At 71.1% G+C, this 449,432-nt stretch carries 419 protein-coding genes, 6 tRNA genes and 3 pseudogenes (2 of these 428 only partly in view); 202 read left to right on the top strand and 226 right to left on the bottom strand.

What is annotated here, in order from left to right; translation table 11 throughout:
• From DK412_RS26710 to fae, 5 genes are all read left to right on the top strand, one after another.
• A protein-coding gene (locus tag DK412_RS26710) for an ATP-grasp domain-containing protein (RefSeq protein WP_109974443.1) crosses the window boundary here: on the top strand, positions 1-1,050 show its 3' portion. 261 nt of this gene lie to the left of the window's left edge; only the last 1,050 of its 1,311 coding nucleotides appear in the window; the start codon falls outside the window, past its left edge; the stop codon is at positions 1,048-1,050.
• Between the two features lie 253 nt (positions 1,051-1,303).
• The gene (gene mch / locus DK412_RS26705) at positions 1,304-2,284 is read left to right on the top strand and encodes a methenyltetrahydromethanopterin cyclohydrolase (RefSeq protein ID WP_109974442.1); all 981 of its coding nucleotides are present in this window, start codon (positions 1,304-1,306) and stop codon (positions 2,282-2,284) included.
• 10 nt (positions 2,285-2,294) lie between these two features.
• Positions 2,295-3,209: a RimK family alpha-L-glutamate ligase gene (locus DK412_RS26700; protein WP_109974441.1), complete on the top strand. Its 915-nt coding sequence runs from the start codon at positions 2,295-2,297 to the stop codon at positions 3,207-3,209.
• A complete protein-coding gene (locus tag DK412_RS26695) occupies positions 3,209-4,078 on the top strand; it encodes a triphosphoribosyl-dephospho-CoA synthase (RefSeq protein ID WP_109974440.1) in 870 nt (289 codons plus the stop codon). The genes DK412_RS26700 and DK412_RS26695 overlap by 1 nt, the downstream gene beginning before the upstream one ends.
• A 220-nt stretch (positions 4,079-4,298) precedes the next feature.
• Positions 4,299-4,814 (top strand): formaldehyde-activating enzyme, encoded by a 516-nt coding sequence (fae, locus tag DK412_RS26690; protein WP_109974439.1) that lies wholly within the window; start codon positions 4,299-4,301, stop codon positions 4,812-4,814.
• A gap of 168 nt (positions 4,815-4,982) precedes the next feature.
• Here the strand turns inward: fae and DK412_RS26685 are convergent, their stop codons facing one another.
• A complete protein-coding gene (locus DK412_RS26685; protein ID WP_109974438.1) occupies positions 4,983-5,681 on the bottom strand; it encodes a HisA/HisF-related TIM barrel protein in 699 nt (232 codons plus the stop codon).
• 38 nt (positions 5,682-5,719) lie between these two features.
• Here DK412_RS26685 and DK412_RS26680 point away from each other — a divergent pair, with 38 nt between their 5' ends.
• Positions 5,720-6,775, top strand: a complete 1,056-nt coding sequence (locus tag DK412_RS26680) for a hydantoinase/oxoprolinase family protein (RefSeq protein WP_109974437.1) — start codon at positions 5,720-5,722, stop codon at positions 6,773-6,775.
• Between the two features lie 240 nt (positions 6,776-7,015).
• Here the strand turns inward: DK412_RS26680 and DK412_RS26675 are convergent, their stop codons facing one another.
• Together DK412_RS26675 and DK412_RS26670 are read right to left on the bottom strand one after the other, a co-directional pair.
• A complete protein-coding gene (locus tag DK412_RS26675) occupies positions 7,016-7,513 on the bottom strand; it encodes a BLUF domain-containing protein (RefSeq protein ID WP_162596314.1) in 498 nt (165 codons plus the stop codon).
• Between the two features lie 127 nt (positions 7,514-7,640).
• On the bottom strand, positions 7,641-8,690 hold the full coding sequence (locus DK412_RS26670; protein WP_109974435.1) for an aromatic ring-hydroxylating dioxygenase subunit alpha: 1,050 nt from the start codon (positions 8,688-8,690) through the stop codon (positions 7,641-7,643).
• A gap of 315 nt (positions 8,691-9,005) precedes the next feature.
• On the opposite strand from DK412_RS26670, the gene DK412_RS26665 reads away from it, so the two are divergent.
• Positions 9,006-9,419 (top strand): DUF3597 domain-containing protein, encoded by a 414-nt coding sequence (locus DK412_RS26665; RefSeq protein WP_109974434.1) that lies wholly within the window; start codon positions 9,006-9,008, stop codon positions 9,417-9,419.
• 61 nt (positions 9,420-9,480) lie between these two features.
• Here the strand turns inward: DK412_RS26665 and DK412_RS26660 are convergent, their stop codons facing one another.
• Both DK412_RS26660 and DK412_RS26655 read right to left on the bottom strand, forming a co-directional pair.
• Positions 9,481-10,608: a polyamine ABC transporter substrate-binding protein gene (locus DK412_RS26660; RefSeq protein ID WP_109974433.1), complete on the bottom strand. Its 1,128-nt coding sequence runs from the start codon at positions 10,606-10,608 to the stop codon at positions 9,481-9,483.
• A 3-nt stretch (positions 10,609-10,611) separates the two neighbouring features.
• Positions 10,612-10,971 carry a RidA family protein gene (locus DK412_RS26655; RefSeq protein ID WP_109974432.1) on the bottom strand — a complete coding sequence of 120 codons (360 nt, stop codon included), beginning with the start codon at positions 10,969-10,971 and terminating at the stop codon, positions 10,612-10,614.
• 201 nt (positions 10,972-11,172) lie between these two features.
• Between DK412_RS26655 and DK412_RS26650 the strand changes: the two genes are divergently transcribed.
• Complete coding sequence (locus DK412_RS26650) at positions 11,173-11,445, top strand: GlsB/YeaQ/YmgE family stress response membrane protein (protein WP_093570197.1); 273 nt, start codon at positions 11,173-11,175, stop codon at positions 11,443-11,445.
• A 137-nt stretch (positions 11,446-11,582) separates the two neighbouring features.
• Here the strand turns inward: DK412_RS26650 and DK412_RS26645 are convergent, their stop codons facing one another.
• From DK412_RS26645 to rpsO, 6 genes are all read right to left on the bottom strand, one after another.
• Complete coding sequence (locus DK412_RS26645; RefSeq protein ID WP_109974431.1) at positions 11,583-11,825, bottom strand: YgaP-like transmembrane domain; 243 nt, start codon at positions 11,823-11,825, stop codon at positions 11,583-11,585.
• Positions 11,826-11,935: 110 nt separating this feature from the next.
• Positions 11,936-12,568, bottom strand: a complete 633-nt coding sequence (locus DK412_RS26640) for a glutathione S-transferase family protein (RefSeq protein WP_109974430.1) — start codon at positions 12,566-12,568, stop codon at positions 11,936-11,938.
• 100 nt (positions 12,569-12,668) lie between these two features.
• Positions 12,669-13,082: a transcriptional regulator gene (locus tag DK412_RS26635; protein WP_245447309.1), complete on the bottom strand. Its 414-nt coding sequence runs from the start codon at positions 13,080-13,082 to the stop codon at positions 12,669-12,671.
• A complete protein-coding gene (locus tag DK412_RS26630) occupies positions 13,073-13,357 on the bottom strand; it encodes a type II toxin-antitoxin system HigB family toxin (RefSeq protein ID WP_109974429.1) in 285 nt (94 codons plus the stop codon). Before DK412_RS26630 ends, DK412_RS26635 begins: the two co-directional genes overlap by 10 nt.
• Before the next feature lie 198 nt (positions 13,358-13,555).
• Positions 13,556-15,727, bottom strand: coding sequence for a polyribonucleotide nucleotidyltransferase (gene pnp, locus DK412_RS26625; protein ID WP_109975514.1), 2,172 nt, complete (start codon positions 15,725-15,727; stop codon positions 13,556-13,558).
• A 243-nt stretch (positions 15,728-15,970) separates the two neighbouring features.
• Positions 15,971-16,240 (bottom strand): 30S ribosomal protein S15, encoded by a 270-nt coding sequence (gene rpsO, locus DK412_RS26620; RefSeq protein WP_048427462.1) that lies wholly within the window; start codon positions 16,238-16,240, stop codon positions 15,971-15,973.
• 307 nt (positions 16,241-16,547) lie between these two features.
• On the opposite strand from rpsO, the gene DK412_RS26615 reads away from it, so the two are divergent.
• Positions 16,548-17,093: a DUF892 family protein gene (locus DK412_RS26615; RefSeq protein ID WP_109974428.1), complete on the top strand. Its 546-nt coding sequence runs from the start codon at positions 16,548-16,550 to the stop codon at positions 17,091-17,093.
• 251 nt (positions 17,094-17,344) lie between these two features.
• Here DK412_RS26615 and xth read toward each other — a convergent pair whose 3' ends face one another.
• The 3 genes from xth to DK412_RS31200 form a co-directional block, all read right to left on the bottom strand.
• Positions 17,345-18,154, bottom strand: a complete 810-nt coding sequence (gene xth, locus DK412_RS26610) for an exodeoxyribonuclease III (protein WP_109974427.1) — start codon at positions 18,152-18,154, stop codon at positions 17,345-17,347.
• A 28-nt stretch (positions 18,155-18,182) separates the two neighbouring features.
• Entirely contained in the window at positions 18,183-19,139 is a 957-nt protein-coding gene (locus tag DK412_RS26605) for an outer-membrane lipoprotein carrier protein LolA (RefSeq protein ID WP_109974426.1), read from the bottom strand.
• A gap of 148 nt (positions 19,140-19,287) precedes the next feature.
• A complete protein-coding gene (locus tag DK412_RS31200; RefSeq protein ID WP_245571986.1) occupies positions 19,288-23,130 on the bottom strand; it encodes a DNA translocase FtsK in 3,843 nt (1,280 codons plus the stop codon).
• A gap of 793 nt (positions 23,131-23,923) precedes the next feature.
• On the opposite strand from DK412_RS31200, the gene DK412_RS26595 reads away from it, so the two are divergent.
• The 5 genes from DK412_RS26595 to DK412_RS26575 all read left to right on the top strand — a co-directional run bounded on the left by DK412_RS26595 (position 23,924) and on the right by DK412_RS26575 (position 29,205).
• The gene (locus DK412_RS26595; RefSeq protein WP_109974425.1) at positions 23,924-25,966 is read left to right on the top strand and encodes an NAD(+) synthase; all 2,043 of its coding nucleotides are present in this window, start codon (positions 23,924-23,926) and stop codon (positions 25,964-25,966) included.
• Between the two features lie 190 nt (positions 25,967-26,156).
• On the top strand, positions 26,157-26,798 hold the full coding sequence (locus tag DK412_RS26590) for a cysteine hydrolase (RefSeq protein WP_109974424.1): 642 nt from the start codon (positions 26,157-26,159) through the stop codon (positions 26,796-26,798).
• A gap of 228 nt (positions 26,799-27,026) precedes the next feature.
• Positions 27,027-27,254: a hypothetical protein gene (locus DK412_RS26585; RefSeq protein WP_109974423.1), complete on the top strand. Its 228-nt coding sequence runs from the start codon at positions 27,027-27,029 to the stop codon at positions 27,252-27,254.
• Between the two features lie 145 nt (positions 27,255-27,399).
• Complete coding sequence (locus tag DK412_RS26580; protein ID WP_109975513.1) at positions 27,400-27,792, top strand: PilZ domain-containing protein; 393 nt, start codon at positions 27,400-27,402, stop codon at positions 27,790-27,792.
• A 351-nt stretch (positions 27,793-28,143) separates the two neighbouring features.
• Positions 28,144-29,205 (top strand): MBL fold metallo-hydrolase, encoded by a 1,062-nt coding sequence (locus tag DK412_RS26575; RefSeq protein WP_109974422.1) that lies wholly within the window; start codon positions 28,144-28,146, stop codon positions 29,203-29,205.
• Positions 29,206-29,313: 108 nt separating this feature from the next.
• Here the strand turns inward: DK412_RS26575 and hslU are convergent, their stop codons facing one another.
• Positions 29,314-30,627, bottom strand: a complete 1,314-nt coding sequence (gene hslU, locus DK412_RS26570; protein ID WP_109974421.1) for an ATP-dependent protease ATPase subunit HslU — start codon at positions 30,625-30,627, stop codon at positions 29,314-29,316.
• A 54-nt stretch (positions 30,628-30,681) separates the two neighbouring features.
• Entirely contained in the window at positions 30,682-31,212 is a 531-nt protein-coding gene (hslV, locus tag DK412_RS26565; RefSeq protein WP_109975512.1) for an ATP-dependent protease subunit HslV, read from the bottom strand.
• A gap of 202 nt (positions 31,213-31,414) precedes the next feature.
• On the opposite strand from hslV, the gene DK412_RS26560 reads away from it, so the two are divergent.
• Together DK412_RS26560 and DK412_RS30410 are read left to right on the top strand one after the other, a co-directional pair.
• On the top strand, positions 31,415-31,657 hold the full coding sequence (locus DK412_RS26560; protein WP_109974420.1) for a hypothetical protein: 243 nt from the start codon (positions 31,415-31,417) through the stop codon (positions 31,655-31,657).
• On the top strand, positions 31,654-31,827 hold the full coding sequence (locus DK412_RS30410; RefSeq protein WP_162596313.1) for a hypothetical protein: 174 nt from the start codon (positions 31,654-31,656) through the stop codon (positions 31,825-31,827). Before DK412_RS26560 ends, DK412_RS30410 begins: the two co-directional genes overlap by 4 nt.
• Here the strand turns inward: DK412_RS30410 and DK412_RS26555 are convergent.
• The 4 genes from DK412_RS26555 to DK412_RS26540 all read right to left on the bottom strand — a co-directional run bounded on the left by DK412_RS26555 (position 31,779) and on the right by DK412_RS26540 (position 37,069).
• Positions 31,779-32,885, bottom strand: a complete 1,107-nt coding sequence (locus tag DK412_RS26555) for an AAA family ATPase (RefSeq protein ID WP_204165447.1) — start codon at positions 32,883-32,885, stop codon at positions 31,779-31,781. The two genes, DK412_RS30410 and DK412_RS26555, sit on opposite strands and share 49 nt — an antisense overlap.
• A 10-nt stretch (positions 32,886-32,895) precedes the next feature.
• On the bottom strand, positions 32,896-34,686 hold the full coding sequence (locus DK412_RS26550) for a cation:proton antiporter (RefSeq protein ID WP_109974419.1): 1,791 nt from the start codon (positions 34,684-34,686) through the stop codon (positions 32,896-32,898).
• A gap of 309 nt (positions 34,687-34,995) precedes the next feature.
• Positions 34,996-35,421, bottom strand: a complete 426-nt coding sequence (locus tag DK412_RS26545; protein ID WP_109974418.1) for a hypothetical protein — start codon at positions 35,419-35,421, stop codon at positions 34,996-34,998.
• Positions 35,422-35,764: 343 nt separating this feature from the next.
• Positions 35,765-37,069, bottom strand: a complete 1,305-nt coding sequence (locus DK412_RS26540) for a cystathionine gamma-synthase family protein (protein WP_109974417.1) — start codon at positions 37,067-37,069, stop codon at positions 35,765-35,767.
• 246 nt (positions 37,070-37,315) lie between these two features.
• Here DK412_RS26540 and DK412_RS26535 point away from each other — a divergent pair, with 246 nt between their 5' ends.
• From DK412_RS26535 to DK412_RS26500, 8 genes are all read left to right on the top strand, one after another.
• Positions 37,316-38,545, top strand: coding sequence for an ATPase (locus DK412_RS26535; protein ID WP_109974416.1), 1,230 nt, complete (start codon positions 37,316-37,318; stop codon positions 38,543-38,545).
• On the top strand, positions 38,542-39,213 hold the full coding sequence (locus tag DK412_RS26530) for a hypothetical protein (RefSeq protein WP_109974415.1): 672 nt from the start codon (positions 38,542-38,544) through the stop codon (positions 39,211-39,213). The genes DK412_RS26535 and DK412_RS26530 overlap by 4 nt, the downstream gene beginning before the upstream one ends.
• Positions 39,214-39,292: 79 nt before the next feature.
• The gene (locus DK412_RS26525; RefSeq protein ID WP_109974414.1) at positions 39,293-40,138 is read left to right on the top strand and encodes a MoxR family ATPase; all 846 of its coding nucleotides are present in this window, start codon (positions 39,293-39,295) and stop codon (positions 40,136-40,138) included.
• 4 nt (positions 40,139-40,142) lie between these two features.
• Positions 40,143-40,661, top strand: a complete 519-nt coding sequence (locus DK412_RS26520) for a histidine phosphatase family protein (RefSeq protein WP_109974413.1) — start codon at positions 40,143-40,145, stop codon at positions 40,659-40,661.
• Positions 40,662-40,873: 212 nt separating this feature from the next.
• Positions 40,874-42,064 carry a hypothetical protein gene (locus tag DK412_RS26515; RefSeq protein ID WP_109974412.1) on the top strand — a complete coding sequence of 397 codons (1,191 nt, stop codon included), beginning with the start codon at positions 40,874-40,876 and terminating at the stop codon, positions 42,062-42,064.
• A 63-nt stretch (positions 42,065-42,127) separates the two neighbouring features.
• Positions 42,128-43,594, top strand: a complete 1,467-nt coding sequence (locus DK412_RS26510; RefSeq protein WP_109974411.1) for a YcjX family protein — start codon at positions 42,128-42,130, stop codon at positions 43,592-43,594.
• 10 nt (positions 43,595-43,604) lie between these two features.
• Complete coding sequence (locus DK412_RS26505; protein WP_109974410.1) at positions 43,605-44,642, top strand: TIGR01620 family protein; 1,038 nt, start codon at positions 43,605-43,607, stop codon at positions 44,640-44,642.
• A 194-nt stretch (positions 44,643-44,836) separates the two neighbouring features.
• Positions 44,837-46,849 carry a HAMP domain-containing methyl-accepting chemotaxis protein gene (locus DK412_RS26500; RefSeq protein ID WP_245447307.1) on the top strand — a complete coding sequence of 671 codons (2,013 nt, stop codon included), beginning with the start codon at positions 44,837-44,839 and terminating at the stop codon, positions 46,847-46,849.
• A 71-nt stretch (positions 46,850-46,920) separates the two neighbouring features.
• Here the strand turns inward: DK412_RS26500 and pobA are convergent, their stop codons facing one another.
• Positions 46,921-48,093, bottom strand: a complete 1,173-nt coding sequence (gene pobA / locus DK412_RS26495) for a 4-hydroxybenzoate 3-monooxygenase (RefSeq protein ID WP_109974408.1) — start codon at positions 48,091-48,093, stop codon at positions 46,921-46,923.
• Positions 48,094-48,254: 161 nt separating this feature from the next.
• On the opposite strand from pobA, the gene DK412_RS26490 reads away from it, so the two are divergent.
• The 3 genes from DK412_RS26490 to DK412_RS26480 all read left to right on the top strand — a co-directional run bounded on the left by DK412_RS26490 (position 48,255) and on the right by DK412_RS26480 (position 50,804).
• The gene (locus DK412_RS26490; protein ID WP_109974407.1) at positions 48,255-49,154 is read left to right on the top strand and encodes a helix-turn-helix domain-containing protein; all 900 of its coding nucleotides are present in this window, start codon (positions 48,255-48,257) and stop codon (positions 49,152-49,154) included.
• Positions 49,151-50,113 carry an aldo/keto reductase gene (locus DK412_RS26485; protein ID WP_109974406.1) on the top strand — a complete coding sequence of 321 codons (963 nt, stop codon included), beginning with the start codon at positions 49,151-49,153 and terminating at the stop codon, positions 50,111-50,113. Before DK412_RS26490 ends, DK412_RS26485 begins: the two co-directional genes overlap by 4 nt.
• A gap of 298 nt (positions 50,114-50,411) precedes the next feature.
• A complete protein-coding gene (locus tag DK412_RS26480; RefSeq protein ID WP_109974405.1) occupies positions 50,412-50,804 on the top strand; it encodes a hypothetical protein in 393 nt (130 codons plus the stop codon).
• Between the two features lie 44 nt (positions 50,805-50,848).
• Here DK412_RS26480 and DK412_RS26475 read toward each other — a convergent pair whose 3' ends face one another.
• The gene (locus tag DK412_RS26475; protein ID WP_109974404.1) at positions 50,849-51,619 is read right to left on the bottom strand and encodes a S24 family peptidase; all 771 of its coding nucleotides are present in this window, start codon (positions 51,617-51,619) and stop codon (positions 50,849-50,851) included.
• Positions 51,620-51,959: 340 nt separating this feature from the next.
• On the opposite strand from DK412_RS26475, the gene DK412_RS26470 reads away from it, so the two are divergent.
• The 24 genes from DK412_RS26470 to DK412_RS26355 all read left to right on the top strand — a co-directional run bounded on the left by DK412_RS26470 (position 51,960) and on the right by DK412_RS26355 (position 72,637).
• On the top strand, positions 51,960-52,178 hold the full coding sequence (locus DK412_RS26470; RefSeq protein ID WP_109974403.1) for a hypothetical protein: 219 nt from the start codon (positions 51,960-51,962) through the stop codon (positions 52,176-52,178).
• Positions 52,179-52,206: 28 nt separating this feature from the next.
• Entirely contained in the window at positions 52,207-52,866 is a 660-nt protein-coding gene (locus DK412_RS26465; protein WP_109974402.1) for an antitermination protein NusG, read from the top strand.
• Positions 52,867-53,123: 257 nt separating this feature from the next.
• Positions 53,124-53,843: a hypothetical protein gene (locus DK412_RS26460; protein ID WP_204165446.1), complete on the top strand. Its 720-nt coding sequence runs from the start codon at positions 53,124-53,126 to the stop codon at positions 53,841-53,843.
• Entirely contained in the window at positions 53,782-55,233 is a 1,452-nt protein-coding gene (gene terL, locus DK412_RS26455) for a phage terminase large subunit (protein ID WP_245447305.1), read from the top strand. Before DK412_RS26460 ends, terL begins: the two co-directional genes overlap by 62 nt.
• On the top strand, positions 55,233-56,498 hold the full coding sequence (locus DK412_RS26450) for a DUF1073 domain-containing protein (protein WP_109974401.1): 1,266 nt from the start codon (positions 55,233-55,235) through the stop codon (positions 56,496-56,498). The genes terL and DK412_RS26450 overlap by 1 nt, the downstream gene beginning before the upstream one ends.
• Positions 56,499-56,861: 363 nt before the next feature.
• Positions 56,862-57,863, top strand: coding sequence for a DUF2213 domain-containing protein (locus tag DK412_RS26445; RefSeq protein WP_109974400.1), 1,002 nt, complete (start codon positions 56,862-56,864; stop codon positions 57,861-57,863).
• Positions 57,863-58,306, top strand: a complete 444-nt coding sequence (locus DK412_RS26440; RefSeq protein ID WP_109974399.1) for a DUF2190 family protein — start codon at positions 57,863-57,865, stop codon at positions 58,304-58,306. The genes DK412_RS26445 and DK412_RS26440 overlap by 1 nt, the downstream gene beginning before the upstream one ends.
• A 14-nt stretch (positions 58,307-58,320) precedes the next feature.
• Positions 58,321-59,268, top strand: coding sequence for a major capsid family protein (locus DK412_RS26435; RefSeq protein WP_109974398.1), 948 nt, complete (start codon positions 58,321-58,323; stop codon positions 59,266-59,268).
• A gap of 14 nt (positions 59,269-59,282) precedes the next feature.
• Positions 59,283-59,525 carry a hypothetical protein gene (locus DK412_RS26430; RefSeq protein ID WP_204165444.1) on the top strand — a complete coding sequence of 81 codons (243 nt, stop codon included), beginning with the start codon at positions 59,283-59,285 and terminating at the stop codon, positions 59,523-59,525.
• Position 59,526: 1 nt separating this feature from the next.
• The gene (locus tag DK412_RS26425) at positions 59,527-59,898 is read left to right on the top strand and encodes a DUF4054 domain-containing protein (protein WP_109974397.1); all 372 of its coding nucleotides are present in this window, start codon (positions 59,527-59,529) and stop codon (positions 59,896-59,898) included.
• Complete coding sequence (locus DK412_RS26420) at positions 59,898-60,209, top strand: hypothetical protein (protein WP_109974396.1); 312 nt, start codon at positions 59,898-59,900, stop codon at positions 60,207-60,209. The genes DK412_RS26425 and DK412_RS26420 overlap by 1 nt, the downstream gene beginning before the upstream one ends.
• On the top strand, positions 60,206-60,490 hold the full coding sequence (locus tag DK412_RS26415) for a hypothetical protein (RefSeq protein WP_109974395.1): 285 nt from the start codon (positions 60,206-60,208) through the stop codon (positions 60,488-60,490). Before DK412_RS26420 ends, DK412_RS26415 begins: the two co-directional genes overlap by 4 nt.
• Positions 60,490-60,909: a DUF3168 domain-containing protein gene (locus DK412_RS26410; protein ID WP_093570153.1), complete on the top strand. Its 420-nt coding sequence runs from the start codon at positions 60,490-60,492 to the stop codon at positions 60,907-60,909. Before DK412_RS26415 ends, DK412_RS26410 begins: the two co-directional genes overlap by 1 nt.
• A 27-nt stretch (positions 60,910-60,936) precedes the next feature.
• Complete coding sequence (locus tag DK412_RS26405; protein WP_109974394.1) at positions 60,937-61,383, top strand: phage tail tube protein; 447 nt, start codon at positions 60,937-60,939, stop codon at positions 61,381-61,383.
• Positions 61,384-61,390: 7 nt separating this feature from the next.
• Positions 61,391-61,972: a gene transfer agent family protein gene (locus DK412_RS26400; protein WP_109974393.1), complete on the top strand. Its 582-nt coding sequence runs from the start codon at positions 61,391-61,393 to the stop codon at positions 61,970-61,972.
• Positions 61,969-63,327: a hypothetical protein gene (locus tag DK412_RS26395; RefSeq protein WP_109974392.1), complete on the top strand. Its 1,359-nt coding sequence runs from the start codon at positions 61,969-61,971 to the stop codon at positions 63,325-63,327. The genes DK412_RS26400 and DK412_RS26395 overlap by 4 nt, the downstream gene beginning before the upstream one ends.
• Positions 63,328-63,378: 51 nt before the next feature.
• Positions 63,379-64,014 (top strand): DUF2460 domain-containing protein, encoded by a 636-nt coding sequence (locus DK412_RS26390; protein ID WP_109974391.1) that lies wholly within the window; start codon positions 63,379-63,381, stop codon positions 64,012-64,014.
• 4 nt (positions 64,015-64,018) lie between these two features.
• Positions 64,019-64,906, top strand: coding sequence for a DUF2163 domain-containing protein (locus DK412_RS26385; protein WP_109974390.1), 888 nt, complete (start codon positions 64,019-64,021; stop codon positions 64,904-64,906).
• Positions 64,887-65,360 (top strand): NlpC/P60 family protein, encoded by a 474-nt coding sequence (locus DK412_RS26380; protein ID WP_109974389.1) that lies wholly within the window; start codon positions 64,887-64,889, stop codon positions 65,358-65,360. Before DK412_RS26385 ends, DK412_RS26380 begins: the two co-directional genes overlap by 20 nt.
• Positions 65,357-69,271, top strand: a complete 3,915-nt coding sequence (locus DK412_RS26375) for a glycoside hydrolase/phage tail family protein (RefSeq protein WP_109974388.1) — start codon at positions 65,357-65,359, stop codon at positions 69,269-69,271. The genes DK412_RS26380 and DK412_RS26375 overlap by 4 nt, the downstream gene beginning before the upstream one ends.
• Positions 69,264-71,087, top strand: coding sequence for a DUF2793 domain-containing protein (locus tag DK412_RS31195; RefSeq protein ID WP_245447303.1), 1,824 nt, complete (start codon positions 69,264-69,266; stop codon positions 71,085-71,087). Before DK412_RS26375 ends, DK412_RS31195 begins: the two co-directional genes overlap by 8 nt.
• A gap of 7 nt (positions 71,088-71,094) precedes the next feature.
• Positions 71,095-71,706 carry a hypothetical protein gene (locus DK412_RS30405; protein WP_162596312.1) on the top strand — a complete coding sequence of 204 codons (612 nt, stop codon included), beginning with the start codon at positions 71,095-71,097 and terminating at the stop codon, positions 71,704-71,706.
• A 57-nt stretch (positions 71,707-71,763) separates the two neighbouring features.
• Positions 71,764-72,339, top strand: a complete 576-nt coding sequence (locus DK412_RS26360; protein WP_109974387.1) for a glycosyl hydrolase 108 family protein — start codon at positions 71,764-71,766, stop codon at positions 72,337-72,339.
• Between the two features lie 28 nt (positions 72,340-72,367).
• Complete coding sequence (locus tag DK412_RS26355; RefSeq protein ID WP_109974386.1) at positions 72,368-72,637, top strand: hypothetical protein; 270 nt, start codon at positions 72,368-72,370, stop codon at positions 72,635-72,637.
• Positions 72,638-72,812: 175 nt separating this feature from the next.
• On the opposite strand, the gene DK412_RS26350 is transcribed toward DK412_RS26355, so the two are convergent.
• The gene (locus DK412_RS26350) at positions 72,813-73,682 is read right to left on the bottom strand and encodes a methyltransferase domain-containing protein (protein WP_109974385.1); all 870 of its coding nucleotides are present in this window, start codon (positions 73,680-73,682) and stop codon (positions 72,813-72,815) included.
• Positions 73,683-73,811: 129 nt separating this feature from the next.
• Here DK412_RS26350 and DK412_RS26345 point away from each other — a divergent pair, with 129 nt between their 5' ends.
• Together DK412_RS26345 and DK412_RS26340 are read left to right on the top strand one after the other, a co-directional pair.
• Positions 73,812-74,369, top strand: coding sequence for a sigma-70 family RNA polymerase sigma factor (locus DK412_RS26345; protein ID WP_245447300.1), 558 nt, complete (start codon positions 73,812-73,814; stop codon positions 74,367-74,369).
• Positions 74,366-74,590 carry a hypothetical protein gene (locus DK412_RS26340; protein ID WP_109974384.1) on the top strand — a complete coding sequence of 75 codons (225 nt, stop codon included), beginning with the start codon at positions 74,366-74,368 and terminating at the stop codon, positions 74,588-74,590. Before DK412_RS26345 ends, DK412_RS26340 begins: the two co-directional genes overlap by 4 nt.
• A gap of 14 nt (positions 74,591-74,604) precedes the next feature.
• Here DK412_RS26340 and DK412_RS26335 read toward each other — a convergent pair whose 3' ends face one another.
• Complete coding sequence (locus DK412_RS26335; RefSeq protein ID WP_109974383.1) at positions 74,605-75,510, bottom strand: L,D-transpeptidase; 906 nt, start codon at positions 75,508-75,510, stop codon at positions 74,605-74,607.
• 330 nt (positions 75,511-75,840) lie between these two features.
• On the opposite strand from DK412_RS26335, the gene DK412_RS26330 reads away from it, so the two are divergent.
• Both DK412_RS26330 and DK412_RS26325 read left to right on the top strand, forming a co-directional pair.
• Entirely contained in the window at positions 75,841-76,341 is a 501-nt protein-coding gene (locus DK412_RS26330; protein WP_109974382.1) for a MucR family transcriptional regulator, read from the top strand.
• A 125-nt stretch (positions 76,342-76,466) separates the two neighbouring features.
• Positions 76,467-76,775, top strand: a complete 309-nt coding sequence (locus DK412_RS26325; protein WP_109974381.1) for a hypothetical protein — start codon at positions 76,467-76,469, stop codon at positions 76,773-76,775.
• Positions 76,776-76,845: 70 nt separating this feature from the next.
• Here DK412_RS26325 and DK412_RS26320 read toward each other — a convergent pair whose 3' ends face one another.
• The 7 genes from DK412_RS26320 to dxs form a co-directional block, all read right to left on the bottom strand.
• A complete protein-coding gene (locus DK412_RS26320; protein ID WP_109974380.1) occupies positions 76,846-77,877 on the bottom strand; it encodes a TIGR03885 family FMN-dependent LLM class oxidoreductase in 1,032 nt (343 codons plus the stop codon).
• 74 nt (positions 77,878-77,951) lie between these two features.
• On the bottom strand, positions 77,952-79,991 hold the full coding sequence (shc, locus tag DK412_RS26315) for a squalene--hopene cyclase (protein ID WP_204165443.1): 2,040 nt from the start codon (positions 79,989-79,991) through the stop codon (positions 77,952-77,954).
• Between the two features lie 76 nt (positions 79,992-80,067).
• Entirely contained in the window at positions 80,068-81,369 is a 1,302-nt protein-coding gene (gene hpnE, locus DK412_RS26310) for a hydroxysqualene dehydroxylase HpnE (protein WP_109974379.1), read from the bottom strand.
• On the bottom strand, positions 81,366-82,226 hold the full coding sequence (hpnD, locus tag DK412_RS26305) for a presqualene diphosphate synthase HpnD (protein WP_109974378.1): 861 nt from the start codon (positions 82,224-82,226) through the stop codon (positions 81,366-81,368). Before hpnD ends, hpnE begins: the two co-directional genes overlap by 4 nt.
• Complete coding sequence (hpnC, locus tag DK412_RS26300) at positions 82,223-83,107, bottom strand: squalene synthase HpnC (RefSeq protein ID WP_109974377.1); 885 nt, start codon at positions 83,105-83,107, stop codon at positions 82,223-82,225. Before hpnC ends, hpnD begins: the two co-directional genes overlap by 4 nt.
• On the bottom strand, positions 83,104-84,132 hold the full coding sequence (gene hpnA, locus DK412_RS26295) for a hopanoid-associated sugar epimerase (RefSeq protein ID WP_109975506.1): 1,029 nt from the start codon (positions 84,130-84,132) through the stop codon (positions 83,104-83,106). The genes hpnC and hpnA overlap by 4 nt, the downstream gene beginning before the upstream one ends.
• Before the next feature lie 205 nt (positions 84,133-84,337).
• Positions 84,338-86,314, bottom strand: a complete 1,977-nt coding sequence (gene dxs, locus DK412_RS26290; RefSeq protein ID WP_109974376.1) for a 1-deoxy-D-xylulose-5-phosphate synthase — start codon at positions 86,312-86,314, stop codon at positions 84,338-84,340.
• 286 nt (positions 86,315-86,600) lie between these two features.
• Between dxs and DK412_RS26285 the strand changes: the two genes are divergently transcribed.
• From DK412_RS26285 to ettA, 4 genes are all read left to right on the top strand, one after another.
• Positions 86,601-86,855, top strand: a complete 255-nt coding sequence (locus tag DK412_RS26285) for a hypothetical protein (protein ID WP_109974375.1) — start codon at positions 86,601-86,603, stop codon at positions 86,853-86,855.
• Complete coding sequence (locus DK412_RS26280; RefSeq protein WP_245447298.1) at positions 86,852-87,766, top strand: DNA/RNA non-specific endonuclease; 915 nt, start codon at positions 86,852-86,854, stop codon at positions 87,764-87,766. Before DK412_RS26285 ends, DK412_RS26280 begins: the two co-directional genes overlap by 4 nt.
• Positions 87,767-87,796: 30 nt before the next feature.
• On the top strand, positions 87,797-88,069 hold the full coding sequence (locus DK412_RS26275; RefSeq protein ID WP_245447296.1) for a hypothetical protein: 273 nt from the start codon (positions 87,797-87,799) through the stop codon (positions 88,067-88,069).
• A gap of 201 nt (positions 88,070-88,270) precedes the next feature.
• The gene (gene ettA / locus DK412_RS26270; protein WP_109974372.1) at positions 88,271-89,923 is read left to right on the top strand and encodes an energy-dependent translational throttle protein EttA; all 1,653 of its coding nucleotides are present in this window, start codon (positions 88,271-88,273) and stop codon (positions 89,921-89,923) included.
• A gap of 115 nt (positions 89,924-90,038) precedes the next feature.
• Here ettA and DK412_RS26265 read toward each other — a convergent pair whose 3' ends face one another.
• Positions 90,039-91,271 (bottom strand): polysaccharide biosynthesis/export family protein, encoded by a 1,233-nt coding sequence (locus DK412_RS26265; protein ID WP_109974371.1) that lies wholly within the window; start codon positions 91,269-91,271, stop codon positions 90,039-90,041.
• Positions 91,272-91,942: 671 nt separating this feature from the next.
• Between DK412_RS26265 and DK412_RS26260 the strand changes: the two genes are divergently transcribed.
• Positions 91,943-93,289 carry a capsular biosynthesis protein gene (locus tag DK412_RS26260; protein ID WP_109974370.1) on the top strand — a complete coding sequence of 449 codons (1,347 nt, stop codon included), beginning with the start codon at positions 91,943-91,945 and terminating at the stop codon, positions 93,287-93,289.
• Between the two features lie 329 nt (positions 93,290-93,618).
• On the top strand, positions 93,619-94,704 hold the full coding sequence (locus DK412_RS26255) for a phytanoyl-CoA dioxygenase family protein (protein ID WP_109974369.1): 1,086 nt from the start codon (positions 93,619-93,621) through the stop codon (positions 94,702-94,704).
• Between the two features lie 122 nt (positions 94,705-94,826).
• Here DK412_RS26255 and DK412_RS26250 read toward each other — a convergent pair whose 3' ends face one another.
• Entirely contained in the window at positions 94,827-96,794 is a 1,968-nt protein-coding gene (locus DK412_RS26250) for a capsular polysaccharide biosynthesis protein (RefSeq protein ID WP_109974368.1), read from the bottom strand.
• A gap of 269 nt (positions 96,795-97,063) precedes the next feature.
• Between DK412_RS26250 and DK412_RS26245 the strand changes: the two genes are divergently transcribed.
• Both DK412_RS26245 and DK412_RS26240 read left to right on the top strand, forming a co-directional pair.
• Positions 97,064-97,837, top strand: a complete 774-nt coding sequence (locus tag DK412_RS26245) for an SDR family NAD(P)-dependent oxidoreductase (RefSeq protein WP_109974367.1) — start codon at positions 97,064-97,066, stop codon at positions 97,835-97,837.
• A 29-nt stretch (positions 97,838-97,866) separates the two neighbouring features.
• Positions 97,867-98,715, top strand: coding sequence for a formyltransferase family protein (locus DK412_RS26240; protein ID WP_109974366.1), 849 nt, complete (start codon positions 97,867-97,869; stop codon positions 98,713-98,715).
• 245 nt (positions 98,716-98,960) lie between these two features.
• On the opposite strand, the gene DK412_RS26235 is transcribed toward DK412_RS26240, so the two are convergent.
• The 8 genes from DK412_RS26235 to DK412_RS26200 form a co-directional block, all read right to left on the bottom strand.
• Complete coding sequence (locus tag DK412_RS26235; protein ID WP_109974365.1) at positions 98,961-100,331, bottom strand: aminotransferase class I/II-fold pyridoxal phosphate-dependent enzyme; 1,371 nt, start codon at positions 100,329-100,331, stop codon at positions 98,961-98,963.
• Positions 100,328-107,791 (bottom strand): type I polyketide synthase, encoded by a 7,464-nt coding sequence (locus tag DK412_RS26230; protein WP_109974364.1) that lies wholly within the window; start codon positions 107,789-107,791, stop codon positions 100,328-100,330. The genes DK412_RS26235 and DK412_RS26230 overlap by 4 nt, the downstream gene beginning before the upstream one ends.
• Before the next feature lie 362 nt (positions 107,792-108,153).
• Positions 108,154-108,390, bottom strand: a complete 237-nt coding sequence (locus DK412_RS26225) for an Lrp/AsnC ligand binding domain-containing protein (RefSeq protein WP_048426071.1) — start codon at positions 108,388-108,390, stop codon at positions 108,154-108,156.
• A gap of 109 nt (positions 108,391-108,499) precedes the next feature.
• Positions 108,500-109,804, bottom strand: coding sequence for a UDP-glucose/GDP-mannose dehydrogenase family protein (locus tag DK412_RS26220; protein ID WP_109974363.1), 1,305 nt, complete (start codon positions 109,802-109,804; stop codon positions 108,500-108,502).
• Between the two features lie 85 nt (positions 109,805-109,889).
• A complete protein-coding gene (locus tag DK412_RS26215; RefSeq protein WP_245571985.1) occupies positions 109,890-112,013 on the bottom strand; it encodes a glycosyltransferase family 2 protein in 2,124 nt (707 codons plus the stop codon).
• 666 nt (positions 112,014-112,679) lie between these two features.
• Positions 112,680-113,072, bottom strand: a complete 393-nt coding sequence (locus DK412_RS26210; protein WP_280953999.1) for a DUF1036 domain-containing protein — start codon at positions 113,070-113,072, stop codon at positions 112,680-112,682.
• Positions 113,073-113,106: 34 nt separating this feature from the next.
• Positions 113,107-114,417 carry a glycerate kinase gene (locus DK412_RS26205; RefSeq protein ID WP_109974361.1) on the bottom strand — a complete coding sequence of 437 codons (1,311 nt, stop codon included), beginning with the start codon at positions 114,415-114,417 and terminating at the stop codon, positions 113,107-113,109.
• A 227-nt stretch (positions 114,418-114,644) separates the two neighbouring features.
• The gene (locus DK412_RS26200) at positions 114,645-115,583 is read right to left on the bottom strand and encodes a DMT family transporter (protein ID WP_109974360.1); all 939 of its coding nucleotides are present in this window, start codon (positions 115,581-115,583) and stop codon (positions 114,645-114,647) included.
• A gap of 151 nt (positions 115,584-115,734) precedes the next feature.
• On the opposite strand from DK412_RS26200, the gene DK412_RS26195 reads away from it, so the two are divergent.
• The 5 genes from DK412_RS26195 (at position 115,735) to DK412_RS26175 (ending at position 120,216) form a co-directional block, all read left to right on the top strand.
• Positions 115,735-116,496, top strand: coding sequence for an N-formylglutamate amidohydrolase (locus tag DK412_RS26195; protein ID WP_109974359.1), 762 nt, complete (start codon positions 115,735-115,737; stop codon positions 116,494-116,496).
• 73 nt (positions 116,497-116,569) lie between these two features.
• Positions 116,570-116,875, top strand: a complete 306-nt coding sequence (locus DK412_RS26190; RefSeq protein WP_109974358.1) for a DUF1244 domain-containing protein — start codon at positions 116,570-116,572, stop codon at positions 116,873-116,875.
• 276 nt (positions 116,876-117,151) lie between these two features.
• Complete coding sequence (locus tag DK412_RS26185) at positions 117,152-117,409, top strand: DUF2312 domain-containing protein (protein WP_236012505.1); 258 nt, start codon at positions 117,152-117,154, stop codon at positions 117,407-117,409.
• A gap of 405 nt (positions 117,410-117,814) precedes the next feature.
• The gene (locus DK412_RS26180; protein ID WP_109974357.1) at positions 117,815-119,053 is read left to right on the top strand and encodes a DUF3095 domain-containing protein; all 1,239 of its coding nucleotides are present in this window, start codon (positions 117,815-117,817) and stop codon (positions 119,051-119,053) included.
• 137 nt (positions 119,054-119,190) lie between these two features.
• Positions 119,191-120,216: a hypothetical protein gene (locus DK412_RS26175; protein ID WP_109974356.1), complete on the top strand. Its 1,026-nt coding sequence runs from the start codon at positions 119,191-119,193 to the stop codon at positions 120,214-120,216.
• A 66-nt stretch (positions 120,217-120,282) separates the two neighbouring features.
• Here the strand turns inward: DK412_RS26175 and DK412_RS26170 are convergent, their stop codons facing one another.
• Positions 120,283-121,305: a YncE family protein gene (locus DK412_RS26170; protein WP_109974355.1), complete on the bottom strand. Its 1,023-nt coding sequence runs from the start codon at positions 121,303-121,305 to the stop codon at positions 120,283-120,285.
• Positions 121,306-121,481: 176 nt separating this feature from the next.
• On the opposite strand from DK412_RS26170, the gene DK412_RS26165 reads away from it, so the two are divergent.
• Positions 121,482-122,768, top strand: coding sequence for a porin (locus DK412_RS26165; RefSeq protein WP_109974354.1), 1,287 nt, complete (start codon positions 121,482-121,484; stop codon positions 122,766-122,768).
• 81 nt (positions 122,769-122,849) lie between these two features.
• Here the strand turns inward: DK412_RS26165 and DK412_RS26160 are convergent, their stop codons facing one another.
• Positions 122,850-123,845 (bottom strand): hypothetical protein, encoded by a 996-nt coding sequence (locus DK412_RS26160; protein ID WP_109974353.1) that lies wholly within the window; start codon positions 123,843-123,845, stop codon positions 122,850-122,852.
• A 32-nt stretch (positions 123,846-123,877) separates the two neighbouring features.
• Positions 123,878-125,122 (bottom strand): murein L,D-transpeptidase family protein, encoded by a 1,245-nt coding sequence (locus tag DK412_RS26155; protein WP_245447294.1) that lies wholly within the window; start codon positions 125,120-125,122, stop codon positions 123,878-123,880.
• A 251-nt stretch (positions 125,123-125,373) separates the two neighbouring features.
• Here DK412_RS26155 and DK412_RS26150 point away from each other — a divergent pair, with 251 nt between their 5' ends.
• From DK412_RS26150 to DK412_RS26140, 3 genes are all read left to right on the top strand, one after another.
• A complete protein-coding gene (locus DK412_RS26150) occupies positions 125,374-125,688 on the top strand; it encodes a hypothetical protein (protein ID WP_109974352.1) in 315 nt (104 codons plus the stop codon).
• A 36-nt stretch (positions 125,689-125,724) separates the two neighbouring features.
• Positions 125,725-126,279, top strand: a complete 555-nt coding sequence (speG, locus tag DK412_RS26145) for a spermidine N1-acetyltransferase (RefSeq protein WP_109974351.1) — start codon at positions 125,725-125,727, stop codon at positions 126,277-126,279.
• Positions 126,280-126,395: 116 nt separating this feature from the next.
• Complete coding sequence (locus DK412_RS26140; RefSeq protein WP_109975504.1) at positions 126,396-126,641, top strand: hypothetical protein; 246 nt, start codon at positions 126,396-126,398, stop codon at positions 126,639-126,641.
• A gap of 9 nt (positions 126,642-126,650) precedes the next feature.
• Here the strand turns inward: DK412_RS26140 and DK412_RS26135 are convergent, their stop codons facing one another.
• From DK412_RS26135 to DK412_RS26120, 4 genes are all read right to left on the bottom strand, one after another.
• Positions 126,651-129,023 (bottom strand): PAS domain-containing hybrid sensor histidine kinase/response regulator, encoded by a 2,373-nt coding sequence (locus tag DK412_RS26135; protein WP_109974350.1) that lies wholly within the window; start codon positions 129,021-129,023, stop codon positions 126,651-126,653.
• A 165-nt stretch (positions 129,024-129,188) separates the two neighbouring features.
• Positions 129,189-129,959 (bottom strand): NAD kinase, encoded by a 771-nt coding sequence (locus tag DK412_RS26130; RefSeq protein ID WP_093565320.1) that lies wholly within the window; start codon positions 129,957-129,959, stop codon positions 129,189-129,191.
• A 287-nt stretch (positions 129,960-130,246) separates the two neighbouring features.
• On the bottom strand, positions 130,247-130,912 hold the full coding sequence (locus DK412_RS26125; protein WP_109975503.1) for a hypothetical protein: 666 nt from the start codon (positions 130,910-130,912) through the stop codon (positions 130,247-130,249).
• 19 nt (positions 130,913-130,931) lie between these two features.
• Positions 130,932-131,900, bottom strand: a complete 969-nt coding sequence (locus DK412_RS26120; protein WP_109974349.1) for an MBL fold metallo-hydrolase — start codon at positions 131,898-131,900, stop codon at positions 130,932-130,934.
• A gap of 146 nt (positions 131,901-132,046) precedes the next feature.
• On the opposite strand from DK412_RS26120, the gene ggt reads away from it, so the two are divergent.
• Positions 132,047-133,801, top strand: coding sequence for a gamma-glutamyltransferase (gene ggt, locus DK412_RS26115; protein ID WP_109974348.1), 1,755 nt, complete (start codon positions 132,047-132,049; stop codon positions 133,799-133,801).
• Positions 133,802-133,975: 174 nt separating this feature from the next.
• On the opposite strand, the gene DK412_RS26110 is transcribed toward ggt, so the two are convergent.
• The 6 genes from DK412_RS26110 to DK412_RS26085 form a co-directional block, all read right to left on the bottom strand.
• Positions 133,976-134,992, bottom strand: coding sequence for a biotin-dependent carboxyltransferase family protein (locus DK412_RS26110; protein ID WP_109974347.1), 1,017 nt, complete (start codon positions 134,990-134,992; stop codon positions 133,976-133,978).
• Positions 134,989-135,735, bottom strand: a complete 747-nt coding sequence (locus DK412_RS26105; protein WP_109974346.1) for an allophanate hydrolase subunit 1 — start codon at positions 135,733-135,735, stop codon at positions 134,989-134,991. Before DK412_RS26105 ends, DK412_RS26110 begins: the two co-directional genes overlap by 4 nt.
• A gap of 2 nt (positions 135,736-135,737) precedes the next feature.
• Complete coding sequence (locus DK412_RS26100) at positions 135,738-136,553, bottom strand: putative hydro-lyase (RefSeq protein ID WP_109974345.1); 816 nt, start codon at positions 136,551-136,553, stop codon at positions 135,738-135,740.
• 69 nt (positions 136,554-136,622) lie between these two features.
• Positions 136,623-137,549 carry a LysR family transcriptional regulator gene (locus DK412_RS26095; protein WP_109974344.1) on the bottom strand — a complete coding sequence of 309 codons (927 nt, stop codon included), beginning with the start codon at positions 137,547-137,549 and terminating at the stop codon, positions 136,623-136,625.
• A 138-nt stretch (positions 137,550-137,687) separates the two neighbouring features.
• Positions 137,688-138,926: a Zn-dependent hydrolase gene (locus tag DK412_RS26090; protein ID WP_109974343.1), complete on the bottom strand. Its 1,239-nt coding sequence runs from the start codon at positions 138,924-138,926 to the stop codon at positions 137,688-137,690.
• A 93-nt stretch (positions 138,927-139,019) separates the two neighbouring features.
• On the bottom strand, positions 139,020-139,970 hold the full coding sequence (locus DK412_RS26085) for a nitronate monooxygenase family protein (protein WP_109974342.1): 951 nt from the start codon (positions 139,968-139,970) through the stop codon (positions 139,020-139,022).
• Between the two features lie 151 nt (positions 139,971-140,121).
• Between DK412_RS26085 and DK412_RS26080 the strand changes: the two genes are divergently transcribed.
• Positions 140,122-141,339, top strand: a complete 1,218-nt coding sequence (locus tag DK412_RS26080; RefSeq protein WP_204165643.1) for a serine hydrolase domain-containing protein — start codon at positions 140,122-140,124, stop codon at positions 141,337-141,339.
• A gap of 23 nt (positions 141,340-141,362) precedes the next feature.
• Here DK412_RS26080 and DK412_RS26075 read toward each other — a convergent pair whose 3' ends face one another.
• Both DK412_RS26075 and DK412_RS26070 read right to left on the bottom strand, forming a co-directional pair.
• Positions 141,363-142,151, bottom strand: coding sequence for a DUF2189 domain-containing protein (locus tag DK412_RS26075; RefSeq protein WP_109974341.1), 789 nt, complete (start codon positions 142,149-142,151; stop codon positions 141,363-141,365).
• Between the two features lie 352 nt (positions 142,152-142,503).
• Positions 142,504-143,295 carry an SDR family oxidoreductase gene (locus DK412_RS26070; protein WP_245447292.1) on the bottom strand — a complete coding sequence of 264 codons (792 nt, stop codon included), beginning with the start codon at positions 143,293-143,295 and terminating at the stop codon, positions 142,504-142,506.
• Positions 143,296-143,544: 249 nt separating this feature from the next.
• Here DK412_RS26070 and DK412_RS26065 point away from each other — a divergent pair, with 249 nt between their 5' ends.
• The 4 genes from DK412_RS26065 to DK412_RS26050 all read left to right on the top strand — a co-directional run bounded on the left by DK412_RS26065 (position 143,545) and on the right by DK412_RS26050 (position 149,220).
• Entirely contained in the window at positions 143,545-144,186 is a 642-nt protein-coding gene (locus DK412_RS26065) for an MBL fold metallo-hydrolase (RefSeq protein WP_109974340.1), read from the top strand.
• 29 nt (positions 144,187-144,215) lie between these two features.
• Positions 144,216-145,193: an aldo/keto reductase gene (locus DK412_RS26060; protein WP_109974339.1), complete on the top strand. Its 978-nt coding sequence runs from the start codon at positions 144,216-144,218 to the stop codon at positions 145,191-145,193.
• A gap of 325 nt (positions 145,194-145,518) precedes the next feature.
• The gene (gene gyrB / locus DK412_RS26055; RefSeq protein WP_109974338.1) at positions 145,519-147,954 is read left to right on the top strand and encodes a DNA topoisomerase (ATP-hydrolyzing) subunit B; all 2,436 of its coding nucleotides are present in this window, start codon (positions 145,519-145,521) and stop codon (positions 147,952-147,954) included.
• Positions 147,955-148,242: 288 nt separating this feature from the next.
• Positions 148,243-149,220: a phosphoribosylaminoimidazolesuccinocarboxamide synthase gene (locus tag DK412_RS26050; protein WP_109974337.1), complete on the top strand. Its 978-nt coding sequence runs from the start codon at positions 148,243-148,245 to the stop codon at positions 149,218-149,220.
• Between the two features lie 688 nt (positions 149,221-149,908).
• On the opposite strand, the gene DK412_RS26045 is transcribed toward DK412_RS26050, so the two are convergent.
• From DK412_RS26045 to DK412_RS26035, 3 genes are all read right to left on the bottom strand, one after another.
• Positions 149,909-150,217 carry a phage holin family protein gene (locus DK412_RS26045; protein WP_245447290.1) on the bottom strand — a complete coding sequence of 103 codons (309 nt, stop codon included), beginning with the start codon at positions 150,215-150,217 and terminating at the stop codon, positions 149,909-149,911.
• Positions 150,218-150,343: 126 nt separating this feature from the next.
• Positions 150,344-150,823: a nuclear transport factor 2 family protein gene (locus tag DK412_RS26040; RefSeq protein ID WP_109974336.1), complete on the bottom strand. Its 480-nt coding sequence runs from the start codon at positions 150,821-150,823 to the stop codon at positions 150,344-150,346.
• Between the two features lie 145 nt (positions 150,824-150,968).
• Entirely contained in the window at positions 150,969-151,247 is a 279-nt protein-coding gene (locus DK412_RS26035) for a hypothetical protein (protein ID WP_109974335.1), read from the bottom strand.
• Between the two features lie 224 nt (positions 151,248-151,471).
• Between DK412_RS26035 and DK412_RS26030 the strand changes: the two genes are divergently transcribed.
• Entirely contained in the window at positions 151,472-152,095 is a 624-nt protein-coding gene (locus DK412_RS26030) for an acyl-homoserine-lactone synthase (RefSeq protein WP_109974334.1), read from the top strand.
• A 61-nt stretch (positions 152,096-152,156) separates the two neighbouring features.
• On the top strand, positions 152,157-152,462 hold the full coding sequence (locus DK412_RS26025) for a hypothetical protein (RefSeq protein ID WP_109974333.1): 306 nt from the start codon (positions 152,157-152,159) through the stop codon (positions 152,460-152,462).
• A gap of 5 nt (positions 152,463-152,467) precedes the next feature.
• Here the strand turns inward: DK412_RS26025 and DK412_RS26020 are convergent, their stop codons facing one another.
• The gene (locus tag DK412_RS26020) at positions 152,468-153,193 is read right to left on the bottom strand and encodes a helix-turn-helix transcriptional regulator (protein WP_109974332.1); all 726 of its coding nucleotides are present in this window, start codon (positions 153,191-153,193) and stop codon (positions 152,468-152,470) included.
• A 757-nt stretch (positions 153,194-153,950) separates the two neighbouring features.
• Between DK412_RS26020 and DK412_RS26010 the strand changes: the two genes are divergently transcribed.
• Positions 153,951-154,667, top strand: a complete 717-nt coding sequence (locus DK412_RS26010; RefSeq protein WP_109974330.1) for a cell wall hydrolase — start codon at positions 153,951-153,953, stop codon at positions 154,665-154,667.
• 33 nt (positions 154,668-154,700) lie between these two features.
• Here DK412_RS26010 and DK412_RS26005 read toward each other — a convergent pair whose 3' ends face one another.
• Both DK412_RS26005 and DK412_RS26000 read right to left on the bottom strand, forming a co-directional pair.
• Entirely contained in the window at positions 154,701-155,486 is a 786-nt protein-coding gene (locus DK412_RS26005; RefSeq protein ID WP_109974329.1) for an ABC transporter permease, read from the bottom strand.
• A gap of 10 nt (positions 155,487-155,496) precedes the next feature.
• Positions 155,497-156,087 carry an ABC transporter ATP-binding protein gene (locus DK412_RS26000; RefSeq protein WP_109974328.1) on the bottom strand — a complete coding sequence of 197 codons (591 nt, stop codon included), beginning with the start codon at positions 156,085-156,087 and terminating at the stop codon, positions 155,497-155,499.
• Positions 156,088-156,274: 187 nt separating this feature from the next.
• Here DK412_RS26000 and DK412_RS25995 point away from each other — a divergent pair, with 187 nt between their 5' ends.
• A complete protein-coding gene (locus DK412_RS25995; RefSeq protein ID WP_109975499.1) occupies positions 156,275-157,666 on the top strand; it encodes an MFS transporter in 1,392 nt (463 codons plus the stop codon).
• 39 nt (positions 157,667-157,705) lie between these two features.
• On the opposite strand, the gene DK412_RS25990 is transcribed toward DK412_RS25995, so the two are convergent.
• Positions 157,706-158,170, bottom strand: a complete 465-nt coding sequence (locus DK412_RS25990; RefSeq protein WP_109974327.1) for a hypothetical protein — start codon at positions 158,168-158,170, stop codon at positions 157,706-157,708.
• A gap of 241 nt (positions 158,171-158,411) precedes the next feature.
• Here DK412_RS25990 and DK412_RS25985 point away from each other — a divergent pair, with 241 nt between their 5' ends.
• Entirely contained in the window at positions 158,412-159,326 is a 915-nt protein-coding gene (locus DK412_RS25985) for a manganese catalase family protein (RefSeq protein WP_109974326.1), read from the top strand.
• Positions 159,327-159,344: 18 nt separating this feature from the next.
• On the opposite strand, the gene DK412_RS25980 is transcribed toward DK412_RS25985, so the two are convergent.
• From DK412_RS25980 to DK412_RS25955, 6 genes and pseudogenes are all read right to left on the bottom strand, one after another.
• Positions 159,345-160,694, bottom strand: coding sequence for a leucine-rich repeat-containing protein kinase family protein (locus tag DK412_RS25980; protein ID WP_109974325.1), 1,350 nt, complete (start codon positions 160,692-160,694; stop codon positions 159,345-159,347).
• Between the two features lie 136 nt (positions 160,695-160,830).
• Complete coding sequence (locus DK412_RS25975) at positions 160,831-161,109, bottom strand: hypothetical protein (protein WP_204165442.1); 279 nt, start codon at positions 161,107-161,109, stop codon at positions 160,831-160,833.
• Between the two features lie 96 nt (positions 161,110-161,205).
• Positions 161,206-162,099, bottom strand: coding sequence for a class I SAM-dependent methyltransferase (locus tag DK412_RS25970; RefSeq protein WP_109974324.1), 894 nt, complete (start codon positions 162,097-162,099; stop codon positions 161,206-161,208).
• Positions 162,100-162,234: 135 nt separating this feature from the next.
• Positions 162,235-163,638, bottom strand: coding sequence for an amidase (locus DK412_RS25965; RefSeq protein WP_109974323.1), 1,404 nt, complete (start codon positions 163,636-163,638; stop codon positions 162,235-162,237).
• A gap of 236 nt (positions 163,639-163,874) precedes the next feature.
• Positions 163,875-164,372, bottom strand: a pseudogene (locus tag DK412_RS25960) (ATP-binding cassette domain-containing protein).
• Positions 164,373-164,413: 41 nt separating this feature from the next.
• A complete protein-coding gene (locus DK412_RS25955) occupies positions 164,414-165,814 on the bottom strand; it encodes an amidase (RefSeq protein WP_109974322.1) in 1,401 nt (466 codons plus the stop codon).
• A gap of 403 nt (positions 165,815-166,217) precedes the next feature.
• Between DK412_RS25955 and DK412_RS25950 the strand changes: the two genes are divergently transcribed.
• Both DK412_RS25950 and DK412_RS25945 read left to right on the top strand, forming a co-directional pair.
• Positions 166,218-167,414, top strand: coding sequence for a transporter substrate-binding domain-containing protein (locus DK412_RS25950; protein WP_109974321.1), 1,197 nt, complete (start codon positions 166,218-166,220; stop codon positions 167,412-167,414).
• Positions 167,411-168,007, top strand: coding sequence for an ANTAR domain-containing protein (locus tag DK412_RS25945; RefSeq protein WP_109974320.1), 597 nt, complete (start codon positions 167,411-167,413; stop codon positions 168,005-168,007). The genes DK412_RS25950 and DK412_RS25945 overlap by 4 nt, the downstream gene beginning before the upstream one ends.
• Before the next feature lie 403 nt (positions 168,008-168,410).
• Here DK412_RS25945 and DK412_RS25940 read toward each other — a convergent pair whose 3' ends face one another.
• The gene (locus tag DK412_RS25940) at positions 168,411-168,674 is read right to left on the bottom strand and encodes a hypothetical protein (RefSeq protein ID WP_109974319.1); all 264 of its coding nucleotides are present in this window, start codon (positions 168,672-168,674) and stop codon (positions 168,411-168,413) included.
• Positions 168,675-169,463: 789 nt separating this feature from the next.
• On the opposite strand from DK412_RS25940, the gene DK412_RS25935 reads away from it, so the two are divergent.
• The 4 genes from DK412_RS25935 to DK412_RS25920 all read left to right on the top strand — a co-directional run bounded on the left by DK412_RS25935 (position 169,464) and on the right by DK412_RS25920 (position 175,019).
• Positions 169,464-169,934 carry a site-specific integrase gene (locus DK412_RS25935; protein WP_109974318.1) on the top strand — a complete coding sequence of 157 codons (471 nt, stop codon included), beginning with the start codon at positions 169,464-169,466 and terminating at the stop codon, positions 169,932-169,934.
• Positions 169,935-171,430: 1,496 nt separating this feature from the next.
• Positions 171,431-172,201, top strand: coding sequence for a hemerythrin domain-containing protein (locus tag DK412_RS25925; protein ID WP_109974316.1), 771 nt, complete (start codon positions 171,431-171,433; stop codon positions 172,199-172,201).
• A gap of 505 nt (positions 172,202-172,706) precedes the next feature.
• Positions 172,707-172,832 carry a hypothetical protein gene (locus DK412_RS31460; RefSeq protein WP_280953959.1) on the top strand — a complete coding sequence of 42 codons (126 nt, stop codon included), beginning with the start codon at positions 172,707-172,709 and terminating at the stop codon, positions 172,830-172,832.
• Between the two features lie 1,350 nt (positions 172,833-174,182).
• Positions 174,183-175,019, top strand: a complete 837-nt coding sequence (locus tag DK412_RS25920; RefSeq protein WP_162596311.1) for a site-specific integrase — start codon at positions 174,183-174,185, stop codon at positions 175,017-175,019.
• Positions 175,020-176,257: 1,238 nt separating this feature from the next.
• Here DK412_RS25920 and DK412_RS30400 read toward each other — a convergent pair.
• Positions 176,258-176,704 carry a hypothetical protein gene (locus tag DK412_RS30400; RefSeq protein WP_204165441.1) on the bottom strand — a complete coding sequence of 149 codons (447 nt, stop codon included), beginning with the start codon at positions 176,702-176,704 and terminating at the stop codon, positions 176,258-176,260.
• Positions 176,705-178,333: 1,629 nt separating this feature from the next.
• Here DK412_RS30400 and DK412_RS25915 point away from each other — a divergent pair.
• Positions 178,334-178,513 (top strand): CsbD family protein, encoded by a 180-nt coding sequence (locus tag DK412_RS25915; RefSeq protein ID WP_109974314.1) that lies wholly within the window; start codon positions 178,334-178,336, stop codon positions 178,511-178,513.
• A 1,243-nt stretch (positions 178,514-179,756) separates the two neighbouring features.
• Here DK412_RS25915 and DK412_RS30395 read toward each other — a convergent pair.
• Positions 179,757-181,442 (bottom strand): C1 family peptidase, encoded by a 1,686-nt coding sequence (locus DK412_RS30395; RefSeq protein ID WP_162596309.1) that lies wholly within the window; start codon positions 181,440-181,442, stop codon positions 179,757-179,759.
• Positions 181,443-181,467: 25 nt separating this feature from the next.
• Positions 181,468-183,852, bottom strand: coding sequence for a caspase family protein (locus DK412_RS25895; protein WP_162596308.1), 2,385 nt, complete (start codon positions 183,850-183,852; stop codon positions 181,468-181,470).
• Between the two features lie 597 nt (positions 183,853-184,449).
• Here DK412_RS25895 and DK412_RS31190 point away from each other — a divergent pair.
• Together DK412_RS31190 and DK412_RS30390 are read left to right on the top strand one after the other, a co-directional pair.
• Positions 184,450-184,692: a hypothetical protein gene (locus DK412_RS31190; protein ID WP_109974310.1), complete on the top strand. Its 243-nt coding sequence runs from the start codon at positions 184,450-184,452 to the stop codon at positions 184,690-184,692.
• A gap of 583 nt (positions 184,693-185,275) precedes the next feature.
• Entirely contained in the window at positions 185,276-185,527 is a 252-nt protein-coding gene (locus tag DK412_RS30390; protein ID WP_162596307.1) for a hypothetical protein, read from the top strand.
• 1,768 nt (positions 185,528-187,295) lie between these two features.
• Here the strand turns inward: DK412_RS30390 and DK412_RS30385 are convergent.
• The 11 genes from DK412_RS30385 to DK412_RS25835 all read right to left on the bottom strand — a co-directional run bounded on the left by DK412_RS30385 (position 187,296) and on the right by DK412_RS25835 (position 198,198).
• Entirely contained in the window at positions 187,296-187,646 is a 351-nt protein-coding gene (locus DK412_RS30385) for a hypothetical protein (RefSeq protein WP_162596306.1), read from the bottom strand.
• A 201-nt stretch (positions 187,647-187,847) separates the two neighbouring features.
• Positions 187,848-188,774, bottom strand: a complete 927-nt coding sequence (locus tag DK412_RS25880; protein WP_109974309.1) for a DEAD/DEAH box helicase family protein — start codon at positions 188,772-188,774, stop codon at positions 187,848-187,850.
• 638 nt (positions 188,775-189,412) lie between these two features.
• A protein-coding gene (locus tag DK412_RS25875) for an IS630 family transposase (RefSeq protein ID WP_109970617.1) occupies positions 189,413-190,374 on the bottom strand; the annotation gives its coding sequence in 2 pieces (ribosomal slippage) (positions 189,413-190,029 and positions 190,029-190,374; 963 coding nt in all).
• 522 nt (positions 190,375-190,896) lie between these two features.
• On the bottom strand, positions 190,897-192,336 hold the full coding sequence (gene lpdA, locus DK412_RS25870; protein WP_109974308.1) for a dihydrolipoyl dehydrogenase: 1,440 nt from the start codon (positions 192,334-192,336) through the stop codon (positions 190,897-190,899).
• Complete coding sequence (locus DK412_RS25865; protein WP_280953958.1) at positions 192,337-192,732, bottom strand: DUF559 domain-containing protein; 396 nt, start codon at positions 192,730-192,732, stop codon at positions 192,337-192,339.
• Positions 192,733-192,801: 69 nt separating this feature from the next.
• Positions 192,802-194,253, bottom strand: a complete 1,452-nt coding sequence (locus DK412_RS25860) for a pyruvate dehydrogenase complex dihydrolipoamide acetyltransferase (protein ID WP_109974306.1) — start codon at positions 194,251-194,253, stop codon at positions 192,802-192,804.
• Positions 194,254-194,257: 4 nt separating this feature from the next.
• Positions 194,258-194,866: a Uma2 family endonuclease gene (locus DK412_RS25855; RefSeq protein ID WP_109974305.1), complete on the bottom strand. Its 609-nt coding sequence runs from the start codon at positions 194,864-194,866 to the stop codon at positions 194,258-194,260.
• Between the two features lie 8 nt (positions 194,867-194,874).
• Complete coding sequence (locus DK412_RS25850) at positions 194,875-195,159, bottom strand: DUF5076 domain-containing protein (protein WP_109974304.1); 285 nt, start codon at positions 195,157-195,159, stop codon at positions 194,875-194,877.
• Between the two features lie 5 nt (positions 195,160-195,164).
• Complete coding sequence (locus DK412_RS25845) at positions 195,165-196,616, bottom strand: pyruvate dehydrogenase complex E1 component subunit beta (RefSeq protein WP_109974303.1); 1,452 nt, start codon at positions 196,614-196,616, stop codon at positions 195,165-195,167.
• Between the two features lie 96 nt (positions 196,617-196,712).
• Positions 196,713-197,756: a pyruvate dehydrogenase (acetyl-transferring) E1 component subunit alpha gene (pdhA, locus tag DK412_RS25840; RefSeq protein ID WP_093565191.1), complete on the bottom strand. Its 1,044-nt coding sequence runs from the start codon at positions 197,754-197,756 to the stop codon at positions 196,713-196,715.
• 130 nt (positions 197,757-197,886) lie between these two features.
• A complete protein-coding gene (locus DK412_RS25835) occupies positions 197,887-198,198 on the bottom strand; it encodes a septum formation initiator family protein (RefSeq protein ID WP_093565189.1) in 312 nt (103 codons plus the stop codon).
• A 219-nt stretch (positions 198,199-198,417) separates the two neighbouring features.
• Between DK412_RS25835 and DK412_RS25830 the strand changes: the two genes are divergently transcribed.
• Positions 198,418-198,717 (top strand): addiction module antidote protein, encoded by a 300-nt coding sequence (locus tag DK412_RS25830; protein ID WP_109974302.1) that lies wholly within the window; start codon positions 198,418-198,420, stop codon positions 198,715-198,717.
• Between the two features lie 24 nt (positions 198,718-198,741).
• On the opposite strand, the gene DK412_RS25825 is transcribed toward DK412_RS25830, so the two are convergent.
• The gene (locus DK412_RS25825; protein WP_245447286.1) at positions 198,742-199,638 is read right to left on the bottom strand and encodes an AraC family transcriptional regulator; all 897 of its coding nucleotides are present in this window, start codon (positions 199,636-199,638) and stop codon (positions 198,742-198,744) included.
• Positions 199,639-199,862: 224 nt separating this feature from the next.
• Here DK412_RS25825 and DK412_RS25820 point away from each other — a divergent pair, with 224 nt between their 5' ends.
• Positions 199,863-200,780 carry an EamA family transporter gene (locus DK412_RS25820; protein WP_109974301.1) on the top strand — a complete coding sequence of 306 codons (918 nt, stop codon included), beginning with the start codon at positions 199,863-199,865 and terminating at the stop codon, positions 200,778-200,780.
• A 47-nt stretch (positions 200,781-200,827) separates the two neighbouring features.
• Here DK412_RS25820 and eno read toward each other — a convergent pair whose 3' ends face one another.
• On the bottom strand, positions 200,828-202,108 hold the full coding sequence (gene eno, locus DK412_RS25815) for a phosphopyruvate hydratase (protein ID WP_109974300.1): 1,281 nt from the start codon (positions 202,106-202,108) through the stop codon (positions 200,828-200,830).
• Positions 202,109-202,278: 170 nt separating this feature from the next.
• On the opposite strand from eno, the gene queF reads away from it, so the two are divergent.
• Complete coding sequence (gene queF / locus DK412_RS25810; protein WP_109974299.1) at positions 202,279-202,743, top strand: preQ(1) synthase; 465 nt, start codon at positions 202,279-202,281, stop codon at positions 202,741-202,743.
• A gap of 89 nt (positions 202,744-202,832) precedes the next feature.
• Here queF and DK412_RS25805 read toward each other — a convergent pair whose 3' ends face one another.
• From DK412_RS25805 to DK412_RS30720, 10 genes are all read right to left on the bottom strand, one after another.
• The gene (locus tag DK412_RS25805) at positions 202,833-203,165 is read right to left on the bottom strand and encodes a hypothetical protein (protein WP_093565173.1); all 333 of its coding nucleotides are present in this window, start codon (positions 203,163-203,165) and stop codon (positions 202,833-202,835) included.
• A 216-nt stretch (positions 203,166-203,381) separates the two neighbouring features.
• Entirely contained in the window at positions 203,382-204,557 is a 1,176-nt protein-coding gene (locus tag DK412_RS25800) for an MFS transporter (protein ID WP_109974298.1), read from the bottom strand.
• 13 nt (positions 204,558-204,570) lie between these two features.
• Positions 204,571-205,446 carry a 3-deoxy-8-phosphooctulonate synthase gene (gene kdsA, locus DK412_RS25795; protein WP_109974297.1) on the bottom strand — a complete coding sequence of 292 codons (876 nt, stop codon included), beginning with the start codon at positions 205,444-205,446 and terminating at the stop codon, positions 204,571-204,573.
• Between the two features lie 135 nt (positions 205,447-205,581).
• Positions 205,582-207,228: a lipase family protein gene (locus DK412_RS25790; RefSeq protein ID WP_109974296.1), complete on the bottom strand. Its 1,647-nt coding sequence runs from the start codon at positions 207,226-207,228 to the stop codon at positions 205,582-205,584.
• Between the two features lie 68 nt (positions 207,229-207,296).
• Positions 207,297-208,196 (bottom strand): alpha/beta hydrolase, encoded by a 900-nt coding sequence (locus tag DK412_RS25785; protein ID WP_109974295.1) that lies wholly within the window; start codon positions 208,194-208,196, stop codon positions 207,297-207,299.
• 850 nt (positions 208,197-209,046) lie between these two features.
• On the bottom strand, positions 209,047-210,171 hold the full coding sequence (locus DK412_RS25780; protein WP_109974294.1) for a metallophosphoesterase: 1,125 nt from the start codon (positions 210,169-210,171) through the stop codon (positions 209,047-209,049).
• 119 nt (positions 210,172-210,290) lie between these two features.
• The gene (locus DK412_RS25775; RefSeq protein ID WP_109974293.1) at positions 210,291-211,340 is read right to left on the bottom strand and encodes an LLM class flavin-dependent oxidoreductase; all 1,050 of its coding nucleotides are present in this window, start codon (positions 211,338-211,340) and stop codon (positions 210,291-210,293) included.
• A 197-nt stretch (positions 211,341-211,537) separates the two neighbouring features.
• A complete protein-coding gene (locus tag DK412_RS25770; RefSeq protein WP_109974292.1) occupies positions 211,538-211,822 on the bottom strand; it encodes a hypothetical protein in 285 nt (94 codons plus the stop codon).
• Between the two features lie 155 nt (positions 211,823-211,977).
• Complete coding sequence (locus tag DK412_RS25765) at positions 211,978-212,475, bottom strand: peptide deformylase (RefSeq protein WP_109974291.1); 498 nt, start codon at positions 212,473-212,475, stop codon at positions 211,978-211,980.
• Positions 212,476-212,484: 9 nt separating this feature from the next.
• Positions 212,485-212,655 (bottom strand): hypothetical protein, encoded by a 171-nt coding sequence (locus DK412_RS30720; RefSeq protein WP_164712239.1) that lies wholly within the window; start codon positions 212,653-212,655, stop codon positions 212,485-212,487.
• Between the two features lie 153 nt (positions 212,656-212,808).
• Between DK412_RS30720 and DK412_RS25760 the strand changes: the two genes are divergently transcribed.
• Positions 212,809-214,362 (top strand): Do family serine endopeptidase, encoded by a 1,554-nt coding sequence (locus tag DK412_RS25760; RefSeq protein WP_109974290.1) that lies wholly within the window; start codon positions 212,809-212,811, stop codon positions 214,360-214,362.
• A 68-nt stretch (positions 214,363-214,430) separates the two neighbouring features.
• Here the strand turns inward: DK412_RS25760 and DK412_RS25755 are convergent, their stop codons facing one another.
• From DK412_RS25755 to DK412_RS25745, 3 genes are all read right to left on the bottom strand, one after another.
• Positions 214,431-215,054 (bottom strand): TetR/AcrR family transcriptional regulator, encoded by a 624-nt coding sequence (locus DK412_RS25755; RefSeq protein WP_109975496.1) that lies wholly within the window; start codon positions 215,052-215,054, stop codon positions 214,431-214,433.
• Positions 215,051-215,524, bottom strand: a complete 474-nt coding sequence (locus tag DK412_RS25750) for a nuclear transport factor 2 family protein (RefSeq protein WP_109974289.1) — start codon at positions 215,522-215,524, stop codon at positions 215,051-215,053. The genes DK412_RS25755 and DK412_RS25750 overlap by 4 nt, the downstream gene beginning before the upstream one ends.
• 133 nt (positions 215,525-215,657) lie before the next feature.
• Entirely contained in the window at positions 215,658-216,536 is an 879-nt protein-coding gene (locus tag DK412_RS25745) for a hypothetical protein (protein ID WP_109974288.1), read from the bottom strand.
• 182 nt (positions 216,537-216,718) lie between these two features.
• On the opposite strand from DK412_RS25745, the gene DK412_RS25740 reads away from it, so the two are divergent.
• Positions 216,719-217,303, top strand: coding sequence for an XRE family transcriptional regulator (locus DK412_RS25740; RefSeq protein WP_109974287.1), 585 nt, complete (start codon positions 216,719-216,721; stop codon positions 217,301-217,303).
• 40 nt (positions 217,304-217,343) lie between these two features.
• On the opposite strand, the gene DK412_RS25735 is transcribed toward DK412_RS25740, so the two are convergent.
• Positions 217,344-217,640 carry a hypothetical protein gene (locus DK412_RS25735; RefSeq protein WP_109974286.1) on the bottom strand — a complete coding sequence of 99 codons (297 nt, stop codon included), beginning with the start codon at positions 217,638-217,640 and terminating at the stop codon, positions 217,344-217,346.
• A gap of 307 nt (positions 217,641-217,947) precedes the next feature.
• On the opposite strand from DK412_RS25735, the gene DK412_RS25730 reads away from it, so the two are divergent.
• Positions 217,948-218,259 (top strand): hypothetical protein, encoded by a 312-nt coding sequence (locus DK412_RS25730; RefSeq protein ID WP_109974285.1) that lies wholly within the window; start codon positions 217,948-217,950, stop codon positions 218,257-218,259.
• A gap of 208 nt (positions 218,260-218,467) precedes the next feature.
• Entirely contained in the window at positions 218,468-218,683 is a 216-nt protein-coding gene (locus DK412_RS25725; RefSeq protein WP_245447284.1) for a hypothetical protein, read from the top strand.
• Between the two features lie 133 nt (positions 218,684-218,816).
• On the opposite strand, the gene DK412_RS25720 is transcribed toward DK412_RS25725, so the two are convergent.
• The 9 genes from DK412_RS25720 to DK412_RS25680 form a co-directional block, all read right to left on the bottom strand.
• On the bottom strand, positions 218,817-219,503 hold the full coding sequence (locus DK412_RS25720) for a response regulator transcription factor (protein ID WP_109974283.1): 687 nt from the start codon (positions 219,501-219,503) through the stop codon (positions 218,817-218,819).
• Entirely contained in the window at positions 219,500-222,232 is a 2,733-nt protein-coding gene (locus tag DK412_RS25715; protein ID WP_109974282.1) for a sensor histidine kinase KdpD, read from the bottom strand. The genes DK412_RS25720 and DK412_RS25715 overlap by 4 nt, the downstream gene beginning before the upstream one ends.
• Positions 222,229-222,834: a K(+)-transporting ATPase subunit C gene (locus DK412_RS25710; protein ID WP_109974281.1), complete on the bottom strand. Its 606-nt coding sequence runs from the start codon at positions 222,832-222,834 to the stop codon at positions 222,229-222,231. Before DK412_RS25710 ends, DK412_RS25715 begins: the two co-directional genes overlap by 4 nt.
• Positions 222,835-222,846: 12 nt before the next feature.
• Positions 222,847-224,961 (bottom strand): potassium-transporting ATPase subunit KdpB, encoded by a 2,115-nt coding sequence (kdpB, locus tag DK412_RS25705; RefSeq protein ID WP_109974280.1) that lies wholly within the window; start codon positions 224,959-224,961, stop codon positions 222,847-222,849.
• A 67-nt stretch (positions 224,962-225,028) separates the two neighbouring features.
• Complete coding sequence (locus DK412_RS25700) at positions 225,029-225,217, bottom strand: hypothetical protein (protein WP_109974279.1); 189 nt, start codon at positions 225,215-225,217, stop codon at positions 225,029-225,031.
• Between the two features lie 2 nt (positions 225,218-225,219).
• The gene (gene kdpA, locus DK412_RS25695; protein ID WP_109974278.1) at positions 225,220-226,938 is read right to left on the bottom strand and encodes a potassium-transporting ATPase subunit KdpA; all 1,719 of its coding nucleotides are present in this window, start codon (positions 226,936-226,938) and stop codon (positions 225,220-225,222) included.
• A gap of 14 nt (positions 226,939-226,952) precedes the next feature.
• Positions 226,953-227,042 carry a K(+)-transporting ATPase subunit F gene (locus DK412_RS25690; protein WP_099905332.1) on the bottom strand — a complete coding sequence of 30 codons (90 nt, stop codon included), beginning with the start codon at positions 227,040-227,042 and terminating at the stop codon, positions 226,953-226,955.
• Between the two features lie 252 nt (positions 227,043-227,294).
• On the bottom strand, positions 227,295-227,525 hold the full coding sequence (locus tag DK412_RS25685; protein WP_109974277.1) for a hypothetical protein: 231 nt from the start codon (positions 227,523-227,525) through the stop codon (positions 227,295-227,297).
• A 175-nt stretch (positions 227,526-227,700) separates the two neighbouring features.
• Positions 227,701-228,012 (bottom strand): polyhydroxyalkanoic acid system family protein, encoded by a 312-nt coding sequence (locus DK412_RS25680; protein WP_109974276.1) that lies wholly within the window; start codon positions 228,010-228,012, stop codon positions 227,701-227,703.
• 305 nt (positions 228,013-228,317) lie between these two features.
• Here DK412_RS25680 and DK412_RS30375 point away from each other — a divergent pair, with 305 nt between their 5' ends.
• Positions 228,318-228,494 carry a hypothetical protein gene (locus DK412_RS30375; RefSeq protein ID WP_162596055.1) on the top strand — a complete coding sequence of 59 codons (177 nt, stop codon included), beginning with the start codon at positions 228,318-228,320 and terminating at the stop codon, positions 228,492-228,494.
• Positions 228,495-228,726: 232 nt separating this feature from the next.
• Here the strand turns inward: DK412_RS30375 and DK412_RS25675 are convergent, their stop codons facing one another.
• Positions 228,727-229,995: an O-antigen ligase family protein gene (locus DK412_RS25675; protein WP_109974275.1), complete on the bottom strand. Its 1,269-nt coding sequence runs from the start codon at positions 229,993-229,995 to the stop codon at positions 228,727-228,729.
• Between the two features lie 226 nt (positions 229,996-230,221).
• Here DK412_RS25675 and DK412_RS25670 point away from each other — a divergent pair, with 226 nt between their 5' ends.
• Entirely contained in the window at positions 230,222-230,620 is a 399-nt protein-coding gene (locus DK412_RS25670; protein WP_109974274.1) for a hypothetical protein, read from the top strand.
• Positions 230,621-230,659: 39 nt separating this feature from the next.
• Here DK412_RS25670 and DK412_RS25665 read toward each other — a convergent pair whose 3' ends face one another.
• From DK412_RS25665 to crtI (DK412_RS25650), 4 genes are all read right to left on the bottom strand, one after another.
• The gene (locus DK412_RS25665) at positions 230,660-231,859 is read right to left on the bottom strand and encodes an ABC transporter permease (protein WP_109974273.1); all 1,200 of its coding nucleotides are present in this window, start codon (positions 231,857-231,859) and stop codon (positions 230,660-230,662) included.
• On the bottom strand, positions 231,856-232,839 hold the full coding sequence (locus tag DK412_RS25660) for an ABC transporter ATP-binding protein (RefSeq protein ID WP_109975495.1): 984 nt from the start codon (positions 232,837-232,839) through the stop codon (positions 231,856-231,858). The genes DK412_RS25665 and DK412_RS25660 overlap by 4 nt, the downstream gene beginning before the upstream one ends.
• A gap of 73 nt (positions 232,840-232,912) precedes the next feature.
• On the bottom strand, positions 232,913-233,302 hold the full coding sequence (locus tag DK412_RS25655) for a DUF2141 domain-containing protein (RefSeq protein WP_245447282.1): 390 nt from the start codon (positions 233,300-233,302) through the stop codon (positions 232,913-232,915).
• Positions 233,303-233,433: 131 nt separating this feature from the next.
• Positions 233,434-235,005 carry a phytoene desaturase family protein gene (gene crtI / locus DK412_RS25650; RefSeq protein ID WP_109974271.1) on the bottom strand — a complete coding sequence of 524 codons (1,572 nt, stop codon included), beginning with the start codon at positions 235,003-235,005 and terminating at the stop codon, positions 233,434-233,436.
• A 107-nt stretch (positions 235,006-235,112) separates the two neighbouring features.
• Between crtI (DK412_RS25650) and DK412_RS30370 the strand changes: the two genes are divergently transcribed.
• Positions 235,113-235,466 carry a hypothetical protein gene (locus DK412_RS30370; RefSeq protein ID WP_162596303.1) on the top strand — a complete coding sequence of 118 codons (354 nt, stop codon included), beginning with the start codon at positions 235,113-235,115 and terminating at the stop codon, positions 235,464-235,466.
• 18 nt (positions 235,467-235,484) lie between these two features.
• On the opposite strand, the gene DK412_RS25645 is transcribed toward DK412_RS30370, so the two are convergent.
• Together DK412_RS25645 and croR are read right to left on the bottom strand one after the other, a co-directional pair.
• A complete protein-coding gene (locus tag DK412_RS25645; protein ID WP_109974270.1) occupies positions 235,485-236,288 on the bottom strand; it encodes an RNA methyltransferase in 804 nt (267 codons plus the stop codon).
• Positions 236,289-236,336: 48 nt separating this feature from the next.
• Positions 236,337-236,798, bottom strand: coding sequence for a 3-hydroxybutyryl-CoA dehydratase (gene croR / locus DK412_RS25640; RefSeq protein WP_109974269.1), 462 nt, complete (start codon positions 236,796-236,798; stop codon positions 236,337-236,339).
• A gap of 498 nt (positions 236,799-237,296) precedes the next feature.
• Here croR and DK412_RS25635 point away from each other — a divergent pair, with 498 nt between their 5' ends.
• Entirely contained in the window at positions 237,297-238,967 is a 1,671-nt protein-coding gene (locus DK412_RS25635) for a methyl-accepting chemotaxis protein (protein ID WP_109974268.1), read from the top strand.
• A gap of 28 nt (positions 238,968-238,995) precedes the next feature.
• Here DK412_RS25635 and DK412_RS25630 read toward each other — a convergent pair whose 3' ends face one another.
• Positions 238,996-239,943, bottom strand: coding sequence for an aminoglycoside 3'-phosphotransferase/choline kinase family protein (locus DK412_RS25630; RefSeq protein ID WP_109974267.1), 948 nt, complete (start codon positions 239,941-239,943; stop codon positions 238,996-238,998).
• A 274-nt stretch (positions 239,944-240,217) separates the two neighbouring features.
• Here DK412_RS25630 and DK412_RS25625 point away from each other — a divergent pair, with 274 nt between their 5' ends.
• Entirely contained in the window at positions 240,218-240,838 is a 621-nt protein-coding gene (locus DK412_RS25625; RefSeq protein WP_109974266.1) for a cation transporter, read from the top strand.
• A gap of 162 nt (positions 240,839-241,000) precedes the next feature.
• On the opposite strand, the gene DK412_RS25620 is transcribed toward DK412_RS25625, so the two are convergent.
• Positions 241,001-241,471, bottom strand: a complete 471-nt coding sequence (locus DK412_RS25620) for an Rrf2 family transcriptional regulator (RefSeq protein WP_245447280.1) — start codon at positions 241,469-241,471, stop codon at positions 241,001-241,003.
• Positions 241,472-241,867: 396 nt separating this feature from the next.
• Between DK412_RS25620 and DK412_RS25615 the strand changes: the two genes are divergently transcribed.
• From DK412_RS25615 to DK412_RS25585, 7 genes are all read left to right on the top strand, one after another.
• A complete protein-coding gene (locus DK412_RS25615) occupies positions 241,868-242,104 on the top strand; it encodes a hypothetical protein (RefSeq protein ID WP_109974264.1) in 237 nt (78 codons plus the stop codon).
• A gap of 194 nt (positions 242,105-242,298) precedes the next feature.
• On the top strand, positions 242,299-243,300 hold the full coding sequence (locus DK412_RS25610) for a cytochrome c peroxidase (RefSeq protein ID WP_109974263.1): 1,002 nt from the start codon (positions 242,299-242,301) through the stop codon (positions 243,298-243,300).
• 255 nt (positions 243,301-243,555) lie between these two features.
• The gene (locus tag DK412_RS25605) at positions 243,556-245,208 is read left to right on the top strand and encodes a methyl-accepting chemotaxis protein (RefSeq protein ID WP_109974262.1); all 1,653 of its coding nucleotides are present in this window, start codon (positions 243,556-243,558) and stop codon (positions 245,206-245,208) included.
• On the top strand, positions 245,144-247,327 hold the full coding sequence (locus DK412_RS25600) for a glycoside hydrolase family 15 protein (RefSeq protein ID WP_280953957.1): 2,184 nt from the start codon (positions 245,144-245,146) through the stop codon (positions 247,325-247,327). Before DK412_RS25605 ends, DK412_RS25600 begins: the two co-directional genes overlap by 65 nt.
• Before the next feature lie 117 nt (positions 247,328-247,444).
• Positions 247,445-248,992 (top strand): methionine--tRNA ligase, encoded by a 1,548-nt coding sequence (gene metG / locus DK412_RS25595; protein ID WP_109974260.1) that lies wholly within the window; start codon positions 247,445-247,447, stop codon positions 248,990-248,992.
• Positions 248,989-249,801 (top strand): TatD family hydrolase, encoded by an 813-nt coding sequence (locus DK412_RS25590; RefSeq protein WP_245447278.1) that lies wholly within the window; start codon positions 248,989-248,991, stop codon positions 249,799-249,801. The genes metG and DK412_RS25590 overlap by 4 nt, the downstream gene beginning before the upstream one ends.
• Before the next feature lie 14 nt (positions 249,802-249,815).
• Complete coding sequence (locus DK412_RS25585; protein WP_109974259.1) at positions 249,816-250,622, top strand: MBL fold metallo-hydrolase; 807 nt, start codon at positions 249,816-249,818, stop codon at positions 250,620-250,622.
• On the opposite strand, the gene DK412_RS25580 is transcribed toward DK412_RS25585, so the two are convergent.
• The 4 genes from DK412_RS25580 to DK412_RS25565 all read right to left on the bottom strand — a co-directional run bounded on the left by DK412_RS25580 (position 250,589) and on the right by DK412_RS25565 (position 252,666).
• Positions 250,589-250,969, bottom strand: a complete 381-nt coding sequence (locus DK412_RS25580; protein ID WP_109974258.1) for a cupin domain-containing protein — start codon at positions 250,967-250,969, stop codon at positions 250,589-250,591. The genes DK412_RS25585 and DK412_RS25580 overlap by 34 nt on opposite strands.
• A 142-nt stretch (positions 250,970-251,111) precedes the next feature.
• Entirely contained in the window at positions 251,112-251,339 is a 228-nt protein-coding gene (locus tag DK412_RS25575) for a hypothetical protein (RefSeq protein ID WP_109974257.1), read from the bottom strand.
• A gap of 227 nt (positions 251,340-251,566) precedes the next feature.
• Entirely contained in the window at positions 251,567-251,746 is a 180-nt protein-coding gene (locus DK412_RS25570; protein ID WP_109974256.1) for a DUF433 domain-containing protein, read from the bottom strand.
• Positions 251,747-251,796: 50 nt separating this feature from the next.
• Entirely contained in the window at positions 251,797-252,666 is an 870-nt protein-coding gene (locus tag DK412_RS25565) for an aldo/keto reductase family oxidoreductase (RefSeq protein WP_109974255.1), read from the bottom strand.
• A 97-nt stretch (positions 252,667-252,763) separates the two neighbouring features.
• On the opposite strand from DK412_RS25565, the gene DK412_RS25560 reads away from it, so the two are divergent.
• The gene (locus tag DK412_RS25560) at positions 252,764-253,681 is read left to right on the top strand and encodes a LysR family transcriptional regulator (protein ID WP_245447274.1); all 918 of its coding nucleotides are present in this window, start codon (positions 252,764-252,766) and stop codon (positions 253,679-253,681) included.
• 89 nt (positions 253,682-253,770) lie between these two features.
• Here DK412_RS25560 and DK412_RS25555 read toward each other — a convergent pair whose 3' ends face one another.
• Both DK412_RS25555 and DK412_RS25550 read right to left on the bottom strand, forming a co-directional pair.
• Entirely contained in the window at positions 253,771-254,898 is a 1,128-nt protein-coding gene (locus tag DK412_RS25555) for a carboxylate-amine ligase (protein WP_109974253.1), read from the bottom strand.
• A 153-nt stretch (positions 254,899-255,051) separates the two neighbouring features.
• The gene (locus DK412_RS25550; protein WP_109974252.1) at positions 255,052-255,480 is read right to left on the bottom strand and encodes an RNA polymerase sigma factor region1.1 domain-containing protein; all 429 of its coding nucleotides are present in this window, start codon (positions 255,478-255,480) and stop codon (positions 255,052-255,054) included.
• A gap of 150 nt (positions 255,481-255,630) precedes the next feature.
• Between DK412_RS25550 and DK412_RS25545 the strand changes: the two genes are divergently transcribed.
• Complete coding sequence (locus DK412_RS25545) at positions 255,631-257,034, top strand: cytochrome P450 (RefSeq protein ID WP_109974251.1); 1,404 nt, start codon at positions 255,631-255,633, stop codon at positions 257,032-257,034.
• A gap of 250 nt (positions 257,035-257,284) precedes the next feature.
• On the opposite strand, the gene DK412_RS25540 is transcribed toward DK412_RS25545, so the two are convergent.
• Positions 257,285-257,656, bottom strand: a complete 372-nt coding sequence (locus tag DK412_RS25540; RefSeq protein ID WP_109974250.1) for a TfoX/Sxy family protein — start codon at positions 257,654-257,656, stop codon at positions 257,285-257,287.
• Positions 257,657-258,065: 409 nt separating this feature from the next.
• On the opposite strand from DK412_RS25540, the gene DK412_RS25535 reads away from it, so the two are divergent.
• The 4 genes from DK412_RS25535 (at position 258,066) to DK412_RS25520 (ending at position 262,161) form a co-directional block, all read left to right on the top strand.
• Positions 258,066-258,917, top strand: a complete 852-nt coding sequence (locus tag DK412_RS25535) for a sugar ABC transporter permease (protein WP_245571984.1) — start codon at positions 258,066-258,068, stop codon at positions 258,915-258,917.
• Positions 258,914-259,762, top strand: a complete 849-nt coding sequence (locus DK412_RS25530) for a carbohydrate ABC transporter permease (RefSeq protein ID WP_204165440.1) — start codon at positions 258,914-258,916, stop codon at positions 259,760-259,762. The genes DK412_RS25535 and DK412_RS25530 overlap by 4 nt, the downstream gene beginning before the upstream one ends.
• Before the next feature lie 13 nt (positions 259,763-259,775).
• Positions 259,776-261,104: an ABC transporter substrate-binding protein gene (locus DK412_RS25525; protein ID WP_109974248.1), complete on the top strand. Its 1,329-nt coding sequence runs from the start codon at positions 259,776-259,778 to the stop codon at positions 261,102-261,104.
• A 229-nt stretch (positions 261,105-261,333) separates the two neighbouring features.
• Positions 261,334-262,161, top strand: coding sequence for a phosphodiesterase (locus DK412_RS25520; RefSeq protein WP_109974247.1), 828 nt, complete (start codon positions 261,334-261,336; stop codon positions 262,159-262,161).
• Positions 262,162-262,391: 230 nt separating this feature from the next.
• On the opposite strand, the gene DK412_RS25515 is transcribed toward DK412_RS25520, so the two are convergent.
• Both DK412_RS25515 and DK412_RS25510 read right to left on the bottom strand, forming a co-directional pair.
• The gene (locus DK412_RS25515; RefSeq protein WP_093565038.1) at positions 262,392-263,057 is read right to left on the bottom strand and encodes a 3-oxoacid CoA-transferase subunit B; all 666 of its coding nucleotides are present in this window, start codon (positions 263,055-263,057) and stop codon (positions 262,392-262,394) included.
• Between the two features lie 21 nt (positions 263,058-263,078).
• The gene (locus tag DK412_RS25510; RefSeq protein ID WP_109974246.1) at positions 263,079-263,846 is read right to left on the bottom strand and encodes a CoA transferase subunit A; all 768 of its coding nucleotides are present in this window, start codon (positions 263,844-263,846) and stop codon (positions 263,079-263,081) included.
• Between the two features lie 379 nt (positions 263,847-264,225).
• Between DK412_RS25510 and DK412_RS25505 the strand changes: the two genes are divergently transcribed.
• Both DK412_RS25505 and DK412_RS30360 read left to right on the top strand, forming a co-directional pair.
• Positions 264,226-266,091 (top strand): AsmA family protein, encoded by a 1,866-nt coding sequence (locus DK412_RS25505; RefSeq protein ID WP_109974245.1) that lies wholly within the window; start codon positions 264,226-264,228, stop codon positions 266,089-266,091.
• A gap of 44 nt (positions 266,092-266,135) precedes the next feature.
• On the top strand, positions 266,136-266,702 hold the full coding sequence (locus DK412_RS30360) for a hypothetical protein (RefSeq protein WP_162596301.1): 567 nt from the start codon (positions 266,136-266,138) through the stop codon (positions 266,700-266,702).
• Here DK412_RS30360 and DK412_RS25495 read toward each other — a convergent pair.
• Positions 266,692-267,429: an NAD-dependent deacylase gene (locus DK412_RS25495; protein ID WP_109974243.1), complete on the bottom strand. Its 738-nt coding sequence runs from the start codon at positions 267,427-267,429 to the stop codon at positions 266,692-266,694. The genes DK412_RS30360 and DK412_RS25495 overlap by 11 nt on opposite strands.
• A gap of 238 nt (positions 267,430-267,667) precedes the next feature.
• On the opposite strand from DK412_RS25495, the gene DK412_RS25490 reads away from it, so the two are divergent.
• The gene (locus DK412_RS25490; protein WP_109974242.1) at positions 267,668-268,570 is read left to right on the top strand and encodes a hypothetical protein; all 903 of its coding nucleotides are present in this window, start codon (positions 267,668-267,670) and stop codon (positions 268,568-268,570) included.
• The gene (locus DK412_RS25485; protein ID WP_245571983.1) at positions 268,564-269,256 is read left to right on the top strand and encodes an HAD hydrolase-like protein; all 693 of its coding nucleotides are present in this window, start codon (positions 268,564-268,566) and stop codon (positions 269,254-269,256) included. The genes DK412_RS25490 and DK412_RS25485 overlap by 7 nt, the downstream gene beginning before the upstream one ends.
• A gap of 77 nt (positions 269,257-269,333) precedes the next feature.
• Here the strand turns inward: DK412_RS25485 and DK412_RS25480 are convergent, their stop codons facing one another.
• Positions 269,334-270,374 (bottom strand): sensor histidine kinase, encoded by a 1,041-nt coding sequence (locus DK412_RS25480; protein WP_109974241.1) that lies wholly within the window; start codon positions 270,372-270,374, stop codon positions 269,334-269,336.
• Complete coding sequence (locus DK412_RS25475) at positions 270,361-271,923, bottom strand: ATPase domain-containing protein (protein WP_204165439.1); 1,563 nt, start codon at positions 271,921-271,923, stop codon at positions 270,361-270,363. Before DK412_RS25475 ends, DK412_RS25480 begins: the two co-directional genes overlap by 14 nt.
• A 459-nt stretch (positions 271,924-272,382) precedes the next feature.
• Between DK412_RS25475 and DK412_RS25470 the strand changes: the two genes are divergently transcribed.
• The gene (locus DK412_RS25470; RefSeq protein WP_093565026.1) at positions 272,383-272,592 is read left to right on the top strand and encodes a hypothetical protein; all 210 of its coding nucleotides are present in this window, start codon (positions 272,383-272,385) and stop codon (positions 272,590-272,592) included.
• Between the two features lie 220 nt (positions 272,593-272,812).
• On the opposite strand, the gene DK412_RS25460 is transcribed toward DK412_RS25470, so the two are convergent.
• Positions 272,813-273,295 carry a DMT family transporter gene (locus DK412_RS25460; protein ID WP_162596300.1) on the bottom strand — a complete coding sequence of 161 codons (483 nt, stop codon included), beginning with the start codon at positions 273,293-273,295 and terminating at the stop codon, positions 272,813-272,815.
• A gap of 139 nt (positions 273,296-273,434) precedes the next feature.
• Positions 273,435-274,163: an autoinducer binding domain-containing protein gene (locus tag DK412_RS25455; protein ID WP_109974238.1), complete on the bottom strand. Its 729-nt coding sequence runs from the start codon at positions 274,161-274,163 to the stop codon at positions 273,435-273,437.
• Positions 274,164-274,721: 558 nt separating this feature from the next.
• Between DK412_RS25455 and DK412_RS25450 the strand changes: the two genes are divergently transcribed.
• A complete protein-coding gene (locus DK412_RS25450; protein WP_109974237.1) occupies positions 274,722-275,198 on the top strand; it encodes a hypothetical protein in 477 nt (158 codons plus the stop codon).
• A 71-nt stretch (positions 275,199-275,269) separates the two neighbouring features.
• On the opposite strand, the gene DK412_RS25445 is transcribed toward DK412_RS25450, so the two are convergent.
• Positions 275,270-276,013 carry a substrate-binding domain-containing protein gene (locus DK412_RS25445; RefSeq protein WP_109974236.1) on the bottom strand — a complete coding sequence of 248 codons (744 nt, stop codon included), beginning with the start codon at positions 276,011-276,013 and terminating at the stop codon, positions 275,270-275,272.
• A 150-nt stretch (positions 276,014-276,163) separates the two neighbouring features.
• On the opposite strand from DK412_RS25445, the gene DK412_RS25440 reads away from it, so the two are divergent.
• Both DK412_RS25440 and DK412_RS25435 read left to right on the top strand, forming a co-directional pair.
• Positions 276,164-277,456 (top strand): solute carrier family 23 protein, encoded by a 1,293-nt coding sequence (locus tag DK412_RS25440; protein WP_109974235.1) that lies wholly within the window; start codon positions 276,164-276,166, stop codon positions 277,454-277,456.
• A gap of 168 nt (positions 277,457-277,624) precedes the next feature.
• On the top strand, positions 277,625-279,034 hold the full coding sequence (locus tag DK412_RS25435) for an adenylate/guanylate cyclase domain-containing protein (protein ID WP_162596299.1): 1,410 nt from the start codon (positions 277,625-277,627) through the stop codon (positions 279,032-279,034).
• A 73-nt stretch (positions 279,035-279,107) separates the two neighbouring features.
• Here DK412_RS25435 and DK412_RS25430 read toward each other — a convergent pair whose 3' ends face one another.
• Complete coding sequence (locus tag DK412_RS25430) at positions 279,108-279,344, bottom strand: hypothetical protein (protein ID WP_109974233.1); 237 nt, start codon at positions 279,342-279,344, stop codon at positions 279,108-279,110.
• 707 nt (positions 279,345-280,051) lie between these two features.
• On the opposite strand from DK412_RS25430, the gene DK412_RS25425 reads away from it, so the two are divergent.
• Positions 280,052-280,333 (top strand): hypothetical protein, encoded by a 282-nt coding sequence (locus DK412_RS25425; protein WP_109974232.1) that lies wholly within the window; start codon positions 280,052-280,054, stop codon positions 280,331-280,333.
• A gap of 113 nt (positions 280,334-280,446) precedes the next feature.
• Here the strand turns inward: DK412_RS25425 and dapA are convergent, their stop codons facing one another.
• From dapA to DK412_RS25400, 5 genes are all read right to left on the bottom strand, one after another.
• Complete coding sequence (dapA, locus tag DK412_RS25420; protein ID WP_109974231.1) at positions 280,447-281,376, bottom strand: 4-hydroxy-tetrahydrodipicolinate synthase; 930 nt, start codon at positions 281,374-281,376, stop codon at positions 280,447-280,449.
• A complete protein-coding gene (locus DK412_RS25415; protein ID WP_109974230.1) occupies positions 281,373-281,603 on the bottom strand; it encodes a hypothetical protein in 231 nt (76 codons plus the stop codon). The genes dapA and DK412_RS25415 overlap by 4 nt, the downstream gene beginning before the upstream one ends.
• Positions 281,604-281,852: 249 nt before the next feature.
• On the bottom strand, positions 281,853-283,178 hold the full coding sequence (locus DK412_RS25410) for an MFS transporter (RefSeq protein ID WP_109974229.1): 1,326 nt from the start codon (positions 283,176-283,178) through the stop codon (positions 281,853-281,855).
• A 192-nt stretch (positions 283,179-283,370) separates the two neighbouring features.
• A complete protein-coding gene (locus DK412_RS25405; protein ID WP_109974228.1) occupies positions 283,371-283,904 on the bottom strand; it encodes an HTH domain-containing protein in 534 nt (177 codons plus the stop codon).
• Positions 283,905-284,641: 737 nt separating this feature from the next.
• Positions 284,642-285,736, bottom strand: coding sequence for a replication protein RepA (locus DK412_RS25400; RefSeq protein ID WP_109974227.1), 1,095 nt, complete (start codon positions 285,734-285,736; stop codon positions 284,642-284,644).
• A 907-nt stretch (positions 285,737-286,643) separates the two neighbouring features.
• On the opposite strand from DK412_RS25400, the gene mazG reads away from it, so the two are divergent.
• The 4 genes from mazG (at position 286,644) to DK412_RS25380 (ending at position 289,776) form a co-directional block, all read left to right on the top strand.
• A complete protein-coding gene (gene mazG / locus DK412_RS25395; protein ID WP_109974226.1) occupies positions 286,644-287,438 on the top strand; it encodes a nucleoside triphosphate pyrophosphohydrolase in 795 nt (264 codons plus the stop codon).
• Between the two features lie 68 nt (positions 287,439-287,506).
• Positions 287,507-288,127, top strand: a complete 621-nt coding sequence (locus tag DK412_RS25390; RefSeq protein WP_109974225.1) for a helix-turn-helix domain-containing protein — start codon at positions 287,507-287,509, stop codon at positions 288,125-288,127.
• 8 nt (positions 288,128-288,135) lie between these two features.
• On the top strand, positions 288,136-288,678 hold the full coding sequence (locus tag DK412_RS25385) for a GNAT family N-acetyltransferase (protein WP_109974224.1): 543 nt from the start codon (positions 288,136-288,138) through the stop codon (positions 288,676-288,678).
• A gap of 153 nt (positions 288,679-288,831) precedes the next feature.
• A complete protein-coding gene (locus tag DK412_RS25380; protein ID WP_109975490.1) occupies positions 288,832-289,776 on the top strand; it encodes a catalase family peroxidase in 945 nt (314 codons plus the stop codon).
• 34 nt (positions 289,777-289,810) lie between these two features.
• On the opposite strand, the gene DK412_RS25375 is transcribed toward DK412_RS25380, so the two are convergent.
• Positions 289,811-290,104, bottom strand: a complete 294-nt coding sequence (locus tag DK412_RS25375) for a HigA family addiction module antitoxin (RefSeq protein WP_280953998.1) — start codon at positions 290,102-290,104, stop codon at positions 289,811-289,813.
• A 377-nt stretch (positions 290,105-290,481) separates the two neighbouring features.
• Here DK412_RS25375 and DK412_RS25370 point away from each other — a divergent pair, with 377 nt between their 5' ends.
• A complete protein-coding gene (locus DK412_RS25370; RefSeq protein ID WP_109975488.1) occupies positions 290,482-291,699 on the top strand; it encodes an MFS transporter in 1,218 nt (405 codons plus the stop codon).
• Position 291,700: 1 nt separating this feature from the next.
• Here DK412_RS25370 and DK412_RS25365 read toward each other — a convergent pair whose 3' ends face one another.
• The 10 genes from DK412_RS25365 to dusB all read right to left on the bottom strand — a co-directional run bounded on the left by DK412_RS25365 (position 291,701) and on the right by dusB (position 305,680).
• Positions 291,701-292,861, bottom strand: coding sequence for an AAA family ATPase (locus DK412_RS25365; protein ID WP_109974223.1), 1,161 nt, complete (start codon positions 292,859-292,861; stop codon positions 291,701-291,703).
• A gap of 146 nt (positions 292,862-293,007) precedes the next feature.
• Entirely contained in the window at positions 293,008-293,973 is a 966-nt protein-coding gene (locus tag DK412_RS25360) for a cysteine synthase family protein (protein WP_109974222.1), read from the bottom strand.
• A 533-nt stretch (positions 293,974-294,506) separates the two neighbouring features.
• On the bottom strand, positions 294,507-295,898 hold the full coding sequence (gene hflX / locus DK412_RS25355) for a GTPase HflX (protein WP_109974221.1): 1,392 nt from the start codon (positions 295,896-295,898) through the stop codon (positions 294,507-294,509).
• A gap of 278 nt (positions 295,899-296,176) precedes the next feature.
• Entirely contained in the window at positions 296,177-296,431 is a 255-nt protein-coding gene (gene hfq, locus DK412_RS25350) for an RNA chaperone Hfq (RefSeq protein ID WP_048429571.1), read from the bottom strand.
• 281 nt (positions 296,432-296,712) lie between these two features.
• Positions 296,713-298,083, bottom strand: a complete 1,371-nt coding sequence (locus DK412_RS25345; RefSeq protein WP_093564975.1) for a sigma-54 dependent transcriptional regulator — start codon at positions 298,081-298,083, stop codon at positions 296,713-296,715.
• Positions 298,084-298,225: 142 nt separating this feature from the next.
• Positions 298,226-300,628 carry a PAS domain-containing sensor histidine kinase gene (locus DK412_RS25340; RefSeq protein ID WP_109974220.1) on the bottom strand — a complete coding sequence of 801 codons (2,403 nt, stop codon included), beginning with the start codon at positions 300,626-300,628 and terminating at the stop codon, positions 298,226-298,228.
• A 139-nt stretch (positions 300,629-300,767) separates the two neighbouring features.
• A complete protein-coding gene (locus DK412_RS25335; protein WP_109974219.1) occupies positions 300,768-301,205 on the bottom strand; it encodes a MucR family transcriptional regulator in 438 nt (145 codons plus the stop codon).
• Positions 301,206-302,037: 832 nt separating this feature from the next.
• Positions 302,038-303,495 carry a nitrogen regulation protein NR(I) gene (gene ntrC, locus DK412_RS25330; protein ID WP_093564972.1) on the bottom strand — a complete coding sequence of 486 codons (1,458 nt, stop codon included), beginning with the start codon at positions 303,493-303,495 and terminating at the stop codon, positions 302,038-302,040.
• 5 nt (positions 303,496-303,500) lie between these two features.
• Complete coding sequence (locus DK412_RS25325; RefSeq protein WP_093564971.1) at positions 303,501-304,604, bottom strand: ATP-binding protein; 1,104 nt, start codon at positions 304,602-304,604, stop codon at positions 303,501-303,503.
• Positions 304,605-304,657: 53 nt separating this feature from the next.
• Positions 304,658-305,680: a tRNA dihydrouridine synthase DusB gene (gene dusB, locus DK412_RS25320; protein ID WP_109974218.1), complete on the bottom strand. Its 1,023-nt coding sequence runs from the start codon at positions 305,678-305,680 to the stop codon at positions 304,658-304,660.
• Positions 305,681-306,478: 798 nt separating this feature from the next.
• On the opposite strand from dusB, the gene DK412_RS25315 reads away from it, so the two are divergent.
• Both DK412_RS25315 and DK412_RS25310 read left to right on the top strand, forming a co-directional pair.
• Complete coding sequence (locus DK412_RS25315) at positions 306,479-307,696, top strand: bifunctional 2-C-methyl-D-erythritol 4-phosphate cytidylyltransferase/2-C-methyl-D-erythritol 2,4-cyclodiphosphate synthase (RefSeq protein ID WP_109975487.1); 1,218 nt, start codon at positions 306,479-306,481, stop codon at positions 307,694-307,696.
• Positions 307,693-308,193 carry a CinA family protein gene (locus DK412_RS25310; protein WP_109975486.1) on the top strand — a complete coding sequence of 167 codons (501 nt, stop codon included), beginning with the start codon at positions 307,693-307,695 and terminating at the stop codon, positions 308,191-308,193. The genes DK412_RS25315 and DK412_RS25310 overlap by 4 nt, the downstream gene beginning before the upstream one ends.
• 138 nt (positions 308,194-308,331) lie before the next feature.
• On the opposite strand, the gene DK412_RS25305 is transcribed toward DK412_RS25310, so the two are convergent.
• From DK412_RS25305 to DK412_RS25270, 7 genes and pseudogenes are all read right to left on the bottom strand, one after another.
• Positions 308,332-309,270, bottom strand: coding sequence for a bifunctional helix-turn-helix transcriptional regulator/GNAT family N-acetyltransferase (locus tag DK412_RS25305; protein ID WP_109974217.1), 939 nt, complete (start codon positions 309,268-309,270; stop codon positions 308,332-308,334).
• A 52-nt stretch (positions 309,271-309,322) separates the two neighbouring features.
• A complete protein-coding gene (locus tag DK412_RS25300) occupies positions 309,323-309,685 on the bottom strand; it encodes a response regulator (RefSeq protein ID WP_109974216.1) in 363 nt (120 codons plus the stop codon).
• A 4-nt stretch (positions 309,686-309,689) separates the two neighbouring features.
• A complete protein-coding gene (locus DK412_RS25295) occupies positions 309,690-311,255 on the bottom strand; it encodes an ATPase domain-containing protein (RefSeq protein ID WP_245447271.1) in 1,566 nt (521 codons plus the stop codon).
• A gap of 73 nt (positions 311,256-311,328) precedes the next feature.
• On the bottom strand, positions 311,329-312,114 hold the full coding sequence (locus tag DK412_RS25290; RefSeq protein WP_109974214.1) for a HAMP domain-containing sensor histidine kinase: 786 nt from the start codon (positions 312,112-312,114) through the stop codon (positions 311,329-311,331).
• Positions 312,115-312,292: 178 nt separating this feature from the next.
• Entirely contained in the window at positions 312,293-312,778 is a 486-nt protein-coding gene (locus DK412_RS25285) for a hypothetical protein (protein ID WP_109974213.1), read from the bottom strand.
• A gap of 162 nt (positions 312,779-312,940) precedes the next feature.
• Positions 312,941-313,345: pseudogene (locus tag DK412_RS31590) on the bottom strand (DUF4279 domain-containing protein).
• Positions 313,338-313,682, bottom strand: coding sequence for a hypothetical protein (locus DK412_RS25270; RefSeq protein WP_162596298.1), 345 nt, complete (start codon positions 313,680-313,682; stop codon positions 313,338-313,340). Before DK412_RS25270 ends, DK412_RS31590 begins: the two are co-directional and overlap by 8 nt.
• A gap of 490 nt (positions 313,683-314,172) precedes the next feature.
• On the opposite strand from DK412_RS25270, the gene DK412_RS25265 reads away from it, so the two are divergent.
• Positions 314,173-315,825: an MFS transporter gene (locus DK412_RS25265; RefSeq protein ID WP_109975485.1), complete on the top strand. Its 1,653-nt coding sequence runs from the start codon at positions 314,173-314,175 to the stop codon at positions 315,823-315,825.
• Between the two features lie 340 nt (positions 315,826-316,165).
• Here DK412_RS25265 and DK412_RS25260 read toward each other — a convergent pair whose 3' ends face one another.
• The 5 genes from DK412_RS25260 to DK412_RS25240 form a co-directional block, all read right to left on the bottom strand.
• Positions 316,166-316,444 (bottom strand): hypothetical protein, encoded by a 279-nt coding sequence (locus DK412_RS25260; protein WP_109974209.1) that lies wholly within the window; start codon positions 316,442-316,444, stop codon positions 316,166-316,168.
• Positions 316,445-316,804: 360 nt separating this feature from the next.
• Positions 316,805-318,031 (bottom strand): MFS transporter, encoded by a 1,227-nt coding sequence (locus tag DK412_RS25255; RefSeq protein WP_109974208.1) that lies wholly within the window; start codon positions 318,029-318,031, stop codon positions 316,805-316,807.
• 96 nt (positions 318,032-318,127) lie between these two features.
• Positions 318,128-318,913: an ATP-binding cassette domain-containing protein gene (locus DK412_RS25250; protein WP_109974207.1), complete on the bottom strand. Its 786-nt coding sequence runs from the start codon at positions 318,911-318,913 to the stop codon at positions 318,128-318,130.
• A complete protein-coding gene (locus DK412_RS25245; protein ID WP_109974206.1) occupies positions 318,894-319,628 on the bottom strand; it encodes an ABC transporter permease subunit in 735 nt (244 codons plus the stop codon). The genes DK412_RS25250 and DK412_RS25245 overlap by 20 nt, the downstream gene beginning before the upstream one ends.
• Before the next feature lie 27 nt (positions 319,629-319,655).
• The gene (locus DK412_RS25240) at positions 319,656-320,666 is read right to left on the bottom strand and encodes an ABC transporter substrate-binding protein (RefSeq protein WP_109974205.1); all 1,011 of its coding nucleotides are present in this window, start codon (positions 320,664-320,666) and stop codon (positions 319,656-319,658) included.
• Between the two features lie 202 nt (positions 320,667-320,868).
• Between DK412_RS25240 and DK412_RS25235 the strand changes: the two genes are divergently transcribed.
• A complete protein-coding gene (locus tag DK412_RS25235) occupies positions 320,869-321,237 on the top strand; it encodes a 4a-hydroxytetrahydrobiopterin dehydratase (RefSeq protein WP_109974204.1) in 369 nt (122 codons plus the stop codon).
• Here the strand turns inward: DK412_RS25235 and DK412_RS25230 are convergent.
• The 5 genes from DK412_RS25230 to DK412_RS25210 all read right to left on the bottom strand — a co-directional run bounded on the left by DK412_RS25230 (position 321,221) and on the right by DK412_RS25210 (position 326,693).
• Positions 321,221-322,093, bottom strand: coding sequence for a metallophosphoesterase (locus DK412_RS25230; protein ID WP_109974203.1), 873 nt, complete (start codon positions 322,091-322,093; stop codon positions 321,221-321,223). The genes DK412_RS25235 and DK412_RS25230 overlap by 17 nt on opposite strands.
• A gap of 4 nt (positions 322,094-322,097) precedes the next feature.
• The gene (locus DK412_RS25225) at positions 322,098-323,135 is read right to left on the bottom strand and encodes a DNA polymerase III subunit delta' (protein WP_109974202.1); all 1,038 of its coding nucleotides are present in this window, start codon (positions 323,133-323,135) and stop codon (positions 322,098-322,100) included.
• Positions 323,125-323,862: a dTMP kinase gene (tmk, locus tag DK412_RS25220; RefSeq protein ID WP_109974201.1), complete on the bottom strand. Its 738-nt coding sequence runs from the start codon at positions 323,860-323,862 to the stop codon at positions 323,125-323,127. Before tmk ends, DK412_RS25225 begins: the two co-directional genes overlap by 11 nt.
• Positions 323,859-325,085, bottom strand: a complete 1,227-nt coding sequence (locus tag DK412_RS25215; RefSeq protein ID WP_109974200.1) for a D-alanyl-D-alanine carboxypeptidase family protein — start codon at positions 325,083-325,085, stop codon at positions 323,859-323,861. Before DK412_RS25215 ends, tmk begins: the two co-directional genes overlap by 4 nt.
• 369 nt (positions 325,086-325,454) lie before the next feature.
• On the bottom strand, positions 325,455-326,693 hold the full coding sequence (locus tag DK412_RS25210) for a septal ring lytic transglycosylase RlpA family protein (RefSeq protein ID WP_245447270.1): 1,239 nt from the start codon (positions 326,691-326,693) through the stop codon (positions 325,455-325,457).
• Positions 326,694-327,175: 482 nt separating this feature from the next.
• Between DK412_RS25210 and DK412_RS25205 the strand changes: the two genes are divergently transcribed.
• The gene (locus DK412_RS25205; RefSeq protein ID WP_109974198.1) at positions 327,176-327,982 is read left to right on the top strand and encodes a hypothetical protein; all 807 of its coding nucleotides are present in this window, start codon (positions 327,176-327,178) and stop codon (positions 327,980-327,982) included.
• Between the two features lie 20 nt (positions 327,983-328,002).
• Here DK412_RS25205 and DK412_RS25200 read toward each other — a convergent pair whose 3' ends face one another.
• Entirely contained in the window at positions 328,003-331,152 is a 3,150-nt protein-coding gene (locus DK412_RS25200) for an efflux RND transporter permease subunit (RefSeq protein WP_109974197.1), read from the bottom strand.
• Positions 331,153-331,406: 254 nt separating this feature from the next.
• Between DK412_RS25200 and DK412_RS25195 the strand changes: the two genes are divergently transcribed.
• Together DK412_RS25195 and DK412_RS25190 are read left to right on the top strand one after the other, a co-directional pair.
• Positions 331,407-332,639 carry an efflux RND transporter periplasmic adaptor subunit gene (locus DK412_RS25195; protein ID WP_245447268.1) on the top strand — a complete coding sequence of 411 codons (1,233 nt, stop codon included), beginning with the start codon at positions 331,407-331,409 and terminating at the stop codon, positions 332,637-332,639.
• Between the two features lie 78 nt (positions 332,640-332,717).
• Positions 332,718-333,188: a hypothetical protein gene (locus DK412_RS25190; RefSeq protein ID WP_109974195.1), complete on the top strand. Its 471-nt coding sequence runs from the start codon at positions 332,718-332,720 to the stop codon at positions 333,186-333,188.
• Here the strand turns inward: DK412_RS25190 and DK412_RS25185 are convergent.
• From DK412_RS25185 to DK412_RS25155, 7 genes are all read right to left on the bottom strand, one after another.
• A complete protein-coding gene (locus DK412_RS25185; RefSeq protein ID WP_109974194.1) occupies positions 333,176-333,898 on the bottom strand; it encodes a DUF2459 domain-containing protein in 723 nt (240 codons plus the stop codon). The genes DK412_RS25190 and DK412_RS25185 overlap by 13 nt on opposite strands.
• Positions 333,899-333,901: 3 nt before the next feature.
• Complete coding sequence (locus DK412_RS25180; RefSeq protein ID WP_245447266.1) at positions 333,902-334,156, bottom strand: DUF2283 domain-containing protein; 255 nt, start codon at positions 334,154-334,156, stop codon at positions 333,902-333,904.
• Between the two features lie 168 nt (positions 334,157-334,324).
• Entirely contained in the window at positions 334,325-337,036 is a 2,712-nt protein-coding gene (locus DK412_RS25175) for a valine--tRNA ligase (RefSeq protein WP_109974193.1), read from the bottom strand.
• Positions 337,037-337,203: 167 nt separating this feature from the next.
• The gene (locus tag DK412_RS31185; protein ID WP_244539296.1) at positions 337,204-337,422 is read right to left on the bottom strand and encodes a DUF2497 domain-containing protein; all 219 of its coding nucleotides are present in this window, start codon (positions 337,420-337,422) and stop codon (positions 337,204-337,206) included.
• 597 nt (positions 337,423-338,019) lie between these two features.
• Positions 338,020-339,375, bottom strand: a complete 1,356-nt coding sequence (locus DK412_RS25165) for a TolC family outer membrane protein (RefSeq protein ID WP_204165639.1) — start codon at positions 339,373-339,375, stop codon at positions 338,020-338,022.
• A gap of 683 nt (positions 339,376-340,058) precedes the next feature.
• On the bottom strand, positions 340,059-340,727 hold the full coding sequence (locus DK412_RS25160) for a protein-L-isoaspartate O-methyltransferase (protein ID WP_109974191.1): 669 nt from the start codon (positions 340,725-340,727) through the stop codon (positions 340,059-340,061).
• Positions 340,728-340,900: 173 nt separating this feature from the next.
• Positions 340,901-340,974, bottom strand: a tRNA-Cys gene (locus tag DK412_RS25155).
• A 272-nt stretch (positions 340,975-341,246) separates the two neighbouring features.
• Here DK412_RS25155 and DK412_RS25150 point away from each other — a divergent pair.
• Positions 341,247-341,322, top strand: a tRNA-Asn gene (locus DK412_RS25150).
• A gap of 224 nt (positions 341,323-341,546) precedes the next feature.
• Positions 341,547-341,723 carry a DUF1328 domain-containing protein gene (locus DK412_RS25145; RefSeq protein ID WP_048431004.1) on the top strand — a complete coding sequence of 59 codons (177 nt, stop codon included), beginning with the start codon at positions 341,547-341,549 and terminating at the stop codon, positions 341,721-341,723.
• A gap of 107 nt (positions 341,724-341,830) precedes the next feature.
• Here the strand turns inward: DK412_RS25145 and DK412_RS25140 are convergent, their stop codons facing one another.
• Positions 341,831-342,052, bottom strand: coding sequence for a hypothetical protein (locus DK412_RS25140; RefSeq protein ID WP_109974190.1), 222 nt, complete (start codon positions 342,050-342,052; stop codon positions 341,831-341,833).
• 522 nt (positions 342,053-342,574) lie between these two features.
• Between DK412_RS25140 and sseA the strand changes: the two genes are divergently transcribed.
• Complete coding sequence (gene sseA, locus DK412_RS25135) at positions 342,575-343,417, top strand: 3-mercaptopyruvate sulfurtransferase (RefSeq protein ID WP_109974189.1); 843 nt, start codon at positions 342,575-342,577, stop codon at positions 343,415-343,417.
• 50 nt (positions 343,418-343,467) lie between these two features.
• On the opposite strand, the gene DK412_RS25130 is transcribed toward sseA, so the two are convergent.
• The 4 genes from DK412_RS25130 to DK412_RS25115 form a co-directional block, all read right to left on the bottom strand.
• A complete protein-coding gene (locus DK412_RS25130; protein ID WP_109975482.1) occupies positions 343,468-344,190 on the bottom strand; it encodes an amino acid ABC transporter ATP-binding protein in 723 nt (240 codons plus the stop codon).
• 116 nt (positions 344,191-344,306) lie between these two features.
• Positions 344,307-345,464, bottom strand: coding sequence for an amino acid ABC transporter permease (locus DK412_RS25125; RefSeq protein WP_109974188.1), 1,158 nt, complete (start codon positions 345,462-345,464; stop codon positions 344,307-344,309).
• A 6-nt stretch (positions 345,465-345,470) separates the two neighbouring features.
• Positions 345,471-346,682 (bottom strand): amino acid ABC transporter permease, encoded by a 1,212-nt coding sequence (locus tag DK412_RS25120; protein ID WP_109974187.1) that lies wholly within the window; start codon positions 346,680-346,682, stop codon positions 345,471-345,473.
• 68 nt (positions 346,683-346,750) lie between these two features.
• The gene (locus DK412_RS25115) at positions 346,751-347,773 is read right to left on the bottom strand and encodes an amino acid ABC transporter substrate-binding protein (RefSeq protein WP_109974186.1); all 1,023 of its coding nucleotides are present in this window, start codon (positions 347,771-347,773) and stop codon (positions 346,751-346,753) included.
• A 231-nt stretch (positions 347,774-348,004) separates the two neighbouring features.
• Between DK412_RS25115 and metC the strand changes: the two genes are divergently transcribed.
• Complete coding sequence (metC, locus tag DK412_RS25110; protein ID WP_109974185.1) at positions 348,005-349,192, top strand: cystathionine beta-lyase; 1,188 nt, start codon at positions 348,005-348,007, stop codon at positions 349,190-349,192.
• Between the two features lie 243 nt (positions 349,193-349,435).
• Here the strand turns inward: metC and DK412_RS25105 are convergent, their stop codons facing one another.
• Complete coding sequence (locus tag DK412_RS25105; protein WP_109974184.1) at positions 349,436-349,966, bottom strand: pyridoxamine 5'-phosphate oxidase family protein; 531 nt, start codon at positions 349,964-349,966, stop codon at positions 349,436-349,438.
• A gap of 188 nt (positions 349,967-350,154) precedes the next feature.
• Between DK412_RS25105 and DK412_RS25100 the strand changes: the two genes are divergently transcribed.
• Entirely contained in the window at positions 350,155-350,463 is a 309-nt protein-coding gene (locus DK412_RS25100) for a hypothetical protein (RefSeq protein WP_162596296.1), read from the top strand.
• On the opposite strand, the gene DK412_RS25095 is transcribed toward DK412_RS25100, so the two are convergent.
• Positions 350,418-351,167 carry a gamma-glutamylcyclotransferase gene (locus DK412_RS25095; RefSeq protein WP_109974182.1) on the bottom strand — a complete coding sequence of 250 codons (750 nt, stop codon included), beginning with the start codon at positions 351,165-351,167 and terminating at the stop codon, positions 350,418-350,420. The genes DK412_RS25100 and DK412_RS25095 overlap by 46 nt on opposite strands.
• Positions 351,168-351,340: 173 nt before the next feature.
• Here DK412_RS25095 and DK412_RS25090 point away from each other — a divergent pair, with 173 nt between their 5' ends.
• Together DK412_RS25090 and DK412_RS25085 are read left to right on the top strand one after the other, a co-directional pair.
• On the top strand, positions 351,341-351,652 hold the full coding sequence (locus tag DK412_RS25090; RefSeq protein WP_109974181.1) for a hypothetical protein: 312 nt from the start codon (positions 351,341-351,343) through the stop codon (positions 351,650-351,652).
• A gap of 89 nt (positions 351,653-351,741) precedes the next feature.
• On the top strand, positions 351,742-352,026 hold the full coding sequence (locus DK412_RS25085; RefSeq protein WP_093564918.1) for a hypothetical protein: 285 nt from the start codon (positions 351,742-351,744) through the stop codon (positions 352,024-352,026).
• 132 nt (positions 352,027-352,158) lie between these two features.
• Here DK412_RS25085 and DK412_RS25080 read toward each other — a convergent pair whose 3' ends face one another.
• Complete coding sequence (locus DK412_RS25080) at positions 352,159-352,884, bottom strand: alpha/beta hydrolase family protein (RefSeq protein ID WP_109974180.1); 726 nt, start codon at positions 352,882-352,884, stop codon at positions 352,159-352,161.
• A gap of 79 nt (positions 352,885-352,963) precedes the next feature.
• Positions 352,964-353,440: a hypothetical protein gene (locus DK412_RS25075; RefSeq protein ID WP_177302900.1), complete on the bottom strand. Its 477-nt coding sequence runs from the start codon at positions 353,438-353,440 to the stop codon at positions 352,964-352,966.
• 352 nt (positions 353,441-353,792) lie between these two features.
• Here DK412_RS25075 and DK412_RS25070 point away from each other — a divergent pair, with 352 nt between their 5' ends.
• Positions 353,793-355,118 (top strand): GDSL-type esterase/lipase family protein, encoded by a 1,326-nt coding sequence (locus tag DK412_RS25070; protein ID WP_109974179.1) that lies wholly within the window; start codon positions 353,793-353,795, stop codon positions 355,116-355,118.
• A 231-nt stretch (positions 355,119-355,349) separates the two neighbouring features.
• On the opposite strand, the gene DK412_RS25065 is transcribed toward DK412_RS25070, so the two are convergent.
• The 3 genes from DK412_RS25065 to DK412_RS25055 form a co-directional block, all read right to left on the bottom strand.
• A complete protein-coding gene (locus DK412_RS25065; protein WP_109974178.1) occupies positions 355,350-355,805 on the bottom strand; it encodes a type II toxin-antitoxin system RatA family toxin in 456 nt (151 codons plus the stop codon).
• 4 nt (positions 355,806-355,809) lie between these two features.
• Complete coding sequence (lipA, locus tag DK412_RS25060; RefSeq protein ID WP_109974177.1) at positions 355,810-356,772, bottom strand: lipoyl synthase; 963 nt, start codon at positions 356,770-356,772, stop codon at positions 355,810-355,812.
• Between the two features lie 207 nt (positions 356,773-356,979).
• Positions 356,980-357,267, bottom strand: coding sequence for a GlsB/YeaQ/YmgE family stress response membrane protein (locus DK412_RS25055; RefSeq protein ID WP_109974176.1), 288 nt, complete (start codon positions 357,265-357,267; stop codon positions 356,980-356,982).
• Between the two features lie 256 nt (positions 357,268-357,523).
• Here DK412_RS25055 and DK412_RS25050 point away from each other — a divergent pair, with 256 nt between their 5' ends.
• Entirely contained in the window at positions 357,524-357,949 is a 426-nt protein-coding gene (locus tag DK412_RS25050) for a PRC-barrel domain-containing protein (RefSeq protein ID WP_109974175.1), read from the top strand.
• A gap of 31 nt (positions 357,950-357,980) precedes the next feature.
• On the opposite strand, the gene DK412_RS25045 is transcribed toward DK412_RS25050, so the two are convergent.
• From DK412_RS25045 to DK412_RS30355, 6 genes are all read right to left on the bottom strand, one after another.
• Positions 357,981-358,307 (bottom strand): lipid-A-disaccharide synthase N-terminal domain-containing protein, encoded by a 327-nt coding sequence (locus DK412_RS25045; RefSeq protein ID WP_093564906.1) that lies wholly within the window; start codon positions 358,305-358,307, stop codon positions 357,981-357,983.
• A gap of 4 nt (positions 358,308-358,311) precedes the next feature.
• Positions 358,312-359,055, bottom strand: coding sequence for a glycosyltransferase family 2 protein (locus DK412_RS25040; RefSeq protein ID WP_109974174.1), 744 nt, complete (start codon positions 359,053-359,055; stop codon positions 358,312-358,314).
• 41 nt (positions 359,056-359,096) lie between these two features.
• On the bottom strand, positions 359,097-360,803 hold the full coding sequence (locus DK412_RS25035; protein WP_245447264.1) for a glycosyltransferase family 39 protein: 1,707 nt from the start codon (positions 360,801-360,803) through the stop codon (positions 359,097-359,099).
• Positions 360,804-361,119: 316 nt separating this feature from the next.
• Entirely contained in the window at positions 361,120-361,548 is a 429-nt protein-coding gene (locus DK412_RS25030) for a DUF805 domain-containing protein (protein WP_109974172.1), read from the bottom strand.
• 47 nt (positions 361,549-361,595) lie between these two features.
• On the bottom strand, positions 361,596-361,919 hold the full coding sequence (locus DK412_RS25025; protein ID WP_109974171.1) for a hypothetical protein: 324 nt from the start codon (positions 361,917-361,919) through the stop codon (positions 361,596-361,598).
• A gap of 94 nt (positions 361,920-362,013) precedes the next feature.
• Positions 362,014-362,157: a hypothetical protein gene (locus DK412_RS30355; RefSeq protein WP_162596295.1), complete on the bottom strand. Its 144-nt coding sequence runs from the start codon at positions 362,155-362,157 to the stop codon at positions 362,014-362,016.
• Between the two features lie 731 nt (positions 362,158-362,888).
• On the opposite strand from DK412_RS30355, the gene DK412_RS25020 reads away from it, so the two are divergent.
• Positions 362,889-363,890 carry a helix-turn-helix domain-containing protein gene (locus DK412_RS25020; protein WP_162596294.1) on the top strand — a complete coding sequence of 334 codons (1,002 nt, stop codon included), beginning with the start codon at positions 362,889-362,891 and terminating at the stop codon, positions 363,888-363,890.
• Between the two features lie 65 nt (positions 363,891-363,955).
• Positions 363,956-364,315: pseudogene (locus DK412_RS31180) on the top strand (hypothetical protein); the annotation flags it as partial.
• A gap of 10 nt (positions 364,316-364,325) precedes the next feature.
• Here the strand turns inward: DK412_RS31180 and DK412_RS25010 are convergent.
• The gene (locus DK412_RS25010) at positions 364,326-364,742 is read right to left on the bottom strand and encodes a hypothetical protein (protein WP_109974169.1); all 417 of its coding nucleotides are present in this window, start codon (positions 364,740-364,742) and stop codon (positions 364,326-364,328) included.
• A gap of 300 nt (positions 364,743-365,042) precedes the next feature.
• Here DK412_RS25010 and DK412_RS25005 point away from each other — a divergent pair, with 300 nt between their 5' ends.
• From DK412_RS25005 to DK412_RS24990, 3 genes are all read left to right on the top strand, one after another.
• A complete protein-coding gene (locus DK412_RS25005; RefSeq protein ID WP_109974168.1) occupies positions 365,043-366,113 on the top strand; it encodes an ABC transporter ATP-binding protein in 1,071 nt (356 codons plus the stop codon).
• Positions 366,114-366,217: 104 nt separating this feature from the next.
• Positions 366,218-367,237 carry an extracellular solute-binding protein gene (locus DK412_RS25000; protein ID WP_109974167.1) on the top strand — a complete coding sequence of 340 codons (1,020 nt, stop codon included), beginning with the start codon at positions 366,218-366,220 and terminating at the stop codon, positions 367,235-367,237.
• Positions 367,238-367,662: 425 nt separating this feature from the next.
• A complete protein-coding gene (locus DK412_RS24990) occupies positions 367,663-369,312 on the top strand; it encodes an iron ABC transporter permease (protein WP_204165438.1) in 1,650 nt (549 codons plus the stop codon).
• Positions 369,313-369,315: 3 nt separating this feature from the next.
• Here DK412_RS24990 and DK412_RS24985 read toward each other — a convergent pair whose 3' ends face one another.
• On the bottom strand, positions 369,316-370,716 hold the full coding sequence (locus DK412_RS24985) for a PHB depolymerase family esterase (protein ID WP_245447263.1): 1,401 nt from the start codon (positions 370,714-370,716) through the stop codon (positions 369,316-369,318).
• A 26-nt stretch (positions 370,717-370,742) separates the two neighbouring features.
• The gene (locus tag DK412_RS24980) at positions 370,743-371,177 is read right to left on the bottom strand and encodes a CopG family transcriptional regulator (protein ID WP_109975480.1); all 435 of its coding nucleotides are present in this window, start codon (positions 371,175-371,177) and stop codon (positions 370,743-370,745) included.
• 333 nt (positions 371,178-371,510) lie between these two features.
• Here DK412_RS24980 and DK412_RS24975 point away from each other — a divergent pair, with 333 nt between their 5' ends.
• The 3 genes from DK412_RS24975 (at position 371,511) to trpS (ending at position 374,991) form a co-directional block, all read left to right on the top strand.
• On the top strand, positions 371,511-372,785 hold the full coding sequence (locus DK412_RS24975; RefSeq protein WP_109974165.1) for an adenylate/guanylate cyclase domain-containing protein: 1,275 nt from the start codon (positions 371,511-371,513) through the stop codon (positions 372,783-372,785).
• A 41-nt stretch (positions 372,786-372,826) separates the two neighbouring features.
• Positions 372,827-373,756 carry an amidoligase family protein gene (locus DK412_RS24970; RefSeq protein WP_109974164.1) on the top strand — a complete coding sequence of 310 codons (930 nt, stop codon included), beginning with the start codon at positions 372,827-372,829 and terminating at the stop codon, positions 373,754-373,756.
• 218 nt (positions 373,757-373,974) lie between these two features.
• The gene (gene trpS, locus DK412_RS24965) at positions 373,975-374,991 is read left to right on the top strand and encodes a tryptophan--tRNA ligase (protein WP_109974163.1); all 1,017 of its coding nucleotides are present in this window, start codon (positions 373,975-373,977) and stop codon (positions 374,989-374,991) included.
• 469 nt (positions 374,992-375,460) lie between these two features.
• Here trpS and DK412_RS24960 read toward each other — a convergent pair whose 3' ends face one another.
• On the bottom strand, positions 375,461-376,282 hold the full coding sequence (locus tag DK412_RS24960; protein ID WP_245571982.1) for a hypothetical protein: 822 nt from the start codon (positions 376,280-376,282) through the stop codon (positions 375,461-375,463).
• Positions 376,283-376,911: 629 nt separating this feature from the next.
• On the opposite strand from DK412_RS24960, the gene DK412_RS24955 reads away from it, so the two are divergent.
• From DK412_RS24955 to DK412_RS24920, 8 genes are all read left to right on the top strand, one after another.
• The gene (locus DK412_RS24955) at positions 376,912-378,909 is read left to right on the top strand and encodes a HAMP domain-containing methyl-accepting chemotaxis protein (RefSeq protein WP_109974162.1); all 1,998 of its coding nucleotides are present in this window, start codon (positions 376,912-376,914) and stop codon (positions 378,907-378,909) included.
• Positions 378,910-379,066: 157 nt separating this feature from the next.
• Positions 379,067-379,672 (top strand): LemA family protein, encoded by a 606-nt coding sequence (locus tag DK412_RS24950; RefSeq protein ID WP_109974161.1) that lies wholly within the window; start codon positions 379,067-379,069, stop codon positions 379,670-379,672.
• A gap of 4 nt (positions 379,673-379,676) precedes the next feature.
• A complete protein-coding gene (locus DK412_RS24945) occupies positions 379,677-380,462 on the top strand; it encodes a TPM domain-containing protein (RefSeq protein ID WP_109975479.1) in 786 nt (261 codons plus the stop codon).
• Positions 380,462-381,118, top strand: coding sequence for a hypothetical protein (locus DK412_RS24940; RefSeq protein ID WP_245447261.1), 657 nt, complete (start codon positions 380,462-380,464; stop codon positions 381,116-381,118). Before DK412_RS24945 ends, DK412_RS24940 begins: the two co-directional genes overlap by 1 nt.
• A 128-nt stretch (positions 381,119-381,246) precedes the next feature.
• Entirely contained in the window at positions 381,247-381,606 is a 360-nt protein-coding gene (locus DK412_RS24935; RefSeq protein WP_109974159.1) for a nuclear transport factor 2 family protein, read from the top strand.
• 14 nt (positions 381,607-381,620) lie between these two features.
• Positions 381,621-382,442 (top strand): helix-turn-helix transcriptional regulator, encoded by an 822-nt coding sequence (locus DK412_RS24930; RefSeq protein ID WP_109974158.1) that lies wholly within the window; start codon positions 381,621-381,623, stop codon positions 382,440-382,442.
• 24 nt (positions 382,443-382,466) lie between these two features.
• Positions 382,467-382,811 (top strand): DUF1330 domain-containing protein, encoded by a 345-nt coding sequence (locus tag DK412_RS24925; RefSeq protein WP_245447259.1) that lies wholly within the window; start codon positions 382,467-382,469, stop codon positions 382,809-382,811.
• Positions 382,812-382,883: 72 nt separating this feature from the next.
• Positions 382,884-382,961, top strand: a tRNA-Pro gene (locus DK412_RS24920).
• Positions 382,962-383,475: 514 nt separating this feature from the next.
• Here DK412_RS24920 and DK412_RS24910 read toward each other — a convergent pair.
• From DK412_RS24910 to DK412_RS24885, 6 genes are read right to left on the bottom strand one after another with little or no spacing between them, the layout of a single operon-like run.
• A complete protein-coding gene (locus DK412_RS24910) occupies positions 383,476-384,183 on the bottom strand; it encodes a class I SAM-dependent methyltransferase (RefSeq protein ID WP_109974156.1) in 708 nt (235 codons plus the stop codon).
• Complete coding sequence (locus DK412_RS24905) at positions 384,180-385,271, bottom strand: glycosyltransferase (RefSeq protein ID WP_109974155.1); 1,092 nt, start codon at positions 385,269-385,271, stop codon at positions 384,180-384,182. The genes DK412_RS24910 and DK412_RS24905 overlap by 4 nt, the downstream gene beginning before the upstream one ends.
• A complete protein-coding gene (locus tag DK412_RS24900; RefSeq protein WP_109974154.1) occupies positions 385,268-386,182 on the bottom strand; it encodes a galactosyltransferase-related protein in 915 nt (304 codons plus the stop codon). Before DK412_RS24900 ends, DK412_RS24905 begins: the two co-directional genes overlap by 4 nt.
• Before the next feature lie 52 nt (positions 386,183-386,234).
• Positions 386,235-387,425 (bottom strand): glycosyltransferase, encoded by a 1,191-nt coding sequence (locus DK412_RS24895; RefSeq protein ID WP_245447256.1) that lies wholly within the window; start codon positions 387,423-387,425, stop codon positions 386,235-386,237.
• A 23-nt stretch (positions 387,426-387,448) separates the two neighbouring features.
• Positions 387,449-388,309 carry a galactosyltransferase-related protein gene (locus DK412_RS24890; protein WP_204165437.1) on the bottom strand — a complete coding sequence of 287 codons (861 nt, stop codon included), beginning with the start codon at positions 388,307-388,309 and terminating at the stop codon, positions 387,449-387,451.
• The gene (locus tag DK412_RS24885) at positions 388,299-390,365 is read right to left on the bottom strand and encodes an HAD-IIB family hydrolase (RefSeq protein WP_109975477.1); all 2,067 of its coding nucleotides are present in this window, start codon (positions 390,363-390,365) and stop codon (positions 388,299-388,301) included. The genes DK412_RS24890 and DK412_RS24885 overlap by 11 nt, the downstream gene beginning before the upstream one ends.
• A 60-nt stretch (positions 390,366-390,425) precedes the next feature.
• Between DK412_RS24885 and DK412_RS24880 the strand changes: the two genes are divergently transcribed.
• The gene (locus DK412_RS24880) at positions 390,426-391,466 is read left to right on the top strand and encodes a glycosyltransferase family 4 protein (protein WP_109974153.1); all 1,041 of its coding nucleotides are present in this window, start codon (positions 390,426-390,428) and stop codon (positions 391,464-391,466) included.
• Complete coding sequence (locus DK412_RS24875) at positions 391,466-392,647, top strand: glycosyltransferase family 4 protein (RefSeq protein ID WP_109974152.1); 1,182 nt, start codon at positions 391,466-391,468, stop codon at positions 392,645-392,647. Before DK412_RS24880 ends, DK412_RS24875 begins: the two co-directional genes overlap by 1 nt.
• Before the next feature lie 218 nt (positions 392,648-392,865).
• Here DK412_RS24875 and DK412_RS24870 read toward each other — a convergent pair whose 3' ends face one another.
• On the bottom strand, positions 392,866-393,864 hold the full coding sequence (locus tag DK412_RS24870; RefSeq protein WP_109974151.1) for a hypothetical protein: 999 nt from the start codon (positions 393,862-393,864) through the stop codon (positions 392,866-392,868).
• A 97-nt stretch (positions 393,865-393,961) separates the two neighbouring features.
• Here DK412_RS24870 and DK412_RS24865 point away from each other — a divergent pair, with 97 nt between their 5' ends.
• Both DK412_RS24865 and DK412_RS24860 read left to right on the top strand, forming a co-directional pair.
• A complete protein-coding gene (locus tag DK412_RS24865) occupies positions 393,962-394,603 on the top strand; it encodes a hypothetical protein (RefSeq protein ID WP_109974150.1) in 642 nt (213 codons plus the stop codon).
• A gap of 25 nt (positions 394,604-394,628) precedes the next feature.
• A complete protein-coding gene (locus DK412_RS24860) occupies positions 394,629-395,303 on the top strand; it encodes a hypothetical protein (protein ID WP_109974149.1) in 675 nt (224 codons plus the stop codon).
• A 31-nt stretch (positions 395,304-395,334) separates the two neighbouring features.
• On the opposite strand, the gene DK412_RS24855 is transcribed toward DK412_RS24860, so the two are convergent.
• The 3 genes from DK412_RS24855 to DK412_RS24845 form a co-directional block, all read right to left on the bottom strand.
• Positions 395,335-395,571 carry a hypothetical protein gene (locus DK412_RS24855; protein ID WP_109974148.1) on the bottom strand — a complete coding sequence of 79 codons (237 nt, stop codon included), beginning with the start codon at positions 395,569-395,571 and terminating at the stop codon, positions 395,335-395,337.
• Positions 395,572-395,626: 55 nt separating this feature from the next.
• A tRNA-Val gene (locus tag DK412_RS24850) sits at positions 395,627-395,701 on the bottom strand.
• 142 nt (positions 395,702-395,843) lie between these two features.
• Positions 395,844-395,918 (bottom strand) — tRNA-Val (locus tag DK412_RS24845).
• Positions 395,919-396,237: 319 nt separating this feature from the next.
• Between DK412_RS24845 and DK412_RS24840 the strand changes: the two genes are divergently transcribed.
• Positions 396,238-397,062, top strand: coding sequence for a hypothetical protein (locus DK412_RS24840; protein WP_109974147.1), 825 nt, complete (start codon positions 396,238-396,240; stop codon positions 397,060-397,062).
• A 365-nt stretch (positions 397,063-397,427) separates the two neighbouring features.
• Positions 397,428-398,864, top strand: coding sequence for a pyruvate kinase (gene pyk, locus DK412_RS24835; protein ID WP_109974146.1), 1,437 nt, complete (start codon positions 397,428-397,430; stop codon positions 398,862-398,864).
• A gap of 448 nt (positions 398,865-399,312) precedes the next feature.
• Here the strand turns inward: pyk and DK412_RS24830 are convergent, their stop codons facing one another.
• On the bottom strand, positions 399,313-399,867 hold the full coding sequence (locus tag DK412_RS24830; protein WP_162596293.1) for a hypothetical protein: 555 nt from the start codon (positions 399,865-399,867) through the stop codon (positions 399,313-399,315).
• 91 nt (positions 399,868-399,958) lie between these two features.
• Here DK412_RS24830 and DK412_RS24825 point away from each other — a divergent pair, with 91 nt between their 5' ends.
• Entirely contained in the window at positions 399,959-400,468 is a 510-nt protein-coding gene (locus DK412_RS24825; RefSeq protein ID WP_109974144.1) for a GNAT family N-acetyltransferase, read from the top strand.
• 41 nt (positions 400,469-400,509) lie between these two features.
• Here the strand turns inward: DK412_RS24825 and DK412_RS24820 are convergent, their stop codons facing one another.
• From DK412_RS24820 to DK412_RS24800, 4 genes are all read right to left on the bottom strand, one after another.
• Entirely contained in the window at positions 400,510-401,502 is a 993-nt protein-coding gene (locus DK412_RS24820; protein WP_348629349.1) for an alpha/beta hydrolase, read from the bottom strand.
• 41 nt (positions 401,503-401,543) lie between these two features.
• Positions 401,544-402,188, bottom strand: coding sequence for a hypothetical protein (locus DK412_RS24815; protein WP_245447252.1), 645 nt, complete (start codon positions 402,186-402,188; stop codon positions 401,544-401,546).
• A gap of 219 nt (positions 402,189-402,407) precedes the next feature.
• Positions 402,408-402,533: a type B 50S ribosomal protein L36 gene (gene ykgO / locus DK412_RS24805; protein ID WP_012334921.1), complete on the bottom strand. Its 126-nt coding sequence runs from the start codon at positions 402,531-402,533 to the stop codon at positions 402,408-402,410.
• 183 nt (positions 402,534-402,716) lie between these two features.
• On the bottom strand, positions 402,717-403,013 hold the full coding sequence (locus tag DK412_RS24800) for a hypothetical protein (protein ID WP_109975474.1): 297 nt from the start codon (positions 403,011-403,013) through the stop codon (positions 402,717-402,719).
• Positions 403,014-403,370: 357 nt separating this feature from the next.
• Here DK412_RS24800 and crtI (DK412_RS24795) point away from each other — a divergent pair, with 357 nt between their 5' ends.
• The 5 genes from crtI (DK412_RS24795) (at position 403,371) to DK412_RS30350 (ending at position 408,745) form a co-directional block, all read left to right on the top strand.
• Complete coding sequence (crtI, locus tag DK412_RS24795) at positions 403,371-404,921, top strand: phytoene desaturase family protein (protein WP_109974143.1); 1,551 nt, start codon at positions 403,371-403,373, stop codon at positions 404,919-404,921.
• Positions 404,922-404,998: 77 nt separating this feature from the next.
• On the top strand, positions 404,999-405,745 hold the full coding sequence (locus DK412_RS24790) for a lysophospholipid acyltransferase family protein (RefSeq protein WP_109975473.1): 747 nt from the start codon (positions 404,999-405,001) through the stop codon (positions 405,743-405,745).
• Positions 405,742-406,884: a glycosyltransferase family A protein gene (locus tag DK412_RS24785; protein ID WP_109974142.1), complete on the top strand. Its 1,143-nt coding sequence runs from the start codon at positions 405,742-405,744 to the stop codon at positions 406,882-406,884. The genes DK412_RS24790 and DK412_RS24785 overlap by 4 nt, the downstream gene beginning before the upstream one ends.
• Positions 406,885-406,920: 36 nt before the next feature.
• The gene (locus tag DK412_RS24780; protein ID WP_109974141.1) at positions 406,921-408,336 is read left to right on the top strand and encodes an amidase; all 1,416 of its coding nucleotides are present in this window, start codon (positions 406,921-406,923) and stop codon (positions 408,334-408,336) included.
• Positions 408,337-408,463: 127 nt separating this feature from the next.
• A complete protein-coding gene (locus DK412_RS30350) occupies positions 408,464-408,745 on the top strand; it encodes a hypothetical protein (protein WP_162596292.1) in 282 nt (93 codons plus the stop codon).
• Positions 408,746-408,758: 13 nt separating this feature from the next.
• On the opposite strand, the gene DK412_RS30345 is transcribed toward DK412_RS30350, so the two are convergent.
• The gene (locus DK412_RS30345; protein WP_162596291.1) at positions 408,759-408,935 is read right to left on the bottom strand and encodes a hypothetical protein; all 177 of its coding nucleotides are present in this window, start codon (positions 408,933-408,935) and stop codon (positions 408,759-408,761) included.
• A 213-nt stretch (positions 408,936-409,148) separates the two neighbouring features.
• Here DK412_RS30345 and DK412_RS24775 point away from each other — a divergent pair, with 213 nt between their 5' ends.
• Both DK412_RS24775 and DK412_RS30710 read left to right on the top strand, forming a co-directional pair.
• Positions 409,149-409,700 carry a hypothetical protein gene (locus DK412_RS24775; RefSeq protein WP_109974140.1) on the top strand — a complete coding sequence of 184 codons (552 nt, stop codon included), beginning with the start codon at positions 409,149-409,151 and terminating at the stop codon, positions 409,698-409,700.
• Between the two features lie 58 nt (positions 409,701-409,758).
• Positions 409,759-409,935, top strand: coding sequence for a hypothetical protein (locus DK412_RS30710; RefSeq protein WP_204165436.1), 177 nt, complete (start codon positions 409,759-409,761; stop codon positions 409,933-409,935).
• A 67-nt stretch (positions 409,936-410,002) separates the two neighbouring features.
• Here DK412_RS30710 and DK412_RS24770 read toward each other — a convergent pair whose 3' ends face one another.
• From DK412_RS24770 to DK412_RS24760, 4 genes are read right to left on the bottom strand one after another with little or no spacing between them, the layout of a single operon-like run.
• On the bottom strand, positions 410,003-410,230 hold the full coding sequence (locus DK412_RS24770; protein WP_109974139.1) for a hypothetical protein: 228 nt from the start codon (positions 410,228-410,230) through the stop codon (positions 410,003-410,005).
• A 19-nt stretch (positions 410,231-410,249) separates the two neighbouring features.
• The gene (locus DK412_RS24765) at positions 410,250-410,756 is read right to left on the bottom strand and encodes a lysozyme inhibitor LprI family protein (protein WP_245447250.1); all 507 of its coding nucleotides are present in this window, start codon (positions 410,754-410,756) and stop codon (positions 410,250-410,252) included.
• On the bottom strand, positions 410,753-410,899 hold the full coding sequence (locus DK412_RS30340; RefSeq protein ID WP_162596290.1) for a hypothetical protein: 147 nt from the start codon (positions 410,897-410,899) through the stop codon (positions 410,753-410,755). The genes DK412_RS24765 and DK412_RS30340 overlap by 4 nt, the downstream gene beginning before the upstream one ends.
• Before the next feature lies 1 nt (position 410,900).
• Complete coding sequence (locus tag DK412_RS24760) at positions 410,901-411,440, bottom strand: MucR family transcriptional regulator (RefSeq protein ID WP_245447248.1); 540 nt, start codon at positions 411,438-411,440, stop codon at positions 410,901-410,903.
• Positions 411,441-411,942: 502 nt separating this feature from the next.
• On the opposite strand from DK412_RS24760, the gene DK412_RS24755 reads away from it, so the two are divergent.
• Positions 411,943-412,016: transfer RNA gene (locus DK412_RS24755), tRNA-Gln, on the top strand.
• Positions 412,017-412,708: 692 nt separating this feature from the next.
• On the top strand, positions 412,709-412,924 hold the full coding sequence (locus tag DK412_RS24750) for a hypothetical protein (protein ID WP_109974137.1): 216 nt from the start codon (positions 412,709-412,711) through the stop codon (positions 412,922-412,924).
• 254 nt (positions 412,925-413,178) lie between these two features.
• Here the strand turns inward: DK412_RS24750 and DK412_RS24745 are convergent, their stop codons facing one another.
• The gene (locus tag DK412_RS24745) at positions 413,179-415,365 is read right to left on the bottom strand and encodes a Hint domain-containing protein (protein ID WP_109974136.1); all 2,187 of its coding nucleotides are present in this window, start codon (positions 415,363-415,365) and stop codon (positions 413,179-413,181) included.
• Between the two features lie 219 nt (positions 415,366-415,584).
• Here DK412_RS24745 and DK412_RS24740 point away from each other — a divergent pair, with 219 nt between their 5' ends.
• Positions 415,585-416,607 carry a helix-turn-helix domain-containing protein gene (locus tag DK412_RS24740; protein ID WP_109974135.1) on the top strand — a complete coding sequence of 341 codons (1,023 nt, stop codon included), beginning with the start codon at positions 415,585-415,587 and terminating at the stop codon, positions 416,605-416,607.
• 501 nt (positions 416,608-417,108) lie between these two features.
• Here the strand turns inward: DK412_RS24740 and DK412_RS24735 are convergent.
• Together DK412_RS24735 and DK412_RS24730 are read right to left on the bottom strand one after the other, a co-directional pair.
• Positions 417,109-418,011, bottom strand: a complete 903-nt coding sequence (locus DK412_RS24735; RefSeq protein WP_109974134.1) for an NAD(P)-dependent oxidoreductase — start codon at positions 418,009-418,011, stop codon at positions 417,109-417,111.
• Positions 418,012-418,086: 75 nt separating this feature from the next.
• Positions 418,087-419,451 carry an MFS transporter gene (locus DK412_RS24730; RefSeq protein ID WP_109974133.1) on the bottom strand — a complete coding sequence of 455 codons (1,365 nt, stop codon included), beginning with the start codon at positions 419,449-419,451 and terminating at the stop codon, positions 418,087-418,089.
• Between the two features lie 358 nt (positions 419,452-419,809).
• Here DK412_RS24730 and DK412_RS24725 point away from each other — a divergent pair, with 358 nt between their 5' ends.
• From DK412_RS24725 to DK412_RS24715, 3 genes are all read left to right on the top strand, one after another.
• Entirely contained in the window at positions 419,810-420,484 is a 675-nt protein-coding gene (locus tag DK412_RS24725; RefSeq protein WP_109974132.1) for a GntR family transcriptional regulator, read from the top strand.
• A 113-nt stretch (positions 420,485-420,597) separates the two neighbouring features.
• Positions 420,598-421,245 (top strand): RraA family protein, encoded by a 648-nt coding sequence (locus tag DK412_RS24720; protein ID WP_109974131.1) that lies wholly within the window; start codon positions 420,598-420,600, stop codon positions 421,243-421,245.
• Between the two features lie 357 nt (positions 421,246-421,602).
• A complete protein-coding gene (locus tag DK412_RS24715) occupies positions 421,603-422,508 on the top strand; it encodes an amino acid ABC transporter substrate-binding protein (protein WP_245447243.1) in 906 nt (301 codons plus the stop codon).
• 25 nt (positions 422,509-422,533) lie between these two features.
• On the opposite strand, the gene DK412_RS24710 is transcribed toward DK412_RS24715, so the two are convergent.
• The gene (locus DK412_RS24710; protein WP_109974129.1) at positions 422,534-423,379 is read right to left on the bottom strand and encodes an IclR family transcriptional regulator; all 846 of its coding nucleotides are present in this window, start codon (positions 423,377-423,379) and stop codon (positions 422,534-422,536) included.
• Between the two features lie 142 nt (positions 423,380-423,521).
• Between DK412_RS24710 and DK412_RS24705 the strand changes: the two genes are divergently transcribed.
• The 12 genes from DK412_RS24705 (at position 423,522) to DK412_RS24650 (ending at position 435,361) form a co-directional block, all read left to right on the top strand.
• Positions 423,522-424,211: an SDR family NAD(P)-dependent oxidoreductase gene (locus DK412_RS24705; RefSeq protein WP_109974128.1), complete on the top strand. Its 690-nt coding sequence runs from the start codon at positions 423,522-423,524 to the stop codon at positions 424,209-424,211.
• Positions 424,208-424,528 (top strand): (2Fe-2S)-binding protein, encoded by a 321-nt coding sequence (locus tag DK412_RS24700; protein ID WP_109974127.1) that lies wholly within the window; start codon positions 424,208-424,210, stop codon positions 424,526-424,528. The genes DK412_RS24705 and DK412_RS24700 overlap by 4 nt, the downstream gene beginning before the upstream one ends.
• Positions 424,521-425,897: an NAD(P)/FAD-dependent oxidoreductase gene (locus DK412_RS24695; protein WP_109974126.1), complete on the top strand. Its 1,377-nt coding sequence runs from the start codon at positions 424,521-424,523 to the stop codon at positions 425,895-425,897. The genes DK412_RS24700 and DK412_RS24695 overlap by 8 nt, the downstream gene beginning before the upstream one ends.
• The gene (locus tag DK412_RS24690; protein ID WP_109974125.1) at positions 425,897-427,045 is read left to right on the top strand and encodes an FAD-binding oxidoreductase; all 1,149 of its coding nucleotides are present in this window, start codon (positions 425,897-425,899) and stop codon (positions 427,043-427,045) included. The genes DK412_RS24695 and DK412_RS24690 overlap by 1 nt, the downstream gene beginning before the upstream one ends.
• Before the next feature lie 24 nt (positions 427,046-427,069).
• Positions 427,070-428,623 (top strand): ABC transporter substrate-binding protein, encoded by a 1,554-nt coding sequence (locus DK412_RS24685; protein WP_109974124.1) that lies wholly within the window; start codon positions 427,070-427,072, stop codon positions 428,621-428,623.
• 269 nt (positions 428,624-428,892) lie between these two features.
• Positions 428,893-429,834 (top strand): ABC transporter permease, encoded by a 942-nt coding sequence (locus DK412_RS24680; protein ID WP_109974123.1) that lies wholly within the window; start codon positions 428,893-428,895, stop codon positions 429,832-429,834.
• Positions 429,831-430,685 carry an ABC transporter permease gene (locus DK412_RS24675; protein WP_109974122.1) on the top strand — a complete coding sequence of 285 codons (855 nt, stop codon included), beginning with the start codon at positions 429,831-429,833 and terminating at the stop codon, positions 430,683-430,685. The genes DK412_RS24680 and DK412_RS24675 overlap by 4 nt, the downstream gene beginning before the upstream one ends.
• Before the next feature lie 14 nt (positions 430,686-430,699).
• Entirely contained in the window at positions 430,700-431,674 is a 975-nt protein-coding gene (locus DK412_RS24670) for an ABC transporter ATP-binding protein (RefSeq protein ID WP_109974121.1), read from the top strand.
• On the top strand, positions 431,671-432,651 hold the full coding sequence (locus tag DK412_RS24665) for an ABC transporter ATP-binding protein (protein WP_109974120.1): 981 nt from the start codon (positions 431,671-431,673) through the stop codon (positions 432,649-432,651). The genes DK412_RS24670 and DK412_RS24665 overlap by 4 nt, the downstream gene beginning before the upstream one ends.
• Before the next feature lie 118 nt (positions 432,652-432,769).
• Positions 432,770-433,174, top strand: a complete 405-nt coding sequence (locus tag DK412_RS24660) for a hypothetical protein (RefSeq protein WP_109974119.1) — start codon at positions 432,770-432,772, stop codon at positions 433,172-433,174.
• A 211-nt stretch (positions 433,175-433,385) separates the two neighbouring features.
• On the top strand, positions 433,386-434,006 hold the full coding sequence (locus DK412_RS24655) for a DUF892 family protein (RefSeq protein WP_109974118.1): 621 nt from the start codon (positions 433,386-433,388) through the stop codon (positions 434,004-434,006).
• A 239-nt stretch (positions 434,007-434,245) separates the two neighbouring features.
• Positions 434,246-435,361 (top strand): calcium-binding protein, encoded by a 1,116-nt coding sequence (locus DK412_RS24650; RefSeq protein WP_109974117.1) that lies wholly within the window; start codon positions 434,246-434,248, stop codon positions 435,359-435,361.
• Between the two features lie 97 nt (positions 435,362-435,458).
• Here DK412_RS24650 and DK412_RS24645 read toward each other — a convergent pair whose 3' ends face one another.
• Together DK412_RS24645 and DK412_RS24640 are read right to left on the bottom strand one after the other, a co-directional pair.
• The gene (locus tag DK412_RS24645) at positions 435,459-437,774 is read right to left on the bottom strand and encodes a xanthine dehydrogenase family protein molybdopterin-binding subunit (RefSeq protein ID WP_109974116.1); all 2,316 of its coding nucleotides are present in this window, start codon (positions 437,772-437,774) and stop codon (positions 435,459-435,461) included.
• A 328-nt stretch (positions 437,775-438,102) separates the two neighbouring features.
• Complete coding sequence (locus tag DK412_RS24640; protein ID WP_109974115.1) at positions 438,103-438,474, bottom strand: HigA family addiction module antitoxin; 372 nt, start codon at positions 438,472-438,474, stop codon at positions 438,103-438,105.
• A gap of 608 nt (positions 438,475-439,082) precedes the next feature.
• Here DK412_RS24640 and DK412_RS24635 point away from each other — a divergent pair.
• The 3 genes from DK412_RS24635 (at position 439,083) to DK412_RS24625 (ending at position 440,573) form a co-directional block, all read left to right on the top strand.
• Entirely contained in the window at positions 439,083-439,316 is a 234-nt protein-coding gene (locus DK412_RS24635) for a hypothetical protein (RefSeq protein ID WP_109974114.1), read from the top strand.
• A gap of 301 nt (positions 439,317-439,617) precedes the next feature.
• Positions 439,618-440,334 carry a Crp/Fnr family transcriptional regulator gene (locus DK412_RS24630; protein ID WP_245447241.1) on the top strand — a complete coding sequence of 239 codons (717 nt, stop codon included), beginning with the start codon at positions 439,618-439,620 and terminating at the stop codon, positions 440,332-440,334.
• Positions 440,331-440,573 carry a hypothetical protein gene (locus tag DK412_RS24625; protein ID WP_109974113.1) on the top strand — a complete coding sequence of 81 codons (243 nt, stop codon included), beginning with the start codon at positions 440,331-440,333 and terminating at the stop codon, positions 440,571-440,573. Before DK412_RS24630 ends, DK412_RS24625 begins: the two co-directional genes overlap by 4 nt.
• Before the next feature lie 461 nt (positions 440,574-441,034).
• On the opposite strand, the gene DK412_RS24620 is transcribed toward DK412_RS24625, so the two are convergent.
• Genes DK412_RS24620 through DK412_RS24610 form a run of 3 tightly spaced genes read right to left on the bottom strand, consistent with a single transcriptional unit; the run spans position 441,035 to position 445,517 of the window.
• Complete coding sequence (locus DK412_RS24620) at positions 441,035-442,798, bottom strand: response regulator (protein ID WP_109974112.1); 1,764 nt, start codon at positions 442,796-442,798, stop codon at positions 441,035-441,037.
• On the bottom strand, positions 442,791-443,252 hold the full coding sequence (locus DK412_RS24615) for a response regulator (protein ID WP_109974111.1): 462 nt from the start codon (positions 443,250-443,252) through the stop codon (positions 442,791-442,793). Before DK412_RS24615 ends, DK412_RS24620 begins: the two co-directional genes overlap by 8 nt.
• A 9-nt stretch (positions 443,253-443,261) precedes the next feature.
• Positions 443,262-445,517, bottom strand: a complete 2,256-nt coding sequence (locus DK412_RS24610) for an ATP-binding protein (RefSeq protein ID WP_109974110.1) — start codon at positions 445,515-445,517, stop codon at positions 443,262-443,264.
• A gap of 462 nt (positions 445,518-445,979) precedes the next feature.
• Here DK412_RS24610 and DK412_RS24605 point away from each other — a divergent pair, with 462 nt between their 5' ends.
• The 4 genes from DK412_RS24605 to DK412_RS24590 all read left to right on the top strand — a co-directional run.
• Positions 445,980-446,984: a LysR family transcriptional regulator gene (locus tag DK412_RS24605; protein ID WP_348629406.1), complete on the top strand. Its 1,005-nt coding sequence runs from the start codon at positions 445,980-445,982 to the stop codon at positions 446,982-446,984.
• Between the two features lie 121 nt (positions 446,985-447,105).
• The gene (locus tag DK412_RS24600) at positions 447,106-448,299 is read left to right on the top strand and encodes a CaiB/BaiF CoA-transferase family protein (protein ID WP_109974109.1); all 1,194 of its coding nucleotides are present in this window, start codon (positions 447,106-447,108) and stop codon (positions 448,297-448,299) included.
• 5 nt (positions 448,300-448,304) lie between these two features.
• Positions 448,305-449,234, top strand: a complete 930-nt coding sequence (locus DK412_RS24595) for a hydroxymethylglutaryl-CoA lyase (RefSeq protein WP_245571981.1) — start codon at positions 448,305-448,307, stop codon at positions 449,232-449,234.
• A 141-nt stretch (positions 449,235-449,375) separates the two neighbouring features.
• Positions 449,376-449,432, top strand: partial view of an MFS transporter gene (locus DK412_RS24590; protein ID WP_109974108.1) — the 5' portion only. 1,266 nt of this gene lie beyond the right edge of the window; 57 of the gene's 1,323 nt are visible here — the first part of the coding sequence; the start codon lies at positions 449,376-449,378; the stop codon falls past the right edge of the window.

Below are 449,432 nucleotides of genomic sequence, written 5' to 3'. Positions count from 1 at the left end.
GCGGCGGAGGCGGGCCATCCCGTCGGCCTCGTCCTCGGCTCGGGGTTCGAGGGATCGCCGGGGTTGATGCGGCGGCTCGCCGGGCGCTACGCGCTGCTGGGTGCGACGCCCGACGCCGTCGCGGCGCTGAAGGACCCGGGCCGCTTCGCCGCCCTGTGCGGCCGCCTCGGCATCCCGCACCCGGAGATCGCGCTCGCGCCGGTGCCCGATCCGGAGACCTGGCTCGTGAAGCGGCGGGGCGCCTCGGGCGGAGGCCATATCCGCCCGGCTCTGCCGGGGCGGCTCCCGGCGGGCACCTACCTCCAGCGCCGCGTGCCGGGCCGGCCCCGCTCCCTCAACGCGCTGGCGGATGGCCGCGCCGTCACGGTGCTGGCGGTGACCGAGCAATGGGCGGCGCCCGGACCCGGCCGGCCGTTCCGCTACGCCGGCGCCGCCGGGCCGGCCCCGCTGCCGGCCACGGTGCGGGCGGCGGCCGAGCGGGCGCTCGCCGCGCTCGTCGCCGCCACGGGCCTCTGCGGCCTCGTCAGCGCCGACCTGCTCGTCGACAGCGAGGCCTGGTGGCTGCTCGAGATCAATCCCCGGCCCGGCGCCACCCTGGACGTGCTCGACCGCGGATCGGTGCCGCTCTTCGCGGCCCACCTGGCGGCGGCGCGCGGCCGGCTGCCGGAGTACCAGCCGGCGCTGCCGGGCGCCGCCGCGACCGAGATCCTCTACGCCGGCAACGAGATTCCCGCGGTACCAGCCCTCGACTGGCCCGACTGGACGATGGACCGGCCGCCCGCGGGCAGCCGCATCGAGGCAGGCGCGCCGGTCTGCACGGTGCTGGCAGAGGGAGTGGATGCGGCGGCGGCCCGGCGCGCCGTTGCGGCGCGGGCTGCGGCGCTGCGGGCGCGGCTGGAGGCAACGGCCGACGTCGCATTGGCTTTCGCCGGCCCCCGCTCCATGCTCGACGAAGTCTCGCGAGAAATCTCCTCTCCCCGCGGGCGGGGAGAGGGCCGTGCCGCCGTACAGGGGGCACGGCTAGCGGAGGCGCAGCCGGAGCGAGGGTGAGGGGTCTCGACGCGTGAGACTCTGCCGGAAACACCCCCTCACCATCGGCTGCCGCCTCGCTGTGTCCCTTGGACGGGGACACAGCCCTGTCCCCGCCCGCGGGGAGAGGGGATGCGCACTGTCCGAGGCGTGAATGTGGGAGCCCGCGTGGGAGACGCATCCCGCACTTTACACCAACGGGGCCCCAGACCCCGACCGATCTGACCGGCCACGACGGGGCACCACCCCGCCTGCGGCCTTGAGGGAGTCACCGATGAGCTCATCCGCCACCCCGTCCCGCCCGAGCGTGAACGCGCTCGCCGCCCCCCTGGTCGAGGCCCTGGCCGACGACGCGACCCGGTTGCGGCTCGCCGTGACGCGGGCACCGGACGGGGCGCGGCTGATCGATGCCGGGGCGGGGGCGCGGGGCTCGATCGAGGCCGGGCGGCGCATCGCCGAGATCTGCCTGGGCGGCCTCGGCACCGTGACGGTCGGACCCGCCGGCCCTCTCGCGGCCTGGCCCTTCACCCTGACGGTGCACAGCACCGACCCGGTGCTCGCCTGCCTCGGCAGCCAGTATGCCGGCTGGAACCTCGCCGACGAGGAGGGGGATTCGGGCTTCTTCGCTCTCGGCTCCGGTCCGGGCCGGGCGGCGGCGGCCGCCGAGCACCTGTTCGAGGAACTGGCCTACAGCGACACCGCCTCGCGCATCGCCCTGGTGCTCGAATCGGGCAGCCCGCCGCCGGCCTCGGTTATCGCCAAGGTGGCTCACGCCGCCGGCGTCCAGCCCGACGCCGTCACCTTCGTGTACGCGCCCACCCAGAGCCTCGCCGGCGCGACCCAGGTGGTCGCCCGGGTGCTGGAGGTCGCCCTGCACAAGGCGCACTCGGTCGGGTTCGACCTGAACGCCATCGTCGACGGGATCGGCGCGGCGCCCCTGAGCCCGCCGCATCCGGACTTCATCCAGGCGATGGGCCGCACCAACGACGCGATCATCTATGGCGGGCGGGTGCAGCTCTTCGTCGAGGCGGACGACGCCGACGCCAGGGCGCTCGCCGAGGCCCTGCCGAGCACCACCTCGCGCGATCACGGCGCGCCCTTCGCGGAGATCTTTTCCCGCTTCAACGGCGATTTCTACGCCATCGACAAGCACCTGTTCAGCCCGGCCGAGGCGGTGGTGACCTCGCTCAGATCCGGCCATAGCCACCGGGCCGGCCGGCTGGTGCCGGAGCTGGTCGCACGCTCCTTCGCCTGAGGACCGCCCCATGCGAATCGGGCTCGCAGCCGACAACGGCGCCTGGCACAAGGCGAAGCTTCTCGCGGCGCTCAACGACCTCGGCGCGAGGCCGGTGCTGTTCTCGCTCGCCGACGTCACGGTCGAGACCGGGCATCCCGAGCCCCTGCGCGTGCCGGGCTTCGGCGGCGACCTGCCGGACGGGGTGCTGCTCCGCACCATCGCGGGCGGCACCTTCGAGGCGACGACGATGCGGCTCGGGGTGCTGCACGCGCTCGAAGCCGCCGGCACCGTGGTGTGGAACGGGCCGGCCGCCATCGAGCGCTCGGTCGACAAGGCGATGACGAGCCTGCTGCTCGCCCGCCACCGCATCCCGACGCCGGAGACCTTCGTGCTCTCGCGCCGCGAGGCCGCCGCCGAGGTGGTGGCCCGGGAGGCGGGACCGGGAAGGCCCCTGGTGCTGAAACCCCTGTTCGGCTCGCAGGGCGAGGGGCTGCAGATGATCGCCCGGCCCGAGGAGCTGCCGCCGGAAGAGCTGGTCGGCCGGGTCTACTACCTCCAGCGCTACGTCGCCCGGCGCGACGGGGCCTTCCAGGATTACCGGGTCTTCGTCTGCGCCGGCCGGGCGGTCGCCGGGATGATCCGGGAGGGCGACGGCTGGATCACCAACGTCCACCGCGGCGGCCGGCCGCTGCCCTGGCGCCCGCCGGCCCGGGCCGCGGAGCTGGCGGAGCGGGCCGCCGCGGCGGTCGGCTGCGGCTACACGGGGATCGACCTCGTCGAGGACGGGGTGGGCGGCTTCCAGGTGCTGGAGGTCAACAGCATGCCGGCCTGGTCGGGCCTGCAGCAGGTGACACCGGTCGACATCGCCCGGGAGGTCGCCGCCGGCTTCCTGGCGGCTTTGCGGGCAGGCTCGGCGCCGCGCCTCGTCGCCGAGGGGGCGTGATGCGGCCCCTGACCGCGACGGCGATCGAGCAAGCCTATCTCGCCGCCTGCCGGGCCGAGCTCGCGGCGATCAAGCCCGGCAACGTCCACGTCCACGCCGCCGGGCACCGGATGAGCGTGGCGGATTTCGAGACGAGCGCACTCCTCTCCGCCCCCCACCTCGCGGCGGCGGGCGCCCGGGTCGGGGCGCGGATCGAGGGTGCGGTCGCCGCCACCCGGGCGGGAATCGGCCAGAACACCAATCTGGGCATCGTGCTGCTCTGCGCCCCGCTCGCGGCCGCGGCCGAGCGGCCGGGCCCGCTCCGGCAGGCCCTGGGGGGTGTGCTGGCGGATCTCGACCGGGCGGATGCCGCCGGCCTCTACGCAGCGATCCGGCTCGCCAATCCCGGCGGGCTCGGCCGGGCGGAGCGCCACGACGTGACGACGGACGCGCCCCCGCCGATCCTGACCGCCATGGGCGAGGCGGCCTCGCGCGACCGCATCGCGCGCGCCTACGTCACCGGGTTCGAGGACCTGTTCACCGCCGGGCTCCCGGCGCTGGCCGTGGCGCGCGCGGCCGGCCTCCCCGAGCCCTGGACCACCACGGCGGTGCATCTCGCCTTCCTCACCGGCTTCCCCGACAGCCACATCGCCCGCAAGTTCGGCCCCGCCACCGCCGAGCGGGTGCGGGCGGAGGCCGAGGGCGCCTTGCGCGGGCTCGCCCTCGGGGAGGGCGCGCGGGCGGCCCTGCTCGCCCACGACTCCGCCCTCAAGGAGGCGGGGTTCAACCCCGGCACCAGCGCCGACCTCACCGTGGCGACCCTGTTCGTCGACGCGCTCGATCGCCTGAAGGCGGGGGACGATGTCTCGACCAATGCAACCCGCCAATAAGTCGTAGTCGCGATGCGGCTCATCTGCGGCCGTCTCGGCCGGACTGGACCATTGTACCGGGCTGCCAGCCTTGTTCACGCTTCAGCGGCGCTGTAGTGTCGCGCCGCTATCCGGAGAACCGGTTCGGCCGCGGGCTGAACGCCGACAGCAAGGATGGCGGGGCCGAGTCGCACTGTAACGGCGGCCGGTTAACCTTATCGACACCTGGGAGAACCCCCACATGGCGACGATCAATAAGGTGATGGTGGGCGAAGCCCTCGTCGGTGACGGCAACGAGGTAGCACATATCGACCTCATCATCGGCCCGCGCGGCAGCGCCGCCGAGACGGCGTTCTGCAACAGCCTGACCAACAACAAGCACGGCTTCACCAGCCTGCTCGCGGTGGTGGCGCCGAACCTGCCGTGCAAGCCCAACACCCTGCTGTTCAACAAGGTCACCATCAACGACGCCCGCCAGGCGGTCCAGATGTTCGGCCCGGCCCAGCACGCCGTCGCCAAGGCGGTGCAGGATTGCGTCGCCGAGGGCATCATCCCGGCCGCCGAGGCCGACGACCTCTACATCCTGGTCGGCGTGTTCATCCACTGGGAAGCCGCCGACGACGCCAAGATCGAGAAGTACAACTACGAGGCCACGAAGCTGTCGATCCAGCGCGCCATCAAGGGCTCGCCGACCGCCGCCGAGGTCACGCAGCAGTACAAGACCGCCCAGCACCCCTTCGCGGCGAACGTGGCTTAGACAGGAAACCGTCCGGAACAGTCAGCGGCGCCTCCCCCGCCGCCCCCGCCGCCTCCGCCGCAGGGGCTGTTCCAGCGACTGGCCTCCATCTTCCTCGGTCGTTGACCGCATCATCGGGAGGGCCCCACCGGGCCCTCCCTTCTTTTTGCCGGTCGCCTCTCCGCGCCCTCAGGCCCGCAGCCGCCCGTCGTGGATCGCGCTCGCGACCAGCACCCCGGCGGCGCCGGCCGCCGCCAGGGCCGGCAGGTCCTCCGGCCCGCGCAGCCCCCCGGCAGCGTAGAAGGCCGTGCGCGGCGCCAGGGCCTTGAGGGCGGCGAGCCCGGCGAGGTCCGGGCCCGCGCCGCTGCCGACCCGCGACAGGGTCATCACGATCACCTCCGGCGGCCAGGTCGCGGGGTCCTCGTGCAGCTCCGGCGCGCCGAGGCGCACGCCGTCGCGGCTGTCGAGGGAGAGCACCGCCGAGGCGCCGAGCCGGCGCACCAGGGCCGCATCCGACTGGCTCTCGCTGCCGAGCACCGGCCGGCCGAGGCCCGTGGCAAGGAACGAAGCGACGCCGCCTTCCGTGGCAAAGCCCGCATCGACCCACAGCTCCACCCCCGGGCAGGCCGCGGCGATCGCCCGCAAGGCGCCGAGGTCGGGCGGCGTCCCGTCCATGATCGCGTCGAGATCGGCGACGTAGAGCCGGCGCGCCGGCCAGGCGCCGAGGAGGCCGCGCGCCACGTCGGCGGGGGCGGGGCCGGGGCTGAGCGGCGTCACGATGGGCGCGTAGCGCTCCCGGTCGCCGGCCCGGGCCCGCACCACCACGCCGCCGCGCAGGTCGAGGACCGGCACCACCTCGGTCCGGGTTGAAAAGCCCGGCCGGCTCATGCCACCCCGCCCCGACCGTTCCCGTGCGAGATCCGACCGTGCCCCATCTCCATCCCCCCGCCTCGCTCTCTCGCGTCATCGGCTGGGACCTCGGCGGGGTCCATGTCAAGGCGGCGCTGGTCGAAGGCGGCCGGGTCCAGGCGGTGGTGCAGGCGCCGTGCCCGCTCTGGAACGGCCTGCCGGCCCTCGACGCCACCCTCGAAGACCTGCCGGGCTGGGCCCGGGAACCGGCCCGCCACGCCGTGACGATGACCGGCGAACTGACCGACTGCTTTTCCGACCGCGCCGACGGCGTGGCGCAGCTCGCCGCCTGGGCCTCGGACCATCTGGCGGGCGAGGTCGCGATCTATGCCGGACGCTCAGGTTTCGTCGCGCCCGACGCGGCGGCGCCTCACGCTCCCGACGTCGCCAGCGCCAACTGGCACGCCACCGCCGCCCTGGTCGGCCGCTCGCGGCCGGACGCGCTCCTCGTCGACATCGGCTCGACCACCGCCGACCTGATCCCGATCCGGGGCGGGCAGCCCCGCGCCATCGGCTACAGCGACGCCGAGCGGCTCGAGACCGGAGAGCTGGTCTATACGGGGGTGGTGCGCACGCCGCTGCTGGCCCTGTCGCGGACCGCGCCGTTCCGCGGCCGGCGCACGGCGCTGATGGCCGAGTGCTTCGCCACCACCGCCGACGCCTACCGCCTGCTCGGTCTGCTACTGGCGGCGGAGGACCAGCAGGACACCGCCGACCTCAAGGGCAAGTCGATCGCCGAGACCGAGATCCGCCTCGCCCGGATGATCGGCCGCGACCGCCACGAGGGCGAGGCGGCCGACTGGGCGCGGCTCGCCGGCTTCTTCGCCGAGGCGCAGTTGCGCCTCCTGCACGACGCCGCCGGCCTGATCCTGTCCCGCGGCGCGTTGCCCGACGACGCGCCCGTCGTGATCTGCGGCGCCGGCCGCTTCGTCGCAGCCGAGCTCGCGGCGCGCCTCGGGCGCCCTGCGGAGGAGCTGTCGGACCTCATCGCGCCGCGCCTCGCCCCGGAGGCCGCCGCCTTCGCATCGACCTGCGGGCCGGCGGTGGCGGTGGGGCTGCTGGCGGCGGGGTAAATGATGAGCCACGAAGCAGTGCCGTCCTCTCGCGAGCCACGCCCTTTCCCGGACGACTGAAACGAAGTGGAAGGAGATCCGGGATCCAGGGGAGAAGTGCCGCGTAGCGGCTCTGTATGCTGCACCGTTGCAGACAAGCAGACGCTTCGCGACTTTTTGCGCTGAATCCCGGATCTCCTTCCGCTCACGCTTCAGTCGTCCGGGAAAGGGGGAGCTTTATGGGATACGGTTCGCGAGCGGTCAGAACCGGTGGGCCAGCACCGCGCCGAGCCCGTCCTCATTCGCCCCGCGCGCGCCGAGCCACGGCAGGCTGATCGGGGTGTCGATGAGCAGCAGCAGGGTCCGGCGCAGGAGCTGGTCCAGGGATTCGGGACCGCCGCCCGCCCCGAGGCCGGTGCCGTTGAGCCGGTCTTCGAGCTCCCGGGTGATGCCCAGGAAACCCATGTTCCAGCCCGAGAACCGGCGCTCGGCCGCGACGTCCATCTCGATCACCGCCAGGGTGTGGTGGCGCCGGTCGACCAGGATCGATTCGAAGATCGGCTGGACGCCCGCCCGCGGTCCTTCCAGCACCTGGAAGAAGCCGAGGCCGGTATAGACCAGCACGCCCGAGACCTCGGCCGCCTGGTTGCGCCGCCGGGCGGTCGCGAGAAGGCGCGCGACGTGGCCCTGACCCAGCATCACCTCCGCGGGGTGCGCGGCGGTACTCTTGTAGATGATGCGAAAGATGTCCTCGGACATCCGAATCTCCGGGCAGCGATTCCACCTGGATAATCCGAACGGTGCCGGTCGCGATAGCACCCGGAGGCACAACCGGGAGAATTCCATGCCAGATTCGCGATCTGAGATAGAATTCCCACACCGGGTTTCAGCTGCGCCAGCGCAGTTCCCGCGGCTCCAAAGGATTGACGAAGGCAGAGCCGGCCTCGCGGGCGCGCAGGAACTCGCGCTTGAGGCTGAAGTACCATTGCGACTGCACGTCGCTCTCGCCCATCAGCACCATCGCGGGCTTCCGGTCGAGGCCGCGCTGGGCGATCTGGAGCACGTCCCGGTCCTGGCCCAGGAACTGGCGCATCAGCGGCCGGGCGACGGGCTTCAGCAGGTTGAGGCCTGAGATGTTCCAGTACATCGCGTTGATGAGCGCGGTGCGCCCGTTCGCCAGGGGCGAGGCGAAGGTGTAGTTGGCCAGACGCTTCTCTCCGGCGGTGATCCGCTCCAGCCGCACCCCCGGCAGCCGGAACTCGATCTCGACCTCCGGGATCGAGCCGAGCAGGCGGTAGGCGAGGGAGGCGGTCTTCGCCGTGTGGCTCGTCATGGTGAAGCCGAAGGGCGAGGGCGCGAAGTGCTTCACCTTCTCCTTCATGGTCTTCGACGGGCGCCACCACCAGGAATCGTGCACGTAGGCGACGTGGGCCGGATCGACGAAGCTGAGCGCCACGAGGTCGAACGAGGCCTCGACCTCCAGGATCTCGACGAGCTGGCCGCAATAGTCGAAATCGACCTCCGGGATCGGCGGCGCCGTCTCCGGGCTGGCGCCCGCCGGGTTCGCGCTGGCATGGACCCAGATCAGGCCTGACTTCTCGGCCACGGCGAAGCGGGCGAGGCGGACCGAGGCGAAGTTGGCGTCGTCGCGGCGAGCCAGCGCGGGAATCGCCGCGCAGACGCCGTCGGGCCGGAACTGCCAGCCGTGGAACGGGCAGACGAGGTTGCCGTCGACGAGGCGGCCGGCCGAGAGCGCCATGCCGCGATGGGGGCAGCGGTCGCGCAGGGCGAACAGCGCGCCCGACTCCTCGCGCCCGACCACCACGGCCTCCTCGCCGAGGCTGACCGACCGCATGCCCCCGGGCCGCAGGCTGCGGCTCTCGCCGACGCAGTACCAGACGTCGTCGAGCGCCCGGCGGATCGGATCCCCTGTCATGCTGCCTTCCGCGGTCCCAAGTATGCCATGCCCCCCAAGCGTTCCATGCCCTGTTCCGTACCCCTCGCGGCATACCTGCCGGCGGATGTCCTTAGCGCATCCTGCGGGCGCGTGAAGCGCTCGAGGGCGCGCACCTCCCCCGCGCCGGCACGGCGCGGAACGGCGGTTACCGCGCTGCACGACGCTGCGGAACGGCGAGCGGGGCCGTTCGTTACCGTGCCGGGATGCCGCAGGGCGAGCGCGCCCTACATGGCTCCCCGGCCGCATGCGCGGGCGGCCCCCCACCCTAGAAAGCCCCTGACGGAGGATGACACGATGAGCCTGCTCGGGACGATCGTCAGCAAGATCCTGCACCCCTTCGGCGGCGGCGAGGCCAAGGCTGAGACGCCGGACGCCACCACCTCCACCACCAGCGCCCCGGCCGGCGGCTCGGGCGGAGCCGCCGGCGGCGACGTGCCGAAGGTCGACGGCAAGGTCGATGTCGAGGCGGTGCTCAACGACCTGGCCTCGAAGGCCGGCCAGCCGCTGAACTGGCGCACCTCGATCGTCGACCTGATGAAGCTGCTCAACCTCGACAGCAGCCTGTCGGCCCGCAAGGAGCTCGCCCAGGAGCTGCACTACAGCGGCGACACCAGCGATTCCGCCACGATGAACGTCTGGCTGCACAAGCAGGTCATCAAGAAGCTCGAGGAGAACGGCGGCAAGGTGCCGGACGACCTCAAGGACTAAAAGGATTGGCTCGGCCCGCCTCCTGGAGAGGCGGGCCGAGCCGCAAGGACCGGATCGGCTTCTAGCGCCCGGTGCGCACGCGGGTCCAGAGGCGGGTCACCACCCGCTGGGTGCGGTCGTCGTAGGCGGTGTTGGTGAACAGCCGGCGGAAGGTGGCGTCGTCCGGGTAGATGCCGGGATCGGACAGGATCTCGGGCTTGACGAGGGCCTTCGCCGCCAGGTTGCCGCTGGCGTAGGAGACGAAGTTGGTGTTGGCCGCCGCCACCTCGGGCCGCATCATGAAGTCGATGAAGGCGTGGGCCTCCGCCGCATGGGCCGCGTCCTTGGGGATCGCGAAGGCGTCGAACCACATCAGCGCCCCCTGCTGCGGGATGTAGTAGGCGATGTCGACGTCGTTCTTCGCCTCGCGGGCGCGACGGCGGGCCTGCAGCACGTCGCCCGAGTAGCCCACCGAGAGGCAGACGTCGCCGTTGGCGAGCTGGTTGATGTACTCGGAGGAGTGGAACTTCTGCACCGCGCCGCGGATGCGGAACAGCGCCTCGCCCGCCTTGTCGAGGTCGTCGACCCGGCGCGAATCGGGCTTCAGGCCGAGCGCCTGGAGTACGCTCGGAACAATGTCGTCGGGCGAATCCAGCATCGTGACGCCGCAATCCTTGAGCTTGGCGATCAGCTCCGGGCGCAGGACGATGTCCCAGGTGTTGAGCGGCTGGTTGGCGCTTAAGCGCTCGCGCACCAGCGCGGTGTTCACCCCGATGCCGGTGGTGCCCCACATGTAGTCGACCGCGTAGGCGTTGCCCGGGTCGTAGGCCGCGAGCCGCGCCGTCACCTCGGGCCAGGCATGCTTGAGGTTCGGCAGCTTGGCCTTGTCGAGGGGCTGGAACGCCCCGGCCTTGATCAGGCGCTGCAGGAAGGGCCCGGTCGGCACCACGATGTCGTAGCCTGACCGGCCGGCGAGCAGCTTGGTCTCGAGGATCTCGTTGGTATCGTAGGTGTCGTAGACGACCTTGATGCCGGTCTCGCGCGTGAAGGCGTCGAGCATCTTGGGGTCGATATAGTCCGACCAGTTGTAGATGTTGACGACCCGCTCCGGCGCGGCGGCCGCGGGGCCGGCCGGCCCCGCCGCGAGGGCGAGGAGGCAGGCGGCTGCCCCCAAGGCCGACCCAATGAAACGGCGCCGGAGCGGGTTCATCCGTCAGGCTCCGGTCGCGGCGATGATCGAGATCTCGACCCGGTATTGCGGGCCGGCGAGCTTGGCCTCGACGGTGGCGCGGGCCGGGGCGTGGCCGGCCGCCACCCAGCCGTCCCAGGCCCGGTTCATCTCGGCGAAGGTCGACATGTCGGCGAGGTAGATCGTGGCCGAGAGGAGCTTCGTCTTGTCGCTGCCCACAGAGGCGAGCAGCGCGTCGATCTGGGCCAGGATGTCCTTGGTCTGAGCCTCGACGCCCTCGTTGTTCGAGACTTCGTCCGCGACCTGGCCGGCCAGATAGACGGTGCCGTTATGCACCACCGCCTGGCTCATCCGGGGGCCGGTCTCGAAACGCGTGATGGTCATCGGGAACTCCTGGAGGGATCGTGGGGGAGGGCCCTGAGAAGGGAGACGGACGGGCGCTCCGGCGCCTTGTGCCGCCGAACCCGGGCCGGCGTAAAGGGCTCCTCGGGAAAACCTCGGCGGTACGGGATGTGCGTTTCGGCGCAACCACGGCGCGGTCAGCGCGTTTGCTCTTCACCTAAGCGGAGCCGAAGGGCAGCCCCCATGCTTGCGATCCTGTGGACCATCATCATCGGCTTCGTCGCCGGTGTCATCGCCAAGTTCATCATGCCCGGCTCGGCCAACGAGCCGAGCGGCTTCATCATGACCACGCTCCTGGGCATCGTCGGCGCGTTCGTCGCGACGTTCCTGGGCCAGGTCACCGGCTGGTACCCGCCGAACGAGGGCGCGGGCCTGATCGCCTCGGTCGTCGGCGCCGTGGTCGTTCTGGCGATCTTCGGCCTCATCCAGGGCCGCCGCCGCACCACCGTCCTCTGAACCTCGAGGAGCCGGCGGACCCCGCTGGCTCTTCCCCGATCGAACGAGAAAGGCCCGCACCGGTCTCCCGGTGCGGGCCTTTCTCATGTCCGGGCACTTCCATGGGAGACGGGGCGCCCGGGCGCCCCGCCGAAGGATCAGATCCGCGCCGGCGTGTGCGAGCTGCCGTTCATCAGCGACTTGGCGGCGCAATGCCCGGTGGCGCCGCGGATCGCCAGGAGCGAGCCGGCGACGAGCGCCGCGAGGCTCAGGAACTTGTTCGGCCGCGGCTGCGCCGCGGCGGCCGCCAGACCGAGGCCGAGCACGACCGAGATGGTGCGCTCCTTGGTGGTCAGGTTGCGCTCGCCGCCGAACACGTCGTGGATCAGGTCGTTGGCCATGGGGGCTCCGTCAGGGTGTGGCGGAAGAATTCCGCTGCGTCGCGGTGCGAACGCGGCCGGAGGCCGGACGTTCCCCGGGAAAGCCCCTGTTCGGTGCAGCGGCCAGGTCCTCAGCCCTGCTGCGCTTCGGCGATCAGCCGATCGTCGATTTCCCGGGCGCGGACGGCCGCCGGGCGGTCGGCGAGACGGGCGACGTAGGCCTCGTAAGCCGGACGCCGCTCGATGCCGCCGAACTGCATCCCCCACATCAGGTGCGAGCCGAGGTAGAGGTCGGCGGCCGAGAAGCGCCCGCCGGCGAGGTAGTCGCGGCCCGAGACCACCCCTTCGAGGGCATCGAGCACCTCCGCCATGCTGCCGTAGCCGACCATGCGGCGGCGCTCCTCCGAGACCTCGACGCCGAGCGCCTTGTTGGTCACCGCCGCCTCGACCGGCCCGGCGGCGAAGAACAGCCAGCGGAAATAGGCGCCGCGCTCCGGATCCCCGAGCGCCGGAGCGAGGCCGGCCTGCGGGAAGGCATCGGCCAGGTAGGCGCAGATCGCCGCCGTCTCGGTCACGGTGACGCCGCGATGGGTCAGCGCCGGCACCTTGGCGAGCGGATTGATGGCGCGGTAGGCCGCCTCCTTCATCGTCGGGCCGTAGCCGACGATCTCGGTGCGATAGGGTGCGCCGACCTCCTCCAGCATCCAGCGGACGATGCGGCCCCGGGACATCGGATGGGTGTAGAAGACGAGATCGTCGCTCATGCGCTGCCTCCCCGGCGGGCGAATCAGCGGCGCCCGCGTGAGATCTTGAAGCAGAGGCGGGGTCGGGCGGGAAGGCAGAGGAGTGACGTTCGGCGCAGCCTCATAGCTCCAGGAACACGCCGGCGGAGAAGCCGAATCGGTCCGCGAGCGCCCGCGCCTGACGGAGATTGATCCGGCGCTTCCCGCTCAGGATCTCGGACACGACCGACTGCGCTCCGACCTCGGGCAGATCGGATTGTCCCAGGCCACGCTCTTGCATGACGGCGCGCAGCACCTCGGACCCCGGCGCCATTGGGATGGGGCGTTGCTCCTCGTCGTAGGCTTCGATCAGGTCGCCCATGCGGGAAGCCAGGAGAGCGAGCGAATGGTCCTCATCCTCACCGGCGAGGGCCAATACCTCGTCCAATTGCTGGACGAGCCGCTGGTACGCCTCGTCTGTCGTCGGTTTGGTGAGCAGCGGTGCGACGTAGGACCAGTGCTCGGCAGCCTGCTTCACAACGACGGTCATCGCCATTTTCCCTTGTCGTACTGGGAATGATCCATGATGCCCTGGATATATATTTTTCCGAATCGATAGTTCACAATCGCGATCAGGCGAAGCTTATTGCCGCCGATGTCGAACACGTGAAACCGGCCGACCTTGTCGATGGCCGGGAACAGCGCCTTCATGCCGGCAAAATCGGCAGGAGCCGATGCCTTGATCAGCCTGTACCAAGCATCCAGCGCATTCGCCGCTTGCGGCCACCTCTGCTTCGCCTCCCAGATGCGCGCTTGGGTGATGACGTGCATCGGCTATTTATCGCAATTTGCTATACCGACGGATCTAACTGCCGTGTAGGCAGAACGCAAGAGCCTTCGGCCGAGGCAGCACGCACAGTACGGGCTTCTGCGGCGAATACGAAAAAAGCGCGGCCCCTTAAGGACCGCGCTCTTGGATCTCTCATCGGGCGGAGACCCGTCCGGTCCCCGCCCGACCAGTTCAGCCGATCACTCGCCGGCGCGGGGCTGGCGCTCGCGGGTGCGGTCGGCGTCGCGCTGGGCCTTCAGCTTCTCGGTGAGGTCCTCGCCGGTCGCCTGGTCGACGACCTTCATCGAGAGGCGGATCTTGCCGCGCTCGTCCTGGCCGAGGAACTTCACCTTCACCTTGTCGCCCTCCTTCACCACGTCGGTGACCTTGGCGACGCGCTGGGCGGCGAGCTCGGAGATGTGGACGAGGCCGTCCTTGGCGCCGAAGAAGTTGACGAAGGCGCCGAACTCCATCGTCTTCACGACCGTGCCCTCGTAGATCATGCCGACCTCGGCCTCGGCCACGATCGAGCGGATCCAGTTGTAGGCCGCCTTGATCGCCTTGCCGTCGGCCGAGGCAATCTTGATGATGCCGGTATCCTGGATGTCGATCTTGGCGCCGGTTTTTTCCACGATCTCGCGGATCACCTTGCCGCCGGTGCCGATCACTTCGCGGATCTTGTCGGTCGGGATCTGCATCGTCTCGATGCGCGGCGCGTGCTCGCCGAGCTCGGGACGGGCGGCGGTGAGCGCCTTCGACATCTCGCCGAGGATGAAGGCGCGGCCGTCCTTCGCCTGGGCGAGGGCGACGCGCATGATCTCCTCGGTGATGCCGGCGATCTTGATGTCCATCTGGAGCGAGGTGATGCCCTCCTCCGTGCCGGCCACCTTGAAGTCCATGTCGCCGAGGTGGTCCTCGTCGCCGAGGATGTCGGACAGCACCGCGTAGCGCTCACCCTCGAGGATGAGGCCCATGGCGATGCCGGCCACCGGACGGCGCAGGGGCACGCCGGCATCCATCAGCGACAGCGAGGCGCCGCAGACGGAGGCCATCGAGGACGAGCCGTTCGACTCGGTGATCTCCGACACGACGCGGATCGTGTAGGGGAACTCGTGGGCGGCGGGCAGCATCGGGTGCACGGCGCGCCAGGCGAGCTTGCCGTGGCCGATCTCGCGGCGGCCGGGCGAGCCCATGCGGCCGGTCTCGCCCACCGAATAGGGCGGGAAGTTGTAGTGGAGGAGGAACGTCTCCTTGTAGGTACCCTCGAGCGCGTCGATGAACTGCTCGTCGTCACCGGTGCCCAGCGTCGCCACCACCAGCGCCTGGGTCTCGCCGCGGGTGAACAGGGCCGAGCCGTGGGTGCGGGGCAGCACGCCGACCTCGGAGACGATCGGGCGCACGGTCTTCACGTCGCGGCCGTCGATGCGCGACCCCGTGTCGAGGATGTTCCAGCGGACCACCTTCGACTGGGCCTCCTTGAAGGCGGCCTTGATCTTCTCGGCCTCGAAGCGGGCCTCGCCCTCGGCCGGGGCGAGCGCGGCCATCACCTTCGCCTTCACGGCGTCGACGGCGGCGTAGCGCTCCTGCTTGACGGTCTTCTTGTAGGCCTCGCGCAGGTCGGCCTCGCCGACCTCGAGCACGGCCTTCTCGACCTCGGAATTGTCCGCCGGCTGGAAGTTGCGCGGCTCCTTGGCGGCCTTCTCGGCGAGCCGGATGATCGCCTCGATGACCGGCTGGAAGTGCTTGTGGCCGAACATCACGGCCCCGAGCATCACGTCCTCGGGCAGTTCCTTGGCCTCGGACTCGACCATCAGCACGGCGTCCTGGGTGCCGGCGACGACGAGGTCGAGGGTCGAGCCCTCCATCTCCTGGATGGGCGGGTTGAGCTTGTACTGGCCGCCGACATAGCCGACGCGGGCCGCACCGATCGGGCCCATGAACGGCACGCCCGAGAGGGTGAGCGCGGCCGAGGCCGCCACCATGGCGAGCACGTCGGGATCGGTCTCGAGGTCGTGCGAGAGCACCGTGACGACGACCTGGGTGTCGTTGCGCCAGCCCTCGACGAAGAGGGGGCGGATCGGCCGGTCGATCAGGCGGGAGACCAGGGTCTCCTTCTCGGAGGGACGGCCCTCGCGCTTGAAGTAGCCGCCCGGGATGCGGCCGGCGGCGTAGGTGCGCTCCTGGTAGTTCACCGTGAGCGGGAGGAAGTCGATGCCGGGCTTCGGCTCCTTCATCGACACCACGGTGGCCAGCACCGAGGTCTCGCCGTAGGTGGCGACCACGGCACCGTCGGCCTGGCGGGCGACCTTGCCGGTCTCGAGCACGAGCTTGCGCCCGCCCCACAGCAGCTCTTCGCGTTGAACGTCGAACATGTTCGTCATGCCTTCCTGCGGTCCGGGAGGGCGGCGCCAGCGCAAGACGGCGAGGGGCTCGACGATGAGCCACCGGCGATCCTGCCCTGGCGGTCGCGCCCGCATTCTTCGATGCGGGTCCCGGAAGAGTGGGCGGCCGGACCCATTCCGGCCCACCCGGGGCGATGAAGCAGCCCTTCTGTCGAAGTCGGCTTCATCGCAAAACGCGGCCCGGGCCGGTGCCCGAACCGCGTGAAGCCCGCCTTAGCGGCGGATGCCGAGGCGCTCGATGAGGGCGCGGTAGCGCGCCTCGTCCTTGCGCTTCAGGTAGTCGAGGAGCGACCGGCGCTGCGAGACCAGCTTGAGCAGGCCGCGGCGCGAGTGGTTGTCCTTGGTGTGGGTCTTGAAGTGCCCGGTGAGGTTCTGGATCCGCTCGGTAAGGATCGCGACCTGCACCTCCGGCGAGCCGGTGTCGGTCCCGCCGCGGGCGTGTTCCTTGATGAGCGCGGTCTTGCGCTCCGCCGTGATCGACATCGCGTGTCCTTTCAGGTGGTACGGTTTCGTGGATGCGCAGTCTCGGAGGACCGCCTTTCCGCACGGGGCTCGGCCGGGCCGGGATGTCGTCCAGCGCGGTCTGCCAAGGCGAAAAACCTCGCCGTGCGAGGGCGAGGGTGGCGCACCTCTACACGAAACCGTTCGCCCCCGCCACTCCCTCTCGGCGAGCCGTCCCGCGCGTGGTTTCGTCACGCCCCCGGGAGCCGCCAGGCGAACGGCCGAGGTCGAACCCGGGATACCCCCGAGAAGTTTGCCCGCCATTCTCCATTCCACGAGAGGTTCTTCGATGACCACCGCGACCGCGGGCCAGACCAGCTCGGCCACCAACGAGACCGTGCAGTCGATCTACGTCACCGCCCTGCGCAACACCCACGCCCTGGAGAAGCAGGCGGCGCAGATGATCCAGCGCCAGATCGAGCGCTACGAGAGCTACCCCGATCTGACCCAGGCCCTGCGGCTGCACAAGAGCGAGACCGACCAGCAGGTCGCTCGCCTCTCCGACCTGCTGCACGGCCACGGCGAGGACCGCTCGCTCCTGAAGGATGTGGTGACCCAGACGGTCGGCAACGTCGCGGCGCTGGTGCACAGCGTGACGGGCGACGAGGTCCTGAAGAACCTCTACACCGACTACTCGGTCGAGACCTACGAGATCGCCGCCTACACGTCGCTGATCGCGCTCGCCGAGGAGGCCGGGCACCAGCGGGACATCGAGATCCTGCGCCTGTCGCTCAAGGAGGAAGAGCGGATGGCCGAGGCGGTGTTCCGGCAGATCGTGCCGGTGACGAAGGGGTTCGTCGCCCGGGAGGTCCGGGGCGAGAAGGCGGACCGGTAAGCGGTAGACGCTTCAGGGCATCCTCTGCGTCACCCCGGGGCTCGACGAAGTCGAGAACCCGGGATCCATAACCGCCGAGGTATTCAGAAGAGGCGAGTAGCGTTCCGCTACGTCCTGAACCGTCGGCGTTTATGGATCCCGGGTTCCGCTGCGCAGCCCCGGGATGACGAGGCGGGTTTGACGTCCGTCGTGTTCCGCAAGTGAGGGCCTCGCGGTTGTCCTAGCGCGTGAACCCGATCTCGGTTGCCGCCCTACAGCTCCAATTCCACCGTCACCGGCACATGGTCCGACGGCTTCTCCCAGGCCCGGGTGTGGCGGGCCACCGTCACCGACTTCACGGTGTCGGCGAGGTCCGGGGTGACCCAGATGTGGTCGAGGCGCCGTCCCTTGTCGGCCGCCGCCCAGTCGGGGGAGCGGTAGCTCCACCAGGTAAAAATCTTCTCCGGCGGCGGGCGGAGGTGGCGCATCGTGTCGACCCAGCCGGCCTCGCCGCGCAGGGTCTCCAGGCGCTCGGTCTCGATCGGGGTGTGGCTCACCACGTCGAGGAGCTGCTTGTGCGACCAGACGTCGTGCTCCAGCGGCGCCACGTTGAGGTCGCCGACGAGGATCGACGGACCCGCGGGGCGACGGCCGCCCCAGGCGCGCAGCTCGTCCATGAAGGAGAGCTTGTGGGCGAACTTGTCGTTGAGCTTGGCGTCCGGCACGTCGCCGCCGGCCGGGACGTAGAAATCGTGGATCGCGATGCCGGCGGCCGCCCCCGCCTCGGGGCCGAGGACCGCCGAGATGTGGCGCGCGTCCTGGCGCTCGCAGAAGCTCATCACCTCGCGGGTGACGAGCGGCAGGCGCGAGAGGATCGCGACGCCGTTATAGCCCTTCTGCCCGGCGAAGACGACGTGGGGATAGCCGAAGCCCTGCAGCTCCTTGAGCGGGAAACGGTCGTCCGGGCACTTGGTCTCCTGGAGGCAGAGCACGTCGGGCTTCGCCTCGTCGAGGAAGCGGCGCACGAGGTCGATGCGCAGGCGGACCGAGTTGATGTTCCAGGTGCTGACGGTGAGGCGCAACGGTCGAGGTCTCGAAAGGGAGGACGGATCAGTTCGGGCGGGCCTGCTGCATCTTGGCCTCGAGCTCCTTGTCGACCGCCCGGCCGTAATTGATGACGAACAGCATGCCGTCGACGGCGCGGCCGCGCTGGAGGTTGGAGAGCAGCACGGTGGTCTGGTAACCCTGCGGGTCGGTGATCCGCCACTGGCTCAAGGTCTTCATCGAATCGTCGAAGTAGAGCGCGATGCGCGAGGTGCCGCCGAGCGTCGAGCGGTCGTCGAGCACGATGCGGATCCCGCCGGGCTCGGCCGACACGTCGGTGACCGTGAGGTCGCGGGCGAGGTCGATCTTGTCGCGCAAAAGGAATTTCAGCGGCGTCTGCGAGATGAAGTAGAGGTCCTGCGTCGCCAGCTTGCGGTCGCGCACCGCCACCGAGGTGCCGTCGGCGATCACCTCCAGGCTCGAAGGCTGGTCGTAGTCGAAGCGCAGGCGGCCGGGCTTGGCGAGGGTGAGCTTGCCGCCGATCTTGCGCCCGTCGGCGCCGATCTGGACGAAGTTGCCGGTCAGCGTCGTGACGCCGTTGAAATAGGCGTTGGCGCGCTCGATCACCGCCGCCGGGTTGGCGGGGTCGACCGCCGACGGCGTGGTGACGGCGGCGACCTGCTGGGCCGGCCGTCCTGCTTCAGGGGCGGACGGGACGGCGGCGGTCTCGACGGGCTCGGGCGCGGCGTTCTTGGCCCCGCCGAGGGAAGCCGGCCGGCGTGGCGGCAGCGGCGCCTTGGCGGAGGAGCCGGGGGCCTGGCCGGCCGTCGGCGCCTGGCCCGGAGCGGCGGGGGCCATGTCCGGCTGCGCGGCCTCGGGCGCCGGGTCCTTGCGGCCGAACAGTCCGTCGAGGAACGACGAGACCTGCGCCTGGGCAGGCGCCGCGCTCACGAGGGCGGCGACCGAGAGCGCGGCGCCGAGGGACACCGCGCGGAGCGGGCCGGAGCGGGGACGGCCGTTCATCGGCAGGGTTCTCCGTGTGGGCGGACGGGGAGGGACGGGGCCGCGCCGGCATGCCGACGCCGCACCCGCCCGGGATGCTGGCGTGCCGCAGGGGGCCGGTCCGGCCATAGAGCCGGCCCCTGTGGCGAATATGCGACGGCGGGGCGGCTCACGCCTCCTCGGCCCCTTGCTGGGGCGCCGGCTCGATCAGGATCTCGCGCTTTCCGGCGTGGTTGGCCGGGCCGACGATGCCCTCGCGCTCCATCCGCTCCATCAGCGAGGCGGCCCGGTTGTAGCCGATCTGCAGGCGCCGCTGGATGTAGCTGGTCGAGGCCTTCTTGTCGCGAAGCACCACCGCCACCGCCTGGTCGTAGAGGTCGGCCGACGGGTCGCCGAAGCTGCCCTGGTCCATGACCGGGGCGTCCTGCGCGGCGGCGGCCGCCTCCTCGGCCTCCTCGTCCGCCGTGACGGCGTCGAGGTAGGACGGGCGGCCCTGGCGCTTGAGATGGGCCACCACCTGCTCGACCTCGTCGTCCGAGCAGAACGGCCCGTGCACCCGGGTCGTCCGGCCGCCGCCCGCCATGAACAGCATGTCGCCCTGGCCCAGCAGCTGCTCGGCGCCCATCTCGCCGAGGATCGTGCGCGAGTCGATCTTCGAGGTCACCTGGAACGAGATCCGGGTCGGGAAATTCGCCTTGATCGTCCCGGTGATCACGTCCACCGACGGGCGCTGCGTCGCCATGATCAGGTGGAGACCGGCGGCCCGCGCCATCTGGGCGAGACGCTGGATCGCCCCCTCGATGTCCTTGCCCGCCACCATCATCAGGTCGGCCATCTCGTCGACCACGATCACGATGTAGGGCAGGGCGGTGAGGTCCATGACCTCGTCCTCGTAGACCGCCTCGCCGGTCTCGCGGTCGAAGCCGGTCTGGACCGTGCGGGTGATCACCTCGCCGCGCGCCCGCGCCTCCGCCACCCGGGCGTTGAAGCCGTCGATGTTGCGGACGCCCAAGCGCGCCATCTTCTTGTAGCGCTCCTCCATCTCGCGCACCGCCCACTTGAGGGCGATGACCGCCTTCTTCGGGTCGGTGACGACGGGGGAGAGCAGGTGCGGGATGCCGTCGTAGACCGACAGTTCCAGCATCTTGGGATCGACCATGATCAGGCGGCACTCCTCCGGCTTCAGCCGGTAGAGCAGCGACAGGATCATGGTGTTGATGGCGACCGACTTGCCCGAGCCGGTGGTGCCGGCCACCAGCAGGTGAGGCATGCGGGCGAGGTCGGCGATGATCGCCTCGCCGCCGATATTCTTGCCGAGGCAGAGCGCGAGCTTCTGCTTGGTCTCGGTGAAGACCGGCGAGGTCAGGAGCTCGCGCAGGTACACCGTCTCGCGCTTGAGGTTCGGCAGCTCGATGCCGATGGCGTTGCGGCCCTGGACGACGGCGACGCGGGCGGAGATGGCGGACATCGAGCGGGCGATGTCGTCGGCGAGCGAGATGACGCGGCTCGACTTGGTGCCCGGCGCCGGCTCCATCTCGTACAGCGTCACCACCGGACCCGGCCGCACCGCCAGGATCTCGCCGCGCACCCCGAAATCCTGGATCACCTGCTGCAGCTGGAGAGCGTTGTCCTCCAGCATCTCGGGGTCGAGGTTGCTGCCGTCCGATTCCCGCGGCTCGGCCAGGAGGTCGACCGAGGGCAGCTCGTAGGGCATCTCGAGCAGGCGGGCGGCCTGGCGCAGCGGGATGGTGGCGACGGGCGCCAGGATGTCGTCCTCGTCGTCCCCATCCTCGTCGGCGTCGAGGCCGAGGTCGCAATCGAGACCCGCGGTGCCGATGACGAGGCCGTGCGGCTCCGTGGCCGGCATCGCTCCCGTGACGGGCGACCAGGACGGCGCCGCCGCGACCGGCTCCGGCGCCGGGGGGGCGCCGTGAGGGGCGACCGGCTCCGACGGCGCTGCGGCCGGGACGGATGGCGTGGCAATCGGCAGGATGATGCGCGGCGGGCGCGGCGGGGCCGGCAGGGTCGGGGCGGGCGGCGCGTTGAGGCGGCCGGTCGGCACGTAGACGAAGGGCTGCGCCCCCCGCGGGGTGGGCGATGCGGGCTCGGCGGACGGTTCCGCCGCGGGCCGGCCTTCGGCAGGGGCCGAGGCAAGCGTCCCGGCCGACAGGACCTGGGCCGTCTCGGGCTGCGTCACCGGCAGCGCGTCCGCGGCGATGAACGACCACGGTACCGGCGTGAAGGCCAAGGGTGCCGCGGGCAGGGGGGCGGCGGGCAGGGGGGCGGCGGGCAAGGGCGAGGCAGGCGCGGGTGCAGGCTCGGAGGCGACGGCCGGCACGATCCCGACCGCGGCCTCCACCACCGCCTCGGGGGCGACGGGGACGGCAAGGGACGCGTCCGGGGGCTCGGACTCCACCGGCACGGGCAGGAACACCGTCTCCGGAAGCGGCGCGTAGGTGAGGGCCAGCATCGGGGCGGGCGCCGGCAGCAGGATCGCGGCGGGCGGCAGGTCGGCCGCGACGTCCCGCTCCACGGCGACGAACGCCTCATGCGCCTCGTCCCCGGGCGTGCTCACCGCCGGGACGATCTCCATCGCCGCCGCGACGGCCGTCCCGGCGACGGGCTCGGGCGGCAGGTCCATGGAATGGAAGTCCACCGGGGGCAAGCCCACGAGAGGCACGTCCGGCGGCAGATCCGTCGGCGGCATCCCGGTCGGCGCCGCGGGCGCGGCGGCGACGGCCTCGGCAACCATGGGCTCGACCGGCGGAGCGGCGTCCGCTGCCGGCAGGACCTCGGCGGTCGCCTCGTCCGCGACCGGATCCGGAACGGGCCGGTTGTCCTGCTCCGCGGCGGTCGGCAGCGGGCAGGTCCAGTCGTGCTGGAGCAGACGGTCGAGGGTGTAGACCGGGCGCGGCGGCAGGGAGCGCAGATGCGAGACGTCGACCGGCACCAGGATGGCGCTGTTCGGCACGTCGAAGACCTGGGCCGGTGCGACCGGTGCTTCCGCGGCGACGGTCCGCTCCGGAGCCGGCAGATCCGGCGCGGGAGGCGCAGCCTCGGCCGACGCGGTCTCGGAGGCCGCGGGCTCGGACGCGGTGGATTCGGGCGCGATCCCCGCGGGCTCGGCGACTGGCGCCTCCTCCGCCGGGAGGGAAGCGGGCGCGGCGATGTCGAGCGCGACCGGCTGCGTGCTGTCGGCGAATGCCGGAGCATCCTCCGGAACGACGGCCGCCACGGCCTCCCCCGTCGCGACGGGCTCGGCCGCCGGGAGCGCCGCCGCGTCGGAGGCCTCGGGCCCGGGCGCCGCCTCGCCGGCCGCCGGCTCCGCTCCCCCGGCGACCTCCGGCACGGCCTCGGCCCGGATGGAATCCTCCTGCGGATGGCGCAGGAGATGGTCCGGCGTGCGGGTGAAGCGCACACCCGGGGGCAGGACGAAGGGCTGGCGCCAGATCGGCACCGCGGCCGCCGCCGCGGCGGCTTCGGCCTCGATGCGGGCCGCCTCGGCCTCGGCCCGGGCCGCCTCGGCGGCGGCGAGCTCGGCGGCGGCGCGGGCCTCGGCCTCGGCCTCGGCGGCGCGCAGGGCCTCCTCCTTCTCCCGCAGGGCCTGCTCGCGCCGGCGATGACGCGCCTGCAGCACGTGGTCGGGCGTGCGGGTGAAGCGCACGCCGGTCTCGGCCGGACGCTCGGGCGAACGGGCGTGCGTAGGCTCCTGCGGCGACGGTCGGGACCGCGCCTCCGGAACCGCGGCGGAGGGCTCCGCGTCGCGGCGGCGGGCGCGGGTCAGCACGGCGCGGGCCGGGCCGGCAGGGGGGATCGGCATGGTCCAGCCGCCCTCGGGCACCAGGGCCGGGTCCGGCGCCCAATGCGACGACGCGGCGTGGCGCGGCGCCGGCACCTCCGGGGCGACCATGACCGCCGGGGGCGCGAGGATGTCGGGTTCTGCCGGGAGATCAGGATCGGGCGCCTGCGCCCGAAACGGCTCGGCCGGCGGCACCACGACGGGCTCGGGCATGGGCGGCCGGGCGGCTTGCGGCGGCGAGCCCTGGTATGCGGGATCCTGGTATGCGGGGCTCCGGGGGGCGGGATCCCGGGAATAGGTATCCCGGGGCCAGGCCTGCGCCGCGTCGGGAAGCTCTCCCGCGTCGCGCGCCTGCGCGCTGCCGCGGGCGACGGGTGGGACGGCCCGGGACGAGAGGAGCGGGTCGGGCATCGGCGCCGGCCCAAGCGCCGGATCCGGCGCCCAGTTCCCCGCCGGGGCGGCGAGGGGGGCGGTCTGGGACGCAGCCTGGGACGGGGCCGTCCGCCCGGGGCCCGGGGCCGGAGCGAACGGGCTCTGGTTCCACGGCTCGGGCGGGGCCGCCCGCGCGACGCCGGGCTCGGCCGCGTCGGGGCGCACCAGGGCGTCGGCCATCCAGCTCGGGGTGGCACGGCGGCTCAAGGTGTAGTCCCGTTGGGCGGGCGGGGGCGCGGGCGGCGCGAAGCGGCGGGCCAGGAGCGCCCGCAGATTCATCACCGTCTGGGCGAGGACGCCGAGGGGGCGTTCCCGGCGCTCGGGCGTGCGGAGATGATCGCGCACCCGCTGGGGCCCGCGCGGCGAGGAGTCGGAGAAGGGTGGCCGTCCCGATTGTCTCATGATGCCGAATTGATGTGTGGGCGGCCCGCGGCCGCGTACGTGGCCCCAGTTAGGCACGGCATCGTTAACGCCCGATTAGGCACGGGAGCCGGTACCGGGCAGCACGTGGGCGCGTTAAGGATGGGCGCGTTAAGAGCCAGGAGCTTTCCGGCGAGAAGGGGCTGCCAGCGCGATGTTTCGATCCCTCTACCGGCACGGTTTCGCCCGCGTCGCGGCCTGCGTCGGCCGCAGCCACATCGCCGATCCGGACGCCAACGCGGCCGAGATCCGGAGCCTGGCCGAACGATGCGACCGGGACGGCGTCGCGGTGGCGGTGTTTCCGGAGCTCTGCCTGTCGGGTTACGCGCTGGAGGACCTGCTGCTGCAGGAGACGCTGCTGGCGCGGGTCGAGGCGGCTTTGCTCTCTCTCGTCGAGGCGAGCCGCGGGCTGATGCCGGTCCTGGTGATCGGCGCGCCGTTGCGCCACCGCAACCGGATCTACAACACCGCCGCGGTGATCCATCGCGGCCGGCTGCTCGGCGTGGTGCCGAAGAGCTACCTGCCGAATTACCGCGAGTTCTACGAGAAGCGTCACTTCGCCCCCGGCGCCGGGGTGACGGGCGAGACGATCCGGATCGGCGATGTCGAGGCGCCGTTCGGCACCGACCTGCTGTTTCCGGCCGACGACCTGCCCGGCCTCGTCCTCGGGGTCGAGGTCTGCGAGGACATGTGGATCCCGGTGCCGCCCTCGGCGCTCGCCGCGCTCAGTGGGGCCACGGTGCTCGCCAACCTCTCGGGCAGCCCGATCACCATCGGGCGGGCGGAGAGCCGGACGCTGCTCTGCCGCTCGGCCTCGGCCCGGTGTCTGGCCGCCTACATCTACGCCGCGGCGGGCCCCGGCGAATCGACCACCGACCTCGCCTGGGACGGACAGACCGCGATCTACGAGGACGGCGAGGTGATCGCGGAAGGACCGCGCTTCCCCGCCGAGCCGCAGGTGACGCTCGCCGATATCGATCTCGACCGCCTGCGCCAGGAGCGGGCCCAGATGGGCAGCTTCGACGACAACCGGACCGCGCTCACGCCCGGCGCGCCGGCCTATCGGCGGGTCGCGTTCCGGGTGGCGCCGCCCGACGCCGATCTCGGCTTCCGTCGCACGATCGAGCGCTTCCCCTTCGTGCCGGCCGATCCCGCCCGCCTCGCCCAGGATTGCTACGAGGGCTACAACATCCAGGTCGCCGGCCTCGCCCAGCGCCTGCAGGCGATCGGCACCCGCCGCGTCGTGATCGGCATTTCGGGCGGGCTCGATTCGACCCACGCGCTGATCGTGGCGGCCCGCGCCTTCGACCAGCTCGGCCTGCCGCGGTCGGACATCCTCACCTACACCATGCCGGGCTTCGCCACCTCGGACGAGACCAAGACCAACGCCCACCGGCTGATGGCCTCGCTCGGCACCCGCGCGGCCGAGCTCGACATCCGGCCGGCCGCCCGGCAGATGCTCGCCGACATGGGCCACCCGTTCGGGCGCGGCGAGGAGGTCTACGACGTCACCTTCGAGAACGTGCAGGCGGGCTTGCGCACCGACTACCTGTTCCGCCTCGCCAACCAGCACGACGCGATCGTCGTCGGCACCGGCGACCTGTCGGAGCTGGCGCTCGGCTGGTGCACCTACGGCGTCGGGGACCAGATGTCCCACTACGCGGTCAATGCCGGGGTGCCCAAGACCCTGATCCAGCACCTGATCCGCTGGGTGATCGCGTCCGGACAGTTCAGCCCGGAGGTCGGCCGCACCCTGGAGGCGATCCTCGACACCGAGATCTCGCCCGAACTGGTGCCGGCGCGGGAGGGCGAGACGATCCAGAGCACCGAATCGAAGATCGGGCCCTACGCGCTGCAGGACTTCAACCTGTTCTACACGTTGCGCTACGGCTACCGCCCGTCGAAGATCGCCTTCCTGTCGCTGATGGCCTGGGAGGATGCCGGCCGCGGTCCCTGGCCGCCCGGCTTCCCGGAGGCGAAACGGGGCACTTACGCTCTGCCGGAGATCCGGGCCTGGCTCGCGGTGTTCCTGCGCCGCTTCTTCGGCTTCAGCCAGTTCAAGCGCTCGGCCCTGCCGAACGGCCCGAAGGTGGCGGCGGGCGGCGCCCTCTCGCCCCGGGGCGACTGGCGCGCGCCCTCCGACGCCAATGCCCGCATCTGGCTCGACGAATTGGAGCGCAACGTCCCGCAGGGCTGATCGCGAGGCAGAGTTGCCAAGGCAACTCTGCCTCGCTTCTTGCCTTGGCATCATTTTCGTCACCGAGCCGGTGACCACTTCGGCACCGGCCGTCAGCGGCCGGCGGAATGATGCAGAGAAACCCCATGGGAGTATAGGCGTTGGTCGGGCCCCGGGGCCGGGACGAGCCCCTCGCATGGGAGTCCGCCCGATGGCCGCCACGCCCTCCGACACCGACGTCCTGCCGAACGGCCCGCTCGACGAGCGGGCGGTGCATGTCTGCGTCGACATGCAGAACCTGTTTGCCCGTGAGACCGCCTGGCACACGCCCTGGATGGGCCGGGTGCTGCCGCGGGTCCTGCACCTCGCGGCCGCCGTGCCGGAGCGCACTGTGTTCACCCGCTTCGTCCCGGCACAACGTCCCGGGGAGGGGCGGGGCTGCTGGAAGCGCTACTGGGAGCGCTGGGCCGAGATGACGGTCGAGCGGCTCGGGGCGGACATGGTGGCGCTGGTGCCGGAGCTGGCCGCGCTGACGCCGCCGGCCGAGACCGTCGACAAGACCGTGTACTCGCCCTGGATGGAGCCCGGCCTGGAGACCGCGCTGCGGAAGCGCCGGGCCGAGACCCTGGTGATCACCGGCGGCGAGACCGACGTCTGCGTGCTCGCCACCGTGCTCGGCGCGGTCGACCGCGGCTACCGCATCGTGCTCGCGACGGACGCGGTCTGCTCCTCCTCGGACGAGACCCACGACGCGATGATGACGCTCTACCGGCAACGCTTCGGCCAGCAGCTCGAAGTGGCCACGACCGATCAGATCCTGCACAATTGGAATGTTTCGCAGTTACCGAGGTGATGATGTAGCGCAGCATCACGTCTCTCGCCGGTATCGGCCTCGTGTCGCGTGTCGTTCCGCGGTTCCCGACTCGCACGATTTCGTGATGAGGTTGGTTTCTGCGCGTCAGGACGCAGCGTCATGGCTGAGATTGCGGTAGCGCGCGGCGATCCGGGCTGACATAGTCTCGGCCCAATCGGCCGTTAACGACTGGACGCCATGGCAGCACCTGCGAGCGGAGGCGATCCGATGCGAAGCTACAACCTGTTCTGCCTGAAAGGTCTCGACGGCCTGGTCTGCGCGGTGCCGGAGGATTACGCCGTGCCGGCCTTCGTCACCGAGGCGCGCTGGGCCTTCGGCGGCAAGCTCGACGGCAGCACGCCCGAACCCACCGGCTTCGACGGCGCGGCCGCCGCGACCGCGGTGCGCTTCAACGGCTTCTACCTGTTCCAGAACATGTCCCCGGCGCAGGGCTGAAGGTGCACCATGGCGGAACCCCCCGTTTCCTGCACGGTGACCCGCCTGACTCCGAGATCCCGGCGAGCATTCCTTAAGGTCGTCGCGGCATGATTGCGGCATCCGAAACCCGCGAGGCCGAACGGGGCTGTCCGCCATGTCCGACATGTCCGAGTTGCGCAGGGAGACCCGCCTGCGGACGTTCCTGAAGGGACGTATCGTCTTCAACAACGGCAACTCCACCATGGATTGCCTCGTCCGGGATCTCTCCGCCTCGGGCGCCCGGCTGGTGCTCAGCCAGACCGCGACGCTGCCGGACGGTTTCGACCTGATCATCCCGGCCAAGGACCGCACCCACAAGGCGACGCTCCGCTGGCGCAGGGCCGACAGCATCGGCGTGACCTTCGCGGAGGAGGCGGCCCACCCGGCGGCGGCGAGCGCGCCGGATACGACCCCGGCGATGCTGCTCACCCGCATCCGCGAGCTGGAGGCCGAGAACGCCTCCCTGCGCCGCCAGCTGAAGGTGGCGGAGGCGATGGTGCTCGATCGCGAGCTCTGAGCGGATGGTGCGGGCGTGGTCGCCGCCTTCCAGAACGAACGAAGGGCCGCCCCGTCGCCGGAGCAGCCCTTCCATTGCCGAACCGCGGTCCGACTGATCGATCTGTCAGGATCTCACCGATCCTGGAGTATTCGTCGTACGCTCAGGCCGTGAAGCCGGAGGCGACGATCCAGGTCCGGTGCGCAGACGACCGCGGCTGATGACAATGAGACACTGGATCACCTCCTTCCTGTTGTTGCCGATGATCCGAATGTAGCGATCCTTTGGCCTGACGCAATCCATCTGGGGCGCGGCGAAGGGTCCCCGGCAGCGCACCTTGACCTCGGCCTTCCGCCGATCATCTCCCCCCGCATGAAGAACCGTGGCTTCCTCAAGCTCGCCAGCGCCATGACGGTGATGACGCTCGGCGGAGTCGGCTACGCCGCCCATCGGCGCAGCCGCAACCCCTATTACCGGGGTCCGGTCAGCGATCATTTCGACGGCGTGCGGTTCTTCTCGCCGGGGCAGCCGACGGACAAGGCCGCGGGCGAGCTGGCGCGCTGGCAGCTCGGCGGCGGCCGCGAGGCCTGGCCGGCGCGGGTCCCGAGCCCGTTTCCGCAGGACACGCCGCCCGAGCGGGTCGACGACTTGCGGGTGGTCCATATCGGGCATGCCAGCCTGCTGGTCCAGGTCGCAGGCCGCAACATCCTGGTCGACCCGGTCTATGCCCGCCGCGCGAGCCCGGTGGGCTTCGCCGGCCCGAAGCGCGCCAACCCGCCGGGCATCGCCTTCGCGGCTCTGCCGCCGATCGACGCGGTGCTGATCACCCACAACCACTACGACCATCTCGACGGGCCGGTCCTCGCCCGCCTCTGGGCCGAGCACGCGCCGACCTTCGTGGCGCCGCTCGGCAACGACGCGATCATCCGCACCTACGACGCCACGATCCCGGTGGAGACCCGGGACTGGGGCGGCTCGGTCGATCTCGGCGGCGGCATCGCCGTGCACCTGGTGCCGGCCTACCACTGGTCGGCGCGGGGCGTGAACGACCGGCGCATGGCGCTGTGGTGCGCCTTCGTGCTCACCACGCCCGCGGGCGTGCTCTACCACGTCGGCGATACCGGCTACGGCGACGGCGCGGTCTTCCGGTCGGTGCGCGAGCGCTTCGGCGCGCCGCGCCTCGCCACCCTGCCGATCGGCGCCTACGAGCCGCGCTGGTTCATGCAGGCCCAGCACATGAACCCGGAGGAGGCGGTGCGGGCCTTTCGCGAGGTCGGCGCCGAGCAGGCGCTCGGCCACCACTGGGGCACGTTCCGGCTCACCAACGAGGGCGCGGGCGAGCCGGCGGAGGCTCTCGGGCGGGCACTGGCCGAGGCGGAGGTGCCGGCGGACCAGTTCCTGGCGCTCAGGCCGGGGCAGGTGTGGGAAGGGTGAGACGAGCTTCGACCACCTCCGACTCGGCTCGACGACGCTTCCACCCTCCTGGTCATCCCGGGACCGCGAAAGCGACACCCGGGATGACCAGGAGGGTGTTGGCATCGTTCAGAGGATGAACCGGCTCAGATCCGCGTTCTGCGCCAGGCTCTCGACCCGGTCGCGGACGTAAGCGGCGTCGATCGTCACCGTCTCGCCCGAGCGGTCGGGCGCGGTGAACGACACGTCGTCGAGCACCCGCTCCAGCACCGTCTGGAGCCGGCGCGCACCGATATTCTCGACGGACGAATTCACGTCGACGGCGACCTTGGCCAGCGCGTCGATCGCGTCGGCGGTGAAGTCGATCGTGACGCCTTCCGTCGCCATCAGCGCCACTGCCTGCTTGGTCAGGCTCGCCTCGGTCTCGGTGAGGATGCGGCGGAAGTCGTCGACGGTGAGCGGGCTCAGCTCGACCCGGATCGGCAGGCGTCCCTGGAGCTCCGGCAGGAGGTCGGAGGGCTTCGAGACGTGGAAGGCGCCGCTGGCGATGAACAGGATGTGGTCGGTCTTCACCGGCCCGTGCTTGGTCGCGACGGTGGTGCCCTCGATCAGGGGCAGCAGGTCGCGCTGCACGCCCTCGCGCGAGACGTCGGCGCCGGAGCGGCCTTCCCGGGCGCAGATCTTGTCGATCTCGTCGAGGAAGACGATGCCGTTGTCCTGCACGTCGCGCAGGGCCTCCTGCACCACGCTGTCCTGGTCGAGGAGCTTGTCGGATTCCTCGCCGATCAACGGCGCGTAGGCGTCGCGCACGGTCATGCGGCGGGGCTTGCCCTTCTGGTTGCCGAGCGCCTTGCCGAGCATGTCGCCGAGGTTGATCGCCCCCATGGCGGCCCCGGGCATGCCCGGGATCTCGAACATCGGCATGCCCTGCGGCGCGCCCGCCGCCAGTTCCAGCTCGACCTCCTTGTCGTCGAGCTCGCCGGCGCGCAGGCGCTTGCGGAAGGCGTCGCGGGTGGCCTGGCTCGCGGTCGGACCGACGAGGGCGTCGAGCACGCGGTTCTCGGCAGCGGCTTCCGCCTTCGCCTGGACGCCCCGGCGCTTCTCGTCGCGCTTCAGGCCGATGCCGATCTCGACGAGGTCGCGCACGATCTGCTCGACGTCGCGGCCGACATAGCCGACTTCCGTGAACTTCGTCGCCTCGACCTTCAGGAACGGCGCGCCGGCGAGCCGCGCTAGGCGGCGCGAGATCTCGGTCTTGCCGCAGCCGGTCGGGCCGATCATCAGGATGTTCTTCGGCGCCACCTCCTCGCGGAGCGGGCCCTGGAGCTGCTGGCGGCGCCAGCGGTTGCGCAGCGCGATCGCGACCGCGCGCTTCGCATCGCCCTGGCCGACGATGTAGCGGTCGAGCTCGGAGACGATTTCGCGGGGGGAGAAGGTGGTCATGGGATACTTTACGGGGTCTCGCGGCCGGATGGGAGGGTGAGGGAGGCGGGCGCCTTACGCCGCGTCCAGGCTCTCGATCACCAGGCTGCCGTTGGTGTAGACGCAGATCTCGGCGGCGATCCGCATGGCGCGGCGCACGATCGCCTCGGCGTCGAGGTCCTGCTCCTCCAGCGCGCGGGCGGCGGCGAGCGCGTAGTTGCCGCCAGAGCCGATCGCCATCACGCCGCCCTCGGGCTCCAGCACGTCGCCGGCGCCCGAGAGGAGCAGGCTCACGTCCTTGTCGGCGACCAGCATCATCGCCTCGAGGCGGCGCAGGTAGCGGTCGGTGCGCCAGTCCTTGGTCAGCTCGACGCAGGCGCGGGTGAGCTGACCCGGATACTGCTCGAGCTTGGCTTCCAGCCGCTCGAACAGCGTGAAGGCGTCGGCGGTGGCGCCGGCGAAGCCCCCGATCACCGCGCCCTTGGCCAGCCGCCGGACCTTGCGGGCGTTGCCCTTGACGATGGTCTGGCCGAGGCTGACCTGCCCGTCGCCCCCGATCACCACCCGGCCGCCCTTGCGCACCATCAGGATCGTCGTCGCATGCATGCGGGGGGCGCCCCCCGCGTCGTCGTTGGCCAAGGATGTCTCTCCGGGCAGGCTGTCTCGCGTCGTGCTGCGGCGTAGGTGGGGGCTCGCGGCGCGTTCGTCCAGCGGGGGCAGCGCCCGTCGCACTGGACCACAATCATGACGTAAGGTCATAGGCAAGCGCGACGCGAGTCACCGCCTTCGCGCTCCCGCCGGATACCCGATGCCGAAGGGCGACCAGAAGCATCGTGCCGAACGCTTCAACGAGGGAGCCAAGCTGCTCGCCTCGGTGTTCAACTCACTGGCCATCGCGGTGGTCGGGGCGGCCTTCGTGATCCCGATCACGCAGGGTCGCTACGACGGGTTCGCCCACGGCGGAGGACTTCTCCCCGTCGCGGGCGTGAGCTTCCACCTCGCCGGTCAGGCGGCCCTTCGCTACCTCCGAGCCGAGGATCGACATCGATGACCGTCACCACCGCATGGCAGATCCTCGGCGTGAGTGCCGCTCTCATCGTCGGTGGCCTGCTCGCCCTCATGATCGCGTCGGATACCGTACAAGCGCGGATGCGCAAGGCGCTTGGGGCCTCCTACACCACCACCGTGATCACCTCCGCCGCCCGGGTCAGCGCCGTGTAGAGCCAGCGCGCCCGGTGCTCCCGGAACGCGTAGGATTCGTCGAACAGCACGACACGGTCCCACTGCGACCCCTGCGCCTTGTGCACGGTGAGCGCGTAGCCGTAGGTGAACTCTTCCGTCTCGCGCCGCAGGATCGCCGGCACCTCCTCCTCGCTGCCGGCGATGACCGAGCGCAGCACCTTGATGTCCTGGGGCTTGCGCCGCAGGGCGGGGTCGTCCTCCGGCACCACGTCGAGGCGCACGAGGTCGGGGCGGGGGGCGGCGCGCAGGGCCTGGACGGTCCAGGTCGAGCCGTTGAGCAGGCCCTTGGTGCGGTCGTTGCGCAGGCAGACCAGCTTCTCGCCCACCGCCGGCATCGGGTCGACGTGGCCGATCAGCTCGCGGATGCGGCCGTTATAGAGCCGCCGGGTGCGGTTCATCCCGACCAGGACCTGATCGGCGGCGAGCACGGTCGCGGGGTCGATCGCGCGGCGCGGGATCACCCGGCTCTCGCCGTAATCGCCGAACTCCAGCCGCCCGCCCTCGCGGACCGTCATGGCGAGGCGCACGATCGGGTTGTCGGCGGCCTGGCGGTGGACCTCGGTCAGCATCACGTCGGGCTCGGCCTCGGTGAAGAAGCCGCCGCCCTTCACCGGCGGCAGCTGGGCCGGATCGCCCAGCACCAGGACCGGCGTGCCGAAGGAGAGCAGGTCGTTGCCGAGGTCGCCGTCGACCATCGAGCATTCGTCGATGACGACGAGCGCCGCCTTGCTCACCGGCCCGGTGCGGTTGAGGGTGAAGGCGGGGCCGCCCTCGGTATCCTCGCGGGTGCGGTAGATCAGGCTGTGGATGGTCGACGCGTCCGGGCAGCCGCGGGCGCGCATGACGGAGGCCGCCTTGCCCGTATAGGCGCAAAAGAGCACCCCGCCCTCGACGTCCTCGGCCAGCCGGCGAGCGAGGGTCGTCTTGCCGGTGCCGGCGAAGCCGAACAGGCGGAAGACCTGCGGGCTGCCGCGCTTCAGCCAGTCCGACACCGCCTTGAGCGCCGCCTCCTGCTGGGGGCCAAGCCCGCTCATCATCGTTGACCGCTCACGGCGCCTTCCCGACGGTGCGGCGGGCCTGGAACGGCGCGGCCGGTGGGGCCTCCTTGCGGCGCAGGAGCGCCCGGAACTCGTCGCGGCGCTCGTGGATCGAGGCGATCACCAGCCCCATCGGCACCCCGACATCGACCAGCACCGCCTCCGAGAGCTGGAGCGACGCCTCGATCGTCTCCGGCACGGCATCGTCCACGCCCATCTCGTAGAGGGCGGTGGCGTGGCGGGCATCCCTGGCCCGGGCCACGATGGTGAGGTCCGGCCGCTCGGCGCGGGCGGCCGCCACCACCGCCTCGACGGCGCGGGGCTGGTCGAGGGTGACCACGAGGGCGCGGGCGGTGTCGATGCCGCAGCGCCGCAGCAGGTCCGGGTTGGCCGAATCGCCGAAATAGACCGGGTTGCCGAGACGGCGCTGGTCGGCGACGCGGGCGGCGTCCATGTCGAGGGCGATGTAGGGCACCTTGTGGCGGGCCAGCATCTCGGCGACGAGGCGGCCGACCCGGCCGTAGCCCGCGACGATCACCCGACCGGGCTGGCGCTCCGCCGGCGGCGGCTCGGCCCGGGCACGGCCCAGCGCGGTCCGGTCGATCCGCCGGCCGAGGCGGCGGGCGAGCGCCGCGAGGCCGGGGATCATCACCATCGTGGCGGTGGTGACGACGAGCGCCGCCTGTCCGAGATCGTCGGGGACGAGGCCGGCGGCCAGCGCGCTGCCGACGAGCACGAAGGCGAACTCGCCGCCGGGCCCGAGCAGCAGGGCGGATTCGAGCGCCACCGCGCGCGGCAGGCGCAACGCCGTGCCGAGCCCCAAGATGACCCCGCCCTTGAGGACGAGGAGGCCGAGGGCCAACCCCAGGATGGTGAGCGGCGTCTTCATCAGCACCGCCGGGTCGATCCCCATGCCGACCGAGACGAAGAACACCCCGAGCAGCAGGCCCTTGAACGGGTCGATCGTCGCCTCGATCGCCCGGCGGTACTCGGTCTCGGCCAGCAGCAGCCCGGCGACGAAGGCGCCGAGCGTCATCGACAGGCCGCTCGCGGCCGCGACGAGGGACGTCGCCGCGATGACGAGGAGGCAGGCCGCCATGAACAATTCGGGGCTGCGGGTGCGGGCGACGAGCTGGAACAAAGGCCGCAGGCCCAGGCGCCCGGCACCCACCAGCAGCGCCAGCGCCACGGCGGCCTGACCGAGCGCGAGGGCGAGGCCGGTCACCGCGTCGCTGTCCTTGCGGCCGAGCACCGCGATGGCGAACAGGACGGGAGCGACGGCGAGGTCCTGGAACAGCAGCACCGCGAAGCTCGCCCGGCCGGCCGGCGTGTTGAGCCGCTTCTGCTCGGCCAGCACCGGCAGCACGATGGCGGTGGAGGAGAGCGCCAGCGCCAGCCCGACGAGGATCGCCGCGAGGGGCGGCACCTCCAGCGCCATCAGCACCGCGCCGACGAGCAGGCTCGACACCACCACCTGCAGCGAGCCGAGCCCGAAGACGAGGCGGCGCAGGATGCGCAGGCGCTCCCAGGACAGCTCGACCCCGATCATGAACATCAGGAACACCACGCCGAGCTCGGCGAGATGCGCGATCTCGGTGCGGTTCGAGATCGTCACCGCGCCGAGCCACGGCACGGTCTCGGTGAGCCGCCCCAGGCCCGACGGCCCGAGGAGGGCGCCGGCGCCGATGAAGCCGAGGACCGGGCTGACGCGCAGGCGATGGAACAACGGCACCACGATCCCGGCGGTGACCAGGAACAGGATGACTTCCTTGTAGGAGCCGGACGCGGCGTGCTCGGTCATCGGGAGCGGCGGAGCCTCTCGGGCTGTCGGACGGGCGAAGGTCCCGGCCCGCGGGAGGCGGCCGGGGAATCGCGGCCATCTTGCGGAGGGGGACCGGCGGGGCAAGCCAAAAGGGCGTCCGGGGAGCGTTTTCGTGCCCGCGCGGCGCGGCCTCCACGCCCCCGCCGCCCTGGAGGCCGACGGGCTTCCCGCCGGACTTTCGTCGCGACCGGCATCGACGAGCGCGGGACGTCGGAGGACCGCGCAAGGGGGGTGGAAGGGGTTCGCCCGCGCGAGGTCCTCAACCGGCAACAGGCCCTGCGCGACCGATCATTGTGGATCCCGAAACCACGTCCACTTGAGATTGCTCTCCGTGTAATGGCGGGCATATCTTCGCGCCGTCTCGGTGTTCTTCGCGTAGGAGTCGCCATCGACGTCCGTGATCCTGACATCGGCTCGGATCACGAGCCGCCTGTCGCCGAAGGCACAGATGTACGGGGCGACGCGGTAGCCCCCGAGGTGCTGCCATGTGCCCGGAAAGCGCGTTCCCTCGCAGCGGACGGTATCGGCGTTCAAACCGGCCTCCCGCATGGCCGCGTCGGTCTGCTGCCGAAGCAGACCGTTCTCACGCAGCATCCGATCGAGATCGGAGAGCAGCAACGAGCCTCTCTGTCCGAGGGTGTCCGTATCGAAGGCCTGGGCGCAGGAGATGACCGAGAAGGACATCGCAAGCGAATACGCGATCGCACGTTTCATCGAAGACCTAATCCTGAACAGGCTCACTGCCTAAGGGCAGGGCCGGCGTTCCCGCGGTGGCCGGGATCGATGAGCGGATAGCGGCACGATGATGAAAGCCGGTTGCGCGGCGAAAGGCGATTTTTCGAAATCCGAGCAAAATGCAGGTGAACGCATCGTTATGGTTGACAGTTGGGAAATATCGCCCATTCGCCGCGCTTGATAGACACTCAGCCCTTCTTCGCGTGTGTCGTGGACCGTGGCCGTCCGCGACGCCGTTTCGGTCAACCCGATCGGCGGCGCGGCCGCGCGACGTCCCGCAGGTCCCGGGTCGTCGCGCCGATCCCCGCACGGCCCGGGCCGCTCACCCCAAGGTCGCCAGCGCCGCCTCCAGGTCCGCCGCCAGATCCTCCGGATGCTCGATGCCGATCGAGACCCGGATCGTCGCGTCGGTGATGCCGAGCCGGTCGCGCACCGCCTTCGGCACCCCCGAATGGGTGGTCGAGGCCGGGTGGCTGGCGAGCGATTCGGTGCCGCCTAGGCTCACCGCGAGCTTGAACAGCTGCAGCGCGTTGAGCACCCGGAACGCCTCCGGCTCCCCGCCCGCGACGTCGAACGAGAAGGTCGAGCCCGGGGCGGTGCATTGCGCGGCGTAGACTTTGGCCGCGCCGGAGCCGGGTTCGAGATGGCCGAGATGGTGCAGCCGCGTCACCTTCGGGTGGGATCGCAGCAGGCCGGCGATGAGCTCGCCGTTGCGGTTGGCCTTCTCCATCCGGAGCGTCAGGGTCTCGAGCGAGCGGCCGAGCATCCAGCACGAATGCGGATCGAGCTGGGTGCCGATCGCCGAGCGCAGCAGCCGCACCGGCTTCATCCGCGCCGCCGCGCCGAGCGCCGCCCCGGCGATGAGGTCCGAGTGACCACCGACGTATTTGGTCAGCGAGTAGACCGAGATGTCGGCACCAAAGCGCAACGGGTGCTGGAAGAGGGGGCCGAGCAGGGTGTTGTCGCAGACCACCACCGGCGCCTGGCCGCCCTGGCGGGCGCCGATCCGGTCGGCCGCCTGTCGCACCAGCGCCAGGTCGACGAGGGTGTTGAGGGGATTCGACGGCGTCTCGACCATCACGACGCTGACGCGCCCGCCCGACTTCTCCGCCAGGTCCAGGGCGGAATCCGCCGCCGCCGTCACGCTCGCCTCGTCGGTGCCGTCCTGGAAGCCGACCGCGCCGATGGTGAACCCCGCCAAGGTCTTGGCGATCAGCGTCTCGGTGCCGCCGTAGAGCGGCTGGGAATGCAGCACCACGTCGCCGGGCCGGGCATGGGCCAGGATCACGGTGGCGATCGCCGACATGCCCGACGAGAACAGGAGCGCGGCCTCGGCCTCCTCGAACACCGCGAGCCGGTCCTCGACGATCTCGCTGTTGGGGTGGTTGAAGCGCGAATAGACCAGCCCGGCCGCCTCGCCGGCCGGCGGCTCGCGCCGTCCCGAGACGTAGTCGAAGAACGCCTTGCCGTGCTCGGCGGAGGTGAACACGAAGGTGGACGTGAGGAAGACCGGCGGCTTCACCGCCCCCTCCGAGAGGGCGGGGTCGTAGCCGTAGCCGAGCATCAGGGTCTCAGGGCTCAGGCGGCGGTTGCCGAGCCGGTCCTTGTGGTAGCGGTCGTCCGACATGCGGGGCCTCGCTCCGGTCTGGCGGCGCCGCGCGAGCGGCGTCGGGTCTCGGCGCGACGAAGCGCGCCGCAAGCCAGTTCTAACGCCGTTCACAGCGTTTTGCGGTGCGTAAAGCGCGCCCCGGACGCTGCGCCGCGGCAAGCCCCGCTCGCAGAGGGCGCATTTTCGGCGCAAAACCCGCATAGGACGAAGGATTGAGAATCCGTGTACGCGGCCGCCCCCGGGCGGCCGCCTCGAGGAGCCGCGATGGGCAGACAGCCTCCCGATCGGGTGGTGGTGCGCGAGAAGCGCGCCTGGACCGACGAGACCGATGCCTGGAAGCAGGACCGGGCGATCCGCAAGGGTTACCGCATCCGCTGGGGCTACGTCGCCATCGCCTACCTGGTCGAGGCGCTGGTGATCTGCACCTCGCTGGCCGGGGCCTGGTTCTTCGCCGAGACCTATGCCGACAAACACGACCAGAGCTTCTGGTTCATGCTGCTGGCGCCGGTCGTCTACGCGGCGATCGAGCTGTGCCGGGTGCCGCTCGGCATCCTGATCCGGGTGCAGCGCGACTGGCTGATCAAGTCTCTGGCGATCGTCGGCATCGTGATGGCGGCGGGGGTGACCACCAAGTCGGTGTCGCAGCTCGGCGAGATGATGTTCCATCCCCGTCTCGCCGAGGCCTCGAAGGCCCGCACCACCCTGAAGGAGGCCGAGGCCGACCGCGGCACGATCGACAACCGCATCGCCCAGGCCGATGCCCGGGTGGCGCAGTACACGGCGGAGGCCGCGGCGCTCGAGAAGCGCACAACGGAAGCCTCGGCCCAGCTCGCCGGCCTGCCGGGCCAGCGCTGCGAGCGCCTGTCGGGCACCAACAGCCGCGGCAAGCGCTACAATTACCTGCGCTGCGTCACCGATCCGCGCACCGCCACCATCGCGGGCAGCCTGAAATCCGCCGGCGACGAGCGGGCCGTGGTGGCGAAGAACCTGACCGAGGCCCGCGCCGCCCGGGCGCAGCTCGACCGCGCCGCCGCCGACCGCCGGGTGACGGAAGCCGAAGGCGCCTACCGCGACGCGGTGCGGCGCTCGCAGCTGCACTCCTTCACCGCGATGGTCTACGGCGCCGACCCGATCGACGTCACCGACCAGCAGGTCCACGCCTTCCTGCGCATCTTCGTCTTCGCGCCGGCCCTCTGCGCCGCCTTCGCCTCGACGCTGCTCGCGCTCTGCGCCGTGCAGGTGCGCAAGACCTATCGCGACGAGGACGACCTCGACGCGATGATGCACGCGGAGGGCGTGCCGCTCCTCCTCAACCAGATGGCCGAGAGCGCGACCCAGATCCAGGACGCGCAGCGGGCGATGCGCGAGGCCGCGGTGGCCTCGGGCGCGGCGATCCCCCTCGACCAGCGCCGCTCGCCGACCGTGCCGCAGGCCGGCACGCCCCCGGCGCCGCCGGCGCGCGACGACGACCGCATCGAGAGGCCGAGACCGTGAGCTACCTCGCACCGGGCACGCCCGAGAACGTCGCCCTCGCCCAGCACGTCAACGGGCGCCTGCGGGCCGAGGCCCGGATCTCCAACGCCCGCGCCTTCCTCTTCCGGGCGATCGGCCTCGGGGTGTTCGTCGGCCTCGCCGGGGCCGGCCTCGGCGCGGCCTTCTACGGCTACGCGACGATGAACGAGGTCGGCAACGCCTCCGACAAGCTCGCGAAGGCCCTCACCCAGGCGCTCGAGACCACGACGCTCAAGACGAGCGGCGAGGTGAAGCTCACCGACACCACCCTCAAGATCGAGGGCGGGGTGCCGGCGCCGGCGCCGGCGGGCAAGGGGCGCCCGGACGTGTCCTCGCTGACCGGCAACCAGGGCAAGACCGAGGCGCCGGCCTCGGCCGCCGCGGCGGTGCGCACGAGCTTCACGGTGTTCAAGACCGTGCCCTATCTCGACGGCTCGATCGTCACCGGCTGGAACTTCAAGGGCGACGAGCAGAAGCCCGAGAAGCAGTACTGCTACGTGACCCGTCCCCAGAGCTTCGGCGACGGCGCCACCTCGAACCAGACCACCGTGGCCATCGACGGCGAGCTGCTGCCGCAGCCGGCCCGCTCGGAGATCAACTTCACGGTGATCGCCCGCAGCTGCGTGTGGTTCGATCCGTCGAAGCTGTGAGACCGGCGGGTCTCGCCAGCGCGGCCTTCGCCGCATAGGGTCGAAGGAATTCCCGAAGGACAGGACTGACGCGAGCCCGATGCGCTTCACCGGAACCGAGAGCTACGTCGCCACCGGCGACCTCACCGTCGCGGTCAACGCCGCCATCACCCTGGAGCGGCCGCTCCTCGTCAAGGGCGAGCCGGGCACCGGCAAGACCGTGCTGGCGGAGGAGATCGCCCGCGGGCTCGGGGCGCCGCTGCTGACCTGGCACATCAAGTCGACCACCAAGGCGCAGCAGGGCCTCTACGAGTACGACGCGGTCTCGCGCCTGCGCGACTCGCAGCTCGGCGACCCGCGGGTCTCCGACATCGCCAACTACATCCGCCGCGGCAAGCTGTGGGACGCCTTCACGGCGCCCGAGCGGCCGGTGCTCTTGATCGACGAGATCGACAAGGCTGACATCGAGTTCCCGAACGACCTGCTGCTCGAACTCGACCGGATGGAGTTCCACGTCTACGAGACCGGCGAGACCGTGCGGGCGGCGCGCCGGCCGATCGTCATCATCACCTCGAACAACGAGAAGGAGCTGCCGGACGCCTTCCTGCGCCGCTGCTTCTTCCACTACATCAAGTTCCCGGACGCCGACACGCTGAAGGCCATCGTCGAGGTGCATTATCCCGGCATCAAGCAGCGCCTGGTCGAGGAGGCCCTGCGGGTCTTCTTCGAGGTGCGCGAGGCGCCGGGCCTGAAGAAGAAGCCCTCGACCTCGGAACTGCTCGACTGGCTGAAGCTGCTGATGGCCGAGGATATCGGGCCGGAGACCTTGCGCGAGCGCGACCCCCGCAAGCTGATCCCGCCGCTGCACGGGGCGCTGTTGAAGAACGAGCAGGATGTCGGGCTGTTCGAAAAGCTCGCCTTCCTGAGCCGCCGCGAGGGACGCTGATCCGATGCGCCGCCTGATCCTGCTCCGCCACGCCAAGTCCGACTGGCCGGACGGCGCGTCCGACGTCGACCGGCCCCTCGCGCCCCGCGGGCGGGAGGCGGCGCCGAAGATGGCCGCCTACCTGGCCGAGCAAGGGCTGATCCCCGACCGGGTGCTGGTCTCGCCGGCCCGGCGCACGCAAGAAACCTGGGACCTCGTCAAGCCGGCGCTCGGGACGGTGCCGGACGAGACCGTGCCGCAGATCTACGAAGCGCCGGTCTCGCGCCTGCTCGACGTGGTGCGCTCGATCCCGGACGAGGTCGCGACCGCCCTGATGATCGGCCACAATCCGGGCTTCCAGGACCTCGCCCGGCTCCTCGGCCGACCGGGCGAGGCGCGGCGGGCGCTGACCAAGAAGTACCCGACGGCGGCGGTCGCGGTGATCGATCTGGCCGTGGATTCATGGGGCAAGGTCGAGGCCGGGGAGGGCACGGTCGAGCGGTTCGTGACGCCGAAGAGCCTCGGGCACGGCGAGGACGAGTAGGGCTTCGCTCGCCGATCCGAGCCGGGAAGCAATGTCCGAACAGGTCGTGCGTATCTCTCCCCCAGCAGCGCGGAGGGGTACTGGAAGAAGAGGGCGCGGGTTTCTCCTCTCCCCACGGGCGGGGAGAGGGAATCCCGCGCCACTCCCGGTGGAACGGAGCGGTTGGGAAATCGCTTGAGACAGCTAAGCCTCAGCCACACGTAACAAGTGCCGTGATCCTCACCGCCTTCCTCGCCCTGAGCCTCGCGGCCGGCCCCGCCACCGACGCGGCCGCCGCCCTGGTGCGGGACGGCGCCGCACGCCTCGGGGACGGGCTCGCCGCCGCCTCCGCCCTCGCGGCACCCGAGCGCGCGATGCCGGTCTACCGGCCCGAGGCGCGGGCGGTGTCGAACTGGCGCAGCGAGACGAAGGACGGGCTCCTGCCGCTCTCCCTCGCCTGGACCGCCTGGGCGGCGGCGGGCGATCCGGCCTTCGTGGCGCGCTGCGTCAAGCTCAACAATTACTGGTGCATCAAGCGGGCGCGCTGGGATGGGGAGATCGGCGGCGACCAGGAGGGCCATACCGGCTTCGCCACGGCCGGGCAGGGGGCCGATGCCGCGGTCTCGCTGCTGCGGCGCTATTACGGCGAGTACGGGCGCCGCTCGGCCCTGGCGATCGTCCGCCGCTGGGCGCCCGCCGAATGCGCCGGCCCGGTCGCGGCGCGTGCCGTCGCCCCGATGCGGGGAGCCGCACCCGCGCGGGCCGCCTCGCCGGCGCTGACGGCCCTGGCGCCGCAGGGCATCGGCCGCACCCTGCGGGCCCGGTTCCTCGCCAGTCACGGCCGCGGCGGTGCCCCGCGCCGGGTCGCCCGCGCCCCGGCCCGACCGACCGCCGCGGCCCGGCCGGTCGACGGCAACGCCCTGCGGGTCCAGCCCTGGTCGGCGCTCGCCCGGATGCAGGGCCGGCCGCGCCAACCCGTGCGCGTCGTCAGGGCAAAGCCGCTGCCCACCATCGCCACCGGCATCGGCGAAACGGCGCGCCCCGCCGCGATCGAGCCGATGCGAGCCCTCGACGGTGCGCGGCTCGCCGCGGAGGCCTCGGCCCTGCCGACCCTTGCCGTCGCCCCGGCCTCGGCGCTGCCGCCGGCCTTGCGCCCGCCGGCCCCCTTGTGCGGCTCCGACGAGATCCGGATCCAGAACTACGCCGCCCGCATCGCCGGCAGCATCGGCGTCAAGCCCGGCGACGATCTCGGCCTGTTCACCCCCGACGGTCACGCCACCGCGCGCCTCGCCCCGGTGCTGCTGGCGATGTCCTCGGTCGAGCTCGGGGCGTTGCGGGCGAGTCCGGCCCTCGTCGCCGCGGCGATCGCCCGGGCCGAAGCCGAGCGCGCCGGCGCACGGCAACAGGCGGAAGCCGCGCCTTGAGCCCTTGCGGAAGCCGCAGCCCCGCGCCACCTCGGGGAGCGACATGAAGCCAGAGCGTACCGCGTGCCGCCCCTGACCGACCTCGCCGCACGTGCCGGCTCCCTCGCCAAGTCCGTCACCGAGGCCACCCGTTCCCTGGCGGAGGCCTCCAACGACCTCCTGGTCCAGCCGACGGTGCGGCTCGGCGTGACCGGCCTCGCCCGCTCAGGGAAAACGGTGTTCACCACCGCTCTGGTGCACCAGCTCACCGGCCTCCACCCGCTGCCGGCGCTCCGCGCCTCGCAGGAGGGCCGCCTGCGCCGGGCCCGCCTGGTGCCGCAGCCCGACGACGCGGTGACGCGCTTCCCCTACGAGGACCATCTCGCGGCGCTGACCGACGCGCGCCGCTGGCCGCGCTCGACCGACCGGATCAGCCAGCTGCGCCTGGAGGTCGATTACGAGCGCAAGAGCGGCTGGCGCACCGGGCCGGCGAGCCTGATGGTCGACATCGTCGACTATCCGGGCGAGTGGCTGCTCGACTTGGCCCTCATCGAGCAGACCTACGAGGGCTGGTCGCGCGAGACGATCGCCGCGGCCCAGCGTCCCGGCCGCGCCGCGATGGCGGCCCCCTGGCTCGCCTCGCTGCGGGCGCTCGACCCGAACCAGCCCCTGGACGAGATCGTGGCCGAGCGGGCGAGCGAGGCGTTCAAGATCTACCTCGCCGCCGTGCGCTCCGGCCCCGAGGCGGTGGCGACGACGCCGCCGGGCCGGTTCCTGATGCCCGGCGACCTCGCGGGCTCGCCGGCCCTGACCTTCGCGCCGCTGATCCTGGACGGCCCGGTCAATCCCGACAGCTTGGGCGGGCTGATGCAGCGCCGCTTCGAGGCCTACAAGCATCGGGTGGTGACGCCGTTCTTCCGCGACCATTTCCAGCGCATCGACCGCCAGATCGTCCTCGTCGACGTGCTGGCCGCGGTCGATGCCGGGGCGGCGGCGCTCGCCGAGCTGGAGGAGGCCCTCGACCGGGTGCTGATGAGCCTCAGGGTCGGGCGCAACACCCTGCTGTCGCGGTTCTTCGCGCCGCGGGCCGACCGGATCCTGTTCGCCGCCACCAAGGCCGACCACCTCCACCATACGAGCCACGACCGGCTCGACGCGCTCCTGCGCCTCCTCGTCGCCCGCTCGCTGCGGCGCACGGAGGCTGCGGGCGCCCATGTCAGCACCCAGGCGCTCGCCTCGGTGCGCTCGACCCGCGAGACGGTGGTGCATGACGGGCCGAGCGCCTTCCGGGCGGTGGCCGGCACGCCGGAGGCGGGCGAGAGCATCGACGGCGAGACTTTCGACGGCGAGACCGAAGCGGCGATCTTCCCGGGCGAGCTGCCCGAGCGGCCGGAAGCCGTGCTGGAGGGTGCGGTGCCCCCGGGCTCCCTGCGCTTCCCGCGCTTCCGCCCGCCCCAGGTCTCCCGCGATGCGCTGGGCCGCCCGGGCCGCCTGCCGCAGATCCGCCTCGACCGCGCCCTGAACTTTTTGATCGGCGACCGCCTGGCCTGAGGGCTTCTCGATGACGAACACCCAGAAGCCCCGCGCCTTCCGCCTGCCGCCCGCCGGCGCCGAGACCGTCACCGCCGCACCGCCGCCCCCCGGTACCGAGACGGCGCTCGCCGACGGCGTGCGGGTGGTGGAGGAGCCGTTCGAGATCGTCGAGGCCGCCGACGGCGTGCCCGTCCCGGTGGCGCCGCGCTCCCGCGCGCCCTGGGCGACCTTGCTGCTCTCGGCGCTCGGCGGCCTGGCCTCGCTCGGCATCGGGCTTGCCATCGAGCGGCTGATCGCCGACCTGTTCACCGTCGCGCCCTGGCTCGGCATCGTGGCCCTGGTGCTGCTCGCGGTCGCCGTGGTGGCGCTCGCGGCGATCGTCTGGCGCGAGGTGGCGGGGGTGCTACGCGAGCGCCGCATCGAGGCCTTGCGCGAGGAGGCTCTCGACGCGCTCCGCTCCCGCGACCACAGCGCCGCCAAGGCGGTCGTGCGCCAGCTCTCCGGCCTCTACGCCGAGCGCCCGGCCTTGAGCGCCGCGCGGGCGCGGCTCGCCGCCCTCGACGACCAGATCCTCGACGTCGAGGACCGGATCGGCATCGCCGAGCAGGAGCTGCTGGCCTCTCTCGACCGCGCCGCCAAGGCGGCGGTGGCGGACGCGGCCAAGCAGGTCTCGGCGGTGACGGCCCTGAGCCCGCGGGCGATCGTCGATGTCGGCTTCGTGATCTTCGCGGCGGTGCGCCTCCTTCGCCGCATCGCCACCATCTATGGCGGACGGCCCGGCCTGTTCGGCTTCCTGCGCCTGGCGCGCGCCGCGCTCGCCCATCTCGCCGTCACCGGCAGCGTCGCGGTCGGCGACAGCCTGGTTCAGTCGGTGCTGGGCCTCGGGGTCGCCGCGCGGATCTCGGCGAAGCTCGGGGAGGGCGTGCTCAACGGGCTGATGACGGCGCGGTTCGGGCTGGCGGCCTTGGCGGTGTGCCGGCCGCTGCCGTTCACCCGGGAAGCGGCGCCACGGCTCGGCGACGTAGCCGGCGAGTTGATCCGCCGGGAGGAGGGCGGCGCCGCCTGAACTGGCCGTGATCGCCCCCGACTCGCTCCGATCTGGGAGGCGTCGCAGCGTCAACGGAATCTTCAATAAATGATTACTATCCTGTTCCCCATATCGGGGGACGCGGCGACATGCGGTATCTTACTGTCCGGAATGTGCTCGGAGCGGTCATATTGCTCTTCGGGGCGATCATCATCGTCTCATCTGCATATAATTTGAGTATTGCGTTCGAATCGAAACAGAAGGCGCATCTCACCTATCGCTACATCAAGCTCAGCCGGGCCATGCTGGAAAGTCTGGCGTGGTTTCGCAGCGAGCGCGGCTGGAGCATGACCGGCCTCGGCTTCGCGCCGGAGGCGAACCAGGTCTCGCGGCGCGTGGCACTGGAATCCCGCGGCCAGGCCGATCAGGCGCTGAGCGAGGCGGCGGCGGCTGTGCGGGCCATCGACGATCCGGCCCTCGTCGCTGCCATGGAGGATCTGGCGAAGGCCGCCGATTCGTGGCGGACGCTGCGCGGCCGGATCGACGCCGACCTCGACCGGCCCCTGGCCGGCCGAGACAAGGCCCTGTTCACCCAGCTGAACGAGGCCGGCGGGCGCGTGCTCAGCCTGATCGACGGGATGTCGACCCGGACCGACACCACCCTGAGGCAGCTCGACCCGGTGCTGGAAGCGACCATCGCCACGAAGGCGATCATCGGTTCCCTCCGGAGCCTGACCGGCCAGCAGCTGCTGACGATGAACATCCTCCTCTCCGGCGACCGGCTGCCCCTGCCGACGGACGGACCAGCCCTGCGCGCCCGGGAGACCCAGGTGCAGACGACCTGGGATCTGATCGGGACCCTGCTCACGACCAACCGCTCCGACCTGGTCCAGTCGGCCTATCGGACCGCCAACGCCGCGTATTTCGAGGGCTCTCTCGGCACGCAGCGGGCCGAGGCGGTGGCCAGCGTCGAGGCCGGGCGCAAGCCGAGCGTCGCCCTGATGGATGCGTGGCTCGAAAGCGCCGCCAGAAGCCAGACGGCGATCGCCGCGACCGCGCTCGCCCTGATGGACGCTGCGGCGGCGACCGCCGACACGGAGGTGGAGCGGGCCCGGCAGGCCTTCGCGGTGCATTGCACGCTCGCGGTCGCCGGTCTGCTCCTGACGCTCGTCGGGGCGGCGATCGCGCAGGTCTGGATCGCCGGCCGGATCCACGCCCTCGCGACGGCGACCCGGCGCATCGCGGAGGGCGATCTCGCCGTCGCCGTGCCGGGCGCGCATCACCGGGACGAGATCGGCGCCATGGCGGCCGCGCTCGAGGTTTTCCGCAACACCATGCAGCGCAGCCGCGCCCTGGAGCGCGAGACCGAGCAGGCCCGCCTCGCGGCCGAGGAGCAGCGGCGCGTCGGGATGCGTGCCGTCGCCGACGCCTTCGAGGAAGCGGTGGGCGCCGTCGTCGCCAAGGTCTCGGCCTCGGCCACCGCCCTCGAGGGCACCGCGCGGAGCATGACCGCGACCGCGACCGAGACCGCCGGCCAGTCGACCTCCGCGGCGTCCGCGGCGGAGCAGGCGGCCACCAACGTCGACACCGTGGCGGCGGCGGTCGAGGAACTCGGCTCCTCGGTCCAGGAGATCGGACGGCAGATCGTGGCCTCCTCCGATCTCGCCGGGCGGGCCGTGGCCGAGGCGGACCAGACCATGCGCCTGGTCCAGGAGATGACGCGCAACTCGACCAAGATCGGCGACATGGTCGGGATGATCGCGACCATCGCCTCGCAGACCAACCTCCTGGCCCTCAATGCGACGATCGAGGCGGCGAGGGCCGGGGAGGCGGGGCGCGGCTTCGCGGTGGTCGCCGCCGAGGTCAAGGAACTCGCCACCCAGACCGCGCGCGCGACCGACGAGATCAGCCAGCAGATCGGCCAGATCCAGGTCGTCACCGAGCAGGCGGTGGGGGCGATCACCGCGATCACGACCCGCATCGGCGAGATCAGCACGGTCACGGCGACGATCTCGGCGGCGGTCGAGGAACAGGGGGCGACGACGCAGGAGATCGTCCGCAACGTGGCGCAGGCCTCGGCCGGCACCCAGGAGGTCACCGGCAACGTGGCGGGTGTCGCCCTGGCGTCGGAGCGGACCGGGGCGGCCGCCCGGCAGGTGCTGGATTCGGCCTCCGACCTGTCGCGCGAATCCGAGCATCTCGGCACGGAGGTCGAGCGCTTCCTCGCGCGGGTGCGGGCGGCCTGAGGCGCGCCGGACCGAGACGCCGAGCATGCGGATCCCACCCTCGGCACCCATGGTGCCGAGGGTAGCTCGGCTCAGCGCAGCGGCAGCCCGACGTAATTCTCCGCGATCACCGTCTGCGCCGCCCGCGACCCGCGGATATAGGCGAGCTCCGCCACCTGCATCCGGCGGGCGAACGCGTCCATGTCGGGGAAGCGGTGGGTGAGGCCGGTGAACCACCAGCTGAAGCGCTCGGCCTTCCACACCCGGGCGAGCGCCCGGGCGGAGTAGCCGTCGAGGCCGGACGCGTCGCGGTCGGCGTAAAACAGGGCGAGCGCCTCGGCGAGCATCGCGACGTCGGAGACGGCGAGGTTCATGCCCTTGGCCCCCGTCGGCGGGACGATGTGGGCGGCGTCGCCGGCCAGGAAGAGGCGGCCGTGGCGCATGGGCTCGGCGACGAAGCTGCGCAAGGGCGCGATGCTCTTCTCGAAGGACGGGCCGCGGACCAGCCCGGCGGAGGCCGTCGGCCCCAGGCGGGTCTCGACCTCGTCCCAGAAGCGCTCGTCGGACCAGTCCTCGATCCGCTCGTCGAGGCCGACCTGGACGTAGTAGCGGCTGCGGGTCGGCGAGCGCATGCTGGCGAGGGCGAAGCCGCGGGCGTGGTTGGCGTAGATCAGCTCGTGGTTGACCGGCGGCACCTCGGCCAGGATGCCGAGCCACCCGAACGGATAGACCCGCTCGTAGACCTTCAGCACGTCGTCGGGAATCGACGCCCGCCCGACGCCGTGGAAGCCGTCGCAGGCCGCGACGAAGTCGCAGGCGAGGGTGTGGGCGACCCCGTCCTTGCGGTAGGCCACGCTCGGGCTGTTCCCGGTGAGGCCGTCGAGCCGCAGGTCCTCCGCCTCGAACACGATCTGGACGCCGCGGGGCCCGGCGGCGTCGAACAGGTCGCGCATCACCTCCTGCTGGCCGTAGACCGTCACCGCGGCGCCGGTCAGGGCCGCCATGTCGATCCGAAAGATCTCGCCGTCATAGGCGAGGTTGGTGCCGGTATGGGGCAGGCCCTCGGCCTTGAGCCGCGCGTCGAGGCCGAGCTGCTCCATCAGCGCGACGGTGCCCTGCTCCAGCACGCCGGCCCGCACCCGGCCCTCGACGTAGTCGCGGGTGCGCCGCTCCAGCACCACCGCGTCGATCCCGGCGCGGGCCATGAGGTGGGCGAGGAAGAGGCCGGCCGGGCCGGCGCCGATGATGGCGACCTTCGTGCGCATGCGCGTGTCCTTGAGCGTTTCCCGAACCGTGGCGCCACCGTCTCGGCGGTGGCTGCTGTGTGACGGAAAGGTGAACCGCGCCGGCCCGGTTGACGATGGACGGGGCGAGGGAAAAGTTGGATTTTTCGAAGCCCCGCCCGTCCCGCCAAGGCCCGCCCGCGATGCGCCGCGATCCCGTCCAAGCCCCTGCGGTGCCGCACTTCTTCCTCTACGGCGAGGCGCCGCGTGATGCCGACGACCGCTTCCTGCACCTGGAAGCCTTGGACGATCGCAGCCGCCCGAACCGCTGGACCATCCGCCCGCACGTCCATTCGAGCCTGCATCAGGTGCTGCTGATCGCCGAGGGCGGCGGGGAAATGCGGGCCGAGGCCGAGCTCTTCGCCTTCGCGGCGCCGTGCCTGCTGGCGGTCCCGGCCGGCACCGCCCACGGCTTCCGCTTCGCCGACGGCACGGCGGGGGCGGTGCTCACCCTCTCGGCGCGCTACCTGCGCGACCTGTGCGGGCGCGAACCGGAATTGTCGGCGCTCTTCGCCGGCCCCGCCGCGCTCGCCCTGCCGGAGCCGGGCCCGGTCGAGGAGGCCCTGGCCGAGCTCGCGCGAGAACTGGCCTGGGCGGCGCCGGGCCGGCGCGGCGCCGTCGAGGCGCACCTGTTGCTGCTCCTCGTCGCCGGCCTGCGCCGCCTCGCCGCCACCCGCGCGCCGCCGGCCCCGCCGGGCCCGCAGGCGCTGCTGACCGCGCGCTTCCGCGAACTCGTCGAGGCGCATCACCGCCGCGAGCGGCCGCTCGCGGCTTATGCCGACGATCTCGGGGTGACCGAGGCGCGGCTGCGCGCCGCCTGCCGGGCGGTGACGGGCGCGAGCCCCGGACGGATCGTCCGCGAACGCCGCCTGCTCGAGGCCAAGCGCAGCCTGCTCTATTCCGACCTCGGCATCGCCGAGATCGCCTACGGCCTCGGCTTCGCCGACCCGGCCTATTTCTCGCGCTTCTTCGCCAAGGGCACCGGCGAGTGCCCGCGCGCGTTTCGCGACAGGCGCGGCGCCGACAGGGGAGAGACGCGATGAGGCGAGACGACGGACTGACCCGCCAGGGCTTCCTCGGCGCGGCGCTGGCCGCGGCGGTCGGCGGCGGGGCGGCCGCGCAAGGGACCGGACAAGAGACCGGCCAAGCGGTTGGCCAAGCGGTCGGCCAAGCGACGCCGTTGCACCGGCGGCCGATCCCGTCGAGCGGCGAGACCCTGCCGGTGATCGGGCTCGGCACCTGGCGCGGCTTCGACGTGGGCGCCAAGCCCGCCGAGCGGGCGCCCCTGCGCGAGGTGGTGGCGACGCTGATCGGCCAGGGCGGCCGGGTGATCGATTCCTCGCCGATGTACGGCCACGCCGAGGGCGTCACCGGCGACCTCGTGGCGGAGTCGAAGGCCCGGGAGAAGATTTTTCTCGCCACCAAGGTCTGGACCAGCGGGCACGAGGCCGGGATCGCGCAGATGGAGCGCTCGTTCCGGCTCCTGCGCACCGAGCGCCTCGACCTGATGCAGATCCACAACCTGCTCGACTGGCGCACCCACCTGCCGACCTTGCGGGCCTGGAAGGCGGAGGGCCGGATCCGCCACATCGGCATCTCGCACTACACCGAGAGCGCCTACGATGCCGTCGAGGCGGTGTTGCGGGCCGAGCGGCTGGACGTCCTCCAGATCAACTACGCCCTTGACGACCGGGCGGCCGAGACCCGCCTGCTGCCGCTCGCGGCCGAGCGCGGCGTGGCGGTGCTGGTCAACCGGCCCTTCGGCGGCGGCGGGCTGCTGCGCCGCCTGGCCCATACGCCGCTGCCGGACTACGCGGCGGAGATCGGCTGCACCTCCTGGGCGGAGATCCTGCTGAAATTCGTGATCTCCCACCCGGCGGTGACCTGCGCCATCCCGGGCACCGCCGATGCCCGCCACATGGCGGCGAACCTGCGCGCCGGCACCGGCCCGCTGCCGGACGAGGCCCTGCGCCGCCGCATGGCGGCAACGATGCCGGGCTGAAAGCGAGCCGGTCGCTGGGAACGGCCAAGTCTTCGCTGAGCAAGTCACCGTGCAGCAAGTCGGCAGGCAAGCGCGGCCATAGCCCAGTCGATCGGCCGACAGGCGTGCTCTGCCGCGCCATATTGCTGCCGTTCTGCCTGTGTTAATGATCCCTCATCCACATCGCTTCTCGTCCAGCGCGCGACCGCGAAGGCTCGCGCAGCGGGCGGTTGCGGTCACGCCGCACCGATCCGCCACGCATCAAGAAGCGAGCCGGCCTCGTCCATCCGGCCGGGCTCGACCAATCATCGGGGGTCCCATGCTCAAGTCGTCCGTCGCCGCTCTCGTCCTGTGCGCCGCCCTGCCGGCCAGCCTGCTGCCGGCGGCCGCGGAAGGGCGGGGGTTCAACGGCACCTGGTCGGTGCAGCTCGTCACCGAATCGGGGATGTGCGACAGCCGCTACACCGTCTCGCTCGCGATCGCCGACGGCGACGTGCGGGTGGCCTCGACGGGCGAGGGCGGTGCGACGGTGAGCGGGCGCATCGGGTCGGACGGCCAGGTCGGCCTCACCGTCCGCCACGGCTCGACCAGCGGCGCCGCCTCGGGCCGGCTCCAGGCCAATTCCGGCTCCGGCACCTGGAACGTCTCCGCCCTCTGCTCCGGCCGCTGGACCGCGCAGCGCCGCACGGCCCGGGTCGCGCAGGCGGACTGACCGGATCGCTGCACGAAGCAGCGATCCCCATCCCCACCGGCCCCCTAACCCGCGGGCTTGGTGCCGGCGAACCTGGTGCCGGCAAACGTGGCGCCGGCGGATTTGGAACCGGCGCAGAACCGGCTCCAGTGCTGCGCGTGCACGGTGCTGATGATGCCGGAGGCCCAGACCAGCCGGCGATCAGGCATCAGCGGGGCGTTGTGGCTCTCCAGGTGGTAGGAGCCCCGCTGCGAGCCGCGCAGGATCTTCTTCAGGAAGCGGTGCCCCTCCGCCGTCGCCACCGCGGCGTAGAGGTCGAGCAGCCGCTCCGGGCTCTCGCCCGCCTCGGCGCAGAGCACCACGTCGTCCGGCTCGTATTTCGGATACATCGACAGGCCGGCAACCCGGAACGCGATGGTGCCGGGCGGCACCGGGAACGGCACCGTGATCCGGAAGAGGTCGCCGTCCGGCCCGGGCTGCTCGTCCCCGGTGTCGATCAAGCCGCCGGCGCTGATCAATCCCTTCACCCCCACCACCTGACCGACAACGTGGCCGCCCTCCTGGCCACCCTCCGCGAGCGGCTCCGGCGCCTCGTCGTCGCCGAACAGGAGCCCCTTGGCGGTGACCTCGACGCCGTCGCGGCGGAAGCGCGCGGCGTAGCGCTCGGCATCGTCCTGGCCGATGGTCCGGGTGCCGGCCTCGTGCGCCCGGTAGGTGCTCTCCGGCCAGGCATTCTGCAGGGCGGCGTCCCGCGCCGAGCGGTAGCCGGCGGCGATGCGCGCCTGGCGCAGCCGCTCCCCTTGCGCGGCCCGGACCCGGTTCTCTCCCGTCTGCATCACCTCAGAGAACTTTCCTAACACTTGAGGTATTGAGCAAAATCATTACATCATGTAGCTACTTCGGTCGCAAGGACGTTGGCCGTGATCGGGCAAGCATCGCTGTTCGCCTCCGCCCCCTCATGCATCCTACCCCAGCGGCAGCCTTGCGCCGTACCCCCTCGTTGCGGGAGCTCCCCGATGGTCCACCGTTTCCTCGCAGCCTGGAGCGGACCGCCCGACACGGCGGCCGCCTCGTGGCGCAACGTCGGGATGGAGACGGTCGATCCGGCCCGACGCCTCCTCAGTCGGCCCGGCGGCGAATCGCCGCAACGGGTGCGCGACGGACGGGAGATCCGTCGTGCCGGGGACGAAGGCGCTCGCGCGGCGGGCCGCGCCGGTGCAGGAGGGGCGCATGAAGGTTGCCCTGATCGTGCTTTGGACCCTCGCCGCGGGGGTCGGCCTGTTCCTGCTGGTGCGCGCCCGGATCGTGCGCGCGACCGAGGCGCTGACGCGGGAGGCCGCCCGCGAGCGGCTTCCTCCGCCCGACGCGCCGCCGGATCGCCCCGACGGGGCCTGACCGGCGCCCGGCAGCCGGGGAGGGCGGCGTGAGCGGGAAGAAGCGCCGCATCGCCCGCCGCCGCCGCGAAGCCCTGGCGCATGACCGCTCGCCGGCCGACCGCGCCGCCGAGATCCGGCGCCGGCGGCGCCGGCGGGTGCGGCCCGCCCGGGTCGTGCTGGCGGCCGACCGGGTCTGGCTCGTCGCCGAGACGAGGCCGCGCTGGGCCGCCCGCGCGGCCCGCGACTGCGAGGCCGCCGGCATCCCCACCTTCGAGCCGCGGGAGGAGGTCGAGCTGACCTCGCCCTCGGGTCGCCGCCGCACCGCCCGGGTGCCGCTCCTGCACCGCACGCTCTTCGTCGGATTGCGCGACGACGACGACCTCGCGCGGGTCGAGGGCCATCCGGGCATCGCCCACGTGCTCTTTCGCGACGGGCGTGCCGTCGTCATCGCGCCGTCCGTGCTCCAGGCCTTCGCCGACGCCATCATCGGGCATGGCGGCGGCGCGGAGGGCGGCGACGAGGAGGCGGTGACGGCGCTGCTGTTCGCGCTCGGCGACGACGTGCGGGTGACGGCCGGACCGCTCGCGGCTTTACGCGGCACGGTCGAGGGGACCGATCCGGCCCGCCGGCGCTACCGGGTCGCCCTGTCGCTGTTCGGGCGCGAGACCCCGGTGGTGCTCGACGAGGACCAGATCGCGCGGGACTGAGATTCCAAAAAAGTTGCGCCCCGCCGAATAGAACATTTGACGAACATCGGCGGGGCGGGTACAAGGGTTTCAGGTTATCCGGGTCTGCGGCCTGCCCTGCGAGGGAGGTGGCTGCTCGACTGCCCCGCCTTGCGGGGATGTGTCCCTGGACCCGGCCCACGGCATCACCGAGGCGAAGGGCGGCGCGTGCCCGACGGCCTTCGGCCGCCGGCAGCCACGGGCCGGCCTTAGCGCCTCCTATCTCCCGACGAGGCGACATGGCCAGCAGGCTCCCGACCCGGACGCAGGCGACAAGAGGGTTTTCGACACGGCGGGTCATCGACTGGGCGGGCATCGCGGCGGCCTACCGGGCCGATCCGGGGGCCGGACCGGCGATCGCGCGCCGCTTCGGTATCAGCCCGGCGACGCTCCGGCGCCGGGCACGGGCGGAGGGGTGGGCGCGCGACGCCCCAGTTCCGGACGAGGGCTCCACCGGCGACGCGCCGCCGAGCGCGGCCCTTCCGGGGCTCCCCCCTCCTGGGCTGACGTGCCCGGTCGACGTGCTCGGCGGCCACCGCATCGTGGTGGCGCAGGGCGCCGCCCTCACCCTGCGGCTCCTCGACGATCTCCAATCCGCCATCGCGGAGGAATCCGGGCCCGACGACGGCGCGGAGGAGAGCGGGCTGTCCCGCGCGGCGGCCCTGCAGAAGCGCGTCGCGGCGTTGCGCGACCTCGCCGCCGCGGCGCGGCTGTGGATCGCCCTGGAGCGGCAGGCCTGGGACCTCGACGGCAAGGGAGACGCGAAACACCGTGACGACACCGCGATCTCCGACACGGACGCCGCCATCCGCCTCCTCGACGAGGGGCAGCGGGCCCAGCTCCGGGCCATCGCCGAGCGCCTGTCCCACGCCCGGCCCCTCGATGCCGCGGACCTCATTGCCGCAGACCTGGCTGAACGACCCGCCGGCCCTGATCCGGGCGCTCGACCGGCTCGATAGCGAGGAGAGCCTGGCGGGCTTCGTGCGCCGGGCCTGGCCGGTGATCGAGCCGGGCAGTGCTTACGTGCATGGCTGGCACATCGACGCCGTCTGCGCCCATCTCGAGGCGGTGAGTGCCGGCACGATCACCCGGCTCCTGATCAACGTGCCCCCCGGCACGATGAAGAGCCTGCTCGCCGGGGTGTTCTGGCCGGCCTGGGAATGGGGACCGAAGAACCGCCCCGGCCTACGCACCGTCGCGGTCTCGCACACCGAGCGGCTGGCGCTCCGCGACAACCTGCGCACCCGGCGCCTGATCACCTCGCCCTGGTACCGGGCGCTCTGGGGCGACCGGGTGCGGCTGACCCGCGACCAGAACCGCAAGGGCCGGTTCGAGACCACTGCGACCGGCCTGCGCGAGGCGGTCTCGGCCGGCTCGATCACCGGCTCGCGCGGCGACCGGGTGATCCTCGACGACCCGATCTCGGTCGACGGCGCCAGTTCCGAGCGGGTGCGCGAGGGGGTCGCGCAGTGGTTCCTGGAGGCGGTGCCGACCCGCCTCAACGACCCCGTCCGCTCGGCGATCGTCGTCATCATGCAGCGGCTGCACGAACGCGACCTGTCGGGCGTGATCCTGGCGAAGACCCTCGGCTACGACCACCTGATGCTGCCGATGGAGTTCGAGCCGGAGCGCGCCTGCACCACCCGGATCGGCTTTACGGATCCCCGCCGGGAGGCGGGCGAGCTCCTCTTTCCGGCCCGCTTTCCCCGCGCGGCGGTGGAGTGCGACAAGGCCGCGATGGGCGAGTACGCGGCGGCCGGCCAGTATCAGCAGCGCCCGGCACCCCGGGACGGCGGCCTGTTCAAGCGCGGCTGGTTCACCCTCGTGCGGGCCGTCCCTGCCGGCTGCGCCACCGTCCGGGCCTGGGACCTTGCGGCGAGCGTGCCCAGAGGCGGACGGCAGCCGGACTACACCGCCGGCGTCAAGCTCGCCCGCGCTCCCGACGGGCATCTCTACGTCGTGGACGTGCGCCGCGACCGGCTCTCGGCCGGGGGCGTCGAGCGGCTGATCCTCGCCACCGCAGCGGAGGACGGGCCGTCCTGCCGGATCTCGCTGCCGCAGGATCCCGGACAGGCCGGCAAGGCGCAGGCGCAGTACCTCGTCGGGCGGCTCGCCGGCTACGACGTCAGGGCGTCGCCCGAGAGCGGCGACAAGGCGACCCGCGCCGCCCCGGTCTCGGCCCAGGCCGAGGCCGGCAACCTGCACCTCGTCGCCGGGCCCTGGAACGAGGCCTTCCTCGACGAGCTCTGCGCCTTCCCCAACGGCGCCTTCCTCGACCAGGTCGACGCCCTCTCGCGCGCCTTCGCGGCGCTGGCCCGGCCGGGATACGGCCTGCTCGGAGTCCTGTGATGTGGATCGCCGACCGCCTCGCCAACCTCGTCTCCGGCCTCAGCGGCCCGCGGGACAAGAGCACCGGCAACCTGCACATCCACGTGCCACGGGCCCGGGCGGAACTCGACGCCGCCTACCGGGACAACTGGCTCGCCCGCAAGGTCGTCGACATCGTGCCCTTCGACATGCTGCGCGAATGGCGCGCCTGGCAGGCGCCGCCGGAGGTCGCGGCGGCGCTGGCGGCGAGCGAGGAGCGCTTGTCCTTGCGCGACCGCCTGCTGCGGGCCCTGCGCCTGGCGCGCCTGCACGGTGGCGCCGCGATCCTGATCGGCGACGGGGCGCCGCACCCGAGCCTGCCGCTCGACCCCGGGACGGTCGGGCAGAGGGGCCTGCGCTACCTCCACGTCCTGCCCCGCGGCCAGATCCAGGCCGGCGCCCTCGAGCGCGACCCGCTCTCGCCCTGGTTCGGCGAGCCCCGAGGCTACACCATCGCCGGCGGGCAGGCGGTCCATCCCTCGCGGGTGGTGCGCCTCCTCGGCGCCGCCCTGCCGGACGACGCGGCCAGCGACGGCTGGGGCGACAGCGTGCTCCAGGCGCTCCTGGAGGCGATCGACCAGGCGACGGCCGCCGCCGCCCACATCGCCGCGATGCTGCCCGAGGCCAAGCAGGACGTGATCTCGGTGCCGGGCCTGTCGCAAGCCCTCTCGACCGAGGACGGCACCCGCCTTCTCACGGAGCGCTTCGCCTACGCGGCACGGATGAAGGGCCTGTTCGGCATGCTGCTGCTCGAAGGCGACGGCCGCTCGCCGGAGGGCGAGCGCTACCAGCAGAAGCAGCTCGACTTCTCGGGCCTGCCGGAGGTGGCGCGCCTCTTCCTCCAGGTCGCGGCGGGGGCCGCCGACATCCCGGTGACGCGGCTGCTCGGCCAGTCGCCCTCGGGCCTCAACGCCACCGGTGAATCCGACATCCGCAACTACCACGACCACGTCGCGGCCCGTCAGACCGTCGAGCTCACCCCGGCCATCGCCCGCCTCGACCAGCTCCTGGTCCGCGACGCGCTCGGCCGCGACGAGCCCTCGTTGCGCTACGCCTGGCGGCCGCTGGCGCAGGCGAGCGAGCGCGAGAAGGCGGAGGTCGGCCGCCTCAAGGCCGAGACCGCCGCGATGCTCGCCCGCGAGGGCGTGGTGCCCGCGGACGTCCTCTCCCGCGGCGTCGAGGGCTGGCTCTCCGCCGCCGACCTCTTCCCGGGCATCGCCGCGGCCTTCGGGCGGTCGGCGGGGTGAGGGCGGGTTTCCGAACTCCGACATCCTCCCGAGCGAGCCGCAACAGTCACATTGCCGAATAGCACGCTGGTCCCCCTCTCCCGTGTGGGAGAGGGGACAGGGGTGAGGGTGGAGACGGCGCCGAGTCAAGCTCCGACCGTTCCGCTGTCAGCACGGCATTCTGAGCTTTACACGGACACGTCACACCCTCACCCCTACCCCTCTCCCAGACGGGAGAGGGGATCCCGCGCAATTCTTGGCATAACTTCACTCGTGAGCTTCGTGCCGACCGCCGAGACGGGCGGATGCGCGCCATCCGGCGTGTGAACCGACGTGCCCGAGTAGGCGCGAGATCACCCCTCTCCCCACGCGAGACCATCCCCCATGCACCTCTTCGACCGGTTCAGCCTCGGCCCCGCGGCCGAGATCGCGGGCGCGCGCCCGCTCGGCAACGGCGCCCTGGTCGTGCAGGCGCGCGCCGCCCGCGCCGGCAACGTCCAGGTCTATCGCGGCGACGAGGTCGCCCGGCCGGATCTCGCCCAGGTCCGGATCTACCGCGACCCGGACGAGATCTTTCGCGAGGAGTCGCTGCGCAGCTTCGGCCACAAGCCCGTCACCCTCGACCACCCGCCCGGGGCGGTGACGCCCCGGACCTGGCGCGGGGTCGCCCGCGGCCATGTCGGCGACGAGGTGGTGCGCGACGGCGCTTTCGTGCGCATCCCGATGCTGCTCGCCGATTCCGCGGCGATCGCGGCGGTGCAGGCCGGGCGGCGCGAGGTCTCGGTCGGGTACACCTGCGACCTCGACTGGACCCCCGGCACCGCCCCGGACGGCGAGCCCTACGACGCGCGCCAGACCCGCATCGTCGTCGACCACGTCGCCATCGTGGCGCAGGGGCGCGCCGGGCCGGAATGCCGGATCGGCGACGCGGACCTGACCCGGCGCCTCGCCGCGGCCGAGGCGCGGGCCGACGCCGCGGAGACCGCTCTGGCCGAGCGCGATGGCGAGGTCGCGGCGCTCCGCGCCAGGGTGCCGGACACGGCCGCCCTCGACGCGCTGGCGGCCGAGCGCGGCGCCCTGATCGCCGACGCCCGCCGCATCCTCGGCGACGCCTTCGATCCCGCCGGCCTCGATCCCGAAGCGATCCGGCGCGCGGCGGTCGCCCGCACCCTCGGCGAGGCGGAGGCCGCCGCCATGAGCGCCGCCGCGATCGAGGGGGCCTTCCGGGTCGCCGCCGACCCGCGCCGCGCCGCCCCGCCCCACGCCCCGGACCCGCTGCGCGACGCCCTTCGCCACCGGACCGCCGACGCCCGCACGCCCGAGGCGGCCCATGCCGCCATGGTCGAGACCCTCCGCAACGCCTGGAAACCCGCAGGAGCCCGCTGATGCCCTCCGTCCAGACCAGCTACCCCGCCCGGCCCGCCGCCGCGTACGAGGGGATGGCCGCCGACCAGGATCCCGCCACGGTGATCAGCCGCACGGTCGAGACCCAGGACGGCATCGCCTTCGGGCGGGCCGCCTTCCAGGGCGCCCGCGACGACGGCATCGCCGCCTCGGGGGCGGTCTTCCGCGGCATCGTGCTCGCCGACCGGAACGCCCGGCCATCCCCGAGCGGCTCCGACCTCTTCGCCAAGAGCGAGACCGCGCCGGTGATGGTGCGCGGCACCGTCTGGGTCGTCACCGCGACGGCCGCGAGCGCCGGCAGCCCGGCCTACGTCACCGCCGCCGGCGCCGTCACGGCCACCGCCTCCGGCAACACCGCGATGCCCGGCGCCCTGTTCGACACCTCCGCCGCCGCCGGCGGCCTCGTCCGCCTGCGCCTGAACTGAAACGAGGCTCCGTCATGACCCGCACCTTCCTCGCCGACGCCCCCCGCGCGCTCGCCTTCCTGGTCAGCCAGCAGGCCTTCATCGAGCCCGCGGTCTACCGCAACCAGTACCCGGCGATCCGCTACCCGCGCCTCGTGCCGGTCGACACCGCGGCGCCCGAATGGGTGCCGACCGTGACCTACTTCTCGGTCGACCGGGTCGGCCAGGCGACCTGGGTCCACGGCGCGGCGACCGACGTGCCGAAGGTCGAGCTGCTGCGACGCCAGTACGAGACCGCCGTCGCCATGGCGGGGATCGGCTACGGCTACGACCTCGAGGAACTCGGCAAGGCCCAGCTCCTGGGCATGACCCTCGACGCCGACAAGGCCGACGCGGCCCGGCAGGCCTCCGAGGAGTTCATCGACCAGATCGCCTTGCAGGGCGACGCGGGGAAGGGCTTCTCCGGCCTCCTCAACCATCCGAGCGTGACCGTGGGCGGCGCCGCCGCCACCGGCACCGGCGGCAGCACCCTCTGGGCCCAGAAGACGGCCGAGCAGGTGCTCACCGACATCAACGGCCAGCTCATCGGCATCTTCACCGGCTCCAACACGGTCGAGATGGCCGACACCCTGCTCCTGCCCTACGACCAGATGCTGAGCCTCGGCCTGCGCCGCCTCGACCCGACGAGCCCGATCACGCTCCTCGACTGGATCCGGCGCCACAACGTCTACACCCTGGAGACGGGCCAGGACCTGACGGTCTTCGGCGTGCGCACCCTCGAGACCGCCGGCACTGGCGGCAGCGCCCGCATGGTCGCGTATCGCCGCGACCCCTCCGTGCTGAAGCTGTGGCTGCCGATGCCGTTCCGGTTCTTCCCGGCCTGGCAGACCGGCCCGTGGCGGTTCGAGGTGCCGGGTGCCTTCCGGCTCGGCGGCCTCGACATCCGCCGCCCCGCCGCCTGCCGCTACCTCGACGGCATATGACGGAGGCTGCGACCATGATGCGGGTGACGAACCACGCGGCCGGTCCCCGGCTGGTCTGGCCCAAGGGCGCGCGGGCGCCCCGGCTGCTCCTGCCCGGCGAGAGCGCGGTGCTGGTGCTGCCCGAGCGGCCGGACCCCTGCCTGTCCGCCTGGGAGGCGGCGGGCGAGGTGCGGGTCGAGGCGGAGCCCGGCCCGCTCCCCCTGGACCCGCGCCCCGAGCGACGCCGCGGGCGCCCGTCCTCCGGCGGGGAGGCGTGAGATGGCGGAGATCACTCCGGACGCCTTCCGGGCCCGCTTCCCGGCCTTTGCCGGCCTCCCCGACGCGGCGCTCGCCGGGGCGCTGGCGGAGGCGGCTCCGCGGATCGGGGCGGCCTGGCCGGCGGCGGATGCGGCCCTCGGGCGGATGCTGCATGCCGCCCACACCCTCACCCTCGACGGGCAGGGCGGGCCCGAGGCCGAGCTCGCCCGGGCGGGCGCCCTGGACCTCAAGGCGTTGCGCAGCGGCACGCTCCACCTGGAGCGCCGCGACCCGCCCGCCGAGGTCCTGCCGGGGACGCTCGGGCTCACCTCCTACGGGCGGCGCTTCCACGAGGTGATGCGCCGCAACAGCGTCGGCGTGGCGGTGGTGTGATGGGCCTCCTCGACGGACTCGGCCGCCATCTCGCGGGGGCTTTCGCCCCCCTCTTCGACGCCGCCACGCTGCACCGGGTGGGCCCGGACGGCGTCGCGGACGAGCCCGTCCGCGCCCGGCTCGACGGCGCCCGGGAGGCGTCCGAGGCGCCCGGGCTTCCGGGCCGGGTGGTACGGGCCATCGTGCTGACGCCGGGCTCCCCCCCGAACCCCGACGACGAGATCACCCTGGCGGGGATCCGCCACCGCATCGTCGCGGTGGAGACCGACCCCGCCGGCAGCCACGCCATCATCCAGGGACGACCCTTGTGACGCCAACAGCCGAGACCGGCCCGCTCCAGGCGCGGCTCGCGCGCCTCGCCCGCGCCGGCAGCGAAGCCGCGCGGGCCCGTGCACGGGAGGCCGCGCGCACGCTCGCGGCCGACATCCAGCAGGCACTGCCCGACGGGCGAGCCGAGGCGACGGAGACGCCCGCGGGCGCCGCCGTCGCGGTCGAGGCGCCGGGCCTGACCGCCCGGGAATTCGGCACCGCGACGCGGGCGGCCCGGCCGGTGATCGGACCGGCGGTCGCGCGCCTGACGGGGAGGGGGTGATGGCCGGCCTCGACCTCTCGCCCCAGCTCCTGCGGGCGGTGCGCGCCCGCCTCCTCGCCGATCCGGCCCTGCACCCGCTCGTCGGCGACCGGGTGCGCGAGGCGGCGAGCGCCCGGGAGGAATGGCCGTTCCTGCGCGTCGATCCGCCGGAGGTCAGCCCCTACGAGGCGCAAGGCTGGCGCGGCTGCGCCTGCCGGCTGACCGTCCACGCCTTCCTGCGCGGCGCCCGGACCTTGGGACCGGTGCAGGACCTGCTGGCCGCGGTCGCGGCCGCCCTCGACGAGGCCGACCTGGCGCTCACCCGCGGCGAGCTCCTGTGGCTCTCCCACGAGCGCAGCCTGGTCCTGCCGGAGCCCCTCGGGCCCGGCTCCTGGCACGGCGTCGCCCGCTTCGGCGCGGTGGCCGCCGAGACCGTCTGATTTCCGTCCTTCCGGAGCGAACCCGCCATGGCCCAGCCCACCACCCTGCCGTTCTCGGCGATCGCCGTGAAGCTCGAGAGCCCGACTAAGGCCGGCACCTTCGAGGCGCCCTGCGGCCTCACCGAGCGCGCGGCGCAGTTCACCAAGGAGACCAACAGCGCGGTCGTACCCGACTGCGCCAACGAGGACGCCGCGCCCTTCGTCGACCGGTTCGCGGTCTCGAAGTCGGTCGCGTTCTCCGGCAAGGGCGTGATGGCGCGCCAGAGCATCGCCCGCTGGCGCGCCGCCTACGAGTCGGACGCGCCGGTCAAGGCCCGGATCGAGGTGAGCGGCACCGGCGCGGAGGGCGGCGGCGCCTGGGAGGGCTTCTTCCACCTCACCAGCTTCGAGGTCGGCGCCGTGCGGGGCGAGCGCTGCACCGTGTCGGTGGCGCTGCAATCGACCGGGGCGGTGGCCTTCACCGCCGCCGCGTGAGGCGCTCATGAGCCGCGACGGCCATATCGACCTCGCCCTCGAGGACGCCACCCACCGCTTCCGCCTCGCCATCGGCGACCTGGAGGCGCTGCAGGAGGCGACGGGGATGGGCCCCGCCGCCCTGCTGCAGCGGTTTCATGCCGGCCGGCAATACCGGTTCCGGGACGTGCGCGACGTGCTGCGGCTCGGCCTGATCGGCGGCGGCACCCCGGTGCCGGAGGCCCACGCGCTCGCCCGCCGCCTCGACGGGCTGGCCTGCATCCCGCTGATCGCCAAGGCCGCCCTGGTGCTGGCGGCGGCGCTGGAAGGCGCCGAGGACGAGCGGGTCGGCCGCCCCGCCGGCCCGGCGGGCCCGGAGGGGCGGATCGCCTTCGCGGCGTTCTACGCCGCCGCCGCCGCCATGGGCCTGCCCGCCGCCGACCTGCGGGCGATGAGCCTGTGGCAGCTCGCCGCCTACATCGACGGCTTCAACCGCGCCCGCGACCCGGAGGCGGCGGACGCCCCGACGCCGGAGGAAGAGGACGCGCTCTGGGCCTGGCTCCGGGGCGCGCCCGATGACGGCTCGTCCGACGACGGAGCGCCCGCATGACGACCGAGATCGAGCGCCTGGTGGTCTCGCTCGAGGCCAATGTCGAGGCCTACGAGCGCGAGCTCGCCCGGGCCGGGCCGCTGGCCGAGCGGGCGATGGGGCAGGCCGAGCGCGCGGTCGAGGCCGGGGCCGGGCGCATCGCTGCCGCGATGGCGCGGGCCGGCGCCGAGGTGCGCGACGAGCTCGCCCGCATGGCCGCGCCGGAGGCTCTGGGCAGACTCCAGCGGGCGATGGAGCAGGCGACCACGGTGCCGGCCGGCGACGGCGCCTCCCTGCGCCGTGTCGACGACGCGGTCGGCGGCCTGACCGCCCGCCTCGCCGAGGCCGGATCCGCCTCGCGCGAGGCGGTGGCGGGGTTCGAGGCGGTGGCGGGCGCGGTCGGGGGGATCGCGGAGAAGATTCCGGCCGCCGCCGATCTCGTGACAGATCTCGGCCGGCGGGTGCGGGCGGCCTCCGCCGAGGGGGCGGCGATCCGCGCCCGCATCGCCGACGCCTTCGCGATCAGCGACGCCGCGTCCCGCGGCAGCCTCGCCGGGAACGCGACGGCTGCCGCGGGCCCACCCGCTCCCGAGGCCGTGCGAGCGCCGGCGAGACCCGCCAAGGCGATGGGGAAGGCCGCGGAGACGGAAGACGACGCCTTCCGCGACGAGGTCGCACGCCTCGCCCGGCGCACCGGCCTCCTGAAGATCGAGGCCGACGCGGTCGGCCGGGAGGAAGGTGCCGCCGCCAGGGCCGAGGCGGCGTTCCGCCTGCTGGAGGCGGCCAAGAAGGCCGACCTCGCGGTGACGCCGGCGCTCCGCGAAGAGGTCGATCGGGTGGCGCAGGCCTACGGCGCCGCGACGGCGCAGGTGGAACGGGCGGAAGCCGCGCAGCGCGCCGCCCAGTCCGCCTCGCGCGAGCTCGGCTCGGCGCTCGCCGACAGCTTCAAGGGCGCGATCCTGCACGGCGAACGGCTGACGAGCGTGATCTCCCGGCTCGCCACCACGCTCGCGAGCCGGGGCATCGACCGGGCCTTCGACGGCCTGTTCGGTCGCGGCAGCCCAGGCTCCGACCTCGTCGGCGACGCCCTCGGGTCGCTCGGCCTGACCCAGAACCCGACCGGCCGCGCCGCTGGCGGCCCCGTCACCCCGGGCGTCGCCTACACGGTGGGCGAGAGCGGCCGCGAGACCTTCGTGCCGCTCCAGCCCGGCCGCATCCTGCCGGCGACGCACGGCGTCGCGTCCCCGGCCCCCGCCCCGAACGTCCAGGTCTCGGTCTCGATCGCCACCGCGGACGCCCCGAGCTTCCATCGCTCGGAGGCACAGGTCAGCGCCGCCCTGGCCCGGGCGGTGCAGCGCGGCCTCAGGGGATTGTGAGAACTGGGATTGTGAGCACTGGGCCTGTCAGCACCAGGAGCCCGAACAACCATGCCGAGCCCCTTCCACGAGGTGCGCTTTCCCCTCGTCCTGTCCTACGGCTCCCGCGGCGGGCCGGAGCGGCGCACCGAGATCGTCACCCTCGGCTCCGGCGACGAGGAGCGCAACGCCCTCTGGCGCCATTCCCGGCGCAGTTACAATGCAGGACCGGCCCTGCGCTCCGCCGAGGACGTGGCTCTGCTGGTCGCCTTCTTCGAGGAGAGGCGCGGGCCGCTCTACGGCTTTCGCTGGTGCGACACCTTCGACCACGGCTCCGCGCCGCCCGGACAGGCTCCCGCGCCCACCGACCAGCGCCTCGGCACCGGCGACGGCGCCACCCGGGGCTTCCAGCTGGTGAAGACCTACGGGGCCGCCTTCGCGCCCTATGCCCGCCCGATCATCAAGCCGGTCGCCGGCTCGGTCCAGGTCGCGGTCGGCGGCGTCGCGCTCGCCGCCTCCGCCTTCGCGCTCGATACCACGACCGGCCTCGTCACCCTCAAGGTCGCGCCGGCTCCGGGCGCCGTGGTCACCGCCGGCTTCCTCTTCGACGTGCCGGTGCGCTTCGCCACCGACCGCATCGAGATCGACCACCAGGCCCTGCGCGCGGGCGTGGTGGCCGACATCCCGATCCTCGAGATCCGGCGGTGACCGCATGAAGACCCTGTCACCCACCCTCGCCGCGAGCCTCGCGAGCGGGGTCACCACCCTGTGCACGTGCTGGATCGTCACTCGCACCGACGGCATGCGCCTCGGCTTCACCGACCATGACGAGGATCTCACGGTCGACGGCGTCGCGTGCTCGGCCGAGAGCGGCGCCACCGGCACCGCCCTCGAACAGGGCACCGGGCTCACCGCCGACAGCCTGGAGATCGTCGGGGCGCTGACCAGCGGGCGCCTCGCAGAGGCCGAGCTGGCGCGCGGCCTGTTCGACGGCGCCGCCGTCGCGGTGTGGCGGGTCGACTGGTCGAGCCCGGCCGACCGGGTTCTCGTCCTCTCCGGCACCGTGGGTGAGGTCTCGCGCGGGCCTACCGCCTTCACGGCGGAGGTGCGCGGCCTCGCCGATCGCCTCAACCAGCCCCGCGGCCGGGTCTACCAGCGCTCGTGCGACGCGCTCCTCGGGGACGGCCGCTGCCGGATCGACGCCACCGCGCCTGCAATCCGCGGCGCCGGCACGGTCGCGACGGTGGGGAGCGCCCGCAGCGTCACCGCCTCCGGCCTCGCCGGGTACGCCTCCCGCTGGTTCGACGCCGGCCGGCTGGTCTGGACCACGGGTGCGAATGCCGGCGCGGCGGTCGAGGTCCGGGCCCATGCCCGCACCGGGCCGCTCGCGGTCCTCGACCTGTGGGAGCCGATGCCGGCCCCGATCGCGCCCGGCGACGCGTTCCAGGTCGTCGCCGGCTGCGACAAGTCCCTGGCGAGCTGCCGGGACAAGTTCTCGAACGTCCTCAACTTCCGCGGCTTCCCGGATCTTCCAGGGAACGACTACGCCGTGGCCTACGCCGTCCAGGGAGCCGACAATGATGGAGGCCGCCTCGGCTGACACCCGCGCGCGCGTCGTCGCGCTGGCGCGCGGGTGGCTCGGCACGCCCTACCACCACCAGGCCAGCGTGAAGGGCGCGGGCTGCGACTGCCTCGGCCTGCTGCGGGGCGTCTATGCCGCGCTCTACGGCGCCGAGCCGGAGGTGCCGCCGCCCTACACGCCGAGCTGGGCCGAGGACCGGGGCGCCGAGACGCTGCGGGATGCCGCCGCCCGCCACCTGGTGCCGCTCGCTACCACCGCGGCCGGGCCCGGCGACGTGCTCCTGTTCCGCTGGCGCGACGGCCTGCCGGCCAAGCATTGCGGGATCCTGGCCGGCCCCGCGCACATGATCCACGCCTATGACGGCCACGCGGTGGTGGAAACCTGGATCCCGCCGGCCTGGTCCCGGCGCATCGCCTACGCCTTCCGCTTTCCCGAACCCTCGCCCGAACCCTCGCCGGAGATCCCGACGTGAGCACGCTCGTCCTGTCCTATGCCGGCCAGGCGGTCGGCAGCGCGCTCGGCGGCCCGATCGGCGGGGCCATCGGCCAGATGCTCGGCGCCGTCGGCGGCGGCGCCCTCGACCGCGCCCTGTTCGGCTCACGGCCGAAGCCGCAGATCACCATCGGCCCGCGGCTGTCCGACCTCCACGTCACCGCCTCGACCGAGGGCGCCGCCATCGCGCGCGTCTTCGGCCGGGTCCGCGTCGGCGGGCAGATCATCTGGGCCACCAAGATCAAGGAAGTCCAGAAGGTCGAGAAGGTGAAGTCCTCCGGCGGCAAGGGCGGGGCGACGCCGAAGCAATTCAACGTGACCTATGCCTACAGCGTCAGCGTGGCGATTGCCCTGTGCGAAGGCCCGATCGTCGCCGTGGGCCAAGTCTATGCCGACGGCAAGCGGATCGACCTCGCGGCGCACAGTACCCGGGTCTATCTCGGCGACGAGGCGCAGGGGCCGGACCCGAAGATTGCCGCGATCGAAGGCGCCGCCAACGCTCCGGCCTATCGGGGCCTCGCCTACATCGTGTTCGAGGATTTGCCGCTGGCCGGCTTCGGCAACCGCGTCCCGGTCATCACCGCGGAGGTGATCCGGCGCGCACCCAACGCCTCGGGCCGGCCGGCCCTCGAGGAGCTGGTGACCGCCGTCACGATGATCCCGAGCATGGGCGAGTTCACCTATGCCACCGCGCCGGTCACCGCCTCGACCTTCGGCGGGATCTCCGGGCAGAACACGGTGTCGGGCGGGGTCGACGCGCTGAAGGCGCTCGATCAGCTCGCCGTCGAGGCGCCGCGCTGCCGGCACGTCTCGCTCGTGGTCGCTTGGCACGGCACCGACCTGCGGCTGTCGGCCTGCCGCATCGTCCCGAAGGTCGAGACGGCGAACAAGACCACCACCCCGGAATGGCTCGCCGGCGGGGTCGACCGGGCGAGCGCTGCGATCGTCAGCCTCGACGCAGGCGGCGCCCCGCTCCTCGGCGGCGCGCCGTCCGACCTGTCGGTGGTGCAGCTCATCGGGGCGCTGAAAGCGCGGGGCTACGCCGTCACGCTCTACCCGTTCGTGATGATGGACATCCCCGCCGGCAACGGGCTGCCGGACCCCTATGGCGGGGCGGAGCAGGCGGCGTTCCCCTGGCGCGGGCGGGTGACCTGCCATCCGGCGCCCGGCCGGCCCGGCACCGTCGACAAGACCGCGGCGGCGGCCGATCAGGTTGCGGCGTTCTTCGGCAGCGTGGCGCCGGCGGAGCTGGCGTGGAACGGCCGCACGGTGACCTGTGCGAAGGCCGAGTTCTCGTTCCGCCGCTTCATCCTGCATTGCGCGCGCCTGGCCGAGGCGGCGGGCGGGGTCGACACGTTCCTGATCGGCTCGGAGATGATCGGGCTCACCACCGTGCGGTCCGGCGCCTCGACCTTCCCGGCGGTGGCGCAGCTCATCGGCCTCGCGGCCGACGCGCGGTCGATCCTCGGCAGCGCCACCAGGATCGCGTATTCGGCCGACTGGACGGAATACGCCAACCATCGCCCGGCCGACGGCTCGGGCGACGTGTACTTCCATCTTGATCCGCTGTGGTCGAGCCCGAATATCGACTTCGTCGGGATCGACAACTACATGCCGCTCGCCGACTGGCGCGACGGGTTCGACCACCTCGACGCGCGAGCGGGCGCGCCCTCGCCCTACGATCCGGGGTATCTCACCGGCAACGTCGCGGCCGGCGAGCTGTTCGACTGGTACTATCCGACGCCGGCCGACCGCGACGCGCAACGGCGGGCGCCGATCGCCGACACGGCGTACGGCGAACACTGGGTCTTCCGCCTCAAGGATCTGCGCGCCTGGTGGTCGAACCCGCATCGCGACCGGCCGGGCGGGGTGCGCCAGTCGACGGCCACGGGGTGGGTGCCGGAAGCTAAGCCGGTCCGGTTCATCGAACTCGGCTGCCCTGCCGTCGACAAGGGCATGAACCAACCGAACGTCTTCGTGGACCCGAAGTCCTCGGAGTCGTTCCTGCCCTACTACTCGAACGGCCGGCGGGATCTCGCCGCGCAGCGCGCCTACCTGGAAGCCACGCTCGCCTACTGGCAGGGCACCTCCGGCAACCCGGTGTCGTCGGTCTATGGCGGCCGGATGGTCGATCCCGAGCGGCTGTTCGTCTGGACGTGGGACGCCCGGCCCTATCCGGACTTCCCGCGCCAGGCGAGCGTGTGGAGCGACGGGCCGAACTACCGGCTCGGCCACTGGATCAACGGGCGGCTCGGCCTCACCCCGATCGCCGACGTGGTGGCCGAGCTGTGCGGCGGCTTGGGCGTGCCGATCGATGTCGGGCAGCTCTACGGCCTGGTGGAGGGCTACGCGATCACGGAGGTGCAGACGCCGCGGGCCTCGCTCGACCCGTTGCGGACGTGCTTCTTCTTCGACGGGGCGGAGTCGGCCGGGCGGCTGGTCTTCGCGCCGCTGGCGCGGGCGCCGGCGGCGGCCCTCACCGCCGACGACCTGGTGGCGCGGGGCGGCAGCGCCGGCGACTACCGGCGCACGCGGGGGGAGGAGACGGCGCTGCCGGGGGTGGTGGCGCTGACCTACATCGATCCGCAGCGCGGCTACCAGTCGGCGTCCGTCGAGGCGCGCCGCACCAACGGCCGGGCCAACGCGGTGCAGCGGGTGAGCGTGCCGCTGTGCCTGGACGAGGGGGCGGCACGCGGCATCGCGCAGGCGCTCCTCTATCAGGGCGTGGTCGAGCGGGAGGAGGTCGGGGCGACCCTGCCGCCGTCCTGCCTCGCCTTGGACGCCGGCGACGTCGTCACCCTCTCCCTCGCCGGGTCCTCCACCGACTACCGGCTGACCCGCCTCGGCCTGGAAGCGGGCCGGCCGGCGAGCGGCATCCGCACGGATCTCGCGGTGTTCGCCTACCGGGACGGCACGGCGACGCCGCGGCCGGCCGAGCCGCCGGCGACGGTCGGGGTGGCGCTGTTCCACTTCCTCGACCTGCCGCTCCTGCGCTCGGACGCGGTGCCCCATGCGCCCTACCTCGCCGCCTACACGGCGCCGTGGTCGCCGGTGGCGGTCCTGCGCTCGACCGCCGGCGGGGCGTTCGTGGACGACGCGACGGTGGGGGCGCGGTCGATCGTCGGGCGGCTGACGGCCGAGCTCTACCCGGGGCCCTGTGCCCGGTGGGACCGGGTGAACAGCCTCTATGTCGAGGTGCCGCGCGGGGTCGAGCTGGCCTCAAGCCCCGAGGTCGACGTGCTCAACGGGGCCAACGTCGCGGCCCTGTTGACGCCGTCGGGCGAGTGGGAGGTGCTGCAATGGGCGCAAGCCGCCTTGCTCGCGCCCGGGCGCTACCGCCTCGCGACGCTGCTGCGCGGCCAGCTCGGGACGGAGTTCGCCTTGGGCAACCCGACGCCGGCGGGTGCCCCGTTCGTGGTGCTGACGGATGCGCTGGTGCAATCGGGGATGCCGCTGTCGGCGCGCACCCTGCCGCTCGCCTGGCGCTGGGGGCCGCTCGGCCGACCGCAGGACGATCCGAGCTTCGCCGGCGCCACCCTGGCGTTCCGGGGCGTGGGCCTGCGGCCCTACGCGCCGGCGCAAGCCCGGATGGTGCGGGCGGAGTCGGGCGACCTGGTGCTGTCGTGGATCCGGCGCACCCGGATCGACGGCGACCCGTGGGAACAGGTCGAGGTGCCCTTGGCCGAGGAAGCCGAGGCCTACGCCCTCGACGTGCTGGCAGGTTCCACCGTCGTCCGCACGTTCGATCTGTCGGCGCCGGCCGTCACCTACACCGCCGCCCACCAGGCGGCGGATTTCGGCGGGCCGGTCACGAGCCTGTCCGTCGCCATCCACCAACTCTCGGCAACCTACGGCCGCGGCGCGGCCCTGAGGGCGACCCTGTATGCCTGATGCCACCACCGCCAACCTCGCCCTGCCGCTGATGGCGGCGGCGCAGGCGCAGAAGCACGTGACCCACAACGAGGCGCTCGTCGCCCTCGACACGCTGGTCCAGCTCGCGGTCCTCGACAAGGACCTGACCGCGCCGCCCGCCAACCCGGCGGAGGGCGACCGCTACCTGATCGCCGGGGCCTCGCCGACGGGAGCGTGGGCGGGGTGGGCGGGGCGGGTGGTGCGCTACCAGGACGGGGCGTGGCGCTCCTTCGTGCCGCGCCCAGGATGGGTCGCCTTCGTGGCGGACGAGGCAGACCTCTACACCTGTACAGGTGTGGCGTGGGTGTCCTACCGCGCCGGTATCACCGTGCTCCAGAACCTCGCGCGGCTCGGGATCGGCACCACCGCGGATGCGAACAACCCCTTCGCGGCCAAGCTCAACAAGGCGCTCTGGACCGCGCTGACGGCGGGCGAGGGCGGCAGCGGGGACCTGCGCTACACCCTCAACAAGGAAGCGCCCGGCAACACCCTGTCGCTGCTGTTCCAGTCCGGCTTCTCCGGCCGGGCGGAACTCGGGCTCGCCGGCGACGACGACCTCCGGCTGAAGGTCTCGGCCGACGGCGGCACCTGGCGCGAGGCCCTGCGGATCGACCGCGCGACCGGCGGCCTCGACCTCGTGGCGGCGGAGATCTCCGCTCCGGTCGCCGCCACCGTCGATCTCGGGGCCCTGCCGGCGCTCAAGGTGGCGCTCACCGGTGCGGGCACCATCACCGGCTTCGGCACCGGCGCGAACCGGGTGCGCCTGCTGCGCTTCACGGGCAGCGCGACCCTGACCCACAATGCCGCGAGCCTGGCGCTGCCGGGCGGTGCCACCATCATGACCGCTTCCGGCGACACGGCGCTGGCGACCTCGGACGCGTCGGGTAACTGGACGGTGCGGGACTACGTGCGCGCCTCCGGCAAGCCGATCGCCGGCCCGGCGGTGGCCGAGATCCAGGATGCCAGCGCATCCGGCCGCAGCGTCCTCACCGGCACGCCGGCCTCGGGCGCGACGGCGCTCGGGCTCGGGACCGGCGGCACGCCGCGCTTTGCCGGGCTGCGCCTCGCCAACACCGACTTCGTGGCGGGGTCGGCCGGATCATGCATCGATGTCGGGGCGAACGCCGGGTCGGGAGACACCGCCTACAAGGTCCAGGCCTTCACCGCCGGCGGGGCCGGGTCGGGAGACCTCGCCCTCAATCCGGCCGGTGGCGGGGTCGGCATCGGCACGGCGTCGCCGGCCTACGGCCTGCACGTGGCCGGCACGTTCGGGGCGACCGGAACGGCGACCTTCGGGGCCGCCGTCACTATCGGCGGCGCTCTGACGCTGAACAACGGGACGTCCAACCTCCTCACGTTCGGCAATGTCGGCATCGCCCCGCCGTCGGTCTCGACCCGATCGGCTGGCACCAAGATCCTGTTGTACAGCAACCTCACGAGCACCAATGCGGATTTCGCGATCGGGATCGATGCCTCGACCCTGTGGAACAGCCTCCCGCGAACCACCGACAGCTTCAAATGGTATGGCGGCACCGCGATCGCGGCGAGCCTGACCGGCGCCGGCGTCTTCACCACGACCGGCAGTATCACGGCGGCGGGGGTGGTCTCGTCCACCAGGCTGCGTCCCGGCTCCTACACCGTCGCGACCGTGCCGACCGGTGTGGCCGGAGACCTGATCTACGTCTCGAATGCCCGCAAGGTCGGCGAGGCGTCCGGCGCCGGCACCGGCGTCCTCGCCTACTATTCCAGCAGCAACTGGCGGCGCCTGTCGGATGACGGCGTGGTCGCGGCGTGAGGCTCCGATGAGCGAACCCTACCTGTACGAATTCCTCTACCGCGGGCGTCCGGCGGGCTCGGCCGCGGCCCCGGCCTGGCACGTGGTGCTCGGGCAGTCGGTGACGCCCCCCGGCGCCGCCGAGCCGCACTTCGTGACGAGCGGGGCGCTGACGCCGGCGCAGGCCGAGGCGGCGGGGTTCCCGCTCTCCGCGGTACTGGCGGGGATCGACGCGGCGGCGCTGGCGGGGCGCGACGCGGCCGTGGCCGAGGCGGCGGCCCTGCGGTGCGAGCGGGATGCGGCCGTGGCGGAGCGCGACGCGCTGGCCGCGCAGCTCGCCGCGCGCGAGGCGGCGCCGGCGGGGCCGGTGAGCGACCGGCAGTTCTTCCAGGCGCTCGCGGAGGCCGGATCCATCACCCGGGACGAGGCGCTGGCGGCGGTGATGACCGGCACGCTGCCGGTGCGGATCGCCGCGGCGGTGGCGGGCCTGCCGGCGGCGGAGCAATTCGCCGCGCGGATGATGCTGTCGGGCGCCACCACGTTCGAGCGCGGGCACCCGATGGTGGCGCGGCTCGGCGCGGCGCTCGGCTACGACGCGGCGGCGCTCGACGCGCTGTGGAGCGCTGCTTCGGCTCTGTGATCCCGGGGGCGCCCCGACCAGGCGCCGCCCCATCCCTGACACATCGGAGGAGGGCCCATGGCCGCTGCGAATTTCGAGCGGGCGCTTTCGCTCGTCCTGACACACGAGGGCGGGTGGTCGGACGATCCGGCCGACCCGGGCGGGGCCACCAACCTCGGCGTCACCATCGGCACCTTGAGCCTGTGGCTCGGCCGGCCGGCGACGCGGGCCGAGGTGCGGGCGCTGACGCCGGGGAGCGTGGCGCCGCTCTACCGTCGTCGGTTCTGGGACGGGATCCAGGGCGACGCGCTGCCGGCAGGATTGGATTACGCGCTGTTCGACTTCGCGGTGAACAGCGGCCCGAAGCGGGCGGTGATCGGGCTGCAGCGAGCTTTGGGCCTCGCCGATGACGGACGGCTCGGGCCGGTGACGCTGGCGGCTCTGGCCGGCCGGGATGTGCCCGGGCTGGTGAACGCCCTGTGCGACGGGCGGCTGACGTTCCTGCGGGCCTTGTCGACCTGGCCGCGCTTCGGCCGCGGCTGGGGCCGGCGGGTCGAGGAGGTGCGGGCCGGAGCGCTCGCGCTCCACGCCGCCCCGGACCGGCGCGCCGCACCGACCGCCTGCCCCGCCTGCGGGCGGGCCGTCGCGGCCTGACGCTCCCGAATGTCGGCAGGAGACCACCATGAACCAGGACCAGCTCACCACGCTGCTGCGTACCCTGCTGCAATTCTGCGGCGGGATCGCCGTCGGGCGCGGCTGGATCGATGCCGAGACCTCAACCGCCCTGACCGGCGCGCTGGTGACGCTCCTCGTCACCGTCTGGGGCCTCTACGTGCGGCGCAATGCCGGCCTCGTCGCCTCCGCGGCGGCGCTGCCGAGCGTCAAGGCCATCCTGGCCGATCCGGCGACCGCGGATGCGGTCCCGAATCCCAAGGTCCGGCCGCCGGCGTAGCGCGCGGCCGGCTGCCGGATCGCCGCTGAGCATCAGTCGTCGAAGTGGTCACCGGTTCGGCGGCGAAAATGATCCAAAAACAATAAAGCCAAGCAGAGTTGCACGGTGCAACTCTGCTTAGGACACCCGTGCCCGGATGCCTTCACCGGCGGCTGTCCCCCTCGCGGTCCTGCCCTCAGCCGTAGGCGAGGCACCAGCCCGGACCGCGCAGCCAGCAGCGGTCGTCCGGGAGGGCATCCGTGCGGTAGAGCATCCGGACGTTGTCCTGGCCGCCGGCCGCCAGAGCGCGCGCCAGGGCCTGCTCGGCCTCCGGGTCGCGGGCGCCGGCGCACGGATAGATCAGGGTCGGGGAGAGGCAGCGCGCCGCGTAGGCCCGCTCGTCGCGACGCTCGATCAGGAAGACGGCCCCCCGGGTGATCGGCGTCCCGGGCCGTTTTCCGGCGGTGAGGGGCAGGATCAATCGCCCGCCGACCGTCAGCGCGTCGAGCCAGGATTCGGCCGGTCGGGCCGCGCCGGCATTGACGAGGACGAGGTCGGCCGGAGGCAGCGCCATGGCGGCGCCGTCGCCCGCGACGATGCGGACCTGCGGCATCCCGGCCAGGGCGTCGGCGGCGAAGGCCGCGAGATCGGGATCGTGCTCGATGCCGAGCACACGGCCCTGCTCGCCGGCGAGGCGGGCCAGCAGGGCGGTGTAGTACCCGGTCCCCGTGCCGACATGCACCATCTGCATGCCCCGCTCCGGCCGCCCCCGGGCGATCAGGCCGACGAGGAACGAGGGCTGCCCGTTGTTGAGGTGCCGGTCCGGCCGGATCGCCACGGGCACGTCCTGGTAGAGGTAGACCGGGTCGTCGTCGGGCGTCCGCACGTAGCCGCCGGACAGCCGGGCCAGGTGCCAGGGTCCGGGCGGCAGGAAGCGCTCGCGGGGGATCGTCTCCAGGGCCGCCTCCAGGGCGCTCCGCAGCCCGGTCTCGTCCGGCGCCGCCGCGTGGGCGATGTGCCGGGCGTAGATGTGCCGTGCGAGGGCAGTCCGCGCGTCCCGTCTCATGATGCCTGCTCCCGATCTCGCTCTCGGACCGCCGATGCGCGGCCATGGGGGGAGGCACACGAGCACCCGGGACGCGGACCGGCCGGAATTATTTGTTTTCAGTTGTCCGCCCTCGGCGAGGCCGTGCGCATGACGCAGGAGGCGTGGGGCACGGCGGCGATGGAGACGGACGAGGCGGAGCAGCGCGACGTGGCAGGAGCGATCCGCGGCCTGTCGGCCGCCGATCTCGCGCGCCTGCGGGCGCTCGCCCGGCTGCGGGCGCGCCGTCTCCCCGGCATCGACTGGTCGGATATCCTGCACGAGGCGATCGTGCGGGCGCTCGACGGCACGCGGCTCTGGCCGCCGGGGGTCCCGGTCCTGGTCTTCCTCGCCGGCTGCATGCGCTCGATCGAGCACGACATCCGGCGCCGCCAGGCGCGGGAGCAGGCCTGGCGGGAGACGGACGCGGCGGAAGACGATGGCCCCGATCCCGAGCGGGCGATCGCCGCCGCACAGGCGCTCGGCGCGATCGTGGCGCTGTTCTCCGGCGACGAGACGGTGCGGCGGATCATCGAGGGGCTCGGCCAGGGCCGCACGGCCGCCGAGATCCGCGCCCGGCACGGCCTGTCCCAGACCGAATACGACAGCGCCCGCAAGCGCCTGCGCCGCGCGCTGCTGCGGCTCGATTCCGAGGGAGGCCCGCGATGACCCAGTGGCGACCCGACCGCGCGCTCGACCGCCTCACCGAGGCGCTCGAGGCCGAGATCCTGTCGGCGCCCGAGCCGGAAGTGCGGGCCCTCGTCGGGGAGGCCGCGCGCGACGCCGATTCCCTGCGGCGGCTGGTGCTGCGGGCGGTCGACCGCGCGGAGGAGGGGGCCGGCCGGCCGCCGGGAGCGGCCGGGGGAGCCCCGGCGCTGCGGCGGCCCTGATCCGGGCGGGGCCGTCAGCCCAGGACGATCACCTGTGCGCCGACCGGCACCCGGGCGTAGAGGTCGATCGCGTCCTGGTTGATCATCCGGATGCAGCCCGAGGAGACGCTGCGGCCGATGCTCTCCGGCTCGGTGGTGCCGTGGATGCGGAACAGCGTGTCCTTGTTGTTCTGCCACAGGTAGAGGGCGCGGGCGCCGAGCGGGTTGCGCGGGCCGCCCGGCACGCCGAGCCCGCTCTGCAGCTTGGACACGCTGCGGGCGAGCGCCGGCTGGCGGGCGATCATCTCCTTGGGAGGGTACCAGTCCGGCCAGGCCTGCTTGGAGTTGATGGTGGCGGCCCCGTTCCAGGCGAAGCCCTGGCGGCCGACGCCGACGCCGTAGCGGCGGGCCCGGCCGCCCTCCTGGATCAGGTAGAGATGGTGCGCCCGCGGATCGACCACGATCGTGCCGGGCGCGTAGCGGCCGCCATAGGCGACCTCCTGGCGCAGGAAGGACGGGTTGGCCCGGCGCCAGCGGAAGGCCTGGACCGGGAACGGCTCGGTGTCGAGCGCCGCGTAGGCGCGGGCATAGTCGATCGGCCCGTCATCGACGACGACGGTCGCACTCGGATCGGCCGTGCCCGGCAGCGGCTGCGGCTCCGCGGCGCGGCGGCCGCCCCAGAACGAGTCCTCCTCCGGCGCCTGAGCGGGAGCGGGCTCGCCCCGGTAGTACGGGTCCGCGGCCTGACCGCGCGGATCCTGTCCCCGCGTGTCGTAGAACGTGCCGTCCTCCGCCGGGACGGGATCGCGGGAGCGCCGGCGCCGGACGGGGGCGAAATCCTGGTCCGTCCAGGCGAAGGCGGGGCGCGCGCCCGCCAGCAGCGTCGAAGCGAGGCCGGCGGCGGTGCCGGCGACCAGGAAGCGGCGGTTCTTGTCGGTCATGGGAGGTCTTGAGAATCGTGCTGACAGGAACGGGACGCCGGATGGCGCAATGCAGCAACAGCTAGGGCATTTCCCCGACGAGGGGAAACCACGGTCCAAGAAAAAACCGCCAGGACCAACGGGCTAGCACGATATCCGGGCGGGTGTGGCACCGCTGCCGCCCGGGCCGGACGGCCTCCGGCGCATGACGGATCCGGCCGACCGATCGCGTGCGATACTTTTTCTATTTCGTATCCGAACTGACGAAACCTGTTGTTACGCATATCACCTGTGGTTGACGCCCCCGACAACACGTGCCCTCTTGAGCCGGTCACTTCGATCTGGTGCGCCATGACCAACGACGACTCCACCCGGTCGCTCGATCTGATCGAGCTCGCTGCCGACGTCGTGTCGGCTTATGTGGCGAACAACTCCGTTCCGGCGGCGGACGTGCCGGGGCTGATCGCGGCTGTCCACACGTCGCTGAGCCAGCTCGGCGCCGCGCCGGCGCCGGAGCCCGAGCGGGCGACGCCGCCGGTCCCGATCCGCCGGACGGTCACGCCCGACCACATCATCAGCCTGGAGGACGGCAAGCCCTACAAGACGCTGAAGCGTCACTTGGCCGGGCGCGGGCTCACTCCCGAGCAGTACCGCCAGAAATGGGGCCTGCCGCCGGACTACCCGATGGTCGCCGCCAACTACGCCGCCCAGCGCTCCGAGCTCGCCAAGAGTTCCGGCCTCGGCCAGAGCCGGCGCGGTCGCGGGCGCGGCGCGGCGATGCGGGCCGCGTCCGACCCGGTGGTCTCCGGGCCGGCACCGGAGAAGCCCCGGCCCGCCCGAAAGCGGCGCTGAGCCGCATCCGCGGCGAGCGGGAGCCGACCCGGCGCGCTCATCGTGCATTCAGGTCGTTAGTTCTTTCCTGGAGGGGCAGGGCGGTCCGCGCGGCCGCCCCTCACATCCCAAGGAGAGATCCTACGATGATGCACGTCAAGGTGCTCGGGATGGCCGCCCTCGTCGCGGGTGGCCTGATCGGTAGCCTGGGTCTTGCGTCGACCGCGCAGGCCGCCCCGATCGGCCTCAGCGCGGCGGGCACGCTCGCGCCGGAGACCGGCGTGACGAAGGTGGCCGGCGGCTGCGGCCCAGGCTTCTTCCCGAACCGCTTCGGCATCTGCCGCCCGTTCTACGGGCCGCGGCCGTTCTACGGCCCGCGCCCCTACTATTACGGCCCGCGGCCGTACTGGCGGCGCCCGTATTACGGCCCGCGCCGCTTCTACTACGGGTACTGATCCGGATCGTACCGACGAGGGGCGCCCGACCGGCCGGTCGGGCGCCTTTTCGCGTCCAGGGCCCGCAGAATCAGCCGGCCCGGGCCGCCGGCTTGCGCCCGAACGGGTCGAACTCGATCACCGGGGCCTTGCGGCCGTGGAGCGTCGGCAGCACCCGCTCGCCGAAGGCGTCGATGAAGGCCGTCTGGTTGCCGCCGACCTGGTGCAGGTCGATCGAATCGAAGCCGAGCGCCGCGCAGGCGGCGATGCGCTCGGTCAGGGCCGGCAGGTCGTGCGAGATCAGGACCGCCTCGTGCATGTCCTCGGGCCGCAGGTAGCGGGCGGCGGCCTCGAAATCGGCCGGGCGGGGCAGTTCCCAGGCGACCGAGGCCGGCAGGGCGTTGAAGCGCCACTCGGCATGGGCCTGGCGCAGGGCCTCGGCCGGGTCGGGGGCGTAGCTCAGGTCCATCTTGAGGAAGACCGGCTTGTCGGCGCCGCCGCTCTCGCGGAAGGCGTCGACGATCGGCCCCAGCACCTCCGGGCTCGTCCCGACGGTGAGGAGCCCGTCGGCCCAGGTGCCGAGCCAGGCGGCGGTCTCGACGCTGGTGGCGGCACCCACGAGGCGGGTCGGGGTCTCGGGCAGCGACCACACCTTGGCGTCGACCGCCGTCAGGCGGCCGCGCTGCGTCACGGTCTCGCCGGCCAGCAGCGCCCGCATGATCTCGGCGCCCTCGCGCAGGCGGGCGTTGCGCTCCGCCTTGTCGGGCCAGGGCCCGCCGGTGGCGCGCTCGTTCATCGCCTGGCCGCTGCCCAGAGCCACCCAGGGCACCCGGCCGGGGAACATCTGGCCGAGGGTCGCCACGGCCTGGGCGAGCACGACGGGATGGTAGCGCCAGCCCCCCGGCACCGAGATGATCCCGAAGGTCAGGCGCTCCGTCGCCTGCAGGGCGGCGCCGAGCCAGGACCAGGCGAAGCCGGACTCGCCCTGGCTCGGCGACCAGGGCTGGAGATGGTCGGAGGAGAAGGCCCCGTCGAAGCCGGCCTGCTCGGCCCGCTGGGCGAGCGCGAGCAGCGCCCGGGGCGGGCACTGCTCGTGGGAGATGTGGTAGCTGTACAAGGTCATCGCGCGGCTCCCGACCCGGGGAATGCCCGAGCCCGGGCGGTCGTTCCGGGCGGGCGCGGTTGCGCCGCGCCCCGCTACATCCCCACCGCGACCTTGCGGCTGTTGCCCCGCTGGAGATTGCGGTAGCGCGCCATCGCCCAGAGCGGGAAGAACTTCGCGTAGCCGTGATAGCGCAGGTAGAACACGCGCGGGAAGCCGGTGCCGGTGTAGAACTCCTCGCCCCACAGCCCATCCGCGCCTTGGGTGCGGGCGAGATAGTTGATGCCGCGGGCCACCGCCGGGTGGTCGGCCTCGCCCGCCGCCATCAGGGCGATCAGCGCCCAGGCGGTCTGCGAGGCGGTGCTGCCGGCGCGCTCGTAGCCGCGATACTCGAGCTTGTAGCTCGCCGCATCCTCGCCCCAGCCGCCGTCCGGGTTCTGGATCGCGACTAGCCACTCCACCGCCTTGCGCATCGGCGCCGAGGCCGGGTCCTGGCCGGCGGCGTTGAGCGCGCAGAGGGCCGACCACGTCCCGTAGATGTAGTTCATGCCCCAGCGGCCGTACCAGCTGCCGTCCTCCTCCTGGTCGGCGAGCAGGTAGTCGACGGCCCGTGCCAGCACGGGGCTGGTCTGCTTGGTCTCGCCGAGCTGGGCCAGCATCGAGATGCAGCGGGCGGTGACGTCGGCGGTCGGCGGGTCGAGGAGTGCCCCGTGGTCGGAGAACGGGATGTAGTTCAGGTAGTGGTAGGTGTTGTCGGCGTCGAACGCCGCGAAGCCGCCGTCGCGGCTCTGCAGGCCCTCGATCCACTCGCGCGCCCGGGCGATCGAGTGGGTGTAGTCCGAGCCGCCCTCGCCGGGGCCGAGGCGGGTCTGGGCCCGGTCCATCGCCATCGCCACCACGGCGGTGTCGTCGAGGTCGGGATAGTGCGGGTTGTTGTACTGGAACGCCCAGCCGCCCGGGCGCACGTCCGGCTTGCGGGCCGCCCAGTCGCCCTTGATGTCGAGCACCTGGAGGGGCTTCAGCCATTCGAGGGCGGCGCGGGCCTGGCGCTCGTTCTCCGGCCCGCCGGCCTCCATCAGGGCGTGGGCGGCGAGCGCCGTGTCCCAGACCGGCGACAGGCAGGGCTGGACGTAGGCCTCATGCTCCTTGACGGTGACGAGCTTCTCGACCGCCGAGCGCGCCGTGACCACCAGGGGGTGGTCCTCCTCGTAGCCCAGCGCCTCGTACATCAGCACCGAGTTGGCGATGGCCGGGAAGATGGCGCCCAGGCCATCCTCGCCGTTCAGCCGCTCGCTGACGAAGGCCACCGCCTTGTCGACCGCCTTGGCGCGGGGCCCGGCGGGGAAGAAGGGCTCGACCACCCGCAGGATGTCGTCGATGACCGCGAAGACCGGGCGCCAGGGCGAGGATTCCTGGGCACCGGAGGGCCAGCGCCGGATCCGCTCCGGATCCTGGGTGAACAGCTCGCGCACGCCGATCCCGCGCGGGTTCTTCGCCCGCGGCTTCTTCATCTGCAGGATGAAGAGCGGCACCATCACGGTGCGGGCCCAGTAGGACACCTTGTCGAGGTGGAACGGGAACCACCGCGGCAGCAGCATCACCTCGACCGGCATCACCGGCACGGCGCTCCACGGCACTTCGCCGTAGAGGGCGAGCAGGGTGCGGGTGAAGACGTTGGCGTGGGCCGCGCCACCCCGCTGCAGGATCGCCTCCCGGGCCCGGCGCATATGCGGCGCGTCGATCGGGTCGCCGATCATCTTCAGGGCGAAATACGCCTTGACGGTGGCGCTGATGTCGAGGGGGCCCTCGTGCACCAGGGCCCAGCCGTGATGCAGCGCGCTCTGCGTCCGGCGCAGGTAGACGGCGATCTTCTCCTCCAGCTCCCGCTCGGGCACCGAGCCGCGGAAGTGGTGGAAGAGGATGTACTCGGAGGGGATGGTGGCGTCCGCCTCCAGCTCGAAGCACCAGTGCCCGTCGGCATGCGCCAGTTGCGTCAGCGCCCGGGACGCCGCCGACACCCGCCGCTCGACCTCGTCGAGGGTGATGTCCTGCGTGCTCTTGCGTTGCAGCGTCTCGACCTTGCCCACGGTGTCTCTGCCTTCCTCGTGCGAGGGCGGCTCCGCCTCGCCGCCCATGATGCCATCCCGATTTGTTTTCGCAGCGCACAAAACGCCGCGCCGCCCACGCTGTTCCCGAAAGCGGGCCCCGCCGTCAAGCGGCTCCGCGCAACGCAGCGTTGCCGCCGGTGCGAGCGCCGGTGCCGGTGCCAACGAGGACCTGCGCCGCCGTCGCCCCGGACCTGATCGCTCCCTCGATGGTCGAGGGCAGCCCGGTCGCGGTCCAGTCTCCCGCCAGGGCCAGATTGGCGATGTGCGTGCGCGCACCGGGCCGGCGGGCGGCCTCGGCGGGCGTGGCCGCGAAGGTGGCACGCTTCTCCTTGACGATCTGCCACCGCGGCAGGGGCTCGCCGGAGAACCCCGAGAGCCGCGAGACCTCGTCCCAGATCGTGCGGGCAAGGTCCTCGCGCGGCACGTCGAGCAGGCGGTCGGCGCCGCTGATCGTCACCGAGAGCCGGTCGGGGTAGGAGAACAGCCACTCGGTGACGCCGCCGACGACGCCCAGCAGCAGCGGCGCCCCCGGCTTCGGGGCAAGCGCGAAATGGGCGTTGACGATCGAGCGGTGGCTCTGCGGTACGCTCAAACCCGGCATCAGGTCGGCGACGACCCAGGCAGGCAGCGCCAGCACCGCCGCGTCGTCGGGACCGAGTTCCTCCGGCCCGTCGGAGAAGTCGAGCCGGGTCACGCGCCCACCCTCGATGCCGAGCCCACGCAGGCGGCGACTGAAGCGCATGTCCGCGCCGGCCCTGCCCAAGGCCGTCAGGGCCGGATCGACGAAGGCCGCCGACAGGCCCTCCACCGCGACGAGGGGCCGGCAGGCCTTGCCGCCGGCACCGAGCGTCTCGCGCAGGATCGTGGCGGCGAGACCCGCGTCGCTCTCCTGCGGCTCGGTGTTGAGGGCGGCGAGGAGCACCGGGCGCCAGAGCCGGTCCCACAGGAGCCCCTCGCAGGCCATGCTCTCGCCGATCGTCGCGGCCTTCGTCGCGCCGCGGAAGATGCCGAGCGGCGCGAGATAGTCGCGGGCGCGGCTGCCCGGTACCCGGCGGCGGGCGTCGAGCACCCACCAGGGCAGGCGACCGGCATTCGGTCGCAGGGTCCAGCGCTCGCCCGTGGCGAGGTCGGCGAAGGCGAAGGCGGCCTCGTCCGGCCCGGCGAGGACGCCCTCGGGCGCGCCGGCCAGTTTCAGGAAGTCGAGGGCGTCGCGGTTGCCCGACAGGAGCAGGTGGTTGCCGTTGTCGAGCGTCAGGCCGAGGGCCGGATCGAAGTAGGAGCGGCAGCGCCCGCCGGCCTGCTTGGCCGCCTCGTGCACCACGACGCGGCGGCCCGCCTTGGCGAGGCGCAAGGCCGCGGAGAGGCCGGCGAGGCCGGCGCCGAGGACGTGAACCGTACCCATCAGACGATCGCCTGACGCAGGAGGACGCCGATCAGCGCGAGCTTGCCGGGCTTCACCCGCGCGCGGGGCGCCGTCCAGCCGCGCTTGCGCAGGCCGACGAGGATCAGGTGATAGGCCGCCCCCATGATCCGCGGCGCCTTGGTGGCTTTCCGGGATTCACGGTTCATGATCGCCCAGGACGCGTCGTAATGCGCCTGCGCCTCGTCGAGGAGCCGGGCGCAGACTTCCGCGAGACGGGGGTGGGCCAGCGCGCTCTCCGGGGTCGGGTGGGACAGGCCGATCGCCGCCAGCGGCTCGGCGGGCAGGTAGAGCCGGCCGCGCTCGGCATCCTCGTCGATGTCGCGCAGGATGTTGGTGAGCTGCAGCGCCCGGCCGAGATGGTGGGCGAGCCGGATACCCGGTTCCTCGGGCAGGCCGAAGATCCGCACTGACAACCGGCCAACGGCGCTGGCGACGCGGTCGCAATAGAGGTCGAGGGTCGCCGAATCGGGGGCGACGATGTCGGCCTCGGCGTCCATCGCCATGCCGTCGATCACCGCCTGGAAATCCTCGCGCCGGAGGCCGAACCGGCGCACCGGACCGACGAGGGGTTGGGTCCGCGGGACGGGCCGGCCGGCATAGAGGGCATCGATGTCGGCGCGCCAGCGGTCGAGCTCGGCCGCGCGCACCTCGCGGGCTCCGCCGTCGTCGGCGACGTCGTCGACGGCGCGGCAGAAGGCGTAGACCGCGTACATCGCGTCGCGCTGCTCGGCCGGCAGCAGCCGCATGGCGGTGTAGAACGACGAGCCGGCGGCCGGCAGGGCGGAGGCCTCGGTCGAGGCCTCGACCGGCGAGGCGGGCTGGGAGGCGAGGGCGGTCACGGGCGGGCTCCCCGCAGGGCCGGGTGGAGGCGGCGGCGGAACGGCCGCCGGGCGAGGGCAGAGGCGGCGGCACCGAGCGCCGTCAGCGCGAAGGCGGCCTTGCCGTGATGGACCTTCTCGCTCAGCGGATCGCGCACGAGCAGGCCGCGAGCGAGCAGCACCGCGAGGCGGTGGATCGCCGCGATCTCCATGGCGAGGCGCGTGTCGTCGATCAGGTCGGGCAGGGGCCGCCCTTCCTCGAGAAGGTCGAGGCAGCGTTGCGCCAGTTCCTTGATGACCGCGCGCAAGGCCGGCGTGGCGCGATCGCCCCCCAGATCCTCGATGCGGGCGCCGTGCTTCTCCAGGGTCTCCCGCGGCAGGTAGACCCGGTCGACGCTCCGAAAATCCTTGCCGCAATCCTGGAGGTGGTTGATCACCTGGAGCGCGGTGCAGATCGCGTCGGAGGTCGGCCAGGTGCGCCCCGGATCCTCGCCGTGGACGTCGAGGACGAAGCGGCCGACCGGCACCGCCGAGTAGCGGCAGTAATGCGCAAGTTCGTCCCAGTTCTCGTAGCGCGACTTGTGCGCGTCCATCCGGAACGCGTCGAGCAGCTCCAGCGCGTGGCGCGGCGGCAGCCCGCGCTCGGCGAGCGCGCGGCGCAACGGCGCGGCCTCCGGATCGTCGGGGCCCTTGGCCGTCAGCGCGTCGGCGAGGCCGTCGAGGAGCGCGACCTTCCGCTCCGGCGACAGGCCGGCATTGTCGGCGACGTCGTCGCCGGCCCGGACGAAGTAGTAGAAGTCGAGGATCGGGCCGCGGTGGCGCGGATGGATCAGGTGCGAGGCGACCGGAAAATTCTCGTCGCGGTGCCCCTTGCCGGAGCGCGCCTCGGTGGCGGTTGTCATCGGATGTATCCAGCCTGACGGAACCAGGCGACGGCGTCGGACAGGCCGTCGCGGTAGGGCCGGGCCGCGTAGCCGAGCTCGGCCCGCGCCTTGGCGTCGGAGAAGAACATGCGGTAGCGCGACATCCGGATGCCGTCGATGGTGGCGAGCGGCGCCTTGCCGGTGATCCGCGCCGCGAGTTCCGACACGAACGCCACCGGATAGACCGCGGCCCGCGGCAGCCGCACGGTCGGGGGCTTTCGCCCGACGAGGCCGGCGATGTCGGCGAGCATGCGCGACAGGAGCACGTCCTCGCCCCCCAGGATGTAGCGCTCGCCGATGCGGCCCTTGTGCAGGGCCAGCAGATGTCCCTTCGCCACGTCGTCGACGTGGACGAGGTTCAGGCCCGTATCGACGAAGGCCGGCATCTTGCCGTTGGCCGCCTCGACGATGATCCGCCCGGTCGGGGTCGGCTTGACGTCGCGCGGACCGATCGGGGTCGAGGGATTGACGATCACCGCCGGCAGGCCGTCGCGGGCCACCATCTCCTCGACCACCCGCTCGGCCACCACCTTGCTGCGCTTGTAGGCGCCGATCGCGGTTTCCGGGGTCAGCGGCCGGGTCTCGTCGGCGGGCGTGCCGTCGTCGTGCGGCTTGATGGTCGCGACGCTCGACGTATAGACCACCCGCTCGACGCCGGCATCCAGCGCCGCCCGCATCAGGGCCCTTGTGCCGTCACGGTTGGTGCGCACGATCTCTTCCGGGTCCGGCGCCCAGAGCCGGTAATCCGCCGCGGCGTGGACGAGGTAGCGCATGCCGCGCATGCCGGCCGCCGCCGCCTCGGGGTCGCGCATGTCGCCCTCGACGATCTCGACGTCGGGCCAGGTCAGGTTGGTGCGCGGGCTCGTCGCGCGCACCAACACCCGCACCGGGAAGCCGGCCGCCCGAAACACGTCGACCAGGGCCGGACCGAGGAAGCCGCTGGCGCCGGTGATCAGCACCGGGCCGGGCTCGAATCCGGGGCCGGACGGGATGCGGTCGGGCATGGTGCGGTTCTTGGCCTCGGTCATGCGTTCCTTCTCGGCGGCTCGGGCGGTGGGCCCAGTCTCCGGCAGTGACAAGTCGGGAAGCCGGGCCGCTTCTGCCAGCCCGGCGCCATGCCCGCAAGGCATGGGCGATCGATCGCGGGCGGGCGTGCCGCCCGCGCATCAGCATCCTGATGCCGGGATGATCCGGTCCCGGCGGCAGGCCTCAGGCGAGGCGCAGGCGCCCGCCCCGCTCGGCCGCGGCGGCCTCCCGCGCCGGCAGGGTCGCCTCCACCACCTTGACGATCGAGGCCGCGTCGAGACCGGCCTCCGCGTACATCCGGTCCGGCGTGTCGTGATCCTGGTAGGCATCCGGCAGCGTCAGCGTCCGAACCCGCACCTTCCCGTCGTCCAGCGCACCGCGCCCCGACAACAGGTGCAGCACCATCGCCCCGAAGCCGCCCACCGACCCCTCTTCCAGGGTCACCAGAACCTCGTGGCTCGCCGCAAGGTCCAGGATCAGCGCCTCGTCCAGGGGCTTGGCGAACCGCGCATCCGCCACCGTCACGGCGATGCCGGCCGCCTCCAGACGCTCCGCCGCCTTCAAGGCCTCCGCCAGGCGCGTGCCCAGGCTCAGCAGCGCCACCCGCGCGCCCTCCGGACGCCGGATCACCCGCCCCTTGCCGATCGGCAGCACCTCGCCCGTCTCGGGCATTTCGACGCCGACGCCCTCGCCCCGCGGGTAGCGGAACGCGATCGGACCCGAATCGTGCGCGTGGGCGGTCGCCACCATGTGCACCAGCTCGGCCTCGTCGGCCGCCGCCATCACCGTCATGTTCGGCAGGCAGCACAGATAGGCCAGGTCGAACGCGCCCGCATGCGTCGCGCCGTCCGCCCCCACCAGACCGGCCCGGTCGAGGGCGAAGCGGACGGGCAGGTTCTGCAGCGCCACGTCGTGCACCAGCTGGTCGTAGCCGCGCTGCAGGAACGTCGAGTAGATCGCGCAGAACGGCTTGAACCCTTCCGTCGCCAGGCCACCCGCGAAGGTCACCGCGTGCTGCTCGGCGATGCCGACGTCGAAGGTCCGCTCGGGATGAACCTTGGCGAACAGATCGACGCCGGTGCCCGACGGCATCGCGGCGGTGATCGCCACCACCTTGTCGTCGGCGTCCGCCGCCTTGATCAGGCTCTCGCCGAACACGCGGGTATAGGCCGGGGCGTTGGGCTTGGCCTTGGTCTGCTTGCCCGAGACGACGTCGAACTTCACCACCGCGTGGCCGCGATCGGCCGCGGCCTCGGCGGGCGCGTAGCCCTTGCCCTTCTGGGTGACGACGTGGACCAGCACCGGGCCGTCGGGCGCGTCGCGCACGTTCTTGAGGACGGGGAGCAGGTGGTCGAGGTTGTGGCCGTCGATCGGCCCGACATAGTGGAAGCCGAGCTCCTCGAACATCGTGCCGCCGCCGGCCAGGATGCCGCGGGCGTACTCCTCGGCGCGCGCCGCGGTGTCGTAGATCGCCTTCGGCAACAGCCGGCCGAACTGCTTGGCGGTGTCGCGCAGCGAGCGATACGTGTCGCCCGAGACGAGGCGGGCGAGGTAGGACGACATGGCGCCGACGGGGGGCGCGATCGACATGTCGTTGTCGTTGAGGATGACGATGAGGCGGCTCTTCAGCGCGCCGGCGTTGTTCATCGCCTCGTAGGCCATGCCGGCCGAGATCGAGCCGTCGCCGATGACCGCGACCACGTTGCGGCGCGGCGGCGTCTCGCCGCGGGCTTTCGCAGCGGCGTCCGAGAGGTCGCGGCCGATGGCCATACCGAGGCCGGCGGAGATCGAGGTGGAGGAGTGGGCGGCGCCGAAGGGATCGTAGGGGCTCTCGGCGCGCTTGGTGAAGCCCGAGAGGCCGCCGCCCTGGCGCAGGGTGCGGATGCGGTCGCGGCGGCCGGTCAGGATCTTGTGGGGGTAGGCCTGGTGGCCGACATCCCAGATGATGCGGTCGTCGGGGGTGTTGAAGACGTAGTGCAGGGCGACGGTGAGCTCGACGACGCCGAGGCCCGCGCCGAGATGGCCGCCGGTGACGGAGACGGCGTCGATGGTCTCGGCGCGCAGCTCGGCGGCGAGCTGGGTCAGGTCGCTCTCGGGCAGCTGGCGGAGATCCGCCGGCTCGCGGACGCGGTCGAGGAGGGGAAGAACCAGATCGGACAAGTCGTGACACTCGCTCATTCGAGGGCGGACTCCGCCTGAGCCTCGCGGCCGGGAGTCCCCGCAGATGGCGGCCGTTATACCGCAAGCGGCCGATCGCGCCATGGCGCGACGCGCGAACGTCACGGTTGCGGCTGTGCGTGGCCCAACAACTCCGAAGAACATCCTGAACCCGGCGTGAATCCTTCGCGCCGCGGCGACAGCTGCGCCGGATTGCGCTAGGATGCTTGGACACGACGTGACCGCCTCAGCGGTCCCGCTCAAGACACATCCCCTCAACGGAGGCCAGATGGGACGGTCGATACCGGCGCGCGGGCTCGTCCTCGGCCTCCTGCTGGCGGCTTCGGGTGTCCTGGCAGCGCCCGGCCCGGCGCGGGCGGTGCCGCTCTACCCCGCCCTCGATCCCGCCTGGCTGCCGCACCTGCCGGTCTGCCGGCCCACCGACCGCACCTGCGACACCGTCGCGCGGCGCCGGATCCCCGTCTGTACCTGGCGCTCGCGGCCGACGCCCGAGGGCCCGCGGCGGGTCCGGATCTGCGCGTGATCCGCGTTGCCGCCTTCAGCGCACTGAAACCGCCGGTTGCCGGCGTCCTGCTGCTGATCGGATCGACGGCACTCCTGCCGGGGCCGGCCCTGGCGCGCACCTGCCCGGAGCATTTCGCGGGCGGCACGCTCCCGACGCTGACCAATCCACGGCTCTCCGCCGACACCACGCTCCTGTGCTACAAGGCCTTCGCGGTCCTCTATTCGGGCCTGTCGCGCACGCCGCTCTACGCCGCCGAACACCTCACCGCCGCGCGGGTCGAGGCCGCGCGCCGGATCGACCGGGTCGATGCCTTCCACGAGGAGGCGGGAGTGCCGGAGGCGGCGCGCGCCGACCTCGCGGATTACGCCGGCAGCGGCTGGGACCGGGGCCACATGGCCCCCTCCGGCGACATGCCGAGCCCGAGCGCGCAAGCCGAATCCTTCACCCTCGCCAACATCGTGCCGCAGAACCCGGACCTCAACCGCCAGCTCTGGGCCGGAATCGAGAGCAGCGTGCGGGCGCTCGCGGTCGAGCGCGGCGATCTGTTCGTGGTCACCGGGCCGCTGTTCGAGGGCACGAGCGTGCAGTCGCTGCGCGGCCGGGTGCTGATCCCGACCCGGCTGTTCAAGGCGGTCTACGATGCCAATCGCGGCGAGGCCGGGGTCTACCTCGCCCGCAACGCCGCCCCGGGCGAGGCCTGGGAGGCGATCTCCCTCGACCAGCTCGCAGGCCTCGGCGGCATCGTCGCCTTTCCGGACCTGCCGGATTCGGTCCGCCGCCGCACCATGGCGCTGCCCGAGCCGCGGCGCGACGACCATGCCGGCGGCCCGCGCAGCCGCCGCGAGCCCGGCTTCCTCGACTGGCTCGCCGCCGAATTGCGCCGCGCCGCCCGCCGTGCCTGGCGCGACTTCCTCCGCTCGCTGTTCTGAAACGAGTTGCCCATGTCTGAGAGGACACCCTTGCCCGCGCACGCGAAGCCCGCCTTCACCCCCTTCGCCGACGACGCCGCGGTCCAGACCCTCGGCGACCTGACCCTCGAGAACGGCAGCGCCCGGATCGCGCTCCACGGTTCGCTCGATTTCGCCCGCGACCGGGAGAGCCTGGAGCGGGCGCGGGCCTTGCAGAAGACGCTGGCGGCGATCGTGGCGGCCCTCGAGGACGAGGAGGACCTGCCCGAGCGGGCCGACGAGGTCCGGGTGGCGACGACGGAGGTGAAGAACCCGTTCGGATGAGGGCGCTCGCGTCGGGTGCGGGTGCTCTCGGGCCGCCTTGCACCCCCCCGGCGGCCCTGGTAAGCGCGGGAGCACTCCCAATTCCCACGCGCGGCCGCCCGCGCCGGCGCCCGTCGGGCCGGATCATCGTCACGATCATCCGCCCGGCCCGCCCCGAATCCGGTCGGGACCGCGCGACACGAACCCCGGAAGGACCAGCCCATGGCCCGTGAATTCATCTACCACATGCGGGGTCTGACCAAGACCTATTCCAGCGGCAAGAAGGTGCTCGACAACGTGCACCTGTCCTTCTACCCGGACGCCAAGATCGGCGTGCTCGGCGTCAACGGCGCCGGCAAGTCGACGCTGCTGCGGATCATGGCGGGCATCGACACCGAGTTCAACGGCGACGGCTTCGTGGCCGAGGGCGCACGGGTCGGCTACCTGCCGCAGGAGCCGCAGCTCGATCCGGACAAGACGGTCCGCGAGAACGTGATGGAGGGCGTCGCTGAGTCCCAGGCGATCCTCGACCGCTACAACGAGCTCGCGATGAACTATTCCGAGGAGACGGCGGACGAGATGACCCGTCTCCAGGACGAGATCGAGGCCAAGGGCCTGTGGGATCTCGATTCCAAGGTCGACCAGGCGATGGACGCCCTGCGCTGCCCGGGCGACGACGTGGCGGTCGCCACCCTCTCGGGCGGCGAGCGCCGCCGCGTCGCTCTCTGCCGCCTGCTCCTGTGGCAGCCCGAGCTGCTGCTCCTCGACGAGCCGACCAACCACCTCGACGCCGAGACCGTCGGCTGGCTCGAAGGGCACCTGCGCACCTATCCGGGCGCGATCCTCATCGTCACCCACGACCGCTACTTCCTCGACAACGTCACGAGCTGGATCCTCGAGCTCGACCGCGGCCGGGGCATCCCCTACGAGGGCAACTACTCGTCCTGGCTAGTCCAGAAGCAGAAGCGCCTCGCCCAGGAGGGCCGCGAGGAGGAGTCGCGCCAGCGCACCATCGAGCGCGAGCAGGAATGGGTCTCGGCCTCGCCGAAGGCCCGGCAGGCCAAGTCCAAGGCCCGTATCGCCCGTTACGAGGACCTCGTCGCCAAGTCGCAGGAGAAGGGGCCCTCGACCGCGCAGATCGTCATCCCGATCGCCGAGCGGCTCGGCAACAACGTCATCGAGTTCGACCACCTGGAGAAGGCCTTCGGCGACCGGCTGCTGATCGACGACCTGTCGTTCAAGCTGCCGCCGGGCGGCATCGTCGGGGTGATCGGCCCGAACGGCGCCGGCAAGACCACCCTGTTCCGGATGATCAACGGCCTCGAGAGCCCCGACAAGGGCGACATCCGCATCGGCGAGAGCGTGAAGCTCGGCTACGTCGACCAATCGCGCGACGCGCTCAACCCCGACGCGACCGTCTGGCAGGAGATCTCCGGCGGCAACGACATCCTGTATCTCGGCAAGCGCGAGATCAACTCCCGGGCCTATTGCGGCGCCTTCAACTTCAAGGGCTCGGACCAGCAGAAGAAGGTGGGCGTGCTCTCGGGTGGTGAGCGCAACCGCGTCCACCTCGCCAAGATCCTCAAGAGCGGCGCCAACGTGCTGCTGCTCGACGAGCCGACCAACGACCTCGACGTCGACACCCTGCGGGCGCTGGAGGAGGCGCTGGAGGATTACGCCGGCTGCGCGGTGATCATCAGCCACGATCGCTGGTTCCTCGACCGGATCGCGACCCACATCCTCGCCTTCGAGGGCGACAGCCACGTCGAGTGGTTCGAGGGCAACTTCGCCGATTACGAGGCGGACAAGAAGCGGCGCCTGGGCGTCGACTCCACCATCCCGCACCGGATCAAGTACAAGAAGTTCAGCCGCTGAGCGGCAGGACGGGGCGGCAAGGCGGGGCAGCGCTTCGGCGCCGCCCTCCCTCGCCGAGACTTGAACGAAGAACGGGCCCCGCGGGGCCCGTTCTCGTTTCCGGTTCCGTCCCGGTTTACCGCGTCGCGGAGTACAGCGACGCGCCGGAGGCGATCGGCGAGGTGACGGTGGAGAACACGCTGAGCACCTTCTGGACCTCGGTGAAGGGCGCGTTCGAGACGTAGACAAGGTCGCGGTTGCGCATCCGGAACGCCTGGGAGACGAACAGGCTGTTGGGATCGCGCATGTTGATCCGGTAGACCACCGGCACGAAGTTCGAGGACAGGAGCGCGCTGCCCGGGCGCAGGCGGCGCACCACCGAGGCCGGCTCGAACCGGAAGATGAACACGCCGGCGGGATCGGCCTGGAAGTCGCGCAGGCCCCCGGACTTGGCCAGCGCCTGGGCCAGCGTGATGCCCTCGGCCGAGAACGGGATCTCGTAATTCGCTCCCGTCGCGCCGACGGCCAGGAAGGTCTGGGGGTCGCGCACCAGGGTGAGGGTGTCGCCCGGGCGCAGGAAGATGTTTTCGCGCGGGTTGGAGACGACGGCGGTGAGCGGCACCGTCGCGGTGGTGGAACCGCGCGACAGCCGCACGAAGGTCTCGTTCACCGGCGCCGAGACGCCGCCCGCGGTGGCGATGACGTCGAGCAGGCGGTCGCCCTTCTCGGTCAGCGGCACGCGGCCGCCGCCGAGGTTGGAGACCGGGCCGCTCCGGGCCGCCGCCAGGCGGGCGCCGCCGCCGGCCGCCGCCGCCTCGCCCAGCACCGTGACGCTGGTGCTGAGCGGCGAGTTGACGGTGACGAGCACCTGCGGCTGGATCGCCTTGCCGGCGAGCTCCTGCTCGATCTGGGTCTGCACGTCCGGCGCGCGCCGGCCCGCGACCTTGATGCGGCCGGCATACGGCACCGAGATCGTCCCGTCCCGGGCCACGATCTGCTCGGGGATGCTGGAGGATTTCGAGCCGGTGGAGAAGCGGTCGGCGATGGCGGGACCGGAGAACAGGCCGCCGCTGCCGGCCTCCCAGATCGTCACCGTGACGGCGTCGCCGACGCCGATCACCGGCTGTACGGAGGGGCGGCGGTCGCCGAAGGAGGCGAGCAGGCTGTCGAGCGGGCGGCCGCGCAGGGCCTCGACCACCGCAGCATCGACGTCGACGAGTTCGTAGCGGGCGAGCAGGCCCTGGTCGGTCGCGACGTCGGCGCCCTCCACGACCGCGCTCGCCGTCGGGCCGGCCGCGGGCAGGAAGCTGCTGCATCCCCCGATGAGGCAAGCAGCCGCCAGGACCGCTGGCATACCGACGCGCACCATGCACCACCCTCCGAAACCAGCCGGGCCGTCCACGACGGCCCGCTTTGGTCTTCCACTCCGTCGATGCCGGCGCGCCGGCACCCGTCCCGATCGCTCGCGGCGCTCACCGAAAGGCGAGCGCGCGCCGGCGCGGCCGTAAAGCGGCCACGCTTCGCCGCCCCTTCCTACCATCTCGGGTGCTCGGGAGCGATGAACGGTGCGCTCCGCGCGCACAAGCGGCGCCGGTGTTGCACCGGCCCCACGCGGCGAGGCCGCAACTCGGGGCAAGTCGGCCGCAAATGCGTCGCGAGCGTGGCGGTACGGGCGCCCGCCGTGGCGTGGGGGCGACGTGGTGCGGTAACGGACTGTGAATCCCGGGAATAAACCCGATCCGTCCACGTTCCTGCCCAGATCGCAGGCCTTATGGCGGCATTCGTCCGTCGGACGACCGCGACAGCGTCCACCGCCCCCGCGCGACGAGGGCCCTGCGATTGTTCCCGACTGTTGCAGGATTGCCATTGTTCGCCCCGGATCGGCCGGTACTGTCCGCGTCGTCAGCGGCTCGCGCGCGGCTCTCGCGCGCCCCGAATGTCCGTCCCGGACAGGCTGGCTCCAGCCTGCTCGGGCCTTGACCGTCGCAGGATCCCGCCGGGTGACCGTGGCCGGCTCCTGCCCAGACTCGAGGTGTGCCCGTGAGAGCTGATCCCGCGCGAAACGTCGAACCGGCCCGGCAGGCCGTCCGTCCGGGCGCCCGCCAGGTCTTCCTGTTCCTGCAGGGTCCGGTCACGCCGTACTTCGCCCGGGTCGCCGACGCCCTCGAGGCGCGGGGCCACCGCTGCCTGAGGGTCAACCTCTGCTTCGGCGACTGGCTGTTCTGGCGCCGGGCGGGCGGCGTGAACTTCCGCGGCACCCGCGAGACCTGGCCGGCCTTCATCGCCGACCTGATCGACCGCGAGGGCGTGACCGACCTGATGCTGCTCGGCGAGCAGCGCTACTACCACAAGGTCGCGATCGCCGCCGCCAAGGCCCGCGGCCTGAACGTCACGGTGACGGATTTCGGCTACCTGCGGCCGGACTGGATCACGCTGGAGCGCGACGGCATGTCGGGGGACAGCTGCTTCCCGAAGGACCCCGAGGCCGTGATGGCGCTCGCCGCGAAGGCGCCCGAGCCCGATCTGGTGCCGCGCTACCGCGACAGCTTCTGGCTCCAGGCCGTGTGGGACATGGGCTACCACCTGATGAGCAACTGGCTCTGGTGGCTCTATCCCGGCTACAAGTCGCACCAGGTGCACCATCCGGCCCTGGTCTACATGGGCACCGGCCTGCACATCCTGCGCGCCAAGCGCACCGGCCCGCGGGGCGACGCCCTGGTGCGCCGCCTGCGCGAGGCCGGCACGACCTACTACGTGCTGCCGCTGCAGATGGAGAACGACTTCCAGCTGCGCGCCTACTCGCCGTTCTTCGACCTGAAGACGCCGATCCACGCGGTGATCCGCTCCTTCTCCGAGCATGCGCCGGCCGAGTCGCGCCTGCTGGTCAAGATCCACCCCCTCGATCCCGGCATCCGCAACTGGGCGCGCATCGTGCGCCGCTCGGCGGTGAAGTGGGGCGTCTCCGACCGGGTCGACTTCGTCGATGGCGGCGATCTCGGGGCGATGCTGGAGGGTTGCCGCGGCGTCGTGACGGTCAACAGCACCGTCGGCCTGTGGTCGATGCGCGCCAACAAGCCGACCATGACGCTCGGCGCCGCGATCTACGACATCCAGGGCCTCACCTACCAGGGCGCCCTCGAGACGTTCTGGACGAAGGCCGAGCCGCCCCGGCGCGAGCTGTGGGACGCCTTCATCAAGGCGATCGTCGCCAACATCCAGATCCGCGGCGTCTACTACAAGGGCGAAGGCCTGGCCGCCGCGGTGGAGGCCACGGCCTCCCGCCTCGACCTCACGCAGGGGGCCTGGCTCGAGGTCCGCTCCCGGGCCCGCACGGCCCCCGAGGCCGGCGACGACCTGCCGGGCATCGAGGCGCTGCAGAACGCCTGATCGCGCGACACACATCCGATCGGCGATCGCGACGGGGCCGGAAACGGCCCCGTTTTCGTTTGTTCATCCTGCCCTAGCGTCGTCCAATACTCGTATTTTCATAGGTTAAAGCCAGATCGACGGCGCCCGTGCTGATCTGAGGGCGTGAACCGTCGCGAAGAGCGGCGCATCTCTCGCCGTCAGGCCTCGCGTTGCTGCATCGTTGCAGGATGCAGGCTGGACAGAATGCTTGCGCGTGCGAATTGCACCGGCAGCAAGACCGCTCTCGTCGCACCGAGACGTGCGCGGTGCGCGCGACCGCGTGCAGGATCCGGGAAGGACCCGCCCCGATGTCGTCCATCTCCACCTCGCCCGCCGCCCCATCGCTCGCCCGCGGCGCGGTGCGGGCCCTCGGTGCGGCCGTCCGGGCGCCGCTCTGGCTCGCGGGCGTCGCCGGGGCCGACAAGTCCTTCGCCAAGAACCCGATCCTCGGCAGCCCGGCCCTCAACAGGCTCGGCCTCCATGCCGGGCGGGTGCGGCTCGCCGCCCGCATGGCCGAGCAGCGGCGCGCCCGGATGGCCCATCGCCTCGAACCGGCCGACCGCACCGCCTTCGACCGCGACGGCATCGTGATCAAGCGCGACTTCCTCGATCCGGACGCCTTCGCGGCGCTGAAGGCCGAGATCTACGGCCGCCCCTTCGAGGCGCGGGAGCTGCGGCAGGGCCAGGCGGTGCAGCGGATGGTGCCCCTCGGCGGGCGGGCCCTGGCGGAGTTGCCGCACCTGCGGGCGTTGGTCGAGCACCCTGCCTTGCGGGCCCTGACCCACTACGCCGCCTCGCGCGCCGGCGAGCCGGTCACCTACCTCCAGACGGTGCTGGCCGAGCCCGACGGGCCGAACGATCCGCAGACCGCGCTCCACGCCGACACCTTCCACGCCACCACCAAGGGCTGGTTCTTCCTGCACGACGTCGCCGAGGAGGACGGGCCCTTCACCTACGTGCCGGGCTCGCACCGGCTGACGCCGGAGCGCCTCGCCTGGGAGCGGGCGCAGAGCATCGCGGCCCGCGGCGCCGCCAACGGGCACCACGCCGCAGGCTCGTTCCGGATCACCGAGGCGGAGCTCGCCGGGCTCGGCTACGGCCCGCCGGTGCGGGTGGCGGTGCCGGGCAACACCCTGGTCATCGCCGACACGTTCGGGTTCCACGCCCGGGCGCCGAGCCTGCGGGCGAGCACGCGGGTGACGGTGCACACCTACATCCGCCGCAACCCGTTTCTGCCCTGGACCGGCCTCGACCCGAAGGCGCTACCGGGCCTGCGCGGGCGGGAGCTGGCGCTCTATCTCGGGTTGCAGGACATCCAGCGCCGCCTGACCGGCCGCGGCGCGCCGTGGCGCCCGGTCGGCGCCGTCGCCATCGACGCGCCGGCCCGGACCTGACCGCAGCGCCTTCGAACTCGTCCGAAGGCGCTGGCCGAACCCGAACGGGCGTCGGCGCCCATGCGCCGGACGTCCTGGTATCGACCAGTCGATACCAGGACGTCCCAAATAGAGGGGGATCCTCACCCCCGCCGCAGCACGCGGCGCCAGATCACGGACCAGACCTGCTTGAGCAGGGCCTCGGGGGTGACGGCGCGGCGCGCCAGCTCCGGGTCGCCCTCGGCGAGGCGCTGCACCAGCACCTCGGGCGGGCAGGGCAGGCCGGTGCGCGGATCGACGTAGCGCGGATAGAGGATCAGGGCGCCGGCCACCAATTCGTCGAGCGTCAGGCGGCGGGTGCGGCGGGGGCAGCCAGGATTGTCGGTCAGGCCCCAGCCGGCATAGAAGGGCAGGCCGTGGGTGGTCACGGCCTTGCCGCGGAGCAGCGCCTCGAAGCCGATCAGCGAGGTCGCGACCTCGACCCGGTCCGCCGCCTCGATCGCGTCGATCGCCGAGACGTCGCGCAGGACCACGTCGGCATGGGCGGCGAGCTCGTCCGGCGGCACCCAGCCGGGCCTGAGGCCCGCCTCGACGTCCGGATGCGGCTTGAAGGCGATCACCGCACCGGGATTGCGCTCACGGGCAAGGCGCAGGAGCGCGGCATTGCCCGAGACCGTCGTCCCACCAAGGCGGATCGAGGCGTCGTTCTCGACCTGGCCGGCGACCAGCACCACCGGGCCCGGACGCGGCATCGCCGGCATCGCGTTGCTGCCGACATTGTACTTGCTCACCCGCGCGGCGACCACGGCCTCGCGCAGAGCCGCCGCCCGGGCGAGGAGATCGGGGGAAAACGTCCCGGTCTCGAGCAGGCGCTCGAGGTCGCTCGGACCCGTCGCGTCGTAGTAGACGCCGGTGGCATCGAGGACGTGCGAGGCACCGGGCCGCAGGGCGACCCCGAGGCCGATCGAGCGCAGGAAGCCGTCCTCCATCCGCAGGAGCGGCACCCCCGCCGCGCGGCAGGCCTCCTCGGTTCCGGCCGGCATCCGGCTGGCCCAGGTCACGACGCGCCGGACCTCCGCCAGCTCGCCCACCGTCAGCGGGGCGTCGCCCCGGCGCACCACCGGGCGGTGGCCCGGGGCCGACAGGGTCCTGGTGATCCAGTCCCGCTTCCAGGCCGAGAAGCCGACGCAGAGGGTCGGCACCGCGTTCTCGCGCCAGCGCGACGCGACGAGATCGAGGATCGCGACGGCGTCCTCGAACCGGGCCGGCGCCCCCGTATAGGGATCGAAGTAGCGCGAGCAGACCAGGTAGGCGGCGGCGAAGACGTCCGCGGCCTTGCGCCGGCGGGTGCGCCGGGGCAGGTGCAGCCGGTCGTCGGTGAAGCCCCAGCCGGCGTAGAAGGGCAGGCCGAAGCAGGTCACGGGCGTGCCGGCGAGCGCCGCCTCGAAGCCGGCATGGGCCGAGACGACGTAGACGCGGTCGCACCCTTCCGCCACCGACCAGGCGGTGACGGGGTCGCCGACCAGGCGGGCGCCGGCGGCCTCCGCCATCGCCGCGTCGATGTGGCCGCGCCGGCCGATCCTGGCGGCCGGATCCATCACCACCAGGCGCTCGGCCTCCGGCGCGTCGGCGGCCGCGGCCGCCAGCATCGCCGCGAAGGCGCTGGCGCCGGCGAGGCCGAACCCGACGGTCGGGTCGCCGACGGCCTGGTCGACGATCACCACGCGCCGGCGGGTGGGATCGGTGCGCGCCGGCAGGTCGCGGCGGCGGGAATCGTTGTCGAGGCTGAGCCGCCCCGCACGCAGGCGCGCGATGCCGGCCTGCGCGCGGGCGATGAGCTCGTCCGATTCCCAGCCGCCCTCCTCGAGCATGACCTCGAGTTCGCTCGGCGCCGTGGCATCGTAATGGATGCCGAGCCCGTCGATGATGTAGCTCAAGGCGCGCTCGGGACGGGCGTCGCCGAGCCGCAGGAAGCCTTCGTCCCAACGGTCGCTCAGGCGCACCCGCCGCGAGGTCGGCTCGCTGCCCAGGCGCCGCGAGCGGCGGGGACCGGGCCCCTCCGACTCCGACGGCATCCGGGGCCACAACCGCTTCAGCTTGCCGCGATCCATCCGCCTCTCACTCACTGGCGGACCGTGCCGCCCCGGCCATGCAACCCGGAGCAGGGGCCGTTCCACATCACCCAGGCCCCGTCAAGCACGCGCCCAGTGGGCGGGACGGCCGGCTCGCCGGGCCGAGCCCTGTCCTGAACCGGTTCACCCTACAATCGATCCGGTTTTTTCAGATCCGGGCCGGTCGGATTTTTCCGCGACCCGGCAGGGACCGCCGTGCTAGAGGCGCGGGCCGTGCCGCCGCGTTCCGATCCCCGGGAGAACCGCCCTTGCCCGTCATCCTGATCACCGGCGCTTCGAGCGGCATCGGCGCGGCCCTGGCGCAGCATTACGCCGCCCCCGGCACCACCCTGGTCCTGAACGCCCGCGGGCCTGCGCGCCTGGAGACGGTGGCCGAGGCCTGCCGGCGCAAGGGCGCCGCGGTCGAGACCCGGACCCTCGACGTGCGCGACCGCGACGGCGTGCGCGCCTGGATCGACGACGTCGCCGGGCGGATCGGCCTCGACCTCGTCATAGCCAATGCGGGGGTCAACGGCGGCCATCCGGACGGGGGGCTCGAGACGGAGGAGACCGCGCTCCTGGTCTACGACGTGAACCTGATGGGCGCCCTCAACGTGGCGTTGCCGGCGGTCGCCCTGATGGCCGCGCGCGGCAGCGGCCAGATCGCCCTGATCTCCTCGCTCGCCGCTTATGCGCCGCTGCCCGACGCGCCGGCCTATAGCGGCACCAAGGCGGCGCTGCTGGCCCACGGCCTCGCCTTGCGGGAGAAGCTGGCGCCGAAGGGCGTGCGGATGAACGTGGTCTGCCCCGGCTACGTGAAGACCGCGATGGGCGCCGATTACGAGGGCTGGCGCCCGCTCGAGATGAGCGCCGAGGCCGCCGCCAAGCGCATCGCCAAGGGCCTCGCCCGGGACGAGGCGGTGGTCGCCTTCCCGGCGGCCCTCGCCGCGGCGGCGCGGGGCGCCGGGCTGATCCCGGAATCCTGGCGCCGCCTCGGCATGCGCGGCTTCAGCTTCCGGATGAGCGAGCGCCAGCAGCGCTGACCCCTGTGGTTACGGAGACGTAAAGTCCGGTGCGGATCGCCCTGTTCACCCTCGAAGCGCTGCCCAACGCCCGGGCCGTGCGCCGCTTCGTCGCCGACCATGCCGAGCGGATCGCCTTCGTCGGCCTGTCCGACCCCGAGCGGCCGAGCACCGGCGGGCTGACCGGCCAGGTGCGGCGCCACCTCGCGCGATCCGGGCCCGGCTTCCTGCCCTACCTCGCGGTGAATTTCGGCTTGCCCGACCTGACCCGAGGACTCGCGCCGGCGACGCAGGCGCTGTCGGGCAGCCGCGACGTGCCGGAGGCGACGCCCCTGCGCACCCTGTGCCGGCGCCTCGGCCTGCCGCACGCCACCCTCACCGACGTGAACGGGCCGGAGACGACCGGACTCCTGCGCCAGCACGGGGCCGACCTGATCCTGTCGTTCCACTTCGACCAGATCTTCGACGCCGCGACGCTCGCGGCGGCGCCGAAGGGGGGACTCAACGTCCACCCTTCGCTGCTGCCGCGCCACCGCGGCCCGGTGCCGACCCTGCACGCGCTCCTGGAGGACAGGCCGGATTTCGGCGTCACCGTGCACCGGCTGGCGCCGGCGATCGATGCCGGCGGGATCCTGGCGCAAGCGCCGGTGCCGCTGCCCGATGGCGTCACCGCCTCGCGGGCGGCGGTGCTGCTGCACGAGGCCGGGCGGCCGCTGCTGGAGGGGGTATTGGCCGAGGCCGAGCGGGCGGGCGCGCTGCCGGAGGGGCGGAGCGTCCCGGTCCTGCCCTATTGCGGCTTCCCGACGCCCGCGCAGCTGCGCGACCTGAAGCGGCGGGGGCGGAAGCTCGTCGATGCCGGGGATCTGCGGGAAGCGCTGAGCCTGTCGCTCAAGCCGTGATCCGGGAGATCGGCACTCCGAGTGTCGACCTGCGCCGCCCTGGACAAACCCTCTGTGTCATCCCGGGGCCGCGCAGCGGAACCCGGGATCCATATCCGTCGACGGTCAAGGATAAGCCGGAACGCGGTTCGCCCCGTTCTTCAGCGTCGGCGGTTATGGATCCCGGGTTCTCGCCTGCGGCGAGCCCCGGGATGACACGGAGGGTATCATGGATGATTTGAGAGGACCGGAAAGGCCCTCGCGCCTCACGCCCGTCGCGACATCAGCCGCTCGACCAGCGAGCCGCCCTGATTCAGCTCGTCGAGCTCGTCGGCGAGCACCGTCACGGTCTCGCGGATCTGCTCCGGCGTGTGCTCGGAGGTGATGAAGAAGCGCAGCCGCGAGGAGCGCTCCGGCACCGCCGGGTGGATGATCGGCTGCACGTTGATGCCGCGCTTGAACAGCCGGTCGGACAGGGTCACGGCCTTGAGCGAGTCGCCGAGGATCACCGGGACCACCGCGAGGCCGAGGCTGGTGCCGGTATCGAGGCCGCGCTCGCGGGCGCAGGCCAGGAACAGCGCGCCGTTGCGGCGAAGCCGCGCCACCCGCTCCGGCTCGCGCCGCATCAGCGCCAGCGAGGCGGTGGCGGCGGCGGCGAGCGGCGGCGACAGGCCGACCGAGTAGACGAAGCCGCCGGCGGTGCATTTCAGGAGCTCGACCAGGGCCCCGGCACCCGCGATGTAGCCGCCGCAGGAGGACAGCGTCTTCGACAGCGTGCCCATCCAGATGTCGACGCTGCCGGGGGGCACGTCGCAATGCTCGTGCAGGCCGTGGCCGTCCTGGCCGAGCACGCCGAGGCCGTGGGCGTCGTCGACCATCAGCCAGGCGCCGTAGCGCTCCTTGAGGGCGACGACCCCCGCGAGGTCGGGGGCGTCCCCGTCCATGCTGTAGAGGCCCTCGATCACGATCAGCGCTCGGCGGTGCTCGTGGCGCGTCGCGTGCAGCAGAGATTCGAGGGCCTGGAGGTCGTTATGCGCGAAGCTGCGGCGCTGGGCGCCCGAGAGCTGCGCGCCGGTGACCACCGAGTTGTGGATCAGGGCGTCGTGGTAGATCACGTCGCCGGGCTCGAGCAGGGCCGCGATGGTCGCCACGTTGGTGGCGTGCCCGCTCACCATCACGACGCAGGCCTCGGTGCCGTAATGCGCGGCGATGGCCTTCTCGAGGGTCAGGTGACCCGGGCGCTCGCCGGCGACGATGCGGCTCGCCGAGGACGAGGTGCCGTATTCCGCCAGCGCACCTTGCGCCGCCGCGTTCACTTCCGGATGGCCGTTGAGGCCGAGGTAATCGTAGGACGAGAAATTGGTGAAGGCGCGCCCGTCGATCCGCGTCGTGGCACCAGCCTTGGCATCGTGGACGCGGAAGAACGGGTTGCCGAGGCCGATCAGGTCGGCCGCGGAGCGCTGGAGCTTCAGCTCCTTGTAGGCCGGCAGGCTGTCGAAGCTCTGGGCTTGGGCGAGGGCGGGCTTGGGCGCCGGACGGGCCGGCGCCGGACGGACGGGAGCCTTGCCGAGGCGGGCGGCGACGAAGCCCGCCAGGGCCTCGCGCCCGCCCGCGCCGTGGGAGGATCCGCTGCTCATTGGGTGATGACCTTGATGTCCTGGCTGTTCTGCTCGACCAGAACCTGGAGGGACTGGAGCGTCGCGGCGTCGGCCGCCTCGGCCCCGCCGTGGCGCTGCGACAGGCTGAGCACCGCCGCCGCGCTGTCGTCGACCGGGGCCGCCACCGACTGGATCAGGGTGTCGGCGAGTTCGGTCACGGTCTGGCCGCTCGACACGCCGGAGGGCGGCGCGTCGAGGCCGAAGCGCTCCTGCAGGCTCGCGCCGAGCTCGACGCCCATCAGCGAGTCGAGGCCGATCTCCGAGAGCTGGCGCACCCGGCTGATGTCGTCCTTCGGCAGGCGCAGGATGCGGGCTATGTCCTCCACGATGGCATCCGCCACGGTCTTGCGGACGTCGTCGAGGTCGTGGGCGCGCAGCAGGCCCGCGATGCTGATCGCGGCCTGCCCACCGGCCTCCGCCTGCTGCTCCGAGCCGAGGCTGGCGTAGCTCGGCGAGCGCAGGGTGGCGAGGCGCTCGCGCGCCTTGCCCCAGTGCATCGCCGCGATGGCGATCACCGCGTCGTCGGGCGCCGCGCCCTGCACGCCCAGCGCCTCGGCCATCAGGTCGAGGGACTTGCGGGCATCGACCGGGGTCACGCCGACGCGGCCGGCCAGCGTCTCCATCACCGCCTTGTTGCGGGCGAGCACGCCCACGTCGCCGATGGCGCCCCAGGCCACCGCCAGGGCCGGCAGGCCGAGGCGGCGGCGCTGGCGGGCGAGGCCCTCCATGAAGCCGTTGGCGGCAACGTAGGAGCCCTGGCCCGGATTGCCGATGAAGGTCGTGGCCGAGGAGAACAGCACGAAGTAGTCGAGCGCCCGGTCGCGGGTGAGGGCGTCGAGATGGCCCGCGCCGATCACCTTGGGGGCGATCACCGCTTCCAGCGCGGCGGGATCGAGGTTCGCGATCAGGCCGTCCTGCAGCACCATCGCACCGTGGATGATGCCGGCGAGCTTGACGCCCTTGGCCTCCACCCGGGCGATCAGCCGCTGGACTGCCGCGCGGTCGGTGATGTCGCAGGACTCGACTTGCACCGCGACGCCGCGGGCCTTGAGATCGGCGATCGCCGACAAGGCCGCCTCGCCGGTCGGCGCCGTGCGGCCGACCAGCGCGATGTGGCGCGCCCCCTGGTCGGCGAGCCAGCGCGCCGCCTCGATGCCGAAGCCCCCAAGGCCCCCGGTGACGAGGTGGACGCGGTCGGGCGCGACCACGAACGGCTTCGTCGTCTCGGCCGGGATCGTGCCGGCCTTCGGCGGCGCGATCACGATCTTACCCACGTGACCCGATTGCTGCATCAGCCGGAAGGCGTCCGAGACCTCTTCGGCCGCGAAGGGCTGGTAGGGCAGCGCCTTCAGGCTTCCGTCGGTGAACAAAGCCATCACCTCGCGGAACAGCCGCTTGCCTTCCTCCGGCTGGAACTGGAGCAGCTGGTCGAGGTCGACGCCGAAATACGACAGGTTCCGGCGGAACGGCCGCAGGCCGATATGGGTGTTGGCGACGTAGTCGCGCTTGCCCAGCTCGACGAAGCGCCCGAAGGGCTTCAACGCATTGAGGCTGCGCTCCATCGCCTCGCCGAACAGGCTGTTGAGCACCACGTCGACGCCGTCGCCGGTGATGCGGCGGATGTCGTCGACGAAGGCCAGCGAGCGCGAGTCGAGCACGTGCTCGGCGCCGAGCGCCTTGACGAGCGCCCGCTTCTCGTTCGAGCCGGCGGTGGCGATGACCCGGGCGCCGCGCATCCGGGCGATCTGGAGCGCGGCCAGGCCGACGCCGCCGGCGCCGCCATGGACCAGCACCCACTCGCCGGCCTTGAGGCGGGCGAGCGTCACGAGGCCGTAATAGGCCGTGAGGAAGGCCACCGGCGTGGTGGCGGCAGCCTCCGGCGACAGCCCCTGGGGGGCGGCCGCCACGACCATCTCGGGCACCACGATGTGGGTCGAGAAGCCCGACTGGGCGAAGGCCACCACCCGGTCGCCGGGCTTGAACGCGGTCACGCCGGCACCCACCGCGGCGACGCGGCCGGCGCATTCGAGGCCGAGCCGCGGGCCGGCGAAGCCGTCCTCGAGGATTTCTTCCGGCAGCATCGACAGGGCCCAGAGCACGTCGCGGAAGTTGAGGCCGGTGGCCTCGACCGCGATCTCGATCTGGCCCGCACCGGGGGCGACGCGCTCGGCCGGGCCCCAATGCATCTCGTTGAGGCCGCCCGTCGTGCTGCGCTCGAGCCGCGCGGCCGGGGCCGCGGGACCGGAACGGCGGGCCGGCCGCGCCCCTTGCGAGAAGCGCACGACCCGGGTGGCGTTGTCGTCGACCACGATCTCGGTCTCGGGCGTGCCGGACAGGATCAGGTCGCGCAGGCGCTCGGCGGCGCGCTTCGACGGGATCGCCGTCGAGAGGTCGATGCGGCGCACGTCGAGCGACGCGACCTCGTTGGCGAGCGTCCGGGTGAAGGCCCAGACGCCGGCCTCGACGCCGCAGGCGAGCCCGCCGCGGTCGCGGGTGGCGCCGGGGCAGACCACCCAGAGCCGGGTCGGGCGGCTGCCGAGATGCTCGACGCAGCGCTTGAGCCCGAGGCAGCGCTCGCGCAGCCGCTCGGCCGGCTCGCCGCCGCGGTTGAAGGCGCCGGCGAGGTAGACGACCGTGTCGGGCGTCTCGCGCTCCAGTTCGCGGAGCGAGGCCTCGGAATCGAGGATGATCGAGACGTGGACCCCGCTCGCGACCAGAAGGGTCGCCAGCGACGAGGCGGTCTCGGCCGCGAACTCGTCCTCCGAGCCGATCACGAAGGCGAAGGTCTGGCCGGCGGCGGCCTTCGGCCGCGGCGGGGCTTCCGCCAGCAGCAGGAGGTCGTTGCCGTTGCGGGTGACCGCGCGATCCGCCGCGACCTTGACGAGGCCGACGGCGCTCAACGAGCGCTGCCAGCCCGCCACGTCGTCGAGACGCCCGACCGGAACCTCGCCCGCGGTCTCGAACCAGCCGGGGTCAAGGCCGAACACCATGTCGCGGAACAGCGAGGCGCCGGGCTCGACCGCCGCGAACAGCCCGCCGGCTGCGAGCGAGGCCGCGAGCGGGGTGAGCAGGTCGCGGGAGCCGCGGTGGAGCACGTCGCTCGCCAGCACCGCGTCGAAGGCGGCGAGACCCAGCGTCGCCGGATCCTCGACGATCGTGACGCCGGAGGGCAGGGCGAGACGGGCGCGCTCGGCGAGGCGCCGGTCGGCCTCGAACACCGTCAGGCGCGCCTCGTGCAGGCCGGCGAAGGTCGCGACCTGGGCCGAGAGCGGCCCGAACCCGACCTGGAGCAGGCGCAGGGCCCGGTCGCGCGGGAGCGACGCGGCGCTGTCGGAGAGGAGCCGCATCACCGCGTCGGCCGAGGCCCGCACGGTGGCGCCGCGGAGCGAGAACGCGTCGAGGGCCGCCTGCGGCAGGGACGGGGCGTCCGAGAGCGTGCCGGCGAGGATGCGCGAGACCACGGCGCCGAGATCGGCGCAGAGCAGCAGCTCCGCCGACAGCTCGGGATGGTCGGCCGCGATCCAGCGCATGATCTCGTCGGGCGCAGGCAGCGTGACGTCGGCGCGCAGGCGCCAGCGCCCGTCGCCGGACGCCTCCGCGAGACCGCTGACCTCCAGGGCCAGGAGCTGGTTGGTCAGCCAGGGCCGCAAGGCCGCCGGCAGCCGGCGCGAGGCCGCGACGTCGACGACACCGCCGACCGCGAGGCCGCGGGCGAGGCAATCAGCGAGCGACGTCGCCCAGCCTTCGAGCAGCATGTGGCCGGCGCCTAAGCCCGCCTCAGCCGTCGCCGTGACGCTGCCGGCCTGCCGGCGCACCAGCGCCGCGATGGCGGGCTGCGGCTCGAGGGCGATCGCCGTCGGCTCGGTGGCGAGCTCGGTGAATTGCCGGATCGCGAAGGCGTCGAGGTCGTTGCCCGCCTTCATGCGCAAGGCCTGAAACCGGCCCTCGCGCAAGGTCGCGATCACCTCGCCGGCCTCGTCGACCAGGGTGAAGTCGGCCAGGATGCTGCGCTCGTTGCAGCGCCGGGTGCGGATCACCGCCCGGGCGATCGCCGCGCCGGGGCGCACGAGCCGGATCTCGCCGAAGCGGATCGGCACGTAGGCCCGGCTCGCCGCCTCGCCGAGGAGGTCGGCGAAGAGCAGGATCAACCCGTGGAAGCAGGAATCGAGGCGCGCCGGCACGAGGCCGTAGCGGGTGCTCGCCTCGGCGGGCACGAGATCGGAAACGATGGTGGCGTCGTCGAGCCGGGCCGAGCGGGCGACCTGGCGGAAGGACGGGCCGAAGCCGAGGCCGGAGGCCCGGGCGCGGGCGTAGAGCGCCTCGCCCTCGACCGTCGTCTCGGAGGGCAGGGCCGCCGCGTCGCGGCCGGTGAGGCGGGCCGGCGGCGGCGTCTCGCCCTCGACCAGCTTGGCGACGGCGTGGAGCTGCCAGGGCGCCTGGCTCAGCCGCGGCCGGGACAGGATCTGCACCAGGTTGGCGCCGGGCGAGAACCGGCACAGCACCTCGCGCACCGCGTCCTCGGCGAAGACCATCGGCTGCTGGATCTCGAGGTCGGCGAGCGTCACGCTCTCCGAGCGCACGATCTCGCGGCCGACCGCCAGCGCCATCTCGGCGAAGCCCGCGCCGGGCAGGATCGCCTGGCCGTCGATGCGGTGGTCGTCGAGCTCGGGCACCGTCGCGACGTCGAGATGGGCCAGCCATTCCAGCCCGTCCGGGCCCTGGCGGGTGCCGATCAGCGGGTGGTAGGGCCGCGCGCTCGCCGGGTTCGTCGCCTCGGTGGTCTCCGGCAGGCGGAAGACCTTGCGCTGCCAGGGATAGTGCGGCAGCGCCACGCTGCCGGCCGGATCGGCGCCGAAGGCCAGAGCCTCGTCGACCGCGGCACCCGCGGCGAGCGAGGCCGCCAGCGCGCGCCGGAACGGATCGGTGGCGAGCGTCTTCTTCGGCAGCACGCCGACCGTGGCGGCGTCGAGGCCGAGGGGCTCGAGGCAGTCGCCGATATGGGGCAGCAGGGTCGGGCGCGGGCCGACCTCGACGAAGATCCGGGCGCCGGCCTGCGCCGCGGCCTGGACCGCCGCGCTGAACCGCACCGGCTCGCGGATGTTGCGCCACCAGTAGCCGGCATCGAAGGCGGTGCCGTCGAGCACGTCGCCGGTCACGGTCGAGGCGAGCGGCACGGTGCCGGCGGAGGGCTTGAGCCCAGCGAGGTCGCGCCGCAGCGGCGCCTCGATCGGGTTCATCAGCCGGCCGTGGAAGGCGTAGTCGAGATCGAGCTTGCGGCCGCGGCGGCGCTTGCGGGCGAGCGCCTTCATGGCGGCGTCGATCGCCGCCACGGGACCCGCCACCGTCACGGCCTTCGGGCTGTTATAGGCGGCGATGTCGAGCTCGGGGTAGTCGGCGAGGAAGGCCTGCACCTCCTCGACGGGGGCGAGCAGCACCGCCATGGTGCCGAGCCCGCGGGTCGCCTCCTGGTGCTTCGAGCGGTAGAAGATGACCTTCACCGCCTGCTCGAGGGTCAGGATGCCGGCGGCTTCCGCCGCGCCGATCTCGCCGACCGAGTGGCCGACGATCGCGGTGGGCGCGAGGCCCACGGCCTTCAGCGCCGCGGTGGAGGCGGCCTCGATGGCGAAGATCAGCGGCTGCGACACGCTGGTGAGGGCGAGGCGCTCCTCCAGGTCGTCGGCGAACAGCGCGTCCTTCAGCGACCAGCCGGCGAGCGGCCGGAACAGGGCATCGGCCTCGTCGAAGCGGGCGCGGAAGACCGGGTTGAGGGCGTAGGCGTCGCGGCCCATGCCGGCCCACTGGCTGCCGTTGCCCGAATACACGAAGGCGACGCCGCCGGCGCGCTCGACCGCGGTGGCGACGACCGCCGCCGGCGTCTCTTCGCCCTCGGCGACGTTGCGCAGCACCTCGGCGACGTCCTCGGTGCCGAGGTCGCGCAGCGGGATCGCGGCGCGGACCGGCAGGCGCTCGCGGCGATGGGCGGCGGCCGCGGCGACGCGGGCGATCTCGGCCGCGTCCGCCCCGTCGAGGCGGGTGGCGTAGTCCTGGGCGAGGTCGGCGAGGGCCGCCTTGGTCTGGGCCGAGACCAGCAGCACCTCCGGCGTCCGCTGCGCGGCGGGTGCGACCGACGCCGCGACGGGCGCCGGGTCGGTCAGGATGGGATCTGTCAGGATCACATGGGCGTTGGTGCCGCCGAAGCCGAACGAGTTGACGCCGGCGAAGCGCTCCTTGGCCGTGCGGGGCAGGGGCCGCAATTCGCGGTTCACCGCGAGGTTCAGCTCGTCGAACGGGATCGCCGGGTTGAGCTCGGCGCTGTGCAGCGAGGGCGGCAGCAGGTCGTGCTCGAGCGCGAGACTCGCCTTGAGCAGGCCGGCGAGGCCGGAGACCGGCTCGGTATGGCCGATATTGGTCTTGATCGAGCCGATCGGCAGGGGCGTCGAGCGGCCGCGGCCGAGCTTGTTGCCGATGGCGCCGGCCTCGATCGGGTCGCCGACAGGCGTGCCGGTGCCGTGGGCTTCCATGAAGGCGATCGCGTCGAGGGACACCCCAGCCTCGCGGTAGATCTCCTCCAGCAGCGCGCCTTGAGCGTAGCCCGACGGCAGGGAGATGCCGGTGGTGCGCCCGTCGGAATTCACCTTCGAGGCGGCGATCACGCCGCGCACGGTCGCGCCGTTGCGGGCGGCGGCCGCCGCCGATTGCAGCACCAGGACGACGCCGCCCTCGGCGCGCACGTAGCCGTCGGCGCTGGCCGAGAAGGCCTGGCACAGGCCGGTGCGCGACAGCATCGAGGCGTTGGAGAACGACACGAAGTTGAACGGGCTCACCAGCAGGTTGACGCCCGCCACCACCGCCGTGTCGATCCGCCCCGAGGCGATCGCCGCGACCGCGGCATCGAGGGCGACGAGGGACGACGAGCAGGCGGTGTCGAGGGTGAAGCTCGGCCCCTTCAGGTCGAAGATGTAGGAGATGCGGTTCGAGAGGATCGACAGCGTGTTGCCGGTCGCCGCGTAGGCGTCGCCCGAGGCCGCGTCGAGCACCCGGAGGTTGCCGTAATCGAGCGAGGAGGCGCCCACGAACACGCCGATCGGGCTGCCGGCCACCGCCGACGGGCGCAGGCCCGCGCTCTCCAGCGCCTCCCAGGTCAGCTCCAGCAGCAGGCGCTGCTGCGGGTCCATCTGCTCCGCCTCGCGGGGCGAGATGCCGAACACGGACGGATCGAAGGACCAGGGATCGTCGATGACGCCGGCGGCCCAGGTGTAGCTCTTGCCGCGCTCCTGCGCCCGGGGGTGGCCCATGCGCTCGAGGGACCAGCGGTCCTCCGGGATGCGCGAGACGGCGCACCGTCCCTCGATGAGCATCTGCCAGAGGCTGTCGACGCCGGAGGCGCCCGGAAGCCGGCAGGCCCGACCGATGATCGCGATGTCAGGACGCTGTGTCACGTTCGATTCGCACACGCTCTTTTACGGAGGACCGGAGGCGACGGCGCCGCACCCGGGCATTCAACCCAACCCATAGTATGACGCCCGCGTCGCGCCAACCCCGGAACGGCACGACCCGCCCCGAAGTAGCAAGACTTGGCTCAAGTGTGACATCCCTTCATCAGTCGAAGTCCTGTCACAAGACCAGGCACAATGCCTGCGCACGCGACACAACACTGTCATCTGAAAGAAATGCCGAGCCTCATGAAGCGTCCGGTTGAGCTTGGCGCGGTCCAGGCGGGGCCGGGGTGCGCCCGAACCGTTAGACCCGATGAATCGGGTCGCAATGCGGCAGACCGGCCCGGGACCCGCGCTGGGCGCGGTCAGAAGGCCTTGAAGGTGATGATGGTGCGGGTATCCTGGATATCCGCGATGGTCTGCACGTGCTCGGCCACGAAGTGCCCGATATCCACACCGTCATCGACGTGGAACTTCGCCAGCACGTCGTAATGGCCGGCAGTGGAATAGATCTCGGACGCGATCTCGCGGTCGGCCAGGGCGCTCGCCACGGTGTAGGTCTTGCCCAGGCGGCACTTGATCTCGACGAAGAAGGTCTGCATCGGCTGGCTCCCGGCGGGCGGTCGTATCTGGTATCGAAGAAATCTTGAAAATGGAAAAATTCTCAGGTCCGTGACGGCGGCGCGGCGCCGTCGCGGACATCGCGACTAATCAGGGCCGCCCGATGCTGGCATAGGCGAAGCCGTGCCGGCGGGCATCCTCGGGTCGGTAGACGTTGCGCAGGTCGACCAGGATCGGCTCGGCCATGGCGGCGTGCAGGCGCTTGAGGTCGAGCGCCCGGAACGCGTCCCACTCGGTTACGATCACGAGAGCGTGCGCCCCCGACGCGCAGGCATACGGGTCGGCGGCGTAGTCCACGTGGTTCAACAGGGCCTGCGCCTGCTCCACCCCCTCCGGGTCGTAGGCCGCCACCGTCGCCCCCGCATCCTGCAGGCCTGCGATGATCGCCAGCGACGGCGCGTCGCGCATGTCGTCGGTGTTCGGCTTGAACGTCAGGCCCAGCACCGCGATCCGCTTGCCCCGCACGGATCCGCCGCAGGCCGCCACCACCTTGCGCGCCATCGCGCGCTTCCTCTGGTCGTTGACCGCCACCACCGTCTCGACCAGCCGCACCGGCGAGCCGGCGTCCTGCGCCGTCTTAACCAGCGCCAGCGTGTCCTTCGGGAAGCACGAGCCGCCGTAGCCCGGGCCGGCATGCAGGAACTTGCGCCCGATGCGGTTGTCGAGCCCGATGCCGCGGGCGACCTCCTGCACGTCGGCGCCGACCTGCTCGCAGAGGTCGGCGATCTCGTTGATGAAGGTGATCTTGGTCGCCAGGAAGGCGTTGGCCGCGTACTTGGTCAGCTCGGCGGTGCGCCGGGACGTCACCAGGATCGGCGCATGATTGAGGTAGAGCGGGCGATAGAGCTCGCTGACCACGGACGCGGCCTGCGGATCGTCGGCGCCGATGACGATGCGGTCGGGGCGCTTGAAGTCGGCGATCGCCGCGCCCTCGCGCAGGAACTCGGGGTTGGAGGCGACCGCGATGGCGATCTCGGGCCTCGCCTCGCGGACGATGCGCTCGACCTCGTCGCCGGTGCCGACCGGCACGGTGGACTTGGTGACGACGACGGTCGGCCCGGTGACGGCGCCGGCGATGTCGCGGGCGGCCTGGTAGACGTAACTGAGGTCGGCGAAGCCGTCGCCGCGGCGCGACGGGGTGCCGACGGCGATGAAGACGGCGTCGGCGCCGGCGACGGCCCGGCCGAGGTCGGTGGTGAAGGAGAGGCGGCTCTGGCGCACGTTCTCGGCGACCAGCGCGTCGAGGCCGGGCTCGTAGATCGGGATGCGGCCGTCGTTCAGGGCGGCGATCTTCTCGGGCGCGGTGTCGACGCACACGACGGTGTGGCCGAAATCGGCGAAGCACGCCCCCGACACCAGGCCGACATAGCCCGCCCCCACCATCGCAACGCGCATCTCACGTCCTCCCGGCAGCGGCGTGGCCCGGTGCCCGCGGGCATCGCTGTAGCGTTGCAGTGCGAAACGGGCAACGGGCGCGCCGTCACCAAAGGCGGAACAGCGCCTTCGCCCGGGCGAGGTTGGGGTTGTAATAGGGATCGTTGCGGAGTTCCGGGCCCCAGCGCTCGGTCATGGTCGCGACCTCGGCCTCGAAGCGGGCGCGCTTCTCCGGCGTGTCCTCCTTGCCACGACTCTTCGATTCGTGGTGGGTCAGGGCGGCGTGCGGCGTCCAGATCACGCTGTAGCCGGCCTTGCGCACCCGCAGGCACAGGTCGATGTCGTTGAAGGCCACCGCCAGGCGCTCGGCATCGAAGCGCCCGACCGCCTCGAACACCTCGCGCCGGATCATCAGGCAGGCGCCGGTCACCGCCGAGACTTCCTGCGCGAGCACCATCCGGCCGAAATAGCCCGGGTCGTCGGGCCCGATATCCGGGTGGCTGTGGCCGGCCACGCCGCCCACGCCGAGCACCACGCCGCCGTGCTGGAGCGTGCCGTCCGGGTAGGACAGCTTGGCGCCCACCGCCCCCACCGCCGGCTCGACCGCGATCGAGGCCATCTCGGCGAGCCAGCCCGGTTCGCGCACCTCGATGTCGTTGTTGAGGAACAGGAGCAGGGGCCCGCTCGCCGCGGCCGCGCCGTCGTTCGACAGCCCCGAGAAGTTGAAGGCCCCCGGCCGCGACAGCACCCGGACCCGCGGATCGGCGCCCGCTTCCGCGAGCAGGCCTTTGGCCGCGGGCTCGGTGCTGCCGTTGTCGACCACCACGACCTCGATGTCGGGATAGTCGGTGCGGGCGAGGAGCCCGTCGAGGACGACGCGCAGGAGCTCGGCCCGGTCCTTGGTCGGGATGACGACCGAGACGCGCGGCGCCGGATCGGGCAGGGCGCGCACCAGCCGGTTGAAGCCCAGCGGCCCGCGCTCGACCCGATGCGGCCAGCCGCGCCGCGCCACCAGCTCCTCGAGCGCCCGCAGGCGCGCCGCCTCGGCCCGCGCCAGGAACGCATCCGAGAAGGTGCCGGAGCCGATCGCGGTGCGCCAGTGATAGAGGATCACCGGCAGGTGGCGCACGCGGGCGGGATCGAGCCGGTCGCTCAGGCGCAGGAGCAGGTCGTGGTCCTGGCTGCCCTCGAAGCCGGTCCGCAAGCCCCCCACCGCCTCGACGAGGCTGCGGCGTACCACGGTCAGGTGGTTGAGGTAGTTCTGGCCGTAGAGAAGCTCCGGGTTCCAGTCGCCCTTGAAGTGCGGCTCGAAGCGCCGCCCGTCGGCGTCGATCTTGTCCTCGTCGCTGTAGATCAGGTCGAGGTCCGGCTCGCGCCGGATGGCTTTGGCCACCTCGTAGAGGGCGTGGGCCGGCAGGACGTCGTCATGGTCCATGAAGGCGATGTAGGCCCCGCGCGCGAGCCCGAGCGCGGTGTTGGTGGCGGCCGCGATGTGGCCGTTCTCGGGCCGGCGCACGACGCGGATCCGGGGCTCCTCGGCGGCGGCCCGGGCGAGCAGGCGCGGCACCGCCGGGTCGGTCGAGGCGTCGTCGGCGATGCAGAGCTCCCAGTGCGGATAGAGCTGCTCGCGGACCGAGCGCAGGGCCTCCTCCAGCACCTTCACGCCGGGGTTGTAGACCGGCATCACCACCGAGATCGGCGGGGGATCGCGCCACAGCGCCACCTCGGCCGCGATGCGGGCGCGGTCGGCCTCGCTCAACGTGTCGAAGTGGCGGACCCAGGTGTCGTACCCCGTCAGCCCCGGCGGCACGAGGGCGCGGGCGAGGCGGTGCTGCGAGCGCACCCTTTTGCCGACCGCGCGCCACATCAGGGCCTGGGCGGTCAGGACCGGCCGGCGCAGGGCCGCCCGGCCGACGAGGGCGAGGCGGCTTCGCACCGTGACGGTGAACTCGGCGATGCTCAAGGCCGCCTCGCCGAGCATCGGCGTGAGCGTCAGGGCCGTGGTGCCGGCGGGCAGCCGCCCGAGCCAGGTGAAGCGCCCGTGGCCGAAGGCCCGCTCGGACAGGCCGGTGCCCTGCGGTCCCTCCGGCCCGTCGACGATCGCCGTCAGCTCGACCCGGCTGAAGGCGCCGTAATTCTCGTCCTTGAAGGCGATGCTCACCCAGCGCGCGCCGAGCCCGAGATCCGCCACGTCGAGGCGCAGGCCCTGTGCCCCGAACTCGAGCCGCAGGCGGGCAAAGTCCCGCGCGACGGTCCGCCCGCGCCCGAGGCGGAGCGAGGCGCGCAGGGGGGCGTGGGGAGGCGCGACGGGGGAAGGGGTCTGGGCTGTCACCGGTCCTCGTACCTCTGGGGCTGCGCGGACGACGGATCGCATCGACTCGGTCGGGTGCACGGACATCGCGCATCCGCCGGCCTGCCGAACCGATAGCTCAGGTCGAGCGTGCGTCGATCGACCGGCAGGGTTCATCCCCGCATATGCGGGGAACACCCGGCCGTCACTCTGCCGCCGTCCCATCCCCGCGCCTGCGGGGAACACAGCACGGTGGCGAGCTATCACGTTCGCGCCGCGGGTTCATCCCTGCGCCTGCGGGGAACATCGGAAGCACGCGACGCGGCGGTCGGCGCAGAACGGTTCATCCCCGCGCCTGCGGGGAACACCTCGTCTACATGCCGTCGCTTGGCAGCTACAGCGGTTCATCCCCGCGCCTGCGGGGAACACTTGCGGGCGTCCTTGCCCCGGTCGACGATGTCCGGTTCATCCCCGCGCCTGCGGGGAACGCTCCTTCTGGAAGTGATTGATGCGCTTGGCATTTCACGATGTCAAACCGCGCACCAGCGTTCCGCACCCGTTCCAGGGCGTCTCAGCCGGCTCCGAATCCGCCCGTTCCGCCCCGCCTCACGGCCCCGCGCGGCCCGGATCCGTCAGCTGGATCGTCCAGCTCTTCTGCTCCCCCGTATCGACCTCGAAGAAGCCGTTGCGGTCGTAGCCGCGGGCGAGGCAGTCCTCGACGCCCCGGATAGTGAACTCGCGGTCGCGGGTGCACATCAGGGAGCGGCCGCTCCACTCGCCGCCGCGGTCGTAATCGACCGCGAAGACGTAGTAGTAGCGAGCTGCGAGCGCTCCCTTGAGCAGGGTCTCGCAGCCCTTGGCCGAGAGGTTCCACCAGCCCTCCGTCACCCAGCCGCCGGAATCCCGGTAGCCCAGGGCGATGCCGATGCGGCTGCCGGTCATGTTGCACATCCGCAGGTCCGCCCGCGCCGGCCCGGCGCCCAGCAGGGCGAGGACCAGAGCGGGAAGGACGGCGCGGCGGAGGGGGGGGAAGTCAGCCAACCAGGATGATGCGGAGGTCATTGACGTTGGTGCGGGTGGGCCCGGGCCGGACGAGGTCGCCGAGCCGGTCGAAGAACGGAGTCGAGTCGTTCTCTCCCAAGCTTGCCCGCGCGTCGAGCCCCGCCGCCGCCGCACGGGCGAGCGTCGTCGGGTCGATCAGGGCGCCGGCGGGGTCGGTGGCCTCGCCGCGGCCGCCGTCGGTGCCGTCGGTATCGGCCGAGAGGGCGCAGATGCCGGGGGCGCCGTCGAGGGCCAGCGCGAGCGCGAGCGCGTATTCCTGGTTCGGACCGCCCTGGCCTTCGCCCCGGATGGTCACGGTGAGCTCGCCGCCGGAGATCAGCGCGGCCTTCCGCCCCGCGGCGGCCATCTCGCGGGCGAGGCCGGCCTGCTGCTGCGCCACCTCCCGGGCCTCGCCCTCGAGATCGGCGCCGAGCAGCACCGGCTCGTAGCCGGCGGCCTGCGCGGCCGCGGCCGCCGCGTTCAGGGCGTCGACCGGGCGGGCGATGATGCGGAACTCGCTGTGGGCGAAGGCGGGGTCGCCGGGCTTCGGGCTCTCGTTGGGGGGGTCGTTCAGCAGCGCCTCGGCGGAGGGCGGCAGCGGAATGCCGCGGCGCAGGCAGATCGCCCGTGCGTCGGCGAGCGTCGTCGGGTCCGGCACCGTCGGGCCGGAGGCGATCACCGCGGGATCGTCCCGCGGCACGTCGGAGATCGCGAGCGTCAGGATCCGGCCGGCGTTGCGGGCGGCCTGCGCGAGGCGCCCGCCCTTGATGCGCGAGAGGTGCTTGCGCACGCAGTTGATCTCGTCGATCGCCGCCCCCGAGCGCAGCAGCGCCCGGGTGATGCCCTGCTTCTCGGAGAGCGTCAGGGCGCCGGCCGGCGCGATCCAGTTGGCCGAGCCGCCGCCGGAGAGGAGCACCAGCACGAGGTCGTCCGGGCCGGCCGCGGCCGCGAGATCGAGGGCGCGTTGCGTCGCCGCGATGCCGGCTTCGTCCGGCACCGGGTGGCCGGCCTCCACCACCTCGATCACCCCGGCCGGCTCGCCGTAGCCGTGGCGGGCCACCGCGAGGCCGGCGATGCGGGCCGGATCGACCCCCTGCGACCGGTAATGCCGCTCGGCGAGCGCCGCCATGCTGGCCCCGGCCTTGCCGGCGCCGAGGATCACCAGCCGCCCGGCCGGCACCGGGGGCAGGTGCGGCACCAGGCAGCCGCGCGGATGGGCGGCCGTCACGCCCGCATCGAGCAGGCGCAGCAGCAGGGCGCGGGTCTCCGCAGCGGGGGTAGCTTGAGAACGGGCATCGGTCACGGGGCGGCTCCTCGCGTCTTATACCAACGGTCGTTGAAAACGACCTTTGGGTCCGTTCTCGGACTCTCGCCAAGCCTTCGGCTTGATGTCGAAAATCCGAGATGGGTCAACGGCCTCGCCGATCTCGGGCCTGCCCGAGATCGAAATTGATGCGTCAGCATCCCAGGCCGTTGGTATGACTGTGATCTCGGTTCGGGCCGGCTTCGTGCCGGCCTCGTTCTCATCTGTCAGAGCTCGGCCGTTCGGGAGGAACGCCGGGGCCGCGCGACCGCGATACCGGCCAGGATCAGGCCGCCGCCGAGCACCTGGAGCGGCCCGAGGGCCTCCCCGAGGAGGATCCAGGCCAGGATCGCGGCGGCCACGGCCTCCAGAAAAATCACCAGGGAGGAGAAGCCGGCCGGCAGGCGCCCGAGCGCCACCGCGAGCAGGCCCTGGCCGCCGGCATGGCTGACGAGGGCCAGCGCCAGGAGCCCGAAGGCGGCGCTCACCGAGTGCGGCAGCATCGGCCGGGTCTCGAGCACCGCGACCGCGCCGAGCAGCACCAGGGCGGTGATGCACGAGGCGACGAAGGTGACGCGGGCGGCGCCCAGGCCGCGGGCCCGGGCGCGCTCCACGGTGAGGAAGTAGAGGGAAAAGAAGATCGCGGTGATCACCCCGTCCCGGTCGCCGGCCAGCCGCGCGGGATCGACCTGGACCGACTGCCCGACCAGGCTGGCGCCGCCGAGAAGGCAGACGAGGAGGCCGACGAGCGTGCGCCCGGCCGGCCGGCGGCGCAGGCCGATCCAGGCGAACAGAACCACGAAGACCGGCGCGGTGGTGGCGAAGAAGGTGGCGTTGGCGACCGTGGTGCCCAGGATGGCGAGGTGCCAGAACAGGAGGTCGCCCGAGAAGACGAGGCCGGCCAGCAGCACCGAGGGCGTGAGGGCGCGACGCAGATGCGGCGCCCGCGCCTCCTCCCACCGCATCCAGCCGTAGAGCGCCGGCAGCGCCAGGGCGACGCGCCAGAACGCGCTGGCGAAGGGCCCGATCTCGGGGCTGACGAACCGCACCAGGACCGGCGACAGCCCCATCGCCAGCGCGCCCGCGACGAGGGCGGCGATCGCCGGGCCGAGATCGGCCGCGGGGCCGGCGGAGGCGGCGAGGCCGGGCAGGGGGGTGCGGGACATCGAGGGGCCTTCTCGGGCGGCGCGCTTCCGGTGCGGGGGAGTTCCGACCCCCCACTATGGCAAGTCGCGCCCCGCGTCACCGTGCGGAGCGGATGGAGCCGGCCCCGCCATTTGGGTATGGGAGAGGGACCCGACGCGACCGCGATCCCCGATGACAGCCCCTGCCACGCCCCCTCCGCCCCAGCCCGTCGAGACGATCCCCGGCGATCCGGCCTGCGGCCTCCTCCTCCTGTGCGACCACGCCTCGAACGCGGTGCCGCCGGACCTCGCCGATCTCGGCGTCGCGCGGCCGCATTTCGAGCGGCACATCGCCTACGACATCGGGGCGGCGGCGGTGACGCGCTCGCTCGCCCGCCGCCTGGGGGCGCCGGCGCTCCTCACGACCTTCTCGCGGCTCATCATCGATCCCAATCGCGGCCGCACCGATCCGACCCTGGTGATGCGCCTCTCCGACGGGGCGATCGTGCCGGGCAACGCGCGGATCGGGCCGGCGGGGGTCGCGGAGCGGCTGGCGCGCTTCTACGATCCCTACGACCGGGCGATCGATGCGGCGGTGGGCGCCGCGATGGAGGCGGGCGCGCCGCCCGCCATCGTCACCGTGCACAGCTTCACCCCGGCCTGGCGCGGGGTGGCGCGGCCCTGGCACGTCGGCATCCTGTGGGACCGGGACGACCGTCTCGCCGGCCCGCTGATCGCGGGGTTGCGGGCGGATCCGGCCGGGTTCACCGTCGGCGACAACCAGCCCTATGGCGGCGGCCTGCCGGGGGACACGATCGACCGCCACGCCCTGGCGCGGGGGCTGCCCAACGCCCTGATCGAGATCCGCCAGGACCTGATCGGCGACGAGGCCGGGGCGGAGGACTGGGCCGCGCGCTTCGCCGCCCTGCTGGGGCCGTTGGTCGCCCGCGCTTGACCGGGCGGGCGCCCGCCCCGACTTCCTGCTTGGGTTGCGACTTCCCGCTTGGATAGGACGTGAGGAATTTCCGATGGACGGCATCGACGAGACCACCCGCACCGAGCTCGAGGCCGCGGTCTTCCGCCGCCTGGTGTCGCACCTCCAGGGGCGCACCGACGTGCAGAACATCGACCTGATGAACCTCGCGGGATTCTGCCGCAACTGCCTGTCGAACTGGCTCAAGGATGCGGCCGACGCGCGCGGCTTAGGCCTCACCAAGGACCAGAGCCGCGAGCACGTCTACGGCATGCCCTACGACGAGTGGAAGGCGCGCCACCAGAACGAGGCGAGCCCCGAGCAGGCGGCGGCCTTCGCGGCGCGGGCGGAGAAGCACTGAGGATCCGCCCGCGCGGGTGCAGGCGGAGAAGCACTGAGGATCCGCCCGCACCGGTGCGGGCGGAGAAGCACTGAAGGCGACGACACACCGACGGGATCGGCGCGCCCCGGATCCGGACGCGCAAGAACTCGGTAAGGTTGCGCATCTATCAAGATCCGGGAGGGCGCGCCGCGAAGGCCGCCATCCGTCAGTGGGTTGGGGTGCCTGATGGCCGCGTCCGCCCGCGGCGGCATGACCAACCCATCGGACAGGAGACCGTGAATGAACGCGCACAGCATGCCGGACGCCGACGTCGCCTCGTCGGGCGTCGCCGCCGAGGAGCTCAAGCAGTTCATCGAGCGCATCGAGCGCCTGGAGGAGGAGAAGGCCGGCCTCCAGGGCGACATCAAGGACGTGATGCTGGAGCTCAAGGGCCGCGGCTTCGACGTCAAGGCGGTGCGCACCATCCTGCGCCTGCGCAAGAAGGACCATTCGGAGCGCCAGGAGGAAGAGGCGATCCTGGAGCTGTACATGCAGGCGCTGGGGATGGCGTAGGGCTATTCCGTTTCGTCTTACCGAACAAAAATGTAACGCGGGATCCGCTCTCCAGGCGATACCAGGCATGCCTGGTATCGCTGCAAGGTGTGGGAGAGGGGTAGGGGCGATCGAAGATCGCGTGAGGGTGGCGCACTTCAGTGTAAATCTCAGAGCGTAGTGCTGGCAGCTCGACCCTTCTTGCCTTATTCCGAAGCCGAGCCACCCTCACCCCTAACCCCTCTCCCACACCTTGCAGCGATACCAGGTAAGCCTGGTATCGCCTGGAGAGGGGAATGCGCTCTGTTCTTTCTCTGCACCACCCAGAGCGACCGGGAAGCGGAAATCCGCGCGTCCCCCGCCGCCTAACTCCGCCACGCCCGCCCTCCGAGGAACCGGCGCCGCATCGCCGAACGTTTGGGACGGATGGAGACGATCACCCCCTCGGAGCCCACCGGCTTCCGCTACGCCGACCTCACCCCGGCGACCGACTTCCTCAGCATCCTCGACGACGCGTCCTACCGCCCCGTCCCGGAAGGCTGGTGGGTGGCGGTCACCGACGTGGTCGATTCGACCGGGGCCATCGCGGCGGGGCGCTACCGGGCGGTGAACTTCGTCGGCGCGGCGGTGATCGCGGCCCTGCGCAACGCGCTCGGGCGGCGCGAAGTGCCGTTCGTGTTCGGGGGCGACGGGGCGAGCGTGCTGGTCGCGCCCGACGAGGAAGAGGCGGCGCGCGCCGCGCTGGCCGCCACGGCGGCGTGGTCGCGGGACGCGATGGGGCTGTCCCTGCGCGCCGCCCTGGTGCCGGTGGCGGCGATCCGCGCGGCCGGCCACGCGGTCGAGGTGGCGCGCTACGCGCCCTCGCCGGACGTCGCCTACGCGATGTTCATGGGCGGCGGCCTCGCCTTCGCCGAGCGCGCGCTCAAGCAGGGGCTCTACGCCGTCGCGGCGGCGCCTGCGGGCACGGTGCCAGACCTCACTGGGCTGACCTGCCGGTTCGAGCCGGCGAAAGCCCGCCACGGCCTGATTCTGTCGATCCTGGTGGTCGCCGCCGAGGGGGCGGACCGGATTGCGGCGCGGGCGGCGATCGCCGACGTGGTGCGGCTGGCCGCCGAGGCGCCGGCCCGCGGCCATCCCCTGCCGCCCGGCGCGCCCGCCTTGCGCTGGCCGCCGGCCGGCTTCGCCCACGAGGTGCGGGCACGCGGCCCCCTGTGGGGCTCCCTGTCCTTGCGCCACCTCCACCTCCTCGGGGCGACACTCGTCGCGCACCTGATCTTCCGCTTCGGGCTCGGGCTCGGCGGGTTCTCGGCCCCGCGCTACCTCGACGAGCTGGTGGCGAACGCCGATTTCCGGAAATACGACGACGGCCTGCGCATGACCGTCGATTGCGGGCTCGACCTCGCGGCGCGGATCGAGGCGCGGCTGGAGGCCGCCGAGGCCGCGGGGCTGGTGCGATTCGGCCTGCACCGCCAGGCCGCGGCGCTCACCACCTGTATCACCCCGGTGGCGGCCTTGCGCGACCACGTCCACTTCGTCGACGGCGAGGACGGGGGCTATGCCCGCGCCGCCCAGGCGCTGAAGGCCAAGGACTGGAAGGCGAACGATGCGGCAGGCCGGGCGACCGGCGCGAATCCGGGCACCGAATCGGCCCGCGCGCCGGTTTGAGGCGGGAGCGTGGCCCGGAAGGGCGCGGGCTGGCGATCGGTCGCAGCCCACCCTTGCGTCAAGAGAAGGGACTTGGTGACCAGACTCACCGTATATCCCGCCTTTCCGAATCGAACTGGAACAGAGCCCCCTTGGAAATGAACGACGCGGTGTGGACGGCTGAGGCGACCGAGAAGGCGGTCGCGCTGTGGATCGATGGACGTGACCCGGCGGAGATCGCCGGCGTGATCGGCACGACGGTCGCCGATGTGATCGGCCGCGTGGCGCAGGCCGCCCTGGCGCGGCAGCAGGCCAAGGCCGCGGAGAAGGCAGCGGCCGCGAAGCCGGCGGCCCCGGCCGCCCCCGCCAGGGTCGAGCCGGTCGCCCGGATCGAGCCCGTGAAGGCGGAGCCGGCGCAGGCCGTCGCCAGGGCCGAGCCCCCGAAGGCCGAGGCTCCCAAGGCTGCTCCCAGGATCCTGCCTTCCCGGATCCTGACCGCGGACGCCGCCCCGGTCGCCGCCAAGCCCGCCCCGGTCAAGGCGGCGGCTCCGGCGAAGCCCGCGCCCGGCAAGCCCGAGGCCGCGCCGGTCGCCAAGCCGGCACCCGAGAAGCCGGCTGCCAAGCCGGTGGTCGCACCGCCGGCCCCCCGCGTCGAGGCGCCGGTGATGAGCGCGCGCGCCCTCGAGGAGGCCACCCGGGCGTTCCTCGCCGCCAACATGGCGCCGTCCCGCAAGGCCGCGCCCGCCGCGAAGGCGGCCCCGGCGGCCCGGCCGGCGGCGGTGGCCCAGCCCGCGGCGCCGCGGGCGCCGGCCCCGCAGGGCGGCGAGGCGCCCGCCCGTCCGGTCGCGCCGAGCGTCCAGGCGGTGCGTGAGACGGCGCCCGAATTCGCCCCGGCGCCGGCGATGACCGCCCCCCTGCTGGCCGAGCCGGCCGAGGGCGGCAGCATCGTCGCCCTGCCGATGTCCCGCCGGGTCCCGGCGGTCGCGGCCGATGGCGGCGACGGGGTGCTGTTCCTCAAGGCCGGCCTGCTCGACTGCACCTTCCCGCTCTGGTCCGACGGCGACGGCACCGCGATCGAGTCGAAGCGCGTCTGCGGCTGCCGGGTGCTCACCGGCAAGCGCTGGTGCCGCACCCACTACGCCACGGTGTTCGAGCCGCCGAAGCGGCCGATGCGGGCGGCCTGACACGGGTTCCGGACGGATCGTCCGGAACCCGCATGATGCCGACCGGGGGCCGAACGGCCCCCGGGCCTATCCAGGCAGAACCACCATCACGTCCGGCTCGCGCCCGGTGGCGAGAGTGCCCTGGACGCGCCGCCCCTCGAGGTCGACGACTGCGATCCGGTCGTCCTCCAGGGCCGCGAAGGCGAGCGGGCTCGACGGGTGGCGGGCGAGCGCCACCGGCGCGGCGCCGAGCGGCACGACCGCCACCTCCTTGAGCGCGGAATCGAGGAGCGACAGGCTCCTCTCGGCGTAGTTCGCCAGGATGAGGTCGCCCTCCGGCCCGCAATCGACCCGCACCACGTCGCCCCGGGTCGGCAGCGTGCGGGTCACCGTCATCGCCTCGGTGGCGAGCGCGGTCAGCGTCGCGCTGCGGCGGTTGGCGACGTAGAGCGTGGATTCGTCGGGGGAGAGCGCGTTGCCCTCCGGCCACAGCCCGGTCGCGGCGAGGCGCGGCGCCTCGGCCGGCGCGAAGGGCCGGACCCGGCTCACGGTGTTCGACAGGATGTTGGCGATGTAGGCCGTCTCGCCGTCCCGCGACAGGGAGAAGAGGTGGCCCTTGAGGCCGCCGGTCGCCACCGCCCGGTCCGGCCGCTCGGCCCGGTCCGGCGCGTCGAAGCCCAGCAGCACGTCGCGGTCCTCGCTCAGCACGAACAGCCGGTCCTTCGCGTCGAGGCGCAGGCCGTGCAGGCGCCGGAACGGCGCGCATGCGATGGTGCGGGCGAGGCTCCGGGTGGCGAGATCGACGACGTAGACTGCATCGCCCCCGGGCCCCGGCGTGGTCGAGGACTTGGCGCCGTAGAGGGCGGCGTAGGCGCGGGCCCCGGCCCGGTCGACGGCGAATTCGTGCGGGTACTCTCCCGGCAGCTCGACCCGGCCGGTGCGCCGGCCGCTGGCGAGCTCGTAGAAGCTCAAGGCGTGGTCGCCCTTCTCCATCACCAGGAGGGTGTCGGAGCGGCCGGCCTGCCCGCTCTGGGCTCGGGCCGCGCCCGTCGTCAGCGCGAGGGCGGCGAGGCCGGACAGGCAGGTGCGGCGGTCGATGGCGGGGGGCATGCAAGGTCCTCGGTCGTCCCCGACACAACCCGGAGGTGACGCAGCGGTTCGCTTCGCCCATCAAGCGTAGCAGGGATGCCACACCCGCCGACGAACAGGGCCGGAGGCATCGTTGGTCGCAGCGCCGTCATGGAATAACGGGCAGCGTTCCGCGCAATTGCTGCGAGGATCCGGACATGTCGCACCGCACCTGCACGCCTTCGCGCCCGTCCTGGCCGCTCGCCGTCCTCCTGCTCGCCTCCGCGACCCTGCCCGCCGCCGCCGTCGAGGGAATGCCGGGCCCGTTCGGCGAGCGCCTGACCATCGACGACAAGGGCATCACCCTCAAATTCCCCGACGACGCCGCGACCCTGCGGATCGGCGGGCGCCTGCAGCTCGATTTCGGCACCGGGCGGGTGCAGCAGCGCGGCTTCGGCACGGTGTTCGACACGCCGATCGCCGTGCGCCGTTCCTGGATCGAGAGCTACCTGACGCTCGGCAAGGAGCTGGAGCTCGCCTTCCAGTACGATTTCGCCGAGCCGAACCGGCCGATCAACGACGCGGTCGTCGCCTACAAGGGCTTCAAGGACGTCATCGTGGCGATCGGCAACATGAAGGAGCCGTTCAGCCTCAACCAGCTGATCTCCGACAACAACACCCTGTTCACCGAGCGCTCGCTCGCCGACGCCTTCGCGCCGGCGCGCAATTTCGGCCTCGCCATCGGCACCCACGGCGACCAATGGACCGCGGTGACGAGCGTGTTCGGCGGCAACATCAACAACGCCGCCATCGGCGACCAGGGCATCGCCTCGACCACCCGGGTCACCTACGCGCCGTGGCTCAGCAAGGACGGGTACGAGGTCCTGCATTTCGGGCTCGCCGGCAGCTACCGCTCGCTGCCGAACGACGGCAGCCCGCTCACCCTGTCGAGCCGCTCCGAGGCATTCCTGTTCGCGCGGCAATTCGTGAGTACCGGCAGCATCCGCGACGCGTCGAGCATCGGCCGCGTCGGGCTCGAGGCCGCCTGGCAGACCGGGCCGTTCCGGCTCCAGGCCGAGTACATCCTGACCGAGGTCGGCCGCTTCGGCGGCGCGCCGTCCTTCACCTTCCAGGGCGGCTACATCCAGGCCGGCCTGCTCCTCAACAGCAAGGGCCGGCGCTACACGCTCGCGCCGCGCTACGCCACGGAGTACGCGGTGTTCGGCGGCGTGGAGGTCGCGGAGGCACAGCGCGTCAGCCGCGGCGGCACCGGCGTGTTCGAGCTCGGCCTGCGCTACAGCGCCATCGACCTCGACGACCGCACCATCCGCGGCGGCATCGAGCAGGACTTCACCGCCGGCATCAACTGGTACCCGGACCGCAACATCCGCTTCGTGTTCGACTACGTCCGCTCCCACACCTCGCCCTCGCCGGCGAGCCTGAACTTCAACCGGCGGACGGTCGATGCGGACGTATTTATTGGACGGGCGCAGCTGTATTGGTAGGGAACAGGCTCCCTGTTCCCTAGACGGCCTGGCCCCCGGCGCGTCCATGCGCAGGCGGACGCCGCAACCCCATGCGCCCGCTCAACCGTCTCGGGAATTCGCACGCGGCGCCAAAAGCCGTCGTGCTCGTTGCCGGGCCTGCCGATCTGACTTGGTCACACGGTCGAGCGCGGGCACGAAGCAACCGGTACCAGGGGCGTCCGTGACGGATGAGGCGTAGGGCGCGGCGAGCGGCCGGAACCGCAGGTCCGTGAAGTCGGCAAGCAGGTGCGACCGCACGACGACGTCGCTCCCGCCGCGACTGGCGGCCAGATCGTCGGCCATGCAGCGAAGCAGGGTCCCGCCGCGGGCGAGGAGTAGGTCGCCGGTCACGTCGAAGCCCGCCCACCCCACGCCGGGCAGCGCTGCCCGGCGGTCACCCTGTATCAGCTCGATGCGCCGCTCCCCACGCCAGGGCCGATGGGGGTCGTCCGCTTCCCACCAGGCGCGGAGAGCGAGCCCCGATGGTCCGTCGCAGGTGGAGGCCCATGGCGCGGACGGCGTCCCCGAGCCATCGACCATGCGCCATTCATGTGGAAGCCGGCTCGTTGCGCGTGCGAACCGCTCATCGGTCGCTGGGCCGGGTGGAAGGAGGGTGAAGCCCTCGGGCAGAGCGAAGCCGGGAGCGAGCGGAGCGGGTGACGAGCCATGCGCGAGGGCGAAGGTCCGCTCAGACAGGAACGCACCGCCACCACCCCACGTGTCGCCCTTGGGCCAAAGTGCGAGTGCCGTGAAGTACGGCGGCCGCGAGAGCGCCGTCCAGGTGCGAAAGGGAGGCCGGAACGAGCCCATGAAGGTCAGCAGATGCTCACCGTCGGGCGCGAGGGCGGAGCGTTCTGGGTAGACGCGGCCGTTGAACCATTGCCCGACCTCGAACGTGTCGGTCGCCCGGTCCCAGCGGATCAGGCAGGTCTGCTTGGACGGGCCACGTCGATAGATGACAGCGCAGCGCGAACGCGCGGCGAGGAGGATGTCGAGCGTACAGGTCCTGCGAGCAGCGCCTCCTTCCACGGCTCCCTCATCCTGCGCGTCCGTCACCGGCCCGGGACCAGAACCTCGCACCAGCCGAACTACGGCAACGCCGCGAATTTCGCCGTCAGGAACCGCGGCCGCGCCGGCTCGGGCGAGGCTGCGAGGGTGAGCCGCGACGGCTCCTCCGCCAGGCGCAGGCGCGAGAACGGCGACGGCTCGGTCTCGATCACCGGCAGCGGCGCGAAGGCCGCCGCGACCTGGATCGGGTGGAGCGGGGCGGGAGGGCGCCTGCGGGCCGGGATCACCACCACCTCGCGCCCGGCCATCGCCAGGGCCTCGGGCCGGCTGACGTCGCCGAGCCCGGCCGGGACGATGAAGGCCGAGAAGGGGCTCGCCGCCGGTGCCCCTTCCGGGGCGTAGGCGGTGGCGTTCGTCACGGGAGCCGTGGCGCCGGTGACGGCGGCGGCATTGAAGGCCGAGGCGCGCTTGAGCAATGCGGTGAAGCTCGGGTGCTGGCCGCCATCGGCGTAGGTGGTGCGCACCGCCTCCACCCCGCCCTCGACCAGGGCCTGGATGCGCGCCTCCTCCTCGGTGCGCCGCGCCGCCGCCAGGGCCTCGACCGCCGGATCGGGATAGGGCGAGAAGACGTAAGCCCCGCCCTGGACGCCGACCAGCGGCTCGCGGCCCGTCGCCTCGAACCGGTCCGAGCCCTCCTTGAGCTGGCGCCAGAAAGCGATGTGCCGGTCGGTGCGGTGGCGCGCCATCGCCCGGGCGGTCATCCGGAACGGAAAGGCCTGGAACTGGAACGCCGCCTGGCCGCCGGCGAGCGCATCGCGCACCAGCGCGTAGATCTCGCCGACCTGCCGGTCGGTCATGGCGAAGCAGCCGGCCGACGAGCAGGTGCCGTGCACCATCAGGGCCGAGCCGGTGCCGCCATGGGCCCGGTCGTAGGCGTTGGGATAGCCGACGTCGAAGGAGAGGAAATAGGCCGAGTTCGGGTTCAGCTGTCGCGCGGCGACCGAATAGAACCCCTCCGGCGCCTGCCGGTCGCCGGCCCGGGTCTTGGGACCGAGCTGGCCCGACCAGCGGCAGATCGGGAAGGTCTTGAGGTGGACGAAGCGACCATCCGCCGCCCGCTTCCACACCTCGATCTCGGATTCCTGCTTGTAGGCCCGCAGCAGCACCGGCGCCGAGGGCGCCATCCCGCGCGAGGCCATCAGGGCGACCGTCGCGGCCGGCACCGGGGCGAGGTGCTTGGGGAGCGCGTGAGCGGGGAGGGCGCCCGCGAGGAGCGTCGCCGAGAGGCCGGCCACGCCCAGGATCGTCCGTCCCCGCAAGGCCATCCCCGTCGCTCCCCCCCGCACGCCCACACGATGCCTGGCACGGCAATGTGGCGGTTTTCGCACTAAGAAACCGCCACCATCGCGAGCCTGCCGCGAAAGACTGTCCCAATGGCATCAATCCTGGGAATTTTTTCGCTGTGGACGTCCTCGCCCGCCGGCATTCTCAAGATTTCGTTAATCTCTTGTTCGCTCCTGGTGCGCAGCATCGGCCGTCACGCCCCGCGACGGGGCCCGGATGGACGGAGGCTGCCATGCCCGAGACCGGACGACGCTGGCTGCGGCTGGTGGAGGAGGATGCGCCCGGGGACGACGCGGACGGGCCGCTGCCAGGGGAGGCCGGCCGCCGGCGCCTCGCCGCCCTGCGGGGTCAGCTGCGCAACCAGCTCGCGGCCCTGCGGGAGAACCCGGTCTCCGCCGAGGCGCGGGCGACCCCGGAGGGCGCCGAGGCGGCAGCCTCCCTCGACCGGCTGATCGTCGAGGTCACGCGCCTGGCGGAGGGCTGGGATCGCCTCGCGGCGGCCGTCGCCGCCCTGTCGGCGGGTGACGCAGGAGCGCCGGAGGAGTAGGATCGGAACTCTCAGACCGGCACCTTTCGAACGACCATGGGCCCGACCATCAAGCTGCGACCGCTGGAGCGCGAGGATCTGCTCTTCGTGCACCAGTTGAACAACAACGACAGTATCATGCGCTATTGGTTCGAGGAGGCCTACGAGTCCTTCGCCGAGCTGGCGCAGCTCTACGAGCGCAACATCCACAACCAGACCGAGCGGCGCTTCATCATCGCCACCCCGGAGAACGAGCGCGCCGGCCTGGTCGAGCTGGTGGAGATCAACCACCTGCACCGCTCCTGCGAGTTCCAGATCGCGATCCACCCGTCCTTCCAGGGCCGGGGCTACGCCCTGGGGGCGACCCGGATCGCGATGGACTACGCCTTCAAGGTGCTCAACATCCACAAGCTCTACCTGCACGTCGACAAGGACAACCGCCGCGCCATCGGCATCTACGAGGCCTGCGGCTTCCAGACCGAGGGCATCCTGCGCGACGAGTTCTTCGTCAACGGCAAGTACCGCGACGCGGTGCGGATGTGCATGTTCCAGCCGGCCTACCTCGCCCGGCGCGGCGGCGGCGACGTCAACGAGCCGGTGCTGAAGACCTGAAGAATGGGGGTCCAGCGCCGTTCGCGACGGGCGGCCCCATTCGCGACGCGCAACCTCTGGCGCTCGCCGGTCCGGCTCCCCTATTGAGGGGGCCGACCGGAGCCCCCAGACCCTTGCTGCGCGAAACCTACCACATCGAGATCATCGGCCCCGAGGACGCGCCGGTCCAGCGCGCCTCGATCCGCACCGCGGGCCTCGACGCCGCCCGCGAGCGGGCCCTGCGCCTGTTTCGCCGCGCCCGGGTGCCGCAGCGCTCGGGGCCCGCGGCCGAGGCGGTGCGCATCGTCGACGGCGCCGGCACCGAGGTCTTTCGCTGGAGCGTGTGGGACGAGGGGACAGGGCCGGGGCGCCCACGAGGATAGACGCGATCCTCACCCCCCCTCCGGCCCCGTCCGTGCCGCCAGCTCGTCGATCAGCCCCTGCAGCGAGGCCGGCACCGCGTCGTTGACCCGGTCGGCGTACATGTTGCGCAAGAGGCGGCCGATCTCGTTCAGCGACACGCTGCCCTTGACGATCACCCGCTCCGTGTCGCGGCCCAGCCGCTCCTTCTCGGCCGGGGTGATGTCCTTGGCGGTGAGCACCACCACCGGCACCTCGGTGCCGTCGGGCCGGGCGCGCAACTGCGTCAGGAAGGCGAAGCCGTCCATCACCGGCATCATCAGGTCGAGGAGGATCAGGGAGGGCCGGCCCTCGTCGAGGCGCTGGAGGCCGACGGCGCCGTTCTCGGCCTCGCGCACGGTCCAGCCGTCCCGGGACAGGCTGCGGCGCAGGCGCTCGCGGGCATCCGCGTCGTCGTCGACGAGCAGCACCGTGCCGGGGGAATCGGCCGGACGGTAGCGCTCCATCAGGCCCTTGAGGTGGTCCCAGTCGATCGGCTTGACGAGGTAGTCGGTGGCCCCGAGCGCCCGGCCGAGGCCCTGCTCGGCGACCACCGAGGTCATGATCACCGGGGTCGCGGCGAGGTCCGCGTCGCTGCGGATGGCGTGCAGCACCGACCAGCCGTCCATTCGCGGCATCTCGATGTCGAGGAGGATCGCCCGCGGCTTGAGCGCCCGGGCGAGCGCCAGGCCCGCCCTGCCGTCGCTCGCCGTGCGGACGCGAAACCCCTCGCGCTCGAGGAAGCGGGAGAGCAGGTCCCGCGCCGCGGGGTCGTCGTCGACGAGGAGCACCACGTCGTGGCGCGCGGCCTCCGCCTTCGCCTCATCAAGCGCCCGAACCTCCTCCGGCGTCGGCTCGTCGTCCTGCGCCGTCAGCACAGCCGGCAGCCGGATGGTGAAGGTCGCACCCTCGCCGTAGGTCGAGGTCACGGCGATGTCGCCACCCATGCGCCGGCAGAAGGCGCGGGTGATGGCGAGGCCCAGGCCCGTGCCGCCGAATTGCCGGGTGGTCGATTCGTCGGCCTGGGCGAAGCGCTCGAATAGGCGGCCGCACTGCTCCTCGGTGAGCCCGATGCCGGTATCGGTCACCGCGAAGGTCAGCCACTCCGCCCCGTCCTCCTCGTCGCGCCGGGCCGAGAGGGTGATGGTGCCGGCCTCCGTGAACTTCGCGGCGTTGCCCAGCAGATTGACCAGGCACTGGCGCACCTTGCCCTGGTCCTGGCGCATGGCGCCGATCCCGTCGGGGATGTCGAGGACCAGGCGGTTGCGCTTCTTCCCCACCAGCGACTCGGTCGCCGCCACCACGTCGCCGACCATCTCGCGGACGGAAAAATCCTCCGCCGCCACCGTCATGCGGCCGGCCTCGATCTTCGAGATGTCGAGGACGTCGTTGATGAGGCCGAGGAGATGGCGCGCGGAGGCCTCGATCTTGCGCAGGTCCGGCAGCAACTCGGCCTGGCCCAGATCCTCCAGCTCCTCCGCCAGCATCTCCGAGTAGCCGATCACCGCCGAGAGCGGGGTGCGCAGCTCGTGGCTCATGTTGGCGATGAACTGGCTCTTGGCGCGGTTGGCGGCTTCCGCGGCGTGGCGGGCGCGGTCGATCTCGGCCTCGGCCTCCTTGCGGGCGGTGATGTCGACATGCATGCCGACCCACTCGCGCACGCCTCCGTCCTCGGCGATGACCGGGGCGGCCCGCACCTCCATGTGGCGCCAGGCGCCGTCGCGCCGGCGCATCCGGTACTCGATCTCGAAGGGCGTGCGCGCCTCGACGGCGCGGGCCCAGGCATCGACGGCCTTGGCCCGGTCGTCCGGATGCACCGCCTCGACCCAGCCCCAGCCCTGGCACTCCTCGTCGCTCTGGCCGGTATAGGCGGTCCAGCGCCACTGCCCAATCGAGAGCTCGCCGTTGGCATCCGCCGACCAGATGATCGCCGCGGCGCTGTCGACGAGGGCGCGGAAGCGGTCCTGGGCGTGGCGCAGGCGCTCCTCGGTGGCGCGCCGCCGGGTGATGTCGGTGTTGGTGCCGTACCAGCGCACGATCCGCCCGGAGGCATCGCGCCACGGCTGGGCCCGGGACAGGAACCAGCGGAAGACCCCGTCGGCGCCTTTGAGCGGAAACGTGTCCTCCCACGGCTCGCCGGTGGCGAAGGCGCGGCGGAAGCGCGTCTCGACCCGCTCGAGATGGTCCGGGTGGTGGACGGCGCGCCAGCCCCAGCCCTGCATCGAGTCGAGGGTGGTGCCGGTGTAATCGTACCAGCGCTGATTGTACCAGACGATGGCGCCGTCGGCCTCGGCGATCCAGGCGAGCTGGGGCAGCGACTCGGCGAGGTTGCGGTAATCGTCCTCCCGCAGGGCGCCCCCGCTCATCGGGAGAAGGCCCGGCAGATGGGCTGGGGCAGGCGGTCGGGCATCCGGGCGCTCCGTCACGGGGCGTCACGGCCGGCCCCGATGACGGATCTATGCGCGGGTGAGCCGGCTTCCAGTGCGCCGCCTTGCCGTAGGGTCTTGCCGCAGGGTCTGGCGGCGCGACTCTCAGCCGAACTGCTCGCGCAGGATGCGCTCGTCCATGCCCTGGCCGGGATCGTGCAGCATCACGAGGTCGGTCGAGCGGTCGAGCTGGGTCTCGACCCGGGCGACGCGGCGGAACTCGGTGTGGTCGGCCACCGCGGCGACGGGCCGGTATTCCGGGTCCTTCACCTCGATGCGGATGCGGACGTGGTTGGGCAGGAGCACGCTGCCCTGGCGCCGGGGCCGGAAGGCCGAGATCGGGGTGAGCGCGATGAGCTGGGACGAGATCGGCAGGATCGGCCCGCCGACCGAGAGGTTGTAGGCGGTGGAGCCCACCGGGGTCGCCGCCAGCACCCCGTCGGCGATCAGCTCGGGCAGGCGGACCTGGCCGTCGATCGAGATTTTCAGCTTGGCGGTCTGGTGGGTCTGGCGCAGCATGTAGACCTCGTTGACCGCCCGCGCCGTATGGGTGAGGCCGCCGACATCGGTGGCGATCATCAGGAGCGGGTGGACGATGCTGCGCTGGGCCACCTCCAGCCGCTCGATCAGGTCGTCGAGGTGGAACTCGTTCATCAGGAAGCCGACGGTGCCGCGGTTCATGCCGTAGATCGGCTTGCCCGTGCCCATGAAGCGGTGCAGCGCCTGCAGCATCAGCCCGTCGCCGCCCAGACCCACCACCACGTCCGCCTCCTCGGGCGGCACGTGGTCGTAGCGCTGCATCAGGAGCTCGGCCGCCTCGCGGGCGTCGGGCGTCGGGCTCGCGATGAAGGCGATCTGGTTGAAGCGCCGCGCCATGAGGGGTGTCCCGACCACCTTGAGAGACGGTCCCGCCCGGCGCCTCCCGTGACGCGAACGGCCGCCGGGCCGTCGCCGGCCGCGTCGGGAGAGGCATAGCACGCGGGGCCGGCGTCTCGTCTACACCGCCCGGATGCCGGGCGCTGCGGTCCGGGTCAGCCTGGGGCGGCGAGGCTGACGAGCGCGTCGGCGAGGACGAGGGCGGCGCTGGTCCCCTTGGGCACCTGGTCCCGCGCGTGGCGCGCGCAGGTCGCGCCGCCGGACCGGTCAGACCAGGCCTAATCGGCTCACCAGAGCGAGAACTCGGTGGCGAAATCCGTCGTCCGGAGCCGGGCGCAGGCCTCGTCCCGGCACTCGCCCAGGGGTCGCAGCGCGAGGCGCCCCGACGCCGCGGTCTCGAAGCGCAACCGCACTGGCGGGTCGTCCGCCTTGGTATAGACGAGGCTGACCTCGAACCGGACGAAGTCGTAGGCCTTGGCGTCGGCGTAGAAGATCGAGTCCCGCGAGACCGCCTCGCCGGGATTGAGATCGGAGGGCTCGGCCCCGTCGGTCGCCCCGGCGAAGAGCTTGCCCTGGCGCAGGATCACCGTGCCGGGCTCGTCGAGGTCGTAGCCGCGCGCGAAGGCCGTGCCGCCGGCCCGTTCGGGCGCAGCGGCGTCCGGCCCGAACCGCGCCCGGATGCCGCTGACGGTGTAGGCGAGGCCCAACACCCGCACGCCCGCCTCGCCGACGTTGCGGCGGGTCACGGTCGAGCGGATGGCGACGTGGCCGTCGCGCTCGCCGGCCTTAGCGAGCGCGGTCGTCACCGACACCGCCGGCGGCGCCAGCCCCGGCTTGATGCGCGCCTCGTACACGAACGTGTAGACGCCCCAGGCCCCGGCGCCGAGAAGCGCCAGGGTCTGCACCAGCGTATTGACCCGGTCGAGGTCGAGGCGGCGGGCGGGACCGGTCATGCCGGAGGTCAAGCCCCGCTCAGGCGAGGTCCAGTCCCCATTGCAGCGGCACGAACTCGTAAGATCCGCCGGAGCGGGCGATGTGCCCCGCGGCCGGGAAGGGGGCGTGGTAGAACGCCACCGGCAGCCGCTCGTCGGCGGCAAGCGCCAGCATCCGGTGGCGGGTGGCGCGGGCCTGGTCGGCATCCATGTCGAACAGGGCCGACCAGTCGGGGTGGCGCACGAACAGGGCCGGGTGGTTGGTGATGTCGGAGGCGATCAGCAGCCGCTTAGCCCCGGATTCGAGCCGGAACGAGGTGTGGCCCGGCGTGTGGCCGGGCGTGCCGAGGGCGGTGAGACCCGGCAGCACCTCCTTGTCCCAGGCGTAGCGCTCGACCTTGAGGCCGCTCCCGAAGGTCTTCTGCACGGCGCCGACATTGGCCTTCAGGGCCTCGGGCGGATTCGCCAAGCGGCCGTCCTCCGTCCAGAAGCGCCACTCGGTCTCCGGCACCAGCACCTGTGCGTTCGGGAAGGTGGCGGAGCCGTCCTTCCGCTTGAGGCCGAGGATGTGGTCGGGATGGAAGTGGCTGATCACCACCGTGTCGATCGTGCCGGGATCGATCCCGGCGAGCGCCAAGCCGCGCAACGTCCCGCCGGTGCCGGGCGGGCCCTGATCGGCGAAGCCCGCATCGACCAGCACCCGCTTGCCCCCGAGGGTGAGGAGGAGCGGCGTGAAGGTGATCGGCAGGGTCTCGGTCGGCAGGAAGGCCTGGGCGAGGGCCGCCTGCACCTCGGGGAGCGGGGCGTTGCGCACGAAGCCCGCGTCGAGGGGGCGCTTCACCCCGCCCTCGTGCAGGGCCGTCACCGTCGCCTCGCCGATGCCGTAGCGGTAGACCCCCGGCAGGTCGCCGGCGGGGGCGGAGCCGCCGCCGGCGAGGCCGGGCGCGCTGGCGAGGATCGGGCCGGCGAGGACGCCTCCGGCCATGAGGGTGCGACGGTTCATCGACATGGAAGGCCTCCCTGAGCGTCTGCCCTCGCAGCTAGAGCGCGGCGGGCAGGGGGATAGGGTCTCACACGCATCAATCACGCGCGATAGGGCGGCGCGCCGCCGTCGTGTACCGTGGCGGCGATTCACCACCACGGCAGGGACGCCTCATGGGCCACAGGATCACTTCGCGCCACAGGATCACTTCGGTCGGCATCGGACTTCTCGCCGCTCTCTTCGTCGTGGCGGTGCCGCCGGAGGCCGCGCACGCCGCCTCGCGGGCGCCGGTCGCGGCCGAGCACGGCATGGTGGTGACGGCGCAGCACTATGCGACGCAGGTCGGCGTGGATGTGCTGAAGCGGGGCGGCAACGCCATCGATGCGGCGGTCGCGGTCGGCTACGCCCTGGCGGTGGTCTATCCGGCGGCCGGCAATCTCGGCGGCGGCGGTTTCATGACGATCCAGCGCGCCGACGGCAGCCGGACCTTCCTGGATTTCCGCGAGAAGGCGCCGCTCGCCGCCTCCCGCGACATGTTCCTGGGCAAGGACGGCAACGTCGTCAAGGGCTTGAGCACCAAGAGCTTCCTGGCGGTGGGCGTGCCCGGCACCGTGGCGGGCCTCGAGGACGCGCTGGCGAAGTACGGCACGCGGCCCCGCGCCGAGCTGATCGCCCCGGCGATCAGGCTGGCGGAGGAGGGCTTCACCCTCGACCAGGGCGACGTCGACATGATGGCGACCGCCACGGAGGATTTCGGCAAGGATCCGGCCTCGGCCCGGATCTTCCTCAACCAGGGGCAGCCCTACCGCGTGGGCGACCGGCTCGTGCAGAAGGACCTCGCCGGGACGCTGCGGACGATCGCCGAGCGGGGCAAGGACGGGTTCTACAAGGGCGCGGTCGCCGACGCGCTGACGGCGTCGAGCCGCAAGCATGACGGGCTCATCGTCCAGGCCGACCTCGACCGCTACGCCACCCGCGAGTTGCCGCCGATCGAGTGCGACTATCGCGGCTACCGGGTGATCTCGGCCCCGCCGCCCAGCTCCGGCGGGGTGGTGATCTGCGAGATGCTGAACATCCTCGAGGGCTACGACCTCGCCAAGCTCGGCTGGGGCTCGGCGCAAGCCGTCCATTACGAGATCGAGGCGATGCGCCACGCCTATCTCGACCGCAACGCCTATCTGGGCGATCCCGACTTCGTGACGAACCCGGTCGCGCGGCTGACCGACAAGGCCTATGCGGACAAGATCCGGGCGGCGATCGACCCGAAGAAGGCCGGCATCTCTGCCGAGCTGAAGCCCGGCTCAGCCCCGCACGAGGGCAGCAACACCACCCACTACTCGATCGTCGACAGTCAGGGCAACGCCGTCTCGGTGACCTACACCCTCAACGACTGGTTCGGCGTGCGGATCACCGCCGAGGGGACGGGCGTGCTCCTCAACAACGAGATGGACGACTTCACCGCCAAGGTCGGCGTGCCGAACATCTACGGCCTGCTCCAGGGCGAGGCCAACGCGGTGGCACCCGGCAAGACCCCGTTGAGTTCGATGAGCCCGACCATCGTCACGAAGGACGGCAAGCCCGTCCTGGTGACGGGCACGCCCGGCGGCAGCCGGATCATCACGGTGGTGTTGCACAGCATCCTCAACGTGATCGATTACGGCATGAACATCCAGGAGGCCACCGACGCGCCGCGCCTGCACAACCAGTGGATGCCCGACGTGACCAATGTCGAGCGCTTCGCCCTGTCGCCGGACACCCGCGCGATCCTGGAGGGGATGGGCCACAGGTTCGGTCAGGCCCAGCCGGCCAACCACCTCGCGGCGATCCTGATCGGCGCGCCGACGCTCGGCGGCCAGCCGGTGGGGGCGTTCCGGTACTACGGGGCCAACGATCCGCGGCGGAATACCGGGAGCGCGCAGGGGTATTGAACCAGGGAGTGAGACGGTTTCCGCTCAATCTACTCCAATGCAAGCATAGCGCGGGATCCCCTCTCCCACACCTTGCAGCGATACCGGGCAAGGATCTCTGGCAAGCCCGGTATCGCCTGGAGAGGGGAGACGCGCTCACCTTGCTTCGGAACAGATCAGACGGAGACGGAGCGACTACGCGAACCCGTCCACGACGCCGCCGACCAGGTTGAGGCCGAGCAGGAATTCCGCTCCGAAATCCGTGCGCACCACCGGCTCGCGCGCCACGTCGCCGCGCAGGGCTTCCGTTTCCGCACGCCGCGCGGCGACCGCATCGGCGACCGAGACCGCGCCGAAGACGATCTGCGAATTGCCCTGGAGCTGGGCGAGGCGCCCGAGATCGGGGCCGATCACCGTGGCGATCTTCGGGTAGCCGCCGGTCGATTGGCGGTCGGCCATCAGGATGATCGGCAGGCCGTTGCCCGGCACCTGGATCGCCCCCTTGGCGACGCCGTCGGACACGATGTCGTGGCCCTTCGCATGCGTGAGCGGCGTCCCGTCGAGGAAGCAGGCCATGCGGTCGCCCCGGGGCGAGACGGTCCATGACCGTGTCAGGAAGGCGGCGATCTGGTCGGGCGAGAAGTAATCGTCCTGCGGGCCGAGGATGACGCGGATCCGCGACGCGTCCCGGGCGAGCCATGGCGCGAGCAGGCGCTCGGGCGCCCTGCCGCCCGACCGGGCTCCGGCGACGGGCAGGCGGTCGCCGGCCTGGAGCCCGCGCCCGTCGAGGCCCCCGAGGGCGGAGCGGGTATGGGTCGCCGTCGAGCCGAGGACCGGCGCCACGTCGAGGCGGCCCGCCACGGCGAGGTAGCCCCAGGCGCCCACCTTGCCGGCCCGGACGGTCAGGGTCTGCCCCGGCTCCAGGGTCAGGGCGCAGGAGGTGGGCAGCGCCTCGCCGTCGAGGGCGGAGCGGAACCCGGCCGAGACCACGGCGAGGCTCAGCGGCCCGCCGGAGGCGCCGACGGTCAGGCCGCCCGTCGAGATCTCGATCGCCGTGGCGTCGAGGGGATTGCCGACCGCCCGGTTGGCGGTGGCGAACATCAGCGGGTCCATCGCGCCCGCGGGCGTGATGCCGAACCGGAGGTAGCCGTGCCGGCCGCCGTCCTGAAGGGTCACTCCCGGCCCGGCGGCCTCGATCGTCAGCACGCTCATCGTGACGCCTCCTCGCGCCGTGCCACCCGCTCCCCGGCCGCCTCCCGGGCGGCGAGACCGGCATAGGCCGCGGCGTCGATCGCCTCGAAGCGGATCTCGTCACCCGGCCGCACGAAGAAGCTCTCCGCCCGTTCGGGCGCGTAGAGCTTGGACGGCGTGGCGCCGAGCACGTACCAGCCGGTCGGCATCGGCACGGTCGCCACGGCCGCGAGGCCGCCGCCGACCATCACGGCGTTGGTCGGGTGGGGCGGGCGCGGGCTCGGGCGCCGCTTGACCGCCAGCGGCTCCGGCAGGCCACCGAGATAGGCGAAACCCGGCGCGAAGCCGTACATGTAGACCCGGTAGGTCCCCCCCTGATGCAGGGCGGCGACCTGCGCGGGCGTGCGCCCGATCAGCTCGGCGACGGCCGCCAGGTCCTCGCCGTGGGGCGCGTCGTAGCAGCAGGGCAGGATCCAGCGGGCCGGAGCGGCGGCCCGCCGAATGGTCCCGCCGGTCAGGCCGCGGACATGCCCCGCCAGGGTCTCCCGGTCGAGCACCAGCGGGTCGTAGTGGATCATCAGCGAGCGGTAGGTCGGAACCGTCTCCAGGATGCCCGGCAGGTTTTGGGCGGCCAGGGCGTCCTCCAGGGCGAGGACCCGGTCGCTGATCGCCGGATCGACGGTCGTGCCGAATTCAGCGACGAGCGCGGCCTCGCCGGCATCGAGGAGACGGGGCGTGTCGTTGTGATGTGGCGTTTCGGTCATCGTCAGTCCGTCGCGAAGTCCGTGTTGAGACGATCCGTGACGAGCATGCAGCCGGGCGCGTGGGTGATGGCGAAGTCGGGACGCGCCGCGGCGATCACGGAGTGCGGGGTGACGCCGCAGGCCCAGAAGACCGAGATCTCGTCCGGGCCGACAGGCACCGGATCGCCGTCATCGACGCGCTGCAGGTCCTCGATGCCGATCAGGTCCGGCCGCGCGAGATGCACGGGGGCGCCGTGGACCCGAGGGTAGCGTCCCGTGACCTGGACCGCCTCGATGGCCTGGGCGGGGGTCAGGGGCCGCATCGACACCACCATCGGCCCGGCGAACGGCCCGGCCGGCGCGCACGCGATGCTGGTGCGATACATCGCGACGTGCGTGCCGCGCTCGACGTGGCGCAGCGGCAGGCCGGCCTCCAGCATCGCCGCCTCGAACGAGAACGAGCAGCCGATCACGAAGGCCACGAGATCGTCGCGCCAGATGGAGGTCGCGTCCGGCCGCTCGTCGACCAGCTCCCCGCCGCGCCAGACGCGGTACATCGGGATGTCGGTCGCGACGTCGAGATCGAGGCCGAGCTCCGGGATGTCGCGGCGGCCCGGCCTGGACTCGCCGATGATCGGGCAGGATTTCGGGTTGCGCTCGGCGTACAGGCGGAAATCGTCGGCGATCCGCTCGGGAAAGACCGCGAGATTGCCCTGCACGTAGCCGTCGGCCATCCCGGCCGTGCATCCGGCGATCGCGCCGCTGCGGCAGGCGAGGCGCACCTTCGTGCCTGTGGCGGATGCCCGATCGACGGTGCCGGGTTCCGGGTGAGGGGTCATCGCACGCTTGTCTCGCTCAAAATTTCGGCAAGCCTACCCTTTGGGCAGATGAGGGCAAATCATGATTCGTCATGGGAGTCCATGATCCCGCTTCATGGCAAACCACTCCGTCGCCACCGACCGGGCGATCTCCGCCGCCGCCGCGCTCAGCCGATTGTCGGGGGCGTTCTCGTACGCCGCCACGAACCCGACGGCGGGGAGGCCGACCGAGGCGTCGAGCACGCGCAGCTGGCCCCGCTCGATCTCGGGCAGGACGGCGTCGGCCGGCATGGCCCCGATCCCGGTGCCCTCGATCGCCATGCGGATGATCGCCGAGAGGGAGGCGCTGGTGTAGAGGCGCGGCGGGGGGAGATCCGCCTGGACAAGAAGGTCGCGCAGATGCGCGTAGGGCGTCGTGTTGGGCGGGAACGTGATGATGGGATGGCGCGTGAGCTCCGCCAGCCCGATCGGGCCGGAAGCGGTCACGAGGCCGGGGGAGGCGATCCAGGCGGTGGCGAACTGGCCGAGGGACACGTTCACCAGCTTCGGGGTCGTGACCGGGCCGACCAGGAAGGCGAGGTCGAGATCGCGCCGGAGCAACGCCTCGCGCATGACCGGGGACACGTCGACCGCGAGGTCGATGGCGACGCCCGGATAGGTCCGCCCCATGACCTCGATGAACGCCGTCAGCCAGGTATGGACGATGGTCTCGGACACGCCGAGACGCAGGCTGCCGCTGCGGCTCGCCGGCGCGGTGATGGCGCCGACCATCTCGCCGTGGAGGCGCAGGAGACGCTCGGCATAGCCCATCAGCTCGTGGCCCTTGGGCGTCAGGCTGAGGCTGCGCGGCAGGCGGTTGATGAGCGTGAGCCCGAAGGCGCGCTCCAGCGCCGCGATCCGGTGCGAGACGGCCGGCTGCGTGGTGTTGAGCCGCTTGGCGGCGGCGCTGAAGCTGCCCAGCGCCGCCGTCCAGTAGAAAATCTGGATCGTTCTCAGGTCCGGGACGATATCGGACATGGCTCGGGTTCCGTTGCATCGCATCGTCCCGGGGCGCGGCCTCACGGCCGCGTCCGGCCCGGGCCCGGAGCCGGCCGGTACAGAGTTCCATCGCCGGCCAAAGGGGCGGTCAGCGATGCGTTCCGCCCCTCGGGCGACTTACCGGTTGGCCCGCGCCAGGGCGGCGTGGAGCAGCAGGTTCACCCCCGGCAGGGTCGGCTCCAGGGCGATGTCCTCGGCCTCGTTGTGGGTGATGCCGTCGCGGCACGGCGTGAAGATCATGCAGGCGGGGGCGACCCGGGCGACGTGGTAGGCGTCGTGGCCGGCCTGGGAGCGCAGGTCTAGGGTCGGGGTCCCGAGGCGCTCCGCGGTCTCGCGCAGGAGGCCGATCAGCCCGTCGTCGAAGGAGAAGACCCCGAAGCCCCATTCCTCGGCGACCGAGATCTGGGTGAGCGAGCGGGCGGCGCAGTCGGGCAGGGCGGCGCGCAAGGACGCCTTCATGGTCTCGAGGGTCTCGAGCTTCGGCGCCCGCATGTCGATGAACAGCTCGGCGTATTCCGACAGCGTGCCGGGGAGGTTCGGCACCAGGTCGAGGCGGGCGGCGGTGGCCTTGGCGTCGGTGTCGGCGTGCGCCCAGCCGATGTCGTTGACCGCCACCGCCACCATGGCGGCGCCCACCAGCGCGTTGTGGCGCTCGCTCATCGGGGTCGGGCCGGTATGCGCCGTGGCGCCCTCGATGGCGATGCGCATGCCGCAGCTCGGATAGCCGCCCGTCACGATGCCGACCGGCACGCCGGCCCGGTCGAGGGCCGGGCCCTGCTCGATGTGCAATTCGAAATAGGCGTCGATGGTGCGCCCGCCGACGGGTTCCGGCCCGCGATAGCCGATGCCGTCGAGGGCGTCGCCGAAGCGGATGCCGTCGCGGTCGCGGCGGTTCTCGACCCAGTCCGGCGTCGCCTGGCCGGACCAGGCCAGCGAGCAGAGCATCGGCGGCGAGAACCGCGCGCCCTCCTCGTTGGTCCAGTTCACCACCTCGATGGCGCGGCGCGTCGCGATCCCGAGATCGTCGAGGGTGCGCAGAACCTCCAGCCCGGCGAGCACGCCGAGGATGCCGTCGAAGCGCCCGCCGGCCCATTGCGTGTCGAGGTGGCTGCCGATCACCACCGGCGGCAGGCCGGGCTCGGTGCCCTCCCGCCGCAGCACCATGTTGCCGAGGCCGTCGATGGTGAGGGGATAGCCGCCCTCCGCGGCCCAAGCCTTCAGCTGGTCGCGCACCAGCCGGTCGGGCTCGGTCAGGGTCAGGCGCCTCAGGCCCCCGCGCGGCCCGGTGCCGATGCCCGCCGACACCATCAGGGTGTCCCAGAGCCGGTTGCCGTTCACGGAGAGGTTGGTGGTCATCGCGGGTCCTCACGCTGCACTCGGGAGAGCGGGCGCCAGGATGCGAGGACCGTGCCCGGCGGACAAGCGCCGGGCGCGGGGGTGGGGTGCGCGTTACCCGAGCCGTGCCCGCGCCGCCGCGTATTCCGCCTTCAGCCGGTCGATCACGACGGCGGTGGCCGGCGCGTCGTCGATGGTGCCGACGCCCTGGCCGGCGCCCCAGATGTCGCGCCAGGCCTTGGTGGTGCCCGAGCCGAAATTCATCTTGGTCTTGTCGACCTCCGGCAGCGCGTTGGGGTCGAGGCCGGCGGCGGTGACGCTCGGCTTGAGGTAGTTGCCCGGCACGCCGGTGAAGTAGGGGGTGTAGAGGACGTCGGCGGCGGTCGTGCCGACGATCATCTCCTTGTAGGCAGGCGCCGCGTTCGCCTCCTGCGTGGCGATGAAGCGGGTGCCCATGTAGGCGAGATCCGCCCCCATCGCCTGGGCGGCGAGGATCGCGTCGCCGGTGGTGATGGCGCCGGACAGGATCAGCGGGCCGTCGTAGAAGCGCCGCACCTCGCCGACGAGGGCGAAGGGCGAGAGCGTGCCGGCATGGCCCCCGGCCCCGGCGCAGACCAGGATCAGCCCGTCGACGCCGGCCTCCAGTGCCTTCTCGGCGTGGCGCACCGTCGTGACGTCGTGGAACACGAGCCCGCCCCAGCCGTGCACCGCCGAGACCACCGCGTCGGGGGCGCGCAGCGAGGTGATGATGATCGGCACCTTGTGCCTCCCGCAGACCGTCAGGTCGTGCTCCAGCCGGTCGTTCGAGGCGTGGACGATCTGGTTGACGGCGTAGGGCGCGACGATGCGCTCGGGGTCGGCCGCCCTGGCCTCGTCGAGCGCCGCGTCGATCCGGGTCAGCCACTCGTCGAGGGCTTCCTTCGGCCTGGCGTTGAGGGCCGGGAACGAGCCGACGATGCCGTTGACGCATTGCGCGATGACGAGCTCCGGCCCGGAGACGATGAACATCGGCGAGGCGATGACCGGCAGGGCGAGGGCGTGGCGGAGGCTGTCGGGCAGGGACATCGGCGGCGTGGCTCCCAGGGTCTCTCATCGAGAGGTATCGTTAGCTCCCGCATCGCACCGAGGCCTGTGTGCGGTCAACGGGTGGCTTGACGGGGGGCCGCGCCGGCATTCCTGTTCGCGCCTCCCCCTCACCACCAGGAGTCGCCGCGTGCTGCTTGAGATCGGAACCCCGGAGGCGGTCGGCCTCTCGTCGGAGCGGCTGGAGCGGATCGTCCCGTGGATGCGGGGCTACGTCGAGGCCGGCAAGCTGCCGGGCCTGTCGGTGACCGTGGCCCGGCGCGGCCAGGTGGTGTTTTCCCGCCAGGAGGGCCTGCGCGACCTCGCCCGGGGCCTGCCGATGGAAGACGACACCATCGTGCGCATCTACTCGATGACGAAGCCGCTGACCTCGGTGGCGATCCTGATGCTGTACGAGCAGGGCCTGTTCCAGCTCGACGATCCCATCACCCGCTTCCTGCCGGAGTTCCGCGACATGCGGGTGCTCGCCGGCGGCAGCCGCGCCAAGCCCGAGACGGTGCCGGCGGAGCGCGACATCACGTTCCGCGATCTCCTCACCCACACCTCGGGCCTCACCTACGGCTTCATGGACGCGACGCTGGTCGACCGGATGTACCGGGAGGAGGGCGTCGACTTCCAGACCGCCGAGACGTCGCTCGCCGAGGTCGTCGCCCGGGCCGCGCGCCAGCCGCTGCTGGCCCAGCCCGGCGCCGAGTGGAACTACAGCATCGCCACCGACGTGCTCGGCCACCTCGTGGCGGTGATCTCCGGCCAGCCCTTCGACGAGTTCCTGCGCGAGCGGATCATCCGGCCGCTCGGCATGGTCGACACCGACTTCCACGTCCCGGCCGACAAGATCGCCCGCTTCGCCTCGAACTACGCCCTCGATTCGGGCGCCCGGCTGACCCTGATCGACGACGCCCGCGAGGGCCGCTACGCCCGTCCCCGCACCGTGCCGTCCGGCGGCGGCGGCCTCGTCTCGACCGCGGCCGACTACGCCCGGTTCTGCCGCTTCATCCTGGGCGGCGGGGCGCTCGACGGCGTGCGGCTTCTCGGCCGCAAGACCGTGGCCCTGATGACCGCCAACCACCTGCGCGGCGACCTCGCCGACATGGGCCAGCCGCGCTTCTCGGAATCGAGCTACAGCGGCATCGGCTTCGGGCTCGGCTTCTCGGTGATGCTCGATCCGGCGAAGGCCCAGATCCTCGGCACCCCGGGCGAGGTCGCCTGGGGCGGGGCGGCCTCGACGGCGTTCTGGATCGACCCCGCCGAGGACCTGTTCGTGATCATGCTGACGCAGCTCATGCCGTCCTCGACCTGGCCGATCCGGCGGGAGCTGCGGGTGCTCACCTACGCGGCGATCACCGAGTGATCGCGGCGATCACCGAGTAGCCGTCATCCCACCGCCCGGCGGTAGAGATGCCAGGTGGCGTGGCCGAGCACCGGCAGCACCACCGCGAGGCCGACGAACAGCGACAGCATGCCGATGACGAGCATCCCGGCCACGATGGCGCCCCAGGCGAGCATCGTGCCGGGATTCTCGCGCATCAGCGCCAGGGAGGTCTCGATCGCCGTGCCGGCATCCACGTCCTTGTCGATGATGAGCGGGATCGAGACCGCGCTCACCGCCAGCGCCAGGAGCGAGAAGGCCGCGCCCACGAGGTTGCCGGCGAGGATCAGGCCCCAGCCCCGCGGCGTCGTCAGCACGTCGTCGAGGAAGGCGAGCAGCGAGGGCTCGGAGACGCTGCCGTAGAGCGACCAGTACAGCCCCATGGCGGCGCAGAGCCAGGCGAGGAAGATCAGCGCCAGCACCACGCCGACCGCCATCACCGCCCTGGCCGAGCGGCCGTGCAGCGGCGCGAAGGCGTCGGTCCAGGCGGCGGGCAGGCCCCATTCCCGCCGCCGGCTCAGCTCGTAGAGGCCGAGCGCCGCGAACGGCCCGATCAGCGCGAAGCCGGCGGCGAGGGGGAACAGGATCGGGATCAGGTCCTGCTCGAAGACCGCCGCCGCGATCAGCACGCCGGCGACGGGATAGATCAGCACCACGAACAGCACGTGGGTCGGCATCGCCAGGAAGTCGTCGACGCCCCGCGACAGGGCGGCCTTGAGGTCCTGGATGCCGATCCGCCGCACGGCGGGGCGGGCGGCGGCGAAACCGTGGGAGAGGGGAAACGAGCTCGTCATCGCGTGTCCTCCGGGGGGAGGTACCCGCGACGGGGAGGCCGGGCCGCATGTCGGGCCGTCGTGTCGGCGGTCCTCAGGCGCCCGGTCCGGCCCGCACGGGCACCGGACAGATCGATCGCATCGAAACCTTGGGTCTACTCGCACCGGGCGGGAGGAAATCCCGCCGCACGCCCCGAGGTTAGCGCCGGCCCGGCCCGCCCGCCAAGGGGGTGGCGCGCACGATCGCGCGACGGGAACCGGCCCGGACCCGGGTTCGCCCCGCGCCGGGGACGCGACGAACCAGGATGACGAACCTCGCGCAGGACCGCGCCGCCTGCCCGGTTGCGCGCCGGTCACCCTCGGATGGATCCGATCAGAAGGCGAGGCGCAGCGCACCGCCGTCGACCGGGATCGTCGTGCCGGTGATGTAGCCGGCCGCCTCCGAGGCGAGGAACGCGATCAGGGCAGCGGCCTCGGCGGGCTCGCCGAAGCGCCCGGCGGGAATGTTCTGCGCGATGTAGGCGCGGCGCGCCTCCTCGGTCGGATGCAGGCGATCGAGGATCTGGGGCGAGTTGATCCGGCCCGGTGCGACGCAGTTCACGGTCACGCCGCGGCCGGCGAAGGACGCGGCCGCGGCCTTCGACCAGCTCTCCAGCGCGGCCTTGGCCGGGGTCGCGGCATTGAAGCTCTTGGCGACGACGGCACCCGAGACGTTGACGATCCGGCCCCAGCCCCGCTCCAGCATGGCCGGTGCCAGCGCTTCCGTCAGCCGGCGGGCGGCGAGGAAGTTCAGGCGGAAGCCCTCGTCCCAGGCGGCCTCGTCGTTCCAGGCCTCGAGGGGACGCGAGCCGCCGGCGTTGTTGACGAGAACGTCGACGGGCCGTGCGGCCGTGCCCAGGGCGTCGGCCAGCCGCTGCGGACCGTCCGGCTCCGCGAGGTCCGCCGTGAGGATCGTGGGCGAGGGCCCGCCCGCGGCGACGATGGCGGCGGCCAGTTCCTCGAGCGGCGGTCGCGAGCGGGCCGAGACCACGACCTGCGCTCCTTCCGCCGCGAGCGCCATCGCGGTGGCCCGGCCGATGCCGGTGCTGGCCCCGGTGACGAGGCAGGTCTTGTCGATCAGGCGCAGGTCCATCGTCGTCTCCGAGATTTGGTCGGCCGGGTCCACCGGGGGCTCCCGGGAGGACGCCCTTCGACGACCCGCCAAGGGCGCGAAGCGGGACGGCCGCTCCCGGCGAGCGGGATGCTCGCGGCTTCCACCCGGCGCGGACATTCGGACGCGACGGCTCGCGCGTCCACAAGGATCCGCGAGACAGACGCCGCGAGGCGCGCCGCCGCCCCGGCGCGATCCCCCGGGGTGCCGCACCGCCCGCTTCCACGCTACAAGGGGCCACCTTATTCCACCTTAAGGCCGATCATGCCGAGCACGCCCCGCGCCGCGATCATCCCGGTCACGCCGTTCCAGCAGAACTGCACCCTCCTGTGGTGCGAGGCGACGAAGCGGGCCGCCGTGATCGATCCGGGCGGCGACCTCGACCGGATCCAGGCGGCGATCGCCAAGGCCGGGGTCAGCGTCGAGAAGATCCTGCTCACCCACGGCCACATCGATCACGCCGGCGGCGCGGCTGACCTGCGCGACGCGCTGAAGGTGCCGGTCGAGGGACCGCACATCGCCGACAAGCCGCTCCTCGACAGCCTGCCCGGGACCGGGGCGGCCTACGGCATCGACGGCGCCAAGGTCGTCACCCCCGACCGCTGGCTGAACGAGGGCGACACCGTCACGGTCGGCGAATTGACCTTCGACGTGCTGCACTGCCCCGGCCATTCCCCGGGCAGCGTCGTGCTGGTGAGCCGGGACGCGCGCTTCGCGCAGGTCGGCGACGTGCTGTTCCGCGGCTCGGTCGGCCGCACCGACCTGCCGGGGGGCAACCACGAGGCGCTGATCGCCTCGATCAAGACCAAGCTCCTGCCGCTCGGCGACGACGTCGCCTTCATCCCCGGCCACGGCCCGACCGGCACGATCGGCCAGGAGCGGCTGTCGAACCCGTTCCTTCAGTAGGATCCTCGCATCCAGTAGGGATTTTTACCATGGACCTGCGTCCTCTCGGCCGTTCCGGCCTCTCGGTCCCGCCCTTCTGCTTCGGCGGCAACGTCTTCGGCTGGACCGCCGACGAGGCGACCTCCTTCGCGCTGCTCGACCGGCTGCTCGAGACCGGCTTCACCTTCATCGACACCGCCGACGTCTACTCGCGCTGGGCGCCGGGCCACCAGGGCGGCGAGTCGGAGGCCGTGATCGGGCGCTGGCTCAAGGATCGCGGCGCCCGCGACCGGATGACCATCGCCACCAAGGTCGGCATGGACATGGGCCAGGATCCCTCGGGAGACGGCCGGAAAGGTCTGAAGGCCTCGTACATCGAGCGGGCGGTGGAGGCTTCGCTGCGCCGTCTCCAGACCGACCGGATCGACCTCTATCAGTCCCACACCGACGACGCCGAGACGCCGCTGGCCGAGACGCTCGCGGCCTACGACCGGCTGATCCGCGCCGGCAAGGTGCGGGCGATCGGCGCCTCGAACTATTCGGCCGCCCGCCTGCGCGAGGCGCTGGCCGTCGCCGAGCGCGAGACTCTTCCCCGCTACGAGTGCCTGCAGCCCGGCTACAGCCTGGCCGACCGGGAGGATTACGAGGCCGAGCTGGAGCCGCTGTGCCGGGAGGAGGGGATCGGCGTGATCTCCTACTTCTCCCTCGCGGCGGGTTTCCTGACCGGCAAGTACCGCCAGGCCGGCGCCGCCGCCGGCCGCGCCCGGGAGGCGCGGGTCTCGGCCTACCTCAACCCGCGGGGCTTCGCCTTCCTCGATCTCCTCGACACGGTCGCCCGCGAGCACGGCGCCACCCCGGCCCAGGTCGCCATCGCCTGGCTCGTGGCCCGGCCGGGCCTGACCGCGCCGATCGCCAGCGCCACCTCGGTGACGCAGCTCGACGAGGTGTTGGGCGGCGTGCGCCTCGCCCTCGACCCGGCGGCCTCGGCCCGGCTCGAGGCGGCGAGCCGGGGCTCGCTCAAGGGCTGATGCGAGGACCGATGCAAGGGCTGACGATGGTCGTTGGCGGATCCTTAACGGGGTGCGGCGAAACGTAACCTCGGCTATCCTCCGCCAGGGGTGGACAGAGCGCCCGGCCCACCCCCGGCAGACCCCGAAAAGTGCTGCTTGCGGCGCCGAAAACCGATGCAATTTCAAGGCGGAATGCTTACATCAGGCATACACCGGACCGCGGCCGCCACGGCCCGGACCCCTTGAGACACGACGAGACAGAACACGGCGCCGGATCGCGAGACCGGCGCCGGCGCCGGCCGCGCCATCCCGCGACGCGCGCCCGCCCGCACCAGGAACCGACATGGCCGAACCCGCCCGCGATCTGAACCCCGACACCTACGGCGCCGACTCGATCAAGGTCCTCAAGGGCCTCGACGCGGTGCGCAAGCGGCCGGGCATGTATATCGGCGACACCGACGACGGCTCGGGCCTGCACCACATGGTGTACGAGGTCGTCGACAACGCCATCGACGAGGCTCTGGCCGGCCACGCGACCCTCGTCACCGTCACCCTCAACGCCGACGGCTCGTGCACGGTCTCCGACAACGGCCGCGGCATCCCGACCGACATCCACCAGGAGGAGGGCGTCTCGGCGGCCGAGGTCATCATGACCCAGCTGCATGCCGGCGGTAAGTTCGACCAGAACTCCTACAAGGTCTCGGGCGGCCTGCACGGCGTCGGCGTCTCGGTGGTGAACGCGCTCTCGACCTGGCTGCGCCTGCGCATCTGGCGCGCGGGCAAGGAGCACGCCATGGAGTTCCGCCACGGCGACGCGGTGGCGCCGCTCACTGTCGTCGGCCCGGCCGGCGACCGGCGCGGCACCGAGGTGACGTTCCTGCCCTCGCCCGACACCTTCACGATGATCGAGTTCGACTACGCGACGCTGGAGAAGCGCCTGCGCGAGCTCGCCTTCCTCAATTCCGGCGTGCGCATCGTGCTGACCGATGCCCGCCACGCCGAGCACAAGCGTGACGAGCTCGTCTACGAGGGCGGCGTCGAGGCCTTCGTGCGCTACCTCGACCGGGCCAAGGAGGCGCAGATCGAGGCGCCGATCGTGCTGCGCCAGGAGCGCGACGGCATCGGCGTCGAGGTCGCGTTGTGGTGGAACGACACGTTCCACGAGAACGTGCTGTGCTTCACCAACAACATCCCGCAGCGCGACGGCGGCACCCACCTGGCCGGGTTCCGGGCAGCCCTCACCCGCCAGATCACCGGCTACGCCGAGGCGAGCGGGGTGACCAAGAAGGAGAAGGTCGCGCTGACCGGCGAGGATTGCCGCGAGGGGCTGACCGCGGTGGTCTCGGTCAAGGTGCCCGACCCGAAATTCTCCTCGCAGACCAAGGACAAGCTCGTCTCCTCGGAGGTCCGCCCGGCGGTCGAGGGCGTGATGAACGCGACCCTCGGCACCTGGCTCGAGGAGCATCCGAACGAGGCGCGGGTCATCGCCGCGAAGGTGGCGCTCGCGGCGGCCGCCCGCGAGGCGGCGCGCAAGGCGCGCGACCTCACCACCCGTAAAGGCGCCCTCGACATCGCCTCGCTGCCCGGCAAGCTCGCCGATTGCCAGGAGCGCGATCCCTCGAAATGCGAGATCCTGCTCGTCGAGGGCGACTCGGCCGGCGGCTCGGCCAAGCAGGGCCGCGACCGCACCTTCCAGGCGGTGCTGCCGCTGCGCGGAAAAATTCTCAACGTCGAGCGGGCGCGGCTCGACAAGATGCTGTCGAGCCAGGAGATCGGCACGCTGATCACCGCGCTCGGCACCGGGATCGGCCGGGACGGCACCCACGCCTTCAACCCCGACAAGCTGCGCTACCACCGCATCATCATCATGACCGATGCGGACGTCGACGGCTCGCACATCCGCACCCTGCTGCTGACGTTCTTCTTCCGCCAGATGCCGGAGCTGATCGAGCGCGGCCATCTCTACATCGCCCAGCCGCCGCTCTACAAAGCCCAGAAGGGCAAGACCGCGATCTACCTCAAGGACGACCGGGCGCTGGAGGATTACCTGATCGACGGCGGCGTCGACGGGGCGGTGCTCAAGCTCGCCACCGGCACCGAGTTCGGCGGAGCCCAGCTCAAGGCCCTGGTCGACGAGGCGCGCGGCGTGCGCCAGGTCCTGCACGGGATGCATTCGCGCTACGACCGCGTCGTGGTCGAGCAGGCGGCGATCGCCGGGGCGCTTCGCCCCTCGGTCGCCGGCAACCCGGCCGAGGCCGAGGTGGTGGCCGACGAGATCGCCCGGCGCCTCAACACCATCGCGGACGAGATCGAGCAGGGCTGGGAGGGCGAGGCGCGTGACGGCGGCTACGTGCTGTCGCGGACGCTCCGCGGCGTGCGCCAGGTCGCGGTGCTCGACGAGGCGCTGATCTCCTCGCAGGAGGCGCGCCGCCTCGACGAGCGGGCCGAGAACCTCAGCGAGATCTACGGCGCCCCCGTCACCCTGGTGCGCCGCGGCGACCATACGACGCTGCACGGGCCGGTCGCGCTGTTCGAGGGCATGATGGCGCTCGGCCGCAAGGGCCTGCAGCTCCAGCGCTACAAGGGCCTCGGCGAGATGACTGCTCAGCAGCTCTGGGAGACCACCCTCGACCGCGACGTGCGCTCGCTCCTCCAGGTGAAGATCAAGGACACGACCGACGCCGACGACCTGTTCGTCAAGCTGATGGGCGACGTGGTCGAGCCGCGCCGGGAGTTCATCCAGGAGAACGCGCTGAACGTGGCCAACCTGGACGTGTAAGGGCGCACGGAGGCCGTCACTCGGCCTCCTCCGACCCGCGACCTCATCCTGAGGTGTTGGCGATCGGAGATCGCGGAGCCTCGAAGGAGTCCTCCAGAAACCTCCGCGATCCTGGAGCCCTCCTTCGAGGCTGCTGCAAGCCGCAGCACCTCAGGATGAGGGGATGGATAGGATGACGGGGAAGGGCAAACCGCCCGCGCGTCCGCCGCTTGATCGCGGACCGGGACCGGCGATAGGCAGGGCCGCAAGAGCGCGCGGGTCTCCGGAGCGCGAATGCGGAGTGTGATCATGCAGGCGGCCGAGCTCGCGCCCTTTTCCGACTACGTCCTGCCGGAGGCGACCCTGCCGGACCTGCCGGGTCACTACCGCGGCAAGGTGCGGGACAATTACGACCTGCCCGACGGACGGCGGATCCTGATCACCAGCGACCGGTTGAGCGCCTTCGACCGGGAATTGGCGGCGATCCCCCTCAAGGGCCAGGTGCTGACCCAGACCGCGCGCTACTGGTTCGAGAAGACGCGGGACATCTGCGACAACCACGTGCTCGCCTATCCCGATCCGAACGTGGTGGTGGGGCGTCGCCTCGCCATCCTGCCGGTCGAAATCGTGGTGCGCGGCTACCTCGCCGGCAGCACCGGGACCTCGATCCTGACCCTGTACAAGACCGGCCGGCGCGAGATGTACGGCCACCGGCTGCCGGACGGGATGCGCCCGCACGAGAAACTGCCGCAGCCGATCATCACCCCGACCACCAAGGCCGGCCACGGCGACCACGACGCCCCTCTCTCCGAAGCCGAGATCCTGGAGCGGGGGCTGCTGACGGAAGACCAGTGGCGCACCCTGTCGGCGGCGGCGCTCGCCCTGTTCGCCCGTGGCCAGGCCCTGGCGGCCGAGCGGGGGCTGATCCTCGCCGACACGAAGTACGAGTTCGGCCTCGATGCCGACGGGCGGATCGTGCTCGCCGACGAGATCCACACACCCGACAGCAGCCGCTACTGGTTCGCGCAGAGCTATCCGGAGCACCTCTCCGCCGGCACCCTGCCGGAGAGCTTCGACAAGGACGTGGTCCGCAACTGGGTCGCGTCCCGCTGCGACCCCTACCGCGACCCGGTGCCGGAGATCCCGCCCGAGGTGGTCCTGCGCACCGCCGCCACCTATGTCAGCGCCTTCGAGACCATCACCGGCGAGCGTTTCGCCCTGCCGGACACGAGCGAGCCGCCGCTCGCGCGAATCCGCCGCAACATCGCGGCGTTCCTGGCACGATAAGCGTTCAGGCGACGAAGAGCCCGGCCCGCGTCGCGGAACGACGCCGGCCGGACGATGGATGCCGGCGCATTCCGACACTACAACCCCAGCGGCGATACGATCCCGAAAAATACAACCATAAGAATATAGATCCCGCCTGCGCAACCACCGCATGCAGGATCGTTCCACCTCCGGCCCGATATGCACGATTGTGCTTGTCGGGCACGGCCCGGTCCGGTATGAACCCGTCCGGACAGAAAAAAGGCCGCCCTTGCGAGGCGGCCCGAAGTCTAGGGAGGAAACGCCCAAAGAGGGCTGCACCGCCGCGACGCCATCGCGACGGTGCGAGAACGGTTTCTCATGTTGCGGCGCACAAGGCAATCGATTGCATCGCACAACGGCCATGCTTGCGGCGCATGACCGCGATTTTGCGCGTCCTCTCGGAGGATGGATGGCCGGGCTGCGACACCGCCCCCGCGCAGCACGTGCCGCCCTTTGGCGCATGATCCCCGCCGCTGCGGCAATCCTAGCTACCGGTCGATGATACAGCTGACGCCTGTCGGTCAGACAGCTCGTCCTTCGCTGCACATCATGTCCCGGACGAGAGCAGCATCAGCGGAAGGAGATCCGGGACAGGGAGCCTTGCGACGAAGGTTCGCTTGCAAGGACCTGTTGCGGCGGAGTGTGATCTGCGTCGTCAGAGGATGCTCTACCGCCGCAGGTCCATCTTCCGCAGGCCCCACCACGTCAGCAGGGCGGCCGCGAGGGCGAAGGGCGCCGCCCCGATCACCGCGGCGACCGCCTCCGAGCCGATCAGCGCCGCGAGCCCCTTCACCAGGGCCATCAGCAGCAGGAACCCGCTGACGCAGGCGAAGAGCAGGATCGCGCCGCCCCACAGGGCCCAGCCCGAGACGACCCGGACGATCCGGTCGACCTCGTCGGAGAACAGCGTGATCTCCTTGACGGCCAGGGTGCTGGCGAGGCGGACGGCCTCGACCACCAGCCTGATCGTGCTCACCTGCCGCTCGGACCGCACCGCCCACGCTCCCGCTCCGCCGCGACCGGGCATCGGTGCGGCGAGCGGAAACGCCCGAGCTTGGCCGTCGTTCCGGATTTGCTTGCCAGATCTCCTCGCCGGATCTCCTCAGGCGGGCTTGAGCGGGGTGCTCTGCCGGGCGAGCAGCCGCCACTGGCCCCCGTCCTTGAGCCAGACCTGCAGCACCGCGATGTAGGAGCGGCCGGTCTCCCCGTTGGGCAGGATGTCGGCGCCGTCCCAGACGTGGCGGACCATGGCGTTGTCGCCGACGACCTGGATCCACTGCTCGGAGAAGGTCAGAGACTTGTAGTTGGTCTTGCCGGCGAGGCTGGCGATGAACTGGGGCTTGGTCTCGATCTTGCGGCCGCTGGAATGGCCGTAGCTCATCTGCGGATGGGTGAGGGCGTCGAGCGCCTTGGCGTCGCCCTCCACGATCGCGACGCGCAGGGCCTCGAGCTGGCGGGCCACCGCCTCGCTCTCGTCCGCGGCCTGCGCCGTTCCCGTCCCGGCCGCCAGCGCCGGCATCGCCAGACCCACCGTCAGGCCCGCCAGCAGCACCCGCCGCGAGCAGTTCTCGGTCTCCACCATGAGCGTCCTCCCGTGCGCGCGGTCGCCGGCGGGTTGATCCCGCCGGCGCCGTACGTCCCGAGCTTATCCCGCGGACCGGGCTCTCGCCACCGTGACGTCGCGACCGGAGGTGCGGATTTCGTCCCGGAGGACGAGCGAGGGCCGGTCAGCGGCGGGACGGGCCCGCGCTCCCGGCGGCATCGGAGCCGCCGGCGCGGGCCGCGTCGAGCTCCCCCTGGCAGGGCGAGCTGACGCTGGCATAGTTCCGGCGCAGGCATGCCTCGATGCGCCGCGTGTTGGGCACGTCGTTCGCGCACAGCGTCATGGCGTCCGTCATGCAGGCCAGGCGCTGCCGCTCGGTCCCTTGCGCACTCGCCTGCCCGACGGGCGCCAGAAGCGCGACGGCCGCCGCCAGGGCGATGGTGCGGGTCAACGGCATCGACATTCGACCTCTCCGGCTCATTCCGGAGGGTCAACACCAAGCCTGGCCTCCGGGTTCGCGCCGCGGTGGATTGCGTGGCCGGCAGGGCCGGCCCGGGATTGCGTGGCCGACAGGGCCGGCCCGCCGCGCCGCGCGAGCCCGCCCGGGACGGGATTCCTAGGGAATTCCCCAGTACGGCCGAGCCGTCGGAGCATGGACAAAGGGTCCGAGACCAGGAGCCCTTTCCCATGATCCACGTCGTCACCGCCGCCAACCAGGATCGCTACGCCGCCGAGATGGAGGAGGTCTGGCGCCTGCGCCACAAGGTCTTCGTCGAGGAGAAGGGGTGGAGCGCCCTGCGCCGCCCGGACGGGCGCGAGATCGACCAGTTCGACACCGCCTACGCCGCCCATTTCCTGGCGATCGAGAACGGCCACGTGATCGGCTACAGCCGGCTCCTGCCGACGACCCGGCCGCACCTGCTCTCGGACGTGCTGCCGGAGCTGTGCGAGGGCGACCGGCCGGCCGGGCCGCAGATCTGGGAATGGACCCGCCAGGCGGTGGCGCCGAGCCACCGCACCCGCGGCAAGAACCATCCGGTCACCCTCGAGGTGATGACCGGCATCGTCGAGTGGGGCCTGGAGAACGGGGTGACGGGCTTCCTCGCCCAGATGCCGATCCTCTACCTGCTGCACGTCCTCCAGCTGCATTTCCGGGCAGTGCCGCTCGGCGTGCCGGCGGAGATCGACGGCGAGCGCATCATCGCGGTGGACGCCCGCTTCGACGCCCGCACCCTGCGCAAGCTGCAGGAGATCCGGGGCACCAAGGCCTCGGTCCTGGCTCCCACCTCGCCGACCTACCTGATGGCCTGACGCGCCCCCCGAGATGCCGCGCAGGCGACGGCGCGAGAGACACCGAGAGAGGAGAGAAATCATGACCAGCCGCACCCCGCCGACGATCGACGAGATGGCCGATATCCTGCCGCCCCTGGTCCGGGCGCTCAGCGAGATCGTCGGCATGATGGAGGGCCTGGTGGACGTGGCCTGCCACGCCACCAACGTCCAGGAGAGCACCGCCGACGCCCTGGCCGATCTCGGCGACACCCTGACCGAGTACGCGCACACCCTCATGCGGGAGGCGACGGAGCGCCGCCGCACCGGCCGCGGCAACGTTCCCCTCGACGGTCCCCTGGCGCCGCGGACGACGCCCGCGGCGGACGACGCCCTGCCGGCGGCGTGAGACGGTCAGGCCGCGTCGCCGCAGGCGCAAGGCCGCCCGTAGCCGAAGGCCCGGCCCAGGGCGAGGCGCCCGGCGGGCGTCACCGCGACGGCCCGGCTGCCCTCGCTCCGGCGCAGCCAGTCGCGGTCGAGGCAGGTCGCCAGCAGGGCCGCGCCGAGGGCGCCGGCGATGTGGGGCCGGCGCTCGCTCCAGTCGAGGCAGGGACGGCAGAAGACCCGCCGTCCGGAGGACGCCGCGGCGAGATCGACCCCGAGGCCGCGCAGGAAGTCCTCTCCCGCCGGCGTGAGAGCGCCGCCATCCTCGCCGAGCTCGACCGCGCCGCGCGCCACGAGGGAATCCGCCATCGCGACGGCGAGGCGGCCGGCGAGGTGGTCGTAGCAGGTCCGGGCCTCGCGCAGGGCGGCGTCCCGGGGGCCGGGAGACCGGGTGGACGGCCGGGCGGGGGCCGGCGTCGCGCCGGCCGCCACCGCCATCACGCCCTCCAGCATCCGCGCCACCGCCGGGGAGGCGAGGCGGTGGTAGCGGTGGCGCCCCTGGCGCGCGACCGTGAGGAGGCCGGCCTCCGCGAGCTGCGCGAGATGGCCGCTGGCGGTCTGCGGCGTCACGCCGGCGGCGCGGGCGAGCTCCGACGCGGTCAGCGCCCGTCCGTCCATCAGCACGGCCAGCATGCCGGCGCGGGCCGGATCGCCCACCAGGGCGGCGGTGCGGGCGAAGGCGGAGATGGTCACCATGACGGGCTCCTCACGCAGGGTCCTCAAGGAGGATCCTCGGGGCAGGCCCCGCGAATTCCTCACCTTCCATTCCTCATCGTCTAGAGCAGGGCGAGGCCCGACGCTTCGGCCCCGGCCGAATCATAAGGCAGGCGCCGCTTCGGCCGGGGCCGAAGCACGCGGCCCGGTGGGCGGGCGAGGATCGCCCCGTCCCCACCGGAAGCCGCCCGCCATGCCGCCGCTGATTCGCCGCCTCCTCGTCCTCCGCCGCCCGAGCGCCCCCGGGAGCGGCCCGCCCGGGGAGGGCGGCCTGGCCCGACACCTGCGTCACCGCCGCGACCGCACGCGGTTGTCCGGCCTCGACGACAGGTTGCTGCGCGACATGGGCCTGCGCCGCGAGGTCTCGCCGGCCGGCCTCGACTTCGTCCCCCTGTCCCCGGCCGATCAGGGCGGAAGGCCGGGTCTCGCGACATCGCCGCCGGACTGCCGGAACCGGCGCGGAAGCGGGCCCGAGGCGTCGTCGCCACACGGCCGCGCTGCCCTCGACTGGCCATGATCGGGCCGTGATCGTGCCGCCGTTCCGGGTCCTTTAGGCCGGGACCGCGATGGTGAGCCGGCGGTGTTTCCCGTTTGCATCACGTCGCTTGTATCTGACTGGCGGGCGGGATGATTGGTTTACGAACCGTATCCGTGCCCCGCCTTCGCCACATTCCGCCCCAAGCTTGACCTGAAGCGCGGCCATTCCGGCCGTGCCCGGCAATGCACGACAGGGGCCTGCATGACGCGGAACCGGACTTTCCCCATCACCGCCGCCCTGGCGGTTCTCGCCACGGCGCCGCATCTCGGTGCCTGCAGCCTGATGCCGGCCGGGGTCGACACGACGGGAAGCCTTCCGGACCGCAAGCAGCTCGCCGCCGTCACCAGCGCCGACCGGGACTGCCTCGCCCGCGCGATGTACTTCGAGTCCAACCGCTCGAGCGAGGAGGGCCTGCTCGCGGTCGGGACCGTGGTGATGAACCGGCTCGAGGCGCCGGCCTACCCGAACTCGATCTGCGGCGTCGTCGGCCAGAAGCGCCAGTTCGCCGCCGGCGTGCTGCACAAGCCGATGCGCGACAAGGAGCGCGAGAAGGCCGTGCAGGTCGCCGACGCGATCCTCGCCGGCGAGCGCCACGAGAAGGTCGGCGGCGCGATGTTCTTCCACACCGCCGGCTACACCTTCTCCTACCGCAACATGCATTACGTGGCGCTGGCGGGCGGCAACGCCTTCTACGAGAAGCGCCCGTGGTACGACCGCGAGGGCGCGACCCCGCGCCGGGTCCCCTCCGCCGCGACCCAGCTCGCTCAAGCTCAGTCCGGCTCGGCCGGCAGCGCCCGCTGGACCTCGCACCCGGTCCGGGTCGCGCGTAACCCTCAGCAGACCCCGCTCGCCGAGCTCGGCCCGGCCCGCAACATCTGCCGCGTCGCCGCCGCCGAGACCGGCCGCAGCCCGGGCTGATCCCCAAGGGGAACATCACCCCAAAGGGGAGCATCACGCCAGCCGGTCGAGCCGCAGGCGGTGGCGCGCGTCGGTGAGCCGGCGCGACGCGGCGAGGACCGCCCCCGTCACCCCGAGGCCGCTCGCGCCCGCGAGCAGGAACAGGATCAGGATCTGCGACGCGGCCGCGCCCTGCGGGTCCTGCCCGGCGAGGATCTGGCCGGTCATCATCCCCGGCAGCGTGATCAATCCGGCCGCCGCCATCTGGTTGAGCACCGGGATCAGCCCGGCCCGGATCGCGCTGCGCACGAGCGGCGCCAGCGCCTCGTCCCGGGTGGCGCCGAGCGCCAGGCGCGCCTCGATTCCCGCCCGCTCGCGCCGCACCGCCCCGGTGAAGCCGTTGAGCCCGATGGCGATCCCGCTCATCACCGAGCCCAGCACGATCCCGGCGAGCGGGATCAGCGCGTGCGGATCCCACCAGGGATGCGGGCGCAACGCCGCGAGGCCGACCGCGACGGCGACCACCGTCGCCCCCGCCGTGACCACGCCGCCGAGCGCGTAGCGCCACGGCCCCCGCAGGGGCCGCTCCTGCCGCGCGCCGATCTCGTAGGCGGCGGCGAGCGCCATCACGGCGACCACCCCGACCACCGGTCCCGGCGCCCCGAGGCCGAACACCGTGCGCAGCACCAGCCCGACCAGGGTGAGCTGCGCCACCAGCCGGCAGGAAGCGACCAGGATCGTTCGGGCGAGCCCTAGCCCCAAGGCCGCCGACAAGGCGGCATTGACGAGGACGAAGCCCGCCCCGAGGGCGAGGTCGAGGGGGCCGGGCGACGGAATCATGCCGGTCTGATCATAGGGGGCGCCCGTCCGCCACCGCGAGCCGGCGGGTGGTGAGGCGCGCGACCTGCGCGGGATCGTGCGAGACGAGGACGACGATCAGGCCGGCGGCGCGGCGCGCCTCGACCACCGCCTCGGCGCCGCGGACGCTCGCGGGGTCGAGGGAGGCGGTCGGCTCGTCGAGGAGCAGCACGCGGGGATCGCCGGCGAGCGCCCGCAGCAGGGCGAGGCGCTGGCGCTCGCCGGTGGAGAGCCGCGCCACCGGCCAGCCGAACACCTCCGGCGGCAGGAGCAGGGCCGCCCGCTCCGGGTCGAGGCGGGCAGGGGCGTCGGCGGAAAAGTGCTCGGCCACGCTCTCGGCCCACCAGCCCGCTTCGGCGGCGAGGTAGGTCACCTGCCGGCGCCAGCGCGGTGCGGCCATCGCCTCCCGGTCGATCCCGTCGAGGCTGACCCGGCCCTCGGACGGGTCGAGATCGGCGATCATGCGCAGCAGCACGCTCTTGCCCGCCCCCGACGGGCCCGTGACCGCGCAGGCCTCGCCCGCGGCCAGCACGAGGTCGAAGGGCCCGAAACGGTCGCGGCGGAGGGACTCGATGCGGAGCATGGGCGGGGCGGGAGCGGATCTCGCCAAGTGTACGGGAGAGGTGTGCGGGAGAGGTGTGCGGAACGCAACGGCTGCGCTGCGGTTTGAGTGAGCCACGGATGAATGGGGAGGATGGAACGTGGCGGCAGCAGCAGGAACGGCGCGCGACGCCGGCACGGGCGTGGTGCGCAGCGACGTGCCGGCCCGGATGGACCGGCTGCCCTGGAGCCGCTTCCACCTGCTCCTCGTCGTCGCGCTCGGCATCACCTGGGTGCTCGACGGGCTCGAGGTCACCATCGTCGGGGCGATCGGCCCGGTGTTGCAGGACAAGCGGGCGCTCGGCCTGACGATCCAGCAGATCGGCGGGGCGGCCTCGTTCTACGTCGTCGGCGCGGTCGTCGGCGCCCTGGTCTTCGGCTGGCTCACCGACCGGTTCGGCCGCCGCCTCGTCTTCTACGCCACGCTGATGATCTATGTCGGCGGCGTCATCGCCAGCGCGCTCGCCTGGGATTTCTGGAGCTTCGCGCTGTTTCGCCTCGTCACCGGCCTCGGCATCGGCGGCGAGTACGCGGCGATCAACTCGGCGATCGACGAGCTGATCCCGGCCAAGTACCGCGGCCGGGTCGATCTCATCGTCAACGGCAGCTTCTGGCTCGGCGCCGCGGCCGGCGCCGGCGCCTCGCTGCTGCTCCTCGATCCCAACCTGCTCGATCCGGATTTCGGCTGGCGCCTCGGCTTCGGCATCGGCGGCGTGCTCGGCCTCGGCATCCTGTTCCTGCGCCGCTACGTGCCCGAGAGCCCGCGCTGGCTCGTCACCCACGGCCGCGAGGAGGAGGCCGAGCGCACTGTGGCGGAGATCGAGCGGACGGTCGAGGCCGAGACCGGCCAAAAGCTCCCGAAGGCCGAGGGCATCCTCGAGGTGCACCCGAAGAAGAGCTTCGGGTTTGGCGAGATTTTTTCGTCGATGGTGCACAAGCACCGCGGTCGCAGCATCCTGGCCCTGGTGCTGATGATCGCCCAGGCCTTCCTGTTCAACGCGGTGTTCTTCACCTACGGGCTCGTTCTGGCGAAGTTCTACGGCGTGCCGGAGAATCGCGCCGGCGTGTTCCTGGTGCCCCTCGCCATCGGCAATTTTTTAGGGCCCGTGCTCCTCGGCCACTTCTTCGACACGATCGGCCGGCGCCGGATGATCGCCGGCACCTTCGCGCTGAGCGGCCTGCTGCTCATGGCGACGGCCGTGGTGTTCGGCCTCGACCTGTTCACCGCCTGGACGCAGACCTTCGCCTGGATCGCGATCTTCTTCGTCGCCTCGGCGGCCGCGAGTTCGGCCTACCTCACGGCGAGCGAGATCTTCCCGCTCGAGACCCGGGCACTCGCGATCGCGGTGTTCTACGCGCTCGGCACCGGCGCCGGCGGTGTGATGGCGCCGTGGCTGTTCACCCACCTGATCGAATCCGGCCAGCACTGGGCGCTCGCCGGGGGCTACGCAGGGGCGGCTTTGCTCCTCGTCATCGCCGCGGTGACGGAATGGAAGCTCGGAGTCGATGCGGAGGGCAAGTCCCTGGAGAGCATCGCCGATCCGTTGTCGAAGGCGGGGTGAGCGCCGTCGGCGCCGGCCCCGCCCGTCCGCGGTCGGGACTCAGTGCAGGGCCGCCGGCCGCTCCGCCTCCTCGGGCACCGGCGCCTCGTCGACGAGCGCCGCGCGGATGCGGACGAGGCGCAGCTCCGCCGCCTCGCGGCCGGCCTCGGCGGCGGCGACGGCCGCGCGGGCGGCGACGGCGTCGGCCATCACCTCGGCCAGGCGCTCCTCCAGGCGGCGCAGGCGGGCCCGCTCGGCGGACAGCTTGGCCTCGGCCGCGCCCGCCTGACCCTGCGCCTCGGCGGCGGCTCTCTCAGCCTCGGCGGCCGCCTGTCGGGCCTCGGCCGTCTCGTCCGCGGCGGCTTGCAGCGCCTCCTCCACCCGCTCCAGCAGGGTGCCGACCTCGCGGCTGAGCCGGTCGGCCCGGGCCTCGGCCGCGGCGGCGCGGGCGGTGGAGGCGCGCACCGTCTCGGTCGCGCGGCGCAGCAGGTTCAGGATGGTGCCGGTATCGATCGGGGTGGCCATAGGGTCCGGGTGCTCGGTGTCCGGGATGCGGGCGCGATTCCCTAGGGGCGCCCGCCGGCGCGCCGCGGTCAAGGCCCCTCGCGCCGCCACCCACACGCGCCGGCTCCCTGCGGCGCGGATGCGCCACTCCGAAGGACCGCCCCCTGCGACCGATGCGCCCGGGCAGTCTGCGTCGGCGGAACCCATCATGGATTAAATCGATGCTCCCGGGGACTATCCCCGAGCGAGAAGGTGACGTGCCATGTTCATGAGGATCGACCGCCTGCAGGCCGAGCTGCCGCAGCCCAAGAGGCCCGACCCGAATGCCGCCGCCGCCCTGCAGGAGCTGCTCGGGGGCAAGTACGGCGAGATGTCGACGCTCGGCAACTACATGTTCCAGAGCTTCAATTTTCGCGACAAGTCGAAGCTGCGGCCGTTCTACAGCCTGGTCTCGAGCATCTTCATGGAAGAGCTCGGCCACGTCGAGCTGGTCTCGACCGGCGTGTCGATGCTCAACAACGGCCCCGGCGACCCGACGCCGGACGTCGACGTGTCGAAGGCCCCGTTCCACGACATGCAGGACGTGCGGCTCGCCGGCAGCTTCCTCAGCAACGGCGGCGGCGCGATGCCGATGAATTCCAATGCCGCGTCGTGGAACATGGACATGGTCACCACGACCGGGAACATCATCATCGACCTGCTGCACAACTTCCACCTCGAATGCGGCGCACGCATCCACAAGCTGCGCGTCTACGAGACCCTGAAGGACCCGACCGGGCGCGAGGTCTGCGGCTACCTGCTGGTGCGCGGCTCGGTGCACGCCCACGCCTACGCGCTGGCGCTGAAGAAGCTCACCGGCGTGGCGATCGAGCAGATGCTGCCGACGCCCAACATCAACCTCGACCGCATCCCCGAGTGCCAGAAATACCTGCAGGAGGGCAGCCACCGCCGGCTCTACCGCTTCAACTCGCCGGATTACGCGGAAGCGGCCGGCGTGTGGTCGAACGACGAGGTGGCGCTGCCGGGCGATCCGCCGGGCAACCTCGAAGTCATCGACGGCGCGCCCGAGGGCGGCAAGATCCCGGAGCTCGACGGCAATTACGGCGCCTTCGCGCCGAACTACAAGCCGGAGGAGATCTTCGAGATCGCGAGCAAGCTCTACAAGAAGAGCCGCTGAGGGCGAGGTCGGGGCCGGTCAGGCCGGCCCCGATCCTCCGACGAGAGCGTCGAGGGCGCCCAGCACCTCGGCCATCGCCGGCCGCGCTCCCGGATCGGGTCCGGTGCAGGCCGCGACCAGGGCGTCGAGGGCCGGGGAGGCGAGGGGGCTCAGCGCCCGCAGCTCCTCGAGGAGGAGCCCGAAGGCCCGCACGTCGAGCCGCTGCAGGAACGCCCCCTCCGGGCCCGGGACCAGGGCGGAGGCCGCACCGAGATCGCTCAGCACCGCCTCGCCGGCGCGCCCGTCCCACAGGATGTTGTGAGCGTAGAGGTCGCCGTGGCCGAAGCCGCGCGCGTGCAGGTGGGCGGCGCCCGAGGCCACCCCGCGGGCGAGGCGCAAGGCCGCGCGAGCCGTCAGGCGAAGGTCGGGGTCGTAGACGTCGCGGCTGCAGCTCGCCAGGCTCGGCGGCCCGGCGAGGACCCGCCAATCCTGCGGCAGGAGCGGCATCAGCAGGCCTTCCGCGCCGTCCGGATGGTCGGCGAGGCGGCCGAGGCCGCCGGTGAGGTGCGGATGCGCCCCCGCCGCCAGGCAGGCCGCCATCTCGCGCTCGGGCAGGCCGTCGCTGGTCATCGCGCCCTTGAACAGCTTCAGGGCGACCGCTCGCGCCTCGACCGCGCCGTCCGGCCGCCACGCCGCCCGCATCACCCGTCCGGAAGCGCCCTCGCCGAGGAGCGGGCCGAGCGCGAGGTCGCGCCAGGCGACCGGTGCCGCGGCCGCGCGGGACGGTGCCGCGCGATCCTCGAACGGGTTGCCGGCCCAGGACAGCCAGGCGAGGCGCGGCAGGGCCGTCAGGCAGGCGGGCAATGCCTCGAACCGGTTGGCGGCGATGCGCAGGAGTTCGAGGTTCCGCGCGTCGCCCAAGCTCTCCGGCAGGGCCTGCAGGCGGTTGCCCGCCAGCATCAGCTTCTGCAGACGCGGCCGGGCGCCGAGCGCCGCGGGCAGGGTCGCGATGCGGTTGTCGGTGAGGGTGAGCCAGCGCAGGTCCGGGGGAAGGGACTCGGCCGGCACCTCGGCGACGCCGGCCTCGCGAAACCCCACCTGACTCAGAGAGGCGCAGTCGCCGAGGACCGGCGGCAGCCGCGCGAAGCGGTTGCCGGAGCAGAACAGCACCTTGAGCCGGTGAAGTCGGCCGAGATCGGCGGGCAGGGCGGTGAGGTCGTTCTGGCTGAGATCGAGGAGTTCGAGCGTGTCGGCGAGGCCGAGGATCTCGGGCGGCATCTCGGAGAGCCGCCCCTCCGGCCCGCCGGGAAGCCGCAGCTCCCGGGCCCCGGCGAGATCGCCGCGGCGCAGAGCCTCGAGGCGCGCAGCTGTGGCGTGCGGCAGGCTCATGAAAGCGGGCCAGGGGCAGGCAAGTGGGCGGTGCGGAAGGGTGTCGGCATCGTGGTCTCCCGGCGGCGCGTCGGGGCCGCCGGGCGGTGGTCGCCGGCAAACGCGGCCGGATCAAGGGGCCGCGCGCAGGGACGCCTCAGTACGGATAGCCGTAGTAAGCCGCGGGCGGCGGCGCCGGGCGGTAGCCATAGCCGTAGCCGTAATCGGCCGGCGGACGGCCGTAGGCGCGCAGGTAGGGGTCGTAGCGCGGCTGCCGGAAATTGCCGTTGTTGACGCCGCCGGAGCGGTCGTTGCCGCGCAGAGCCGCGTAGGGCGAGAGCCCGCTGCCGGTATCGTTGTTCTGGGCGAGCGCGGCGCCCGCCGTCCCGAGGACGAGGGCCGCCGCGACGGACACCCGGATCGTCAGAGCGCGCATGAGAGGCCTCCTGATGGCGAAAATCGCGAGATGACGCGGAACGGATGGCGGCCGGCCGAGGTTCCGGCGCCCCCGGCGCGGCTTTTCGGCGCCGCGTCAGCGACCGGCCAGCAACGTCGCGGTCCGGCGCTGCCGCACGAGGATGCCGCCGAGATAGTCGATCGCTCCGTCCTGCAGCCGGCGCAGCGCCTCGGGCTCCGCCTCGGCGTCGCGCCGCATCGAGACGTAGAACTCGAACCCGCCGACCTCCGTGGCGCCGATCCGGTTCAGCACGAACGGGAACAGGCCGAGTCGCGTCGCTCCCGCCACCAGGTCGAGGAAGGAGTCCGGGGTGAAGACCCAGCAATGGCACGGCACGTATGTCCCGGCGGCGAGCGCCGCGGCGGCCTCCGCGTAGGCATGGGCCAGGGCCGCCTCGCCGGCGAGGCGCGGCGCCGCCGCCGGGTCCTCACCGGCCCAGATCTGCTCGGGCGCCACCGCCCGCGCCTCGCTCGCATGGGCGAAGAGCTGGCGCGGGCTCGGCCGCGCGAGATCGAGGAGGTCGGCCTCGACGAGTTCCGCCAGGGTGCTCGCGGGCCGCGCGGCGTCGAACATGAAGCGCCTGTCCGGCAGCGACAGGTTGAGCACGCCGCCCGGGCGCAGCACTCCGTGGATGCCGCGCAGCCAGCCGAGGAGGTTCGGCACGTATTGCGCCACCTGCGCGGCGATGGCGACGTCGTAGGGCTCCGGGCCGACGATCGGGGCGAGGGGGCCCGCTCCGGTCCAGGCATGGTCGATCGGCGCCGCGCCGGGCAGCCCGGCGCCGGCATCGAGGGCGTGGTCGACGGTGGCGATCCGCACGCCCGCGGGCAGGGGCGTCGGGTTGGCCCCGGGCCCGAATTCCAGCCCCCGCGCCTCCGGCAACGGCATGTCGTGGGTCAGCCGCGCCAGCCGCCGGTCGGCGGCGCGACGGGCGAGGAAGTCGTCGAGGGAGAGGGAGCCGGGTCGCATGGCCCGGTTTGTCGCACATCAGGGCCGACGCGGCGAGCCGGGTGGAGCGCTCCTCCCGCCTTGATACCGGCGGGCGAGGCGGGCTCTCATGCGAGGCCAGCGCCCGATCACGCTGCAGGGACGCCTGCCCGCCGCCTATGGCAGGCCCGGAGGGCGGCGGGCGTGCCAGTCCGTCACCTGCTGGAAGGCGTGCCCGGCCTGGCAGAGCAGGGCCTCGGACAGGGGGCGCCCGGCCAGCTGGACGCTGAGCGGCAATCCGGCGGCGTCGATGCCGGCCGGCAGCGTGATGGTCGGCGTCCCGGAAAAATTGAACGGCGCCGTGAAGCGCAGGATGCGCAGCAGGACCTCCGGATCCTGTCCGTACTCGCTCATCCGGGACAGGCTCGGGATCGGCACCGGCATGGTCGGCACCAGGATCAGGTCGACCTCCTCGAAGAGGGCGGCGAGCGCGCCAGTGAAGGCCAGCCGCTCGTGGAAGATGGCGCCGAGCTCCGCGCCGGTGACGCCTCGTCCCTGATCGATGAGGGCCGCGAGGTCCGGGCCGTAGGCGTCCCGGTGCAGCGGATAGCTGTCCTGGTGGGCGAGCGCCGTCTCCACCGAGCAGAACGGGATCCAGCCGCGGACCAGCCGGTCGGTCGGCGGAAAGGCGATCTCGCGGATGCGGGCGCCGCACGCGCGCAACGCCGCCTCGACCGCGTCCAGGGCCGCGACGACCTCCGGGTCGATCCCCTCCGACACGAAACGGCGGTCGATGCCGACCGTGATCCCGCGGATCGGCCGGCCGACGGCCTCGAGGTAGGAATCCACGGGAGCCTGGAGGGCGGTCGGGTCGGCCGGATCGGCTCCCGCGATCACGCCGAGCACCGCGGCCGCGTCGGCCGCCGAGCGGGCCATCGGGCCGACATGGTCCAGCGACGCCGCCAGCGGGAAGATGCCGTGGCGGCTCACCCGCCCCCAGGTCGGCTTGAGGCCGGTCAGCCCGCAGGTGGCGGACGGGAACCGGATCGACCCGCCGGTATCCGAGCCGAGGGAGGCGTAGCACAGCCGTGCCGCCGTGGCGGCCCCCGACCCGGTGGACGAGGAGCCGACCCAGTGGTCGCGGCTCCACGGATTGAGCGGGCCGGGATTGTCCGGGTGGTGGCTGGTATAGGCCCCCTCGGTCATCGACAGCTTGCCGAGGATCACCGCCCCGCCCTGTTCGAGGCGCGCGACGACGGTCGCGTCGGCCGACGGGACGTGGTTCCGGCGCAGGGTCCCGCCGGCCGCCGTCGGCGCGAAGGTCGTGTCGCAGAGGTCCTTGACGGCGACGGGCACGCCGTGGAGCGGCCCCCGGCTGATGCCCAGGGCCGTCTCGCGGTCCGCCCGCTCGGCGCGCGCGAGGGCATGGTCGCGCGTCACCGTCGTGTAGCTGCGATAGAGGCCGTCGAGGGCGGCGATCCTGTCGAGCTGCGCCTGCGTGACCGCGAGCGACGTGACCTCGCGCCGGCGGATCCGCTCGGCGATCGAGAGAAGCGTCTCGTCGTGAAGGGGCGTTGGCATGGCGTCCTCCCGCTCGCTTCTAGAGAGCGTCACGATCGCGCTGCAATCGTGACGCTCTCTAGGTGTTTGATGTTACCGCATTTTCTACGACGAACCGGTATCCGCTTCGTCAGAAAATGCTCTATCCGGCCTCGGTCGCTGGTCCGCGCCGACGGTCTCGGTTCTTCGTTGGCGTCTCGGATGAAGATCATCCGCAAGATCGGGCGGGGGACGACTCCCCGGAGGCGATCGCCCCGTCAGATCAGCAGGTGCCGGCGCACGTTGTGGCCGTGAGGGCGTCGCGGCCGAGATCGGCCGTCACCCGGCCCTTCTCCATGACGTAGCAGCGCTCGGCGACCGACAGGATCGTGTCGAGGTTCTGCTCCACGAACACGATCGTGGTGCCGAGCTCGTCCCGGACCGCGCGCAGGACCCGGCCGATCATCTGGACGATCGACGGCTGCACGCCTTCCGACGGCTCGTCGAGGAGCATCAGGGTCGGGTTCCCGACCAGCGCCCGCCCGATGGCGAGCTGCTGCTCGCCGCCCGACATCGTGCCGGCGAGCTGCCCGCGGCGCTCGGCCAGCCGCGGGAAGTCCGATCAGGCAGCGCATCGTCGTCTTGCCGACGCCGTTGCGCCCGATGATGCTGACGATCTCGCCGCGCTCCACCGCGAGCTCGACGCCCTGCAGGATCGGCGTGCCGCCGTAATGGGCCCAGAGTCCGGAGACCTGCAGCAGCGCCTCACCGCCCATGCGGCTCCTCCGATTCCTGATGCCCGATTTCGGATTTGGTATCAGAGGGCCGGGTGGCGACGGTGCCAGTCGGTGGCACCCTGGAAGGCGTGGCCGGCCCGCACCAGGGCGGCCTCACCGAAATGCGGGCCGACGAGCTGGAAGGCCACCGGTGCCCCCGCCGCGGTGAAGCCGCCCGGCAGGGTGATGGTGGGGCTGCCGGTCATGTCGAACGGGCAGGTGAAGCGCAAAAGCCCGTTCATCAGGCCGGCATCCTCGCCGAGCGTCGCCATCGTGGCGAGGGTCGGGCCGGCGAAGGCCTGGACCGGCACCGCCAGCAGGTCGATCCCCTCGAACAGCGCCCGCACGCGGCCGCGGAACGCCTCCCGCCGCAGGATGATCTTCTGGTAGTCCAGGCCGGATTGCGCCCGCCCGAGCTCGATGAGCCCGGCCAGGGCCGGCCCGTACTCGTCCTTGCGCGCCGGGTAGGTCGCCTCGTGCGCCACCGCGGTCTCGATCCCGCAGAGCGGGAACCAGTCGCGGATGACGGCGTCCGGATCGGGGAAGCGGACCGGAACGATCTTGGCGCCGAGCCCGGTGAGCACGTCGATCGCCGCCTGCGTCACCGCGTGGGCGACCGGATCGACGTCGCGGGCGATCCAGTCGGCATCGACGCCGAGGCGCAGCCCCGCGACGCCGCCCTCGAGGGCGGCGGCGAAATCCGGCACCGGCAGCGGGACCGCGGTCGGATCGTCGGGGTCGGCGCCCGCGATCACGCCCAGGATCGCGCCGCAATCGGCGGCGCTGCGGGCCATCGGGCCGATATGGTCGAGGGTGGCGGCGAGCTCGAACACGCCGTAGCGGCTGACCCGGCCCCAGGTCGGCTTGAGGCCGGTGACGCCGTTGGCGGCCGAGGGAAAGCGGATCGAGCCGCCGGTATCCGAGCCGAGGGAGCCGTAGCACAGGCCGGCGGCCGTCGCGACGCCCGAGCCGCTCGACGACGCCCCGGACCAGAACTCCGCCCCCCAGGGGTTGCGCGGCGGCGTGATCGCCGGATGGTGGTCGGCATAGGCCCCCTCCGTGAGCTGGAGCTTGCCCAGGATGACGGCGCCGGCGGCGCGCAGGCGCTTGACCACCGTCGCGTCCTCGCCGGGCCGGTTGTCGCGATAGATCGTCATCCCGGCGGCGGTCAGGGCGTCGGTCGTCCAGCACAGGTCCTTCACCGCGATGGGCACGCCGTGGAGCGGCCCGCGGTTGCGGCCGGATTCCAGTTCCGCGTCGGCGGTGCGGGCGGCCGCGAGCGCGCTCTCGGCCGTGACGCAGGCGTAGGCCCCGAGCTGCCCGTCGAGGCGCCGGATGCGGTCGAGCTGGGCTTCCGTCGCCGCGACGGACGAGACCTGCCGCGCGGCGATCCGCCGGCTGATCTCGAGAAGCTCGCAGTCATGCAGGTCTGCGTCGGACACGGCGTCTCTCCCCCTCGGTACACGGCGGTCGCGTCCCGGCCTGCGGCTCCGCGCGATGGCGGCCGCTCAGGCCAACGACGAAAGCCACCCGGGGCCGATGAGGGGCCTCGAATGGCAGCATTGCCGCTGTATCATGTCAGGCGCGAGCAGGATCGAACCGGAAAAACTGTTCGACGGCGCTTCCCTCAGACGATGCCGGCTGAAGAAAGACTTTCCGGTTGCGAGATCAAAGCTGGCACGAGGATCATGTCGCCAAGGCAGGCGGCCTGTCAATCGGGGTAGGACGGCTTTTTCCGCCGGCCTTCTTCCGCCGCATCTTGACGCCGGTCCAGGCCGGGGACGAGGCTTCCGGCAAAGCCCAGGCTCGTCTCCGCCATCTCGTCGCTGCCAACCCGTCGCTGCCATGCCCGCACGCCGTTCCAGCCGGCCCGCCATCCCCGTCGGCATCGTCTTCTCCCAGACCGGTCCCTACGCCATGATGGGGCGGGAGATGCTGTGCGGCGCGATGCTGGCGATCGAGGAGATCGCCCAGGATCCGGCCTTCGACTTCGGGTTCGTCCCGGTGGTGCGGGACCCGGGCGGCCGGGTCAGCGCCTATCACGACGCCTGCGACGCGCTCATCCGGCACGAGGGCGTCGATCACGTGATCGGCTGCTACACCTCGGCCTCCCGCAAGGAGGTCCTGCCGCTGTTCGAGCGGACCGAGCGCCTGTTGTGGCATCCGGCCCGGTACGAGGGCTTCGAATGCAGCGACCAGATCATCTATGTCGGAGCCTCCCCGAACCACAACGTGGTGCCGCTGGCCCGCTACATGATCGAGTCGCTGGCCGACGAGGTGTTCTGCGTCGGCTCGAACTACGTGTGGACCTGGGAGACCAACCGGGTCATGCGCGAGATCGTCGGCGCCGCGGGAGGCCGCATCCTGGCCGAGCGGCTGCTCGATCTCGGCGGAACGGGCGTCGCCCACATGGTCGACGAGATCATGGCCCGCAGGCCGCCGGTCGTGTTCAACACCCTGGTGGGCGAGTCGAGCTACCGCTTCGTCCAGGCCCTGCACGCGGCGCTGGCCCGCGCCGGCGCCGCGATCCCGATGCTGAGCTGCAGCCTGTGCGAGCCGGAGCTCCGGCGCATCGGGCCGGAGGCGTCCGTCGGCTGCATCACCTCGTCGGCCTATTTCGAGAGCCTCGACCGCCCGGAGAACCACGCCTTCGTGGCGCGCTGGAAGGCGCGGTTCGGCGCCGAGAGCAGTCCCTCGGTGGACGGGCAGGCGACCTACGTGGCCGCGATGCTGCTCGCGCGCGCGGTGCGGCGCGCCGGCACGACCGAGGCGGCGGCCGTGCGCCAGGCAGCGGCCGGGCACGTCTTCGAGGCGCCCCAGGGACCGGTCTGGATCGATCCCAGCAACAACCATTGCTTCGCCACCCCACGGCTGGCACGATCCATGCCCGGGAACAGCTTCGAGATCTTCTGGGAAGCACCCGCACCGATGGCGCCCGACCCCTATCTCTCGGCCCTCAACCTGGCGGGCCTCGCGGGCCGCCGGCATCCGCGCGAGGAGATGATCATGCCGCGGCCCCGTCATCTGCGCGTGGTCAAATGACCCGCCCGGCCGTCCCGACCATCCGCGGATGCCGCGTCCGCCTGCTCGTCGGGGACGAGCGCGATGCCGTCCTGCTGCATCGGCAAATCCTCCGGATGGGGGCGCAGCTGGTCGAGAGCGGCGAGGCGGACGTGGTCATCGTCGACATCGACCGCGATCCGGGTCCGGTCGCCGAGGCCGGGCCGGCGGGCCCTGATCGGCGCTGCGATGCCCCGGTCGTCGCGCTGGTCGGAACGGAGACGCCGAGCCGCCTGCGCGGGATGCTCGACCGCGACCCGGCCGCCTTCCTGGTCAAGCCGCTGCGATCGACGGGCCTCTACACGGCCCTCGTCCTGGCCCTGCACACGGGGCAGCGGCGGCGCGAGACCGATGAGCGGATCGCGCAGCTCGAAGAGCGGATCCGCTCGCGGCGCGTCGTGGTCGGCGCCGTCATCGGCATGATGAACCGCCACGCCATGAGCGAGGCCGAAGCCTTCGCGTTCCTGCGCCGCCGCGCCATGACCCGGCGGATGACGATCGAGGAGATCAGCGCAGAGATGGCGGGCCAGGCGATCGGCGGGACCGCTCCCCGGACGGCGCGCTCCGCTCCTTGAAACAGGACCCGGATCGACGGCTGACGGCCTTCGCGGGCGATGGGTCTAAAGACCGCCATGAGGCGAGGGGAGGTGCTGCGCCTCGGATGGCGTGACGTCGCGCGGATCCGGCGCGTCCGTCACATGCCGAAGATCAAGAATGGTCACCCCCGGACCATCCCGCGGATCGGACGAGCCCCGAGCCTCCGTGGCGAACCGGGTCCCGCGGACATGACCCCGGATGCGGTGGTCTTCCCGACCACGGAGGATGCCGTGGCGATGGCGTGTCGACAGGCTATGGGCGAACCTCTTTGACCTACCTCCACACGACAATCATTCCAAGAGCGATCGTCACTGACGCCTGCGGGATCGAATCGGCCGGCAACGGCAGCATCATGCGCCGTGTCGGGTGGACGGCATCGATCTACTTGCGAGGAAGCTGAACGTCATCACGCAGCCGGGCCAGTTCCTGGGCCACGGCCTCGCGACGATCACCGGGGAGAAGCCCGGTGACAGTCAGCAAAATTCGACGCCGAGCCACCTCGAGAAATTCCGCTGCGTACTGCCTGTCTCCCCTCAGATACAAACTAGCAACGCCCTTATCCTGGAAGCTGACGAGGATGAAGAACTCATCCTCGGTAATTTCCTGAAGCTCGACATTCACGATATTTGTGCCGCCGCCTGCCATCGCTTCCGATCGCCCCACCGCAAGACATAAACATATTCGGCATCACTGGACGCAGGCACCCTCAAATGGGTGATACCCCGTGTTTCGACTACCGATGCAGAGGCTGTGAGCGGGTGAGTGCCTCTCGCTTCGACGGCACGGAGCGGAAGCGACCGGCGGCCCCGGCGCGGTCGGAGGCTCGATGGCGGCGGATGGCCGGGTGCCCGAGCGTCCCGTAAAACGCACTCCGCGCCCAGGAAACAAAATTGAAGCATTTCTTCGGCCCTGAACGCCTTGCTCAACGTGGTCAACCCGATCATACGAGCCGTCAGACGGGATCAAAGGCGTCCTCAAACCATGCCGCTCTATCGCTTCAGGTTGAGCATCTTTGGTCAACTTCTTGACGAAGTCGGCTCTCTCAACCTTGCTGACAGGGACGCTGCGTTGGGAAAAGCCCATCAACTCGCCAGGGCGCTTCTCACTTTCGCTGACAGGAGCGTGCCGTGGACGGAAGCGGAGGTGGTGGTGGAATGCGGAGACGGCCGTGACCCGATCACTGTGCCGATAGGGGCCCTCGTCGCATTTGGGGCGAAGCCCGGTACTCACTAGAGCGGGTGCCGGTCAGCGAGAGGAGTTTCCGACGAAGCGGATACCGCCTCGGCGCAGATAATGCGGTAACATCAAAGGCCCAGAGCACAATCCGATTACAACGTGATCGGGTTGTGCCCCAGCAGCGGCGTCGGGCTGGTGGCCCGCACATCCGCCGGGGCGCGATGACGGGAGCGGCGCTCCTGGCCTGCATGATGGCCCATTGCCAGCCTCGGGCCGGGGGGACCCGTCAAGCTCACAGCAGGACTCGCAGGCCCACTCCGGGCGCTACGGTGGCGGGATATCGAGTGGGCCCGGCGCACCTTGCACATCCCGAAGACCAAGAATGGTCACCCCCGGACCATCCCGCTTACGGGGCGGGCCTTGAGCCTCCTTGGCGAACCGAAACCCGCGGATGTGGTCCCGGAAACGGTGGTCTTCCCGACCGCGGAGGATGCCGTGAAGATGGCTTGGCGCCGGGCGATGGGCCGGACCTCACTGCCAGACTTCCGTTACCACGACCTGAGACACGAGGCTGCGAGTCGGTTCTTCGAGATGGGCTTGAGCATCCCCGAAGTGGCTCTCATCAGCGGGCACAGGGATACCCGGATGCTGATGCGGCATACGCACCTGAGGCCCGAAGCGGTGGCTGAGAAGCTGCGCTGGAGGCAGCTGGCCTGCTTCGGCGGATGATATGCCGGGAGGGGGAGCAGCAGCTTATGCTGCTTCCCTGAGTGTAAGTTGGCCTCGCCGATGATCTTCGACACAACCGACAGCCCACTTGAGAGCCTCCTCAGGTGCCGCAAACGTCACAGAAGAGCGTGCGCATTGGCATGGGCCGAACGCTGCTTCCAAGCACCAACGTCCCCACAGCGTATCGTCAAGCTGGTCGTCATGCTCAACGCGGACTACGACAGCAACCAGCTTATCGTTCACGAACAAGAGGTAGCCTTGCTGGTCAGGGCTGGCGGTGTTCACCAGAAGGGGCTCACACCGAGAGGTGTGCGGAGTCATTTGCCTACCTGCGATCCATGGCACGTGCTCCGTCATATTGTGGACGTTTCACATCGGAACTAACAAATGATGCATAATTGGCCAAAGGTACGAGCGTGCCGCTAGGCTACCGGCATGTGCAGGCCCGCGACATAATCAGGAACGATAACAGAAGCTTGGATAGATCATAGGACGCGAGAATGGCAGTCGAGCTTCGGCGAACATGACGCCGAACTGGCATTGGACAGAGTCTGATGATACCAAGCACATCAATATCGCGCGCGATTTATTTGCAGGCGCAGATAGACGCTGGATCATGTGGCATGTCGGCGCTTAATCGTTTGCAGATATTCACCGATACCCCGCAACGCTCAGCTTACATTTAACATTAATGAGAAGACGGGAACGATCTGAACTGTGAGGAGTTATTACCGATCTATTGACCACCCAAGCCAAGAGGGTGACCTATGGGCATAATACTTTTCCTGATTCTCGCCTGCGGCCTTCCTGGACTCATGCTGCTGTACATTCGCCAGCGCGTTCCGGACAAAGCGTGGGCGGGACGCGCGGTAGAGTCTCGAATGCACACAGCACCGCCCGAGCCCTTCAAGCGTTACCCAGGCTATCTTGGCGGTCTAAGGGCTGAAGGCTACCGCGATCAGACCTCAGACAAAATCCTGTCCGTGCATGGTGCAGATATCGAGCACGGGTTAACTAGCAACAACACACGCAGTGCCGACAAGGAGCAGAGGTCGGAAGGCGCAAGCCACATCGGAGGCGCCATTGATCGTGAACGGGACGAAAGGCCTGATCGTGAAACGCCGCCCGCAACTGACCCGACAGGTATCGGACCGCCTCCGGCAGGTTCCAAAATCAGCCCGGATGGGAAGGTCGCCTCTGAAACAGCCAGAAACAACCCATCCTCCGATAATGCGAAAAGATGATTGCTCAACAGCAGAACGCCCGCCGGAGGGATAGGACCTTGGCGGGCGCTTGCGTCCCTGGAGAATGCGAAATCGTGCCATTTCGCACGAGCCTAATGCCATCCACCTAGGACGGTTCCGCCTTGGTGCGGTGGCATACCGAAGGGCCTTGCAGCAGGCCAATACCGTGCCACCATTGGAATGCCGGGGCATAAAAGGGAACGCCTTGAGGCTGGAGAATGTTGGAGGGTGTCAGCAAGGGTTCAGCAACACATGGATATTTGGCGTCTCATCGAACGCGATCACGCAAACATCAATCAGCTCATCCATGAAATCCCAAATGCGTTGAACGGCGCTGGTGTTGTACGCAGTCGAGAGCGGCTCCTGGCAGACCTGATCGACGAATTGCGGTCTCATGGTACTGCGATAGATGCGAGCCTTATAGCGCCCCTGCGGTCCCATGCCGAAGCGAAATCTCTCATTGAAGAGCTTGCGCGCGAGCATGATAATTTTACGTCCCAGCTCAATGGCCTCGCGAAGTATGATAACAAGGGGCTAGCGGGGTGGCTGAACACGTTTGAAGATGTGACTTATCTTGTAGATCAACACCTACATCGGCACAGGAACGAGCTCTTACCGATGGCTCGTCGCCTTCTCTCCTACGAAGGCATCAGCAAGGCAGCGTCTACGTTCATTCGAGCGAAGTCGGAGGCGCTTCGTGCTGGCGGGCAGAGCAGACAGAGCGCGACTGGGCCGAGTGAGTTCTTCCTTGTTGCGGCTGTCGGCTTGGCAGCGGCGGGCGCGGCGTTGCTCGCGTGGCGCTTTGGTCTCCTTCGGGGCACCCAGGAGCTTGGGCGCCCGGGCGGCCGAAGCGACGGCATGAGCAAAGGACAGCCGTTGGCCGATCTTGCTGCGGCTTCGGCACCCGGCAACCGCGTGCCTGGGGAGGACCTGAGCAAGCGGCAGGACCAGTTGCTGGACGAGGCTATCGAGGAGACGTTCCCGGCGAGCGATCCCATCTCGCCGAAGCGGATCACCAAATAGGCCGTTTTCATACCAACGGTCGTTGAAGACGACCTTTGGTTCCGTTCTCGAATTTTCGCCAAATCTTTGGCTTGGTGTCGAAAATGCGAGAGGGGTCAACGGCCTCGTCGATCTCGGGCCTGCCCGAGATCGACGTTGATGCGCCAGCATCTTAGGCCCTTGATATTAGACCGGCGGGCCGGGGACACCCATCACACTCGTTTCCCGGCCCGCGCGTGACACCATCCGAGCGGCCAACAGGCGGCAGGGCTGGCGTGACTGTTGGGCCAATGAACGCTCACTAGAGAGCTTCACGATCGCGCTGCAATCGCGAAGCTCTCTCGGTCTCTGATTTTGCCGCATTTTCTCCGACGAACCGGTATCCACTTCGTCGGAAAATGCTCTAGCTCGGTCTCCGTGAGCGTCACCACGTGTGTTGCAGCGTCGCAAGGGACATTCTGGCAGCACAGCTACGGACCTCGTTCAGCCGCCGCACGTTGGGCTGAGCTAATCGTAGGAGAGAGTCATGGCGCTGCCGAACCACAAGCCCGAGAAGACTACGAATACGATGCGACCAGCGCTTCTAGGAGGCGTGCTGATCGCAGCCGTTGCCGCGCTCATTATCTATTCGCTGTTCTTCAACGCGCATTGATCCACGTCGAGGGTGAGGAGTAGGCGCCGGCAAAGCTGAAGCCTATGCCCGGCAACCGATGGCCAGCCTCGAGTGAGCCGCGGGATTGTTGGAGGCATCGGCTCATTCCCGCCACTCCAACTCGGCAGAGACGGCACTGCGGGGTCCCTGATGCAAGGGTGCTGGGACTGAAGCATCCGCCGTGCCCCTACAATCCCCTCCCCAAGTTGAGCTACGGCTGCCACGCTTGAGCACGCCGTCAGTGCCTCGCTGTGTGGTTCGGTGCCCGAGAGGATGGTGCGGTCGTCCTTGCGATGCGCACCGGGCTGGCTGGTGGGCATGTAGGGCGCGATCGCCTGCCACGGCTCGTCCGACGGCCGGAACAGCTCTGCCATGGCCTCCCCATCTGGGAGGCGTGTGGAGCTACATTTCGCTCGTCATCACAATACTTTGAACAGGTTCAGATCCAGATGTGAGGACGTGAGTTGGGGAGTGTGGTGGATGGTGGGGGCTGAAGCCGCAAGGACTACCTCATCCAACGTCACCCCCGCTCATTCGCGTGTCTCTCACCACCAAGAACCACCTCAATACCATAAACAGGAACCGTGAGGCTCCCCCTTGGCTCTCCGGCAACCACCTGCCTACTCCCGGCACGGACACCGGTCTCAGAACGTGAAACAGCAGAGGCATACAGCGACCCGCTGACGGCGTTCCCAGGCTCGGCAGCGGATAGCCCCTGCCTGGAACCAGCGATGCCGCTGTACGGGCTCGTGGGGCCGCTGTGGGGCCGCGAAGTAACCAATCGCGCCACCACCCGCCCTGCCAGTAAAGGCGTATTTCCCGGGCACAATCCGGGCGCACAGAGCACCGCCCAATGCGCCCCTCATGCCCATCCCGAGGCTTGACCGCAAGGCCGAGCCCCAGTCTGGCATCAAGCCCCTAACTGCTTGTTCTATTAGAGCTTTCAGGTCCACTTCCGTCCTACGTGTGGATCACCCGCCCATAGGCGTCGAGCACGCTCTCGTGCATCATCTCCGAGAGCGTCGGGTGTGGGAAGACCGTGTGCATCAGCTCTTCCTCGGTGGTGATTAATCATTAAACATCATCATCTTAGGGTAGGCAACCACGGTTGGGCCTGAGTGACGAGAAAAAATCGCTGAGCACGCTTGGCACGAATTTGTCACAGCGAGTGCAGCAATGGCTTCGTTTCGAAAGCGTCAGGGTAGTTGGCAGGTCCAGGTTCGAAGGAAGGGAGCGCCTTTGGTTACACGGACGTTCGCCTCCAAATCTGACGCTCAAGCTTGGGCACGACAGATTGAGACGGAAGCGGATCGCAGGGGGCTGCCTACCGACCGCAAAGCCCTCGACCAGATGACCGTAGGCGACATCGTCACGCGCTACCGAGACACCATCACACCGACCAAGAGGGGGGCAGTCCGAGAGGAGATGGCGATACGGGTGCTGCTGAAGCACGAGATCGCGAAGGCGCCTCTCAGCGTCCTCACAGTGGGCAAGGTGGCGACTCACCGGGACCTCAGGCTGAAGACCGTGAAGCCGTCGAGCATCAACCGGGAGCTCGCTCTTTATCGCCACGCCTTCGAGATTGCGCGGAGGATGTGGGACATACCGATACCCGAGAACCCCTTCGCCCTCGTCACCAAGCCCAAGGTGGCTAATGGACGCTCAAGGCGCCTGGAGCCGGGGGAGTGGGAATTGCTGCGGGAAGCCTGCGAGAGGTCACGTAACCCTCACCTGCTGCCAATGGTCGAGTTCGGGCTTGAGACGGCAATGAGGCGAGGGGAGGTGTTACGGCTACGGTGGAGGGACATCGAGTGGACCCGGCGTACCCTGCACATCCCGAAGGCCAAGAACGGTCACCCCCGGACCATCCCGCTTACGAGACGGGCCTTGAGCTTGCTACAGGAGCTGAAGCCCGCGGAGGTAGTCCTAGATGCGGTGGTCTTCCCGACGACCGAGGATGCTGTGAAGATGGCTTGGCGCCGAGCTATGGGTCGCGTCTCGTTACCAGACTTCCGCTATCACGACTTGAGGCATGAGGCTGTGAGCCGGTTCTTTGAGATGGGATTGAGCATCCCTGAGGTGGCACTCATCAGCGGCCACAGGGATACCCGTATGCTGATGCGGTACGCGCACCTACGGCCAGAAACTATTGCTGACAAGTTGCGGAACATAAACCGACCAACATAGTAATAAGATAATAGTCTGAGTTGGATCCCCAATCTCCTCTGAGGCCGGATTGAACGCCCCCCGGTCCAGCACTAAGCGATTATGTGGTCAAATAATGTCCATTTTAACAGCCTGGAGCCTAGCAACGATAGTGAAAGCCTGCGGAACGCCCTTGGGTATAACTTAGATGACCATACGAGAGCCTATCCGGAATTTCGAACCGGAGTCGACAGGGGAGAAGCTGGCCTTAAGTAATTCCTATAAATCGATCGCATGCATCACAATTTTTATTGTCAAGTTGCGCTCTGCTCGATATATCTCATCTGTAAACGGCTGGCCGTTGAATCTCGATTTTTTCAGTGTTTATATTCAATTTATTAAAAATATAGTTCAAAAGATATTATCTTACTTGAAAACAGATTAAATGAGACAAAATAGGTGCAAGATCTTCTATTTGATGCCAGAAAGTTGAATTTTGTTTGAATCTACTTCCTGTTTCTCAGTTGATCTACTAGATAATAAGTCCATTATTTAGTTTTGATATATCTATTCAATCGAATAAAGCTTAACAGGCGGTGCACGTTCAATGCTTTTCTCGAATCGTTACTTATCAAATTTTTGGTGACAATGCTCACTTTAGCGGCTATCAGTAGTTCGCCACTGTTGCCATCGCCGTACAGCATGCTAGGTAGCCATCGGTGTTTGACACCAAGTGGAGGCCTCACAATGAACACGAAAATTGCAGCGTTTGTATGCAGTACTCTTGCGATGACTGTGATCGCTTCGGGAGCTTCAGCAAGAACGTATACGGTTGATCGGGATGGTGAGGACACCTGCTACAGCAAGCAATACGTCCCTAATCTTGTGGTCGAGAACACGAGGGGACGGCTTGTGCGTGGGCCTCAACCCTTCCTCGATCCTGGATTCGGCGGGCGCCAGAGTGGCGGCATCGTGAGAACCGGTCTCGAGCCTGCGATGTATGTCAAGACACAGCGAGTTGTAGAGCGAGAGCATTACACCCTTGTTCCCGTAACGTGTCCGCGTTGACATAACACAACTTAAGAGTCGATGCTGGCGTCGCCTCGTATTATCAGGTTGTGTTTTTGACACGCCATCGTTTTGGTCAATAATCCAGCCAAAAGGATGGTTTTCGTTATCAATCCACATATGAAGAGGGGCGGTCTGCAAATAAGCATTTGATCGCCTCTCAATTCAATAAGCGATTGCGCGTGTATGTCGACCAAAACATTTATATTAATTCAGTATGATAATTTCTTGGTTAAAGCCTTCGCAAGTCGATTTTCATTATTTCCGTTTCTTAGTACTTTCATCTTTCCATCCGGCAATATGTGATAAACCTCTTTTTTGGTTACGTTAATAATTACAGAACCGGGAGCGAAATTTCCGCTGTAGTCGATAATTTTGACCTCACCGTCCATTGTTGCAGGCGTTGTTCCGCTTTGCCCCTGTGATACTTCGTTCGTATAATTATGTACTTGCGCCTCTTGCCCCACACCGACAATGCTGCGTGGAACTGAACTGACGCGACCAGTGAGCAGGAACTCGATGAAGCCACCGCCTAAGTTGATGTTCGTATGGCCTATCTCAGAAGCAGGTGTCGCCATCTGATTTTCAATACTAACTCGATCCTGTTCGGCACTTACCTCACCAGTGGTCGCGACACTAAGCAACAAGGTAGCGAGCAATTTGCGTTGAACTCTAGAGGACATTGCCTATCCGCGATCTACAATAAGCCTCGCAGCACTATGCGGGGATCTGGTTCTCAAATGGTGAACGCGATTTTGAAATGCAACCCGGCCAATCGAAGCTTGAATATATAATGTTAGATTAATTGCTCAACATTATCTTAGAAATATTGTTCGGACCACAACAATACGAACGAAGCGAAGAAGAAGCACAAGCCTATTTGAATTAGCAATGGATAATCATCACGCAAATTTTATATCGATGTGAGCGAGTTTTCTTGCTTGCACAAATAATACATAGAGTCCGACCTGATAAACTACTTTCCGCGCTAAGTATTGATCGTTGGAGAAACATTACTATTTTCGAACCATGACACGTAGGCATCAGAAAGCGGTCACGATTTCGGCTGTGAGGATGTTCCTTGGAGACCCATTGACGAGATAGAGACGCACGCTTCGACCCTGAACCACCGCAGCCCACCATGACAGACGTACAGCCAAGGATGCAGGGTCGGACGGGGAGCGACTAGGGCTACAACGCTGATATCAACGAGCACCGTAGGCCCGTCGCCCAAATTAGACCCATTCGGGAACCAGCTCTAACCCACCCTGATTGGACCCTCGACCGTCTGGGGGGATAGAGCATGATACCAACGCGGGTGCACGCTGTTCTCGACTATGTGTCCGCTGCCGTGCTGATCGGCACTCCGCTCGTCATGGGCTGGCGTCCAAGCCTGTGTAAGTCTCTGGCGGCAGTAGGAGTAGGAACCGCAGCCTATAGTGCGTTGACGCGGTATGAAGGCGGGTTCACCGGAAATCTATCGATGGACGAGCATCTGGCTCTAGACGCTGCTGAAGGCGCCGGGTTCTGTGCTGCCGCCTTAGTAATGAAAAACGAGCGCAAGGACGTAAGGGGGTTTCTCCTCGGATACGGCCTGTTTGCGCTTGCTGCCGCGCTATTAACGGATAGGCATGTTAGACAGCTTTGATGTCCATCTGCTATCGGCAGCATAAAGGCTCCGAACTTTTCCTAATCAGGACCGTGAACCGACTGGCGCGCGTTCCCTCCAGTTCATGATCTCGGCTTTGATGATCCCAGTGAGTGATCCGTCCAGGAGACAGAGACGCACGCTTCGATCCTGAACCACCGCGTCCACCCTAACCAGCGAACAGCTAAGGACGCAGGTCGGATGAGGAGCGACAAGGGTCAGAGCTGTCGAGGGTAGGGCGCATTCGGTTCAAGGGCGCATCAGGACCGACGAAACGCCATCGCAGCCCGAAACGGCATCATCAAGAGGCTGAACAGGGCACCGATCGTGACGACAAGGGCGACTGCTAGAAGCGCCCCGAAGATGCTGATGAAACGCACGCTGCTGCCTCGCTGAGATGGCTTGTAGCCGTATCCTATCGGCGGCTGTGTCGGGATGCGGTATGCGCTGCAATAAGGACGGGAATAAGGGCCGTAGCGACGGTGAAGCTGAAGCGCGGCGCAGTAATTTCTGATCCTCCGAGCCGACACCGAGGCCGAACAAGCGAACGGATTGGAACGTGTCTGCCGGAACGCATCGGGATTGGTCCCCGTTAGCGTACCGAACCGTTACTGGGCTGCTGTATCATGAGGAGAGCCAAATGACTGTCGATAAGGATCGCGTTGAGGGCTCTGCCACGAACCTAGGTGGTAAGGTCAAAGAAGGTGCTGGCAACCTCACGGGTGATGAGAAGCTCAAGAACGAGGGCATCGCCGATCAGGTGAAGGGTAAAGTCCAAAACGTCGTAGGCGGCATCAAGGACGCCCTGAAGGGCAAGTAATCTGGCATGGCAGAACACCCTCTTGCGTGTCAGATCGCGGCACGTGAGAGGGCCTCCATAGTCGCCAGGATCCTGAACGTCGGAACTAAATTGATGGGGAGGTTACCTCCGATATCGGTGGGGGCGACGAATCCCCTGCCAACGCGAAAAGCTGATCAGCTGTCACCAGAACGCCCGCCGGACGGATAGGACCTTGGCGGGCGGTATCGTCAATGCAGAGCGCGAAACTGCGCCAACATGGAGGAGCCTAATCCAATCCACCTAAGTAAGAGGACTTTGACTTGTTGCCGTGCCATACCGACGGACTTTTCGGATGGACAAGACCATAAATCCTTCAAGTTGAGCACGATTATAGCTCTGTACTAGTCATCATTGCACAGCCCCTCGCAGATTGCCCGACAAGCGCGACGGGTACCAAGGCTGCAGCCTTTGCCATCGAGAGCGCAAGCATCGAAACTTTCCTTGTTGCGGCAACCAGGCGGATAAGGATCACTCTGTACATATCGGTGAGGGACCGGTGTTTGGTTCGCATGTTGTGCTTGAACATTGCCGGCGAACGCGTTTGTGTTAGCCAGAATGACCAGAAAGGCCATAGCTGCCTTCAAGGATAACTTGATCATTTCGACTGTCTCCTTGTTACTCGTCACCCATTTAAACGGATGATTTCGACTGGAAAGCGATAGTGCAAACAAAAATTCCCACTATCTTGAAAGATGGTCAACATCGGTTACTACCTGAACCCGACGGTTTACACCATCCTCCGGCCTGGCTGGATCAAGGAGGTGTGACTTGCCGTATCCTTTTGCCGTGATCAAACTTGGGCTTATGCTGAACTTGCTAGTTAAGTACTCTCTGACCGAATTAGCACGCCGCTCTGAGAGTGACTGGTTGTACGCGTCCGATCCTTTGGCGTCCGTATGACCTACAATGCTGAACTTATATGTACGAAGACGATCATCCCGGAGAGCTGCTCCGATTTGATCCAAGGTGATCAAGGAATCTGTTTCGAGGTCCGCCGAGTCGTATTTAAAATTAATATGGAACGAGGCAGAGTTAGGTGGGTCGGCAATAGAATCACCCGACACCTTGATTCCGCGTAATCCTCGCATTTTTGTTTTAGGACATGTCGGATCGAGTTTACACGCGATTTCTGGCGCTGTTAGCTCTTGGGTTAGTGCGGAGAAACAAAACATACTATTCATCATCAGGAGGGATCCTGCCGTAAGAGCGATTTTTCTCATTATTAGCGTCCTTGCGTCGTAAGTGAGACAACAGCGGCCGATACGACCCGATCTTTAGACACAGCAGTTGGCTTGTACACGAGAGCACGACGAATCGTTGTTAGATACTCACGATCCGTCTGCGTAGCCGGAAGTCTACTCTCAAATAGCGGACTCCGCGATGCAATAGCAACAATGATCTCATCTCCGAAAGGGGCTGTCACCTCAAAACGTTGGCGGCCTGCTCGACCATCACCAAATTTCAAGGTCGTTGAAGGCGCTGTTTGATCAGGTATGATCCCTTTGGGCTGCACTAAGTTAACAGTTGACCCATCAGCCTGCAAATAGGCTATATACATGTAGCTGAACTGTGATGGGGCCCGCACAGAAAAAGTGAGATTTTCGCCTGCTCGGAACGTTTTCTTGCCTTCTAAATCAATCGATGGTCGATCCGATGCGCTTAAGGGTAGAGCTAAAGTTTCAAGAACCTCGCAGGTTGGCCATGGAGCAACAAATATTTTTACGATTTCGATTGCAGAATATTTGGCTGCGAGCTCTTCAATAGATTTTTTGTCAGTGTCTGATCCAACATATCCTGATATCGTGAGCCTTTCATTTTGCATTATTGTTTCTAGCTTCGCACACCTCAGATTGCGTAAGTGAGCCAACACAGTGCCGATATCAGATTTGATGGCTGGTTTGGGAGAGGGATGTGGATCCGGCCTGGGAGGCGATGGGAGAGGCTCCAGTGGATCAGCCTTCACTGGATTGATGACCACTTCAGACACGGGTCGCGGCTTAGGGGGGGGGCGCTGAACATCCAGAACAACAGCCTGCCTAACCCATTTGGGATCGGAGATGAAATCAAACGAGATCCAAGCATATCCGCTATTTCCCCAACCTTTTCCCCAAGAATTAACAATACGAAAAGCCTGCCGCCGATCATCATACCCAGCTATAACCACCGCATGCCATCCGTCAGCATTGCTTTCTATGAGGGGATCTGACTTATTGTTGAAGATTTCATGCTTCCGCAACTGATAAAATGCGGCGTTCGGTCTCATCGATATTATTACTGGATTTCCGTTCGCAAGCTGGCCTCTTATTTCCTCTCTGCCAACGCTCCACAGCCGTGAAATTCCATCTATTTTAAAATCTTTCTTATGGTCTGTGGATGCACGATAGATATTTGCACATGAGTCAGTATACGGCACATCTCTGAGCGACAGGACCCCCTGCATCAGAACCTTTGCATTGTCGTCGAATGTTGTGCCATCACCGCATTTTCCAGCACGCGCGGCATCGTAGAGGTATCGGGGACTCGGTATATTCTCAAGAGCAAGCTTTCGCTGTTCAATCGCATTGATGTAATAAGCACGAGCTGCATATCCCATAGCCCAAGAACTACATGAACCTAAGCGACCTTGATCGCCAGGTCGTGGCATATTTAATGTAAGATCGACCGATTCTGGAAGATAAGACCGAAATTTTGGCTTGATTGGTAACTCTTGGAGTACCTCATCTCCCATCAACTTCATCCCCGTTGAGTACTCCATACCAACTGGGTCCGGAACTTCTTCTTCAGCAACCTCTTGAGCGTGACAGTATCCAAATGATAGTTCATACAAAGATAAAACGAGCAACAGTCCCGTCATCATTCTAAATCTGGCATTTATTTTTTTTAGGACGGGCATTTCTCGTTTGCTCATTATTTCAGTTATCAGGGGTCGTTTCTCAGGGCGTCTTGAACAGGTATTCGTCCCCTCCGAGGGATCCGTAGGTGTAGGGTTCCTGCTGGCGGCTTGTGGCCTTGAGCACGTCGTCGCGGACCATCCCGAACATGCGACGGATGTCGACGCCTGGCTTGCTCATGTTGCGGATCAGGGCGGACGCGAACGGGCTGTTGCCCTGGGGGGTGAGACCGTCCATCGCCTGCTGCCCGTGCTTGGCGGCAAAGGCCACCATGGTGCCGCTATCCGCCAGATCCACCTTCGCCAGTCCGTGACCACCAGACGCCGATCGCGTCGCAACTGTGCGGGTCATCCGCTGCAGGAAGGGGTTGTCGCGACAGGCGTCCAGGATCACCAGGCGCAGCTTGCGCGCCCCACCGATGCTGGTGAGCACGAGGTCGAGAGGGATGGCCTCGAACTGGACCGCGCGATCCGTCTTGAGGGCAGCATCGGTCGGGATGAGATAGTTGGTGCCGTTCATCTCAAGCCCGTGGCCGGCGTAGTACACCACGGCCCAGTCGGCCTGGTCGGCCTCGGCTGCGAAATCGTTGAGGGTGCGGCGCATCGCATCGATGCCGAGGTCGGTCCGCAGCTGCACCGTCTTGAACCCGGTTTCCCGCAGCATGCGGGCGATGGCTGTCGCATCTCGGGATGGGTTGTCGAGGCTCCCGACGGAGTCAGGATACGCCGAGTTCCCAATCACTAGAGCAACACGGGTTTCATCCTGTTTGGGGGAGTGAATAACGCTGCCAAGGTCCGACAAGCTTGATAACTTCGCATCCACTTGGCGCGGAACTGCGCCAGCTGCTTGCAATGCAGACCATGAGGCCGAACGCAATTTGAGAAATTGAATATCATCTTCGAGCGAGGGCTTAATAATCAACGCCCTAGCAAAATCACCAAGTGCTTTTATATGCTCTCCGATACGCTGGTATACCTTCGCCCGCGACATATAAGCGTCTTCTAAGGACGAGTTGATCGCCAAAGCAGCGGTAAATTTCTCGATTGCTTGTGGGAAATCGCCCTGCGCTGCCAACGTAGCGCCAAGCAACATAGATTTGTTGTATGAGGCTCCGGCATATGTTCCCTCTATTTGATTCGAATCAGCAGCCTTGGCATGAGAATTAGCGACTTGATTATTCCCATGATAAAAATTGGTGCCAATATCAATCCTCAGTGCTTCTAGGTTTTGCGATGCCGACATATCCAACTTGAGCCTAGAAGCAGACTCGACGTCTATCGAAGCACTCTTAAAGTCTCCTAGCTTAATATATATTCTGGCCCTCTTCAATAATAGTGAAGCATCATTGGGTGATATAGCGATCGCGGAATTAATAACCTTCAGTGCATCTGACAAATTATTTTGCTCTAGATGGACGTCTGTTAGAAGTAGATAAGCAGGTATCATTGTTTTATCAATCTTAGTTACATCTTCGAGACCGCCAGCCAATATACTATAGTTTCTGCTATCATAAAAAATCGATAATTCATTGTATGCCGCATATAAACAGGTCGCAATCTGCTTATTAACTGACGAATAAGTACCAAACATAGCAGAGATCGCTCGACATGCATCTGCGGCTTCTATGTATTTCCCCGACTGCCTCAAAATATCAGATTTACCTATGTAGTACTCAATATTATATTTGTTTTGAGATATCCCGTTATCTATACTCGTGAGAGCCTCATCATATCTCCTCAGGTTCTTTAGGGCCATAGAACGGCCATATAACGCCCTCGCAATGATTGGTCGCGACGAACTACCGTTGATCGAATGATTAAACTGTTCGATAGAATCATCAAACGACTTAGATAAAGCAAGATATTCAGCATATAATAATTCTGTGTAGGCGAGCCTTTCAGTTAATGCTTCACTCTTTCTCAACGAAGCCGCTCGGTTCAACCAAATCAAAGCGGATTTATATTCCTTATTATCTGAGGCCTGGCCGGCTTTTTCCATATATAGAGAATAAACTTTATCTATAACATCATTCTGACCTGGTTTGATAGATAGCGCTTTTTCGTACAATGATACCGCCAACACATCCTGCTTAGCTTTTAGCAATTCATTAGCGCGCGCTATGTACATGTCAGTTATCTTGGTATAGTATTCATTTTTCGATAATTTATTAGCGGTCTTATAGTCTTCAAGCGCAGCATCATATCTGCCAACTGCGGCATAGGCGTCACCGCGATTTACATAAGCAGCCGCGAAAGTTGGTTTCGATTTAATCGCATATGAATAAAGCCGTATTGCTTCTTCAAATCTGCTCGAAAAGAAGGCTATATTACCATCTCGACTATAATTTTCCGCACTGTCTTGCTCCTTTGACAATGCCCATGACTGAATAGCCGTATAGTGCAGGATGAAAGCTGCGACCAGCGCCATGGATCGAATTCGAATGAGCATCTTCTCATACCTCAAGATGCCTTGTTATACATATCCTGGTAGGGTCAAGCTAGTGTCTCAAAGGGGCGGGAGAATTGTCGGAAGTTGGCTTGGCGCCTGCTCTCGCTGCTGAGAGCGACAGGGCATTTTGACAGCACTTACGCACGTCTCGTAGCCTGCTCAGTTTCCGGAGGTGCGGGCTCCTGGCGCCGAGCCTGAGCTACGATTCCCCGTAAGTCGGCGACCATGGCATCCGTCTGCGCATCTATATCCTCTTCGGACTGGTAGGCGGGACCGCGGACACACATGAGTACCAGAGCCGCCACCGCTGCGCTGAGGCTACCACCGAGCGGATCGCCGAAGAGCGCGACCAACGGACCATACGGGACCATAATCGCGGCCGTCAGGAACCCTCCAGCGATCGCTACGAAAACAAGCAGCAGCATGGGTCCACCTCCGCGAGAGAGGTGTGTCGGCAGAGTGGTTGAGGCAGCGTTAGCTCTTGGTAGCGCGATGCCAGCCTACCAGCATTGACCGAACTAACTGGCCTATGGCATGTTCTCTCTTCGTTCTCAACGAGTCGGGTGGGACGACACGATGGTGGCAAGAGACACCGGACCCGTTGAAGGCGCCTCCGATGTCACCTCACGCCCCGTCGAAGCCATCGCAGCGGCCTACCTCACGCAAACCTCAGGCGACCTCGCACTTGCCCTGCGGTGTGCCATCACGGACGCCTCAGCGGACCTTTTAGGAGCCGAATGCCAGACCCGCGAACGTAGCCGGCTCATTTCCCGAGGCTTCGTCCGTGGGCGCCTGGACGACACTGGTGATGCGCTATGACGGGCCACCTTCGCTCAGGCCCAGGAACCTCGCGAGCAACCCCTACGTAGTAGTGAGGGTGGAGTGTCTAATCTGACCAGATCGACTGGCGGAGCTACAGGCTCGCGATCATGTCCACGGGCTCGTTCAACTCTCACCTCCGTGTCCCATCTTCCCACTCCCGAGTCCGCGGCCGCGACCAGGGACAATCTGGCACCGACCCGAGTCGAGGCTGGCCGGAGGTGTGCTGGCAGACTAGCAGCGGGCAGGGCTTCAGGGGTGCGCGAAGGCGCGCGGAAGCTGGCATTTTAGGGAGAGTGGTGGGCCAGGCATGTTCGGGGGAATGCCTGACCCACCGACCGCGCTGACGGGGGAGTGCAGCGCGGAGTCATCTCTATCGCATCCAACTGCATTGATCTCAATCATATTACTATCTGTGAGTTTTCTAAGAATTGGGTTAGACGGCGCCTGACAGCTCAGCACAAGCTTCGCGACCTAACGTGAACGCGACGATAGTGCGCACCCTCTAGCGTGAGTTTCATATGGCGCTATGATGCCGTAGAGGCACGAGTTGCCAGCACAAGCGTTTTACAGCCGAGGGACAATGCCACGCTACCGCTTCAGCCTGAAACTTGGAAGTCGCCTCGTTGACGGGGGCGCAGGCATCGAACTTATCGACGAGAGCGCCGCCTTTTCGCAAGCGTGGCATATCGGGCGCGTGCTCCTGGCTTTGCCTGAGCGTGGTGACGACTGGTCCGATGGCATAATCATCATCGAAGCCGACGATGGAAGAGATTGCTTTGCTCTCTACCTATCGGACGTTGCAGCTAAGAACCGAAGTGCCTTACTTCAATAAGCGACGCGCTGGGTGGTTTTAGAAAGTGGAGCACCCGTTTAGGGGATAAAACCTTCGCGTGCGGCTGACGTTCTGGTGCAGATATATCAAGCCATGCACAATCCCATTATGCCGATCAGCCAAGGCATGATTGAAGCAGCACAGAAAGAGGTGGACAGTTCAGCGAGAAGCATGCTGGAAAACGGGAAGCATTCAACACACCACCCGTTTTCATCTGGTTATATATTTTCAGCTATCAAGCCTAACGGGCTCTATGTTATTATGGCTTGAAATTCCTGAGTTCTTTTAGATATTCTTTTACATCGAATGCGAGTAACGGATGACATTTTGTCAGTTGTTCGTAATAAGCTTCAGCGGTAGCACGAAACGCTTCATAATACTCGTGACATATGAATGTGTTATTATAAATATAATTATCGATGTTCATCAAATTAATATTACATTCGGTCACGAGCATGCTATATCCATACTCCTCCCCGTCGACTAGATTGTTAAATTCCTTCTTATATTCATAATACTTAGCGCCCTGCTTGAGAATGCGAATAGTCTCGGTCTTCAAGTCTATATTACTAATATCATTTTGATTGATCATTTATTCTATCCTATTTGATTATTAGATTGATCTCACGATTGGCTATCTAAGAGATGGTGATTTATATTAGTTGCTTGGGATACCTAAAACGATATTCCGACCTCTAACATCATCGCAGACAAGACTCGGATCGAATGATATCTCGTCGGCGACTTCATGCATTAAACAATATTGAGGAGCAATTGTCAATATTAATCTTTCGATTTACGCGTTTAACTTGTTAAAGCACCGCGTCGGAGATCATTATTTGTTGCAATTCAATCTGTCAGAGACAGGACACGACATCTATCCCTATCTCTACAGGGAATAGTCTTTATGGCCTCAAGAGAACACCCCGTTAGGAGTATTGCCGCATGAAGCGTTCTATATCCTTCACTCGAGCTAAGGGAGAGTTAGCAGTCTGCGCAGCTTGCATGAGAACAGTTTGAATTCGATCCCACGGTGTCCCATTCCCTTAGTGCGTCAGCTACCTTGGATTGCTGTTCGGGCGTGAGATCGTCCGATTCCGAGAGGGTAGGGGGCTCTGACACGTAAGCGACCTCATCCTCACAGAAACCATTAACGATCCAGTCCTTGACCTTCAGAGGCTTACGACCTGCCTTGAAATCCTGGAAATACGCACCTTCAGGGTCCAGCGGTTGGCACGGAAGATAGAACAAGTCCGAACCGTTAGGCTTATTATCAATACCATGAACCCTTCGGGTCGACTTCGTCGTCGCCTTGCTTTTAGACACGTATCCTTCTGATTGAACCTTTCGCACAATATTATTGAATATTGTTTTGTATGCGTCGTTAGTCATTGCCATGTCAGTTGGTATATAAACCCTGTAACGCGAGTCATCTCCTGTGCTGCTATAGGTGTTGAAACAAACCATTCTTATATGCGGGAACATCTCACTGAAATCTCTTGGGATCATATCTCCACCATCAACGTCGATCCACACTCCTTTCACAAACACAATATTTTCTATACCTCGTTCTGTATCTGCCACTTTATGTGGGTCGAAATAGGCTGGACTAATCAACGTGTTATCTTCTTTTGACTCGTATTTGACCCTGCTTCTATTCCTGAGATCTCTGATGAACTTTTCGTCCGTGTTAATAATGAGGGAGTCGTGTTTCCCATGAAATCTATCAATGAATATAGAACCTCGAAAATGAGCGACGAAATGTCTATTAAGCTCTATAGATGAAACGTCGCTTTTTTTTATTTACTTGGTTTGCGACTTGAAGGTCATCATCATGGACGAAAAATAAGTCTCTGTCCAATCCAGCAATCATCATCAGTTTCTTTTCCTTACTTGCTTTCTTTCTCTCATATGAATTCTCATGTAACCGCGGGCGTCCCGGACGCACGCATGCCGCAGGCATCAACAATCCAAAACTGTTAATGGTAGATCCCGGATAGACGCTAGCAATATAATCGGCCGTTGCTTTATCCGCTACGACCCAATGTTTGATATTATTGTTGTCAGGATCCCGTATGGAGGTGCGGCTGAGAGCCTGATAAATCGTATGCCCTGTCATTTCAATCTTCTGATCTATCTCAGAAATGCCAAGAACCTCAGTGAAGAACTTCTGAAAGTAACTCTTATTGTTCAGAGCTGGAATTATGATCGCATGATCGATGTGCTGATAATCATTTAGACCATGGGATTTTCCCGGAAGATCAGTCCCATTAACATTTTCTTTGAGGCTGCTCGTGTCTTTAATATCGTTGTTTTCATTTCACACATATGGATCGTCACGAATCAGTTCCATCGACGCAGATATTAACTTTTCTCGCAGCTCTGGGTGTTTAGTATCGCGCACATATTTTGACCAGTTATCCTTGAAACCATAATGCAACCGAACAAGATTACCATTAGTGTGTTCAGTATATCGTAGGTGGCTCTCTAGACCAACATCCCTACAGAATGATACACCTAGATCAGACCACTTTTTGAACAGTGCGGTTTCCTCCAATCTCGCTCCGAGTATTGCCAATGATTTGAAACCGGCGAATATAGTAGGCTGCATAACATTGTATATCACTAATTGACCATCTTCTTGTTTTCCCTTGATAAGATTATTGTATTGCTGGAGATTGACATATGAAACATAATCATCTGACAATATAAGCCTTGCGAGTTTGGCGAATAACTTGCTGACCCTATCTCCGTTACGGTTCTCGGCTAACGATGTGAGTTCTGTGATGTTCTTTGGCTTCAAGATCCCGTATGAAGGACCTTGTGCTTCTAGTGAGAGGTGATCAGTGATTAAGTGATGATGATCCGGCAGTTTTTCGTCAAACGGATCAACCAACACAGGAGACTCATCTAAAACCAGATCATAATCTCGTTTGTTAGCGATGAAATACAGATTTAAGAACGTGGAGTGAGTTGTTATTACCACATGATTGCCTGGATAAGGATTCCGAAAATGCTTGATGAGCGCCCCTGAGACCGATTTGTCGGTAATGACTTCACTGTGAAATCTCTCGATGTGGCTTGACGGGCTTCGCTTTTTGATTTCGTTATAGGTATTATCGATAAGCTGAACCGTAGGCTGAACAAGCAGGAGGTTGCCATCATACCGGCCCTCTAAGATACTATTAATAATAGCGTGGGTCTTACCCGAACCGCATGGTGCCGACACATATTTAATTTGGGACATTATAAATATTCAAACCTCGAATGAGTTAAATTGTTGAAGACGAAGGAATATGACCCTGGGCAGCATTCAAGCTGTCCAGGTCTTTTGCTTATCGTATTGAGGGTATTGAGTTTACGCCTGGCCGCTGTAAGCCGCAAACCCTCTGATCAGCTCAAGGATTTGATCTCTTTCATGGTCTTCGTCGGCATCTAATTGTTTTAAAGCTACTGATAGGCCAATCTGGATCATTTCTGTGCTTTGTTCGAACTTCGGATTTCTATCTCTTTTATACTGCGATAGAACTCCAAGAGATGCAACCAATTTCCAGAAAATCACATTGATCATCGAAGAATTGATTTTCTCTATATTCAATATCATCGACTTGCAGGATCATGTTGCTAAACAGACGTTCGGCTCGTTTGTTGAGCAAGTCATGGGCATCAACTCGTAGATTTATAATATTAATTCTATTCATAGGTCGGAATTCTTTCCTTGTGTGAAATATGAATAACTGCCACCGGGCCTGTATCGGCAGCCATCAATAATGTTAATTAAGTGAAACGGTTTTGGTTCGTGGAGTGACCACAAGCCTGGCTATGCTGATGTAACAAACTTCTCTTAATAATACTGGACAGCTACCGCATTAGAGCGTCGCCCGATCAGTCTGAAACGTAGTGGTCATTCTGGTATCCGGCTGCATTGATGTAGTTGCGGCACTCCTGCGGGGTGAAGGCGGCGAAGGCTTGCTCGATCGCGTCCTGCAGCGCTTTTACCGTGCGCGCGGCCGCGGTGCGCAGCAACGTCTTGAGCTTGGCGAAGGCCTGCTCGATCGGATTGAACTCCGGGCTGTAGGGCGGCAGGTACACCACCCGCGCGCCGGCCGCCGCGATGGCCTCGCGCACGCCCGCCACCTTGTGGGCCTGGAGGTTGTCGAGGATCACCGTGTCGCCTGGCCGGAGCGCCGGGACCAGAGTGTCGGTGACGTAGTCCAGGAAGCGCCGGCCGTTGGTGGCCCCCTCGAAGATCGCCGTCGCCGTCAGGCCGCTCGTGCGCAGAGCCGCCGTGATAGTGGTGGTCTTGTAGTGCCCGCACGGCATCGGCAGGCGACAGCGCTGGCCGCGCGGGGCCCAACCATAGCGGCGCGCCATCCGGGTTGAGGCCGCCGTCTCGTCGATGAACACCAGACGGTCCGGATCGAGATCGAGTTGGCCCTCGAACCACGCCTGGCGGGCCTGCGCTACGTCCGGACGGTCCTGCTCGGCGGCGTGGAGCGCCCCTTTTTACGGGTGATGCAATGGCGGGCCAGGAAGCGCGACAGGCTGCTGGTGCTGGAGGTGACGCCCTGCTCGGCCAAGGCGTCGCGCAGTTCCGACAGCACGATGTTGCCGCGCTTCTCGCACAGCTTCAGGATCCGCGAGGCGTGAGCCTCGATGACGTGCGAGCGCTGGTCGCCGCCCATCGGCTTGGGTCGGACGTGGCCGTCCCGGAGATGGCGGGCGTGCCAGCGACTGACGCTGGCGGCGCTGACACCGAACCGCTCGCCAGCCTGGCGGCAGGACGCACCCGCTATGACAGCGGACACCACACGCTCACGCAGATCGACGGACAAGGGTGAGGTCATCGCTGGCTCCTTCACCCAGCCAACGCCCTAACCAACTTGGCCGTTGCAGGCCGATCGCACAGCGCTCTAGTATGGCCGCAAAGGATGCTAGTTCCTGAGCCGCAAAGTCGTTATGCCACAAAAATTACCCTACGTCAATCGTTAATTTTTATTGACATTAGAATGCGCTGCTGCTATAACCGCAGATTGCTACCTGAGAGAGCGTCGCTATGACGGTTGCGGATCAGGCCAGCGTCCCAATTGGAAATTCTGCAACTTCTTTATGTGAAAAATATACACAGCTGATTACGTAATGTCAAGATCGTTTCTACGCTTCCAAGTGCCCCGGGAGCATAAGGATTACATCGAGGACTAAGGTGTCGTTCGATACTTCGGCACACCGTTTAATGCCACAATCCTGTCACAGCGGGGCCTACGTGACCACTATGAATTCGTCAGCGGAGGGTTGACTGCCGTTGGCGGGCCTCGCTAGAGTCACCAAGCTAAGTCGATGTTCTAGCGAGGTTTTTTCGTCCTTCCGTCCTACGTGTGGATCACCCGCCCATAGGCGTCGAGCACGCTCTCGTGCATCATCTCCGAGAGCGTCGGGTGCGGGAAGACCGTGTGCATCAGCTCTTCCTCGGTGGTCTCGAGGTTCATCGCCACGACGTAGCCCTGGATCAGCTCCGTTACCTCGGCCCCGACCATGTGAGCGCCGAGCAGTTGGCCGGTCTTGCGGTCGAAGATCGTCTTCACCAGCCCGTCGGGCTCGCCGAGCGCGATCGCCTTGCCGTTGCCCGCGAAGGGGAAGCGGCCGACCCGCACGTCGAAGCCCTGCTCCTTGGCCTTGGCCTCGGTGAGGCCGACCGAGGCCACCTGCGGCTGGCAATAGGTGCAGCCCGGGATCTTGCCCTTGTCCATCGGGTGGGTGTGCAGGCCCTTGATCGTCTCGACGCAGATCACGCCCTCGTGCTCGGCCTTGTGGGCCAGCATGGGCGGGCCGGCGACGTCGCCGATGGCGTAGATCCCCGGCACGTTGGTGCGCCCGAGCCCGTCGGTCGCGACGATGCCGCGCTCGATCGTGACGCCGAGTTTTTCCAGCCCGAGATTCTCGATGTTCCCGACGACGCCGACCGCCGAGATCATCTTCTCCGCCGTGATGCCCTGCGTCTTGCCGCCCTCGGTCTCGACCGTGGCGGTGACCGCGTCGCCGCTCTTCACGACCTTGGTCACCTTGGCGCCGGTGAGGATCTTGATGCCCTGCTTCTCGAAGCGCTTGCGGGCATGGGCGGCGATCTCGGGATCCTCCACCGGCAGGATCTGCGGCAGCAATTCCACCACCGTCACCTCGGCCCCCATGGTGCGGTAGAACGAGGCGAACTCGATGCCGATCGCGCCCGAGCCCATCACCAGGAGGCTCTTGGGCATCGTGTCCGGCACCATGGCCTCGTAGTAGGTCCAGATCTGCCTCTTGTCCGGCTCGATGCCGGGAATCGCCCGCGGGCGGGCGCCGGTCGCCACGACGATGTGCCTGGCCCGATAGGTGCCCGCGCCCTTGGCGCCCTTCGGGGCTTCCGCGCGCTTCGTCTCCCGCACCGTGACCCGGCCGGCCTCGTTGCCGTTCGGCGCCGCCTCGATCGCGGCCTCGCCCCAGATCACGTCGACCTTGTTCTTCTTGAGCAGCATGCCGACGCCGCTGTTGAGCCGGCCGGACACGCCGCGCGAGCGCTTGACGATGGCCGCGGTGTCGAATTGGACGTTGTCCGCCGAGAGGCCGTAATCCTCGGCGTGCTGCATGTAATGGTAGATCTCGGCCGAGCGCAGCAGCGCCTTGGTGGGGATGCAGCCCCAGTTGAGGCAGATGCCGCCCAGGTGCTCGCGGTCCACCACCGCCGTCTTGAAGCCGAGCTGCGCGGCCCGGATCGCCGCCACGTAGCCGCCGGGGCCGGCGCCGATGATGAGGACGTCGTAGGTGTCGGACATTCAGGTCTCCGGAGAGGGGGGGACGGCCAGGGCCGCGAAGATCGTGTCGAGCGTGCTATCGATCGCGCGCATCACGTCTGCGTTGGAGAAGCGCAGGATCCGGAAGCCCCGCGCCTCGAGGGCGGCCGTGCGCGCGGCGTCATACGCTTGCTGGTTGGGGAAGCCGTGCTGGCCGCCATCGACCTCGACGATCACCCGCGCCCCGAGACAGCAGAAGTCAGCGACGTAAGGACCGAGCGCGACCTGCCGTCGGAAGTGCGATCCCTCGATCGGCAGCCGGTGGCGCAGGTGCCACCACAGCCGCTTCTCGGCTGGAGTGATGGCGTGCCGCATGACTTTGGCGTTCGTCCGGGCTCGCGGTGATGCCGACTGCTCGGGCGATCCGTTCCAGGGCACCGGCTTTTCCTTCTCTCCGCCGGGAATGAAAAAGGCGCTTCTCCTCCCCCTTGTGGGGAGGGGAAAGTGCTAGACCAGCATGCCCATTGGGCTCTCGATCAGCCCCTTGAAGGCGGCGAGCAGCTCGGCGCCCAGCGCCCCGTCGACCACCCGGTGGTCGCAGGAGAGCGTCACCGTCATCGCCTGGACGACCGCCGGGGCGCCGTTCTTCGCCACCACCCGGGCCTCGCCGGCGCCGACCGCCAGGATGGTGCCGTGGGGCGGGTTGATGACCGCGCCGAACGACTTGATGCCGAACATGCCGAGATTGGACACCGCGGTGGTGCCGCCCTGGTACTCCTCGGGCTTGAGCTTCTTGGTGCGGGCGCGGGCGGCGAGGTCCTTCATCTCGGCCGAGATGGTCGAGAGGGTTTTTTGCTCCGCGCGGCGGATCACCGGCGTGAACAGCCCGCCGTCGATCGCCACCGCGACGCCGACGTCGGAGTGGCGGAAGCGCAGGATGCGGTCCTCGGCCCAGACGGCATTCGCCGCCGGCACCCGCTGCAGGGCGAGCGCCAACGCCTTGATGACGAAGTCGTTGACCGAGAGCTTGAAGGCTGGCTTGCCGTCCTTGTCCTTCGTCGCCCCGGCATTGACCTGCTCGCGCAGGCTCAAGAGCGCGTCGAGCTCGACGTCGAGGGAGAGGTAGAAGTGTGGGACGGTCTGCTTCGACTCGACCAGGCGCTTGGCGATGGTCTTGCGCATGCCGTCGAGGGGTACCTCCTCGTAGGAGCCCGGCTCGAACATCCCCATCACCTGCTTGGCCGAGAGGCCGGAGGGCGGGGCGGCCGCGGCGGGCGTCCGGGCCTGCGCCGGATCGGGCGTCGCGGCCGGGGCGGGGGCGTCCTTGGCGGGCTGGGGCGCGGGCTTGGCCGTCCCGCCCTCGAGGGCGGCGCGGACATCGCGCTCGATGATCCGCCCGTGCGGACCCGAACCCTGCACCCCGGCGAGGTCGACGCCTTCCTGCTTGGCGATGCGGCGGGCCAGCGGCGAGGCGAACAGGCGCCCGCCGGAGGCCGGCGCCGCGCCGTTCGGCTCGCCGGCGGACTGGCCCGAGGGCCGCGCGCCTTCCGGCGCGGTGTCGATCCGCTCGTAGGACATCGTGCCGCCACCGGGCGTCTCGTTGCCGGCCGGCGCCCGGGGCTTCCCCCCTTCCGTCTTGCCGGCCCCGGGCGTCCCGGGCTTGGCGGGCGCCTCCGCCTTCGGCCCGTCGCCGGCCTGCACGCTCCCCGGATCCTCGCCCTCCTCGGCGATGAGGGCGATGAGGTCGTTGACCGGCACGTCGGCGGTGCCCTCCGGCACCACGATCTTGGCGAGCACGCCCTCGTCGACCGCCTCGACCTCCATGGTCGCCTTGTCGGTCTCGATCTCGGCGAGCACGTCGCCCGACTTGACGGTGTCGCCCTCCTTCTTGAGCCACTTGGCGAGGTTGCCCTTCTCCATGGTCGGCGAGAGGGCGGGCATCAGCACGTTGATCGGCATGGATTCAGGTCTCGGCGGGAGGAGGGGCGGCCGGATCGTCGGGAGGCGGGGCCTCGATGGGGAACAGGTCGTCGAGCGGGAAAGGAACGACCTCGAAGGGGGGCAGGGCCACCGCCTCGCCGCGCTCCACGGTGCCGACGAGCAGCCAGCGGTCGCCGACGAGCGCGAAGCCTTCGAGCACGCCGTTGGCGGGATCGAGCAGCCAGAGGTGACCGACACCGAACTCGGCGTAGATCCGCCGCTTCGGCCCGCGGTCGAGCCGGGTGGTGGAGGGAGACAGGATCTCGCAGACCCAGTCGGGCGGGGTCTCGATGAAGGCCGTCTTTGGAATGGCCGGCAGTCGTTCGAGGCGCCAGCCGGCGAGGCCGGGCACGACCACGTGCGGCCCGAGGTGAAGCTCGGGCTCGATCATGAAGATCCAGCCGCCCGGACCACCGCGCCCACGGGAGAACGGACGATCCAGTTCACCCGACAGCCGCGCCGACGCGATGCTGTGCAGCGGCCGCGGCCGCGGATGCGTCTCCAGCACCCCGTCGACGATCTCGGCCACGAGGTGGTCCGGCACCGCCTCGAGATCGGCATAGGTGGCCCAACGCGGCGCGGCCTCGGCCATGGCGAGCCTCAGTTGAGGCTCTCGGGATCGAGGCTCTCGGCCTCCATCCCGGCGCGGATGCGCGCGAAGGCCTCCTCCTCTGACAGCTCGGTCTCGCGGGCATAGACCACGGCAGCCTGGCGGGCGAGGTCGATCAGCAGCCGGCCCCAGGTCGCCGGATCCTCGAAGGAGCGGCGCAGCGCGACGCTCACCGCGCCGTCGACCACGGCGGCGCGCAGCACCTCGATGCCGCCCTGTTCCAGGGCGTCGGGGGGTACGTCGAGGGCCTCGAAGCGGGGCTCGTCGTCGTTCATGGGGTTCACCGGTAGCAGACGGCCTTGGCCGCCTCGATCACCTCGGCGACGTTCGGCAGGGCGAGTTTTTCCAGGTTCGCGGCATACGGCATCGGCACGTCCTTGCCGGTGATGCGCAGGACCGGGGCATCGAGATAGTCGAAGGCATCGACCATCAGGCGCGCGGCGATCTCGGCGCCGATGCCGGATTGCGGGAAACCCTCCTCGACGGTGACGCAGCGCCCGGTCTTCTTCACCGACTCGACCACCGTCTGCGAATCCATCGGCCGGATGGTGCGCAGGTCGATCACCTCGGCGTCGATCCCGGCCTCGGCGAGCTCGTGGGCGGCCTTGAGGGCGTAGGTCATGCCGATGCCGAACGAGACGATCGTCACGTCCTGGCCCTCGCGATGCACCTTGGCCTTGCCGATCGGCACCGTGAAGTCGTCGAGCTTCGGCACCGGGAAGGACTGGCCGTAGAGGATCTCGTTCTCGAGGAACACCACCGGGTTCGGATCGCGGATGGCGCTCTTCAGCAGGCCCTTCGCGTCGGAGGCGGTGTAGGGCATCACGACCTTCAGGCCCGGCACGTTGGAGTACCAGGCGGCGTAATCGTGGCTGTGCTGGGCGCCGACCCGGGCCGCCGCGCCGTTGGGGCCGCGGAACACGATCGGGCAGCCGAGCTGGCCGCCGGACATGTAGAGGGTCTTGGCCGCCGAGTTGATGATCTGGTCGATCGCCTGCATGGCGAAGTTGAAGGTCATGAACTCGACGATGGGCCGCAAGCCCGTGAACGCCGCGCCGACGCCGACGCCGGCGAAGCCGTGCTCGGTGATCGGGGTATCGACGACGCGCTTCGCGCCGAATTCCTGCAAGAGGCCTTGCGTGATCTTGTAGGCGCCCTGGTACTCGGCGACCTCCTCGCCCATCACGAAGACCTTGTCGTCGCGGCGCATCTCCTCGGCCATCGCGTCGCGCAGGGCCTCGCGGACGGTCTGGGTGACCATCTCGGTGCCCTCGGGGATCTCGGCCATCGCCGGGTCCTGGCCGCGGTTGGTGATCACCGCCGGCGCCGCCGGCTTCCCGACCGGCTTGTCATCCTGGGTCTTCGCCGCGGGGGCGGGGCGCTCGGCCTGGCCCTCGGCATGCATGTCGGGGGCGGGCGCCTTCTGGCCTTCCTGCTTGTCCTTGCCGTTCGCCTTCGCGCCGCCGGCCTGCACGCCCTTCGGATCCTCGCCCTCCTCGGCGAGCACCGCGATCGGGGTGTTGACCGCGACGTTGTCGGTGCCGTCGGCGACCAGGATCTTGGCGAGCACGCCCTCGTCGACCGCCTCGACCTCCATGGTCGCCTTGTCGGTCTCGATCTCGGCCAGGATGTCGCCGGCCTTGACCGGGTCGCCCTCCTTCTTGAGCCACTTCGCGAGCTTGCCCTGCTCCATCGTCGGCGAGAGGGCGGGCATCAGGATGTCGGTCGCCATGGGGTACTCTGTCGATCCGGGAGAGGGGCGGGCGCCGGGGCCGGGCGCGGGGCAGCCGTCCGGCGTGCGGACGGCCGGTGAGCCGGAGCGGCCGCGCTAGAGCAGGATGTCGGTCCAGAGCTCGGACGGATCGGGCTCGGGGTCGCTGGTGGCGAACTCCGCCGATTCGTTCACGATCTCCCGCACCTTGGCGTCGACCGCCTTGATCTCGTCCTCCGCCACCTTGTGGGGCCCGAGCAGGCGCTTGCGGACCTGCTCGATCGGATCGGATTCCTCGCGCATGCGGGCGACCTCGTCCTTGGTCCGGTACTTGGCCGGGTCGGACATCGAGTGGCCGCGGTAGCGGTAGGTCTGCATCTCGAGGATGTAGGGGCCCTCGCCGTCGCGGGCATGCGCGATGGCGCGCGTCGCCGCCTCGCGCACGGCGCGGACGTCCATGCCGTCGACCTGCTCGCCCGGGATGCCGAAGGAGACGCCGCGCTTGGAGAAATCGGTCTGGGCCGAGGCCCGCGAGACCGAGGTGCCCATGGCGTAGCGGTTGTTCTCGATCACGTAGACCACGGGCAGCTTCCACAGCTGTGCCATGTTGAAGCTCTCGTAGACCTGGCCCTGGTTGGCCGCGCCGTCGCCCATGTAGGTCAGGCTGACGGCGCCGTCGCCGCGGTACTTGTTGGCGAAGCCGATGCCGGTGCCGAGCGAGACCTGCGCGCCGACGATGCCGTGGCCGCCATAAAAGTTCTTCTCGCGGGAGAACATGTGCATCGAGCCGCCCTTGCCGCGGGAATAGCCTCCCTTGCGGCCGGTGAGCTCGGCCATCACGCCCTTCGGCTCCATGCCGCAGGCCAGCATGTGGCCGTGGTCGCGGTAGCCGGTGATGACCTGGTCGCCGTCCTTCGAGGCCATCTGGACCCCGATCACCACGGCCTCCTGGCCGATATAGAGGTGGCAGAAGCCGCCGATCAGGCCCATGCCGTAGAGCTGGCCGGCCTTCTCCTCGAAGCGGCGGATCAGCAGCATCTCGCGATAGGCGTGCAGGTCCTCGTCGCGGCTGAAGGCCGGCACGTTCGAGGCCGCGGGCGGCGGGGCCGCCTTCTCGCGGGTCTTGTCGCTCCCGCGGCGCGCCTCTTTCGCGGCATCCATCGGCACCCTCCCGGCTGCTACCTTTGTGGGAGCGTTTTTAGGGCAGGTGGCGGCGCAAATCGAGCGGTTCGGGACCGAAAGCCGCTACCGGGATGGATGGCCGGGCAAGGGGCAGGGATCGGGGCCAGGATCAGGGAGTGATGATGACGACGTCGTTGGGATGGACGCGGCCGAGCACGACCCGGGCCCGCTCCTCCAGGAGGTCGCGATCGATCTGGTCGCTGCGCAAGAGGGCCACGCGGCGCTCCCACTCGGTCCGGTCGGCCTTGGTGGCGTCGAGCTCCTGCTGCAGGCCGTAGGCCTGGATCTTCAGGGCTCTCTTCGCCTCGAGGCCGCGGCTTCCGCTCTCGGCCTCGTGCAGGAAGTAGCCGACCACGAGGATCGACACGGCGTAGAGGCCGAGCGGCAACAGGACGGCACGGGCGCGACGACGGACTACCATGCGGGGAGGATGGGGTGAGAGGGTTAAGGAAGGCGTAAAGGGCTTTTCGATCTTGCGGCCCGTTGCGAAGCAGGACTGTTCGGGGGGGTGGACCAAGATTGGGCGCGGGTCTTCTCCTCTCCCCGACCGATCCCGGGCAAGCCCGGGATCGGTCGGGGAGAGGAGAAGACCCGCGCTCTTTTCTTTACGGACAGCCCTGCTCGAAAAGGAGGTGTGAGGATGCCGCTGGAAACCCGTCCGCATGACACGGCGGAGCACCTGAAGACCGACGAGGGCGTCGCCCTCTATATCGAGGCCGCGCTGGAGGACGGCGACCCGGCCTTGATCCGCGATGCCATCGGGATCGTCGCTCGCGCCCGCGGCAGGAGCCACATCGCCCGAGAGGCGGGGCTGAGCCGCGAGAGCCTGTACAAGGCGCTCTCACAGGCCGGTAATCCGAGTTTCGAGACCGTGCGGGCGGTGCTGCAGGCGTTGGGCCTGCAGTTCAGCGTGAAGCGGGCCGACAAGCCGGCGGCGTGAGGGAGCCCGCACGTCCGCACGGGTTCACGCGGCGCTCCGCCACGCCGCGGGCGTGAGCCCCGTCGCCTGGGCGAAGCGGCGGGTGAAGTGGCTCTGCGAGGCGAAGCCGCAGGACAGCGCGATCGCCGCGAGGCTCTCCCGGCGCTCACCCGGCGGAGCCTCGGCCAGCAGGTGCTTGGCGAGCAGATCCTTGGCCCGCGCGATCCGCCGCTCGGTCACGTAGCGGTGCGGTGCGAGGCCGAAGCTGGCCTTGAACATCTTGGCGAAGTGGAAGGTGCTGAGGCCCGCCGCCTCGGCCAGCACCTCGAGGGTCAGCGCCTCGGACAGCCGCGCCTCGATCAGCTCCGCGACCCGGCGGCGGACCGCCGGCGCGAGGCCGCCCTTCACCGCCCGCTCTCCGCCCGGGCCCGCATGGCGCCGCAGCAGGGCGTGGAGCAGGAGGTGGCAGGCGGCGCCGAGCGCCATCCGGTCGGCGCCCGCCTCCCAGTCGAGGGGCAGCACGGCGCCGCGCACCAGCATCGCGGTGGCGGGATCCTCCGCGAAGGTCAGCTCGCGCAGGGAGATCGTGCGGGGATCGACGTCGAGGGCGCTCACCGCCTGGTAGGCCAGGGTCTCGGGCGCGACGTAGAGGTGGACCATCCGCAGGGGACCGCCGATCAGCCACCGGCTCTCGTGGCCGGCGGGCAGGAGGCAGAGCTTGTCGGGCCCGCCGCCCGACACGGCGCCGTCCTCGCGCACCACGCCCTCGCCGCCTTCGAGGTAGAGGCTGAGGGTGTGGTGGTCCGGGCGATCGTAGCGGGCGCGATTGTCGCGGTTCCGCCACTCGGCCAGCGACAGCCCGCGCCCGATCTCGGCGCTGCGCAGGAGCGCCGCACCGGTGCGGGAGAGGGCATCGCGGACGTCGGGATTCGGCTCGGTCACGGTCTCGCGCCAGACATCTGCGCCAGGAGGAAGGCGCGGCACGATCCTAGGGGCTGCCCACGGCTCCCTGCAACCGAGCGAGGCCGCGGCCGGGCGACCGGATCCGGGACAAGACCCGAGAACGCCCCAAGAATGGACAACGCCGCCGCCGGAACCGGGAAGCCGGCCGGTCCGGGCCCGCCTATCCGGAAGCCTCGAACCAGCCGGATTGGAACCCGACCATCGTGACCGCCTTCCTCTACGCCCTGACCGTGCTGATCTGGGGCACGACCTGGATCGCCATCAAGCACCAGCTCGGTGCCGTCGCCTTCGAGGCGTCGATCGCCTACCGCTTCGCCCTCGCCGGCGCGGTCCTGGCCTGCCTGCTCGCCCTCACCGGGCGGCTGAAGACCATCCCGTGGCGCCACCAGCCCTTCGTGCTCCTGCAGGCGCTGTGCCTGTTCTCCTGCAACTTCGCCTGCTTCTACCTCGCCACGCGCTCGGTCCCGAGCGGGATCGTCTCGGTGGTCTTTTCCGCCGCCACGATCTTCAACGTCGCCAATGCCTACCTGTTTCACCGGCGCCGGCCGGCGCCGCGGGTGCTCGCCGGGGCGATGATCGGGCTCCTCGGCATCGCCTGCCTGTTCCGCGACACGCTCGTCGGCACCGCCCTCGCCCGGGACACGGCGATCGGTCTCGGCCTGGCGCTGCTCGGCACCTGGTTCTTCTCGGCCGGAAACCTCGTCTCGGCCCGCAACCAGCGCCACGGCCTGCCCGTCGCCACGGTGAACGCCTACGGCATGCTCACCGGCGCCGCCCTGGTGGCGGGAGTGGCGGCCCTGCGCGGGGTGCCGTTCGGCTTCGACCCGTCTCCGGCCTATATCGGAGCGCTCCTCTACCTGGCGATCCCCGGCTCGGTGATCGGCTTCACCGCCTACCTGACGGTGGTGCACCGGATCGGGCCCGAGAAGGCGGCCTACATGACCGTGCTGTTCCCGGTCGTGGCGCTCACGATCTCGGTCTTCGCGGAAGGGTACCGGGTGACGCCGCTCGCGGGCCTGGGCTTCGCCCTGGTGCTCGCCGGCAACGTCGTGGTGTTCGCGCCGCTCCAGGCCCTGCGCGCCCATAGAAAAGGCCGCCCGGAGGCGGCCTGCGACGCGTGAAATTTTTTCGAGGTTGGGAGGGGCCGGACGGCCCCTCCGCGACGGGATCAGCCGACCTTCAGGGCGCCGCGGCCGAGATAGCGGGCCTGCGAGCCGAGGCCCTCCTCGATGCGGATGAGCTGGTTGTACTTGGCCAGTCTGTCCGAGCGGGCGAGCGAGCCGGTCTTGATCTGCCCGCAATTGGTCGCGACGGCGAGGTCGGCGATGGTCGCGTCCTCGGTCTCGCCGGAGCGGTGCGACATCACCGCGGTGTAGCCGGCGCGGTGGGCCATGTCGACGGCGGCCAGCGTCTCGGTGAGCGAGCCGATCTGGTTGACCTTCACCAGGATCGAGTTCGCCGTGCGCTTCGAGATGCCCTCCGACAGGCGCGCGACGTTGGTCACGAACAGGTCGTCGCCGACGAGCTGGCAGCGGTCGCCGACCTTGTCGGTCAACGCCTTCCAGCCGGCCCAGTCGTCCTCCGACATGCCGTCCTCGATCGACAGGATCGGGTAGGCGTCGACGAGCTTGGCGAGGTAGGTGGCCTGGGCCTCCGGGTCGCGGGTCTGGCCCTCGCCCTCGTAGACGTAAGCGCCGTTCTTGAAGAACTCGGTGGCGGCGCAGTCGAGCGCGATCACGATGTCGCGGCCCGGCTCGAAGCCGGCGGCGCGGATCGAGTCCATCACGAAGTCGAGCGCGGCTTCCGCCGAGGGCAGGTTGGGGGCGAAGCCCCCCTCGTCGCCGACATTGGTGTTGTGGCCGGCCTTCTTCAGGGCGCCCTTGAGGGTGTGGAACACCTCGGCGCCCCAGCGCACCGCCTCGGCGAGCGAGTCGGCGCCCACCGGCATGATCATGAATTCCTGGAAGTCGATCGGGTTGTCGGCATGCACCCCGCCGTTGATGATGTTCATCATCGGCACCGGCAGGATCCGGGCCTGGGTGCCGCCGACATAGCGGTAGAGCGGCAGGCCGGAGGCCTCGGCGGCGGCCTTGGCGACGGCGAGCGAGACGCCCAGGATCGCGTTGGCGCCGAGACGGGCCTTGTTCGGGGTGCCGTCGAGCTCGATCATCGCCTCGTCGATGGCGGCCTGCTCCTCGGCGTCCATGCCGCCGATGGCGTCCAGGATCTCGCCGTTGACCGCCTCGAGCGCCTTCAGCACGCCCTTGCCGCCGTAGCGGGACTTGTCGCCGTCGCGCAGCTCCACCGCCTCGTGCGCGCCGGTCGAGGCGCCCGACGGCACCGCGGCGCGGCCGAAGGAGCCGTCCTCGAGGAGGACGTCGACCTCGACGGTGGGATTGCCCCGGCTGTCGAGGATCTGGCGGGCGGCGATGTTGGTGATCGCGGTCATGAGAGGATCTCTCGGGCAGGCTTGCAGGCGTTCGCGCGGCTTATCGGCCAAGATGCCGCCTGCGGCAAGCCGCCCAAGGGTGCGGTGCTGGGGAAGAGCGTCGAGGCCGGGATCGTCCTGCACCGGGGCGGCCGGTTTCACGCGGGCCCGCGTGGGTCTATAGGGCAGGCATGACCCAGAACATGACAGACCACGCCCGGCAGCTCGGTCAGCCCACCGCCCAGCCGCGCTCGCCCGACGAGGCCCAGCTCGACCGGGTGCCGAACCCGCATCCGGACACCGATTACTGCGCCCGCTTCACCGCGCCGGAATTCACCTCGCTCTGCCCGGTGACCGGACAGCCCGACTTCGCCATCCTGGTGATCGACTACGTGCCGGACCGGTGGCTCGTCGAGTCGAAGTCGCTGAAGCTCTACCTGCACAGCTTCCGCGATCACGGCGCCTTCCACGAGGATTGCACCGTCGGCATCGGCCGGCGGCTGACCACGCTCCTGGAGCCCCGGTACCTGCGCATCGGCGGATACTGGTACCCGCGCGGCGGCATCCCGATCGACGTGTTCTGGCAGACCGGCACGCCGCCGGCCTCGGTCTGGCTGCCCGACCAGGGCGTGCCGCCCTACCGGGCCAGGGGCTGACGACTTTGGCTGACGAGTTCGGCTGACCACGAGAAAGGGCGGCCGGGTCACCCCGGCCGCCCCTCCCGTAGTCAGATGCGGCTCAGATATCAGTAGCCGTAGCCATACCCGTAGGCCGGGGCCGGGGCGCCGTAATAGCCGTAGCCGTTGCGACGGGCCGCATCGGCCGCCGCCGCAGCACCGATCGCGCCGACCGCCGCGCCCGCGATGCCGAGGCCGACCGCGGCGCCCGGCGAGATGCCGCGGCGACGCCCGCCATAGGCGTAGGGCCGGCCGGCATAGCCGCGGCCGTAGCCGTGACCGTATCCGCCATGGCCGTAGCCGTGACCGCGCCAGCCCTGCGCCTGGGCCGGGGAGGGAGCGATGGTGGACATCGCGCCGAGGGCGACGGCGAGGGCCGGGATGATCGCCAGCTTGCGCATCGTTGATCTCCTGCTTTCGTTCAAGCCATATGACCCGGATAACCAGCTCGGCCGGGAAGGGTTCCCGCAATCCTTCGGTCCGGGACCGCCCGCATCCGCCGCGCCGGACCGGGTTTCCGATCCTCGCGGCGGGGGGCGTGACTGAGGCTGATCCTGGCGCCGGCCGCCTGAACTCGGGCTGAACTGGCGGCGACCGGCGATCGTCAGCTGGAATCGTCAGCCGGCGCGAGCCAGCCGGCGCGCGGTGACGAGCCCGAGGACCAGGATCGCGGCGGCGCACAGCACCAGCGCCGGCAGCTGCCCGAGGGCCGTGAGGCCGACACCCAGCACCGCGACGCCGAGGGCCTGGCCGCAGAAGAACGAGAAGGCGTGGAGCGCGACCGCCGAGGCCCGGGCCTCCGGCACCACCTCGGTCACCTGCACCTGGAAGGTGTTGTGCAGCATGTAGAAGCCGAGGCCGAGGGCCACCAGCGCCGCCGCGTCGGTCTGCCAGGCGCCGGCGAAGCCCACGACCGTCAAGGCGGCGCCCGAGACCGCGCCGCCGGCCATCAGCATCCGGGTCTGGCCGAGGAAGCGCAGCAGGAGCCCGACGGTCAGCGAGTAGATCAGGCCCCCGGCGGCGAAGCCCGCGAGGACCAGCCCGGCCTCCTTCGGTCCGCCCTCGCCCCGCGCCTCGATCAGGTGGGCGAGATGGGGGAAGATGCCGAACACCGCGATCGCCTCGACGAAGACGGCACAGAACAGCACACGGGCGCGGGGGGTGCGCAGGATGGTGCGGTAGCGCGCGAGCGCCGGGGCCAGCGCGAAGCGCCCGCCGGGCGCGCGCAGGCGCCGGGCGAAGCCGAGGGCGACGCCCATGAGCCCCACCGCCCCGACCCCGGCGGCGAGCCAGAACACCCCGCGCCATCCGATCGCGCCCTCGATCAGCCCGGCGATGGTGGAGCCCGAGAGCTGGCCGAGGATCACCGCGACGAGGAAGCGGCCGATCGCGACCTGGCGTTGCGCCATCGGGATGCGGTCGCCCATCATGGCGAGCGAGAGCGGGATCACCCCGCCGGCCGCGGCGCCCGCGAGCATGCGCAGGCCGAACAGAGTGCCGATGTCGCCGGTCAAGGCGCAGGCCGCGAGCGCCAGGGTCAGCACGCACAGGCAGGCCACCACCACCCGCTCCTTGCCGAGCGCGTCGCCGACCGGCCCGAGGATCGGCTGGATCAGCGCGTAGGGCAGCGCGAAGGCGGTGGAGAGGAGCGCCACGGTGGCGGGCGGGCTCGCGAGATCGCGGGCGAGCACGCCGACCAGCGGCTCGACCACCCGTCCGGCGAAGGTGCTGGCGAAGCCCCCCGCGGCCAGGACGGCGATCAGGCGGGAGGGCGAGTCGGATGCGGCCTGCATCGCGGCCGCCTCGTCAGCCGCCGGCCCCGTGGCGGGCTTTGGCGAGCCGGTCGAAGGCCTGGAGCTCGGCGAGCAGGGCCGGCATCTGCCGCAAGGGCACCATGTTGGGCCCGTCGGAGGGCGCCGTGTCGGGATCGGGATGGGTCTCGATGAACACGCCCGCGACCCCCACCGCCACCGCGGCACGAGCCAGCACCGGCACGAACTCGCGCTGGCCGCCGGAGGTGGCGCCCTGGCCGCCGGGCTGCTGCACCGAGTGGGTGGCGTCGAACACCACCGGCAGGCCGCCGCTCACCTGCGCCATGATCGGCAGGGCGCGCATGTCCGAGACGAGCGTGTTGTAGCCGAAGGAGGCGCCGCGCTCGGTGAGCAGCACGTTGGGGTTGCCGGCCCCGGTGATCTTGGCCGCGACGTGGGCCATGTCCCAGGGGGCGAGGAACTGCCCCTTCTTGACGTTGACCACCCGGCCGGTGGCGGCGGCCGCGAGCAGCAGGTCGGTCTGCCGGCACAGGAAGGCGGGGATCTGCAGCACGTCGACGGCCTGCGCGGCCTCGGCGCAGTGGCCGGCCTCGTGCACGTCGGTGACGACCGGCAACCCCAGGCTCTCGCGGATCTCGGCGAAGATCGGCAGCGCCTGAGGCAGCCCGAGGCCCCGGCTCGATCCGGCCGAGGTGCGGTTGGCCTTGTCGAACGAGGACTTGAAGACGAGGCCGATCCCGAGGGAGGCCGTCATCTCCTTGAGGGCGGCGGCCACCTCGAGGGCGTGGGCGCGGCTCTCCAGGGCGCAGGGGCCGGCGATCAGGCTCAGCGGCAGGTGGTTGCCGAAGCGGACGGAGCCGGCCGCGACGGCGACGGGCGAGGGGGCGGTCGAGGGGGATGGGGTCGACATGATGCTGCGAGGCGTAGCGGGTTTCGGCGGGCGCGGGAAGGTGCGGCCTCGGAACCCGGCACGTCGCCGGACCGGATCGGACCGCGCCCCGTCATTCTGTGCCGGATCACGCCGTCCGGCGCATCGGACGGGCCCTCAGCTGAACGCCCCGTCCGCCGGGGCCGCGCGGCCCTCGTAGATCCCGTAGGACAGGTAGTGGAGCAGGGGATCGATGCCCGCCCGCGCCACGTCGGGATTCTGCGCCAGGTAGAGCTTGGTGTCGAAGGCCTTCGACGGGTCGCGGCCCTCCCGCCAACCGTCCTTGGCGTAGTGTGCCAGGGGATCGACTCCGGCGGCCTTCACGTCGGCATAGGCCGCCAGGTAGCCCTCCGTGTCGAAGAGCGCGTTGCCGTCGCGCCCCTCGCGCCAGCCATAGGTGTCGTAGTGGGTCTTCGCGTAGGCGAGGGGATCCCCCGTCGTCAGGGCCGCCGCCGCGACGTCGGCATTGGCCAGCAGATAGTATTCCGCGTCGAAGCCGCGGGCGGCGGCGAGGTCCGCGACCTCGCCGATCGCCGCGTAAGGAGCCCGGCCCTCGTAGCGCCCGTAATCGAGGTAATGCGCCAGCGGGTCGAGGCCGGCCGCCCGCACGTCGGGATTGCGCTCGAGGTAGAGCCGCGTGTCGAAATTCGCGCCCGGATCGCGGCCCGTCCGCCACCCCTCCGCGTCGTACTGGGCGAGCGGGTCGGTCGTGACGGCCGGATTGGCGGCGCGGTAGCCGAGGGTGGAGAAGAACGGGTTCGGGTCGCGGCCCTCCCGCCAGCCGTCGCGCGCGTAATGCGCCTCGGGATCGACCCCCGCCGCCCGGACGTCACTGTTGCGGATAGTGTAGAAGGCGTCGCTGACCAGCCCGCTGCGGTCGAGGAGATCGCCGTAGAGGCTCAGATACTCCGTGCCGGCGACGATCCGGCTCGCATCGACCTGGACCGGCGCGCCGGCATTGAGGGACGGCGAGAACTGGTCGCCGTAGAAGGTCAGCGGATGGAAGATCGCCGCGAGGCCGCCGACCTCCAGGAAGCCGAGGGAGGGATCGTAGCTGCGGGAGGAGGGGTCGAATCGCTCGGTCGCCGCGATCAGCAGCCGGCGCTCCGCCGGCCCGAGCAGGCCGTCGAAGTAGTCGATGTAGGTCGGGTCGCCGACGCGGCGGATCTCCGTGTCATAGAGGAACGCGCCCTCGTAGTTCCGCGGCGTCGCGCTGTAATTGCCGACCGGATCGCCGTAGGTGACGTAGTTGGTCAGGTTGCCGCCCGGGAAGACGAAGGCGTCCCCGTCGATGCCGGGCGCGGCGAAGGTCGTCCCGCCGAGGCCGAGCCGGGTCGACACGTAGGCCGCCGCCGCGGCGCCGAGCGAGTGGCCGGTGACGACGACGCTGGCCTGAGGGTCCTTCGCCTTCGCGGCCGCGACCACCGTCCCGGCGAACGCGACCGCCTGGTCGAGGGCCTCCGGCACATGGCCGAAGAAGAGCGCGAGATCCGCCTCGACCTGGGCCTCCAGGAAGGCCGGGCGCTGGAGGAGGCCGCTCGAATCGGTGCCCTCGAAGCCGATGATGATGGTGGGGTCGTCGCCCCCGGTGACGAAGGCGGCACCGTGGAACCCGGTCGCGTCGTCCAGGCCGGTGTCGAACGTCCCGGGCGCGTAGTAGAACCGCTCGAGGCCGGCCGGGTCGGGGGGCAGGGCGTTGCTGTCGGCGTAGCCGTACATCCAGCTCGACACGTCGAAGTAGTTGTTCAACGTCGGTGCGGTCATGGCAGGGCCTCCGGTCGAGGTGCGGCGGGGTTCGGCGTGCGGTCGGTGCTTGCTGTCGGTGCTTGCGGTCACGGCGGCCCTGCGCCGTCGAGCCGGGACCGGATGAACGATCCCGCCTCGGCAAGGGCCGCGCGGCCCTCCTCCAGCTCCGGGTGGAACAGGTGCCAAGCGTGGATCATGTGCGGCCAGATCCGCAAGCTCACCGGCACGTCCGCCGCCCCGGCCGCCCCCGCCAGCCGGAGGGCGTCGTCGAGCAGGACCTCGGCGGAGCCGGCCTGGATCAGCATCGGCGGCAGGCCGGCGAGGTCCCCTGCAAGCGGCGAGACGAGGGCCTGGCGCGGATCGGCGCCGGCGAGATAGGCGTCCGCGAGCTCCGCCAGGTAGGCCCGGCCGAGGAGCGGGTCGATCGCGGCCTTGCTGTCGAGGGTGGCGCCCGAGAGCGTCAGGTCGACCCAGGGCGAGGAGAGCCAGAGGCAGCGCGGCGGCGGCAGGCCGGCCGCGCACAGCGACAGCACCGTCGCGAGGGCGAGGCCGCCGCCCGCGCTCTCCCCGGACAGCGCGATGCGCTCCGGCGCGACCCCCCGGTCGAGGAGGAAGCGGTATCCGGCGAGCGCGTCCTCGAGCGCCGCCGGGAAGGGGTGCTCGGGGGCGAGCCGGTAGGCGAGGGCGAGGGTGCGCGCCCCGGCCTCCCGCCCGGCCTGCGCCACGACGTGGCGGTGGCTGGCGAGCGAGCCGGCCATGTAGCCGCCCCCGTGCAGGAACAGGATCACCCGCGCCGGATCCGCCGCCCCCGTGCCGGTCCACTCGGCGGGCACGCCCCCGGCGCTCACGGGCTCCACCGTCACGTCCGGCGGCAAGGCGTAGTCGGCGCCGAGCCCGTCGAGGCGGGCGCGCCGGGCCGCGAGGTCGGCGGGGCGCGGCCGCGCGGCGAGGCGGGCGCGGATGCGGTCGAGTTCGGCGATCGACATCGGGGCTCCTCGGGGGATTCTCGCGCTGGGGACGGGAAGCCGTCAGGGGGCCGGCGCGCCCGGGGCTTCGCATCCGGGTCGCGGGCGCTCCCGGGCCACGTGATGGTACGGACGCGGACCGATGTCATGGAAAAGACCGCCTCCCGCCCACGAGGCAGACGACACGCCGGGCGTGCGGGCATTGCTGCGGATCATCGCGGCCCCTCCCGATGACTCTCTCGCGACTGCTGTGATCGACGATTCGACAGTCGCACCTGCACTGCGGCCGAGGTTGATATTTCCAGAAAATTTCTAAGATACAAGTTGCAAAATTACATCGTCACGATCGAGGATCTGCACTGCATTTGCCTTTATTTTTAGAGGTAGCTCCCATCATACGGATGGTCGGGTGTCTCCGACGCGGCTACGCCCAAATCGTTATGTCCACATCACCGATCGGTGGAGGGAACTCGTCGCGACGGCGCGTGCGGGCGATGCCGGGCCTGGGTCCGCGCCGGCCGCAGGGCTGTCCGTGGGAAAGGTGTGGCGCGGGGATCCTCCTCTCCCCGCGGGCGGGGAGAGGGCTGTGTCCCCGTTCAGGGGACACAGCGAGGCGCAGCCGAGGGTGAGGGGGTGGTGCCGGAGGAGCCTCATCCGGGAATACCCCCTCACCCTCGCTCCGGCTTTCGCCTTCGCTTGCCGTGTCTCCTGAACGGAGACACGGCCCTCTCCCCGCCCGCGGGGAGAGGGGAAACCCGCGCCATTTCTTTTCCCTGGACAGCCCTGCGCCGGCCGGGGGGCCGCGCCTCACCGGAACGGAGGGGGGAGGATCCGGCGCGCGGATCCCCCGAGCCTCACGCGATGGGCGGGCTCAGGCGCCGGGCGCGGCCCGCAGGGTGAAGCGGGTCATCTCGGCGGGCCGGCCGAGCCGGAGCGCGAAGCCCGGCCAGATCCCGGTGCCGTTGCCGACATAGAGGACCATGCCGGCGACGTCGTAGCGGCCCGAGACGAAGCCGTTGTTGCCCCGCGCCACCAGCCGGTCGAGGCCGAGGATCATCCCGCCATGGGTGTGGCCGGAGAGCTGGAGCGCGACGCCCCGGGCCGCCGCCCGCTTCGCGGCGCGGGGCTGGTGGTCGAGGAGCACCACCGGCGCGCCGGGGGGAGCGCCCGCGAGCGCCGCCGCGAGGTCGGGGCCGGCCTCGCCGGCGGCCGGGGCCGAGGCATCGGTGACGCCGGCGAGCACGAGGCGGGCCTCGCCCCGGGCGAGCACCGCGTGGGCGTTCGGCAGCATGGTGAGACCGAGGCCGGCGAGGTGGCGCATCCAGGCCGGGTAGTCGAAGAAGTACTCGTGGTTGCCCGGAATGCCGAAGACCCCGTCCGGCGCCCGCAGGTCGCGCAAGGGGGCGACGTCGTCCCGGCGCATCGCCACCGAGCCGTCGATGAAGTCGCCGGTCACCACGATCAGGTCGGCGTTCGCCCCATTGGCGCGGTCCACGACAGTGCGGGCCCAGGAGGCCGGGAAGAGGCGGCTCAGGTGCAGGTCGGTGAGCTGGAGCAGCCGGTAGCCCTCGAAGGCCGGCGGCAGGCCGGGGATCGCCACCGCCACATCCCGGACCGGCGGCACCCGCACCGCGTTGGCGACGCCGAGGGCCGCGAGACCGGCCGCGAGCGCGGCCGCCGCGAGCCGCACCCCGTCCGGGACGGCGACCGGGCTCCACCGCAAGAGGGCGGTCGCCAGGGCGCCGAGATCGACCAGGATCTGCAGCACGGCGAGCAGCAGGATCGCGCCGAACGCCCAGTTGAGGACGAGCACGATCCCGCGCGGGAATTCGGGCGCGAAGACCGAGCCGGAGGAGAGCCGGTTCCAGAGGTGGAACTGCGAGGCGGCGAGGAGCAGCGGGGCGAGGACGCCCTTGGCGGCGAACGGCAGCCCGAGGGGCGCGAGCCAGCGCACGATCACGTAGGCGCAGGGCGCCGCGAAGATGAGGTGGAAGATGGCGGGTCTCCTGTCGTCGCCCGATCGCGGTTCCTGGCCCTCCCGTACCGGCCCCGGGGCGCGGCGGGGAGGGGCTTATCAGACCGAGATAGGGCGACGCACCGACGCCCCCGCCGAGACTATCCCCGCATCTCGCCCGGCATCTCGCCGAGCATCTCGCGCACCAGCGGCGCCACCTTGGTCCCGTAGAGCTCGATCGAGCGCATCAGCCGGTCGTGCGGCAGCGGGCCGGCACTGTACTTGAGCTGGAACCGGCCGAGGCCGAGCCCCTTCACCGTCGCGGCGATCTTCCGCGCCACCGTCTCCGGGCCCCCGATATAGAGCAAGCCGTGATCGGCCTCGCGGTCGAATTCCTGCCGCGTCATCGGCGGCCAGCCGCGCTCGGCGCCGATGCGGTCGCGCATGCGCTTGTAATCGGCGAAGAATTCCTCGCGGGCGCCCGCGTCGGTCTCGCCGACATAGCCCGGCGAATGGACGCCGATCGGCCGGACCGTGCGGCCGAGCTGGGCGCAGGCCCGGTGGTAGAGATCGACGTAGGGGCGGAAGCGCTGCGGCTCGCCGCCGATGATGGCGAGCATCAGGGGCAGGTCGTGGTGCACCGCCCGCACCACCGAGTTCGGGCTGCCGCCGACGCCGATCCAGGTGGTGGGCGGCGTCTCCGGAATCGGGAAGACCGACTGGTTGTCGAGCGACGCCCGGGTGGTGCCCTGCCAGGTCACCGGCCCGCCGGCGAGCAGCGCGGCGAACAGCTCCAGCTTCTCCTCGAACAGGGTCTCGTACTGGTCGAGCGGGTAGCCGAAGAGCGGGAACGACTCGGTGAACGAGCCGCGGCCGAGGATGACCTCGGCGCGCCCGTTCGAGAGGCCCTGCAGGGTCGAGAAGCGCTGGTAGACCCGGACCGGGTCGTCGGAGCTGAGTACCGTCACGGCCGAGCCGAGGCGGATGCGCTCCGTGCGCCCGGCGATCGCCGCGAGCACCATCTCGGGCGAGGACACCGAAAAGTCCTCGCGGTGGTGCTCGCCGATGCCGAAGAAGTCGAGCCCGACCGCATCGGCCAAAATCCCTTCCGCGACCACGTCGCGGATGACCTGGCCGTGGGGCAGGAGCTCGCCGTCGCGGGCGGTGACATCCCCGAACGTGTCGAGGCCGAATTGCAGGGCGTGTGTCATGGCGGAGAAGATGGACGCGGTCGTCCGCGTTTGAAATGCGCAGCACTGCAAGGACGGGCTTGCAACGGCGCATGGGAGTGGACCCTGAACCACCCCCGCCGCCAGGCCCGACAACGCTCGGCGTCCCCCGCCTGTACCTAGTGGAGATCCCGGGGCTTGCCCGGGACCGCCCGGAGAGGGGAACGCCCCCGATGATCTCAGCGCGGGACGATGTGCAGCCCGTCATCCGGCAGCAGGTTGCGCGCCGGGCCGCCGGTCTGCTGGCCGCCGCCCTGCTGGTAGGCGGGCCGCTCGGGATGGCGGTCGTTGTCGCCGCCGGTGTCGTACACCCAGGGGGCGGACCACGGGGCGCGGCCGCCGACAGTGCCGGTGGCGTCGATGTCGCGCGGGCCGTAGCGGTAGGCCGGGCCCGGCTGGGCGGCAGCCGCGAGCGTCGTCGCCAGCAGGGCGGCCGGGATCAGGAGGGTGCGGAGGTGGCGCATCGGCGTCCTCGTCGAAGAGTGGCGGCCGCCGAAAGCGGCCGGATTGCCGAGGTAACGGCCACGCCGGGCCTGCCGTTCCGGCATCGACGGACAGCCTGCCCGGCCGGGGCTTCCCGTCCGGTTAAGGCGGCGGCCCGGGCGACATCCCGGAAGGGTCAGCCCCGCCGCAGCTTGGCGTAGCGCTTGAGCACCCGCTCGCGCTTGAGGCGCGACAGCCGCTCGATCCAGAACAGGCCGTCGAGCTGGTCGATCTCGTGCTGGAGGCAGGCGGCGGAAAAGCCCTCCTCCTCGGCCTCGTGCGCGGTGCCGTCGAGGTCGTGCCAGCGCACCCGCACCCGGGCGGGCCGCTCGACCTCCTCGTCGACGCCCGGCATCGAGACGCTGCCCTCGCGGTGGCGGGCGGTCTCGGGCGAGGCCCAGACCAGCTCCGGGTTGACGTAGACCCGCGGCGCGAGGTCGAGCCCGGCCCGGATGATCGTCAGCCGCACCGGCGCGCCGACATGCGGGCCGGTGAGGCCGAGCGCCGAGACCGCGAGCAGGGTGTCGAGCAGGTCGCCCGCGACAGTGCGCAGGGCCTCGTCGAAGGCGGTGACCGGGGGCGCGGCCAGACGCAGGCGCGGATCGGGGTAGAGCACCAGGGGGAGGGCGGGCATTGGATCCTGCTAGCGGGTGTGGAACGATTCGGGCCACAGGCCGGCCCGCTCGATCCCGACGACCAGCACCACCACGGCGAGCGCCACCGCGAGCACGACCAGCAGGTTGCGGCCCGGCACGCCCCGGGCGATCAGCACCAGGACGAGCAGCAGGGAGATGACCGAGACGACGACGTCCATGGGGATCCTCGGGGTGCGGGGGATCGGGGCGGGCCGGAGGCGCCTGACCAAACCGTAATCTTCACGCCACGGGCCGGTCAGGGCCGCCGACCATAATGGCTCCATCGACCGGCCGCGAGCGCGGCCCTCGCCAGACGGAGCCTTGAGACCCCGATGACCCAGACCACCGAAACCTCCCGCGGGACGTCCTCCGAGACCCGCCGCTTCCACCGCAAGGCCCTCGCCTCCGTGGCGGCCGTCACCCTGGTGGCCACCGGCGCGCTCGGCACCGCCTTCCTGCCCCCGAGCAGCCCGGCCTACGCCCAGGCCCTGCCGCAGACCCCGATCACCACCGCCGAGCACCCGCCGGGCAGCTTCGCGCCGATCGTCAACCGGGTGAAGCCGGGCGTCGTCTCGGTGAAGGTGTCGCTGAAGGACGACGCCTCGGACGACGAGGAGGGCGGCGGCCAGCCGAACCTGCAGAACGTGCCGCCGCAGCTGCGCGAGTTCTTCCGCCGCTTCGGCGAGGGCGGCCCCGGCGGCAACATGGGGCGCCCGCAGCGCCACGGCGGCGGCGCGGCGCAGGGGTCGGGCTTCTTCATCTCGGCCGACGGCTACGTGGTGACCAACAACCACGTGGTGAACAACGCCAAGACGGTCGAGGTCACGCTCGACGACGGCCGCACCCTGCCGGCCAAGATCATCGGCACCGACCCGAAGACCGACCTGGCGCTGCTCAAGGTCACCGACGGCGCGCCGTTCCCCTACGTGAAGCTCGCTCACGGCGCGCCGCAGGTCGGCGACTGGGTGGTGGCGATCGGCAACCCGTTCGGTCTCGGCGGCACGGTCACCGCCGGCATCGTCTCGGCCCGCGGCCGCGACATCGGCGCCGGCCCCTACGACGACTTCCTGCAGATCGACGCGCCGATCAACAAGGGCAATTCGGGCGGGCCGACCTTCAACGTCTCCGGCGAGGTGGTGGGCGTCAACACCGCGATCGCCTCGCCGTCGGGCGGCAATGTCGGCCTCGCCTTCGCGATTCCCTCCGAGACCGTGCAGGCGGTGGTCGACCAGCTGCGCACCGACGGCAAGGTCGCCCGCGGCTATCTCGGCCTCCAGATCCAGCCGGTGACGAAGGACATCGCCGACAGCCTCGGCCTCGACAAGGCCAAGGGCGCGCTGGTGACCAGCGCCCAGGACGGCACGCCCGCCGCCAAGGCGGGGCTGAAGTCCGGCGACGTGGTCCAGGCGGTGAACGGCGAGCCCGTGACCGATGCCCGCGAGCTGTCGCGCAAGATCGCCTCGCTGAAGCCCGGCACCAAGGTCGACCTCGCCTATCTGCGCGGCGGCAAGGCCGAGACCGCCCAGGTGACCCTCGGCTCGCTGCCGAACGACACCAAGGTGGCGAGCCTCGACGATCGCGGTGGTCGCCGCGGCGACAGCCAGCCGCGGCTGGGCCTCGGCCTCGCGCCGGCGGATCAGGTCGGGGCCGGCCGCGAGGGCGTCGCGGTGGTGAGCGTCGATCCGGACGGCCCGGCGGCGGCCAAGGGCATCCAGGAGGGCGACATCATCCTCGACGTCGGCGGCCAGCCGGTCTCGACCCTCTCCGACGTCGCCGCCCGCATCCGCGCCGCGGAGACCGACGGCCGCAAGGCGGTGCTGATGCGGGTCAAGAACGACAAGGGCACCCGCTTCGTGGCGATCGGCCTGCAATCCAAGAACGGCTGACCAAGAACGGCTGATCCTCCGAACGGACGGTCCGGCGCCGGCCCCGCGAGGGGCCGGCGCTCTTCATGTCAGGGGGGCGGCGCCCGTCCGGAAGCCCGCTCCGCGCCCGCCGCGGGGCGGCCCGCGCCCTCGCCGAGCGCCGCCGCGAGCCGCGTCGCGAGCCGGTCGAGGGTCCGCCCGAACAAGCCGGGATCCTGCAGCGCGCTCGCCGTCACCAGCGCGCCCTGGATCGCCGTGACGGTCTCCTCGGCGAGGTCGAGGGCGCAGGCCTCGGCCACCCCGCCCCGGGCGAGAGCGGCGGCGACCGCATCGCGCCAGGCGGCGAAATAGGTGTCGATGCGCCGGGCGAAGGCATCGCGGGTCGTCGAGAGCGCGAAGGCGCCGACGAGGCAGACGCGCCGCCCCGACCGGAAATACCCGTCCGTCTCCGCCAGCATGGCGCGCAACGCCGCGGCAGGGTCCGGATCCTCACGCAGGGGGCGGAACATCCGCACCTCGAACCACGCCTCGATCTCGGTCAGCACGCAGGCGGCCATCTCCTCCTTCCCACCGGGGAAGAAGTGGTAGAGGCTGCCCTTGCCGAGCCCGGTGCGCCGGGAGATCGCCGACAGGCTCGCCCCCTCGTAGCCGTGCTCGCGAAAGGTCTCCGCCAGCAGCGGCAGGATCGCCTCGCGGGTCTGGGGCGCCCTCAGAGCCCCAGCTCCGTCAGGCCGGGATGGTCGGCCGGGCGGGGCCCGGCCCGGTCCCAATGGAAGAGGCGCTCGCCCTCGGTGATCGGCAGGTCGTTGATGCTGGCGTGGCGTACGGCCATCAGGCCGTTCTCGGCGAACTCCCAGTTCTCGTTGCCGTAGGCGCGGAACCACGCCCCGGACCCGTCGTGGAACTCGTAGGCGAAGCGGACCGCGATGCGTGCGTCCGACCAGGCCCAGATCTCCTTGATCAGGCGGTACTCGTGCTCGCGGGCCCATTTGCGGGTCAGGAACGCCACGATGGCCGGGCGGCCCTGGAAGATCTCGGCGCGGTTCCGCCACCGGCTGTCCGGCGTGTAGGCGAGGGCGACTTTTTCGGGGTTGCGGCCGTTCCAGCCGTCCTCGGCGGCGCGGACCTTCAGGAGGGCGGTCTCGCGGGTGAAGGGCGGCAGCGGCGGGCGGCTCTCGGACATGGCAGGGCTCCTCTTCTGTACCGATCGGTAAACTGGCGTCGGGACAGCGTCAAGCGTGCCGGATCCCGCCGGAGACCGGCCGCGAGACCGACGGGGACCAGGTTCGGGAGAGCCGGGCGAGAGGCCGGCGGAATCAGGTTCGGCAGAGCCGGGCGAGCCGCCGGCCGGCGATCCGGCCGCGGGGCGTGCCGTCGGTGCGCACGGCCTCGCCCGCGAGCGCGATCCGGGTCGGGTTCTCGATCAGGGTGTAGCGGGTGCGCGCGGCCGGCAGGCCGAACTGCACCGCCCAGAGCCGCAAGGAGGCGCAGAAGGTGCGCAGGGTCGCGGGCCCGAAGCGCAGCGGATCGAGTACCGGCGCGACCTCGGCGGCGCCGTAGGGCAGGGCGCGGAAGCCCGCGAGCCGGTCCGGGCGGCCCTCCGCGAGGGCGAAGGCGGCGCTCGATTCCAGCCCCAGGGCCCCGGCGCGGTCCGGCGGGGCGGTGGTGAGCGCGACGGAGAGCGGCTGCTCGGCCACCAGCACCACGGCGCGGTCGGGCGCGCCGGCGAGGTCGACCGCCAGGGGGCGGTAGCCGGCGCCCGGCTCGCGCGGCACGGTGAAGACGAGGCCGACGAGGTCGAGGGCGGCGGCAGAGCCCGAGACCCGGTCGGGATGGGCGGTCCAGCCGATCAGCCGCTCGCGCTGGGCCCTGCGCTCGGCCGCCACGTCGGGGATCTGGATGTCCGGATCCTGAAGCGTGCCGCGGATCGGGGGACCTGCGGGAGCGCCCGCGCAGACCGGGCAGGGCCGATCGGGGGCCGGCCCCTCGCCCGACGTGGGCCGGTCCGGCAGGCGGGCCGGCATCGGGACCGAGCCCGGAACCGCCTCGGTGGCCGCTCCGGTGGCCGCGTCCTGGGCCGGCCGCGGCCGCAGCAGGCCGATGCGCGGATCGAGGGCCGCGATCACCGCGAACGGGATCGCGACGGCACCGAGGGCCGCCAGGCCGAGCCGCAGATGCCCGCTTCCGTCCCGCACGCTCCACCGTCCCGCTTGCGCGCACCCGTGGCGCGATCGCGCCACTATGCACCCGTTCTCACGGAAATTGCGTCCGTGACAAAGACTTAGGCGAAAAACCTGGGGATGACGCCGCCCGCCCCTTGCCCTCTGCCGCAACGTCACGGGTGAGGGGCGCACGAATGCCGTATAGGCTGGGCGCCATGACGATGCCCGCGCCCGATCCCACCGACGGCCTCGCGCGCCGGCTGCGGCTGGAGCGCGAGGCGCGGGGCTGGTCGCTCGGCGACCTCGCGGCCCGCTCCGGCGTCTCGAAGGCGATGATCAGCAAGGTCGAGCGGGCCGAGGCGAGCCCGACCGCGGTGCTGCTCGGACGGCTCTCGGGGGCGTTCGGGCTCACCCTCTCGACCCTGTTGGCCCGGGCGGAGGGGGAGACGGGCCAGCTCGCGCGCGCCGCGGCGCAGCCGGTCTGGATCGATCCGGCGACCGGCTACCGACGTCGGCAGGTCTCGCCGCAAGTCTCGCCCCTGGTGGCGGAGAATCCCCTCGACCTGACCGAGGTGGAGCTGCCGGCCGGCGCCGAGGTCGCGTATCCGGCGGCGTCCTACGCCTTCCTGCGCCAGATGATCTGGATGCTCGACGGCACCCTGACCTTCCGGGAGGGAGATACCGTCCACGTGCTCGAGCCCGGCGACTGCCTGGCGCTCGGAGCGCCGGCCGACTGCATCTTCGCCAACCGGAGCGCGCGGCCCTGCCGCTACCTCGTCGCCGTGGTGCGGCAGCGCTGAAAGCTGCGGCAGCGCTGAAAGCTGCGGACGTGCCGGAGGCTCAGGCCGCGCGCCGGGCGAGGATGCTGCGGGCCTCGGCGCCGCCGCGCAGGAAGCCGTAGACCAGCACCGGCCAGCAGAACAGCAGCACCGCCAGCGGCACCGGCATCTGCCAGCCGACGATCGCCCCGACGATGCCCGCCGCGGAGCCGACGAAGCGGAAGTAGAACACCGGCACCGCGACCACGAGGGCGACGAGGACCGGCACGCCGAGCACCGCGGTCAGCCCGGCCTGCACCGCCAGGAGGTTGGTCACGCCCATGGCCAGGAACACCAGGAAGGCGGCAATCTGCGTCATTGGATCCTGCTCTCGCGCTCAGCGAACCGTCGGGGCCACACAGCAGGCGAGCATGGCTTTTTCTGGGGCGCGACGGAGCATGGTGGCCGAGCGTGGCCCGCCCGCCACAGCCGTGTCGGCCGCGCCTTCATCTAACGGTCATACCCCTCCCCAGCCGCACCGGTTTGGATCAAGTTATCCACAGCGCGGACGGTCACAGATCCGCGGGGGCGACAGTGCAGGGGGCACGATGGACGCGCGGGCGTTGCTCACCCAAGTCCAATGCAACATCGGGACGACGTGCGATCGAGCGGTTCGGCAGGCATCATTGATCGAGACCCGCGAGCGGAACGGATTGCCGACCGATCACGAGCGGAATGTCCTGCGCGGCATTCGCGTGTCGCTCGGCCTGGAATACCATCACGAGGACCTGCTGCTGGCCGCTATGGCGGACGAGGCGCACTCCACCCCGCCGGCCCGCCGCGCCTGCCACCGCGGCACCGGGGAGGATTGCCCGCTGCCTGTCCGCTGCTGCGCGACCCTGGCGGCGACCGTCAGGCTGCCGTCGCCGGCAGCCTGGTCGCCGGGGGTCTCGTCGTCGCAGAGAGCCCTGTCGCACTCGGCCGCCGCGCCGCGCTGATTCGCGAAGTCGAGCCCGCATCCGCCACCCGCGGGCGCCCGGAAGCGAGGCGCCGCCACCACAGCCGCCACCGACCCGCCGTCCCGGCCAGGGCCGCTCCCCTCGGGCGGCGCCACGTTCCCGGCCTATCCCGGGCGCTGTGGCGCCGGAGCACTGGCGGCCGGCCCGGGGCGGTCGTCTCGTACGGCGAAACCAGGGAGCCGCCACCTTGCCCACCCCGTTGCCCGTCCCGTCGGACGCGCCGCTCTTCCTCCACCTCGCCGGGTCGCTGGCCTTCGTGGCCGTCGCCGGCCGCGGCATCGGCTGGGCCCTCGACGCCTGGGTGCGGCGCGCGCCCGAGGCCGCGCCGCCCGTCGAGCCGGAGGACGCGACCGGGACGGAACCGGCCGAGGCGCCGCCTCATACCAACGGCCTAAGATGCTGACGCATCAACGTCGATCTCGGGCAGGCCCGAGATCGACGGGGCCGTTGGCCTATCTCGAATTTTCGACACCAAGCCAAAGGCTTGGCGAAAATCCGAGAACGGCACCAAAGGTCGTTTTCAACGACCGTTGGTATCACTCCGGCGCCCGCATCCGGTAGCCGACCCCGGTCTCGGTCAGGATGTAGCGCGGGCGCTCGGGCTCGGGTTCGAGCTTCTGGCGCAGCTGGCGCACGTAGACCCGGAGATATTGCGGGTCGGCCGCACTCCCCCAGACCTCGCGCAGCAGGTGCGCGTGGGTGAGCACCTTGCCGGCATGGTGCACGAGCAGGCGCAGCACGTCGTATTCCTTCGGCGACAGCTTCACCTCGCGCTCGCCCACCCGGACGATGCGGCGCACCAGGTCGACCGAGAGATCGCCGACCCGGAAGACCGGGCGCTCGCCGCCCACCGCGAGCTGGTGGCGGAGCGCCGTGCGCATCCGGGCGAGCAGCTCGTTCATGCCGAAGGGCTTGGTGACGTAGTCGTCCGCCCCGAGGTCGAGCGCCTCGACCTTGCCGGCCTCGTCGTCGCGGCTCGACAGCACGATCACCGGCAGGTCGGGCTTCGCCGCGCGGATCCGGGCCAGGAGCTCGTGGCCCTTGATGTCGGGCAGGCCGAGATCGAGGATCGCCAGGGCGAAGGCCTCCCGCTCGAGAAGCTCCAGGGCGGTACGGCCGTTTTGCGCCTCCGCCACGGCGTAGCCCTGGCTGCCGAGGCCCACGCGCAGGAGCCGGCGGATCGGCGGCTCGTCGTCGATCACCAGGATGCGGATGTCGGTCACGCGGCGTCCTCCAGGGCGGCGCGGGGCACCGGGACGATCAGGGTGAAGGCGGCCCCGGGACCGTCGCCCCGGTTGCGGGCGGTGATCCGCCCGCCCATCGCCTCGACGAAGCCGCGGGAGATGGCAAGCCCCAACCCCGTTCCGGCCCGGACCCGGTCGCTCTTCCTCACCCGGTAGAAGGTGTCGAAGATCCGCTCCTCGTCGCCCGCCGGGATGCCCTCGCCCTCGTCGAGGATCCGCAAGACCACCGCGTCGCCCTCGCGCCAGCCCTCGACCCGCACGAGGCTGCCCTCGGGGGCGTATTTGGCGGCGTTGTCGAGGAGGTTGAACAGCACCTGCTCCATCAGCACCGCGTCGAGGCTCAAGCTCGGCAGGCCCGGCCGCAGCGCCAGCGCGACGCGGTGGTGCGCGAGGATCTTGGCCGCCCGCTCGAGCGCCGTGCCGACGATCTCCCCGAGATCGTGAGGAGCGAGGTTCGGGGCCAGCGCCCCGGATTCGAGCTTCGTCATGTCGAGCAGGTTGGCGATGAAGCGATTCAGCCGCTCGGCCTCGTCGATCACCGTCGCGAGCAAGTCTCCTGTCGCCTCCGGGTCGAGGGCGTCGCGCAAGTCGCGCAGGGTCGTGGCCGAGCCGAGCACCGCGGCGAGCGGGGTCTTGAGGTCGTGCGAGAGCGACGACAGCAGGGCCTGGCGCAGGCGGTCGGTCTCGGCCGAGCGCCGGGCGCGGTCGAGATCCTCGACGAGGTGGACCCGCTCGATGGCGAGCGCGCCCTGGTCGGCGAGCGCGTCGAGGAGGCGGCGCTGGTCGGGGGTGAGGAGCGGCCCCGGCTTGTCGCCGTCGAGCCCCACCACCCCGACCATGCCGCGGCCGGTGCGCAGGGGGAGGAACAGGCGCTTGGCTCCCGGCAGGGTGTCGGCCCCGCGGCCCGCCGGGCGGCCGTGGTCGAAGGTCCACCTGGCCGCCGCGAGGTCGGCCTCGTCGAGGAAGTCCTCCGGCGGGTAGCCGGCCATCACGGTGACGGTCCCCGCGTTCGCCCCGTCCATTTGCGGCAGCAGCAGCACCACCCGCAGGCGCAGCATCAGGGCGATCTGGTAGGCGGTGGCCCAGAGCACGTCGTCGAGGGTGCCGCAGCCCGCGAGCTTGCGCGAGAAGCCGTAGAGCGCCTCCGTCGCCTTGCTGCGCGCGCGCGAGATCGTCGCCTCGGCCCGCACCCGGGCGGCGAGGTTCGAGACCACCACCGCCACGAGGGTGAAGAAGAACAGCGCGACGACGTTGGTCGGATCGGCGATGGTGAAGGTGTAGAGCGGCGGCAGGAAGAAGAAGTTGTAGGCGAGCGACGAGGCCAGGACCGCGGCGAGCGACGGGGTCAGCCCGAAGCGCACCGCCACCGCCACGACGGCGGTGAGGAAGACGAGGTCGGTGCTCTCGTGGCCGAGGGAGGATTGCAGCGCGAGACCCAGACCCAGGGCGGCGCCGACCGCCGCGAGGGCGGCCGCGTAGGGCAGGAGGCTCGGCCGGGGCGGGGCTGCGGTGGGCACGCCCTTGTGGGCGGCGGGCGCGCCTGCGACCTCCTCGCCCGCCACGACGTGGACGCTGATCGGGCCGGAGCGGCGCAGGAGGTCGTGCACCACCGAGCCGTTGAGAAGCTCGAACCAGCGCGAGCGGGTCGACTTGCCGATCACCACGTGGGTGGCGTTGTGCTCGCGGGCGAAGCCCACCACGTCATCGGCGATGCGGCCCTGGCTCGGCAGGGTCGCGGTCTCTCCGCCGAGGCGCTCGGCGAGCCGCAGGGTGTCGGCGATGCGGTCGCGCTCGGCCTCGCTCAACTGGGCGCTGCGCCGGCTCTCGACCGTGAGCGCCGTGAACGGCGCCCGCAGCCGGTCGGCGAGGCGCTTGGCGTAGCGCACCAGCCCGGCGGAGCGCGGATCCTCGCTGACGCAGACCAGCACCCGCTCGCCCGCCGCCCAGGGACCGGGGATGGCGTGGGCGCGCATGTGGGTGACGAGCTGGTCGTCGACCTGCTGGGCGGTGCGGCGCAGCGCCAGCTCGCGGAGCGCCGTGAGGTTGCCGGGGGAGAAGTAGTGCTTGAGCGCCCGCTCGGCCTGGTGCGGCAGGTAGACCTTGCCCTCCTGCAGGCGCTGGATCAGGTCGCCGGGGGAGAGGTCGATCACCTCGATGTCGTCGGCCCGGTCGAGGATCGAATCCGGCACCGTCTCGCGCACCCGGATCCGGGTGATCTGCGCCACCACGTCGTTCAGGCTCTCGACGTGCTGGATGTTGAGGGTGGTGTGGACGTCGATGCCGGCCTGGAGCAGCTCCTCGACGTCGAGGTAGCGCTTGGGGTGGCGCGAGCCCGGGGCGTTGGTGTGGGCGAGCTCGTCGACGAGGGCGAGGCGGGGCTTGCGTGCGATGAGCCCGTCGAGATCCATCTCGGCGAGCGCCGCGCCGCCATACGGGGCGGCGCGGCGCGGCAGCACCTCGAGCCCGGCGACCAGGGCTTCGGTCTCGGGGCGGCCGTGAGTCTCGACCACGCCCACCACCACGTCGACGCCTTCGCGCAAGCGCGCATGCGCCGTGGTCAGCATCTCGTAGGTCTTGCCGACCCCCGGCGCCGCCCCGAGGAAGATTTTCAGGCGCCCGCGCCCGGGCGCCTCCCGGCGCGCCTGCGCCAGGAGAGCGTCCGGCGAGGGACGCAGGCCGTCCCGCGAGGGACGCAGGCCGTCCCTCATCGACCCTGGGCGTCGAGGGCGCGGTTGAGGGCGAGGACGTTGACCCGGCGCTCGCCGAGAACGCCGAGGCTCGGCTCCCGGACCTGCCCGGCGACGAGGGCGCGCAACGCATCCTCCGGGACGCCGCGGGCACGCGCCACCCGGGGCACCTGGAACAGGGCTGCCTCGGGCGAGACGTCGGGGTCGAGGCCTGAGCCCGAGGTGGTGACGAGGTCCTGCGGCACCGGGTCGGCGGGGTTCTCCGCCTTGAGGGCCGCGATGTCGGCCTTCACCCGGTCGATCAGCGCCGGGTTGGTCGGCCCGAGATTGGCGCCGCCGGAATTGGCGGCGTTGTAGGGCGCCGCCACCGTCTTCGCGGCGTCCGCCGGATCGGGCGCCACGGTCGCCGAAGGGCGGCCGTGGAAGTAGCGCGGGCTGGTGAAGCTCTGCCCGATGAGGGCGGAGCCGATCGGCGTGCCGTCGGGAGCGCGGACGAGGCTGCCTTCGGCTTGCGCCGGAAACAGGCGCCCGGCGAGGCCGGTCATGGCGAGCGGGTAGGCGAGACCGGTGACCAAGGTCAGGCCGGTGAGGAGCACGAGGGCGGGGCGGAGGTGCCGGAGCATGGCGGTATCCAATCAAGCCAGGTGGAGGGCGCTCACGGCGAGGTCGATCACCTTGATGCCGGCGAACGGCACCACGATCCCGCCGAGACCATAGATCAGGAGGTTGCGCCGCAGCAACGCAGCGGCGCCGACGGCGCGGTAGCTCACCCCGCGCAAGGCGAGCGGGATCAGCGCCACGATGATCAGCGCGTTGAAGATGATCGCCGACAGGATCGCGCTCTGGGGCGAGGCCAGCCCCATCACGTTGAGGGCCTGGAGCTGGGGGTAGAGCCCGACGAACATCGCCGGGATGATGGCGAAGTACTTCGCCACGTCGTTGGCGATCGAGAAGGTGGTGAGCGCGCCGCGGGTCATCAGCAGCTGCTTGCCGATCTCGACGATCTCGATGAGCTTGGTCGGGTCGGAATCGAGGTCGACCATGTTGCCGGCCTCGCGGGCCGCCACCGTGCCGGTGTTCATCGCCACGCCGACATCGGCCTGGGCCAGAGCCGGGGCGTCGTTGGTGCCGTCGCCGCACATCGCCACGAGCTTTCCTTCAGCCTGCTCCTTGCGGATCAGCGCCAGCTTGTCCTCGGGGGTGGCCTGGGCGAGGAAGTCGTCGACGCCGGCCTCGGCGGCGATGGCCGCCGCGGTCATCGGGTTGTCGCCGGTGATCATCACCGTGCGGATGCCCATCCGGCGGAGTTCCGCGAAGCGCTCAGCGATGCCGCCCTTGACGATGTCCTTGAGGTGCACGACCCCGAGGAGCTTGCCGTCGCGGGCCACCGCCAGCGGCGTGCCGCCGGCCTTGGCGATCTCCTCGGCGATCCCGCGCACCTCCTGGGCCGCCGCCGGATCGAGGCGGGGTTGCAGCACCCGGGCCGCGCTACCGGCGCCGACGAGGGACGGGGCGGAGTCCAGGCTCGCGATCACCGCCTCGACCGCGCCTTTGCGGATCGACGAGCCGTCGAGGTCGATGCCCGACATCCGCGACTGGGCGGTGAAGGGCACGAAGGTGGCGGCGAGGCTTCCCATGTCGCGGGCGCGGATGCCGTGGGCCTCCTTGGCGAGCACCACGATCGAGCGGCCCTCCGGCGTCTCGTCGGCCAGCGAGGCGAGTTGCGCCGCATCCGCCAGCGTGCCGGCAGTGATGCCGCGGACCGGGCGGAACTCCGTCGCCTGGCGGTTGCCGAGCGTGATCGTGCCGGTCTTGTCGAGGAGCAGCGTGTCGACGTCGCCCGCCGCCTCGACGGCGCGGCCGGACATGGCGAGCACGTTGAACCGCACCAGCCGGTCCATGCCGGCGATGCCGATCGCCGAGAGCAGCGCGCCGATCGTGGTCGGGATCAGGGTGACGAAGAGCGCCACCAGGACGGCGAGGGGGATCGCGCCGCCGGCGTAAGCGGAAAAACTCGGGATCGAACCCACCGCGAACACGAACACGATGGTGAGGCCGGAGAGCAGGATGTTGAGGGCGATCTCGTTGGGGGTCTTCTGCCGGGAGGCGCCCTCGACCAGCGCGATCATCCGGTCGATGAAGGTCGCGCCGGCGGCGGCCGTGATCCGCACCCGGATCCAGTCGGAGAGCACCTGCGTGCCGCCGGTCACCGCCGAGCGATCGCCGCCGGATTCGCGGATCACCGGGGCGGATTCGCCGGTGATCGCCGCCTCGTTGACCGAGGCGATGCCCTCGATCACCTCGCCGTCCGACGGGATCACGTCGCCGGCCTCGACCAGCACCACGTCGCCGACCTTGAGCCCGGCCCCCGGCACGGTCGCGTAGCCCTCGCGCGGGCCGCCGGGCACGGCGGCGGGGCCGGCGAGCAGCTTCGCGGTGGTCTCGGTGCGGGTGCGGCGCAGGGAATCGGCCTGCGCCTTGCCGCGCCCTTCCGCCACCGCCTCGGCGAAGTTGGCGAACAGCACGGTGAACCACAGCCAGAGGATGATCTGGCCGGTGAAGACGAGGTTCTGGCCGCCGGTGACCAAGTCGCGGAGGAACAGGATCGTGGTGAAGGCCGCCACGACCTCGACCACGAACATGACGGGGTTCTTCACCATCTGGCGCGGGTCGAGCTTGGTGACCGCGCCGAGGCAGGCCGGCCCGATCAGGGCGGCGCTGAGGAGGGAGGATTTTTGGGACTGGGCCATGATCCTGGGATCCGGATGAGGCGGGAGGACGGCGGCGCTCAGGCGCCGCCGGGATCGTCGGGTGAGGTCAGGGCGCCAGCGCCGCGCCGCCGAGCATGATCGCCGCCCAGAGAGCGCCGGAGCCGAGCAGGGCGAGGCCGGTGAGCGCCAGGACGATGTCGCAGGGTCGCAAAGCCGACCGGTCGGGGCGCGGGCCGGAGCGCGGCCGGTGCCGGGCGAGCCCGCGGCGGAGGCGGGCGGCGTGAGCGGTGGTCATGGTCAGCCCCCCGCCGCCGCGAAGGTCTGGCCGGCCGCGCCCGCCAGGTGCTCGACGATCGGCCCGAGCGCCAGCGACGGGAAGAAGGTCAGGCCGCCGACGATCAGGATCACCCCGACGAGGAGCCCGACGAACAGGCCACCATGGGTCGGGAAGGTCCCGGCGGAGGCCGGTACCGTCTTCTTCGCGGCGAGCGAGCCGGCGATGGCGAGCGCCGGGATGATGACGAAGAACCGCCCGACCAGCATCCCGGCGCCCAGCGTCAGGTTGTAGAACGGGGTGTTGCCCGACAGCCCCGCGAAGGCCGAGCCGTTGTTCGCCGCCGCCGAGGTGAAGGCGTAGAGGATCTCCGAGAAGCCGTGCGGGCCGGCATTGGCGGGCCCCGCCAGCCCCGCCGGCAGCACGGTGGCGAGCGCGGTGAAGCCGAGCATCATCAGCGGCAGGCAGAGGATGGCGAGCATCGCCATCTTGACCTCGCGCGCCTCGATCTTCTTGCCGAGATATTCCGGCGTGCGCCCGACCATCAGGCCGGCGACGAAGATCGCCACCACCACGAAGACCAGCATGCCGTAGAGCCCGGCGCCGACACCGCCGACGATGATCTCGCCGAGCTGCATGTTGACGAGCGGGATCAGGCCGCCGAGCGCCGTGAAGGCGTCGTGCATGGCGTTGACCGCGCCGCAGGAGGCGGCCGTCGTCACCACCGCGAACAGGGCCGAGCCGGGGATGCCGAAGCGCAGCTCCTTGCCCTCGAGGTTGCCGCCCTGGAGCCCCAGCGCGTTCAGGAGCGGGTTGCCGGCGCCTTCCGCCCCGTAGGTGATGGCGGTGCCGGCGAGGAACAGCACGCCCATCGCGGCGAGGATCGCCCAGCCCTGGCGCTCGTCCCCGACCATGCGGCCGAACACGTTGGTGAGGGCGGCGCCTAAGCCGAAGATCGACACCATCTGGATCAGGTTCGAGAGCGCGGTCGGGTTCTCGAACGGGTGGGCGGCGTTGGCGTTGAAGAAGCCGCCGCCATTGGTGCCGAGCATCTTGATCGCGACCTGGCTCGCCACGGGGCCGAGCGCGATCGTCTGCTTTCCGCCCTCGAGCGTCGTGGCCTCGGCGTAGGGTGCGAGGGTCTGCGGCACGCCCTGCCAGACCAGGAACAGGGTGGTGACGATGCAGAGCGGCAGCAGCACGTAGAGGGTGCAGCGGGTCAGGTCGACCCAGAACGAGCCCACCGTGCGGGCGGACGCCCGGGAGAAGCCGCGGATCAGCGCCACGGCGAGCGCGATGCCGGTCGCCGCCGAGAGGAAGTTCTGGTGCGTCAGCCCCAGCATCTGCGACAGGTACGAGAGCGTGCTCTCGCCGCCGTAGTTCTGCCAGTTGGTGTTGGTGACGAAGCTGACCGCCGTGTTGAAGGCGAGGTCGGGGGCCACCGCGCCCTGGTCGGCGGGGTTGAACGGCAGGAGGCCCTGCAGCCGCAGGATCCCGTAGAGCAGGACGAAGCCGGCGGCGTGGAAGACCAGCATCGCGCCGGCGTAAGCGAGCCAGTGCTGCTCGTGGGCCTCGTCGATGCCGGCGAGGCGATAGAGGCCGCGCTCGACCGGGCGCAGCAGGGGCGAGAGGGGGGTGCGCGCGCCGGTGAAGACCCGGGTCATGTAGAGACCGAGCGGCTTCACCAGGGCGAGGACGATCGCGCAGAACAGCGCGATCTGGAGCCAGCCCGAGAGAGTCATGGGATGTGCCTCCTCTAGAACCGCTCGGGCCGCACGAGGGCGTAGGCGAGATAGGCGAGCAGCCCGAGGGTCATCAGGCCGCCGAGCCCGTAATCGAGGGTCATCGCGGGCCTCCTCACAGGCGTTCGCACAAGGCGACGTAGCCGAGGGACAGGGCGAAGAAGCTCAAAGCCCCCGCCAGCATCAGGAAATCGAACATGGGTGTCCCCGCCGGGCGGCGCGGGGAGTGACGGGCGCCGCCGCAATCGAACCGGACCGTGAGCCACGGTCCCGGTCCTGGAGATCCACCCGAACGCATAGGGATTCGAGAGGGGCGCGGGGGGCGCGGTATCAAGGCCGCATAAAGACGGGCGGGATCAGGGGCGGCGCGCGGCCCGGACCGCCTCCCGCAGGCCGGCGCAGGCGTGAGCCTCACTGCCGGCGGCCTCGCAGGCGGCCTGGAGCGCCCGCCCGTCGATCCGCAGCACGCAGGTGGTGCCGTTCAGGAAACCGTGGACGAAGAACCCGCAGAGCCGGCAGGCGGCGCGCACGGGGGCCAGGGCCGGCCGCCGCGCCCCGTCGCCCGGAGGCCGGACGCGGCGCAACATCCCGCTCGGCGCGGCCCGCGCGCACCGGTCGTCAATCCCATCCATCGCGTGTCCCCGGCGACGCGCCTCGACCGGGGATCTCTGCGACCGGGGACAGGGGGAAAGCGATGCGGCCGGACGGGCCGCGATATCAGGATTCCATCAAGGCCCGGTCCCGGCGGCCGGGCCGCGAGGGTCAGGCCGCCAGGAGTTCCCCGCCCTTCTCGGCGATGACCTCGCGGACCTTGCCGGAGAAGACCCCGAGCAGCAGCGGCAGGCGGACCTCGACCCGGGCGGCCGTGTCCTCGACCGCGATGGTGCCGCTGACCGTCTGGCCCATGGCGCCGACCACGAAGGCGAGGGTATCGCCGTCCCAGACCGGATCCTGCATCGTGAGACCGGCCTTCTGGACGAGTTCCCGGCCCTGGCCCAGGCGGGACTCGATGCGCCGGCGCGCCTCGACCCGGCCGATCTGGTGGGGAATCTCAACGACCAGGGGCTTCGCCATCACCGTCTCCGCGGCCCGCCGCGCCCCCTCCGGGCCGGCTTTAGGGGCACGATTCTCCGGCAGGGCCGAATCATCCGTGGTTGAAATTCATGATGCTGCGGGGGAATTCAATCCGGAGCGGACGCGGAGGAACCGGGGCGGGGGTTAGGGGCCGGTATCGGGGACGCGACCGTTGCAGCCGGGCGTCACGCCCCGCGCCATCCGGCCGGGACCGCCGGGGGGCGCTGTCCAAGCCGCCCGGCTTGGCGTAGGGGACCCGGGCGGGACGAGGGGCGCTTGTGCGCCCGACGGAGTGGAGGCGGGTCTTGAGCGCGATCGAGCGGGGAATCCTCGGCGCCATCGCCGTGTGCATCGCGGCCACGGCCGCCCTGTGGTGGCTGGCGATGCCGGACGAGCCGGTGCGGGCCCTGCAGGACGGTCTGGGCTCCGCCGCGCTCGCCACCATCATCGCGGGCGCGGCCGCCCTCCGCTCGTCCGAGTGAGAGGCCGGTGACACCGGCCGGGAAGCGCCTCGTCGCGCGCCTGATGCGCTGGCTCATCGCCGGATTCGTCGCCTTCGCGGTGCTCTGGATCGCCTTCCACCTGCGCTGAGGCGGGTCCGGGCTGAAGCCTTGTCCGACGAAGGGGATGCCGGTTCGCCGCAGGCAATGCTGCAAGATCAAAGACCGGGAGCCTCACCCGATCGCGGTGCGATCGGGTGAGGCTCCAGGGTTCTCAGGCCGGCAGCGCCACCGGCCGCCGGTGCACCGCCCGGCGCTGCCCCAGCACCGCGCAGGCGCCGCCGAGGACGAACCACATGTACCAAGTGGGGATCAGATAGTAGAGCATGTTGTCCGAATAGGCCATCGACAGGTAGCCGGCCGTCATCGCCAGGAGCATCCAGGCCCAGCGCTCGCCGCGGGCGATCAGCCGTCCGATCTGGGCGAGCAACCGCGCGTAGAGCCAGAGATAGGCGAGGAAGCCGATCACCCCGGTCTCGAACAGGAACTGCACGTAGACGCTGTGCGAATCGATGGTGTCGTTCTCGAGCCGCAGCGGAACGAACTGTGCCACGTAATGCCCGAAGCTCGACAGGCCCCAGCCGAAGAGCGGGCGCTCCCAGAACCAGGTCATGGCACCCTGCCACAGCAGCAACCGGAAGGCGTACGAGTTCAGCTTCTCGTAGGCGTCCATGGTGTTGCCCTGCTGTAGGTCGGCGAGGCGCTCGGCGAATTCCGGCACCGCCAGCAGCGCCACCGGCAGACCCAGGAAGTAGAGCAGGGTGCGCCGGTCGAAGAGGAGACCGTGGGTGACGAGGATCAGGCCGGCCCCGGCCCAGGCGCTGCGGGTCTTGGTGAGCAAGAGCAGCGCGAGCAGGACCGGGACGTAGAGGACGAGCGCCCGGCGCAGCCGTGGCGTGAGCGCGAAGCTCCTGCCCGCGAGCAGCGTCAGGACGACAGCCAGGACCGTCATCAGGTAGAAGGCGTAGATGTTGGGGTGCGGGAAGCTGCTGTAGACCCGGATCCCGTCCTCGCCGAACTCCGCCCAGCCCATGGCGAGCTGCAACCCCGCATAGAGCGTCGGCCCGATCGAGCCGGCGACGATGAGCAGCAGGAAGCGGCGCAGGTCGGCGAGGTCGCGCACGAAATAGAAGGCCAGAAGGCAGAAGGCAGCGTGGGTCGCCAGCAGCATCACCAGCCGGATCGCGGTGCCGGGATCGGGGGCGAACCGCGACGAGACGAAGCAGACCAGGAGGAGCGGCAGCCACAGGGCAGCGGTCGGCGCCGTGCTGACCCTTGGCCGGGTCACCACGCAGGCGACCGCCACCGCCAGCACCGCGAGGTTCACCGACGCGCCGACCCCCATATCCTCGAGGCCGCCGGTCTTGGTCATATCGAAGACGGGATCGAGGGCCGAGCGCGTCAGCAGCACCGCCTCGACGAAGCGCCGCGGCCCGGCGAACCAGGCGAAGAGGATCAAGAGGGCGCTGGCGGCGATCAGCATCGGTCGTCCCACTCCCGGATCGGCCGGACGCGTGGTCGGGCCGGCGCCCTGCTTAACCGTCCCGGCGCCTCGGCGAAGCGCCGCAAAAGGGAGAGGCCTCCCCCCGCAAGGCGTAAGCGCCGCCGGCCGTCGCTGCGGCACGGTTCCCGCAGCGGCAGGTGTCGCCCCGGGGCCGCGGTGCTGCTAAGCTGGGGCCATCCGAATCCGGACACCCGATCGATCGACGATGCGCCTCTCCCTCGCCTCCCTGCTCCTCCTCGGCGCGCTCGCCGCCCCGGCCCACGCCCAGACGACGGCGCCCGCCCCGAACCCGTTCGGCCCCGGCGCGGCGCGTCCGAACCAGGCGCCGCCGCCGAACCCGCCCGCCATCCCGGTCAAGCCCGCGGCCCAGGCTCCCGCCACCGCGGCGCCGGCCGGCCAGCACGCCCCGGCCGCCGGCGCGGTCTTCCCCACCGCCGTCTCGCCGAAATACGCCAAGGAGCCGGCCGGCAGCGCCCGCCAGCACACCTGCCTCGACCAGTACAACGCCAACAAGGCGGCCGGCGGCGCCGGCAACGGCGGCCTGAACTGGATCGAGAAGGGCGGCGGCTACTACTCGGAGTGCAACAAGCGGCTGAAGGGCTGATACGACTTTCGGAAGGAATCTTCCGGAAGTCGGCTTCGCTCAGGCCCGCGGCGGGCCGGGGGCCGGCCGCGCCGTCAGCGCCAGCGCCGTGCCCAGGCCCGCGACGGCGAGCCCCGCCAGCACCGTCCAGGCCGGCCAGGCGGCACCGGCGCCCTCGGCCAGCGCCGCCTGGTAGGCCTCGATCGCCCAGGCGTTGGGGGTGAGCCAGCCGAGGCTCTGGAGCCAGGGCGGCATCAGGAAGCGCGGCACCATGCTGCCGCCGACCGCCGAGAGCAGCAGCACCCCGAAAGTCGAGACGAGATGGGCCTGCTGGCGGGTGCGCGCCGCCGCGCAGGCGGCGAGCCCCAAGCCCGCCGCCATGGCGGCGACCAGCACCCCGGTGACGAGCCAGGACGCGGCGTGCGGCCCGATCGAGACGCCGTAGAGGAGCGCCGCCGCCCCGAAGATCAGCGCCCCCTGCACGATCCCCTGGAGCACCAGGAACAGGAACTTTCCGAGCACCACCACCGGCAGGCCGCCGGGGGCGGCGGCGAGGCGGTCGGCGATGCCGGACTGGCGCTCCTCGACGAGCGACAGGGCGCCCTGCATGGCGGCGAAGAGCAGGAACACCGCCGCGATCGCCCCGGCGTAATAGGCGACGCGCGCATTCCCGCCGTGTCCCTCCGCCGTCGAGACGCGCGCCACCAGGGCGGCGAAGGAGAAGGCCTCGCGCTTCTCGCGGCTCTCGGCGAAGGCCTTGTCGAGGAAGGCGCGCTCGTCCGGGCCGATCTTGCCGGTGCGCTCGACGTCGGCGACGACCCGCGACAGGACCACGTCGGGCAGCGCCTCGTTGAGCACCCGCTGCACCTGGCCGAGCGCGATCGGGGTGGCGAGCGCCCGGGCCGGGCTCTCGACGACGAGGATCGGCGCGTCGCTGGCGCCGCTTCCCGCCGCGAGGTCGCCGCGCAGCACCAGGGCCACGTCGACCTCGCCCCGGCGCACCGCCGCCACGGGATCGCCGTCGAGGAGCGCGATGCGCAGGGCCGGATCGGCCTGGAGCGCGGTCACGAGGCGGCCGGTCGTGGCGGTTCGGGCCTGGTCGAGGAGTCCGACCTGGATGCGGATCCGCTCGCCGACGGCGCCGGAGAAGATCGCCGCGAAGACGCAGAAGATCACGGTCGGCAGCACGAAGGCCATCACCAGGGCGGCGCGGTCGCGCCACAGGGTGAGCAGCATCACCCGGAACGCGGCGACGATCATGCGGGGACCTCGGCGGGGGCGGGGACGGGACCGCCGGGCGGCTCCCCCGCCGTCACGTCGCGGTAGAGCCCATCGAGGCCCGGCTCGCGCACCCGGATCTCCCGCACCGGCACGCCGTGGCGGCGCAGGTGCGCCAGCAGGGCCGCACCGTCGCGCCCGCCCGCCACCGCGTCGCCGGCGCGCCAGGTCGCCCGCCACGTCAGAGGGGAGGCCGGGTGGAAGCCCGCCTGGCGCAAAGCGGCGGCGGCGGCCGGGCCGGCAGCCTCGGCGAGCGCCACCTCGTGCTCGGGGGGCCCGGCCCGCAGGCCGGCGAGCAGGTCGGCGAGGCGCCCGTCGAGGCGCAAGGCGCCGTCCTGGAGCACCAGGACCCGGTCGGCCAGGCGCTCGGCCTCGGCGAAGTCGTGGGTGGCGATCAGCACGGCGGCGCCGCGCGCGGGCAGGCCTTCGAGCACGGCGTGGATCGCCGCCCGGGCGGCCTGGTCGACCCCTTGCGTCGGCTCGTCGAGGAGGACGAGGGCGGGCTCGGCAAGCAGCGCCACCGCGATGTTGGCCCGGCGCTGGTAGCCGCCGGAGAGCACCCCGACGAGGCGGCCCGCCGCCTCCTCGAGCCCCGTCCGCGCCAGCGCCCGGACCACCGCCGGCTCCCGCGCCGGCCGGGGCAAGCCGGCGAGGCGGGCGAACACTTCGAGGTTCTCGCGCACGGTCAGGCGCGGGTAGAGGGCGATCTCCTGCGGCACCCAGGCGATGGCGCGCCGCACCCCGGCCTCGCGCGCGGGATCGCCCCCCGACACCCGCACGCTGCCGCTGTCCGGGACGAGGCGGCCGGCGAGCAGCCGCATCAGCGAGGTCTTGCCCGCGCCGTTGGGGCCGAGCAACGCCACGGTCTCGCCCCGCGCCAGGACGAGGTCGATGCGATCGAGAACCCGGCGGTTGCGGTACGAGAAGGCGAGGTCGCGGACGCGCGCCGCTGCATCTGGCATCATGCCGTCAGAACAGCAGAGCTTTGCGGCATTCCGAGGGAGTGCCATCCGGGGGCATGTTTTAGCCCGGCGCCTACCGCGCCGGCAGGGCGCGGGTGAGCCGCACCCGCAAGGCGGTGCCGGGCTCTGCGAGGCGGAAGGCGGCGGCGGAGAAGTCCGGGCGGCCCCGGCGGCCGGCGCCGTTCGAGAAGCCGTAGGGCTCGGTCGGCAGGCCCAAGCCCGTGCGTCCGAGGCGGCCGTCGCCGTCGACATCCTGGAATGCCGCCACCGCGTAGGTGCCCGGCGGTACGTCGGAGAAGCCGAAGCGCAGGCTCTGGGCCACGGCCGGGCCGCTCTGGCCGATGCGGCAGGATTCCTCGGCGAGCGATCCGGTGCAGAGCGCGACGAAGACCCGGCCGGCCCCCGGCTCGACCCCGTCGACCTCGACCGAGAGGCTCGCCGCCGCCGCCGGCGCAGCCAGCACGGCGAGGAGGGCGGCGACGGCGAGGACAGCGTCCGATCGGGCTGCAATCGGACGCTGTCCTCGCCCTTTGGCTGTGTCGCCTTGTCTGCGACGAACCGGCATCCACTTCGTCGGACAATGCTCCGGGCGCCTCACGAGGCTTCCCCGAGGCTCGCGGCGGGGCTGAGCGGCATGCCGCGGGAGGGCACCTTCTGCAGGGCCAGGTCCTCGGCCATCAGCCGCGCGGTGATGCGGGCGCCCTCGTAGATCACCGGCAGGCCGGAGCCCGGATGGGTGCCGCCGCCGACGAGGTAGAGCCCGGGCCCGAAGCGGTTGTGGGGCCGGAAGTAGAGCATCTGGCCGAGGTCGTGCGACAGGTTGAAGGTCGCGCCCTCGTGCACCGCGAACTCGTCGCGCCACTGGGTCGGGTCGACCACGCGCTCGTAGCGGATGCGCGACTCGATGTCGTGGAGACCGAGCTTCTCCAGCCGCTTGAGCACCAGGGCGCGGTAGGACGGGCCGACCGTGGCCCAGTCGATCCCGGCGCGCAGGTTCGGCACCGGCACCAGCACGTAGAGGCTGGTATGGCCCGGGGGCGCCATGCCGCCGTCGGTGTAGCCGGCATGCTGGACGTAGATCGAGGGCTGCATCGGCAGCACCCCGTCGGAGACCTCGCGGATGTTGCGGGCGTAATCCTCCGACAGGAGGATGGTGTGGTGGCCGAGGCTCTCGGGCATCGATCCCTCGATGCCGAGATAGAGCATGTAGGTCGAGCAGGAGAGGCGGGCCTTCTCCACCTTGGCGTTCCGCCAGCGCGGGCGGCGCGCTTCGGGCACCAGCTCGGGCACGACCTTGGCGAAGTCGCCGTTGATGACGACCGCGTCGGCACCGATGCGCTCGCCCCCGGCCTCGACCCCGACGGCCCGCTTGCCCTCGAACAGCACCCGGTCGACGGAGGTGCCGAGCCTGATCTCGACGCCCATGCGGCGGGCGAGTCCGGCCATCGCCTCGGAGACCGCGCCGCAGCCGCCCACCGGGTGATAGACCCCGTGCTCGTATTCGAGGAAGCTCAGGATGGTGAACAGGCTCGGGCACCGGAACGGCGACATCCCGAGATATTTCGTCTGGAACGAGAAGGCGAGGCGGACCCGCGGATCCTTGAAGTAGCGCGACAGGTCGCGGTCGACGGTGGCGTGCGGGCGCAGCAGCGGCAGCGCCGCCAGCATCGCCGGGGAGACGAAGCTGCGCAGCGAATCGCAGGCCTGCTGCAGCACCGGGATGAAGGCCGCGAGCTTGTGGCGGTTGTCGTCGAGGAAGCGGCGGACGTTCTTCGCGTCGAGGGGCGCGATGCGGGCGATCTCGGCCTCGAGGCGCTCCACGTCCGGCGTCGCCCGGATCTCGCCGCCGCCCTCGAAGACGAGGTGGTACTGGGGATCGAGCCGCTCGAGGGTGAGGTGGTCCTCCAGCCGCTCGCCGCAGGATTCGAAGATGTCGGCCAGGATGCGCGGATAGAGGAAGAAGGTCGGCCCGATGTCGAACTTGTAGCCGCCCGGCGCCGTGACCGTCCGGGTGCGCCCGCCGACGGTACCCTCCTTCTCGATCACCGTCACCTGCACGCCGTCGCGGGCGAGCATCAGCGCCACCGCGAGGCCGCCCGGCCCCGCCCCGACCACCACCGCCCGCCGCCCCGACAGGGTGCGGTACCCATCCCGCGGCTGCAACAACGCTCCACCTCCTGCCTGACCCGACGACGGGTGCCCGTGCGTACGGCCTAGTTGTGGTGCGCGGCCTTGAGCCGGCAATGGCTGCGCATTGTCGCGGTGGGGTGGGCGTGGATATTTTCCTGGGGTGTGACGGGATAATGCGCCGACGAGTGGACTGCAGTGCCGCACCTTTGGCGCGGAAGGAGATTCCGACGACAACAGAGCGCATCAAGCGGCCGTTCAGACCCCGCCCAACGCCCGAGCGCATCGATGTCGCTGCGGTTCAACAAGAGTTAGCCGCTCGCTACCCGAAGATCCGCGCGGCGCTCACTGGGCGAACCGGCGACGCGCTCATGGAGCACTGGCTGCGCGAGGAGGTGGCTCCTGTCTTCGGCCGGGTGGCGGCTGGGGCGGAGCCGCTGGTATCAGCCGACGACGTTCTGGGCGGAGCGGCAGAACGTTATCGGGCGCGGAAGGCCTGATCGCGCGCCGGGCGACCGTCAGCTCCCCACCAACCGCCCGCCGCCGAGCCGGTGCAAGGCCACCGCCCCCGCCACCGCGACGTTGAGCGAATCGACCCCCGGCGCCATCGGGATCGCCACCCGGCGGGAGCGGGCCATCAGCGCCTCGGGCAGGCCGGGCCCTTCCGTGCCGAGCAGCAGCAGCGCGCGGGGCAGGGGCGGCAGGGTCGTGATGTCCTCGCCCCGCGGCGAGAGGGCGACCGGGACGAGTTCATGGCGCTCGCACAGGGCCAGAAGGTCGTCGCCGCTCGGCACCCGGGCGAAGGGCATCGTCAGGCTCGTGCCGGCCGAGACCCGGATCGCCTTGCGGTAGAGCGGATCGCAGGTCTCGCCGTCGAGGACCACCGCGTCGGCCCCGAAGGCGGCGGCATTGCGAAAAATCCCGCCGACATTGTCGTGGTTGGCGAGCCCCACGAGGCCGACGAGCAGGGCCGGGCCCGCCGGCACCAGGGCGTCCGGCGACGGCTCCGGCCCGCGCAGGCCCACCGCCAGCACGCCGCGATGGATCGGAAAGCCCGCCACCGCCCCCATCACGCCCTTGGCGGCGAGGTAGACCGGCGCGTCGAGGCCGTCGAGCGCCGGCGCCAGCCCGGGCAGGCGCTCGGGCGAGACGAGCACCGACTCGATCCGGAACCGGGCGACACTCGAGAGCAGTACCCGCAGCACCACCTCGCCCTCGGCAATGAAGCGCCCCTCGCGGCCGACGAGGTCGCGCTCGCGCATCCGCGTGTAGGCGGTGAGCCGCGGGTCGTCCGGGTCGTCGATCGGGATCGGGGTCATCACCGGGCCGGGCTACCTCGCGCCCGGACGTCCATCAACCCCGGAACTCGCTCACCCCTTGCGGGCGGCCAGCGGATCGGCCTCTGCCCTCGTCGGCACCTTCACCAGGGCCTCGCCGTCGAGCACCGTCTCGCCGTTGACGGCGCAGATGCAGGTCAGGCGGGCGCGGCGTCGCTCCGGCACCAGCTCGGCCACCTCCACGGTGACGTCGACGGTGTCGCCGATGCGCACGGGGGCGCGGAAGTTGAGGCTCTGGCTGATATAGACCGCGCCCGGGCCGGGCAGGCGGGTGCCGAGCACCGCCGAGATCAGCCCGGCGGTGTAGAGGCCGTGGGCGATGCGGGTGCCGAACGGCGTGCGGGCGGCGAAGTGCTCCGAGAGGTGGATCGGGTTGCGGTCGCCGGTGATCTCGGCGAAGCCGACCACGTCGGAGGCCGCGATGGTCTTGGACAGCGTCTCGGACAGGCCGACGCTCAAATCCTCGAAGTACAGCACGCGCAGTTCGGGCATCATCGGCGTCGCTCCCGGTCGTTCTCGAGCATTTTCCGACGAAGTGGATACCGGTTCGTCGAAGAAAATGTGACAAAATCAAGAATCGAGAGCAGTGCCCGATCGCGTTGCGATCGGGCACTGCTCTCGTATCGCGGCCGCGAGGGACGGCCGGCGGCTCGCGGCTCCGCCGATCCCGGTCAGGAGATCCCGGCCGGGATCCCCGGGGTCGCACGGGACGGGGGCGGAAATCCAGTGGCGAAAGGTCGGAGAGGGAGGGGTGGAGCCGGCCCCGCCGCGCCCGACCCTGCGGCAGGCGGAAGGATCATGAGACGACGGCTCGCGCAACCCGTCCCTTTCGCAGGGTCATGGCGGGATAGCCAGGCATTTCGCAAGTTGAAGCATCGTTGCAATACGACGCTATCTGGTTATCACAGGATTTGGATCCATTAACAGAAATTTAGCGATACCGAAGCGACAACAGGGTCCTCCTGTTCTGTCCGATCACTGGCGATCCGTTCCATGCGCATGTCCCTGAAGAGCAGCCTGACCGGCCTGTTCGGGATCCTCCTGCTGCTGACCCTGGCGCAGGGCGGCGTCTCCCTGTGGAAGCTCGACTCGATCGAGACCCGCATCGCCAAGCTCGCCGACGACGCGATGCCCTCGATCAACGAGGCCCATGCGATCAACGCCCTGGTGATGCGCGCCCGGCTCTGGCAGTTCCGCTTCATCTCGGCCGAGGCCGAAGCCGAGAAGGCGCTCTCGGCCAAGAGCTTTTCCGAGATGGACGCGGCGTTGGGCGAGCGGATGACGCGCTACCGCACGCTGATCAGCTCGCCCGCCGAGCAGGAGACCTTCGGCGAGCTGACGGCGAAGGTCTCGGCGTTCCGGGCCGACTGGGCCCGCCTCAAGGAGTTGCCGAGCCAGGCCGAGATCGGCGCCTTCTTCCGCGGCCCGATGAACGCAACCTACCGGGCGACGATCGATACCACCGGCAAGCTCGTCGGGATCAACGCCGCCGCCGGAACCCAGGCGGGCGAGGCCGCCCGGGCCGAGCGGGCCGAGGCCAGCCGCATCACCGTGGCGACCTTCGCGGTCGCCGTCCTCGTCACCTTCGCGGCGGTGCTGTTCTGCCTTCTGCGCATCGTCCGGCCCCTCGGCGAGATGACCGGCGCGATGCGCCGCCTCGCGGAGGGCGATGCCGGGACCGCGATTCCCGGCGCCGCCCGCCGGGACGAGCTCGGCGCGATGGCCGGCGCCCTCGCGGTGTTCCGCGACAACCTGATCCGCACCCGCCAGCTCGAGGACGAGACCGCGCTCGCCCGGGCCGGGGCCGAGGCGCAGCGCCGCCAGGCGATGCGCGAGATGGCCGACGCCTTCGAGCGGGCGGTCGGCGGCATCGTCGGCGCCGTCACGGCTTCCGCCACCGAGTTGCAGGCCACCGCCCAGACCATGACCCTCACCGCGCAGGAGACCGCCGGCCAGTCGGGCAGCGTCGCGGCGGCCGCGACCCAGGCCGCCGCGAATGTCGGCACCGTGGCCGCGGCGGCGGAGGAGCTCGGCGCCTCGGTCCAGGAGATCGGCCGCCAGGTCGACGGCTCGGCGCGGCTGGCCGGCGCCGCCGTCGCCGAGGCCGGCGAGAGCGCCGCGCAGGTGCGGGCGCTCACCGAGGCGACCGCCCGCATCGGCGACGTGGTCGGGCTGATCTCGTCGATCGCCGCCCAGACCAACCTCTTGGCGCTGAACGCCACGATCGAGGCGGCCCGCGCCGGGGCGGCCGGCCGCGGCTTCGCGGTGGTGGCGGCGGAAGTGAAGGAGCTCGCCGGCCAGACCGCGAAGGCGACGGAGGAGATCACCGGCCAGATCGCGGCGATCCAGGCCTCGACCGGCCAGGCGGTCGGCGCGATCAGCGGGATCACCGCCCGGATCGAGGAGATCTCGGGCGTGGCGACCTCGATCGCCGCGGCCGTCGAGGAGCAGGGCGCGGCGACCCAGGAGATCGTCCGCAACGTGTCCCAGGCGGCCGCCGGCACCGGCGAGGTGACGACGAACATCGCCGGCGTGGCGCGGGCCGCCGACGAGACCGGTGCTGCGGCGAGCCAGGTGCTGGGCGCGGCCTCCGAGCTGTCGCGCCAGTCCGAGCACCTCTCGGCCGAGGTGGCCCGCTTCCTCGACACGGTGCGGGCGGCCTGAGGCACCGCGGCGGGGATCAGATCCCGCTCTATGAGGGCCAGACGACGGTTTCCAGATCGGCAAGCGAACCGACGCGAGTTTCCCATCCGTCGATGGCGACGTTCCGCAGGTCGCTCGCGCGGTGCAGCAGCATCAGCGTCAGCAGGCGCCGCCGCATGGCGGCGTCCACGTCCTCCGGTCGAAGACCGTATCCCCACATCAGGCTCCCGACGCGATCGGGCAGGCCCGCGCACATGAAGGCGCTCGGACCGAGGAGGTCGTACTCGCGCCAACCAGTCATCACGTCGCCGAAGTCGATCAGGGCCGCGAGCCGCCAACGACCGTCCGTCTCGGCGAGGAGGAAATTCTCGGGGATCCACTCGCCCGTGAGGATCACCGGCTCCGCGTCGAGGGGGATGACGGCGGGCACCTGCCGCAGCAGGTCCTCCAAGCCGACCAGGAGATGCGGGGCGAGGCCGTTCCGGCGATGCCGCTCGATGCAGCCCGCCGCCTGCTGCGCGACGAAATCCGGCCATGCGGGCTCGAGGCCGACGAGGTCGCCGGGCGGGATCGCCTGCATCTCCACGATCGTGCGGCCGATCTCGGCGAGGATTCGCACCTTCTCGGCCTCGGGCAGGGCCGGCCAGGCCTCCGACCCGAGAATGCCGGGCAGGCGGGTCATGATGAGGTAGGACCAGCCGTCGCGCTCGCCCTCGGCGATGATCCCGGGAACGGGCACGGAGAGGCGTTCGCCCAGGAGGCGCAGCGTCGCCCGCTCGGAGACGAACTGGCTGCAGTAGAGGGGCGGAAACAGCTTCAGGACGGCGCAGCCGCCTAGGTCGACGACGAGGTTCGTCCCGGTCCGGAACGGCGTCAGCTCGCCCGTGGCGAAGGTCTCCGCCCGTGCGATCTCACTGACGAGGAGGCGCCAGTTATCGGGGGCCGCGCGCCACCGCGCGAAGGCCTGCCTGTCGGCGATGAAGGGAAATTCGAGCATGCGCGAGGAAATCCGTGACACGCTATCTTACCTGCGGACATGACGACCGCTTATAGGGCGCGGGTGAAGCGGGCCGGGACAAGGCGGGCAGGTCGTCTCCTCCTCCCGCCTGTCGCCGGCGGATGGCGGCACCCGAGCCGGCGCGGCCGCGCGGCGCAACCGCCCGGACGGCACGGCACCGGTGCGGCGCGGCCGGGTTCTCCCGCGGGCCCCCTGGCCCGGTCCGCCCGATCGGGGCATAGAGCCCCGGCTTCCTCGCCGCGAGACCCGTCCCGTGACCGCCTCCGATTCCGATCCCGCCCTGCGCGCCACCGTGCGGCGCGTCGCCCTGCTCAATCTCGGCTATTTCGGGATCGAGGCGTCGGTGGCGGTGGCGATCGGCTCCGTCGCGCTCGTCGCCGACAGCGTCGATTTCCTGGAGGATGCGGCGCTCAACCTCCTGATCGTCGCCGGCCTCGGCTGGCGGCCGGCGGCGCGGGCGCGGCTCGGCACCGTGATGGCCGGCATCCTGCTGCTGCCGGGGCTGGCGGCCCTCTGGACCGCCTGGCAGAAGATCGGCGCCTTCGCGGCCCCGGCCCCGGTGCCGCTGACCCTGACGGGCCTCGGCGCGCTCGCCGTCAACCTCGCCTGCGCGCTGATGCTGGCCCGCCACCGCGAGGGGCGCGGCAGCCTGACCCGGGCGGCCTTCCTGTCGGCCCGCAACGACGCGATCGCCAACGTCGCCATCGTGGCGGCCGGGCTCGTCACCGCCGCCACGCTGTCCTCCTGGCCCGATTTCGCTCCCTGGCCCGACCTGGTGGTCGGCCTCGGCATCGCGGCGATGAACGCCGACGCCGCCCGGGAGATCTGGCAGGCCGCCGCCGCCGAGCGCCGGGCCGCCAGAGAAGCGGCATGATCTTGAGACCCTGCTTCGACTTGCTCGACAGTCTCGACACCCTCCGCGTCATTCCGCGGCCGCGCAGCGGAGCCCGGAATCACGCGGAGGGTCTGGAGACCGACAGAGACCCATCGAACAGGCTCTGAGACAAGAACCACCCAACAAGCGGCTCGACAGGCCCTACGGGCCCGGCCCCGCCTCGCGCCCGATCAGGGCCCGCATGGCCGCGCCGGTCGGGCCGGCGAGCACGTCGGCGAGGGAGAAGCGGTCGAGCTCGCGCACGAAGCTGCGCTCGGCCGCGTCGAGCGCGTGCTTCAGGAGGCAGCGTCCGGCGAGCGGGCAGGGGCCGCGGGCGCACTCGACGAGGCAGCCGAGCCCTTCGAGCTCCGCCACCACCGCGCCGAGCCGCACCTCCACCGGCGGGCGGGCCAGGCGCACGCCGCCGGTGCGGCCCTGCCGCGCCTCGATGTAGCCGGATTCGGTGAGCCCGCGCGCCACCTTCTGCAGGTGGTGCAGCGACACTCCGAAGGCACGGGCGACGGCCGGCGTCGTCGTCCAGGTGCCGGCCTCCACCGCCCCGAGATAGAGCAGCAGGCGCAGCGACAGGTCGGTGTAGAGCGAGAGCCGCAGGGCGCTGTCCTTCCTTCGCAAGCTGCGAGACGTCGCCGGCGGTGCGCGCCCGTCCCCGGCCGTCATGGTCGCCCGGCAGCCCCCGGGCCGCTCCGGTCTCGGGGCGCGAGCTTACACAGATCGGGTCGTGCGAGAAAGTCGCGGGCCCGTTTGGATCGCCGTCGAAGGAATTCGCCGACGCGGCCCGGCGGACACTGCGGCGGCGCGACGGCATGCGCCCCAGTCGATCGCGGCATAATCTGGTAATTCTCGTACTTGTTTGAGGTGAGTGGGAAATTTGCGTTCGATAAACATTTGCAAGGGCGGCGATTGCCGCTGCGTCCTAGGGAATCGTCACCGCGGCCCCGATCGGCAGGGCCGGCCGGTGGGTTTCGGAAGATTCGGTCCGGGAGCCCTCTCACACCATTGGGGCAACCCGTGCCGCGCTATTTCTTCGACATCAACGACCACGACCTGTCGCACCGCGACGACGAGGGCAGCGATTGGCCGAACCGCGATGCCGCCCGGGCGCATGCCATGCGGATCCTGTCCGACATCGCCCGCGACGAGGCCCGCCGCCAGGACCGGCTGCACCTGTTCGTGACCATCCGCGACGAGGGCCGGGCCGTCCTCGCCATCGCCTCCCTGGCCGTCGCCTGCACCTGGCTGGACTGAGACCCGGCCGGCCCGATCGTGGCCCGTCGCCGCCCGGGATGTCGGCGCACGGCGCCGCCCGACCTGCCGCCGGGCTCTTGGGTATTAATTCCTCTTACTCAAGGAAAGACGGTTTTTAACTGCCGGTTCACAATATTTCTCTATCAGCCAGAGGAGCCGATCGAACGGCATCTAGGTCATCTCTCGGGACAACGATGAAGCTCAAGCTCTTCGCGCTCGCCGCCTTCCTGCTCGGCGGGGCCGGTGCGGCGGCGGAGCCGGACATCGCCGCCCTCAAGGCGCTCTACCGGCGACCGGCCAGCATCCCGTTTCCGGAGAACGCCCCCTACTCGCCGCAGCTCGCGACGCTCGGCAAGATGCTGTTCTTCGATCCGCGGCTGAGCGGAATGCAGAACCTGAGCTGCGCGAGCTGCCACAACCCGTCCTTCGGCTTCGAGGTCCCGGTGCCGGGCGCCATCGGGGCGACCAACACGCCGCTGGCGCGCAAGGCGCCCACCATCCTCAACGCCGCCTGGATGCCGGTGCTGTTCTGGGACGGGCGCGCGCCCAGCCTGGAGGCGCAGGCGCAGGGGCCGATCACCGCCGCCGTCGAGATGAACGGCAAGTTCCCGGAGATCGTCGCCCGCCTGAAGGCCATCCCGGATTACGACGCGCAGTTCCGCCGCCTGTTTCCCGAGACCGGCGTGAGCCGCGAGGCCCTGCTGACCGCGGTCGCGACCTACGAGCGCACGGTGGTGGCCGGCTGGGCGCCGTTCGACCGCTGGGTCGAGGGCAACGAGGACGCGATCAGCCCGGAAGCCAAGCGCGGCTTCGCGCTGTTCGCCGGCAAGGCCCGCTGCGCCTCCTGCCACACCGGCTGGAACTTCACCGACAACCGGTTCCACGACCTCGGCATCCCGACCCGGGACCCCGGCCGAGGGGGAATCGCGCCGGACGAGCCGGGGGCGCGCCACGCCTTCAAGACCCCGGGCCTGCGCAACCTGACCTACCGGGCGCCGTTCGGGCATGCGGGGCAGTTCGCCGACCTCGACGCGATCCTGACCTTCTACGAGGGCGGCGGGGTCGAGCGGCCGTCGAAGTCGCCCCTGATGCGGGCGGTCGCGCTGAGCAGCCCTGAGCACCAGGACCTCCTCGCCTTCCTGCGCTCCCTGACGGCCGAGCAGACCGAGACGGCCCTGCCCAACCTGCCGAACTAAGTGTGCACCTCACAAAACTCCCACCGCGCTGACGCCCCCACGGAGAGCGGCGGCGGGGATCGGGAGCTTCGTGAGAGACACCAGAGCATCTGCCGACGAAGCGGATACCGGCTCGTCGCAGAAAATGCGGCAAAATCAAAATCTTAGAGCACCATCCCCGCAACGGCACCCCCGCGCGGCACGCCCGCACCCCCGCCCGCCGCGGGCGGGCGGCCCGTGCGGTCGCGTCGAGCCCCACGTCTCCCGGGTCCCCCGATGTCGATCAGAACCAAGCTCCTCCTGCCGCTCCTCGGCTTCCTCCTCGCCGGCGGCGTGCTGGCGGCCCTCGTCGGCTGGCAGGGCGTCGCCGCCGTCGGCCGGCTCGGCACCGTCACCGGCCTCAGCCTCGCCTCCGGCGCCGCCGGCGAGGAGGCGAAGGTGCGCTTCGGGCGCGCCGAGGCGATCCTCGCCCGCGTCCTGGCGATGACCGACTTCCTCGATCCCGGCACGGTCGAGGCCGGTTTCCGGGCCGAGACCGCGGGCCTCGCCGCCGCCCTCGACCGGCTCGGCGCGACGGCGCAGTCGGAGGCGGTCGGCGCCCTGGTGCGCGAGGCGAGGAGCGAGACGGCGCGCTGGCAGCGCGACGCCGGGATCCTGCTCGGCCTGGAGCGGTCCCGCGAGATCCCGACCCGGGAGGCGATGAGCCGGCGCAGCACCGCCCTGCGGACGAGCCTCGACGCGGTGCGCGAGGCCGGCGCCCGCGACGCCGAGATGCGGGTCGCCGCCACCCGGTCCGGCCTCGAGCGGGAGATGACCGGGATGCTGCTGGCCGGCGCCGTGCTGGCGGCGGCCGGGCTCGGCGCCGCCGTAATGATCGCCCGCAGCGTGTCGCGCCCGCTGGTGCGCCTCGTCGCCGAGGCCGACCGGCTGGCGGCGGGCGACCTCTCGGTTCAATTCGTCGGGCTGGAGCGCCGCGACGAGGTCGGCGCCGTCGCCCGGGCGGTGGCGGGGTTTCGCGACGGCATGGTCGAGCGGGCGGCGCTCGCCGCCTCCAACGCCGAGCAGGACCTGCTGGTGGAGCGCGGGCGCCGGGTCGAGGCGCATATCCGCGCCTTCGAGGACGGCGTGCTCGCCGCCCTCGACGAGGTCGACGCCACCGTCGCCGCCATGGCGGGCTCGGCCGACCGGCTCGGCGCGGTGACCCGCGAGATGGAGCGCGAGGCCGCCGGCGCCGCCGGCACCTCGGAGCGGACCCGCAGCCACGTCGAGGGCGTGGCGCGGGCGGCCTCCGCCCTCGCCGGGGCGGTGGCGGCGGTCGGCCGGCAGACCGACGAAGCCGCGCAACGGGTGGCCCAGGCGAACGCCCAGGTCAGCGCCGCCGACGGCGCCGTCGCGGGCCTGTCCGGGGCGGCGCAGCGCATCGGCGACGTGGTGGCGATGATCGCCGGCGTTGCCGGACAGACCAACCTGCTCGCGCTCAATGCCACGATCGAGGCGGCCCGCGCCGGCGAGGCGGGGCGCGGCTTCGCGGTGGTGGCCGCCGAGGTCAAGGAGCTCGCCGGCCAGACGGCGCGGGCCACCGAGGAGATCACCCGCCAGGTCGCCGGCATCCAGTCGGCCACCGCCGGAGCCGTCGCGGTGATCCGCGGCATCGGCGGCGCCGTCGACGCGATCGAGTCCATCGCCGGCGAGACCGCCCGCGCCGTCGCCGAGCAGCACCGGACCGCCGGCGAGATCGGCCGCAGCGCCGAGGCCGCCGCCGGCCTCACCGCCGAGACCGACCGCAGCATCGACGGCACGGCGAGCGGCCTGCGCGGCACGGCCGCGGCGATCGCCGGGGTCGGGGAGGCGGCGGCCGCCGTGCATGCCGAGACGGCGCGCCTGCGCGGGCGCGTCCAGGACTTCGTCGGCCGGGTCTCGGCGGCCTGACGGGGTCTCATCCTCTTGTGCCTTCGCATCGACATGTCGATGCGAAGGCGTCCGGCGCATCAGCGCCGACGCCCGTTCGGGCTTAGCCAGCGCCTTCGAACACGTCTGTTCGAAGGCGCGACGGTATCAGGAGTTCCGGCGGCCCCCGATCCGACGTGCGCGACCCGATGGTGCGGCGCAAACCGTCGCGCCCCGAAACCGGCCTTCCGGCGAACCGTTACCCCAGCGCTTTAACCTGTGTTGGCAGCGAGGCGACGTGACGGACCGGCCGATCGAGGACTACGCCGTCATCGGCGATACCTGCACGACGGCGCTCGTCGCCCGGGACGGATCGATCGACTGGCTGTGCTGGCCCTGCCACGACAGCCCGGCGGCGTTCCTGCGCCTTCTCGACGACGACAAGGGCGGGTTCTGCGACCTCGTCCTCGAGGGTGTGCGGGAGACGCATCGCCGCTACCGCGCCGGCACCTGCATCCTGGAGACCACCTTCGTCACCGCCACCGGCCGCGCGACCCTCACCGACTTCATGCCGGTCCACCCGCTGGAATCCGTGCCCGACGAGGGACCGGACGGCGACCCGCGCGGCCGGATCGTGCGGATCCTCGCCTGCGAGGCCGGCACGGTGACGGGGCGCTTCCGCGTGCGCCCGAGCTTCGACTACGCCCGCGACGGGGCCGCCCTCGAACCCGAGGCGCGAGGGACGGTGCTGTGCCGGCGGCTCGGCCGTCCGGAAGGCATCCGCGTCGCCGCCACGGTGCCGCTCAGCCTCGCGGGCGACCGGGTCGAGGCGGCCTTCGCCTTGCAGGCCGGGGAGGGCGCGTCCCTGGTCCTCGCCCACCGGGAGGACGACGACGGCGCGGTGGGGGAGGCCGGGCCGAGCCTCTCGGCGACACAGGCCTACTGGGAGGAATGGTCCGGCCGCTGCACCTACGAGGGCGCCCACCGGGACACGGTGCTGCGCAGCGCCCTGGTGCTGAAGCTCCTGACCCACGCCCCCTCGGGCGGGATCATCGCGGCCGCCACCACCAGCCTGCCGGAGGCGGTGCCGGGCACCCGCAACTTCGATTACCGCTACGTCTGGATGCGGGACGCGAGCTTCACCGTCACGGCCTTCGTCAATCTCGGCTACGTGCGCGAGGCGGCGGAGTTCCTGCGCTTCCTGCGCGACGCCGACAAGACCCGCGGCCGCGACCTGAAGCTGATGTACGGCATCAACGGGCGCGTACCGGAAGAGGAGATCCTCGATCACCTGCGCGGCTGGCGCGGGGTCGGGCCGGTGCGGATCGGCAACGCCGCGTCCGGCCAGCACCAGTACGACATCTACGGCGAGTTCCTGGTGGCGCTCCACGCCTTCCTCGACGCCGTCGACTACGACCCGCCGGTCAAGGTCAACGACCACCTGCCGGAGGCATTGGGCCACCTCACCGACCACGTCATCCGCTGCCGCCACGCGCCCGACCACGGCATCTGGGAATTGCGCGACGAGACCCGCCAGATCCTGCACACCAAGGGCATGCTCTGGGTCGCCCTCGACCGGGCGGTGCAGATCGCGCAGGAGGTGGACGTGGCAAGCCCCGAGACGGTCGCGGAGTGGCGCCGGGTCGCCGCCGAGATCCGGGCCGAGTACCACGAGAAGGGCTGGAACGCGCGGGTCGGGGCCTACACCCAGGCCTACGGCTCCGACGACCTCGACGCGGCCGTGCTGCGCACGGTGCTGTTCGGCGCCTTCGACGCCCATTCGCCCCGGGTGGCCGCCACCCTCGAGGCGGTGAGCGCCGGGCTCGGCGACGGCGACCTGATCTACCGCTACCGCAACGGCGACGGGTTCGAGCACCCGGAGGCGACCTTCGCGGCCTGCGCCTTCTGGCGCGTCGGCTGCCTGGCGCTCGCCGGGCGCACGGACGAGGCCGAGCCGCTCTTCGCGCGGCTCCTCACCCGCGGCAACGACCTCGGGCTGTTCGCCGAGGAGATCGACGCTCCGTCCGGCGAGCAGCGCGGCAACGTCCCGCAGGGCTTCACCCACATGGCGATCATCAACCACGCGGTCCGGCTCGACCGGGCGGCGCGGCACGCGCGAGCCCAGACCGACGAGCCGTGCCAATGGGCGGTGGGGGCCTGAGCGCCGGAAACGCCGCCGGAAGGGGTGGGCACCGCCGCCCGAATTTGCTCTAAGGCTCGGACGGGCGCCCTCGCGGGCGCCTTCGCGATCCGAAGCCAACCATCCGGGAACCCAGTCGTGGCGGGCGAGCCGTACTTCATCACCACCGCCATCTCGTACCCCAACGGGGTGCCGCATATCGGCCACGCCTACGAGGTGATCGCCGCCGACGCCATCGCGCGCTTCAAGCGCCTCGACGGCTACGACGTGTTCTTCACCACCGGCACCGACGAGCACGGCCTCAAGATCCAGCAGACCGCCGCCAAGGCCGGGATCAGCCCGCGCGCCTTCGTCGACGACATGGCGCCGCGCTTCCGCACCATGGCCGAGCGCCTGGACTGCTCCTTCGACCGCTTCATCCGCACCACCGACGCCGACCACATCGCCTCCGCCCAGGCCCTGTGGCGCCGGATGGAGGAGAACGGCGACATCTATCTCGCCAAGTATGCCGGCTGGTACTCGGTCCGCGACGAGGCCTATTACGACGAATCCGAGCTCGTGACGGCCCCCGACGGCAGCCGCCGGGCGGAGAAGACCGGCACCCCGGTCGAGTGGGTCGAGGAGGAGAGCTACTTCTTCCGGCTCTCGGCTTACGCCGAGCGCCTGCTCGCCCATTACGAGGCCCATCCGGACTTCATCGGCCCCGACACCCGCCGCAACGAGGTGACGAGCTTCGTCCGTTCCGGCCTGCAGGATCTCTCCGTCAGCCGCACCACCTTCGACTGGGGCGTGCCGGTGCCGGGCAACCCGGCCCACGTGATGTATGTCTGGGTCGACGCGCTGACGAACTACGTCACGTCCTGCGGCTTCCCCGACGAGGCCGATCCGCGCTGGCGCCACTGGCCGGCGGATCTCCACGTCATCGGCAAGGACATCATCCGCTTCCACGCGGTGTACTGGCCGGCCTTCCTGCTATCGGCCGGGATTCCGGTGCCCAAGCGCGTCTTCGGCCACGGCTTCCTCCTCAACAAGGGGGAGAAGATGTCGAAGTCGGTCGGCAACGTCGTCGACCCCGTCGGCCTCGCCGACACCTACGGCGTCGATCCCCTGCGCTACTTCGTGCTGCGCGAGGTGCCGTTCGGCCAGGACGGCAGCTACTCGCACGAGGCGATCGTCAACCGGCTCAACGCCGACCTCGCCAACGACCTCGGCAACCTCGCCCAGCGCTCGCTGACCATGATCGCCCGCAATTGCGGCGGTCAGGTCCCGCAAGCCGGCGAGCCCTCCGCCGCCGACCGGGCGCTGCTGGCGATGGCCGACGCGCTGCCGGAGAAGGCGAGGGGGCTGATGCAGGACCTCGCCCTGCACGCGGTGCTGGCCGAGATCTGGGCCGTGGTGGCGGAGGCCAACCGCTACTTCGCCGGCCAGGAGCCGTGGGCCCTGCGCAAGACGGACCCGGCCCGGATGGAGGCTGTGCTCTATACCACCGCCGAGGTGCTGCGGGCGGTCGGCATCCTGGTCCAGCCCTTCATCCCGAGCGCCGCGGCCCGTCTCCTCGACCTGCTGGCGGTGGCGCCCGATGCGCGCAACCTCGCCGATGTCGGGGCCAAGGGGCGGCTCGTGGCGGGCACCGCCCTGCCGGCGCCGAGCCCGATCTTCCCGCGCTACGTGGAGCCCGAGGCGTGAGCCTGGTCGACAGCCCGCAAGGCGCAAGCCTGGTCGACAGCCATTGCCACCTCGATTCGCCCGGCCTCGCCGAGCGGCTGCCCGAGGTGCTGGCCCGGGCCAAGGCCGCCGGGATCGACCGGATGGTGACGATCTCGACCCGGGTACGACGGTTCGAGACCTACCGGGCCTTGAGCGAGGCCCATCCCGAGATCCTGTTCACGGTCGGCACCCACCCGCATCAGGCCGGCGAGGAGCCGGACGTGGCGGCGGACGAGATCGTCGCGCTGTCGCGCCACCCGCGCTGCATCGGCATCGGCGAGGCGGGGCTCGACTACCACTACGACACCGCGCCGCGGGACGTGCAGCAGCGCGTGTTCCGCACCCACATCGCGGCGGCGCGGGAGAGCGGGCTGCCGCTCGTCATCCACGCCCGCGAGGCGGACGAGGACGTGGCGCAGATCCTCACCGAGGAGATGGCCGAGGGCCCGTTCAAGGCGGTGCTGCACTGCTTCTCGTCGGGGCGGCGCCTCGCCGAGGTCGGCGTGGAGCTCGGGTTGTACGTGTCGTTCTCCGGCATCGTCACGTTCCGCAACTCGGACGAGATCCGGTCGATCGCCGCCTCCGTGCCGCGCGAGCGCCTGCTCGTCGAGACCGACGCGCCCTATCTGGCGCCGGTGCCGCACCGGGGCCGGCCGAACGAGCCGGCCTTCGTCGCCGACACCGCCCGGGTGCTGGCCGAGACCGTCGGCCTGACCCCCGAGGCGCTGGCCGCGCTCACCACCGACAACTTCTATCGCCTGTTCGACAAGGCCGCCGCCCACCGTTGAGGGTTCTGACACGCATGCCGACCCTGACCCTTCGCATCCTGGGCTGCGGCTCCTCGGGCGGCGTGCCGCGGGTCGGCTACGGCTGGGGCGCCTGCGACCCGGCCGAGTCGCGCAACCGGCGCCGACGCTGCTCGCTCCTGGTGCGGCGCCGCGACACCGAGAGCGAGGCGACGACCGTGCTGGTCGACACCTCGCCGGACCTGCGCGAGCAGCTCCTCGACGCCGAGGTGCAGCGCCTCGACGGCATCCTGTTCACCCATTCCCACGCCGATCACACCCACGGCATCGACGACGTGCGCGCCATGGTGATCCACATGCGCCGGCGCATCGCGGTCCATGCCGATGCCGAGACCTCGGCGCTGCTGCGGGCCCGCTTCGGCTACTGCTTCACCTCGCGGCCCGGCAGCCTCTACCCGCCGATCCTCGACCTGCATGAACTCGAGACCGGCGCGCCGGTGACCGTCGAGGGCCCGGGCGGGCCGGTGACCGCCACGGCCTTCGCGATGGAGCACGGGCCCGAGACGGCCTTGGGCTTCCGCTTCGCCGACGCGGCCTACGCGCCGGACGTCAGCACCATGCCGGACGCCGCCAAGGCGCAGCTCAACAACCTCGACCTCCTGATTATCGATGCGCTCCGCGACACGCCGCACCCGACCCACTTCTCGGTGCCGGACGCCCTGGCGCTGATCGAGGAGGTGCGCCCGCGCCGCGCCATCCTGACCAACCTCCACACCGACCTCGACTACGGCGAGCTCGGCCGGCGCCTGCCGCCCGGGGTGGTGCCGGCCTATGACGGGCTCACCGTCGAGGTCGACGGCTGATCCGCCGGCTGGAGGTGGACCGCGAGCCAGACCGTCGGCGCGTCGGGATCGGTCCACTCGACCCGGTGGCGGAGATGCGCCGGGATCATCAGGTGGTCGCCGGGCGCGAGGCGCCGCGGCTCACGCTCGCCGTGCAGGTGCAGGCCGGCGGATCCCGAGAGCAGCACGACCCACTCGTCCCAGGGCTGGTCGTACCAGAAGCCCGGCGGGCTGGCCTGGCCGGTGGAGACGATCCGCTCGATGCGGGCCTGCGGGGTTCGCGCCAGGATGTCGACGGTCTCGTCGGGCCGGGGCGTCGCGGGCAGGCCGGCGAAGAGGTTGGCGGTGGGTGGGGGTGCGCTCGTCATTGCGCGTCCGGCATCGTTGTGGGGTCGCGGGCACCGTGGCGAATGGCGTGCACGATGACCTCAGTCTCCGTGATCTCGCAGAAGATCGGATAAGGATAGGGCGCCGTCAGATCGTTCAGGGCCGGACGGGTGAAGCGGACTTTCACAGCCCGTATGTCGCCCACACCGCCCGCACTTCCTCATCGGTCGCGAAGTCGCCTCGCGCCGCAGCCGCCTTCGAGGCGGCGATGGCGGCCTGCTCGTCCTCCGTCAGGGCGACAACCTCCGTCTCTTCGCCCGTCAGGCGCAGCAGCACGCGGGCGAAGTCGTCCTGCGCCTTGGGGGGAAAGGAGCGGACGCGCTCGATGGCCTTTTCGAGAAGCTCGGTCATGCCGCCACTATGCACCCGATTCGCGTCGGCCAGAAGGGAAACCGGAAGGCGCCGCGGCGCGGCGGAACCTGCCCCGCACAGCCCCGATCCGGCCCTTCGTTCCATAATGCTAATTATGCGAATGGCGGGCAAGGGCGGGACGGTGGGTCGTGACGCTCTGGCCGAATGGAGTGGCACACTCCCCTCGTCGCGTCGACGATGACGGGAAACGCCCTCGTCAAAGACCCTCACACCGCCTTCGGCCTCGCGACCGCACGCGCGGCGACGTCGAGCACGGCCACCGCGTCGTCCCGGTCGAGGGTCTCGGGGCCGTCCAGGGTCTCGTCCAGCGACAGGCTGTCCGCCAGGTTCTCGAACAGCGCTTCGACCGGCACTCGCATGCCGCGAAAACCACGACGGCCCGCCATGCTGACGCGCAGCGGTCAGGCATCATCCCCGGACCGTCGCGCCGCCCGCCCTACGCCCCGGCGATGCCGTCGAGCGCCCGCATCGCCGCCTCCGGCAGGTCCAGCGCCGCAGCAGTCAGGTTCTCGCGCAGATGCGCCCGCGACGAGGTGCCGGGAATGAGCAGGAGGTTGGGCGAGCGGCGCAGGAGCCAGGCCAACGCCACCTGCATCGGCGTCGCGTCCAGCGACGCGGCGACTTCCGACAGGCCCTGCGACTGGATCGGGCTGAAGCCGCCGAGCGGGAAGAACGGCACGTAGGCGGTCCCGTCGGCCGCCAGCGCGTCCACCAGGGCGTCGTCGGCCCGGTGGACGAGGTTGTAGTGGTTCTGCACGCAGGCGACCGGGGTGATGCCGCGCGCCTCGGCCACCTGGGCCGCGGTGACGTTGCTGAGCCCGATCCGGCGGATCAGCCCCCGGTGCCGGAGATCGGCCAGGATCTCGAGCGGCGCCGCGAGGGAGCCCTCGGCCGGCCCGTGCACGCTGAACATCGCCCGCAGGTTGACGACTTCCAGCACGTCGAGGCCGAGATGGCGCAGGTTGTCGTGCACCGCCTCCGTCAGTGCCTCGGCCGAGAAGGCCGGGTTCCACGACGCGTCCGCCCCCCGCACCGCGCCGACCTTGGTGACGATCACGAGGTCGTCCGGGTACGGGTGCAGGGCCTCGCGGATGATCGCGTTGGTGACGTGGGGGCCGTAGAAGTCGCTGGTATCGATGTGGTTCACACCCTGTGCCACTGCCTCGCGCAGGACCGCCACCGCCTCGTCGCGGTCCTTCGGCGGGCCGAACACGCCCGGGCCGGCGAGCTGCATCGCGCCGTAGCCGAGGCGCCGCACGCGCCGATCGCCCAGGGCGTAGGTTCCCGCATCCTCGATCCCGCTCATGATCCGTCTCCTCGCTCGCTGACGACCCGGATCTAGACGCCGCGCAGCTGCGCGATAAGACGATGCAATCCGGACAGGCTGTGCGGGATCACGAACAATGACGATGGATCCGAGGGTGACGGATCTCGGCGACCTCGCCGCCTTCGTGGCGGTGGCGGAGGCTGGCGGCTTCCGCGAGGCGGCGCGGATCCGCGATACCGGCGCCTCGACCTTGAGCGAGGCGGTGCGCCGGCTGGAAGCGGGGTTCGGGGTCCGGCTCCTCCACCGCACGACCCGCAGCGTCGCGCCGACCGAGGCCGGGGCGCGGCTGCTGGAGCGGCTCAAGCCCGCCCTCGGCGAGGTCGCGGCCGCCCTCGACGTGGTCAACGGCTTTCGCGACCGCCCGGCCGGTACGGTACGCCTCAACGTGCCGGTGAGCGCGGCGCGCCTCGTGCTGCCGGACATCGTCCCGCCCTTCCTCGCCGCCTATCCGGACATCCACCTCGACGTCGTCGCCGAGGACGGCTTCGTCGACGTGCTGGCGGCGGGCTGCGACGCCGGCATCCGCTACGAGGAGCGCCTGGAGCCGGACATGATCGCGGTGCCGATCGGCCCGCGCACCCAGCGTTACGCCACCGCCGCGGCGCCGGCCTATCTCGACCGGCGCGGGCGGCCGTCCCATCCGCGCGACCTCCTGGCGCATGCCTGCCTGCGCGGCCGCTTCGCCAGCGGCGCGATGACGGAATGGGCGTTCGAGCGCGACGGCGAGACCGTGCGGATCGAGCCGACCGGCCCGCTCACCGTGCGGGTCGGCACCGCCACCGACCTCGCGGTCGAGGCGGCCATCGCCGGGCTCGGCGTGATCGGGCTGTTCGAGGACTGGCTGCGGCCGCATCTCGACAGCGGGGCACTGGAGCCCGTCCTGGAGCCGTGGTGGCCGCGCTTCTCCGGGCCGTTCCTGTACTATCCGGGCCGGCGCTACCTGCCGGCGCCGCTGCGGGCCTTCGTGGACTTCATCGGCGGGCGGCGGGAGTGAGCTGACGCCGAGGGTGGCGGTTCGTGAGGCCGGCAAGGAAGCCGGCCAGCGACCAAGCGGACCCGTCGGGCCGTAAGCGCCCCCCTGCCCTACGCCCGCCCCTCCGTCTCCCGCGCCAGGGCGTCGACCACCGCGGCGATGCCGGCCGCGTCCTCGCCGTCCTCGCCCCGCCCGGCCGCGTAGGCCGCGCGCTGGCGGTCGGCGCTGGTGCCGTCGCGGGCGATGCGGCGGGCGTCGTCGAGGGCTTGCGCGCAGCCGAGAGCCGCCGCGTCCTCGGCGACGAGCGCCAGCACGGCCTCCAGGGCCTCGCCGTAGGGCACCGCGCGGCCGGCCTGCGGATCGATCAGGGCGGCGCGCACGCCGTCGCGCTGGGCCCGCCACAGGTTCTCGCGGATCACCGCCCGGGCGACCCCGTCGAGGCCGGCGTTCAGGTCGGGGCGGCGCTCGGCGGCGCGCACGAGGCAGCGGTAGAGGCCGGCGATCGCCACCGCGTCCTCGACCCGGGTGCAGGCATCGGCGATGCGCAGCTCCAGCGTCGGGTAGCGGATCGAGGGCCGCAGGTACCACCACAGGAAGCTCGCATCCTGGATCGCCCCGGCCGCCGTCATCACCGCGACGTAGCGCTCGAACTCGGCGCTGCTGGCGAACAGGTCGGGCAGGCCGGTGCGCGGCAGCTCGCCGAAGGCGCACAGGCGGTAGCCGCACAGGCCGGTATCGCGCCCCTCCCAGAACGGCGAGGAGACCGAGAGCGCGAGCAGCACCGGCAGGAACGGCAGCAGCCGGTTCATCAGGTCGACCCGGCCGTCGGGCCGCGCCACCTCGACGTGGACGTGCATGCCGCTCGCCAGGCTGCGCTGGCCCACCATCCGCACCTCGTCGAGGATGCCGTGGTAGCGCGCCCCGTCGGTCGGAGCCTGCGCATCCCAGGCGGCGCCCGGATGGGTGCCGGCGCCGAAGACCAGGATCCCGTGCGCCCGGCCGATCTCGGCGAGCCCCCGGCGTAAGGAAGCGAGGCCGGCCCGGGCCTCCTCGAGGCTCGTCGCCGGCGGCGTCGCGATCTCGATCTGGCTCTGCAGGAGCTCGCGCTCGGCCGCCGGCAGGAGGGCCTTGGCGGCGGCGTGGAAGCCCCGCGCGCCCTCGCGCGGCGTGCCGCGGGTCGCGGCATCCGCCAGGAAGAACTCCTCCTCGATGCCGAAGCGGTAGGCGGGGCCGGTCATGGATGGGGGGTTCTCCGAGAGTGCAGGGATATAGGCGCCGGCCACCGGCCGGCCACGGCGTCGGTGTCTCTCACGACAACTCCCAGGTCCCCGTCGCCGCTCGCCGCTCGCCGTGGCGGGGTTTCGGGCGGCGGGCGTGTCGTCGAGGGGCACTCAGCCCCGTCCGGCCCAGAGCGCCAGGACGAGGAGGGCGAGGACGAGCGCGGCGAGGCCCGCCCAGACGACCGCCCGGTGCGCACCGCCCCGGGCGGCCGGGGGCGCCGCATCGCGGGGCTTCGGGGCGGGCGGCGCGGTCGCGGCGGGCGGCGTCTCCGGCGCAGGGGGCGGCGCGGCCTCGGCCCCCGGCTCCGGCAGCCGGACCGTGCCGGCGGGCGGCAGCGGGCGGCCGGTCTGCAGCAGCGCCTCGTCCGGATCGACCGAGATCCCGGCCTCCTCCAGCTCGATCAGCACCATGGCGATGTCCTCGGCGCTCATCCGGTCGACCGGCAGGGCCCGGCGCAGGTCGTCGGGGCCCAGCCCGCCCTGGCTCCGGCCGAGGGCGACCAGGCGGTCGAGGGTGGCACGGTCGAAGGCGGCCTGCATCGGGGGAGGCTCCGGTCTGCCGGAATTCCGGCCGATGATGTGCCAACGCGCACGGGCCGGGGGCGTTTCCCGTCACGCTCGCGCCCAGATGGAGGTGGACAAGACCCGGGCTCCCGGTGTCCGTCGGGACCACCCGAACCCAGGCGAGCCATGAACGCCCACTCGACCCATGTCCGTCCGGCCCCCGAGGAGCCGCGTCCGGTCCTCGCCCGGATCACGCCGCCGGCGCGGCCGCTCGGGCCGTGGCGCTTCCTGCGCACGGTGGTGCGCAACCCGCTCGAGGCCTGGCCCGAGACGATCTACCGGGAGCCGCACTACACCTCCGAGTTCCTCGGCACGTCGAGCCTGTTCGTGATGGCCCCGAACCTGATCCGGCGGGTGATGGTCGACGAGGCCGACGCGTTCGAGAAGTCGGAGGTCCTGCGCCGCGCCCTCTCGCCGGCGCTCGGCGACGCGATCCTGACCGCCGACGGGGCGCGCTGGCGCTGGCAGCGCCGGGCGGCGGCGCCGATCTTCCGGGCCGAGCGCATCCGCAGCTTCGTGCCGGCGATGATCAGGGCCGCCGAGCGCACCCGCGACATGCTGGCGGCGGACGCAGGCGACGGCGCCGAGATCGACATCGCCCAGACGATGATGCGCACCACCTTCGAGATCATCGTCGAGACGATGCTCTCAGGCGCCGGCCGGATCGACGCCGCCCGGGTCGAGCAGGGCATCACCGACTACCTCGAATCGACCAGCTGGATCTTCGCCCTCACGCTGCTGCGGGCGCCGGCCTGGATGCCGTTCCCGGGCCGGGCCAAGGCCGAGCGGGCGAAGATGTACCTGCGCGACGAGCTCCTGCGCCTCGCCGCGGAGGGCCGCCGCAACGGCACCGAGGGGCGCAACGACCTGATGAGCCTGCTGCTCGCCGCCCGCGACCCGGAGACCGGCCAGGCGATGGACGACCGCGACGTCGCCGACAACCTGCTCACCTTCGTCACCGCCGGGCACGAGACCACGGCGCTCGCCCTCACCTGGGCGTTCTACCTGCTCGCCCATCACCCGGAGAGCGAGGCGCTGATCGCCGCCGAGGTCGAGGCGGCGACCGGGGGCGGGCCACTGACCGCCGACCACGTCGATGCCCTGCCCTATACCCGCCAGGTGATCCTCGAGGCGATGCGGCTCTATCCCCCGGTGCCGGTGGTGGTGCGGGCGGCACTCCGCGACGTCGATCTCGACGGGGTGCCGGTGAAGGCCGGCACGCCGATCACCATCCCGATCTACGCCGTGCACCGCCACGCCACCCTGTGGGACGAGCCGGAGCGCTTCGACCCCGCCCGCTTCGCCCCCGAGGCCGCCAAGGCCCGCGACCGCTACGCCTACCTGCCCTTCGCGGCCGGTCCCCGCATCTGCATCGGCATGGGCTTCGCGCTCTCCGAGGCGGTGGCGATCCTGGCGGTGCTGGTGCGCTCGCTCCGCTTCTCGCTGCGGCCCGGCTACCTGCCGGTGCTCAAGCAGCGCATCACCCTGCGGCCGGCGGAGGGGATGCCGATGCGGGTGAGCGTGCGCTGAGGGATGTTCGACCGCGGGGACAGTCCTTCTGAAGGATTGCACCCACCCCTCCACCGCACAGGGTCATCCCGGGGCCGCGCAGCGGAGCCCGGGATCCAGACACGCAGGTGATGGCAGAACGAGGTGGAACGCCTTCCACTCTATCCTGAAGGTCCTGCGGTTCTAAATTCCGGGCTCCGCTGCGCGGCCCCGGAATGACATGGAGGATTTCAAGTTCGTCGGCCTGAACGACGATGGTTCGAGCCTCGTATCAAACCACCGCTCCCGCCCTCCTCCGCCCCGCCGGCTTCGCCCGATCGGCTGCTTCCGCCGCCGCGCAGGCCCGGCGCGCCCAGGCCACGAACGCCTCCGGCTCGTCGGCGAGCCGGTCCGGCGCCCGCCAGTAGCTCGCGATCGTGGTCGTCCGTCCGCCCTTCGCGCCGTAAGAGAACGGTGCGCCGCCCTCGGCCGCGAAGGAGGCGGCTTCGTCGGGAGCCGCCTTCAGGTAGAGCGCGCCGCGCACGACGAGGCCGAACATCAGACGATCGCGAAACAGCCCGAGCCCGCCGAACATCCGGCGGATCGCGACGCCGCCGAGCGGAGCCAGCATCTCCGCGAGGAACGCACGGTCGCCGTGCTGCATGATTCGCCCCCTGGATTCGCCCTTTGGCCCCATCGGCCGAGCTTCGCCGCCGGGGGCCGCGCGGGCAAGCCCGGTGAGCCGTCGGCGCCCGCATCCCAATTCCGCCACGTCGTCGCGACCGCGGGCCGGCGATCCGGCAAGATCTTGCAAGCCCGTCGCGAGCTCTGGCAGCGACGGGTATCGGTGAGACGATAAAGTTCCGCATCGCGCGACTGTCCGGGACGGGGTCGGAACGCGCGATGAGCGGACACACGGCCTAGGCCGGCGCCGATTTCATCCGCCTGTCACGAAACCGCACGATGACGCGCCGATCTCGACATCTCCGGCGGATTCCTTGACCCACGTTCTCGATACGATTCCGGCGACCCGCGCGGCCGAGCCGCCAGCGGCGCGCCGGCCTTGGGCCGGCCTGCTACTGCCGCTCGCTCTGCTCAGCCCCTCCCTCGTCTTCCTCGCCCTGTTCACCTACTGGCCGGTGGTCGAGGTCCTGTGGGACGCGACCCACGCGGCGACGCGCCGGGGCACCCGCTTCGTCGGGCTCGACAACTTCGCGGCGCTCTTCGCCGACCCGACCTTCCAGCGCGCGCTCCTCAACAACGCCCTCTACGCGCTGGGCACGGTGGTGCCGAGCCTGGTCCTGGCGCTCGCCTTCGCGCTGGCGCTCAACGGCGCCGGCCGGATGCGGGCCCTGATGCGGGCGGTGTTCTTCCTGCCGGTGATGATCCCGCTCGTCGCGGCGGCCGCGCTCTTCCTGTTCCTGTTCCTGCCCGGGATCGGCCTCATCGACCATCACCTCGCCCGGCTCGGGTTCGCCGGCGCCAACTGGCTCGGCGATCCGGATCTCGCGCTCGCCGCCATCACGGTGCTCACCGTGTGGAAGAATGCCGGCTACTACATGCTGTTCGTGCTGGCCGGCCTGCAGGCGATCCCCGACGAGGCCCGCGAGGCCGCGCTCCTCGACGGAGCCGGGCCGTGGCAGCGCCTGCGTCACGTGACGCTGCCGGCGCTCCGACCGACCTTCGCCTTCGTCGGCGTGATCGCGCTCCTCAACGCGGTGACTCAGGTCGACCACGTCTTCGTGCTGACCAAGGGCGGGCCTTCGGACGCGACGAAGCTCCTCCTGTTCTACATCTACGAGCAGGCCGCCGAGCGCTACGATGCCGGCCGCGCCGCCGCCGCCACGGTGGTGACGCTGGCGCTGCTCGCCGCCCTCACCGCCCTGTCGCTCAGCCGCAGCCAGGGCCCGGAGACGGCCCGATGAGCGCGGCGATGCAATCGGGTCCGGTGACCCGGGAGATCACGCCCCGGATCGCCCGCTGGGTCGTCGCCGGCCTCGCTCTCGTCTGGGCGGTGCCGTTCTGGTGGATGCTGGTGGCGGCGTTCCGGCCGGCGGGATCGGGGGCCGACGCCTCCCTCCTGCCCTCGCTGACGCCGACGCTCGCCAACTTCGCCGAGGCCTGGGCCTCGGCCGATTTCCCGCTCTACTTCCTCAACTCGGCCGTCCTCTGCGCCGGCATCCTGGCAGTGCAGCTCGTCACCGCCTCGCTCGCCGGCTACGTCTTCGCGCGCCTCGAATTCCCCGGCCGCGGATTCCTGTTCGCCCTGTTCCTGGTCCAGCTGATGCTGGTCCCGGTGGTGCTGCTGGTGCCGAACCTGAAGACGGTCGCGGCCTTGGGCCTCTACGACACCCTGCCGGGGGTGATGGCACCCTATTGCGCCACCGCCTTCGGCACCTTCCTGATGCGCCAGAGCTTCCGCGAGGTGCCGCGGGAGCTCGAGGACGCCGCGATGATCGACGGCGCCGGCTGGTGGGCGCGCATCCGCCTCATCTACCTGCCCCTGACCAAGCCGGCGCTGGTCGCCTTCTCGATCGTCTCGGTCACCAGCCACTGGAACGAGTTCCTGTGGCCGCTGATGGTCATCAACTCCCCCGACAAACGCCCCCTCACCCTGGGTCTCGCGAGCTTCACGCTCAGCGCCGAGGGCATGCAGGCCTGGGGGCTGATCGCGGCCGGCACCTTCCTGGTCAGCCTGCCGCTCCTCGCCGCCTTCCTGATCTTCCAGCGCCGGTTCGTGAACAGCTTCCTCGCCTCCGGCATCAAATAGAGGACGACAACAGATGATTTCCTGGTGGAAGGGCGCCGCCCTCGCCCTGGTGGCGGCGGCCGGCCTCGCCGCGCCGCGGCCCGCGTTCGCGACCGACATCGAGCTGTTCTTCCCCGTCCCGGTCGACGGGGCGCTCGCCCGCAACATGTCCGGCCTGATCAAGGAGTTCAACGACTCCCACCCCGACATCAAGGCGACCCCGGTCTTCACCGGCTCCTACGACGACACGCTGCTCAAGACCCGCGCGTCGATCAAGGCCGGCAAGCCGCCGGCCGCCGTGATCATGTCGGCGAACTTCCTCACCGACCTCGCCATCGAGCGCGAGATCGTGCCGATGGACGACCTGATCGGCAAGGACGGCAAGACGCAGGACGCCTTCACCGGCCAGTTCTTCCCGGCGCTCCTCCCCAACGCCGTGATCGACCGCAAGGTCTACGGCGTGCCGTTCCACAACTCGACGCCGCTGCTCTACATCAACGCCGACCACTTCAAGGAAGCCGGCCTCGACCCGGAGAAGCCGCCGCGGACCTGGGCGGAACTCACCGACGCCGCCCGCAAGCTGACGAAGCGCGAGGGCGACCGCACCACCCGCTGGGGCCTGATGATGCCCTCGAACTACGATTACGGCGGCTGGATCCTCGAAGCGCTCACCATGTCCAACGGCGGGCGCTACTACAACGAGGAGTATGGCGGCGAGGTCTATTACGACACCCCGACCATGCTCGGCGCCCTCACCTTCTGGTCGGACCTGGTCCACAAGGCCAAGGTGCACCCGGCCGGCGAGCAGAAGGGCCCGGCGGTGACCGGCGCGTTCCTGGCCGGCCAGGCCTCGATGATGATCATCTCGACCGGCTCGCTCACCTTCATCCGCGACACGGCCAAGTTCCCGTTCCGGGTCGCCTTCGTGCCGATGAACGTGCGCCAGGCGGTGCCGATCGGCGGCGCCTCGCTGGTGCAGCCGGCCGGCCTCTCGGCGGAGAAGCGCGCCGCCGGCTGGACCCTGATCCAGTGGCTGACCTCGCCCGAGAAGTCGGGCTGGTGGAGCCGCGCCACCGGCTACTTCGCCCCCAACAAGGCGGCCTACGACCTGCCCGAGATGAAGACCTTCCTGGAGAAGAACCCGGACGCGAAGATCGCGGTCGACCAGCTCGCCAACGCCAAGCCGTGGTTCGCCACCTACCGCACCGTGCCGGTGCGCAAGGCGATCGAGGACGAGCTGCAGTCCGTGCTCGCGGGCAAGCGCCAGCCGAAGGAGGCGCTCGCCGCCGCCCAGAAGGCCGCCGACGCCCTGATGCGCCCCTACGTCGAGGACACCGCCCTGCGCCTGCCGGGCGCCGAGTGATCTCCCCGAAATAACACCCACCCCTTTCCCGGGCCCATGCAGCGTCAGCGGAATGGGACCCGGGATCCAGCGCAGGACTCCGCGAAGCGTCCGCCTGTCTGCCACGGTGCAGCATTCAGAGCCGCTTCGCGGCACTTCTTATGCTGGGTCCCGGATCTCCTTCCGCTGACGCTCCAGTCGTCCGGGAAAGGGTTTCGCGCTGAGAAGAATGAACAGCCCGGACACTCCCATGCTCATCGCCCAGATCACCGACCTGCACGTGCGCCCCCGCGGGCTGCCGGCCTACCGGGTCTCCGAGACCAACGCGATGGTCGCCCGCGCGGTGGCCCACCTCCTCGCCCTCGATCCCCGCCCCGATCTGGTGCTGATCTCCGGCGACCTCACCGATTGCGGCCTGCCCGAGGAATACGAGCTTTTACGCGGGCTCCTCGCCCGCCTGCCGATGCCGGTCTACGTGGTGCCGGGCAACCACGACCGGCGCGAGACGATGCGCGAGGTGCTGCCGGCGGCCTGGATGCCCGGCGCCACCGAAAATTTCGTCCAGTACACGGTCGAGGACCACCCGGTCCGCCTGATCGCCCTCGACACGCTGGTGGCGGGCGCGAGCCACGGGGCGCTCTGCACCGAGCGCCTCGGCTTCCTGGAGCGGGCGCTCGACGGGGGCGACGGCCGTCCGACCCTGGTGTTCATGCACCACCCGCCCTTCGAATGCGGCCTCGTCCACATGGACCAGATCCGGCTCCTCGACGGAGAGGCGCAGTTCCGGCGGCTGATCGCCGGCCAGACCTCGATCGAGCGGATCCTGTGCGGCCACCACCACCGGCCGATCCTGACCCGCTACGCCGGCACGATCGCGCAGATCGCCCCGAGCGTGACCCACCAGGTCGCCTTCGATCTCACGCCGGAGCACGAGGGCGCCCTGGTCTTCGAGCCGCCGGCCTACCTGCTGCACCGCTACACGCCGGAGAGCGGGATCGTGAGCCACATGGTCTATGTCGAGAGCTTCGACGGGCCGTACCCGTTCGTGCTGGATGCCGCGTATCCGGGGCAGCACTGATAACGATAAAATAATGTTGAAGAATATGGCGCGGGATCCCCTCTCCCGTGTGGGAGAGGGGTAGGGGTGAGGGTGGAGACGGCTCCGGATTGAACTCGACCGTCGAGCTGCGCAGCTCAACGCTCAGCGATTTATCCTAAACCCGAGCCACCCTCACCCCTGACCCCTCTCCCACACGGGAGAGGGGGACATTCTTCACGTCGAAGTGCAGTCCGGAGACTAAACCACCCTCAGGTGTTCTTCAGCGCCACCCGGTACTGGCCTTGCGTCTTCGCCCGCACCTCGTCCTCGGTGACGCCGTCGGCGAGCTCGACCAGGCTCATGCCGCCGTCGCCCTTCTTGTCGATGGTGAAGACGCCGAGATCGGTGATCACCATGTCGACGACGTGGGTGCCCGTGAGCGGCAGGTCGCAGGCCTCGAGCAGCTTCGGCGATTCCGAGCCGTCCTTGGCCTTGGCGACGTGCTCCATCACCACGACGACCTTCTTGACGCCGGCGACGAGGTCCATCGCGCCGCCCATCCCCTTCACCATCTTGCCGGGGATCATCCAGTTGGCGAGGTCGCCGTTCTGGGCCACCTGCATCGCGCCGAGGATCGACAGGTCGATGTGGCCGCCGCGGATCATCCCGAACGAGTCGGCCGACGAGAAGTAGCTCGTGGTCGGCAGCTCGGTGATGGTCTGCTTGCCGGCATTGATGAGGTCGGGATCCTCCTCGCCCTCGTACGGGAACGGGCCCATGCCGAGCATCCCGTTCTCGGACTGGAGCTGCACCGACATGCCGTCGGGGATGTAGTTCGACACCAGCGTCGGGATGCCGATGCCGAGATTGACGTAGAAGCCGTCCTCGAGCTCGCGGGCGGCGCGGGCCGCCATCTGGTCGCGGGTCCAGGCCATGGTCGTCTCCTCTCTCGCTCGTTAGATGGCGCCGCCGCCCGTCGGGGCGGGCGCGGGCTCGGCGTTCGGCGCAGCCCCAATGCTGGATTCCTGCCGCTTGCGGGTGGTGCGCTGCTCGATGCGCTTCTGCGCGTTCGGCACGTGGATCATCCGCTTCACGAACACGCCGGGCGTGATGATGTGGTCGGGGTCGATCTCGCCGGGCTTAACCAGGTGCTCGACCTGCGCGATGGTCATGCGCGAGGCGGAGGCCATCATCGGGTTGAAGTTCCGGGCGGTCTTCCGATAGACGAGGTTGCCCTCGGTGTCGCCCTTCCAGGCGTGGACCAGCGAGACGTCGGCGAACAGGCCGCGCTCCATCACGTAGGTCTCGCCGTCGAACTCCCGGGTCTCCTTGCCCTCGGCGATCAGGGTGCCGACGCCGGTCTTGGTGAAGAAGGCCGGGACGCCGGCGCCGCCGGCGCGGATGCGCTCGGCCAGCGTGCCCTGCGGGTTGAACTCGATCTCGAGCTCGCCGGCGAGGTACTGCTTGGCGAAGGTCTTGTTCTCGCCGACATAGGACGAGATCATCTTCTTGATCTGGCGGGTCTCGAGCAGGACGCCGAGGCCGACGCCGTCGATGCCGGCATTGTTCGAGATGACCGTGAGGTCCTTGGCGCCGCTCTCGCGCACCGCGTCGATGAGGACGTCCGGAATGCCGCACAGGCCGAAGCCGCCGGCCATGATCGTCATGCCGTCCCGCAGGACGCCCGCCAGGGCGGCGGTGGCGTCGGGGTATACCTTCTTCATCCCTCGTTTCCCCAAATTCTGGTGCCGCCGGAGCGCGCGAGCGCCCTCGTTGTCCCGCACGGATGCGGCGCCTCGCCGCCCTGTTTAGCATCGTTGCGGCGCCGCACCACCGGGCGGCGCGAGGAAAATGCCCCGCTGCGGGAGGGAGCGCCATGGGCAAGAATCCCGGGCCAGGAACCCCGGGCCAGGAACTCTGGGCCAGGAACTCCGGGGCAGAAATCCCGGCCGGCGGGAAAATCCTGCCGGGGAGACAAGCCGCGCGCGAGGGATTATAGGAGATCGGGGAAGGCGTATGCCGCCGGCGGGCTCAACGAGGCCGGCCTGGGCGGCGGCCCGGGGGGGCGCACGAGTTCTCGTCCACGCCGGCAGCCGGAGAGCGATGTCGCGCCGAACCACCCTGGCCCTGAGCGGCGCCGCCGTCACGGCGCTCGCGGTCACGGCCGCCTCCCTGCCCTGGACGATCGCGGCGCCGCGGGCGGCCGCCTTCGCGGAGCGGGACCTGGCGCGGCGCTACGGCCTCGGCCTCGCGGTCGCCGGCCCCGCCACCCTGACGCTGCTGCCGGCCCCGCGCCTGACCTTCGCCGGCGTGCGCCTCAGCCGCGGCGGCCACGACCTCGTCGCGAGCGAGGGCCTGCAGGTGCAGCTCGGCCTCGCCGGTCTCCTCGCCGGCCGGGCCGAGATCACCGGCCTCGTCCTCGACCGGGCCCGGATCGCCTTGTCTCCGGACGCCGACCGCGACTGGACCGAGCCGGCGGCCCGGCTCGCCGCGCGGGTCGCCGCGGGCCGCGGCCGGCACCTGCGCCGCCTCGTCCTCGTCGACGCGACGCTCTCCCTGCGCGATCCCCGCACCGGCGCCCCCGAGACGGTGACCGGCCTCAACCTGGTGGCGAACTGGCCGCGCCCGAGCGCTGGGCTCGACCTCTCCGCCGCCTTCACCTGGCGCGGCGTGCCGGCCTCCCTCACCCTGTCGGGCCTGCGCCCGCGCGAGCTCGCGGCCGGGGCCGAGACCCCGGTCGTCGCCGCCCTGACCTGGAACGGGGCGGGCGCGCGCGCCGCGGGCAGCGACGCCCGGATCGAGGGCAGCGCCGAGATCGAGGGCAGCCTGGCCTGGACAAGAGAGGCCTCGAAGGGCAGCCCCGCGAAGGAGGCCGCGGCCGGGGGCCCGCGCCTGTCCGGCCAGGGCCGCTTCTCCACCGCCGCCCTGCCCGGCACCCTGGCCTGGCTCGGGATCGCGCCCGGCCCCGCTTCGCTCGCCGGCCCGGTGAGCCTCGACGGGCGCTTCCTCGCCCGCCCCGGCGGGGTGGAATGGCCCGAGATCCGGGTGCGGGTCGGCGACAGCCGGCTCGAAGGCGCCGGCGCCGCCGCCCTGGTGCGCGGGCGGCTCTCCGTCACCGGCACGCTCGCGGCCGAGCGGCTCGACCTCTCGGGCCTGGTGCCCGAGGCGGGATTCCTGTCCGAGGCGGCGGCCGGCGGCGCCTGGAGCCGGGCGCCGCTCGCCCTCGACGGGCTCAGCCGTGGCGACCTCGACCTGCGCCTCTCGGCGGCCTCCGCCCGCCTCGGCCCGGTCGAGGCGCAGGACGTCGCCGCCGGCCTGCTGGTGCGCGACGGCACCGTGGAGGCGACGCTCGGGCGGGCCACCGTGCAGGGCGGCACCGTCAAGGGACGGGCGGCGCTCGCCGCCCTGCCCGCCGGCCTCGACGCCCGCCTCCAGGGCAGCGCCGACCGGATCGACCTCGGCGGCCTCTTCGCCGATCTCGGTTGGCCGCGCTGGATCCTCGGCCGGGCCCAAGCCTCGGTCGCCCTCGACGGCGCCGGATCGAGCCTCGCCGACCTCGTCGGCCGCCTCGCCGGCCGGGCCGCCGTCACGGTCGAGGGCGGGGAGATCCTGGGGCTGAACCTCGCCGACCTCGCCCAGCGCCCCGAGACCGCCGCCACCGCCCTGCGCCGGGGCGGCCGCACCCATTTCGAGCGCGCCCGGATCGGCCTGACGGTGAGCGACGGCGTCGCCGAGATCGGCCAGGGGCAGCTGCGCGGCGCGGCGCTGGCCGCGAGCCTCGGCGGCCGGATCTTCCTCGCCGAGCGGCGCCTGAGCGCCGAGGCGCGGATCGAGCCCGGACCCGACGGGCGGACGGGCGGGCGATTCGCCATCGAGGGGCCGTGGCTGCGCCCGAGCCTGCGGCCGCTGGCCGCCCGCATGCCGGCCCCCGCGACCCTGCCGGCCGCCGCCAGCGCCTACGCGCCCTGAGCGGAGTCCCGAACAAGCGGAACCTTCGAACACAAGGAGCGCCCGTGACGCCATCACAGAAGCGCCGGCCTCGTCGCGCCGCCTGGACCAGGGGTGGCGCCGCCTGGGCCGGGGCGCTCGCCTGCCTCGCCGCCCTGCCCTGCGCCGGCGCGCCGGCCCAGCCGGCGCCATCCCCGGTCCAAGCCGCCCCTTCGCCAAGTCCTGCGCCGAGTCCTGCGCCGGCCCCGCCGGAGGCACCGCCCGCCGCGCTGGCCCCGGGCGGCTTCCCGGCCCTGCCGGCGATGCCCTACTTCCGGGTCGTGCCGATGAACGAGGCCCGCACCATCGGGTTCTTCACCAGCCTTTTTCCGGATTGCTCGGTCCAGGGGCCGGTGGTGGCCCGCCTCGTCGAGGCGCCGAAGCACGGCAGCGTGCGCTTCACGGCGGAAGCCTCGTTCCCGCGCTACGCCCCCTCGTCGCCGCTCGCCGCCTGCAACGCCCGCAAGGTCGAGGGCCTGAAGATGATCTTCGAGGCCGCCGAGGGCTACGAGGGCCTCGACGCCTTCCGGGTCCTGCTCATCCAGCCCGACGGCTCGGCCACCACCCTCGACGTCAAGGTGTCTATCCGTTGATCTTGCCGCTGACCTTGCCGCCGCCGACCTGCCGCAGGAGATCGTCCACGAAGGCCGGCACCGCCTGCGTGGCCGGGCCGTAGGTGGCGTGCGCGAACAGGCCGGCCGTGTCGGACGGGGCGAGGTTGATCTCGTGGGTCGGGATCCCGGCCTCCCGCGCCCGCGCCACGAAGCCCGCCGCCGGATAGACCGCCCCGGAGGTGCCGATGGCGACGAACAGGTCGGACTCGTCGAGGGCCTGCGCGATGACGTCGAGGTGGAGCGGCATCTCGCCGAACCAGACCACGTCCGGGCGCATCCCGCCCCGCCGCCCGCAAGACGGGCAGGCGGTGTCGACGGAGAGATCCTCCGCCCAGGGGCGGCCCGCGCCGCAGGCGGTGCAGCGCGCCCGCATCAGCTCGCCGTGCATGTGGGTGACCTTGCGAGAGCCGGCGCGCTCGTGCAGGTCGTCGACGTTCTGGGTGCACAGGAAGAGCCGGCCGCCGCGGGCGGACAGGCCCGCCTCCAGCCGCGCGAGCGCCGCGTGGGCGGCGTTGGGCGCGGCCTCCCGCACCCCCTGCCGGCGCAGGTTGTAGAAGGCGTGGACCTCCTCGGGCTCCGCCGCGAAGGCCTCGGGCGTGGCGAGCCGCATCGGATCGAACCGCCGCCACAGCCCGCCCGGATCCCGGAAGGTGCCGAGCCCGCTCTCGGCCGAGATCCCGGCCCCGGTGAGGACGAAGACGTTCACGCGCGGCCCTCCCGCCGGTGTCGCGATTCGGGCGACGACTGGGACACGATTGTGTCAAAGCTCGCGCGCGGCAGAACAACGCCGGTGCCTGACCATCGCGGTGCCGTCACTGTGACCTCCGTTGAGACTTTATCAATTCTTGGCATGGACAATCCCTGTCACCCATCCTAAGTGAGGATCGTGCCCGTGCGCATGGCGCCGGGCGACTGATTCCGAACAGATCGCTTCAGGACATTCAATGACGCGCCACCGCGCGAAACCGTCATTCACGGTCGAGATCAAGCGCAGCCGCACCTCCCCCCTGCCCGATGGCGAGCGGCCCCAGAGCGAGCGCCCCGTCCTCAAGCCGGCGGTGGGCAAGCCCCCGGCAGGGATGAGCAAGCCCCCGGCGGGGATGAGCAAGCCTCCGGCAGGGATGAGCAAGCCGGCAGCGGCCCCGCCCCATCCGGCCGAGGCCCTGTTCAAGTCCCCGGCGGGCCCGTCGAAGCTGTCGGCGAGCGCGCCCGCCGAGCCCGAGCCCCGGCCCGCCTCTCCCGGCCGCAATCTCTGGGCCGGCACCGGCCTCCTGGAGGAGGCCGCCGCCGCCACCAAGTCCGGCCGCTTCGACCCGCCGGATCTGCCGATCTTCAGCAAGGCTCCCGCCGACAAGCCGTCCGACAAGGACGTCGCGCCCGCCAGGGACGCTGCCCCCGCCAAAGATGCCGCGCCCGCCAAGGATGCGGCGCCCGCAAAGCGCGTCCTGCCGAGCCTGATCGCCCCGCCGGCGCCCGAGCCCGAGCCGGAGGTCGCGCCCGAGCCCGAGCCGAAGCTGCCCCGGGTCCGCCGCTACCGCGCCGCCGCGTCCGCCGCACCCCGCCGCACCGCCGGTCCGCGCCCGGCCTTCGTGTGGCCCGAGGACTGGCCCGACGAGGCCCCGATCCAGACCCCCGCGCCGATCGCCATGCCGGCTCCGCCCCGGTCTCAAGACCGGATCGAGCTCGCCAGGGTCGAGCTTCCGCAGAACGAGGCCGCGCCGCACGCCGCCGACGAGGGCGAGCCCCGGCCCGGCGAGATTCGCCCGCGGGTGAAGCGCCGCACCGTCGACGAGGACCTGCGCATCGGCCAGCGCTGGAAGCGACGGCTGCCCCGCGTGTGCTGGTAACGGACCGGATCGCGGATCGGCACGATCCTGCAGCGGACCGTAGCGGTCCGCCCTACCGGCTCGTCATCCTCGACTTCGACGGCACCCTCGCCGACACCTTCCCGTGGTTCACCCGGGTGCTCCCCGGCGTCGCCGACCGCTACGGCTTCCGCCGGCCGGCCACGCACGAGGCCGAGTCCCTGCGGGCGCTGGAGGCGCGGGCGGTGATGCGGCACCTCGGCGTGCCGCTCTGGAAGCTGCCGCTGATCGCCCGCCACATGCGCGGCCTCGCCGCCCGCGACGCCGGCGCCCTCGCGCCCTTTCCGGGCATCCCCGCCCTGCTCGTCCGCCTGCGGGCCGGCGGCCTCAGCCTGGCGCTCGTCAGCTCGAACCGCGAGGACGTGGTGCGCCGGGTGCTCGGGCCGGGCAGCGCCGGCCTGATCGACCTCTATGCCTGCGGCACGGCCCTGTTCGGCAAGGCGCGGCGGTTCCGGGCCGTGGCGCGGGCGAGCGGCGTCGCCCCGGACCGGATCCTGTGCCTCGGCGACGAATTGCGCGACCACGCCGCCGCGACGCGCGCCGGCCTCGCCTTCGGGGCGGTGACCTGGGGCTACACCCGGGCGGAGGCGCTGGCGGCGGCGGGGCCGGCCCACCTGTTCGCGACGCCCGAGGCAGTGGCGGCGGCGCTGCTGCCGGGGGCGGCGTGACGGGCGATACCCGCTTGATGAGACCCTGAAGATCTCACACCCTCCGCGTCAATATCGTCGGGTGATTTTACAAACCCTCAGTAATGCGGCACCGTCCGGTTCTCGATCAGCGGCGCCTCCATGCGGAAATGCAGGCCGGTCGGCTTGAAGTCGAAGCGGATGTCGGCGCCGCACTGCATGGTGAGGACCCTCTGCAGCAGGGTCGAGCCAAAACCCTTGCGGGTCGGCTCCGCGGTGCGCGGGCCGCCGCGCTCGGTCCAGTCGAGCCGCAGGCGGCGGCCGGTCTCGCCCTGGTCGACGGCCCAGGCCACGGTGATGCGCCCCTCGGGCACCGAGAGGGCGCCGTGCTTGGCGGCGTTGGTGGTCAGTTCGTGGATCGCCATGCCGGTCGGTACCGCGAGGTCGGCGGTGAGCTCGACATGCGGGCCTTCGAGGGCGATGCGCCGGCCGGCCTCGTCGTTGTAGGGGCCGAGCTCGTTCTCCAGCATCTCCTGGAGCGAAGCCATCTGCCAGTAATCCTCCGTCAGGAGGTTGTGGGTCTTGGCGAGCGAGATCACCCGGGCCGAGAAGCCCTGGTAGAACTCGTCGACGCTGGTGGCGCCGCGGGCCGAGGCGCCGAGCAGCGCCTGCACGGTGGCGAGCGTGTTCTTCACCCGGTGGTGCAACTCGCGGATCAGCAGGGCCTGACGCTCGGCGGTCTGCTGGCGCTCGTGCAGGAAGGCCGCCGCCTCGCGCTGGCGCCGCCGCGCCCGCACGGCGAAGCGGGTCGCGGTGACCAGGGTGGCGGGATGGAACGGCCGCTCGAGCAGGGTGACGTTGCCGAGGGACTCCATCAGCCGCGCGTCCGGCGGGGTGCCCCGCAGGGTGAGCAGCACGAAGGGATAGTCCGACCACGGCTCCTGCCCGGCGAGGTAGGCGGCGAGCCCGTGCCGGTCGGAGGCGCGCAGGACCTCCTCGGTCAGGACCGCGCAGCTGCCCACGTCGAGCCGGGCGACGAGCGCCGGCAGGTCGCCGCAGATCTCAGAGCGCAGGCCCGCCTCGTCCAGGATGCTGCCCGCCACCGCGGCGTCGCGCCCGGCAGGGGCGAGGATCAGGACCGGGGGATCACTCTCTCTCATCACTGTCCAGATCCGGGAGAGTCACTGGCCGATCCCACTCCGACTCGTCACGCTCGGCCAGCAGGTGGCCGGGGGAGCCGCGATAGCTCGGCACGCCCGTCAGGACACCCCGGAAGCCCGCCAGCGGCTCGCCGACACGCAAACCGTCGCCGTCGATCCGAAGTTCCCGGATGGTGTCCTCGTGCGGCCCCACCCTCTTCTTGACCACCGACACCGCCCGGCGCAAGTGCCCATCCGCCTCGAAGAACCGGAACAGCACCACGGTGTCGCTGAGGTAGGTCAGATCGACCGTCGCCGACATCTGCCCGACGAGCCCGTGCTGGGCCAGCACCAGCAGCGTCGTCACGCCCTGCTGGTTCAGGTAGGTCAGGATCTCGTGCATCTGCAGCAGCAGGTACTGCTCGCCCGGCATCGCGCTCTGGTAGCCGGTGAGCGAGTCGATCAGCACCAGGCGCACGCCCTCGCGCTCGACGGCGTCGCGCACCATCGCGGCGAGCTCGCCCGGCGAGACCTCCGCCGGGTCGATCTGCTCGACCCGCAGGCGCCCCTCCGCGACCGCCGCGGCGATGTCCATGCCGAGGCCGGCGGCCCGGCGCATCAGGATCCCGGTCGGCTCGTCGAAGCTCAGGATCAGCCCGCGCTCGCCGCGCGCCAGCCCCGCCGTGACGTAGGTGAGCGCGGTCGAGGACTTGCCGACCCCCGAGGGGCCGAGCAGCATCGTGCTGGTGCCCCGGTCGAGTCCGCCGCCGAGCAGCGCGTCGAGGCCGGCATTGCCGCTGCCGAGGCGGTCGGTCTCGTAGGGGTGGCCGTGCTCGGCCGCGATCAGGCGCGGGAACACCGCGAGGCCGCCGCGGCGGATGACGAAATCGTGGAAGCCGCCGCGGAAATGCGTGCCGCGCATCTTGATCACCCGCAGGCGCCGGCGCTCGCCGCCGTAGAGGGGCGCGAGCTGCTCGAGCCGGATCACCGCGTGGCAGAGGCTGTGCAGGTTGAGGTCGTCCTGCTCGGCGGTGAGGTCGTCGAGGAGGAGCGCGGTGGTGTCGTGGATGAGGAGGTAGCTGCGGAGCGCCAGCACCTGGCGCCGGTAGCGCAGCGAGCCCTGCGACAGCAGGCGGATCTCCGACAGGCTGTCGAACACCACCCGCTGCGGCCTGACCCGGTCGATCTCCGCCATGGCGAGCCGCACGGTCTCGCCGAGCTCGAGGTCGGAGGAGTGGACGAGGCTCTGCTGCTGGCGCGGGTCGAGGCTGAGCTCGGGCGGCACCAATTCGAAGATCTCGATGCCGTCGAGCGACCAGCCGTGGCGGGAGGCGACGGAGGCGAGCTCGCGCCGGCTCTCCGACAGGGTGATGTAGAGGCAGCGCTCGCCGAGCCGCGCGCCGTCGAGGAGGAATTGCAGCGCGAGCGTCGTCTTGCCCGAGCCCGGCCGGCCCTCGATCAGGTGGGCGCGGTTGGCCGCATAGCCGCCCTCCAGGATCGAGTCGAGGCCCGACACGCCGGTCGGGACCGGGGCCGCATCGTCGGAGGGGGAGAGCACGGGATCGGGCATGGAGGGCAGGCTGACTGTCTCGGCGGGCTGGTCATCGAAGCGGCGGCGCGGGGGCGGCGGCGCACGGCACGAGACCCGGGGATGGGTCGTGGGAGCTGGGTCCCCCGCTTGTGGCAAAGAAATGCGGCGAGAACAAAGGGTTCCCGCGCCCGACGGCTGTGCGTTCCGGGGGCGGGCCCCCGCCCGCACGTCGCCCCGCGCCCGCAGCGGGGAAAAAGCGCACTGAGATGCGCATCTTTGCCCTTGACGCGGCGGGGGTTCGCACGCATGTGGCCCTCATCCGTGCGGGGCCGACGAATCGGCTGCGCGCGGCATCACCGGAATCCTTCATCCCCCATGCCCAGCGACAGTAGTCGACGGACCGCGCCGCCTCGGTGCCGCCTCGCGTGACCCGCGCCTGATCGCCGATCGGGCTCGCCCGCGACCGGCGCCGATGCGGCCGGTCGAACGAGGTGAGCCATGACCCTGATGACGACGGGCGCCCGCTCCGGCGCCGCCGCCACCCGCCGCGACCGCAGCGTCGTGACCGTGCTTCTTCTGATGCTGGCCCTGGTCTTCGGACCCGCCATCGGCCTCCACGTGGCCGTCAACCTGCTCGGCGCCGCGCCTGCGCCGGACGGCCTCGTCTCGGCCGTCTCCGCCGAGGCACCCCGGGGCGGCCGGGGCTGACGCCGACGGGTCGGCTCGACCGACTCGGTCCGCCTCCGTTGCGTCAGGCCGCCCCGGTTGCCTTGTACCAACGGCCCAAGATGCTGACCCATCAACGTCGATCTCGGGCAGGCCCGAGATCGACGAGGCCGTTGACCCATCTCGAATGTTCGACCCCAAGCCGAAGGCTTGGCGAAAAGTCGAGAACGGAACCAAAGGTCGTTTTCAACGACCGTTGGTATTAGACCGCCCCCCGCCCCCGCAGGATCAGGACCGCACCGGCGACCAGCAGCGCGGCCCCGATCCAAGTCTGAAGACCCAGAGCCTGAAGACCGATGGAGGTTTCCGGGCCCAGGCCGCCCTTGCGGCCGGTCAGCCCCATCGCGTCGCCGGCGATCCCCGCCGCGAGCTGGCCCGCCACCACCATCGCCACCGTGACGGTCGCGCCCTGCTGGCGGTAGCCGTAGAGGCTCGCGGCCACGACCAGCGTGCCGAGCAGGCCCGGGATCAGGAACCACGGCTCCGCCCGCTCCGCCAGGCGCAGCGGGAAGGCCGGGCCGTTGCGCCAGGCCTCGACGAGGCCGAGCAGCGACAGCCCGACCAGCGAGTTGCACAGGAGCGCCCCGGTCAGCCCGGTCCCCCGGGCCACGATCGCCCCCATCAGGGCATTCTGGACCACCAGGGCCGCCCCCGCGACGAGGCAGAGCAGGGCCGCGCCGGTCATCGGGCGGCCCCTACGGACAGCGGGGGAGAGGTGGGGCGAGTGGGCATGGCGCGGCTCCTGTCTGGCCGCCATCATCTCCTATGATGGACGATTGTCAAATACAGGAAACGGCATAGGGCCTTGATCGTCTCGACCGGGATCAGGAGATCAGCCCGCGCCGCAGGGCCACCGCCACCGACTGGGCGCTGTTGAGCGTGCCGAGCTTGGTCCGGGTGGTGCGCAGGTGGTGCTCGACGCCCTTGGAGGAGATCGCCAGGATCTCGCCGATCTCCCAGCTCGTCTTGCCCTCGGCGACCCATTGCAGCACCTCGCGCTCGCGCGGCGACAGGCGGATCTCGGCGCCGGCCTCCGAGCGCAGCAGCACGAGCTGGGCGAAGGCGTAGGTCGCCACGAGCTGCAGCGTGCCGAGATCCTCCGGCGAGACCTCGACCCGCGCGCCAGAGAAGCTGAATCCCGCGAGCTGCCCGTCGAGGGTCAGGAGCGGCACGGTGACTCCGTGGCGCAGGCCGTGCTCGCCGGCCTCGTGCATGACCTGCAGGGCCGCCGGGTCCTCGCGGTACTGCTCGGCGATCTCCGACCAGGCGAAGGGCGCGTTCGCCCCGCCGAGGTGGCGCACGGTGGCGTCCCGGAACAGGTAGCCGCGGGACAGGTAGCGGGTCTTCCAGTCCGCCGGCATCGCGTCGAGGAGGGCGTGCTCGTATTGCTGGCGCGGCTTGGCTCCGACGACCGGCAAGGTTCCGGCCAGCGCGTGCTCGATCCCGAAGCGGCCGAGGAGACGGAGCAGGAGCTCGGAGACGTCCTGCGCGCTCGCGGTCCGGTCGAGGGAGCGCAGGAAGGCGAGGGTCAGATCGAGGCGCTTCCGGCTCATGCAACCTGCCTAACGCGGAGAGCAATCGTTAACATCTGTGATTGTGGTCGCATTCCCCGAGCCGAGGGGCAAGATGCCGCGGAATTTCATCCCCGCGACAAGGTCCGCGCCACTTGCATGACCGCCGGGCGAGGCGGGCGCGGATTCCGGTCCCCGCCTCGTGCCGGATTGGCGGCGGCGGTCGCCGGTTCTGCGGCAGGGACCCGCGAGACGACGATTCCCGGCTCGGGCGAGGCGATGGCCCCACCGATGCAGATCCGCAGCGGTCCCGGTTCACAGAGCCTGGTTGATTGACCTCCTGCAAAATCATCGCTCTCCGCGTCATTCCGGGGTCTCGCAGCGGAGCCCGGAGTGACGCGGAGGGTGGACCTCCCGTCGATCAAGCCAATCAGGCTCTCAGTGACGCTTTCAGCCCGATCCCAGCGTCAGGCGCGCCGCGTTGCATCGACGATCCGGCTTTTCGCGCAGGAAAGATTGCGTAAGGACGGCCTTGAACCGCCCGCTCTCTCTCTCCATCTGCCGGTCGCGCCTGCGGTTGGGCGCTCTTCGGAGAAGATCATGCCGCACCACGACACCACTGCCCTCTCGGGCACGATCCAGCACGTCTTCGCGCACCGCTTCACCCTGGAGGCGGACGGCGCGATCCACCTCGCCGATCTCGGGCCCAAGGGGGCGGAGGCCTTTCCCCTCGCCGCCGGCCTGCGCGTGACCCTCGAGGGCGAGCGCCGCCCCTCGGAGATCAAGGTCGCGCGGATTTCCACCGCGGGCCGCGCGCCGGTGGAGATCCACCACAAGAAGCCGCACCACCCGGGCAAATCCGGATCCGACGCAGCCGTCGATCCCGCCGCCGCCCTCGCCGCCGTGACGGCCGCGGGCTGGATGCCGACGGGCGAGCCGCGGCGCAAGCCGAAGCACGTCGAGGTGCTGGCGCGCCGGGGCGACGGCCCCTGGACCGAGCTCCACGTCGACGCCACCGGAAAGATCTACAAGGAGAAGGCGCCCGACGCCGACAAGTGGGGCGCCGCCCTCGCCTGACGCTCTCACGGGAGCCGCGCGGCTCCTGGCTTCTCATGGGTCATCGGTGGGGCCGCGCGACGCGCGGCCCCTCACCCCCGCGCGACCGGCTCCATGCCGGTCCGCCGGATCGCCGCCGCGGCCCGGTCCGAGACGAGGTGGGCGATCAGCCGCCGCGCCGGCGCGACGGCCGCCGAGCCCGCGACGATCGCCGCCGTGAAGGTCTGGACGAGCTGGACCTCGTCGGGGAGCGCGCCCACCACCTCGATCCCCGGCACGTCGACGAGTTCGCTCACCGGCCCGAGGGCGAGGTCGGCCTCGCCCGCCGCGAGGGCCGCGGCGGAATCGGTGCCGCGGGGCAGCACCCGCTTGCGCACGGTTTCGGCGACGCCGAGCCGCGGAAGCACCGTGTCCTGGATGAACAATCCGCTGGTACTGCCCGGCATCACGACGAGGCGGGCGGCCGTCAGGGCCCGCGCCAGCGCGGCGGCGGTCCCGATCTCGGGGTGCGGTGCCCCCGCCCGCACCGCGGCGGCGAGCGGCGCGGTGGCGAGCTCCACCGCCGAACCCGCGACGATCCGGCCCTCCCCCGTCAGCTCGTGCAGGCCCTCGTTCGAGAGGATCACCACGTCGACGTGGGTCCGGGTTCCTTGGGCGCCGTGCGCGAGCTGGTACCGGATGGTCCGCGGCCCCTGCCCCTGCGACGCGCCGGACAGGGTCCGGACCCTCACGCCCGTCGCGCGCTCGAAATCCGGCAGCACCGCCTCGTAGGCGAGCGCGAAGCCGCCCGAGATCATGACGGTGAGGTCGGTGGTGACGGCGTCGGGCGGGATCATGAGAGTTGCCGGTGCTCGGGATCGGGACGGATCCTTCGCGCAGGACCGCCCACCCGCGCAAGCCGTCCCACGCGTTCCCCCACCCTGCTATTCCCGCCCCCACCCCAAATCCTCTAAGGCCTTCCCCGCACAAGCAATCAGGGGGAAGACATGGAACCGGAGACACGGGAGCGCGGCTTTCCGCGCTGGCGGCTCGCCCGGGGGCCGGTGGTTCTGCCGGACGAGCGGCCGCCGCTCGGCCAGGTGGTGGTGCTGGCGCTCCAGCACGTCGTGGCGATGTTCGGCTCCACGGCGCTGGCCCCGCTGCTGATGGGCTTCGATCCCAACCTGGCGATCCTGTTCTCCGGCATCGCCACGCTGTTGTTCTTCGTCGTGGTCGGCGGGCGGGTGCCGAGCTATCTCGGTTCCAGCTTCGCCTTCATCGCGGTGGTGATCGCCGCCACCGGCTACGGCGGCAGCGGGCCGAACCCGAACCTCGCGGTCGCCCTCGGCGGCATCATCGCCGCCGGCGCGGTCTACGCCCTGATCGGCATCGCGGTGATGCGGGCGGGCGATGCCTGGATCGGCCGGCTGATGCCGCCGGCGGTGACCGGCGCGATCGTCGGGGCGATCGGCCTCAACCTCGCGCCGATCGGCGTGAAGGGCATCTCGGGATCGGGCCTCGATGTCGGGATCGGGCTGTTCACGATCCTGGCGGTCGGCCTGTCCGCCTCCTACCTGCCGGGCTCCGCGCGGCGCCTGCCGCTGCTGATCGGGGCGGTGGCCGCCACCCTGCTCTACGGCGTGCTGGCGAACGGCTTCGGGCTGGCCAAGCCCCTCGACCTCGGGCGGATCGCCGACGCCCCGTGGTTCGGCTGGCCGCGTTTCACCACGCCGGTCTTCGAGGCCTCCGCGATCTGGCTGATCGCCCCCGTCGCCCTGGTGCTGGTCGCGGAGAATCTCGGCCACGTGAAGGCGATCGGCGCGATGACGGGGCGCAACCTCGATCCGTATCTCGGTCGCGCCTTCCTCGGCGACGGGCTCGCCACGATGCTGTCGGGCTTCTTCGGCGGCACCGGCGTGACCACCTACGCCGAGAACATGGGCGTGATGGCGGTGACCCGGATCTACTCGACCCTGGTCTTCGCCGTCGCTGGGCTGGTGGCGATCCTGTTCGGGCTGTCGCCGAAATTCGGCGCCGCGATCCTGGTGATCCCGGGCCCGGTGATCGGCGGCCTGTCGGTGGTGGTGTTCGGGCTGATCGCCGCCGCGGCGGGGCGGATCTTCGTCGAGAACCGGGTCGATTTCTCCCGCACCCGGGTGCTGCTCACCGTCGGCACCGCCCTGGTGCTCGGCGCCGGCGACTTCACGGTCAGCCTCGGCAGCTTCAAGCTCGGCGGGATCGGCACCGCCACGGCGGCCGCGATCCTGCTCTACCACCTGCTGCGCGACGATCCGGCCTGACGAAAGGCCCGTCTCAGGCATAGTACCGGGAGCCTGTCCCGCCCCGTCCAACAGCTTTAGGAGCGACTGGCGGACCGGGCGGGTCAAGTCAGCCCCAGTAGCCGCGCGATCACGGCCATGCTCTAATCAGGTCTTTCTCCGCCCTGTCCGGGGCGACAGGAGGCCGGCATGCAGCCACGATTGCGCGTGCAGCAGAATCCGCCCCGAGAACCCGTCCCGGTCGCCGGCCCGCCGGCGGGCGCCGCGGCCGACCTCCTGACCAATCCGCTGGTCGCCCCCCTCGCGGGCGACCTCGTCGCCGGGCTGATGCGCCGCCACGAGGTCGCGGCCGAGCGGCTGATCGGCTGGCTGCGGGTGGGGATCGGGGCCTGCGTCTTCGTCACGGTGATCGTCGCCAGCGACCTGCTGCACGCGCTCGCCGGCGTGTCGCTCGGGATCTTCCAGCGCAACGCCTGGATCGCCGCCTTGGGCTTCGTCGGCGTCGGCCTCGTCAGCATCGCGCTCGCGGTGCCGCAGCGCTGGCGGCACGCCTACGCCTACCTGTTCATGGCGCTGGATGTCGGGCTGGTGCTCGCCATCACGGTGCTGGCCCTCGGCGAGCGCGACCTGCCCGGCAACGCCCTGCCCTCGGCGCCGATCGTCTGGGCGATCCCCCTGGTCCTGGCGGTCGGGGCGCTCCGCTACGACGTGAAGGTGCAGCTCGGCGCCGTCGCGCTCCTCACCCTCGGCCTGCTCGCCATCGCGGTTGGGCTCGAGCACCAGCTGGTCCTCGATCCGGCCTCCGCCGGCAGGCCGGCCTGGACCCAGCTGTTCTCGATGCCCGTCAACGTGATGCGCCTCACGCTGATCCTGCTCGCGGGCGCCGCCACGGCCTTCGGCATCGTGCGCTCGCGCCGGCTCCTCGCCTCCGCGGTCCGGGACGCGGTCGGGCGCGCCAGCCTGTCGCGCTTCCTGCCGGCGGAGATCGCGCCCCGGCTCGCGGCGGGGGATGCCGCGCTCCGCCGCGGCCGCCGCCAGCGGGCGGTGATCGCCTTCGTGGACATCCGCGACTCGACCGGGATGGCCGAGGGCATGGATCCGGAGGGGCTGTCGCGGTTCTTCACCGCCTTCCGCACCCGCATCCTGGCCTGCGTGCGCCGGCACCACGGCTTCGTCGACAAGTTCATCGGCGACGGCGCCCTGATCCTGTTCGGGGTGCCGGACGAGGGCGGCGACGACGCGGCCCGCGCGCTCGCCTTCGCGCAGGACCTCGTCGGCATCGTCGAGGCCTGGAACGAGACGCGGGAGCTGCCCCGCGCGGTGAAGATCGGCATCGGCATCCATGTCGGCGAGGTGTTCTGCGGCATCGTCGGCGACGAGGAGCGGATGGAGTTCACGGTGCTGGGCGACGCGGTCAACGTCGCCTCCCGGCTCGAACAGGCGACCAAGCGCTACGGCGCGGTGGTGCTCGCCTCCGAGGCCGCGGTCGCCGGCTCGTCGGACCCGGCCGCCTGGCGCGAGGTCGGCCGCGAGCCCCTCGCCGGCCGCAAGCAGGCCATCACGATCTTCGCTCCGGTCGTCCCGCCCGGGGACGGGTGAGGCCCCGGACGAAGAAGGCCCCGCGTCCGGCGGGGCCTTCTCTCGTTGAGGGTCCGTGGCGCGGGCCGAAAAACTACTCCGGCGGGCGGGCGGGCCGCAGCCGCACCGCCTGGGCCAGGCGGATCAGCTCGCGGGCGGTCAGGCCGCGGCTGTCCTGCTGCGACCAGATCTCCCCGACCGGCCGCGCCCCGGCGGGATCACTGGCGTGCCGGACCTCGCCGCGCCGCGTCTCGCAGGATCGATCGGACCGGCGGGGCTCTCCGCCCAGGGCTGGATCTACGAACCGGTAGGCTCTCGCTGCCGTTCTCATGCGTGCTCCCATGCGAACTCCCCAGGCGAACCGGGCGCATGGTTAGCGAAGCGTGGCCGTTTGCGAAATTCTTGAACTTGCGCGGCGGCGCGCTACCCCGGCCCGTTCCGCAAGCATCCTCGCTCGCGAGGGGTGAATGTGTGGGCCATCAGCCGGCGACGCGGTTCCTGTTCCCCGCTGCGCCGACCCTCCCGCAACCACCCGGCCCACTGAGCCTCACAGGCTGGCGGGGAGAACTGGTCCACCGCCAACTCGTCGTCACGAGCTCCCTCACGGTCCAGCCTGTCGGCGGAGCCGGAGCGCCACAGGGTACGTCCACGAGGGAGACGTGTCGTCTAACAGGTCGGGACCGTGGGGCAAGGGGCGGTTTGACGCCCTCCGGGAGCGTCGCGCCGGCCGCGAGTCCGTTCCAGGGGCCGCAGGCATGTTCCAGGGGCCGCAGGCATGTTCCAGGCGCCGCAGGCATGTTCCATGCGCCGCAAGCATGGCCGTTGTGCGATGCAATCGATTGCCTTGTGCGCCGCAACATGAGAAAACGTTCTCGCACCGTCGCGATGGCGTCGCGGCGGTGCAGCCCTCTTTGGGCGTTTCCTCCCTAGACTTCGGGCCGCCTCGCAAGGGCGGCCTTTTTTCTGTTGCGCGCACGACTCCCGCGGCGGCACTCTCGTGGTGCGGGCGAGGGTCCGGGCCGCGCGGGAGATCGATCGATGGAGCGCCCACGGAGCGTCGGCATCGCCTGGTACGAGCCGGGCGACTATGCCCGGATCCGGGAGGCGATGGCGGAATCGGGCCTGCCCGAGAGCTACGCCACCTGGCAGATGTCGGCGACCCAGGTCGAGCGCGAGGTGTCGCGCAGCGGGGTGGCGGTGGCCCGCATCCGGATCGAGCCGGAGACCTTCCTGGCCTGGTGCCGCGCGAAGGGCACCGCACCCGACGCGGCGGCGCGGGCGGCCTTCGTGCGCGAGACGCACGAGGCGGGCGGGGGCTGAGCCGGGGAGACCGGTGCGTGTCACTGCTCCCATCCCACCCGCGACATCATCCTGGGGGTAACGGGCGATCGACGATCGCTGCCCGAAGGAAGCCTCCCGTCATCTCCCTGCTGTCAGCGTCCGCGCGGGACCGGTCGTGCGGCCTCCTCCGGACGGAAGGCGTCGAGCGCCGCCGCGACGGCGGCCTCCGTCTCCGGCCGCGGCCGCACCAGGGGCAGGCGCAGGTCCGGCGCGACGCCGGGGCGCAGATGCGCGAGGGCGAGCTTGACCGGGCCCGGATCGGTCTCGAGGGACAGGGCCGCGATCAGCGGCGCGAGCCCGGCCTGGATCGCCCGGGCACGGGCAAGGTCGCCGGCCCGGATCGCCCGCTGCAGGGCGGCGCAAGGGCCCGGCACCAGGTTGGCGACGACCGAAACGCAGCCCCGCCCGCCCATCGCGCCGTGGGCGACGGCGGAGGCGTCGTTGCCGGAGAGCACCGGGAAGCCCGGGCCGGCCGCCCGCGCGACCGCGCTCGAGGAGGCGAGGTCGCCGGCGGCATCGACCAGGCCGGCGATCCGCGGCAGGGCGGCGAGGCGCGCCAGGGTCTCGGGCCGCAGCTCGATCCCGGTGCGGGCCGGGTCCGCGTGAAGCAGGAGCGGCCGCCCGCACGCCGCGGCGATGGCGGCGCAATGCCGGTAGAGCCCCTCCTGCGTCGGGCGGTTGTAGTAGGGCGTGACCGCCAGGGTGGCGTCGGCTCCGGCGATCTCCGCGCGCCGGGTGCGGTCGATCGCCGTGCGGGTGCAGTGGCTCCCCGTCGCGGCGATCACCGGGATCCGGCCCCCGGCCGCCGCGACGACGACGCGCACCACGCGGTCGCGCTCCGCCTCGGTCAGGGTCGGCCCTTCGCCGGTGGGGCCGCCGACCACCAGCCCCTCGGTACCCGCCGCGACCTGGGCGGCGACGAGGTCGCCGAGCGCCCGCTCGTCGATGCCGGTCCCGCCGGCAGTGAAGGGCGTGACGAGGGCGGTGAGCGCGCCGCCGGGCGGGGGCTCGCGCCCCGTCACGGGGCCAGCGCCAGGGTGGTGTCGGCGAGGCGCACCGCGTCGGGCCGGCGGCCGGTCTCGGCGGCGGCGTAATGCAGCGCGTCCCGGCAGGTGCGGAAGAGGCCGCCGCCGAGGCCGTGCGTCTCGACGGCGAGCCAGTGGCCCTCGGCGCTGCGGCCGACGAGGAAGGCGAGGGGGAGACGGGCCGGGCTCGGGGCCGGCGCGATGACGTCCGCGGGGTGGGGCATCGGGGGTTTCTTCGGTTCGCGCGGCCGTCGTCGCGGCCGCCCCCTCAAGGTGTCCCGGTCGGCGTCAAGGATCGAGGCGGGCGGACCGGCCCCGGTATCAGGATCCCGTATGGTTTCGGCGCGAGGCCGCGAGCATACCCTAGCGCGCCGCGGGCCTGTCCCCACGCGGCGACGCCCCCGCGGAGGGCCGCGAGGGCGAGGACGAGACCGACGAGGAGGCGGATCAGGCCCCTGCCCCGCATGCCGGCGTCACGGCCGGAGCTCGACCCGGCGGATCTCCCCGACCACCACGAGGTAGCACAGGCCCGCCACCAGGGCGTTGAGGCCGACGAAGACCAGGGCGCCGTTGAACGAGCCGGTCTCACGCACGATGTAGCCGATGACGATCGGCGTGGTGATGCCCGCGAGGTTGCCGAAGGTGTTGAACAGGCCGCCGCTCAGGCCGCCCGATTCCTTCGGCGAGGTGTCCGACACCACCGCCCAGCCGAGCGCGCCGATGCCCTTGCCGAAGAAGGCGAGCGCCATCAGCCCGACCACCAGGGCGTCGGCCTGGACATAGTTGCAGCCGATGATCGCCATCGAGAGCAGCATGCCCGACACGATCGGGATCTTGCGGGCGGCGGTCAGGGAACAGCCGCGGCGCAGGAGCTGGTCCGAGATCACGCCGCCGAGGATGCCGCCCAAAAACCCGCACAGGGCTGGCAGCGTCGCGGCGAAGCCGGCCTGCAGGATCGACAGGCCGCGCTCCTTCACCAGGTAGACCGGGAACCAGGTGAGGAAGAAGTAGGTCAGCGTGTTGATGCAGTACTGGCCGACATAGATCCCGAGCAGCATCCGCTCCGAGAGCAGCTGGCGCAGGGTGCGGCCGGCGCGGGCCGCGGTCTCGGCCCTGGCGCCGTCCATGTCCATCAGGGCGCCGCCGGATTCGAGGTAGTTGCGCTCGGCCGGGTTGATCGCGGGGTGCTCGCGGGGGCCGTGCACCACCTGGGTCCAGAGCAGCGCGAAGGCGATGCCGAGCGCGCCCATCACCGTGAAGACGTGGTGCCAGCCGAAGGCGTGCACGATCCAGCCCATGAGGGGCGCGAACAGCACGGTGGCGAAGTACTGCGCCGAGTTGAAGAAGGCCGAGGCCATGCCGCGCTCGTTCGCCGGGAACCAGGCGGCGGTGATGCGGGCATTGGCCGGGAAGACCGGCGCCTCGGCGAGACCGACGGCGAGGCGCAAGCAGAACAGCACCGCGACGGCGGCGAAGCCGGAGAAGAAGCCGACCGCGCCCTGCATCAGCGTGAAGGCCGACCACAGGAAAATCGCCGCGGCGTAGACCCACTTCACGCCGTAGCGGTCGAGCAGCCAGCCGCCGGGGAGCTGGGCGAGGACGTAGGACCAGGCGAAGGCCGAGAACACGTAGCCCATGGTCACGGCGTCGAAGCCGAGATCCTTGGCCATGGCCGGGCCGGCGATGGCGATGGTCGCCCGGTCGGCGTAGTTGATGGCGGTGGCGGCAAACAGCATCGCCAGGATGACGAGGCGGATGCGGCTCCGCTTCGCGGCCGCGAGGCCGAGGACTGCGCTCATGGATCTCCTCCCGGGCGGTCCAGGGAACCGCGACGGCGTCTTGGTCGCGCCCCACCTTGCAAAAAGGGGCGTTCCGGGACGGGACCCTAGGGGCGGCGTCGGGGCGAGGTCCAAGTCAAAGGCTGAATGGGTCGATGCGCGCGCCGCATCGACCAGAGCCTGACAGGAAGGTGGGCAGCATCGATGCCGGCATCAGGAGGCGAGCCCGTAGACCGCGTCGCCGAGGCGGCGGAAGACGGTGCCGGCTTGCGCGCGCTTCCACAGCCGGGTGTTGAGCGCCGCCACCGGATCGTGGCCCGGCAGGGTCAGGCCGCGGGCGGCGAGTTGCTCCCAGATCTCGGCGGCGTGCATCGGCCGCCCGGCCTCGGCCAGGATCTCCTCCGCCGCTTCCATCAGCCGGCGGCCCTCCTGGCGGCTTTCTTGGCGCCTCTCTTGGCGCGCCGTCGCGCCGGTGGGGGACTCGGACGGATCGCCCTGCCGACGAGCGGGGGCGGGCTCGACGGCGGGCGGCGGGACAGGCTCGGCCCGGGGCGCTTCGAACGCGGCCCGCGGCGCCGGGTCCGGTCGCGGCGGCTCCGCGGACCTCGTCGGGGCCGGGGCAGCCCCGGCGAGCCGGCGGCCGAGATCGAGGTAGAGCTCGTGCTCGGCGATGGCCCGGTCGAGGGCGGCGCGCTGGCGCCGCAGGTCGTCCAGCCGGGCCTCCGTTTCCGCTTCCGACAGGAACATGCTGGCCTCTTGGAATATTCCTTTTTCCAGCAGATCGCATCGTGGTCCGCCGGAATTTGCAGAATAGGAATATTCCACAAGAGTGCAAGCCCGTCATCGGATCGCTCTGTCGCGATCCACCACGAAGGGGCTGCATATCCGGATCTTCCCTCGCTCGGGGCTGTCGAGAAGAAGGAATGGCACCGAGATTCTCCTCTCCCCGACAGATCCCGGGCTTGCGCGGGATCTGCAAGCAACAGACGAAGTCGGGCAAGCCCGACTTCTCGCGGGGAGAGGCCTGAACTCCGAAGGGGCTCAGGGAGCAGCGAACCGCAGGTTCGCCGCGAGGGTGAGGGGGTGTCTCCGGATAAGACTCCTCCGGAACCCCCCTCACCCTCGCTTCGGCTTTCGCCTGCGCTCACTTCATCGACGACAAGGTCGATGAAGTCCTCTCCCCGCCCGCGGGGAGAGGAGAATTTCAGCGCCATTTCCTGTTTTCCGACAGCCTACCTCACACGTGAAGGCGGTACCGGTCGAAGCACGAACCTGACGAATCCTCGAAGCGCTACGAATGAATGCGAAACATTCCATCGATCGAAAGGCTAGATATTCCTTTTCTTGCGATCTCTAGCCCTCGCAGCGAATCAGAATTCATGGTCGTCGACGGGTCAGGCCGGAACGGCCACGGCCGCTGCGCCACACGACACCGGCGGCTTTTCATTCCGCATTTCCGAGCGCACCCCGGAACCACCCTCCCCTCAGGCCGCCCCGGCCCGCGCCACCGCCTTGCGGCGGGCGGGCTTCGGCGGCACCAGGAGGGTGCCGGGATCGGTCGGCATCAGCTGCAGGCCGGCCTCGTCGAGGCTGATCGGCAGCTTCGGAAACACCTCCTTGACGTGGGCCACGTCGGCCTTGAACGCCTGGCGGAAGCTTCGGAGGGACGCGTTGTCGGCGCCGAACTGCTTGTGGACCGTATCCCAGGAGAGGCGCAGCGGCCGCTGCAGGCTGCGCAGGCGGTAGCCGACCCAGAACAGCAGGTCGAGCTTGCGCGCCGAGCCCGAGAAGGCGCGGGCGGCCCGGATGTCGACCGGCAGGGCGTGCTGGACCAGGTTGTCGTAGAAATCCTGGTGGAACTGCACCGTCTTCGACCAGGCGATGCCGTCCTGGCCGCCGGAGCGCCAGAGGTCGAGCTGGCGGAAGGGCGGCATGGTGATGGTCGAGGAGCGCGACTGCCCGTCCCACAGGCCGATCTGCATCGTGCAGGCGGCCAGCCGATGCAGCTGCTCCTTGAACTGCCGGATGGTGCCGCGCTCGCCGCCGGTGACGGCGAAGCCCATCTCGCGCATGAAGCCCGACAGGCTGTCGGCGACCTCGACCGTGGGGCTGCGCTGGCGCACCGCCTCGGTGCAGAGATGCAGCAGCACCAGCCGGGCCTTGGGGCCGTAGGGCAGCCCCTGCAGCTCCATCTGGCCGGTGGTCGGGTTCTTCAGCCGGCCGGCCAGGATGCTGAGCGTGTTGCGGCCGTATTCCCGAAAGAATTCCCGTTCCTCGCCGGGATCGCGATAGGGCAATCCGCAGAGCGCCAGCACGGAGTGGATGTGCTGGATCGTGTCCGGGGTGACGGGCTCGGCCTCGATCACCATCCGCACCGCGTCGCGCCGGCGCTGGTCGCGCCCCATGGCGGCGCGGGCATCCTGCTGGCGGCCGGCCTCCGCCCGCTCGGCGTCGCGCAGGGCCTGGCGGTGGGCGATGTGCTCGACGATGACCGCGAACAGGAACCCGCCCCGGGCCGCTTCCAGCTCGGCCAGGAGGTCCTCGTCGTGGATCGCCGCGATCCTGGCCTCGATGCTCATGCGTGACGTTTCTTGCCTGCCGGCCGTGCCCGGCGCTCCCCGCCGGTGATGGGCCGAACCCCGGACGCCTAAGCCTTCATGCACGATTCCGATCCCGGGATTCCGGGGGCCGGGACGGGTTATCCCAAGATTCCCGCGACTCGTCCCCGTTATCCCGCGCGGATTCCGGCGCCCGCCCGCCGCGGGGGCCGCGCGGACCCGCCGGGAGCCCCCCCACAGCCCGGTTTCAGGGCTGGAGCCCCCTGGGAGCCCCCTGCCCGCTTCCGGGCCTGTGGGCGGCCTGTGCACGGCCCTGTGGGCCGGACCGGGACGGGCTCCGGACGAGCCCGTCCGGAGCCTGTGGGCGAACCGGTGGACGGGCAGTGGGTGAGCCGGCGCAGACTTCGATACGGGGCCGGATCGCGGGATCGTGGCCCGCGCAGAGTTCGATACGCAGGGGACCCCGCGAGACCGGCCGGTTGCCGAGGGACGCGGCGGGGCCCGACGCCGAATCCGATGCGCGGCCACGCCGAATCCGATGCGCGAATCCCCGAAATCCCCGCAGAATCCCATGCGCCTCCACGCAGAGTCCGATGCCGATCCACGCAGAGCCGTATGCGCGATCACCCCGTAAACCGTTGCCGGGTCATCGGAATTCGCCCCTCCATATAATCCACATAACTGACTCTCTGAGACTCCATGACTGATAAGTCACCTATAGGCCCGAGAGAGGGTTCGTTTTGAAGAACGTCATGACGCGCCTTCGGCGCGGATTGGATACAATCGAGGCTTTTTAGGAATTTACGGAATAAATGAGGAATATCAGGCCCCTGCCCTGTCGGCGCACGCGCTTCCCCGGGCGCCCGGCGGCGCCTATGAGCGGGTTCGAGGCGCCGCCGGAGGCGGCGCGGGCGGATGGCGAGCGAGCATGAGCACCCCCCCGATCGCGCGGCTTCTCGGGATCATGGCGCGCCTGCGCGATCCCGACGGCGGCTGTCCCTGGGACCTGGCGCAGAGCCATGCCAGCATCGTCCCCTACACGATCGAGGAGGCCTACGAGGTCGCCGAGGCGGTGGAGAGCGGGGATCCGGAGGAGCTGCGCGACGAGCTCGGCGACCTGCTGTTCCAGGTCGTGTTCCAGGCCCGGATCGCCGAGGAGGCCGGCACCTTCGCCTTCGACGACGTGGCCACCGCCATCGCCGACAAGATGGTGCGCCGCCACCCCCACATCTTCGGCGAGGTCCGCGGTCTCGATCAGGCCGCGGTGAAAGCCCAATGGGCGGCGATCAAGGCAGAGGAGCGGGCGGCGAAGGGCCGCCCGGCACAGGAGGGCACGCTGGCCGGCGTGCCGCTCGCGCTGCCCGCCCTCGCCCGGGCCGAAAAGATCTCGCGCAAGGCGGCGGCCGTCGGCTTCGACTGGCCGGACGCCGCCGAGGTCATCGCCAAGGTGCGCGAGGAGACCGACGAGGTCGCCCAGGCGCTCGCCGGCGAAGGCCCGGAGGCGGTGGCGGAGGAGATCGGCGACCTGCTGTTCTCGGTCGCCAACCTCGCCCGCCATGCCGGTGTCGATCCGGAGGAGGCCCTGCGGCGGGCGAACCTCAAATTCCAGCGCCGCTTCTCCGCGATGGAGGAGGAGGTGACGAAGGACGGCCGCACCCTGCCGGAGGCCGGCCTCGCCGCCATGGAGGCGGCCTGGGTCGCGGTGAAACGGCGGGAGCGCTGAGGCGGCTCATCGGACGACGTGATCGGCCGGGCTTGACCGCTGGTCGAATGTGAGAGAATTTCTCTTTTATGAGAAAAGCTCTCGCACCCGATCGAGACCCCGATCGCGACCCCGATCCCCTGCCCGACGCCCAGGCCTCCGACATCGACCTGCGCCTCGCCGCCCGCCTCGCCTCCTTACGCCAGGAGCGGGGTCTCTCCCTCGACGAACTCGCGGGCGCGAGCGGCATCAGCCGGGCGACCCTGTCGCGGCTGGAGCGTGGCGACACCAGCCCGACCGCCTCGCTGCTCGGCCGGCTCTGCACCGTCTACGGACGGCCGATGTCGCGGTTGCTCGCCGAGATCGAGGCCGACCCGGCCCGGCTGGTGCGCGAGGCCGAGCAGGCGGTCTGGGTCGATCCCGAGACCGGCTTTCGCCGCCGCTTCGTCTCGCCCCCGGCCCACGGCTTCTCCGCCGAGCTCGTCCACGGCACCCTGCCGGCGGGGGCGGCCATCGCCTACGAAGCACCCCCGGTCGGCGGCCTCGAGCATCACCTCTGGATGCTGGAGGGCCGGCTCGACCTCACCCTCGACGGCGTTACCCACGCCCTCTCGCCGGGGGATTGCCTGCGCTACCTCCTCGCCGGCGCCTCGCGCTTCGCCTGCCCGGGCCCGGAGGCCCGCTACCTCATCGCGATCTGCCGGCCGTGAGTGCGTCCATGATGTCGATCGACACCCTCTCCCCCGAGGCGGCCGAGGCCGCGCTGCCCGGCCTCGCCGCCCTGCTCCATGCCTGCGTGCTCGACGGCGCCAGCATCGGTTTCGTGCTGCCCTTCACCCTCCGCGAAGCCGAGGCGTTCTGGCGCGACGGGCTGCCGGCCCTGCGCAGCGGCGCACGCCGGCTGCTGGTGGCGCGGCGGGACGGCCGGATCCTCGGCAGCGCCCAGGTCGGCCTCGCCGGTCCGCCGAACGGCCGTCACCGGGCCGAGATCACCAAGGTGCTGGTCCATCCGCAGGCGCGCCGCCGCGGTCTCGGCCGGGCGCTGATGCTGGCGGCGGAAGACGTCGCCCGGGCCGAGGGCCGCTCGCTCCTGATCCTCGACACGCGGTCCGACGATGCCGGCGAGGCGCTCTACCGGGCGCTCGGCTACGCGGTCACCGGCGTGGTGCCGGATTACGCCTGCTCGCCCGAGGGCGTGCCGGAGGCCTGCACCTTCATGCACAAGCGCCTCCAGGCTTCTCCTCGTCAGATTGGAACTTGACGAACTTTTGATGCGCCGATCGCTTGCGCGCAATCGAATCCTCGGGTCAGGTCGCGCCGGGCCGCCTCGGCCCTGCGAGGGGACGATCCGACGATGACCCACACCACGCTCCGGCGCGCGCTCACGAATTCGGCAGTCTTGGGCGCCGCCCTCATGCTCATCGCGCCGGCGGCTCTCGCTCAGGATGCCGCGTCCACGGCCGAGCAGACCATCGCGACGATGACCAAGATCTTCGGCGACCATCCGGGCAAGCGCGCGAACCACGCCAAGGGCGTGGTGGTCGAGGGCAGCTTCACCCCCTCGAAGGACGCCAAGACCTTGAGCAAGGCGAGCGTGTTCGCCGGCGCGGCCGTGCCGGTGACGGTGCGCTTCTCCGACGCGACCGGCCTGCCGCAGATCCCGGACGGCGCGCCCGAGGCCAACCCGCACGGCCTGTCGGTCAAGTTCAAGCCCGCCGACGGCGCCGAGATGGACATCGTCACCAACTCGCTGAAGTTCTTCCCTGTGGCGACCGGCGAGGAATTTCGCGATCTCCTGGTGGCGATCACCCGGAGCGGCCCCGACGCGCCGAAGCCGACTCCGGTCGAGCAGTTCATGGCGGCGCACCCGGCCGCCCCCAAGGCGCTCGCCACCGCCCGGACCCCGTCGAGCTTCGCCCGCCAGACCTATCACGGCGTCAACGCCTTCGTGCTGGTCGATGCCGTCGGCAAGCGCAACGCCTTCCGCTACCGCATCGTGCCGGTGGCCGGCGAGGAGATCCTGAGCGCCGACGACGCCAAGGCCAAGGGTCCGAACTACCTCGTCGAGGAGATGCCGGCGCGCCTCGCCAAGGAGCCGGTGTCGTTCCGGGTGCTGGCCCAGATCGCCCAACCCGGCGACGCGACCAAGGATGCGACGATTCCCTGGCCGGAGGAAAGGCGGCTCGTCGATCTCGGCACCCTGACCCTGACCAAGGCGGTGCCGGACAGCGAGACCGCCGAGAAGGCGCTGCTGTTCATGCCCAACAACCTGCCGGACGGCGTCGAGGTCTCGGACGATCCGCTGATCGACGCCCGGGTGCAGGCCTACGCGATCTCGTTCGGCCGCCGCTCGCAGTGAGCGATGGGGCGCGCGGCTCGGCCGCGCGCCTCCCTTACGCCGCCTCGCGCGGCAAGGGCTGGATGCGGTCGATCTCCGCCCCGATCTGCCGTTGCGCGCGCCGGAGGTCGTGATCGCCCTGGAGGTTGATCCACACCTGCGGGCTCACGCCGAAAGTGCGACCGAGCCGGAGCGCGGTGTCGGCGGTGACCGGCGTCTCCTCCCGCACGATCCGCTCGATCCGGGTGCGCGACACGCCGCAAGCCTTGGCGACCGCGTAGGGCGTGAGGCCGAGCGGGACCATGAACTCCTCGCGTAAGATCTCTCCGGGATGGAGCGGCGGAAGCAGGTCGTCGGTTTCCGGTTCGATCGCCGTGGGGCGGTCCCGTTGCGGTTCTTTCAGGCAAGAGAACAAGAGCAGCGGAATATCCGCTTCTGCTCGACGGTATCGACACCCTCCGAGTCATCCCGGGGCCGCGCAGCGGAGCCCGGGATCCAGACACTCAGTTGGTGCAGAAAGAAGCGGAACGCTCTCCGTATCACCCTGAACGATCAGCGGTTCTGAGCGTGCCTTCGGCACTTCGGGCTCTGCTGCGCGGCCCCGGAATGACTCGGAGGGGCGGAAACGAGGGCGCTGAGTCTACACTGGCAACAGCGTCGCACAATCTTTGCGACTCGGGAAGATCGTCGTTGCGGCTGTCACACGTCACCGCTACGCCCACCCTCATGACCCCCTTCCTCAAGGCCAACCTGCGCTGGCTCGCGGCCGGGTTCCTGCTCCTGTTCTGCGGCTGCTTCGGCCAGACCTTCGTGGTCGCCCTGTCGGGCGGGGCGATCCGGCGGGAATTCGGGCTGTCGGACGGGGCGTTCGGGGCGCTCTATGCCGGCGTCACCCTGGCCTCGGCTGTGGCGCTGGCGGGGCTCGGCGGGCTCATCGACCGCTGGCCGGCGTCGCGGGTTGTGAGCCTCGCGGCCGGCCTGCTGGCCGCCGGCGCCGCCGGCCTCAGCGTGGCGCCCAACCTCCTCGTCCTCGCCCCGAGCCTGTTCCTGCTCCGCCTCGCCGGCCAGGGGCTGATGCTGCAGACCGCCTACACGCTCCTCGGACGCTGGTTCTCGGCGGAGCGCGGCCGGGCGGTGTCGCTGGCGGCGCTGGGACTCAATGCCGGCCAGGCCTGCCTGCCCCTCGGCTTCGTCACGGTCGCCGCCCTCCTCGGCTGGCGCGGGGCCTGGCTCGGCATCGCCCTGCTCCTCGTCCTCGTCGCCCTGCCCCTCGCCCGGCATCTCGTGCGGCGCGAGCGGGTGCCGGAGGCGACGATCCGTTCCGGCTCAGGCGAAGGCGCGACCCGGGCGCAGGCCCTCGCCGACCCGTATCTCTACGGGCTGCTCGCCGCGATGCTGCCGCCCTCCTTCACCAGCAACACGATCTTCTTCCACCAGGTGCATCTCGCCGAGAGCCGGGGCTGGCCGCCGGAGGTGCTGGCGGCCGCCTTCCCGCCCTACGCGGTGGCGACCTTCCTCTGCCTGCTCCTCGCCGGCCGCCTCGTCGACCGGTCCTCGGCCCTGGCGCTGCTGCCCCTCTACCTGGTGCCGTTCGGCCTCGCCTGCCTGATCCTCGGCGGGGTCTCTGCGCCATGGGCCGCCTTCGCCTTCATGCTGCTCTACGGCGTCACCGACGGGATCTCGCTCACCCTGTTCGGCGCGCTCTGGCCGGAGGTCTACGGCACCCGGCATCTCGGGGCGATCCGCGCCGCCATCGTGGCGATCATGGTGCTCGGCACGGCGCTCGGCCCCTTCCTGTCGGGCCTGCTCATCGATGCCGGCGTGCCGTTCGCCGGCATCGTCACCGGGATGGGGATCTACTGCCTCGGCATCTCCGGCGCGCTCTGCCTCGTCCGGCGCCGGCTCACCGCGCATCTGCACGGGCGGCGCTTCGCGACGGCGTGACTCACCGCCTGGGCCAGACCCAGGACGGCGGGTCGTGGTCCGGCGCCAGGGTCTCGCCGAGGCGCTTTTCCAGGGTGATGCGGGCCGCGCCCTGCGGCTCCAGGGCCGCCACCAGGGCGGCGGCGTGCGACACCACCAGGACCTGCGTGCGCTCCGAGGCCCGGGCGATCAGCGAGGCCAGCGGCGCCAGCAGGTCGGCATGCAGGCTGGTCTCGGGCTCGTTGAGCACCATCAGGTCGGGCGGCCGCGGCGACAGCAGGGCTGCGGCGAGCAGGATGTATCGCAGGGTCCCGTCGGAGAGTTCCGACCCGCGCAAGGGGCGCAGCAGCCCGTGCTGGCGGAGTTCGAGCGAGAAATGGCCCTCGTTGCTCGCGACCGCGAGGGACGATCCCGGAAACGCCTCGGCGATGGTCGCGTCGAGGGCGTCGGAATCGCCGATCTCCCGGATGGTCTGGATCGCCGCCGCGACGTCGGCGCCGTCGCCGGCGAGAACCGGCGTGCGGGTGCCGATCTGCGGCCGGCGGGCCGGCGCGTCCCGGTCGGTGCGGAAATGATCGTAGAAGCGCCAGGCCCGCATCCGCTCGCGCAACATCAGCACGTCGAGGGCGTCGCGCGGATCGGCGCCGTGGGTCATCAGGCTGTCGTAGGCGGGCAGGTCGCGCAGGGCCTCGGTCCAGGCGCCGGTGGCGTCGCGCAGGCGCACCAGCGGCCCGCGGCGCTCGGCGAAGACGTTGGCGCGCCCGATCGTCGGCCCGTTCCAGGCGCTCTCCGCCTTGATCTCCGGGTCGTGGGAGAAGAACGTGCCCGCGTAGGACGGCGCCGGCAGGCCCAGCGCGATGGCGTAGCCGTGATCGTCGTCGGAGAAGCCGAGCTTCAGCTCCACGGGATGGCGCCGCACCGTGCCCTCGACCCGGTGCGAGCCGTCGCGGACCCGGCGCCCGAAGGTCTCCGGCCCCGCCCACAGGGCCGAGGAGAAGCCACCTTCATGCGCGAGCGACGGGATCGCCCTCCCTTGCGCGACCTCGGCGAGGAGGCGAAGCGCGCGGTAGAGGCTCGACTTGCCGCTGCCGTTGGCTCCCGTCACCACGGTCAGCCGGTCGAGGCCCAGCACGATATCGCGTAAGCTGCGGTAGCCGGAGATGGCGAGGCGGTGGATCGGCATGAAATCTCGCCTGTTCCCTCGGGGGAGCGATGCGCCTGGGACCCGCCGCCGAATCGGCTCGACGGCGACGCCGAGCCTCCGAAGGCCCGCCGCGCGAGGTCATGACATCCGACCGCGCGGCAGGTGGGAAGCGGAAGGGACCGCCGTCAGTATTTCAAGCCCGTGTCGCAGAGCACGGTGACGGCGGTCGCGTCGGCGGGGAGACGCCCGGAGCGCAGCAGCGCGGCGGCCGCGGCGACGTTGGCGGCGGCCGAGTAGCCGACATGCAGACCTTCCTGCGTCGCGAGCGCCCGGCGCCAGCGTTCGACCTCCTGATCGGTCACGGCGAGGGACAGGTCCATCAGGCCCTCGGACCAGTGCGGCGGGACGCTGCCGTAGCTCGTGCCCTGGATGAGGTGGCGGGGCTTCGTCACCGCCAGCCCCGCCAGGGGTCGGCACCCGTCGGGCTCGACGGCGGCGCAGATCACCCGGGGGTTGCGCGCGCGCAGGGCGGCGGCCACCCCGAGGAAGGTCGCCCCCGTCCCCACGGCGGCCAGCCAGGCATCGACCCGGCCGGCGGCTTGCGCCCAGATCTCCGGCCCGGTCGTCTCCGCGTGGGCGCGCACGCCGTCCGGGGCATGGAACTGGTCGACGTAGAAGCCGCCCCGCTCCGCCGCGAGGCGGCGCGCGGCCTCCGCCGCCGCCGTCACGTCGGCGCCGGTGACCTGCCCGGGAGCGCCGTCCACCTGGGGCACCAGCACGACCTCGGCCCCGAGGGCTTCCAGCATCTGCGCCCGCTGGGGACTGTTGCCGGACGACATCGTGACCACGAGCGGATGGCCCAGAGCCGCGCAGGCCACGGCGAGGCCGGCGCCCATGTTGCCGCTGGTCATCTCCACGACGGGGGCTCCCGGGGCCAGTCGTCCGTCCTCGCGTGCCGCGAGGAGGATGGCGCGGGCCGCCCGATCCTTGACGCTCCCGCCGGGCTGCATGAACTCGGCCTTTGCCAGGAGGCGGCCGGGTCCCGGGTGCACGCGGTCGAGGGCGAGCAGCGGCGTGTTGCCGATCAGGCCGAGGGCGGACGGCGTGACCGTCGCGGCCGGGGATGTTTGGCGTAGCGACGACGAGTGCATCGTGCAACTCTATCTGGCCGATCGTCCCGTAGGGAGAGGCGTGGCTCCGCCGAGGGTCGAGGAGCCCTGGGCCCGCTGCCGAATCACCCTCCGCTCAGTCCCGCGTGAGCGGGACGGCGGTGACGAACCGCGCATGGCCGTTCGGATCGACTGACGGTTCGCACGCGTGGCTCGCGGCCAGCGGGTGCCTGGATTTCTCCCTCGAAGACCAGCTTGCGGTCGCCTGCGTCCGTCCTCACGTCGCGCGCGAGGCGATCCCTTCCCGGATGCTCCAGAAGTGCGAAGACGAACTCGTTCGGGTTGGCTGCCGAAAAACCGAAACGCAGGAAGAAGCGCGCTTTGGGCCCACCCTGCCTTGTGGGCGTCGTTCAGAAGGTAATGCGTGACCTTGCGTGGCGCGATCAGCCACTCGGCTGGCCAATCCGACAGGTCACGTCGCGGCACGCGTGACGAGAGCGAGATCGTCCGAATTCACCGTGGCCAGGGCACAGGCTCCGAGTGGGAGATCCTGCAAAGGGACGGTCGGTGAATTCCTACGCAACCCCCTTCAGCCGCCGCGCCGCCCCGAACCGGTTGAGGAAGCGCGGTTCCTTCTCCGGCGCGACCCGGACCACGAGGTGGAGGTCGCCCGACGCGTCCTCGCGCCGATCGAGCACCTCGGCGTTCTCGTAGAGCCAGTGCAACTCGGCGCCCTGCGCCGGCTCCAGGATCACCGCGAAGCTCGTGCGAGCCGCCGCGATCCGGGCCTCGATCCGGCTCATCAGGCGGTCGATGCCCTCGCCGGTCAGCGCCGAGAGCAGGACGGGCTTCGGCCCATCCTGACCTGTCGGGCTCCTGCCGTTCGGCCGGCTCAGGTTGAGCAGGCGCTCGCGCTCGGCCTCGTCGAGGAGGTCGGCCTTGTTCCAGACCTCGATGATGCGGTCGGCGTCGGGCTCGATGCCGAGCTCGGCCAGCACCTGCGCCACGTCCGCTCCTTGCGCCTCCGCGTCCTCGTGGGCGATGTCGCGGACGTGGAGCAGGATGTCGGCCTCGATCACGTCCTCCAGCGTCGCCCGGAAGGCGGCGATCAGCATGGTCGGCAGGTCGGAGATGAAGCCGACGGTGTCGGACAGGATCGCGGTCTCGCCGTGCGGCAGCTTGATCGCCCGGGCGGTCGGGTCGAGGGTCGCGAACAGCATGTTCTCCGCCAGGACCTCGGCCCGGGTCAGGCGGTTGAACAGGGTCGACTTGCCCGCATTGGTGTAGCCGACGAGCGCCACGATCGGGTACGGCACCCGGCGGCGGGATCGGCGATGCAGGCCGCGGGTGCGGGTGACGGTCTCGAGCTCGCGCTCGATCCGGGTCATCCGCTCCTGGATCATCCGCCGGTCGGCCTCGATCTGGGTCTCGCCCGGGCCGCCGAGGAAGCCGAAGCCGCCGCGCTGGCGCTCGAGGTGGGTCCAGGACCGCACCAGACGGCTGCGCTGATAGGCGAGGTGCGCGTGCTCGACCTGGAGCGTGCCCTCGCGGGTCGAGGCGCGCCGCCCGAAGATCTCCAGGATCAGCCCGGTCCGGTCGATGACCTTGACGCCCCAGGCCTTCTCCAGGTTGCGCTGCTGCACCGGCGAGAGCGCGCAATCCATCACCACGAGGCGGATGCCGTCGGCCTCGATCCGCCCGGCGATCTCCTCCACCCGGCCCTTGCCGAGGAAGGTCGAGGGCCGGATCTGCTGCACGGTGACGAGGAGCTTGTCGGCCACGTCGAGCTCGATCGCGGCGGCCAGCCCCACCGCCTCGTCGAGGCGGGCGAGGACGGGGCGGGGTTCGCCGGCGTCGCGCCTTGTCTGGTAGGGGCCGATCACCAGCGTGCGGGTCTCGGCCGCGATCGCGGCCTCCGGCTCGGCCTGGCTCTGCAGGCGGATCTCGCCCGGTGTCCGCGGTTCCATCGTCTCTCCGGCTGCTCCCGTAGGGCTGGGAGTCCATCGGATAGAGGTTGGATGGGGCCTCGCGAGAATCAAGCGGCCGGGCGCATTCGTGGCCGGGATTTGACGGCGTCGGCGATCGAAGAGGCGGGTCTCGACGAGCGGGCCGGCAAAAAACAGGCCGCATCATGCGGCCTGGACACTGGCATGGGAACTCGAGGCACGGGGCTCACGGCACGGGCGCGCCCGCGGGACCCGATCGGCCCGCGGCGCATGCGCGCAGGCCGGTTCCCGAGGCGGAATCAGGCCTTCTCGGCCCCCTCCTCGCCCTGCTCGAACAGCTGCACGGGATGGCCCGGCATGATTGTCGAGATCGCGTGCTTGTAGACGAGCTGCGAGTGGCCGTCGCGCCGCAGCAGCACGCAGAAGTTGTCGAACCAGGTCACGACACCCTGCAACTTCACCCCGTTGACCAGAAAGATCGTCAGCGGGATCTTGTTCTTGCGAACGTGGTTGAGGAAGGTGTCCTGCAGATTCTGAGCGCGTTCGCCCGCCATTCTTCTTGTCCTTTGAACCCGCTGCCAGTCCCGGTTGACGGGTCGGTCCGTGTTGTTGTGCTGCGGGAGGCGCGACGCGCCGCCCGGGGAACCGGCCGCCCCATTACACGGTGAAGCTCGCCCGGGCGCAAGTGCAGACTGGCCGCAGGGGAAGTCCCCGTGCCCGCCGGACCTGCCGCGACCGGCCGTGCCCGCGACCCTGTCGCGCTCCGGCCACAGGCCGCCCTAGCAGAACGGCCCGGGCTTGGCACTGAGAAATCGCGGTTCGGGGCCGTCCCCGGTCACGCGCCGATGCCGAGGGACTTGAGCTTCCGGTGCAGGGCCGAGCGCTCCATGCCGATGAACTCGGCGGTGCGGGAGATGTTGCCGGAGAAGCGGGCGATCTGCGCCACCAGGTATTCGCGCTCGAAGATCTCGCGCGCCTCGCGGAGCGCCAGGCTCATCAGCTTCTCGCCGCCGGCGCCGCTCGGGGTGGTGGGGACGAGGGCGCCGACCTCGCTCGGCAGCATCTCGGTCGTCACCTCGGTCTCGGGGTCTCCCTGCGTCAGGATCATCAGCCGCTCGACGTTGTTGCGCAGCTGGCGGACGTTGCCGGGCCAGTCGTGGGACTGCAGCACCGCCATCGCGTCGGCGGCGATGCGCCGTTGCGGCAGGCCGGTGGCGCCCGAGATCTGCTCCATGAAGAACGCGATCAGCTCCGGCACGTCCTCGCGCCGCTCGGCGAGCGAGGGGATGCGGATCGGCACCACGCTCAGGCGGTGGAACAGGTCCTCGCGGAAGCGCCCGCCGGCGATTTCTTCCGCCAGGTCGCGCGACGAGGACGAGATGATCCGCACGTCGACATGGACCCGGGTGGTGCCGCCGACGCGCTGGAAGTTCTGGTCGACGAGGACCCGCAGGATGCGGTTCTGGGTCTCGCGCGGCATGTCCGCGACCTCGTCGATGTAGAGGCTGCCGCCATGGGCCTCCTCGAGGGCGCCGACGCGCCGCGGCTTGCCGTCCTGGGCCTCGACCCCGAACAGCTCGGCCTCCATCGTCTCGGGCGTGATGGTCGCGGCGTTGATCACCACGAAGGGGCCGTTCGCCCGCGACGAGGCGGCGTGGATGGTGCGGGCCGAGAGCTCCTTGCCGGAGCCCGGCGCGCCCGAGATCATCACCCGGGCGTTGGTTGGGGCGACGCGCTCGACGGTCTGGCGCAGCTGGTTGGCCGCCACCGAGGCGCCGACGATGCGGCTCGCCTGGCCGGAGCGCGCCTTGAGGTCGCGCACCTCGCGCTTGAGGCGCGAGGCCTCCAGCGCCCGCTCGGCGACCAGGATCAGCCGGTCGGCCTTGAACGGCTTCTCGATGAAGTCGTAGGCGCCCGCCTTGATCGCCGAGACCGCGGTCTCGATGTTGCCGTGGCCCGAGATCATCACCACCGGCAGGTCCGGGGCCTGGGCCTTGATCACGTCGAGCACCTGCAGCCCGTCGAGGCGCGAGCCCTGGAGCCAGATGTCGAGGAAGACGAGGTGCGGCCGGCGCGCCTCAATCGCCGCCAGCGCCTCGTCGGAGGAGCCGGCGGTGCGGGTGCGGTGGCCCTCGTCGTCGAGGATGCCGGCGACGAGCTCGCGGATGTCGGCCTCGTCATCGACGATCAGAATGTCGGCGCTCATGGCTTCTCGGGCCTCCCCGCGACGCGGGCGGCGGTCCTGACGGCCCCGCGGCACCCGGTGCTGTGACGAATTCGGCTGTGACGAACAGGACTGTGACGAAGGCGGCGGCTGAGGGGCGCCGGTCCCGGCGGGCGGGCCCGCCTCACGCGGCGGGCTCCGGCGAGGTCTCCGGCGAGGGCGCCGGGCTCTGGGCCGGCCGTGCGGGCTTTCCCGCGCCTGCGGCGGGCTTTCCCGCGCCTGCGGCGGGCTTGACTTCGCCTGCGGCGGGCTTGCCCGCGCCGGCGGCCGGCGGCTCGTCGCGCCGCACCTCCCGGAGGACGCGCATGCGCACCTGCCCGCCGCGCCCGCGCGGGTTGTCGTTCAGCTCGATGCCGCCGCCGTGCTCTTCCAAGACCTTGCTCACGATCGCCAATCCGAGGCCCGTGCCCCCCTCGCGGGTGGTCATATAGGGTTCGAGCAGCCGCTGGCGCCCTTCGGGCGGGAATCCCTTGCCGGTATCGGTGATCTCGATCACCGCGGCCTCGCCCTCCTCGTAGAGGCGCACGGCGATCAGGCTCTCGCCCCGCACGTCCTCGGGCACCGCCTGCACCGCCTCGACGGCGTTCTTGAGGATGTTGGTGATTGCCTGCGACAGGAGCCGCGTGTCGAAGGCGGCGCTGACGCGGTTCACGCCCTCCTCCAGCGTGAAGGTCACGTCGGGATGGGCCACCCGCATCATGAACAGGTTCTGCTTGACGATCTCGGTCAGGTCGTTGCGGGCGATCGCGGGCTTCGGCATCCGGGCGAAGGACGAGAACTCGTCCACCATCCGCTTGATGTCGTCGACCTGGCGCACGATCGTGGCGACGCACTGCTCGAACACCTCCTTGTCGGTGGTGATCACCTTGCCGTACTTGCGGCGGATGCGCTCGGCCGAGAGCTGGATCGGGGTTAGCGGGTTCTTGATCTCGTGGGCGATGCGGCGGGCGACGTCGGCCCAGGCCGAGGTGCGCTGCGCGGTCACGAGGTCGGTGATGTCGTCGAGGGTGACGACGTAGCCGCGGTCGCCGTCCTGCGACTGCTCGCTCGTCGTGCGCACGTCGATGGTGCGCTCGCGGCCGTTGCGGGCGATCTGGATCTGCTGCTGGGTCGGGCGGGCGCGGGAATCCCCCGGCAGGCCGCCGAATTCCGGCATCACCGCCTCGAGCGGCTCGCCGACGAGGTCGGCGACCGAGCGCCCGAGCATCCGCTCGGCGGAGGGGTTGGCGATGGTGATGACCCCGCGCCCGTCGACGCCGATCACGCCGGCCGGCACCCCGGCCAGCACCGCCTCGGTGAAGCGGCGGCGGCTGTCGATCTGCTCGCTCTGCTCGATCAGGGTGGCGCGCTGGCGGCTGAGCTCCTGGGTCATCTTGTTGAAGCTCTCGCCCAGGTGCTGGAGGTCTCCCTCCGTCTTCCGGAACGGGACCTGGGCGTAGTAGTTGCCGGACGCGACCTGGTCGGCGGCGTTGATCAGCCGGCGGATCGGCGTCACGAAGCGGTTGGCGAAGTTGAGCCCGAACCACACCGCCGAGAGCAGCGCGATCAGCGCGATCAGCGCGAACATCGTCGCGAAGGCGATCTGCACGCTGCGCCGCCCGGCGTCGATGGTCAGGAACTCGGTCGCGGCGGCCCGCGACACGCCGGGGAACTCGACCGCGAGCCGCGTCACCTCGCGCTCGACCAGGAGGAAGGCGTCGTCGTAGGCCGGCAGCTTCATCAGCGTGCCGAAGACCCGCCCCTCCCGCGGCAGGAGGCAGGTGGCGTCGGCGGATTTCGCCGCCTCCTCGAAGTCGCTGGCCGAGGGCAGCGGCGGGTCCTTGAGGATGTCGATGTTGGCCCGCGCCACGGTCTCGGTCGGCGAGCGCATGATCCGGGCGATGGGCAGGCCGAGCGAGGCGGCGCGCGCGGTGAGGAAGTTCTCGAACCAGGCCCGCTCGACGTCGAAGGCGGGGCGCGCCCGGGTGAGGTCGTCGGAGAGGATGCGCGCCTCGCGGGCGAGGCTCTGGCACTGGTTGGTCAGGTAGGCGTCGGCCACGTCGACCGACATCAGCACGACGTTGCGCATCCGGTCGGAGAACCAGGGCGACAGGCCGCGCTCCAGGGTGATCGACGCCACCACGGCGAGCAGCACCGTCGGCAGGGTCGCGATCAGGCTGAACAGGCCGACGATGCGGGTGTGGAGCCGGGCGGCCGCCGCGTTGGTGCGCCGCGCCCGCAGGAAGACCCGCGCCTCCCAGGCGATGACGACGACGAGCAGCAGCACCAGGGCGACGTTGCTGAGCAGCAGCGTCACCACCACCGTGTGGGTCGGCGCGATCGCGGTGGCGCCGACCAGGATCAGGAAGGTGGCGAGCGCCAGCGCCAGGGCGACGATGACCGCGAGCGCACCGAACCAGCCTGGACCCCGCGGCGCGGCATCCTGTGCCGGCCCGAGCGGGACCTGCCTGGGCGGGACCTGCCTGGGGGGGTGGCCGGCCGCGCCGGAGGGGGGCGCCGAAGCCCGGGGGCGACGTGTGAACAGCATCCGTGGTGCAAGGCCACTACAGTGTGGCGAAATTAATACGGATGTCGGCGCGGCGGCAATCGGGCCCCGCGCCGGTCGGCCCCGGTGAATCCGGTCCCCCGGCTCGGAGCCCCCTGGTCGGGAGCCTCGGGCTCGACGCTCAGGCGGCCTGGGTCGAGCGCGGGCGGCGGACCACCGGCTTCTGGCCGAGCCCGATGCTCTTGGCGAGCTCGGAGCGCTGGGCAGCGTAGTTGGCGGCGACCATCGGGTAGTCCGGCGGCAGGCCCCATTTCTGGCGGTAGGCTTCAGGGGTGAGCCCGCGCCCGGCCAGGTGGCGCTTGAGCGTCCGGTACCGGCGCCCGTCCTCAAGGCTGATCAGGTAGTCGGGCGAGACGGTCTTCTTGATCGGCACCGGCGGGGTCAGCCGCTCGGGCTCCGCCGGGACTGCCGAGCCGAGCCGGGCCACCGCCTCGTGGACGCTGCGGATCAGGCTCGACAGCTCGCCCACCGGCACGCTGTTGTTCGACACGTAGGCCGACACAATGTCGGACACCAGGCCGATCATCTGAGGCGTTTCGACGTGGTCTGCTGAGCTCATTGCGGTCCTCGAGAAGTGCGTCCCCCGTCCGAGGTGATGGATGTTACGCCAGTCTCCGTCAACTGCAAGGTGTCACGATCAACAGAAGAGACGGCACTGCATTAGGTCTCTCTGCTTCCCCAAGGTCATGGCGCCCTGCCGTCGCGGCGGCCGGCGCCCCGGGACGGGATCCCCGGCGAGGCGCGGACGGGCAAGAAAAAACTTTATTTTTCATGGGGTTGATGGAGCGAGCGAGGCCGCGCCGCACCGCGATCGCCCGAAATCCGGTTCGTCCAGGTTACCACTTAATAATTGATAAAAACTACGATCCGATACGCTACGGCGCGATCGACCCTCCCGCAGAGATCCAATCCAGGCATCCGGGCTCCGGCTGTCGCGACCCGGCCTGATCGGTCGAAACCGGGCCGTGCCGGAAGGAGATCGGTCACGCCCGCCCGGTGCCGCGATCCTGCGATGTCATTGCAAGACGAAACGGGATGTTTCGGCGGCGAGAGGAGGCTTTTCGACTTTTGGTTGCGGCGAATGACGGCGCGGGCAACCGCGTTTCACTGTGCGGTGCGGCGTCGGAACCGGGGCCCTACGCTCGTCGATGCCGGGTCGGTGCGGTCTCCTGGCATTTCGGGAGATGGGAGGGCACGGCGCGCGCGAGGCCAAAAGCGAGCCAAGCCGGCCTCTCCGCCACCCGGACTTGCCGGATTATCCCAATCCGCACCCTTGCATGGGGGACACGGCGACCGAATGCGTCGGAATGCCGCGTCGGGACGGGGCCGTTGTCCACGGGCTGAGCCCGTCCCGGCGCCGAGGGGCGACGCTCGGCGGGGGGGCGAAAAGCTCAGCGCGGGGTGCGGAACACCTGGAGGTCGAGGTCGCGGACCTTCTTGCGCAGGGTATTGCGGTTCACTCCCAGCAACTCGGCGGCGCGGATCTGGTTGCCGCGGGTCGCCGCGAGCGCCGCGCCGATCAGCGGCCCCTCGATCTCGCGCAGGATGCGGTGATAGAGGCCGGGCGGCGGCAGGGTATCGCGGTAGCCGGAAAAGTACTCCGACAGGTGCCGCTCCACCGCCGCCGACAGCCCTTCCGCCTCGTTCCCGCCCTTGCGGCCGTTTCCGCCCTGCGCGGGGGCGGAGAGCGGCAGGGTGTCGAGCTCGGCCTCGATCACCGGCCCGGTGATCGTCTCCTGCGGGTAGAGCGCCGCGAGGCGCCGCACCAGGTTCTCGAGCTCGCGCACGTTGCCGGGCCAGCGGTAGCGCTTGAGCTTCTCCATCGCGTCGCCGTCGAGCTGCTTGCGCGTCAGGCCCTCGCGCTCGACCAGGACGAAGAAGTGCCGCACCAGGTCCGGCACGTCCTCGGAGCGCTCGCGCAGGGCCGGCAGGCGCAACGGCACGACGTTGAGGCGGAAGAACAGGTCCTCGCGAAAGATCCCCTGCTGGATCGAGACCCGGAGATCCTTGTTGGTCGCCGCGATGATGCGGACGTTGGTCTTGATCGGCACCCGGCCGCCGACGGTGGTGTACTCGCCCTGCTGGAGGACGCGGAGCAGCCGGGTCTGGGCCTCCATCGGCATGTCGCCGATCTCGTCGAGGAAGAGCGTGCCGCCCTCGGCCTGCTCGAAGCGGCCGGCGGAGCGGGCGGTGGCGCCGGTAAAGGCGCCCTTCTCGTGGCCGAACAGCTCGGATTCGATGAGATCCCGGGGAATCGCCGCCATGTTGACCGGCACGAACGGCCCCGAGCGGCGCCGGCCGTAATCGTGCAGCGCGCGGGCCACCAGCTCCTTGCCGGTGCCGGACTCGCCCGTGATCATCACCGTGAGGTCGGTCGGCATCAGGCGGGCGAGCGAGCGGTAGATCTCCTGCATCGCCGGCGAGCGGCCGACGAGCGGGATGTCCTCGTTCTCGGGCGGAGCACCCGGCGCCGCGCTCCCGCGCGGGCGCGACAGGGCGCGGCCGACGATCGCGGTCAGTTCCTTCAGGTCGAAGGGTTTCGGGAGATACTCGTAGGCCCCGCGCTCCGAGGCGCGGATCGCCGTCATGAAGGTGTTCTGCGCGCTCATCACGATGATCGGCAGGTCCGGCCGCACCCGCTTGATGCGCGGCAGGAGGTCGAAGGCGTTCTCGTCGGGCATCACCACGTCGGTGATGACGAGGTCGCCCTCCCCCTGCGCCACCCAGCGCCACAGGGTGGCGGCGTTGCCGGTCGAGCGGACCTCGTAGCCGGCGCGCGACAGCGCCTGGTTGAGCACGGTGCGGATGGCGGCGTCGTCGTCCGCCACGATGATGTGTCCGTTCGGCATGGCGCTCACTCGGTCTCGGCGGAGGATTCGCGCCCGTCGCGGGAATGCGACATCGGCAGGAGGACGCGGAAGGTGGTGCGGCGGGGGGCGGGGTCGCACTCGACGATGCCGCCATGGTCGCCGACGATCTTGGCGACCAGCGCGAGGCCGAGGCCCGAGCCTTGCGCCTTGGTGGTGACGAAGGGGTCGAACAGGTCCGGCAGTAGCTCGGCCGAGACGCCCGGGCCGTTGTCGCGCACCGCGACCTCGATCGGCAGGCTGACCCGCTCGCGCGAGCCCGGCACCTGGAGGCGCAAGCCGGTGCGGAAGGCGGTCGAGAGGATGATCTCGCCGTCGACCGCGTCGGCGCCGATCGCCTCGGCGGCGTTCTTGACGAGGTTCAGGATGACCTGGATCAGCTGGTCGCGGTTGCCGAGCACCGGTGGCAGCGAGGGGTCGTAGTTCTCGACGAAGCGGATGTGGCGGGCGAAGCCCGACTGGGCCGAGCGCTTCACCTGGTCGAGGACGCCGTGGACGTTGACCGGGCCCCGCTCGACCGGGCGCTCGTCGCCGAACAATTCCATCCGCTCGACGATGCGCACGATCCGGTCGGATTCGTCGCAGATCAGCCGGGTCAGGAGGCGGTCGTCCTCGGCCGCCGATTGCTCGAGAAGCTGGGCCGCGCCGCGGATGCCGGCGAGCGGGTTCTTGATCTCGTGGGCGAGCATCGCGCCCAAGGCCACCATCGAGCGGGCGGCGCCCCGGTGGGTGAGCTGGCGGTTCATCTTGTCGGCGATGGTGCGCTCCTGGAGCATCAGCACCACGAGGTCGTCGTCGAGATGGGTCGCGAACACGTCGACGCTGCGCTCGATGCCGGTGCGCGGCGAGGCGAGCTCGACCCGGTACTCGCTGACGCTGGCCCGGCGCCGGCGCACCTCGTTGACCAGCGCGATGATCGGCGAGGAGAACGGGATGATGTCGCGCAGGCGCTGGCGCTGCATCATCCGGCGCGAATAGTCGAAGAAGTGCTCCGCCGCCATGTTGACCTGGAGGATGCGCTCGTCCGGGCCGATGGTCAGGACGGGCAGCGGCAGGGCGTTGATGATCATCTCGCTCGTCGGGGCGCTCATGGGCGACGTTTTCCGGCTGCGGGCGGCAGGGGGTGCGGGCGCATCGCTCATCCTCATGCGGCCTGCTGCGCAGACCGTGCGGCCCGCGATGCGGGCCGTGCGGCCGGCGCCTCGAAGGCGCGCCGCAGCAGCCGCGCGGCCTCGGCCGGGTCGGTGGTGGTGAGAAGCCGGGTCCGCTCGGGGGCGGACAACCCGCCAGCCTGGTCGGCATAGGCCGCCAGATGCTTGCGGGCGTGGCGCACGCCCATCCGGGCGCCGTAGAGGGCGATGAGTCCCTCGTAATGCTCGGCGGCGAGCTCCGCCCGCGCGGCGGCATCGGGCTCCGCGAAGGCCTCTCCGGCCAGCCCCGCCGCGATTGCGGCGACGAGCCAGGGCCGCCCGACCGCCGCCCGCCCGATCATCACGGCGTCGGCGCCGGATTCGCGCAGGCAGGCCCGGGCGTCGTCGAGGCTCGTGACGTCGCCGTTGGCGACGAGCGGGATCGCCACCGCGTCGCGCACCGCCCGGATCGCCGCCCAGTCGGCGCGGCCGGTGTAGAATTGCTGCCGGGTGCGGCCGTGCACCGTGACGGCGGCGTAGCCGAGCCGTTCGGCGCGGCGCGCCAGGTCGGGGGCGTTGCGGGTGGCATCGTCCCAGCCCAGCCGCATCTTGACGGTGACCGGCACCGAGACCGCCTCGCGCACCGCGGCGAGCAGGCGCTCGGCATGGTCGAGGTCGCGCATCAGGGCAGAACCGGCCTGGCCGCCGGTCACGGCCTTGGCCGGGCAGCCCATGTTGACGTCGATCACGTCGGCGCCGTTGGCCTCGGCGAGGCGCGCGCCCTCCGCCATCCAGCGCGGGTCGCAGCCGGCGAGCTGCACCACGTGGGGCAGCACGCCCTCGCCCTCGGCCCGCAGGCGCGCCTCCTCGGTGCCGCGGGCGAAATCCTCCGCCGCCACCATCTCGGACACGGTCGCGGTGGCCCCGAGCCGGCGGGCGATGCGGCGCATGTGCAGGTCGGTGACGCCGGACAGGGGCGCGAGCAGCGCCCCGCGCGCGAGCAGCGCCCCGCGCAACCGCGAAGGCCCGGCGGACATCCGTCCTTCTGGCAGCGCTGCCGGCCCGGCCCCCGGCGCCCCGTCGCTCAAATAATGGTCAGTCGTCATTGTGCACAGCAAATAGCCAAAACCCGCTCATACGCAAGCGCGTTCGGGCTTCGATCCCCGAATTGCCCGCGAATTGGCTGGTGAAGTGACCCTGTTCGGGCCGGTCGGCCCGGTGCGGTGGCGTTCCGCGGCGGCTCGGGCTCTTTTGGGAGGATAACGGGGCATCGCGGCGGAATGGAAGCGGTGAGGGCGCGGGCTTTGCTGCGCTGCGGGATGGAGGCTGGCCCGGGCCGCGACGAGGCGCAGGCCGTCGGCTTTTCCCGCCTTGGAGCGCGTCGCACGTCATTGAATTGTATAAATTCGTTGCGTATCCAAACGATATTTCAAAGTCTATCGCGTCCCCCTCTCCCGTGTGGGAGCGGGGTGAGGGGTCAGGGTGGAGACGGTGCCGGACGGGACTCCGACCGTTCAGCTGCCAGCACCACGTTCAGAGCTTCACACGGAAGCACGCCACCCTGCGCGATCTCCGATCGCCCCTACCCCTCTCCGACACGGGCAGGGGATCCCGCGGCTTCCTTGTCTTGGGAAGATCTTGGATGGCCGCCTCGGCATGCGCCCTATGCAACCCCGGACCGCGACAACACGGTGGCAGGGACCGACAGGCCCCACCGCCCCCGCCCTCCTCTCCTTCCCGCGCGGCACCGCCCTTCCCCTGGTGCATTTGCCTCGCGGGACCGCCGCCGCTAAGGAGCGGACATTCCGGGAGCGACCATTTTGACACTTTCCCAGATCGCCGCGGTGGTCGTCGCCGCGGGGCGCGGCATCCGCGTCGGCGGCGACACGCCCAAGCAGTATCGCCGCGTCGGCGGCCAGGCGGTCCTGACCCGGACCCTGGCGGCCCTGGCTGCCCATCCGGGCATCACGCGGATCCAGGTGGTGATCGCCGCCGATGCCGCGGCCTTCTACGACGAGTGCCTCGGCGACCTCGACCAGGCGGCGCGGGACAAGCTCGCCCGGCCGGTCGAGGGCGGCGCGACGCGGCAGGCCTCGGTCCGGGCCGGGCTCGAGGCGCTGGCGCGAGAGGGTGCGCCCGACCTGGTGCTGGTGCACGACGCCGCCCGCCCCTTCGTCGACGAGGCGCTGATCGACCGGGCGATCGCGGCGGCGGACGGCCACGGCGCCGCCGTGCCGGGCGTGCCGGTGAGCGACACGATCAAGGTGGTCGAGCCGGACGGAAGGGTGCGCGAGACCCCGAAGCGCGAGGAGCTGCGCGCGGTGCAGACCCCGCAGGCGTTCCGCTTCGCGCTGCTCGCCGAGGCGCATGGCCGGGCCGCAGCGGAGGGGCATGACGGCTTCACCGACGACGGCGCGCTCGCCGAATGGGCCGGCCTGCCGGTGGCGGTCTTCCCCGGAGACCTGCGCAACCGCAAGATCACCCAGGCCGCCGACCTTGTCGAGGCCGACCGCGCCTTCTCGCCGGGATCCAGCCCGGCCGCCCAGGATGATGCCATGACCCTTCTGACCCGCCTCGGCACCGGTTTCGACGTGCACGCCTTCACGGAGGGCGACCACGTGTGGCTCGGCGGCGTGCGCATCCCGGCCGACCGCGGCGTGCTCGCCCATTCGGACGGCGACGTGGTGCTGCACGCGCTCACCGACGCGATCCTGGGCGCGCTCGCCGACGGCGATATCGGCGTCCACTTCCCGCCGAGCGACCCGCGCTGGCGCGGCGCCTCCTCCGACCAGTTCCTCGCCGACGCGGTGCGCCGGGTTGCCGAGCGCGGCGGGGTGATCGACCACCTCGACATCACGGTGCTGGCCGAGGCGCCGCGCATCGGCGCCCATCGCGAGGCGATCCGCAGCCGGATCGCCGAGATCGCCGGGGTGCCGCTCTCGGCGGTCTCGATCAAGGCGACCACGACGGAGAAGCTCGGCTTCGTCGGCCGGGCCGAGGGCCTCGCCGCCCAGGCTGCGGCGACCATCCGCCTGCCGGAGGCGCGGTCCTGATGTTCGATGCCGCCCTCGTCACCCGCGCGAGCGTGCTGATCGCCGCCTATCGCGTGCGCCAGGCCCGCCTCGTCACCGCCGAATCCTGCACCGGCGGCCTCGTCGCCGCGCTGCTCACCGAGGTGGCGGGCTCCTCCCTGGTGGTGGAGCGCGGCTTCGTCACCTACTCGAACGAGGCGAAGGCCGAGATCCTCGGCGTCGACTTCAACCTGATCTCGGCCCACGGCGCGGTGAGCGAGCCGGTGGCCCGGGCGATGGCCGAAGGGGCGCTCGCCCATTCCCGCGCCGACGTGGCGCTCGCCATCACGGGCATCGCGGGCCCGGGCGGCGCCACGGCGGCCAAGCCCGTCGGCCTCGTCCATTTCGGCCTCGTCGCCGCCGGCCGGGCGACCCGGCACATCGAGCGCCGCTACGGCGATCTCGGCCGCTCCGAGGTCCGGCGCTGCGCCGTCGAGGACGCGCTCGGCTTCCTGGAGATGGGGCTGGAGAAGGTGTGAGACGATTTGCGGACGGATCAGTTCGGAAATCGTCTCACCAGCCCGCGCGGCGCGTGAGCGAGGCCGATTTCCGCATCGCGACAGCGATTGCGCAGCAATCGCCGAGCGATCAATCGGAAATCGTATGAGGCCCCTGCCTCACAGGTCCAGCATCCAGGTCTCCCCGACCAGATCCTGCCCGAACGAGCGGTGCGGGGCGCTCTCGATCAGGCGGAAGCCCGCTTCGGCGTAGATCCGTCTCGCCGCAGCCAGCACGTCGTTGGTCCAGAGGGTCAGCTGCCGGTAGCCCCGCGCGCGGGCGCCGTCGACGCAGGACGCCGTGAGGCGCCGGCCCAGGCCCTGGCCGCGGGCGGCCGGTTCGACGTAGAGCAGGCGCAGCTTCCCCACCGTGTCCGAGGCGGGCGCCAGGAAGACGCTGCCGACCACCTCGCCCGCCTGCTCGGCGATCCAGGCCCCGGCCCGGCCCGGATCGAAGTCGTGCACGAACCCGGCCAGGATCTCGGCCACCAGGGCCTCGAAGGTGAGGTCGAAGCCGTAGTCCCGGGCGTAGAGCACGCCCTGGCGGTGGGCGATCCAGCCGATGTCGCCGGGCCGCAGGCCGCGCAGGGTCGCGCCCGCCTCGAGGCCCTCCGACGGATCCCCGAGCAGGCGGCGCACCCGCGCCATCGCGCCGACGAGGGCCGTCCGGTCGGCGGCCGGGAGCCGGGCCAGCAGTGCCTCGACCTCCGCCCGCGAGGCCTCGTCCAGCGGCGCGAAGGCGGCCTGCCCCTCCGGCGTCAGGGCGAGGACCTGGCGCCGCCCGTCGCCCGCCGCGCTCCGGCGGGTCACGAGGCCCTGCTCCTCGAAGCGCTTGAGCAGGCGGCTGAGATAGCCGGCATCGAGGCCGAGGTCCCGCCCGAGGACCGAGGCGGTCAGGCCATCGCGATGGGCGAGCTCGTAGAGCACCCGCGCCTCGGTGAGCGAGAAGGCGCTGCGGTGCAGCCCCTCCTCCAGGAGGCCGATCTGCCGGGTGTAGAACCGGCCGAAGGCCCGCACCGCCGCGACCGCCGCGGCATCGATCTCGTCTGCGTGCATCATCGGCGCCGGCTCCCGTCCAAGGGCAGCAGGATCGCCGAGATATTTGACTCGGTCAACTATCTTTGAGCAGCCGCGCCACGAGGTCGTGCACCTGCCTGAGCCGGAAGGGTTTTCGCAGGAAGGCGACGTGGCCGGCGGCGCGCTCCCGCACGGTGTCCTCCGGCATCGAGCTCATCAGCACGACCGGGATCCCGCGCGTCTCCGGATCGGCCGTGAGGGCGGCCAGCATCGCCGGCCCGTCCATCACCGGCATCATGAAGTCGAGGAAGATCAGGTCGGGCCGGCCGGCCGCGACGCGGGCGAGGCCCTGCCGTCCGTTGGCGGCGGTGACCACCGTGTGGCCGTCGTCGGAGAGGACGGCGTCCAGCAATTCGGCGATGCCGAACTCGTCGTCCACGATGAGCACCGTCGCCACCGGCCTATTCCCCGCCGCGTCCCGCGGCGTCCCGGTCGGCCAGGATCGCCTCGGCCCGCTCGGGGCGATCGTCGATCGCCAGACCGCCCGGCCGGATGTCGAAGACGCGCAGGCGGGGATCGATCCGGGCGTCCCGGGCCTTGGCGACCGCGATCAGGCGGTGGACACCCGAGCGCAGGACGCAGGAGCGCATCAGCACCACGTTCTCGGCGACGCTGGAGGCCTGCCGCAGGGAGGGCGCGCCGGAGGGGGCGTCGAGGAAGGTGCCGCGCAGGTCTGTTTCTCGGGTGTACATCGCCGTCACGCCCAGGGCCCTCATCTCGGCCGTGAGAGCGGCGAAGATGCGGACGATCCGGTCCTGATCCCCTGCGATCCGGCACATCGCGTCCAGACCGTCGATGAACACGCGCCGGACCCCGCGGTTCCGTATGGTGCCGAGGAGATCGGTGCAGATCTCGTCGATCAGCCCCTCGGTGGCGGGCTGCCACAGCACCCCGACCCGGCCGGCCTCGATCAGGTCGGCGACCGGCAGGTCCAGCGCCCTGGCCTTGGCGCGGAGCGCCGCCTCGCTCTCGTAGAAGCCGCAGAGCAGGCCCGGCGCCCCTTGGTCGGCGCCGAGGAACTGCAGGCCGAGCGTCGTCTTGCCGATGCCGGCCGGGCCGCCGACCAGGGTGGTGGAAGCGTGCGGCAGGCCGCCGCCCAGCATCGCGTCGAGGGCGGGCGAGCCGGTGGTGAGGGCCGCGCCCTCGACGTGGTCGCGCCGGCTCGGCAGCCGCAACCGCGCCTCGATGCGCGGAAACACCCGGATCCCGTCATCGGTGATGCGGAAGGCGTGGCGCCCGCGCAGGAAGCCGCTGCCGCGGAACTTGCGCACCTCCAGCTCGCGCTCGGCCCGCCACCCGGTGAGCCGGCTCGACAGGACGATGAGGCCGTCGACCATCGTGTGCTCGGCCGCCACCAGGTCGGCCCCGGCCGAGGCGCTGGTGAGGAGGAGGGCGGTGGCGCCGGTCGCGGCGGCCTGGGTCTGCAATTCGTGGATGAAGGTCTTGAACTCGAGGGTCGAGGCCGCGGTCTCCTCCGCCGCCACCAGCCCGTCGAGGACGAGGAGGCTCGCCTCGCGGGCGGCCATCTCGCGGCGCAGCAGGGTCAGGAGGCCGGCGAGCCCCTCGTCCTGCAGGGTACGGAAGGCGCTCAGGTACGTGATCCGGTCGGGGATCAGCCCGGCCCGGAAGAAGCCGAGCGGCGCGATGTGGCCGAGCATCCGGGCATGGCTCTCGGCCAGCAGCGTGACGTAGAGCGCCCGGTGCTCGGGCGGGGCGCCCGAAGGTGACAGGGCGGGCGAGGCGCCCGACGACGAGAGGGCGGGCGAGGCGCCCGAAGACGACAGGGCGGGCGAGGCGCCCGCATGCGTGTAGCAGGCCTGGTTGCCGAAGATGGTCTTGCCCGCGCCCGGCGTGCCCTGGACGATGTAGACGCCGCCGCGAAACAGCCCGCCGCCGAGGATGTCGTCGAGGCCGGCGATTCCCGTCGGAACCCGCTCCAGCTCTCCGTAGGCACCGGCCTGTTCCATGCTGGGTCCCACCCCGGTCATCCTGTGCTCTCTCGCCGGACATTCGCGCGGCGCTCGCAGCCGCCGCGCTCGTCTACACGTGGAGGGGAAGCGTTACCGTGAAGGTCGCGCCTTCGCCAGGGCGGCTGTCGAGGGCGACGCCGCCGCCCATCGCCTCGGCGAGGCGGCGCACCAGCCACAGGCCGACCCCGAACCCGGTCGGGGCCGCCGCGGGGTCGCCCACCGCCCGCTCGAAGCGCTCGAAGATGCGGGCCTGGTCCCCTTGCGCGATGCCGATGCCCCGGTCGCTCACCCGGATCCGCGCCACGGCCCCGTCCCGGAGGCCCGAGACCGTGATCGCGCTGCCGTCGCCGTACTTGATCGCGTTGGTGACGAGGTTGTCGAGGATCTGGTCGAGGGCGAGGCGCTCGCAGGAGAGCACGAGGTCCTCCGGTACCGCGACCGCGATCGCGCTGCCGGCATGGGCCGCCATCGGGGTCAGGGCCGCCACCACCTCCTGCACCACCTCGGCGAGGGGCACGGGGGCGGCGAGCAGCGCGAGCTGCCCGGTCTGGGCCCGGGACACGTCGAGGAGGGTGGTGGCCCGGCGGACGTAGCGCTCGACGAGCCAGCGCAGCTGCGCCAGCCCCTGCGCCACCCTGCCCTCCGGCGCCTCGCGCTGGGCGGCGCCGAGCAGGCGCTCGACCTGGCCGAGTATCGGGGTCATCGGGTTGCGCAATTCGTGCGCGACGCCGGCCAGGAACGCGTCGCGCTCGGCGAGCGCCCGGCGTAAGGAGGCGACCTCCCGGCGCAAGGCCGCCGCCTCGTCGGCAGCCTCGGCCGGATCGGCGACGTCGCGCAGCCTCACCGGGCCGCTCATGCGGCCGGCCGCCCGGGGCAGCGGGGGCCGGCGGCGCTCCGGCGGGCGGCCTTCCGGCTCTGCGGCGCCGGGGCGGGGGCTGAGGTCGGTCTCACCCGGATGGCATAACAAATCGCGGCCGGTCAGGCGAGCGTCCGCGGTCGCGCTTGCCGGGTCGCGCCGCGCCTGTTCCTGCGTTCTACCGCCGCGGCGCTTGAACCGAGATCACCCGGGCGCCGCCGACCTGACGCTCGCCGCCGTTGATGACGTAGAGCACCGGATCGGCCTTCGGCTGGGGCGGGATGCCCGACACGGTCGGGATGCCGTAGGTGCCCTCGCCCCAGGCGGAGGGCACGAGCTCGCTCGGGCGCGGCAGCTTGAAGTACGGTTCGGCGACGAGGCCGGGCTCCAGCACGCCGTTCGTCCCGTAGACGCCCAGCGGCCCCGCGAAGGTGGTGCCGCCATAGGCGGCGAACCGGCGGCCCCGAAAATCCCGGCCGATGAGCGCCCCGCCCCGGCCGTGACGCCCGCGCACGTCGTAGATGGCGGCGCGGCCCTGGTGGGCCGGCGCGAGATGCGCCCGCCCGCCCTGTCCCGGGGTCCCGGGGCCGCGCAGCGGCTGCGCCTCGGCGCCGGCGCCCACCAGGGTGGCGGCGAGGGTGAGGACGATCAGGTCGCGACGCATGGTGTGTCTTCCCGGCTCCCGGCACTCGGCTTGGGGTCAATGCCGGGGTGCCATCCTCGTTCCCGTGCGGGAGCCGCGCCAGCCGTGGCAGAGTGCGGAGGGCCGTGACGTCGTCGGCTTGACCACGCGTAGGGTCCATTCAAGCCCGGAGTGAAACTTTGATCAGTCGGAACAGCCGTAGATATCGAGGCTGAGTCGCAGGCCACGCCCGCCGAGCGCTGATAGCAATTTGGGCTGAAGCTCTGTTCCTTCGTTGATGTCATCCATGAACAAACCGCAGAATATGTCGCATCGGTAGCGGTGAGAGAGATCGGCCCAAAGCGATGGATCGTCCGGAAGTTCGGCGAGGAGCGCGGCGATCTGGGTGTTGAGATCACCGGAGGCACCGGTTCTGAGCAGCCAGGTTCCCGATCAGGCGATGACCTCTCTTCCTGATGCCGTGTGACGCGTGTCGCCCTTGCGGGCACAGCCGGTCGGTTCGACGCCCAGCCGCCGCGTGATCTCGTCCGGATCGAGCGTATCCCCGACGATGCGGAGGCCCACGGCGATGCCCGCGATCTCAGGCATCCGGTGCCTGCTCGATGACGATCCGCGCGATGTCGGCGCGGATCGTGCCGTAGGCGCCGAAGCAGGGTCCGAGTTCGATCGTCCATTCCCCCGGACGACACCCGACGCCGAGTTCCCACAGCTGCACCTCGCGCTCTTCCGCGCGACGAAGCGTCAGGCTGCTGATCACGTTCTGATGACTGAAGCCGCGCAGGTCCGCGTCGATCCAGGCGGACAGGTCGAACACGAAGATCGCGCTCTTGCCGCACTGATCGAGCGCGATGCGGAGCGTACCCGGGCCGCGGCGGTCGAGATGCAGACTGACGATCTCGGCGTCCCCCAAACTCGGGGGGACCATCGAACTAATCGAGGACATCACGGCCCCCGGGTATGTCGGCGAGAGACGCAGCGAGTTCCTGCTGCGCCCGAGCCCGGATCTGGCGGATTGCATCCATGGACCATATCATCGCGGCCAGCGTGACACGCTTCCCCTGCGGTGTCGAGGAACGGCAACGCTCCGCTCCCGGCTCTCCGCATGCGGGCGACCTCCGAGCCCCCGACGGAAGTCTCACGACCTAAGTCTCACGACGAATTGTCGGATGGGCCGGACGGCACGGCTGGCTTAACGATTGGTGTCGGCGGCGGAACACGTGCGAGCGGGCGGTCCCAATCCCCCGCCCCGCGTAAAGGCGCTGCCCGGCACCCGGTTCACCCCCAGCGCGACGACCCCGACGCGGCGAAGATTCGCGCGGGCGGCGCGTGCCGTTCACGACGGAAACGCCCCCAAGGAGGAACACCCCATGGCAAGCTCAGCCGCCCTCGGGTCCGCCGGCGATGCCGCGCGCCCGATGACGCGGGAGGAGAAGAAGGTCATCCTGGCCTCCTCCCTCGGCACCGTGTTCGAGTGGTACGACTTCTACCTCTACGGCTCGCTCGCCGGCATCATCGGCGCGCAGTTCTTCTCGTCCTACCCGCCGGCGACCCGGGACATCTTCGCGCTGCTCGCCTTCGCGGCGGGCTTCCTGGTGCGGCCGTTCGGCGCCCTGGTGTTCGGGCGCGTCGGCGACATCGTCGGGCGCAAGTACACCTTCCTGGTCACCATCCTGATCATGGGCCTGTCGACCTTCATCGTCGGCATCCTGCCCAACGCCGCGCAGATCGGCATCGCGGCGCCGATCATCCTGATCGCCTTACGCCTCGCGCAAGGGCTCGCGCTCGGCGGCGAGTACGGCGGCGCCGCGACCTATGTCGCCGAGCACGCGCCGCAGGGCCGGCGCGGCTTCTACACCAGCTGGATCCAGACCACGGCGACGCTGGGCCTGTTCCTGTCGCTGGTGGTGATCCTGGCGGTGCGGACCTTCACCGGCGAGGCCGCCTTCGCCGAATGGGGCTGGCGCATCCCGTTCCTGGTCTCGGTGCTGCTGCTCGGCATCTCGCTCTGGATCCGCCTCCAGCTCAGCGAGTCGCCGGCCTTCCAGCGCATGAAGGAGGAGGGCAAGACCTCGAAGGCCCCCCTCACCGAGGCCTTCGGCCAGTGGCGCAACGCCAAGATCGCGCTGATCGCGCTGCTCGGCCTCGTCGCCGGCCAGGGCGTGGTCTGGTACACGGGCCAGTTCTACGCCCTGTTCTTCCTGCAATCGATCCTGAAGGTCGACGGCTACACGGCCAACCTCCTGATCGCCTGGGCGCTGCTCCTCGGCACCGGCTTCTTCGTGGTGTTCGGCTGGCTCTCGGACAAGATCGGCCGCAAGCCGATCATCCTGGCCGGCTGCCTGATCGCGGCGCTCAGCTTCTTCCCGGTGTTCAAGCAGATCACCACGCTGGCGAACCCGGCCCTCGAGAAGGCGATCGAGACCGTCAAGGTGACCGTGGTGGCCGATCCGGCCCAGTGCGGCAGCCTGTTCAACCCCGTCGGCACACGGGTGTTCTCGGCCCCCTGCGACCTCGCCCGCGACTACCTCGCCAAGTCCTCGGTGCGCTACGCCACCGAGGCCGGTCCAGCCGGCCAGCCGACGGTCGTGCGGATCAACGGCACCGAGGTCCCGTTCGCGGCGGGTGCGCCGGCGGCGGAGTTCAACAAGGCGGCGGCCTCGGCGCTCCAGGCGGCGGGCTACCCGAAGGCGGGCGATGCCCAGGTGGTGAAGATGTCGAACCCGTTCGACATCTTCCGGCCGCAGGTCGCCGGGGTGATCGGGCTGCTCTTCGTCCTCGTGCTCTTCGTCACGATGGTCTACGGCCCGATCGCCGCGGCCCTGGTCGAGCTGTTCCCGACCCGGATCCGCTACACCTCGATGTCCCTGCCCTACCATATCGGCAACGGCTGGTTCGGCGGCCTCTTGCCCGCCACCGCCTTCGCGATGGTGGCCCAGACCGGCGACATCTATTACGGCCTCTGGTACCCGATCGTCATCGCGCTGATGACCTTCGTGCTCGGCCTGCTCCTCGTGCCCGAGACCAAGGACCGGGACATCTTCGACGAGCGGGATACCGCCGCGCATTGACGATGAGGATGGTGTGATAAGAAGGCGCCCGCGGCTTGAGGCTGCGGGCGCCTTTTCTTGTTCGAGCCGACGCTGTTTCCCTACTTGCCGTCATCCCGGGGCTCGTCGAAGACGAGAACCCGGGATCCATGACCGCCGACGTCGAAGAAGGAGGCGGATCGCGTTCCGCCTCGTCCTGAACACTCGGCGGCTCTGATTCCGGGCTCCGCCGCGCGGCCCCGGGCTGACCCGGAAGGTATCACCTCCGTCGCGGAAATCGGACGAAGACCCGGCACTGATCCCGAACGACAAAGGCCCGCCTCAATCGAGACGGGCCCCACACCTCGTCCATGCCGGTCGATCACCGGCAGGTCGTCACCCGCCGCACGATCCAGCCTTCCCCGTCGACGAAGAGCTTCTTGCGCGAGGTCGAGCACTGGGCGTCGTCGGCCTCCGCGGCGGGGGCGGTGACGCTCGCGGTGGCGGCGACGTCGCGGGTGGCGCCCGCTCCGGCCTTCGGCGCCTTGTCGACCGCGGGGGCGGCGCTCGCGCAGAGCGGGGCGCCGGCCGTGGCCAGGGCGGCCAGGACGACCGCCAGGCGGGCGAACAGGGGCAGTCGGGCGCAGGGACGCGCACGCATGGTCGGTGATCCCATCGGTTGAATGCCGAGCGGCAACGTCCGGCGAAATGGCTCTGGACCGCTCTCTCTTGCCATGGATAAGTCGCGAGCGCCCGAAGAGTTGCGTCGGACAAGCGTGTCCGTTGCGAAAACGGTAAACACGCGGGCGCGACGCCGCGGTGACATTCCGCACCACGGCGGCGAACTGCCGGAGTGGCCGTACCGAACCGGCTCTCGATTGGTATCCTGTTTCACCATGACTGCGACGTACTGCAAACGGACGAAGTGCCGGCGGGTTCCTGCCGCAGCGTCGGCCAGACGAGCCGGGCTTCCACTGTGCCCGGTCTTGGGCTTGGCTCGGCCCTTGGGCCCGATCCGCCGTCAGGCCGGCAGCGCCCGCCCCTGCCCGGCCCGGCGCTGCACCAGCCACAGGCTGATGGCGACGTTGAGCAGGTTCCAGCCGACCCCGTTGGCGAAGGCCGCCGCGTAGGAGCCGGTGAGGTCGAAGATCACGCCCGACAGCCAGCCGCCGAGCGCCATGCCGAACAGGGTCGCCATGATGACGATGCCGACCCGGCCGCCGGCCTCGCTCGCCGGAAACAGCTCGCGCACGATGATCGCGTAGGCCGGCACGATGCCGCCCTGGAACAGGCCGAACAGGGCCGAGATCACGTAGAGCGAGGTCAGCCCGTCGAAGGCGAGGTAGAGGAGGAGCGCCACGCCCTGGAGCACCGAGCCGACGAGGAGCGTCGGCAGCCCGCCGATCCGGTCGGCGAGGAAGCCGGAGGCGACCCGGCTGACGATGCCGAAGCCCAGCATCAGGGACAGCATCTCGGCGCCGCGGGCGACGCCGTAGCCGAGATCGCCGCAATAGGCGACGATGTGGACCTGCGGCATCGACATGGCGACGCAGCAGGCCAGCCCCGCCACCACGAGCAGGCCCTGGAGCATGGTCGGCGGCAGGCCGAGGGTGCCGCCCCCCGCCGCCTCGCCCCGATCGACGGTCGCGGCCGGCGGGCGGGCGCGCATCAGCAGCGCCAGCGGCAGCATGGTGGCGAGGCAGAACAGGCCGATACCGGCTTGCGTGGCGCGCCAGCCCCAGGCCGAGACCGCGTGCTGGACCAGCGGCGGCCACAGGGTGCCGGCGAGGTAGTTGCCCGCGGCGCAGACCGAGACCGCGATGCCGCGCCGGCGGGCGAACCACAGCGAGATGTCGGCCATCAGGGGCCCGAAGGCGGCGGAGGAGCCGAGCAGCCCGATCAGGATCCCGTGCGCGAGCGCGAACTGCCACAGGCTCGTCGAGAGCGCGGTGGCGCCGTAGCCGAGGAACAGGCAGAGGCCGCCGAGCACCAGCGGCGCCAGGATGCCGAACCGGTCGGCGAGCCGCCCCATCAGCACGCCGCCGAAGGCGAAGCCGACCATGGTGAGGGTGTAGGGCAAGGCGGCGGCCCCGCGGGCGGCGCCGAACTCCGCCTGCACGGCGGGCAGCACCACCACCACCGACCACATGCCGACGCCCCCGATGGTGGTCAGCAGCACGGAGACGACGAGGCGGCGCCAGGCGGCGGCGGAATCGAGGCCGTCGGCGGGCAGCGGGCGGGTCGGCACGGGCGTTTCCTCGACTCGGTTATGGTTTGTCCGAGGCTGTAGCAGGCGGGGCGGCGTGCGAGGAGCGATCCCGGCGCAACCCCCGCCCGCTCCGGCTCACCCCTCCGCCACCGTCTTCGGGTAGCGCGCCGCGAGGTCCCGCCGCATCGCCTCGATCCAGTCCCGGTCGCGCTCTTCCTTCGGCGTCCGGATCGGCACCTCCGCCACCAGGCTCGCCGGCCGGCCGGAGAGGAGCAGCAGCCGGTCGGCCACCGCCAGGGCCTCGGGCACGTTGTGGGTCACCATCAGCACCGCCGCGCCGCGCGAGGCCGCGCTGCCGAACACCGCGGCGCGCAGACCGGCTGCCGCCGCGTCGTCGAGGGAGACGAAGGGCTCGTCGAGGACGAGGAGGCCGGGGGCGAGCGCCAGCGCCCGGGCGAGCGCGACCCGGCGGGCCATGCCGAGCGACAAAGCCCGGGGATAGCGCCCGCGCCAGGCCGTGAGACCCAGTTCCTCGAACAGCGCGTCGAGGGGCTGCCCGCGCTCGGCTCGCGGCAGGGACAGGCGCACGTTCTCCTCGACGGTCCGCCAGGGCAGGAGCCGCGGCTCCTGGAACACCATGCCGATGCGCAAGTCCGGGCGGGTGGCGAGGCTTCCCTCGAAGTCGCGGTCGAGGCCGAGCAGGATGCGCAGGGTCGTGGTCTTGCCCGCCCCCGACGGGCCGATCAGGCACAGGGTCTCGGCCGCCCGGACCGTGAGGCCGAGGTCGCGCACCGCCTCGACCGGCTCGGACCTGTCCGGGCGGTAGACCTTGCGGCGGATTGCCAGGGTGAGGATCGGGGCGGCCGCCTCGCGGCGGAGGTCGGCGCCAGCGGCGGAGGTTTTATCGCCAGCGGCGGGCATGGGCGTCGAGGGGCTGGAGCAGCAGGACGTCGACCGCCAGCATCACGGCGCTGAACACGAGACTGTAGCCGATCAGCGCCGCGACGTCGAAGAGCTGGAAGTAGTACGAGATGGCGTAGCCGACGCCGTTCGGACGGCCGAGCAGCTCGACCACCAGCACGATCTTCCAGGCGAGCGAGATCCCGGAGCGCGCCGCCGCCACCGCGAAGGGCACGAGCTGGGGCAGGAGCACGTGGCGGATCCAGGTGCGGCGGTCGTAGCGGAAGGCCTGCGCCATCTCTTCCAGGCCCGGGTCGAGCCCGCGGGCGCCCTCGCGCAGGATCACCGCCACGTTCGGCATCTTGTTCAGCGCCACCGCCAGGATCGCCGCGGTCTCGGTCAGGCCGAGCCAGATGTAGGCCAGCACGGTGATGACCAGGGCCGGGGTGTTGAGCAGCACGAGGAGCGGCGTGTCGAGGAGCCGGTCGGCGGCCCGCGAGCGGCCGAGCGCGATGCCGAGCAAAGCCCCCGTCGCCATGGCGAGGCAGAACGAGGCCGCGACCCGCCAGAGCGTGATGCCGATGTTGCGCAGGAGGTCGCCCGAGGCCGCCTCCCGCCCCACGAACGCCGCCACCGCCTCCGGCGACGGCAGGGTGCGGGGGTCGGTGGTGCGGCTCGCGAGCCACCAGATCACGACGAGGAGAGCGACCGAGCCGAGGCGGGCGATGAGGGCCATCAGGCGGTCGACGCGCGCGGGGGCGGCTCAGCCATTCGGCCCGCCGTCCCAGTACAGCCCCTCCGGCAGGGTCGCGGCCGCGCCCACCAGGCGCTCGCCGCCGAGCCGCGCCAGCACCGCGTAGAGGCGCTCGGCATCCGCCCGCTCGGCGGCGGCTTTCCGGTGCGGGATGCCCTCCAGGAAGGCGCGCTTGAGCGTGGCGTAGGTCGCCTCGTCCTCCGCCGCCATCAGCGGGCGAACGGACGTCCAGGCCGACTCCCCGGCCGCCAGCGCCTGCTTGGCCCGGGCCGAGGCGCGGGCGAAGCCCGCGACCGTGCGGGGCTCGCGCTGCAGCAGGGCCTCGTCGAAGACGTAGCCGAGGAGCGCGATCGGCCCCTCGACCCCGAACGAGGCGGCGATGCCGTCGGCGCCGATCAGGCGGCGGAAGCCCCGCGCCTCGAGCCGGGCGCAGAAGGTCCAGTACAGCAGCGCGGCGTCGAGCTCGCCCGCTTCGAGCTTGCGCATCAGGAGCGGCGGCGCGCCGAAGACGGGTTTCGCCTCGCGCTCGAGGTCGAGCCCGTCCTTCTCGCGGGCCCGCGCCCGCAGGAGCAGCCAGTTCTTGTCGAGCGGCCCCCCCGCCACCCCGAGGCGCTTGCCCGCGAGGCCGGCGACCGTGGCGAGGGAGCTGGTCCCCGGCACCATCAGGGCGCCCTCGGTGGAGGAATAGGGCAGGAACTTCACCGCCCGCCCCTCCGCCCGCAGGCGCGCGGCCCAGAGCAGGTCCGACACGATGGTATCGACCTGGCCGCCCTGGAAGGCGATGCGGGCGGCGTCGCTCCCGGCGAGGCGCACGCCTTCGAGCGACAGCCCCTCCGCCGCGTCGATCCCTTCCGCCTTGATGACCGCCGCCTCCCAGGCGACGGTGCCGAACGGCAGGAGCCCGACCTTCAGGCTGGAGGCCGTGGAAGCCCGCGGGGTGGCGGTCTGCGCTCCGGCGGGACGGAGCTGCGCGATCGGCCACAGCCCGGCCGCCGCCATCAATCCGCGCCGTGAGAGCATGGGCGCCTCTCCCTGTTGCCCGGCTCGCGCCCGGCCTCGTTCACCCGGCCGGTTCTCCCGGTCCTGTCGCCCCTCAGAGGTAGGCGGCGGGACCGGCGGCGTCCACCGCTTGCGCACGGAGGTGCGAGGCCGCACCCTGGGCGGACCCGCTGCCGTGGTCACTTGTACTATCGTCGGGCGGGTTCCAAGGGAGAGGGACGCCATGCCGAGGGACGACGTTCTCAAGCCCGACGTGATCGCCGCGCGCCTCGCCGACCTGCCGGCCTGGCAGCACGCCGACGGCTGGATCACCCGCACCTACCGGACGAACGGCTGGAAGGGCACCCTGATGGTGATCAACACCGTCGGCCACCTCGCCGAGGCGGCCTGGCACCACCCGGACCTCACCGCCTCCTACGCCTGGGTCGAGGTGCGGCTGACCACCCACTCCGCCAAGGGCCTGACCGAGAAGGACTTCGCCCTCGCCCGCAAGATCGAGGAGGTGGTCGGCTGGCAGCCGGGGCTGGAGGGCGGCGCCCTGGAGGGCACGCCGAGCGACCCGCGCTTCGCCTACATCAAGTACGACCGGTAGGTCCTCGGGCCGAAACCTCCGCCACCAGCCCGGGATCGAAGGTCCGGCCCTCGACCGGGTTGGCGAGGCAGCGCGTGCCGTGGAGCCGGAGGTCGTGGCCGGCATGGAAGTGGCCGGAGATCCAGAGGGCCGGCCGGTGGGCGTCGGCCAGGTCGGCGAGCAGCGTCGTGGCGTAGAAGGCCGGCACCCACCAGGGCACGCCGGGCGCGTCGCGGTAGCGGTCGGCGGCCTCAGGGAGAGGCGGGTGGTGGGTGACCGCGACGGTCGGGCCCGGATGCGGCCGGGCGAGGGCCGCCGTCACCGCGGCCCGGTCGGCCGCGTGGGCCGCCATCGCGGCCTGCGGCGTCCAGGGCGTGCCGTCCCCCTGGCGGATCGCCCGGTACTCGCGCGAGCCGGTCGCCGGATCGGTCATGCGGGCGGCGGCGTACGCGACCGGGTCGGCGGGCCGGTCCGGCGCGTCCGCCGCGAGCCAGCGCCCGGCGAGGCGCCAGTCGCTCCACAGCGTCGCGCCGACGAAGCGCACGCCGCCGATCACGCGCGCCTCGCCGTCCTGGAGCAGCGCCACCTGCTCGCGGCCGGCCGCGCGGTTGACCGCCGCCGCCCCGTCCGCCAGCGCCGCCAGCAGCTCCGGGGCGGTGCGGGGATCGCCCGACGGCGCGTAACGCTCGTGGTTGCCCGGCACCAGCACCACGGGCCGCTCGCCGGCGAGGTGGAGGAGCGCGGCGAGCCCCCGCTCCGGCTCGCCCTCCCAGACGTCGCCGGCGCAGACCAGGAGGTCGAAGGGCTGCGTCGGGGCCGGCACGGCGGCGAGCGGCCGGCGCTCCAGGTGCAGGTCGGAGAGCGGGAAGAGGCGCACGGCGTCAGGCGCCGAACAGCGACAGCACCACCGGCCGCCGGTCGAGGTTGTAGACCTGCGCCTCCCGGGCGGCCTTCGCGGCGCGCTCGGCGGCGTCGGCGAGGGCCGCGAGGCGGGACGGCGGCTCGCCCTGGCGGCGCTCGATCTCGGCGGCGAGCCTGCGCTGCACCGTGTCGAGGGCGGTGGCGTAGAGCGCGTCGGCCTCGCGGCCGGCGAGCCGCTCGGCGAGCCGCAGGGCCCGGCGCCAGTCCGGCCGGTCGCCCTGGTCGAGCAGGGCCTCGACCTCGTCGACCACCCCGATCGCGTCGGGGTCGAGGAGTTCGAGGCCGCGGGCGACCGAGCCCTCGCTCAAGGCGGCGGCCCGCTCGATCAGCTCCGGCGGGGCCCCGGCCTGGGCCGGCCCGAGGCCGCGCAGCACCCGCGCCACCTCAGCCGCCGGGAGCGGCTTGAGGGCTAGGCGCCGGCAGCGCGAGCGGATGGTCGGCAGCAGGCGTCCGGGGGCGTGGCTGACGATCAGGAACAGCGAGCGCGGCGGCGGCTCCTCGATCACCTTCAGGAGCGCGTTGGCGCTGGCGAGGTTCAACTCGTCGGCGCAGTCGACGATGCAGATCCGGTAGCCCGCATCGGCCGAGGTCTCGGCGAAGAGGTGGAGCGCGCGCCGCGCCGCATCGACGCCGATCTGGGTCGGCACGGTCTTGGCGCCCGGCGCCTTCTGGCGCCGCAGGAGCACGAGGTTGGGATGCGAGAGGCCCGCGACCTGGCGCGCCACCGGGTGGCCGGGGGGCAGGTCGAGGCTGTCGGGCAGGCCGGCCCGGTCGCCGTGGGCGAGCAGGTGGCGGGCGACCCGGAAGGCGAGCGTCGCCTTGCCGATGCCCTTCGGCCCGCCGAGGAGCCAGGCATGGTGCAGCCGCCCGGCGCCGATCGCCTCGCGAAAAGCCCGCTCGGCCGCCTCCTGGCCGAGGAGGTCCTGGCGCTCGCGCGGGCGCGGCACGCCCGGGATCTCGCCCGGCTCGAGACCGTCGTCTCCCTTGTCAGGCGGCATCGAACCGGTCCTGGACGAGATGCGGCAGCCGGGCCGCGATCGCCGCGCGGATCGCCTGCGCGACGCGGTCGGGGGCGCCTTGCGCGTCGATGACCGCGCAGCGCGCCGGCTCGGCCTCGGCGATGGCGAGGAAGGCGGCCCGCAGGCGTTCGTGGAACTCAAGGGCCTCGGCCTCGAACCGGTCGGGGCCGCTCGCGGCGGCGCGGCCGCGCTGGCGCGCCCGGGCGAGGCCGATCTCGGGGGGCAGGTCGAGGATCAGGGTCAGGTCCGGCCGGGTCGTCCCGACCACCACCCGCTCCAGGGCCGACAGCGTCTCGGGCTCGAGCCCGCCGGCGGCGCCCTGGTAGGCCCGGGTCGAGTCGCTGAAGCGGTCGCACAGCACGACGGCGCCGCGGGCGAGGCTCGGGCGGATCAGGGTCGCGAGGTGGTCGAGGCGGGCGGCGGCGAACAGGAGCGCCTCGGCGAAGGGGCCGTGGGGCTTGGCGACGCCGGACAGCACCGCGGCGCGGATCCGCTCGGCCCGGGGCGAGCCGCCGGGCTCGCGGGTGGTCACCACCTCTCGGGTGGTCACCGTCTCGTGGGTCTTGGCCGTGCCGTCGGCGCGCAGCCAGGCCGCGGCCCGGGCGATCTGGGTCGACTTGCCGGCGCCCTCGCCGCCCTCGAAGGTGATGAAGCAGCCGGGGCGTCGGGAGTCGACCGTCGCGGCCGTCGGGGACGCCTCGCTCACGACCGGCTGGTGATCCGGCCGAGGGCCTGGCGGAACCAGCCGGTGCCGACCTCCATGGCCGCGTCGAGGGCGCGCTGGGTCATGGTGCCGGCGGGCACGGCCTCGGCGGTGTAGAGCGGCATGTCGAGCACCACCTGCTCGCCGCGGGTGACCTTGAGCCGGCCGACCTCGCGCCCCTCCTCCACCGGGGCGGTCAGCGGGCCCTGGTAGGTGGCGCGGGCCACCAGCCGGTCGCTGTTGCCCCGCGGCAGCATCAGCCGCACCGGCTTCTTCGTGACGAGGGGCACCCGGCCCTTCTCGGCCCCGAAGGTCTCGGCCTCCACCACGGTCTCGCCGGCATTGAAGACCTGGCGCGCCTCGAAGGCGCGGAACCCCCACTCGATCAGCTTGCGCGACTCGGCGGCGCGGTCGCGGGCGGTCTTGAGGCCGCTCACCACCAGGACTAGGCGCTGGCCGTTCTGCACCGCCGAGCCGGTCAGGCCGTAGCCGGATTCCTCGAGGTAGCCGGTCTTCAGCCCGTCGGCGCCGACGTCGAGGGTGAGCAGCGGGTTGCGGTTCTGCTGGCGGATCTTGTTCCAGGTGAACTCGCGCTCGGCGAAGAGCTTGTAGTTCTCCGGATAGGTCTCGATCAGGTGGATGGCGAGCTTGGCGAGGTCGCGGGCCGTCACCTTCTGGTCGGGGGCGGAGTAGCCGGTGGCGTTGCGGAAGGTCGAGCGCTCGAGCCCGATCTCCTTCGCGTGCCGGTTCATGATCTGGGAAAAGTTGTCCTCGGTGCCGGCGACGCCCTCGGCCGCCGCGATCGCCGCGTCGTTGCCCGACTGCACGATGATGCCGCGCAGGAGGTCGGGCAGCTTCACCTTGCTGTTGAGCTGGGCGAACATCGACGAGCCGCCGCCGCCGGCGCCGCCGCGGCGCCAGGCATTCTCGCTGATGGTGAACTCGGTGTCGGGGCCGAGCTTGCCCTTGCGCATCTCGTCGAAGAGCACCTCGACGGTCATCAGCTTGGCCATGCTGGCAGGCGAGAACGGCTCGTCGGCCCCCTTCTCGAACAGCACCGCGCCGGTATCGGCGTCGATCAGGATCGCGTGCGGCGCCAGGGTCTGGAAGGCCTGCGCGCGGGCGTCGGAGGCCGCCATGGCGGCGCCGAGGAGGGCTGCCAGAGCCAATCCCGCGGCGCGGCGCGCGAGCGCCCTGCCCGCTCCGGTGGTCGCTATCACACGCATACCCCTACCGCTTCATCGTCCGGCCGAACCGGGAGCCTGCCGCACTGTGCCGCCCCGCTCGCGCCCGCGCAACCGCGCCTGTGCCGCAGTGCGGGATGGGAACCGTTTCGGATGTGGACCCTGGCGGGGACGGCAGACGCCGATCGCCCGACGTCCGCGTCCTCACCCCTCATCCCAACCACGACCTCATCCCGAGGTGTCAGTCGATCGACGATTGACTGACCTCGAAGGAGGCCTCCAGATCCCGCTGAGATCTCTGGAGGCCTCCTTCGAGGCTCACGTCGTTCGCGATCTTTGATCGCCAGACACCTCAGGATGAGGTCGCGGGTGGGGGAGCACGGACATCAACCCGGAAGGGTGCCCCTGCCCTCAATACATCCCCGCCACCTTCGAGCGCGGCGGCATGCCGGGCTTGTGGCCCGTCGCCTTGGCATCCTCCCGGTCGCCCTTCTGGGCGCCGGCCAGACGCAGCGGCGGCGCGATCGGCAGCGGGCCGTTCTTCGCGATCACGGTCGTCTTCGCGGCCTTGGCCCCGGCCGGGTGCGCGGCGGCCTGCATCGCCTGGGCGAGCGAGGCGCGGTCCGCCGCCGGATGGGCCGCGAAGGCCATGGCCTGGCTCGGGGCCTGGCTCGGGAGCGCCGGCCGGCGGGCCAGGGCGACGGGGGCGGGAGCCACGGACCGCGCCGCACGGGGCGCGGCGAGGCCCGGGTTCAGGCCCTCGACGGCGGCGACGCGGACGGGCGCGGGCCTCCGGGCCGGCCCGCGGGGCGCCTCGGCCCCTGGCTCGGCCGCTTGCTCGGCGACCTGGACCGGCACGCGGACGGGGGCGCGCAGGGCCGGGCGGCGGATCTCCGGCTCGGCCTCGGCGAGCTGGACCGGCGCGACGACCCGCGGCCTCTCGACGATCGGGCGGACCGGCTCCGGCTCGGGCTGGCGGAACGCGAAGGGTCTCGCGTCGTCACCGGCATCCGCCACCATGATGTTGGCGCCCAGCGGCGAGCCGGCGGGTTGTCCGTCGGTGCGCAGGGTCGCCATCAGCTTGCGGTCGTCGCTGCCGCCGACCGAGGCCTTGCCGACATACTCGACCCGGACCTTCGTGGTGCCGCGGCGGCGGAAGTCGAGGGCCTCGGCCACCGCCTGCGACACGTCCATCAGCCGGTCGGCGTGGTAGGGGCCGCGGTCGTTCACCCGCACCACCATCGAGTGGCCGTTCGCCAGGTTGGTGACCCGGGCGTAGCTCGGCAGCGGCAGGGTCGGATGCGCCGCCGCGACCGAGAAGCGGTCGAAGATCTCGCCGTTGGCGGTCTGGCGGCCGTGGAAGGCGGTGCCGTACCAGGAGGCCAGGCCCTCGCGCACGTAGCCGCGGGCGTCCTGGCGCGGCACGTAGGTGCGGCCGGCGACGACGTAGGGCTTGCCGGTCATCTGCCGGCCGCCGCCCTTCGGGATCTTGTCGTTCTCGCCGTAGAGCCGCGGGCTCGCGGCGACGCCGTATTTCGGGTCGATCTCGCGGCCGCCGCTCCTGACCGCCAGATTCTTGGGTGTCGGCCCGGCGCAATTGGCCGCCGCGAGCGCGATGCCCGCCACCGCGGCCCACCGCACGACCGGCATCGGCCGGAGGGCTCCCCGCTCCGTCTCCGGACGCGTGGAACCACTCTTCGAAGATCCCGCCATCGACCCCTCGGATCCCCCGTGCCGGCCTCGAGGCCCGCCGCCCGCCCGGGAGGGCTGGGAGGGCGGGCGCCAGGGCCGCACAGGGTTACGCTGCACTCGTGGAAGACCCTGCCGGCCCTGCGTAAATGAAATCTCAACGGGGCCTCCGGCGCGAGTCCCCTCCACCGCCGTCCACAGGCCCGTGCCGGCCCCGCCCGGGGATCGCGGCCCGGGAGCACTCCGCGGCGGGCCCGGCGGGCGACGGCTGCGATCGGGATGGCCCGGACGGCCGGGCGCTTCGCGGGCGGCGCGTAACCCCCGGATGACTCCTCTTTTCGGACGACTTGGATTTCTGGGCGGATCGGGCAGGCTCGATCCGGCGTGGGGCCGGCCGCCGCCGCGCGGCGGCCCGTGAGCGTGCCCCGCCTGGGAGGAACGCCATGGAACACGCTTCGAGGAACGCCCTGTCGCGGCCGCTCGCCGCGTCGCTGCTGGCGGCCATGCTGGCCTGCCCCGCTCTCGCGCAGCCCGCCCCCACCGATCCGGGGCCGGGCGTCCCGGCGGGGTGGTCGCAGGAGGTGCGGATGGTCGTCGCCCTCGCGGTGCCGGAGGAGAAGGCCCAGGCGCTGCTCCCGGTCGGCTGGACCGTCAACCCGGCCCAGCAGGGGCCGGGCCGGGGCGCCAACCTCTCGGTGGTCTTCCGCGAGCAGCTCGCGGCGACGGGACCGGACGGCAAGCCGGCGGGGGCCGAGGAGCGGGCCGCCGTGCTGGCGGTGCCGGCCCGCCGCGGCGACGAGACCGGCTTCGTGATCGTGCGCACCTTCGCCGATGCCCGGTCAGGGCCGGGCTACTACAAGGTCGGCGTGCCGGCGGCCGTGACGCTCGAGCGGCGCGGCAGCGCCACCACCCTCGCGGGCCAGGCCGAGGAGGCCTGGAGCGTGACCGCCGAGAGCGGCGAGCGGCTGAGCCTGCGGGTCGCCTATGCGCGCGGCACGCCGGTCCGGGCCCAGCCCACCGCCCTCAACCTCTCGGCCGCCGATCCGCGGGTCCGGCGGACCTACCGGGTCGACCAGGGCGTCGATCCTGTCCTGAGCCGCCCCGCCGGCGTCGACCGGACGACGGCCCTGTCCTTCGCGGCCTCGGGCGGCACGCTCGCCCCGATCTTCGACGGCCGGGAGCAGGTGGTCGCGGTCCTGTCCCTGCCCTGGTACGCGCGCCAGATGTTCGCGCCCGCCGCGATCGACTGACCGGGAGCCCGGCGCACCGCCTATTCCGCCGGCTGCGGCGCGCCGGATCGCTCCTGACCGGATCCCTTCTTCTTCCGCCCCGCCACCAGCCGCTCGGCCGCGACGTAGAAGACCGGGGTGACGAACAGGGTGAGCAGGGTCGCGACGAGCAGGCCGCCGATCACCACCGTGCCCATCGAGATCCGGGCGTTGGCGCTGGCACCCGTGGCGATGGCGAGCGGTACCGAGCCGAGGATGAAGGCGAAGGAGGTCATCAGGATCGGCCGCATCCGCAGCCGCACCGCGTCCTGCGCCGCCGCCACCGCGTCCTCGCCCGTCTCCCGCAGGTCGCGGGCGAAGGAGACCAGCAGGATCGCGTTCTTGGCCGCCAGCCCCACCAGCAGCAGGAGGCCGATCTGCCCGAAGATGTCGAGGGGCAGGTCGCGCAGCGCCAAGGCGCCGACGGCGCCGAACAGGGCGAGCGGCGTCACCAGGATCACCACGAAAGGCAGCCGCAGGCTCTCGTACTGGCCGGCGAGCAGCAGCACGATCATCACCACGCCGAGCCCGAAGATCAGCGGCGCCCAGCCGCCGGCGATCTTTTCCTGATACGCGACCTCCGTCCATTCCACCGCGTAGTCGGTCGGGAGCGCCGTGTCGGCGAGGCGCTCGACCGCGGCGATCGCCGCGCCCGAACTCGCGGACTCGGCGGTATCCACCGAGATCTCGATCGCCGGGTAGGTGTTGTAGGACAGGACCGCCGTCGGCCCGCTGACGAAGTGCGGCGTGACGAGGGCGCCGATCTGCACCGCCTCGCCCCGGTTGTTCGGCACCGTCAGCCGCGACAGATCCTCGATCGTGCGCCGCCCCTGCGACTCGCTCTGGACGTAGACCTGGTAGACGAAGCCGAACTTGTTGAAGAGGTTGACGAAGGACGAGCCGACATAGGTGCCGAGCGCGTCGAACAAGGATTGCAGGCTGACGCCGAGCTGCTCGGCCTTGGCGCGGTCGATGTCGAGGCGCAGCTGCGGCACGCCGTAGCTCGTGGTGGCGGTGGCGCCGCCGATCTCGGGCAGTTTCTTGAGTTGCGCGATGAAGCCCTCGGCGGTCTTGGCGAGCTTGAGCCCGCCCTCGCCGCTGCGGTCCTGCAGTTCGAGCGTCAGGCCGCCGCGGGAGCCGAGGCCCGGCAGCGGCGAGGGGTCGACGATGCGCAAGACCCCGTCGGGATGGTTCTTGAACTGCTTGCGCAGGCGCCCGACCACGTCGGCAACCGTCTCGGTGCGCTCGTCCCAGGGTTTTAGGGTCGGGATCTGGAAGCCGTAGAACGGCGCGGTGACGTCGGCCAGGATGCCGCGCCCGGCCACCCCGATCGTGCCGGCGACCGAGGGCTCGGCCATCGCCGCCTTGCCGACCTCCTCCACCATCGCGGCGGTGCGGCTGACCGAGGCGCCCTTCGGCATCGCGATGTCGGCGAAGAAGTAGCCCTGGTCCTCCTGCGGCACGAAGGCGCTCGGGCGGCTCATGACCATCCAGGCGGTGAGCCCGGCGAAGACGAGGAAGACGAGGCCGGTGGCGATCAGGTGGCGCGACAGCCGTCCCGCCGAGCCGACCGCGAAGCCGGTCGCCCGGTCGAGGACGGCGTTGAACCAGCGCAAAGGCGCCCGCCAGCGGCTCCGGTGCGCGGTCTTGTCGTGGGGCTTCAGCAGCAGGGCGCAGAGCGCCGGGGTCAGGGTGAGCGAGACGACGGCCGAGATCAGCACCGAGATCGCGATGGTCAGCGCGAACTGGTTGTAGAGCTGGCCGGTCAGCCCCGGAATGAAGGCCACCGGCACGAACAGGGCGGCGAGCACCAGGGTGGTGGCGATGACCGGGCCCGCGACCTCGTTCACCGCCTCGCGGGCGGCCTCGCGCGGGGCCTGCCCCTCCTCCATCAGCCGCTCGGTGTTCTCGACCACGATGATCGCGTCGTCGACCACGAGCCCCACCGCCAGCACCAGCCCGAGCAGGCTCAGGGTGTTGAACGAGAAACCGAGGAGCGCCATCGGCCCGAAGGTGCCGACCAGCGCCACCGGCACCGCGATCGCCGGGATCAGCGTCGCGCGCCAGTTCTGCAGGAACAGGTAGGTGATGACGACGACCAGCACGATCGCCTCGATCAGGGTCTTGACCACCTCGTGGATCGAGGCGTCGACGAACTCGGTGCGGTCGAGGGCGATTCTGTACTTGAGGCCCGGGGGAAAGCGCTTGGCGAGGTCCTTCATCGTGGCGCGCACGCCCTTCATCACCTCGACGGCGTTGGCCTCCGGGTTCTGGTACAGGCCGAGCGAGGCGGCGGGCAGGTTGTCGTAGGTCGAGCGGCTGCCGTACTGCTCCGAGCCGAGCTCGACCCGGCCGACGTCGCGGACGCGCACCACCGAGCCGTCGGGATTGGCCCGGATCACCACGTCGGCGAATTCCTTGGCTTCCGTCAGGCGGCCCTTGGTGACGATCTGCAGCTCGAAGGCGGGGGCGTCGCGCACCGGCTCCTTGCCGAGCGAGCCGACGGTGATCTGGGCGTTCTGCTGCTCGACCGCCTGGACGATCTGGCTCGGGCCGAGGCCCAGCGATTCCATCCGCGCCGGATCGAGCCAGATCCGCATCGCGTAGCGCTTGTTGGAGAAGTTGACGATGCGGCCCATGCCGGTGACCCGGCGCAGGGGCTTGATCACCTGGGTCTCGGCCCAGTTCGACAGGAAGAGTTCGTCGTAGCGGTTGTCGTCGCTGTAGAGCACGACGTTGCCGAGGCGCTGGCGCGACGACTTGACGATCTCCAGCCCCTGGTCGCGCACTGCCTGCGGCAGGCGCGATTCGGCGCGCTGCGCCCGGGTCAGCACGTCGGCCGCCGCGGCGTTGAGGTCGGAGCCGACCTCGAAGGTCGCGTCCAGGGTGACGCTGCCGTCGGCGTTGCTGGTCGAGTTGATGTAGATCAGGTCCTGCGCGCCGTTGATCTCCTGCTCGAGCGGGATCGCGATCGCCTCGTAGGCCTGCTGCGCCGTGGCGCCCGGATAGGTCGCCTGGATGTTGATGATCGGCGGCGCGATCTCGGGGAACTGGGCGATCGGCAGGGAGAAGCCCGCCACGGCCCCGATCAGGGTGATCAGCACCGAGATCACGCCCGCCAGAACGGGCCGGTCGACGAAGGAGGCGAACATCCCGGATCCCGCTGGACCGCCGGGCGCCGCACAGGCCCCGCGAGCCAAAACGGCCGGAAACGGGTCGCGGGGCCTGCGGCGGCGAGGTAATGGCTCTTGGGCAACGCGATCGCGTCCGAGGGAGTTCCCCCGCGGGAGGCCGGGCCGCCCCGGTCTCCCATGCCCCGGCCGCCGATGTCGCGGGCGGGGAACCGCGGGCCCGCCCCGGACCTTTGCGTCATCGTCGGGGAGATTCTTCCGGGGAGATCGGCATCGTGCGCGCAGGGCTTCGCTACGGCCTCATCGGTCTCGCCGGCATCGCGGCCGGGGCCGGCCTCTGGTGGGGTCTCGGCCATCCGCTGCCCCAGGGCGCCGCCGGCCTCCTGCCCGGCCCGGTGGCGCAGCTCGTGGCGCCGCAGGAGACGCAAAAGGCCCGCGGGCCCGAGGCGCCGGACTTCGACGTCGCGGTGGCGAAGGCGACGCCGGAGACCGTGCCGGTCGCCTTCTCGTATACCGGCACGGTGATCTCGCCGAAGGACGCCGCGCTCCAGCCCCGGGTCACCGGCGTGGTGGTGGAGCGGCCCTTCGAGCCGGGCGGCCACGTCAAGCAGGGCCAGGTGCTGTTCCGCATCGATCCGCGGCCGTTCGAGGTGGCGTTGCGCACGGCCGAGGCGCAGCGCGAGCAGGCTGTGGCGCAACTCGCCTTCGCCGACGCCGAGGTCGACCGCACCCAGACCCTGGCCGACAAGGGCTACGCCTCCGAGCAGCGCTTCCAGCAGCTCGAGAGCAACCGCCAGGTCGCCCGCAGCCGGGTGCAGGAGGCCGAGGCCGCGATCGCGCGCCAGAAGCTCAACCTCGAATACGCGGTGATCCGCGCCCCCTTCGACGGCCGCTCCAGCCTCTCCGACGTCAATCTCGGCGACCACGTCAACGAGAACACGACCCAGCTCGTCAGCGTGGTCCAGGTCGACCCGATCGAGGTGCAGGTCGCGCTCTCGGCCGAGGATTCGGAGGCGGTGCGCGCCGCCCTGAAGGAGGACCGCGCCGTCATCCGGACCCTCGACGCGCAGGGGCGCCCTGAGCGCAAGGCGACGATCTACAAGCTCGACAACCGCTTCGATCCCCGCACCGCCCGCCGCCTGGTCCGGGCCTGGCTCCCCAACGCCGACGAGCGCTACCTGCCGGGCGAGTTCGTGCGCACGCGGGTGCAGGTCGGCACGGAGGAGCGCCTGCTGGTCCCGACGGTCGCGCTCTCGTCGCAGCTCGACCAGCGCATCGTCTGGCGCGTGAGCGACGACGGCGACGCGGCCAAGGTGGCGATGATTCCGGTCGAGACCGGTGAGGAATTCGGCGACCGCACGGCGATCCTGAAAGGCCTGAAGGCCGGCGACCGCATCGCCACCGACCATCTCCAGCTCCTGCGGCAGGACCAGCGGGTCGGGATCAAGCGGGAGGGTCAGGACGGCCGGCAGGCGGCGAACGAGCCCGGCGACGCCGTTCCGCAATAGTCCGTCAGAACTTGCCCCGGCGAAGGTCCGGACGCTACGGTCGGCCGGCGATCCCCGGCACCCGAGCGACGGCCCCGCATGAGCGATTCCGAGACCGCGCCCGAGCGCACCGCGCTCACGAGCGACGTGCGCTTCTCGGTGGTGACCGCCGGGCCGAACGGGCTCGAGCTCGTGGTGACGTTCGGGCCGCGGGACTACGCGGTCCGGCTCACCCCCGCGGAGGCCGGCGAGCTCGGTCTGGCCCTGCTCGCCACCGCCTCGGTCGCGGCGGATGCGGCGCAGGACGTGCCGGCGGGCACCCGGGTCGAGAACTGCTTCTTCCCGGTCCTCGGCTGGACCGCCGGCGAGGTCGCACCCGGCGTGCCGGCCCTCGCCTTCCGGCTCGCCGAGGGCGCTGAGATCGCCTTCCAGTTCGACCGCGACGCCGCCCGGGCCTGCGGCCGCGACCTCGCCCGCAGCGGCCGGGTGCCGCTGCGCGAGCGGCTGCGCCGCGCCTTCCGGCGCCCCGTCCGGCCGGTCGCGCCGCCGGCCGGTCCTCAGGGCGCGTGAGCGCCGGCGCGCCAGGTGAGATCGAGGACGAGGCCCCGCGGCAGGGTGTCGAGGAGCGGCGTGACCGGGAGACCCGCGTCGTTGAGGAGCCCGGCACTCCAGTGGTTGCACACGGTGACGAGGCTGAAGCGCCCTTCCGCCGCGTAGAACAGGCTCGGGCCGTAGAGGCCGGGGCCCGCCTCGACCGGGTGGCCGTCGCGCGTGGTGAAGGACCGCGCGAGCGCCGCGGCGAGGCGCCGGAAGCCCGCTCGCGACAGCCGCACCGTCACGATCCCGGCCCCCGGGACGGCGGCGGGGTCGGCCGCGATCCCGACCACGTGCAGCACCGCCGGGCGCCCGCCCGGGGTGAACAGCGCCCTCAGCGCCAGCCGCCAGTCGAGGGCGTCGATCGTCGGGACGGCGCGGTAGAAGCCGGCATCGCCCCAGCCGATCTCCAGCGCCGGATAGGCCTGGAAGCGCTCGGTCACCGCGATCAGCGCCCCGGCGCCGGCCTCGGCTGCCGCCCGGGCGAGATCCTCACGGGGCAGGAGCAGACCGGAATGCCAGGCCCCGGCCACGACCCGCACGGTGACCGTCGCCTCGCCGGGCGGCGGCGGGTAGAGGCCAGGGGCGCCCGGCCGGGCGGTGAGCCAGGCCGCCGCCACGAGGACGACGGCGAGGGACAGAAGGGCGGCCGCGGCCCGCCGGGCGAGGTGCGGGCGGCGGCGCAAGGGTCAGGCCGCCTCGGCGAGCCGCCGCAGGTCCTGGTCGGCCGCGAGTCGCCCGGCCGAGGCCTCCAGGACCTCGATCCCCGCGACCGCGCCGGCCGCGTCGTAGGCGACGACGATGCCCGGCCGGACCTCCCGGCTCGCTACTACCTCGGCATCGGTGAAGCGGACGGACAGCACGTCGGTCTCGGTGTCGTAGCGGCCCTTCACGGCGTGGGCCGGACTCGTGCGGGGCACTTTGGAGACGGGCTTCGAGCTCATGCCTGTGCGGTTATCCGGGCGGAGGGTGACGGATCGCCCCTGCGAGCGCGTGTTTAAGCCCGGTCGCCCTGGACCGGCCGCCGCGTGGGCATCTCTCCCCGGAATTTTTCTTGTTGTCCGTGCCGGATGCGGGCGGCGCACCGCCCGCATCCGGAAGGCCTGCCGGCGTCAGCCCTGCAACCGCGCCAGCGCCTCGCGCACCTTCTCGCGGCGGGCGATGGCCGCCTCGCGGCGCTCGCGCTGCTCCTCGACCACCTCCTCGGGGGCGCGGGCGAGGAAGTCCGCATTGCCGAGCTTGGCGTCGATCTTGCCCACCTCGCCGCCGAGCTTGGCATCCTCCTTGGTCAGCCGCGCCACCTCGGCGGTGAGGTCGACCACGCCCTCGAGCGGCAGGGCGGCGACCTCGCCGCGCACGATCAGTTGCACGGCGTTGCGCGGGCTGGCGTCCGCCACGTCGATCGACGCGATGCGGCCGAGCCGGCGCACGGTGTCGCCCCAGCGGGAGACGCGCTCGCGCACCGCCTGGCTCGGCGAGACCAGCACCAGCGGGATCTGGGCGCCGGCCGGCACGTTCGTCTCCGAGCGGGCCGAGCGGATCTCCGAGACGAGGTCGACGACCCAGCCGATCTCGGCCTCCGCCTCGGGCTTGGCGAGCGCCCCGAGATCGGGCCACGCCGCCAGCGCCAGGAGCCCGCGCTCCACCCCGGCCTCGCGCGCCTTCGTCGCCCACAATTCCTCGGTGAGGAACGGCATGAACGGGTGCAGGAGCACGCAGATCTGGTCGATGAGAGTCGCGATCGACCGGCGCGTCTCCTCCTTGGCCGCGCCGTCCTCGCCCTGGAGCACGGGCTTGGCCAGCTCCAGGTACCAGTCGCAGAAGACGTTCCAGACGAAACGGTAGGCGGCGTTGGCGGCGTCGTTGAAGCGGTAGGCCTCGATCGCCCCCGTCACCTCCGCGACCGCCCGCGCGGCCTCGCCGAGCGCCCAGGCGTTCAGGGTCTGGGTCACGCCCTCCGGCCTGAAGGCGGGATCGAGCCGGCAGCCGTTCATCTCGGCGAAGCGGGCGGCGTTCCAGAGCTTGGTGGCGAAGTTGCGATAGCCTTCAACGCGTTGCACCGAGAGCTTGATGTCGCGTCCCTGCGCCGCCATCGCCGCGAGCGTGAAGCGCAGGGCATCCGCCCCGTAGCGGTCGACGAGGTCGAGGGGATCGACGACGTTGCCCTTCGACTTCGACATCTTCGCCCCCTTCTCGTCGCGGACGAGGGCGTGGATGTAGACGGTGCGGAACGGCACTTCATCCAGGGCGTGAAGGCCGAGCATCATCATCCTGGCGACCCAGAAGAAAATGATGTCGAAGCCCGTCACCAGGGCGGAGGTCGGGTAGTAGCGGGCGAGCTCCGGCGTCTCGTCCGGCCAGCCGAGCGTCGAGAACGGCCACAGGCCGGACGAGAACCAGGTGTCGAGGACGTCCTCGTCGCGGCGCAAGGAGACCGGCCGGCCGTGCTTCGCGGCGGCCTGGGCCAGGGCCTCTTCCTCGGTCTGCGCGACGAAGCAGTGGCCGTCGGCGTCGTACCAGGCCGGGATCTGGTGGCCCCACCACAGCTGGCGCGAGATGCACCACGGCTCGATGTTCTCGAGCCACTGGAAGTAGGTCTTCTCGTAGGTCTCGGGCACGAAGCGGGTGCGGCCGTCGCGCACCGCCTGCATCGCCCGCTCGGCCAGCGGCTTGACGTTCACGTACCACTGGTCGGTCAGGTAGGGCTCGATCACCACGCCCGAGCGGTCGCCGTGCGGCACCGCGTGGGTGTTGGGCTCGATCGTGACCAGCCGGCCGCGCTCCTCCATCAGGGCGACGACCCGCTTGCGCGCCTCGAAGCGGTCGAGGCCATGCAGCGCCAGGGCCTCGGGCTCCGGGCTCGACCCTTCCAGGAAATCCGCGTTGCCCTCGAGACTTATGCGGGCTTCCTCATCCAGGATGTTGATCTGCGAAAGCCCGTGCCGGCGGCCGACCTCGAAGTCGTTGAAGTCGTGCGCCGGGGTGATCTTGACCGCGCCGGTGCCCTTCTCGGGATCGGAATACTCGTCGGCGACGATCCGGATCAGGCGGCCGACGAGGGGCAGGCGCAGGCTCTTGCCGACGAGCGCCCGGTAGCGCTCGTCCTCCGGGTGGACCGCGACCGCGGTGTCGCCGAGCATGGTCTCGGGCCGGGTCGTCGCGACCGTGATGGTCTCGCCCGTCTCGTTGCCGGCCTCGTCGACCACCGGATAGGCGAAGTGCCAGAGATGGCCCTTCACCTCGACCTGCTGCACCTCGAGGTCGGAGATCGCGGTCTGGAACTTCGGGTCCCAGTTCACCAGCCGCTTGTCGCGATAGATCAGCCCCTGCGCGTGCAGGTCGACGAAGACCTTCAGGACGGCCTTCGACAGGCCCTCGTCCATGGTGAAGCGCTCGCGCGACCAGTCGCAGGAGGCGCCGAGGCGCTTGAGCTGGTTGACGATGGTGCCGCCCGATTCCGCCTTCCACTCCCAGACCCGGCGGACGAATTCCGCCCGGCCGAGGGAGCGCCGGTCGGGCTGCTGCTGCTCGGCGAGGCGGCGCTCGACCACCATTTGGGTCGCGATGCCGGCGTGATCCGTGCCAGGCTGCCACAGCACGTCCTTGCCGCGCAGGCGCTCGAAGCGGGCGAGCACGTCCTGGAGCGTGTTGTTGAGGGCGTGGCCCATGTGGAGCGAGCCCGTCACGTTCGGCGGCGGGATCATGATGCTGTAGGGCTCGGCGCCGGCCCGGTCCGGGCGCCCGGCCCGGAAGGCCTGGGCCTCCTCCCACTCGGCGGCGATGCGCGCCTCGACGGCGGCGGGATCGAAGGTCTTGTCCATCATCGCGAAAGCGCCACTCACCGACTTCCCGGGGCGCATCCACTGCGGGACGCGGGCCGCGCGGGCGCCGAAACCAGAAACGACAAAGGCCGGCCGCGCGAGCGGCCGGCCCCCGAGACCGCTTTCAAGCGGACCCGGGCCGTTCCGTCAACTGGAGTGCGCCCGGGAAGTCAGCGGCCGCGCGCGACGCGCTCGATCTCGGCCCGGACCAGGCGCTCGACCATCACCGGCAGGTTGTCGTCGAGCCAGGCCTTCAGCATCGGCCGCAGCATGTCCTGCACCAGGTCCTCGATGGTGCGGGCGTTGCGGGTCAGCACCGTGGTCGCCAGGAGGTCGAAGGCGTGGCCGACCGTGGCGTCGGTCGCCTGGGACAGGAGCCGGTCCTCCATCGCCGGGCGGGGCTCCGGCGGCGCGGCGGGCGGCGGGGCGACGGCCTTCGGGGGCTCCGGCGGCGGGGCGGGCTCCGGCTCGATCTCGATCGCGTCGAAATCCATCGGCTCGTCGCGGAACGCGATCTCCGACATCGGGTCGAACTTGTCGTCGAAGCTCGGCTCGGGCTCGGGCGGCGGTGCAGGTGGTGCCTTGGCGACCACCGGCTCCGGCTTCGGGGCGGGTTTCGGCGCGGGCTTGGCCACCATCGCGAGGTCGAGCACGTCGTCCTCGTCGGGCTCGGGGTTCGGCACCGCCACCGGGCGCGACCCGGGAGCGGGCGGCTCGGCCGGCTTCTGGTCGTCGGCGATGATGCGGCGGATGGAGGCGAGGATCTCCTCCATCGAGGGTTCCTGCGTCTTGTCCTGCGTCTTGGGGCTCGCGGCGCTCATCCGGCTCAACGCTCGAGTGCAGAGGATCGGGGGGTCTTGGGTCTTGGGTACGCAGTATTCCACAGGGCCGGCCCCGCACAAGCGAGGCGGCCCGGGCAACTCACAGCACGGCGCGCTCCAGGGCGTCGTCCTTCGGGGCGTCGTCCTCCAGGACGGCGCCGCGGGTCAGCGGCCGTCCGGCGTGCGCACGCCGTACCAGAGGTCCTTGACCTGGTCGTAATGCTGCTTGGCGCTGTACTGCGCCACCGGGACGGCGATGAAGCGGGTGGTGAGGCGGCCGACGGTCTGCACCACCTGGTAGGAGCCCACCACCCGGTCGCGCTGGGCGGCGATCAGGCTGACGCGGGCGGTCAGGAGCTCCTGCTGGGCGTTCAGCACGTCGAGGGTCGTGCGCTGGCCGACCCGGGCCTCCTCGCGCACGCCGTTCAGCGCCACCTCGTTGGCCTGGACCTGGGCCTGGGAGGCGATGACGCGGGCCTTGGCCGCCTCGAGGGCGCCCCAGGCGGTGACGATGCCGGCGCGGACCTGGTCGCGGGTCAGCTCGGCCTGGAGCCGGGTCTGGCCGACCGTCTCCTTGGCCTGGCGGATCTGCGCGTACTCGGCGCCGCCCTGGTAGAGGGGAACCGTGAGCTGGCCGACGATCGAGCCCGAGAAGTAGCGTGTGCCGGCGATCTGCTGGTCGAGGGTCTGGGCCGCGTTGCCGCTGATCGTCGCCGTCGGGTAGAGGGCCGATTCGGCGATCTTGACCTGCGCCTCGGCCGCGTCGACGGCGTGGAGGGCGGAGAGGATCGCCGGGTGCTCGGCGAGGCCGACCTCGACCGCCGCCGTCAGGGTCGAGGGGACGTAGCGGTCGATCGGCCGGCCGGGGGCGAGCTGGCGCGGCTCGACGCCGATCACCTGCCGGTAGGTCGCGATGCTGGTGCGCAGGTTGGCCTCGGCCAGGCTGACCTGGGCCCGGGCGCCGGCGAGCCGCGCCTCGGCCTGGGCGACGTCGGTGCGGGTGACCTCGCCGACGTTGAAGCGGTCGCGGGTCTGGCGGAGCTGCTCCTCCAGCACCTCGACGTTGTTGCGGTTGAGCTCCAGCGTGGCGGTGTCCGCCAGCACGTTCATGTAGGCCTGCGCCGCCGAGAACAGCGTCGACATCTCGGTGTTGCGCAGGGTCTCGCGGCCGCCCAGCACCTGCGACTCGGCCTGCCGGGTCTGGTTGTCGGTCCGGAAGCCGTTGAACAGGGTCTGCTGCACGCCGACGCCGACGGAGCGCGGGTACAGCGTCTCCTCACCGGCCCCTCCGCCGGAGGCCGTCGCCAGGGCGCTGAGCTTTCCCGAGATGTACGAGACCCCCGCGCTCGCGGAGCCGGTGACGGTCGGGCGGTAGCCCGCCAGGGCCCGCGGCACGTTCTCGTCGGTGGCGCGCTGGCCGGCGCGCTGCGCGTTGAGCGTCGGGTTGCCCGCATAGGCCCGCGCGAGGGCGGTATCCAGGGTTTCCGCGGCCGCGCCCTGGCCCGCCATGGCGAGCGCCATGGCGGCGAACCCGCCCAGCCGAAGCCTGCGGAACGCCTGAGTTCCTGTGTCAGTCACGCCTGTCTACCCTGTGCGGCTAGCTCACAATGACCGGCCCTGCACCGCGGGCGGCTGAGCCGGTTCGTCATATCGCTGTGCCCACCTCGATCATGACCTTAGCCGAGGGCGGTGCCGGGGGCATCGTCCCCGCACTGTGGATGACCGAGTTTGACCGGCGGTGCCGCAAAAAAGCGACAGGTATCGTTAGGGAAATCCGTGCCGCGGATCGGTGATTCGCGGGCGGTCCCGCGCCGGGCGACGACGGGGCGCGCGCACGCTGCAAGTCGTTGGTGAACGAATGCTTTCGCCCGCCGCCCTTCTCGCGGCCGCGGCCTCGGTCGCCCGGACCGGGCCCCGGGCCGGGGCGCCGGATCCGGCCGGGGTGCAGCCCCGATGGCGGGCCCGTGCGCAGCACCAAGGAAAAACCGCGCCCGGGGCCCGGGCCGGAGACGCCGGCCGGCTCACCCGATCGGCGCAGGACCACCCGCTTTCGGCGGTGGTCGGTGATTCGGCGCGGGACCGGCGAGGCCGTCCCGCGCCGGAGTGTCATGCGATCAACCGGCGTCGCTCGGGTGTGTGGAGCCGGAGGCTCCACCGCGCGGGCTCGTGATCCGACTCCCGGAAGGAATTTTCCGGAAGTCGGATCAGAACGCGAAGCCGGCCTCGACCGCGAAGGCGCGCAGCGGCGGCAGGGTGGCGTCGAAGAGCGGGCGCGAGCCGAAGGCGTCGCCGGAGCGCACCCACAGGGTCGCCTTGGCGGGGCGGCCCTGGCCCTGGACGCAGGCGAGGCGCCCGCCATCGGCGAGCTGCTCCAGCAATCCTTGCGGGCGCTGCTCGACCTGTCCGTTGATCAGGATCGCGTCGTAGGGCGCGTGGCCGGCTGCGCCCTTCTCGAGCGGGCCGACCTCGACGGTGACGCCGTCGCCGATCCCGCACTGCGCCAGCCGCTCGCGCGCCGCCGCGGCGAGGCCGGGGAGCGATTCGAGGGCGACCACCTCGACGCCGAGGCGGCGCAGGATGGCGGCGCCGTAGCCCAGGCCGGTCCCGACCTCGAGGACGCGGTGGCCGGGCTTGAGGGCGAGCGCCTGGATCAGGCGCGCCAGGACCATCGGGGCCGGCATGAAGCGGGTCTCGCCCTCCTCCGTGCCGACCGCCTGGGGCTGGTCGATATAGGCGAAGGCCTCCCGGTCCGCCGGCATGAACCGCTCGCGCGGGACGGCGTCGAACGCGTCGAGCAGCGCGATGTCGGTCACGTCGAACGTCCGGAGCTGGCAATCGACCATGAGGCGGCGCGCTTGCGCGTAGTCGAGCATGAACGTCTCTGGAGAGCTTGAGCGACGGCCAAGCCGCGACGGTCAAGCCGCCGGGCGACGCGGTTGTGGTGGATCGCCGGCCAAAAGGCAAGGATCCGGGCAGGGAGCCACGACGACCCGGTCTCGCGCACGCGCCGGGCCGATCTGCAGTGTGAAGCGAGAGAAGAGAAAGATGGAGGCCTCGCCCGGAATCGAACCGGGGTGCAAGGATTTGCAGTCCTCTGCGTAACCACTCCGCCACGAGGCCATCCGGGCCGGCGCTCAGCCGGCGATCGAGCGGGCCGGGCTTGTGAGCACCGGCAGCGCCGTCTCCCCGGCGTCGGGCGGACGACCCGGGGACGAGGGGTCATTAGCAGAGCCCGGCCCGGCTCCGCAACAGGGATCCGGCGGCAAAACCGCGATCGGGCCGCGAAATGAGCCGGCTTTCGAAAATCCCCGCCGAAGATCCCGCTTGGCCGGAGATCCGGACCAGAAACCCCTTGCGCCCCCTGCCCGCCTTGGGTAGACGTCCCGCCGCGATCCCCGATAGCTCAGTTGGTAGAGCAGGCGACTGTTAATCGCCTTGTCGCAGGTTCGAGTCCTGCTCGGGGAGCCACCCTCTCCCGCCCATCGCGAGACCGTCGCCGCACCGGCCCAAGCCCGTGTCCATGCCCGCGCCCCACGCCGGCGCGGGAGCCTGCACGGTCGCCCGCCGGCTTTCATCCGAAAAAATCGACGGAACCTGTCGCCCGGTCCGGTGGTTTCTCGTTCAACTTGCTGCAACGCTTCTCTGCACGGCGCCGCGAAGCAATCCAGCAGCCTTCGATACGGGAGTTACCAATGATCGGCTGGGCTATCACCTTCCTCGTCGTCGCCCTCGTCGCGGCTCTGCTGGGCTTCGGCGGCATCGCCGGCACCGCCATGGAGGCGGCCAAGATCGTGTTCTTCGTGGCGATCGTGCTGTTCGCCGTCTCGGCGATCTTCGGCCTGATGCGCGGCCGCTCGCCCAGAATCTGACGCCGGATCGGTGGGCGGGCTTCGATGAGCCCGCCTCCCCGGACCAGGGCGGCCCCGCGGGGCCGCCTTTTTCGTTGGCCGGATCTCGCAAGGCGGTTGCGGCGGCTTCAGCCCTCGGCGACGCGCCGCATCCCGTCGGCCGGTGCCGGCCGCGTCCGCGCCCGGCGCGGCACCAGCCGGTGCACCGTCGCGGAGGGCAGCGGGCGCGCCGCCGCGGCACGGGCGGCGCGCAGATCGGCGCAGAGGATGGCTGCGGCGAGGTAGCCGCGCGCGGAGACCTCGATCCTGTCGGGACGGATCGGCCATTCGAAGCGGGCCGTGGCCTTCATTCGCACCCTCCCTGTCACTGCAGTCTTCGAGTCACGCGTGGGATCGCACGCGCTCGGCGCGGCCCCGTTCGGTCGCCAGCGCGGACGGGCGGGCCAGGCAGCCCTCGGAGTCTCACTGCCTGGCCCGTCGACCACGCCCGGCCGTGCAAGGGAGAGTGGACACGGCGGGTGCAGTGCAAGAGGTATTGCAAGCGCCGTGCCAGATGCGGCGTGGGAGCGTCTCGGGATGCGGAAAACGCGACGGGGCATCGGCCGGGCCTCTCGCAGGGGGTGGGCGTCCTCGTTTTAGGCAGGCCCTGCCGCCCCCTCGTTAACATTCGATAGGAATTAGGTCCGGTCCGGGTTACGGGCTGCGGCATCACCTGCGGGCCTTGAGGGCCGATCCGCCCGTGGAACGCCGCTTTCGCGCGCGGACGGGTGGCGGCCCCGCCCGGAATTCGGGCACAATGCTCCCGACCGGCTCAAAAGCCCTTCAGGCTCGAGACCCCGTCTCGAGCGCCCCTTCTTCGGAGACAGACAGGCATGTCGATCGGCCCCTTCGTCACGGCGGACTGGCTCGCAGAGCGGCTCGCGGCGCCCGACATCGTCGTGCTCGACGGCTCCTGGTACCTGCCGGCGATGGGCCGGGACGCCGAGGCCGAGTTCCGCGCCGGCCACATCCCGGGGGCGATCCGCTTCGACATCGACGCGGTGCGCGACGAGGCGAGCGCCCTGCCCCACATGCTGCCGTCGCCGGAGGTCTTCGCCTCGCGGATGCGCCAGATGGGCATCGGCGACGGCATGACGATCGTGGTCTATGACGGGATGGGCCTGTTCTCCGCCCCGCGGGTGCGCTGGACCCTGAAGGCGTTCGGCGCCCGCGACGTCGCGATCCTGGAGGGCGGCTTCCCGGCCTGGGTCGCGGGCGGTCACCCGGTCGAGGAGGGCGAGGCGCCGCCCCGCGACCGGCGCCACTTCACCGCCCGCCTCGACCACTCGGCGGTGGCGAATGTCGGCGACGTGCAGCGGGCGCTCGCCGGCCAGGCCCAGGTGGTCGATGCCCGCTCCGCCGCCCGCTTCGCCGGCGAGGAGCCCGAGCCGCGCCCCGGCGTGCGCCCCGGCCACATGCCCGGCGCCCTGAACCTGCACTACGCGGCGTTGCAGGAGAACGGCCGGCTCAAGGACGAGGCGTCCTTGCGGGCGGCGGTGGCACAGGCCGGCATCGATCTCGACCGCCCGGTCGTCACCACCTGCGGCTCCGGCGTCACCGCGGCGATCGTCGGCGTCGCCCTCGAGAGCCTGGGACGGCCGCCCCGCGCCCTCTACGACGGCTCGTGGTCGGAATGGGGCGGCCGGGAGGACCTGCCGGTCGCCACCGGGCGATAAGGCTCGGCGGTAGGCCGCCCTCGCCCGGCCTCGTCGGCCGGGCGAGGGCCTCAATGCAGGATCTGGCTCAGGAACAGCCGGGTCCGCTCGTGCTCGGGCGCGCGGAAGAACGCCTCGGGGGTGTTCGATTCGACGATCTGGCCCTCGTCCATGAAGATCACCCGGTCGGCGACCTGGCGGGCGAAGCCCATCTCGTGGGTGACGCAGAGCATCGTCATGCCCTCGTCGGCCAGCCCCACCATCGTGTCGAGCACCTCCTTGACCATCTCGGGGTCCAGCGCCGAGGTCGGCTCGTCGAACAGCATGATCTTGGGGGCCATGCACAGGGAGCGGGCGATCGCCACGCGCTGCTGCTGGCCGCCGGAGAGCTGGCCCGGATACTTGTGCGCCTGGTTCGGGATCTTCACCCGGGTCAGGTACTTCATCGCGACCGCCTCGGCCTCGGCCTTCGGCATCTTCTTCACCCAGATCGGCGCCAGCGTGCAGTTCTCGAGCACGGTCAGGTGCGGAAACAGGTTGAAGTGCTGAAAGACCATGCCGACCTCGCGGCGGATCTCGTCGATCCGCTTGAGGTCGTTGGTGAGCTCGATGCCGTCGACGACGATGCGCCCGGCCTGATGCTCCTCCAGGCGGTTGATGCAGCGGATCAGCGTCGACTTGCCGGAGCCCGAGGGGCCGCAGATCACGATCCGCTCGCCCTTGCGCACGCTGAGGTCGACGTCGCGCAGGACGTGGAAGGCGCCGTACCACTTGTTGACCCGCTCCAGCGACACCGCGACCGGCGCGGTGGCGAGGCGCGCCGCCGAGGTGTTGCGGGGCGCGAGGTCCGGATCGGTCTCGGGCAAGGGACCGGGGGCCGTCGGAAGGGGGGAGGAAGCCATCGGGGAACTCACCGTGTCTGGCCGGCCGCGAGCCGCCGCTCGACGAAGCGGGCGTAGCGCGACATGCCGAAGCAGAAGACGAAGTAGAACAGGGCGGCGAAGGCGTAGCCGGTCATCACCACGGTCGGCGCCGCCCAGGCGGGATCGACCCGGGCCGATTCGATCGTGCGGATGAAGTCGAAGATGCCGACGATCGAGACGAGGCTCGTATCCTTGAACAGCGCGATGAAGCTGTTGACGATGCCCGGGATCACGATGCGCAGGGCCTGGGGCAGGATGATCAGGCGCATCCGGTGCCAGGGGCTCAGGCCCAGCGACATCGCCCCCTCGGTCTGGCCGCGCGGGATCGCCTGCAGGCCGCCGCGCACCGTCTCGGCCATGTAGGCGGCGGAGAACAGCGCGATGCCGACCAGCGGCCGCGCCAGCCGATCGACCGTGACGTCGCCGGGCAGGAACAGCGGCAGCATCACGTTGGCCATGAACAGCACGGTGATCAGCGGCACGCCGCGCCAGAACTCGATGAAGATGACGCAGAACAGCCGCACGATCGGCAGCCGCGAGCGCCGCCCGAGCGCCAGCAGGATGCCGAGCGGCAGCGAGGCGACGATGCCGACGAGCGACACGATGAGCGTCACCAGCATGCCGCCCCAGAGCGCCGTCGGCACGGCGGGCAGGCCGAGGCTCGGCACCCCGGTGAGCAGCCCGTACGAGGCGACCGGGAACACGACGAAGAAGTAGAGCGCCCCCCACGCGCGCTTGGGCGCGTCGAGCCACAGCATCCACCCCACCCCGATTGCCATCAGGGCGAAGAAGACGTTCGGCCGCCAGCGTTCCTCGATCGGGTACGAGCCGTAGATGAAGTAGTTGATCTTGGCTCCGACGAAGGCCCAGCAGGCCCCGACCGGACGGCCGATCACCTCGGCCCGGCAGGCGTCGCGGTTCTCGCCGGTCCAGACCGCGTCGAACACCAGGAAGCGCAGCAGCGGCGGCACCGCGAGCGCGATGACCGCGAGCGCCGCCAGCGTCATCACGGCGTTGGCGGGGCTCGAGAAGAGGTTCCGGCGCAGCCAGGCGAGCGGCCCGGCGACCAGCGAGGGCGGGGGCGCGGCGGGCACCGCCTCGCGGCGGACGAAGGTGAGCGGCAGGGGCTGGGAGCCGGCAGTCATCTCAGGTCACCGCTCGATCAGCGCGACGCGCCGGTTGTAGAGGTTCATCGCGAAGGCCGTGACGAGGCTGATCGTCAGGTAGACCGCCATGGTGATCGCCACCACCTCGACCGCCTGGCCGGTCTGGTTCAGCACCGTGCCCATGAAGACCTGGACGAGGTCCGGGTAGCCGATGGCCACCGCCAGCGACGAGTTCTTGGTGAGGTTGAGGAACTGGCTCGTCAGCGGCGGCACGATCACCCGCATCGCCTGCGGGATCACCACCAGCCGCATCGTCGGGCCCGGCTGCAGGCCGAGAGCCCGCGCCGCCTCGGTCTGGCCGCGGTTGACCGCCTGGATGCCGGCCCGCACCACCTCGGCGATGAAGGCGGCGGTGTAGACCGTGAGCCCGAGGACCAGGGCGACGAATTCCGGATAGAGCTGCATCCCGCCGCGCAGGTTGAACGTGCCCTTGATCGGAAAGTCGAGCGCCACCGGGGCGATGCCCAGCAGCGCCAGCACTCCGTAGGCGAGGAGCGGCAGGCCGAGGACCAGGGCGAGGCCCACCGCCAGCACCGGCAGGCGCCGGCCGGTCCGCGCCTGCTCGCGCCTGGCATGGGCCCGGAACAGCAGCGTGCCGATGATTCCGATCGCGAGGGCGAGGGGCAGCGCCCAGGCATCCGCCGCGAGGAGGGGTTTGGGCAGGTACAGGCCGCGCTGGTTGAGGAAGACGGAGGTGCCGAGCGCGTAGGAATCGCGCGCGGAGGGCAGGCTCGCCAGCACCGCGACGTACCAGAACAGCAATTGCAGCAGCAGCGGGATGTTGCGCAACACCTCGACGTAGACGGTGGCCAGCGTCCTGACGATCCAGTTCGGCGACAGCCGCGCCACGCCGACCGCGAAGCCAAGCAAGGTGGCGAGCACGATGCCGATCGCGGCGACGATCAGGGTGTTGGTGAGCCCGACCAGGAAGGCGGTGCCGTAAGTGGAGGTCGCCGCCGTGAAGGGGATCACCGTCTGGTTGACGTCGAACCCGGCGGTGTTGCCGAGGAAGCCGAAGCCGGAGGCGACGCGGGCGTTGCGCAGGTTCTCGGCGGCGTTGCCGATCGCGATCCACGCCACCACGCCGACGGCGAGCAGCAGCAGGATCTGGTAGGCCGCCCCGCGGATGCGGGGATCGTAGAAGGGCGAGACCCGGGGCGGACCGGACGGCGCATCGGCCGGAAGCTGCGTCGGCAAGGGGGCGTGCTCGCGTCTGTGGTGGCCGGGGGCGGCGCCCGGGGGCCCGGGCGCCGCGTGTCATGAGGTCAGCGGATCGGCGGGCCGTATTGCAGGCCGCCCTTCGACCACAAGGCGTTGACGCCGCGCTGGATCTTCAGCGGCGAACCCTGGCCGACGTTCTTCTCGAACACCTCGGCGTAATTGCCGACGAGCTTGATGATCCGGTAGGCCCAGTCGTTGGTGAGGCCGAGGTCGGTGCCGTACTTGCCCTCGGTGCCCAGGATGCGCTTGACGTCCGGGTTGTCGGACGACTTCACCATCTGGTCGACGTTTCCTTGCGTGATGCCGGCCTCCTCGGCGTTGAGCATCGCGTAGTGGGTCCAGCGGACGATGTCGGCCCACTGGGCGTCGCCCTGGCGCACCGCCGGTCCGAGCGGCTCCTTCGAGATGATCTCCGGCAGGACGATGTTGTCGTCCGGCGCCGAGGCGCGCAGGCGCTCGGCGTAGAGGCCCGAAGCGTCGGTGGTGAAGGCGTCGCAGCGGCCGGAATCGTAGGCCTTGAAGGTCTCGTCGGCGCTGGCGAAGGCCACCACCTCGTATTTCAGCTTGTTGGCCCGGAAGTAGTCGGCCAAGTTCAGCTCGGTCGTGGTGCCCTGCTGGGTGCAGACCGAGGCGCCGTCGAGCTGCTTGGCCGAGGTCACGCCGAGCTTCTTCTTCACCATGAAGCCCTGGCCGTCGTAGAAGTTGACGGCCGGGAAGTCGAGCCCGAGCGTGGTGTCGCGCGACATCGACCAGGTGGTGTTGCGCGACAGGATGTCGACCTCGCCCGACTGGAGCGCCGTGAAGCGGTCCTTGGCCGAGAGCGGGATGAAGCGGACCTTGGTGACGTCGTTGAAGATCGCCGCGGAGAGCGCCCGGCAGAAATCGACGTCGAGCCCGGTCCAGCGGCCCTGCGCGTCCGGCACGCCGAAGCCGGCGAGGCCCGGGTTCGAGCCGCAGGAGATGTAGCCCTTCTGCTTGATGCTGTTCAGCGTCCCTTGAGCCTGGGCGGCGCCCGCCAGCAGGGTGGCACCGAGCCCGAAGGCCAGGGCCGCAACGATTCTCTTCATGCGGTGTGCGTCTCCCGTTCCGGTTGCGGCGCTCTCTCGGCCGCCACCCGTTTGCCCAAGCACGAACGCTGCCTAAGCAAGAGGCATTCCAAGCGAAGCGGATTGTCCGGTCAAGGGGTTGGTCCGGTAGACGAACAGCGTAGACGGCGGCCAGTCTCCATCAGCCCAGGCTTGACGGCGACCGGCGGCCCGGGATGTGCTCCGGCGCGACAGTCACGCACCAGGGTCCCGATGAGCATCACCCCGCCCCGCGACAAGAGCCGCCTCGGCACCCGCACCCGCCTGGTCCATGCCGGCCGCGACCCGTCGCAGCAGCACGGCTTCGTCAACACCCCGATCTATCGCGGCTCGACCGTGCTCTACGAGAGCTACGACGCGCTCAAGCACCGGCGGTCGGAATACACCTACGGGACCGTGGGCACGCCGACGATCCGCTCCCTCGAGGCCGCCTGGACCGAGCTCGCGGGGGCGGCCGGCACGGTGCTCACGCCGTCCGGTCTCGCCGCCGTCACGGTCGGGCTGCTCTCGTGCCTCAAGGCCGGCGACCACCTGCTGGTGACCGATTCCGCCTACCGCCCGACACGGATCTTCTGCGACGGATTCCTGGCGCGGTTCGGGGTCGAGACCACCTATTACGACCCGACTCTCGGCGCCGGCATCGCGGAGCTGATGCGCGAGAACACCAAAGCCGTGCTCACCGAGGCACCGGGCTCGCAGAGCTTCGAGATGCAGGACATCCCGGCCATCGCCGAAGCGGCGCATGCGCGGGGCGCCTGCGTGCTGATGGACAATACCTGGGCGACGCCGCTGCTGTTTCCGCCGCACGAGCGCGGCGTCGACATCGCGATCGAGGCCGGCACCAAGTACCTGTCGGGCGGCTCGGACCTGCTGCTCGGCCTCACCTCCGCCAACGCCCAGTACTGGCCGGCCCTGCGGCGCACCTTCGACCAGCTCGCGATCTGCGCCGGGGCCGAGGACGTCTTCCTGGCTTTGCGGGGCCTGCGCACCCTGCCCTTGCGCCTGCGCGAGCACGGCGAGCAGGCGCTCGCCCTCGCCCGCTGGTTCCAGGGCCGGCCGGAGGTCGCCCGGGTGCTGCATCCGGCGCTGCCGGAGGATCCCGGTCACGCGATCTGGTCGCGCGACTTCCTGGGCTCGTCGGGCCTGTTCTCGATCATCCTCAAGCCCTGCCCGGAGGCCGCCTTGGCGGCGATGCTCGACGGGCTGGAGCTGTTCGGGATGGGGTTCTCCTGGGGCGGCTTCGAGAGCCTGGTGATCCCGTTCGACTGCGCGCCCTACCGCACCGCCAATCCGTGGGCGCCCGGCGGGCCGGGCCTGCGGTTCCAGGTCGGGCTGGAGGACATGGACGACCTGACGCGGGACCTCGAGGCGGGGTTCGCGCGGTTGCGGGCGGCGAGCTGAAAGCAGAATTCACTAAGATTACGTGTGGCATTGAAAAATATAGCGCGTCTCCCCTCTCCCGTGTGGGAGAGGGGCCGGGGGTGAGGGTGGCTCGGGTTCAGAATAGGTCACCAAGTGTCGAGCTGCGCAGCTCGACGCTCTGAGCCTTATACGGAAGCGCGCCACCCTCACCCCTACCCCTCTCCCACACGGGAGAGGGGATCCCGCGACTCAATTTTATTCCGAATAGACATAGAATTATTCTTACGGTGCCAGCCACGTCGCCCCCGGCTCCGCCCCGTCCCAGGTGAACAACGCCCGCCGGTGCCCCGCCCGGGCGAGGTACAGGAATTCGAGCCGGGCGGCCGTGAGCACCACCACGCGGAACTCCGAAAAACCCGCCTCCACCGCGGCGTCGTCCTGCGGCTGTGCAGTGGCGCCGCCCTCGGGCAGGGGCGTGCCGGGGCCGGGCGCGGTGCCGTAGCAGATCCGGCTCATCGGCCGCGACGCCGCCCAGGCGGCCCGCGCCACGTCGTCCTGCCCGTGCAGGCGGGCCGTGCCCTCGATCCGAACCTGGATCTTGGCCCTGGCGTCGTAGGCGTGAAGTGCCGCCCGGGGATCGGCGGCGATCTCGGCGGCCTTGGCGGAGCGGGCGTCGCAATGGATCCGCAGGGTGCGCCGCTCCCGGTCGACCCCGCGCAGCACCACCGTGCGCAGGCGCGGGGCCCCGTCGCGGCCGAGGGTGGCGAGCGCCGGCGCGTGGAAGCCGCTCTGATGGGCCGCCCCCTCCTCCAGCCGGCGCCAGGCCTCGGCGAGGCAGCCCGCGAGGTCGTCGTAGAAGGGGGGGCAACTCGGTCATGCGGGGCTCACGCCCTCCGGTTCGTTCACCAATCTAGGGCACGATCCGCGGAACCGGGATGCCCCGGTGAAGCTTGTCTGACGAAGCTTGTCCGTAAGGTCACCCTGCCCGAGGTTTTTGCGCCATGACGCTCCGTACGACGCTGGCTTGGCTGCCCTTGATGGCCGCCCTCACGGCCCTGCCGGCGATGGCGGCCGACATGCCCGGCGCCTACGCGGCGCGGGGCGGGGCGGAACTCTCCGCCGGCTGGCTGCCGCCGCCCCCGCCGCCTCCCGCCGTCGCGGTCGAGGCGGAGGTGGTCGTCGTCGAACCGCCGCCCCGCCGGCTCCTCGGCTTCGGCTACGCGCCGGTCCTGCCCTATTACGGCGTCTCGACCGGCCCCTACAACTATCCGCCGCGGCGCGAGCCCGGGGTCGGCGTCGGGCTGTTCTGAGATTCGGGCGCCCTGCAGGCGGCGAGCCGCTCGGCCACCAGCGCCTGCATCGCGAAGAGGTGGCGGTCGCGGATGCCCGTCGCCTCGCAGGCCGCCACCGTGTTGAGCAGGTACTCGGCGCTCGGCCCGGTGGGGCCGCAGGCCGCGGCGACATGCGCGGCGATCTCCGCATCGGTGAGCCGCCCGGCGTAGCGCGCCCCCGTCCGGTCGGCCACGAAGGCGAGCGCCGGCACCGGCCCCTCCGGGGTCTCGGCGGCGACCCAGCGGGCTGCGTAGCCGCGCCCGCGCATCTCCCGCCGCCAGACCGGCCGCACGGATTCGCGCAGATCGTCGCCGGCGATCCGGTAGGCGAAGCCGCGGCACTGCCCGCCCCGGTCGAGGGCCAGCATCACCCCCGGCCGCTCCGGCGTGCCGCGAAAGCCCGGCTGCCACAGGCAGAAGCGGCGGTGCCAGCCCCGCACCCGGGCCTCGCGGCGCTCACAGAACGGGAATTCCGGCCGCCACATCAGGGCGCCGTAGGCGAACAGCCACAGGGTGTTCGCGTCGCCCGGCTTTTCGGCCAGCGTCGCGTCGAGGCGCGCATCGGCCTCCGCCTCGTCCATCAGCGCCATGCCGTAGCCGGGGCCGCGCCCGTCGGCGGTCACCGGGTGGGGATGGGCCCGGGCGATCAGCGCGGCATCGAGCATGAGGGAGCGTTTCAGCATCGTGGCCGTTAGTCGGTGAGGGGTGCGGCAGCGCGGCCGTGAGTCGATCACGACGGATCGCCTTTTCCGCCAAGCGTGGCCGCCCCATGTTAGTGCCGTGCTAAACAGCACAGGTCTAGGTTGATCCCGGACGGTGATCCGGGATCGGGTTGTCCGGGAATGGAGGACGCGTCATGGCCATCACGGGTCGCTTCAATTTCCGCAAGACCCTCACCGGCAAGCTCATCCTGCAGGTCGAGACCGAGCGCCGGTCCTGGTGGCCCTTCGCCCGCGCCGCCTCGCCGGGCCATGTCTGGCGCGACGCGACGCCGAAGGACCTGACCGCGGTGGAATTGCAGCAGCTGCTGAACCTGCGCCGCAACCCCGGCTACATGCCGCGCAACCCGGTGATCTTCATGATGGGCCAGGGCCAAAAGGAAGCCCCCTCCGCCGAGGTGGTGACCCTGGCCGCCCACCGCGCCGCCGGCCAGCAGCAGGCGGTGTGAGGCGCGGCACCGCTCACGCTCCGCTGCGTTGTCCCGTCCAATAGGATGGGGCCGGCGGATGGCGGCCCCGGCGAACGGGAGAGCGCAGCATGGGCATGACCTCCGTGAACCAGGCCGTGATCGAGGCGCTGTCGGAGCAGATCGTCACGACCTACTGCGACGCGGCCGAGCCCGCCGAGGCGCCGGCCCGCGCCCGGCTGATGGGCGAGGTGATGCACGCCATCGAGGAGCCGGTGGGCACCCGCACCCTGGCCGAGCACGGCCCCGAGCGGGTCAACGCCGTGCTGGCCGATTGGGAGGCGCAGGAGGGCCGCAGCTTCGGCCTGCGGCTGATCGAGATCGATCCCGGCCGCACCCTCGTCACGATGGGCTGATGGCTCATACGATTTCCGATTGATCGCTCGGCGATTGCTGCGCAATCGCTGTCGCGATGCGGAAATCGGCTTCGCTCAGTCGCCGCGCGGGCTCGCGATACTCTTTTCGGAAGGAATCTTCCGGAAAGCGTATCAGACCCCGCCGAGCTCGACCAGCAATTGCGCCAGCGGGCCGGGGGCGCTCACCATCGCGTCGTGGCCGGTGGCCAGGTCCCGCCAGCCCCAGCCGGGCTGGCGCCGGACCCAGTCCCTGACGCGGTCGAGGGTGGCGTAGGACGGCGCGGTGCAATCGACGTAGGTGCGCGGCAGGCCGTTGCCGACCGGGCCGCGGATCGGCAGCGGGCTCTCGTAGGTACCGAAGGGGTGCGGGGTCAGGCGCCGCTCCACCCAGGCCGCGTCGGCCGGATCGAGCACCCCGAAGGCGGCGGCCGGCGGCGGCGGCAGGCTCAGGCCCCCGCTCGACTCGTCCGCCGCGCGGCGGCGGGCCGCCACCACCTCGGGCGGCAGCCCGTCGAAGGGGGAGCGGCCTGCTTCCGCGATCAGCGCGTCGAGGTAGACGAGGTGGCGCAGCCGCTCCGGCATCGCCTCGGCGACGCCGCTGATCGCGAGGCCCCCGAAGGAATGCCCGACCAGCACGACGTCGCTGAGCTCCTCGGCCGCGATCACGCCGGCGACGTCGCGCACGAAGGTGTCGAGGGTGATGTTTTCGGAGAGCAGATGCGCCCGCTCGCCGAGGCCGGTGCAGGTCGGGGTGAAGACCCGGTGGCCTTGCGCCCGTAGGATCTCCGCGACGCGCACCCAGCACCAGCCGCCGTGCCAGGCGCCGTGCACCAGCACGAAGGTCAGACCATCCGGCATCCCGCCCCTCCCGTCATCGGTCGGGAGAGCGAAGCGCGAACGGAGGCGGCGCGCAAGGACGGATCGCTCGGCAACCGGATCACTCGTCGGCTTCGTCCCGGTCCTGCCGGTTCGCGTCGAAGCCGGCGATCATCCGCTCCAGCGACTGGAAGCTGCGGACCGCCTCCTGGGTGCGGCCGGCGGCGCACTTGCCCTCGGCCGAGCGGTACCACAGCAGCATGCTGTTGAAGGCGTGCTGGTGCGGCGCCTCGGCGACGCGGGCGCGCCGCGCGGTCTCGGCGTCGAACCAGACCCGCACGGCGTGGCCGGCATTGGTGCAGACATCCGCCGAGGGCGGCAGGGCGGCGCGGGAGACGGTCGGATCGCACAGCATGGCGAACCAGATCGCCCCGGCGGCGAGGCCGGAGGCGCCGACCATGCCGGCGGCGCCGCGCAGGCGCCGGCGCCAGTCGGGCCGGGTCGGTTCGGAGGCCGGCAGGGCCTCCACGGCTTCGGGCCAGCAATGGGTGTAGTGCACCGAACCGTCGGTGTGGTGGTGGGGCCACGGATGGGTCATCGAGCACCCCCTTCGGGCAGGGTGGGACTCCGGGGCCTCGCGTGGGTGATCAAGGTGGCCGGGTCGCAGAGGGTCGGCAGGAGGGTCGCGGCAGGACGAAAAGCCGCGGCCGATCGCCGAACGATCTTGCGGCGGCATCGGGACCTCGCGAGGTGGGCGGAGATTAGGCGCGGGCCCCCGGACCCGGCGTGTTCCAGCGCACATTCCGCGCGCAGGAGGGGATGATTGTCCGGGCGACTTGCCCTTCCTGTCGGCAATGGCGCGGTGACAGCGCCCGTATCGGGAGGACGACATGCATCGGCATCCAGCAGCCGTCACGGCTGCGGTCTGTCTCGGACATGCAGCGGCCGTGATGGCAGCGATCTGCCTCGGGACCCTGTGGGCCGTCCCGGCCCGGGCGCAGGACGGGCGGACTTCGGAGACCCCGCGTTGGGCGACCGCCTGGGCCGGGTCGGTCCAGGGGCCCTACCCGGTCGGCAACCCGTCGGCTCAGCCCGATCAGAGCTTCGCCTTCCCCGACCCGGCCGAGGGCGCCCGCGACCAGACCCTGCGGCTGGTGCTGCGGCCGGACGTCTGGGGCCGCGAGGCGCGCGTCAGGATCTCCAACGCCTTCGGCACCCGTCCCCTCACCCTCGACGGCGTCCATGCCGGGCTGCAGCTCGGCGGCGCGGCCCTGGTGCCGGGGACGAACCGCCCGGTGCGCTTCGCCGGCCAGGACCGGGTCACGGTCCCGCCCGGCGGCGAGGTGTGGTCCGATGCGGTCGCCCTGCCCTTCGCGGCCGATCCGGAGGCGCCGCTGCTCGCCGGGCGCAAGCTCGCGGTCTCGCTCCACGTCGTGGGACTAAGCGGGCCGATGACCTGGCACGCCAAGGCGCTGCAGACCTCCTACGCCACGGCGCCGGGCGCCGGATCGCGGGGCACTGACGAGGGCGAGGCCGCCTTCCCGTACTCCACCGCCTCGTGGTTCTTCGTCGACGCCGTCGACATGGCGGTCGGCGCGCCGACCCCGGTCGTGGTCGCCTTCGGCGATTCGATCACCGACGGCACCGCCTCGACGATGAACGGCGACGATCGCTGGCCCGACGTGCTGGCGCGCCGCCTGCACGCGACGCTCGGCAACCGGGTCGCGGTGGTCAATGCCGGCATCGGCGGCAACCAGGTGGTCGGCCCGGCTTCGTACGGGCCGCAGAAGCCGTTCCCGGGCGGGCCTTCGGCCCTGTCCCGGCTCGACCGCGACGTGATCGGGCTGTCGGGCGTCGCCAGCGTGATCTGGCTCGAGGGCATCAACGATTTCAGCCGCAACGGCGAGGCCTCGCTTCCCGCCGTCGAGGCCGGCATGCGCGAGGGCGTCGCCCGCCTGCGCGCCCGCATCCCCGGCGTGCGGGTGATCGGCGCCACCCTCCCCTCCGCCAAGGGCAGCTCCAGCGCCGCCCACGGCCACCCCGAGCAGGACGAGAAGCGCCGCGGCCTCAACGCCTTCATCCGCGACTCGGGCGTGTTCGACGGGGTGGTCGATTTCGACGCCGCGACCCTCGACCCGGCAGCCGGGGGACTGCGCCCCGAGATGGTCCCGGAGAGCACCACCGGCGGCAAGGGCGACCGGCTGCACCCGAACCGGGCCGGCTATCTGGCGATGGGGAGCGGGATCGATCTCGGGGTGGTGCTGCCGAGGCGGTGACGGTCGAGCGGTGAAGGGAGGGGCCTCCCTTCCCACCTCACAGGGTCATCCCCGGGCCGCGAGAGCGGAACCCGGGATCCATAAAAGCTGGCGTTCGAGGATGAGTCGGACCGCGAGCCGCTTGGTTCGGCACCGTCCACGGTTATGGCTCCCGGGTTCTCGCTTGCAGCAAGCCCCGGGATGACGATGGAGACTGTAGGATCAGCCGAAATTCACCGGAAGTACGGAGCCTCACGCCCGCGCGTACAACCGGTCCGCCCGGCTCTCGAACGCGTCCGTGAACTTGCGGAAGGCCCGGTCGAACATCTTCCCCATGAGAAGTCCCAGAGCCAGGCTCTTGAACTCGTAGGTGATGAAGAACTCGACCGTGCAGCCGCCGTTCGGGGCTTCGCGAAAGGTCCATCGATTCTCGAGGTGGCGGAACGGGCCGTCGATGTACTCGGCCAGGATCTTGTGGTTCGGCCGGTCGAGGCGGACCCGGGTGGTGAAGTGCTCCGAGATCGCCTTGTAGCCGACGCCCATGTCGGCGACGAGCGTCTCGGTGCCGTCCTCGCCCTCCTGCCGGCGCAGCACCCGCAGCGAGTCGCAGAGCGGCAGGAACTCGGGATAGCGCTCGACGTCGGCGACGAGGTCGAACATCTCCGTCGGGCTGTGGCGGACGGTGCGGGTGGTGCGGAAGCTCGGCATCGGGTCAGACGGTCCCCAGCCGGTCGAGCCGGGCCTGCTTGAGCCGGGCGAAATCCTCGCCGGCATGGTGGGAGGAGCGGGTGAGCGGCGTCGCCGAGACGAGCAGGAAGCCCTTGGCGTAGGCCGTGGTCTCGTAGGCCTTGAACGCGTCCGGCGTCACGAAGGACAGGACCGGATGGTGCTTCTTCGTCGGCTGCAGGTATTGCCCGATCGTCAGGAAGTCGACATCGGCCGAGCGCAAATCGTCCATCAGCTGGAGCACCTCGTTGCGCTCCTCGCCGAGGCCCACCATGATCCCTGACTTGGTGAAGATGGTCGGATCGAGCTCCTTGACCCGCTGCAGCAGGCGGATCGAGTGGAAGTAGCGGGCGCCGGGGCGCACCGTCAGGTACTTCGACGGCACCGTCTCGAGGTTGTGGTTGAACACGTCGGGACGCGCCGCCACCACGATCTCGAGGGCGCCGTCCTTGCGCAGGAAGTCGGGGGTCAGGATCTCGACGGTGGTCGCGGGGCTCAGGCGCCGGATCGCGCCGATCACCGCGGCGAAGTGGGCGGCACCCCCGTCCTTCAGGTCGTCGCGGTCGACCGAGGTGATGACGACGTGGTGCAGGCCGAGCTTGGCCACCGCCTCCGCCACCCGCTCGGGCTCGGCCAGGTCGAGGGCCTCCGGCATCCCGGTGCGCACGTTGCAGAACGCGCAGGCCCGGGTGCAGGTGTCCCCCATGATCATGAAGGTGGCGTGCTTCTTCTCCCAGCACTCGCCGATATTGGGGCAGCCCGCCTCCTCGCACACCGTCACGAGCTTGTTCTCGCGCACGATGGCGTTGGTCTCGGCCCATTTCGGCGAGCCGGGCGCCTTGACGCGGATCCAGTCCGGCTTGCGCAGGATCGGCTGGTCGGGCCGGTGCGCCTTCTCCGGGTGACGGGGGCGCTGGTCGTTGCGCAGGAGATCGAGGACGACGGCCATGGGATCCGGGACGGCAAGGGGTTTCGAGACGAGGAGCGCCCGCGAACCCCTCGCGGCGCATCCGTGACTTAAGATGTCCGGGGCCCCGGGGCAAATGGGGCGTGACGCGCCGCCGCGCGGCGCGCCATGCATGTCGTGACTGTGCCGGACCTCGGCCGGACTTCGGAAGGAGTCCGGCCGGGCCTTCCGCTGCGCGAGGCGCGCCGGTCAGTAGCGCCGCTCGCCCCGGACCGCCCGCACCACCGCGATGATGATGACCGCCCCGATCGTGGCGGAGAACAGGTTGCGCCAGAACCCGAAGATCGGGATGTGGAACTGCGCCGCCAGGAAGTTGCCGACCACGCCGCCGATGATGCCGAGCACGATGTTGCCGAGCAGGCCCATGTTGGAGTTCATGAACCGCTCCGCCAGCCAGCCCGCCAGCGCCCCGACGACGATGGCCATCAGGAAGCCGACGCCCGGCTGACCGAGCGCTCCGTACACGTGACCGTCCATGGTGTTCCCCTGTCGCGCCGCCCTGCGCGGCCGCCAAGCTCCTAGATGGGGTCGGCCTCGCCGTGTTGCACCCGCCGCGCATCGCTCGACCGAAAACTCGGCTCGACCGAAAATCTGGCTCGACCGAAAACCTGGCTCGACCGAAAACTTGGCCGGACCGAAGACTTGACGATGCGGAACCCCGCCGGCGCGGGGCCGTTCTGCGAGCGGGCCCGCCTCGCCCCACGCGCGGGCCTCCCCCGGAGACATCTGTCCCATGACGCTGAAGACCGCCCTCGCGACGGCCGCCCTCCTGCTCGCCTCCCTGCCGGCCACCGCCCAGACCGCGACGCAGCCGGAGACCGGCGCGATGACGACCCGGCAGGTCAAGACCGCCACCGTGCAGTTCATCACCCTCGAGCCCGCCGCCGCGGTGACCTCGCGCCTCCTCGGCACCAAGGTCACCAACGCCCAGAACGAGTCGATCGGCGACATCGCCGACCTCGTGATCGCCGACGGCAAGACCGTGCAGGCGGTGATCCTCGGCGTCGGCGGCTTCCTCGGCATCGGCGAGCGCTACGTCGCGGTCAGCCCCGACAGCGTGACCCTGGTCCGCGACGGCGACGGCTGGAAGGCGAGCGTGGCCACCACCAAGGACGAGCTGAACAAGGCCCCGGCCTTCGAGTACAGGAAGAAGGGATGAGACGCCGCGCCCCGGTCCGCCGGGGCGCTCCTCAGGCGCGGGTGCTGCGGCGCTCGCGGAACACCAGGGCGAGGTTGCGCAGGTAGATCACCGTGCCGAGGCTCTGGCCGAGGATGAAGACCGGGTCGCGCCGGTAGAGCGCGTAGCCGAGCAGCACCGCCGAGCCGCCGAGCGACAGGAACCAGAACGAGAGCGGGATCACGCTGCGCCCCGCCTTCTCGCTGGCGATCCACTGGACCAGGAAGCGGGCGGTGAACAGCCCCTGCCCCACGAGGCCGACCATCAGCACGAGGTCGATGGGTCCGGTGAACAGCGACCAGAAATAGGCGCTGAGCCCGTGCATGATGTCGGCGACCATCGGGCTACTCCGTCTCCGCCGCGACCACCTGCGGCACCCGGCGCCGGCGGCGGATCAGCCACCACACCCCGGCGAGGTCGAGGATGCCGACCCAGAGCCGGTCGAACAGGCCGTAATTCGAGTGCCCGGTGAGGCGCGGCCGGTCGACCACGTCGGCGTGGACGACGGCAAAACCCTCGCGGGCGACGAGGGCCGGCATGAAGCGGTGGAGGGCGTCGAAATAGGGCAGGCGCAGGTACACCGCCCGGCGAAAGACCTTGAGGCCGCAGCCGGTGTCCCGCGTCGCGTCCTTCAGGATGCGGCCGCGCACCCCGTTGGCGATGCGCGACTGGATCATCTTGCGCCGCCCGTCCTTGCGGCCGACCCGCTGGCCTTGCGCCAGACCCGCCCCCGGCCCGGCCGCGACGAGCGCGGCGGCGAGCGCCGGGATGAAGGCCGGGTCGTTCTGGCCGTCGCCGTCGAGGGTCGCGACCAGCTCGCCGCGCGCCGCCAGCACGCCGGTGCGCACCGCCGCGCTCTGGCCGCAGCTCTCGCGGTGGCGCAGCACCCGCAGTTCCGGATGGCGCGCCTTGGCTTCCGCCAGGGCGGCCGGGGTCGCGTCGGTCGAGCCGTCGTCGACGTAGACGATCTCGAACGGGCGCAAGGATGCGCAGGCGGCCGCGATCTCGGCGACGAGAGGCGCGATGTTGCCGGCCTCGTTCTTCACCGGCACCACGACGCTGAGGCGGATCGCCTCCCGATCCGGCATGGCGTTCGGGCTTTCCTGCAAGGGCTGAACCACGGGCTGGATCACGGCGTCACCGCATAGGCCGACAGGCCGACCGGCTTGCCGCCGTTGATGTTGAAGCCCGTCACGCGGCCGACGGGCTGCGGCGGGGCTCCGGCCTTCGCCGTGCCGGCCGCTTCCGCGGCGCCGGCCGCATTCGCGGCCGCGAACGCCTGGGCGAAGCGGTCCTCGACGTAGACGAGGCGGCAGCCGCCCTGCCGGAGGAAGGCCGCGGCCTCCTCGGCCGAGTCGAGCATCGCGAGGTCGGTGCCGATCAGGAAGACCAGGCTCGGCTCGCGGTAGCCGAGCGTGCCGACCTTCGGATTCGCGCAGGGCAGCGCGTCGCGCAGGGCCGCGAGGCGCGGCGAGACCTTGAGGGCGGGCAGAGCCGGCTGGGTGAGCCCGAACACCGCCGGGCCGAGCAGCGCCCCGGCGAGCACCGCGACGGCGAGCGCGCGCTCAGGGAAACCGTCGATGAAGGCGCGCCAGGCCAGGACCGCCACCGCGCTCGCCGCCACCAGCAGCGGCAGCCCCGCCCACGGGATCGTCCCGTCGAGGCGCCAGGCGGCGATGCAGAGACCCACCGTCAGGCCGGCGGGGATGAACGGCACCAGCAGCGCCACCCATCGCGCGCCCGGCCGGTCGCGGTGGACCGCCCCGCGGGCGACCGCCATGACGGCGAGGATCGCGAGGGCGGTGCAGAGCGGCAGCACGTAGTGCGGCAGCTTGGTCGGCACCGCCTCGAAGACCAGCCAGGACGGCAGCACCCAGGCGATCAGGAAGGCGACGCCATCCCCCCGCCGGTTCGTCCAGGCGAAGGGGAGCGCCATCGCCGCGAAGGCCGCCGCCGGCCAGAAGGTGGCGAAGATGACGAGGAGGTAGGTGCCGGGCGGCGCCCAGTGCTGGGTCTGGGCGGTGCCGACCTTGCCGAGCATGTCGTGCCCCACCGCCTCGCCGTAGAAGGCGCCGCCGCTCTTGAGCGTGATCGCGACGAACCACGGCGCCACCAGGACCAGCACCAGGACGATCCCGAGCCCCGGCCGCAGCGCCTTCAGCCAGGCGCCGGAGCGCGCGGAGACCGAGAGGCTGAGCGCCGCGAGGCCGGCGAATAGCGGCACCATCGGTCCCTTGACCAGGATGCCGGCCGCCACGGCGAGCCAGAAGGTCAGGATGGTGGTGTTCGGCAGCCGGAGGGCGGTCGCGCGGGCGAGCCAGGCCCGGGCCAGCGCCCCCATGGCGGCGACCGCGCAGGCGGTGAGCAGCGCGTCGGTCTTGGCGAGCCGCGCCTCGGCCGAGAGCATGACGGAAGCGCCGACGAGGGCGGCGGCCAGGAAGGCCCCGCGCCGCGGCAGGAAGGCGAGCGCGGCCCAGTAGCTGAGCAGCACCGTGGCGACGGCGCCGACGAGCGAGGGGATGCGGTAGAGCCAGATGGCGGTGCGGGCGCCCGGCACGCCGAGCGCCTCGCCGGCCGCGACGACCGCGCTCTGGGCCCAGTAGATGCCGACCGGCTTCTTGTGCCGGGCCTCGCCCTGGAAGCGGATGTCGACGAGGTCGCCCGATTCGAGCATCTGTTTCGAGGCCTGAGCGAAGCGCGGCTCGTCCCGGTCCATCGGCTGGAGCGAGGCGAAGCCCGGCAGGAAGCAGACCAGCGACAGGACGGCGAGCAGCGCGCAGGCCGCCCCGTGGCTGCGCGCCCCGAGATCGAGGAGGCGCTCCGCGAAAAGGCCCACGGAGGCGGCGCGGCCGGGTCGGCGCCCGGCGGCAAGGCTCGTCAATGCAAAGCTCCGAACCGGGGAACCCGACGCCCACGGCGCCGGTCGCGGCGGGCGCCCGTGTCGGTGATCCGGTTCGGAAAGTCAATTTTTCGGAGTCGGGACGGCGTGCCTGCATCGGCACCACGCCTCCTCGTCCGTTCCAGCACGACCTGGGCAGGCTTCTCGAAAAGTCATTCTGCATCAACGACTAAGCGCAAAGCTCCCCTTTCCGCGAAGTCGTTGATCGTGCTTCAGGATCCGGGTTTATGCCCAGGTCGTGCTAGAGCCTGTCTCAGGCAGAGGCCGCGAGCGGAGAGGCGGCCGTGACAACATCCCGTGGATCGGGGCCGAACGGATTCGGCCCCCGCGTGCCACGCAGGAAGCCGCTCTCGATCATGTACCAGAGCTGTCCGATGATCGGGATGAAGATGATGAGCTGGAACCAGCCCGACCGGCCCCGATCATGGCAACGCTTGGCGTTCACGCAGATTCCCGACCAGATCGACAGGACCGCATAGCCCAGTGAGAGCAGGATGTACGGGAGGGCAGCGATGCCGGTGACCGTCACATCACCGCTTTCTCCAACGGTCCCGGGGAACAGGGAATTCGGCAGGTACGCGACCAGTGCGGCGGCCACGGCGACGCCGATGTAGATCAGCATGGCGAGCCAGTACTGGCTGCGTGGGATACGGCCCTCGATTGTGAAGAGGAGCTTTCTCATGTGCGATTCCTGCGCCGGGCACTTGGAACGAAGCGGGCGTGCGCCGATCAACGCGTGTAAGTGAAGGTCGAGATTTCGCAAACGTTGATGTTCCTCTTCACACTCTCGCCGCCGTTCTGGAACACGGCTCGAAAGTCAAAGCGGCAAGCTCCTGTGCCATCGTCAATATCTATGTCGAATGTTTCACCATTCGCAATTGTGTCACGACCTAATATATCTTCCTCCCAATTGCTTGATCCAGTACTGGACGCATAAAAATGCTTGAGCGTCATCCCGGTCTTGTTGACGATGTCGACGTGCCGGTTGGCAGCCATTGCCGCTTGACTGGAGATAACCAGGAGCATGGCAGTGCTGAAGAGGATGCGGGTCATGTAAGGTCTCTTTGTTGCTACGCTGCCCCCATGACACACCCGTGCTGGGTTTCCAACGATGACCGGCGGCGGATCAAGAAATTGGGACGCCCCGTCAAATTCTCTGGTGCACCATGCCGTCTTGCAGGACGCGCATGACCATCCACCGCAACTGGTCCTCGGCGGCGACGCACCGCGCGACGTACTCCGTCCACTTGCCGCGGGTGTCGGCGATCTCCCGTCCGACCTGCACACTCATACCCGAGCGACATCCTCGCCCAGGCGCCGCTGGTGTGGATCATGGACAAGGGCCACCGGCTCGCCTTTGCCCCGGGTTACTCGTCGTCGTCCGAACGCAATCGCGTCGACCAGGCTGCCAAGAGTACCTCCCCGCCTCGTACAACGTGCCATGGGAGTCGCACCGGGAAGCCTCGGACACATGGCCTTGACCGCTGGTTGCGTAGGGACGCTGCGCAAGCTCGACGAAGAGCGTGCTCAAATCAGGCGGCAGATCGGACGGAAACCGATCGCGCCAGAGTGGCAGTTCTTGCAGTGGGCGGAGATTGTGGTCTCGACCTCGGCGCGGGCAGGCCCGACCGTCGCCGGCGTGATCTCGCGCCCCTCCTCATCATAGGCCCGGCGCGAGATGCGGCTGCGCCTGACTTCTCGCTCCGCCCCATCTCCACCAGCGCCTGCGCCCGGTCATCAGCCCCGCTTCGCACGGGTCCGTCATGTCCAGATCTTCCCAGGCCGGGCAGGCCTGGAACGGCGGTCGGGAATGCTGGTGCAGCTCGCGGGCGATGACGTCGAGGGGGTCGGGGCTGGCGGGAAGCGGGTCACGGATCGCTCGCGTAAGCCCCCTCGGGTGCGATACCCGGCGTAGCGACGGAACGGCGTTCCCGAGAGCGCGATCTTGCGTTGCGCAATCTTTATGCCCTAGAGGCAACGTACGATAAATCGGTCGAGCGATCTATGTCCGAAATGGGAGCTATGGGCCGCCAAGCGGTAAGTCTGCAATTCTCGACTGACGTGGCAGCGCCATCCGGTCAGTGCGGCTTCGAGGCGTATCACGATCTCTACGCGACAGCGGCCGATGCGATGAGGCTGGACGAGACCTTCGCGGTCGCGGTCACGGCCGAGCGCCTCGGCGGCATGATCCTGTTCGACCGACGGCTTCGGGGCGTCGCGCACGTGCGCCCGCACCGGCGGGTTCTGCGCAGCGGCTTTGACCATTTTACGGCACAAATCGTCCTCGACGGAGCCCTGGCGGTTGGGACGCCGGACGGCATTCGGATCGTCGGGCCAGGCGAATGTGCTCTCATTGACATGAGCCGGCCTATGGAGACGAGGGCAAGCCAAGCCCGCGTCATCACGCTCTCTATCCCCCGCGACGTGATTGAAGCGGCCGTGCCCGAGCCCGGGCGCCTGCACGGTGCGGTTCTGCCGCAGGATCGCGCACGCCTGCTCACGGGGTTCCTACACTCTGCGCTCGACGAGATGCCTCGTCACGGCGCGGGCGACCGCCAGCGGTTGGAGCGCGTGACCGCAGAACTTCTCGCTCTCGCCCTTGCAGGCCACGCCCCGCCGGCGGCGGAAGCGGTGCGGACGGCCAACGCGGCGGTCTGCCGCCGCCGGGCACGACGCTACATCGACGCGCATTTGGGAACGACGCCCGACGATGTCGCTCTGGCCATCGGCGTGTCGCGCTCAGCGCTCTACAGAGCCTTTGAGCCGAGCGGTGGCGTCACCCGCGAGATCCGCTCCCGTCGGCTCGCCCGCCTGCGTGCCCTGCTGGCGCGGCCCGACGAGGGCGGTCGGATCTCCGATCTCTCCCGGGCCTGCGGCTTCTCAAGCGTGTCCGATTGCAGCCGCGCATTCAAGGCGGCCTACGGCCTATCGCCGAGCGACTACCGCCACCTCAGATGGGCCGAGGGCAGGCCAAGCGCCGCCTCCCCTCAAGGCCTCGCCGAATGGTGGGACGATCTGCGCTGAACTTACGCCGTTACGACCTGGCCGACCTGCCGGCACGGATCACGCGGCGGGCATCCATCGGGGCGATCAAGGCACGCTGGGTGTGCGGGCAGGCGCGTCCGCAGCCCAAGGAGGAACCCGGCCTCGACCACCTCGCGGGCCGCTCGTGGACTGGGCTGCATCGTCACGCGCTGATGACGTGCCTGGCCTTCGCTTACCTGCAGCAGCGTCGCCTCGCCGCGACGAACCTCGCGGGGCGGGGGAAAACGAGGGGTCGGCTTCCGGGACCGCCGCCTTCGCCGAGCCTGCCGGCCGTTCGCAGGCGATCATCGCGCGACTCTTCGAGGGTCTTCTCCCGCCCGTCCAGTGCCCCTGCTGCCAGCACTGCTTCCGCTTACCCTCACACCTTAAAGTGCCCAAGTCGTGCTAAGAGGCCGGGCGGCTGATCCGCCGCCGTCACGCCCTCTCGAACAGGAACCCGTCGAGAGCCGGGATCGGCACCGAGAGGCTCACCCCGCGCGAGGCCCGCGACAGGCGCCAGGGGCGCTCGCGGCCGGCGCGGACCGCCTCGGAGGGGCGCAAGGAGCGGGTGGCGCCGTCCTCGCCGACCTCGTCGATGGTGAGGAAGCCGTAGACGAGCAGGCGCGAGGCCAGGAGCTTGGTCTCCCGGTCGCCCGCCGCCACCGGCAGGGTGCCGGCCTCGTAGACCGTGTCCATCAGGCTGCGCTGGTCGCGCCGCGCGGCGGCGACCCGGGGGCTGGGGGCGAGCTCGTGATCGAGGCCGTGATCCGTGCGGGCCGGCCGCTCCTTGCGCCGGAACGCCACCACGGTGCCGCCCTCGACGGCGCTCCTCTCGCCCGACAGGTTACGCATACGCCCGATACCCTTCGCGACACGCCGATTTCGCAGACGTGGTCGCCGGTTGTGCGACGAAAATCTGCGAAACAACAAAAGCCTGAGCGGGCGAAGCGTTGGCCTGCCAACGCAACTCCGCTGAGCCGCCGGTCCATCGGGGCCGCGGCGATGCGCAGGATTCGACGAATCGGCTTAACGTCCGATTGACCCTGTGGCGGCGCGCCCCGTGCCGGATCGGTGCATACTCCCGCTCTCGCCCACCCCCGCCGGCCCGTGTATGAGCGCGACGCCCCGACACGCCCGCCGAGGAATCCCGTGATGACCGAACCGGCCCCGTCCCGCCCGGCGTCCGCCCTGGCGGTGGAGGACCTGGCCTGCCGCTTCGGCCGGGTGCAGGCCCTGGCGGGGGTCTCGCTCATCCTGCGCCCCGGCGAGGTGATGGCGCTGCTCGGCGATTCGGGCTGCGGCAAGAGCACGCTCCTGCGGGTCGTGGCCGGGCTCGAGGCGCCGGATTCCGGTACGGTGCGGCTCGACGGGCGCCTCGTCGCCGGCGAGGGGGCGGCGGTGCCGCCGGAGGCGCGCGGCGTCGGCCTGATGTTCCAGGACTACGCCCTGTTTCCCCACCTGACCGTCCGGGAGAACATCCGCTTCGGCCTCAGGGGCCAGCCGGCCGCCACCCGCGCGGCGGCCGACGAGCTCCTGGAGCAGGTCGGGCTTTCGGGCCGTGCCGACGCCTATCCCCAGACCCTGTCGGGGGGCGAGCAGCAGCGCGTGGCGCTGGTGCGGGCGCTGGCGCCCGGGCCGCGGCTGCTGCTCCTCGACGAGCCGTTCTCCAATCTCGACCGGCGCATGCGCGACCGGGTGCGGGAGGACACGGTGGCGCTCCTGCGCCGCACCGGCACCACCGCTCTGATGGTGACGCACGATCCCGAGGAGGCGCTCGCGGTCGCGACCCGCATCGCCCTGATGCGCCGCGGCCGCATCGTCCAGGTCGCCACCGGCGAGGCCCTGTACCGTCGCCCGGAGAGCCTGTTCGCCGCCCGCTTCCTCGCCGACGCGGCCGAGATCCCGGCCCGGGTCGAGGCCGGCCGGGCCGGGACGCCGCTCGGGAGCGTGGCCGCCCCCCACCTGCCCGAGGGCGCGGCGGTCCGGGTCTGCCTGCGGCCCGAGGCGTTGCGGGTCGGGCGTCCCGGCGAGGGCATCACCGCCCAGGTCACGCGCCGCACCTTCCTGGGGGCGGCGAGCGTGCTGCATCTCGGGGTGCCGGGGGTCGAGGGACCGCTGCGGGCCCGCCTCCCCGGCCCGGAACCCTACGGGCCGGGCGACGCCGTCGGGGTGACGCTGGTGCCGGACGCGGTGCTGGTCCTGCCCGAGGAGGAAGCGGCGTGACCGGCAGGTCCGGGCCGCTTTACATTGAAACAACTAAAATCTAACACGCTTGCTTTTGTTTCGGGTTTGCTTCTCAAGAGGGCGCCATTTCCGGGAGACGCCCCTTGTCCCTGTCACGCACCGCGCTCGCCCTCCTCGGCCTCGCCGCCCTCGCGGCCCCGGCCCGCGCCGAGAGTGAGGTGAACCTCTACACCACCCGCGAGCCCGGCCTGATCCGCCCGCTCCTCGACGCCTTCACCACGGCGAGCGGCGTGAAGGTCAACACGGTGTTCGTCGACAAGGGCCTGGCCGAGCGCGTCGCCGCCGAGGGCGCCCGCTCCGCCGCCGACGTGGTGATGACGGTCGATATCGGCAACCTGATCGAGCTCGTCGACCGCGACCTCGCCCAGCCGGTGCGCTCCCCCGCCCTCGAGGCGGCGATTCCCGCCAATCTTCGCGATGCGGAAGGGCGCTGGTTCGCCCTCTCGACCCGCGCCCGGGTGGCCTATGCCGATCCGGATCTGCGCGACCTCGCCGGGCTGACCTACGAGGACCTCGCCGACCCGAAGTGGAAGGGCAAGGTCTGCCTGCGCGCGGGCCAGCACCCCTACAACACCGCGCTGATCGCCGCCTACCTGGTCAAGCACGGCGAGGCCAAGACCGAGGCCTGGCTGCGCGGGGTGAAGGACAACCTCGCCCGCAAGGCCGGCGGCGGCGACCGCGACGTCGCCCGCGACATCGTCGCCGATCTCTGCGACATCGGCCTCGGCAATTCCTACTATGTCGGCCTGATGCGCAGCGGCCGGGGCGGCCCGGAGCAGAAGAAGTGGGGCGAGGGCATCCAGGTGGTGCTGCCGACGTTCCAGGGCGGCGGCACCCACGTCAACGTCTCGGGCGCGGTGGTGGCGAAGTCCGCCCCGAACCGCGACAACGCCGTCAAGCTGCTCGAATACCTCGCCTCGGACGAAGCGCAGGCGCTCTACGCCAAGGCCGATTACGAGTACCCGGTGAAGCCCGGCGTCGCGGTCGACCCGCTGCTCGCGGCCCTCGGCCCGCTCAAGGTCGACACCACCTCGCTGGTCGAGATCGCCCGCAACCGCAAGGCGGCGAGCCTGCTCGTCGACAAGGTCGGGTTCGACCGGTGAGATCCGATCCGCGTGATCCGGTCCGGTAGATGATAAAGGCGCGGGACTTCTCCTCTCCCCGCTCGCGGCAGGGCTGTCCGGGAAACAGGAGGGGCCCGGATTTCTCCCTCCCCCCTCCGCGGGGGAGGGTGGCCTGCGGAGCAGGCCGGGAGAGGGGAACCACGCTTCCGGATATGGCGGAACCGTTCTGACGGGCGCCCCCTGGATCAACGTCGCGCTGCCCCTCTCCCGACCCCTGCTGACGCAGGGGCCACCCTCCCCCGCAGAGGGGGGAGGGGAAAGCCGCGCTTCAGCCTGACAGGACCGGTCGGGCGGAGGCCCATCGATCACTACGCAGCCGACCGGAGCGAACGACAACCGTGGAGGGAAGAGCCTTCGTGCCGTCGGGCCCGCCGGCGGCCGCGCGGCCTCCCCGGCCGCGTCCCGTGGCGGCCGCGCGCTCGCGCAGCCCCTGGCTCTGGGCCTGGACGCTGGCCGCCGGCCTCACCGCCCTCCTGATCCTCGCCCCGGTCGCGGCCCTCGGTGTCGAGGCGCTGCAGGGCTCCGGCGGCCTCTGGCCCCACCTCCTCGCCCACGTCCTGCCCCCCGCCCTCGCCGAGACCGGCCTGCTGCTCGCCGGCGTCGGGATCGTCGTCGTGGCGGTCGGCACCGGGGCGGCCTGGCTCGTCGCGGCCTACGAGTTTCCGGGACGGCGCCTGCTCGACTGGGCGCTGCTGCTGCCGCTCGCCGTGCCGACCTATATCGGGGCCTACGCCTATCTCGACCTGCTGCACCCGGTCGGCCCGGTGCAGGGCGCGATCCGCGCCCTCCTCGGCTATGCCCGCCCGCGCGACCTGATCCTGCCCGACCTGCGCTCGCTGCCGGGCTGCATCCTGCTCCTCGGCTTCGTGCTCTATCCCTACGTCTACCTGCCGACCCGGGCGCTGTTCCTGATGCAGTCGGCGACCCTGGTCGAGGCCGGGCGCAGCCTCGGGGCCGGGCCGGCCTCGGTCTTCCTCCGGGTCGCCCTGCCGCTGGCCCGCCCCGCCATCGCGCTCGGCGCCAGCCTCGCCCTGCTCGAGGCGCTCAACGACATCGGGGCGGCGGAATTTCTGGGAGTGCGCACCCTCACGGTCTCGATCTACGACACCTGGGTCAACCGCTCCGATCTGCCCGGCGCCGCCGGCCTCGCGCTCGTGATGCTCGCCGCCTGCCTCGGCCTGATCGCCATCGAGCGCCGGGCCCGGCACGGGCGCGGCTATGCCGGGGCGGCGCAGCGCCCGCGGCGGATGGTGCGAAAGGTCCTCGCCGGCCCGGGGGCGCTGGCGGCTTTGGGTCTCGGCCTCGTGCCGGTCGCCCTCGGCTTCCTGGCGCCGGCGGGCTACCTCGCGGTCGAGGCGGGCAAGCGCCTGCACTTCGCCGGCCTGTCCAGGGCGATCCTGTCGGAGAGCCTCAACACCCTGCTCTATGCCGGCCTCGCGACACTCATCGCCACCGCCCTCGGCCTCGTCGTGGCGGCGGGCCCGCGGCTGCTCGGCGGGCGCTGGCGCGGCTGGCTCCTGCGCTGCGCCACCTTCGGCTACGCGGTGCCGGGCGCGATCCTGGCGATCGGCCTCCTGCCGCCGCTCGCCGCCCTCGACGGCCTGCTCGACGGGGTGAGCCGGGCGCTCGTCGGCGTCCCGCTCGCCGCGATGGGCCTCGGCACCGGGGCGGCTCTGGCCTACGCTTACGTGGTGCGCTTCCTCGCGGTCACCGCCGGCAGCAGCGAGGCGGGCCTCGCCCGGGTGCCGCGCTCCCTCGGCGACGCCGCCCGGGTGCTCGGCCGGGGACCTGCCGGCGCCCTGGCGCAGGTCCACTTGCCGCTGACCTGGCCGGCGATCCTGGGCGGTGCCCTGCTGGTCTTCGTCGATTGCGTCAAGGAGCTGCCCGCGACCCTGATCCTGCGCCCGCTCAACGTCGAGACCTTGGCGACCCACCTCTACGGCGAGGCCGCCCGGGGCACCTACGAGGACGGCGCGGTCGCCGCCCTCCTGATCGTCGCGGTCGGGCTCCTGCCGGTCGCGCTGCTGCTGCGGGTCTCGACGCCGAAGGCGTGAGGCTCAAGCGCGCTCGTTGCGGCGGTGCTCCAGGAAGAACCGCAGCATCTCCGCGCTGGCATCGGGCCCGCGCGGCTCGGTGTAGGAGCCGTCCGGGCTGCCGCCGGACCAGGCGTGGCCGGCCCCGTGCAGCACCCACGCTTCCACGATTCCCCGCCCCTCCGCGTCGGCGTGGACGCGGCGCGTATAGGCGATCCCGCCCGGCGCCTCGCCCCGCGTCAGGGTCTCCCGCAGCGGCGCCTCCGGCAGCGCCTGGGCCACGACCCGCTCGCCGTTGATCGGATTCACGGTCCGGTCGCCGTCGCCGTGGAAGACGATGGTCGGCACGGCCGCGCCCGGCCGCGGCGGGGCGCCGCCGCCCTGCCCCATCGCCGCGAAGGCCGAGGGCATGTCCCGGGCCGCGCCGCAGGCGAGACCCGAATGGATGCCGGCCGCCGCGAACACGTCCGGATAGGTCGCCGCCAGGATCGCCGCCGCCGCGCCGCCGGCCGAGAGCCCGGCGACGTAGACCCGGGCAGGATCGGCCCCGAACTCCTCCACCACGGCCCGGGCGATCCCGGCGATCAGCGCCGGCTCGCCGGCACCGCGGCCCTGGTCGCCGGGCTGGAACCAGTTCCAGCACTTCTGCGCGTTGGCCGAGCGCTCCTGGCGCGGATAGACCACGATCGCCCCTTGCGTCTCCGCGAGGTCGTTCATCCGCGTGCCCAGGGCGAAGTCGTCGGGATCCTGGGTGCAGCCGTGCAGCATCACCACCACCGGTAACGCCTGGCCCTCCCGGCCGGCCGGCACGTAGACCTTGTAGGTCCGGCTGCCGGCGGCGCTGGAGAAGCTGCGCTCCTCGAACCGCGCCCCCTCCGGCACCGGCACCGGACGGCGGGGCTTCAGGCCCTCGCCGAGGCCGCCGGCCAGGCCGCTCGCGAGGTTGCCGGCCAGGTTCCCCGCCAAGCCGTCGAAGGCGCCCTCGCGCAGCAGGCCGCTCAGCCCGGCCGGCGTGCGGAAGGTCTTCAGGGCCTCCGGCAGATCGCGCAGGGCGTCGGACATGCCCCGCAAGGCCTCGGATACGCCCGGCATGGCGTCGGGCATGCCCTTCAGGGCTTCCGGTCTGTCCTCCAGGGCTTCGGGCTTCGCCCGCGGCGGATGAGACGGCTCGGGCGCGCCGGCCTCCCCCGCGACCGTCCAGGCGCCGCCCGGCTCGGCCGGCGCCACGAGGTCGACCGCCGGCTCGGCCGCTCGCGCGGCGGGCGCGGGGGGGGCCGGCGGGCGCGCGGGCTCGGCCGGGGCCGGACGGCCCTGGATCAGCGCCACGGCCTCGGTCAGCCGGCCGGCGCGGGTGAGGCGGGTCACCTCGGCCATGTCGACGGTGGCGCCGAGCCCGCCCGGAGAGAAGGTTTTGAATGCGCTCATGATCGCGGTCCTGTGCGAAAAAGGGGTCAGACGATGCGGTCGGCGAGCGCCGCCTTGACGGCGGCGCTGGCGTGGAAGGCGCCGAGCACGTGGATCGACGCGATGGCCGCGCGGGCGAGCTCCGGCGTCACGTCGTCGGCGATGCTGGCGAGCCCGAGGACCTGGATGCTGAGCGGCGTGCCCGCATCCCGCGCCGCCTCCAGCTCGGCCCGCGTGATGGCGGTGAGTCCGAGGCTGAGCTGCCGGCGCGCCACCGACTGGCGCAACGCCTCGTCCTGCCGGTCGAGCTGGTTGCGCACCGCCGTGCGGATGAAGTCGGCCCGGTTGGCGTAGAACCCGTCCCGCACCATCAGGTCGATGCGGCCGAGATCGACGAAGCCGAGATTGACCGTGACCTTCTCGCTGTCGGGCAGCTTGGGGCCCGGCCCCTTGGGCCGCAGCTCATGCACGTTTTCGGTCATCGCCATCTCCAGACCATCCAACCGGATGGTCTGGAGATGGTATAGGGTGTCGGGCTCCGCAAGGGGTGCGAGGCCGGCGGACCATCGGGCGTCGGGCCCGTTCAGTTCCGGGCGCCGGCAGCGTCCCGGCCCGGACCATCCGGGGACTTTCCGAGGCTGAGCGAACGACCATCTCGCCTCGACGCATCCCCGTGTCCCGCGTAAGGCTTGACCTTGCAGGAGGGCGTCCCCTCGCAGGCAGGCGCGACCTTGCCGGACGGCTCGAGGCCCCAGGACGACTTCCCATGCAGGACGACTTCCCATGCAAGGCTGGCTTCCCATGATCGGCCCCGCATGAGCAGACCCCATCCGAACCCGCCGGACGGCGGCGCGGCGCCCGGCCCCGCCGGGGACGGGACCGGCCTCGCCGCCGGTCTCGCGGCGGGCACGGCCACCCGCGTGCTCGCGATGCGGCTGGTGATGCTGGGGGTGCTGGCGGTCTCGGCCCATCTCAGCGACGGCGCGCTGCATGCCGGCAGCCACTGGTTCATCCTGGCCGGCTACGCGGCGTCCTCGCTCTGGCTCGCCGCCACGGCGCGGCGGCGCAACAGCGAGCGCTGGGCCTGGATCACGACGTTGCTCGACGCGGCGCTCGCCGCCTACATCGTGCTCGAATACATGATGGCGGCGGCCGACGCCGCCGACGAGCCCGGCACCCTGGCGAGCCGGCTGCCGGCCTTCCTGCTGCTGCTCGAATCCGGCTTGACCCTGCGGCCGCGCCATACCGCGGTATTCGTCGCCCTCGTCGCCGGGGTGTGGTCCGGGGCGCTCGGCCTCGGCCTGCTCGAACCCCGCCTCGGCCTGCCGCCGGCGGGACCGAACATCTTCGGCCTGCTGTCCTTCCTGGTCGCGGGCGCCTTCGTGATCGAGGGGTCGCTGCGCCTGCGCCGGGGCGTGGCGACGATGCTGCGCCTGGAGCACGAGCGGGCGACCCTGGCGCGCTTCGTGCCCGCCGGCATCGACCTGGTGCGGCGCGACGGGCCGACGGCGCTCCAGCCGCGCCATGCCTGCCTGCTCGCCCTCGACATCCGGGGCTTCTCCGCCCTCACCCGGCGCTGGGGCGAGGCCCGGGTGCTGGACTGGCTGCTGGCGGTGCGGGCGCTCGCCCACGCGGCGGTCACCGGGCATGGCGGCCTCGTCGACAAGTATGTCGGCGACGGGGTGCTGGCCCAGTTCGTCGACGGCGCGCCGGCCGCGCAGGCCGCAGCGGCGCTCGCCTGCGTGCGGGAGATCGAGGTCCGGATGCGGCGGATGAACGAGGCCCGCGGGCACCAGGACCTGCCGCCGCTGGCGCTGACCGCCTCGCTCCATGCCGGCGAGGTGCTGGTGGGGGTGCTCGACGACGGCTTGCGGGCCGAGTTCACCGTACTCGGCCCGGCGATGAACGCGCTGGCCCGGGTCGAGGCCCGGGCCAAGCGCGAGAACCTGCCGGTCGCGGTCTCGAAGCGCGTGATGCGGCTCCTCGGCCCCGCCGCGCCGCCGGCCCGCCGCCTGCCGCGCCGCCCGGGCGAGGACGATTGCCCGGACCTGTTCGGCCTCGAACCCGTTCCTCTGACCGTGGCGTCGTGAGCGAGTCCCACATGACCGAGTTTCGCGGGTTGGAGAGGTCCATGGTCGAGTCTTCGAGGGCCGAATCTCCGAGGGCCGCGTTCCGCCCGCCGCCCCGGCCCCTGCGGGCCGACGGGACGCCCCGCCGGGTCGGCGTCGAGATCGAGTTCATGGGCCCCCCGGCCCGGGTCGCCGCCACGGCACTCGCCGCCGGCCTCGGCGGGCGCGTCGCCGAGGAGGATCCTCACGCCTTCCGGGTCGAGGGGACCTCGCTCGGCGACATCCGGGTCGAGCTCGACCTGCGCGCCGCCCATCCGCAGCGCCGGGTTCCCGCACAAGGCGCAGGGCCCGGCCTGCCGGTCCGGGCCGCGGGACGCACGCTGGCGGCCTTCCTCGGTCCGGTGGTGCCGCGCGAGGCGATCACCGGCCCCCTCGCCTTCGACCGCCTGCCGGAGGTCGACCGCCTCGCCGCCCTTCTGCACGGCGCCGGCGGGCGGGGGCGCGGGGCGGTGCTGCTCGGCTCCCTCGGGCTCCACTTCAACGTCGAGCCCCCGGACCTCGACGCCGCCACCCTCACGGGCCTGCTCCGGGCCTACCTGCGGCGCGAGCCGGATTTGCGCCGGGCGACCGCCGCGGGCGGGTTCCTGGCCGCCCGGGGCCTGCCGCCGCCCTTCCCCGCGCCTTACGTGGCGCGGGTGCTCGATCCGGGCTACCGGCCCGACCTCGACGCGCTCGCCCGCGACTACCTCGCCGCCAACCCGACCCGCCATCGCGGCCTCGACCTGCTGCCGATCCTCGCCCACCGCGACGAGGCCGGGGTGCGGGCGGCCCTGCCGCCGGACGAGAAGGTGAGCCCGCGCCCGGTGCTGCACTACCGGATGCCGCAGGCGCATGTGGGGCTGGCGGGCTGGAGCCTGGCCCCGGCCTGGAATCTTTGGGTGGGGGTGGAGGAGCTGGCGGAGGAGAGCGCTCCGCAGGCAGCAAGTCCGTAGGCAGCAAGCCCCGATCCCGCTTGAGCGGAACGCGGCCGCGGCGTAGAGCGTGACGGTGATGATCGACCACCGTTCCCCCCGCGCGACCTGCTGGTGGCGCTTCCTCTGAGGAAGCGGCCGTCGTTCATCCTGTCACGACCGATGCCGCCGTCCGGTGGGCACGGTCGTCGGTATTCCGGCACCCTTCGGCGCGGCGGCTCATCCTCCGGAGAGCCCCCATGTCCGTCGAAGCGCCGTCCCGGCCCGTCATCCTCACCGGCGACCGTACCACCGGTCCGCTGCATCTCGGCCATTACGCCGGCTCGCTGCGCAACCGCGTGGCGCTCCAGCACAGCCACCGCCAGTACCTGCTGCTCGCCGACGCGCAGGCACTGACCGACAACGCCCATGACCCGGCCCGCATCGCCCGCAACGTGATCGAGGTCGCGACCGATTATCTCGCGGTCGGCATCGACCCGGCGGTCACGACGATCTGCGTGCAATCGGCCCTGCCGGCGCTGGCCGAACTGACCCTGCTCTACCTGAACTTCGTCACGGTAGCCCGGCTGGAGCGCAATCCGACGATCAAGGACGAGATCCAGGCCCGCGGCTTCGGCCGCGACATCCCGGCGGGCTTCCTGTGCTACCCCGCTGCCCAGGCCGCCGACATCACGGCGTTCCGGGCGACCCTGGTGCCGGTGGGCGAGGACCAGGCTCCGCTCATCGAGCAGACCAACGAGATCGTCCGCCGCCTCAACCGTCAGGTCGGGTACGATCTCCTGCCCGAGGCGCGGGCGCTGATCCCGGAGGTCGGCCGGCTGCCCGGCGTCGATGGTCGGGCGAAGATGAGCAAGTCGGGCGGCAACGCGGTGCCGCTCTCGGCTTCTGACGCCGAGATCGCGGCGGCGGTGCAGCGGATGTACACCGATCCCGGCCACCTGCGCGTCAGCGATCCGGGCCGGGTCGAGGGCAACGTGGTCTTCACCTATCTCGACGCCTTCGACCCCGATCCGGAGGCGGTCGCAGCGCTGAAGGCGCATTACCGCCGCGGCGGCCTCGGCGATGCCGCGCTCAAGGAGCGCCTCGCGGGCGTGCTGCGCGACCTCCTCGGGCCGATTCGCGAGCGGCGGGCCGGGATCGCCCGCGATCCGGATCTCGTGATGGACGTGCTGCGCACCGGCACCGCGCGGGCGAGGACCGTCACCGCCGCCACGCGGGACGCGGTGCAGGACGCCCTCGGGCTGTTCCGGCTCTGACAGGATCTGCGCGACGGCGTCGACCCGCTCCGGGCCGTCCCAGGGCGCGGTACACGACACTCGTACAAGGCCAAGTTTCGATATGGCCAAGTTTCGATATGGCCAAGTTTCGATATGGCTAAGTTTCGATATGGCTAAGGTTCGGAGCGGCTAACATCCATTGGATCGACATTCCGTTTCCGCTTCTCCCCCTTTCCCGGACGACTGGAGCGTCAGCGGAAGGAGATCCGGGATCCAGCACAGGACGTGCCGCGAAGCGGCTCTGATTTTGCAACGTTGCAGACACAAGGACGCTTCGCGCCTTTTTGCGCTGGATCCCGGATCTCCTTCCGCTACCGCTCCAGTCGTCCGGGAAAGGGGGCGCGGGAACGGGCTGGCTAACGGAAGAACCTTCGGCGCGCTGGATCTCAGCTTTATGCCAGTGTCGCGTACTGTGATCCCGGGGCGCGGCCGGGCGCCCGGGATCCGCTCATCCCTCTCCCACGTGGGACAGGGGATCCCGCGCCCGGGCGAGATCGGACGCGGCCGGGCCGTCCGCGTCCTCCGCACCGCCCGCCCGGCGTGCGCTCGCCCGCTCGCCGGCCTCGGCGGCGCATTTGTCGGCGTGGACCGCCCGGTTGACCACCTGGAGGTTCGGCAGGCCCCAGTAGCCGAGGAGCTCGGGCCAGGGCCGCGCCCGCTCCTCGCGCCAGATCCGGTAGAGCGGCATCCGGTGGTCGACCTCGGCGGTGCGCAGCAGGCGCTTGCCGGACTGGGCGCAGCGATGGCCCTGGCGGCGCTTCAGCTCCTTCACGTGGTCGCTGGGAGCGGTCCAGAGCTTCCAGGCGGCGACGCAGGCGGCGTGCCACGCGGCGTTGCGGTTGGGCGTGCCCGCCCCCCACAGGTCGCGGTGCCAGCCGAAGCGGTAGACCGGCTGGCCGCAGATGCAGCAATGCCCCTTGCCCCGGGCGTAGGGCGTCTCGCGGAACGGCGCCGGCGGCATCCGGAAGCTGAACGCCAGGCCCTTCTCGGACACATCCTGTTCCGCCGGGTCGAGACGCCGGTCGTCGGGGCGCCAGCTGCCGAGGCGCCAGGTCCAGCCCTCGGGCTGGCCGGAGGCGGCGGCGAGCGCCCGCGCCAGCCGGTCGGCCCGCAGGATGTGGTGGCGCCAGTAGCTCTCGACGGCGAGCCGCGGCGTCGGCGGCACCAGGGGCCGCGACAGGGCGTGGCGCAGCACGGGCAACGGGAACACCACCGGCAGGGACTTTTCCAGCCGCGCCCGGGCGGCACCGTTGCGCGCCTCGCGCCACAGGGAGGTCGCCGAGGGCGGCTGGCCCGCGGGACCGGTCTCCGCGGCCACCGCCGTCGCCGGAAGCCGCTCGGCCAGGGTCGGCTTGGCGATCCGCTTGGCGGTCGGCGCGGCCACAACCCTCTTCTCCGGATCGGTCCCGCCCGGATTGTCCTCTGCGGTCCTCGCCTCCGCCGTCTTCGCCTTGGCCGCTCGTTTCGCCATGCCGGTCCCGAATCGGCCCGCGCCGGCCGCTGCCAGGGCATAACAGCGATGCGCCTCCGGACCAACCGCCGAGCTGCCGCAGCGTCGCGCCGGATCGGGGCCGTGCGCGAGCGTCGATACAACTTCTGAACGGGGGAGTGCGGGTTTCTCAATCGCAAAGAGATGGATTTTGAGCGATTGTCTCTCAAGTGCGTAGGAATATTATTATCGAGATGCGCTTATGAATATCTTCATATCGAAGAAAATATTGAATATTAGCGGTTATTTAACAAGATCTGCACTAGATCGACGGCGGGCCCGAGCGCAGCGTCCTGAGCGTGCTGCGATCGGGCGCCGCTCCGCCTGCTTGTTCAGCCGTGTTCGTGTCACCGGACGTCCGCCTTCGCCGAGCGCCGTCTCGGCGGGACGTGCTTGAGGAGAGATCGCTCGTGAAGACGGGTATTCGCACGCGCCTCTACGGCGGTTTCGGCATTCTGGTGGTGCTGTCGGCGGGCATCGGCGGCTTCGCCGTCCACACGACCGACGCACTCACGGGCAGCTACGAGAATCGTGCCCGCCTGGAGCGGGTGGCGCTGAAGGTCTACACCATCAATTCCGAGACCGCGCGGCTGGCGAGCCAGACCGCGCAGTACCGCGCCGCACCGGAGCCCGGCGGGTTCGCCGCGATGCTGGCCACCACGGACCATATCCACGCCGTGAGCGCCGAACTCACCCAGGCCGCCGTCAGCGCATCCCGCAAGGCCCGCTACGCGCTGATCGCCGAGACGGCGCAGCGCCTCAAGGCCGACATCCAGCAGCTCGGCCAGCTCGGCGCCGCCGCCCAGGCCGGACGGGGCAACCTGTTCCCCGGCGGCGACGTCCTGACCCGGGCGACCAGCACCCTCCTGGCCGAGGTCCGGGCGCTCGGCACCGCGACCGAGGCGGCCCGGGCCGCCACGATCGAGAGCGCGATGCTGCTGGTCCGGGTGGCGAACTGGCGCTTCCTGGCGGTCAAGGACCCGGCCGGCCCGGCGACCTTCCAGACCAATGCCAGCAAGGCCGAGGCGGCCCTCAAGTCCCTCGTCGACCTCGACGCGGCCGGCACCTATGCCCGTTCGATCGCCGCGGTGCGCGAGGCGTTGAACTTCTACAGGACGCAGTTCGAGGCGACCTCGCGGGCGATGCTGGCGGAGGCCGAGCTCTTCGACCAGGCGGCGCGGCCGAAATTCGAGGCGATCGACGCCGCCGGCACCGAGGCGCGCCACTCGGTCGAGGAGTCGGTGACCGAGATCTCGGCCGCGACCGCCGCCGCCGCCGGAACGGCGCGAATCACCCTGATCGGGCTCGCCGCCGCGGTGGTCGCCCTCGGCGTCGCCTTCGCGCTCCTGCTCGCCCGCGGCATCATCGGGCCGATCCGCGACATGACCGGGGCGATGACCCGGCTGGCGGAGGGCGACCTCGCGGTCGAGGTGCCGTCCCGCGACGCCGTCGACGAGATGGGCGACATGGCCAAGGCCGTCGACGTCTTCCGCGCCAACGCGGCGGCGCGCCGGGAGATGGAGTCGCGGGCCTTGGCCGATCTGTCGGACCGCGACCGGCGGGTCGCCGCCGTCGATCGCCTGGTGCGCGGCTTCGAGGCCGACATCGTCGCCTCCCTCGACGTCGTCGCGGCCGCCGCCACGCAGCTCGACGCTACCGCCCACGGGATGACCAGGGTGGCCGAGGGCACCAACCAGCGCGCCGTCGCGGTGAGCGCGGCCTCCGAGGAGACCGCCGCCAACGTGCAGACCGTGGCGGTCGCCGCCGAGGAACTGGCGGCCTCGCTCCAGGAGATCGAGCGCCAGGTGCTGCGCTCGAACGAGGTCGCGGGCCTCGCCCGCCGCGAGGCCGAGGCGAGCGGCATCGCGATGGGCGACCTCGCCCGCGCCGCCGAGGAGATCGGCACCGCCGTCACCATGATCTCGGCCATCGCGAGCCAGACCAACCTCCTGGCGCTGAACGCCACGATCGAGGCGGCCCGGGCCGGGGACGCGGGCCGCGGCTTCGCGGTCGTCGCCGCCGAGGTCAAGGAGCTCGCCGGCCAGACGGCGCGGGCGACCGACGCCATCGCGAGCCAGATCGCCCGGATCCAGACCGCGTCCGGCAGCGCCACCGGGGCGATCCGCCAGATCGGCGAGACCATCGTGTCGGTCAACGAGATCTCCGGCATCATCGCCGCCACGGTGACGGAGCAGGCCGCCACCACCAGCGAGATCTCCCGCACCATCGGCGAGGCCGCCCGCGGCACGCAGGACGTCTCGGGCAATATCGGCCAGGTGACGGCCTCGGCGAGCGAGACCGGCCACGCCGCCGCCCAGGTGCTCGACGCCGCCCGCAGCCTCTCGGCCCAGTCGCTGAGCGTGAAGGGCCAGGTCGATCGGTTCCTGGCGGCGATCCGGGCGGCCTGACCCTCCTCCTCCGGCAGGGTCCACGGCCCCGGCGCGCCTGCCCCGGGGCCGTCTTACGTCCCCGTCCCGCTGGTCCGCGGCGGAATGCCGCCTATCTGACCACGGCAACGCTCGCGGCGCCGGGAGGCGCCGCCCCGGACCAGGAGCCAAAGCCACCATGACCGCCCCGTTCCTCGGCCGCCTGCGCCTCCTCGTCCTGGCGCTCGGCCTCGCCACCACCCTCTCGGCCTGCGACGCGGTCAACCGGGTGCCGACCCTGGAGGAGGCCGCGAAGTCGCGCTGGGGCGAGGTGCAGAACCAGTACCAGCGCCGCGCCGACCTGATCCCCAACCTCGTCGAGACCGTGAAGGGCTACGCCCAGCAGGAGAAGGACGTGCTGGTCCAGGTCACCGAGGCCCGCGCCAAGGCGACCTCGGTCAAGGTCGACGCCTCGACGGTGAGCGACCCGCAGAAGTTCCGCGAGTTCCAGGACGCCCAGAACCAGCTCTCCGGGGCGCTCGGCCGGCTCCTCGTCACCGTCGAGCGCTATCCCGACCTGAAGTCGAACGCCAATTTCCTCGCCCTGCAATCGCAGCTCGAGGGGACCGAGAACCGCATCGCGGTGGCGCGGCGCGACTACATCCAGGCGGTGCAGGCCTACAACACCGAGATCCGCACCATCCCGGGCCGCTGGATCGCCTCCACGCTCTACCCGGAGGCCAAGCCCATGGAAGCCTTCACCGCCACGCCCGATGCCAGCCGCCCGCCGAACGTGAAGTTCTAGGGTGATGCGCCGGGTCCTGGGCGCGGTCCTCGCCCTTCTCCTGATCTCGCTCCTCCCGGCCCTCTGGGCCGGGGCGGCGGCGGCCCTCGATCTGCCGCCGCTCACCGGCCGGGTGGTCGATGGCGCCGGCCTGCTGCGGCCCGAGGAGAGCGCGGCGCTCGCCGCCAAGCTCAAGGCGCACGAGGACAAGACCACCGACCAGGTCGTGGTCGCCACCGTGCCTTCGCTCCAGGGCACCTCGGTCGAGGATTTTTCCAACCGGCTCTTCCGCGCCTGGGGCCTCGGCACCAAGGCGCGCAACAACGGCGTGCTGTTCCTGATCGCCCCCACCGAGCGCAAGGTGCGGATCGAGGTCGGCTACGGCCTCGAAGGGGCGCTGACCGACGCCCTGTCCAAGGTGATCATCGCGAGCGCGGTGGCGCCGAAATTCAAGGCCGGGGATTTTTCCGGCGGCATCCAGGCCGGCGTCGACGGGATTCTCGGCATCCTCGGGGGCGACGCCGCCGAGTGGCAGCGCCGGGCGGAGGTGCGCGAGGATTCGGGCGGCACCCTCGATCCTGTCCTGGTGCTGATCCTGCTCGTGGTGATCGGCTTCGTCCTCGTCCGGCTCCTCACCCGGGGCGGCGGCGGCCCGGGGCGGCCGCACCGGCGCACCGGCGGCCAATGGATCGTCGTGCCCGGGCCGACGGGCGGCTTCGGCGGCGGCTATGGCGGGGGATTCGGCGGAGGCGGCGGCTTCTCGGGCGGGGGCGGCTCGTCCGGGGGCGGCGGCGCCTCGGGGGACTGGTGATGCCGGGATCGATGAAGCCCGAATCGGCGAACCCGACGACGATCCTGAGCGAGGCGGAGTGCGCCCGCATCGCGGCCGCGGTCGCGGCGGCCGAGCGCGGCACGGCGGGCGAGATCGTCGTGATGGTGGCGGCCCGCTCGGGCGCCTATCGCAGCCTGCCGCCGGCGCTGGCGCTGGCGGGCGCGCTCCTGGTGCCCTGGCCGCTGATCCTGCTCACCGGGCTCTCCGCCACCCGGATCTTCCTGGTCCAGCTCGCCGTGGCCCTGGGGCTGCTCCTCGGCCTGTCCGCGGCCCCGAGCCTCGCCCGCCTGCCGCGCGCCCTGCCCCGCGCCTTCCGCCGCGCCCGCGCCCGGGCCGCCGCCCGGCACGAGTTCCAGTCCCGCGGCCTCGCCCGCACAAGCGGCCGCACCGGCGTGCTGATCTACGTCGCCCTGGCCGAGCGCTACGCCGACGTGGTGACCGACACGGGCGTCGGCACGACCCCCGATGCCTGGCGGCCGGTGCTGGACGACCTCGTGGCGGCACTCCGCCGCGACGCCCTGGCGGAGGGGCTGGTGCGGGCGGTGGCGGACGCCGGCGCGATCCTGGCCGCGGCCGCCCCGCCGCGCCCCGGCGACGCCGACGAGCTGCCGAACCGGGTGATCGTGACCGAGTAGGCGCGGCGGCATCCCCGGTCCGGTCGTGACCTGCCGGGTCGTCCGACGATGACCTCCGGGGTCATCGACGGGCGCCCGGTCTCCCGTCCATTCTCCTCCCCGCACCCACCCGGAGGAAGGACGCCCCGATGACCGACCCCGCCGCCCTCGCCGCCCGCTACCTCGCGACCTGGAACGAGACCGATCCCTCCCGCCGCCGCGCCCTCCTCGCCGAGACCTTCACCGAGGGCGCGCGCTACCGCGACCCCGTGATGGCCGGCGAGGGCCATGACGAACTCGACACCCTGATCGGCGCCGTGCAGGCCCGCTTCCCCGGCCTGCGCTTCCGCCTCGCCGGGCAGCCCGACGGCTACGGCGACCGCCTGCGCTTCTCCTGGGCCCTGGCGCCCGAGGGCGGCGAGGGCGTGGTCGAGGGCACGGACTTCGCCACCCTGGAGGGCGGCCGCCTCGCCGAGGTGACCGGCTTCCTCGACCGGGTCCCGGCCTGAGGGAGCCCCCGCCGATGCTGAGTCCCGCCGGCCCGCCGGGCGGCATCCTGCGGGCCTGGCGCCGGCGCCGGCACCTGAGCCAGCTCGACCTGGCGCTGGAGGCGGAGATCTCCCAGCGCCACCTGAGCTGCCTCGAGAGCGGCCGGGCCCGGCCGAGCCGGACGATGCTCCTGCACCTCGCCGAGCGTCTCGGCATCCCCTTGCGCGAGCGCAACGCCCTGCTGCTCGCCGCCGGCTACGCCCCGGTCTTCGTCGAGCGCTCCCTCGACGACCCGGCGCTGGCCCCCGCCCGCCGGGCGGTGACGCGGATCCTCGACGGCCACGCCCCCTACCCGGCCCTGGCGGTGGACCGCCACTGGACCCTCATCGCCGCCAACGCCGCGGTGAGCCCCCTCCTCGACGGGGTCGACCCCGCCCTCCTGGCCCCGCCGGTGAACGTGCTGCGCCTGAGCCTGCATCCCGGCGGCCTGGCGCCGCGCATCCTCAACCTGGGCGAGTGGCGCGCCCATCTCCTCGACCGCCTGCGCCGGCAGGTCGCCGCCAGCGGCGATCCCGTCCTCGCCCGGCTCGCGGACGAGCTCTCCGCCCATCCCGCCCCGCCGGGCGCACCGTCCGGGGACGGGAGCTGCGACGGCGCCGGGGTGGCGGTGCCCCTCGTCCTCGCCCTCCCGGCAGGCCGCCTCTCGCTCCTGTCCACCACCACGGTGTTCGGCACGCCGGTCGACATCACCCTGTCGGAACTCGCCGTCGAGGCCTTCTTCCCCGCCGATCCCGAGACCGCCGCCCTGCTCCACCGCCTCGCCCCGCCGCGCCTGCCCGGAGACACGGACCCATGAGCCTCCCCCCATGAGCCTCACCCCATGAGCCCCACCCCCATGAGCCTCCCCGCCTACGCCGTCGCCCATCTGCGCACCGTCGACATCGGTCCCGCGATCGCGACCTATCTCGCACGCATCGACGCCACCCTGGCGCCGTTCGACGGCCGGTTCCTCATCCACGGCGCTCGCCCCGACCCGCTCGAAGGCGATTTTTCCGGCGACCTCGTCGTCATCGCCTTCCCGGACCGCGCCCGGGCCCGGGCCTGGTACGAGTCCCCCGCCTACCAGGCGATCCTGCCCCTGCGCAAAGCCCATTCCGACGGCGTCGCCTTCCTGATCGACGGCGTCCCCGCCGGCCATCGCGGCCCCGACGCCCTCGCCGGTTGACCCGCGCATGCGGAAGGGGCTTGCGTCGCGATGAGCGCGGCGCTAATACCCCGCTCGCCCTCTTCGGGGCGTCGGAGCGTAGCGCAGCCCGGTTAGCGCACTAGTCTGGGGGACTAGGGGTCGGAGGTTCGAATCCTCTCGCTCCGACCATTAAGAAGTCTGCTATAGCAGAGACATTACGACAGGCGGCCTTCGGGCCGCCTTCGTCGTTTCTGGGGTCCGCATGGGCGAGTTCTCGGAGGGGGGAGGGTCCCTCCCTGGGCCGGTCACGGCGAGCGAGGCGAGGCGCGACTGCGGAAGGGTGCCCGACCGTGGAGGGGAAGCGTAGAGCGAACCTGCGGGCTAACGAACAACAACCGGATAGTCGGCGATGCCGAGCAGGGTGAGCGGGCAAACGACCGCGAAGCTCTCGTGACCAAGGCGAGGCAGCGTCGATCCGGCGGTCGTGCAGGGACGGGACGCGGTCTCGACCGCGGGATCTCGCCTCGTGCCCGAAAAGGCGACGCCGTCGATGGACGGCGCGATGTCAGCTGCGGCCAAACGCTCGCTGCGGCGCGGGGCCAAGTAGCAGAGCCAAGTAGCGCAGAGCCAAGTAGCGCAGGGATACGTCCTGCGCGTCTCGGTTCGAGCGACGCGGCACGACAGGCACCACCGGCCTCCGGGCTCACCCGCCCGGGATCGGCGTGATGAACTTGGGCTTGAGGAAGTTGGGCTTGAGGAACTTGGCCTTGCCCCGGAACGACCAGGGCCCCTCCAGCCCGTGCTCGGCACAGAACGCGTCGACGGCGCGGCCGACGCCGGGAAATTTTCCGCCGAGGCGGTCGTAATCGTCGGCGATGAACAGACCGCCGGGGCGCAGGACCGGCCACCACGCCCGGAGATCCGCCGCCACCGAGGCCTCCTCGTGGCCGGCATCGAGGTGGATCACGTCGGCGGCGACGCCGCGCAGGCGCAGAAGCTCGGCGGCGTTCACCGAATCGAGCGGCAGCGGCACGATCCGGTCGGCCATGCCCTCGCGCAGGACGTTGGCCAGGAAGGTGCGGTAGAGGCTCGGATAGCCGTTCTCCATCGCGAGCTCCGCGAACAACGCCGGATCGGCCCAGTGGTCGACGGCGCCGAGCCAGGTATCGACCGCGATCACCGTGCCCGGAACGCCGCCCGCGGCCATCGTCCGGGCGAGGTGGAGCGCGCTCGCGCCCTTCCAGGTGCCGATCTCGACCACTACGCCGGGGCGCCAGTCGTGCACCGCCTCGTCGAGATAGGGGTGGACGCTGCGCCAGCCCTGGAGGTCGAGGGGGCGCAAGGTCTCCGGCGGGTTCGCGAACGGGTCGCGGCCGTGCCACAGCGCGTCGATGATCGTCTGGCGGGTCATGGTGCGGCTCGGGAGGCGGGGGACAAAGATGGCGCGCCGGCGCGGGCCTCGGCGTAGAGGGCCTCGCAGGCGTCGAGCCAGCGGTCGCGGGTGAACAGGCGCAGGACCCGCTCGCGCGGGACCCGGCGCGGGATGGCGAGGGCCGCCGGGATCGCCCCGGCGAGGGACGCGACGTCCTCCGACGCAACCAGGCGGCCGGCCTCGCCGACGATCTCCGCGGCGGCGCCGCGGGCGAAGCCGGCGACGGGCAAGCCGCAGGCCATCGCCTCGATCGCCGCGAGGCCGAACGGCTCGTCCCAGCACGGGGTGAACAGGAAGACCGAGGCGCGCCCGAGCTCGGCGGCGAGCGCCGGTCCGGGCAGGTGGCCGCCGTAGCGGATCGGCCCGCCGAGCAGCGGGACGATCGCGCCCTCCCAGTAATCCGGTTCCTCGACCGGCCCGAACAGGGTCAGGGGCAGGCCGGCGCGCCGCGCCGCGGCAATCGCGAGGTGCGCGCCCTTCACGGCCGCGAGGCGCCCGCTCCAGACGGCGGAGCCGTCGCCGCGCGCGCTCCAGGGCCAGGCGGCGGGATCGATGCCGTTGTGGAGAACGGACGCCTCCGGCGGGGCGCCGTCCGGCCACCAGGCCCGGAGATGCGCGGCCGAGGTCGCGGTGAGGCGGTGGGTCGGCGACGGAGAGTCGTGCACGAACCAGCGCAGGGCGTCGTAGGGCGGCGCGTGGAGCGAGGTGACGGTGGGAACCTGTTCGGTGCGCCGCCGCTCCAGCGGCAGGCGGCTCAAGGCGTTGTTGTGCAGGACGTCGAAGCCGCCCGTCGCGATCCGGTCGCAGGCGGCGGCGTAGGCGGCGTCGACATGGGCCTTGAGGCCCGAGTCGCCCCGGTGCTCCAGCCCCGGGAAGCGTGCCTCGTGATGGACCGGGCTCACCGCGTCGAGGGTGAAACGCGGGTCGCTGTCGCCGGAGGCGAACAGCACGACCTCGTGGCCCCGGGCGGTCAGCCCCGCGGCGAGGTGCCAGCAATAGGCCTCGAGGCCGCCCGCGAAGGGCGGCGCGATCGGGTGGCGCAGATGGGCGAGGAGCGCGATCCTCACGCCGGCACGGCCGCGCCGCGGGCCTCGATGGCGCGGATGACGGACGCGGAATTGGTGTAGGGCTGGTGGCCCTGCTGGCCGGTGAGGGCGAGGTCGTCGGCGTCGGGGCGGCGCAGGATGCGGATCGGCCGGTCCGGCGTGTCGTCGATCAGCCCCATCACCCGGAAGGCGTGGAGCCAGTGCCCCATGGTGCGGTAGCCCCACTTGGCCTCGAACAATTCGGCGTTGCGCACCACGCTGTCGAGGTGGTGGACCGGCGGCATGTGGTGCGGGTGGTACTGGTGATAGGCGAGGCCGCCCTTCATCCAGGCGATCGGCAGGCCGCCCTGGTCGAGGGCCTTGCCGAAATCGGTGTCCTCGCCGCCATAGCCGGTATAGCGCTCGTCGAAGCCGCCGGAGGCCAGGAAGGTGGCGCGCCGGATCGCGAAGTTGAGCGACCAGAAGCAGCGGTAGTCGGGGCAGATCTCGAGGCCGGTGGCCGGGGGCCCGCGGCGGTCGGAATGCTTTTCCGCGACGCTTGCCAGTCCCTCGTAGGTCCAGTCCCCGGCCGTGGCGTGCTCGGGCAGGTGCAGGACCTCGCCCATCAGCAGGCCGTCGAGGGCGCAAAGCCCCGCCGCGTAATCGGCGACGAGATCGGGTGCGGGAATGCAGTCGACGTCGAGGAAGACGATCGCCTCGCCGGTGGCCCCCGCGACGCCACGGTTGCGCGCGGCGGCGAGCGGCAGCGCCGCGCCCGGCACCCGGATCTGGCGCACCGGAAAGGACGCCTGCGGAAGATCGTAGAGGTCGTCCTGCATCACCGCGACGATGAACTCGACGGGCTTTTGCGTCTGGCGCTCCAGGCCGCGCAGGACGTTCGCCAGATGGGCCGGCCGGCCCTTGGCCAGGGTCACGACGGAAACGGTGGACATGCGGGCTCTCGGCTCCGGCAAGAGGAATTCCGGCAAGGGGGATGAGGAGGGGTCAGCCGGCCGCGACGACGCGCAGGGCTCTGGCTTCTTGATTTTGCTGCATTTTCTGCGACGAACCGGCATCCGCTTCGTCGGAAAATGCTCCGGCGCCCTGCCAGAGCTCGTCGGTCAGCCCTTCGAGCCAGCCGGCGGCGCGGGCGGCGGCGTCCGGCGCGTAGAGGCTCTTCAGGGCGGTCCCGTCGAGGGCGCGGGCGCGGGCGAGCAGGTCGCGCCAGCCCTGGAGGTCGCCGGGCCAGACCGGCGCCTGGACCGCGGCGCCGAGGCGCACCAGGGCCTCGGCCTTGCGGGTCTGCTCGCCGAAATAGCGCCATTCCGGCATCACGATCAGGCGGCCGCCGACCCGCGCGACCTCGTGCACCGTGTTGTCGCCGGCCGAGGCCACCACGAGGTCGGCTGCCGCCAGGTACTCGGTGACCGACGGCACCCAGCCGAGCTCGCGCAGGTTGGAGAAATCGGTCTCGTGGCCCTCGCGGTGGGTCGGCCCGAGGGTCAGCCACAGGGCGTCGGGCGCGGCGCGGGCCGCGACCGTGAGCGGCGCGTAGGGCGTGCCGCTGCCCCCGCCGCCGGTGACCGCCACGATGATCTCGCGGTCCGGGTCGAGGCCGAGCCTGGCCCGCGCCTCGGCCCGGTCCGGCACCCGGTCGACGCTGGTGCACAGCCCGCCGCTGTAGAAGGTCTTTGCCCGCAAGGCCGCCGGATAGTCGTCCTGCTCCAGCCGCGCGTCGAACGGCGCCAGCATCCCGACGCAGGCCTCGTAGGACCCGACATGGCCGATATCCTGGCGGTCGCCGTGCATGCGGATCTGCACCGCCGGCACGCTGGCGATGCGGGCGAGCAGCGCGATCTCGGCCGAGACGTCGACGACGAACAGGCCGATGCCGCGCTCGTCGAGGTGGTCGAGGATCTGGCGCATCGTCCGGCGCATCTCGGCGAGCCCGAGGGGGACGCAATGCATCACCTGCGGCGTCGGCTCGGCGTAGAGGCGCGGGGTCGGCACCGCGGCGCCGATCATGTTCGGCAAGGCCACGATCTCGATGTCGCGGGTGAATCCCTCGAACAGGTGCGGGCCGGCGGTCAGCACCGAGACCGGGCGGTCGCGGGCGAACTCCGCCGCCACCGCCATCGTGCGGTTGGCGTGGCCCCGGCCCTGGTGGTGGACGAAGAACGCGATCGGCTTCTTCATGGAATCTTTCAAGCTGGGATCTCTCAGGAGAACAGGGCGTCGGGCCGCAAGGAGGCGGCGATCTCGGGGAGGGTCGGCGAGCGGACGAGGCGGATCGCGTCGGCGCCCTCGTCCCAGTCGATCAGGCCGGCGTCGCGGAACTGGCCGAGCCAGTAGGTCATGCACCAGCGCCCGTGCCGGGCCCGGAAGCGCGCCGCGTTGGCGAGGATCGGCGCGAAATGCTGCAGGGGCGGCACGTGGACCGGGTGGTGCTGGTGGTAGGCCCGCGCGCCGGCGACCCAGTAGGTCGGCAGGCCGTTCAGGCTCAGGCGGGCGGCGAGGTCGGTCTCCTCGCCGCCGTAGCCGGCATAGGCCTCGTCCATGCCGCCGACCGCGCGCCAGGCCCGCGCCGGCAGCGCGAAGGACAGGCCCCAGAGCTGGCCGGCATCGGGCTCGGGGCGGATCCCGGTCACGGGCGCCGGGGGCCGGGCCGGATGGGCGCGGCCGAGCCGGTCGAGCGCCGCCTCGTCGCCCGCGGCGGCGTCAGGGGGCAGGTACAGCACCTCGCCGAGGAACAGGCCGTCCGTGTGTGATGCGGCCTGCGCGTAGGCCGCGACGAGGCCGGCGCCCGGGATGCAATCGACGTCGATGAAGACCAGCAGGTCGCCGGACGCCGCCTCCGCCGCCCGGTTGCGGGCGGCGGCCAGCGGCATCAGCTCGCCCGGCACGTGCAGGTGGCGGAGCGGGCAGCCGGGATCGGGCAGGTCGGGAGCGGGCTCCGCCTGCATCCAGGCGATCACCAGCTCGCGTGGGCGCGCGGTCTGGCGGGCGAGGCCGCGCATCAGGTTGCGCAGCCGGTCGGCCCTGCCGCGCACCAGGGTGAGCACGCTGGGTTCAGCCGGCATGGGCGTCGGCATGAGCGTGCGCCCGGCGGAAATGCCCCACGCCCTCGATGATGCCGCGGGCATGCGAGGCCCGGGCGACGTAGGAGTGCCGGAGCGCGGCGTGGCCGGCGAGGTCGTCGGAATAGTTCGCCACGATGATCGACTGGGCGCGGGCGCGCAGCATCTCGACGTCGTTGCCCGAGTCCCCGGCCACGAACAACGCCCGCTCGGGCAGGCCGTAGAGGGCGCGGACGTGGTCGACGGCGGTCCCCTTCGAGGCCCGCTCGGGCAGGACGTCGAGGTAGCGGCCGTGGCTGTGGATCACGCTGGCGCGCAGGCCCGCGCGGGCGAGGCGGGCCCGCACCGCCTGGGCCGCCGCGGCGTCGCCGAAATAGCTCAGCTTGAACGCGCGCTGTTCCAGCGGGCCCTGGGGCTTGAGCCCGTCGAGGCCGCCGAGCGCGGCGCGCACGGCCTCTCGCTCCCAGCCGGCGGCGATCGTCCCGCGCCAGGCGGCATCCGCCGTGTAGGTCACGCCGTTGCCGTCGAGGTGGTAGATCTCGGAGCCGACCGAGGTGATCATCACCTGCGGCCGCGGGCTGTCCTGCTGCTCCAGCACCGCCATCGCGCTGTGGAACGAGCGCCCGGTCGCGACCCCGAAGGCGAGCCCGGCCTGGCGGCTGCGCCAGCGCCGGAAGGTGCCGAGGGCCGTCGCGCAGCCGACGAGCGTGTTGTCGATGTCGCAGATCAGGAGCTGGCGCGGCGCCCGCAGGGGCGGCACGGGCGTGCCGAGCGCCCGCAGCAGGGCGTGGTAGCGCGCCGCGTGCCGGTCCCAGTCATAGGCGGCCGCCGCCCGCGCGCCGCCGGCGACGCAGGCCGCGTAGAGGGCCGGATCGTCGAGGATGCGCGTGCAGGCCGCCGCGATGGCGCCGGGGTCGCGCGGATCGACCAGGAGGCCGTTGCCGCAGGTCTCGACGATGTCGTTCGGTCCGCCGCTGTCGGTGGCGACCAGCGGCAGGCCGGCGGCGGAGGCCTCGAGCAGGGTCAGGCCGAAGGGTTCGTTGAGGGCCGGGTTGACGAACAGGCCGCCGCGCGCCCGCGCATGGGCGTAGAGCGCCGGCACGTCCTCGGGCCGGTGGGTCTTCGGGTAGGCGATCCGGCCGTAGAGGTCGTGGCGGTCGATCAGCACCAGGAGGTCGCGCATCGTCGCGGCCATGTCGCCGTCGAGGGCGTCGATGTCCTCCCGGGTGCCGGCGACGACGACGAGGTTCGCCCGCGCCTGGAGGTCCGCGCTCTCGCCGTAGGCCCGGACCAGGGCGGCGAGGTTCTTGCGCGCCACCGGTCGGGCCAGCGCCAGCAGCACCGGCTTGCCCGGATCGTGCAGGAAGCGCGCGATCGTGGCATCGACCCGCGGGTCGGGCCGGCTGTCGGCGAAGCGGGCGAGGTCGCTGCCCGGCGGCAGCACCCGCACCCGGCCCGGATCGTAGGCGGCGTAGCCCGCGTACTGCACCTCCGCCTCGTCGCGCGAGGAGGCGATGACGAGGCTGGCGCGGGCGAGGGCCTCCTCCTCCGTGGCGATCCGGCGGGCGAGGCCGGGGTCCTCCGCCGCCGCCTCCCCCAGCATCGACGCCTTGGCCCGGCCCAGCGAATGGGCGGTGAACACGAACCGGATGCCCAGGCGCTCCTCGACGATCGCCGCCACCGCGGCCGCGTCGGCGTAATGGGCGTGGATCAGGTCGGGGGCCGTGCCTTGCGCGGCGATCCAGGCGATCAGGCTCTCCGCGAAGCTCGCCACCTCCGCGTGCATCTCCTCCTTGGTGCGGTAGCCCGGGGACGCGCTCGCCAATCGCACGAGCGCGATCTTGTCGCCGACCCGCTCTTCGGGCACGGCGTAATCGGGCCCGGGCGGGCCGTCGAACAGGCGCGTCGCCACCACGATCCGGTCGATCCCGGGATCCTGCGCCGAGGCGGCGACGAGATCGAGCAGGTAGCGGATATGGCCGCCGGTATCGGCGGTGAGCCCGTAGACGACGTCCCGGCCGCGCAGGCAGCCCTGCAGGGCGACGTGAAGAACGAACATCAAGCCGCTGCCGTAGCGGAGCATCCCGAAGGACAGGACGATTCAGGTGAGGTACAGTCTGTGATCCGCGTCGCCCAAATCGCCCCGAACATCTTTCCCATTCCCCCGACCCATCACGGCGGCACGGAGCGGGTCATTCACGACCTCAGCACTGCGCTGCGAAGCTTGGGCGTGGAGGTAACGCTGTTCGCCCCCTCGGACAGTGCGACAGACTTACCCCGTATCGGTGCCCGTCCGAGCCTCGCGGCCCTGGAGCACCGCTACGGCAAGGTCGCGCCCGGCGTGCCGGCCGCCCTCGACGCCCTGCAGCTCGAGGCCCTGCGCCGGCGCCTCGACGACTTCGACATCGTCCACGGCCACGGCGAGTTCGCCCATGCCGCGCTCTTGGGCGAGCGCCGGCGCCGCAGCCTGACGACGATCCACTGGCGGGTCGACGAGCTCGACCGGGCGTTGTTCTTCGAAGGGTTTCCGGATCTGCCGGTGGCGGCGATCTCGGCGGCGCAACAGGCCGGCATCCCGGCCGCGAACCGGGCCGGGATGGTGCATCACGGCATCGACCGGGGCCGCTACGCCGCCTGCCTCGCGCCGGGCGGGCACCTCGCCTTCGTCGGGCGGATGACCGACCAGAAGCGGCCCGACACCGCGATCCGGGTGGCGCGGGCGGCGGGCTTTCCGATCCGGCTCGGCGGCACGATCGACGTCGGCAATCCGGGCTATTTCGACCGCGCGGTGCGCCCCTTGCTCGGCGATGACGCGGTCTATCTCGGGCCGGTCGACGACGCGGCCAAGGGCGCGCTTCTCTCCGGCGCCGCCGCGCTCCTGTTCCCGATCGACTGGCCGGAGCCGTTCGGCCTCGTGATGATCGAGGCGATGGCCTGCGGCACCCCGGTGATCGCCTGGAACCGCGGTTCGGTGCCGGAGATCGTCGAGGACGGGGTGACGGGCTTCGTGGTCTCCTCCGAGGACGAGGCCGTGGCGGCGCTCGCCCGGATCGGGGCGATCGACCGGGCGGGGGTGCGCCGCCGCTTCGAGGAGCGCTTCACCGCCGAGCGCATGGCGCGGGACTACCTCGCCCTCTACCGGCGCCTGCTGGCGGCCTGATGCGCACCGCCCTCCTCGCCTGGGACTACCCGCCGGCCCCGAGCGGCCTCTCGACCGCGGCGCGGGAGATCGCCGAGAGCCTGGCGGAGGCGGGCACCGACGTGACGGTGTTCACCCTCGACCGCACGGGCACGGCCCGGGCCGGCGGCGTCGCGGTCGTCGGCCTTGGCCTTCCGCCGGCGGAAGGCCTCGCGCGGTTGCGCCTCTGGGGCTCGGTCGGCCACCTCGCCGCGCCGCTCGCCTTCCGCCGCGCGGTGCTCGCCGCCCATGCCCGCGCGCCCTTCGACGTGGTCGAGGCGACGAACTGGTACGCCCCGGCCGCTCTGCTCGCCGGGCGCCGCGACCTGCCGCTGGTGACGCGCTCGTCGACCCCGGCGGCCTTCACCCGCGGCCCCGCGCCGACCCTGCGCGACCGCCTCGACGGGGCCACCGCCGACGCCCTCGAGCGGCGCCAGGCACGCGGAAGTGCCGGCCTCATCGCCAACACCGCGGCGCACGCGGCGGTGATCGCGCGGGCCTACCGCCTCCCGGGCCGCCGGCCCGAAGCGGTGATCGGCCTCAGCCTGCCGCCGGAGATCGCCACGAGCGCCCGCGACGCGCCCTACCCGGCGGCGGAGGCGCCCGTGCGCCTGCTCTTCGTCGGGCGGGCGGAACCGCGAAAAGGCTTCGACGCGCTGCTGGCCGCGGTCGCCCTCCTCGCCGCGGAGCAGGAGCGGGGCGGGGTGCCGCCGTTCCGGCTCGACCTCGTCGGGGTGCCGCCCGGCGACCTGCCGGCGGACCTGCCCGCGGCGGCGTTGGAACGCCTCCACGCCCGCGGCCGGATCGACGCCGGGGCACTCGCCGCGGCCTATGCCGAGGCCCACGTGGTCCTGGCGCCCTCGCGCTACGAGAGCTTCGGCCTCGTCTACCAGGAGGCCCTGGCCTATGGCCGGCCGGTTTTGGCCTGCGCCGAGGATGCCAGCGCCCGCGCCTTCGTCGGCGCGCCCGACGCGGGACCGCTCGCGGTGGCCGCCACCGGCCCGGCGCTCGCCGCGGCCCTGCGCCCGCTGCTGCGCGATCCCGCCCTGCGCCGGGCCTACCGCGCCCGTGCGCTTGCGGCGGCCGGGCGGTTCACCCGGGCGAGCCTGGGGGCTGAGACGCTTGCATTGTATCGGCGGGCGATCGCGGCTCACGGGGGATGACGCGGCTTCCGCTCGGTCCAGCCGAATAAAGGTAAGGCACACCTCCCCTCTCCCGTGTGGGACAGGGGTCGGGGGTGAGGGTGCTACGCGTCCACGTAAAGCGCTGAGCGTGGTGCTGGCAGCTCAACAGTCAGAGTTTAATCCGGCACCGTGTCACCCTCACCCCTACCCCTCTCCCAATCGGGAGAGGGGATCCCGCGATTTATCCTGATGTTGTTTTACTCAGAGTAAGGCCGCAGCAACGCCTCCTCCTCCTCGATCCGCCCATGTCCCGGATCGAGCGCCTCGTAGGTCCGCGACCGGGCCAGGACATGGGCGCGGCTCAAGCGGTGGTCGATCGCGCCGTGGAGGGTGATGAAGCTGCGGCGCCAGCCGCCCTCGAGGACCGGGCGCTCGTGGACGCGGCCGGCATAGCGCACGGTCGTCCGGTTCAGCCGGTACTGCACGTCCGGGTAGACGTCCGACAGGATCCCCTCGACGCGGTTGCGCCGGGGCAGCCCGACCGAGACGACGTCGCCGTCCTCGGCCAACGCCGCGAGCGCCGGCAGCAGCCGGCCGGTCTTGAGATCAAGGGTCTCGTCGGCGTCGAGTTGCAGCATCCAGGCGTGGCGCGCCAGGTCCTGGAGGGCGTTGCGCTGCGCCGCGAAGTCGCCCGCGAGAGGCCGGCTCGCCACCCGCACCGCGCCGTCCGCGAAGCCCGCGACCGCCACCGCGCGGGCCGGCGCGGCTGCGCCGTCGAGGAGGATCGCGACGTCGTCGGCCCAGGCGGCCTGAGGCGCGAGACCGGCCAGTACCGCGGGAAGCTCGGCCGGGCGGCAGAGGAGGCCGAGGGAGACCGGGGGACCCTGCGGTGCGAGGTCGTGGAGCCGGGCCCGCGCCGCACGCGGGCTGTGCGGCGCCAGGAGCGCGGCGCGGTCCTCCGGATCGAGCGGGGAGAGGCCGCGGCCGAGGCGGGTCGCGGCGATGCGCAGGGTGTAGAGGTCGAGGCCGTAGGGCGCCTCCGGGTCGGGTAAGAAGATCGGCCGGCCGAGACGACGCCCGAGGTCGCGCCAGCACGCCGCCGGATCCGCGTCCCGCTCGGTCAGGACGCCGCAGGAGCCGCAGGCCACCGGGAAGGCGCGCTCGCGCCCGGCAGGATCGGTCAGGCGGCGGTCGCTCGGCGCCAGCATGGCGGCCGCGCAGAGGAAGCAGCGGCGCGAAGAGATCGTCAGGGGCATTGCTCGGGTCCGTACCGGTCGGGGCTGGTCGCGCGGGCCGGGCGCCATACCTCCGGGGTCCATCCGACGAACCCCCGCCCTGAGACATCTGCCGCGCGTGCCCGACGACGTCGACCCCCTCCGCGCGGCCTGGCCGGGCCTGTCCGACCTCGGCGCGGTCGCCCTCGTGGGCAATGCCCCCGGCACCGAGGCGAGAGCGGCCGACGCGGCGGCGGCCGTGCTGCGCTTCAACAACGCGCCGGGCTTCGGCGGCCGGAGCGGATCGCGGGTCACCCATCTCGCGCTGGTCAATCGCGGCGGGCAGATGCGCGAATGGCTCGCCGATCCGGGCTTCCTCGACCGCCCGGTGGTCCGGCAGGCCGAGGCCTTCGTGCTGCCGTTCCCGATGCTGCCGGAGGCGCAGAACCGCCCCGAGCCGATCTGCTTCACCCGCGGGGCGCTGGCGCTGCTGCGCCCGCTCGGCAAGCCGGTCCACGTCCTGCCCGAAGAACTTCACGACGAGGCCCGGCGCGTGCTCGAGGCCGGCACTGGCGCCGGCGGCCGGCCGAACCCGAGCACCGGCTTCCTCATCGCGCTCGCCCTCCTCCTCGGGCGCCCGGCGGGCGCTCCCGCGGTCGAGGCCCACGGCTTCGGATTCGCCGGCTGGCCCGGCCATCCCTGGGCGGCCGAGCGCGCCTGGTTCACCGACGCCGCGGCGGCCGGCCGCTTACGCCTGCACCCTCCCCCGGCCGACGGATGACCTCTCCCTCAATGACCCCTTTCCCATGGCAACCCTGATCACCGTCCTGAAGAGCGGCGGCCGCTACGACGCAACCTGGGTCGCGCGCCTCGCCCGCGGCGTGCGGCGCCACGCGCCGGCGTTCGGGCGGATCCTCTGCCTCACCGACCTGCCCCTCGCGGTCGCGGGCGTCGAGCGGGTGCCGCTCCGGCACGACTGGCCGGCCTGGTGGGCGAAGATGGAGGCGTTTCGCCCCGGCCTCGCCGACGGGACGGTGCTCCTGTGCGACCTCGACACGGTCCTGACCGGGCCGGCCGACGCGCTGGCCGAGCCGGGCCTCGCGGCGATGGAGGATTATTTTCACAAAGGACGCGTCTCGAGCGCGCTGCTGCGCTGGCAGGGCGACGACCTGTCCCCACTCTACGCGGCCTTCGCGGCCGAGCCCGAGCGCTGGATGGAGCCGGGCTCCTGCGGCCCGGTCCCGAACGCGGTCCACGGCGATCAGGTCGTCATCAACCATTGGCTCGCCCGTCGGGCGCTGAGGCCCGCCTTCGTCCAGCACCGGTATCCGGGCCTGCTCGACTTCTACGATCCGCGCCGCGACGCGCACGGCCCGGTCGTGATCTTCATCGGCGAGGCGAAGCCCGACACCGCCCGCGGCATGGTCCACGCGGCCTGGGCCGGAGAGGAAGGCCCTGCGCCGTCATTGCCGGATCGGTGACGGCGCGGCGGCCGGCCCTTTCTTGGAAGCGTCAGCCCTCGGCCGCCCGCAGCGAGCGGGCGCAGGCCGCGAGGATCGCTTTGGCGTGTTCGGGATACTGGGCGTGTTCGGGATCATCGTCCCGCAGCACCGCCTCGAGGGTGCCGATGGTCTCGGCGAGCAGCGCCTCGCCGTCGGCGACGCCCTGCTTGTGCAAAGCCACCGCGAGGGCGGTCGCCAGGGTGGCGAAGGCTATGCCCACATCCTGGCCCACATCCTGATCGGTCATGAGGGACATCCCCGTCGGCGAGGAGACAAGACGGTAACGGATACGAGAGGGAGGATGGTGGGCGCGACAGGGATCGAACCTGTGACCCCTACGATGTCAACGTAGTGCTCTCCCGCTGAGCTACGCGCCCATCCGGCCTGCCGTCATCGATATCCGGAGGCCTTGTCCGGCAACCCTCGCGAGCAAGGGGCCGTCACTCTCTTTCATCCGATCCGGACCAACCAGTCCGGCACCGCTCCGGGGAGATGAACTCCCGACATCCGGAGTGGCGATGGTGGGCGCGACAGGGATCGAACCTGTGACCCCTACGATGTCAACGTAGTGCTCTCCCGCTGAGCTACGCGCCCTCGGCGCCGCGTGTCGCGGCCCCGGTGTGAGAGGGCGTATAGAGGCAGTTGCGGCGGGTGACAAGCGGGTTCCTTCGCCGGCTCCGGCGGCAACGCAGTTTTCCGTTTCCGGCCCTCGACGGTGCCGCGATCGCGCGCCGACCATGCCCTGGCGAATCGGGGAGCGGGCGAATCATGGACCTGATGCAGGATCGCGCGGCGCGGACGTTCTGGGGCAAGGCCCGGCCCGACGCGAGCGCCGCCCACCCGTTTCACCCGGCCTGGGCCCACGGCCTCGACGTGGCGGCCGCCGGCCGGGCGCTGCTGCGGGCCCGGCCAGGTGCTCGTCGCGACCCAGGTCGCCGAGAGCTCGCTCGACCTCGATTTCGACCTCGCGGTCACCGATCTCGCGCCGGTCGATTCGGTGCTCCAGCGCGCCGGCCGCCTGTGGCGCCACACCGGCCGCGACCGGCCGATCCCCGGCCCGGAGCTCGTCGTGGTCTCGCCCGATCCCGCCGGCGCCGTCGCCGCCGCCTGGGCCGCCGCCGCCTTTCCCCGCGCGGCCTACGTCTACCGCGACCACGGCATCCTGTGGCGCACCGCCCGGGAGCTGCCGGCCCGCCCCGCCTTCCGCGTGCCGCAGGACGTGCGCCCGGCGATCGAGGCGGTGTTCTCCGAGGACGAGACCGACATCCCCGCGCCCCTGCTGTCGATCCACTTCGACGCGGTCGGCCGGGCCGGCGCCGAGCGCGCCGCCGCCCACGGCGCGCTGCTCGCCGCCGCCGCCGGCTACTGGCCCGACCAGGCCTGGCCCGACGAGGGCACGGTGCCGACCCGCCTCGCCGAGGAGAGCCGCAGCGTGCGCCTCGCCCGGGTCGCGGACGGCCGGCTGGTGCCCTGGCATCCCGACGCCGATCACCGGCTGGCCTGGGCCCTCTCCGAGGTCACGGTGGCCGTGCGCAAGCTGTGCGGCCACCTCGCCCCCGCCGCGCCCTGGCACGCCGCCGTCGCGGCGGCCCGGGCCGGCTGGAGCCGCTTCGACGCCGCCGTGATCCTGCTGCCCCTGGAACCTCAGCCGGACGGCACCTGGCAGGGGATGCTGGTGGCGGAGGATGGCGGGTCCCTCATCGTGACGTATGGGTCGCGGCTCGGGCTCATGCTCTGAGCTGACTTCGCGTCTTGGCGCGTCGCGCTCTGAATCCTGGCGCCCGGCGCCGATCCGGGGCATCGTCGGGCTCGTCCGGGAGGCCGACACGGGCCGGCGAAACGGAGCGGGAACGCCGGTGGGTTCTTTGACATTGTGAAACGTGAGGTGGATCAATCGCTTCCAGAAGGAGTGTTTCCCGCAGGCGCGGGGATGAACCGGTCCGCCGCGGCACGCTCACGCAATGATCGTGGTGTTCCCCGCAGGCGCGGGGACGAACCGCTGCGCCATCACCCGCACCCCGCCCGCCGCCAAATCGCCGATTGACCCGGGCCCGCCGACCGGCTTTCCGTAGCGCGATTTTTCCTCACCCCGGACGACACCCCATGAAGCGCGCCCGCCGCACCAAGATCGTCGCGACCCTCGGCCCGGCCTCCGAGGATCCGGCGGTGATCGAGGCGCTGTTCGCGGCCGGGGCCGACGTCTTTCGCATCAACATGAGCCACCTGCCGCGCGAGCGGCTGAGCGAGCGGGTGGCGACGATCCGGGGCATCGAGCAGAAGCTCAAGCGCCCGATCGCCGTGCTGGTCGACCTGCAGGGGCCGAAGCTCCGGGTCGGGCGCTTCGCCGCGGACGCGGCGATGATCGAGAACGGCCAGAGCTTCGTCCTCGACGACGATCCGACCCCGGGCGACGCGACCCGGGTCCACCTGCCCCATCCCGAGATCCTGTCGGCGCTCGAGCCCGGCCACGCGGTGATCGTCGACGACGGCAAGCTGCGCCTCGTCGTGACCGAGGTCGGGCCCGGCCGGGCGGCGACCCGGGTGGTGACCGGCGGAAGGATCTCGAACCGCAAGGGCGTGTCGCTCCCCGACACCACGATCCCCGTCGCCGCGATGACCGAGAAGGACCGCCTCGACCTCGAGGCCGGCCTCGCGGCGGGCGCCGACTGGATCGCGGTGTCGTTCGTGCAGCGCCCGGAGGACGTCGCCGAGGTCAAGGCGGTGGCGCAGGGGCGTGCCCTGGTGATGGCCAAGATCGAGAAGCCGCAGGCCGTGGCCGCCCTCGACGCGATCATGGCGGTGGCCGACGGGCTGATGGTCGCCCGCGGCGATCTCGGGGTCGAGATGCCGCTGGAGCAGGTGCCGGGCGTGCAGAAGCGCATCACCCGCGGCGCCCGCCGCCTCGGCAAGCCGGTGGTGGTGGCGACCCAGATGCTCGAATCGATGATCACCGCCCCGGTGCCGACCCGGGCCGAGGTCTCGGACGTCGCCACCGCGGTCTACGAGGGGGCGGACGCCGTGATGCTCTCGGCCGAGAGCGCGTCGGGCGCTTATCCCATCGAGGCGGTCTCGACGATGAACCGCATCGCCGAGCAGGTCGAGCAGGACGGGATCTACTGGTCGATCATCGCGGCGCAGCGCAACCAGCCGGAAGCGACCGCCTCCGACGCCATCGCGGCCGCCGCCCATCAGATCGCCGACACGCTCGGGCTCAAGGCCGTGATGGCCTGGACCGCCTCGGGCTCGACCGCCCTGCGGCTCGCCCGCGCCCGGCCCGACGCCACCGTGATCGCGCTGACCCCGAAGCGCGAGACGGCGCGGCGCCTCGCGCTCGCCTGGGGCACCCACCCGATCGTCACCAACGACGCCAGCGACATCGACGACATGTCGTTCCGCGCCTGCAAGTTCGCGGTGCGCGAGAATTTCGCGGGCGTCGGCGACCGGGTGATCGTGGTGGCGGGCCTGCCCTTCGGCACGCCGGGGGCGACCAACCTCGTGCGCATCGCCATGGTGACGCCGGAGCATGCGGCGAAGGCGTGAGGCCCAGGCCGGATGCATGACCCTAGGTTCGCGGCGATAGATAGCAGATCTTAACTCGATGTTATGGTCAATGAAACTCCGTCATCTTGCGCAAAGCGCTTGAGGAACGTGGAATTGTCGAGAACAGGGCAGATTTGCCCTTGGGTTGGGAATATGTGGCGCATTATGCTCAGGCATGATTCTCTCGCCCTGGCTTGAAATCTCCGAAGGGTGAGCCAAACTTCGGCGGAGCGGCTGCGAGCCTCTTCCCGGTAAGGGGCGGCTGAACACTGCGGAATGGTGGCATCGTCCCGGCAAGGGGCCGCCCTTCACCGTCCCGGTCGAGGAGGATGGGCGCAGCGACTTCTGGGCGATCCAGCGGATCTGCGATGCGTTCCGCGATGTGCCCTGGCTGCCGCTGGACGATTAGGCCGCATCATGGTGTATCGCCCTTCGCGGGTGTTCGGCGCTACGGAACGCGGACACTCCGCGCAACGGCCCGCCAAACCGCCTGCTCCGGCTTCTCATCGGCGGCTCCGAGGCTGACGAGGCCATCGGCCCGATAGGTCAGAATACGCTTGGCCGGCAGGTACAGGGACCATTGCTCCTCGTCGTTCCCCTCGCAAGGCCAAGTCGTCAGGCTCGCGCCGAGATCGAACGAGAAAACGGCCTGCCGGGAGGTGGTGTCCAGCGTGAACGCCGTCAGCCGCTGCCCGTCCATCGTCCGCGCGGCGGCCTCGATCTGCGCGGGAGGGCTGTCGTCATCCGCCAGGACCTGCCCGTAGGCGATGAGGCGCCAGTGGCAGCAGAAGACGAAGAGGTTCCACTCTCCGACCGGCTTGACGATACGCCGCGCCGCCAATTCCCTCAGCCTGGGGGAGGACGAGGTCGAGACGTACGGCTCTCGCACGAAGAGACGGGGTGATCCGAACTCGAGGGAGAGGATGCTGCCCTGCCCGCGCTCGACGCTCCAGCAGGGCAGGCCGATCAAAGGTGCGAAGGCGGTGGTGACGGCGTCGTCCATGCGCCCGATCATGGCCCGCGCCATGAGGTTCGCAAACCCACACGCTTCCGGACTTCCGCGCGAACCCGCGACCAAGCAAGCTCGGTGACCGATGAGCGCGCCCCCGATCCCGATCCTCCGCACCTCCCGGCTGACGCTGAGGGCCCTCGGCGAGGCGGATCACGCCGCCCTGCACGCGCTCGCGCATGACGAGGCGGTCGGCCGCTTCATGCATGAGGGCGAGCCGCCGTCGATGGCGCAGATCGCCGCCCGCGTGGCGGGATCGCTGCGCCAGTGGCACTCGCGCGGCTACGGCATGATGGGTGTGGCGGGTGCCGAGGGGTTCGTCGGGCGTCTGGGCCTGTTCCACCCTCCTGGAGCCGCGGATCCCCTCCTGGTCTACGCGCTGGGTCGGCGCGGCTGGGGCCGGGGTTATGCGACAGAGGGCTGTCGCGCGTTCCTGCACTGGCTCCGCGACACGCACGGACCGATGCCGGTCCTGGCGCAGATCGACCCGCGCAACGACGGGTCGGCGCGCGTGGCGGCGAAGCCCGGAGGCGTGCAGACGGGGACGGCGTCGCGGGCGGGCCACGTGCTGGACATCTGGACCCTCATGGCCTGAGGCCGTCCGCGATCCGCCGCGCCGGCCCGGAATCGAGCCCCCTACTCCGCCCCCGCCCGCTCCCGCGCCGCCAGCGCCTCGATCTCCGCCACCACGGTGTCGGCGGCGACGTACTGGAGCATGTGGCCGACGCCCCGCAGCACGACGAGCTTCGCGCCCGGCACCTCGCGGGCGAGCGCCGCGGCATGCACGTCGGTCTTCACCACCGGATCGATGTCGCCGGCGATGATGACGGTCGGCGCGGTGATCTCGCGGTAGCGCGGGCTCTGCTGCTGGAGGAAGGCGTAGAGCCCGTCGAGATCGCGCAGATTGGCCCCGAAGGTCGAGGGGCGCAGGATCAGCGGCACCCGGGCCCCGTCGAGATAGCCCTCGGGGAGCCCTTGCGGGCGGAAGACCACCTCGGCGAAGCGGTCGAGCGCCGCGAAGCCCAGCGGCGCCGCGACCGTGTAGGTGGCGAGCGTCAGCAGCATCCGCCCGGGCAGCGAGCGGTACCAGGCGGCGTAGCCGCCGACCGAGCCGCCCGGCCAGGGATGGCTGACGGGGGCGAGGAGCGCGAGGCCGGCGACGCGCTCAGGAAAGTCGAGGGCGAGCGCCGTGGCGAGCGCGCCGGACCAGGAATGGCCGACGATCAGCGCCGGGCCGACCTTCATCGCCGCCAGCGCCTCGCCGATCAGCCGCGCCTGCACCGCCGGCGAGGCGGCGTCCGGGGCGATGCGGTCGCTGTAGCCGAAGCCGGGCCGGTCGAAGGAGAGCACCCGGAAGCCGTCGCCGGCGAGCCGCCGGCCGATCGCCTGCATCGGGTCCATGGCGTTGGCCGACGCCCCGTGGAGCAGCACCACGGTGCCGCGGCTGGGCGCGCCCTCGCCGGGGCCGGCCTCCAGCACCGCGAGGTGCCCGCCCTCCACCGCCACGCGCCGGCCCGCCGGGGGATAGCGCGCCTCGACCACCCCCGTGATGATCCAGGTCGCGAGCAATCCCGCGGCGACGAGCGCCAGCACGAATCCGGCGAGCAGGCCGGCGATCAGGGTCAGCACGCGGGAGATCCGTCCTTGGAGCCGGCGCAGAGGCCGGCCGGTCACAGGTCGCGGCCGTCGACGTCGGGGGCGAGGCGCTCGATCGCCTCGTGGACCTTGCCCATGCGGGGATAGATCGCCTCGGCGCGGCGGAAGGCGGCGAGCGCCCGGGTCTTGTCGTCGCTCGCCATATAGATATGGGCGAGCGCCGCCCAGGCCTCGAAGTGGCGCGGCTCCAGGGACAGGGTCTTGTGCAGGTCGGCGAGCGCGCTCGCCTGGTCCTCGAGCAGGAAGAACGCGGTGGCGCGCCGGCTCCAGCCTTCGGCCCAAGCAGGCTCCAGCACCGTCACCCGGTCGAGGAGCTCGACGGCGAGCGGGTAATCCTTGGCCTGCATCGCCTCCGCGGCGCGGCTCGCCAGGAGATCGACGGTGTCGCTGCCGGAGCGGTCGAGGCGGCGCTCGATCAGCTGCGCGACGCCCCGGGCCTCGGCATCGTCCTTGGCCGCCTTCAGCCGGGCGAACAGGTCGTCGAGGGTGACGGGCGCGCGAGGGGCATCCTTCGGGGCATCCTTGGAAGAGGCGTCCCTGGACGCGTCCTTCGGGGCCGCGATCGCCGGCGTCGCGATCGGCACGATCGCCGAAACGACGAAAGCCGGCGCTCCGAGGAGGCCGGCCATCATGCAGATCGGAAGAGAGAGACGGCGCATGCCGGCACTGTCCGGCGCCGGCGCTGCCCCGTCAACGCGATGGCTTGCCGCGGTTCGCCGCGGGCAAGCCCCACGCCTCTTATATCAACGGCCTCGTCGATCTCGGGCCTGCCCGAGATCGACGAGGCCGTTGACCCATCTCGAATTTTCGATGCCAAGCCAGAGGCTTGGCGAAAATTCGAGAACGGAACCAAAGGTCGTTTTCAACGACCGTTGGTATTAGCCCTGGCGGGCCTTGTAGCGCTTCTGGGTCTTGTTGATGACGTAGACCCGGCCCTTGCGGCGCACGAGCTGGTTGTCACGGTGCCGGCCGCGGAGCGACTTCAGCGAGTTGCGGATCTTCATCGGTCTGGTCTCACGTCGGTGCGCCGGAACGCCCGGGCGCGGATGGGAAAGCGGGCTCGCGGCGAACGCCGACAAGACGAACGCCGACGCCGGGCGATGCGGAGCACCGCCCGTGCGGAGGCGCGTGACTTACCCGGCCGGGACCCGAAAAGTCAACCGGACCGGGGCGAAAAGGTCGCGGCCCTACAGCCGGGAGAACGGCGCGTTCGGGGTCAGGGCCGGCGAGCCGGGGCTGAGCGGCTCGCTGTCGCCGATCACGCTGGTGGTGCCGCCGGGCGGGCCGTCAAAGCCGACGACGCCCATCGGGTTGCTCGGGGTCACGTTCGGGTTCGGCCGCAAGGGGCGGACGCTGCCGGTGGCCAGCGGGTCGGCCGGGTTCGTCGCGCGGGGGCTCACCGTGATGTCGAGGGCCCCCTGGGCCGAGGCCGGGCCGGCGAGGCCGAGGGCGAGGAGGCCGGCGAGGGCGAGGGTCGTCTTCATGGTGGGGGTCTCCGGTGCGGCCATGCCGCTCTTCGCGGGTCATGCGCGGCGCGGCGGTTTCGTTCCGCCGACGATCCTCCTCCCGCCCACGACCTCATCCTGAGGTGCTGCTGCTTGCAGCAGCCTCGAAGAGGGCTCCAGCTCGCTCGGAGATGCCTGGAGGCCTCCTTCGAGGCTCCGCGATCTGCGATCGCGTGCGATCGCCAACACCTCAGGATGAGGTCGTGGGTGGGAGGGTGCCCTGCCCCCGTGAGGAACGCCTCCGGCGCGGCAACATGTGCCGTTCCGCCCGCGTTGACCCGTCTTCCCCCGAGCCTAGCTTGTCCGGGACGGGCGCGTCGCCCGTTCGGGAGAGGCGTGATGGCGGGGACCTCGGTCGCGGTGGTCGGCGGCGGATTGGGCGGTCTGGCGGCGGCCTGCGTGGCGGCTTCGCGGGGGCACGACGTCACCCTCTACGACAAGAACGCCTGGATCGGCGGCAAGGCCGCGGTGTTGCACGAGGGCGGCTTCCGCTTCGACATGGGGCCGACCATCCTGACGGTGCCCCGGGTGCTGGAGCGGATCTTCGCCGAATCCGGCCGCTCGGTGCACGATTACATGGACCTGCGCCGCCTCGACCCGCAATGGCGCTGCTTCTTCGACGACGGCAGCCGCATCGACCTGATGGAGAACGTCAAGACGATGGCGGCCGAGATGGACCGCTTCGCCCCCGGACAGAAGGCCGGCGAGGGCTACGAGCGCTTCCTCGCCCTGTCCGAGCACCTGCACGGCGTCTCGGAAAAGTTCTTCTTCTGGAAGCCGGTGCAGGACCTGTTCGACACGATCGACATCCGCGCCAACCTCAATCCCGGCACCCTGCGCGACGTGCTCTCGCTGCGCATGCACGCCTCGGTCGCCAGCACGATCCGGGGCAAGGTGCGCGACGCGCGCCTCGCCCAGATGCTCGACCACTTCGTGCAATATGTCGGCTCCTCGCCCTACGGCGCGCCGGCGGTGCTCTGCGCCATCGCCCACATGCAGACCGCCGACGGGGTCTGGTACCCGATGGGCGGCACCCGCGCGGTGGCCGAGGGGCTGATGAAGCTCGCCGGCGACCTCGGCGCCACGCTCAAGGCCGACAGCGAGGTCGAGGGACTGGCGATCGAGAACGGCGCCGTCAAGGGCGTGCGGGTCGGCGGCCGGGTGGCGCCTTATGATAAAGTCATCTCCAACATGGACGCGGTGCGCACCTACCGCGAGCTCGTCGGCGGCGAGGTCGGGCGGACTTACGAGAAGCGCAGCTTCGAGCCGGCCTGCTCGGGCGTGGTGCTCTATCTCGGCCTGAACAAGCGCTACGATCACCTCGCCCACCACGACTTCGTGTTCTCGCGCGACCCCGAGGAGGAGTTCGACGCGATCTACCGCAAGGGCGAGCCGGCCCCGGACCCGACCGCCTACCTGGCGGCGCCGAGCAGCACCGACCCCTCGGTGGCGCCCGAGGGCGGCGAGGCGCTCTACGTGCTGGTCCACACGCCGTATCTTCGCCCGCACCACGACTGGTCGCAGATGCTGCCGGCCTATCGCCAAAAGATCCTCGACAAGCTGAAGCGCACCGCCGGCATGCCGGACATCGAGGAGCGCATCGTCGTCGAGCGCCACCTGACCCCGGCGGACATCCATTCCCGCTACAAGGTGCTGAACGGCGCGATCTACGGGCTGGCCTCCCACGGCCGGATCATGGGGGCGTTCAAGCCCGGCAACCGCTCGCGGGAGGTGCGCGGCCTCTACCTCGCCGGCGGCGCCGCCCATCCGGGGCCGGGCATGCCGATGGTGATGATGTCGGGCTGGATCGCCGCCGACGCCCTCGACCAGGACGCGCGCGGCCAAGATGCCCGCGATATGGCCGAGGACCTGAAGGCGGCCTCGTGAGCGGGCGGGACGGCCCGCCCGGACGGAATCTGCCGTCCGACCCGGTCGCGGCCCGCTCCCCCGCCATCTGGCGCTTCATGGGCGTGTACTTCGCCCGCTACGTGCGGCGCCACCTCAACGGCTTGCGGCTCGCGACCTGGGGCCAGCCCCCGGCCGCGCCCGCCGCCGGGCCGGTGGTGGTCTATTGCAACCATCCGGCCTGGTGGGACGCGGCGATCATCATCCTGCTCGCGCAACGCTTCTTCCCGGCCGCCGAGAGCTACGCGCCGTTCGACGCCGCGATGCTCGCCCGCTACCGCATCTTTTCCCGGATGGGCGCCTTCGGGGTCGATCTCGACAGCCCGCGGGGCGCCGCCTCGTTCATGGCCGCCTCGCGAAAGATCCTGGAGCGGCCGGGGCGGGTGCTGTGGATCACCGCGCAGGGGCGCTTCAGCGACGTGCGCGAGCGGCCGCTGGGCTTGCGCCCCGGCGTCGCGCGGCTGGCGGAACTGGCGCCCGACGCCCTGTTCGTGCCGCTCGCCCTCGATTACGCCTTCTGGGAGGAGCGCGGGGCGGAGGCCTGCGCCGCCTTCGGGCCCGGGATCCCGGCCCGCGACCTCCTCGCCCTCTCCCGCCCGGACCGCCTCGCCCGCCTGGAGGCCGACCTGACCGCCACCCTCGACCGCCTCGGCGCCGACGTGCGGAGCCGCGACCCCGCCCGCTTCGCTTCCCTGCTGGACGGGCGGCGCGGCGTCGGCGGCGTCTACGATGCCTGGCACCGGCTGGTGGCGGTGCTCACCGGGCGCCGCTTCGTCGCCGGCCACCGCGAGGGCCGGGCGCCGTGACGATCCTGGCGTGCCTCGCCCTCGCGCTCGCGCTGCTGCCGGCCGTCCTGGCGCTGGCCAACCTGCTGGCCCTGCGCGGGACGCCCCCTGGAGCGACGGCGCCGGACGGCCTGGTCTCGATCCTGATCCCGGCCCGCAACGAGGCCGCCAACATCCGCCCGACCCTGGCGGCGGCGCTCGCCAGCACCGGCGTGCCGATCGAGGTGATCGTCGCCGACGACCATTCGACCGACGGAACGGCGGCGATCGTGGACGACATCGCCGCCCGCGATCCCCGCCTGCGCCTGATCGCGGTGCCGCCCCTGCCCGCGGGCTGGACCGGCAAGAACCACGCCTGCCACGTCCTCGGCGAGGCCGCGACCGGCCGGTTCCTGCTGTTCATCGACGCCGATGTCCGCCTCGCGCCTCACGGCGCCGCGTCCCTGGCGGTCGCGGCCTCGCGTGCGGCCCTCGTCAGCGGCGTGCCGCGCCAGGTCACCGGCACTCTCGGCGAGCGCCTGACCGTGCCGATGATCAACTTCTTGCTGCTCGGTTACCTGCCGATCCCGCTGATGCGCCGCTTAGGCGATCCCGCCCTCGGGGCGGCCTGCGGCCAGCTGGTGATGGTGCACGCCGACAGCTATCGCCGGGTCGGCGGCCACGGGGCGATCCGCGCGAGCCTGCATGACGGCGTGCGGCTGCCCCGGATCTTCCGCCGCGCCGGCCTCGGCACCGACCTCGTGGCGGCTTCCGGCCTCGCGACCTGCCGGATGTACACGGATTTTCCCCAAGCCTGGGCCGGCTTCTCGAAGAACGCCCACGAGGGCCTGGCGACGCCCCGCGCCCTGCCGGTCTGGACGCTGCTCCTCGGCGGTGGCCACGTCCTGCCCCTGCTCCTCGTGATCGCCGCCCTCATGGGGGTCGGCGACTTGGGGGTCGGCGACTTGGGGGCCGGCGATGGTATTCTCGCGGGGGCTGCCCTCGCCCTCTCCCTCGGCACGCGGGCGGCGATCACGCTGTTCACCCGCGAGGACCCCTGGACGATTCTCCTTCATCCCCTCACCGTGGCGCTGGCCCTGGCCTTGCAATGGAACGCGCTCCTGCGCCCGCGCCGGGCCGGGGTCGCCACCTGGAAGGGGCGCACCTATCCTGCCGGGTGAGTGGCCCGGCCGGGTCGAGTCGATGAGGGAGACAGCATGACCGAGATCCGCGACCTCGACGGGACCGCGATGGTGCAGGCCTACCGCGACCGCACCCTCTCGCCGCGGGAGGTGGCGGCGGATGCCCTCGCGCGGATCGACCGGTACGGCCCGGACCTCGACGCCTTCGTGCTGGTGGACCATGACGGCGCGCTCGACGCGGCGGCGGCCTCCGAGGCGCGCTGGGCCAGGGGCGAGCCCCTCGGCCCCCTCGACGGCGTGACCTTCACGGTCAAGGACAACATCGCCTGGGCCGGCCACCCGATGCGCCGCGGCTCGCTCACCACGCCCGACACGCCCGCGACCGAGAACGCCCCCATCGTCGACCGGCTCATCGAGGCCGGGGCGATCCCGCTCGCCAAGACCACGATGCCGGAATTCGGCTGGAAGGGCCTCGGCGACTCGAGCCATACCGGCTCGACCCGCAACCCCTGGGATACGCGCACGACCACCGGCGGCTCCTCGGCCGGGGCCGCGGCGGCGGCGGCGCTCAATCTCGGCCTTCTGCATATCGGCACCGACGGGGCGGGCTCGATCCGCATCCCGGCCGCCTTCTGCGGGATCTTCGGGCTCAAGCCCAGCTTCGGCCGGGTGCCGGCCTTTCCGCCCTCGCCCTTCGGGCCGGTGGCGCATCTCGGGCCGATGACCCGGGGCGTGCGCGATTCCGCCCTGATGATGCAGGCGATCAGCCGGCCCGATTCCCGCGACATGGCGGCCTCGCTCGCCGAGCCGCCGGATTACTCGGCCGGCCTGGAGGACGGCGTGCGGGGCCTGTGCGTCGCCTGGAGCCCGCGCCTGGGCTTCGCCCCGCAGGTCGATCCCGAGGTGGCGCGGCTGACCGAAGCGGCGGCCAAGCGCTTCGCCGAGCTCGGCGCGATCGTGGAGGAGGCCGATCCGGGCTTCGCCGACCCGGTCGAGACGCTGAACGGGATCTGGCTCGTCGGCGCCTGGTATGTTCTGCGCGGGATCCCGGAGGAGACGCGCGGCCTCGTCGAGCCGGCCTTGCGGGCGGCGGCCGAGCGCGGACGGCAGATCTCGGCGCCGGACTTCGTCGCCGCCCTCAATGCCCGCGGCGCGCTCTACACCGCCATGGCGCGGTTCCACCGCACCTACGACCTGCTCCTGACCCCCGCGCTCGCCACCCCCGCCTTCACGGCCGGCAACCTGACGCCGCCGGACGGGCGCTTCGGCGACGACTGGCTCAACTGGACCCCGTTCTCCTACCCCTTCAACCTGACGGGGCAGCCGGCCGCGAGCGTGCCCTGCGGGCTGACGGACGGAGGCCTGCCGGTCGGGCTGCAGATCGTCGGGCCGATGGGGGCCGATGCGCGGGTGCTCGCGGCCTCGCGCGCCTTCGAGGCGGCCTATCCCTGGCCGGTCCTGGCCGAGCTGCGGGTGACGCATCGGGGGTGATCCGGCGGTCGCGGTCCGTCGCGGCGCCCATTTCGGCAGGCACGTGCCACCCGATTGCACGGCCAGCCCGTGCAGGGAGCGCGGGTCGACCGCCGTGCCCAGCCGTCTCGCCGGGAAGGCCGGCGGGATGCCCGATCGCCTCAGCCAGTGGGTGGGAGAAGGCGCCGACCGCCTCCTCCCGCGCCGCCGCAATCTCCGACCCTCTCTCGTCGGCAGCGGCTGCCGTCGCGGGGCCTCCGGATTCAGATCATTGCTGTTGGATCGTTGCTGTCATGGCGACGCTGTTCTGGCTCAGGCAACCATGCACCTTGTCGTCGATGAAGGTGTTGACCAGCGAGCACGGCACGATGACGCCGACGGATCGTCGATCCAGGCGATGGTGAAGCCCGACGCCGAGGCTTTGCCCTGATTCGTCGTGATCGTCACGCCGTAGCCGGCGTGACGTCGTTGTCGATGAGCATGGCGCAGGCGAACAGGGCGATCACCAGGCGCAGTTCGGCTAAATAATCTTTCCATGCTCGAATCGTCTGCCACGGGCGAGAGTGTGCAGGAGATGAAATATTGACCTGAAACGGCGGTTTTTGGGAATATACATTCAACGATCGAGGCTCCCGGTGAGAACGATTGTCCTGGACCCGCCGCAGCGGCGAGAATGCCCGGACCGTCCGCCCCGTGCCGCCGGCTTCCGGGAGGCCGCTGCCTCACGAAGCCGCGAGCCGGCGGCATCCGGCGCGCCGGCGCCGAACCGCCCTTGTTCACCGGCGTTGTTCGGCCCTGAGGAAACCCTTTCTTCACGATCAGGAGATGGTGCCATGAGGCATCTCGTTCTCGCATCCGCGCTCGCCGCGGGCGCCCTCGCCCTGTCCACGGCCGGGGCCGATGCCCGCGGCGGCTTCGGCGGCGGCGGTTTCCGGGGCGGTGGTTTCGGGGGCGGCGGCTTCCACGGCGGCGGCTTCGGCGGGGCCGGTTTCCGGGGTGGCGGCTTCGGCGGTGGTTTCCGTGGCGCGGGCCTCGGTGGGGGCTTCCGCGGGGCCGGTCTCGGCGCGGGCTACCGCGGCGTCGGTTTCGGGGGTGGCTATCGCGGCGGCCTCGGCGGGTACCGCGGCGTCGGCTTCGGCGGCTACCGGGGCGGCTACGGGGGTTATCGGGGTTACGGCTACCGCGGCGGCTACGGGCGCGGCCTCGGCTACGGCCTCGCCGGGGTCGGGCTGGGTCTCGGGCTCGGCTACGGGCTCTCCAACGTCGGCTACTACGGCGGCTACGGCTATGGCGGCTACTACGGCGCCAGCTACGGCGGATGCGGCCCCTACGCCTATTACGACGACGTCTACGGAACCTGCGTCTCGTACGGCTACGGATACTGACGGATGAGGCGGAGCCGGTCGCGACCGGCTCCGCCGCCCGCTTCACCGGAGGGACACCATGGCGGATACACCCGAGCCGGGAGACCGCAAGCCAGGAGACAAGGCGGATCCCGGCACGCCCGGCACCGGCGAGAACCTTTGTCCGGCTTGCGCCGGCACCGGCCGGATCCGGGGCGAGCCCTGCCCGGACTGCGCCGGCACCGGCACGGTGACCGAGCCGATCGGCGGCGCCTGAGCGCAGGAATCCGGGACGCCGGCCCGCGTCCCGTCAGGGCTGCGCGCCCGTCAGGGCTACGCGCCCGTCAGGGCGCCAGGATGATCTCCGCCAGCGCCACGGCCTTGGCGAGCGCCGCCTCGGTCTTCGGCGTCGGCGGGGCCGGCACCTGGGCCTCGCGCCGCAACGCTGCCAGCACCGCCTCCCGGGCCTGCGGATCACGCTCGGCCCGCTCGCGCAGGAGTGCGGCCACGATCAGCTCGAGGGCGCCCAGGCGCGCCTCGACATCGTCCTCGAAGGTGAGCGGCGCACTCATGAGTGCCTCTCCCGGTGGCTCACGGACCCGCCTCCTGCAACTCCTGGATCCGCGCCCCGAGGAGCCGGATCTTGCACGACGAGGCGAGCTGCCCCGCCGCCGAGCCGCCATGGTAGTCGAAGTCGTAGAGGCTGTCGCAGTGGCGCCGGAAATACTCCTCCCAGGCCCCCTGCGTGGCGAGGAAGGCCTTGCGCCAGTTCTCCGCATCCTCGCGCCCGGCGAGGCTGCCGGGGCTCGGGGGACGGGTGGCGACTGCCGCGATGGCGGCGAGCCGGCGCTCCACCAGCATTCCCAGGCGCTCGCGCAGCGCCTTGGCGGCATCGTCGAGGCACGCCCCCTTCCGGTATTCCGGCAGCGCCTTGCCGGTGCAGGCGCGTAGGGCCGCCGCCGCGGAGGCCGGCTTGTCGCCGGGAGCGGCCGCGCGGGCCGGGGCCGCCAAAGAGACGAGAAGGACTGATGCGACGAGCACGACGGTGGGAACCGCGAGGGCGGGCACGCGGCCCGCCGCGCCGTGGCGGCGCCTCATCCGGGCCAACGCCCCAGCCAGTCGCCCCCGGCCAGCGCAACGCCGACGGTCACGATGGCCGCGCCGGTCAGGAGCAGCAGCGCCTGCTCGCGCGACGGCAGGCGGCGTCCGCGCGCCTGCCGCCAGGGATTGGCCAGCGCCATCCTACTCGGCCGCGGCTTTGCGCGAGCGGCGGCGGGGAGCGGGCTTCTCCGCCGGAGCCTCCGGCGCCGCGGGAGCCGGCGTCGGCTCCGGTGCGGCCGCCTCCGCTTCGGCGGCCTGCGCCGCCGCGGCGTCGCGCCGGCGCTGCCCGAGGCCGAGGCTCTTGGCCAGCGCCGAGCGCTGGGCGGCGTAGCTCGCCGCCACCATCGGGTAATCGTGCGGCAGGCCGAACTTCTGGCGGTACTCGGCGGGCGTCATGCCCTGCGAGGTGAGGTGGCGCTTCAGCGAGCGGTAGGGCTTGCCGTCGAGGAAGCTGATCAGGTGGTCGGGCGTGACCGACTTGCGGATCTGCGCCGGGGTCGCCCGGCTCTCCTCGATCACAGGGGCCGCCGGCTGGCCGAGCGCCGACAGCGAGGCGTGCACCGACGCGATCAATCCCGGCAGCTCGGCGACCTGGAGATTGTTGTTCGCGACATAGGACGAGACGATGTCGGCCGCGAGGCCGACGAACTCAGACTGCTGCTCCAGGTTGACGTCCGACACGAGGTTCCATCCCGATCTGAGCAACCCGGTTCGTTCCGAGTCGTCCAGGCATATCGGGCGCGGCACGCCTTCATCAAGTGAAACCGTATCGACGCGAAGGAAAACCTGTGTATCCCGGAGGAGCTCTGGCGTCTCCCGATCGTTCTTCATCCGGCCATCGGCTGCCGCGACGTTGGTCACGCGGCGCAGGCCCGACGTGTTGCACCGCCCCCGTCGCCGCCTCAGCCTTCGCGGCCCGACAGCGAGACCGGCACCGTCGGCCCTCGGCCCGCCGAAACCTTCCGGGCATCGGGCCCGGCCGGGATCGATCCGCCGCGGCCTCGGCCTCCCGCCCCCGCGCGCATCCGGCGAAGATGCCCTGTGCCCCGAAGAATGCCCCGAGCCGCGCAAGAATGCCTTGACCGGTCCGACGAACCGGCCTATCAGCACCGCACCCGAGGCGGTGACGCGCCACCCCGGACAGACGGATCGCTCCTCTGCTCCACAGCGCGAAACGCCTCGTTGGGGGATAGTTTAACGGTAGAACAGCGGACTCTGACTCCGTTAGTCGTGGTTCGAATCCACGTCCCCCAGCCACCATATTCTTCAAGCACTTAGCGACTAAATCGTTCTCCTGCCTGGGCTCCCCGGCGCTGTTCTAGACACGTGATCTAGACACCTGACCCAGGTACCTGTTCGGCGGTCGGGCGCCTCGCTCTCCCCGTCTGGGTCCGCCTTCTCTCCATACAGATCGTCGATCACGCGCTTGTTCGAGCGCCGCCCGTCCGCGGTCCGGACGTAGTCGGTACAGCGTCGGTCGTCCTCTGGTCGAGGATGTCGGCGATCTCGCGCTCGGTCTTGCCGCGCTCGCGCAGGCCCAAAGCCACCGAAGGCCGGATCCCGTGAGGCGTCTGCCCGGGCTTGACTTTCCCCTCCTTTCCGAGCCCAAGGCCGCGCCCGGCGCCAGCTCGCGTGAAACCCGCCCTCGGATCATGGCGCGCCGTCCGAGTTGCACAATCAGATGCGTGGCGTGATCCGGCTGCGCGTCGAGGATCCGGACCCATGGCTCCGGGCACGGCATCGTGACCCTCCCCCACCCCGTGCCGGTGACGAAGGAGATCATCGCGCCCCGAGAGGCATCGCGCCGCATCCTGCGGACGTCGCGGCTCACGCATCCGGGGCGCAAAGTTCAGGGCCGACTGGAACGTATCGAGCGCCAAATCGTAGTTCGGGCAGACGTGGGGCGCCCGAGTGGCACCTGACAACTCGCATTCGGAAGTCGAACGGTCATGTTGCTTTTTGAAGTGACGGACGCCCTTGGCGTGGGCGGTCTTTTTCGCGACGTCATGAGGCCGCTCGACACCTATCTCTCCCACGGCGAGGTCGAGGCAGGTCAGCCGATCGGGCGTAGCGATGCCGATTCGTCGGCGACCGCGCTGCGTGACGGGACCATCCGGCGAAACGCCATTCGGCGCGTGCCGGAGACCGTCTCGGCTCACGGGTGAGGGCAGCGGCCTCACCGCGCCCTCGCCAAGCGTCTTCTCGCCAAGCGTCTTCTCGCCAAGCGTCTTCTCGTATCGAGCGTCCCTCACCACAAGGAGGGCGCGCCGAGCGTCTCTGGGCGCGGTCGAGCGTCGCCGAAAGGCGCGCTGGACCCGCCAAGATCTCAGCCCGCCCGGGTCACCCCGTGGCGGGCTTGTCTATGAACGAGCGCGGTCCCGCGCGATGGGGTCACATGCCCTCTCGCGCGCTGTCCCGATCAGGCAGCCGAGCGAGCGGCCTGGAGAGAGGGGGCTGCTCCGGCTGCCTCGTCGGCGTGACCGGCCTCGGTCCCGGCGCTCGGCGCGTTCCAGCGCAGAAGATCCCGCTTCGCGACTTCGACCAGGAGCGTGAACTCCCCCTCGTGCCCGTCCTCGTACCCTTGCCACAGGCTCCGGGGCAGCAGGGCATCCCCATCCGTCCAGCGATGCAGGCCGCCCGAGGCAAGCGGCTCGACCGGGTAGAAGCCCCGGCGCAGGCGCGCGTCGTCCAGGCCGATCTCACGCCAGACGCCTTGCCCGTCGCACAGCGCCAGCCGCTTGAGATCGACGCCCAGCCGGCGCCCGTCCCGGCTGTCGCTCACCCCCGACGGCGTGCTGGCGAGGGAGCGCAGTCGCACGTCGCCGCAAGCGGCCGGCAACCGGAACCGCGCGATCGCGCCGTCCAGGGCCGGGTGGATGACCTGCTCGCCGACCTCGACATGAAGCTCGGCGATCGAATTCTGCTCGAGCGTCCAGCCGTTCTCGAGTGCTTTGGCGCGAAGGCGGGCCCGGACCTCGTCGACGAGCGGACCCTTGCCGACGAAGGGCCGGCAGAAGTCGGCGTGGGTGCGGGCAGACGCGTCCGCATCGGGGCAGGCCGCGAGGTCGACGACCGGCTCCTGCGCGAAGAAGCGGCGGTTGCCCATGTCGAGGTAGCTCTCGGCGGGCAGGCCGTTGGCGAGGAGCACGTCGTGGCTGTCGAGTTCGACGTGCCAGTAGGTGACGGTGTCGACCGCGACCTGGGTGACGGCGGCGCCGTTGACGAGGGCGGAGGCGGGGATGAACACCTCGCCGTCCACGTCCAGGCAGATGGCGTGCCCGGGCGAGACCCAGAGGTCCTGAGAGGGCCTGGCTGGACCGAAGGCGTCCCTGCTGATGCGGACGGGCAAGACGGCGAGCGGATTGGGATGGTTGCGGCAGTTGAGGGTGCGGTGGCCGATCCACCGGATCGCGCGGTGATCGCCGGAGGTGGTCACCACCACGTCACCGATCGTCAGATCCTCGACGGCCACCTCGCCCCGGTCCGTCAGGATCAGCGATCCCGGGCAATAGCAGGGGGCGGAAGGATCTGAAATGATCGCCCCTGCGCCGCCGAAGCTGGCGTAGCTGTGGCCGCCGCCGCCGCCGCCGGCTCCGCTCGAGATCTCTCCCGAGCTGCCGCCCCCCGATCCCGCATCGCCGCCATGGCCGTAATGCGTGTTGTTGCCGTAGACGCGGGCCCCGTCCTGACCGGCCTGATCCGGGTCGCCCCCGGCCCCGCCGACATCGTTGCCGACCGCACTATAGCCGTTGCCGCCCTGGCCGCCGTGGCCGCCCGTGCCCGTGTCGCCCGTCGCGGTGACGTTGCCTGCGCCCAGCGTCAGGCTCGCACCCGCCTCGTTGAGCACCGCGCCCGCCGCCGAGCCGCCCGCGCCGCCGCCCTGAGCCTGCGGCCCGGTGCCCGCGAAGGGGTTGCCCGCGTAGTTCGTGCCCGCCGCGCCGTCGCCGCCCACGGCCGTGTCGTCGAGGAAGCGCGTGGTCGCCACGGTGAGCTGCCCGACGTTGAGGATTGCGCCGGCCGCGTCCCCGCCGGCACCGCCCACACCCACGTTCGGCGTCGCGCCCGCACCGCCCGTGGCGGTGTCGTGCTCGAACACGGAATGCGTGACGGTGAGGGTGCCCTCGTTCAGGATGCCGCCCGCTGCGGCGCCGCCGTTCGGGGCATCCGCCGTGCCGGCCCGACCCTGGCCGTGGCCATGCGCGATGTCGAGCCCGTCGAGGCTGACGGTCGCTCCCGAGGCGACGTGCAGGACCGTGATCTGGTCGCCGCCGCTCAGCGTGATGTCGGGCAGGCCCGTGGCCTGGTTGATGTGGCCCTGGATCGTGACGTCCTGGCGCAGCTCCAGCGTCTGGTTGAGCGTGATCGTCTGTCCCGCAAGGCTCGGATCGAAGGTGATCGTGGCTCCCGGCGCGGCATGTGCCACCACGTAGCCCAGGCTACCCGCTACGCTCGCGTCGCTGCTGAGGCTTGTGACTACATTTTCTGATTGCAATGAAGACTGTGGCAACTGAAGCCCCCCGGAACGATACGGCGAGATCGTTATGTTTTGTTGGATTGAGCTCGATACGGGTAGGGGTTCGAGGCGTTCTTTCACGAACGTCTGCATCTATCCTTACCGCTAACACCCAAGGATTGCTTACTCTACGAGCGCGAGCGGCGCGTAAAGATAGCAAGCTTGGTCTGGGACAAAGCGCCAAGTGATTGGGACGTCGTGCCAAGCCGCGCCACGACAAATCGGTACCGGCTGTGGCGAAATTTCAGATGCGTTGGGAGTGAGATGATTTATGGATCTATCGTCCCGTAAATTGCCTTCAAGACCATCCTCATGCGCGTCGTCACTCCGCGGCCCTCTCCGCCCTTGAAGCGTGCGACGTTCTCGACGGATGAGATCGAGCCTGAGCAACGTCTTGAAGCCTGGCGGGCTCTGGTCGGGTTGACCCACGAGGTCGAAGGCTCGGCACATGCCTTCCATGGCAAGGTCAGTTCGACCGCGTTCGGGAGCATGGTCGCGAGCGAGATGTCCGCCTCGCCTCTGACCGTCGCTCGCTCGCCACAACGAGCGCGCCGCGATGGGCTCGACCACATCGTCTTGCATCTCACCACGGCGGACTTCGCGGTCGATGTTGAGGGCGCGAGCCTTCACGTTCCGCGCGGCGCTATCACGGTCAACACCCTCTCGCGCCCATTCCGTCGTGGCGCTGCGGCGGAGCGTAACTCGCAGATCCTCAGCCTGAGCCGAGATCTCGTTGTTGAGTTCCTTCCCGACCCCGAGGCGTTCCACGGGCGAGTCCTTCATCGCGGCTTCGGCGACATCCTCGGCGCGCACATGCGCACGCTTGTCGAACACGGCACCGCGATTTCTCCGTCAGAGGCTGCAGGTGTCGCCCGCGCAACGGCGCAACTGATCGCGGCAGGCCTCGAGCCAACACGCACCAGGTGGAGTGCTGCCAAACAAGGTCGCGACGCCGCACTGAGCGTGCGCTGCCGGCGTTACATCGAAGCTCATCTACGCTCGCCAGGGCTCACGCCCGACTCGATCTGTCGGGAGATGGGCGTCTCACGATCTGTCCTTTATCGGTTGTTCGAGGATGAAGGTGGCGTTGCCGGGTATATCCGAGCACGGCGTTTGTCGACGGCGAGAAGCCTGCTCGCCAGCGCCGACACGTCCGTCCGTGTCTCCGAGATCGGGTCCGCGCTTGGCTTCACGGATGCGACGTCGTTCAGTCGAGCTTTCAAAGCTGCCTTCGGTATGAGTCCAAGCGAAGCGATCGGACTTAGCGGCACTTCGAGCGATCAAACCGACATCTTCGGGCACTGGATGCGAACGATCGCTGCCGTCGGACGGTAATGGCCGGCTTTCACGGCTGCGGTGCCTCACTCGCGTGTCTCGCGTTATTCTGCGTCGCGCAGCCCGCGGCACGGGACGACGCCCGGCGACAGGCTGGCGGGGCCGCGGGACCGTTCGAAGATGGTCGGGGAAGGGCTTCTGGGGGCAGAACCATGAGCCTGAAAGTGGACGAGAGGCCGGATTTCTCAATCAATCGGGATGCGGCCGGACGCAGGCAAAGGCACTAAGTTGTTGGTTTTTGAGTTTTGAAATGGGACCCTGACTCTGTTGGCCGCGGTTCGAATCCACATTCTCCAGCCATTTATTCTTTAGTCGCGTCGCAGAAGCGCTTCCCTTCCCGGGATCATTGGCGCTGTTATGCGCATCTGAACTACGGACTTGTCCAGCGATCGGGGGGGCGCTCGCCCCGTTCGGGTGCTTCTTCTCTCCATGCAGATCGTCGCTCACGGTCGCGACGCCGCTCGTCCCGCCGGAGAGCGGCCTGGGCGCGTCATCGCGCCGTCATCGCGCCGTCATCGCGCCGACGATCGCGTCGAACGCCGCCTCGGCGGTCGCGGGCTCGATGCCGTTCAGCGTCTCCTTGAGGCCGAGCTCCGCCTTCCAGCGCAGCCGCGCCGCGATTGCCCGGGCCATGACCGGATCGATGCCGGCATCGGCCACCGCCTCGGCCGACATCTCCAGCTCCTCCGACCGGCGCCTGGCGTGGATCACGCCCGACGGGATCAGCGCCTCCACCGTGTCCATCCAGGGCCGCGCCAGCGTCTTGCAGGCCGAGGCGAGCACCGCCTGGTCGACGCCGTAATGGCGCGCGGCGAGCATCATCTCGTCCGTCAGCGCCTCGATCCCCTTGAGCAGCACCGAGCGCAGGATCTTGATCCCGGACGCGGTGCCGAGCCGGTCGCCGACGAAGGCGATGGTCATGCCCCAGGGGACGAGGAGGTCGCGCACCCGCTCGCCGGAGGGCCCGCTGACGAGGATCGGCATGGCGTAGCCGTTGCGCGGCGTGCCCTCGATCGAGCCGTCACCGACGCAGGCGCCGCTGCCGGCCAGGCGCTCGGCGACGCCGAGCTTGATCGTCGGCGTGGCGGAGGCGAAGTCCGAGAAGACGTGCCGCTCGCTCAGGCACCCGGCGAGGGCCGCGGCGCTCTCCAGCGAGACCGAGCCCGGCGTCACGCTGACGATCAGGTCCGCGGCGTCGGCGAGGTCCTGGGTCGAGCGCACCAGGGTGACCCCGGCCTCCCGCGCCCGGCCCTGGATCAGGCCGGCGAAGGGCCCGTCGAAGGCGTGCTTGTCGTAGGCCGCGACCTGTTCCAGGCCGGCGCCCCGCAGGCCGCGGCCGAGGGTGCTGCCGATCTCGCCGTAGCCGACGAGGCCGAGCCGGACTTGCTGCTTGTGGACCGACATGGGGGTGTCCTCCGCCGGAAGGGGTTTTTGGTGTGGGGTGGCATCGCGTGCGGGCCGGGCGCGCGTGGCGGGGACCTACCCGGCCGCCGCGGCCTCCGTCTCGACCGGCTCGACGACCAGCAGCATCACGGCGAGCGCCACCAGGGCCGAGGCCGCGAGGAACAAGAACACCGCGTCCCAGCTGAAGGCGTCGAGCAGCAATCCCGTGAGGAACGGAAACAGCGCCCCGCCGGCCTGGCCGCCGGTATTCACCACCGAGACCGCGAGCGGATAGGCGTCCTTGGTGGTCAGCCCTGCGGGATAGACGGTGAAGGACGAGTAGCCGACATTCAGCAGGAAGCCGGTCAGGAACAGCAGGATCGCGAGCGTCACCGGCTCGTTCGGCGCGTGGATCAGCGCATACATCATGAACACGGTCGAGACCGCGCTGATCAGGATGGTGGGCTTGCGCCGCTTGCCCACGACCCGGTCGGAGAACCAGCCGCCGATGACGTTGCCCAGCACGCCGCCGACGAACGGCGCCGAGGCCACGAACCCGACATTCATCAGCGAGAACTGCTTCACGGTGGTCAGGTAGGTCGGCAGCCAGGCCAGGATGACGTTGATGATCCCGGTCATCATCAGGTAGCCGAGGGCGAGGCCCCACACGTTGCCGGACCGGAACGTCTCTCGGGCGGTGGCGATCAGGCGGACCGGGCGGCCGCGGATGACGCGATCCAGCCGGTCGAAGCGGCGCGCGGGCGGCGCCGCGGCGACCGCCGCCGCGTCGGGCCGCGACGACGGCGCGTCGCGGATGTGCTCGGCCTCCGCCGCCGACACGAAGCGGCTGCGAGCCGGCTCGTCGACGACCAGGACATACCACAGCACCGCGAAGACGATCCCGGGCGCGGCGCAGATGTAGAAGACATATTGCCAGCCGAGCGTGGCGATGATCAGCGCGCCCAGCGGCGGCACGATCACGGGGCCGAACTTCGCGGCGGCCAGGAACAGGCCGACCGCGGTGCCCTTCTCCCGCGCCGGGAACCATCGGTTCACCGTCGAGAGCATCGAGACGGGCAGCGGCGCCTCGGCGATCCCGAGGGCGAGGCGGTTGAGCTTCATCGCCAGGATGGAGCCGGACGTGCCGAGAAGTCCCGTGAACAGCGACGTCAGCAGCATGAAGACCGGGAACACGACCCGGGTGCCGAGCCGCCGGACCAGGAAGCCGGCGGGGATCTGCATCACCGCGTAGCCGACGAAGAACAGGCTGACGACCGCCCCGGCCTCGGTGTTGGACATCGCGAATTCCTTCTTCACGAAGGGAAGGACGATGCCGATATTCGCGCGGTCCGCCGCCGCCAGGGTATAGACGATGAAGATCAGGCCCATGACGACCCAGCGGTAGCGGGTGGTCGTCCGGGACGTCGCGGCGGATCCCGCGGCGACCGTGGCGTTGTGCATGTCGTTTCCTCCGGAGAATCGAAGCATCGACCGGAGCCCGTGCCCGCGTGCTCCGCCGTTCCCTGGACCGGGACTTCTGTTCGAGGCGGGGCGAGCCGTGAGGGGGATCGGACGCGCCGCCGCCGATCCGGCATGTCCCGGGCGAACCTGCGCCGCTGACGAGACGCGTCGTTCGCCGGATCGCCGGTTTCGGTAAGACATACAAGGAAAATACAAATGGTCAATACGTCGGCTTGCTGCGCCGGGATATCGACGTCGATCGTACAAAATATGTACAAATTTCGGCCGCTCGGGCGATTGCCCGGGCCCGGCGCCCGGCGCTAAGGTCCGGCGGCATCGCGAGACAGGGGTCGCCTCGATGGCGCGCGGACAGGACAGGGCGTACGGCGTGCTGCGCCAGAGGCTGGTCGGCGGCCACTACCCGCCCGGCTTCCACCTCCGCGAGGAGCCGCTCGCGGAGGAATTCGGCCTCAGCCGCACGCCCGTCCGGGCCGCCCTGAAGCGACTGGTCGAGGACGGGCTCGCGACGACGGACGCCGGCCACGGGATCCACGTGGCGGAATGGAGCGAGGCGGATATCGAGGAGACGTTCCGTCTCCGCATGCTGCTCGAGCCGCACGCGACCGAGCGCGCCGTCGAGCGCGGCGGCGATGCCCTCGTCGAGCGCCTCGAAGCGAGCAACCGCACCATGGCGCTCGCGATCGAGCAGGGCGACGGCGAGGCGATCTCCGTCATCCAGACGACGAACAAGGAGTTTCACCGCACCCTGCTGGACTTCTCGGGCTCGCCCCGGCTGCGCGCCATCCTGGAGACGATGATCGACATGCCGATCGTGGTGCGGTCGTTCTTCATCTACTCGGCTTCCGAGCTGTCGCAGAGCCTCCATCACCACCAGGACATCACGTTCGCGGCCCGCGTCGGCGACGGCGAGCTCGGCCGGCGCGCGATGCAGCTCCACCTGCGCATGTCGTATGCCCGCGTGATGCGCCATCGCGGGTCGTGGCGCCGGATCGCGGCGGCGGACGGAGCCTGAGCGTCGCCGCCGCCCGGCTGCTCAAGGATCGTTGCCCAAGGATCGCCCCGTCCCCGCCCCTGGAGCGGAGGACGGGAGCGGATGACCGTCAACCCGACCGGAAGGAACCGACCATGACCGACGCCCCCGCCCTCTCCGCTCAAGACCGCGCCGCCAGTGCGGCGGCGGTCGATCAGTTCCGCGGCGTCGCGACCGCCTTGATCAGCGACAACCTGGACCGGCTGCCGGGCCTCGTCGGCCTGCGCCCGTTCCACCGCGCGGGCACGCTCACCGGCATCGCCCTCACGGTGCGCGTCCGCAGCGGCGACAACCTGGCGATCCACCAGGCGCTCAACCTCGCTCAGCCCGGGGACGTGCTCGTGGTCGACGGTGGCGGCGACACCAGCCGGGCCCTGGTGGGCGACATCATGAAGGCGATCGCGGAGAGCCGGGGCGTCGCGGGGTTCGTGATCGACGGCGCCATCCGCGACTCCGCCGCCTTCGCGGTCTCGGATTTCCCCTGCTACGCGCGGGCGGCGATCCACCGGGGGCCGTACAAGGCGGGCCCGGGCGCGATCAACGGTCCGGTCTCCGTCGGCGGCTGGACCGTCCGTCCCGGCGACGTCGTCGTCGGCGATGCGGACGGGGTCGTCACCTTCCCGGCCGCCATCGCCGCGACCCTGATCGCGGCCGTCCGGGCCCAGGAGGAGCGGGAGGCCGAGATGCTCCGGATGATCGGCGAGGGCCGCTACGACGGCCGCTACGGCAAGGTCGCCAAGTAGCAGATAAGTCTCAGAGCCGGTTCGACATGACGGACAGTATCGTCACCCTCCGTGTCATCCCGGGGCTCGGCGAAGCCGCAAACCCGGGATCCATAACCGCTGACGGTTCAGGACAAAGCGACCGGCGCTCCGCTTCGTCGTGGACCGCTGGCGGTTACGGATCCCGGGTTCCGCTGCGCGGCACCGGGATGACACGGAGGGTTTGAGAGCTGTATCGCTCGGTCAAGCAGGCTCTCAGCAGAGGCAGTTCGGTTCGGCCGCCGGTCGCGGCACCCGGCGCGGGTCTTGCAACCCGCTGTCGGCGTTGGCCGAGACATGAGAATTCCCACGGTGAATCACCCGGCCTGGAGTCGTCACGTGAAGACAATCGCGTTGTTTCTCGCCCTGTCCGCCCTGGCGCTGCCCGCACACGCGGCGGAACTGACGGGAACCCTGAAGAAGATCAAGGACTCGAACCGGATCGTCCTCGGCGTGCGCGACGGTGGTCCGCCGTTCAGCTACATCGACAACAACCAGGCGTATATCGGCTACACGATCGACATCTGCAGCAAGATCGTCGATGCGATCAAGACGGAGGTCGGCGCGCCGGATCTCAAGGTCGAGATGCTGCCGATCACCTCGTCGACGCGCATCCCCCTGATGACGAACGGAACGATCGACCTCGAATGCGGGTCGACCACGAACAATCCCGAGCGCCAGAAGCAGGTCACCTTCACCAACGCCCACTTCGTCACGGCGAGTCGCTTCGCGTCCAAGAAGGCCCAGAAGATCGAGACGATCGACGACCTGAAGGGCAAGTCCGTCGTGTCCGTGGCCGGCTCGGTCAACATCGTCCAGATCAACAAGCTGAACGCCGAGCGGAAGCTCGGCCTCACCATCCAGACGGCGAAGGACACCGTGGAGGCCTTCCTGCTGCTCGAGACCGATCGGGCGGCGGCCTTCGTGATGGACGACGTGCAGCTCAGCATCCTGATCGCGCTGTCGAAGGACCCGGCGGCCTACACGATCAGCACCGAGGCGTTCGGGCCGCCCGAGCCCTACGGGATCATGCTGCGCCGCAACGACGAGCCGTTCAAGGCGGTGGCGGATCGGACCACGGCCGACCTCTACCGCAGCCCGGAGATCGGCGCGATCTACCGGAAGTGGTTCGAATCCCCGGTCCCGCCGAAGGGGATCAACTACCGGTTCCCGATGCCGGCGGAGCTGAAGCGCGCCTTCGAGCATCCGACCGACAGCCCGGACCCGGCGGCCTACAAGGGCTGAGCGAACGCGTCGTCCGCGTTCGCCGTCACGGCGCCGGGCGCTCCATCGCGGCGCCGGCCCGGCGCAGGGTCTCGTCGAAGGGGTTGAGGCGGGCGGCGATCCCGGCCGCCTCGCGCCGGAGCATGCCGGCGATGGCCTCGCGGCGCTCGCCGGCGAGGCGGTCGACGGTGCTGCCGACGCTGAGCGCCGCCACCGCGCGGCCCTCGGCATCGAGGATCGGCACGCCGAGCCCGGCCATGCCGGGGATCAGGCCCGACGCCGCGGCGCAGTAACCGAGGGTCCGGGTCCGCGCGATCTCGGTGTGCAGGAAGGCCTCGTCCAGGCTCGTCGCCTCGCGGATTCGCGGCAGGTTGTAGCGGATCACCGCCTCTTGCTCCTCCGCCGGCAGGTGCGCCAGGATCGCCAGCGAGCCCTGGCCGAGACCCAGCATCACCCGGCCGCCGATATCGCCGGTGAAGGAGCGGATCGGCAGCGGGCCCGCCGAGCGGTCGATGCAGACCGCGTCGTAGCCGCTGCGCACGAGGAGGAAGACCGTCTCGCCGAGCGCCCCCGTGAGCCGCAGCAGGGCCGGGCGGGCGAGGTCGCGCAGGCCCAGCGGGTTGCCGGCCTGGGCGGCGAGCCGGAACAGCCCGAGGCCGAGCCGGTAGGTCTTAGGTCCCGGATCGAGGTCGACCAGCTCCTCGGCGACGAGCGCCCGCAGCAGCCGCAGGGCCGTCGGCGCCGGCAGGCCGGCGGCGGCGGCGAGCGCGCTCAGACGCGCGCCGCCCGGACCCGCCTCGCCGAGATGGCGCAGCAGCCCGGCGAGACGCGCCGGCCCGGATCGGTCGGTCGATTTCGTTTCGGCCGGGCCTGTTTCGTCGCTCACGCTCATCTTTTTCATCCAGCGAAAGAACGCCGGCAAAATCGTTCGCCTGCCGAAATAGGTGTTGCTCAAGGCACGGCAACGATCAATCCTCCGGTGGCGAACGGGGAGATGGCGTCGATGCGGCGATCACCGGGACAGCGGGGCGGCGATGCTTGAGCCGGCGGGACGGGTCGCGATGGTCTCGGGCGCCTCACGCGGCATCGGCCGGGCGGTGGCGGAGCGGCTGGCCTCGGCCGGCTACCGGATCAGCGCCGGCCTGCGCGATCCGCGCTCAGTTCCCGCCCCGTGGCACGCCTGCCGCTACGACGCCGCGGAGGCGGGCGCCGCCGAGGCCTGGACCTCTGCCACGCTCGACGAATTCGGCCGGATCGACGTGCTGGTGAACGCCGCCGGCATCAACCCGATGGCCCGTTTCCTCGATCCCGACGAGACCGCCTTCGACGCGCTGATGGCCGTCAACGTCAAGGCGCCGATGCGGCTGATCCGGGCGGCCTGGCCGCACCTCGTCGCGTCGGGGTCCGGGCGGATCGTCAACATCGCCTCGCTCTCGGGCAAGCGGGTGCGCAACGACAATGCCGGCTACGCCATGGCGAAGGCCGCGCTCGTCAGCCTGACCCAGGCGGTGCGGCGCGAGGGCTGGGAGCACGGCATCCGGGCGACCGCCTTCTGCCCCGGCTTCGTCGAGACCGACATGACGGCCCACGTCACCAAGCAGCCGCGGGACCTGATGTCCCGGCCGGAGGACGTCGCGGCCGTGATCGAGACGCTGGTGCGGCTGCCGAACACCGCGAGCGTCGCCGAACTCCTGCTGAACTGCCGGCACGAGGACATGCTGTGACCGGGCTGTTCCGCCGCCTCGCGCAGCGGCCCGGCCCGGCCGTGCCCTTCACCATCGACGGGGTGGCGGTCGAGGCGCAGGCCGGCGACCTGCTGCTCTCCGCGATCCTGCTGCACCGGCACTCTCTCCGCCGCTTCGAGTTCGGGCCCGGCGAGCGGGCCGGCTGGTGCCTGATGGGCGCCTGCCAGGATTGCTGGGTGACCCTGGCGGATGGTCGCCGGGTGCGCGCCTGCACCACCCTGGTCGAGCCCGGCATGGCGGTGATCACGGGGGCGGCGATCACTGGGGCGGTGGTCACGGGAGGCGTCTGTGGCTGATCCGGTCGTCGCGATCGTCGGCGCCGGGCCGGCGGGCCTCAGGGCGGCGCAAGTCCTCGCCGAGGCGGGGTTGCGCCCGCTCCTCGTCGACGAGGGCCACCGCGCCGGCGGCCAGATCTACCGCCGGCCGCCGCCGGGCGCCGAGCGGCCGGCCGCCGACCTCTACGGCTTCGAGGCCGGCCGGGCGACGGCGCTGCACGACCTCGCCGATGCGCTGGCCCCGCGGATCGACTACCGTCCCGGCACGATAGTGTGGGGGCTCTCAGGGCGCGAGCCGGCTGGCTTCGACCTCGACTGCCTCGGGCCCGAGGGCCATGACCGGATCGCGGCCGACCGGCTGGTCCTCGCGACGGGGGCCATGGACCGCACCCTGCCCTTCCCGGGCTGGACCCTGCCCGGCGTGTTCACCCTCGGGGCGGCGCAGATCGCCCTCAAGGCGCAGGGCATGGCGATCGGCCGGCGCGTCGCGCTCGTCGGGGCCGGGCCGCTCCTGCCCCTCGTCGCGCATCAATACGCCAAGGCGGGGGCGGAGGTCGTGGCCGTGCTCGACGTCACGCCGCTGAAGCCCAAGGTGATGGCGGCTCCCCGCCTCGCCGCGATGCCGGCGACCCTGGCCAAGGGGGTCTGGTACACCTTGCGCGGCGCCTTGCGCGGGCTGCCGGTGCGCCCCGGCGTGCGGGCGGTCGCGGTCGAGGGCACGATGCAGGTCGAAGCTCTGTCCTTCGAGGATGCAGGCGGCCGCCGGCACCGGATCGCCTGCGACGGGGTCGGCGCCTCGTTCGGCTTGCGCAGCGAGGCGCAAGCCGCCGACCTCGCCGGCTGCCGGTTCGCGTTCGATCCGGTGACGCGGCAATGGCAGCCGGAGCGCTCTGCGCAAGGCCGCGCCTCGCACCCGCACGTCTATCTCGCCGGCGACGGCAGCGGCATCGGCGGGGCGGACGTGGCCGAACTCCAGGGCGAGCGCACGGCGCTGACGTTGCTCGCCGATCTCGGCCGGCCGCGCGACGCCGCCCGCGAGGCCCGGCTCGACCGGCTTCTCGCCCGGCAGGCCCGTTTTCGCGCCGCGCTGGAAGCCGCCTACCCCTACCCGCACCACATCGTGGAGAGCATCGCCGACGACGAGATCGTCTGCCGCTGCGAGGGCATCACCGCGGGCGCCCTGCGGCGCGCCGCGACCGAGCGGGACGCGAGCGAGATGAACCGCCTCAAGGCCCTGACCCGGGCCGGGATGGGCCGCTGCCAGGGCCGGGTCTGCGGCCACGCCGCCGCCGAGATCCTGGCCCACCACCTGCGGGTGCCGGTCGAGACGGTCGGCCGCCTGCGCGGGCAGGCGCCGATCAAGCCGATCCCGCTGCGGGAGCCGGCGTGATGGAGCACCTCACCGTCGACGTCGCGATCATCGGCGGCGGCACCGCGGCCTGCGCGGCCGCCGTGGCCCTGCGCGAGGCCGGGCTCACCGTGGCCCTCCTGGAAAAGCGCTTGTGCGGCGCCGGCGCCAGCGGGGTGAATTTCGGCGGCGTGCGCCAGCAGGGCCGCGATTTCGCGGAGCTGCCGCTGTCGCAGCGCGCCCGGGTGTTGTGGGACGGCCTGAACGCCAAGCTCGGCGAGGATGTCGGGTTCGAGGCGACCGGCCACATCAAGCTCGCGCGCTCCGAATCCGACATGGCGGTGCTGGAGGCCTATGCCCGCGACGCCGCCGGGCACGGCCTCGACCTCCAGCTGCTGGGCCCGAACGCCTTGCGCGCCGAGATGCCGTGGCTCGGCCCGGCGGTCGTCGGCGCCTCGCTCTCGCCGACCGACGGGCAGGCCAATCCGCGGGTGGTGGGGCCGGCCTTCGCGCGGCTGGCCCGCCGCCTCGGGGCGGAGGTGCGTGAGCACGCCCCCGTGCGCCACGCGATCCATGACGGGTCCGGCTTCACGGTCGAGGCCGAGGGGGTGACGGTGAAGAGCCGCAGCCTCGTCAACGCCGCCGGCGCTTACGGGGGCGCGGTGGCGGGCTGGTTCGGCGAGACCGCCCCGGTGGCGCCGCTCTCCCCCAACATGGTGGTGACCGAACCGTCGGGCCCGCTCGTCACCCGCTCGATCGGGGTCGTCGGCGGCGACGTCTACGTGCGCCAGACCCGCCGCGGCAACGTGGTCCTCGGCGGCGGGCGCGGCACGGCCGACATCGCCGACGGCCTCGCCCGGCCCGTCTCGGCGGTCTCGCTCGGCGCGATGGGGAAGACCCTGACGCTGATCCCGGATCTCGCCCACGCCCAGGTCATTCGCAGCTGGAGCGGGCTCGACGGCGAGATGCCGGACCACATTCCGGTGATCGGGCCCTCCGGCACCACGCCCGGCCTGGTTCATGCTTTCGGCTTCTCCGGCCACGGTTTCCAGCTCGGCCCGGCCGTCGGCGAGATCCTGGCGGAGCTCGTGACGCAGGGGCGCTCCGCCTCCCCCCTCCAGCCGTTCCGGATCGAGCGCTTCGCCGCGTGGCGCGGGCCGTACCGGTCGGAGGGCGAGATCGAACATTAAGAGAAACCCAGGGGGATCACCACGATGAGACGCTTCCTCTTCGCCGCGGCCGCCCTGCTCGCCGCCGGGCCGGCTCTCGCGCAAACGCCCAAGGCACCCGATGGCAAGACCCTGACGATCGGCATGGCGGCGGCGGATGTCAGCCAGCTCGACCCGTTCCGCGCCACCAGCACCCAGGACAAGCCGGTCGTCTCCTGGATCTTCAACGGGCTGGTGCGGTTCAAGCCCGGCTCGACCAGCCTCGAGACCCTGGAGCCGGACCTCGCCGAATCCTGGACCCGCTCGGAGGACGGCCGCACCTGGACCTTCGCCTTGCGCAAGGGCGTGAAGTTCCACGGCGGCTACGGCGAGATGACCGCCGACGACGTGGTGTTCTCGCTGAAGCGCGCCGCCGATCCCAAGACGTCGTCGTTCTCGACCGACTACGCCGCCTTCGACGCGATCGAGGCGGTGGACCCGTCCACGGTGCGGATCACCCTCAAGCACCCGGTGCCGTCGCTGCTGGGCCTCGTGGCGAACTACCACGGCGGCAACGTCCTGAGCCGCAAGGCGGTCGAGGCGCTCGGCAACGACTTCCGCCTGAAGCCCATCGGCACCGGACCCTTCGCCTTCGCCGAGTACAAGCCGAACGAGAGCGTGCGGCTCGTCGCCAACCCCGACTATTTCCGCGGCACGCCGAAGCTCGGCGGCATCCTCTACCGGCTGATCCCGGCGGATGCGGCCCGCGACCTCGCCTTCACCTCGGGCGAGCTCGACATCGTCTACGGCCGCCAGGACCAGCGCTGGGCCGAGCGGTTCGGCCGCGAGGCCGACGTCACGGTCGACATCGTGCGGCCGGCGGAACTCGCGCTGCTGCATCTCAACATCAGCCACAAGCCCCTCGACGACGTGCGGGTGCGCCGCGCCATCGCCCACGCGATCAGCCAAGCGCAGATCGTGCAGTTCAAGGGCGCCAGCGTCACCGAGCCGGCGGTGTCGATCATCCCCAAGGGCTATCTCGGCACCGACGACAAGGCGCCGCTCCCGGCCTACGACCTCGCCAGGGCCAAGGCGCTGCTCGCCGAGGCCGGGCACCCGAACGGGATCACCATCACGGCGATCCAGACCAGCCTGCCGACCATGCTGACCGCGATGCAGATCGTGCAGGGCCAGCTCAAGAAGGCCGGGATCGAGCTGAAGCTCGACGTCGTCGACCACCAGACCTTCCACGCCCAGATCCGCAAGGACCTGTCGGACGCGGTCTACTACGCCGCGGCGCGCTTTCCCGTCGCCGACACCTACCTGACCCAGTTCTTCGATTCGGCCTCGACGGTCGGCACGCCGACGGCCGTGACCAACTTCTCCCATTGCAACGCGGCGGATGCCGAGATCCGCAAGGCCCGGACCGAGCCCGATCCGGAGAAGCAGAAGGCGCTGTGGAAGGACGCGCAGGTGAAGATCATCGAGCAGGTCTGCGCCGTGCCGCTCTCGGAAGGCTTGCAGGTCTGGGCGCACCGGAAGACGGTCGATTACGGCTACGACTTCAAGGGTGCGATCCATCTGGGGCCGGTGATCACGGAAGCGACGGACAAGAAGTAAGTCCTTCTCGGCGCGCAGCTTGCCGGTTTCTCACGGCAGGACGTGCGTATCGCCTCCCCCCTCTGCGGGGGAGGGTGGCCCGCGGAGCGGGCCGGGAGAGGGGACGCCGCTTCCGGAGAGGTCGCGCGCTCCATGAAGGGCGCCATCTGGATCAGCGTCGCGCTGCCCCTCTCCCGCCCGGCTCCGCCGGGCACCCTCTCCCGCAGAGGGGGGAGGGAGAAACCCGCGCCTGATCCGACACCGTGCTTCCTCCAACCCCCGGCCCGCCCATGCTCCAGTTCATCCTCAAGCGCTTCCTCCTGGCGATCCCGACGCTGGTGGCGGTGCTGACCGTGGTGTTCGTGCTCGTGCGGGTGGTGCCGGGCGATCCGACCATCGTGATCCTGGGCGACCAGGCGAGCGCCTCCGCCCGAGCCGACCTGCGGGCGAAGCTCGGGCTCGATCAGCCGATCGTCGTCCAATACCTCAGCTTCATGGGGCAGATCGCCACCGGCGATATCGGCCGCTCGCTGACCACCAACCGGCCGGTGCTGGAGGACGTCGCCCACGTCCTGCCCTACACGATCGAGCTGACGCTGGCCGCCGTCGCCATCGGCGTCGGGGTCGGCGTGCCGCTGGGCGTCGTGGCGGCGCGCCGGCGCGACGGGTTCGCCGACTGGATCGCCCGCATCGTGTCCCTCGCCGGCGTGTCCTTCCCGGCCTTCGTCTCGGGCATCCTGCTGCTGATCGCCTTCGCCGTGCAATTGCGCTGGTTCCCGGTGATCTCGACCCCGCGCACCGGCGGGATCCTCGACCGGCTCGGCGCGCTGGTGCTGCCGGCGCTCAATCTCGGGCTCCTGATGGTCGCCTACGTCACCCGCGTCACCCGCTCGGGCATGCTGAAGGCGCTCGGCGAGGACTACGTCCGCACCGCCCGCGCCAAGGGGATGCCGGCCCGGATCGTGGTCTGGCGCCACGCGCTGCGCAACGTGCTGGTCCCGGTCGTCACCGTGGTCGGGCTCTATCTCGGCGTGCTGATCGGCAACGCGGTGCTGACCGAGATCGTGTTCAACCGCCCGGGCCTCGGCAAGCTGATCGTGACCGCGCTGACCCAGCGCGACTACAGCTTGCTCCAGGGCCTGATGGTCGTCTCCGCCTTCGCCATCGTGGTCGCCAACGTGCTCACCGACATCGCCTACGGCCTCGTCGATCCGCGGGTCTTGGCCCAATGAGCGCGGCCGCCGCCTCCGCCGCCCCGAGCGCCTGGCGCCGGGCCACCCGCTCGCCGGGCCTGATGATCGGCGCCGTCACGGTGATCGCGGTCGTCGTCCTCGCCATCCTCGCCCCCTGGATCGCACCGTACGATCCCAACGAGCAGGATCCGGTCGCCGCCCTGATGGGCCCGTCCGCCGAGCACTGGTTCGGCACCGACTTCTTCGGCCGCGACGTGCTCTCGCGGGTGATCTGGGGCGCCCGGATCTCGCTCTCGGTCGGCTTCCTCGCCACCCTCATCGGCGTCGTCGCCGGCACGGTGATCGGGGTGGTGGCGGGCTATTTCGGCGGCTGGACCGACCGGCTCATCACGGCGGCCACCGACGTGCTGCTCAGCTTCCCGCAGCTCATCATGGGGCTGATGCTGGTGGCGGTCCTGGGGCCGAGCCTCGGCAACCTGATCCTCGCCATCGCGGTGACGGCGATCCCGGCCTTCATCCGCATCGCCCGGGGTTCGACCCTCGCGATGCGCCAGCGCGACTTCGTCGATGCCTGCCGGGCGCTCGGCTACTCGGACTTCCGCATCATGTTCGGCCACATCCTGCCGAACATCCTCGACGAGGTGGTGGTGCTGGCCTCGCTCTGGCTCGCCACTGCGATCCGTACCGAATCGACCCTCGCCTTCATCGGCCTCGGCGTGCCGCCTCCGACCGCGACCTGGGGCAGCATCGTCCGCGAGGGCTTCGACAACCTGCTCGACGCGCCCTGGCTGTCGATCTTCCCGAGCCTGGCGATCCTCGCCGTGATGATCGGCCTCAACCTGATCGGCGACGGCCTGCGCGACGCCACCGACCCGCGGGGGGCCCCATGAGCACACCCCATCTCATGAGCACACCCGATCTCCTGCGGGTCGAGGGGCTGACCACCCAGATCCGGGCCGGCGGCACCTGGTACGACGCGGTGCGCGGGGTCTCGTTCGCGGTTTCCGGGGGCGAGACCCTGGCCCTCGTCGGCGAATCGGGCTGCGGCAAGAGCCTCACGGCCCTGTCGGTGATGGGGCTGCTGGCCCCGAAGGTCGGCCGCGTCGCCGCGGGCTCGATCGTGGTCGACGGAACCGACATGCGGGCGGCGACGGAAGCCCAGCGCGAGGCGATGCGCGGCGACCGCCTGGCGATGATCTTTCAGGAGCCGATGACCTCGCTCAACCCGGTCCTGACCATCGGCTTCCAGATCGCCGAGGCGCTGCGGCGCCATCGCGGCCTGTCGAAGGCGGCGGCGCGCGAGAAGGCGATCGCCCTCCTCGAGCGGGTGCGGGTTCCCTCCGCCGCCGAGCGGATCGACGCCTACCCGCACCAGTTCTCCGGCGGCATGCGCCAGCGGGTGATGATCGCGATGGCGCTCGCCTGCAGCCCCCGCGTGCTCATCGCCGACGAGCCGACGACGGCGCTCGACGTCACCATCCAGGCGCAGGTGCTGGCGCTGCTCGCCGACATCCAGCGCCGCGAAGGGCTGGCGGTGCTGCTCATCACCCACAATCTCGGCGTCGTCGCCTCGGTCGCCGACCGGGTGATGGTGATGTATGGCGGCGACGTGGTCGAGAGCGCGCCGGTGCGCGCCTTCTTCGCCCGGCCGACCCACCCCTACGCGGAAGGCCTGCTCCAGGCGATGCCGCGGGTCGACCGGGTGCAGGAACTGGCGGCGATCCCCGGCACGGTGCCGACCCTGCCGGAGATGCCGGAGGGCTGTCGCTTCCAGGGCCGCTGCTCTCTCCGCGAGGATCGCTGCCGCGATCGTCCGCCGCTGGTGCCGCTCCCGGGCGCGCCCGACCACGCGGTGCGCTGCTGGGTGAGGGCCGCATGAGCACGACACCTCCGCTCCTCGAGGTCGAGGACCTCTCGAAGAGCTTCACCATCCGCCGCGGCTTCCCGGTCGCGAAGACGAGCCTCGTGCGCGCCCTCGATCGGGTGTCGTTCACGGTCGCGCGGGGCGAAGCCCTCGGCATCGTCGGCGAGTCGGGCTGCGGCAAGTCCACCACCGCCCGGGTGGCGCTCCGCCTCACCGAGGCCGACGGCGGCGCGGTGCGGTTCGACGGGCAGGACGTGCTGGCGGCGCCTGGCGGCGCGTTGCGGCGCCTGCGGCGGCGGATGCAGATCGTGTTCCAGGACCCCGCCTCCTCCCTCGATCCGCGCCAGCGCATCGGCGAGGCCCTCGCCGAGCCCCTGCGGGTCCACGGCCTCGCCCGCGGGGCGGAAAGCTCGGAGCGCGTCGCCGCGCTGCTGGCCGAGGTCGGCCTGCCGGCGACCGCCGCCGCGCGCTTTCCCCACGAATTCTCCGGCGGCCAACGCCAGCGCATCGGCATCGCCCGGGCGCTGGCGCTCGGGCCCGACCTGATCTTCGCCGACGAGCCGGTCTCGGCCCTCGACGTCTCGGTCCAGGCGCAGATCCTGCGGCTGCTCGAATCGCTGCGCCAGGCCCGCAACCTCGCCTTCGTGTTCATCTCGCACGATCTCGGCGTGGTCCGGCATTTCTGCCAGCGGGTGACCGTGATGTATCTCGGCCGGGTGGTGGAGAGCGGCCCGGTCGGCCCGCTCTTCGAGGAGCCGCTGCACCCCTACACCCAGCTCCTCAAGGCCTCCTCCCCGGTGCCGGACCCGGAGCGGCCGGTGGCGATGAGCTTCCAGGAGGGCGAGCCGCCCTCGCCGCTCAAGCCCCCGCCGGGCTGCCACTTCCATCCCCGCTGCCCGCACGCCTTCGATCGGTGTCGCGTCGAGGCGCCCTCCTTGCGCGAGGCGGCCCCGGGCCGGGCCGTCGCCTGCCACCTCTATGGCCTGGCGTGACGGGCCCTTACGCAGACGACCACCTCCACCGGGACATGACGGCGCTATCCCCATCGCCCACGATCGCTCTAGCTTCCCCAGCGGCGACGAAGCGCCTGGCAAAGGGGGATGACGGACGATGAAGAAGCTCGGGATGATGGCGGTCGTCGGATTGGGCCTGATCGCCGCGGTGGGCACCGCCACGGCTCAACCCTACGGCGGCCCCGATTACGGCTACCGCGACCGCGACCGCGACTATCGGGATCGCGACTACCGCAGCCGCGACAGCGACTACCGCGACCGCGACTCTCGGGACCGCCGCGACGATTACGGCCGGCGGGACGATTACCGTGGCCGCGAGCGCGACTACGGGTCTCGTGACCGTGATTACGGCGAGCGCAACCGTGGCGCCGCCTTCAACGAGCGCGAGTACCTGCGCTGCAATCCGGACGTGGCCCGCGCCGTGCTCGCCGGCAAGATGGAGTCGGGCCAGAAGCACTTCCAGGTCCACGGCTTCCGCGAGGGCCGCAAGCTGTCCTGCTGAGGAACGACCGGACTACGAGAGCCGCCGGGGACGATCGCCCCGGCGGCGCGACGCCTCGCTCCACGGCCGACCGTTGCCCGCCCGGAGCCTCCCCGTCGATTTTCCACGAATCTGCCCGGATCCCAGCCAGATTTCCCGCGTTCTGCCTGCGGTCTCGGTTCGACGAGCCGGTGATCGGGTCAGCTGACCTAAAGTCAAGGCAGGCGCGCGTATGGCAACGAAGCAGAAGACATTGCAGGACGCGTTCTACGAGACGCTCAAGGACGTGTACTATGCCGAGCGGCAATCGGTCCGTGCGCTGAAGAAGGCGGCCAAGTCGGCGCAACACGAGGAGTTGCGGCAGGCCTTCGAGACCCATGCCGAGGAGAGCGCAACCCAGGTCGAGCGGATCCAGCAGGTCTTCGACATCATCGGCAAGCCCGCCCGCGGCAAGACCTGCGAGGCGATGCAGGGCCTGACGAGCGAGATGGAGGAGGATCTGGAAGATTTCGGCGACGGCCCGGCCGCGGATGCCGTGCTGGCGGCGTGCGCCCAAGCCCTCGAACACTACGAGATCGCTCGCTACGGCACCTTGAAAACCTGGGCGCTCCAGCTCGGCCACGAGGACGCCGCCCGGCTGCTCGACGAGACGCTCCAGGAAGAGAAGAAGACCGACCAGCTGCTGACCGACCTCGCCGAGCGCCTCAACGCCGAGGGCGACGAGCCCGCCTCCGGCGAGACGGAGCCCGGCGACACCAAGTCCGGTTCGTCCAAGTCCGGTTCGTCCAAGTCCGGTTCGTCCAAGTCCGGTTCGTCCAAGTCCGGTTCATCCAAGGCCGGCAAGGCGGCCTGAGCCGCCATGGCCGGGAGGCGCCGGCGCGGCGCCTCCCTCGATCCTGTCTGTTAACCCGGCGGCGCAGAATTCTGCGCCGTCGATATTCGCACGTTACAAGTAGTGATCGTCCCGACGTCAGCAATAATGCAGATAATGGCCAAAAACACACATCGATTCACATGAATTAAAGTTCGATCGTTTGGTGTTGATAACTTTGCGCCGTCGCAACTCCTGTCCAATCCTCGGAAGGATGAAGCATGGCCACGATCCTCGGCACGAACGGCAACGACGTCCTCACCGGGACGACCGCCAACGACGTCATCCTGGGGCTCCCAGGGAACGACACGATCACCGATCCGGGCGGCTTCAACCGCATCGACGGGCAGGACGGCAACGACGTCGTCACCGGCGGGGCCGACATCGACTACATCGCCGGCGGACCCGGCAACGACGTCATCTATGGCGGCGGCGGTGTCGATCAGCTCATCGGCGAGGCCGGCGACGACCTGATCTATGGCCAGGACGGCGACGACTACGCCGCCGGCAATCCGGGCAACGACACGATCTACGGCGGCGCCGGTAACGACTTTTTCGTCGGCGAGCAGGGCAACGACCAGGTGTTCGGTGAGGCCGGCAACGACTTCGTCGCCGGTGGCGAGGACGACGACTTGGTGAGCGGCGGCGACGGCAACGATCTCGTCGACGGTGATCTCGGCAACGACACGTTGTTCGGCGATGCCGGCAACGACGTGCTGTTCGGCGATGTCGGCAACGACCGGATGAATGGCGGCCCGGGCAATGACCGGCTCGACGGCGCGGCCGGCACCGACACGGCGGTGTTCGACGCCGCCTTCCGCGACTTGGCGGTCGCCTCCTCGGGCTCGCTCGTGACCTTCCGCGGATCGACGGGCACCGACGAGGTCAAGAACACCGAGGTGTTTGAGTTCTCCGACCGCACGATCGTGCAGGCCGACGGCAACGCCGCGGTCGACGACCTGTTCTATCTCAGCCAGTACACCGACGTGCTGCTCGCCGGCCAGGACCCGGAGGCGCATTTCGGCCAGTACGGCTGGCGCGAGGGCCGCGACCCGAACGCCTATTTCGACACCAAGGGCTATCTGGCCGCCTACAGCGACGTGGCCGCGGCCGGCATCGACCCGCTCCAGCACTACCTGCAATATGGCTGGAAGGAGGGCCGCGACCCCTCGGCCAATTTCGACACCAAGGCCTACCTGGCGGCCAATCCCGACGTGGCGGCGGCCGGCATCAACCCGCTGGAGCATTTCTTGCAGTACGGCGCCGGCGAGGGCCGCGCGGTGCAGGCGGGCGACGGCGCCTTCGCGACCGCCACGGCGCCGGGCGTCTATACCTGAGCAGCCCCTGGTCCCCCGCTCATGAAAACGGCGCCCGGCCAGGAGGCCGGGCGCCGCGGGCCGGGCGCCGCGCTTCAGGACGCGAGGACCGTCGCCATCAGGCGGCGGCGGCCTTGCGCAGGGGCGCCAGGGCCGCGAACATCCGGGCCGGGGTCGCCGGCATGTCGATGTCGCGCAGGCCCACGCTGCGGTCGAGGGCGTCGACCACCGCGTTCATCACCGCCGGGCAGGAGCCGATGCTGCCCGCCTCGCCCGCGCCCTTGATGCCCATCGGATTGGTGGTCGAGGGCACGTTCTTCGTCTCGAAGTGGAAGAACGGCACGTCGCCGGCCCGCGGCATGGCGTAGTCCATGAAGCTGGCGGTCAGGAGCTGGCCGTCGTCGTCGTAGACCGTGCGCTCGTGCAGGGCCTGGCCGATGCCCTGCACCACGCCGCCATGGACCTGGCCGGCCAGCAGCAGCGGGTTCACCACGATGCCGAAATCGTCGCAGATCGAGTAGCGCACGACCTCGGTGATCCCGGTCTCGGGGTCGATCTCGACCTCGGCGACGTGGGTGCCGTTGGGGTAGGTGGCGCTCGGCGGCACGAAGTCGCCCTGGCCGGTCAGCATCGCCTCGCTGGCCTTCGGCAGGTTCGCCAGCGCCGCGAAGTCGATCGACCTGTCGGTGCCGGCCACCCGCACCGCGCCCTCGGCGATCTCGAGGTCGCCCACACCCGCTTCCAGCTCCTCGGAGGCGAGCTCCTTGAGCTTGCCGGCGAGGTTTTTCGAAGCTGCCCCCACCGAGATGCCCCCGACGGGAATCGAGCGCGAGCCGCCGGTGCCGGCGCCCGTCGCGACCTTGTCGGTGTCGCCCTGCACCATCCGGATGCGCTCCAGCGGCAGGTCGAGATGCTCGGCGGCGAACTGGGCGTAGGCGGTGGCGTGGCCCTGCCCGTTCGACTGGGTGCCGACATAGACGGTGGCGCCGCCGTCCTTGTCGAGGGTGATCTTGACGTCCTCGCCCTCGCCCCAGGCGGTGCACTCGATGTAGGTGGCGAGCCCGATGCCGCGGACCAGGCCGTTGCGGCGGGACTCCTCGGCGCGGGCCTCGAAGCCGCCCCAGTCGGCCGCCTCGATGGCGCGGCCCATATGGGCGGCGAAGTCGCCGGTGTCGTAGGTGCGGTCGCCGATCGGCGTGGTGTAGGGCATCGCGCTCGGCGGGATGAAGTTGCGCCGGCGGATCTCGGCCGGCGACATCCCGGTCTCCCGCGCCGCCCGATCGACCAGGCGCTCGATCAGGTAGGCCGCCTCCGGCCGCCCGGCGCCGCGATAGGCGTCGACCGGCACGGTGTTGGTGTAGACGCCGCGCACCCGGACGAACACCGCCGGGGTCTTGTAGACGCCGGTCAGCATCGTGGCGCCGAGATAGGGGATGTAGGGCCCGTACTGCGACAGGTAGGCGCCGAGATCGCCGATCACGTCGAAGCGCATGGCGAGGAAGGTGCCGTCCTGATCGAGCGCGACCTCGCCGACCGAGAGGTTGTCGCGCCCCTGCGTGCAGGCGACGAAGTGCTCGCCCCGCTCCGACACCCACTTCACCGGCCGGTTCAGCCGGCGCGCGGCTTCCGCCGCCAGCGGGTACTCGCGGTAGGTGAAGGTCTTGGTGCCGAAGCCGCCGCCGACATCGCCGGTGACGACGCGGATCTGGTCCTTCGCGACCCCGAGCACGCCGGTCAGGGTCTTGCGCAGGCCGTGCACGCCCTGGCTCGGGATGGTGAGGGTGAAGCGCTCGGCCCCCGCATCGTACTCGGCGACGACGCTGCGGGTCTCCATGTAGTTGGTGACGAGGCGCTGGTTCTCGACCTCGACCTTCACCACCTTGGCGGCCTTGGCGAAGGCGGCGTCGACCGGCGCCTTGTCGCCCATGGTCGCGTCGAACGAGACGTTGTCGGGCTGCTCGTCCCACACGGCGGCGGCGCCGCCGGCGATCGCGCCGCGGATGCCGACGACGGCGGGCCGCACGTCGTAATCGATGCCGATCGCCTCGACGGCGTCGCGGGCCTGGGCCACCGTGTCGGCGACCACGAAGGCGACGGCGTCGCCGATATGCTTGACGACGCCCTTGGCGAGCAGCGGGATGTTGGCGACGTGGTTCTGGCTGCCGTCGCTGTTGGGCAGCGGCGCCTGGCACTTGATGTCGCCGAGATTGGCCACGTCCTCGGCGGTGAGCACGAGGCGCACGCCGGGCATCGACCGGGCGGCCTCGATATCGGTGATGGTGAACGTGGCGTGGGCATGCGGGCTGCGCAGCAGGGCCGCGTGCAGGCAGCCCTCGGGGGCGTGGTCGTCGCCGTAATGGCCCTCGCCGGTGATCAGCCGACGATCCTCGACCCGGCGCAGCGGCTGGCCGAGACCGAACTTGGTCACTGTCATGAGAACCTCGCGATGCGATGCGGAACGGGGTGCGCGAGCGGGCGCGCGGCGCGGAGGCCGGCCGACGGGGATCGGGGCGCGCGGGCTCGCGTGATCGGGGGGATGCGACGGCGGACGGCGTCCACTCCCGCCTGCGCGGGGACGCGGATCCGGATCGGTCGGGCTTCGGCCATGGACGTCACCATGGGTCCTGCCATGCGGCGTTCATCCTCCCGTGGGCCGGCCGAGCGTGCGGACCGGTCCTTATCGGAGCGAACCTAGCACGTCGGATCGGAAGCGTCTGCGGCACTGCTGACGCGGCTTGCCTCGTCCCTGCGCCGCAGGAGCGTCACGCCGCGTCCGGCACGGGGCTGATCCCGTCCAGCTCGGCTCCGATCGCCGCCAGCAGCGTCTCGCTCTCGAAGCGGATCTGGAGGTTGAGCCAGAACAGGTGCGAGGTGCGGAAGGAGCGGCCCAGATCATCCGCTTCACAAATTCGCAGGGCGGTGTCGGCGCTGATGCCGATCTCCTCCTTCACGATGCGCTCGATGCGCGAGCGCGGCAGGTTGAGGGCCTTGGCGACCGCGCCGGCGGAGAGGCCGAGCGGCGCCATGAACTCCTCGCGCAGAATCTCGCCCGGGTGGACCGGCGGCAGCACCGTGATACCCGCGGGATCGTCGAAGGACCGCCGCAGGGCGTCGAGCGTGTTGGTATCCGACATGGAGCAGCCCTCCTCAAGCCCGTTTCGCTCCGCGCGATGGTCTCGACATCCTCCGCCGCGCGGCCCCGGGATGACACTCGGGTCAAGACCCTATCAGCTTGACCGCATGAAGGGCTGCTGAGGGTGGGGAGCGGCCGTCTCCGACGCCACCGTCAGGCCGCGATCGTAGCCATGACCACAGCAACATATTATTTAATTGTGCACCTCTTAGATTATCAGGAGACGGTTGAGAGTAAATGTGCGCTTCTGGATCTATGTTAGTGCGCCTTGCCTGCTGTCGATTTACGGACGTCGGATCGTCGATATCGACCCCCGCCTGCCGACGACTGTTAGAGCATCTAATGCCCCGGTTTTTTTTCGATACCCGCGCTGGCGACTTTATGGAAGATGATGTGGGGACTGAGTTCCCCAACGCCCATGCCGCTCGTGATGCTGCGATTGCAATTCTGCCTGCCATCGCGCGGGATGAGACAGGCGCGGGTCAAGGCCGAGAGGTTTCGGTGCTGATGCGCGATGAGGCTGGGCGAGACCTCTTCGCGGCTTCCTTGACCCTCAGTGCCGCGTGGCTGGTTGATGGCGCGTAGGCCGACATGAACGAACGGTACGAGATGCTGGATTACATGCGCACGATGGCTAACGGCATCGCGGCGGTTGAGGCGGTAGCTGACCATGTGGTTGAGGTTGCTGCCGAGCTGGATGCCGATGGCCAAAGCGGCGCGGCTGACGTGCTACGCATGTTGGCGCGCAACCATCGGGTCAGATCCCTGGAGCTTCAATGCCAGCTTGCCGCCCTGGGCGGGGACTACATCGCCCTGCGGCAGGACACGGCCGGTTGGATGTAGAGATTTCCATCTAAAAAAATCGAGGCAAATTGCTGTAAAACTTGAGAAATTTATCCAATCACAACGGGCGAAAATCCGATTGAATGATGCTCTCAAAGAGCTAAATCGACACAAAAACACACGCCTTGCACAAAAATAATATGCCCCAGGTTGATCTAAGTTACTCGCAAAAACCAACATCCGACCCACTTTCATCGCATCATCGGCGTATCCGCGACAGGTGCCGTTGGCCGGGAGAGCCGTGCGCTTCCACCTGCAAAGCAAGGGGGAGCCCGCTATGGCCCCCACACCGAACCACTCCATGGACATGCTCATCCGCAAGTTGGAGAGCATCTCGCGGATTTCCGACGAGGAGCGGCGGGCCATCGAGCACCTGCCAGTCACGGGCAGGCATTTGGCTGCGCATCAGGACATCGTGCGGGAGAAGGATCAGCCGTCGCAGTGCTGCCTGCTACTAGAGGGCTGGATGTGCCGCTATCAGGTCCTCAGCGAGGGCAAGCGCCAGATCTTCTCGTTCCACATTCCGGGCGACATCCCCGACCTGCAGAGCCTGCACCTGAAGGTGATGGATCACAGCGTGTGTACGATGACGCAGGCTACGGTGGCGTTCATCCCGCACGAGGCACTGCTCGAACTGACGGCCGCGCTCCCGGACATCGCGGCGAAGCTTTGGCGTGACACCCTGGTGGACGGAGCGATCTTCCGGCAGTGGATGACTGGGATAGGTCGGCGCTCAGCAACCGAGGCGATCGCGCACCTCTTCTGCGAGATGTACGTCAAGCTCGAGGCGGTAGGGCTCGCGCGGGATCACGCCTACCGGCTGCCGATCACGCAAGCAGAACTGGGCGATGCGCTCGGGCTGTCGAACGTCCACGTCAATCGTACACTGAGAGAATTACGCCGAGGAGAATTGATAACGTTGCACGGTGGGAAGCTCGAGATTAATAATTGGCAGGAAATCGCCAAGCTGTGCGACTTTGATCCGACGTATCTGCATCTGGAACGGCGAGCCGCATGAGCCTTCATCTTCAGCCCATGCCGATTGCGATGGGTAGCGGCGACACGGAGAGCCATCTGGTCTTCGCGGATGGATTCCTCGTGGCCGTACTGGTGCGCCTCTCTGACGATCATGAGGACGAAGCAGACATGTGGTTCTTGGAGGCGGGGTTCGGCCGGGTCGATGACCAAAGCCAGCCTAAGTTCGCCGATCTGGACGAGGCGCAGGAGTGGCTCCAGCGTCGATTGGATGGCGGCTGATCCTCGTCGCACTTCGCGGCCCGGGACCGTAGTCGGGGTTCCGAGAACGGAGGCCATCGTGCATCCAGATCAACCCGCTCGCACCAAGGGCGAGGTGAGCATCAGACAGGTTGTTGAGTTGCTAGGCTCTTTGGTCGAGGAGGGTCTGCAATGCCATGTCGGGGTCCGTCATGGGACGCCATCGACCGTGACGGTGATGGTGCGGGATCTCACCCCTGCTCTTACCGATCGCATCTGCGCCCGACTTTGCACGTTGGACGCTAGGATCATCGTCATCGAAGACTTGTCTGCCGGGTAGGCGGCGGGGCGGGTTCCTCGACGTTGGAACCTAAGCTCAGTCTGCTTGAACGCGTGAAGGGCTGCTGAGGGTCGGAAGCAGCCCCCACATGGTCAAGCTGATCGGGTTCTGGCCCTGGGGTGCGAGATCTGTCGCGGTGTAATCGGGTCGTCCGCGTGCGCCGCTACCCCCGCGCCTTTCCCGCCGCCCGCACCGGCGCCTCGGCCCCGCCGCTCACCAGGGTCAGCCGCGGGCGCGGCTCGAGGATCGAAGCGACCTTGCGCTCCAGGTCCTCGCCGCGGAACGGCTTCTGCACCACCCGGTCCTCGCCGCCGCCCTCGATCCGCGACAGGGCGGTGTGGTCGGCGTAGCCGGTGACGAACAGGATCTGGATCTGCGGCCAGCGGCTGCGGATCACCGTCGCGACCTCGGCCCCGTTCATGCCCGGCATCGCGAAGTCGAGCACCGCGAGGTCGACGCAGGGGTCGGCCTCCAGCGCCTGGAGTGCCGCGAAGCCCGAGCTCGCCTCGCGGATCGCGTAGCCGGCCTCGCCGAGGCGCGTCGTGGTGATGTCGCGCACGGCGCTGTCGTCGTCGACGACCAGCACCACCCGCCTGTCGCCCGGGTCGCGCCAGCCGGCGCAGTCGATCTCGACCGGGCGCACCTCGCGCGGGGCGGCCTCCGCCGCCACCCGCGGCAGGTAGACCCGCACCGAGGTGCCCTCGCCGGGCGCGGTCTCGATGCCCACGCCGCCGCCCGATTGCTTGGCGAAGCCGTAGACCTGGGCGAGGCCGAGGCCCGAGCCCTTGCCGACCTCCTTGGTGGTGAAGAACGGCTCGAACACCCGGGCGAGCACGTCGGGCGCGATGCCGGTGCCGGTGTCGCTCACCGCCACCATGGCGTAGTCGCCCGGCGGCGGTTCCTCGGGCCGGGTCGGCTCGGCGGTGAGCGCCACGTTGGCGGTCTCGATCGTCAGGCAGCCGCCGACCGCCATCGCGTCGCGGGCGTTGATCGCGAGGTTGAGGATGATGAGCTCGATCTGGGTCGCGTCGACGAGGGCCGGCCAGAGGTTGGGCTGCAGCGTCATCTCGATGCGGACCGAGCCGCCCATCGAGCTCTGGAGGAGGTCGCGCATCGAGGCCACGGTCTGGTTGAGCTGCACCGGCACCGGCGCGAGCTTCTGGCGGCGCGAGAAGGCGAGGAGCTGCGCCGTCAGCCGGGCGCCGCGCTCGGCCGCGCCGCGCATCATGTCGAGCCGGCGCTTCGAGCGCTCGTCGGAGACCGCGCGCTCCAGGAACTCGATGTTGCCGGCGATCACCGTGAGCAGGTTGTTGAAGTCGTGGGCGACGCCGCTGGTGAGCTGGCCCACCGCCTCGAGCCGCTGGGCCTGGCGCAGGGCATCCTCGATCCGCTCGCGCTCGGCGATCTGGTGCTGGAGGGCCGCGTTGGTCTCGGCGAGCTCCCGCGTCCGTTCCGTGACGCGCTGCTCGAGGGATTCGTTGAGGTCGCGCAGGGCCTGCTCGGCGGCGTCGCGGCGCAGATGGGCGCGGGCCTCCGACAGGGCGCGCAGGATGACCCGCGGCAGCCGGTCGAGGCGCTGCTTGGTCACGTAGTCGGTGGCGCCGTGCTTCAGCGCCTCGACGGCCACGTCCTCGCCGAGGGTGCCGGAGACGAACACGAAGGGGACTTCCGGGCAGTTCGCCCGGGCGGTGGCGAGCGCGCTCATCCCGTCGAAGGCGGGCAGCACGTAATCGGCCAGGATGATGTCGTGGCGGCGCTGCACGGTCGCCGTCGTGAACGCGTCGCGGGTGATCACCCGGTCGACCGCGACGGCGAGACGCGCATCCTCCAGGATGGCGCAGAGCAGCTCGGTGTCGAGGTCGCTGTCCTCGAGCAGCAGGATGCGCAGGGGCGCGCCGCCGTCCGCCGGCGCCGTCGCCTCACTCACCGGAGGTCCAATCGGTGCGGTGCGGCGGCGGCTCGTTGAGGACGGCCCAGAACACGCCGAGGTCCTGGATCGCCTCGAAGAATTCCTTGAACCCGACCGGCTTGACCACGAAGGCGTTCACGCCGAGCTGGTAGGAGCGCACGAGGTCGCTCTCCTCCCGCGACGAGGTCAGCATCACGATCGGGATCGCCCGCATCTTCGGGTCGCCCTTCACCGCCGCCAGCACCTCGAGCCCGTCGACCTTCGGCAGCTTGAGGTCGAGCAGCACCACGGCGGGGTCCTGTGCCGGCCGGTCGGCGTGCGGGCCCTGGCGGCGCAGGAATTCCAGTGCCTCGGCGCCGTCGCGGCAGATGACGATCTTGTTCGCCAGCTGGCTCTTCTCGAGCGCCGCGAGGGTCAGCTCGATATCGTTGGGGTTGTCCTCGACGAGGAGGATCGGCTTGAGGTCGGCCATGGCGCGTCTCTAACGGATGGGGAGCGTGAAGTGGAAGGTCGCGCCCTGGCCGAGGACGCCCTCGGCCCAGACCTGCCCCCCGTGACGCTCGACGATTCTGCGGACATTCGCGAGCCCGATCCCGGTCCCCTCGAACTCCTCGACCCGGTGCAGGCGCTGGAACACGCCGAACAGCTTGTTGACATAGGCCATGTCGAAGCCGACGCCATTGTCGCGCACGGAAAAGACTGCCTCCCCCTCGCGGTCGGCCTCGCGCGAGACCTCGATCACCGCCTCGGGCCGGCCGCGGGTGTACTTGACCGCGTTCGACAACAGGTTCTCGATCACCAGCCGCATCATCACCGGGTCGGCCTGGGCCCGGCCCAGCGGTCCGACCTGCCAGCGGATCGCCCGCTCGAGGGGGATGTCGCGGATCATCTTCCGGCGCACGTCCTCGACGAGCTGGTTCATGTCGCAGGGGATGCGGTTGAGGGCGTTGCGGCCCATCTGCGAGAAGGTCAGCAGGTTGTCGACGAGGGTGCCGGCGGAGAACGCCGCCTCGATGATGGTGTCGACGTAGCGCCGGCCGCGCTCGGTGAATTTCTCGCCCTCGCGCGAGCGCAGCAGCTCGGCGTAGCCGACGATGTGGCGGAACGGCGCCCGCAGGTCGTGGCTGACCGAGTACGAGAACGCCTCCAGCTCCTTGTTCGAGCGCTGCAATTCCTCGGTGAGCGCCGCCAGCTCCTCGGCCCGGCGCAGCACGATGCCGAGCACCGCGGCGCGCAGGTCCTTGGCGGTATCGATCTCGGGCACGGTCCAGGGCAGGGAGCGGCCCTGCAGTGTCTCCTTCCAGGTCTCGAAGGACTTGCGCGGGTGCAGCCGGTCGGGTCCGCCGGCCGGGTCCTTGGAGGTGACCTTCTGCGGTTCGCCGCCCCAGCGCACGGTCTGCACCACCTCGGGCCGGAACCACAGCACGTAGCTGGCGTACTTCTCCGAGATCGAGATGGCGAGGAGCCCGCTCGCGGTGTCGGCGATGGTGCGCGCCGGCGGGAATTCCTCGCCGAGCGCGTCGGTGACGTGCACCGCCTCGCCGCCATGCTCGGCCGAGAGCCAGTCGTAGACCGCCCGCACCTGCCGCTCCGAGGGGGTGCGGCCCATCAGGTGGCAGCGCTGGTCGGTGACGATCGCCGCCCCGCCGGCATTGGCCATCGCCAGCACGTCCTCGGGGTGGTTGAGGAAGCCTTGGACGAAGGTCTCCTCCTCGGCCATGAAGCCGAGGAGCCGCGACTGGATCGCCCCCAGCGCCAGGCGCTGCTCGGAGAGCGCCCCGCGCTCCTTGGCGGCGAGCTGCAGCGCGAAGGTCTGGGTGAGGATGTCGCAGGCGTTGCGGGTCTGCAGCGGCACCCGCCGCGGCGTCTTGTTGTGGCAGGAGATCAGGCCCCACAGCGCGCCCTCGACCAGGATCGAGATCGACATCGACGCCATGGTGCCCATGTTGCGCATGTACTCGACATGGACCGGCGAGACGCTGCGCAGGATCGACTGGCCGAGATCGAGGGGCTGGCCCGTCGTCGGCGACAGGGGCGGCACCAGCGGCACCGGCTCGTAGCCGGCATCCGGGATGATGCGCAGCCGGTTGCGGCGGTAGAGCTCGCGGGCCTGGGCCGGGATGTCGGAGGCGGGAAAGCGCAGGTCGAGATAGGAGGGCAGCACGCCGTTGCCGTCTTCGGCCACCACGGTGCCGTGCCACTCGCGGTCGAAGCGGTAGACCAGGGCGCGGTCGAACCCGGTGAGCAGGCGGATGTCGGCGGCGAGCAGCCCGCACAGCTCCTCGACGCTGGAGGCGCCGTGCAGCGCCTCGATGAAGGCCCGCAGCCGTGGGTAGAGCGTGTCGAGGCTGCCCGACGCGGCGGTCTCGCCGGCATTCTCCTCGAATTCGAGCACCGTCCGGTCGCCGGAGCGGTGGGCGGCGAGATCGTAGAGGCGCGGGCCGGCCCCGGTCTCGAGGGTCAGGACGCCGAGATAGGCCGCGCCGTCGTGGTCGAGCTGCGTCGTCAGCGCCTCGACGAGGGGCGCCCCGATCTCCGGCATCGCCTCGGCCAGCGACTTGCCGTGGGCGTCCGCCGCCGGGCGGCCGGGGAGGTCGGGCAGGTTCGCGCTGGCCTGGGCGACGTGCAGGTCCGGTCCCTCGAGCGCCAGCAGGAAGCCGTGCGGCTGCAACGTGCCGAGGATGTGGATCGGCTCCTTGTCGCAGGCCGTGAGTTCCGCCGGTTGCACAGACCGCATGGCCGCCCTCGTCCCTCGCACCGCTCGAATCGTGACCGGGTTCTACCGAGGCACCTTAAGGGAAGGCAGCCAATCCCACCAGTGCGCGAAACCCGCACGGCGGCGTGAATCGACCGCTCTCGCAGGTTCTCGTGCGGCATCCCGTGCGGACTCGTTTCCCGACGATCGGTGATCGATCACAGGCTTCGCGGTCGACATCAATAGGTGTATCGCGGCTGACGGCCAGTAATCTTTGTATCATGCCCTCCTGAACACAGGGTATTCGTCGATCATCGGGACCCGCTCGGTCGAAGAGGCGTGAGCCCTCACGCAGGCGGAAGGCCCGCATCCATTCGGCGAGGGCCGGGCCCACGAGCGGCCCGCGACGGACGGCCCGCGCTGCCGCAGAGGCCGGGACCGACGGCGCGTTGGCGCGCCGCCGCCGAGGCGCGTACGATCCGCGGCCGGCATGCGCGGGTCGCAATCCTGCCGAAGCTCCGGTCAACTTACCCAACTGCGAGGAGTGAACGCGCCATTCCCGACGAGCTTCCCGCCTCCGGCCTCCTCAACCGCCTCGACCTCAAGACGCTGCGGCTGTTCGCGGCGATCTGCGAGGAGGGCACGCTCAACGGCGCGGCGCGGGCGGCCGCGATCGCGCCGTCCGCCGTGAGCAAGCGCCTGGGCGAGATGGAGCAGGCCTTGGGGTGCCAGCTGCTCACCCGCGAGCCGCGGGGCATGCGCCCGACTCCCGCCGGCGAGACGCTGCTCCACCACACCCGCCGCATGCTGGCGAGCGCCGAGCAGATCGCGCTCGAACTCGCCGAGCACGCCAAGGGGGTGCGCGGCATCGTCCGGATGCTCGCCAACCTCTCGGCGATCGTGCAGTTCCTGCCCGAGGACCTGCGCGCCTTCCTGGCCCGGCACGGCGCGATCAAGATCGACCTCGAGGAGCGGCCGAGCGGCGGCGTGATCCGCGGCGTCGCCGAGGGCGCGGCCGAGATCGGGATCTGCTCCGGCTCCGTCGCGGCGCTCGACCTGCGCAGCCACCTCTACCGGCGCGACCGGCTCGTCCTGGTGATGCGCAAGGAGCACCCGCTCGCCGCGCGCCCCTCGATCGCCTTCGCGGAGGCGCTCGGCTACGACTTCATCGGCCTGCACGCCCAGAGCTCGATCTACGACAGCGTCCGCGCCGAGGCGCAGCGCACCGGCCGCCCCTTGCGCCTGCGGGTGCACGTGCCGGGCTTCGACGCGGTCTGCCGCATGGTCCAGGCCGATATGGGCCTCGGCGTCATCCCCGAGCAGGTCTTCGGCCTGATCGGCGGGGCGATGCAGCTCGCGGCGGTGCCGCTCGTCGATCCCTGGGCCGCGCGCGAACTGATCATCGTGACGCGGCCCGGCACGCTCTCGCCCGCCGCCGGGCTCCTCGTCGCGCATCTGTCCCAAGCGCATCGGTCCCAAGCGCACCTTTCCCCGGCCGCCGCGTCCTGATCCCGCGTTCCTCCTCGCTTGCGTTCTCCGTCCGCGAACGATTGCTCGCGAGATACGGTTGGATCGCTGCCGCCCTCCTCCAGTATAGACATGCACAACCAAGACTGATGGAGGACACGCCATGAGCGGACCGCTCGCGGGCATTCGCGTTCTGGAACTCGGCCAGCTCATCGCCGCGCCCTTCGCCACGCGCCTGATGGCGGAATTCGGCGCCGAGGTGATCAAGGTCGAGCCGCCCGGCGAGGGCGACCCCCTGCGCAAGTGGCGCAAGATGCACGAGGGCACCTCGCTCTGGTGGTACCTGCAGTCGCGCAACAAGAAGTCGATCGCCGTCAACCTGAAGTCGCCGGAGGGCCTCGCGGTCGTCAAGCAGCTCGCCGAGAGCGCCGACGTCGTGGTCGAGAACTTCCGGCCCGGCGGCCTGGAGAAGCTGGGCCTCGGCTGGGACGTGCTCTCGGGCCTCAACCCGAACCTCGTGATGGTCCGCATCTCCGGCTACGGCCAGACCGGACCCTATCGCGACCGGCCCGGCTTCGGCGCCATCGGCGAGTCCATGGGCGGCCTCCGCTTCACCACCGGCGATCCGAGCACCCCGCCGGCCCGCGTCGGCGTCAGCATCGGCGACACGCTCGCCTCGCTCCACGGCGTCATCGGCGCCCTGATGGCGCTCCTGCGGGTCAAGACCGGCCAGGGGGCCGGCCAGGTCATCGACGTCTCGCTCGTCGAGAGCGTGTTCAACGTCATGGAGAGCCTGGTGCCGGAATACGACCTCCTGGGCGAGGTCCGCACCCGCACCGGCGGGGCGCTGCCGGGCATCACGCCCTCGAACACCTATCCGACCAGGGACGGCGGCTTCGTCGTCATCGCCGGCAACAGCGACCCGATCTTCCGCCGCTTCATGGCGGCGATCGGCCGGCCCGACCTCGCCGAGGATCTCAGCCTCCGCAACAACGAGGGCCGCTCGAAACAGGCCGCGATGCTGGATGCCGTCATCACCGACTGGACGAAGAGCCGGAGCGTGACGGAGGCGCTGGAGGTGCTCGACCGGGCCGAGGTCCCGGCCGGCCGGATCTACTCGGTCGCCGACATCGTGACCGACCCGCACTACCTCGCCCGCGACATGATCCTGCAGGCGGACCTGCCCGGCGACGCGCGGGTGAAGATGCCCGGCATCGTGCCGAAGCTCTCCGAGACCCCCGGCACCGTGCGCTGGCAGGGCCCGGCCCTCGGCGCCCACACCGACTCGGTCCTGTCCGAGCTCGGCTTCGACGAGGCCGCGATCTCGGCGCTGCGCCAGAACGGGGCTGTCGCGTGAGCGAGATCGTCATCCAGGATTCGATCATCGTCCAGGAGGTCGCGACCCGCGACGGCTTCCAGATCGAGCCGGTCTTCGTGCCGACCGCGGAGAAAATCGGGCTGATCGACGCGCTCTCGGCGGCCGGCTTCACCCGCATCGAGGTCTCGTCCTTCGTCTCGCCGAAGGCGGTGCCGGCGCTCGCCGACGCGACCGAGGTGTTTTCGGGCATTACCCGCCGCCCAGGCACCACCTACGTCGCCCTCGTCCCGAACCCGAAGGGCGCCGAGCGGGCGCTGGCGGCTGGTGCCGACGAGATCAACCTCGTCGCCTCGGTGAGCGAGACCCACAACCGCGCCAATATGGGCATGACGCCCGAGGCCTCGATCCGGGGCTTTGCCGCGATCATGGAGACGGTGCGGGGCCAGGTCAGCGTCAACGCGACCGCCGCGACCGCCTTCGGCTGCCCGTTCGAGGGCCCAGAGCCCGAGGACAAGGTGGTGGCGCAGGTCGAGCGCTACTTGGGCCTGGGCGTCGACGGCGTGACGCTCGCCGACACGACCGGCATGGCCAATCCGCGCCAGGTCGCCCGCCTCGTCGCCCGGGTGCTGCCGCTGGTCGGGCCGGAGCGCCTGACGCTGCACTTCCACAACACCCGCGGCTGCGGCCTCGCCAACGTGCTCGCGGCCTTCGAGGCCGGTGCGCACCGGTTCGATGCGGCGCTCGGGGGCCTCGGCGGCTGCCCGTTCGCACCCGGCGCCACCGGCAACATCTGCACCGAGGACCTGGTCAGCATGGCCGAGGAGATGGGGCTCGCGACCGGCCTCGACCTCGACGCGCTCATCGCCCTCTCCCGCGACCTGCCCCGCCTCGTCGGCCACGACGGGCCGGGCCAGGTCGCCAAGGCCGGCCGGCCGCTCGACCTGCACAAGGCCCCGCCGCTCAAGGCGGCCTGATACCCGGCGGGACGCGCCCGACAGAAGGCGGTCCCGCCCCTCGTCCCACCGCACGAAACCCTGCCACGCCCGCATCCCCGGGCGAAGGCACCCCCATGCCCGCATCGCGGGCGACGTCTTTGCATGCCCGGAGGATACCCCATGGCCATCGCCACCGCCGGCCCGCTCGCCGGCACCGAGTCCCTCACCGAAGCGAGC

The organism is Methylobacterium sp. 17Sr1-1 (assembly GCF_003173775.1).
Taxonomy (GTDB): Bacteria; Pseudomonadota; Alphaproteobacteria; order Rhizobiales; family Beijerinckiaceae; genus Methylobacterium.
Note: the sequence above shows the minus strand (reverse complement) of the source record. Positions and strands in the feature narration are given on the sequence as shown.

Excerpts from the sequence above, each read along its gene's own strand:
- mch (WP_109974442.1), top strand. The coding sequence starts at position 1,304 with ATGAGCTCATCCGCCACCCCGTCCCGCCCGAGCGTGAACGCGCTCGCC.
- DK412_RS26700 (WP_109974441.1), top strand. The coding sequence starts at position 2,295 with ATGCGAATCGGGCTCGCAGCCGACAACGGCGCCTGGCACAAGGCGAAG.
- DK412_RS26695 (WP_109974440.1), top strand. The coding sequence starts at position 3,209 with ATGCGGCCCCTGACCGCGACGGCGATCGAGCAAGCCTATCTCGCCGCC.
- fae (WP_109974439.1), top strand. The coding sequence starts at position 4,299 with ATGGCGACGATCAATAAGGTGATGGTGGGCGAAGCCCTCGTCGGTGAC.
- DK412_RS26685 (WP_109974438.1), bottom strand. The coding sequence starts at position 5,681 with ATGAGCCGGCCGGGCTTTTCAACCCGGACCGAGGTGGTGCCGGTCCTC.
- DK412_RS26675 (WP_162596314.1), bottom strand. The coding sequence starts at position 7,513 with ATGTCCGAGGACATCTTTCGCATCATCTACAAGAGTACCGCCGCGCAC.
- DK412_RS26670 (WP_109974435.1), bottom strand. The coding sequence starts at position 8,690 with ATGACAGGGGATCCGATCCGCCGGGCGCTCGACGACGTCTGGTACTGC.
- DK412_RS26665 (WP_109974434.1), top strand. The coding sequence starts at position 9,006 with ATGAGCCTGCTCGGGACGATCGTCAGCAAGATCCTGCACCCCTTCGGC.
- DK412_RS26660 (WP_109974433.1), bottom strand. The coding sequence starts at position 10,608 with ATGAACCCGCTCCGGCGCCGTTTCATTGGGTCGGCCTTGGGGGCAGCC.
- DK412_RS26655 (WP_109974432.1), bottom strand. The coding sequence starts at position 10,971 with ATGACCATCACGCGTTTCGAGACCGGCCCCCGGATGAGCCAGGCGGTG.
- DK412_RS26650 (WP_093570197.1), top strand. The coding sequence starts at position 11,173 with ATGCTTGCGATCCTGTGGACCATCATCATCGGCTTCGTCGCCGGTGTC.
- DK412_RS26645 (WP_109974431.1), bottom strand. The coding sequence starts at position 11,825 with ATGGCCAACGACCTGATCCACGACGTGTTCGGCGGCGAGCGCAACCTG.
- DK412_RS26640 (WP_109974430.1), bottom strand. The coding sequence starts at position 12,568 with ATGAGCGACGATCTCGTCTTCTACACCCATCCGATGTCCCGGGGCCGC.
- DK412_RS26635 (WP_245447309.1), bottom strand. The coding sequence starts at position 13,082 with ATGGCGATGACCGTCGTTGTGAAGCAGGCTGCCGAGCACTGGTCCTAC.
- DK412_RS26630 (WP_109974429.1), bottom strand. The coding sequence starts at position 13,357 with ATGCACGTCATCACCCAAGCGCGCATCTGGGAGGCGAAGCAGAGGTGG.
- pnp (WP_109975514.1), bottom strand. The coding sequence starts at position 15,727 with ATGTTCGACGTTCAACGCGAAGAGCTGCTGTGGGGCGGGCGCAAGCTC.
- rpsO (WP_048427462.1), bottom strand. The coding sequence starts at position 16,240 with ATGTCGATCACGGCGGAGCGCAAGACCGCGCTCATCAAGGAACACGCC.
- DK412_RS26615 (WP_109974428.1), top strand. The coding sequence starts at position 16,548 with ATGACCACCGCGACCGCGGGCCAGACCAGCTCGGCCACCAACGAGACC.
- DK412_RS26605 (WP_109974426.1), bottom strand. The coding sequence starts at position 19,139 with ATGAACGGCCGTCCCCGCTCCGGCCCGCTCCGCGCGGTGTCCCTCGGC.
- DK412_RS31200 (WP_245571986.1), bottom strand. The coding sequence starts at position 23,130 with ATGCCCGAGCCCGTCGTGGTGCCGCCGGCCGAGCCGTTTCGGGCGCAG.
- DK412_RS26595 (WP_109974425.1), top strand. The coding sequence starts at position 23,924 with ATGTTTCGATCCCTCTACCGGCACGGTTTCGCCCGCGTCGCGGCCTGC.
- DK412_RS26590 (WP_109974424.1), top strand. The coding sequence starts at position 26,157 with ATGGCCGCCACGCCCTCCGACACCGACGTCCTGCCGAACGGCCCGCTC.
- DK412_RS26585 (WP_109974423.1), top strand. The coding sequence starts at position 27,027 with ATGCGAAGCTACAACCTGTTCTGCCTGAAAGGTCTCGACGGCCTGGTC.
- DK412_RS26580 (WP_109975513.1), top strand. The coding sequence starts at position 27,400 with ATGTCCGAGTTGCGCAGGGAGACCCGCCTGCGGACGTTCCTGAAGGGA.
- DK412_RS26575 (WP_109974422.1), top strand. The coding sequence starts at position 28,144 with ATGAAGAACCGTGGCTTCCTCAAGCTCGCCAGCGCCATGACGGTGATG.
- hslU (WP_109974421.1), bottom strand. The coding sequence starts at position 30,627 with ATGACCACCTTCTCCCCCCGCGAAATCGTCTCCGAGCTCGACCGCTAC.
- hslV (WP_109975512.1), bottom strand. The coding sequence starts at position 31,212 with ATGCATGCGACGACGATCCTGATGGTGCGCAAGGGCGGCCGGGTGGTG.
- DK412_RS26560 (WP_109974420.1), top strand. The coding sequence starts at position 31,415 with ATGCCGAAGGGCGACCAGAAGCATCGTGCCGAACGCTTCAACGAGGGA.
- DK412_RS30410 (WP_162596313.1), top strand. The coding sequence starts at position 31,654 with ATGACCGTCACCACCGCATGGCAGATCCTCGGCGTGAGTGCCGCTCTC.
- DK412_RS26555 (WP_204165447.1), bottom strand. The coding sequence starts at position 32,885 with ATGATGAGCGGGCTTGGCCCCCAGCAGGAGGCGGCGCTCAAGGCGGTG.
- DK412_RS26550 (WP_109974419.1), bottom strand. The coding sequence starts at position 34,686 with ATGACCGAGCACGCCGCGTCCGGCTCCTACAAGGAAGTCATCCTGTTC.
- DK412_RS26545 (WP_109974418.1), bottom strand. The coding sequence starts at position 35,421 with ATGAAACGTGCGATCGCGTATTCGCTTGCGATGTCCTTCTCGGTCATC.
- DK412_RS26540 (WP_109974417.1), bottom strand. The coding sequence starts at position 37,069 with ATGTCGGACGACCGCTACCACAAGGACCGGCTCGGCAACCGCCGCCTG.
- DK412_RS26535 (WP_109974416.1), top strand. The coding sequence starts at position 37,316 with ATGGGCAGACAGCCTCCCGATCGGGTGGTGGTGCGCGAGAAGCGCGCC.
- DK412_RS26525 (WP_109974414.1), top strand. The coding sequence starts at position 39,293 with ATGCGCTTCACCGGAACCGAGAGCTACGTCGCCACCGGCGACCTCACC.
- DK412_RS26520 (WP_109974413.1), top strand. The coding sequence starts at position 40,143 with ATGCGCCGCCTGATCCTGCTCCGCCACGCCAAGTCCGACTGGCCGGAC.
- DK412_RS26505 (WP_109974410.1), top strand. The coding sequence starts at position 43,605 with ATGACGAACACCCAGAAGCCCCGCGCCTTCCGCCTGCCGCCCGCCGGC.
- pobA (WP_109974408.1), bottom strand. The coding sequence starts at position 48,093 with ATGCGCACGAAGGTCGCCATCATCGGCGCCGGCCCGGCCGGCCTCTTC.
- DK412_RS26490 (WP_109974407.1), top strand. The coding sequence starts at position 48,255 with ATGCGCCGCGATCCCGTCCAAGCCCCTGCGGTGCCGCACTTCTTCCTC.
- DK412_RS26485 (WP_109974406.1), top strand. The coding sequence starts at position 49,151 with ATGAGGCGAGACGACGGACTGACCCGCCAGGGCTTCCTCGGCGCGGCG.
- DK412_RS26480 (WP_109974405.1), top strand. The coding sequence starts at position 50,412 with ATGCTCAAGTCGTCCGTCGCCGCTCTCGTCCTGTGCGCCGCCCTGCCG.
- DK412_RS26475 (WP_109974404.1), bottom strand. The coding sequence starts at position 51,619 with ATGCAGACGGGAGAGAACCGGGTCCGGGCCGCGCAAGGGGAGCGGCTG.
- DK412_RS26460 (WP_204165446.1), top strand. The coding sequence starts at position 53,124 with ATGGCCAGCAGGCTCCCGACCCGGACGCAGGCGACAAGAGGGTTTTCG.
- DK412_RS26450 (WP_109974401.1), top strand. The coding sequence starts at position 55,233 with ATGTGGATCGCCGACCGCCTCGCCAACCTCGTCTCCGGCCTCAGCGGC.
- DK412_RS26445 (WP_109974400.1), top strand. The coding sequence starts at position 56,862 with ATGCACCTCTTCGACCGGTTCAGCCTCGGCCCCGCGGCCGAGATCGCG.
- DK412_RS26440 (WP_109974399.1), top strand. The coding sequence starts at position 57,863 with ATGCCCTCCGTCCAGACCAGCTACCCCGCCCGGCCCGCCGCCGCGTAC.
- DK412_RS26435 (WP_109974398.1), top strand. The coding sequence starts at position 58,321 with ATGACCCGCACCTTCCTCGCCGACGCCCCCCGCGCGCTCGCCTTCCTG.
- DK412_RS26430 (WP_204165444.1), top strand. The coding sequence starts at position 59,283 with ATGATGCGGGTGACGAACCACGCGGCCGGTCCCCGGCTGGTCTGGCCC.
- DK412_RS26425 (WP_109974397.1), top strand. The coding sequence starts at position 59,527 with ATGGCGGAGATCACTCCGGACGCCTTCCGGGCCCGCTTCCCGGCCTTT.
- DK412_RS26420 (WP_109974396.1), top strand. The coding sequence starts at position 59,898 with ATGGGCCTCCTCGACGGACTCGGCCGCCATCTCGCGGGGGCTTTCGCC.
- DK412_RS26410 (WP_093570153.1), top strand. The coding sequence starts at position 60,490 with ATGGCCGGCCTCGACCTCTCGCCCCAGCTCCTGCGGGCGGTGCGCGCC.
- DK412_RS26405 (WP_109974394.1), top strand. The coding sequence starts at position 60,937 with ATGGCCCAGCCCACCACCCTGCCGTTCTCGGCGATCGCCGTGAAGCTC.
- DK412_RS26400 (WP_109974393.1), top strand. The coding sequence starts at position 61,391 with ATGAGCCGCGACGGCCATATCGACCTCGCCCTCGAGGACGCCACCCAC.
- DK412_RS26395 (WP_109974392.1), top strand. The coding sequence starts at position 61,969 with ATGACGACCGAGATCGAGCGCCTGGTGGTCTCGCTCGAGGCCAATGTC.
- DK412_RS26390 (WP_109974391.1), top strand. The coding sequence starts at position 63,379 with ATGCCGAGCCCCTTCCACGAGGTGCGCTTTCCCCTCGTCCTGTCCTAC.
- DK412_RS26385 (WP_109974390.1), top strand. The coding sequence starts at position 64,019 with ATGAAGACCCTGTCACCCACCCTCGCCGCGAGCCTCGCGAGCGGGGTC.
- DK412_RS26380 (WP_109974389.1), top strand. The coding sequence starts at position 64,887 with ATGGAGGCCGCCTCGGCTGACACCCGCGCGCGCGTCGTCGCGCTGGCG.
- DK412_RS31195 (WP_245447303.1), top strand. The coding sequence starts at position 69,264 with ATGCCTGATGCCACCACCGCCAACCTCGCCCTGCCGCTGATGGCGGCG.
- DK412_RS30405 (WP_162596312.1), top strand. The coding sequence starts at position 71,095 with ATGAGCGAACCCTACCTGTACGAATTCCTCTACCGCGGGCGTCCGGCG.
- DK412_RS26360 (WP_109974387.1), top strand. The coding sequence starts at position 71,764 with ATGGCCGCTGCGAATTTCGAGCGGGCGCTTTCGCTCGTCCTGACACAC.
- DK412_RS26355 (WP_109974386.1), top strand. The coding sequence starts at position 72,368 with ATGAACCAGGACCAGCTCACCACGCTGCTGCGTACCCTGCTGCAATTC.
- DK412_RS26350 (WP_109974385.1), bottom strand. The coding sequence starts at position 73,682 with ATGAGACGGGACGCGCGGACTGCCCTCGCACGGCACATCTACGCCCGG.
- DK412_RS26345 (WP_245447300.1), top strand. The coding sequence starts at position 73,812 with ATGACGCAGGAGGCGTGGGGCACGGCGGCGATGGAGACGGACGAGGCG.
- DK412_RS26340 (WP_109974384.1), top strand. The coding sequence starts at position 74,366 with ATGACCCAGTGGCGACCCGACCGCGCGCTCGACCGCCTCACCGAGGCG.
- DK412_RS26335 (WP_109974383.1), bottom strand. The coding sequence starts at position 75,510 with ATGACCGACAAGAACCGCCGCTTCCTGGTCGCCGGCACCGCCGCCGGC.
- DK412_RS26330 (WP_109974382.1), top strand. The coding sequence starts at position 75,841 with ATGACCAACGACGACTCCACCCGGTCGCTCGATCTGATCGAGCTCGCT.
- DK412_RS26325 (WP_109974381.1), top strand. The coding sequence starts at position 76,467 with ATGATGCACGTCAAGGTGCTCGGGATGGCCGCCCTCGTCGCGGGTGGC.
- DK412_RS26320 (WP_109974380.1), bottom strand. The coding sequence starts at position 77,877 with ATGACCTTGTACAGCTACCACATCTCCCACGAGCAGTGCCCGCCCCGG.
- shc (WP_204165443.1), bottom strand. The coding sequence starts at position 79,991 with ATGGGCGGCGAGGCGGAGCCGCCCTCGCACGAGGAAGGCAGAGACACC.
- hpnC (WP_109974377.1), bottom strand. The coding sequence starts at position 83,107 with ATGACAACCGCCACCGAGGCGCGCTCCGGCAAGGGGCACCGCGACGAG.
- hpnA (WP_109975506.1), bottom strand. The coding sequence starts at position 84,132 with ATGCCCGACCGCATCCCGTCCGGCCCCGGATTCGAGCCCGGCCCGGTG.
- DK412_RS26285 (WP_109974375.1), top strand. The coding sequence starts at position 86,601 with ATGGGACGGTCGATACCGGCGCGCGGGCTCGTCCTCGGCCTCCTGCTG.
- ettA (WP_109974372.1), top strand. The coding sequence starts at position 88,271 with ATGGCCCGTGAATTCATCTACCACATGCGGGGTCTGACCAAGACCTAT.
- DK412_RS26265 (WP_109974371.1), bottom strand. The coding sequence starts at position 91,271 with ATGGTGCGCGTCGGTATGCCAGCGGTCCTGGCGGCTGCTTGCCTCATC.
- DK412_RS26255 (WP_109974369.1), top strand. The coding sequence starts at position 93,619 with ATGTCGTCCATCTCCACCTCGCCCGCCGCCCCATCGCTCGCCCGCGGC.
- DK412_RS26250 (WP_109974368.1), bottom strand. The coding sequence starts at position 96,794 with ATGGATCGCGGCAAGCTGAAGCGGTTGTGGCCCCGGATGCCGTCGGAG.
- DK412_RS26235 (WP_109974365.1), bottom strand. The coding sequence starts at position 100,331 with ATGAGCAGCGGATCCTCCCACGGCGCGGGCGGGCGCGAGGCCCTGGCG.
- DK412_RS26225 (WP_048426071.1), bottom strand. The coding sequence starts at position 108,390 with ATGCAGACCTTCTTCGTCGAGATCAAGTGCCGCCTGGGCAAGACCTAC.
- DK412_RS26220 (WP_109974363.1), bottom strand. The coding sequence starts at position 109,804 with ATGCGCGTTGCGATGGTGGGGGCGGGCTATGTCGGCCTGGTGTCGGGG.
- DK412_RS26200 (WP_109974360.1), bottom strand. The coding sequence starts at position 115,583 with ATGTCCCGCACCCCCCTGCCCGGCCTCGCCGCCTCCGCCGGCCCCGCG.
- DK412_RS26195 (WP_109974359.1), top strand. The coding sequence starts at position 115,735 with ATGACAGCCCCTGCCACGCCCCCTCCGCCCCAGCCCGTCGAGACGATC.
- DK412_RS26190 (WP_109974358.1), top strand. The coding sequence starts at position 116,570 with ATGGACGGCATCGACGAGACCACCCGCACCGAGCTCGAGGCCGCGGTC.
- DK412_RS26185 (WP_236012505.1), top strand. The coding sequence starts at position 117,152 with ATGCCGGACGCCGACGTCGCCTCGTCGGGCGTCGCCGCCGAGGAGCTC.
- DK412_RS26180 (WP_109974357.1), top strand. The coding sequence starts at position 117,815 with ATGGAGACGATCACCCCCTCGGAGCCCACCGGCTTCCGCTACGCCGAC.
- DK412_RS26175 (WP_109974356.1), top strand. The coding sequence starts at position 119,191 with ATGAACGACGCGGTGTGGACGGCTGAGGCGACCGAGAAGGCGGTCGCG.
- DK412_RS26170 (WP_109974355.1), bottom strand. The coding sequence starts at position 121,305 with ATGCCCCCCGCCATCGACCGCCGCACCTGCCTGTCCGGCCTCGCCGCC.
- DK412_RS26165 (WP_109974354.1), top strand. The coding sequence starts at position 121,482 with ATGTCGCACCGCACCTGCACGCCTTCGCGCCCGTCCTGGCCGCTCGCC.
- DK412_RS26155 (WP_245447294.1), bottom strand. The coding sequence starts at position 125,122 with ATGGCCTTGCGGGGACGGACGATCCTGGGCGTGGCCGGCCTCTCGGCG.
- DK412_RS26150 (WP_109974352.1), top strand. The coding sequence starts at position 125,374 with ATGCCCGAGACCGGACGACGCTGGCTGCGGCTGGTGGAGGAGGATGCG.
- speG (WP_109974351.1), top strand. The coding sequence starts at position 125,725 with ATGGGCCCGACCATCAAGCTGCGACCGCTGGAGCGCGAGGATCTGCTC.
- DK412_RS26135 (WP_109974350.1), bottom strand. The coding sequence starts at position 129,023 with ATGAGCGGGGGCGCCCTGCGGGAGGACGATTACCGCAACCTCGCCGAG.
- DK412_RS26130 (WP_093565320.1), bottom strand. The coding sequence starts at position 129,959 with ATGGCGCGGCGCTTCAACCAGATCGCCTTCATCGCGAGCCCGACGCCC.
- DK412_RS26125 (WP_109975503.1), bottom strand. The coding sequence starts at position 130,912 with ATGACCGGTCCCGCCCGCCGCCTCGACCTCGACCGGGTCAATACGCTG.
- DK412_RS26120 (WP_109974349.1), bottom strand. The coding sequence starts at position 131,900 with ATGTCGATGAACCGTCGCACCCTCATGGCCGGAGGCGTCCTCGCCGGC.
- ggt (WP_109974348.1), top strand. The coding sequence starts at position 132,047 with ATGGGCCACAGGATCACTTCGCGCCACAGGATCACTTCGGTCGGCATC.
- DK412_RS26110 (WP_109974347.1), bottom strand. The coding sequence starts at position 134,992 with ATGAGCGTGCTGACGATCGAGGCCGCCGGGCCGGGAGTGACCCTTCAG.
- DK412_RS26105 (WP_109974346.1), bottom strand. The coding sequence starts at position 135,735 with ATGACCGAAACGCCACATCACAACGACACGCCCCGTCTCCTCGATGCC.
- DK412_RS26100 (WP_109974345.1), bottom strand. The coding sequence starts at position 136,553 with ATGACCCCTCACCCGGAACCCGGCACCGTCGATCGGGCATCCGCCACA.
- DK412_RS26095 (WP_109974344.1), bottom strand. The coding sequence starts at position 137,549 with ATGTCCGATATCGTCCCGGACCTGAGAACGATCCAGATTTTCTACTGG.
- DK412_RS26090 (WP_109974343.1), bottom strand. The coding sequence starts at position 138,926 with ATGACCACCAACCTCTCCGTGAACGGCAACCGGCTCTGGGACACCCTG.
- DK412_RS26085 (WP_109974342.1), bottom strand. The coding sequence starts at position 139,970 with ATGTCCCTGCCCGACAGCCTCCGCCACGCCCTCGCCCTGCCGGTCATC.
- DK412_RS26075 (WP_109974341.1), bottom strand. The coding sequence starts at position 142,151 with ATGACGAGCTCGTTTCCCCTCTCCCACGGTTTCGCCGCCGCCCGCCCC.
- DK412_RS26065 (WP_109974340.1), top strand. The coding sequence starts at position 143,545 with ATGCCGAGCACGCCCCGCGCCGCGATCATCCCGGTCACGCCGTTCCAG.
- DK412_RS26060 (WP_109974339.1), top strand. The coding sequence starts at position 144,216 with ATGGACCTGCGTCCTCTCGGCCGTTCCGGCCTCTCGGTCCCGCCCTTC.
- gyrB (WP_109974338.1), top strand. The coding sequence starts at position 145,519 with ATGGCCGAACCCGCCCGCGATCTGAACCCCGACACCTACGGCGCCGAC.
- DK412_RS26050 (WP_109974337.1), top strand. The coding sequence starts at position 148,243 with ATGCAGGCGGCCGAGCTCGCGCCCTTTTCCGACTACGTCCTGCCGGAG.
- DK412_RS26040 (WP_109974336.1), bottom strand. The coding sequence starts at position 150,823 with ATGGTGGAGACCGAGAACTGCTCGCGGCGGGTGCTGCTGGCGGGCCTG.
- DK412_RS26035 (WP_109974335.1), bottom strand. The coding sequence starts at position 151,247 with ATGTCGATGCCGTTGACCCGCACCATCGCCCTGGCGGCGGCCGTCGCG.
- DK412_RS26030 (WP_109974334.1), top strand. The coding sequence starts at position 151,472 with ATGATCCACGTCGTCACCGCCGCCAACCAGGATCGCTACGCCGCCGAG.
- DK412_RS26025 (WP_109974333.1), top strand. The coding sequence starts at position 152,157 with ATGACCAGCCGCACCCCGCCGACGATCGACGAGATGGCCGATATCCTG.
- DK412_RS26020 (WP_109974332.1), bottom strand. The coding sequence starts at position 153,193 with ATGGTGACCATCTCCGCCTTCGCCCGCACCGCCGCCCTGGTGGGCGAT.
- DK412_RS26010 (WP_109974330.1), top strand. The coding sequence starts at position 153,951 with ATGACGCGGAACCGGACTTTCCCCATCACCGCCGCCCTGGCGGTTCTC.
- DK412_RS26005 (WP_109974329.1), bottom strand. The coding sequence starts at position 155,486 with ATGATTCCGTCGCCCGGCCCCCTCGACCTCGCCCTCGGGGCGGGCTTC.
- DK412_RS26000 (WP_109974328.1), bottom strand. The coding sequence starts at position 156,087 with ATGCTCCGCATCGAGTCCCTCCGCCGCGACCGTTTCGGGCCCTTCGAC.
- DK412_RS25995 (WP_109975499.1), top strand. The coding sequence starts at position 156,275 with ATGGACCGGCTGCCCTGGAGCCGCTTCCACCTGCTCCTCGTCGTCGCG.
- DK412_RS25990 (WP_109974327.1), bottom strand. The coding sequence starts at position 158,170 with ATGGCCACCCCGATCGATACCGGCACCATCCTGAACCTGCTGCGCCGC.
- DK412_RS25985 (WP_109974326.1), top strand. The coding sequence starts at position 158,412 with ATGTTCATGAGGATCGACCGCCTGCAGGCCGAGCTGCCGCAGCCCAAG.
- DK412_RS25980 (WP_109974325.1), bottom strand. The coding sequence starts at position 160,694 with ATGAGCCTGCCGCACGCCACAGCTGCGCGCCTCGAGGCTCTGCGCCGC.
- DK412_RS25975 (WP_204165442.1), bottom strand. The coding sequence starts at position 161,109 with ATGCGCGCTCTGACGATCCGGGTGTCCGTCGCGGCGGCCCTCGTCCTC.
- DK412_RS25970 (WP_109974324.1), bottom strand. The coding sequence starts at position 162,099 with ATGCGACCCGGCTCCCTCTCCCTCGACGACTTCCTCGCCCGTCGCGCC.
- DK412_RS25965 (WP_109974323.1), bottom strand. The coding sequence starts at position 163,638 with ATGCCAACGCCCCTTCACGACGAGACGCTTCTCTCGATCGCCGAGCGG.
- DK412_RS25950 (WP_109974321.1), top strand. The coding sequence starts at position 166,218 with ATGCCCGCACGCCGTTCCAGCCGGCCCGCCATCCCCGTCGGCATCGTC.
- DK412_RS25945 (WP_109974320.1), top strand. The coding sequence starts at position 167,411 with ATGACCCGCCCGGCCGTCCCGACCATCCGCGGATGCCGCGTCCGCCTG.
- DK412_RS25940 (WP_109974319.1), bottom strand. The coding sequence starts at position 168,674 with ATGGCAGGCGGCGGCACAAATATCGTGAATGTCGAGCTTCAGGAAATT.
- DK412_RS25925 (WP_109974316.1), top strand. The coding sequence starts at position 171,431 with ATGGATATTTGGCGTCTCATCGAACGCGATCACGCAAACATCAATCAG.
- DK412_RS31460 (WP_280953959.1), top strand. The coding sequence starts at position 172,707 with ATGGCGCTGCCGAACCACAAGCCCGAGAAGACTACGAATACGATGCGA.
- DK412_RS25920 (WP_162596311.1), top strand. The coding sequence starts at position 174,183 with ATGACCGTAGGCGACATCGTCACGCGCTACCGAGACACCATCACACCG.
- DK412_RS25915 (WP_109974314.1), top strand. The coding sequence starts at position 178,334 with ATGACTGTCGATAAGGATCGCGTTGAGGGCTCTGCCACGAACCTAGGT.
- DK412_RS30395 (WP_162596309.1), bottom strand. The coding sequence starts at position 181,442 with ATGAGCAAACGAGAAATGCCCGTCCTAAAAAAAATAAATGCCAGATTT.
- DK412_RS25895 (WP_162596308.1), bottom strand. The coding sequence starts at position 183,852 with ATGGCGCTGGTCGCAGCTTTCATCCTGCACTATACGGCTATTCAGTCA.
- DK412_RS31190 (WP_109974310.1), top strand. The coding sequence starts at position 184,450 with ATGGTGGCAAGAGACACCGGACCCGTTGAAGGCGCCTCCGATGTCACC.
- DK412_RS30390 (WP_162596307.1), top strand. The coding sequence starts at position 185,276 with ATGCCACGCTACCGCTTCAGCCTGAAACTTGGAAGTCGCCTCGTTGAC.
- DK412_RS30385 (WP_162596306.1), bottom strand. The coding sequence starts at position 187,646 with ATGACAGGGCATACGATTTATCAGGCTCTCAGCCGCACCTCCATACGG.
- DK412_RS25880 (WP_109974309.1), bottom strand. The coding sequence starts at position 188,774 with ATGTCCCAAATTAAATATGTGTCGGCACCATGCGGTTCGGGTAAGACC.
- lpdA (WP_109974308.1), bottom strand. The coding sequence starts at position 192,336 with ATGTCCGACACCTACGACGTCCTCATCATCGGCGCCGGCCCCGGCGGC.
- DK412_RS25860 (WP_109974306.1), bottom strand. The coding sequence starts at position 194,253 with ATGCCGATCAACGTGCTGATGCCCGCCCTCTCGCCGACCATGGAGAAG.
- DK412_RS25855 (WP_109974305.1), bottom strand. The coding sequence starts at position 194,866 with ATGGCCGAGGCCGCGCCGCGTTGGGCCACCTATGCCGATCTCGAGGCG.
- DK412_RS25850 (WP_109974304.1), bottom strand. The coding sequence starts at position 195,159 with ATGAACGACGACGAGCCCCGCTTCGAGGCCCTCGACGTACCCCCCGAC.
- DK412_RS25845 (WP_109974303.1), bottom strand. The coding sequence starts at position 196,616 with ATGGCGACCGACATCCTGATGCCCGCCCTCTCGCCGACGATGGAGCAG.
- pdhA (WP_093565191.1), bottom strand. The coding sequence starts at position 197,756 with ATGGATGCCGCGAAAGAGGCGCGCCGCGGGAGCGACAAGACCCGCGAG.
- DK412_RS25835 (WP_093565189.1), bottom strand. The coding sequence starts at position 198,198 with ATGGTAGTCCGTCGTCGCGCCCGTGCCGTCCTGTTGCCGCTCGGCCTC.
- DK412_RS25830 (WP_109974302.1), top strand. The coding sequence starts at position 198,418 with ATGCCGCTGGAAACCCGTCCGCATGACACGGCGGAGCACCTGAAGACC.
- eno (WP_109974300.1), bottom strand. The coding sequence starts at position 202,108 with ATGACCGCGATCACCAACATCGCCGCCCGCCAGATCCTCGACAGCCGG.
- queF (WP_109974299.1), top strand. The coding sequence starts at position 202,279 with ATGACCCAGAACATGACAGACCACGCCCGGCAGCTCGGTCAGCCCACC.
- DK412_RS25805 (WP_093565173.1), bottom strand. The coding sequence starts at position 203,165 with ATGCGCAAGCTGGCGATCATCCCGGCCCTCGCCGTCGCCCTCGGCGCG.
- DK412_RS25800 (WP_109974298.1), bottom strand. The coding sequence starts at position 204,557 with ATGCAGGCCGCATCCGACTCGCCCTCCCGCCTGATCGCCGTCCTGGCC.
- kdsA (WP_109974297.1), bottom strand. The coding sequence starts at position 205,446 with ATGTCGACCCCATCCCCCTCGACCGCCCCCTCGCCCGTCGCCGTCGCG.
- DK412_RS25790 (WP_109974296.1), bottom strand. The coding sequence starts at position 207,228 with ATGACCGCACCGACGTTGAACAACTACTTCGACGTGTCGAGCTGGATG.
- DK412_RS25785 (WP_109974295.1), bottom strand. The coding sequence starts at position 208,196 with ATGTCGATCGCCGAACTCGACCGCATCCGCGCCCGCCTCGCCGCGCGG.
- DK412_RS25775 (WP_109974293.1), bottom strand. The coding sequence starts at position 211,340 with ATGACACACGCCCTGCAATTCGGCCTCGACACGTTCGGGGATGTCACC.
- DK412_RS25770 (WP_109974292.1), bottom strand. The coding sequence starts at position 211,822 with ATGCGCCACCTCCGCACCCTCCTGATCCCGGCCGCCCTGCTGGCGACG.
- DK412_RS25765 (WP_109974291.1), bottom strand. The coding sequence starts at position 212,475 with ATGCCCGCCCTCCCCCTGGTGCTCTACCCCGATCCGCGCCTGCGTCTG.
- DK412_RS30720 (WP_164712239.1), bottom strand. The coding sequence starts at position 212,655 with ATGGACGTCGTCGTCTCGGTCATCTCCCTGCTGCTCGTCCTGGTGCTG.
- DK412_RS25760 (WP_109974290.1), top strand. The coding sequence starts at position 212,809 with ATGACCCAGACCACCGAAACCTCCCGCGGGACGTCCTCCGAGACCCGC.
- DK412_RS25750 (WP_109974289.1), bottom strand. The coding sequence starts at position 215,524 with ATGTCCGAGAGCCGCCCGCCGCTGCCGCCCTTCACCCGCGAGACCGCC.
- DK412_RS25740 (WP_109974287.1), top strand. The coding sequence starts at position 216,719 with ATGACGATGCCCGCGCCCGATCCCACCGACGGCCTCGCGCGCCGGCTG.
- DK412_RS25735 (WP_109974286.1), bottom strand. The coding sequence starts at position 217,640 with ATGACGCAGATTGCCGCCTTCCTGGTGTTCCTGGCCATGGGCGTGACC.
- DK412_RS25715 (WP_109974282.1), bottom strand. The coding sequence starts at position 222,232 with ATGAGGGACGGCCTGCGTCCCTCGCGGGACGGCCTGCGTCCCTCGCCG.
- DK412_RS25710 (WP_109974281.1), bottom strand. The coding sequence starts at position 222,834 with ATGCTCCGGCACCTCCGCCCCGCCCTCGTGCTCCTCACCGGCCTGACC.
- kdpB (WP_109974280.1), bottom strand. The coding sequence starts at position 224,961 with ATGGCCCAGTCCCAAAAATCCTCCCTCCTCAGCGCCGCCCTGATCGGG.
- DK412_RS25700 (WP_109974279.1), bottom strand. The coding sequence starts at position 225,217 with ATGACCACCGCTCACGCCGCCCGCCTCCGCCGCGGGCTCGCCCGGCAC.
- kdpA (WP_109974278.1), bottom strand. The coding sequence starts at position 226,938 with ATGACTCTCTCGGGCTGGCTCCAGATCGCGCTGTTCTGCGCGATCGTC.
- DK412_RS25690 (WP_099905332.1), bottom strand. The coding sequence starts at position 227,042 with ATGACCCTCGATTACGGGCTCGGCGGCCTGATGACCCTCGGGCTGCTC.
- DK412_RS25685 (WP_109974277.1), bottom strand. The coding sequence starts at position 227,525 with ATGTTGCGCCGCGTCCGGCCTCCGGGCGACGGGGCGCGGCGGCCGGCC.
- DK412_RS25680 (WP_109974276.1), bottom strand. The coding sequence starts at position 228,012 with ATGGCGAAGCCCCTGGTCGTTGAGATTCCCCACCAGATCGGCCGGGTC.
- DK412_RS25675 (WP_109974275.1), bottom strand. The coding sequence starts at position 229,995 with ATGCTGATCGCCGCCAGCGCCCTCTTGATCCTCTTCGCCTGGTTCGCC.
- DK412_RS25670 (WP_109974274.1), top strand. The coding sequence starts at position 230,222 with ATGCGCCTCTCCCTCGCCTCCCTGCTCCTCCTCGGCGCGCTCGCCGCC.
- DK412_RS25665 (WP_109974273.1), bottom strand. The coding sequence starts at position 231,859 with ATGATCGTCGCCGCGTTCCGGGTGATGCTGCTCACCCTGTGGCGCGAC.
- DK412_RS25660 (WP_109975495.1), bottom strand. The coding sequence starts at position 232,839 with ATGCCAGATGCAGCGGCGCGCGTCCGCGACCTCGCCTTCTCGTACCGC.
- croR (WP_109974269.1), bottom strand. The coding sequence starts at position 236,798 with ATGATGCCCGAACTGCGCGTGCTGTACTTCGAGGATTTGAGCGTCGGC.
- DK412_RS25635 (WP_109974268.1), top strand. The coding sequence starts at position 237,297 with ATGCGCATGTCCCTGAAGAGCAGCCTGACCGGCCTGTTCGGGATCCTC.
- DK412_RS25630 (WP_109974267.1), bottom strand. The coding sequence starts at position 239,943 with ATGCTCGAATTTCCCTTCATCGCCGACAGGCAGGCCTTCGCGCGGTGG.
- DK412_RS25610 (WP_109974263.1), top strand. The coding sequence starts at position 242,299 with ATGAAGCTCAAGCTCTTCGCGCTCGCCGCCTTCCTGCTCGGCGGGGCC.
- DK412_RS25605 (WP_109974262.1), top strand. The coding sequence starts at position 243,556 with ATGTCGATCAGAACCAAGCTCCTCCTGCCGCTCCTCGGCTTCCTCCTC.
- DK412_RS25600 (WP_280953957.1), top strand. The coding sequence starts at position 245,144 with ATGCCGAGACGGCGCGCCTGCGCGGGCGCGTCCAGGACTTCGTCGGCC.
- DK412_RS25585 (WP_109974259.1), top strand. The coding sequence starts at position 249,816 with ATGCCGACCCTGACCCTTCGCATCCTGGGCTGCGGCTCCTCGGGCGGC.
- DK412_RS25580 (WP_109974258.1), bottom strand. The coding sequence starts at position 250,969 with ATGACGAGCGCACCCCCACCCACCGCCAACCTCTTCGCCGGCCTGCCC.
- DK412_RS25575 (WP_109974257.1), bottom strand. The coding sequence starts at position 251,339 with ATGACCGAGCTTCTCGAAAAGGCCATCGAGCGCGTCCGCTCCTTTCCC.
- DK412_RS25570 (WP_109974256.1), bottom strand. The coding sequence starts at position 251,746 with ATGGCGGGCCGTCGTGGTTTTCGCGGCATGCGAGTGCCGGTCGAAGCG.
- DK412_RS25565 (WP_109974255.1), bottom strand. The coding sequence starts at position 252,666 with ATGAGCGGGATCGAGGATGCGGGAACCTACGCCCTGGGCGATCGGCGC.
- DK412_RS25560 (WP_245447274.1), top strand. The coding sequence starts at position 252,764 with ATGACGATGGATCCGAGGGTGACGGATCTCGGCGACCTCGCCGCCTTC.
- DK412_RS25555 (WP_109974253.1), bottom strand. The coding sequence starts at position 254,898 with ATGACCGGCCCCGCCTACCGCTTCGGCATCGAGGAGGAGTTCTTCCTG.
- DK412_RS25550 (WP_109974252.1), bottom strand. The coding sequence starts at position 255,480 with ATGCAGGCCGCCTTCGACCGTGCCACCCTCGACCGCCTGGTCGCCCTC.
- DK412_RS25545 (WP_109974251.1), top strand. The coding sequence starts at position 255,631 with ATGAACGCCCACTCGACCCATGTCCGTCCGGCCCCCGAGGAGCCGCGT.
- DK412_RS25540 (WP_109974250.1), bottom strand. The coding sequence starts at position 257,656 with ATGCAGCACGGCGACCGTGCGTTCCTCGCGGAGATGCTGGCTCCGCTC.
- DK412_RS25530 (WP_204165440.1), top strand. The coding sequence starts at position 258,914 with ATGAGCGCGGCGATGCAATCGGGTCCGGTGACCCGGGAGATCACGCCC.
- DK412_RS25525 (WP_109974248.1), top strand. The coding sequence starts at position 259,776 with ATGATTTCCTGGTGGAAGGGCGCCGCCCTCGCCCTGGTGGCGGCGGCC.
- DK412_RS25520 (WP_109974247.1), top strand. The coding sequence starts at position 261,334 with ATGCTCATCGCCCAGATCACCGACCTGCACGTGCGCCCCCGCGGGCTG.
- DK412_RS25515 (WP_093565038.1), bottom strand. The coding sequence starts at position 263,057 with ATGGCCTGGACCCGCGACCAGATGGCGGCCCGCGCCGCCCGCGAGCTC.
- DK412_RS25510 (WP_109974246.1), bottom strand. The coding sequence starts at position 263,846 with ATGAAGAAGGTATACCCCGACGCCACCGCCGCCCTGGCGGGCGTCCTG.
- DK412_RS25505 (WP_109974245.1), top strand. The coding sequence starts at position 264,226 with ATGTCGCGCCGAACCACCCTGGCCCTGAGCGGCGCCGCCGTCACGGCG.
- DK412_RS25490 (WP_109974242.1), top strand. The coding sequence starts at position 267,668 with ATGACGCGCCACCGCGCGAAACCGTCATTCACGGTCGAGATCAAGCGC.
- DK412_RS25480 (WP_109974241.1), bottom strand. The coding sequence starts at position 270,374 with ATGAGAGAGAGTGATCCCCCGGTCCTGATCCTCGCCCCTGCCGGGCGC.
- DK412_RS25475 (WP_204165439.1), bottom strand. The coding sequence starts at position 271,923 with ATGCCCGATCCCGTGCTCTCCCCCTCCGACGATGCGGCCCCGGTCCCG.
- DK412_RS25470 (WP_093565026.1), top strand. The coding sequence starts at position 272,383 with ATGACCCTGATGACGACGGGCGCCCGCTCCGGCGCCGCCGCCACCCGC.
- DK412_RS25460 (WP_162596300.1), bottom strand. The coding sequence starts at position 273,295 with ATGACCGGCGCGGCCCTGCTCTGCCTCGTCGCGGGGGCGGCCCTGGTG.
- DK412_RS25455 (WP_109974238.1), bottom strand. The coding sequence starts at position 274,163 with ATGAGCCGGAAGCGCCTCGATCTGACCCTCGCCTTCCTGCGCTCCCTC.
- DK412_RS25450 (WP_109974237.1), top strand. The coding sequence starts at position 274,722 with ATGCCGCACCACGACACCACTGCCCTCTCGGGCACGATCCAGCACGTC.
- DK412_RS25445 (WP_109974236.1), bottom strand. The coding sequence starts at position 276,013 with ATGATCCCGCCCGACGCCGTCACCACCGACCTCACCGTCATGATCTCG.
- DK412_RS25440 (WP_109974235.1), top strand. The coding sequence starts at position 276,164 with ATGGAACCGGAGACACGGGAGCGCGGCTTTCCGCGCTGGCGGCTCGCC.
- DK412_RS25435 (WP_162596299.1), top strand. The coding sequence starts at position 277,625 with ATGCAGCCACGATTGCGCGTGCAGCAGAATCCGCCCCGAGAACCCGTC.
- DK412_RS25430 (WP_109974233.1), bottom strand. The coding sequence starts at position 279,344 with ATGAGAACGGCAGCGAGAGCCTACCGGTTCGTAGATCCAGCCCTGGGC.
- DK412_RS25425 (WP_109974232.1), top strand. The coding sequence starts at position 280,052 with ATGGAGCGCCCACGGAGCGTCGGCATCGCCTGGTACGAGCCGGGCGAC.
- DK412_RS25415 (WP_109974230.1), bottom strand. The coding sequence starts at position 281,603 with ATGCCCCACCCCGCGGACGTCATCGCGCCGGCCCCGAGCCCGGCCCGT.
- DK412_RS25410 (WP_109974229.1), bottom strand. The coding sequence starts at position 283,178 with ATGAGCGCAGTCCTCGGCCTCGCGGCCGCGAAGCGGAGCCGCATCCGC.
- DK412_RS25405 (WP_109974228.1), bottom strand. The coding sequence starts at position 283,904 with ATGTTCCTGTCGGAAGCGGAAACGGAGGCCCGGCTGGACGACCTGCGG.
- DK412_RS25400 (WP_109974227.1), bottom strand. The coding sequence starts at position 285,736 with ATGAGCATCGAGGCCAGGATCGCGGCGATCCACGACGAGGACCTCCTG.
- mazG (WP_109974226.1), top strand. The coding sequence starts at position 286,644 with ATGAGCACCCCCCCGATCGCGCGGCTTCTCGGGATCATGGCGCGCCTG.
- DK412_RS25390 (WP_109974225.1), top strand. The coding sequence starts at position 287,507 with ATGAGAAAAGCTCTCGCACCCGATCGAGACCCCGATCGCGACCCCGAT.
- DK412_RS25385 (WP_109974224.1), top strand. The coding sequence starts at position 288,136 with ATGATGTCGATCGACACCCTCTCCCCCGAGGCGGCCGAGGCCGCGCTG.
- DK412_RS25380 (WP_109975490.1), top strand. The coding sequence starts at position 288,832 with ATGCTCATCGCGCCGGCGGCTCTCGCTCAGGATGCCGCGTCCACGGCC.
- DK412_RS25370 (WP_109975488.1), top strand. The coding sequence starts at position 290,482 with ATGACCCCCTTCCTCAAGGCCAACCTGCGCTGGCTCGCGGCCGGGTTC.
- DK412_RS25365 (WP_109974223.1), bottom strand. The coding sequence starts at position 292,861 with ATGCCGATCCACCGCCTCGCCATCTCCGGCTACCGCAGCTTACGCGAT.
- DK412_RS25360 (WP_109974222.1), bottom strand. The coding sequence starts at position 293,973 with ATGCACTCGTCGTCGCTACGCCAAACATCCCCGGCCGCGACGGTCACG.
- hflX (WP_109974221.1), bottom strand. The coding sequence starts at position 295,898 with ATGGAACCGCGGACACCGGGCGAGATCCGCCTGCAGAGCCAGGCCGAG.
- hfq (WP_048429571.1), bottom strand. The coding sequence starts at position 296,431 with ATGGCGGGCGAACGCGCTCAGAATCTGCAGGACACCTTCCTCAACCAC.
- DK412_RS25345 (WP_093564975.1), bottom strand. The coding sequence starts at position 298,083 with ATGAGCGCCGACATTCTGATCGTCGATGACGAGGCCGACATCCGCGAG.
- DK412_RS25340 (WP_109974220.1), bottom strand. The coding sequence starts at position 300,628 with ATGCTGTTCACACGTCGCCCCCGGGCTTCGGCGCCCCCCTCCGGCGCG.
- DK412_RS25335 (WP_109974219.1), bottom strand. The coding sequence starts at position 301,205 with ATGAGCTCAGCAGACCACGTCGAAACGCCTCAGATGATCGGCCTGGTG.
- ntrC (WP_093564972.1), bottom strand. The coding sequence starts at position 303,495 with ATGCCGAACGGACACATCATCGTGGCGGACGACGACGCCGCCATCCGC.
- DK412_RS25325 (WP_093564971.1), bottom strand. The coding sequence starts at position 304,604 with ATGAGCGCCCCGACGAGCGAGATGATCATCAACGCCCTGCCGCTGCCC.
- dusB (WP_109974218.1), bottom strand. The coding sequence starts at position 305,680 with ATGTCCGCCGGGCCTTCGCGGTTGCGCGGGGCGCTGCTCGCGCGCGGG.
- DK412_RS25305 (WP_109974217.1), bottom strand. The coding sequence starts at position 309,270 with ATGATGCACGCAGACGAGATCGATGCCGCGGCGGTCGCGGCGGTGCGG.
- DK412_RS25295 (WP_245447271.1), bottom strand. The coding sequence starts at position 311,255 with ATGGAACAGGCCGGTGCCTACGGAGAGCTGGAGCGGGTTCCGACGGGA.
- DK412_RS25290 (WP_109974214.1), bottom strand. The coding sequence starts at position 312,114 with ATGAGCGGCCCGGTGAGGCTGCGCGACGTCGCCGATCCGGCCGAGGCT.
- DK412_RS25285 (WP_109974213.1), bottom strand. The coding sequence starts at position 312,778 with ATGCGTCGCGACCTGATCGTCCTCACCCTCGCCGCCACCCTGGTGGGC.
- DK412_RS25270 (WP_162596298.1), bottom strand. The coding sequence starts at position 313,682 with ATGGTCCCCCCGAGTTTGGGGGACGCCGAGATCGTCAGTCTGCATCTC.
- DK412_RS25265 (WP_109975485.1), top strand. The coding sequence starts at position 314,173 with ATGACGCGGGAGGAGAAGAAGGTCATCCTGGCCTCCTCCCTCGGCACC.
- DK412_RS25260 (WP_109974209.1), bottom strand. The coding sequence starts at position 316,444 with ATGCGTGCGCGTCCCTGCGCCCGACTGCCCCTGTTCGCCCGCCTGGCG.
- DK412_RS25250 (WP_109974207.1), bottom strand. The coding sequence starts at position 318,913 with ATGCCCGCCGCTGGCGATAAAACCTCCGCCGCTGGCGCCGACCTCCGC.
- DK412_RS25245 (WP_109974206.1), bottom strand. The coding sequence starts at position 319,628 with ATGGCCCTCATCGCCCGCCTCGGCTCGGTCGCTCTCCTCGTCGTGATC.
- DK412_RS25240 (WP_109974205.1), bottom strand. The coding sequence starts at position 320,666 with ATGCTCTCACGGCGCGGATTGATGGCGGCGGCCGGGCTGTGGCCGATC.
- DK412_RS25235 (WP_109974204.1), top strand. The coding sequence starts at position 320,869 with ATGCCGAGGGACGACGTTCTCAAGCCCGACGTGATCGCCGCGCGCCTC.
- DK412_RS25225 (WP_109974202.1), bottom strand. The coding sequence starts at position 323,135 with ATGCCGCCTGACAAGGGAGACGACGGTCTCGAGCCGGGCGAGATCCCG.
- DK412_RS25215 (WP_109974200.1), bottom strand. The coding sequence starts at position 325,085 with ATGCGTGTGATAGCGACCACCGGAGCGGGCAGGGCGCTCGCGCGCCGC.
- DK412_RS25210 (WP_245447270.1), bottom strand. The coding sequence starts at position 326,693 with ATGCCGGTCGTGCGGTGGGCCGCGGTGGCGGGCATCGCGCTCGCGGCG.
- DK412_RS25205 (WP_109974198.1), top strand. The coding sequence starts at position 327,176 with ATGGAACACGCTTCGAGGAACGCCCTGTCGCGGCCGCTCGCCGCGTCG.
- DK412_RS25200 (WP_109974197.1), bottom strand. The coding sequence starts at position 331,152 with ATGTTCGCCTCCTTCGTCGACCGGCCCGTTCTGGCGGGCGTGATCTCG.
- DK412_RS25190 (WP_109974195.1), top strand. The coding sequence starts at position 332,718 with ATGAGCGATTCCGAGACCGCGCCCGAGCGCACCGCGCTCACGAGCGAC.
- DK412_RS25180 (WP_245447266.1), bottom strand. The coding sequence starts at position 334,156 with ATGAGCTCGAAGCCCGTCTCCAAAGTGCCCCGCACGAGTCCGGCCCAC.
- DK412_RS25175 (WP_109974193.1), bottom strand. The coding sequence starts at position 337,036 with ATGATGGACAAGACCTTCGATCCCGCCGCCGTCGAGGCGCGCATCGCC.
- DK412_RS31185 (WP_244539296.1), bottom strand. The coding sequence starts at position 337,422 with ATGGAGGACCGGCTCCTGTCCCAGGCGACCGACGCCACGGTCGGCCAC.
- DK412_RS25165 (WP_204165639.1), bottom strand. The coding sequence starts at position 339,375 with ATGGCGCTCGCCATGGCGGGCCAGGGCGCGGCCGCGGAAACCCTGGAT.
- DK412_RS25160 (WP_109974191.1), bottom strand. The coding sequence starts at position 340,727 with ATGCTCGACTACGCGCAAGCGCGCCGCCTCATGGTCGATTGCCAGCTC.
- DK412_RS25145 (WP_048431004.1), top strand. The coding sequence starts at position 341,547 with ATGATCGGCTGGGCTATCACCTTCCTCGTCGTCGCCCTCGTCGCGGCT.
- DK412_RS25140 (WP_109974190.1), bottom strand. The coding sequence starts at position 342,052 with ATGAAGGCCACGGCCCGCTTCGAATGGCCGATCCGTCCCGACAGGATC.
- sseA (WP_109974189.1), top strand. The coding sequence starts at position 342,575 with ATGTCGATCGGCCCCTTCGTCACGGCGGACTGGCTCGCAGAGCGGCTC.
- DK412_RS25125 (WP_109974188.1), bottom strand. The coding sequence starts at position 345,464 with ATGACTGCCGGCTCCCAGCCCCTGCCGCTCACCTTCGTCCGCCGCGAG.
- DK412_RS25115 (WP_109974186.1), bottom strand. The coding sequence starts at position 347,773 with ATGAAGAGAATCGTTGCGGCCCTGGCCTTCGGGCTCGGTGCCACCCTG.
- metC (WP_109974185.1), top strand. The coding sequence starts at position 348,005 with ATGAGCATCACCCCGCCCCGCGACAAGAGCCGCCTCGGCACCCGCACC.
- DK412_RS25100 (WP_162596296.1), top strand. The coding sequence starts at position 350,155 with ATGACGCTCCGTACGACGCTGGCTTGGCTGCCCTTGATGGCCGCCCTC.
- DK412_RS25095 (WP_109974182.1), bottom strand. The coding sequence starts at position 351,167 with ATGCTGAAACGCTCCCTCATGCTCGATGCCGCGCTGATCGCCCGGGCC.
- DK412_RS25090 (WP_109974181.1), top strand. The coding sequence starts at position 351,341 with ATGGCCATCACGGGTCGCTTCAATTTCCGCAAGACCCTCACCGGCAAG.
- DK412_RS25085 (WP_093564918.1), top strand. The coding sequence starts at position 351,742 with ATGGGCATGACCTCCGTGAACCAGGCCGTGATCGAGGCGCTGTCGGAG.
- DK412_RS25080 (WP_109974180.1), bottom strand. The coding sequence starts at position 352,884 with ATGCCGGATGGTCTGACCTTCGTGCTGGTGCACGGCGCCTGGCACGGC.
- DK412_RS25075 (WP_177302900.1), bottom strand. The coding sequence starts at position 353,440 with ATGACCCATCCGTGGCCCCACCACCACACCGACGGTTCGGTGCACTAC.
- DK412_RS25070 (WP_109974179.1), top strand. The coding sequence starts at position 353,793 with ATGGCAGCGATCTGCCTCGGGACCCTGTGGGCCGTCCCGGCCCGGGCG.
- DK412_RS25065 (WP_109974178.1), bottom strand. The coding sequence starts at position 355,805 with ATGCCGAGCTTCCGCACCACCCGCACCGTCCGCCACAGCCCGACGGAG.
- lipA (WP_109974177.1), bottom strand. The coding sequence starts at position 356,772 with ATGGCCGTCGTCCTCGATCTCCTGCGCAACGACCAGCGCCCCCGTCAC.
- DK412_RS25055 (WP_109974176.1), bottom strand. The coding sequence starts at position 357,267 with ATGGACGGTCACGTGTACGGAGCGCTCGGTCAGCCGGGCGTCGGCTTC.
- DK412_RS25050 (WP_109974175.1), top strand. The coding sequence starts at position 357,524 with ATGACGCTGAAGACCGCCCTCGCGACGGCCGCCCTCCTGCTCGCCTCC.
- DK412_RS25045 (WP_093564906.1), bottom strand. The coding sequence starts at position 358,307 with ATGGTCGCCGACATCATGCACGGGCTCAGCGCCTATTTCTGGTCGCTG.
- DK412_RS25040 (WP_109974174.1), bottom strand. The coding sequence starts at position 359,055 with ATGCCGGATCGGGAGGCGATCCGCCTCAGCGTCGTGGTGCCGGTGAAG.
- DK412_RS25030 (WP_109974172.1), bottom strand. The coding sequence starts at position 361,548 with ATGAGAAAGCTCCTCTTCACAATCGAGGGCCGTATCCCACGCAGCCAG.
- DK412_RS25025 (WP_109974171.1), bottom strand. The coding sequence starts at position 361,919 with ATGACCCGCATCCTCTTCAGCACTGCCATGCTCCTGGTTATCTCCAGT.
- DK412_RS30355 (WP_162596295.1), bottom strand. The coding sequence starts at position 362,157 with ATGAGTGTGCAGGTCGGACGGGAGATCGCCGACACCCGCGGCAAGTGG.
- DK412_RS25020 (WP_162596294.1), top strand. The coding sequence starts at position 362,889 with ATGGGCCGCCAAGCGGTAAGTCTGCAATTCTCGACTGACGTGGCAGCG.
- DK412_RS25010 (WP_109974169.1), bottom strand. The coding sequence starts at position 364,742 with ATGCGTAACCTGTCGGGCGAGAGGAGCGCCGTCGAGGGCGGCACCGTG.
- DK412_RS25005 (WP_109974168.1), top strand. The coding sequence starts at position 365,043 with ATGACCGAACCGGCCCCGTCCCGCCCGGCGTCCGCCCTGGCGGTGGAG.
- DK412_RS24985 (WP_245447263.1), bottom strand. The coding sequence starts at position 370,716 with ATGAGCGCATTCAAAACCTTCTCTCCGGGCGGGCTCGGCGCCACCGTC.
- DK412_RS24980 (WP_109975480.1), bottom strand. The coding sequence starts at position 371,177 with ATGACCGAAAACGTGCATGAGCTGCGGCCCAAGGGGCCGGGCCCCAAG.
- DK412_RS24975 (WP_109974165.1), top strand. The coding sequence starts at position 371,511 with ATGAGCAGACCCCATCCGAACCCGCCGGACGGCGGCGCGGCGCCCGGC.
- DK412_RS24970 (WP_109974164.1), top strand. The coding sequence starts at position 372,827 with ATGGTCGAGTCTTCGAGGGCCGAATCTCCGAGGGCCGCGTTCCGCCCG.
- trpS (WP_109974163.1), top strand. The coding sequence starts at position 373,975 with ATGTCCGTCGAAGCGCCGTCCCGGCCCGTCATCCTCACCGGCGACCGT.
- DK412_RS24950 (WP_109974161.1), top strand. The coding sequence starts at position 379,067 with ATGACCGCCCCGTTCCTCGGCCGCCTGCGCCTCCTCGTCCTGGCGCTC.
- DK412_RS24945 (WP_109975479.1), top strand. The coding sequence starts at position 379,677 with ATGCGCCGGGTCCTGGGCGCGGTCCTCGCCCTTCTCCTGATCTCGCTC.
- DK412_RS24940 (WP_245447261.1), top strand. The coding sequence starts at position 380,462 with ATGCCGGGATCGATGAAGCCCGAATCGGCGAACCCGACGACGATCCTG.
- DK412_RS24935 (WP_109974159.1), top strand. The coding sequence starts at position 381,247 with ATGACCGACCCCGCCGCCCTCGCCGCCCGCTACCTCGCGACCTGGAAC.
- DK412_RS24930 (WP_109974158.1), top strand. The coding sequence starts at position 381,621 with ATGCTGAGTCCCGCCGGCCCGCCGGGCGGCATCCTGCGGGCCTGGCGC.
- DK412_RS24925 (WP_245447259.1), top strand. The coding sequence starts at position 382,467 with ATGAGCCCCACCCCCATGAGCCTCCCCGCCTACGCCGTCGCCCATCTG.
- DK412_RS24910 (WP_109974156.1), bottom strand. The coding sequence starts at position 384,183 with ATGACCCGCCAGACGATCATCGACGCGCTGTGGCACGGCCGCGACCCG.
- DK412_RS24900 (WP_109974154.1), bottom strand. The coding sequence starts at position 386,182 with ATGTCCACCGTTTCCGTCGTGACCCTGGCCAAGGGCCGGCCGGCCCAT.
- DK412_RS24895 (WP_245447256.1), bottom strand. The coding sequence starts at position 387,425 with ATGAAGAAGCCGATCGCGTTCTTCGTCCACCACCAGGGCCGGGGCCAC.
- DK412_RS24890 (WP_204165437.1), bottom strand. The coding sequence starts at position 388,309 with ATGCCGGCTGAACCCAGCGTGCTCACCCTGGTGCGCGGCAGGGCCGAC.
- DK412_RS24885 (WP_109975477.1), bottom strand. The coding sequence starts at position 390,365 with ATGTTCGTTCTTCACGTCGCCCTGCAGGGCTGCCTGCGCGGCCGGGAC.
- DK412_RS24875 (WP_109974152.1), top strand. The coding sequence starts at position 391,466 with ATGCGCACCGCCCTCCTCGCCTGGGACTACCCGCCGGCCCCGAGCGGC.
- DK412_RS24870 (WP_109974151.1), bottom strand. The coding sequence starts at position 393,864 with ATGCCCCTGACGATCTCTTCGCGCCGCTGCTTCCTCTGCGCGGCCGCC.
- DK412_RS24860 (WP_109974149.1), top strand. The coding sequence starts at position 394,629 with ATGGCAACCCTGATCACCGTCCTGAAGAGCGGCGGCCGCTACGACGCA.
- DK412_RS24855 (WP_109974148.1), bottom strand. The coding sequence starts at position 395,571 with ATGACCGATCAGGATGTGGGCCAGGATGTGGGCATAGCCTTCGCCACC.
- pyk (WP_109974146.1), top strand. The coding sequence starts at position 397,428 with ATGAAGCGCGCCCGCCGCACCAAGATCGTCGCGACCCTCGGCCCGGCC.
- DK412_RS24830 (WP_162596293.1), bottom strand. The coding sequence starts at position 399,867 with ATGGACGACGCCGTCACCACCGCCTTCGCACCTTTGATCGGCCTGCCC.
- DK412_RS24825 (WP_109974144.1), top strand. The coding sequence starts at position 399,959 with ATGAGCGCGCCCCCGATCCCGATCCTCCGCACCTCCCGGCTGACGCTG.
- DK412_RS24815 (WP_245447252.1), bottom strand. The coding sequence starts at position 402,188 with ATGCGCCGTCTCTCTCTTCCGATCTGCATGATGGCCGGCCTCCTCGGA.
- ykgO (WP_012334921.1), bottom strand. The coding sequence starts at position 402,533 with ATGAAGATCCGCAACTCGCTGAAGTCGCTCCGCGGCCGGCACCGTGAC.
- DK412_RS24800 (WP_109975474.1), bottom strand. The coding sequence starts at position 403,013 with ATGAAGACGACCCTCGCCCTCGCCGGCCTCCTCGCCCTCGGCCTCGCC.
- DK412_RS24790 (WP_109975473.1), top strand. The coding sequence starts at position 404,999 with ATGGGCGTGTACTTCGCCCGCTACGTGCGGCGCCACCTCAACGGCTTG.
- DK412_RS24780 (WP_109974141.1), top strand. The coding sequence starts at position 406,921 with ATGACCGAGATCCGCGACCTCGACGGGACCGCGATGGTGCAGGCCTAC.
- DK412_RS30350 (WP_162596292.1), top strand. The coding sequence starts at position 408,464 with ATGCCCGATCGCCTCAGCCAGTGGGTGGGAGAAGGCGCCGACCGCCTC.
- DK412_RS24775 (WP_109974140.1), top strand. The coding sequence starts at position 409,149 with ATGAGGCATCTCGTTCTCGCATCCGCGCTCGCCGCGGGCGCCCTCGCC.
- DK412_RS30710 (WP_204165436.1), top strand. The coding sequence starts at position 409,759 with ATGGCGGATACACCCGAGCCGGGAGACCGCAAGCCAGGAGACAAGGCG.
- DK412_RS24770 (WP_109974139.1), bottom strand. The coding sequence starts at position 410,230 with ATGAGTGCGCCGCTCACCTTCGAGGACGATGTCGAGGCGCGCCTGGGC.
- DK412_RS24765 (WP_245447250.1), bottom strand. The coding sequence starts at position 410,756 with ATGAGGCGCCGCCACGGCGCGGCGGGCCGCGTGCCCGCCCTCGCGGTT.
- DK412_RS30340 (WP_162596290.1), bottom strand. The coding sequence starts at position 410,899 with ATGGCGCTGGCCAATCCCTGGCGGCAGGCGCGCGGACGCCGCCTGCCG.
- DK412_RS24750 (WP_109974137.1), top strand. The coding sequence starts at position 412,709 with ATGTTGCTTTTTGAAGTGACGGACGCCCTTGGCGTGGGCGGTCTTTTT.
- DK412_RS24745 (WP_109974136.1), bottom strand. The coding sequence starts at position 415,365 with ATGCAGACGTTCGTGAAAGAACGCCTCGAACCCCTACCCGTATCGAGC.
- DK412_RS24740 (WP_109974135.1), top strand. The coding sequence starts at position 415,585 with ATGCGCGTCGTCACTCCGCGGCCCTCTCCGCCCTTGAAGCGTGCGACG.
- DK412_RS24735 (WP_109974134.1), bottom strand. The coding sequence starts at position 418,011 with ATGTCGGTCCACAAGCAGCAAGTCCGGCTCGGCCTCGTCGGCTACGGC.
- DK412_RS24730 (WP_109974133.1), bottom strand. The coding sequence starts at position 419,451 with ATGCACAACGCCACGGTCGCCGCGGGATCCGCCGCGACGTCCCGGACG.
- DK412_RS24725 (WP_109974132.1), top strand. The coding sequence starts at position 419,810 with ATGGCGCGCGGACAGGACAGGGCGTACGGCGTGCTGCGCCAGAGGCTG.
- DK412_RS24720 (WP_109974131.1), top strand. The coding sequence starts at position 420,598 with ATGACCGACGCCCCCGCCCTCTCCGCTCAAGACCGCGCCGCCAGTGCG.
- DK412_RS24710 (WP_109974129.1), bottom strand. The coding sequence starts at position 423,379 with ATGAGCGTGAGCGACGAAACAGGCCCGGCCGAAACGAAATCGACCGAC.
- DK412_RS24705 (WP_109974128.1), top strand. The coding sequence starts at position 423,522 with ATGCTTGAGCCGGCGGGACGGGTCGCGATGGTCTCGGGCGCCTCACGC.
- DK412_RS24690 (WP_109974125.1), top strand. The coding sequence starts at position 425,897 with ATGGAGCACCTCACCGTCGACGTCGCGATCATCGGCGGCGGCACCGCG.
- DK412_RS24685 (WP_109974124.1), top strand. The coding sequence starts at position 427,070 with ATGAGACGCTTCCTCTTCGCCGCGGCCGCCCTGCTCGCCGCCGGGCCG.
- DK412_RS24680 (WP_109974123.1), top strand. The coding sequence starts at position 428,893 with ATGCTCCAGTTCATCCTCAAGCGCTTCCTCCTGGCGATCCCGACGCTG.
- DK412_RS24675 (WP_109974122.1), top strand. The coding sequence starts at position 429,831 with ATGAGCGCGGCCGCCGCCTCCGCCGCCCCGAGCGCCTGGCGCCGGGCC.
- DK412_RS24670 (WP_109974121.1), top strand. The coding sequence starts at position 430,700 with ATGAGCACACCCGATCTCCTGCGGGTCGAGGGGCTGACCACCCAGATC.
- DK412_RS24665 (WP_109974120.1), top strand. The coding sequence starts at position 431,671 with ATGAGCACGACACCTCCGCTCCTCGAGGTCGAGGACCTCTCGAAGAGC.
- DK412_RS24660 (WP_109974119.1), top strand. The coding sequence starts at position 432,770 with ATGAAGAAGCTCGGGATGATGGCGGTCGTCGGATTGGGCCTGATCGCC.
- DK412_RS24655 (WP_109974118.1), top strand. The coding sequence starts at position 433,386 with ATGGCAACGAAGCAGAAGACATTGCAGGACGCGTTCTACGAGACGCTC.
- DK412_RS24650 (WP_109974117.1), top strand. The coding sequence starts at position 434,246 with ATGGCCACGATCCTCGGCACGAACGGCAACGACGTCCTCACCGGGACG.
- DK412_RS24645 (WP_109974116.1), bottom strand. The coding sequence starts at position 437,774 with ATGACAGTGACCAAGTTCGGTCTCGGCCAGCCGCTGCGCCGGGTCGAG.
- DK412_RS24640 (WP_109974115.1), bottom strand. The coding sequence starts at position 438,474 with ATGTCGGATACCAACACGCTCGACGCCCTGCGGCGGTCCTTCGACGAT.
- DK412_RS24635 (WP_109974114.1), top strand. The coding sequence starts at position 439,083 with ATGCTGGATTACATGCGCACGATGGCTAACGGCATCGCGGCGGTTGAG.
- DK412_RS24630 (WP_245447241.1), top strand. The coding sequence starts at position 439,618 with ATGGACATGCTCATCCGCAAGTTGGAGAGCATCTCGCGGATTTCCGAC.
- DK412_RS24625 (WP_109974113.1), top strand. The coding sequence starts at position 440,331 with ATGAGCCTTCATCTTCAGCCCATGCCGATTGCGATGGGTAGCGGCGAC.
- DK412_RS24615 (WP_109974111.1), bottom strand. The coding sequence starts at position 443,252 with ATGGCCGACCTCAAGCCGATCCTCCTCGTCGAGGACAACCCCAACGAT.
- DK412_RS24610 (WP_109974110.1), bottom strand. The coding sequence starts at position 445,517 with ATGCGGTCTGTGCAACCGGCGGAACTCACGGCCTGCGACAAGGAGCCG.
- DK412_RS24600 (WP_109974109.1), top strand. The coding sequence starts at position 447,106 with ATGAGCGGACCGCTCGCGGGCATTCGCGTTCTGGAACTCGGCCAGCTC.